The sequence below is a fragment of the Streptomyces sp. NBC_01257 genome, from assembly GCF_035917255.1.
Classification (GTDB): Bacteria; Actinomycetota; Actinomycetes; order Streptomycetales; family Streptomycetaceae; genus Streptomyces.
On sequence record NZ_CP108472.1, the window covers coordinates 2,394,256 to 2,849,944 of the forward strand.

The following is a 455,689-nucleotide window of genomic DNA, read 5'->3' on the forward strand; positions in this document are numbered from 1 at the left end:
GGGCAGGGCGTCGAGGTCGACGGCCAGCCGGTGCTCCGCCGCGGCCTGCCTGGACACCTCCAGCCCCGGCAGCTGCGGTGATCCGGGGTGGGCTATCCACTCGATCCCGTGCACCGTGCCGCTCTCGTCCCCGAGGGTGGCTCCGGCCACCACGGGGGCGCCGGCCGAAACCCGGATCTCCAGACGGGTCTGGGGCAAGGTGTGGTTCTGCCCCCGGACCAGCTCGGCCGTCATTGCCCTGTCCCCTCGACGAGTTACCGCTGCGCGTTGCGATGGCGTGCGCAGTACATGACGTGCGCGTAGTACATGACGTGCGCGTAGTACATGACGTGCGTCATACGTGCCGTACGTGGTGCGTGACGGCGGTGGTGCGTGACGTGCGTGGTGCCGGGAGGTCCCGCGATGCGGTGCAGCTCCCGGCGGCCGATGCCGCCGGGAGCTGCGCGTACCGCTGCGGACCGTGGTCCGGCGCCGCCTACAGGTGCGGCAGGATCGCCGGCATCAGGTCCTGGAACGTGCGGCCGTTGGCCGGGGTGCCGATGGCGGTCATCTGCCAACCGCTCCCCGAGCGGTGCACCTTCGCCATGATCTGGGCGGTGTACTGCCCGCCGCCGTCCAGCGTGTAGCGGGCGAGCTCCTGGCCGTTGGTCTCGTCCACGATGCGGCAGAAGGCGTTCTGCACCTCCTGGAACGTCTGGCCGGTGAAGGAGTTCACCGTGAAGACGATCTGGTCGATGTGGACCGGCACGCGCTGGAGGTCGACCAGGATCGCCTCGTCGTCGCCGCCCGAGCCGGCGCCGCCGACCAGGTTGTCGCCGGTGTGCTTGACCGAGCCGTCATCGCTGACCAGGTGCCGGAAGAACACGACGTCGACCGGCTGCTTGTCGGCGAACAGGACCGCCGAGGCGTCCAGGTCGATCTCCCGGGTGCGCGAGCCGAACAGACCGCGGCGCGGAGCCGCCTGCCAGCCGAGCCCCATCCGTACCGCGGTCAGGGTCCCCCCGTCGCTCTTCTGCAGGCTGATGGCCTGACCCTTGGTCATATTGACCGTCACGCGCTGTCCCCTCTCCGCTGTCCCCGCAACCGTCCTTGCGCGGTTTTCCAGCACCCTACGCAGTCACGCCCCAGGCGCAGCCACTGCGGGCCGTTTTGTGTCGGTCCTGCAACACACCAGGTGCGGTGGGGTCAGGCCAGACCCGCCTCCCGCATCTGGCGCAACTCCTTCTTCAACTCCCCCACCTCGTCGCGCAGTCGGGCGGCCACCTCGAACTGCAGATCGGCGGCGGCCGCGCGCATCCGGTCGGTCATCTCCTCGATGATCCCGGCGAGCTCGGTGGCCGGACGGTCCGTGACCGCCGCCTTGTCCCCGGCCGCCTTTCCGGCCTTCCCGGCACCGGCCTTGACGCCGAGCGTGGGAACGGGGGCCTTGGCACCCTTCGCCTGCCGGTAGCCGGTGCCGAGCAGCTGCTCGGTGTCGACCTCCTCGCGGGCGATCGTCGCGACGATGTCGTTGATCTTCTTGCGCAGCGGCTGCGGGTCGAGTCCGCGCTCGGTGTTGTACGCGATCTGCTTCTCGCGGCGGCGGTTGGTCTCGTCGATGGCCTGCGCCATCGCCGGGGTGACCTTGTCCGCGTACATATGGACCTGCCCCGACACGTTACGAGCGGCGCGTCCGACGGTCTGGATCAGTGAGGTGGCCGAGCGCAGAAAGCCCTGCTTGTCCGCGTCGAGGATGGCCACGAGCGACACCTCGGGCAGGTCGAGGCCCTCGCGCAGGAGGTTGATCCCGACCAGGACGTCGTACTCGCCGGAGCGCAGCTCGCGCAGCAGCTCGATGCGGCGCAGGGTGTCGACGTCGCTGTGGAGGTAGCGGACCTGGATCCCGAGCTCCAGGAAGTAGTCGGTGAGGTCCTCCGACATCTTCTTGGTGAGGGTGGTGACCAGGACCCGCTCGTCCTTCTCGGTGCGCTTGCGGATCTCGTGCACCAGGTCGTCGATCTGGCCCTCGGTGGGCTTGACGACGATCTCCGGGTCGACGAGGCCGGTGGGGCGGATGATCTGCTCCACGAAGCCGTCGCCGCGGGAGAGCTCGTACTTGCCGGGGGTGGCGGAGAGGTAGACCGTCTGGTTGATCCGGCCGAGGAACTCCTCCCACTTCAGCGGGCGGTTGTCCAGGGCGGAGGGCAGCCGGAAGCCGTGGTCGACCAGGGTCCGCTTCCGGGAGGCGTCGCCCTCGTACATCGCGCCGATCTGCGGCACGGTCACGTGCGACTCGTCGAGGACGAGGAGGAAGTCCTCGGGGAAGTAGTCGAGGAGGGTGTGGGGGGCGGTGCCGGGGTCGCGGTCGTCGAAGTGCAGCGAGTAGTTCTCGACGCCGGAGCAGGTGCCGATCTGGCGGAGCATCTCGATGTCGTACGTGGTGCGCATCCGCAGCCGCTGGGCCTCCAGCATCTTGCCCTGCTTCTCCAGCTCGGCGAGACGCTCCTCCAGCTCCTTCTCGATGCGGCCGACCGCCTTCTCCATGCGCTCGGGGCCCGCGACGTAGTGGCTGGCGGGGAAGACGTGCAGCGACCGGTCCTCGCTGATGATCTCGCCGGTGAGGGGGTGCAGGGTGGAGAGCGCCTCGATCTCGTCACCGAACATCTCGATGCGGACGGCGAGCTCCTCGTAGACCGGGAAGATCTCGATGGTGTCGCCACGCACCCGGAAGGTGCCCCGGGTGAACGCCAGGTCGTTGCGGGTGTACTGCATCTCGACGAAGCGGCGCAGCAGCTGGTCGCGGTCGATCTCGTCGCCCACCTTGAGCTGGACCATCCGGTCCACGTACTCCTGCGGGGTGCCGAGGCCGTAGATGCAGGAGACGGAGGCGACCACGACGACGTCACGCCGGGTGAGCAGCGAATTCGTCGCGGAGTGGCGCAGCCGCTCGACCTCCTCGTTGATCGAGGAGTCCTTCTCGATGTAGGTGTCCGACTGCGGGACGTACGCCTCGGGCTGGTAGTAGTCGTAGTACGAGACGAAGTACTCGACGGCGTTGTTCGGCAGGAGCTCGCGGAACTCGTTGGCCAGCTGGGCGGCGAGGGTCTTGTTCGGCGCCATCACCAGGGTGGGGCGCTGCAGCTTCTCGATCATCCAGGCGGTGGTCGCCGATTTTCCGGTGCCGGTCGCGCCGAGCAGCACGACGTCCTTCTCACCTGCACGGACGCGCCGCTCCAGCTCGGCGATGGCCGCCGGCTGGTCGCCGCTGGGCTGGTAGGGACTGACGACCTCGAAAGGCGCCACCGAACGTTCGATCTTCGAAACGGGCCGCATGCAACCACCGTACGACCCCCCACTGACAACGGGGCCGGGTCAGCGCCCGCGACGGCGCGCGGTCACCAGTCCCGGGGCTGTCCGGAGTCCTGGCGCTGGGAGTGGAACGAGGCCGGGTCGGCGTGCGTGCCGAACCGGGGGATCTGGCGCTGGGCCGGGATTCCGGGGGCCCGGACGCCGGGGGCGGCCACCGGGTCGTCCCAGTCCGGTGTGCCCATGACCACCAGCGGGTCGAACATGACGACGACGGCGGCGAGCACCAGGAAGCAGGCCGGTCCGATCAGCATCGGGACGAGGAGCGCGGTCGCGCTGTCGCCGGAGGTTCCGGTGTGGGCGGCCGGGTGCAGCTGGACCCTGAGGGCGGCCATCCCGGTGTAGTGCATTCCGCTCACCGCGATGCCCATCACGACGCTGGCGCCGAGGCTGGGCAGGAAGCCGTGGATGGAGACGGCGGCCCAGAGCGCGGCGGTCGAGGCGACCACGGCGATGACGACGGACAGCGAGACGGTGATCGTGTCGTACTCGAACTGCCCATCAAGTCGCATTCCGGCCATGCCGAGGTAATGCATGGAGGCCACACCGAGCCCGGTGATCGTTCCCCCTGTCACCAGTGCCATGGGGGTGGCGCCCCGGTACCCGACCAGGAAGATCCCGATGCCGACCATGACGATCGCGACGGCGAGGCTGGCGAAGGTGATCGGCCTGTCGTAGCCGATCGGCGCCTCCTCGACGGTGAAACCCACCATCGCGATGAAGTGCATCGTCCAGATCCCCGAGCCTATGGAGGTGGCCCCCAGTGCCAGCCAGCCCGCCTTGAAGGAACGCTCGGTGCGCAGCGACCGGGTGGTGCAGCGCAGACCCAGTGCCGCGCCGAGGCAGGCCATGAGAAACGCGGCCACGGGAGTGACCATCCCGTAGCCGAAACCGTTGATGGTGCCCTGCATGCTCGTACGCCCTTCGCAGAAGCCCGGGTTCGGATGACCCTAAGGCGCGAGGCCCGGCAATCAAACAGAAGATCTGCATTTTATCGACAGGGGTAGCGGCCCGTGACCCGGTCCCCGGGCCTCGTTCACATCGTGGCCATCCTTCGCCCGTCCCCCGTTCGAGGGCGGCTGGGACGCTCGGGCCGTCCGTAACTCTGACGCAAGGAGTTCACGTGTACGCAGGCACCGCAACCGCCTCCGTCGCTGCCGCCGCCCTGCTGGGTGCCGGCGCGCTGCTCATGCCGGTCACGACCGACGACGCACCGGCCACGGGCACCGCCGCGGCCGGTCACCCCGGGACGGCGGCCCGCGCCGCGGCCCTCCGCGCGACGGCTGCCACCGGACCGGGCGTCCGTACGGCGGGTGACGTCGGCCGGGCCCGGACCGGGGCCCCGCTCGTCATCGCTCACCGGGGCGCGTCGGCCTACGCGCCCGAGAACACCCTGGCGGCCGTGGACAAGGCGGACGTCCTGGGCTTCGACTGGGTGGAGAACGACGTCCAGCTCACCAGGGACGGCGTGCTGGTGGTCATGCACGACACCGGTCTGAAGAGGACGACGGATGCCGAGGAGGTGTTCCCCGGCCGTGCACCGTGGGCGGTCAAGGACTTCACGGCCGCCGAGATCGCCCGGCTGGACGCGGGCAGCTGGTTCGGCCCGCAGTACGCCGGGGCCCGGGTACCCACGCTCCGGCAGTACCTGGAGCGCATCGGGCGCAACCAGCAGAACCTGCTCCTGGAGATCAAGAGCCCCGAGATCTATCCGGGGATCGAGCGGGCGACCCTGGGCGTCCTGCGTCAGGAGGGGTGGCTGGACCGCGAGCACGTCCGCGGCCGCCTGGTGATCCAGAGCTTCGGCGCCGACAGCGTGCGCAGGGTGCACGAGCAGCGTCCGGACGTCGTGACGGGCTTCCTCGGCACCCCGGCGGTCGCCGACCTGCCGTCGTACGCGGCCTTCACCGACCGGATCAACCCGGCGTACGCCTCGGTCTCCGCCGACTACGTGGCGGCGGTGCACGCGCTGAAGGGCCCCCACGACAAGCGGCTCCAGGTCAACGCCTGGACGGTCAACGACGCGGAGAACGCGCTCCGGGTGGCCGGCCTCGGCGTGGACGGCATCATCACCAACGCCCCCGATGTGGTGCGCGAGGCCACGGGCTGACCGCCCGGGCCCCGGGGGCACCGGCCCGACGGCCGCCACCGGCCTCCCGTTGTCAGTGGCCGGCCGTACGGTGGTTCCCATGAACAGCGACGGGGTTGTCGAGTGGGCCGTGGTCGACAGTGACATCGGCCCGCTCATGCTGGCCGCGACCGAGGCCGGGCTGGTGACCGTGGTCTTCCACGCCCGGCCCGCGGTACGGGACAAGGCGCTGGACCGGTTGCGCACCCGGCTCGGCGCAGAGCCGGTGGAGTCGCCCGGCTCCGCCCGGCTCGCCGAGCCGATACGCCAGCTCACGGCGTACTTCGCGGGCACGCTGCGGGAGTTCTCGCTCGATCTGGACTGGTCGCTGACGGGCGGCTTCAACCGCCAGGTGCTCCGCGAGCTGGCCGCGGGCGTGCCCTACGGCGCGGTCGCGGGGTACGGGGACCTCGCCAACCGGGTCGGGCAGCCCGGGGCCGCCCAGGCCGTCGGCGCCGCCATGGGTTCCAACCCGCTGCCCCTGGTGGTCCCCTGCCACCGGGTGGTGGAGAGCGACGGCGGGCTCGGCGGATTCGGCGGCGGGCTGGAGACCAAACGGCAGCTGCTGGCGCTGGAGGGCGTGCTGCCCCAGCCGCTGTTCTGAACCCGGTCCGCACCCGCGCCCCGGCCCCGTAGCTCGCCGTACCCGGTCCCCTCGCGTCGCCGCACCGACCCCGTTTCGAACAGGCGTGCCTACTGGCACACTGCGTCAGTGACCAACACCCTCGACGCCCCTGACACCCCCGGTGAGCACGGCTCCGCCGGAGGTGTCACCGCGGCCGGACTGCCCGCACTCCGGCGCAGGACGTCCGCCGTCCTCATCGCCGGCCAGATACTCGGCGGCCTCGGCGTGCCCGTCGGCATCGCCCTGGCCCCCGTGCTGGCGACCGAGGTCAGCGGCTCCGAGGCGCTGTCGGGTCTCGCCCCCACCGCGTCGGTGACCGGCACGGCGCTGCTGTCGCTGCCGCTGGCCGCGCTGATGACGTCGAGGGGCCGCCGCCCCGGGCTGGTGCTCGCGTATCTGATCGGCGCGTTCGGCGCCGGTCTCGTGGTGCTGGCGACCGTGCTGGAGAGCTTCCCCATGCTGCTGCTCGGCATGGCGGGGTTCGGTGCGGGGTCCTCGGCGAACCTCCAGGCCCGGTTCGCCGCCGCCGATCTGGCCGAGCCGGAGCGGCGCGGCCGGGCGATCTCCACCGTCATCTGGGCCACCACGATCGGCTCGGTCCTCGGGCCCAACATCGCGGCACCCGCGGGCCGGGTCTTCCGGGGCACCGCCGTTTCGGAGACGGCGGGCCCGTTCGTCTGGGCGGCCGGGATCTTCCTGCTCGCCGCCCTCGTGATCGGGGTGCTGCTGCGGCCCGACCCGCTGCTCACGGCACGTGCCCTGGCCCCGCAGGAGAACCGGTCGGCCGGCGACCGTTCGCTGCGCGCGGGCCTCGCGGCCGTACGGGCGTCGCCGATGGCACGGCTCGCCCTGGTCACGGTGACCGTCTCGCACACCGCGATGGTCTCGATCATGGTGATGACCCCGGTCGACCTCGGCCACCACGGCGCGGACCTCCAGCTGATCGGCCTGGTGATCAGTGGCCACATCGCCGGGATGTACGCGTTCTCGCCGGTGATGGGCTGGCTGTCGGACCGCATCGGCAGGCTCGCCGTCATCGGTCTCGCGGTCGGGCTGCTCTCCTGCGCCGCACTGCTCGCGGGGACCGCGGGCGCCTCACACGGCAGGACCGCGGCCGGCCTCTTCGTGCTCGGGCTCGGCTGGTCCGCGGGCCTGGTCGCCGGTTCCGCGCTGCTCACCGACTCCGTACCGCAGCCCGCCCGCGCGGCCGTACAGGGCCTGTCGGACCTGAGCATGAACGCGTCGGCGGGCATCGGCGGCGCGCTCGCCGGGGTCATCGTGTCCCAAGCGAGCTACGGCTGGCTGAACCTCACGGGCGCCTGTCTGCTGCTGCCGATGGCCGCGCTCGCGCTGCGCCGGTCCCTCACCCGCACCGCCACGGCCTGAGCCGGGGGTCCGAGCGGCAGCCGCAGACCCCCTCGTCAAAGGGTTCGGAGAGGTTCAGAGGGTGATGTGGTACGCCTTGCGCAGCGTCTCGTGCACGGTCCACGTCGTACGGTCGCCCTCGCGCAGCACGCAGGCGTCGCCGGGTCCGATCTCCAGCGTGGCGCCGCCCTCGACCGCCACGGTCGCGCGGCCGCTGACGACCACGAACAGCTCGTTCGCCTCGGTGTCCGTGACGACTCCGGGCGTGATCTGCCAGATCCCGCGCAGCTGCTTGCCGTCCGCCGACTCCCACAGCACCTTGCCGGTGACCTCGGGGTCACCGGCCACGATCTGCTCGGGGTCGAGCGGTTCCGGTTCGAGCACGGCGTCGGGAATGTGCACGGAGAAGGAGGCGGAAGCTTGATCAAATGTGGTCATGGCCGGTCACCTTAGCGACCGCCTCGGGACGTCTCGCCACCAGGACGGGCTGAAAGAAGTCCGACTCGTCCGGCTCGTGCCACACGGGCTCCCGCAGCCCGGCCCGCGCGGTGAACTCGACGATCTGCGCCTGGGACAGCGCCCAGTACGAGGTGCGCCTCGTGCGCACTCCCCAGCGCTCCCCCGGCACCTCGCCGTCCGGCGTCTCGCCGGGCAGCAGCTGGAAGTGCTCCAGGTCGTAGCGCTCGCCGTCCGGCCTCCAGTGCCACAGCTGGAACGTGACCACCCGCCCGTCGGCGCCCTCCCTGACCTGCGGCGGCGTGGACGCCGGGCGCTCCCGGCGCAGCCGGTCGTACGGCCGGGTGGACAGCAGCAGCACCCCGCCGGGCCGCAGCACCCTTCGCATCTCGCCGAGCGCGGCCAGCACCGCCTGCGGGGTGAGCAGGTGCGGCAGGGAGTTGTCGGCGCACACGACGACATCGAACGAGCCGTCGCGGTACGGCAGCCGCGTCATGTCGGCGGCCGTGACACGCAGGTCCAGCCCCCGCGCGGCCGCCTCCTTCGCGGCGCGGGCCGCGGCCACGGGGCTCAGATCGCTGCCCGTGACCCGGTGTCCCCGGGCGGCCAGCCCCAGAGCCTGGGTCCCGATGCCGCAGGCGCAGTCCAGCACGTCGTACGCGAGGTCCCCGCCGCAGCGGTCCCTGCCGCCCGGGGCGGCCTCCTCGATCAGCGCCGACAGGGCGGCCGCCTGACGCGCGATGCTTGCCTCCCAGTCCGCGTACATCAAGTCGTATCCGGCGGCCAGGTCGTCGTAGAAATGCCGCACGGCGGAGACGGGACGATCCAGGGGGACGGGGTGATCCGTCGAAGGCTGCATGGGCCGACGCTAACGCGCGCCGGAACGGGAATCCGCCGGATACCCCCGCCGCTCCCCGCCACGGTCGTGGCACGCGTTTGAAGGCGCCCCACCCGCGACAGAGATGTGGACATGTCACTCACTGCGCCGCTCGGCGCCGCTCCCCACGCGCCCGTCCTCTCCGCGGAGGTGCGGGCCGCGCTCGACGCGCACCGGCCCGTCGTCGCACTGGAGTCGACGATCATCGCCCACGGCCTGCCGCGGCCGCGCAACCTGCGGGTCGCCGAGGAGCTGGAGGAGATCGTGCGGTCGGCCGGTGCCGTGCCCGCCACCGTCGCCGTGCTGGACGGCCGGGCCCGGGTCGGCCTGGACAAGGCCCAGTTGGAGCGGGTCGCCGAGGACCCGGCGATGCGCAAGCTGGGGCACCGGGACCTCGCACCGGCGCTGGCGGCCGGAGCGAGCGGCGCGACGACGGTCTCCGCGACGGCGTTCCTGGCGGCGGGAGCGGGCCTGCGCGTCTTCGCGACCGGCGGGCTGGGCGGCGTGCACCGGGGCTGGACCGAGTCACAGGACGAGTCCGCGGACCTGAGGCTGCTCGCGGGCACCGGCATCACCGTGGTCTGCGCGGGTGTGAAGTCGATCCTGGACGTGCCCGCCACCCTCCAGCGCCTGGAGACCCTCGGGGTCGGGGTGCTCGGATACGGCACCGACCGGTTCCCCGGCTTCTACCTGAGCAGTTCGGGCGAACCGGTCGACTGGACCGTGCGGTCACCCGAAGAGGTCGCCGGGGTGATGCGGGCGCAGGACGCGCTCGGCGGCCCGCCGGCGGCACTGATCGTGGCCAATCCCGTACCGCAGGAGGAGCAGTTGGATCCCGTCCTGCACGACCGGGTGCTGGCGGAGGCGCTGGAGGCGTGCCGGGAGCGCGGCATCGCGGGGCAGGCCGTCACGCCGTTCCTGCTCGACCATCTGATGCGGGGCACCGGAGGGGCTTCGCTGGAGGCCAATCTGGCGGCCGTCCGCGGCAATGTGGCGCTCGCGGCACGGATCGCCACCGCCTGGAGCGCCCGGTGACCGGCGGTCTGCTCGTCATCGGGGACGTGGTCACGGACGTGGTGGCCCGGCACGGTGCGGCGCTGGTCCACGGTACGGACACGGCGGCCAGGATCCGGACCCGGCCGGGCGGGGCGGGCGCGAACACGGCGTGCTGGGCGGTGCGTTCGGGCTGCCGGGAGGTACGGCTGCTGGCCCGGGTCGGCGCCGACTCCGCGGCCTGGCACCGCGATGCGCTGCGGCGCGCGGGCGTGCGGGAGCTGCTGGCCGTGGACGACGCCGCGCCGACCGGCACGGTCGTCGCCCTGGTCGACTCCGCCGCGGAACGCACCTTCCTCACCGACAGCGGCGCGGTCCTGCGGCTGTCCCCCGACGACTGGTCGCCTTCGATGCTCGACGGCATCTCCCACCTGCACCTCTCCGGCTATCTGCTCTTCGCTCCGGCCAGCCGCGCGACGGCCCTGCTCGCGCTGCGGGAGGCCGGGCGGCGGAACATCCCGGTGAGCGTCGACCCGGCGTCGGCGGGGTTCCTCGCCGAGCTGGGCGTCGACCGGTTCCTGGAGCTGGTCGAGGACGTGGATCTCCTGCTGCCCAACGCGGACGAGGCCCGGCTGCTCACCGGGCTCCCGGAACCCGCGGACGCCGCGGCGAAGTTGAGCCTGCTGGTCCGCCAGGCCGTCGTCACGCTCGGCCGGGACGGCGTCCTGCTGGCGACCGCGGGTGCGGTGACCGGGCGGATCCCCGCGGAACCGGTGCGGGACCCGGTCGACTCCACCGGGGCGGGCGACGCGTTCACCGGTGGCTTCCTCGCGGCGCGGCTGGCGGGCCACGACGACACAGCGGCCGCGGCGGCGGGGTGCCGGGCGGGGGCGCAGGCCGTCATGACCGTCGGCGGACGGCCGACGCCGGACGGGGAGGGTGGATGAGACGGTGGATGAGGCGCCGGGAGTGACGCCGGACGGCCGTCGTCCTACCCGTCCTGACGAAGTCCGGTCCAGGCGGGATGGCGCGGGTCATCGGCCCGGACGACCGCGTCCGCGCTCCCGGCGGGCGCCACCTCGTCCTCGTACCGGGCGAACGCCGGCAGGGTCCACTGCTCGTCCTCCTGCGTGCGCCGCCGCAGCGCGCCGGGCGACAGGCGCAGGTGAACGCTCAGGTCGAACGGGAACCAGTGCCCCAGCAGCAACGGCCCGTGCACGACCAGCACCCCGCCCTCGGGCAGCTGCCGGTAGGGGCTCCGCGTGGCCCGGTCGGTCACCGGATCCCAGAGATCGGGCAGCACCCGCCCGCTGCCCCCGGCCTCCAGCGGCCCGAACACCTCGCGCCACAGCGCTCCGGTGTCGAACCAGCTGCCGTAGTACGAGTCGGGGTCCCGTCTGCCGTACTCGTACCGCAGGCTGGCCGGGCGCAGGAACCCCGCGGTGGACAGCGGGAGCACGGCCCGGCCGCGCAGTCGCAGCGCCTGCTCGAGCGACTCGGCCAGCTCGCCGGTGCCGGCGGCCGGTGCCCCGTCGACGGCGATCTTGAGCCAGGGCCCTCCGTCGGCCGGTTTCAGCGCGTCGGCGTGCGCGGCCAGGGAGTCCGCCAGCCGTTCCCAGGTGATCGCTTCGAATCGCACGGATCCATCATCACCCCGGTCGCGGGGCCGGCCGGCGCCCCGCCTCAGCGCCGGCCGTCGTCGGACGGGTTCCGGGGCGTGCCCGGGGCGCGCGGGGGCGGTGGCGGAATCCGGTCGGCGAGGGCGAGGCGGCGTTCGTGCACCAGCCGCACACAGACGTGCAGCTCGGGCGGGGGCTCGATGCCGCATCTCCGGACGAGCACCACCGCCGCGACGGTGCGGTCAAGGACGGCGAGTTCGTCGACCTCCTCGCGTACGGCCTCGGGGAGGGCCTGCCACAGGACCGTGCTCCGGCAGTCGGAGGCCAGGTGCCTCACCCGCTCGGCGAGCGGGTTCAGGGCCGGTTCGCGCGCCGCGGCGGCGTCGGCCAGGCAGATGACGTCCGCGGCCCACTCCCCGGTGGCCGGGTCCGCCGCACCGATGCGCGCGAAGCCGCGCTCCAGCAGGCCCCGGGCGGTCTCCGGCTGTCCGCGCAGCACCGCTTTCACCGCGGCGACCCCGTTGGCGAGGGCGCTCGCGGGACGCGACCAGTCGTCGCCGCGCGCCGCCGGACCCTCCTGGCCGCAGCCGGGCAGGCCCGCTACGGAACGCGCGGTGATCTCCAGGTCCAGCCGCCAGAACAGCGGCAGGTCCTCGAAGTCGACGAAGAGCAGCCGCCGTTCGCGGGAGTTGAGGAGGTCGGGGTCGGCCCGCACCGAGCGGACCGGACGGACCGCGCCGAGCACCTCCGGGACGGCGGCCACGCACGCGTCGAACTGCTCGTCGGGGACGGCCCACGCGAGGTCGATGTCGCTGTACGCGTCGGCCGTCCCCCGGGCGAGGGAGCCGCGCAGCTCCGCACGCGACCCAGGGCGGCTGCCGGCGAGCGCGTCCAGGACCTCCCGGGCCAGCGCGGCTCGGTGTGCCGGGTCGAGATCCCCGGGGTACTCCGTCCCGCTCACGGCCGGCCACCGCCGCTCCCCGACGCCCCACGAGCCCCAACCGCCCTGCCGGCCTCACCCTCCCCTTGGACCTCAGCCACCCCTCGGACCTCACCCGTTGCCGAAAATCCTCGCCTCAGCACGCATGCTCCCCTTACGGTCGTACTCATGGATCTCGCATTCGCCCGCGTGTTCGCCGCACAGTGGCAGGACGACTGGAACTCCCACGATCTCGAACGCATCCTGACGCACTATCACGAGGATGTGACCTTCAGCTCCCCCATGATCGCGCGGTTCACCGGGGACGCCTCCGGCACGGTCCGCGGCAAGGCCGAACTGCGCGCGTACTGGGCGCGCGGGCTGGAGCTGATCCCCGACCTCGCGTTCGAGGTGATGGACGTGCGGGCGGGCGTCGACACCCTGGTCATCGACTACCGGAACCAGATCGGCGGCCGGGTCTACGAGGTGCTGACCTTCCGCGACGGCCTGGTGAGCGCCGGCCTCGGCGCGTACGGGGAGACACTCGCCCGCTGACGGTCGGCGCCCGGTGACGCGATGGCCGGCCGGGGCGCCAGAGGGCGGGTGCCGCGGACTACTTCTTCTTGCCGCAGTCCACCGCGTCGGCTTCGTCCGAGAGTTCACTGCCCGCGGGCAGCAGATACGTCACCCACAGGACGACGGGCTCGGAGCCCAGGTTGCGCCCGATGTGGCGGTGCTTCGCCCCGGCCGGCTCGATGAAGGACGTACCCGCGGGCGTCACCTCGACCGAGCAGTCGTCCAGGGTGCGGGTCAGTGTGCCGGACTTGACGACGGCGATCAGCTGACCTCGGTGGGTGTGCCAGCCCGTGGAGCCGCCTGGCTCGACCGTGATCGTCCGGAAGGTGACGTCGGTACGCCCCTTCGGCGCCTTCACCTTCAGCTTGCCCACCGAGGTGCCCTTCGCGACGACGGTGCCGCTCACGCCGCTGCCGGGGGTGGCGACGGCCGCTGCCGGTACGAAGCCGAGCGCGGCCACACAGCCCACGATGACGAGCCCCTTCCCCACTCGCCCCAGCCGCCCCTGTCGTTCGCGCCGCTCCTGCTGCTCCTGTTCGTGCCGCTCCTGCGGTCTGCCGATCCTCACGGGCAACTCCTCTCGATCAGTGTCCCGGACATCCCAAATGCCCCGACACTACCCAGAAGTTGACCGGCTGAATCACGCCACTTCGACCGTCATGCGCCACGCAGCTCCGCGGCCAGCGGCCCGTCGCCCGACACCTCGATCCGCCCCTCCTTCACGGCCTCGGCGAACGTCAGCTCGCCGCGGCCCAGGGCGAGGCACAGCTCCGCGTCGAGGGCGATGCGTGCGTCGGCGCGGGCCGCGGGCCCGTCCCCGTACACCGGCTCACCTGCCACCGGCTCCCCCGTACGGACGTGGAACTCGCCCTCGTCGAGACGCACATCGACCACCCCGCCGGCGGCTCCCCCGGCCGCCCCCTCCAGCGCGCGCAGCAGCGGAAGGGCGAACCAGTGCGCCCGGACCGCGTCCGTGGGCCGCCGCTCCACGAGGGCGGGCGCCCCCCACTCGGCGAGCGCCGCGAGGACGGGCAGCAGCCCGTGTCCGCGCTCGGTGAGTTCGTACACCACGGCGGCGGCGGGCGGCGGCAGCTTGCGGCGGGTGACCAGCAGGCCCTGCTCCATGTCCCTGAGCCGGGACGCCAGGACGTCCGTGCTGACGCCGGGGAGGTCGGCGTGCAGATCGGTGTAGCGGCGGGGACCGGCCAGCAGTTCACGGACGATCAGCAGGGTCCACCGGTCGCCGACGGCGTCCAGCGCCCGGGCGCCGGCGCAGAACTGGTCGTAACTCCGGCGGCGGACCGGGCGGGTCGCGGGCTGTTGCTGACGTGGCATGCGACGCAGTCTAGACATGTTGTTGGACTTTCCAAGCCCGAGCTTGGTAAAACCAAGTATCGCAATCGGGTCGGGGAGGCACCGCATGGAATTCCGCCAGTCCAGCAAGCTCAACGAGGTCTGTTACGAGATCCGGGGCCCGGTCATCGAGCACGCCAACGCCCTGGAGGAGGCGGGCCACAGCGTGCTGCGGCTCAACACGGGCAATCCGGCACTGTTCGGCTTCGAGGCGCCGGAGGAGATCGTCCAGGACATGATCCGGATGCTGCCGCAGGCCCACGGCTACACGGACTCGCGCGGCATCCTGTCCGCCCGCCGGGCCGTGGCGCAGCGCTACCAGGCGATGGGGCTCACCGAGGTCGGCGTCGACGACATCTTCCTCGGCAACGGCGTCTCCGAGCTGATCTCGATGGCGGTGCAGGGGCTGCTGGAGGACGGTGACGAGGTGCTCATCCCGTCCCCCGACTACCCGCTGTGGACCGCGGTGACGACGCTGGCGGGCGGAAAGGCCGTGCACTACACCTGCGACGAGGCCTCGGACTGGAACCCCGATCTCGCCGACATGGCCGCGAAGATCACCGATCGGACCAGGGCCGTCGTGATCATCAACCCGAACAACCCGACCGGCGCCGTCTACCCGCGCGAGGTCCTCGACGGAATCCTCGATCTGGCCCGCAGGCACGGCCTGATGGTGTTCGCCGACGAGATCTACGACCAGATCCTCTACGACGACGCCGAGCACCACAGCGTCGCCGTCCTCGCCCCCGACCTGGTCTGCCTCACCTTCAGCGGGTTGTCGAAGACGTACCGCGTCGCCGGATTCCGTTCCGGCTGGATGGTGGTGTCGGGCCCGAAGCAGCATGCCCGCAGCTATCTGGAGGGGCTGACCATGCTCGCCTCCATGCGGCTGTGCCCCAACGCCCCGGCGCAGTACGCGATCCAGGCCGCGCTCGGCGGCCGCCAGTCGATCCGGGAGCTGGTGGTGCCCGGGGGCAGGCTGTACGAGCAGCGCAACCGCGCCTGGGAGAAGCTGAACGAGATCCCCGGGGTGTCCTGCGTGAAGCCGAAGGGGGCGCTGTACGCCTTCCCGCGCATCGACCCGAAGGTGCACCCGATCGTCGACGACGAGAAGTTCGTCCTGGACCTGCTGCTCCGCGAGAAGATCCAGGTGGTCCAGGGCACCGGCTTCAACTGGCCGCGGCCCGACCACTTCCGCATCCTGACCCTCCCGTACGCTGACGATCTTGATGCGGCGATCAGTCGCATCGGCCGATTCCTGACCGGCTACCGGCAGTGACCCCGGGCACTGGAGACGGCCAGGGACGGCCGAAGGCGGCCGACGACGACCGGAGACCGATCGTGAGCTGCTCCACCTGCCAGGTCCCCGTGCACACCCAGTTCGCCTCGTTCGACCTCGTCGGGCCGATCGTCGAGGGTGGACTCGACCCGGCCACCGACCCCGCCTGGGCGGATTCGGGCGCGAGTTCACCCGCGGAGTACGCGCGCTGGGCCGGGCATCTGTGCGGGATGACATGTCTGCGCATGGCTCTCGGCGCCGATGCCCCGCCGCTCTTCGCGCTACGGGACGGGGCCCTGGAGCACGGCGCGTACACGGAGGACGGCGACGGCGGGATCCGGGGCCTGGTGTACGCCCCGTTCGCCGCGTACGTACGGGAGAAGCACGGCCTGGACGCCACGGTCCACCGGCATCTCGCACCGGAGGAGATCCCGGCGCTGCTGGACGAGGGCCGGTCCGTCATGGCATCGGTGCACTACGGGATCCGCCACCCGCGGCGGCCGGCGCCGGGACGCGGCGGGCATCTGGTGCTCGTGACGTCCCGCACCGCCGACGGGACGGGCGTCCACTTCCACAACCCGTCCGGCACGACCGCCGGTACCCGCGCGGCGGAGCTGCCGCTGGCCGACTTCGAGCGCTTCTTCGCCGGGCGCGGGGTGTCCCTGCGCACGGCGGGCGACGCACCGGCCGCGGGCCCGGGAACGGGAGCGGGCCCGGGGGCGTAGCCGGCCCCCGAGCCCTGTGATTGCCGCCTGTACGGCACGCCGGCACTTTTAAAGGTCCCGTATCAGTTTTATGTCGCCGCGTCCTGCCTTTAGACGACCGCAGACCGAAGCTCCGCGGGCCGGAGTCGAACCGGCATCTCGACGCACACGGGCACGGGCCCGGTTGATCCGGCGATAGGCGGCGCATGCTGAGTCTGGAGCAAGAGTCTGAGATTGATCGCGGCCTGCCTCTGCCATTTGGGCTACCCCGGCCCGTGTCCGTACGGCACGTACGGACGTGTGGAAGTGCCGGGGGGAGGACTCGAACCTCCACTTGAACCGCGTCTTCACGACAAACTTCAGTTTCAGCTTTGCGCTCCTCGCGCACCCCGGCCGCGTCGACCGCCGCCGGGGATTCCATGGTCGGTCACCCGAAGAGGTAACCGAAGACCGCATCACCCACCCGCTGGTCCGTGACGTCCACGCCGTTGGCCTCCTCGCGGGCGAACTTGACGGCCTGCTGGAGCTTCTCCACCCGGTCGAGCAGTTCGTTGATCCGCCGCGCGGGCAGCGCCCCGGAGAACTTCACCGTCGTCCAGTAACCGATCGGGATGTCCTCGTAGTACACCTCGACCTGCGCCGGATGCTTGTCGGTGGCCTCCGCCTTCACGTGGTTGCGGGGCACCTTCTTCGTCCGCAGGGTCCGCACCGGCTCGGTCTTCCAGGAGTCGGTGGACGGGTCCTGGGCCCATGCCTCGGAGGCGTCGAGCACCGGGAGCTTGCGGACGAAGGTGTTGATGTCCGTGAGCTGCTTCTCCAGGAAGAGCAGGTACGACACCGGTACGCCGCTCACCAGGACGCGCCCGTCGACCGAGACGTCGGCGCGGGCCGCGCAGTTCGCCCAGTCCTTCGTGGCGGTCACGTCGAAGAGGCGGGTGAGGGTCGCCGCGGTCTCCCGCAGCACGTCCTCGGCCTTGATCTGCACCAGGGTCGACTCGGGCGGCAGCTGCTCGCCCTCCTCGTCCTTCGGCTGGTAGGTCCGGGAGATCCCGGCCAGCAGACCAGCCTTCTGGAGGCCGTGATGCGCCGCCGTCAGGTCCTGGTGAGCCTTGGACTTGACGCCCTTCTCCACTGCGATGATCTGATTGAGTTTCGCCACGTCCAGGAAGCTAGCAACAGCAACACGGGGCGCACCAGCGGTTTTTGTCCGCGCGGGAGGCGCCCGGCCGTTCCGGGTGCACGATGTGCGCCCGCCCGTTCGGGTGGTTTCCGTGCGGCGCCCCTGTTCCGCCGCCGTCCGGCGGGGGCCGCTTGCCACAGTGAGCCCCGCGCGTCCGCGCGCCTCCCCCGCACCCGGAACGAAGGGCTTCCCCATGCCTCGCCTCCCCCACACGACCTCCGCAGCCGGCCCGACAGCCGCCCCGGGCTCCTCCGACGCCTCCCCGGACGTCCGCCGCCGCCCGCGCCGGCGCGCCGCGCTCGCCGCCGCCGCGGCCGGCCTCGCGGTCCTGGCCGTGGGCACACCGGTCGCGTACGCCACGCTGGGCGCGGGCTCCCCCTCGGACGCCCGGCCGGCGACGGCGGCTCGCGGCACGGACTACATCGAGACGCGGCTGTTCTTCGGCACCGAACGCCCGGACGGCGGACCCGATGTGACCGACCGGCAGTTCCTGGAGTTCATCGACGGCGAGGTCACTCCGCGCTTCCCCAACGGGCTGACCATCCAGGACGGCCGTGGTCAGTGGCGGGACTCCAACGGGGTCATCGAGCGCGAGCGCAGCTATGAACTGACCCTGCTCTACCCGGCGTCCGAGGCCCGGATGCGCGACCCGCAGATCGAGCGGATCCGCGACGCCTACGAGAAGGCGTACGCCCAGGACTCGGTGGCCCGCGTCGAGGAGCGCACGACTGCCGACTTCTGAGCCGCGCCCGCTGCCCGTCCGGTCCGGTGCGCTGCGGTGGCCGGGCCGTCGGGTACTGTGCCGCGGCCGGGTACCGGGACACCGGACTTCCATCAGCAGGGAGCACGCCGTATGGGCACACCGATACGTCACTTCACCGCGACGACCGAGCAGGGGCAGGCCTTCACGGTCAATCTGGAGCGGGACTTCCGGTACGACCCGTACCGCGACTTCCTCGTCTGCACGCACTGCGACTGGTCGCCTTCGCTCCTGACGACGCGGCAGATCATCGACATGGCCGGGGAGCACCTGGCGTCGGCCCACGGCGCCGGCCGGGGGCTGGGGCAGCAGGACAACGAGTCGTTCCGCAAGGCGCGGCTGATCGTGCTGCCGGTCGTCGCCGTGCTGCTGATCGGTCTGCTGATCTTCCTGAACAGCTGACCCACCGGCGGAGTCAGCCGCCGCTCAGCTCCAGGAGCGCGCCCACCGGGTCGGAGTCCGGTGCGGCCCTCGGCCACCACTCGTCGGCGCCGGGGTCGGATTCGTAGCCGTACCACCGCCCGTCGTGGCCGAAGCGGAGCTGGAGCGCGCCGCCGGGGTGGGTGAGGTGGTTGCGCCACGGCTGGAAGCGCGGGAAGCCGGCCGCTGCGAGGGCCGGGCGGGCCCGGTCGAAGGGTCCTGCCGGGGGGTCCCACGGTGTCTCCAGGACGGCGAGCCCCTCGGGTCCGCCCTGGCGCCAGGCGGCGACGGCGCGTGCCAGGTCGGTGGTGTTGCGGCCGGTGGCGGACGCCAGCTCGCGGTAGAGGGCGCGGGTGGTGGCGGTGAGGCCGGCCGTGGGACGGGCCGCGGCGAGCCGGACCGCGTCCTGCCAGGCGGTGAGACCGGCGATCGGGTCGGCGCCGGTGGCGAGCAGCGCGTGGGCGCGGGCGGCCGCGTCGGTGGCGAGCTGGTCGAGGGCGAGCGGGTCCCGGGCGCCGGGGAATTCCGGGTACGAGGGCGGCTGGCCCGGATGCGGCTCCGTCGGGAACGGGGCGGGCAGCGGCGGCAGGAAGCGGTCGGCGAGCGCCTCCTGCGCGGGTACGGACGGAGCGGGGGGTGCGGCGGGCCGCTCCCGCGCGGAGTGTGAGGCGTTGCGACGGCCCAGGTCCTCCACGAGCTCCCGCTCGCCGCGGCCGCGCAGCAGCAGGAGGACGAACGGGTCGGCGTCCAGGAGCCGGGCCATCTGGTAGCAGAGCGCCGCCACGTGCTTGCAGGGCCAGCCGCGGTCGGGGCAGGAGCAGCCGGGGTCGAGGTCGTCGGCCGCGGGGAGCAGGGTGACTCCGGCGGCCGCCGCCGTGTCGGCCAGGGAGTGCGGCATCTCCTTGGCGAGGAGGGCGGCGAGATGGCCGGGGCGGGCGGCGACCGCGTCGAGGAAGGTGTCCCAGTCGGGGTCGGTGAGGGTGCGCAGGCGGAGCTCGGCGCGGTAGGGGCGGGGACGGCTGCCGTGGACGTAGGCGACGACGCGTCCCGGGGTGACGGTCACCGCGGCGACGTTCCCGCTGTCCGCGTACGCGCGTCCGCGGGCGAGCCTCGGCGGGTCCATCGACAGGGACTCCAGCGCGGCGACCCAGGCCCGGCCCCACCAGCTGTCCGCGAACGGTTCGTCGTCGCCGGAGGTGCGTGCGGGCACGGCCTCGAAGGTCCGCCGCAGGTCGTCGGGGCCGGGCCGGGAGCGGGCGACGGGCCGCGCGCCGGCGGAGCCGTGAGGACCGGAGGCGGCGTGGGGGCGGGGGCTCATGACGGCCTCCGGAGCGAGACGAGGTCGGCCAGGTCGCGGTCGCTGAGCTCGGTCAGCGCGGTCTCCCCGGTGCCGAGCACGGCGTCGGCCAGGGCGCGCTTGGCCTGGAGCATCTCGCCGATCCGGTCCTCGACGGTGCCTTCGGCGATAAGCCGGTGCACCTGGACGGGCTGGGTCTGCCCGATGCGGTAGGCGCGGTCCGTGGCCTGTTCCTCGACGGCCGGGTTCCACCAGCGGTCGTAGTGGATGACATGGGCGGCCCGGGTGAGGTTCAGCCCGGTGCCCGCCGCCTTGAGGGAGAGCAGGAACACCGGCACCTCGCCGGACTGGAAGCGGTCCACCATCCGTTCCCGTTCGGGCACCGGGGTACCGCCGTGCAGGAGCTGGGAGGGGATCGCGCGCGAGGTGAGGTGCGCGGAGAGCAGCCGGGCCATCGTCACGTACTGGGTGAAGATGAGCACCGAGCCGTCCTCGGCGAGGATCGTGTCGAGGAGTTCGTCGAGCAGGGCGAGCTTCCCGGAGCGGCCGGCGAGGCGGGTCGGCTCCTCCTTCAGATACTGCGCGGGGTGGTTGCAGATCTGTTTGAGGGAGGCCAGCAGCTTCATGATCAGGCCGCGCCTGGCGATGCCCTCCGACGCCTCGATGTACGCCATGGTCTCGCGCACCGTGGCCTCGTAGAGCGTGGCCTGCTCGCGGGTGAGGAAGACGGGGTGGTCGGTCTCCGTCTTGGGCGGCAGCTCGGGGGCGATGCCGGGGTCCGACTTCTTGCGGCGCAGCAGGAAGGGGCGGACCAGCCGGGAGAGGCGCTCCACCGCTTCGTCGTTGGCGATGCCGGCGGCCGTTCCGGTGTTCTCCACGATGCGGGCGTGGCGGGCCCGGAACGCCTTGAGGGGGCCGAGGAGTCCGGGGGTGGTCCAGTCGAGCAGCGCCCAGAGCTCGGAGAGGTTGTTCTCGACGGGGGTGCCGGTCAGGGCGACCCGGGCCGGGGACGGGATGGTGCGCAGCGCCTTCGCGGTGGAGGAGTGCGGGTTCTTGACGTGCTGCGCCTCGTCGGCGACGACCAGTCCCCAGCTGTGCGCGGCCAGTTCGGCCGCGCTGGAGCGCATCGTGCCGTACGTGGTGAGGACGAAGCCGCCGTCGGGTTCGGCGAGGCTGCGGTCGGTGCCGTGGAACCGCCGCACGGGGGCGCCGGGCGCGAAGCGGTTGATCTCCCGGTGCCAGTTGCCCAGCAGGGACGCGGGGCAGATCACCAGGGTGGGCGCGGGATGCGCGCGGTGCAGATGGAGGGCGATGAGGGTGATCGTCTTGCCGAGGCCCATGTCGTCGGCGAGGCAGCCGCCGAGGCCCAGCGACGTCATCCGGTCCAGCCAGGCCAGGCCGCGCAGCTGGTAGTCGCGGAGGGTGGCGTCGAGGCCGGGCGGCGGTGCGATGAGGGTGTCGTCCTCGACGAGGCGGGCGCGCAGCGCGGCCAGCGCGCCGACCGGCACCGCCTCGACCTGCTCGCCGTCCACCTCGGCGCTGCCGGTCAGGGCGACGGCCAGGGCGTCCACCGGGTCGAGCAGGCCGAGTTCCCGCTTGCGGGCCTTGCGCACGAGCGCGGGGTCGACGACGACCCACTGGTCCCGCAGCCGCACCACGGGCCGGTGCGCCTCGGCGAGCACGTCCATCTCGGCCTCGGTCAGCCGCTGGTCGCCCAGCGACAGCTGCCAGTTGAATGAGAAGAGCTGCTCGGCGTCGAAGAACGAGGTGCCGTCGGTGGCCGAGCCGGGGGCCGGCCGGACGACCGCCGCCGCGGTGAGGGAGCGGGCGAGCTCCCGGGGCCAGTGCACGCTGACTCCGGCTGCCGCCAGCCGTGCCCCTGCCGTGCCCAGCAGTTCCTGCAACTCGTCCTCGGTGAGGGCGAGTACGTCGGGGACGGGCTGGTCCAGCAGCCGTTCCAGCGGGGGCCAGACGCGGGCGGCGCGGCGCAGGGCGAGCACGGCGTCGATCCGGGCCCGGGGGCCGAAGGGTTCGCCCGCCGTGCCGTCCCAGAGCGCGGCCGCGTCGACGACGTAGGTGGGGTCGGCGAGGCTGTGCACCTGGGTGATGGCGGCGCCTGCGTGGCGCGCGCCGGCCGGCCCCTCGCCGCCGGGGGCGTCGTCCGTCCCGGCGGAGCGTTCCGTGTCGAAGAGCTCGTATGCCGAGAGGTCCAGGCGCAGCGACACCCGGACGCCCGCGTCCAGTCCGGCCGCGACCTCGACGGCCCACTCCCGGGCGCCGGGCAGGTGGCGGCCCTCCCGGGCGGCGAAGGGCGCTCCCATGGCGAAGGCGGCCGCGGGGGTGCGGGGCAGGCTGTCGGCGACCGCGTCCAGGTAGGCGGAGATCAGCGGCTCGGGGTCGGGGACCTGGAGGGGCGTCCGGTCCGGGAAGGGGGTCGCGTACCCCTCGGCGGGCATGGCCGCGGCGACGGCACGCAGATGCGCGACGTCCTCGGCATCGCGCGGTCCGGCCCGCCAGGCGTCGTGGTCGTCGGCGGTCAGGCCGGGGAGCATCCGGCCGCGGGACACCAGATGGAGGGCGTGCAGGGTGGCGGCGCCCCAGCAGCGGGTGGCGGGGTGGGCGGACCGCAGGTGGCGGGCGCGGGCCAGCAGGGGCACGGCCTCGGCCGGCGGAACGAGCAGGGCGGGCACGGTGACGGCGGCGATGTCGTCCCCCTCGCCGTGGTGGCGCACGACCGTGATCTCGGCGGCCCGCACGCCTGTGCCGTCGGCCTCCACGGCCCCGGCGGCATCCCCCCGGTCGCCGGCGCCGGGCCCCCACACGTCGGCCGGGTCCGGCAGCGGGCGCCCTTCGGGGTCCCAGAACGCGATGCGGCCCTCGCGCGGGAGTGCGGCGGGCAGGAAGACGGCGGCACACCGCAGCAGACGGCCGACGGCCGCGTCCCGCGGTGGCGGTGCGATGCCCACGTCCATGCGCACGCCCCTCCCTTCCCGTCCGGCACCCTGCTGCCGGGCCTTCGCGTCCTCGGTCCTCCGCAGGTGGTCGTACCTGGTCAGCGCGGGAACCCTCTGACTCGCGAGTCTAGGCGGGGGCTCTGACAACGCGGACCGGCCGCCGCCGGGCCCGCAGCTCGTACGGGTCCGGCGGCGGCCGGCGGGCGGGGACGGCCGGGTCAGTGCCGGGCGAGCGGGGGCGTGGACTCCCTCGGTGCGGGCCCGGCGCCGTTGGGCGGCCGGGGCGGCTCGGGGGCGGGCCGCTCGGACCGCCGGTCGGCCGGGGGCTCCGGCTCCGGCGTCGGCGTCGGCGGTGACACGGGCGGATCCACCTCTGTCTGTGGCGGTCCCTGTGTCACCGACGGGGGCTCGGGCTGCGCTGTCTCAGCTGTCTCAGCTGTCTGAACCGCCTGAGCCGGCTGCTGCGGTGCCGGCTGCTGGGCGCGTTCCAGGAAGCGGAGCAGCTCCACCGGGAACGGCAGCACCAGCGTGGAGTTCTTCTCCGCCGCCACCGCCACCACGGTCTGCAGCAGCCTCAGCTGCAGCGCGGCGGGCTGGGCGGACATCTCCGATGCCGCCTCGGCCAGCTTCTTGGACGCCTGGAGCTCCGCGTCCGCGTTGATGACCCGGGCGCGCCGCTCACGGTCCGCCTCCGCCTGCCGGGCCATGGAGCGTTTCATCGTCTCCGGCAGCGAGACGTCCTTGATCTCGACCCGGTCGATCTGCACGCCCCAGCCGACGGCGGGGCTGTCGATCATCAGCTCCAGGCCCTGGTTGAGCTTCTCCCGGTTGGAGAGCAGGTCGTCCAGGTCGCTCTTTCCGATGATCGAACGCAGCGACGTCTGCGCCATCTGCGAGACGGCGAAGCGGTAGTCCTCCACCTCGACGACGGCGCTCGCCGCGTCGACCACCTTGAAGTAGATGACCGCGTCCACCCGCACCGTGACGTTGTCCCGCGTGATGCCGTCCTGCGCCGGCACGGGCATGGTCACGATCTGCATGTTGACCTTGCGCAGCCGCTCGACGCCGGGGAGCACCATGGTGAATCCGGGCCCGCGCACGTCGTCGCGGAGCCGGCCGAGCCGGAGCACCACGCCCCGCTCGTACTGCTTGACGACCCGGGCGGCCGCCGCCGTGTACACGGCGCCTGCCGATACCGCCGCGACCGCTGCGATCAAGAGCTCCTGGACCATGACGGCCCCCTGCCAGCCGGAAGAACCGGAACATCTGCCTCACACCACATGAAGCGCTATTACCACGTTATGCCCCATTTGGACACCGGGCGAACCTCTCCTCGCCCACCCGCCCCCACTCGTCCCCCGCCCGGCCGCCTCCCGGATGCCGGGCCTGCCGGGAGCGGGCAGGGTGACCAGCGTCAGCACGTCCCGCCGTGGCGTACGGGGAGGCGTGACGGCGTGCGTACGGATGAGCCGGACGAGACAGACGAGGACCCGCCCATGCCCGTGAACGACCACCGACGCCGCCGTCTCGGCATCGCCGCCGGGACCGCGCTCCTGACCCTCACCGTCGCAGGCTGCTCGGGCCTCGGCCGTACCGCCGTGGGTCCCGTCACCTACACGACCGAGCGGGATGCCGTGATCATGGTGAACAGCCCCTCGGTGAAGGGCTGTCACCGGCTTGCCCCCGCGGGTGCCAAGGAAGTGGCCAACGGCACCCTGATCGACATCATCCTGTACCGGACGAGGGACTGCACCGGTCCGGGTACGACGTACCTCGCGACCACGTTCTCGGACGTCAACGCACCCACGGCGCTGCCCTGGCGCAGCTTCAGCACCGTCCACTGAGCCGACGGGCGCGGGCACGCACCACACGCCCGCCCGCGCCCGCCTCACGCGCCGCGGCGGAACCGTGCGACCAGGGCCGCCGTGCCCTCCCGGCGGTCCCGTGCGATCAGGACCATCACTACGACGAGGACCGCGGGCATGACCGCGTTCGGCGGGTCGAGCAGGGTCAGCTGGACGACCGACGCCCCGGTCAGCAGCGCGCAGAAGGCGAGTGCCGCCACTCCGGCGAGGAGCGGGATCAGCAGCGCGACCGCCCCGGCCGTCTCCAGTCCGCCGATGACGTACATCGCGGCGTGGCTCCAGCCCATCCGGCCGAAGGACTCGACGGCGGACTCATGGGCGATCAGCTTGGCGATTCCGCTGAAGCCCAGGAACAGGGCGAGTGCGTACCGCGCGACGTTGAGCGCGACGGCGCCCCGTCCGCGGCCGGCCGCGGACGCGCCGGACACCGGCCCGTCCGAGGCGGGCGCAGCAGCGGCGGGAACGGCGGCGGCCGGTGCGGAAGCGGCTCTGGCGGTCTGGGACATGACGGTCTCCTCGGGGAAGCGGTGCGCGGTGTCGCTCACACCAGTACAGACCGTGCCCCGGTCCGTAACTCATCGCCCCGCCGGCCACCGATTGCCTTCACCGCGCGGCTACTTGGGCACGGCCAGTACCCAGATCCCGTCCTCGGTGAGGTAGCGCTCCACCCGCAGGCCTGCCGCGTCGAGATGGCCCTCGAACCGCTCCTTCGACATCGGCCGCGAGAGGAAGGTCTGCGTCCAGCGCGCGTCCGCGAACTCGTACTCGGCACGCACCGATTCGACCCCGTCCCCCACCGGTTCGGAGGAGAGGATCCGCGTCGTGTACCCGGCCGGATGGACGCGCTCGCGCGGCACGTCGTGGTAGTCCTCGCCCTCGCGCTGGAAGAGCACCGATCCGCCGTCCCTCACGTATCTCCGGCAGGTGCGCAGCAGCCCGTCCCGCACCCGGTCGTCGCCCGAGTGCACCAGGAACGACGCCAGCATGACCACGTCGAAGGTCTCGTCACCGAGGTCCAGCGACTCGATGGGCCCGCACACCGTGCGTGCGCCGCGCACCCGTTCCAGCATCTGCGGCGACTCGTCCACCGCCGTGACGTCGAAGCCGCGCTCGATCAGGGGGTGCGTCACGCGGCCCACGCCGCAGCCCAGTTCCAGAATGCTCGATCCGGCGGGGACGGCCGCGGCGACGATGTCCGGCTCGTCGTTCACCGCCAGTCGCGAGTACAGCTCGACCGCGCAGCCGTCGGGCGTGATCGCGCCGGGCCCCGTCCCCGCATAACCCTCACGTACCACTCGTTCGCTCATGCCCTTCCGAACGAGCCGTCGGCTCCCCCCGTTCCCCGGCCCGCTGCCGAACGGCGGGCGACCAGGGCCGCGCTGAGGTGCTGGAGGTCCGTCGGGCGGGCCGGGAAGAGGCCGGTGAGACGGCCGATGCGGCGGACGCGGTAGTCGACGGTGTTGGGGTGGACGTGCAGCGCCGCCGCGGCAGCCCTGCGGTCCAGGCCGTGGGCGAGGTAGGTCTCCAGCGTGTGCAGCAGCTCCGGTTTCGCCTCCAGCGGGAGCAGCAGGCGTGCGAGCCCGTTCAGCGCCTCGCTTGGCCTGCTCAGCTGGTACTCCAGCAGGACGTCGGCGAGCCGGTACAGACCGGCGGGCCGGCCGGAGCGCGCGACGAGATCGACGATCTCGGCGTTACGGGCCACGGCGGCCGGCACCGCCGCCGGCTGGGCGGTCTCCGCGGCGGCGGTGACCGGGACCCCGGCGGCCCGGGTGGCCTCGGCGATCAGCTCGCCGAGCCCGCCGGGCCCGCTCCACGGCGGCGGCTCCGCAACGGGCAGCAGGACGGTGCCGCCGGTCGCGTCGAGAGCGGTCAGCGCGGGCGTACCGGCGAACCGGTCCAGGGCCGTCCGGATGCGGCGGATCTTGCGGCGCGCGGCCACCCCCCGTCCGGGGCCGGGGGCCTGGCCCACCTCGTCGTCGTGCGGGGCGAGCGCGAGCGTCATCGTCAGATAGCGGGCCGCGGGGCGCAGACCCGTGCGCCGGGTGAAGCCCTCCAGGTCCTCGCCGGTCAGCAGGGCGGCCATCAGGGCGTGCCGGCCGCCGTGTTCCTGGCTGTCGAGGATCTGCCGGGCCTCCAGATACGCGCCGCTCACCGCGGAGGTCAGCTGCTGCTGGACGACCATGATGCGGTTCATGATCTCCAGGACGACGGGGAGGTCGTCGGGGCCGGCGTCCTGAGCGGTCTCCTCCCAGCACATCGCGATGCCCACCTGGTACGCGGTGAGGATGGCGTCGAGCGGCACGCCCTCCTCGGCGCGCTGGGCCGCCGAGTCGCGCTGCTGGGCGAGTTCGGCGTCGGTGGCCGCCCTGCGGTGCTCGACGACGTCGGCGAAGAGCCGCAGATTGTGCTGGACGATGTCCGCGATGTCGCCCGCGATCTCCTCATGGGGCAGCTCCGCGTAGACCGGCAGATCGCTGAGCAGCCGGGCGACGACGCGGGTCGTGAGGGCGGGGGCGCGGGCCCGCAGCTGGGCCGCCACCGGGCGGCCGCCGATGCACAGCGGCCGCTGCCCGACAGCCTTCCGGCCGGTGCGGCCGCCCCCGACGGCGGTCCGCTCTTTGTCATGCGTCACAAAAGCCCCCGCGGAAGTCTGCGTTACCCACCAGTTAAACGACGGCGTTCGAGTCTGCATGATGACCGGCGACACCCGCCATGCCCCGCCTCGCCCCCACACCGGAGGTCGCCGTGAACTCGTCGTACAGCAACGCATTCTGTCGGACCGTCAGAGCCTCCGTCGCGGCGCTCGCGCTGGCCGGTCTGGCGGTCGGGACGAGTGCCTCCGGCGCCTGGGCGGCGGACGGCGGCACCACGTCGTACGTCGCGCTCGGCGACTCCATGGCCTCCGGTCCCCTCATCCCGGACATCACCGGTCCGGTGGCCTGCGGCCGTTCCACGCACAACTACCCGCACGAGCTGGCCGCGAGCATCGGCGCCTCGCTGCACGACGTCACCTGCAGCGGGGCCGCGTCCAAGCACATGACGGAGAAGCAGTCGCTCTCCCTGCTCGACATCCCGATGGGCTCGGCGCCGCCCCAGTTCGACGCCCTGCGCGCGGACACCGATCTGGTGACCCTGACGATCGGCGGCAACGACACCGGTCTGGTCGGCATCGCGCAGGACTGCATGCAGCTCGACCCGACCGCCACCCCGTGCAAGGACAAGCTGACCGAGGGCGGCGTGGACCAGGTGGCCCAGCGCATCGCCGAGTTCGCGCCCCGGCTGGCCACCGTCCTGGACGGCATCCACCAGCGTTCGCCGCAGGCCCGGGTGATCGTCACGGGCTACGGGCTCTACATCAAGCCGGGCGGCTGCTGGCCGCTGCAGCCGGTGCTCCCGGTGGACGCCGACTTCCTCCAGGGCAGCGTCGACCGGATGAACACCGTGATCGCCCAGCAGAGCGCGGCGCACGGCGCCGAGTACATCGACCTCGCCACCCCGAGCAAGGGCCACGACTCCTGCCAGGCGCCGTCGGCCAAGTGGGTCGAGGGGTACGTACCGACGGCCGCGGCCGCCCCGCTGCACCCCAACCGGCAGGGCGAGGAGAACTACGCCCGCATCATCGGCGCACACCTCCAGGGGAGCTGACCCGTGCGGCAGCGGCTCCTCAACGGACTGCTCGCGGCGGCGCTCGGTGCGGCCGCCCTCCTCGCCCCGCCCGCCCACGCGGCTCCGGCGGGCCACCACCCGCCGGAGCGGGGCTGTGATCCGCTGGCACCCGCCGAGTGCCTGCTGCCGTTCCCCAACGACTGGTACACCCGGCCGGACCCGGGCACCGACACGGGTCGCCGGGTGGACTTCGGCCCGGCCGAGCTGCCCCGCCCCGTGACCGGGCAGCCCGTCGACCCGGCCGCCTGGAACCGGTCCGACGGCTTCTCCCCCGGCTCCGCACTGATCGCCCAGGTGCCGGGCCTGGACCTGGCGGCGACCGGTGCGGCCCCGCTCACCGGCATCGGCCGCTCCCTGGACCGGGACGCGCCGGTCGTGCTCCTGGACACCACCACCGGTGAGCGGTGGCCGTACTGGGCCGAGCCGGACTCCAACGCCACCGACCCCGCGCGCCGGGCGCTGCTCATCCACCCGGCCCGCAGCCTCCACGACGGCCACCACTACGCCGTGGCCCTGCGCCGGCTCAAGGACGCGGCGGGCCGCACGATCCCGGCGGCCGCCCCGTTCGCCGCCGTCGCGGGCCGGCGGCTGCCCTCCCACGATCCGCTGCGCGCCCGCCAGGACCGGCTGCGCCCCGCCCTCGCCGCCCTGCGCCGGGCCGGCGTCACCACCCAGGACCTCCATCTGGCCTGGGACTTCACCGTCGCGTCCACCCGCAGCCTCACCGGCGACCTGTTCACCATCCGGGACGATGCGTTCCGCCGGCTCGGCAACCGCTCGCCCGGCTTCGCCGTCACCCAGGTCACCGACTTCACCGCCGGCCAGGACGCCCGGATCGCCCGCGAGGTCACCGGAGAGATCACCGTGCCGGGCTATCTCGCCCTGCCCGGCGGCCCGCCCGGCTCCGTCCTGCACCGCGACCGCGACGGCGTACCCCGCCGGCTCCCCCTCAGCACCCAGCTCGCCACGTTCCGCTGCGAGATCCCCCGCTCCGCCTTCCGCACCCCCTCCCACCCCTCCCTCTACGGGCACGGGCTGCTGGGCTCCCGCTCCGAGGTCGGCGCGGGCAACGTCAAGGACATGGCCGCCGAGCACGGCTTCACCTTCTGCGCGACGGACTGGATCGGCATGGCCAAGGAGGACATCCCCGTCGTCCTCGGCGCGCTCGCCGACCCGAACCTCTTCCCCGCCGTGCCGGAGCGCAGCGAACAGGGCATGCTGAACGCCCTGTTCCTCGGCCGCGCCCTGATCCACCCCGAGGGGCTGGTCACCGACCCCGCGTTCCGCACCACAGACGGCCGCCCGCTCGTCGACACCCGGCACGGTCTCGCGTACGACGGGAACAGCCAGGGCGGCATCCTGGGCGGCGCGCTGGTCGCCGCCTCGCCCGACATCCGGCGCGGCGTCCTGGGCGTCACCGCCATGAACTACGGGCTGCTCCTCAACCGCAGCGCCGACTTCGCCCCCTTCCAGCAGGTCCTGGACCTGGCCTACCCGGACAAGCTGCACCAGCAGCTCGTCCTCCAGCTGTTCCAGATGGTGTGGGACCGCGGTGAGACGAACGCGTACGCGAACCACCTCACCGACCACCACCAGGTGCTGATGCACATCGCCTACGGGGACCACCAGGTGGCGAACGCGGCGGCCGAGGTGGAGGCGCGCACGATCGGCGCCCGGCTGCTGTCGCCCGCGCTCGCCGACGGCCGGAGCCCGGACACCGTCCCGTACTGGGGCATCCGGCGCATCGGCCCCGGTCAACTGCCCTACCGGGGATCGGCGATGACCGTCTGGGACAGCGGCACCCCCACACCCCCGCTCACCAACACCCCGCCCGCCGGGCCCGATTACGGCCACGACCCGCACGAGGATCCCCGCAACTCGCCCGCCGCACGTCAGCAGAAGGCCACCTTCCTGACCACCGGGCGTGTCATCAATGTCTGCGGCACCGCCCCGTGCACCGCCACACCGACCTCCTGACGCCCCCTCCCCGCCGGGCACGACCTCCCGCGGGGGACAGACAAGGAGCACCATGCGTACGCACCGCATAGCCGGAGCCGCCGTCGCGGCCGCCCTTCTCGCCGGTACGGCACTGGCCCCGTCCGCGCTCGCCGCACCGCCCGCCGCCTCGGCCACCGCACAGGCCGCGGTCCCCTTCACCTCCGCCGGCGCCGTGCGCGCGGCCGACGGCGGCCACACCCTCTCCTGGGCCTCACCGGCCGCCTCGGTGACCGTCACCGCCGTCACCGGCCCCGACGCCACGACCGGGATCGCCCTGGGCACGGCGCCCGGCACCGGTTCGCTGACCGTCCCGGCGGGAACGCTCCCGGAGGCCGGGCGCTGGTACTTCCGGCTGGTCCCGGACGGCGGCAGCCCCCTGGTCGTCGCCGACCGCTCCCTCGGGCTGGCCTCGGCGCGCAACTTCCGTGACATCGGCGGCTACCGCACGACGGACGGGCGCTGGGTGCGCTCCGGTCTGGTCTACCGCTCCAACAAGCTGAGCGGCCTCACCGACGCCGAGCAGCAGCGGCTGGCCTCCCAGCGCCTCACCCTCGACGTCGATCTGCGCAACGTCCAGGAGCGCAGGGACGACCCGGACCGGCTGCCCGCGGGTGTCGCGTACCAGGTCGCCGACGTCGTCTCGCTCAGCCACGGCATCCGGTTCCACGACTCGGCGCTGATGACACTGGCCGAGGCCATCGCGGCGGGCCTCTTCTCCGGTTCGTCCGACCTGGGCCAGTCCATCGGATACCCGTTCATGGTCAACTTCGTGGGCGCCGACTACGCCTTCCACGACCTGGTCACCGCCGTGGCCACGAACGGCTCCGGAGCCACGGTCTTCCACTGCAGCGCCGGCAAGGACCGCACGGGCTGGGGCACCGCCGTCCTGCTCACCCTGCTGGGGGTCCCCCGGGCGACCGTCGAGGCGGACTTCCTCGCCAGCAACCAGTACACCGGCGACCCGAAGGCCGTCGAACTGAGCTGGCTTCGCGCGGCGTTCGCCGAGGTCGACCACATCTACGGCGACTTCGACACGTACGTGCGCGAGGGGCTGAAGATCGACGCGGCGACCGTTCAGACGCTGCGCGCCAAGCTGCTGACCGGCTGACGCGCGCACCGGCTCAGCAGGCCGGGTAGCGGCCCTCCGGCCAGCTCACCGGGTGCGCGAACTCCAGGGACAGGTCGTCGGCCAGCTCGGCGATCACGGCCCGTCCCTCGGTGCGCACCAGCCAGGCCGGAGGGAGTCCCGTCTCGCCGTGGCGGGCACCGAGCAGATTGCCGCAGACCGCGCCGGTGGAGTCGCTGTCGCCCGAGTGGTTGACCGAGAGCAGCAGGGACTCGGCGACCTGGCCTGCCTCGGGCAGGACCAGGGCGCAGTACACGGCGATGGCCAGGGCCTCCTCGGCCACCCAGCCCGCGCCGAGCGACTCCACCTTCCCGGCGCTCGGCGCGCCCTGCGCGGCCAGGTCGACGGCGCCGCGCAGGGCGGCGGTCGTCTCCTCGTGCCCGGGGTGGCGGGCGAGCAGGTCCATGGCCCGCAGGACCGATCCCGGCAGGGAGTCGCCCGCCAGCAGATGGGCGACGATCGCCGCGAGCGCTCCGGCCGCGTAGGCACCGGTGGGGTGGCCGTGGGTGATCTGCGCGCACCGGGCGGCCAGCGCGAAGCCCCCGGCCGGGTCCTCGCCGGTCAGGCCGAAGGGGGCGGAGCGCATGACCGTGCCGCAGCCCTTGGAGTCCGTGTTCACCGGGCCCGGCACCCCGAGCGGGCCCTGCGGGTCGGGGGTGTGCGCGGAGGTGAGTCCGCTCAGGCAGGCGTTTCCGGGGGCCCGGCGCGCGTACAGCCAGGGCTGCTGCCTGAGCCATCCGGTCCGGACGAGGTCGCCCCCGTCCCGGGCCGGCGGCGCGGGATGGTTCTGGGTGTCCAGCCAGCGCAGATAGGCGTGCTTCATGACCGCCGTCTCGGCGCCGCCGATCCCCTTGGACATGGCCCGGGAGTGCGCCCTGATCAGTCCCTCGGCCGTGAAGAGCGTCATCTGGGTGTCGTCCGTGACGCGTCCGACGGCCCCGTCCTCGTCGGCGGTGAGCCCCTGGACGCCCTGCTCGCCGTGCGCGCGGCGGATGCCGGCGAGCGACAGGAACTCCACCGGGTTGCCCAGGGCGTCCCCGATCGCCCCGCCCAGCAGACACCCGCGGATCCGGGACCTGCGCACGGCCGCGTCCCCCGTTGCTGTGCCGTTCACGGCCCCGCCCCCACTCTTTGCCGTCGGATCGCCGCACGAGTGCCGTCGCGGGTCCATGCTGGTAGGTGAGGCGATCGCCATGCGTACCGGTAATGAGCCCACGACCGCCCGCAGCCCGCTGCGGATGCGGCTCTGGCTGAGTCTATGGGGCCTGGCCTGGGCCGTCTTCGGCCTGACGGCCTTCACTGTCACCGGCCGGCCGGGCTGGGCGGCGGCCTGCGGGGTGCTGCTGGTGCTGGTCCTGGTGGATCTGGCCGTGATCGTCCACCACCTGCGCCGGGGTCCGCGCGGCCGGCCGGACCGCACGATCCCGCCGTACGCACCCGGTCCCGGCGGACGGGGACGTTACGGGCACTGAGCGCCGGACTCCGGACATGCGGGCCCGGCCGTAGGAGCCGGGCCCTCAGCCGTCCGCGTCGAAGCGGGCCGCCTTCAGGTACTCCGGGTTCGGGTCGAGCGCCGCCGCCAGCCGGAAGTGGCGCGTGGCCCGCTCCGGGTGGCCGGACCGCTCGAAGGTGCGCGCGAGGGCGAAGTGCGCGAACGCGTTGTCCGGCTCCCGCTCCAGCACGAGCTCGAACTCAAGCTCGGCGGGGCGCAGTTGGGCGGCCGCGAAGAAGGCGCGGGCGCGCAGCAGCCGGGCGGCGGTGTTCTCCGGGTGGGAGGCGATCACCGAGTCGAGCAGTTGCACGGCACCCCGCGGGTCGCGCGCTGCCAGCAGCTGCTCGGCCGCGCGGAAGTCTATGACGTGGGTCTCCGGGTTCCTCTCGGGCACAGTCGCATCCTTCCCTCGTCCACCGCGGGGTGAACGTCGGCCCGGCCGCCGGAATTCCGGCCCCGGGGTCAGCCGGCCGCGGCCCGCCGTTCCAGTTCCGACCAGAGCGCGCGGACCTGCGGTTCCAGGGCCTCGACCGGTCCGTCGTTGTCGATGATCAGATCGGCCACCGCGCGTCGCTGCTCGCGGGTGGCCTGGGCCGCCATCCGGGCGCGCGCCTCCTGCTCCGTCATCCCGCGCAGCCGCACGAGGCGGTCGAGCTGGGTCTCCGGGGCGGCGTCGACCACGACGACCAGGTCGTAGAGGGGGGCGAGGCCGTTCTCCGTGAGGAGGGGCACGTCGTGGACGACGACGGAATCGGGTCCGGCGGCCCGTTCGAGTGCGGCGGAGCGGGCGCCCACCAGCGGGTGGACGATCGCGTTGAGAGCGGCCAGCCGCTCTCTGTCGGCGAAGACGACCGAGCCGAGCTTCGGCCGGTCCAGCGTGCCCTCGGGGGTCAGGATGCCGGTGCCGAACTCCTCGACGACGGCGGCGAGCCCGGGGGTGCCGGGCTCGACGACCTCGCGGGCGATCCGGTCGGCGTCGACGAGGACGGCCCCGTAGCCGGTGAGCATCCGGGACACTTCGCTCTTGCCGGCGCCGATCCCACCGGTCAGACCCACTTTCAGCATGGGCGGCAGCCTAGTACCCGCCGCCCGGTGGTGCGGTGAGCGGGCCGACCGGTCTCAGCCGTCACCCTCGCGCTCGGCCAGGAACTTCTCGAATTCGAGGCCGATCTCGTCGGCGGACGGCAGGTCCACCGGTTCGGCGACCAGATTGCCGCGGGTCTCGGAGCCGGCGACCGCGTCGTACTGGTGCTCCAGGCCCTCGACCAGCGAGACGAGCTCCTCGTCGCCCTGGTCGATCTGGCGGTCGATCTCCGTCTGGGTGCGGTGCGCCTCGGTGCGCAGCGAGTGGGCGACGGTCGGCAGGACCAGTCCGGTCGCCGCCGTGATCGACTCCAGTGCGGTGAGCGCGGCGTCGGGGTAGGCGGAGCGGGCGACGTAGTGCGGCACATGGGCGGCGACACCGAGCACGTCGTGTCCGGCCTCCATCAGCCGGTACTCGACGAGGGCGGCGGCGGAGCCGGGCACCTGAGCCTCGTCGAACGGGCTGCGGTGGCCGGGCATGAGGTCGGTGCGGTTGCCGTGCGGGGTGACGCCGACCGGGCGGGTGTGCGGGACGCCCATCGGGATGCCGTGGAAGGTGACGGCGAGGCGGACACCGAGCCGCTCCACGATCTGCTCGACGGCGGCGGCGAACCGCTCCCACTCCACGTCGGGCTCGGGCCCGGACAGCAGCAGGAAGGGCGCCCCGGTCGCGTCCTGGACCACCCGGACGTCCAGCGTCGGGGTCTCGTACGCCGACCAGCGGTCGCGCTTGAACGTCAGCAGCGGGCGCCGTGCGCGGTAGTCGACGAGGCGGTCGTGGTCGAACCGGGCCACGACCTGGTGGGGCAGCGATTCGAGCAGGCCGTCGACGATCTGCTCACCGGTCTCACCCGCGTCGATGTAGCCCTCGAAGTGGTAGAGCATGACCAGGCCGGCCGACTCCTGGGCGAGCGCCATGTCGACGACAGCCAGGCCCTTCGGCTCCCATTCGTACAAACTCTGCGGATCAGGCACGGTTACCGCTCCTCCTTGTGTTCCTGAAGAAGAACGTCCCGGGGGGCACGGGCATTCCCGCCCGTGCCCCTTCACATGGTGTTTACCCAAGTACCCGCGTATGCAGTGCGGTGACCGCCTTCCGTGCGGAGGTGAACGCTCCGTGCTGCCAGGCGTCCGCGTAGCTCAGGTAGTCACCGGCGAAGTAGACCCGTCCGGCCGCCCGGTTGAGCGGTGCGAAGACGGGGGCGTCGGGGCCGCCGGACAGCGAGTGCCAGGAGGCCTCCAGGTACGGGGTCTGGCGCCAGTGGTGGGAGAACGACGTGGCGAGTTCCGTGCGGTACTTCTCACCGTGGATCTTGACGCCCTGGGCGAGGGCCCGCGCCTCCCGCTCGCGCGGGGTGAGCGCGGCGTACGCGTCGGCGTTGGAGCCGGTGTTGTAGTAGCCGATGATGGTGCCGCGCCGGCCCTGGTGGCCGTAGGACGGGTACCAGATGTGGGCCAGGTCCATGTCGGTCTCGGTGATGCCGCCGTAGATCTGCTGGTCGCTCTCCCACCAGCGGCTGCGGTACTCCAGCCCGATCTTCCCGGCCGACGACGGCTTGCAGGCCTCCAGGGCCGTCTGGACGGCCGGGCCGAGGTTGTGGGCGGTCTTGGCCAGGATGTTGGGCGGCAGGGCGGCGACGCAGTAGTCCGCCTCGATGCTGCGGGCGCGGCCGGACTGCGTGTAGGTGACGGTGACGCCGTGGGCGGTGTCGGTGATCTCGGTGACGGCGGCGCCGGTACGGATCCGGCGCTCCCCGATCGCCCGGGTGAGCGCGGCGGGTATCCGGTCCATGCCGCCGACGGGCTGGAACATCAGCATCGCCTGGTCGTACTCGAACTCGAAGGCGAAGTACCGTCCGACGCCGCTGGCGAAGACCTCGGATGCGGTGGGTACGGACCCGAGCTCCTCGCCGGGGGTGCCGGCGGCCGCGGGGTCGACGCGGTAGCCGCGCCGGGGGCTGCCGGTGTAGTCGAGGGTGTCGCCGATGTCGCCGAAGTCCTTGAGGAAGTCGAGCAGCCGCTCCTGGTCGTCGGCGGTGATCTGCCGGTCGAGCGCGCCCTTGTCGGTGGCCTTGGAGAGGAGTTCGGCGACGTAGCCGTACACGTCGGCCTTGGCGGTGCGGTAGCGGACGGGGGCCTTCATCCCCGACTTCTCGTTGTAGATGTAGGCATTGGCGTTCACGTTGGTGAACACCTCGATGGGGACGCCGAGTTCGCGGCAGTAGTCGAGGGTGACCATCCACTGCGGGATCCGGCCGGGTCCGGCGTTCATGTACTGGCCGTCGGAGAACCGCGCGGTCTGCTTGACGCCGTGGATGTCGGTGGTGGAATCCCCGCCGCGTACGGTGAAGTTGCGGCCGCCCGTACGGCCGCGCGCCTCCAGGACCGTACAGTCGTAGCCCGCCTTGCCGAGCTCATAGGCCGTGGCGAGACCGGCGATGCCGCCGCCCACGACGACGACCTTGGCCGCGGCCTTCCCCTTCAGGTGGAAGTCACCGCTACTGGGGGCGCGGAAGGCGGGTTCGCGGCCTGCGGCCTGGGCGGTGGGGGCGAGGCCGAGCGCCCCCATGGTGGCGAACATCGCGCCCGCCCCGCCGGACAGGCCGACGTTGCGGAGGAAGGTGCGGCGGCTCGCGGGCGAGTGGTGCGAAGCGTGAGTCATGTCCCGGCTCCCCTTCGGATCTTGAGGTTGCCGGGATCCTGGCAAGGGCGTGTTACGGGCCGTCAGCTATTCGTGTATCTCGCACGTTTCCCTGTGTTCACTCTGCCCGCAGCATCGACGCACATTGGTCCAGACCTTGACATGGCTCGACCCCGTCCCTAGCGTCACTGGGCAGCAAGTTCAGACACTCGCCCCACATTCATGTACGAGAACGTCCTGAACCTCTCACGGGAAGGCACCCCCATGCGCACCCGCACGCTGCTCCCCGCCCTGCTGGCCACCGCGCTCGCCACCGGCGCGCTCACCCTCGCCTCCGCCGCGACGGCCGGTGCCGCGACGGTCATCGAGGTGAGCACCGCCGCCCAGCTCAAGTCGGCCCTCACCGCGGCCGCCCCCGGCGACACGATCCACCTCGCGGACGGCACGTACACCGGCAACTTCAAGGCCCTCGTCCCCGGCACCGCCTCCGCGCGCATCACCCTGACCGGCTCCTCCGGCGCGGTCCTCACGGCCGGCGGCGGCTACGGGCTGCACTTGAACGGCGCCTCGTACTGGACGGTGAAGGGCATCACCGTCACCGGCGGCCAGAAGGGCATCATGGCCGACGGTGCCAACGGCGTGATCATCGATGCGGTGACCGTGCACGACCTGGACATGGAGGGCGTCCACTTCCGCAAGTCCAGCAGCGACGGCGTCATCCGGAACTCGCGGATCTACGACACCGGGCACGACGGCCGGGGCATGGGCGAGGGCGTCTACGTCGGCTCGGCGGGCGACCTCTCCGACCGCAGCGACCGGGTCCAGATCCTGGACAACACGATCGGACCGGACGTCGGCGGCGAGAACGTCGACATCAAGGAGGGCACGACCGGGGCCCGGATCATCGGCAACACCTTCGACGGGAGCGGGCTGACGGGCGCCAACTACGACGACTCCTGGGTCGACGTGAAGGGCAACGACGTCCTCGTCCAGGGCAACCACGGCTCCCGTACGACCAACAACGGCTACGAGACGCACACCCAGCAGAGCGGCTGGGGCTGCGGGACCGTCTTCCGGGACAACGCCTCGGACCTGTCCGGCTCCACGGGCGACAAGCGGATCGCGGTCAACGTCACGAACTACGGCGCGAGTTGCCCCACCACCGTCTACGCGAGCAACACGGTGACCGGCGGCAACGGCCTGACCAACATCGACGTCACCCCGTAACAGCCCGAACAGCCCGCCGCGGAAACAAACGAGTGAGGCCCGCTCCCCGAAGGGAGCGGGCCTCACTTTCACCTACTGCAGCCGATGACCGGCCGGAGGGTCAGAGCGTCAGCTCTGGCCACCCGCCAGCTTCTCGCGCAGGGCAGCCAGGGCCTCGTCCGACGCCAGGGCGCCGGAGTTGTCCGCGGACTCCGAGGAGTACGAGCCGCCGCCACCGCTGCCGCCCGAGGCAGCCGGAGCGCTGCCGGCCGGGGCGGCAGCGCCCTCGGCAGCAGCGGCCTCGTCGGCCTCGCGGGACTTGATGACCTGGGCCTGGTGCTGCTCGAAGCGCGTCTGCGCCTCGGCGTACTGCGTCTCCCAGACCTCGCGCTGAGCCTCGAAGCCCTCGAGCCAGTCGTTGGTCTCGGGGTCGAAGCCCTCGGGGTAGATGTAGTTGCCCTGGTCGTCGTACGACGCGGCCATGCCGTACAGGGTCGGGTCGAACTCGACCGAGGCCGGGTCGCCACCGAAGGACTCGTTGGCCTGCTTCAGCGAGAGGCTGATGCGACGACGCTCGAGGTCGATGTCGATGACCTTGACGAAGATCTCGTCGTTGACCTGGACGACCTGCTCCGGGATCTCCACGTGGCGCTCGGCCAGCTCGGAGATGTGGACCAGGCCCTCGATGCCCTCGTCGACGCGCACGAACGCACCGAACGGAACGAGCTTGGTGACCTTACCGGGAACGACCTGCCCGATCTGGTGCGTACGGGCGAACTGCTGCCACGGGTCTTCCTGCGTCGCCTTGAGCGACAGGGAGACGCGCTCGCGGTCCATGTCCACGTCGAGAACCTCGACGGTGACTTCCTGGCCGACCTCGACAACCTCGGAGGGGTGGTCGATGTGCTTCCAGGACAGCTCGGACACGTGCACGAGACCGTCGACGCCACCCAGGTCCACGAAGGCACCGAAGTTGACGATCGAGGAGACGACGCCGGAGCGGACCTGACCCTTCTGGAGGGTCGTGAGGAACGTCTGGCGGACCTCGGACTGGGTCTGCTCGAGCCAGGCACGGCGGGACAGGACCACGTTGTTGCGGTTCTTGTCCAGCTCGATGATCTTGGCCTCGAGCTCCTTGCCCACGTACGGCTGGAGGTCGCGGACGCGGCGCATCTCGACGAGCGACGCCGGCAGGAAGCCACGGAGGCCGATGTCGAGGATGAGACCACCCTTGACGACCTCGATGACGGTACCGGTGACGATGCCGTCTTCTTCCTTGATCTTCTCGATGGTGCCCCAGGCACGCTCGTACTGAGCGCGCTTCTTCGAGAGGATCAGGCGGCCTTCCTTGTCCTCCTTCTGGAGAACCAGGGCCTCGATCTCGTCGCCGACCTTGACGACCTCGTTCGGGTCGACGTCGTGCTTGATCGAGAGCTCGCGGCTCGGGATGACACCTTCGGTCTTGTAACCGATGTCGAGGAGAACCTCGTCCCGGTCAACCTTGACGATGACACCGTCAACGATGTCGCCGTCGTTGAAGTACTTGATCGTCTCGTCGATCGCCGCGAGGAACGCGTCCGCGTCGCCGATGTCGTTGACCGCAACCTGCGGAGTGGTGGCGGTGGTCTCGGTGCTGCTCGTCATGTGGGAAAGGGCTCCGGTACGGACAGTGAGTCGAAGTTACTGCTACGCCGTGAGCCCGTATCGCCTCTGCAGAAGCCGGACAGCCTGGGAAGCGCCGATCCCGAACCGGGAGGCGCCTCGTGAACCGAGGGGACATACATACAGATGCGAGCGCGGCCTGCTAGGTCTGAGGCGCGCAGGCTCGCAGCGCAACTTGTAGCATACGGGGGCAGCAGGGCAGGGTCAATGCGCGAAGGCGCACACCAAGGGCGGAACGACCCATACCCGGCACAACTCAGGTTCACCGAGGCCACATCGGCCCCGGAGATGTTCCGGACACACGGGTTCCGTACTCACGGATCCCCCCTGGTACGTACCGCGTACGACGGGGTGAAGGCAAACTACAACGACGGACACGATGAGCCAAGAGATCTACGCGGCCGAACCAGAGGCGACACGGCGCGGCGCCGGCGAGGCGGAGAGCAGCCGGGCCAGTCGCGGCTGGTGGGACCGCAACGCCGACGAGTACCAGAACGACCACGGCGGCTTCCTCGGCGACGACCGCTTCGTCTGGGGACCCGAGGGGCTCGACGAGGCGGACGCGGCCCTGCTGGGCCCGGCCGGTTCGCTGAAGGGCCTGGACGTCCTGGAGATCGGCGCCGGCGCGGCACAGTGCTCGCGCTGGCTGGCCGCCCGGGGTGCCCGGCCGGTCGCCCTCGACCTCTCCCACCGCCAGCTCCAGCACGCCCTGCGGATCGGCGGGGGCATCCCCCTGGTCGAGGCGGACGCCGGGGTGCTGCCGTTCCGCGACGGCTCCTTCGACCTGGCCTGCTCCGCGTACGGCGCGGTGCCGTTCGTCGCCGACCCGGTGCAGGTGTTCCGTGAGGTCCACCGGGTGCTGCGCCCCGGCGGCCGCTGGGTCTTCTCCGTCACGCATCCGGTCCGCTGGGCGTTCCCGGACGAGCCGGGGCCCGAGGGCCTGTCCGTCGCCGCCTCGTACTTCGACCGCACCCCTTATGTGGAGCAGGACGAGCGGGGCGACGCGGTGTACGTGGAGCACCACCGGACGCTCGGCGACCGGGTGCGGGACGTGGTGGCGGGCGGTTTCCGCCTGGTCGACCTGGTGGAACCGGAGTGGCCCGCCTGGAACAGCCAGGAGTGGGGCGGCTGGTCGCCGCTGCGCGGCAACCTGATCCCGGGCACCGCGATCTTCGTCTGCGTACGGGACTGACCGCCGTCCGGTGAACGGGCCGGGCCCCGCCCGTACGAGACTGGGGGCGTGATCCGCACCGACGCACTGGACCAGCTGCCCGTCCGCACCGCCGTGCCCGCGCTGCGGCAGGCGCTCGACGACCGCGGTGTCGCGGTGCTCTGCGCGCCGCCGGGCACCGGCAAGACGACGCTCGTCCCGCTGGTCCTGGCCGGTCTGACCGGCGACGGACCGGTGCGCCGGGTCGTGGTCGCCGAACCCCGGCGGATCGCCGCCCGGGCCGCGGCCCGGCGGATGGCGTGGCTGCTCGGCGAGCGGCCGGGCGAACGGGTCGGCTTCACGGTGCGCGGCGAGCGCGTGGTGGGTCCGCGGACCGTGGTCGAGGTGGTCACCACCGGGGTGCTGCTCCAGCGGCTCCAGCGCGACCAGGAGCTGGCGGGTGTCGACGCGGTGATCATCGACGAGTGCCACGAACGGCATCTGGACGCGGACACGGTGGCCGCGTTCCTCCTGGACGTGCGGGAGGCGATCCGTCCCGATCTGCGGCTGGTCGCCGCGTCGGCGACGACGGACGCGCAGGGCTGGGCCCGGCTGCTGGGCGACGCGCCGGTCGTCGAGGCGCAGGGGGTGTCACACCCGGTGGAGGTGGTGTGGGCGCCGCCGCTGCGGCCGGTGCGGCCGCCGCACGGGATGCGTGTCGATCCGGCGCTGCTGGGCCATGTCGCCGCCGTGGTGCGGCGGGCGCTGGCGGAGCGGGACGGCGACGTGCTGTGCTTCCTGCCCGGCGTCGGTGAGATCGGCCGGGTGGCGGGGCAGCTGTCCGGGGTGGCCGCGGAGGTGCTCCAGGTCCACGGGCGGGCCCCGGCCGCCGTGCAGGACGCGGTGCTGGCCGGTTCGTCCGAGGGGCGGCGGGTGGTGCTGGCGACCTCGGTGGCGGAGTCCTCGCTGACGGTTCCGGGTGTGCGGACCGTCGTCGACTCGGGTCTGGCCCGGGAGCCTCGCACCGACCACGCGCGGGGGCTGAGCGCGCTGACGACGGTACGGGCCTCGCAGGCGGCGGGCCGGCAGCGGGCGGGCCGGGCCGGCCGGGAGGCGCCCGGGACGGTCTACCGCTGCTGGGAGCAGGCGGAGGACGGGCGGCTCGCCCGCTTCCCCTCCCCCGAGATCAAGGTGGCCGACCTGGCGGCGTTCGCCCTCCAGGCGGCCTGCTGGGGCGATCCGGACGCGACGGGGCTCGCCCTGCTCGACGCACCGCCGGCCGGTGCGATGGGCGCGGCCCGCGAGGTGCTGACGGCGGTCGGCGCGGTGGAGGCGGACGGGCGGGTCACCGGGCGGGGGGTCCGGATGTCCCGGCTGGGTCTGCACCCGCGGCTGGCCAGGGCGCTGCTGGACGGGGCGGCCGAGGTCGGCGGGCGCCGGGCCGCGGAGGTCGTGGCGCTGCTGAGCGAGGAGCCGCCGCGGGACTACGGGGACGACCTGGCCGCCGCGTTGCGCACCGCCCGGCTGGGCAAGGACGGTTATGCCGCCCGCTGGCGCCAGGAGGTGCGGCGGCTGTCCTCCTCCCTGAAGGACGCGGGTCACGGCGGGCCGGGTCCGGACGATGCCGCCGTGGGGCTGGTCGCCGCGCTGGCGTTTCCCGAGCGGGTGGCGCGGGCCCGGGGCGAGGGGGCGTTCCTGATGGCGTCCGGCACGGGCGCGGAACTGCGGGACGGCTCACGGCTGCGCAGCGCCCCGTGGCTGGCGGTCGCGGTCGCGGACCGTCCGGCACACGCGGCCTCCGCGCAGGTGCGGCTCGCCGCCGTCATCGACGAGGACACGGCGCGGCTGGCGGCCGGGCATCTGCGGTTCGCGGGCGAGGAGGTGCGCTGGGACGGCCGGGACGTGGTGGCCCGACGGGTGGAGCGCCTGGGCGCCGTCGAACTGGCGACGCGCCCGCTGAAGCGGCCGGACCCCGCGCTGGTGCGCGAGGCCCTGGTGGAGGGGCTGCGCCGGGAGGGGCTCGGGCTGCTGCGCTGGAGCCGCGACACCGGGCAGCTGCGCGAGCGGCTGGCCTTTCTGCACCGGGAGCTCGGCGCGCCGTGGCCGGACGTCTCGGACGAGGCGCTGCTGGACCGTACCGAGCAGTGGCTGGAGCCCGAGCTGTCGCGGGCCCGGCGCCGCTCGGACCTGGCCGGGATCGACGCCGGGCAGGCGCTGCGCAGACTGCTGCCGTGGGCGACGGGTGAGGCGGCCCGGCTGGACGAGCTGGCCCCGGAGCGGATCGAGGTGCCGAGCGGTTCGCGGATCAGGGTGGAGTACGGCGGTCCGCAGCCGGTGCTCGCGGTGAAGCTCCAGGAACTGTTCGGCCTCCAGGAGACCCCGCGGGTGGCGGGCGTCCCGGTGCTGGTGCACCTGCTCTCGCCCGCGGGCCGCCCTGCGGCGGTGACGGCGGATCTGGCGTCGTTCTGGCGGGAGGGCTACAAGGCGGTGCGGGCGGAGCTGCGCGGCCGCTATCCGCGGCATCCGTGGCCCGAGGACCCGACGACGGTGGCGGCGACCCGCTTCACGAAGGCGCGGCTCAAGCGGGAGTAGGGGCGGGTTCCGGTTCCTTGCGCCCGGCCGTCTCCGCCTCGTCCGGCCGCCGCGAGCGGGCCTCCAGCCACAGTGAGAGGGCCAGCAGGAGGACGGCGAGGACGAGGAAGCCCCAGGGCAGGTACGAGGTCAGCAGCAGGACCAGCAGGCGCTGGGACTTGACCAGGTCGGTGATCGAGACGATGTAGTCCTCGCGCATCTTCACGTGCCCGGCGAACACGGTGACGGTGTCCTGGGACATGCCCATCGCCTTCGCGTTCCGCAGCTCCTCCTTGTGGACCTCCTCGCCGTTGACCGGCGCCCCGGTGACCGGGTCGACCCAGAACATCCGCTTGGTGGTGTACCAGCGGGTCATGCCGGTCTTGGCGATCTGCGCCGGGGTGATGCCCTTGATCGGCATCGTCTTCGGCATCGGGACCTTCGTCCACGGGATGGTCTGCTCGAAGTAGTAGACGTCCAGGCCGCGGAACTTCTGGGTGCCCTCGTAGTGGATGGGCGCGCTGGTGCGGGTCTGGGCGTCGAAGTACTCGTAGTCGCGCTTCTCGGTGAGGAAGGGCCACTTGAACTCGATGCCCTCGCGGCTGACCGGGTCCCCGTCGACCGATTCGCCGGTGGCGTGGACGGGGTCCTGGCTGTGGGCGTCGAAGATGTAGCGCTCGGGGATCTTGGAGACCATCTTGCCGTCGGGACCCTGGATGTAGGAGAGCGCGTCCCACACGACGACGTCGCGGCCGGCGCTGCGCTCGATCTTGTCGGACTCCTCCACATTGCCCTTGAGGGTCTGCACGATGGTGATCTTGTCGACCTTCTCGGACTTGAGCGTGCTGTAGTTGAGCAGGGTCGCGGGCTTCGCCTCCAGCACCGTCTCCTGGTACTGGTTCGGCGGTATCTTCGCCAGCCGCGGGAAGGCGTACCAGCGCAGCAGCGGTGACATCGCGGCGAAGAAGACGGCGAAGGCCAGGAGTACGAGGCTGGCTCGGCGGCGCATGGGTGTCCTCCCTCTGCATTCCGTGGTGCGGACGGCTAGTTCTTCGGACCCGGGACCGTGGTCAGCAGGGGTTTGGGTGAGGTCTCGCCGGGTGGGGCGCCGATCGCACTGATGGTGAGCACGAGGGCGAGGGCGGCGGCCAGTCCGATGGCGGCGGCGACTAGGGCACGCATGCTCGGCCTCCCGGAAGCACGGAACTGATGGGTCGTCAGGGCTGGGGCACCGTAGCAACCCGGACGCGAGATGAGAACACGTAGAACAGCCCCTTGGCCGGGTCCCGGCGAAGGGGCTGTTCGGGGCGTGTGGAGCCCTGGTGCGGACGGGTCAGGCGGCGGCGGGGGCCTCGACCGTCAGCTCGATGACGACCGAGCCGCCGCCCTCGGTGGTGAGGCGCAGCTTGTACGTGCCCGCGGCGCCGTCGGCGTAGATCGCCGGCAGGGTGACCGTGCCGTCGGCCCCGGTGGTGAGCGCGAGGGTGCGGACCGGGTCCCCCTCGTCGTCCGTGAAGTACGGGCCCTTGTCGTTCTCCGCCGGCTTCTCGTCGTCGGTGATCATGGTGGCGGTGACGGCGACCCGGTCGGCGGCCGCGCCCTTGAACGTCGCCTTGGCGGTGACGTCGGCGAAGGTCTGGCCCGCGACGGCGGTCAGCTTCGCGGTGCCCGTCCTGGCGATGGCGTCGGCCTGCCGGGCGGTGACGGCCGCCTGGTAGGTGACGGCGGGCAGCGAGGTGCCGGTGGCCGTCGCGCGCACGGTGAACGCACCGGTCTTCTCGCCCGCCTTCAGCACCGGCGCGGTGACGGTGCCGTCGGCCCCGGTGGCCAGGGTGACGGACTTCTTCCCGCCGTCGAACGCGGCGTCCGTGTCACCGGCGACGGTGAAGGTCACGGACACCTTGGCGAGCGGCTTGCCGAGGTTGCTCTTCGCCCGGGCCTTGATCCGCTCGGCGAACGCGTCGCCCGCCGTCGCGGTCAGCTCGCCGGTGCCCGCGTTCTGCACGGCGGCGAGGTCCGGGGTCGGCGTGGGCTCGGGCGTCGGCGTTGGGGTCGTCGGCGTCGTCGGACGGCCCGGGTCCGTGGGCGTGGGGCTCGGCTTCGTCGGAGGCTTGGGGGTCGGCGTCGTCGGAGGCTTGGGGTTCGGCGTCGGCGATCCGGACGGCGAGGAGGACGGCGACGGGGAGCCGCCCGAGGTGCCGGGGCCGAGGTCCGGATGGGTCCCCGTGCCGGTCTCGGCCGGCAGGACACCGGTACCGTCCGGCACCTCGTGGGTGCCGCGGTTGTAGTAGTCGAACCAGGTGCGGACGGTACGCAGATACTCGTCCGAGTGGTTGTAGCTCAGGACCGCCCGGTCCAGGTCGGCGGCGAGCGACAGGTCGCGCGAGCCGGCGCAGAGGTAGCGCCCGGCGGCGAGCGCCGCGTCGTAGATGTTGTTCGGGTCCCTGCGGCCGTCGGCGTTGCCGTCCTGGCCCCAGGTCTCCCAGGTCGACGGGATGAACTGCATCGGGCCGACCGCCCGGTCGTGCGTCGAGTCGCCGTCGTAGACACCGTTGTCGGTGTCCTTGATCAGGGCGAAGCCCTGGCCGTTGAGGGCCGGTCCGAGGATCGGGGAGAACGTGGTGCCCTGCGCGTCGACGCGGCCGCCGCGGGCCTGGCCGGACTCCACCTTGCCGATCGCGGCGAGGAGCTGCCACGGCAGCCGGCAGGCGGCGTCCGTGCCCGCGATGGTCTGCTGGGCCTTCTTGTACGCCGCCAGGACCGAGGCCGGTATGCCCGATTCCGCACTGCCTGTCACGGGCAGATTGGTGGAGGTGCCCGGCTTGTTGGGCGTGTTCAGCGGCGGCAGGTCCGTGAAGTAGGGCGAGTTGCCCGACGCGGCGCCGTCGCCCGAGGGCGTCGATCCGGCGGCCGGCTGCTCGCCTCCCTCGGACGCCACCAGGGGTGAGCCGGGGGCCTGCGATGCGGAGAGTGCCGCCACAGCGGCGGCTGCCACGGCAGTCGTGGCCGCCCCTCTGCGAAGTCGGCGACCGAATTGCGCTGCCATAACGTGTGGGCCCTCCCCGTCGTCGGCTGTCCGCGCTCCCCTGCGCCTGGACTCAGGCGACCCTACGGCAACTTGTGCCGCCCGAACACAGCGGCCGTACCGCTTCTTACCGGTTTCTCACCTTCCGGTCCGCAAGTTGCCCAATGGGTGACGGGCCGGTGAAGACGGCTCCCGCATACTTCCCCCATGCCGTTCACGCTCAGCCACGCCGCCGCCGTCCTCCCCGGGATCCGCCGCAACGGAACCGGGCGCGGACCGCTCCTGGCCTCGGCCCTCGTCGCCGGCTCGTTCGCCCCCGACATGACGTACTACGCGGACACGGCGGTCCCGGGTGCCATGGAGTTCGGGCAGGTCACCCACGCGTGGTGGGGTGTGTTCACCGTCGACGTCGTGATCACCGCGGCGACCGTGGCGCTGTGGCTGCTGCTGCGCGAACCGCTCGTGGCACTGCTGCCCACGAGCCAACAGGGGCGCGTGCACACCTGGGTACGCGGCGAGCGGCGCACCCCGCGGGAGGGGCCGCGCGGTCTGCGGGACGGTGGCTGGTTCCTGGTGTCCGCCGTCATCGGGGCCGGGACGCACGTCGTCTGGGACGCGTTCACCCACCACGACCGGTGGGGGGTGCGGCTGGTGCCCGTACTGGACCGCGACGTGTCCGGATATCCGGTGTTCCAGCTGGTGCAGTACGGCAGTTCGGCCCTCGCGCTGACCGTGCTCGCGTGGTTCGCCGTGACGGGGCTGCGCCGGACCGGGAACCGGCCGGTGCCGGCGTCCGTACCGGTCCTGGACCGCCCGGCGCGGTGGTGGGCGGCCGCGGTCATCGGGCTGTGCGTCCTGCTGGGCACCGTGCACCGCTGCGCGCGCTGGTACGCCTACTTCGGGCACATCGACACACCGCTCGACATCATCCCGACCGCGTGCTTCGGCGCGGGGGCCGGGCTGGCGGCCGGACTCGTGCTGTACGCGGTGTGGATGCGGCTGCGGGGCCGGGGCACCGCGGCACCCTCACTCCCCGTCGCCGGCCGGGCCCGGGACACGAGCCGGACCGGCGACTGAGGACGGAGCGCCCGGCGACGGGCGCCCGCCCCGCATCGGGCCTCAGTGTGCGGCGGACTCCCAGTCCGTGCCCACGCCGACCGACACATCCAGCGGCGCCCGCAACTGCACCGCCGTCGCCATCTCGTGGCGCAGGATCTTCTCCACCTGCTCCCGCTCACCCGCGGCGATCTCCAGCACGATTTCGTCGTGGACCTGGAGCAGCATCCGTGACGTCAGCTTCGCCTCGGTGAGTGCCCGGTCGACGTGGAGCATGGCGACCTTCACGATGTCCGCGGCCGTGCCCTGGATCGGTGCGTTGAGCGCCATCCGCTCGGCCGTCTCGCGGCGCTGGCGGTTGTCGCTGTTGAGGTCCGGCAGATAGCGGCGGCGGCCGAAGACCGTCTCCGTGTAGCCGGTGGCCCGCGCCTCCTCCACCACGCGGTGCAGATAGTCGCGGACGCCGCCGAACCGCTCGAAGTAGGTGTCCATCAGGCCCCGGGCCTCGCCCGCCTCGATGTTCAGCTGCTGGGAGAGACCGAACGCGGACAGGCCGTACGCCAGCCCGTAGCTCATGGCCTTGATCTTGCGCCGCATCTCGGGGTCGACCGCGGTCTTCTCGACACCGAAGACCTGCGAGGCGACCGTGGTGTGCAGGTCCTCGCCGGAGGTGAACGCCTCGATCAGGCCCGCGTCCTCGGAGAGGTGCGCCATCACGCGCAGCTCGATCTGGCTGTAGTCCGCCGTCATCAGCGTCTCGAAGCCCTCGCCGACGACGAAGCCCCGGCGGATCGCCCGGCCCTCGTCGGTGCGGACGGGGATGTTCTGCAGGTTGGGGTCGGTGGAGGAGAGCCGGCCGGTCGCGGCCACGGTCTGGTTGAACGTGGTGTGGATCCGGCCGTCCGCGGCGATCGTCTTGACCAGGCCCTCGACCGTGACCCGCAGTTTCGCCTGCTCGCGGTGGCGCAGCATGATGACCGGCAGCTCGTGCTCGGTCTGCGCGGCCAGCCACGCCAGCGCGTCCGCGTCCGTCGTGTACCCGGTCTTCGTCTTCTTCGTCTTCGGCAGGCCCAGCTCGCCGAAGAGGACCTCCTGGAGCTGCTTGGGCGAACCGAGGTTGAACTCGCGGCCCACCGCGGCGTGCGCCTCCTTCACCGCCTGCTGCACGGCGCCCGCGAACTGCTGCTCCATGCCCTCCAGATGGGGCCGGTCCGCCGCGATGCCGTGCCGCTCCAGGCGGGCCAGCAGGATCGACGTCGGCAGCTCCATGTCGTGCAGCAGCTCGGCCGCGCCGACCTCCTTGAGCCGCGTCGTGAACGCGTCGCCGAGGTCGAGGACGGCACGGGCCTGCGTCATCAGGGCGTCGGCCTCGGCCTGGTCGTCCGCACCGAACGCCAGCTGGCCGTCGGACGCGGCCGCCGGGGCGAGCTCCCGGCCCAGGTACTCCACCGCCAGGGCGTCCAGCGCGAAGGAGCGCCGGCCCGGCTTCACCAGATACGCGGCGAGCGCGGTGTCCATCGACACGCCCTCGATCCGCCAGCCGTGCTCCGGGAAGACGCGCATCGCGCTCTTCGCGTTGTGCATGACCTTCGGCCGGGACGCGTCCGCGATCCAGGCGGCGAACGCCTGCTCGTCGGCCTCGTCGACCTGCGCCGGGTCGAACCAGGCGGCGGCCCCGCCGGCCGTGGCGAGCGCGATCTCCGTGACCGTGCCGCTGCCGAGCGCCCAGGTGTCCACCGTGGCGACGCCGAGCGGCTGCGCGCCGTGCTCGGCCAGCCACGGAGCGAGCTCGCCGGCCCCCAGCACCGCACCGTCCAGCTCGATGCCCGCGGCCGGAGCCGGGGCCTCGTCCTCCGCCTTGCCCGGGTCCACCGCGAGCAGCCGCTCACGCAGGCTCGGGTTGCGGATCTCCAGCACATCGAGCACCCCGGTGACCGCCGTGCGGTCGTAGGGGGCGCGCTCCAGATCGGCGGGGGTCTTCGGCAGTTCCACGTCGCGGACCATCTCGGTCAGCCGCCGGTTCAGCCGCACCGCGTCCAGGTGGTCGCGGAAATTCTGCCCGGCCTTCCCCTTGACCTCCTCGGCCCGGTCCACCAGCTCGTCGAACGAACCGAACTGGTTGATCCACTTCGCGGCCGTCTTCTCGCCGACCCCGGGGATGCCCGGAAGGTTGTCCGACGGGTCACCGCGCAGCGCCGCGAAGTCCGGGTACTGCTGCGGGGTGAGGCCGTACTTCTCCTCGACCTTCTCCGGAGTGAACCGCGTCAGCTCCGACACACCCTTGGTCGGGTACAGCACCGTCACGTTCTCCGTGATCAGCTGGAACGAGTCCCGGTCGCCCGTGACGATCAGGACCTCGAAACCGGCCGCCTCCGCCTGCGTGGCCAGCGTCGCGATGACATCGTCCGCCTCGAAGCCGTCGACCGCGAACCGGTCGGCGTGCATCGCGTCGAGCAACTCCCCGATCAGCTCGACCTGGCCCTTGAACTCGTCCGGGGTCTTCGACCGGTTCGCCTTGTACTCCGGGAACTCCTGCGAGCGCCACGTCTTGCGCGACACGTCGAACGCCACCGCGAAGTGCGTCGGCGCCTCGTCACGCAGCGTGTTCGCGAGCATCGACGCGAAGCCGTAGACCGCGTTCGTCGGCTGCCCCGCCCCCGTCGTGAAATTCTCCGCAGGCAGCGCAAAGAACGCCCGGTACGCCAGGGAGTGCCCGTCCATCAGGAGCAGGCGCGGTCGGTTGTCTGCCGTCTTCTTCGATGCCGTCTCAGCCACACCCCGATCCTGCCACGTACCACTGACAATCCGGACCGGCCGCCGTCTCCGGCCGTCCTGCGGCGGCTCGCCGGGCGGCCCTCCCCCGCCGCGTGCCAGGATCGGAGACAAGGAATCACGCACCGCGGACCGCGCCCCGGCCCGCCGCAGGCCCGAAGGGGAGCACGATGGCCACCAAGCCGCCCACCGGAGACCCGGTCCAGGACGCACCGCAGGTCGCACCCGCCCCGCACGCCGCCGCCGGGCTGCCCGCCGTCGCCCACAGCCTGCGCATCGCCCAGCAGCAGATGGGCGTGCGCCGCACCGCGCAGACCCTCCTCAAGGTCAACCAGAAGGACGGCTTCGACTGCCCCGGCTGCGCCTGGCCCGAGGGCGACAAGCGGCACACCGCCGAATTCTGCGAGAACGGCGCCAAGGCCGTCGCCGAGGAAGCCACGCTGCGCCGCGTCACCCCGGACTTCTTCGCCGCCCACCCGGTCGCCGATCTCGCCACCCGCAGCGGCTACTGGCTCGGCCAGCAGGGGCGTATCACGCAACCCATGTACCTGCCCGAGGGCGCCGACCGGTACGAGGCCGTGACCTGGGAGCGCGCCTTCGCCGTCATGGCCGAGGAGCTCGGCGCACTCGCCTCCCCCGACGAGGCCCTCTTCTACACCTCCGGGCGCACGAGCAACGAGGCCGCGTTCCTGCTCCAGCTGTTCGCCCGCGAATTCGGCACCAACAACCTCCCCGACTGCTCCAACATGTGCCACGAGTCCTCCGGCTCGGCCCTCACCGAGACGATCGGCGTCGGCAAGGGCTCCGTCTCCCTGGAGGACCTCCACCACGCCGACCTGATCATCGTCGCCGGGCAGAACCCGGGCACCAACCACCCCCGGATGCTCTCCGCCCTGGAGAAGGCCAAGTCCGCCGGAGCGAAGATCATCTCGGTGAACCCGCTGCCCGAGGCCGGCCTGGAACGCTTCAAGAACCCGCAGACCCCCGTCGGCATGATCAGGGGGGCGGCCCTCAACGACCTGTTCCTGCAGATACGCATAGGCGGCGACCAGGCACTCTTCCGGCTCCTCAACAAGATGATCCTCGCCGCCGAGGGAGCCGTCGACGAGACCTTCGTGGCCGAACACACCCACGGCTTCGAGGAGTTCGCCGCCGCGGCGGCCGAGGCGGACTGGGATCAGACCCTCGCCGCCACCGGCCTCGAACGCGCCGCCATCGAGGAGGCCCTCGCCATGGTCCTCGCCTCCCGGCGCACCATCGTGTGCTGGGCCATGGGCCTCACCCAGCACAAGCACTCCGTGCCGACCATCCGGGAAGTCGTCAACTTCCTCCTGCTGCGCGGCAACATCGGCCGGCCCGGCGCCGGGGTCTGCCCCGTCCGCGGCCACTCCAACGTCCAGGGCGACCGCACCATGGGCATCTTCGAGAGGCCGTCGACGGCGTTCCTCGACGCCCTCGACAAGGAGTTCTCCATCACCTCACCGCGGCACCACGGCTACGACGTGGTCCGCTCCATCCAGGCCCTGCGCGACGGCGACGCCAAGGTCTTCTTCGCCATGGGCGGCAACTTCGTCGCCGCCACCCCCGACACCGACGTCACCGAGGCCGCGATGCGCACCGCACGCCTCACCGTCCACGTCTCGACGAAGCTCAACCGCTCCCACGCCGTCACCGGCACCCGGGCCCTGATCCTGCCCACCCTGGGCCGCACCGACAAGGACGTCCAGGCCGGCGGCAAGCAGTTCGTCACCGTCGAGGACTCCATGAGCAAGGTGCACGCCTCCCGCGGCAACCTCACCCCCGCGAGCCCCCATCTGCTCTCCGAGCCCGCCATCGTCGCCCGTCTCGCCCGCGCCGTGCTCGGGCCCGGATCAGCCACCCCCTGGGAGGAGTTCGAGAAGGACTACGCGACGATCCGCGACCGCATCTCCCGCGTCGTCCCCGGCTTCGAGAACTTCAACCAACGCGTCGCGCACCCCGGCGGGTTCACCCTCCCCCACGCCCCCCGCGACTCCCGCCGCTTCCCCACCGCCACCGGCCGGGCCAACTTCACCGCCGCCCCCGTCGAGTTCCCCGAACTCCCCGAAGGCCGGCTCCTGTTGCAGACGCTGCGCTCCCACGACCAGTACAACACCACCATCTACGGCCTCGACGACCGCTACCGCGGCATCAAGGGCGGCCGCCGCGTCGTCCTCGTCAACCCGGACGACGCCGCCGCCCTGGGCCTCGCCGACGGCGCCTACGCCGACCTCGTCGGCGAATGGAAGGACGGGGTGGAACGGCGCGCCCCCGGCTTCCGCGTCGTCCACTACCCCACCGCCCGCGGCTGCGCCGCCGCCTACTACCCCGAGACCAATGTGCTCGTCCCCCTCGGCTCCACCGCGGACACCAGCAACACCCCCGCCAGCAAGTCCGTCGTGGTGCGGTTCGAGAACCTGCGCTGATCCCCGGAGACAGCCGCGCTAAGCGCCCGCTCAGCCGTCTGATATGAACAGGGAGCACAGCCAGGACCAGCGCACAGCACCGAACCACCGCAGAGAGACGGAGCCGGACCCATGGGCGAGCACACCACACCCACGTTCCCCCAGGAGATCATCGACGAGTACGCCACCCTCGGCGTCGACCTGCCCTCCCTCTTCTCCGCGGGCCACCTCGGCGAACGCATGGGCGTCACGATCACCGAGGCCTCCGCGGACCGCGTCGTCGCCACCATGCCCGTCGAGGGCAACACCCAGCCCTACGGACTCCTGCACGGCGGCGCCTCCGCCGTCCTCGCCGAGACCCTCGGCTCGGTGGGCGCCATGCTCCACGGCGGCCCCGCCAAGCTCGCCGTCGGCGTCGACCTGAACTGCACCCATCACCGAGGGGTACGGAACGGCCTCGTCACCGGCGTCGCCACCCCCGTACACCGCGGCCGCACCACCGCCACGTACGAGATCGTCATCACCGACGAACAGGACAAGCGGGTCTGCACCGCCCGCCTCACCTGCCTCCTGCGCGACGCCCCCAAGGCCGACGCCTCCTGACCCCGCGGCACCCGCACCACCCCCTGCCCGGCCGGATCCCCAATCCGGCCGGGCAGTGTCATATCCGGGCACAACCACCGCCACGCACACCGAACTTGCACAACCACCGCAGCCAACGCCCTTGACCACCAACCCCGTTCCGTGGCCCACTCATCAGCCACGCCCGCCTGCGCACCCACCACACCGCGTCGACCCCACCAGCCCGGCTGTAACACTGCGTAACAACCACGCAATGTGCAGCCGCCCGGCACCCCACGCCCCACCCGGCCCCGCAGGCACCGGGTGCCCCGGCACGCCCTCCCGCACCGCCGCGCACCCCCCACCGGGCGACAGCACCAAGATCGCTCCAAGCCCCTTAGCAGAGCTGCGCGTTCTCAGCATGCGGTCACTTCACCGTCCGGTAGAAAGCCGTACATGTCCACACAGCCACCTCAAGCCTTGCTCAAGGGCATAACAAGACAGTCACATCCTGCTCCACTCCCATCCCCGACCCCCGCCCCTGCCCTTAGAGTCACCGCCAGTCACCGCGCCGCCGGGCGCGTCTGCAGCACGGCCCTGTACCAACCAGTACGGCCCGGCGAACGACACGGCACCTCAAGCAGAGGAGGCCGCGCCAGGGAAAGGACTTTTCGTGCGACACCGTTCTTTGCTCATCCTCACCACAGTGCTCACCACAGGAGCACTGACACTCACCGCCTGCGGGTCGCGCGACGACGACAAGAAGGACAGCAGCAGCGGCGACACCCAGACCGTCGTCATCGGCGTCGACGCCCCGCTGACCGGTGACCTCTCCGCCCTCGGCCTCGGCATCAAGAACTCCGCCGACCTCGCCGCCAAAACGGCGAACAAGGACAAGACGGTCCCGGGCATCAAGTTCGAGATCCAGCCGCTCGACGACCAGGCCCAGCCCTCCGTCGGCCAGCAGAACGCCACCAAGTTCATCGACAACAAGAGCGTTCTCGGCGTCGTCGGCCCGCTGAACTCCGGCGTCTCCCAGTCGATGCAGAAGCCGCTCAACGACGCCGGCCTCACCCAGGTCTCCCCCGCCAACACGGGCACCGAGCTGACCCAGGGCGACAACTGGAAGTCCGGCGACAAGAAGCGCCCCTTCAAGACCTACTTCCGCACCGCCACCACGGACCAGATCCAGGGCGCCTTCGCCGCGAAGTACCTGTACAACAACGCGAAGATCAAGCAGGTCTACCTCATCGACGACCAGAAGCCCTACGGCGCCGGTCTCGCAGCCTCCTTCAAGGCGACGTTCACCGGACTCGGCGGCAAGATCGCCGGCTCCGACCACGTCAACCCCGACGACCGCGACTTCAACGCCGTCGTCACCAAGGTCAAGAAGTCCGGCGCCAAGGCCGTCTACTACGGCGGTGAGTACCCCGCCGGCGCCCCCCTGAGCCAGCAGCTCAAGGACAGCGTCCAGATCCCCCTCATGGGCGGCGACGGCATGTACAGCGCCGACTTCATCAAGCTCAACAAGAAGGCCCAGGGCGACATCGCCACCTCCGTCGGCAAGCCCGTCGAGGAGCTCGAGTCCGCCAAGAAGTTCATCGCGGACTACAAGACGGCCGGATACAAGGACGCCTACGAGGCCTACGGCGGCGGCACCTACGACGCCACCTGGTCGATCATCGAGGCCGTCAAGGCCGTCGTCGCGGCCAATGACGGCAAGCTCCCCGACGACGCCCGCACCAAGGTCCTCGACGCGATGAGCAAGGTCAACTTCGAAGGCGTCACCGGCCCCGTCTCGTTCGACGAGTTCGGCGACACCACGAACACCATGATGACCGCCTACCAGGTCGACGGCGGCAAGTGGGCGTCCAAGCTCAGCGAGGCCTACAAGCCGTAACAAGCTCCCGGTCACGCAACGACTGACACCAGACCGCGCGGGAGCGCTACGAGCGCTCCCGCGCGGTGCCATATCCGAACCACTCCACGGAGGCCCTGCGGTGCACGAACTGCCGCAACAGCTGGCCAATGGACTCATCCTCGGCGCGATGTACGGACTCATCGCGATCGGATACACGATGGTCTACGGAATCATCCAGCTCATCAACTTCGCCCACGGCGAGATCTTCATGATCGGAGGCTTCGGAGCTCTCACCGTGTACCTCTGGATGCCGGCCGGCTCCAACCTCCTCGCGATCGTCCCCCTCATGATCATCGGCGGCGTCATATGCTCCGTCGCCATCAGCGTCGCAGCCGAACGCTTCGCGTACCGGCCGCTGCGCACCGCTCCCCGGCTCGCCCCGCTGATCACCGCGATCGGACTCTCCCTCGCGCTCCAGCAGGCCATCTGGAAGTGGTACCCCAACGCCACCAAGGACCGCCCCTTCCCCCAGTTCAAGGGCGAAGCGTTCGACGTCTTCGGCGCCCACATCCAACGCGGTGACCTCTTCGTCCTCATCGCCGCACCCATCTGCATGATCGCGCTGGGCCTCTTCGTCTCCAAGACCCGCTCCGGCCGCGGCATGCAGGCGACCAGCCAGGACCCCGACACCGCCAAGCTCATGGGCATCAACACCGACCGCATCATCGTCATGGCCTTCGCCATCGGTGCCGCGTTCGCCGCCGTCGCCGCCGTCGCCTACGGGCTCAAGAACGGCCAGATCGGCTTCAAAATGGGCTTCCTCATGGGGCTCAAGGCCTTCACCGCAGCCGTACTCGGCGGCATCGGCAACATCTACGGCGCCATGCTCGGCGGAGTCGTACTCGGCGTCGCCGAATCCCTCGCCACCGGCTACATGAGCGACGTCCCCGGCATGGACCTCTTCGGCGGCGGCGCCTGGAAGGACGTATGGGCCTTCGTCCTCCTCATCGTCGTCCTCCTGCTGCGGCCCCAGGGCCTGCTCGGCGAACGCGTCGCGGATCGGGCGTGATACGGATGACCACCCAGAACACACACGTCCCCGCACCCGCCGCCCGCATCGCCACCCTCATCGGCGCCGCGGCAGCACTCGCCGGCACCTTCCTCCCCTGGACCTGGACCTCCGAGTTCCCCGGCGACCTCACCGTCACCGGCTACCCCGGCGGCCTCCAGATCCTCACCCTCACCGCCTCGGTCCTCACCCTCCTCTTCACCCTCAGCGGATACGGCATCCCGGGACTCCGCTGGCTCACCCCCGGCGGCACCAACAGCCCCGTCCGCCTCCTCGCCCTCGCCACCCTCGGCACCACCGGCTACACCATCGGTGCGATCGCCTACGAACTCGGCGGCGTGGTCAACCTCGAACCCGGAGCCTGGGTCAGCGGCATCGGCGCACTCATCGCCCTCCTCGCCGCCCTCGCCCTCCCCAGCGACGAGCCCCTCCCCGCCGACGAACCCCGGCCGGGCGCCTGGCAGCGCTTCCGCAACAGCCTCGCCGCACCCTCCGCCGGCCGTGCCAAGGCACTCCCCGCCTGGGTGGAGATCCTCATCATCACCGCGGCCTTCGGCGCCGCCCTCTACGTCTTCACCTTCGGCGTCGACATCCCCACCGAGGAATCCGAGGAGTTCATCGGCTTCCTCATCACGGCGGGCTTCGCGTTCACCGCGCTCACCCGGGCCGGACTCATCGCCCGCATCACCGCGCTGACCACGAAGCACCGCAACGTCACCCTCACCGCCGCCCTGGCCGCGGCCTTCTGCTTCCCCTTCACCCAGGACACCGCGGAATACGCCCTCATCGGCGCGAACATCCTCATCTTCGCCACCGTCGCACTGGGCCTCAACGTCGTCGTCGGCCTCGCCGGCCTCCTCGACCTCGGCTACGTCGCCTTCCTCGGCGTCGGCGCCTACACCGCGGCCCTCGTCTCCGGCGCACCCCTCTCCGCCATCGGCGTCCACTTCCCCTTCTGGGCCGCCGTCCTCACCGGAGCCGTCGTCTCCCTGATCTTCGGCGTCCTCATCGGCGCCCCGACCCTGCGGCTGCGCGGCGACTACCTCGCCATCGTCACCCTCGGCTTCGGAGAGATCTTCCGCGTCACCGTCAACAACCTCAACGGCAACAGCGGACCCGACCTCACCAACGGCTCCCAGGGCATCCCCAGCATCCCCGACCTCAACCTGTTCGGGATCGACTTCGGACTCAGCCACGACATCGGCCCCTTCACCCTCAGCAGGCCGGCCAACTACTACCTGCTGATGCTCGTCGTCACCGCCGTCGTCGTCCTCGTCTTCCGCCGCTCCGGGGACTCCCGCATCGGCCGCGCCTGGGTCGCCATCCGCGAGGACGAGACCGCAGCCACCGCCATGGGCATCAACGCCTTCCGGCTCAAGCTGCTCGCCTTCGCCCTCGGCGCCACCCTCGCCGGACTCGCCGGAACCGTCCAGGCCCACGTCAACTACACCGTGACGCCCGAGCAGTACCAGTTCGCCGGCTCCGTACCCCCGAACTCCGCCTTCCTCCTCGCCGCCGTCATCCTCGGCGGCATGGGAACCCTCAGCGGACCCTTCGTCGGCGCCGCGCTGCTCTACCTCATCCCGGCCAAACTGCAGTTCATGCAGGACTACCAGCTCTTCCTCTTCGGCATCGCGCTCATCCTCCTGATGCGCTTCCGCCCCGAAGGCCTGGTCGCCGACCGCAGGAAACAGCTCGAATTCCACGAGAACGACGAGCTCATCGACGTACCCGAACCACGGCAGTCCGAAGACAGCGGCGCCGGCATCGCCAAGGCGGGGGCGTGACCACCATGACCACCACCACGAAGACCGCGACCACCGTCCTGGACGCCAGCGGCGTCACCATGCGCTTCGGCGGACTCACCGCCGTACGCAACGTCGACCTCACCGTCAACGCAGGCGAAATCGTCGGACTCATCGGCCCCAACGGCGCCGGCAAGACCACCTTCTTCAACTGCCTCACCGGCCTCTACGTCCCCACCGAGGGCAAGGTCAGCTACAAGGGCACCGTCCTGCCGCCCAAGCCCCACCTCGTCACCAAGGCCGGCATCGCCCGCACCTTCCAGAACATCAGGCTCTTCGCCAACATGACCGTCCTGGAGAACGTCCTCGTCGGACGCCACACCAGGACCAAGGAAGGCCTCTGGTCCGCGCTCCTGCGCCTCCCCGGCTACACCAAGGCCGAGAACGGCAGCCGCGAACGCGCCATGGAACTCCTGGAGTTCATCGGCCTCCAGGACAAGGCCGACCACCTCGCGCGCAACCTCCCCTACGGAGACCAGCGCAAGCTGGAGATCGCCCGCGCCCTCGCCAGCGACCCCGGTCTCCTCCTCCTGGACGAGCCCACCGCCGGCATGAACCCCCAGGAGACCCGGGTCACCGAAGAGCTCATCTTCGCCATCCGGGACCAGGGCATCGCCGTCCTCGTCATCGAGCACGACATGCGCTTCATCTTCAACCTCAGCGACCGCGTCGCCTGCCTCGTCCAGGGCGAGAAGCTCGTCGAAGGCACCGCCGAAGTCGTCCAGAGCGACGAACGCGTCATCGCCGCCTACCTCGGCACCCCCTTCGAGGGCGCCCCCGGCGCCGAAGAAGTCGCCGAGGTCGAAGCGGCCGAAGCGGTGGCGGGAACAGGCCCCGACACGACCGCCGCCACCACGAAGGACACCACCACCGAGGAGGAGGACACCCGATGACCGCACTGCTCGAGGTCGAGGACCTCCGCGTCGCCTACGGCAAGATCGAAGCCGTCAAGGGCATCTCCTTCACCGTCGACGCCGGCCAGGTGGTCACCCTCATCGGCACCAACGGCGCCGGCAAGACCACCACCCTGCGCACCCTCTCCGGACTGCTCAAGCCACTCGGCGGCCGCATCCTCTTCGAGGGCAAGCCACTCAGCAACATCCCCGCACACAAGATCGTCTCCCTGGGCATCGCCCACTCCCCCGAGGGCCGCCACATCTTCCCCCGGCTGACGATCACCGAGAACCTCCTCCTCGGCGCCTACCTCCGCAACGACAAGGCAGGCATCGAGAAGGACATCCAGCGCGCCTACGACCTGTTCCCCATCCTCGGGGAACGCCGGAAGCAGGCGGCCGGAACCCTCTCGGGCGGCGAACAGCAGATGCTCGCCATGGGACGCGCCCTGATGTCCCAGCCCAAGCTGCTCATGCTCGACGAGCCCTCCATGGGCCTCTCACCGATCATGATGCAGAAGATCATGGAGACCATCGTCGAGCTCAAGGCCGCGGGAACCACGATCCTGCTGGTCGAGCAGAACGCCCAGGCCGCCCTCTCCCTCGCGGACCAGGGCCACGTCATGGAGATCGGCAAGATCGTCCTCTCCGGCACCGGAGCGGACCTCCTCCACGACGAGTCCGTCCGCAAGGCGTACCTCGGCGAGGACTGACCGCGCATACGCGGAAGGCCCGCACCCGGAAGTACGGGGTGCGGGCCTTCCGCGTACACGCGTGCGGCGACTACTCGGCCGCCCGCTTCTTCTCCTCGGCGTCCTCGATCAGCGCCTCCGCGAGCTGCTGCATCGACAGCCGCCGGTCCATCGACGTCTTCTGGATCCACCGGAACGCGGCGGGCTCGGACAGCCCGTAGTCCGTCTGCAGAATGCTCTTCGCGCGGTCCACGAGCTTCCGCGTCTCCAGCCGCTGCGACAGGTCCGCGACCTCGCCCTCCAGCGCCTTCAGCTCCGCGAACCGCGACACCGCCATCTCGATGGCCGGCACCACGTCGCTCTTGCTGAACGGCTTCACGAGGTACGCCATCGCCCCGGCGTCCCGGGCCCGCTCGACGAGGTCGCGCTGCGAGAACGCGGTGAGCATCAGGACGGGCGCGATGGACTCCTCGGCGATCTTCTCGGCGGCGGAGATCCCGTCGAGGACCGGCATCTTCACATCGAGGATGACCAGATCCGGCTTGTGCTCCCGGGCCAGCTCGACAGCCTGCTGCCCGTCCCCGGCCTCACCGACGACCGAGTACCCCTCTTCTTCGAGCATCTCTTTGAGGTCGAGGCGGATGAGCGCCTCGTCCTCGGCGATGACGACGCGGGTCGTCAGCGGCGGGACGTGCGACTTGTCGTCGTCGGCGACGGGCTGGGGCGACTCGGGGGTGGTCACGGGGCTCCTTGGTTCAGGGCAGGTACAGCTCCCACGAGCCTACCTAGCTACGATATGGTGGCACTACGCAGGGCAGGGGACACCCTTCCTTTCCAAGGCCCCAGTACTCCAACTGGTTAGAGAGGCCGCTCTCAAACAGCGGACAGTGTGGGTTCGAATCCCACCTGGGGCACTTTTCCTTAGATTCCAAGGTTGAGCGAAAATGGCGTAGATTCACGTGATCGTGTGGCTGCAGGGCCGTTCCGGCCCTCGGGTGTAAAGATCCGTCCAAGCTCGGCCGTGTGTACGACCTTGAAACACGCAAGCACGCGCTGGCTCTCCTTGATCAGGGCTTCAGCCAGAACTCCGTAAGCAAGCAGACCGGCATTTCGCGAGCCGCAATCCGTTCCTGGCTCGCGCGAATAGAGCCCCTAGGCTACGACCGTGGCCGCGAATGCCCTCGATGTGGCGATACGCCCAGGCCCCCGGACACCCCTGCCGCCTACTCATACCTGCTCGGCCTTTACCTCGGCGACGGCTGCATCAGCGCAACCAAGCGAGGCGTGTACAGCCTCCGCATCGCATGCGCCGATGCCTGGCCCGGTCTCATCAACGCCTGCGTCGACGCCGTACAGATCACGCGACCGACCAACAAGGTATGTCTCGTGCCGAGTCAGGGCTGTCAGTACGTCACATCCTTCAGCAAGCACTGGCCCTGCTTCTTCCCTCAGCACGGGCCCGGCAAGAAGCACCATCGCGAAATCGCCCTCACCACCTGGCAGCAGGAAATTGTGGACGCACATCCTTGGGAGTTCATCCGAGGCCTCATCCACTCCGACGGTTGCCGGATCACGAACTGGACCACACGCGTAGTCGGCGGCGAGCAACGGCGCTACGAGTACCCCCGCTACTTCTTCACCAACCTTTCGACCGACATCCTGGGACTCTTCACCAGCACGCTCGACCAGGTCGGAGTCGAGTGGAAGAACACCAACGGGAAGAACATCTCCGTCGCCCGACGGGCATCCGTAGCGCTCATGGATGCACACGTCGGGCCGAAATACTGAGCGAGCCCCCTACTTCGGGCTGTCGTCCTCGCCGATGTGGTGCACGCGCACCAGGTTCGTCGAGCCCGCGACGCCCGGCGGGGAGCCTGCCGTGATGACGACCACGTCGCCCTTCCGGCAGCGGCCGATCTTCAGCAGCTCCTCGTCGACCTGCGCCACCATCGCGTCCGTCGAGTCCACGTGCGGGCCCAGGAACGTCTCCACGCCCCACGTCAGGTTCAGCTGGGAGCGGGTCGCCGGGTCCGGGGTGAAGGCGAGGAGCGGGATGGGTGAGCGGTAGCGGGAGAGGCGCTTGACCGTGTCGCCGCTCTGGGTGAAGGCGACCAGGAACTTCGCGCCGAGGAAGTCGCCCATCTCCGCTGCCGCGCGGGCGACCGCGCCGCCCTGGGTGCGGGGCTTGTTGCGGTCGGTGAGGGGCGGGAGGCCCTTCGCGAGGATGTCCTCCTCCGCCGCCTCGACGATGCGGGACATCGTGCGGACCGTCTCGATGGGGTACTTGCCGACGCTCGTCTCGCCGGAGAGCATCACCGCGTCCGTGCCGTCGATGACGGCGTTGGCGACGTCGGACGCCTCGGCGCGGGTGGGGCGGGAGTTGTCGATCATCGAGTCGAGCATCTGCGTCGCGACGATGACCGGCTTGGCGTTGCGCTTGGCGAGTTTGATCGCGCGCTTCTGGACGATCGGGACCTGCTCCAGGGGCATTTCGACGCCGAGGTCGCCGCGGGCGACCATGATGCCGTCGAAGGCGGCGACGATGTCGTCGATGTTCTCGACGGCCTGGGGCTTCTCGACCTTGGCGATGACGGGGAGGCGGCGGCCTTCCTCGTCCATGATGCGGTGGACGTCCTCGATGTCGCGTCCGCTGCGGACGAAGGAGAGGGCGATGATGTCGGCGCCGGTGCGCAGGGCCCAGCGGAGGTCTTCGATGTCCTTCTCGGAGAGGGCGGGGACGGAGACGGCCACGCCGGGGAGGTTGAGTCCCTTGTGGTCGGAGACCATGCCGCCCTCGATGACGGTGGTGTGGACGCGGGGGCCGTCGACCTGGGTGACTTCGAGGGTGACGCGGCCGTCGTCGATGAGGATGCGTTCGCCGGCGGTGACGTCGTGTGCGAGGCCGGTGTAGGTGGTGCCGCAGGTGTGGCGGTCGCCTTCCATGGGTTCGACGGTGATGGTGAAGTCGTCGCCGCGTTCAAGGAGTACGGGTCCTTCACGGAAGCGTCCGAGGCGGATCTTCGGGCCTTGAAGGTCGGCGAGGATGCCGACGCTGCGTCCGGCCTCGTCGGATGCTTTGCGTACGCGGTGGTAGCGCTCTTCGTGTTCGGCGTAGGTGCCGTGGCTGAGGTTGAGGCGGGCGATGTCCATTCCCGCCTCGACCAGGGCTTTGATCTGGTCGTATGTATCGGTGGCGGGTCCCAGGGTGCAAACGATTTTGGCTCGGCGCATGGTTTGAGCCTAGACCTTACCTACGGGTAGTTAATTGGCTGCGCATGACTCCTCAACAACCTTTGGGTGAAGGGTTTTTGACAAGTGTTGAATTGTGCGGCGGGGTGCTCGGATGAGCATTCCGCCGGGGCGCTGGAGGCTGTCGGCGGCTGGTCATCGGATGGAAACCTGCCGGGGGTGTTGCCGGGGGCGGTGTGTGGGTGATTATCTACGCGCGTTGTCCGCGCGTGCGTGGGATCTACGCGCGTTGTGTACGGAGTGAACTGCGATGTGGGAGAGAACGAGATGCCGCTGAACCGAAGGACGTTCCTGGGTACGTCGGCCGCGGCCGGTGCGGGTGTGGCGATCGCCGGCGGGGCGGCGGCCCCGGCCGAGGCGCATGGTCACGGGCACGGCCACGGGCGTCCGCCGAAGCGGTACTCGTTCACCGTGATGGGGACGACGGATCTGCACGGGAACGCGTTCAACTGGGACTACTTCACGGACAAGGAGTTCGACGACAAGGACCACAACGACGTCGGTCTGGCGAAGATCTCGACGCTGGTGGACCAGGTGCGCCGGGAGAAGGGCCGCCACAACACCCTGATGATCGATGCGGGTGACACGATCCAGGGCACGCAGTTGTCGTACTACTACGCGAAGATCGATCCGATCACGGCGAAGCATGGTCCGGTGCACCCGATGGCGCAGGCGATGAACGCGATCGGGTACGACGCGGCGGCGCTGGGCAACCACGAGTTCAACTACGGCATTCCGGTGCTGCGGAAGTTCGAGGAGCAGTGTGATTTCCCGCTGCTGGGGGCGAACGCGCTGGACGCGAAGACGTTGCGGCCGGCGTTCGCGCCGTATGTGATCAAGAAGCTGCGTACGCCGCACGGCCGGGATGTGAAGGTGGCGATCCTGGGTCTGACCAACCCGGGGATCGCGATCTGGGACAAGGTGAACGTGGGCGGGAAGATGGTGTTCCCGGGTCTTGAGGAGCAGGCGGCGAAGTACGTGCCGCGGCTTCGTTCGATGGGTGCGGACGTGGTGATCGTGTCGGCGCACTCGGGGAACAGCGGGACGTCGTCGTACGGCGATCAGATTCCGTACGTGGAGAACGCGGCGGGTCTGGTGGCGGAGCAGGTGCCGGGGATCGACGCGATTCTGGTGGGTCATGCGCATCTGGAGATCCCCGAGTACTTCGTGGAGAACAAGGAGACCGGTAAGAAGGTCGTGCTGTCGGAGCCGTTGAAGTGGGGGCAGCGGCTGACGCTGTTCGACTTCGACCTGGTGTGGGAGAAGGGCCGTTGGGTGGTCGAGAGGGCCGGTTCCCAGGTGCTGAACTCCAACACGGTGGCGGAGGACCGGAAGATCACGAGGCTGCTGGCGGACGAGCACAAGAAGGTCGTGGCGTACGTCAACCAGGTGATCGGCACGTCGGCTGCGGCGATGACGACGGCCGAGGCGGCGTGGAAGGACGAGCCGATCATCGATCTGATCAACGTCGTCCAGACGGAGACGGTGAAGGCGGCGCTGGCGGGTGGCGAGTACGCGGCGCTGCCGGTGCTTTCGCAGGCCTCGTGCTTCTCGCGTACGGCGCAGATTCCTGCGGGGAATGTGACGATCAAGGATGCGGCGGGGCTGTATCCGTTCGAGAACACCCTTGAGGCGCGTTTGGTGACGGGTGCGCAGATCAAGGACTATCTGGAGTTCTCGGCGCGGTATTACGTGCAGACGGCGGCGGGTGCTCCGGTGGATCCGGAGAAGCTGACGAACGCGGGCAGCACGCCGGACTACAACTATGACGCGGTGTCGGGGCTGACGTACGACATCGATATCGCGAAGCCGAATGGTTCGCGGATCGTGGGTCTGTCGTTCGAGGGGAAGGCGATTGATCCGGCGGCGCAGTTCGTGCTGGCGGTGAACAACTACCGGGCGAGCGGCGGGGGCAACTTCCCGCATGTGCCGGCCGCGAAGCAGCTGTGGGCGAATTCCGAGGAGATCCGGAACACGATCATCGCGTGGGTGCAGGCGAAGGGTTCGGTGGACGGTGCCGAGTTCGCTTCGGTGGACTGGCGTCTGACGCGGGACGGTACGCCGGTGTTCTAGCCGGGTGCGGGTCCGTGTGTGCGGGGCGGCCGCTCTCTTCCTTCGTGGGAGGGGGCGGCCGCCCTTCTCTGTGTGCGGGGTGGGTCAGTTGGTGCGGACGAGAGGGATGAGGGCGGGGTTCTGGGCCGGGATGTGGGGGTGGGGGGTGAGGCCGAAGGTGGTGAAGGCGGTGCGTTGCGGGAGGGGGTAGGGGGTGGTGCCGGTGAGGTTGTTGAGGATGGTGGCGCTGCGCCAGGCGGCGAGGCCGAGGTCGGGGGCGCCGACGCCGTGGGTGTGGCGTTCGGCGTTCTGTACGTAGATGTTGCCGGTGATGGTGGGGTCGAGGTCGAGGCGGTACTGGTCGTCGATGCGGGGGCGTCCGGCGGCGTCGCGGCGCAGGTGGGTGCCGAGGCTGCCGAGGATCTGGTCCAGGGGGCGTTCGCGGTAGCCGGTGGCGAGGACGACGGCGTCGGTGGTGAGGCGGGTGCGGGTGCCTTGCTGGGTGTGTTCGAGGTGGAGTTCGACGCGGGTGGTGGCGACGCGGCCCGCGGTGCGTACGGAGACGCCGGGGGTGAGGGTGGCGTCGGGCCAGCCGCCGTGGAGGGTGCGGCGGTAGAGCTCGTCGTGGATGGCGGTGATGGTGTCGTGGTCGATGCCCTTGTGGAGTTGCCATTGGTCGGGGACGAGTTGGTCGCGTACGGATTCGGGGAGTGCGTGGAAGTAGCGGGTGTAGTCGGGGGTGAAGTGTTCGAGGCCGAGTTTGGAGTACTCCATGGGGGCGAAGGCGGGGGTGCGGGCGAGCCAGTGGAGCTTTTCGCGGCCGGCGGGGCGGGCGCGGAGGAGGTCGAGGAAGATCTCGGCGCCGGACTGTCCGGAGCCGATGACGGTGATGTGTTCGGCGTCGAGGAGCTGCTGGCGGTGGTGGAGGTAGTCGGCGGAGTGGATGACGGGGACGGAGCCTGCGTCGGCGAGGGGTTTGAGGGGTTCGGGGATGTGGGGTTCGGTGCCGATGCCGAGGGCGATGTGGCGGGTGTGGGCGCGGCCGAGGGCTTCGGCTTCGCCGTCCTGGTCGAGCTGGGTGAAGTCGACTTCGAAGTGGGCGTGTTCGGGGTTCCAGCGGATGGCGTCGACCTGGTGGCTGAAGTGGAGGCTGGGGAGTTGCTGGCTGACCCAGCGGCAGTAGGCGTCGTATTCGGCGCGTTGGATGTGGAAGCGCTCGGCGAAGTAGAAGGGGAAGAGCCGGTCGCGGGTGCGTAGGTAGTTCAGGAGGGTCCAGGGGCTGGTGGGGTCGGCGAGGGTGACGAGGTCGGCGAGGAAGGGGACTTGGAGGCTGGCGCCGTCGATGAGGAGGCCGGGGTGCCAGTGGAAGGCGGGGCGCTGGTCGTAGAACGTGGCGGTGAGGGGTTCGCGGATGCCGTGGGCGAGGGCGGCGAGGGAGAGGTTGAAGGGGCCGATGCCGATCCCGACGAGGTCGTGCGGCTGGTCGGTCTGGGGGGTGGGCCGGTCGGACCGGGCTGGCCGGGCTGTCATCGGTTGGGGCTGCCTTCCGTGATGTCTGTGGCGAGGTGGGTGACGAGGCCGAGGAGTCGGTCGAGGTCGTCGGGGGTGGTGTGGGGGTTGAGGAGGGTGGCCTTGAGCCAGAGGCGGCCTTGGATGTGGGTGCGGCCGAGTACGGCGTGGCCCCGGTCGAGGAGGGTGCGGCGGATGGTGGCGACGGTGTGGTCGTCGGTGTCGGTGGGGCGGAAGAGGACGGTGCTGATGGTGGGGCGGTCGTAGAGGTCGAGGGCGGGGTTCTTGGTGATGAGGTCGGCGAGTCGGTGGGCGGCGGTGCAGGTGCGGTCGATGAGGTCGGCGAGTCCGGTGCGGCCGAGTGCCTGGAGGGTGACGGCGATCTTGAGTACGTCGGGGCGGCGGGTGGTGCGCAGGGATCGGCCGAGGAGGTCGGGGAGTCCGGCTTCGGTGTCGTCGTCGGCGTTGAGGTAGGGGGCGTGGTGGTGGAGGGCGTGGAGGTGGTGGCGGTCGGGGACGGCGAGGATGCCGGCTGATGCGGGTTGCCAGCCGAGTTTGTGGAGGTCGAGGGTGACGCTGTGGGCGCGGTCGAGGCCGGTGAGTTTGGTGCGGTGGGTGGGGCTGAGGAGGAGTGGTCCGCCGTAGGCGGCGTCGATGTGGAGTTCGGCGCCGTGGGTGTCGCAGAGGTCGGCGATGTCGGTGAGGGGGTCGATCTGGCCGGTGTCGGTGGTCCCTGCGGTGGCGGTGACGAGGAGCGGGCCGTGGCCCTGGTGGCGGGTGAGGGTGTCGCCGAGGGCGGTGAGGTCGATGGTGCCGTGGGGGGCGGGGACGGTGAGGGGTGTGGGGAGGCCGAGGAGCCAGGTGGCGCGGGTGATGCTGTGGTGGGCGTTGCTGCCGGTGATGGTCTGGATGGCGCCGTGGCGTTCGCGGGCGAGGAGCAGGGCGAGTTGGTTGGCTTCGGTGCCGCCGGTGGTGACGAGGGCGTCGGGTGCGGGGTGGCGGGGGTAGATCTCGGCGGCGAGGGCGGCGGTGGTGTCGGCTTCGAGGGCGGAGGCGGCGGGGGCCTGGTCCCAGGAGTCCATGGAGGGGTTGAGGGCGGAGGCGGCGAGGTCGGCGGCGGCGGCGAGGGCGAGGGGCGGTGTGTGGAGGTGGGCTGCGCAGAGCGGGTCCGCGGGGTCGGCCGCGCCTTCGGTGAGGGCGCCGATGAGGGTGGCGAGTGCGTGGTGGGCGCCGGTTCCGTGTTCGGGGATGACGGGGTCGAGGGCGGCGCGCAGCTGGGTGGTGACGGTGTCGGGTCCGCCCGCGGGGAGGGGGCCGTCGCGGCGGCGGGCGCCTTCTTGGAGGGCGGTGAGGACGGTGTCGATGAGGGGGCGCAGGGCGGTGGGTCCGGTGGTGGATCCGGCGAGGGGTGGGGTGGGCATGGCTGGCTGGCCCTTCGGGTGCACACGGGTGGACATGCCAGCTTGTCCGGGTTTCGGTGGGCGCGGCCGGTGAGCTCGGTGATCTGAACTCGAAAGGGGGATGGGCCGGCGCTTGGGGGTGTTGGCGTGGGGTGCGGGTGGTAGGGGTGCGCGGGCAGTTGGGTCGGGACGGGGAGGCGGACACGGAGTCGTATGGGAGGGGGCGGGTTCGGTTGCGGTCGTGCCCGGATACGGGTGTGCCCGGCCCGTCCTCGGGTGAGGGCGGGCCGGGCACGGGTGGTGCGGGTGGTGCGGGGCCTCGGGTCAGTGGGCGGTGCGGACGGTGAGGGCGCGGCGCAGGTCGTCGATCTGGTCGGCGAGCTTGCGGTGCAGGGCGGGGATGAGGGCCCGGTCGGTGAGGGCCTGTTCGCCGAGGCGGAGGCTGTCTGTGTCGACGGCGTACGCGGGGAAGGCGTAGCGTCCGGCGGCTTCGGCGATGGCGGGGCCGCGGCGTACGGCGAGCGCGGTGGCGTCGGGGTAGTAGCGGGGCACGTACGAGGTGACGAGGTCGGTCTGTTCGGGCTGCCAGAAGCCTTGGGCGGTGGCGGTGAACAGGTAGTTGGACAGGGTGTCGTCGCCGAACATGGCGTTCCAGGCGGCGGCCTTGGCCTCGGGGGTGGGCAGGGCGGCGCGGCAGCGGGCGGCGCCTTCCTGGCCGGTGGCGCTGGGGTCGGCTTCGAGTGCGGCGGCGATGGCGGTTTCGTCGGTGGCGCCGAGGACGGCGAGGCGGGTGAGGATGCGCCAGCGTAGTTCGGGGTCGAGTTCGGGGCCGCCGGGGACGGTGCCGTCGGTGAGCCAGCCGTGGATGGTGTCGGGCTGGGTGGCGGCGGCGATGAAGTGGCGGACGGCGGTGAGGCGGAGTCCGGGGTGGCTGCCGTCCTCGGTGCGGCGGATCAGGTCGCGGGTGAGGGCGGTGAGGGTGGCGAGGGCGGCGGGCCGGTCCTCGGGGGTGACGTAGCGTGCGGCGACCTGGGTGTCGGCGAAGGCGAGTACGCCCTGGAGGAGGGCCAGGTCCGTCTCGTGCGGGAGGTGGGTGCGGGCCGTTTCGAGGTAGGTGGCGGGGGCGAGTTCGCCGTCGCGGACCATGTCGCGGGCGGCGTTCCACACGACGGCCCTGGTGAGGGCGTCGGGGATGCCGGAGAGGCTGTCCAGGACGGTGCGCCACGAGTCCGGGTCGAGGCGGATCTTGGCGTAGGTGAGGTCGTTGTCGTTGAGGACGACGAGGGCGGGGCGGCGGCCGGGGCGGGTGACGGCGCCGTCCTGGGTGGCGTTCTCCTCGGTGGCGCTCTCCTGGGGGATGCCGATGTCGAAGCGGTCGCGCAGGACGAGCCGGTCGGGGCCGGACTGGGTGTCGATGGTGTGGTCGTAGGTGCCGACGGTGATGCGGTGGGGGCGGGTCCCGTGGTGGTCGACGGCGAGGGACCAGGTGGTGTCGGCCTCGTCGACGTGCGGGGTGAGGGTGTCGACTCCGGTGGTGCGCAGCCACTGGTCGGCCCAGGCGTGGACGTCGCGGTCGGTGGCGGAGGCGAGGTTGTCGATGAAGTCCGCGAGGGTTGCGTTGGCGAACCTGTGGCGGGCGAAGTGGGTGTTGATGCCCGCGAGGAAGTCCTTCTCGCCGAGCCAGGCGACGAGTTGGCGCAGGGCGGATGCGCCCTTGGCGTAGGAGATGCCGTCGAAGTTGAGCATCGCGGACGCGGTGTCGGGGACGGCGGCGGGGTCGGGTGCCACGGGGTGGGTGGAGGGGCGCTGGTCGGCGTCGTATCCCCAGCCCTTGCGGGCGACGCCGAAGTCGACCCAGGTGTCGGTGAAGCGTGTGGCTTCGGCGAGGGTCTGGTAGCCCATGTACTCGGCGAAGGACTCGTTGAGCCAGATGTCGTCCCACCAGGCGAGGGTGACGAGGTCGCCGAACCACATGTGGGCCATCTCGTGGGCGATGACCATGCCGCGGGTCTGGCGTTCGGTGTCGGTCACGGCCGAGCGGTAGACGAACTCGTCGCGGAAGGTGACGAGGCCGGGGTTCTCCATGGCGCCCGCGTTGAACTCGGGGACGAAGGCCTGGTCGTAGGAGTCGAACGGGTAGGGCTCGTCGAACTTCTCCTGGAACCGGTCGAAGCAGGCGCGGGTGATGTCGAGGATCTCGTCGGCGTCGTCGTCGAGGTGGGGGGCCAGGGAGCGGCGGCAGTGGATGCCGAAGGGCAGTCCGGCGTGTTCGGTGGTCACGGAGTGCCAGGGGCCGGCGGCGACGGCGACGAGATAGGTGGAGACCGGCGGGGTGGGGGCGAGGGCCCAGCGGCCTTCGCCGGTGTGCTCGGCGATGCCGTTGCCGAGGACGGTCCAGCCTTCGGGGGCGGTGACGGTGAGGGCGAAGACGGACTTGAGGTCGGGCTGGTCGAACGCGCCGAAGACGCGCTGGACGTCGTCCATGAAGAGCTGGGTGTAGACGTAGGTCTCGTCGTCGGTGGGGTCGGTGAAGCGGTGCATGCCTTCGCCGGTGCGGGAGTAGCGCATGGCGGCGTCGATGTGCAGTTCGTGGGGGCCTGCGGTGAGCGCGGTGAGGGGGAAGCGGTTCTCGTCGAGGTCCGCGGGGTCCAGTGCGTGTCCGTCGAGGCTGATGGAGCGCAAGGTGGCGGGCTTGATCTCGACGAAGGTGTCACCGTCGGCCAGGGCGGTGAACCGGATGACGGTTCGGGAGTCGAAGGTTTCCTCCCCCGCGGTCAGATCGAGGTCGATCGTGTACCGCTGTACGTCGAGGAACTGGGCTCGGGCCTGCGCTTCATCGCGCATCAGTACGGACATGTGGGCCATGCTGCCGTATGCGGGGTGCGGTGTGCAGGCGGGTTCTCGCTGGGCTGACGGGGGCCGACGTCGTCCTTTGAGGGCTAAGATTCTTGATGACGGTGTACCTGTACGGAGGAGTGCCCGGGATGGCGAAGAACCAGGCGTCCGCGGGGTCCGCGGCATCTGCGGGGCCGGCCGGGTCCGCGCCGCGGGAGGACGCAGTGGCGTCGATCGTGGCGGACTGGCGGCGGGAGCGGCCCGAGCTGGACACGGCTCCGCTGGAGGTGTTCGGCCGGCTGCACCGGGCGTTCCTGCGGTACAGCGCGGCGATCTCGCGGCCGGTGGAGCGCAAGGGGCTGTCGATGGCCGGGTTCGATGTGCTGACGGCGCTGCGCAGGGCGGGGGCGCCGTTCCGGCGCACGGCGGGTGAGCTGGCCGATTCCGGGCTGATCAGCTCGGCGGGGGTCACGTTGCGGATCGACCGTCTGGAGAAGGACGGGCTGATCCGGCGGGAGCGGGATCCGGAGGACCGCCGGGTGGTGCACTCGCGGCTGACGGACGAGGGGCTGTCGGTGATCGACGAACTGTTCTCGGAGCATCTGGACAACGAGCGGCGGATGCTGGCGGGGCTGACCGCGGCGGAGTGCGGGCAGTTGGCGGGGTTGCTGGAGAAGCTTGAGCGGTCCGTGCTGGCTGCGGAGTCGGGGGCGTAGCGGTTTGGCGGGGGCGGGCTTGGCGGGGGCGCTCCGCGGGGGCACCGGGACCCCGGTGCGGGGGGTGTCCTCAATCGCCGGACGGGCTTGATTTGGGCACTGTTGCCCCGGGTGCACGTGTCCTCAATCGCCGGACGGGCTTGATTTTTGCTGGTGTCCGGCTTGAGCGTGCCGGTGGCGGGCTGTGCTGCCGGCGATTGAGGACGTGAGGCGGTCAGGCCTTCGTTGCCTGTGCTTCCGCCTCCGTGCGGTACATGCGGCGGACGCGGACCACGCCCAGGTCGTGCTGGTAGAGGTTCTCCGCCTGGTCGGCGTCCGTGCGCAGGTCCTCCAGCATGATGCGGTCCTGTTCGAGGACCTCCCAGTGGCGGTCCTCCAGGAGCGTCTTGTAGAGGAAGCGCCAGGTGTCGCGCTGCCAGTCCGTGACCTTGCGGTAGCGCCAGAAGAAGACGGCGCAGCGGTTCTCGTCGATGGGCGTGGCCATGCCGACGATGCCGAAGGGTCCGCCGGGGCCGGCGGTCGGCGGGTACGGGATGGTGAGGTCGACCCAGTCGACGCCGGTGCGGCAGAGCTCGACCCAGTCGAAGTTGACGCCGGTCTGGTCGGTCTTCTCGAAGAAGAAGCCGCGCTCGGTCTCCCGGATGCGGAAGCGTGCGGTGGTCTGGCCCTCGGCCATGCTGTGCGAGTCGCGGTGGAGAAACGATCCGTGCATGGGGTCGAGGAGGTTCTCCACCGCGTAGCGCCAGTTGACGTTCCACTCGGCGTAGCAGAGGAACGCGGAGGTGCCGGGGTCGGTGAGGGGTTCGGGAAGTACGAGCGGTGCCGGTTCGGGGTGCTCCTCGTCGCCGAAGTAGGCGAGGATGCCGCCGCCGGTCTCGATGACGTGCGGGGCGGCGACGAGCTGCTTGCCTTCGAGGTTGCAGCCGGGCAGGCCGGGGACGGCGGCGACGGTGCCGGTGCCGTCGACCTGGACACCGTGGTACCAGCAGGCGATGCGGTCGCCGAGGTGCTTGCCGAGGGAGAGGCGGGCGCCGCGGTGGGGGCAGCGGTCCTCCAGCATGTGAAGGGTGCCGTCGGCACGGCGGAAGAGGACCCATTCCTCGCCGAGGAGGGTGAGGCGCTTCATGCCGCCCGCGGGGACGAAGCCGGAGGGGCAGACGGCGTACCACTGGTTGCGGATGCCGGTGGCGAAGAGCTTGTCGGCGGTGCGCCGGCCGGGGCGGGCGACCTCGGAGGGGCGGGTGGGGGTGCCCGGGTCCGCGGTGGTGGTGTCGGTGGTCATGATCGGCTCACGCTCCCAGTCGTCGCATCTCGTTGCGGAAGGTTTCCTCGGTCCACGGGGTGCCGTCGGGTGCGGGCAGGTCGCGGGCGTTGAGTCCGGCGACGAGGCCGGGCAGGTCGTGGGCTCCGCTGCCGAAGACCTCTTCGATCACCGCGGCGAGCTTCTTCTCGTACGGGGTGGGCTCGGTGGTGCGTGCCTGGTTCGGGTCGAGGTACTGCGGGGTGGTCTGGGTGGTCATGTCCGCATCCCTTCGGTAGGGGTTCGTTCGGAGGGGTTCAGAGGTCGAGTACGAGGCGGGGGGTCCGGGCGCGGGAGACGCAGAGCATCATCGAGGCGCCGGCTTCGCGTTCGGTGTCGGTGAGCAGGAAGTCCCGGTGGTCGGGAGTGCCTTCGAGGACCTTGGTCTCGCAGGTGCCGCAGATGCCGTCGCGGCAGGAGGAGGCGACGGGGATGCCCGCGCTCTCCAGTGCGTCGAGTGCGGAGGTGCCGGGGGCGACCTCGACGGTGCGTCCGGTGCGGGAGCAGACGAGGTCGAAGGCGCTGTCCGCGCCGTCGCGGGGTGCGGCGGCGGGTGCGGCGAAGCGTTCGGTGCGGGCGCCGGGGTGGCGTTCCTCGACGGCGGCGAGCAGGGGTTCGGGTCCGCAGCAGTAGACCTGAGTGCCGGGGGCGAGGTCGCCGAGGAGGGTGTCGAGGTCGAGGTGGCCGTGTTCGTCCTGCGGGACGAATTCGACTGTGCCGCCCGGGAGTCCGGCCAGTGCGGTGAGTTCGGCGCCGAAGGCCAGGGAGGTACGGGTGCGGCCGCCGTGGACGAGGCGCCACGGGGTGCCGGTGCGGGCGGCCTCGCGGGCCATGGCGAGGAGCGGGGTGATGCCGATGCCGCCGGCGATGAAGAGGTAACCGGTGGCGTCGCCCGCCGGGTCGAGCTCGAAGTGGTTGCGGGGACCCTGGACATGGAGGGTCTGGCCGGGGCGGAGCTGGGTGTGGACGTGGGCGGAGCCGCCGCGGGAGGCGGGTTCGCGGAGGATGCCGATGCGCCAGCGGGTGGTGTCGTCGGGGTCGGAGCACAGGGAGTACTGGCGGATGTGTCCGCCGGTGTGCACGTCGATGTGGGCGCCGGGCCGCCAGGCGGGGAGCGGGTCGCCCGCGGGGTGGACGAGTTCGATGCTCAGGACTCCGTCGGCCTCCCAGGTCATGCGGTGGACGAGCAGGTCGAGCCGGGGTTCCTCGGCGGGCGTCATGACGGGTTGCCTCCTTCTCCTGAGGTATCGGTGGCGGTCGCGGGGAGCTTGACCGGCGGGGTGAACGGGGTGTTCATCGGGCCGAGCGCGGCGAGGTCGATCTCGACGAGGGTGGGGCCGGGGGACGCGGTGGCGGCCCTGATGACCGGCCCGGCGTCGGCTTCGGCGGCGATCCGGGCGTACGGGAGGCCGACGGCGGCGGCGAGGAGGGCGAAGTCGGGGGTGGTGAGGTCGACTCCGGAGCGGCGGGGGAAGTGGTTGTCCTGCATGTTGCGCAGGACGCCGTAGCCGCCGTCGTTGAAGACGAGGAGCGTGAGGTCGGGCTTCTCCTGGGCGAGGGTGAGGAGTTCGCCGAGGTGGACGGCGAGGCCGCCGTCGCCCGCGATGACGACGGTGGGGGTGGAGGGGCGGCCGAGTGCGGCGCCGATGCCCATGGCGAGGCCCTGTCCGATGCCGCCGCCGCGGGGGAACACGTTGGTGGCCGGGTCGGTGATCTCCAGGAGCCGGTTTCCCCAGGTGGAGGAGGGGATGGTGACGTCGCGGGCGATGACGGAGCCGGGCGGGCAGGCGTCGCGGATCGCGTCGTTGACGGCGGCCTGGGGTCCGATGGCGTGGCGCTGTGCGGTGCGGGCGTCGGTGCGGGCCCTGCGTACGCGGTCCGGCCAGCTCGTCTCCGTACCGCCGCTGGTGACGCGTCCCAGGAGTGCGGCGAGGACGGTGGCGGCGTCGCCGTGGAGGGCGCAGGTGGCGGGGTACACGCGGCCGGGGGCTGCCGGGTCCAGGTCCAGCTGGATGTGGACGGGCGGGAGTCCGAGGCTGTAGTCGGCGGTCTCGTTGGAGCGGAAGTGGGTGCCGATGGAGAGCAGGACGTCGGCCTCGGCGAGCAGGGCGCGGCCGGCGGGTGCGGTGGCGTAGTTGCCGAGGACGCGGTCGTCGGATTCGGGGACGGAGCCGCGGCCGGAGTTGGAGGTGACGAGTCCGGCGTTCAGTGCGTCGAGGAGCGCGGCGAGTTCGGGGCGGGCGCTGTTGGCTCCGCCGCCGGCCCAGACGAGGGGGCGGCGGGCGGCGGACAGCAGGGCGGCCGCTTCGTCGAGGAGTGCCGGGTCGGGCAGGGCGGGGACGGCCGGCTTCGGCACGGGGGTGCCGGTGAGCTGCTGGGTGGCGAACTGCAGGTCGATGGGCCATTCGACGCTGACCGGGCCGTGCGGTGCGGTGAGGGCGCGGGCCGCCGCGTCGCGGAGGATGTCGCCCGCGTCCACGGCGTCGGTGACGGTGACGGCGTGGGTGGAGACCGCGCGGAGCATGCCGAGCTGGTCCTTGGTCTCGTGGATGAAGCCGCGTCCGGAGCCGAGGTGTTCGCTGTCGATCTGTCCGGTGATGTGCAGGACGGGGGTGCCGGAGCTGAGGGACTCGATGAGGGAGCCCGCGGCGTTGCCCGCTCCCGTGCCGGTGCTGGTGAGGGCGCAGCCGAGGCTGCCGGTGGCGCGGGCGTAGCCGTCGGCGGCGTTGACCGCGGCGGCTTCGTGGCGGACGGGCACGAAGCGCAGGTCGCGGTCGACGGCTTCGACGAGCGGCAGGTTGTGCACGCTGACGATGCCGAACACCGTGTCGACGCCGAGTCCGCGCAGCGTCTCGACGAGCAGGTCGCCGCCGTTGGGTGGGGTCATGTCGGGTGCTCCTGGGTCTCTGGGACGGGGGGTTACGCGATGGCGCGGTTGACGCCGCCGCAGACGTCGACGGTGGTGCCGGTGATGTACGAGGCCCTGGGTGAGAGGAGGGCGGTGACGGCGTACGCGACTTCGTCGGCGTTGCCGAGGCGGCCGAGCGCGATGCCTCGGTCGGCGGCGAGGCCGGTCTGCCAGGCGGTGTAGTCGAGTGGGCTGCCGGAGGCGGCGTAGCGGCGTTCCCACTGTCCGGTGTCGATGAGGCCGAGGCAGACGGAGTTGACGCGGATGCCGTCGGGGGCGAGTTCCTTGGACAGGGAGGTGGAGAGGTTGAGGATGCCGGCGCGGGCGGCGCTGGTGGTCATCAGCGCCGTCTCGGGCTGTTTGGCGAGGACGGCGTTGATGTTGACGACGGAGGCGTGGCCGGCGGCGCGGAGGTGGGGCAGGGCGGCGTTGAGGGGGTTGAGGACGCCGAAGAACTTGAGTTCCAGTTCGTCGCGCCAGTCGTCGGCGGTGGTCTCGGCGAAGGGTTTCATCCGGGAGGCGCCGGCGTTGTTGACGAGGCCGTCCAGCCCGCCGAGGTGGTCGGCGGCGGCCTCGGTGAAGGCCTGTACGGCGGCTTCGTCGCGGACGTCGCAGGGGGCGTGGTAGAGCACGTCCGGGCCGGCGAGGCCGTCGAGGGCCCGGACGAGGGCGTCGGCGCGGCGGCCGCAGGTGGCGACGTGGGCGCCCTCTTCCAGCAGCATGCGGATGGTGGCGAGGCCGACGCCGGAGCTGCCGCCGGTGACGAGGATGCGGTGGCCTTTCAGGCGGAGGTCCATGGGGTTCCTTGCGGGTTGGGGGCGGGGTGCGGGTGCGGGGGCGGGTGCGGGTGCGGGGGCTCCGCGGGGCACCGGGACCCCGGTGCGGGGGTGTCCTCAATCGCCGGACGGGCTTGGATGCTGTGCTGGACGGGCTTGATTCGGCCGGGGCCATGGGCTCGCCCGGTGATCGTTCTGTCCTCAATCGCCGGACGGGCTTGAAGGTTGTGCCGGACCGGCTTGGAGGTTGCGCCGGACCGGCTTGGATGTGTGCCGGGCCGGCTTCGTTTCTCACTGCATCGTGAAGCCGCCGTTGACCGCGAAGGTCTGGCCCGTGATGTAGCCGGATTCGTCGCCGATGAGGAAGGCGATCAGGCCGACCAGGTCGGCGGGTTGCTGCGGGCGGGAGATCGCCCGGTTCAGGCGGTACAGCTCGTGGCGTTCTGCGGGGATGTCCACGGCGGACTCCCCCTCCGTGAGGCCGGGGGCGACGGCGTTGACGGTGATGCCGAAGTCGCCGGTCTCGCGTGCCATGGCCCGGGTCAGGGAGATCACGGCGCCCTTGGAGGCGATGTAGTGGGCGAGCCGGGGCGATCCGTACAGGGCGGCGTCCGAGGCGAGGTTGACGATGCGTCCGCTGCCGTGGTCCCGCATGAGCGGGAGGAGGGCGCGGGCGACGAGCCAGGGGCCGCGGGCGTTGACCGTCATGATGCGGTCCCATGCCTCGACGTCGATCTCGTGGAACGGTTTGCCGCCCACCGCGTTGGCGAGGCCGGCGTTGTTGACCAGTCCGTACAGCCTGCTGCCGTCCGCGGCGAGGGTGGCGGCCAGTGCGGCGGTGGAGGCCGGGTCGGCGACGTCGAGCGGGTGGAAGTCGGCGGTGATGCCCTCGGCGCGCAGTTCCTCGGCGGCCTGCGTGCCGGTCGTCGCGTCGAGTTCGGCGATGACGACGCGGTGGCCGTCGTTGCCGATCCGGCGGGCCGCGGCCAGTCCCAGGCCGCGGCCGGCGCCGGTGACGACGACCGTACGGGGGGTGTCGTCGGCGGCCATCAGTCGCGGGTGATGCCGTGCATCGGGGAGTGCTCGGGGTAGGTGGGGACCTGCGGCTTCCGGGTGCCGATGATGACGCAGAACAGGGCGTCGGTGTCGCCCTCGTTCTTCAGCGAACGGGCCACTCCGGCGGGGACGACGATCATGTCGCGGTAGCCGAGGGTGCGGTATTCGGCCTCGTCGGAGCCGCGGTGGATGCCGACCCTGACCTGGCCCTCCAGGACGAAGAAGGCCTCCTCGACGTCGTGGTGGGTGTGCTCGGGGCCTTCGGCGCCCGGCGGGAGCAGCATGTTGGAGAGGGTGAAGCCGCCGGACGGGAGGATGCGGTTGTCGTTCTCGTGGTTGCCGGTGGCGCCGGAGCCGACGTAGCGGATCTGGGCGCGCCGGTACTGGGCGCCGGCCTTCTCCTGGAAGGAGAGGGTGTTCCAGTCGGGTTCGCGGGAGTCCTTGGTGGCGATGAGGGAGTCGGTGAACTTCGCGAGGTCGCCGTCGGTCTCGTACGGGGTGTTGTCGATGGGCACGGGTGCTCCTCGGTTCGGTGGTGGGGGTTGGGGGTGGCGTCGTTACGCGGGGACGCGGGCGACGACGTGGAGGTGGGCGCGGACCCAGGCGTTGAAGGCCTCGGGGCGTTCCTGGTTGGCGAGGTGTCCGGCGCCGGAGAGGGTGACGTAGACGGACTTGGTGAGTCCGCCGGCGATGGCCTGTGACTCGTCGGTTCCGGTGACGGTGTCCTGTTCGCCGCACAGCACGAGGGCCGGTGCGGTGATGGCGGGCAGGTCGTCGGTGAGGTCGGCCTCGGCCATGGACGCGGCGGCGTATCCGTAGCCGGGGCTGCGGACGGAGGCGGCCATAGTGGCGACGACGCGTGCGACGAGCGCGGGGGGTGCGGCGGCGGAGACGAGGCGTGGTCCGCGGGCGGCGGCGAACGCCTCGGGGCCCTGGGCGGCCAGTTGTTCGGCGCGTCCGCGCATGGCCGTCGCCCTGTCCGGGTCGGTCCCGGAGCCCCGGCTGGAGTCGGCGACGATGAGCGAGGCGACGAGGTCCGGGTGGCGGGTGGCGAGGCGCAGCGCGATGACGCCGCCCCAGGAGACGCCGAGGACGTGGGCGGGGCCGCCGTGGGCGCGGATGAGGGCGGCCGCGGTGTCGGCGTAGCCGTCGAGGCCGGGGGCGTGGCCGGGGTCGGCGGAGTCCGCGTAGCCCGGGGCGTCCCAGGCCACGACCCTTACCTGGTCGGCGAGTTGGTCCAGTTGAGGGGCGAAGGCGGCGGACGAGGAGCCGATGCCGTGCAGGCAGAGGAGCAGCGGGGCGGCGGGGTCGCCGGCCTCCCGCGTGTGCACCCCGGCAACGGTGGCGGCGGTCACAGGATCTGTCCTGCCCGGCCGACGACGGCGCCGAGGCTGCGGAGCACGGCGTGCGGGACGACCTGGCTGGTGGCGGGGTTGGCTTCGTCGGGCCGGTGGGCGACCTCGAAGCGGTAGCTGCCGTGCGGTCCGGCCGCCTCGATGACGTGCCGGGTGAGGGTGGCGGCCGGGTCGGCGACGACGACGACCTCGACGAGTGCGGGGTCGCCGGTGGCGAGGGCGACGGACGCGGCGACGTTGGTCGACTTGGGGAACTTGACGGGTACGTCGCGTGCGGTGCCGCGCATCACCTCGACGGGTCCGGCGGCGGTCCGCAGCCGCTCGGTCAGTTCCGCGTCCATCCACGGCTGGTGGAGGGTGGCGGGAAGCTTGGTGGTGGTGAGGGTGACGGAGGTGAGGGGGCCGAGTCCGCGGACGGCCTGGAGGAGGTCGAGTCCGCCGACGGCTCCGCCGGTGAAGTAGACGCGTCCGGGTCCGGCGGCGCGCAGCCGGCCGGTGAGTTCGGGGTCGACGAGAGCGCCGGTGGAGGCGATCAGCAGGTCGGCGCCGCTGTTCAGGACGCGTTCGGCCCATTCCCGTACGACGGCCTGGCCCGCTGCTTCGACGATGAGGTCGCAGACGGTGAGGGCGTCCTCGAAGGACAGCTGGGGTGCGGGGGCGTCGACGAGGGGCCGGTTGTCGATGATGCAGGTGAGTTCGGCGCCGGGGATGTGTCCTTCGGCCAGTGCGGTGCCGACGACGCGTCCGATGGCTCCCCAGCCGACGAGGCCGATACGGCGCACGGGGCGGGCGGGGCGGGCGGAGGCGTCCGGCCGGGGGGTGAGGGTGGCGGTCATGCGGTCACCTCTTCCGGTGCGTCGGTGGGGGTGGTGGTGAGGGGGCCGGGGTCGGGTGTTCCGGCCATGTGGCGGCGGATCTCGGGCGAGGGCGGTCCGGCGGTTCCCCAGAGGTCGGAGAGGTCGGGGGTGCGGCGCCAGACCTTGGCGATCCAGGCGTCCTCGACGATCTGCGCGACCTCGGAGGTGTATTCGCAGACGAGTCCGGCGGGGTCGGTGAAGTAGGAGAAGGTGTTGTTGCCGGGGCCGTGCCGGCCGGGCCCCCACTGGGGGGTGATGCCGTGGTGGCGGAGGCGGCCTAGGCCGCGCATGAAGTGGTCGACGGATGTCATCTCGTACGCGACGTGGTTGAGGGAGGTCCACTCGGCCTGGTTGAACGCGATGCAGTGGTGGTCGGCGTTGCAGCGCAGGAACGCCATCTGGTGTTCGGACCAGTCGGAGACGCGCAGGCCGAGGACCGAGGTGTAGAAGGCGACGGCGGCGTCGATGTCCGTGGTGTTGAGGACGGTGTGGGTGACGCCGACGGGGACAGCGGCGTCCCGGCCGCGCGGGGTGACGGCGTGGGTCTGGGCGCTGAGTTCGATCAGCCGGCCCTCGGGGTCGGTGAAGCGGAGTCCGTAGCCGCCGCCGACCTGGTCGAGGGGGCCGGGTCCGGCGACCGGGACGATGGAGCGGGCCAGGAGCCGGCGGGCGGCCTCGTCGATCTCGGCGGGGGTGGCGACGGCGAAGGTGATGCGGCCGAGGCCGTTCTGCTCACCGCGGGCGAGGTGGAGGACGTGGTGCTCCTCGCCGGTGCCGCGCAGCCAGGTGGCGTCGTGTTCGCGTTCGACGGGTTCCAGGCCCCAGACCTCGGCGTAGAAGTCGGCGGACTCGGTGAGGGCGGGGGTGCGGAGCTCGACGGAGCGCAGGGCGCGCAGCCGGGCGACGGGTTCGGGCAGCGGGTGTGGGGTGTTCTCGTACGGCATGGGGGGCTCCGGCTTCTTCTCGCTCGGCTTCACTGGGCGGCCCAGGGCAGCGGGGTGGTGTCGGTGGCCCAGTAGAGGGACTTCTGCCGCTGGTAGCCGCGGACGAGGTCGCGGCCCTTCTCGGTACCGATCCCGCTGTCCTTCAGCCCGCCGAACGGGGTGGAGATGCTGAACTGCTTGTACGTGTTGATCCAGACGGTGCCCGCGTCGATGCGGCGGGCCAGGCGCCAGGCGCGGGCGTGGTCTCGGGTCCAGATGCCGCAGGCCAGTCCGTAGACGCTGTCGTTGGCCAGGCCGACGAGGTCGTCCTCGTCGTCGAAGGGCAGGGCGACCAGGACCGGGCCGAAGATCTCCTCCTGGCAGACGCGGGCGGTGTGGGGCAGGCCGTCCAGGACGGTGGGGAGGTAGTAGGCGCCGTCGCGGTAGCGCTCGCCTTCGGGGGCCGCTCCCCCGCAGCGGACGGTGGCGCCTTCCTCGCGGGCCAGGTCGACGTAGGCGGCGACGCCGTCGCGGTGCTTGTGGTGGACGAGGGGGGCGACCTGGGTGTCGGGGTCGGTGCCGGGTCCGACGCGCAGTTTCTCGGTGCGGGCGACGAGTTCGCCGAGGAACTCGTCGTAGCGGGAGCGGGCGACGAAGAGCCGGGAGCCGGCGATGCAGCTCTGTCCGGTGGAGGAGAAGACGCCGTACATGACGCCGGCGACGGCCTGTTCCAGGTCGGCGTCCTCCAGCACGATCGTCGGGGACTTGCCGCCGAGTTCGAGCGAGACGGGGATGAGCTTGTCGGCGGCGACGTGGGCGAGGGTGCGGCCGGTGGCGGTGCCGCCGGTGAAGGTGATCTTCCCGACGGCCGGGTGGCGGACGATCGCGTCGCCGATGACGCTGCCGCGGCCGGGCAGCACGGACAGCAGGGCGGTGGGCAGTGCGGCCTCGGTGAGGGCCTGGTGGACCAGCCGGCCCAGCGCGAGGGCGACGAGCGGGGTCCATTCGGCGGGCTTGAGGAGGACGGCGTTGCCCGCGGCGAGGGCGGGGGCGAGCTTCTGGGCGTCGCTGGCGATCGGCGAGTTCCAGGGGGTGATCGCGCCGATGACGCCGATGGGTTCGTGGACGCTCATCGTGACGTACGGGCCGCGGGACGGGGTGAGGGCGTCCTCGGCGGTCTCCAGGGCGGCGGCGGTGTAGCGGAAGGTGCCAGCGGCGCTCAGGACGAGGGCGCGGGTCTCGGTGCGGCACTTGCCGGTGTCGGCGGTCTGCAGGGCGGAGAGCCGGTCGGCGCTCTGCTCGACGAGGTCGGCGATCCGGTGGAGCAGCCGGGCGCGGAGGTGGGCGGGGAGGGTGCGCCAGGCAGGGTCGTGGGCGGCGCGGGCGGCTGCGGTGGCGGCCTCCTCGACGTCGTCGAGGGATGCGGCGTGCACGGTGGCGATGACCTGGCCGGTGGCCGGGTCGACCGTCTCGATGAGGGCGCCACGGCCCTGCCGCCACTGCCCCGCGACCAACACCTCGTCGGCAAGCATCAGTTGGCCTCCTGCGATCGAATCGGTTACCTCAGGCCTAAAAATCTAAGTGCTTAAGCAATTCCCCGCAAGCCCCCTCGGCAAAATCTCCTTTTGCCTCCGGAGGGGTTGACGGCCACCGGCCCCGGCCGGATAAAACTTAAGCACTTAAAAGCTAGGCACTTACAGAGGTCAGTGGGTGATCTCACGGGCTCACGAGCATCGGGCGGCCGTTCCCACCCGTACGCTCAGCTCATCCCCGTCCCCTCTGCGACCCCGTACACCTGGCTCCCCAACCGCTCCGGCCCCACGCGGAGCAGGAGGAACCCTGGATGAGCACCGACACCGCGCAGGGCGCCGAACCGGATCCCTCGCCGGCCGGCCCCACCGAAACCGCCCTCACCACCCGCGCCGGCATCGCCGCCCGCTTCGAGCGCCTGCCGCTCTCGCGCTGGCACGTCACCGTCCGCCTGATCGTGGGCGTCGTCACCTTCTTCGAGGCGTTCGACCAGCTGCTGATCGCCTACGCGCTGCCCGAGCTCCGCGACGAGTGGCACCTGACCACGGGTGACGCCACCGCGGTCCTCACGGTCGGCTCGGCCGGCATGCTCGTCGGCGCCCTGCTCTCGGGACGGCTCGCCGACCGCTACGGCCGGGTGAAGGTGATCGCGTACTGCGTGGCCGCGTCCGGTCTGGCGAGCCTGGCCCTCACCGCCTGCACCTCGCTCACCCCGTTCCTGGCCCTGCGCTTCCTCCAGGGGCTCGCGATCGGCGGCGAGGTGCCGGTGGCGGCCGCCTTCATCAGCGAGATCACCCGGAGCTTCAAGCGGGGCCGCTTCGTCCTGCTGTACGAACTCGTCTTCCCGGCCGGCCTCACCGTCGGCGCCCTGGTGGCGGCCTGGGTGGTCCCGGCGGCGGGCTGGCGCGTGATGTTCGCCGTCGCCGCCGTACCCGGGCTGCTGGCCTTCCTCGTCCAGCGCAGGGTGCCGGAGTCCCCGCGCTGGCTCGCGGACCGCGGCCGGCTCACGGAGGCCGACGCGGTGATGAGCGGGATCGAGGCGAAGGTGTCGGCGGCCACCGGGCAGCCCCTGCCCCCGCCGGTGGCCGCCCCGGCCGCGCCCGCCCCCTCACCCGCACCGGCCGCCGGGACCGCCACCCCCGCGGAACGCGCCGCGACGGGTGTGCGCGGCCTGTTCACCGGCCGCTACCGGCGCCGCACCCTGGTCGTCGGCGCGATCTGGTTCACCGGCTACTTCGTGAACTACGGCGTGACGTCCTGGCTGCCCAGCATCTACAAGGACGAGTACGGCCTCGGCCTCTCCGACGCCCTGCTCTACTCCACCGTGACCTCGGTCGCCGGACTGCTCGGCTGCCTGTTCGTCGCCCTCACCGTGGACGTGCTGGGCCGCCGCCGGATCTTCGCCGTCTGCCTCGGCGCCTCGGCCGCGCTCCTGCTTACCCTGGCGGCGCTCGGCGCCCACTCCCCCGTACAGGTCCTGATCTGGACCTCGCTGTCCGCGGTCGGCTTCTTCGGCTCCAACATCTGCCTCTACCTGTACACACCCGAGCTGTACCCGACCCGGATGCGCGCCCTCGGCTGCAGCGTCGGTGGCGCGGTCAACCGCCTCGGCGTGATCCTCGGCCCGATCCTGGTGGGCGTCGTCTACGCGGCGAACGACAGCGTCGTCGCCGTGTTCGTGATGCTCGGCGCGGTGGCCGTGATCGGCGCGGTGGTGGCGGGGACCCTGGCCGAGGAGACGGCCAACCGGCCACTGGAGGAGATCTCCCCCTGAGGCCCCCGGGCCGGGACCGCTACTCCCCCGCGCCGCCCGTCCTGCTCGCCGACTCCTCCGCGATCCGCTCGTGGTGGCGGATGACCTCGGCCACGATGAAGTTCAGCAGCTTCTCCGCGAACGCCGGGTCCAGGTGCGCGCTCTCGGCCAGCTGACGCAGCCGGGCGATCTGCCGGGACTCCCGGTCCGGATCGGCCGGCGGCAGCTGGTGGGCGGCCTTGAGGTGGCCGACCTGCTGGGTGCACTTGAAGCGCTCGGCCAGCATGTGGACGACTGCCGCGTCGATGTTGTCGATGCTCTCGCGCAGCCGGTTGAGTTCGGCGCCTACGGAATCGTCGATGTCGCTCGTGGTCATGGTCAGCGAGCTTAGACGCCGGGCTGCTGGATGATCGTCGGAGGGTGTTCCGGGTCCGGGACCCGGTCGCTCCAGCCGCCCGGCACACTGCGGCCCTGCTGCTCGCGGAAGCGGACCGGGGCCATGCCGACCCGGCGGGCGAACAGCCGGGAGAAGTACGCCGGATCGTCGTAGCCGACGCGCCGGGCGACCGCCGCGACCGGCAGGTCACCGGTGGCGAGGAGCTCCTTGGCGCGGCCGAGCCGGATGGTGAGGAGGTAGTCCTTCGGGCTGCAGCCCGCCCCCCGCCGCACCGCCGTGCGCAGTTCGGCGGGTGTCATGCCGTGCCGGGCCGCGTGCTCGGCGACGGACAGCGGCTGGAACGCGTCCCTGGCCAGGGCGTGCAGCACCGGGTCGCCGTCCGGGCCGACATCGGCCCTGGCCCGGCGCAGCGCGACGAGCAGTTCGTGGACGGCCGCGCCGGTCTCCACCTCCAGCAGCGGATTGCCGCGCCGGGCGGCCCGGACCATCCGGCCGATGGCGGCGCGCGGTGCCGCGGTGTCGGACAGCGGGACGAGGGGGCGGTCCGGTTCGATGTAGCCGAGCTCGGTGTACGTGGTGGTGGCGGGCCCGGTGAAGTCGACGAAGCTCTCGTCCCAGCCGGTGGCCGGGTCGGCGCCGTAGTGGTGCGGGGTGCCGGGGGTGAGCCAGATCAGGCTGGGCGCGGTGACGGGGACCCGGCGGCCGTCCGGCCCGGCGAACCATCCGCTGCCCGTGTGCACGACGACGGCCACGTGGTGGTCCAGGGTGCGGGGGCCGACGGTCGGCAGCGTGCCGTGCTGCAGGCCGACGCCCAGACAGACCAGGCCGAGGCGGTGGTGCAGCGGGCTCGGCGTGAAGAAGCGCATCCAGGTGTGGTACATCGGCCCTCGCTCCTGAGTCCGCTCCCGTGTGACGTGCGGCGTCGTGTGCTGTGTCCAAACAGCAGTGATCTTTGTCCATGGACCGGCCGCACGCCAGGGGGTGAGGCTGGCCCGTGACCTTCCTCCCGGGTTCGCCCGCTCCGTCACCCGTACCGCACACGGCCCGTACCGGGCCGCGGAGCGCGGCGTGGCCCGGGACCGCGCGCACAGGAGAGAACGAGCACGATGGCTGACTTCACCGTGGGGGACGACCACTTCCGGCTCGACGGGAAGCCCGTACGGCTGCTGTCGGGGGCCCTGCACTACTTCCGGGTGCACGAGGCGCAGTGGGACCACCGGCTGTCGATGCTGCGGGCGATGGGCCTGAACTGCGTCGAGACGTACGTGCCGTGGAACCTCCACGAGCCGCGGCCGGGCGAGTTCCGGGACGTCACGGCGCTCGGCCGGTTCCTGGACGCGGCGCACCGGGCCGGTCTGTGGGCGATCGTCCGCCCGGGTCCGTACATCTGCGCGGAGTGGGAGAACGGCGGGCTGCCGGCCTGGGTGACCGGGCGGTTCGGCCGGCGGGTGCGGACCCGGGACGCCGGCTACCTGGACGCGGTGCGGCGTTGGTTCGACGAGCTGCTGCCGCAGGTGGCGGAGCGGCAGACCGGCCGCGGCGGCCCGGTGATCATGGTGCAGGCGGAGAACGAGTACGGCAGCTACGGCACCGACGCCGTCCATCTGCGCCAGGTGGCCGATCTGCTCGTCGCGCACGGGCTGAGCGTTCCGCTGTTCACCTCCGACGGGCCGGAGGACCACATGCTCACCGGTGGTTCGGTACCCGGCCTGCTCGCGACGGCGAACTTCGGTTCGGGGGCGCACGAGGCGTTCCGGGTGCTGCGCCGCCACCAGCCCGCAGGTCCGCTGATGTGCATGGAGTTCTGGTGCGGCTGGTTCGAGCACTGGGGTGCGCCGCCGGTCGTACGGGATCCGGCGCAGGCCGCCGGTGCGCTGCGGGAGATCCTGGAGTGCGGGGCCTCGGTGAACATCTACATGGCGCACGGGGGGACGAACTTCGGCGGCTGGGCGGGCGCCAACCGGGCCGGCCCGCTCCAGGACCAGGAGTTGCAGCCGACGGTGACGTCGTACGACTACGACGCGCCGGTCGACGAGTACGGACGGCCGACGGAGAAGTTCCGTCTGTTCCGTGAGGTCCTCGCGCGGTACGCGGACGGGCCGCTGCCCCCGCTGCCGCCGGAGCCCGTGGGGCTGACGCCGGTGCGGGCCGCGCTGACCGAGTGGGCACCGCTGCCCGCCGTGCTGGAGGCGCTGGGCGACGAGGAACGGGCGGAGTCCGGTGTGCCGCCCACGTTCGAGGAGTTGGGGGTGGACCGCGGTCTGGTGCGCTACCGGGTCGCGGTGCCGGGTCCGCGCCGCCCCTACACCCTGGGGATCTCGGGCCTGCGCGACCGGGCGGTGGTGTACGTGGACGGGGTCCGCAGGGGCGTCCTGAGCGAGGAGGACAGCACCCTGCCGGAGCCGGTGGCCGGGCCCGCCGATGTGGAGCTGTGGGTGGAGTCGCTGGGCCGGGTCAACTACGGGCCGCGCCTGGGCGAGCCGAAGGGGATCACCGGAGGTGTGCTGCACGAGCGCCAGTTCCTGCACGGGGTGCGGGCGCGGGCGCTGCGGCTCGACGCGTTCGACGAACCGGCCGCGGTGGCGGGTGTTCCGTTCGTGCCGGTCGACGGGTCCGGGGGGACGGGTCTGTACCGGGGCACGTTCGAGGCCGGGGACGTGTCGGGGACGGGGCACGCCGGGCTCGAACTGCCGGGCTGGACGCGTGGATTCGTCTGGGTGAACGGCTTCTGCCTCGGGCGGTACTGGGCGGCGGGCCCGCAGCGCACCCTGTACGTGCCGGGTCCCGTGCTGCGCGACGGGGTCAATGAGGTGTGGGTGCTGGAGCTGGAGGGTGCGGCGGCACCGTACGTGTCGCTGGGACCGGGGGTGCCGGTGCGGGCGCCCGTGCGGGCGGCCCCGGACGCCTGACGCGTCCCGCCCGCCGCGGTCTACAGTGGTGCGGAGTCGAGCGCCACGGCGCGGGGGGAGGGACATGTCGGACAGCCCCCACGGCAGCCCGGTGGTGCACGGTTTCCCGCATCTGGCCACCGTCCGCTCCGCGATCACCGCGCTGTACCGCCGCCTCTCCTACGACGGCGTGCACCGCTTCGCCCCGAGCCTCGCCCCCGCCGACGCGGCGTTCGCCGACGCGGACGACCTGCATCTCGGTGCGCAGCGGGTGGCGCGGGCGATGGTGCAGCACCTGCGGCTGCCGGATGCCCGGATGATCGTGGCGTTCCGTGCGATGGAGCATGCGGGAAGCGTCGAACTCGCGGCGGGGCCGGAGTACTTCATCGAGCTGAACGACCGGTTCCGCACCCATCGCCGGGACATCGGCGCCGCGTTGTCGCACGAGGTCATGCATGTGCTGCTGCACCGGCTCGGCCTGGAGTTCCCGGGCACCCGGGACAACGAGATCCTGACGGACACGGCGGCGGCCTATCTGGGGGCCGGCTGGCTGCTGCTGGACGCGTTCCGGGAGGACGCCACGTCCAGCCAGAAGCTCGGCTACCTCACCCCGGAGGAGTTCGGGTACGTGCTGGCCAAGCGGGCGCTCGCCTTCGACGAGGACCCGTCGCCGTGGTTCACCAGTCCGCAGGCGTACACGGCGTACACCAAGGGCCGGGCGCAGGCCCTGCGGGAGAGCACGCAGCCGCCGCTGACGGCCGCGGGCTGGGCGGGCCGCCGCCGGTACGCCAAGGACCGGCGGTACGCGCAGGACCATCCGGGCGCGGTTACGGGCCCGGGGCCGGAGGTGCCGTACTCCTTCGAGTCCGGCGGGGACGGGCTGCGGGTCGCGTTCGCCTGCCCGACCTGCCACCAGCGCAACCGGGTTCCGGTGCGCGGCCGGGTGCGGGCGCGGTGCGCGCTGTGCCGGACCGTGCTGGACTGCACGACCTGAGAACGGCCCGCTCCGGGCAAGTGGCCTTGCCGCGCGGCGTATTACAGTCGAAATGTGACAGAAGATCCGATGGCGGCAGCAGCGGGCGGACACCGCCTGTTCGATGCGTTGTACGAGGGTGAGAACGCCGTCGTACGGCTGCTCCGCAGCGGTGTGTCCGCCGAGTCGGTGGACGAGGACGGTGCGAGCGCGCTCTATCTGGCGGCGGTGTCGGACCGTCCGGGGGTGGTGCGGCTGCTGCTCGCAGCGGGCGCGGACCCGGACCGGGCCTGTGGTCCGGAGGCGGGCGACCTGCCGCTGTGCGGGGCGGCGTGCGGCGGGCACACGGAGGTGGCCGAGGCACTGCTGGCGGCCGGTGCGCGGCCGGATCTGCGGGAACAGTTCGGGTTCACGGCGCTGCGCTGGGCGGTGGGGCTGGGTCACGCGCGTACCGCCGAGGTGCTGCTGGCGTACGGCGCCGATCCCTGTCTGCCGGGCCCCGAGGGCGAGTCGCCGCTGCTGCTGGCGGCCCGGCGGGGCTCCCTGCCGACGGTCCGAGCCCTGCTGAGGCATGGTGCGGGAGCGGTGGAGGGTGCCGTCGAGGAGGCGCTGGGCGAGGCGCGGCGCATGCTGAACACCGACCTGGAGCAGGAGATGCGGGCGGGTCTGCGGGAGTTGTACGGGGACGCGTACGACGTGGTGGTGCGCCGGACCGTGGTCGACGACGGGGAGACGCTGACCGTCGAACTCGTCCGCGAGGGCCGGCCGGCCGCCGGCCGGGACCAGCAGACGGGGCACGGTGCGATCGCCACGGTCCTGGAGGCGGAGCTGGGTGTGCGCGCTTCCTTCGAGGAACTGGCGCGACGGGCGCTGCGGTCCGGGGGCCCGGGGCTGGACAACTGGCAGGCATCGGCCGGGGCGCTGTGCGGGCGCGGCGACGAGGAGACCCGCCAGGCGGCGGCCGCGTGGTGTGCGAGCGGTGAGCCGTTGCTGCGGGAGTTCGGCGCGGAGGTGCTGGCGGGGCTGGATGCACGCCTTCCGGGGACGCTGCCCCCGGATGCCGGCTCCTCAGTCACCGGAGAGGCCTGATTCCAAGCCCGTCCGGTGTGCGAGGACGGAAGCGGCACGGCGGGCGAACCCGCGCGACGCTCCGTCCTCGCACACCGGACGGGCCGAAGACCCCGGTTACGCCGCGCGGCGTCCGCGCGAGGGCGCACCGCTGCGGCCGGTACCGCCCGAGCGGCCCGTGCCACCGGCACGACCCGCTCCGCCGGTGCCCTGCGCGCCGCCGCCACCGGCAGCACCCGCGCCGCCGGAGCCACCGCGGCGGCCACGGCCACGGCTGCCCGAGCGGAAGCCGCCACCGGTGCCCGTGCCCGCACCACCCGCGCCGGAGCGCGTGCGCGGCTTCGGCTGGGTGGGCTGCGGGACCTCGATCACGATCGCGACGCCGGACGGCTCGCGTGCCCCGGTGATCCGGGTGAGCTCCTCGTCGCTGGACTTGATCCGGGTGGTGCGCGGCGCGATGCCCGCGTCCTGCATCAGCCGGGTCATCTCCCGCTTCTCCTCGGGCAGCACCAGCGTGACGACGCTGCCGGACTCCCCGGCGCGCGCCGTGCGCCCGCCGCGGTGGAGGTAGTCCTTGTGGTCGGTGGGCGGGTCCACGTTGACGACCAGGTCGAGGTCGTCGACGTGGATGCCACGGGCCGCCACGTTCGTCGCGACGAGCGCGGTGACCTGGCCGTTCTTGAACTGGTCCAGGGTCCGGTTGCGCTGCGGCTGCGAACGGCCGCCGTGCAGCGCGGCAGCCCGAACGCCGCTGGCGAGCAGCCGCTTGGCGAAGCGGTCGGCGGCGCGCTTGGTGTCGACGAACATGATGACGCGGCCGTCACGGGCGGCGATCTTCGTGGCGACGGCCTTCTTGTCGGTCTCGTCGATCACGTGGAGCACGTGGTGCTCCATGGTGGTGACGGCACCGGCGGACGGGTCGACGGAGTGCACGACGGGGTCGGTCAGGAACATCTTGACCAGCCGGTCGATGTTCTTGTCCAGGGTGGCGGAGAACAGCATCCGCTGTCCGCCCTCCTCGACCTGCTTGAGCAGGGCGACGACCTGCGGCATGAAGCCCATGTCGGCCATCTGGTCGGCCTCGTCGAGGACCGTGATGGCGACGTCGTCCAGGCGGCAGTCGCCGCGCTCGATGAGGTCCTTGAGGCGGCCCGGCGTGGCGACGAGCACCTCGGCGCCGCGGCGCAGGGTGCCGGACTGCTTGCTGATCGACATGCCGCCGACGACGGTGGCCATCCGCAGGTTGACCGCGGTGGCGTACGGCGTCAGCGCGTCGGTGACCTGCTGCGCGAGCTCACGGGTCGGGACGAGGACGAGCGCCAGCGGTGCCTTCGGCTCGCAGCGGCGTCCGGCGGTGCGAGCCAGCAGCGCGAGGCCGAAGGCGAGGGTCTTGCCGGAGCCGGTGCGGCCGCGGCCGAGGATGTCCCGGCCGGCCAGCGAGTTCGGCAGGGTGGCGCCCTGGATCGGGAACGGGTCGGTGACGCCCTGCGCGGCAAGGGTTTTCAGCAGGGCGGCGGGCATGTCCAGCTCGGCGAACGCCTCGACGGCGGGCAGTGCGGGGGTCATGGTTTCGGGCAGGGCGAACTCACCCTGCGGCGGCGTGGCCCTGCGACGGGGTGACGCCTTGCCGGATCCCTTGCCGGAACCCTGTGCGGTTGCCTTTGCCTGGGCCGTGCCACGCCCCCTCGACGGGCGATTGCGGGCGGGACGGTCCTGACGTTCGGAGCGGGTCATACGGAATTGCCCTCCTGGGGGATTCCTGGGGAACTACGTGGGACTGCTGGGGACTGCTCAAGAATTCCGGGTCCGCGCGGATCTGCGGAGGTGACCGCTGCGCACGGAGCGCGGAGCTCTCTCGGGCACCCGGGGTGCTTCGTCGCACCCGGTGCGGGGCGCCGGTCCGGCGCCCGTCTTTGCGTTGCTTCCCAGGGACAGCACAAGCCGGGACCCGCACCTTCACGGTGCGGGCCCCGGCTGCGAGGTACGCGTCCGGCAATTAGGCCGGGACGATGTTCTCCGCCTGCGGGCCCTTCTGGCCCTGCGTGACGTCGAAGGAGACCTTCTGGCCCTCCTGGAGCTCACGGAAGCCCTGGGTGGCGATGTTGGAGTAGTGGGCGAAGACGTCGGCGCCGCCGCCGTCCTGCTCGATGAAGCCGAAGCCCTTTTCCGAGTTGAACCACTTCACGGTTCCAGTAGCCATGTCATTCTCCTAAAACAGGTGCAGTGCCGGAAATCCGCACTTTACGAATTCCAAGTCGCCGCATTGAGCCCCACCCGGAGAAAGCCGGAAAACAATAAAGCGCCTGAGGAAGCATTCCCGTCAGGCGCACATAAAGTTCATGGGTACCAAAACTGCAACCGGACCACCGTAGCACGATCTGCCGACCAGCGGTGGAACGCGCCACGCCGCCGGCCGGCGGATATCCGTGCGAACCCTTGGGGCGTCCGGCCCGGAGCCGTTCGGGGCGCGGGTGGATTTCCCGCCCCGGCCGGTTCAGCCGCGCAGGGCGATCCCGTCCAGGACCATCGAGAGGTACTGCCGGGCGATTTCCTCGGGGCTGTGCCGGCCGCCCGGCCGGTACCAGGAGGCGGCGACCCAGACGGTGTCGCGGACGAACCGGTAGGTGAGGCGGATGTCGAGGTCGGCGCGGAAGGTCCGGTCGGCGACGCCGCGCTCCAGGGTGCCGAGCCAGGCCTTCTCGAACCTCTGCTGGGACTCGACCAGGTAGTGGAACCGCGGCTGGGCCACCAGGTGCCCGGACTCCTTCTGGTAGATGGCGACGGCGGCCCGGTGCCGGTCGATCTCGCGGAAGGACTCGGTGACGAGCGCCTCGATGGTCTCCCGGGGGCCGAGCCCGGCGCCGAGGACGGTGTCGTACCCCTCCCACAGTTCGTTCAGGAAGGTGGAGAGGATCTCGTCGAGCATCGATTCCTTGGAATCGAAGTGGTAGTAGAGGCTGCCCGCGAGCATGCCGGCCTCGTCCGCGATCCTGCGGACGGTGGTGGCGTTGTATCCCTGGGCGGCGAACACCTCGGCGGCCGTGGCGAGCAGTTCGCCGCGGCGCTCGGGCGAGGGGGTCGCCTGGGGCTTCTTCTTGGTAGGCACCCGCCCATTCTCCGCCCGGCGGGCGGCGCGGCGGACACCGCGTCGCCCGCCTCCCCGCAGCGCTCAGGGCGCGGTGGACGCCGGCCCGTCGTCGTTGCCCCGGCGGATCGTCCGGAGCGGGTGACCCGGACGCCAGGTCCGGATGAGCAGGGTGTCGCCCCCTTCGAGCCCGATGCGCACCACCTCGGTCAGCTCGACCCGGAAGAGGTGGAAGGGTTCCGGCGGCTTCACCTCGGCGATGAAGCGGGCGAGCACCTCGGGGTCGGTCACCTCCACCGCGCGTCCCGAGATCCGCACGTCGCCGTCGGCCATCTCGGCGTCCGGGCCCGGGTTGGCCTGCACCGCGAAGCGGGGGTCGCGGCGCAGGTCCAGCGCCTTGCGCGAGTTCGGCATCATGCCGAGGAAGGGCTCGCCGAGCCGGAAGTCCACCTCCAGGCCGGTGACCCGCGGCGAGCCGTCGCTCCGGAGGGTCGCCAGGACGTGGTGCTTGTACTGCTCGAACCGCTGTCGCACGGTGTCGGCGAAGTCCGGCTCCGCCGACCGGAAATCTGCCCAGGAGGATGAGGTCATGGCTCCATGGAACCCGGGAAACCCGACACCCTCTGTCCGGATTCCGCGAGGACGGTGCGGACCACCCGATCGGATGCCCGGCGGGCAGCCCCCGGGGTACCGCCAGTACCGCTACCGGCCGCCGGGCTCGTCGCCCGACAGCGTGACCAGCGCCGCGTATCCCTGCGTCCGCAGTACGCAGGACGCCTCCCTGCTCCGCAGCAGCACCGCGTCGTAACGGCCGAGCACGGTGTCCGTCCCGTCGACGACGGCGCCGTCCTCGATCGCCACGGCCAGCACCGCCCCGCCCTCCGGCGCCATCAGCCGCAGGGTGCCGCGCACCACCGCCGTCTCCGCCCGGACCCGGTCACGGCGGTACATCACGTTGAGGTTCACGACCGGGCCCGCCAGGAGCCGGCCGTCGGTGTCCAGGTCTCCCGGGAAGTCGTGCGGCCAGTACGGCTCGTCGACGATGTGGTGCTCGCCGCCCACCATCAGGTCCATCCCGGCCCCCTCCACCACGGTCAGGGTGCGGTCGACGCCCGTGAACACGGAGAACGGCCCGTCCGCCGCCACGTCCGCCAGGCTGACCCGCCAGTCGAAGGCGCCGGTCGTGGCGCCGGGGGACGCGGCGATCTCCCGGGTGACGCCCCCGCCGTTCTTCCACGCCAGCGGTGTGCGGCCGGCCGCACGCAGGATCCGGAAGGCCTCGGCGGTCATCAGGGGGCTCCGATCGTCGGGGGTGGGGGAACCCGAGCCTAAACCCGGGTGTGTACCCCTTCCCCGGGTTCGCTATCTTGATCGCCGCCGCCCCACCGGCTTCTTGTCCGTACACCGATGAAGGAGCCGGCCATGGAAGCCGCCGCCACCACGTGCTACCGCCACCCGTCGTACGAGACGTATGTGAGCTGCACCCGCTGTGAGCGCTTCATCTGCCCGGACTGCATGCGCGAGGCCGCCGTCGGCCACCACTGCGTGGAGTGCGTGAAGGAGGGGCGGCGCTCGGTGCGGCAGGCGCGCACGGTGTTCGGCGGCGCGGTGTCCCGGGACGCGGTGCCGCTCGTCACCTACGTGCTGATGGGCCTCAACATCCTGGCGTACCTGGGCGAGCTGGTCCGGCCGGGGATCGTCGACCGGTTCGCGATGACGGGTGCCGGGCTGACCGGCCCGGACGGCGCCCAGTACGTCTACGTGGACGGCGGATTCCCCGGATTCGACGTGACCGGTGTGGTCGACGGTGAGTGGTACCGGCTGCTGACGGGGGCCTTCCTGCATCTGCCGCCGGGCGAGTCCTCCTTCGGCTCGCTGCCGTTCGGCGTGCTGCACATCGCCTTCAACATGTACGCGCTGTGGAATCTGGGCCGGGTCGTCGAGGAACAGCTGGGGCGGGCCCGCTATCTGGCGCTGTACCTGCTGTCGGCGCTGGGCGGCTCGGTCCTGGTGTATCTGATCGCGCCGCTCGACTCCTCGGTGGGCGCGTCCGGTGCGGTCTTCGGTCTCGCCGCGTCGTTCTACGTCATCAGCCGGCGGCTGGGCCGGAACATGCAGGCGGTGAACCGGTTCCTGGCCGGGTTCCTGATCTGGATGGTGATCTCCGCGGGCTTCACCTCGTGGCAGGGGCATCTGGGCGGGCTGCTGACCGGTGCGCTGGTCACGGTCGTCTACGCGTACGCCCCGGCGCAGCGCCGCACGGCGGTCCAGGCCGCCGGGTGCGTGGTGCTGCTGGCCGTGCTGGTGCTGCTGGTGGTCCTCAAGACGTCGGCGCTGACGGGCTGAGCGGGGAGCGGTTCCGCGGTCTGACACGATGACCGCATGCGGAACGATCACTCCACGCCGCGGCCCGGCGGCGGGAGCGCGGCTGTGCTGTCATCCCTGGTCCGACGGCTGCACCCGCTCGACTGGCTGGCGGCCGGGCTGCTCCTGGCAGGGCTGCTCGCCTCGGTGACCGGGCTGCTGCCCGCCGGCCCGGCGGCCGATCAGATGCGGCGGATCGGGCCGCTGCTGGCGTTCCTGGCCACCGTGATCGTGATGGCGGAGCTGGCGGGCCGGGCGCAGGTCTTCGATGTGGTGGCGGCCTGGGTGGCACGCGCCGGCCGGGGCCGTTACGCGCTGCTGTTCGGGCTGTGCGTGGCGTTCGCCTCGCTGACCACGATCACCCTGAACCTGGACACGACCGCGGTCCTGCTCACGCCGGTGATGCTGGCGCTGGGGACCCGGGTGGGCATCGCCGGGGTGCCGTTGGCGATGACGACGGTGTGGCTGGCCAACACGGCGAGTCTGCTGCTGCCGGTGTCGAACCTGACGAATCTGCTGGCCGCGGACCGGGTGGCGCTGTCGCCGGCCGGTCTGGCCTCGGTGATGTGGCTGCCCCAGCTGGCGGCGATCGGGGTGACGGCGCTCTGTCTGTGGGTGTTCTACTGGCGCCGCGGCCGGCGCGGGGCGGAGCGCTACACACCACCCGCCCTGCCGGTGCCCGGCGATCCGGTGCTGCTGCGGATCTGCGCGGTGGCGTGCGTCGGGTTCCTGGTGGCGATCCTGGCGGTGGATGTGCCGCTGTGGTCGGCGTCGCTGGCCGCGATGGTGGTCGTGGTGGCGGCGTTCGCGGTGCGGCGCCGGGAGGAGCTGCGGCTGTCGCTGGTCCCGTGGCGGCTGCTGGTACTGGTCCCGGGGATGTTCCTGGTCGTGGAGACGGTCAACGCGCACGGGCTGCACGAACTGCTGGTGCGGGCGCTCGGCTCGGACAACGGCTTCCTGGGCATGCTGCGGTCGGCCGGGGTGGGTGCGGGGCTCGCCAACGTGCTGAACAACCTGCCTGCGTACGTGGCGGGCGAGGCGGTCATCCCGGCGGGGAACCACGACCAGCTGCTGGCCCTGCTGATCGGGGTCAACGCGGGTTCCGTCGTCACGCCGTGGGGTTCGCTGGCGACCCTGCTGTGGTTCGAGCGGTGCCGTCAGCAGGGGACGCGGATCGCGTTGGGGCGGTTCGTCCTGACGGGTCTGGTGCTGGCGGTGACTGCGACGGCGGCCGCCACCTGTGCGCTGGCCCTGGTCACCTGAGGCAGCTGGGAGACCTGAGGGGCCGGGGCCGTGAACCGGCCCGGGATGCGCCACGGCGCCTGCCGAATCGTCCGGTCGGGGACGGGCAGGCGCCGCGTTCAGTTCCGTACGCCGTTGTACGGGACGTCTTGTGTGCCGTGTCAGACCATCAGGGAACGGTCCGTCGGGCGGATCGGGGCCGGCAGTGCGCTGGCTCCGGTCAGGAAGCGGTCCACTCCGCGGGCCGCGGAGCGGCCCTCGGCGATGGCCCACACGATGAGGGACTGGCCGCGGCCGGCGTCACCGGCGACGAACACGCCGTCGACGTTGGTGGCGTAGTCGTCGTCACGGGCGACGTTGCCGCGGGCGTCGAGCTCCAGACCGAACTGCTGGACCAGACCGTTGGCCTGGTCGGTGCCGGTGAAGCCCATCGCGAGGGTGACCAGCTGTGCGGGGATCGACCGCTCGGTGCCGGGCTTCTGCTCCAGCTTACCGTCCTTGAACTCCACCTCGACGAGGTGGAGGGCCTGGACGTTGCCGTCCTCGTCGCCCTCGAAGTGGGTGGTCGAGACGGAGTAGACCCGCTCGCCGCCCTCCTCGTGCGCGGAGGTGACCTTGTAGAGCATCGGGAAGGTCGGCCAGGGCTGGTTGGCGTTCCGGTCCTCGCCCGGGCGGGGCATGATCTCCAGCTGGGTGACGGAGGCCGCGCCCTGCCGGTGGGCGGTGCCGACGCAGTCGGCGCCGGTGTCGCCGCCGCCGATGACGACGACGTGCTTGCCCTCGGCGGTGATCGGGGAGACCGTCAGATCGCCCTCCTGCACCTTGTTGGCGAGCGGCAGGTACTCCATCGCGAAGTGCACACCGTTCAGCTCACGGCCCGGGACGGGCAGGTCGCGGGAGACGGTGGCGCCGGCGGCGATGACGACGGCGTCGTAGCGGCGGCGCAGCTTCGCGGCGTCGACGTCCTTGCCGACCTCGACCTCGGTGCGGAACTTGGTGCCCTCCGCGCGCATCTGCTCGATGCGGCGGTTGATGTGCGACTTCTCCATCTTGAACTCGGGGATGCCGTACCGGAGGAGTCCCCCGATGCGGTCCGCGCGCTCGTAGACGGCGACCGTGTGGCCGGCCCGGGTCAGCTGCTGGGCGGCGGCGAGTCCGGCCGGGCCGGAGCCGATGACGGCGACGGTCTTGCCGGAGAGGCGCTCGGGCGGCTGCGGGGTCACGTCGCCGCGGTCCCACGCCTGGTCGATGATCGAGACCTCGACGTTCTTGATGGTGACGGCCGGCTGGTTGATGCCGAGCACACACGCCGACTCGCACGGGGCCGGGCAGAGCCGCCCGGTGAACTCCGGGAAGTTGTTCGTGGCGTGCAGGCGCTCGGACGCGGCGGTCCAGTCCTCGCGGTAGGCGTAGTCGTTCCACTCGGGGATGAGGTTTCCGAGCGGACAGCCCTGGTGGCAGAACGGGATGCCGCAGTCCATGCAGCGGCCGGCCTGCTTGCTGATGATCGGGAGCAGCGAGCCCGGAACGTAGACCTCGTTCCAGTCCTTGACGCGCTCGCCGACGGGGCGGGTCGTGGCGACCTCGCGGCCGGTGGTCAGGAAGCCCTTGGGGTCAGCCATTGGTCGCCGCCTCCATCATCTTCTCGGTGGTCTCCTGCTCGGAGAGACCGGCGAGCTCAGCGGCGTCCTTGGCGGCGAGCACTGCCTTGTAGGTGGACGGGATGATCTTGCTGAAGCGGGACACGCCGCCAACTGCGCTGTCCCACTCGGCGAGGAGCTTCTCGGCGACCGTGGATCCGGTCTCCTCCTGGTGGCGGCGCACGACGTCGTGCAGCCACTGCTTGTCGCTGTCGGAGAGCTCCTCGACCGCGCCGAGGTTCCCGACGTTGACGTTGTCGCGGTCCAGGTCGATGACGTACGCCACGCCGCCCGACATGCCGGCCGCGAAGTTGCGTCCGGTCTCGCCGAGGACGACGGCGTGTCCGCCGGTCATGTACTCGCAGCCGTGGTCGCCCACGCCTTCCGAGACGACGGTGGCGCCGGAGTTGCGGACGCAGAACCGCTCACCGGTACGGCCGCGCAGGTACAGTTCGCCGCCGGTGGCGCCGTAGGCGATGGTGTTGCCCGCGATGGTGGAGTACTCGGCGAGGTGGTCGGCGCCGCGGTCCGGGCGGACGACGACGCGGCCGCCGGAGAGGCCCTTGCCGACGTAGTCGTTGGCGTCGCCCTCCAGGCGCAGCGTCACACCGCTGGGCAGGAAGGCGCCGAAGGACTGGCCCGCGGAACCGGTGAAGGTGATGTCGATGGTGTCCTGGGGCAGGCCCGCACCGCCGAACTTCTTCGTGACCTCGTGGCCGAGCATGGTGCCGACGGTCCGGTTGATGTTGCGGATCGCGATCTGCGCGCGGACCGGCTGGGCGGCCTCGGCGCTGTCGGCGTTCAGGGCGTCGGCGGCGAGCTTGATCAGCTCGTTGTCGAGGGCCTTGGCCAGACCGTGGTCCTGCTCGGCGATCTGGTGCCGGACGGCGCCTTCGGCCAGCTCGGGGACGTAGAACAGCGGGGCGAGGTCGAGGCCCTGGGCCTTCCAGTGCGTGATCGCACGGTCGGTGTCCAGCAGCTCGGCGTGGCCGACGGCCTCCTCGATCGTCCGGAAGCCGAGCTCGGCGAGGATCTCGCGGACTTCCTGGGCGATGAACTCGAAGAAGTTGACGATGTACTCGGCCTTGCCGGAGAACCGGTCGCGCAGGACCGGGTTCTGGGTGGCGATGCCGACCGGGCAGGTGTCGAGGTGGCAGACGCGCATCATGACGCAGCCGGAGACGACGAGCGGCGCGGTCGCGAAACCGAACTCCTCGGCGCCCAGCAGCGCGGCGATGACGACGTCGCGGCCGGTCTTGAGCTGGCCGTCGGTCTGCACGACGATGCGGTCGCGCAGGCCGTTGAGCAGCAGCGTCTGCTGGGTCTCGGCGAGGCCGAGCTCCCAGGGTCCGCCCGCGTGCTTCAGGGAGGTGAGCGGGGAGGCGCCCGTTCCGCCGTCGTGGCCGGAGATGAGGACGACGTCCGCGTGCGCCTTGGAGACACCGGCGGCGACCGTGCCGACACCGACCTCGGAGACCAGCTTCACGTGGATGCGGGCCGCCGGGTTGGCGTTCTTGAGGTCGTGGATCAGCTGAGCCAGGTCCTCGATGGAGTAGATGTCGTGGTGCGGCGGCGGGGAGATCAGACCGACGCCCGGGGTGGAGTGCCGGGTCTTGGCGACCCACGGGTAGACCTTGTGGCCGGGCAGCTGGCCGCCCTCGCCGGGCTTGGCGCCCTGCGCCATCTTGATCTGGATGTCGTCCGCGTTGACCAGGTACTCGCTGGTGACTCCGAAGCGGCCGGAGGCGACCTGCTTGATGGAGGAGCGGCGTGCCGGGTCGTAGAGCCGGTCGGCGTCCTCGCCGCCCTCGCCGGTGTTGGACTTGCCGCCCAGCTGGTTCATGGCGACGGCGAGGGTCTCGTGCGCCTCGCGGGAGATCGAGCCGTACGACATGGCGCCGGTGGAGAAGCGCTTGACGATGTCGGAGACGGACTCGACCTCGTCGATGTCGACGGCCTCGCGGTCCGAGGTGAAGCCGAAGAGTCCGCGCAGCGTCATCAGGCGCTCGGACTGCTCGTTCACCCGGCCCGTGTACTGCTTGAAGATGTCGTACCGGCGGTTGCGGGTGGCGTGCTGGAGGCGGAAGACCGTGTCCGGGTCGAACAGGTGCGGCTCGCCCTCGCGGCGCCACTGGTACTCGCCGCCGATCTCCAGCGCGCGGTGCGAGGCGGAGATGCCGGAGGCGGGGTAGCCCTTGGCGTGCCGGGCGGCGACCTCCTTGGCGACGACGTCGAGTCCGGCGCCGCCGATCTTGGTGGCGGTGCCGTTGAAGTACTGGTCGACGAAGTCCTCGTCGAGGCCGACGGCCTCGAAGACCTGGGCGCCGCGGTAGGAGGCGACGGTGGAGATGCCCATCTTGGACATGACCTTCAGGACGCCCTTGCCCAGCGCGTAGATCAGGTTGCGGATGGCCTGCTCGGACTCGATGCCCTCGATGAAGGTGCCGGCCCGGACCAGGTCCTCGACGGACTCCATGGCGAGGTACGGGTTGACCGCGGCGGCGCCGTAGCCGATCAGCAGCGCGACGTGGTGGACCTCGCGGACGTCACCGGCCTCGACCAGCAGGCCCACCTGGGTGCGCTGCTTGGTGCGGATGAGGTGGTGGTGGACGGCCGAGGTGAGCAGCAGCGACGGGATCGGCGCGTGCTCGGCGTCGGAGTGCCGGTCGGACAGGACGATCAGGCGGGCGCCGTCCTCGATGGCGGCGTCGACCTCGGTGCAGATCTCCTCGATCCGCGCGGCCAGCGCCTCACCGCCGCCGCCGACCCGGTAGAGACCGGAGAGCGTGGCGGCCTTCATGCCCGGCATGTCGCCGTCGGCGTTGATGTGTATGAGCTTGGCCAGCTCGTCGTTGTCGATCACCGGGAAGGGGAGCGTGACGCTGCGACAGGACGCGGCGGTCGGCTCCAGCAGGTTGCCCGACGGGCCCAGCGTGGAGTGCAGCGAGGTGACGAGCTCCTCGCGGATGGCGTCCAGCGGCGGGTTGGTGACCTGGGCGAACAGCTGGGTGAAGTAGTCGAAGAGCAGCCGGGGGCGCGCGGAGAGCGCGGCGATCGGCGAGTCGGTGCCCATGGAGCCGAGCGGCTCGCCGGCGGTGCGGGCCATCGGGGCGAGGAGGACGCGGAGCTCTTCCTCGGTGTAGCCGAAGGTCTGCTGGCGGCGGGTGACGGAGGCGTGCGTGTGCACGATGTGCTCCCGCTCGGGGAGGTCCTCCAGCTCGATCTCGCCGGTCTCCAGCCACTCCTGGTAGGGCTGCTCGGCGGCGAGGGACGCCTTGATCTCGTCGTCCTCGATGATGCGGTGCTCGGCGGTGTCGACGAGGAACATCTTGCCGGGCTGGAGGCGGCCCTTGCGGACGACCTTGGCGGGGTCGATGTCCAGGACGCCGACCTCGGAGGAGAGGACGACGAGGCCGTCGTCGGTGACCCAGTAGCGGCCGGGGCGCAGACCGTTGCGGTCGAGGACCGCGCCGACCTGGGTGCCGTCGGTGAAGGTGACGCAGGCCGGACCGTCCCAGGGCTCCATCATCGTGGAGTGGTACTGGTAGAAGGCGCGCCGGGCCGGGTCCATCGAGGCGTGGTTCTCCCACGCCTCGGGCACCATCATCAGGACGGAGTGCGGCAGCGAGCGGCCGCCGAGGTGGAGCAGCTCCAGGACCTCGTCGAAGGAGGCCGAGTCGGAGGCGTCCGGGGTGCAGACGGGGAAGATCCGGTCCAGCTGCTCCGTACCGAAGAGGCTGGAGGCGAGCTGGGACTCGCGGGCCTTCATCCAGTTGCGGTTGCCCTTGACCGTGTTGATCTCGCCGTTGTGCGCGACGAAGCGGTACGGGTGGGCGAGCGGCCAGCTCGGGAAGGTGTTGGTGGAGAAGCGGGAGTGGACCAGCGCGACCGTGGTGGCGAAGCGGCGGTCGGAGAGGTCCGGGAAGAACGGCTCCAGCTGCCCGGTGGTGAGCATGCCCTTGTAGACGATCGTGCGGGCGGAGAGCGACGGGAAGTAGACCCCGGTCTCACGCTCGGCGCGCTTGCGCAGCACGAAGGCCTTGCGGTCCAGGACGATGCCACTGCTCTCGCCGTCCGCGACGAAGAGCTGGCGGAACTCGGGCATGGTGGCGCGGGCGCCGTTGCCGAGGATGTCGGGGGTGACCGGGACCTCGCGCCAGCCGAGGACCTTGAGGCCTTCTTCGGCGGCGATCTTCTCAAGACTGCGGACGGCCTCGGTGGAGTCGTCCGCGGGCAGGAATGCGATGCCGACGGCGTAGGCACCGGCCTCGGGAAGGTCGAAGGGGACCTCTTCGCGGAGGAAGGCGTCCGGGACCTGGAGCAGGATTCCGGCTCCGTCACCGGAGTCGGGCTCGGATCCGGTGGCGCCTCGGTGTTCGAGGTTGCGCAGTACGGTCAGCGCCTGCTCGACCAGCTCGTGGCCGGCCACACCGGTCAGAGTGGCTACGAAACCGACACCACAGGCGTCGTGCTCGTTGCGGGGGTCGTACATCCCCTGCTGGGCGGGGCGACCGTCCATGGGCGACCAGGCGTCGGTGCGCATCGGCTCTCCCGTCGTCGTCGTGGCATATGCAGTGCCGAGGGACGACGTTGGCCCTCTGCGAAATTTCGTGCAGATTACATGATGGGACGCTTCTCAAGAAGCGGATAGCTCGTTCCAACATACGGACACCGTCGTGACGGTGAGGTGGGTCGCAGTCGGAGGATCGGCGCCCGGGAGACCGCAGAGAGCAGGCGTCGTTGCCTGCGGTGTCTACGGCTCATGCCCGGCGGCAAAGCAAACGAAACCGCCGAGTAACGACTACTTATGTGTAGCCCTGCATAGAGTCTCATTTTACGTCGCGTACGCCCGATCCGCCCAGTGGCGCTGATCAGGACGTACGTCACACGGATGGCACACACGTTACGGCCACGTGCACCGGAGGGTGCACGTGGCCGCGTGACATCACCGCTCCAGGGCTCAGCCCCCGACGGCGACCCCGAACAGGGCGCCCAGGCCGTAGGTGATCGCGGCGGCGGCGCCGCCCAGCACCAGCTGCCGCAGCCCGCTGAACCACCAGCTGCGGGCGGTGACCCGGGCGACCACCGCGCCGCAGCCGAAGAGCCCGGCCAGGGCGAGCAGCACGGCCGGCCACATCGCGTCCGCGCCGAGCAGATACGGCAGCACCGGGAGCAGCGCGCCCAGCGCGAAGGCGCCGAACGAGGACACGGCGGCGACGAGCGGCGACGGCAGGTCCCCCGGGTCGATGCCCAGCTCCTCGCGGGCGTGGATCTCCAGGGCCTGCTCCGGGTCGCGCGACAGCTGCCGGGCGACCTCGCGGGCCAGCCCGGTCTCGACCCCGCGGGACTCGTAGAGCGCGGCGAGCTCCCGCTCCTCGTCCTTGGGGTGCTTGCGCAGCTCCCGCCGCTCGACGTCGAGCTCGGCCTCGACGAGCTCGCGCTGCGAGGCGACGGAGGTGTACTCGCCGGCCGCCATCGAGAAGGCGCCGGCGGCCAGTCCGGCCAGTCCGGTGATCACGATGGTGCGGTGCGAGACGTCCCCGCCCGCGACTCCGGTCATCAGGGCGAGGTTCGAGACGAGCCCGTCCATGGCACCGAACACCGCGGGGCGCAGCCAGCCGCCGTTCACATCCCGGTGGGTGTGGTTGTCCCGGTGCGCCTCGTGCAGTACGGCGTCGGTCTCGATGATGGACACAGCTCTCCCCTTCTCCGGCAGCGGATTTCACCCGCCCCGGCCCCTCGACACCCTCGAAAGTACGCACGAAAAACGGCTCCTGCCAGCAAGGCAGGCCGTACTTACCACCCTGTGTGACCAGGTAGGTACGGCTTGCCTTGCTGTCCGAAGGGCGTCATCCGAGTGGCCCTTTTGTAGTGATTACCGGCCTCTGTCGGGGCTCCGCGTGGCACAGATCCCACAGGTACGAGAACTGGCTCGGCACGAGCGAAGGGTCGACGCGATGGAGCTGATCGCAGGAAATCCGGCAGAGCGGCGGACGGACGGCGCGCGGGCGGCGGTGCGCGGGGCTCCGGACCCGGCCGGCGTGGCCCGGGGCGGCGCCGCCGACCGGGCCAGGGGTGCGCTCCTGGGGCTCGCGGTCGGCGATGCGCTGGGCGCTCCGGCGGAGAACATGCGGCCCTCCGAGATCCGCCGCCGCTGGGGCCGGATCGAGGGCTTCGTGAGCGACGACCCGGCGGGGACGGACGACACGGAGTACGCGATCTTCTCCGGTCTGCTGCTGGCCCGGCACGGCTCCGCGCTGACTGTCACGCATGTCGAGCGGGCCTGGCACCTGTGGATCGCCGATCTGGACGAGGGACCGTTCCGCGGCGCCGGTTTCAGCGAACGGGGCACGCTGGAGAACCTGCGCCGGGGCCTGGCCGCCCCCATCTCCGCCCAGCACCGGCACGCCTGGAGCGACGGTCTCGCGATGCGGGCGGCGCCCTTCGGTGTCTTCGCGGCGGGCCGGCCGGCCGAGGCGGCCCGGCTGGTCGCGGTGGACGGCCGGGTCAGCCATGACGGCGAGGGCATCTACGGCGGCCAGGCGGTGGCGGCCGGGGTGGCGGCCGCGATGACCGGGGCCGGGGTCACCTCCATGATCGCCGCCGCGCTCTCCGTCGTACCGATGGACTCGTGGACGGCCCGTTCGCTGCGCCGGGCGGTGACGGCGGCGCAGCGCCCGTATCCCGACCGGCTGACGATGGAGCGGGCGGTTCGGTCGGCCGTCGTCGTGGGCGGATATCCGTGGACGGACCTCGCGCCGGAGGCGGTGGGGCTGGCCTTCGGCGCGTTCGCGGCGGCACGCGGCGACTTCCGTACGGCGGTGCTGACCGCGGTCAACATGGGCCGCGACGCCGATACGACGGCAGCGGTGGCGGGCGCCCTGGCCGGCGCGCTGCACGGGGCGTCCGCCATCCCGCGCAACTGGGCGGACGCGATCGGCCCGGTCCGCGGCAGCTGCCTGCCGTCGATGCGCGGCTACCACGTGCTGGACATCGCGGAACTGCTGACACCGGACGAGACGGACGACCCTGCCGAGGACCCGGACGGGCCGGGGCCGGTGGCGGCGACGGACGGGGCGGACGGCCTGGGCGCGGACGGCGCCGGAACGGTGGCGGGACGATGACCACGGCGAACCGCACCTCCCCCACCACGCACCCCGGTGCCGCCGCTCCGGCCCGGGACTCCACCGGGCGCCGGGCCAGGATCGAGGGGCTGCTGCTCGGGCTGGCCGCCGGGGACGCCGCCGGGTGGCCGGCCGCGCGGCACCGGGCCGCCCGGATGCCGGAGTGGACCCGGCGGCTGACCCGCGAGCTGGACACCTTCGCCGAGCAGAACGCGACGACCACGCTGCCGGTCCCCATCGCGCTCAACCAGCCGCCCGAGCCGCTGCGGCTCGGCCCGTCCGACGACGCCGAATGGGCGGCGTTCGCCGCCGGGACGGTGCTCACCTCCGCGGCCGGAGCACTGCAGGACCTCTCCCCCGGGCGACGGATGCGGGCGGCCGTCGACGCGGCGTGGAACGCGCTGGCCGCCGAGGTCGCCGCGGCGGCCGCCCGGGCGCCCGAGGTGGAGTCGGCGGTGCTGCCGCTGCGGGCCCGGATCTCGGTGCGGGCCGGGCTCGGCAACCTCGCCGCGGGCCTCCGCCCGCCCGCGACCGGCCACGACAACCCGCACTACTTCGACGACGCGGCGTGCGTGCGGGCCGCCGTGCTGGCGGTGGTGCACCCCGGCGATCCCGGGGCTGCGGCCGACCTCGCGGAGTTCGACGCCCGCTACACGCAGGACGGCGACGGGGTGCACGGGGCGCGGGCGATGGCCGCCGCGATCGCCGAGGCGCTCGGCGGGGCGGACGTGGACACCGCGGTGAACGCCGCGCTCGACCAGCTCCCCGACGGCACCGAGATCGCCCGCAACGCCGCCCACGCGGTCCGGATCGCCCGGGACTTCGCCGGTGAGAAGGCCGGCGCGTTCGCCCTCGTCCCCGTGCTGGAGCATCAGATCGTCGACCACGTCTACAGCTACGGGATCGCCGCGGCCGAGACCGTCCCGGTCGCCCTCGCCCTGGCCACCGCGGCCCGCGGCGAGATCGCGCAGGCGGTGCCGTCGGCGGCCTGCCTCTCCCGGGTCGCGGACTCCGCGCCCGCGCTGGCCGGGGCGCTGACCGGGGCGCTCGGCTCCGTCGGCTCCGTGCCCGACGGCTGGCGCGAGGCGTGCCGCACCCTGGCGGGGTGTGCGCTGCCCCGTTTCGCGGGCACGGATCTGATCGAACTCGCCGGGCTGCTCGCAGACACGGAACCGGTGCCCCCGGGTGGACAATTCGGACATGACATCCACCGCGCCCACGGCGCCCACGAGGTCCGCACCCGCCACGACACCAGCGGCGCCCACGCTCGATGACCGGATCGCCGGCGCGCTCGTCGGCGCCGCCGTCGGCGACGCGCTCGGCGGCCCGGTCGAGGGCTACTCCCCGGAGCAGATCGTGGCGCGCCACGGCGGTCGGGTCACCGGTGTCGTCGGCCCCTGGGCCGGCGAGGACTGGCGCACCGCCCGCCCCGTCGCCCCGTACCACAAGGGCGACGGGCACGTCACCGACGACACCCTGATGACCCATGCGCTGGTCCGGGTGTACGGGAAGGTCCGCGGCCATCTCGACGCGTACTCCGTCGCCGACCACCTCGTGCCGGAGCTGATCTCGAACCCCCGCTGGATTCCGGAGCTGGAGGCGGAGGCGCTGCCGCTGCAGCGGATCTTCCTCGCCGAGAAGTGGATCGTCGCCCGGCTGCACTACGGCCACGTCGACCCGCGCGAGGCGGGCTCGGGGAACATCGTCAACTGCGGTGCGGCGATGTACATGGCGCCGGTCGGCCTGGTGAACGCGGCGGATCCGCGGGCCGCGTACGCCGAGGCGCTGGATGTCGCGGGCGCCCACCAGTCCAGCTACGGCAGGGAGGCCGCCGGTGTCTTCGCGGCCGCGGTGGCGGCGGCCTGCGTGCCCGGGGCGACGCCCGCGAGCGTCGTCGGGACGTGTCTGTCGCTCGCCAAGGACGGCACCCGGGCCGCGATCGAGGCGGTCTGCGAAACGGCCGCCGGTCACCGGGACTTCGAGACGGCCATCGTCCCGCTGCGGGAGGCCGTCTCCCCCTTCGACACGGTCGGCCCCGACTACCGCGCCCCCTCGCTCGGCGCCCGCCGCCCGTCCCGGCTGCACGCCATCGAGGAACTCCCCGTCGCCCTCGGGATGCTGCTGGTCGCGGACGGGGACTACCGGCAGGCGGTGCTCGGTTCGGTCAACTACGGGCGGGACTGCGACTCGATCGCCACGATGAGCGGTGCCATCGCGGGCGCGCTGCACGGCGAGCGGGCGGTCCCGGCGGACTGGGTGCGCACGGTCGGCGAGGCCAGCAGGCTCGATCTGCACGCCCCGGCACGCGACCTGGCGGACGTCGCCCGTGAGGTGTTCGCCCGGGACACCGCCGCCCGCCGCACCCACGAGGCCGCCTTCACCGCGCTGGCGGGCCGGCCGTGACCACGACGGTGCGCGCCACCTGGGTGCAGCCGGAGGACCTGGTCGGGCACGAGCTGCGGCAGGCGGCCGAGGACGGGCGGGACGCGCGGGACATCGAGCGCCGGTGGTACGAGGCCGGCGGCTCGCCCGCACCGGACCGCGCGGGCGCCTCCGCTGCCCCGGCCCCGCCCGGGCTGCGCGCGGTCGCCGAGCACCTGCTGGACGAACTCGCCCTGCTGGAGAGCCCGCTGGCCGACGACGAACCGACCGGCATCGACGCGATCCGGGCCGCCTGCCCGCAGTGGCCGCACCCCCGCACCGAACCTGCCGCCGTGGACCGCGAACGGCTGCACGCGGCCTGGCTGGGCCGGGCTGCGGGCTGTCTGCTGGGAAAACCGGTCGAGAAGCTGCCGCTCGAAGGCATCCGCGCCCTGGCCCGGGCCACCGGCAACTGGCCGCTGAGGACCTGGTTCACCGCCCGTGGCCTGCCCCCGGCCCTGGCCGCCACCTATCCCTGGAACCGGCGGTCCGCAGCCACCTCGCTGGCCGAGAACATCGACGGGATGCCGGAGGACGACGACCTCAACTACCCCCTGCTCACCGTGCTGCTGATCCAGCGCCACGGCCCCTCCTTCACCACCGCGGATCTCGCCAGGCTCTGGCTGGAGGAGCTTCCGGCGGGCCGGACGTTCACCGCCGAGCGGATCGCGTACCGCAACCTGCTCGACGGTCTCGAACCACCGGACACCGCCCGCCACCGCAATCCGTTCCGGGAGTGGATCGGGGCGCAGATCCGGGCCGACGTGCACGGCTGGACCCACCCCGGCGACCCGGCCGCCGCGGCGGAACAGGCGCACCGCGACGCGGTCCTCACCCACACCGGGAACGGGGTGTACGGCGCGATGTTCACCGCGGCGGCGCTGGCCGAGGCCGCCGGCGGGGAGGCCGATGTGCACGGGTGCCTGGCCGCCGGCCTGCGGGTGGTGCCCGCGCACTCGCGGTTCGCGCGTGCCGTACGGGACGGGATCACCGCCGCCCGCCAGGAGCGGGACTTCGATACGGTCGTGGACCGGCTGCACGCGGCGTACGGCCGGTACCACTGGGTGCATGTGCTGCCCAACGCGGCCCTGCTCGCCGCCGCCCTGACCCACGCCGGCGGCGACTTCAGCGGCTCGGTCTGCCGGGCGGTGTCCGGCGGCTGGGACACCGACTCCAACGGGGCGACCGCCGGTTCGCTCGCCGGTCTGCTGGCCGGGCGGCCGGACGCGCTGCCCGAGCGGTGGACCACCCCGCTGAAGAACCGGCTCGCCACGTCCGTCCCCGGTTTCGACTCGGTCGGCTTCGACGCCCTCGCCGATCTGACCCACCGGCTCACCCACGAGGAGGCACTCCGCCCATGACCAGAGTCGCGGTGCTCGGCAGCACCAATATGGATCTTGTGGCCTACGTCGACCGGGCCCCGGAGCGCGGGGAGACCGTCACCGGAAGGGAGTTCCGCACCGTTCCCGGCGGCAAGGGCGCCAACCAGGCCGTCGCCGCCGCCCGCGCGGGCGGCGACGTGATGATGATCGGCGCGGTCGGCGACGACGAGTACGGCGCCCGGATGCGGGAGAACCTGGAGCACTCGGGCGTCGACACCGACCTGCTGCACACCGCCGCGGGACCCAGCGGCACCGCGCACATCGTGGTGGACGGCAAGGGCTCCAACGCGATCGTCGTCATCCCCGGCGCCAACGGCACCGTCACCGCGCTCGGACCGGGCGAGATCGCCGCGATCGCCGAGGCCGATCTGCTGCTGCTCCAGCTGGAACTGCCGATGTCCGCCGTGATCGAGGGGGCCAGGGCCGGTCACGCCCAGGGCGTGCGGACCGTCCTCACCCCCTCCCCCGTACAGGATCTGCCCGCCGAACTCCTCGACTGCGTCGACCTGCTGATCCCCAACGAGCACGAGGCGGCCGAACTGTCCGGGCAGTCCGAACCGCACGCGGCCGCCGAGGTCCTGCTCAGCCAGGTCCCGGCGGTCGTCATCACGCTCGGCGCCAAGGGCTGTCTGTACGCGGCGCGGGGCAGCCGGACCGTCCACTTCCCCGCCCCCGAGGTGACCGCCGTCGACACCACCGGCGCCGGGGACACCTTCGTCGGCACGCTCGCCGTGGCGATCGGCGAGGGCCGGCCGGTACCGCAGGCCATCGCCTGGGCCTCGTCGGCCGCCGCGCTCTGCGTACAGAAACCGGGCGCCTCGGTCGCCATGCCGTACCGCAGCGAAATCGACGCCGCATGAGCGCCCCGGGCGAGGCGCCCCTGACCGGGCTGCGCGTCCTCGATCTCGCCACGCTCTTCGCCGGCCCCCTCTGCGCCACCGTGCTGGGCGACTTCGGCGCCGACGTGATCAAGGTCGAGCATCCCGCCAAGCCCGATCCGTCCCGGGGGCACGGGCCGGCCAAGGACGGGATCGGCCTGTGGTGGAAGCTGCTCGGCCGCAACAAACGCAATCTGACCCTCGACCTGTCCTGCCCGGACGGCCGTGATCTCCTGCTGCGGCTCGCCGCCGACACCGATGTGATCATCGAGAACTTCCGGCCGGGCACGCTGGAGCGGTGGGGGCTCGGCCCGGCGGAGCTGCACGCGGTCAACCCGCGGCTGGTGCTGGTGCGGGTCACGGGCTTCGGTCAGTTCGGTCCGTACGCGCACCGGCCCGGCTTCGGCACGCTCGCGGAGGCGATGAGCGGGTTCGCGGCGATCACCGGGGAGCCGGACGGCCCGCCGACACTGCCGCCGTTCGGTCTGGCCGACTCGATCGCCGCGCTCGCCACGTCGTTCGCCGTGATGGCCGCGCTGGCCGGCCGGGACCGCACCGGCGAGGGCCAGGTCGTCGACATGGCGATCATCGAGCCGATCCTGACAGTGCTCGGCCCGCAGCCCCTCTGGTACGACCAGCTGGGGTACGTCCAGCCGCGCACCGGCAACCGTTCGCGCAACAACGCCCCGCGCAACACCTACCGCACCTCGGACGGCCAGTGGGTGGCCGTCTCCACCTCCGCGCAGTCCGTCGCGGAACGCGTGATGCGTCTGGTGGGGCGGGCGGAGCTGATCGACGAGCCGTGGTTCGCCTCGGGTGCCACCCGCGCCGAGCACAGCGACGAGCTCGACGAGGCGGTCGGCCACTGGATCTCCCGGCGCACCCGGGAGGAGGCGATCTCCGCGTTCGAGAAGGCGGAGGCGGCGATCGCGCCGATCCATGACGTCCGGGACGTGATGGAGGACCCGCAGTACCGGGCCCTGGACTCCATCACGGAGGTCGACGACCCGGAGCTGGGCCCGCTGCGGATGCAGAACGTCCTCTTCCGGCTGTCCGGGACGCCCGGGTCGATCCGCTGGGCGGGCCGGCCGCACGGGGCGGACACCGAGGAGATCCTCACCGGCCTCGGTCTGAGCGGCCCGGAGATCGCGGCCCTGCGGGCGGAGCGTGTCCTGTGACCGCCGAGACCCCGCTGACCTGGCTGTACGTCCCCGGCGACCGGCCGGACGTGGTCCGCAAGGCACGGGACTCGGGGGCGGACGTGGTGATCGTCGACCTGGAGGACGCGGTCGCCCCCGACCGCAAGGAGTACGCGCGGTCGGCCACCGCCGAACTGCTCTCCGCACCGGCCTCCCCCGCCGGGGCCCCGGTCCACGTCCGGGTCCACACGGAGGCGGACGTGCTGGCCCTGGCGGGGCTGCCGGGCCTCGCCGAGCTGCGGCTGCCGAAGATCACGCACGCGGCGTCCGTCCATCACATCGCGGCGCTCGCCCCCGGCGTCGCCCTCTGTCCGCTGCTGGAGTCGGCGCTCGGCATCGAGCACGCGTACACGGTGGCCGCCGCCCATCCCCAGGTGCGCTCCATCGCCCTGGGCGAGGCGGACCTGCGGGCCGATCTGGGGGTCCGGGACGACACGGGGCTGGACTGGTCGCGCAGCCGGGTGGTGGTCGCGGCCCGGGCGGCCGGTCTCGCCCCGCCCACCCAGTCGGTGTTCCCGGACGTCCGGGACCTGGACGGGCTGTGGACGTCCTGCGCCCACGGCCGGGCCCTCGGCTTCCTCGGCCGGGCGGCGATCCACCCCCGGCAGCTCCCGGTGATCGAGCGGGCGTTCCGGCCGACGCCGCAGGAGGTGGAGGCCGCGCACGAGATCGTCGAGGCGGCCCGGGAAGAGGCGGGCGCGCTGGCCCTGCCGGACGGCCGCTTCGTCGACGCGGCGGTGGTGGCCCAGGCCCACCGCACGCTGGCCCTGGCGGAATCGAGCCCGTCCGGCGATTGAGGGCACCTGGCGCCCGCGGGCGCGGGCAGCGCATGACGAGGGGCCGCCGAATCATTCGGCGGCCCCTCGAAGTGGTGGGTGCGTCGGGCGTCAGCCCTTGGCCGTCTCCGCCTCACCGTTCGTCTTCGGCGCGTCCTCCTCGGACGCGGACTCGACCGGCTTCACGTCGCCGGGCTCCCGGTCCTCGCCGGACTCCCCGTCCTCGGCGTCCCCGGCATCGGCCGCGTCCGTGGACACGGGCGTCTGGGGCGTCTCCGGCTCGACGATCTCCTCGCGGCCCGGCCTCACCCTCGCCGAGATCACGATGTACACCACCGCGAGCACGAACACGATCAGCGCGGTCCACACGTTCAGACGCAGGCCCAGGATGTGGTGGGCCTCGTCGACGCGCATGTACTCGATCCAGGCGCGGCCCGCGCAGTACGCGGCGACGTACAGCGCGAACGCCCGTCCGTGTCCGAGCTTGAAGCGGCGGTCGGCCCAGATCACCAGGAGCGCCACACCGATGCACCACAGCGACTCGTACAGGAACGTCGGGTGGTAGGTGCCGGCGACCCGGTTGGGGCCCTCGCTGATCTTCAGCGCCCACGGGACGTCGGTCTCCCGGCCGTACAGCTCCTGGTTGAACCAGTTGCCCCAGCGGCCGCAGGCCTGGGCCAGGGCGATTCCGGGGGCGAGCGCGTCGGCCCAGGCGGGCAGCGGGATGCCGCGGCGGCGGCAGCCGATCCAGGCACCGACCGCGCCGAGCGCGATCGCACCCCAGATACCGAGGCCGCCCTGCCAGATCTTGAAGGCGTCCACCCAGTTCTCACCGTCGCTGAAGTACAGCTGGTAGTCGGTGATGACGTGGTAGAGCCTTCCGCCGACGAGGCCGAAGGGCACGGCCCAGACGGCGATGTCGGCGACAGTGCCGGCTTTGCCGCCTCGGGCGACCCAGCGCTTGTTGCCGAACCAGACGGCGACGAAGACACCGATGATGATGCAGAACGCGTAGCCGCGGAGCGGGATCGGTCCGAGATCGATCACGCCGGTCGACGGGCTGGGGATGTAGGCAAGATTCATGGCATCGTCGACGCTACCCTGCCGGGCGGGACGTACGGCAACCCGCCCGACAACGTCTGGGTAACGAGCCGGTCATCGATTCCCCCGGGCGGGCGCCGCTCAGGAGCCCGACGGGGAGGGTGTGACGGTGCCCGGCTTCTTGCCCTTGTTGGCCTCGGCGACCCACTTCTTCAGGTTGGCGACGGTGATGGCCTCGTTCCCCTTCTTGGGGAAGATCGACTCGCCGTTGAGCAGGGCGGTGGGCGTGCCCTGGAATCCGCCGTTCTGGAACGCGGTGTTGGACTTCTGCACCCAGGCGTCGTGCTTGCCGTCCTCGACACAGCTGCGGAAGGCGGGCGTGTCGAGCCCGTCGACCTTCTTCGACAGGTCGATCAGCTTGCCGTTGTCACCGAAGGCGTCGTCGGACTCCTGCGGCTGATTGCGGTACAGGACGTCGTGGTAGGCGGGGAACTTGCCGACGTCCTGGGCGCAGGCCGCCGCGTTGGCCGCCCTGAGCGAGCCGCTGCCGCCGAGATTGCCGTCGATCAGCGTGGCGAAGTGGTAGTCGACCTTCAGCTGCCCGCTCTGCTCCAACTGGTGGATCGTGTCGCGGAACGCGTTCTCGAACTGGGCGCAGACCGGGCAGCGGAAGTCCTCCCAGACCGTGAGCGTGGACGGGGCGTCGTCCGCTCCCACCGGAATGGTCAGGCTGTCCTTGCCGGTAGCCCCGGACGGCGCGACGGCCGGACCTGACGCCTTGGCCTTGTCACCCTTGCCACCGGTGTTCGCCGCGATCACACCGACGACGGCGGCCAGCCCCAGCACCCCCACCACGGCCGCGGAGACGATCAGCGTGCGGCGGCGGCGCTCGCGCGCCCTCGCCTGCTCGCGCTGCTGGATCAGCCGGTCACGCGCGGCCCTTTTTCCCTCTTGGTTCTTCTCGCTCACACCCGCAGCAACGAACCGGGGAGGCACTCGCGTGCCTCCCCGGTCCCAGGTCCACCCATTCGGGTTACGCCCGGCGTCAGCGCTTTCGAACACCCTCGGCCAGATCGGCCGCCAGCGAGCGGACGGCCACGAGACCGGCCGCCTCGTCGGGGGCGTCGAGCATCCGCTTGACGAAGGCGGATCCGACGATGACGCCGTCGGCGAAGCCCGCCACCTCCGCGGCCTGCTCGGCGTTGGAGACGCCGAGGCCCACGCAGACCGGGATGCCGGTGGTGGCGCGGGTTCGCCGCACCAGGTCCTGGGCCTGTTCGCCGACCGAGGCGCGGGTGCCGGTGACGCCCATGAGCGACGCGGCGTACACGAAGCCGGAGCCGGCCGCCGTGATGGTGGCGAGCCGCTCGTCCTTGCTGCTGGGCGCGACGACGAACACGGTCGCGAGGCCGTGCTTGTCCGCGTGCTCGCGCCACAGCGCGGACTCCTGGACCGGCAGGTCGGGCAGGATGCACCCGGCGCCGCCCGCCGCGGCGAGCTCGGCGGTGAAGCGCTCGACGCCGTACCGGTCGATCGGGTTCCAGTACGTCATGACGAGGATCGGCGCGCCGGTCGCCTCGTGCGCCTCACGGACCGTGCGCATCACGTCGGCGATCCGCACGCCGCCGCGCAGCGCGACGTCGTCGGCGGTCTGGATGACGGGTCCGTCGAGCACCGGGTCGCTGTGCGGCAGCCCGACCTCGACGACGTCGGCGCCGCCCGCGACCACGGCCTTGACGGCCTCGATGGCGCCGTCCACGGTCGGGAAGCCGGCGGGCAGGTACGCGATCAGCGCGGCCCGGTCCTCGGCGCGGGCCGCGGCGAGCGTGGTGTTCAGCAGCTCGATGTTGCCGCTCACTTGGCGTCCCCCTCGATCTCCGCGATGTCGCTGTCCGCGGCGGCCTCGACCGCCGCGTCCGTGTCGTACAGCCCGAAGTAGCGGGCCGCCGTGTCCATGTCCTTGTCGCCGCGGCCGGACAGGTTGACCAGGATCAGTCCGTCCTTGCCGAGCTCCTTGCCGACCTCCAGGGCCCCGGCCAGCGCGTGGGCGCTCTCGATCGCCGGGATGATGCCCTCGGTGCGGGAGAGCAGGCGCAGCGCCTGCATGGCCGCGTCGTCGGTGACCGCGCGGTACTCGCCGCGGCCGACGTCCTTCAGGTAGGCGTGCTCCGGGCCGATGCCCGGGTAGTCCAGACCGGCCGAGATGGAGTACGGCTCGGTGATCTGGCCCTCGTCGTCCTGGAGGACGTAGCTGCGCGAGCCGTGCAGGATGCCGGGCTCGCCCGCGGTCAGGGTCGCCGCGTGCTCGCCGGTCTCCACGCCGTGTCCGGCGGGCTCGCAGCCGATGAGGCGGACGCCGGCGTCCGGGATGAAGGCGTGGAAGAGGCCGATGGCGTTGGAACCGCCGCCGACGCAGGCGACCGCGGCGTCCGGCAGCCGGCCGGCCTTCTCCAGGATCTGCCGCCTGGCCTCGACGCCGATCACGCGGTGGAAGTCGCGGACCATCGCCGGGAAGGGGTGCGGGCCCGCGACCGTACCGAAGAGGTAGTGGGTGCGGTCCACGTTGGCGACCCAGTCGCGGAACGCCTCGTTGATGGCGTCCTTGAGGGTGCGGGAGCCCGACTTCACGGCGATGACCTCGGCGCCGAGCATCCGCATGCGCGCCACGTTCAGCGCCTGGCGCTCGGTGTCGATCTCGCCCATGTAGATGGTGCATTCGAGGCCGAAGAGCGCGCAGGCGGTCGCGGTGGCGACGCCGTGCTGGCCGGCTCCGGTCTCGGCGATGACACGGGTCTTGCCCATGCGCTTGGTGAGCAGCGCCTGGCCCAGCACGTTGTTGATCTTGTGCGAGCCGGTGTGGTTGAGGTCCTCGCGCTTGAGGAAGATCCGGGCGCCGCCCGCGTGCTCGGCGAAGCGCCGGACCTCGGTGAGGGCGCTGGGGCGGCCGGTGTAGTCGACCATGAGCGCGTTGAGCTCGGCGGCGAAGGCCGGGTCGGCCTTGGCCTTGTCGTACTCGACGGCGACCTCGTCCACGGCGGCGACGAGCGCCTCCGGGATGAACTTTCCGCCGTACGCGCCGAAGTACCCCTCGGCGCTGGGGATCAGACCCTCCGGGTCCGGAATGAAGAAGTCGGACGACATCTCGACGTGCTCCTCGGCATGGCAGTGGGTGGGTTCACCGTATGCGCCGTGAGCGGAGCGCCGCCGCGGCCGTGGCCGGGCGGTGCGGTCGTGCGGGTCCGCCGGTGGGGCGGGGACGACGGCCGGGGCTCGCTCTACTGCGCGGACCCCGTGCGCCATCGCATGCCGTTGACCTGGCCGGGCTCGTCGCCGATCACGTACCGCACCCGCCGGCCGTGCACGCGGCGGGCGGGTGCGCGGCAGCCGCGGGGGCGGCAGCCGCGTGCCAGCGGCGCGTGCGGGTCCCGCAGCTGCCGCGGACCGGCGGGGCGCAGGCCCGGCCGGGGGCGGAAGGCGGAACAGTCGGCGGACACGGGTGCGGTCAGCTCCGTCCGTGCCGGAGCGCCGGGTGGGCGCCGGCGGCGACCAGGTCGGCGACGGCGGACCGCGGGTCGCGGCCGGTGACCAGGGACTCGCCGACCAGCACGGAGTCCGCGCCGGCGTTGGCGTAGGCGATGAGGTCGTGCGGGCCGCGGACGCCGGACTCGGCGACCTTGATGATGTGGTCCGGGATCTCCGGGGCGACGCGCTCGAAGACGGAGCGGTCGACCTTGAGGTCCTTCAGGTTGCGCGCGTTGACGCCGATGATCCTGGCGCCGGCCTCCACCGCGCGCTCCGCCTCCTCCTCGTCGTGCGCCTCGACCAGCGGCGTCAGGCCGATGGACTCGGCACGCTCGATCAGGGAGACGAGCGCCTCCTGGTCGAGGGCGGCGACGATCAGCAGGGCCAGGTCGGCGCCGTACGCGCGCGCCTCCCACAGCTGGTACGAGGTGACGATGAAGTCCTTGCGCAGGACCGGGATGTCGACCTTGGCCCGGACGGCCTCCAGGTCGGCCAGCGATCCGCCGAAGCGGCGCTCCTCGGTGAGGACCGAGATGACGGACGCGCCGCCCGCCTCGTAGTCCGCGGCGAGCGCGGCCGGGTCGGCGATCGCGGCCAGGGCGCCCTTGGAGGGGCTGGAGCGCTTGACCTCGCAGATGACGGTCACGCCCTCGCCACGCAGGGCGGCGACTCCGTCCTTCGCCTGGGGAGCGCGGGCCGCGCGTTCCTTGAGCTCGTCGAGGCTGACGCGCGCCTGCCGCTCCGCGAGGTCGGCGCGGACGCCGTCGATGATCTCGTCGAGCACACTCACGCGAGAGGCCCCCTTCCGGGACGTTGACAAGGGAACAGGATGAGACATCCCGATGGTATCCGCAGGAGGCCGATGGGCCCGCATCCGGCCACTGGATGTCCCACTACCTGGGCATTCACGGCGCGAGCGCCGATCCGAACGGCAGGTTCCGGACGACCGTGAAGATCAGCAGGACGGCACCGATCCCCCACCAGTGGACCGGTTTCGGTTCGAACCGCAGCGGCCGCCCGGAGGCCGCCCGGACCGCCCAGAGGACCCAGAGCACGGCGAAGGCCGCGTAGCCGATGACGGCGAGGGCGTTGGAGCCGAGCGCCGCCGCGATGTCGCCGTGCGCGAAGGCGTGGGCACTGCGCAGCCCGCCGCAGCCGGGGCAGTAGATGCCGGTGAACCGGAGCAGCGGACACACCGGGTAGTGGCCCGGTTCGTTGGGGTCGACGGAGCCGACGTAGCCGAAGGCGCCGACGACGACGGCCAGGACGGCGGCCGGGGTGGCGATCCGCCGCAGCCGCGAGGCCGGGACGGGAGCGGGCGGGAAGACCGGCGGGAGGCCCTGGTGGCCGGGCACCGGCGCGGGGCCGGCCGACGGAGGGGCTGCGGGAGAAGGCGATGCGTCCACCCGGTGATTGTCGCCGCTGACGCGGAAAGGCGCAGCCCGGACCGGGCTGCGCCTCGCGCGTGCGTCCTCGGGACGGGTCAGGAGGTCTGCGCCTGACCGGCGCGGGCCCTGGCCGCCGCCAGTTCCGACGACTCCTTCGGCATGCCGAGGCCGGCGGCCTTCATGGCCAGGCCGACGATCCCGCCGACGAAGACGACGACGATTCCGGCCCAGAACCCGAGCGGGTTGGCCGCGACCATGAAGACGCCCGCGATGCAGAAGCCGATGAAGGCGATGATGACACCGGTCCAGGCGGCCGGGGTGTGTCCGTGGCTGCTGCCCGCCATGAGTTGCTCCTCGTTGATGTTGCGCTGTTGGTATCGCTCGGGGTCGCCGCGACCGTGCCGCTGTGGGCGCCGGAGTGCCGCGAGCTCACGGCCATTGTCCCGCACGTGCGGGTGCGGCGTGAGCGTGGGGGTCATGCCTCGCGCGTCGGGTCCTCGCCGCGGTCCAGGGCCTTCCACAGGTCCTCGGGCCGGTCGGGGTCCGGGGCGGCGCGGGGGGCCTTGCGGGGGCGCGGGGTGCCGTCGCGCTCGTACCGTCCGGACATCGTGGGCCAGCGGCTGCCGAAGCGCAGGGCGAGGAGTCCGGCCAGCAGGATCAGCAGGCCGCCGGCCGCGGTGATGTAGGGCCAGGCGGTGTGGCTGAGTGCGTGGATGGCGGCGGAGGTGTCACCGGTGGTCTGCGCGGCCTTCTCGTCGAGTGCGGCGCTGTCGGACGCGCCGATGTAGGCGCTCAGCGCGGCGCCGAGGCCGCTGAGGGCCAGCAGTCCTGCGACGGCGAGCCGGCCGGCGCCGCGGACGGCGAAGACGGCGACGAGGGCGGCCAGGCCGACTATGGCGAGGGCCGCGGGGAGGCCGGTGACGTCCTGCCCCTCGGCGCTCAGTGCCAGGGTGCCGCCGCCGACCGCGGCCTTGCCCTCGGCCCAGGTCTGGCCGGAGGCGAGCAGGACGACGGTGGCACCGGCGGCCCCGAGGAGCAGGCCGGCGGCCAGGCTTCGGCGGCTCCCCGCGCTGTCGGGCGCGGCGGCGGCTTCGGCACGGGGCTGGGGTACGGGGACAGCACTCACGTACTCCACTATCCCTTACGGCCCCGTGATGGCGGACCGCCCCCCGTGTGCCGGTCGTCTCACCGGATCGTCAGTGCCCGCCGAGCCGGTTGGCGGTGTGCACGGCGCGCAGCACCGCCGCGGCCTTGTTGCGGCACTCGGTGTCCTCGGCGACCGGGTCGGAGTCGGCGACGACGCCGGCCCCGGCCTGGACGTACGCCGTGCCGTCGCGCAGCAGCGCGGTGCGGATGGCGATGGCGGTGTCGGAGTCCCCGGCGAAGTCGAGGTAGCCGACGCAGCCGCCGTACAGCCCGCGGCGGGTGGGTTCGAGCTCCTCGATGATCTGCATCGCGCGCGGCTTGGGGGCGCCGGAGAGGGTGCCCGCGGGGAAGCACGCGGTGAGGACGTCGAAGGCGGTACGGCCCTCGGCGACGCGGCCGGTGACGGTCGACACGATGTGCATCACGTGGGAGTACCGCTCGATCGACATGAAGTCGACGACCTCGACGCTGCCCGGCTCGCAGACGCGCCCCAGGTCGTTGCGGCCGAGGTCGACGAGCATCAGGTGCTCGGCGCGTTCCTTCGGGTCGGCGAGGAGTTCGTCGGCGAGCGCCTGGTCCTCCTGCGGGGTGGCGCCGCGGTGCCGGGTGCCGGCGATCGGGTGGACCATCGCGCGGCCGTCCTCGACCTTGACGAGGGCCTCGGGGCTGGAGCCCGCGACGTCGAAGCCGTCGAAGCGGAAGAGGTACATGTACGGGGAGGGGTTGGTGGCGCGCAGCACCCGGTAGACGTCCAGCGCGCTCGCCGTGCACGGGGTCTCGAAGCGCTGGGAGGGGACGACCTGGAAGGCCTCGCCTGCCCGGATGCGCTCCTTCACGTCCTCGACGGCGTCCTGGTAGGCCTTGCCTCCCCACAGGGCGGTGTAAGGCGGGAGCTCGGAGGGCGGCAGGGCGGCGGGGGCGTTCTCGACCGGGCGGCGCAGGTCCCGTTCCATGGCGTCGAGCCGGGCGACGGCGTCGGCGTGGGCCTCGTCGACGCCGGTGGCCAGGTCGTTGTGGTTGATCGCGTTGGCGATCAGCAGGACGCTGCCGTCCCAGTGGTCGAGGACGGCGAGGTCGGAGGTGAGCAGCATCGTCAGCTCGGGGAGCTTCAGATCGTCGCCGCCGCTCTCGCCGATCTTCTCCAGCCGGCGCACGATGTCGTAGCCGAGGTAGCCGACCATGCCGCCGGTGAACGGCGGGAGCCCCGATTCCTGGTCGTGCGGGGTGTGCAGGGTCTCGATGGTGGCGCGCAGGGCCTGCAGCGGGTCGCCCTCGACGGGAACGCCGACCGGCGGGGTGCCGAGCCAGTGGGCCTCGCCGTCGCGGGTGGTGAGGGTGGCGGCGCTGCGTACGCCGATGAAGGAGTAGCGCGACCAGGTGCGGCCGTTCTCCGCGGATTCCAGGAGGAAGGTGCCGGTGCGCTCCCCCGCCAGCTTGCGGTAGAGACCGACCGGGGTGTCGCCGTCCGCGAGGAGCCGGCGGGTGACGGGGATGACGCGCCGGTCGACGGCCAGCTTGCGGAACGTGTCGAGATCCATGGCGGCTGACCCTACTGTCCGAGCGTGAGGACGTCGGCGTCGAAACAGGTGCGGTCGCCCGTGTGGCAGGCGGCGCCCGTCTGGTCGACCTTCACGAGGACCGTGTCGGCGTCGCAGTCCAGGGCGACGGACTTGACCTGCTGGATGTGGCCGGAGGTGTCGCCCTTCACCCAGTACTCCTGGCGGCTGCGCGACCAGTAGGTGCAGCGGCCGGTGGTGAGGGTGCGGTGCAGGGCCTCGTCGTCCATCCAGCCGAGCATCAGCACCTCGCCGGTGTCGTACTGCTGGGCGATGGCCGGGACCAGTCCGTCGGCACCGCGCTTGAGGCGGGCGGCGATGGCGGGGTCGAGGTCGCTGGCGGGCCGGGGGGTGCCGGGCGTGGGCGTGCTGGTCATCTGCCCATTGTGCCGTGGCTGCGGAGGGCTTCCGGGCGTGCGTCCACTGGGCGGACGGTGGACGGCGGTCGTACGCTGGCGGACATGTCGACCCATGCGAAGCGCGAACGACTTCTGCTCGCCGACCTGTTGGAGGCCGTGGGCCCGGAGGCCCCGACCCTCTGCCACGGCTGGAAGGCCCGTGATCTGGCGGCCCATGTGGTGGTGCGGGAGCGGCGGCCCGACGCGGCGGCCGGGACCCTCATCGGACCGCTGAGGAACCGCAACGAGAGGGTCACCGCGGAATTCGCCGCGAAGCCGTACGAGGAACTGATCCAGCTCATCCGTACGGGTCCGCCGCGGATGTCCCCGTTCGGGCTGAAGCAGCTGGACGAGGCGGCGAACACGGTCGAGTTCTACGTGCACACGGAGGACGTCCGCCGGGCACAGCCGGACTGGTCGGCGCGGGAGCTGGACCCGGTCTTCGCCGACGTCCTGTGGTCGCGTACGGAGAAGGCGGCGCGGATGCTGGGCCGCAAGGCCCCGGTGGGGCTGGTGCTGCGCCGCCCGGACGGCCAGACGGCGGTGGCGCACAAGGGCACCCCGGTGGTGACGGTGACCGGTGAGCCGGGCGAGCTGCTGCTGTTCGCGTTCGGACGGCAGGACGCGGCGCGGGTGGAGCTGGAGGGCGAACAGGACGCGATCGGCCGGCTGACGACGGCGAAGCTGGGGATGTAGGGCCGGCCGCCCGGGGCGGCCTCAGCCCGGGAGTTCCGCGCGGCGCAGCCGGGTGAAGGCCAGGCCGCCCACCGCGCCCGCCCCGCACAGCACGGCGCTGGCGACGAAGACCGGTCCGGTGCCCCAGAGGGCGACGGCCGCGCCGGTGACGGGGTAGCTGAGCGGCGCGAGCGCGTGGGTGAAGAGCGTCGAGACCGAGGTGACCCGGCCCAGGTAGCCGGGGTCGGCGGCGGTCTGTGTGAGCGCGCCGCACAGGGCGCCGCCGAGGCCGGCGAAGAGTCCGATGAGGAACGCGACCCCCGCGGCGAGCGGCACGGACGGCGCGAACGCCAGGGCCCCGATGGCGACCGCGCCGACCAGCACGGTCAGGCACATGACGAGTCCGGCCCGGGGGACGCGGCCCCGCACGGTGAGCAGCAGGGCCGAGGCGCCCGCGCCGGCGCCGAAGGCGGCGACGACCCAGCCCATGCCGGACGCACCCCAGCCGCGTTCGTCGCTGAGCAGGATCAGGCCGAGGTTGAGGGGTCCGACGAAGCCGAGTTCGCTGACGGCGACGACGAGCGTCAACGGTCCGAGGAGGGGGTGGCGGCGGATGTAGCGCAGTCCGTCGGCCAGTTCGCGCCGGGCGGTGCCTGCGGGTGCTGCCTCGGCCTGGTCCGTCACGGGCAGCGGGCTGATGCGTACGGCCAGCAGCAGTGGCAGCGAGACGGCGAAGAGGACGCCCGCGGCGGCGAAGGCGAGGACGGGTCCGCCGAGGGCGACCGCGACGCCGCCGAGCGGGGCGCCCACGACGTTGGCGGTGCGGGTGGCGAGGCCGCGCAGTCCCTGGACCCGGGCGAGCTGGGAGGCGGCGGTGATCCGGGGCGGCAGGGCGCCTACGGCGGGCAAAAAGAGGGCGTCGACCGCGCCGAAGACGAGTGCGACGGCGATCAGCATCCACACCGTGGGCGAGGTGAGGAGCAGGGTGCCGGCCAGGCCGAGGATGACGAGACAGCGGGCGGTGTCGCTGGCGACGACGACGCGGCGCGGCCCGAGCCGGTCGGCGAGCACTCCCCCGCCGAGCAGCAGGACGGCCCGGGGTATGGAGCCGGCGGCGAGCACCAGACCGGTCTGCGAGGCGCTGCCGGTGCGGGCGGCGGCCCAGGCGAGGGCCATGTAGTAGACACTGTCGCCGATCGTGGACGCCGTGTAGGCGCCGAGCCAGCGCAGGACGTTGCCGTCGCGGTGGGCGGGGCGTCCGGGGGCTTCGGTGGCGCTGAGGGTGACGGTCACGGGGCGTCCTCTCGGAGCAAGCCGGGGTCGGGCTGAAACGGTCAGGAACGGTCCGGGTCCGGGGCGGTCAGGTCCGGAACGGTCAGGTCCGGAACGGGAAGCCGTACAGGTGCAGCGCGACGTTCTCGCGGTCCTCCGTGTCGCCCGCCTCGTCACGGGTGCGGCCCTGCTCCTCGTACCGGTTGATGACCGCGTGCAGTTCGCGTTCGAGCGCGGAGAGCTCGTCGGGGGTCAGCCGGGCCAGGTACTCCGAGGTGTAGGAGGCCTTGCGCCACTTCGCCGTCCAGGTGCGGTACGCGTCGAGGAAGCGGCGGTACATCTCGACGTGCTGGTCGAACGAGAGCCGGCTGACCGCGGTGTGGGTGGCGGCCTTCTCCGGCGCGTCGCTGAAGTCCTCGTCGTGGAAGCGCAGCCCCTTCGACGCGGCCTGCCACCAGCGCTCGCGGCCGTCCCTGCCCTCCCGGTCGGCCTCCTCGATCAGGCCGTGGTCGGCGAGCTTGCGCAGGTGGTAGCTGACGAGCGAGACCTGCTCGTCGACCTGCTCGGCGAGCTGGGAGGCGGTGGCCTGCCGGGCGATGTAGAGCGCGCGGTAGAGCTTCATCCGCAGGGGGTGCCCGAACGCCTTGAGCGTGCCGAGGTCGGACACCCGGCGTGATTCGTTGCTTGCCATGCCCTCCACGGTAGATAGGAAAGAAAACTTGCGCAATATCTATTGCGCAATAAAAGTTGCACGACGGGCCGAGCCCTCTGCCGCCGGCCGCTCCCGCCGCCCGGTACGGGACCCCAGGTACCCCAGGAGGAACCCGGCCGGGATCGTGATCAGGCCCGGCGTCTGGAGCGGGAACCAGTGGAAGTCGCGGGACGGGAACAGCGCGATGGGGGTGCCGGAGAACGCGGGCGAGAACACCATCAGGACCGCGATCAGCGGCAGCGTGCCGTAGACCGTCCAGCGCACCCCGCGCGCGTCGAAGCCCGGCCGGAACAGTGCGTACAGGAGGACCGGCGGGAGCACGGAGGCGGCGGCCGCGAAGGAGAGCGAGAGCAGCACCTGCGGATTGCGCTCGTGGGTGTACGTCGACACGTAGACGGAGAGCGCGCCGACCAGCACGACGGCCAGCCGGGCGCGGAGGATCTCGCGCCCGGCGGACCGGTCGGAGCGGGCGGCCGTACGGGCCCGGGCCTTCGCCGCGAAGTCGCGGGCCAGGGACGAGGCGGCGGCCAGGGTGATGCCGGCCACGGCGGCCAGCGTGGTGGCGAACACCGCGCAGGCCACGAACGCGAACAGCAGGGACTCGCGCGGCCCGCCGGCACCCGGGTCGAGCGCGCCGGTCACCAGCAGCAGCGCCGTGCCGCCCGCCGGGTCCGCGGCCTGGATGACCTTGTGGCCGAGCAGGGCGGCCGCGCCGAGGCCGACCACGACGACACCGGCGCACAGGAAGGCCACCGGGGCCGCCGCCCAGACGGTGGCGCGGCGCACGGTCCAGCTGTCGCGCATGGGGTGCAGCCGCATCATGATGTGCGGCATGCAGGCGGCGCCGAGGACCAGGGTGAGCTGGAAGCCGAGCAGGTCCAGGGTGCCGGAGAGGGTGTGGCCGAACTGCAGACCTGGGCGGGCGTACGCGCCGCCGGCCCCGCTGCCCTGCCGGGCGGCGTCGAACAGGGCGAACGGGTTCCAGCCGTAGCGGGCGAGCACCAGGCCGGCCAGCAGGGTCACCGCGGCCAGCACCACCGCGACCTTGACGATCTGGATGTAGCCGGTGCCGCGCATGCCGCCGACGGCGGAGTAGCAGACCATCAGGGCGCCGCTGGCGACGGTGCAGCTGGTGAGCGCGCCGTCCGGCAGCCCGAACATCGAGGTCATCACCCGCCCCGCGGTGGCGAGTTGCACCAGCAGCAGGGGCGTCAGGACGACCAGGGTGGTGATCCCCAGGGCGCGGCGTACGGTCGGGTCGCCGAGCCGGTCCGCGAGGAAGTCGCCGAGGGTGAACACGCCCTTGCGGCGCATCGGTTCGGCCAGGATCCGCATGACCAGGACCAGGGACGCGACCGTGGCGAGGGCGAAGAGGATGCCGTCGAAGCCGGCGAGCGCGACCGAGCCGGTCGTGGAGAGCAGGGTGGCGGCCGAGATGTAGTCGCCGGCGATGGCCAGTCCGCTCCCGGCCGGACCGAGGGCGGAGCCGCCGCCCGCGTAGAAGTGCTCCGGGTCGTCCTGGTCCGCGGCCGCCAGCCCGCACAGCAGCAGCGACACGGCGACGAAGCCGAGGAAGACGACGACGGCCAGCGACCGGGCGTCGAAGCCGCCGCTCACCGGCGCGCTCCCGGGGCCGGGGCGCAGGGAGCGGCGGGTGCGGGGGCGTTCGTGAGCGCGCGGGGTGCGTGGAGCGCGCGGGATTCCGGGGGCACGGGAGGCATGCCGGTTACGGCATCAGGTGCCCGGATCCGCGTACAGCGGGCGGGGCGGGTGCGCTGCGCGCGTACAGCGGGTGGCGAGGAGGACTGTGCGGGAGCACACGCGCCGGCCGCGCGTGCGCTCCCCCGTTCCCGGTCCGTGCTCTCGGCCCGCGTTCCCAGTCCGCGTGCCAGGCGCCCTCGTCCGCGGTCTCAGTCCGTGAGCAGGCGCCTTGCCGCCAGGGCGAGGGAGACCTCGACCGCGTCGGACGGGCGGGTCAGGCAGCGGCCGGTCAGCTGCTCGAACCGGCGCAGCCGGTTCAGGACGGTGTTGCGGTGGCAGTAGAGACGGGCTCCCGCGCGCTGCGCCGAACCGTCCGAGTCGAGCCATGCCGTGAGCGTCTCGATCAGCACGTCGCGGTCGGCGGGGTCCAGCCGGTCCAGCGGACCCAGGACCCGGGCGGCGAGCGCGGAGCCGAGTCCCGGGGACGAGACGACCAGGGCCGCGGGCAGCTGCTCGTCGAGCAGGACGACGCCGCCGCCGGCCGGGCAGGCCCGCAGCGCGGTCTCGGCGAGCCGGCGGGCGTCCCCGACCGCCGCCAGTCCTTCGACGGCGGAGCTGATCCCGACCCGCGCGCCCGGCGGGACGGACAGGCCGGCGGCCAACGCCGCCAGTTCCGCGTCCCCGTCGACCGCGCCGGCCGGCGCCTCGGGCCCTTCGCTCCCCCCGGCCGACGCGGTGCCGGCCGTGTCGGCGACCGGTGCGGCGGCCTCGGCCGCCCCCTCGCCCCAGGTCAGCGGGACGATCGCGAACTCCGCCTCCGGTCCCGGGTGCCAGAGCGCGTCCGTGCCGGCGGGCAGCGTCATCGGAGGGTGCGTGGTGCCGTGCGGGGCGCGGCGGGCGGTGGCGACCGCGAGCACCGCGTACCTGCCCTGCTCCGGCAGCCCCAGCATCGCCGCGGCGTCCGGCAGTTCGGCGATCTGCGCGGTGCCGTCCAGCAGCGCCGCAGTCATCAGGCGCTGGCGGTTCTCCCGCCGCCAGACCAGCCGGCGCTCCGTCTGCCGGTAGGCGTCGGCGACGACGCCGCAGTGCTCGTCCACGAAGTTCCAGACGTCCGCCGCGACATGCACCAGCAGCCGGATGTCCTCGGGGTGGCGGCGCGCGGTCTCGTCCACGAGGTCCTGCCAGACCATCGCACCGCCCATCCGGAAGGCGTGCAGGACCGCGTCGAGCGGCAGACCCTGCTCGGCCCTGACCTCACCGATACGCCGGGAGGTGCGGTGGGCGGCGTCCCGGAACTCGCGGGGCTGGATCAGCGACTGGACGTTGTGCCGCAGCGAGTGGTGCACCTCCTGCCAGATGTCCGCCGCGTCGGCCTCGATCGCCGAGCGGTAGGCGGGTTCCTGCTCGCGCAACGCCTCGACCAGCCGGTCCGTCAGCTCGGGCAGCGCCTCGACCAGCACCCGGGCGGCCCGGTGCAGTACGGCGACGGCCTCGCGATCGGCCAGTGAACGGAAGCGGCGCGGCATCGGCGCGACGGGTGGCGGCCCGTGCAGCGCCCTGACCCGTGAACGTACGACCTGCGGCATGGCGGCCTCCACCGGGATTCGGCCGGCTCCGGAAATCGGCCGGCTCCGGTTCGCCCAGCCCGGCATTGGGCATGAGCACACCGAATCATCCTGACGCCCGCAGAATGGCATACCGCCCAGTCGGTACCTAGGGGTCTGCGGCGTTCTTCTCATCACGGTCCTGCAACCTCCCGGCCCGGCCCCCGGCGCCGGACCCCTGAGGCCGCCCGGCGGTTCCTACCTGCCCAGCACCCTGGCCAGCTCCGTTCTCGACCGCACGCCGAGCGCGGCGAAGACATTGCGCAGGTGGTGGTCGACGGTCCGCGTGCTCACCGAGAGCCGCAGCGCCACCTCACGGTTGGTGGCCCCCTCGGCGACGCACCGGGCGATCCGCTGCTGCTGCGGGGTCAGCACGGCCAGCGGATCGGGTCCGCCGGCCGCGGCCGGCGCCTCCACGGCCTCGCCCGCGGCACGCAGTTCACCGCTCGCCCTGTCCTCCCAGGCGCGTGCGCCGCACCGTTCGAAGGCGACCAGGGCGTCCCGCAGCGGACCCCTGGCCTCCCGGGTGCGGCGGCGCCGGCGCAGCCAGGCCCCGTACAGCAGCTGGGTGCGGGCGTGCTCGAAGTCGCCGCCCGCGCGGTCGTGGTGGGCGAGCGCCTCCTCGTACCGTCCGGCCGCGTCGGCCGGTGCCGCCAGCAGGGCCCGGCAGCGGGCCAGCTGGGCGGGGGCCTGGGGGTCGGTGGTCCGGGTGGTCCAGACGGCGAACTCCGCGACGGCGTCGGCCACCGGGTCCCCTCCCCTGCCCCGGTCCGCCCGCCCGGCCAGGACGGACGCCTCGACGTAGCAGGGAACGGCGAGCATCCGGGTGGCGAAGTGCCCCCGCCGGGGGCCGGGCCTGACGAGCGGGTCGAGGCGGGCCGCAGCCTCGCCGGAGCGCCCCGCCGCCAGGTCCGCGCGGGCGAGCGCCCAGGAGGCGAGGGTCGCGGCCTGCGCGAGGCCGTGCGGTCCCGCCCCGGCCAGGGCCGCGTCCGCGTGGGTGGCGCAGGCCTCGGTGCCGTCCTCGACGGAGGCGGCGAGCGCGAGCACGGCGTGCAGGTGGGATGCGGTGTTGGGCTGCCCGGTACGCCGGGCGGCGTGCAGACCCTCCAGCGCGTGGGCGCGGGCGCGGGCATGGCGGCCGGCCCGGAGCTCGGCGTACGCCAGGTGCTCCAGCGCCTGCGGCAGCAGCGCCTCTGGCCCGGCGGCCCGGACGGCGGCCAGGGCCCGGGCCCCTGAGCGGCACGCCCCGTCGACATCGCCCACCACCAGGGCCGCCACCCCGCCGCGCAGCAGGACGGCGGGGTCGTGCGCCCGGCCGGTGGATTCGACGCAGCGGCGCAGCAGCGCCTGCCCTTCGGCGACGCGTCCGCGCAGCACGGCGCACATGCCGTCGCGGTACTGCACGAGGGCCGGATCGGCCGCGGAGGCCGGGATACGGGTCAGGGCGTCGAGGTACGCGAGGGCGTCGCCCATCGCCCAGGCGGCCTCGGCCGCGCCGAGGCGGGCGTCCAGGGCGCGCCGCGGGTCGTGCGGGGCGAGCAGCGCGGCGGCGGTGAGGAGGGCCTCGTGAGCGTCGGTCGCCGGTCCGTCGCGCAGGGCGAGCAGGCCGCGCACCAGGTGGGCGCCGTCGTGCGCGGGGCGCGCGCCGACCCGTGCCAGCAGTGCACGGGCCCTCCCGGCGTCGCCCGCCAGCCGGGTGTGCTCGGCCGCCGCCGCGTACCGGGCGGCCCGCACCGCCTCGTCGGTGGAGAGCCCGGCGGCGCGGGCGAGTGCGGCCGCCCGTTCGGCATGCTGCCGCGGCGCCACGGCCGCCGCCTCCAGCGCGTCGGCCAGCGCGTCATCGGGCCCCGCCGCGGCGCAGGCCCGCTGGACGAGCGCGGGCAGCAGGGCGGGCCCGGACGCCGGGCGCCGCGGAGAGGGAAACGGAAGCGGATGGGGATGTGCGGGAGGCAGTGCCTGAACCGGCGTCAGCAAGGTGGCGAGCAGGCCGTGCACCGCGCGGCGGCGCTGCGGGGAGGCGCGGTGCAGGACCGCCCGGCGCACCAGGGGATGGCTGAAGTGGACGCGCTCCCCCGCCCGTTGGAGCGCGCCCGCGGTCCCGGACGGGGTGAGCAGCGCGAGGTCGAGCGCGGCGGGACCGAGGCCGGCCGATACGGCGGCGCGGAGCAGGAGCGCACCATCGGTGCCGGCGCCCTCCGGCTCGTGCTCCTGCGCCGCGGCCGCGAGCAACAGGAGGGTGCGGGTGTCCGGGGGCAGCCCGTCGAGGCGGGCCGCGTGGGCGTCCAGGACGTCCTCCGCACCGGGCAGCGGCCAGGGCAGCGCGATGCGGCCGGCCAGGTGGTCGGGGGTGAGCCGGGCGGCGAGTCCGGCGAGCAGCCGGGGGTTGCCGGCCGCCTCCCGCAGCAACTCGCCGCGGACCACCGGGTCGACCTGGTCCGCGGCGCCGGCGGCCTCGGTGATCCGGTCCAGGAGCGCCGCCGCCGCATCGTCGTCGAGGGGGCCGAGCCGCAGCGCGGGCAGCCCCGCGAAGCTCGTCTCGTCCCCGGCACCGATCACCACCGCGACCCGGCTGCCCGCGCCGAGTCTGCGGGCGGCGAAGACGAGGGCGGCGCGCGATTCCTGATCCCAGCCGTGCGCGTCGTCCACCGACACCAACAGCGGACGTTCCGCGCCGAGTTCACGCAGCAGGACGAGCAGTTCGGTGGCGGTGATGCCGTCGCGCAGCACCCGGTCGGGCGACAGCGGGAGCGGGCCGGGCGCGGAACAGAGCAGGGCGTGCAGCCCGCTGTACGGCAGTCGCCGCTCGGCGGGAGCGGCGGTGGCGGACAGCACGGGGCCGGTGCGCCGCTCCCGGTGCGCGGCCACGGCCCTGTCCAGGAGCGCGGTGCGGCCGAAGCCGGGCAGCGCGGTCAGGACCAGCGCGCCGCCGTCACCGTGCCGCAGCCGCCCCAGGAGGGTGTCCAGGATGGCGAGTTCACCGCTGCGGCCGTACAGCCGGAGCGGACTGTGCACGGTCGTCGATGGAGTCACGACCGGCACGTTACTTCCGCGTAAACAACGTCGGAAGGTGTGCGTCCGCCCGCGCCCCGCCCCGGGCCCGTTGCGGGGCGCCGTCCCAAGGCGGGCGGGACTTGGCTGTGCACCGGCACAGTGCGGACCCGGTCGCGGGGGCGCCGCCCGTAGCGTCGTGCCATGACAGATGAATTCCGTACGGACGACGGTCTGACGCTGCGTTACTGGTCTTGGTCCCGGGGTCCCGGGTCCGGTCTGCCCCCGGTGATCCTGCTGCACGGTTTCGCCGCCGACGCCCGGCTGAACTGGGAGGGTCCGGGTGTGGTGGAGGCGCTGGTGTCGCGGGGCCGTCAGGTCATCGCGCCCGACGCCCGGGGCCACGGCGCCTCGGACAAGCCGCATGACGACGCGCTGTACGGCGAGGCGCTGATGGCCCGGGACGTCCGGCGGCTGATCGACCGCACGGGCGCCGGTGAGGTCCATCTGGCGGGTTACTCGATGGGCGCGGTCGTGGCGCTGCTCGCGGCGGCCGCCGACGAGCGGATCACCCGGCTGGTGGTCGGCGGGATCGGCGCGGGTGCGGTGGAGGTCGGCGGGCTGGACACCCGGGTCATGCCGCCGGAGCTGGTGGCGGCGGCGCTGACGGCCGATGACGCGGCCGACGCCCCCGAACGCACGCGGGCCTTCCGGGTCCTGGCCGACACGACGGGTGCCGACCGGCCGGCCCTGGCCGCGCAGATCCGCTCGGTGCACCGGGGCCCGCTGCCGCTGGACCGCATCCGGATACCGGTGCTGGTGCTCGCCGGTGCGGCCGATCCGCTGGCCGTACGGCCCGCAGTGCTGGCCGACGCCATCCCCGGGGCGCGGCTGGAGGTGCTGCCCGGCGACCATCTGACAGTCGTCCGGGACCCCGGATTCGCCGCCTCCGTCGCCGGGTTCCTCACCGAGGACGACTGAACGTCCCGGGGCGGGCCCCATGCCGAAGGGCCGGACCGCTGTGCGCGGTCCGGCCCTCATCGGGCGTCAGGGACTAGGAGGTGTGCGGGCAGTTGCCCCGCGACTCGGCGACCGTCAGGCTCACCGCCGGCAGCGGGCACAGGAACTGCTCGTAGCGGGTGTCGTTGTCGATGAAGCGCTTCAGCCACGAAATGCTGTACTTCGCGATCGTGGTGTTGGAGGAGTTCGGGGTGAAGTGCGTGGCCCCGCGCAGTTCCACGTACGCCTTGTCCAGGGTGCTCGGCAGCGACTGGTAGAAGGGCTCCGAGTGCGTGGCGACGGGGGCGATGGTGTCGCCGTCCGCGCCGAAGATCAGGGTGGGGGTGCGGACCTCGGGCCAGGTGGTGTCGAGGTTCCAGCCGGTCAGCGGGATCGCCGCCTTCAGCGAGGTACGGCTCTTCGCGGCCTCCAGGGTGCCGCCGCCGCCCATGGAGTGGCCCATGACACCGAGCCGGGAGGTGTCGATCCGGGTCCGCACCGAACTGGTCTTCGTCAGGTAGTCCAGCGCGGCCAGGAGCTGACGGCCGCGGCTGTCGGGCTGGTCCAGCGTGGTGTTGGTGTCGATGGTGAAGACGACGAAGCCCTGCGAGGCGAGCCGCGGTCCGAGCCAGGCGATGCTGGACTGGTAGGCGGTGAAGCCGGGCGAGATGGCGACCGCGCCGAAGGTGCCGTCCGTCGTGGACGTCGGGTAGTAGATGGTGCCGCCGCCGAAGCCGCTGACGCTCAGCGAGGAGACGCTGGTCTGCGAGACCGCGTACGAGCCGCGGCTCGCCTCGATGCTCGTGTTGCTGGGGGCCGGGCCGCGCTCGTAGGGGTTGTCGGCGGCCTGGGCGCCGGGGATCAGCGCGGTGCACAGGCCCGCGGTGGCGACGGCTGCGGCCAGCAGGCCCTTGACGACGCGGGAGCGGCTCTTGGACATCCGGTGGCGCGGGGAGATGTCGCCGGAGGGGAGGTGCTGCACGAGGGGGGATCCTCTCGGTCGTGGCGGGAGCCACGCCGGGCAGGGGCCGAGCCCCCGTCACCTGACACCGGGGTCGCTCGGGGTGCACCGCGTGGAACCGCCGTTGTTCTCTGGCGGTCGCCACTCTGGCGGTGCACCCCGGCGGCGCACATCGGCAACTTCACCGGTCCTCCGCCCGCGCGTCCTCAGCGGACCGGGTGACCGGCCTCCCGCAGAGCGCCCTTGACCTCGGAGATCCGCAGATCGCCGAAGTGGAAGACGGACGCGGCGAGGACCGCGTCGGCCCCGGCGTCGATGGCCGGGGCGAAGTCCGCGAGCCGGCCCGCGCCGCCGGAGGCGATGACGGGCACGCTCACGTGCTTGCGGACGGCGGCGATCATCTCGGTGTCGTAGCCGTCCTTGGTGCCGTCGGCGTCCATCGAGTTGAGCAGGATCTCGCCCGCGCCGAGTTCGGCTGCCCGGTGCGCCCATTCGACGGCGTCGATGCCGGTGCCCTTGCGGCCGCCGTGCGTGGTGACCTCGAAGGTGCCCGCCGGGGTGCGGCGGGCGTCCACGGACAGGACGAGCACCTGGCGGCCGAAGCGTTCGGCGATCTCCCGGATCAGCTCCGGCCGGGCGATGGCCGCGGTGTTGACGCCGACCTTGTCGGCGCCGGCCCGCAGCAGCTTGTCGACGTCGTCGGGGGTGCGGACACCGCCGCCGACGGTGAGCGGGATGAAGACCTGCTCGGCGGTGCGGCGCACCACGTCGTAGGTCGTCTCCCGGTCGCCGCTGGACGCGGTGATGTCGAGGAAGGTCAGCTCGTCGGCGCCCTCGGCGTCGTACAGCTTCGCCATCTCGACGGGGTCACCGGCGTCGCGCAGGTTCTGGAAGTTGACGCCCTTGACGACCCGGCCCTTGTCGACGTCGAGGCAGGGGATGACACGGACCGCGAGCGTCATCGCGCACCTGCCCGGTAGGCCTCGACCTCGACCTCGACGACCAGGCTCGGGTCGACGAGACCGGACACGATGAGCATGGAGGACGCGGGACGCACCGCGTCGAACAGCTCCTTGTGGGCGCGGCCGACCTCGTCGGTGTCCCGGGCGTGCGTGACGTACATCCGGGTACGGACGACGTCCTCGCGGCCGAGGCCGAGCTCCTTCAGCGCCTCGAAGGCGACCTGGAAGGAGGTGACGGTCTGCTCGTAGGGACCGCCGGCCGAGATCGCGCCGCCCACCACCGACGTGCAGCCGGCCACCAGCACCAGCCCGTTCGGCAGTTCGACGGCGCGGGAGTAACCGAACTTCTCCTCCCAGGGGGCGCCGGAGGAGATCCGGCGTACGGAGTCCGTCATACGGAGACCGCCTCCAGGGCCTCTTCGAGCGTGAACGCCTTCGCGTACAGCGCCTTGCCGACGATCGCGCCCTCGACGCCCGCCGGGACGAGCGAGGAGATGGCCCGCAGGTCGTCGAGCGAGGAGACGCCGCCGGAGGCGACGACGGGCTTGTCGGTGGCGGCGCAGACGTTCTTCAGGAGCTCCAGGTTGGGGCCCTGGAGCGTGCCGTCCTTGGCGATGTCGGTGACGACGTAGCGGGCGCAGCCCTCGGAGTCGAGGCGGGCGAGCGTCTCGTAGAGGTCGCCGCCGTCGCGGGTCCAGCCGCGGCCGCGCAGCGTGGTGCCGCGGACGTCGAGGCCGACCGCGATCTTGTCGCCGTGCTCGGCGATGACCTTGGCGACCCACTCCGGGGTCTCCAGGGCGGCGGTGCCGAGGTTGACGCGGCGGCAGCCGGTGGCGAGGGCGGCGGCGAGCGAGGCGTCGTCGCGGATGCCGCCGGAGAGCTCGACCTTGATGTCCATGGCGCCGGCGACCTCGGCGATGAGGGCGCGGTTGTCACCGGTGCCGAAGGCGGCGTCCAGGTCGACGAGGTGCAGCCACTCGGCGCCGGAGCGCTGCCAGGCGAGTGCGGCCTCCAGCGGGGAGCCGTAGGAGGTCTCGGAGCCGGACTCCCCGTGCACCAGGCGGACCGCCTGGCCGTCGCGGACGTCTACGGCGGGAAGCAGTTCAAGCTTCGGCATTACAGCGTCTCGATCCAGTTGGTCAGCAGCTGGGCGCCGGCATCGCCGGACTTCTCGGGGTGGAACTGGGTGGCCCACAGCGCGCCGTTCTCCACGGCCGCCACGAACCGTTCGCCGTGCGTGGCCCAAGTGACCTTGGGGGCGCGGATCTTGGCGTTGGTGACTTCGAGGGACCAGTCGTGCGCCGCGTAGGAGTGCACGAAGTAGTACCGGGCCTCGGGGTCGAGTCCGGCGAACAGCCGGGAGTCCCCGGGGGACTCGACGGTGTTCCAGCCCATGTGCGGGACGACGTCGGCCTTGAGCGGGCCGACCGTGCCGGGCCACTCGTCGAGCCCCTCGGTCTCCACGCCGTGCTCGATGCCGCGCTCGAAGAGGATCTGCATACCGACGCAGATGCCCATGACGGGGCGGCCGCCGGAGAGCCTGCGGCCGATGATCCATTCGCCGCGGGCCTTCCTCAGGCCCTCCATGCAGGCGGAGAACGCTCCGACGCCGGGCACCAGCAGCCCGTCGGCGTTCATCGCCGTGTCGAAGTCGCGGGTGATCTCGACGTCGGCGCCGACATGGGCGAGGGCGCGTTCGGCGGACCGCACGTTGCCGAAGCCGTAGTCGAAGACGACGACCTTCTTCTTGGTGTCCACGTTCCGCCCCTCAGTCCCAGAGTCCCTGGATCCGCATGACGCCCGCCACCAGGCACATCACGGACGCGATCGAGAGCAGCACGATGACGCCCTTGGGCATCCCCTGCTTCGAGAAGGAGTAGACCCCGCCGGCCAGGAAGAGACCGACCAGGATCAGGACGGTGTTGAGGCCGGTCACAGCGCGCCCTTCGTGGAGGGGAGGATGCCGGCCGCGCGCGGGTCGTGCTCGCTGGCGTAGCGCAGGGCCCGGGCGAGCGCCTTGAACTGGCACTCCACGATGTGGTGCGCGTTGCGCCCGTACGGGACGTGGACGTGCAGGGCGATCTGTGCCTGGGCGACGAAGGACTCCAGGATGTGCCGGGTCATCGTCGTGTCGTACTCGCCGATCATCGGCGCCATGTTCTCGGGCTCGGTGTGCACGAGGTAGGGGCGGCCGGAGAGGTCGACGGTGACCTGGGCGAGCGACTCGTCCAGCGGGACGGTGCAGTTGCCGAAGCGGTAGATGCCGACCTTGTCGCCGAGGGCCTGCTTGAAGGCGGCGCCGAGCGCGAGGGCGGTGTCCTCGATGGTGTGGTGCGAGTCGATGTGCAGGTCGCCGTCGGTCTTGACCGTGAGGTCGAACAGTCCGTGGCGGCCCAGCTGGTCGAGCATGTGGTCGTAGAACCCGACCCCGGTCGCGACATCGACCTTGCCGCTGCCGTCGAGGTTGATCTCGACGAGCACGGAGGTTTCCTTGGTGGTCCGCTCCACTCTTCCTACGCGGGCCTCGCGAGTCATGCGTCGTGCTCCTTCTTCAGTTCGCGTACCGCATCGAGGAACGCGTCGTTCTCTGCCGGGGTCCCCGCGGAGACCCGCAGCCGTCCCGGTACGCCGTTGTCCCGGACCAGGACGCCCCGGTCGAGGATGTACTGCCAGGCGGTGTGGCTGTCGGCGAAGCGGCCGAACTGGACGAAGTTGGCGTCCGAGTCGGTGACGTCGAAGCCGAGAGCGCGCAGCTCGGTGACGATCCGGTCGCGCTCGCCCTTGAGCTGCGCGACGTACCCGAGGAGCGTATCGGTGTGCTCCAGGGCGGCGAGCGCGGTGGCCTGGGTGACCGAGGACAGGTGGTACGGCAGCCGCACCAGCTGGACGGCGTCGACGACGGCCGGGTCCGCGGCGAGGTAGCCGAGCCGCAGCCCGGCGGCGCCGAACGCCTTGGACATGGTGCGGGAGAGCACCAGGTGCGGGCGGCCCTCGATCAGCGGGAGCAGCGAGGCGTGGTGGCTGAACTCGCCGTACGCCTCGTCGACCACGACCATCGACGGGCCCGCGGCCTGCGCGGCGTCGTACAGCGCGAGGACGGTCCCGGCGTCCACGGCGGTGCCGGTGGGGTTGTTGGGCGAGGTGATGAAGACGACGTCGGGGCGCTCCTGCGCGATGACCGCGCGGGCCGCGTCGACGTCGATGGTGAAGTCCTCGTTGCGCGGTCCGGAGATCCAGCCGGTGCCGGTGCCGCGGGCGATGAGGGCGTGCATCGAGTAGGAGGGCTCGAAGCCGATGGCGGTACGGCCCGGCCCGCCGAAGGTCTGCAGCAGTTGCTGGAGCACCTCGTTGGAGCCGTTGGCCGCCCACACGTTGGCGCGGCCGACCTCGTGCCCGGCGGTGCGGGTGAGGTAGCGGGCGAGCTCGGTGCGGAGCTCGACGGCGTCCCGGTCGGGGTAGCGGTTGAGGTCGCGGGCGGCCTCGCGGACCCGTTCGGCGATCCGGTCGACCAGCGCCTCGGGGAGCGGGTAGGGGTTCTCGTTGGTGTTCAGCCGGACCGGTACGTCGAGCTGGGGGGCGCCGTACGGCGACTGGCCGCGCAGTTCGTCGCGGACGGGGAGGTCGTCGATGCGGGTGTTCCCGCGAGGGGTGTCGCTGTTCGTCACTGCTGCGGAACCTTCCACCCGAACCTGGCCTTGAGAGCGGCGCCGTGGGCGGGGAGGTCCTCCGCCTCGGCGAGGGTCACCACGTGGTGGGTGACCTCGGCGAGCGCGTCGCGCGTGTAGTCGACGATGTGGATGCCGCGTAGGAAGGACTGCACGGACAGGCCCGAGGAGTGGCAGGCGCAGCCGCCGGTGGGCAGGACGTGGTTGGAGCCGGCGCAGTAGTCGCCGAGGGAGACGGGCGACCAGGGGCCGACGAAGATCGCGCCGGCGTTACGGACCCGGCCGGCGACGGCCGCGGCGTCGGCGGTCTGGATCTCCAGGTGCTCGGCGGCGTACGCGTCGACGACCTTGAGGCCGTCCTCCAGGTCGTTGACCAGGACGATCGCGGACTGCCGGCCGGCCAGCGCGGGTTCGATCCGGTCGGTGACGTGCTTGGTCGCGGCGACCTGCGGCTTCAGCTCGGCCTCGGTGGCGGCGGCGAGCTCCTCGGAGTCGGTGACCAGCACCGCGGCGGCCATCGGGTCGTGCTCGGCCTGGCTGATCAGGTCGGCGGCGACGTGCACCGGGTCGGCGGTGGCGTCGGCGAGGATGGCGATCTCGGTGGGGCCGGCCTCGGCGTCGATGCCGATGCGGCCCTTCAGGAGACGCTTGGCGGCGGCGACGTAGATGTTGCCGGGGCCGGTGACGAGGTTCACCGGCAGGCAGTCCTCGGTGCCGTACGCGAACATCGCGACGGCCTGGGAGCCGCCGGCCGCGTACACCTCGTCGACACCGAGCAGCGCGCAGGCGGCCAGGATCGTCGGGTGCGGCAGTCCGCCGAACTCCTTCTGCGGCGGGGACGCGACGGCGATGCCCTCGACCCCCGCCTCCTGCGCCGGGACCACGTTCATCACGACGGACGACGGGTAGACCGAGCGCCCGCCCGGCACGTACAGCCCGACGCGCTCGACCGGCAGCCACTTCTCGGTGACGGTGCCGCCGGGGACGACCTGGGTGGTGTGCGTGGTGCGGCGCTGCTCGCGGTGGACGAGCCGGGCGCGGCGGATCGACTCCTCGAGGGCGGCGCGCACGGCGGGGTCGAGCGTCGTCAGGGCGTCGGTGATCGCGCCGGCCGGGACCCGGACCGAGTCCAGCCGCACCCCGTCGAGCCTCTCCCCCCAGTCGATCACTGCCGCTGAGCCACGATGGCGTACGTCCTCGCAGATGGGCCGCACCGTCTCCAGGGCGGCTTCCACGTCGAACTCGGCACGGGGCAGCAGGTCGCGCAGGGCGCCGCCCTCGGGGAGGGCATCGCCGCGCAGATCGATTCGAGAGATCACACCGCAATTCTCGCAGACCGCCTCCGGCGCCCGGACGCCCGTATCACTGGCTGATACATGTCCCCGGTGTCACGGCTGACTATCAGCGTTCACACCGTCACTCAGAGGGAATAAAGGGATTACGGCTCCGAGCGGAAGGAGCGTCGGTGACCGAACCGCACGACGGGGAATTTCCGGACGGCCTCAGCCCGGCAGAGCTGGGCATGTGGCAGTCCTTCCGGACAGGCACCACCTACGACCTGCGCGCCCTCGACGGGGCGCGCGACGACCCCTTCGCCCCGTACGCCTGGGGCCCGGAACGCAGCGTCGAGGCCCGGGTGATGGCCCGGCTGCTGCTGAGCGGTCCGCCGCCCCGGCCCGGCCGGGTGGCCGCGCTGAAGCTCCGGGGGCTGCGGATCACGGGGAAGCTGGATCTCGCCGGCGGGCGCGTCGATCCGTACGTGGAGCTGACCGGCTGCCGCTTCGACGAGGAGGTGCTGCTGCCCGAGTGCCACTTCACGACGTTGCGGATGGTGGGGTGCGCGGTGCCGCGGCTGGAGGCGGCGCGGCTGCGCACCGAGGGCGATCTGCATCTGCCGCGGTGCCGGATCGAACGCGGGGTCCGGCTCACGGACGCCCAGATCGGCACGGACCTGCTGATCAACCAGATCGACCTCGGCTCCGACCGGCAGGGCCGGGCGCTCCTCGGTGACGGGCTCACGGTCGCCCAGGACCTCCAGGCCGAGATGATCGAGACGCTCGGCGAGCTGAGCCTGCGCGGGGCGAAGGTCGGCGGTTCGCTGAGCCTGCGCGGCAGCCGGCTCCGGGGGACACAGGGACGCCGCGCGCTGAACGCCCCGCAGCTGAGCGTGGAGCGGACGCTGTACATGAGCGAGGCGTGGGTCAGCGTCGACACCGGGAACCAGGGCACCACTCCCCCGTACGGCATCGTCAACTCCCCGACCCCGGCCCGCGGCACCCGCGCGCAGGTCTTCCGGTGCCGGGGCGGGGTGCGGCTGGACGACGGGCGGTTCGGCGACGCGGTGGACCTGCACAAGGCGGTCTTCGTGCTGGCCGGCCACGAGGAGCTGTCGCTGCGCCGGATAGTCGCCCCGGAACTGCGCTTCAATCCGGAACGCCCGGCACAGGGCCGGGTGGTGCTCAACGGCGCGAAGATCGTCACCCTGATCGACGTCTCGACCAGCTGGCCGGGCCCGGGCGGTCTGGCGATGGGCGGGTTCGTGTACGAGAACCTCGTCCCGTACGGGCACTTCCCGCTCTCCCGCCGGCTGGAGTGGGTGGCCGCGGCGACCCCCGAGTACGTGCCGGAGCCGTACGAACGGCTCGCCGCCGTGCTCCGCAGCAGCGGGGAGGACGCGGACGCCCGTGAGGTGCTGCTCGCCAAGCAGCGGCGGCGCCGCGAGACGCTGCCGCCCGCGGCGAAGCTCTGGGGCTTCCTCCAGGACTGGACGGTGGCGTACGGCTACCGGCCGGGTCGGGCCGCGGTGTGGATGGCGGTGCTGTGGGCGGCGGGTGCGGTGGGGTTCTCGCGGTACGAGCCGGCGTCGATCACGGGCGCCGAGCACCCCGAGTGGAATCCGGCGCTGTACGCGCTGGATCTGCTGGTGCCGGTGATCAATCTCGGCCAGGACGGCTACTGGCGGCTGGAGGGCGGCTGGCAGTGGGCCGCGGCCGCCCTGGTCCTGCTGGGATGGATACTGGCCACCACCGTCGCGGCCGGCGCCTCACGGATGCTGCGGCGCGGCTGATCCCGGGCGGCCCGCCGACCGGCGGGTCATCCGGACCACGCCCCCTGACGCCCACGGGCCGGACGGCGCCGGACGAACCCCGCGGGCACCGGTACCGAACAACCGTCACACCGCCGCACCTCTACCCCGGGAGCGACAGGAACAGGCCAGATTCCACGATTTCCTTTACTCTCTCTTGGCCGTCTCCAGCGCAACCCATCCACTCGGCACCAAAGCTTCACAGCGCCCCTCTGGCGCCACCCCGGACCAGCGCTTTTCAATGGTCTGCACCATGCCTTTCCTCCGCGCTCTGCTACGTACGGCGCGCATGATCCGGCACACCCCGGAGCTGTCCTACGGGTTGCCCGCCGATCATGCGGTGATGCTCGACGCCCCCGACGAGCGGCTCTCGCCCGCGCTGGTGGCCGCGGCCCTCGGGGAGTACGAACCGGCCGCCAAGCTGTTGGCCACCACCCGGGACGCCGCCGAGTGGGAGAGCCGCGACCGCTATCTGAACCGGCTCGTCGCCTTCGCCCGCAACCGGGACGGCTGGCTGCGCAGCTGGCTGGCCGCCGCCCCGCACGATCCCGACGCCACCCTCGTCAAGGCCCAGCTCGCCGTCGAACGGGCCTGGGAGTCGCCCGCCCGGGCCGAGCAGCTGCGCGCGGTCGGGCCGATGATCACGGCGGCGGCGGAGGGCGATCCGCGCGATCCGGTGCCCTGGCGCCTCGCGCTGGACCACGCCCGCGGCACCCATGCCACGCACACCACGTTCGAGACGCTGTGGGAACAGGCCCTGCAACGCTCCACGCACCACTACGGCTGCCATGTGGCGGCCCTCCAGTACCTCTCCGCCGCCTGGTACGGCTCGCACCGCGAGTGCTTCGACTTCGCCGAGCAGGCCGCCGAGGACTCGCTGCCCAGCTCCCTGGTGCAGGCGCTGCCGCTGCGGGCCGCGTTCGCGGTGCTGACCGCGGGGCCGGGGACCCGGAGCACCTCGGTGCAGGAGGAGCGCATCGACCGCGCGGCGGATCTGGCCGTCTCGCTGTCCGCCGCCTTCGCCCCGGGCGATCCGTGGCCGGCCGAGGTGCGCAATCTGCTCGCGTACGTGCTGGTGGCGCGGGGCCGCTGGGACGAGGCGCTGGAACAGTTCCGGCAGATCGGACCCCATGCGGCGTCCTTCCCGTGGGCGTCGGTGTCCGACGATCCGCTCGGCAGATTCCTCGACGCACGGGACGGAGCACGGCTCCGGGTGGCCGCCGGGACGCCGCTCGGCCACCGGGCCGACCGAGGACGGCCCCACGGCCATTACGCTTGACCGTTGTGACCACCGCTCGCCTGCCTCTGTTCCCGCTGAACGCGGTGCTGTTTCCCGGCCTCGTGCTGCCGCTGAACGTCTTCGAGGAGCGTTATCGCGCCATGATGCGCGAGCTGCTGAAGACCGATGAGGACGAGCCGCGCCGCTTCGCCGTGGTCGCCGTCCGCGACGGCCGGGAGACCGCGCCGACCGCCGCGGGCATGCCGGACGCGGTGACCACCCCGGTCGAGCGCGGCCCGGCGGACGGCTTCGGCCCCGACCCCCTCCAGACGTTCCACCGGGTGGGCTGCGTCGCCGACGCGGCGAAGATCCGGGAGCGTTCGGACGGCAGCTTCGAGGTCCTGGCGACCGGCACCACCCGCGTCAAGCTCCTCTCCGTCGACTCGAGCGGCCCGTACCTCACGGCCGAGCTCGAAGAGCTGGAGGAGGAGCCGGGCGAGGAGGCGGGCGCACTCGCCGAGGGCGTCCTGCGGGCCTTCCGCAGCTACCAGAAGCGGCTGGCGGGCGCGAGCGAGCGCTCCCTGACGACGGGGGCGGACCTGCCCGACGACCCGTCGGTCGTCTCCTACCTGGTCGCCGCCGCCGCGGTCCTGGACATCCCGGCCAAGCAGCGCCTGCTCCAGGCCCCGGACACCGCGACCCGGCTCCGCGAGGAGCTGACGATCCTGCGTGCCGAGACCGCCGTCATCCGTCATCTCCCGTCGCTGCCCGCGGTGGAGCTGACCCGCGCCCCGACCCACCCCAACTGAGCGACCGGAGGGCCGCCGCGCCGTGGCGAAGAAGACGAAGAAGCAGTCCCAGACGGGAGGCACGCCCGCGACGGTCGCACTGACGGCGGCGGGCACCGCCTTCACCGTGCACGCGTACGAGCACGACCCGGCGTCGGCCTCCTACGGCGAGGAGGCGGCCGAGGCCCTGGGCGTCTCCCCCGACCGGGTGTTCAAGACCCTGGTCGCCGACGTGGACGGCCACCTGACGGTCGCCGTCGTCCCGGTCGCGGGCTCCCTGGACCTCAAGGCCCTGGCCGCGGCGGCCGGCGGCAAGCGGGCCACGATGGCGGACCCGGCGGCGGCGGAGCGCACCACGGGCTACGTCCGGGGCGGCATCTCCCCCCTGGGCCAGCGCAAGCGCCTCCCCACGGTCCTGGACGCGTCGGCGCGGTCCCACCCCACCATCTGCGTATCGGCGGGCCGCCGCGGCCTGGAGGTGGAACTGTCCCCCACGGACCTGGCCGCCCTGACGGACGCAACCTTCGCCCCGATCGGCCGCGCGTAGCCGTTCACGGCGGCACCGTTCCGTTGAGGACCGGTGGATCAGGAGCCGGACCAGCCCGAAAACCCGGCCCGTCCGGCGATTGAGGACCGGGGCCCGGGTCGGAGCCCCGGTTACGGGTAGGGGACGAGCCCCGCGCAGCGGCCCCGCTCACGCCCCCGTCGGCGGAGCGGGCGGCCCCGACTCGGGCGAGGACGACGGCGACGGCGCGGGCGCGTCCCCGGACGGCGCGGCCACAGGCGCGTGGTACACCCCCCACTCCGGCTCCGGATCCCGCGGCCCGAACATCGCCGTCAACCCCAGATGCACGGCCATCGCCGCCAGCGAGAACGCCAGCAGCGCCCCCTTCGCATGCAGTTCGAGCGGTGCGTCGAAGATCACGCCCTTGCCCACCTCACGCGCGTGGGCGACCACGTCGTCGGTCGGCCCCAGCCGGGTGCCCAGCTGCCACGCCAGGACCGAGCCGAGCACACCGCCCACCGCGAGCCCGGCGACGATCGCGATGCCGCCCCGCCGGTTGAACCAGAAGACCAGCGCAGCGGACACCGCGCCGAAGGCCAGCGCGAGGAGCACGAACGTACCGTCGGCACCGATCGCCTCCTCGCCCTCGCTGTCGCTGAGGAAGACGGCCGTGTCGTCGGAGACCAGCGGCACCCTCGGTGCCAGCCACAGCCAGAGCAGTCCGAGCGCCACACCGGCGACCGTCACGGCGACAGCGATCAGCGCCGCCCTGCGCAGTTCCGTGCGGAGTTCCCGCTCCTGCGGCGACTGCAGCAGGACTCCGGGGTGCGAACCCGTGGGGCTGCCGCCCTTCGGCGGCTTCTGCCACGGCTCGTGGGGCGAGGGCTGGTGCGGCGGCGTCAGAGGTGCTGTCACCGTGCCATCGTGCCAGGCGTCCCTGTGGCGCGCCTCACCGGACCGCTGCCCTGCGGTACGCCCAGGTCGCCACGGCCAGCGAGAGGACGCCCACGCCGGCGCAGACGGCGAGGTCGAGGGCGACGACGGCCCAGTCGGGGTGGGCGTCGAAGGACCGGGAGAGCGCCTCCACGCCGTACGTGGACGGCAGCAGGTCACGGGCCCAGCCGATCGGCTCCGGCAGCCGGGCCGCCGGGAGCACGCCCAGCAGCAGCGCCGCGGACATGCCGAGCTGCCCCAGGAGGGTCGCGAGCTCCTGCCGCGGCGCGAGCAGCCCGAGAGCGGCGCCGAGTCCGGAGAGGGCCGCCCCGGAGAGCGGGATCACCGCGACGAGCACCCACAGATGGGTCATCGGCAGCCCGAACAGCACACTGCCCGTCACGGCCGTGACGATCGTGCCGGGCACCGTGAAGGAGGCGTACGCCCCGGCCGCCCCGAGCACGACCGCGGCGGGCGGCACCGGCAGGGTGGCGTAGTGGTCGAGCCCGCCGCCCGCCCGCAGCTGCCCGAAGTACTGGGCGAGCAGGTTCAGCGCGACGAAGGCGACGACCAGGACGGTGGACCCGGCGACGACGGCCCGCGCCTCGGAACCCCCGTCCACGACCCCGCGCATCAGGACCATGATCCCGATGGACTGGAAGGTCGCCACGAAGAGCAGCGGGATGCGGGCGACCCTGGCCCGGGACAGCTGGGCGCGGTAGACCGCGGCGAGCGAGGGGAACAGCCGGGCCCGCGGCGCGAGGGGCGCGGCCACCGGGCCGCCCTGCCCGTCGCGGACGTCACCGGCCGGGCCGGACGGCCCACGGGACACGGTTGTCCCGGCGGGCCCGGCCTGCCCGGACACCGCTTCCGCAGGAACGATGCTCGTCACCTGGCGCTGCTCCTGTTCGGTCCCTGTCCGGCCGTGCACCCGCGCCGGTCCGTCTCGGCCGCGTCGGCCCCCGCACTGATCCCGCTCATGACGCTCATGCCTTCACCAGCCCCTTGGTCGCGTCCCCGCCGAGCGCCAGGTAGACATCCTCCAGGCTGGGCGTCGCCAGGGTGAAGTCGTCGAGCGCGGCGAAGGCCGCGCCGCCGGTCACCGCGGCGACCGCGGCCCGTGCCTCGTCCGGCCCGAGCCGCAGCACCCAGCGGCGCCCGGACTCCTGCGCGGACGCCCGCAGCGCGGCCACCTCGGGGACGTCCAGCGGCGCCCGCTCGCGCCACACCAGCTCCACCCGGACCTCGCCCGCGACCCGCTCCTTGAGCCCGGACGGGGTGTCGCAGGCGATGACCCTGCCGCGTTCGATCACGGCGACCCGGTCGAGGACGGTCTCGGCCTCGATGACGTTGTGGGTGACCAGCAGCACCGTCGCGCCGCGCTCGGCGCGCCTGCGGTCGACGGCCGCCCAGACGGCGCGCCGGGCGACGGGATCCATCCCGGTCGTCGGCTCGTCGAGGATGAGCACCGGCCGCTCCCCGACCAGCGCGGCCGCGACACAGGCGAGCCGTCGCTGCCCGCCGGAGAGCTTCTTCAGCGGACGGCCGGCGATCTCGCCGAGGCCGAGTTCGTCGAGTACGGCGTCGCGTTCGGCGCGGGCCTCGCGTACCGGCAGACCGCGCAGCCGCCCGGTGGTCTCGGCGGCGAGGGAGACGGTGAGCTCGTCGAGCGCGGTCGACTCCTGGCCGAGGTAGCCGATCAGCCGGGAGGCCCGCTCGGGGTGGCGCACGAGGTCGTGGCCCAGCATGTCGACGCTGCCGGAGTCGGGCCGCATCAGCCCGGTGAGCTGGCGCACGAGGGTGGATTTCCCGGCGCCGTTGGGGCCGAGCAGTCCGAAGATCTCACCGCGCCGGACGTCCAGGCTGATGCCGTCGGTGGCGCGCACCTCGGGAGTCGCGGGCGTGCCGCGCCGGCCCCGGGCCGCGGGGTAGGTCTTGACCAGATCACGCACCGCGCACACAGTGCCGTTCGCCGCCTGCGCCTGTGCTGTGCCCGTGCTCACGAGGTACGAGGGTACGGGGTCCGGGCACCCGCATTACGCCCGGGGCCGCACCGATCGGACATCAACGCGGCAATCGCGGGCCGGGTTGAGCCCCCCGGGTCCCGATGCGGCCTCAGTCCCCGGACGCCGCCGCTTTCTCCTGCTTCCCGGTGCCGGGCTTCTCCGCGGCGGGCCGTTCGGCGGCGCCCGGCGGGGTGTGCTCCGCCGCCGCCCGTACGTCGATCTCGCGCCAGAATCCCGCCCGGATCGCGTAGCGGTCGTGCTCGTCGATCTGGTCGTCCTTGTGGGCGAGCAGGCCGAATCGGGCGGCGTAGCGCAGAAGTTCGCCGTCGATGCGGTGCGGGATGCGGGGGTACATGGTGGACAGCTTCTGCAGGTGGACGGTCTCCGGCAGCCGCTCCATCCAGCGCCGGGCGAAGACCTGCCCCACCTCGAAGGGGTCGCCGCCGACCGTGGTGATGTCCTCCTCCCGGTCCGCCCAGCGCTGTTCGGCGCTGGTGAGCTGGGCGAGCGTCGGCAGGGACGCGGTCTCCGGAGGCTCGCCCAGGGGACCGCCGCGCTCCACCCAGCCCCGGTCGGACGACCAGCGCAGGGTCGCACCCGCGGCGGGCGGCGCGGCGGGGTGGGCGGGGTGCTGGGCGGCCGGCTGGGCGCCGGGGCCGCGCAGCGTGCCCGCGAGGTCCTTCGGGGTCGGGACACCCCTGCCGCCGTGGCCGTTCGCGGCGTGTCCGGTGGCCTCGTCGGGCGGGGCGGACGTGCCGTTGCGGACGGCCTCGGCCTGCGCCTGGGCCTCCGAGGCCCGCTCGGCGGAGGCCGCGAGGGCCGCCTCGGGCAGCGGTGCGGAGAGGATCGCGGCGATCTCGGGGTTGCGCGGGGCGGGCGGCGGCGCGCACGGGCCGCCGGTCTCCTTGGCCTGTACCGCCCGGGTGATCCAGGCCCGGTCCAGCACCCGCCGCTCGTCGGCCTCGGCGACCAGGTCCTCGGACTGGTTGTAGTCGCCGTCGGCGGCCTGGACGGCCCAGAGGTGGACGGCGACGCCGTGTTCCTTGGCGGACATCAGGCCGGGCAGCAGATCGCCGTCGCCGGTCACCAGGACGACGTCCGAGCAGGCCCGGTTCCTGGCGAGCTCGGTGAGCTCGGCGTGCATCGCCGCGTCGACACCCTTCTGCGCCCAGCGCCCGTCACTGCGGGTGAGGGCGCCCAGCCGTACCGTCACCCGCGGCATGACGCGCAGCCGGCGGTGCTCGGGCTGCGGTACGCGGTCGGGGGCGCCGTCGAACCAGTAGATCCGCAGCAGGGGCTGTTCCGTATCGGCCTCGGCGCGCTCGCGCAGTCCCTGGATCAGGGCCGCGTGGTCGACGGTGATGCGGGAACGGGCGGGCTCTCCGGCCAGCAGGCTCGCGGCTGCGCCCAGCAGGTAGCCGGCGTCCACCAGGACGACGCAACGGTCCACGCGTTCCACCCTCTTCCAGGAATTCGGGAACGGTCCGGCGGGTCCGGTCATGGGTCGACCCGCTTACTCAGGGTTTCCTTCGAGTCTGCCCGACCACGCCGGGGTTAACGGCCGGAACTCGATCATCGGCGTGGCGGATCCGGAAAAGCGCGCATGATACCTCCTCGCTACGCACGGTAATGATCCAACATGCGATGTTTATCCGGTTATGTGAATCTGACAGCGGTCCTGGCCCCGAGAGTCCCCCTAGGAGGAACACCATGGCCAAGAACAAGAACCGCAAGCAGGGCAGCCAGCAGGACCGCGCTTCCGAGTCGGAGCGCGGTGCGCAGGAGGCGCGGTCGACGGCTTTCGAGTCGCAGAACCAGCCCCAGGCGCAGTCCCAGGGCAGCCCTGCCGATGTTGCGCGTAAGCATCAGCGGCGCTTCGGCCACAACTGACCGGACTTCTCCGGTACGGCCACAGGCCGGTAGCCGAGAGGGGCGCACCCGCTTTCGCGGGGCGCCCCTCTCGTGCGTGTGCGGACGGCCGCTCAGCCGGCCAGGCAGGACGGGCCGAGCAGCACCTTCAGGTCTCCGAAGAGCGCCGGGTCGGCCTTCACCCGGTGCCGGTCGAGCCGGAGCACCGTGGTCTTGCGGGGGCCCTGGAGCCTGATCCGTACCTCGGTGTCGCCGCGGTGGCTGCTGAGCACCTCGCCGAGCCGGCTGACCATGGGCGGGGTGATCTTGACCGTGGGGATGGTCAGCACCACGGGGGCGTTGGTGCCCGCGTTCGAGATGTCGGGGACCTGCATCTCCATGGCGACGAGGCGGGGCACGTCCTCGCGCTTGTCGAGGCGTCCCTTGACGAAGACGACGGTGTCCTCGACGAGCTGGGTGGAGACCAGCTGGTAGGTGGCGGGGAAGAACATGCACTCGATCGAGCCGGCCAGGTCCTCGACGGTGGCGATGGCCCAGGCGTTGCCCTGCTTGGTCATCTTGCGCTGGAGGCCGGAGATGATGCCGCCGATGGTGACGATCGCGCCGTCGCTGTGCTCGCCGCCGGTGAGCTGCGAGATCGCCGCGTCGGACTTGTCGCTCAGCACGTGCTCGATGCCGAAGAGCGGGTGGTCGGAGACGTAGAGCCCGAGCATCTCGCGCTCCTGGGCCAGCAGGTAGGACTTCTCCCACTCGATGTCGGAGAACTCCACGTCGAGCCCGAAGCCCGGCTCGTCGCTGTCCTCCTCGCCGCCGCCGAAGAGGTCGAACTGCCCCTCGGCCTCCTTGCGCTTGACCTGCACCACGTTGTCGATCATGGGCTCGTGGTGGGCGACGAGGCCCTTGCGGGTGTGGCCCATCTCGTCGAAGGCACCGGCCTTGATGAGCGATTCCACGGTCCGCTTGTTGCAGACGACCGCCTCGACCTTGTCGAGGAAGTCGGGGAAGGTGCTGTACTTCCCCTTCGCCTTGCGGCACCGGATGATCGAGTCGACGACGTTCTGGCCGACGTTACGGATGGCCGTCAGCCCGAACAGGATGACGTCGTCGCCCTGGGCGGCGAAGTTCGACTCGGACTCGTTGACGTTCGGCGGGAGCACCTTGATGCCCATGCGGCGGCACTCGTTGAGGTAGACCGCGGACTTGTCCTTGTCGTCCTTGACCGAGGTGAGCAGCGCCGCCATGTACTCGGCGGGGTAGTTCGCCTTCAGGTATCCGGTCCAGTAGGTGACCAGGCCGTACGCGGAGGAGTGCGCCTTGTTGAAGGCGTACCCGGCGAACGGGACCAGCACGTCCCACAGCGCCTTGATCGCGGCGTCGGAGAAGCCGTTCTTCTTGGCGCCCGCCTCGAAGAGGACGAAGTTCTTCGCCAGCTCGTCGGCCTTCTTCTTGCCCATCACTCGGCGCAGGATGTCGGCCTCGCCGAGCGAGTACCCGGCGACGATCTGGGCGGCCTTCTGCACCTGCTCCTGGTACACGATCAGGCCGTAGGTGAGGCCGAGGACCTCCTTGAGCGGCTCCTCCAGCTCCGGGTGGATCGGAGTGATCTCCTGGCGGGCGTTCTTGCGCTCGGCGTAGTTCGTGTGCGAGTTCATGCCCATCGGGCCCGGCCGGTACAGGGCCGAGACGGCGGAGATGTCCTCGAAGTTGTCGGGCTGCATCTGGCGCAGCAGGGAGCGCATCGGCCCGCCGTCGAACTGGAACACCCCGAGCGTGTCGCCCCGGCAGAGCAGTTCGTACGTCTTGGGGTCGTCCAGCGGCAGCGACAGCATCTCCAGGTCGATGCCCTTGTTGGCCTTCACCATCTTGATGGCGTCGTCCATGATCGTCAGGTTGCGCAGGCCCAGGAAGTCCATCTTGAGCAGGCCGAGCGACTCGCACTGGGGGTAGTCCCACTGTGTGATCGTCACGCCGTCGGTGTGCCGCACCCAGATCGGCGCGTGGTCGACGATCGGCTCGCTGGACATGATGACGCCTGCGGCGTGCACGCCCATCTGCCGGACCAGGCCCTCGACGCCCTTGGCGGTGTCGATGACCTTCTGGACGTCCGGCTCGTTCTCGTACATCCCCCGGATCTCGCCGGCCTCGCTGTAGCGCGGGTGCTTGGGGTCGGTGATGCCGTTGAGGTCGATGCCCTTGCCGAGGACGTCGGCGGGCATGGCCTTGGTGAGCCGGTCGCCCATGGCGTAGGGGTAGCCGAGGACGCGGGCGGAGTCCTTGATCGCGTTCTTGGCCTTGATCTTGCCGTAGGTGCCGATCATGGCGACCTTGTCGGCGCCGTACTTCTCGGTCACGTACCGGATCACCTCGACGCGCCTGCGCTCGTCGAAGTCGATGTCGACGTCGGGCATGGAGACGCGCTCGGGGTTGAGGAACCGCTCGAAGATCAGCCCGTGCTCGATCGGGTCGAGGTCGGTGATGCCCATCGCGTACGACACGATCGAACCGGCGGCGGAGCCTCGGCCGGGGCCGACCGCGATGCCGTTGTTCTTGGCCCACATGATGAAGTCGGCGACGACCAGGAAGTACCCCGGGAACCCCATCTGGATGATGATGTCCATCTCGTACTCGACCTGCTTCTGCCGGTCCTCGGGGACCCCGCCGGGGAAGCGGCGGTTCATCCCGACCCGGACCTCCTCCTGGAACCAGGTGATCTCCGTGAAGCCCTCGGGGATGTCGAACTTCGGCATCAGGTCGCGCTTCTCGAACATCCCGGTGGTGTCGATCTGCTGCGCGACCAGCAGGGTGTTGGCGCAGCCCTCCTGCCAGGCGTCCGAGGAGTCGACGGCGTACATCTCGTCCGTCGTCTTGAGGTAGTAGCCGGTGCCGTCGAAGCGGAAGCGGTCCGGGTCGGAGAGGTTCTTGCCGGTCTGGATGCAGAGCAGCGCGTCGTGGGCGGTCGCCTCGCTGGCGTAGGTGTAGTGCGAGTCGTTCGTCACGAGCGGCGGGATGTCCAGCTTCTTGCCGATTTCGAGGAGCCCGTCACGGACCCGGCGCTCGATCTCGATGCCGTGGTCCATCAGCTCCAGGAAGTACTTGCCCTCGCCGAAGATGTCCTTGTAGTCGGAGGCCGCCTGGACGGCCTCGTCGAACTGTCCGAGCCGCAGCCTGGTCTGCACCTCTCCGGAGGGGCAGCCGGTGGACGCGATCAGGCCCTCGGACCACTGGGAGATGGTCTCCTTGTCCATGCGCGGCCACTTCTGCAGCCAGCCCTCGGCGTAGGCGTCGGAGGACAGCTTGAAGAGGTTGTGCAGCCCCTTGGCGTTCGACGCCCAGATCGTCTTGTGGGTGTAACCGCCCGAACCGGAGACGTCGTCGCGCTTCTGGTGCGGCTGGCCCCACTGGATCTTCCGCTTGTGCTTGCGCGACTCCGGGGCGACGTACGCCTCGATCCCGATGATGGGCGTCACATTGGCCTTGGCGGCCGAGTGGAAGAAGTCGTACGCGCCGTGCAGGTTGCCGTGGTCGGTCATCGCGATATGGGACATGCCCATCTCGTTGCACGCCTCGAACATGTCCTTGAGCCGCGCGGCACCGTCCAGCAGCGAGTACTGGGTGTGGACGTGAAGGTGCGTGAAAGGCGGCTTGGTCACGGCGCTGTGCCTCCGGGGAACTGCGGATGTCGGCTGGGGGGACAGCGTGGAAGTCTACGTCTCCCGGGTCACGAGTGACGGGCACTCCGCGATACGGTCGCGCGTTGGAAGAGCGGGGACACCCGTCCCTTTTGTCATGTACGTCGTCATGCAGGCCAGGTACCAGGAGGCACCCAGAGATGTCGGACACGCAGACCGGCGCAGCGCAGCGCGGGGAGCAGATCCTCGAGGTCTTCGACACCGCTTTCGGTGAGCTGCTGGCCGCCGATCCGGCTGCCTTCCGGGTGAAGTTCCGGAAGATGGCGGGCTCGTCCTTCGCCTTCTACCGGGGCACGGCCTGCCTGTTCTACAACGACCTGGAGCGGGAGCGGCACGGCGGCCCGTATCTCGACGAGCGCACCGGCCGGGTGTGGATCCACGGCGATCTGCACGCGGAGAACTTCGGCACGTACATGGACGCCAACGGCCGGCTGGTCTTCAACGTGAACGACTTCGACGAGGCCTATGTGGGCCCGTTCACCTGGGACCTCAAGCGGTTCGCCGCCTCGGTCGCCCTGATCGGGTACGCGAAGGCGCTGGGTGATGACCAGATCACCGAGCTCGTCCGGATCTTCGCGGCGGCCTACCGCGAGCGGATCCACGCCCTGGCGACGGGCGCGAAGAACGACGAGGTGCCGCCCTTCACGCTGGACACCGCCGACGGCCCGCTGCTGGGCGCGCTGCGGGCCGCCCGCTCGATGACCCGGTTCTCGCTGCTGGACTCGATGACCGTGATCCGTGACTTCGAGCGCCGCTTCGCGGACGGCGGCGGCGCGATCGACCTGGACGCGGCGACGCGCTACAAGGTCCTGGCCGCGTTCGACGGCTATCTGGAGACGCTGCCGGAGTCGAGCCTGACCCGCCCCGACTCCTACCGGGTCAAGGACGTCGTCGGCCGGCGCGGGATCGGCATCGGATCGGCCGGGCTGCCCTCGTACAACATCCTTCTGGAGGGCAACAGCGACGCCCTGGAGAACGATGTGGTGATCTACCTCAAGCAGGCGCAGACCCCGGCGGTCTCCCGGCACATCACGGACGCCGCCGTGCGCGACTACTTCCAGCACGAGGGCCACCGCACGGTGATCTCGCAGCGGGCGCTGCAGGCGCACGCCGACCCGTGGCTCGGCTGGACCGAGCTGGACGGCGCCGGCCAGCTGGTCGCCGAGGTGTCGCCGTACGCGGTGGATCTGGACTGGTCCGACATCGACGAGCCCGAGGAGATCGCGGCGGTCGTCGCCGACCTCGGCCGGGCGACGGCGACGATGCACTCGGCGGCGGACGACGAGAGCGGCCACTCGCTGGTGCCGTTCTCCACCGAGCGGGCGATCGACGCGGCGATCGCGGCGGACGAGGAGGGCTTCGCGGACCTGCTGGTGGACTTCGCCCACAGTTACGGGGCCCGGGCGAGGGCGGACCACCAGATCTTCGTGGACCTCTTCCGCAACGGCCGGATCCCTGGGCTGTAAGCCTTCCCACAGACGAAGCGGCCCTTAGGGCTCGCCTACAGGTTCGCATGCGACACTCCTCGACGATGGACATATCCGGGACGCAGCTCAGAGTGGTGCGCGCGGCGCTTTTCACAGCGCTCGTCGTGACGCTCTCCGCTGCGTCCCATGTGCTGCTCTCCCGGGTCCCGCTGCCGCTGACCCTGGTCGCCGTGCTGGCGGGCGCCGTCTTCGCCGTGGCGTACGCGCTGGCCGGCCGGGAGCGCGGCTTCGGGGCGATCGCGGGGCTGCTGGTCCCGCTGGAGCTGGCCGCGGACACGGTCTTCACCACCGGACAGCACCTCTGTTACGGCGCTGCGGGCGGGCCGATCGCGGGTCCCCTGCGCTCGGTCGGTGTCGACGTGCTGTGCGGGGGCGGTGATGTCGGAGCGGGCGCGTCGCGGCTCGGCGGTGTCGGCGAGGTGGGCACCCCGCTGGCCTCGGTGACCGCGGGCGGCCACGGCGCCGCCGCCCTGCTGGCCTCCCCCGGCCCGCTGGTCCCCTGGCTGCTGCTGGCCGCCCATGTGTCGGTCGGGCTGCTCGCCGCCGCCTGGCTGCACCGCGGCGAGCTGGCGCTCGCGGGCCTGCTGGGCGCGTTCGCCCTGCTGGCGTTCCGGCCGCTGCTGATCGCGGTCGCCGTCGCGGGAACGGCCCGCCGCACCGCGGGCCGCGAGATCCGCACCGCGGGCCACGGCCCGCACCTCCTCGTCCACGCGCGCCTCCTCGTGCACTCCGTGGGGCGGAGGGGACCGCCGAGCCGGGCCTGTGCCACCGCCTGAGCACGCGAGTCCCTGACGACGTACGACCACGCACCCCACGGAGAACCCACCATGAGCAAGCGCAACAGCCAGGCCAACAAGTCCGCCGCCCGCGAGCGGCTGCGCGCCGAGCGCGAGCGCCAGGCGAAGAAGGACAAGACCCGCCGGCAGGTCGTCGTCGGCGTCTCCGTCGTCGCCGTCCTCGCGATCGCCGCCGGCGTCGGTTACGGCGTGATGAAGCTGAACGAGCCCGACCACTGGGACGAGGCCAAGGACGCCAAGAACGTCACCGCCCCGAAGAACACCTCGGGCACGAACGGCACGACCGTCGTGGTCGGCAAGTCGACCGCCAAGAAGACCCTGGAGCTGTACGAGGACTCCCGCTGCCCGGTCTGCGCCTCGTTCGAGCAGACGGTCGGCGAGACGGTCCACAAGGACGTCGACGCAGGCAAGTACAAGATCAAGTACATCGGTGCCACGTTCATCGACGGCGCCAACTCGGCCAACGGTGAGGGCTCGAAGAACGCGCTGAGCGCCCTGGGCGCCGCGCTGAACGTGAGCCCCGAGGCGTTCCTCGACTACAAGTACGCGCTCTACTCCACGAAGTACCACCCCGAGGAGACGGACGACAAGTTCAAGGACGACTCGTACCTGATCAAGGTCGCCGACACGGTGGACGCGCTCAAGGGCAACGCCGCCTTCCAGAAGGACGTCAAGGACGGTACGTACGACTCCTGGGCGATGAAGATGTCCGCGACCTTCGACAAGAGCGGCGTCGAGGGCACCCCGACCCTGAAGATGGACGGCAAGACGCTGACCGGCTCGGACAAGAAGAACGCCCCGATGACGGTGGCGGACTTCAACAGCGCGATCACCGCCGCGCTGAAGGGCTGACAGCCGCCCGGCTCCGCGCGGAACGGGCGGGTGAACCCACCGGGTTCACCCGCCCGTTCGCGTCCGCGGCCCGCCCGGCCCGTCCGGATCCGGCCACGCCGGGCCGTGTTGACGGTGGATGACGGCCCTGTGTCGGGTGGCGTTCCGCACGGATCCAATGGGGACACACCGGTCTCCGGATGAACCCGGTAGATGACGTCCGTCTCCCAAACTCCGGAGCGGACAGCAGAATTTCTTCCCGTTGCACCGGTTTGCACCATGAATGATTGGGCCGGATCGACCCTCGCCCACATATGACATGCCCACGTAATCTCCCCGGCGGCGGGTGAGGAAATCCCTCCCCCACACATCCGCTAGGAGTCCCTGTGCGCACTCTCGCTCGCATTTCTCCGCGTCTGCGTCACCACGCGATCGGCACCGCCGTCCTGGCCGGAACCCTGGCCCTGGCCCCCCTCACCGTCCCCTCCGGTGCCACCGCCGCGTCCGGGAAGGCCACTGCCACGTCTCTGTCCGCCGAGGCCTGCGCGGACGCCCCGGCCGGCGCCACCGCCCGCGAGTCCCGCCCCACGGGCCCGGAGCACGCCTCGGACCCCAACGAGCTGACCACCGCCCAGGCCGCCGCCATCGACCGGCAGATGAAGCAGAGACTCACCGAGCGCCGGATCCCCGGCGCCGCGCTCGCCGCCGGTGCGACCGTCCCCGTCTACTTCCACGTCATCCACTCCGGCAGCACGGGCAAGCTCACCGCCGCCGACATCAGCAGCCAGATGAGCGTGCTGAACGCCGCGTACAGCGGCCAGGGCACCGGCAACACCCCCACCGGCTTCCAGTTCTCGCTGGCCGGCACCGACTACACGGACAACGCGTCCTGGTACAACGTCTCCTCGGGCTCGTCGGCCGAGAGGTCGATGAAGACGGCCCTGCGCAAGGGCGGCAAGAACGCGCTCAACGTCTACACCGCCAACCTCGGCGGCGGGCTGCTCGGCTGGGCGACGTTCCCGAGCTCCTACAGCTCCAGCCCGTCCATGGACGGCGTGGTCATCCTGGACGCCTCGCTGCCGGGCGGTTCGGCCGCCAACTACGACGAGGGCGACACCGCGACGCACGAGGTCGGCCACTGGATGGGGCTCTACCACACCTTCCAGGGCGGCTGCGGCGGCAGCGGCGACTACGTCTCCGACACCCCCGCGGAGAAGAGCGCCGCGTTCGAGTGCCCGACCGGGCGCAACACCTGCACCGGCACCGGTGTGGACCCGATCCACAACTTCATGGACTACACCTACGACTCCTGCATGTACCAGTTCACCCCGGGCCAGGTGCAGCGGATGAGCGACAGCTGGACCGCGTACCGCGGCTGATCCCTTCCGCTCCCTTCCGCACGGACCGAGGGGCCCCGCGCACCGTTGTGTGCGCGGGGCCCCTCGCACGCTCACAGCGTGGCGAGGAAGCCGATCGCGACCTTCCAGGCCAGCTCCGCCGACGCCTGGTCGAAGTCGGGCAGTTCGGCGTCGGTGAACAGGTGACCCGCGCCCGGGTAGCGGTAGACCTCGACATCGGCACCGGTCCGCTGCATCTGCAGGTACCAGGAGTTCAGCCAGTCGTGCGTCTCGAACGGGTCCGGGTCGGCGACGTGCAGCTGCACGGGCAGCTCGTCCACCGAGGCGGTCTCCGCGATGTCCGACGTGCCGTGGAACAGCAGCAGTCCCCGCGCCTTCGCGTCGCCGAGCGCGAGCGTCTGGGCGACCGAAGCCCCCAGCGAGAAGCCCGCGTAGACCAGCCCGCGGTCGGAGTAGGGCGCCGCGGCCAGCACGGCCCGCTTCAGCAGCTCCTCCTTGCCCGTCTCCTCCTTGAAGGCCAGCCCGTCCTCGATGGTTTCGAAGGTGTGCCCGTCGAAGAGATCGGGCACGTGCACCTCATGCCCGGCGGCGCGCAGCCGGTCGGCGGCCGCATGCACCGCGGGGCGCAGTCCGTACGTCGAGTGGAAAAGCATGATGTTCATGAGGCCCATGGTGCCAGTTACGGTCGAGAGCATGGAGAGCGACAGCATGGAGAACGTACTGCGACCGCTGATCGTCCTCGGCGGCACCGCCGTGATCACGCTGGTGGCGGGCTGGCTGCTCGACCTGCTGCTCAGGCGCGCCGACGGCCGGCACCACGAGACGCCGTTGTGGGGCCTGCTGCGGCGCTGCCGGCTCCCGTTCCAGCTGACGCTGGGCGCGGCGCTGCTGCGGGCCACCTACCCCCACACCCGGCTCGACATGGTCCGCGAGCACCGGACGGGCATCGGCCAGGTGCTGACCCTGGTGCTGATCGGGGCGTCGGCCTGGCTGGTGGTGCGGATCGCCGTCGCGGTGGTGGACTCGGTGTACGCCCGCTACGCGGCGAACACCCGGGACCCGGCACGGGTGCGGCGGGTCCGGACCCAGGTGACGCTGATCCAGCGGGTGGTCATCGCGATCGTGACGACCGTGGCGGTCGCCGCGATGCTGCTGACGTTCCCCGCCATGCAGACGGTCGGCACCTCGATGCTGGCCTCGGCCGGTGTCCTCGGCATCGTCGCCGGTGTCGCCGCCCAGTCCACGCTCGGCAATCTCTTCGCCGGCCTGCAGATCGCCTTCGGCGACATGGTGCGGATCGGCGACACGGTGGTGGTGGACGGGGAGTGGGGCACGATCGAGGAGATCACCCTGACCTTCCTCGCGGTGCGGACCTGGGACGAGCGGCGGATCACGATGCCGGTCTCGTACTTCACCAGCAAGCCCTTCGAGAACTGGTCGCGCGGCGGGGCCCAGATGACCGGCTCGGTCTTCTTCCACCTCGACCACGCGGCGCCCGTCGCCGCGATGCGCGAGCAGCTGCGGGACATCCTGGGCGAGTGCGCGGCGTGGGACGGCCGGGACTGGTCGCTGGCGGTCACCGACACCACACCCTCCACGATCCAGGTGCGCGCGGTGGTCACGGCGAAGGACGCGGACGACATCTGGACGGTGCGCTGCGCGGTCCGGGAGCAGCTGATCGGCTGGCTGCGCGACCACCATCCCTACGCGCTGCCGCGGATCGCCACGGCCCCCGCGGCGCTGCCGCCCGGTGACGCGTGGCCGGCCGTGCACGGCACGGACGAGAAGCCCGCGGGCTGGGGCCGGGCGCCGCGTACCGGACGCGGCTGACCTTCCGCGCGGGGGCGGGTCAGCGCAGGCTGCGTACGTCCAGCTGCCGCAGCACCCGGTCGACGACCTCGGGGTCCGCGCCCGCCTCGCTGCGCGCGGAGAGCACCGCGTGGCGGGCGGCCGACATCATCTCGCGCTGGATGCGGCTGACCGCCTTGAACCGCTCGGCGCGCTGGGCGTACGCCTCGCGCCGCTCGTCGTCGACCATGTCGGGACTGATCCGCGCCCCGACGTCGTAGGCCAGTCGCTGGAGGCGTTCCACGACGTCCTCGGGGAACTCCTCGACCTCCTGGATCTCCTTGAGCCGCTGCTTGGCCGCCTTGGCGGCCCGGATCGCGAGGTCCCGCTCCAGCGCCTCCTCGGCGTCGGTGTCCGCCTTCACCCTCAGCTTGCGCACCAGCCACGGCAGGGTCAGGCCCTGGAAGACCAGCGTGACCATGATCACGGAGAAGGCGATGAAGACGATCTCGTCACGGCCGGGGAACGGCTTCCCGTCGTCCGTCTTCAGCGGGATCGCGAGTGCCAGCGCGACCGAGGCCACCCCGCGCATCCCCGCCCACCACATGACGACGGTCTCCCGCCAGCCGGTGGGGATCTCCTCGCTGACGTCGCGGCGGGTGTGCAGCCGCTTGGCCAGCCAGGTCGCGGGGAGGAGATAGAGCAGCCGGACGCCGACGACGACGGCGACGACGGCCAGGCCCCAGCCGGTCATCTCCAGCCTGCGGCCGTCGGCCGTCCCGAAGACGTTGTGCAGTTCGAGGCCGATCAGCCCGAAGGCGACACCGGTGACGAGGGTGTCGACGATCTCCCAGAACGTGCGGCCGGTGAGCCGGCCGAGCACGTCGTCGGCGTCGGCGGTGTACTCGGCGAGGAAGAGCGCGGTGGTCAGGACGGCGAGCACGCCGGAGCCCATCAGCTCCTCGGCGAGCACGTAGCTGACGAACGGCACCAGCAGGGTCAGGCCGACCTGGAGGGTGGCGTCGCCGAGCAGGCCCATGAGTTTGATGGTGAGCCAGCCGAGCGCGACGCCCACCGCGACGGCGACGACCGCGGACAGGATCAGCAGTCCGAACGCCTCGGGCAGCGAGAAGGTGCCGCTCACCGCCGCGGCGATGGCCACGTGGTAGAGCACGATCGCGGTGACGTCGTTGAACAGGCCCTCGCCCTCCAGGATGGAGACGAGGCGGCGGGGCAGTCCGACCGATCCCGCGACGGCGGTGGCCGCGACCGGGTCGGGCGGGGCGACGAGCGCGCCGAGTGCGACGGCGGCGGCGAGCGGCAGCCCGGGAACGATCGCGTTGGCCACCGCGGCCACGGCCGCCGTCGTCAGGAAGACGAGGGCGACGGCCAGCAGGAAGATCGGGCGCTTGTTGGCGGTGAACTGCCGCCAGGAGGTGCGCTGCACGGAGGCGTAGAGCAGCGGCGGGAGCAGCGCGGGAAGAATGATCTCCGGCGGGATGTCCACGTTCGGCACGAAGCTGAGGAAGGCCATCCCGACCCCGGCGAGGGTCATCAGCACCGGTGCGGGAAGGCCGAGCCGTTCGCCGAGTGGCACGGTGACCACGGCTCCCAGGAGCAGCAGGAGCAGCAGTGCCATTTGGTCCACGGGGTGCCTTCCGGAGCGCTCCGGCCGGGCCCGGTCTCGGCACGGCCAAGGGCCCTCAGCCTGCCATGGGCGTCAGGTAACCCGTGGCCAGGGGGTGCGCCGGGGTGTCAGATCGTCCGGCGCATCGCCCGGTGCGCGATGCCCGCGTCCGGGAACTCGGGGCCGTAGGCCGCGTACCCGAGGCGCTCGTAGAAACCGAGCGCGTGCGTCTGGGCGTGCAGGTCGACGGCGGCCAGACCGAGCTCACGGGCGGCGTCCTCGATGGCCCGCACCAGCGCCGCGCCGACCCCGAGGCCGCGCGCGCCGCTGGTCACCGCGAGCCGGCCGAGCGAACCGACGGTGAGGTCGCCGCCGGTCTTCGTCTCCGTGCCGGGGCCGTGCAGCAGCCGTCCGGTGCCCAGTGCCGTGCCGTCCTCGGCGACGGCTATGACGTGGACCGCGTGCGCGTCGTAGGAGTCGTACTCGATCTCCTCCGGCACGTTCTGCTCGCCGACGAAGACGTCCTTGCGGACCTGGAAGCAGGCGGCACGGTCCTGCTCACCGGTGACGGTCCGGGTGGTGTAGGCGATCATTCGCTCTCCGCCGCGATCCGGTCGAGGGCCTGCTGGAGGTCGTCCGGGTAGGTGCTGGAGAACTCCACCCAGCTGCCGTCCGCGGGGTGCTCGAAGCCGAGCCGGACCGCGTGCAGCCACTGCCGGGTCAGCCCCAGCCGCTTGGCCATGGTCGGGTCCGCGCCATAGGTGAGGTCGCCGACGCAGGGGTGGCGGTGGGCGGACATGTGCACCCGGATCTGGTGGGTGCGGCCGGTCTCCAGCTTGATGTCCAGGAGGCTGGCGGCGCGGTACGCCTCGATCAGGTCGTAGTGCGTCACCGACGGCTTGCCCTCGGCGACGACCGCCCACTTGTAGTCGTGGGTGGGGTGGCGGCCGATGGGGGCGTCGATGGTGCCGCTCATCGGGTCCGGGTGGCCCTGGACGAGCGCGTGGTACTTCTTGTCGACGATCCGGTCGCGGAACTGGGCCTTCAGCAGGGTGTAGGCGCGCTCGGACTTGGCGACGACCATCAGCCCCGAGGTGCCCACGTCCAGCCGGTGGACGATGCCCTGGCGCTCGGCGGCGCCCGACGTCGAGATCCGGTAGCCGGCGGCGGCGAGGCCGCCGATGACGGTGGTGCCGGTCCAGCCGGGGCTGGGGTGCGCGGCGACGCCGACCGGCTTCATGATGACGACGATGTCGTCGTCGTCGTGGACGATCTCCATGCCCTCGACGGGCTCGGCGACGATCTGCACCGGAGCGGGAGCCTGCGGCATCTCCACTTCCAGCCAGGCGCCGCCCCGCACCCGCTCGGACTTCCCGACGACCGAACCGTCCACCTGCACCTTCCCGGCGGCGGCCAGCTCGGCGGCCTTGGTGCGGGAGAAGCCGAACATGCGGGAAATGGCGGCGTCGACACGCTCGCCTTCCAGGCCATCGGGTACGGGCAGGGTTCGGATCTCGGGATGCGTACTCACCTGTCGAGTATGCCTTGCGCGTCCTAGTCCTTGTGCACGGTGCCGTCGGGGTCCAGGCCCTTGAAGGACAGCAGCACGATCAGGATGCCGCCGCAGACGATGGCGGAGTCCGCCAGGTTGAAGACGGCGAAGTGCGCGGGGGCGATGAAGTCCACCACCGCGCCCTCGAAGACACCGGGCGCGCGGAAGATGCGGTCGGTGAGGTTGCCGAGGGCACCGCCGAGCAGCAGGCCGAGCGCGATCGCCCAGGGCAGGCTGTAGAGCTTGCGCGCGAGCCGGGCGATCACCACGATGACGGTCGCCGCGATGATCGTGAAGATGATCGTGAAGGCCTCGCCGAGGCCGAACGCGGCGCCCGCGTTACGGATCGCGTCGAGCTTCAGCCAGTCGCCGAAGATCTCGATGGGCTCCTGGTGCTCCAGCTTCGCCACCACGAGCATCTTGCTGCCGAGGTCCAGCAGGTAGGCGAGCACGGCGACGCAGAAGAGCAGGATGATCCGGCGCCGGCGGGTGGCCGGCGAACGGTCGACCGAGGTCTCCGTCTCGCCGTCGTCCGCCACCGGACCGGCGTCCTGCCCGTCCGGCTCGACGGCGTCGGGGGACCCGCTCGCGCCGGCCCGGTCCGGCTCGGCTCCTTCGCGTCCCTCAGCCTCGGGGATGTCCGGCGTACCGATGATGCGCTCCGCCTCTGCCACGTGAGTCCCTCAACCTAGTTCCCGACGGAGAGGCTGTCGGGTGATCTGCGATCGGAAAGCGGACGCGGTCCGGTGCGTGCGGTTCCAAGGCGCCGAGATGTCCTGGCAGCGGAGCTACCGGGGCATTTCGGCAACGCGGGAAGCGTGCGTGCCAGGGCGTGGCCGCCCGATCGCGGATCACCCGACAGCCTCTGGGGACGAGGGTACGACACACCGGTGGGGATCAGCCGCGTCGCTCCTGCTTCTGTTTGTCCTCGACGCAGAGGGTGGCCCGGGGGAACGCCTGCATGCGCGCCTTGCCGATCGGATTGCCGCAGATCTCACAGAGTCCGTACGTGCCCGCGTCGAGGCGGGCCAGGGCCCGCTCGGTCTGCTCCAGCATCTCCTGGGCGTTGGCGGCGAGCGACATCTCGTGCTCGCGGGTGATGTTCTTGGTGCCGGTGTCCGCCTCGTCGTCACCCGCCCCGTCGCCGGAGTCCCGCATCAGCCCGGCCAGCGCCAGGCCCGAGGCCTCCAGCTCGTTGCGCAGCCGGGTGATCTCGCCGGTCAGCTCGCTCCGGGCGGCCGAGACCTCCTCCGCCGTCCAGGGGTCCTCCCCCGGCCGTACGGCCAGCTCTCCCGGGGTCGTCGCCGCGGCCCGGGCCGGGGGCACGGGCGCGGCGCTCCGGCCGGTGGTCCGGGTCCTGGCCGCGCTCTTCTTGGCTACCACCGTGTGGGCTCCCGTCTGCTCGGCGGCCTCGGCCGCCCCCGTGGCCGCGGACGCGGCCTTCTTCGAAGCCTTGGCGGCCGTGGTCCGCCCGGCCGCGGTCTTCTTGGCCGCCGCCTTCTTGACCGTCTTCCCGGCCGTCTTCTTCGTGGTCTTCTTCGCGGCCCCGGCGGCCCCGGTGGTGCTCGCCGCCGCGTCCTCCGGCCCGGTCCCCGCGTTCGCGTCGGACGTCTTCTTCGCCACCATGGCCGCGGCCCCTTCACGCATTGTGATCTTGCTCGCGAGTCGTGCTGGGACGATAAGTCGACCCCAGCCCCGCGGCAACGGGGCACGCCGCCGCATGGTCCCTCCCCGTGTCCGGATCACTCCGCGCCTGAAACCGTTGTTCCCAGCTCCCCGCCGGGTAATCCGCCTTCCGGCCGCCCGCCGGAGGGTGCCGGGACCCGATGCGCCCCGTCTGGCCATTCGGGTCACTCCGGGGCCGCCGGAAATCCGGTCGGCCGCCGCGCCCCGCGGCCCGTACACTGGCCCCAGCGAGAGGCGTGGATGGGACGAGTAGCGTCGTACGCAGCCAGGAGCGACCCGGGGACGGTGGAAGCCCGGGGGCGAGCGCGTCGTGAAGATCACCCCGGAGCCGTCGGAAGAACGCCCGCCAGGGCCAGTAGAACCGGCATCGCACCCCAATGAGGGGGCCACGGGCGGCACGCCCGGGGCCAAGGAGGGTGGTACCGCGGGATCCGGCATCGGTTCTCGTCCCTCCGACGGAAGTGGAACACGTCCGCCGGAGGAAGCCCGCACATGACATCGCCGCAGTACCGCCAGGTACCCGCCCAGGTCGACCTGCCCGCGTTGGAGCACGCCGTGCTCGACTTCTGGCGCGAGAACAAGGTCTTCGACCGGAGCCTCGAACAGTCCGAGGGCCGCCCCGAGTGGGTCTTCTACGAGGGCCCGCCCACGGCCAACGGCATGCCGGGCGCCCACCACATCGAGGCCCGCGTCTTCAAGGACGTCTTCCCGCGCTTCCGCACCATGCAGGGCTACCACGTCGGCCGGAAGGCCGGCTGGGACTGTCACGGCCTGCCGGTCGAGCTCGCGGTCGAGAAGGAGCTGGGCTTCAACGGCAAGAAGGACATCGAGGCGTACGGCATCGCCGAGTTCAACGCCAAGTGCCGTGAGTCCGTGACCCGGCACACCGACGCCTTCACCGAGCTCACGACCCGGATGGGCTACTGGGTCGACCTCGACGACGCGTACCGCACGATGGACCCCGAGTACGTCGAGTCCGTGTGGTGGTCGCTGAAGGAGATCTTCAACAAGGGCCTGCTCACCCAGGACCACCGCGTCGCCCCGTGGTGCCCGCGCTGCGGCACCGGCCTCTCGGACCACGAGCTGGCGCAGGGGTACGAGACGGTCGTCGACCCGTCGGTCTTCGTGCGCTTCCCGCTCACCTCCGGCCCGCTGGCCGGCGAGGCGGCGCTCCTGGTCTGGACGACGACCCCCTGGACCCTGGTCTCCAACACGGCCGTCGCCGCACACCCCGAGGTCGAGTACGTCGTCGCGACGGACGGCCGGGAGAAGCTGGTCGTCGCCCGGCCGCTCGTCGAGAAGGCGCTGGGCGAGGGCTGGGAGCTGACCGGTGACTCCTTCACCGGCCGCGAGATGGAGCGCTGGACCTACGAGCGCCCGTTCACCCTGATCGACTTCCCGGCGCCCGCGCACTACGTCGTCAACGCCGAGTACGTGACGACCGAGGACGGTACGGGTCTGGTCCACCAGTCCCCCGCCTTCGGCGCCGACGACCTCCTGGTCTGCAAGGCGTACGGACTGCCGGTGGTGAACCCGGTCCGCCCCGACGGCACCTTCGAGGAGGACGTGCCACTGGTCGGTGGCGTCTTCTTCAAGAAGGCCGACGAGGCGCTCACCGAGGACCTGGCCGCCCGCGGCAAGCTCTTCCGGCACGTCCCGTACGAGCACAGCTACCCGCACTGCTGGCGCTGCCACACGGCGCTGCTCTACTACGCGCAGCCGTCCTGGTACATCCGCACGACCGAGATCAAGGACCGGCTCCTCGCGGAGAACGAGAAGACCAACTGGTTCCCCGACTCGGTCAAGAACGGCCGCTTCGGCGACTGGCTGAACAACAACGTCGACTGGGCGCTGTCCCGGAACCGCTACTGGGGCACCCCGCTGCCGATCTGGCGCTGCGAGGACGACCACCTCACCTGCGTCGGCTCGCGCGCCGAGCTGACCGCCCTCACCGGCACCGACCTCTCCGGCCTGGACCCGCACCGGCCGTTCATCGACGAGATCACGTTCACCTGCACGCACGAGAACTGCCAGCTGGAGGCGTACCGCGTCCCCGAGGTCATCGACGCCTGGTACGACTCGGGCTCGATGCCGTTCGCGCAGTGGGGCTACCCGTACAAGAACAAGGAGATCTTCGAGAGCCGCTACCCGGCGCAGTTCATCTCGGAGGCCATCGACCAGACGCGCGGGTGGTTCTACACGCTGATGGCGGTCGGCACGCTCGTCTTCGACAAGTCCTCGTACGAGAACGTGGTGTGCCTGGGCCACATCCTGGCCGAGGACGGCCGGAAGATGTCCAAGCACCTGGGCAACACCCTCGAACCGATCCCGCTCATGGACCAGCACGGCGCCGACGCCGTCCGCTGGTTCATGGCGGCGGGCGGCTCCCCGTGGGCGGCGCGCCGGGTCGGCCACGGCACGATCCAGGAGGTCGTCCGCAAGACGCTCCTCACGTACTGGAACACGGTCGCCTTCCAGGCCCTGTACGCCCGTACGTCGAACTGGGCGCCCTCCGCGGCCGACCCGGCACCGGCGGACCGCACGGTCCTGGACCGCTGGCTGCTCAGCGAGCTGAACGCCCTGGTGGACCAGGTCACCACCGCGCTGGAGGGGTACGACACCCAGCGCGCCGGCAAGCTGCTGTCCGCGTTCGTCGACGACCTGTCCAACTGGTACGTGCGCCGCTCCCGCCGCCGCTTCTGGCAGGGCGACAAGGCGGCGCTGCGCACCCTGCACGAGGTCGTCGAGACGGTCACCCGGCTGATGGCCCCGCTGACCCCGTTCATCACCGAGCGGGTCTGGCAGGACCTCGTCACACCGGTCACCCCGGACGCGCCGTCGTCGGTCCACCTCTCCAGCTGGCCGAAGGCGGACCTGTCCGCGATCGACCCGGACCTGTCCACGCAGATGGCGCTGGTCCGCCGCCTGGTCGAGCTGGGACGCGCCACGCGTGCCGAGTCGGGCGTGAAGACCCGGCAGCCGCTGTCCCGCGCCCTGGTGGCGGCCTCGGGCTTCGAGAACCTCTCCCCGGAGCTGCACGCGCAGATCACCGAGGAGCTGAACGTCTCCTCGCTGGCCTCCCTGTCCGAGGTGGGCGGCTCGCTCGTCGACACGACGGCGAAGGCGAACTTCCGGGCGCTGGGCAAGCGGTTCGGCAAGGGCGTCCAGGCGGTGGCGAAGGCCGTCGCGAACGCGGACGCCGCGGCGCTCTCCCTCGCCCTGCGCGAGGGCACGGCGTCGGTCGAGGTCGACGGCGAGCAGGTCACGCTGGCTCCCGACGAGGTCATCATCACGGAGACCCCGCGCGAGGGCTGGTCGGTCGCGTCCGACTCGGGCGCGACGGTCGCGCTCGACCTGGAGATCACTCCGGAGCTGCGGCGTGCGGGCCTGGCCCGTGACGCGATCCGGCTGATCCAGGAGGCGCGCAAGAACAGCGGCCTGGACGTCGCGGACCGCATCGCCGTCCGCTGGACGTCCACCTCCCCCGCGACGGCCGAGGCCCTGACCGAGCACGCGTCCCTGATCGCGGACGAGGTCCTGGCCCTGGACTACGCGCAGGGCGAGGCGGACGCGGCGTACGGCGAGCCCTTCGAGGACGAGGGCCTGTCCCTGACGTTCCGCCTCCGCAAGACGGAGCGGTAGCCGCAGCACACGAAGGGCCCGGCCGGACACGTTCCGGCCGGGCCCTTCTGCGTCTCGGCCGCTCAATCCAGCCCCGCCGGCGTTTGAGGCGCGGGGGTCCGGGGGCGGAGCCCCCGGTTACGGGAAGGGGCGGGCAGGGGACAGGCCCCGCGCAGCGGCCACCCACAGCCCCACCGCACCCGCCCACGGCAAAGGGCCGGGCCCCGGGGAATCCCCGGGGCCCGGCCCTCAGCCTGCCGACGGCTACGCGCTCAGCGAGCGCGAACCGCTCAGTTGTCGTCCTCGTCGATCAGGAACCCGCGCATCGGCGAAGGCGCCTGCTGCATCGGCTGCGGCGCCTGCGGCCGCACCGGCGCCATCGGCTGCGTCATCGCGGGCGACATCTGCTGCTGGCCACCGTAGGAGGGGCCACCGCCCATGGACGGGTTGCCGCCCATCTGCTGGTTGCCGTGACCGCCGTGGTTGCCACCCATGGTGTGACCCATCGCACCGGCACCGGCCGGGGCCAGCGAGGGCGACGGCGGCAGCGAGGCGGCAGCCGGCGTCCGCGGCGGAGCCAGCGAGTCGTCGGCCTGGGTCTCCAGCTGACGCAGCTGGCTCTCCAGGTAGGACTTCAGACGGGTCCGGTACTCGCGCTCGAAGCCACGCAGGTCCTCGACCTTGCGCTCCAGCGTCGCGCGGGCCGACTCCAGCGAGCCCATCGCCACGCGGTGCTTCTCCTGCGCGTCCCGCTCCAGGGCGTCAGCCTTGGCGCGCGCGTCGCGCTCCAGGCCCTCGGCACGGCTGCGCGCCTCGCCGACGATCTTGTTGGCCTCGGAACGGGCCTCCGCGATCGCCTGGTCGGCGGTCTGCTGCGCCAGGGACAGGACACGGGCGGCGCTGTCGCCACCGGGGCCCTGCTGCTGCATCTGCGGCGGCTGCTGCATCTGCTGCATCTGCTGCATCTGCTGCTGCTGGGGGTTGTGACCGCCCATGGGGCCGCCCATCGGGCCACCCTGCATCGGGCCGGGGCCGTGCGGGCCCTGCGGACCGGGGCCGTGCGGACCCTGGGGGCCGTGGCCGCTGGGACCGGCGGGCAGCTGCGGAGCACCACCGGGCAGCTGGGGCGGACCCATCTGCGGGGGCTGCTGCTGGACCGGCGGACCAGATATGGCGGCGGGCACGGGCGCACCGGGGCGATCCTGCTGCTCGGGCGGCTTGCGCATGCCCTGCTGCTGCTGGTTCTGCGCGGCGGCACGCGTGGCGGCGGCCAGCTTGGCGCGCAGGTCCTCGTTCTCACGGAGCAGGCGGGTCAGCTCGGACTCGACCTCGTCGAGGAAGGCATCGACCTCGTCCTCGTCGTAGCCTTCTCGAAGGCGGACCGTCGTGAACTGCTTGTTCCGCACGTCCTCGGGGGTCAGCGGCATCTCTTCTTCACCTCTACGTAGTCGTCGGCAGTCGGCAGGACCGTATCGCTCACAGCCTGGTCACGATGCTGATCAGGATGGAAACGATGATCATCAGAACGAAGAAGGACAGGTCGAGTGCCACGCCCCCGAGACGCAGCGGCGGAATGAACCGCCGCAGGAGCTTGAGCGGTGGATCGGTGACCGTGTAAGTGGCCTCAAGGACGACCACCATCGGCTTGCCCGGCTGCCATGAACGTGCGAACTGGAAGACGTAGTCCATGACCAGCCGGAAGATCAGCACGATGAGGAAACACATCAACGCGATGTAGACAACACTTTGTGCGACGCCCATCCTCGCGCTTCCCTCTCCCCTGGCTCTCGTAGCTCCGGCCTCGCGGCCGGGTTGTTCCCGGTGTCGTGTTCTCAGCTCTGGTTGAAGAATCCGCCCTCTGCGATGCGGGCCTTGTCCTCCGCCGTGACATCGACGTTAGCAGGCGACAACAGGAACACCTTCTGCGTCACTCGCTCAATGCTGCCATGGAGACCGAAGACAAGTCCCGCGGCAAAGTCGACAAGTCGCTTTGCGTCCGTATCGTCCATCTCCGTGAGATTCATGATCACCGGAGTGCCCTCACGGAAGTGTTCCCCGATGGTACGGGCCTCGTTGTAGGTCCTGGGGTGCAGCGTGGTGATGCGGTACGGCTCCCGCTCGGACACGACCTTGGGCATGATCACCGGTGCGTTCTTCTCCATGTTCGGGCGTTCAGGTGTGATGGATGCCACGGGGGCGATCCGGGCGGGTCGCTCTCTTTCCGCCGGGATCTGAACCGGCTCCCGCTGCGCCGGAGGCTGTACCACTCGTACCGGTTCGTCCCGCTCCCGGTCACGCTCCACCTGATGCGCGGGCTGGTGCCGGCGCCGGTCGCGCTCGGGCTCCGGCTCGGGTTCGAATTCGTCGTCGGGGTCGAACCCCGGACCGTCGTACCCATCGTCCTCCACGAGGCCGAGGTAGACCGCCATCTTGCGCATCGCGCCGGCCATGCTCTGAGTCCTCCGCTCTGTGGTGGATCGGCATCTGTCACCAAGTGCCCGCGATCCACTGTGGCCTGCCCGCCATAGGCGGTAATGACCATATTTTCTGCTGTGGTCCGACTTGCTTGGCGACGTTACCCGAGCCCGGGTCGGACTCCGAGTACCGCAGTACCGACGCGCACATGTGTCGCTCCGGCCGCAACCGCGTCCTCGAGGTCCGCACTCATCCCTGCAGAGACCATGTTCGCAGCCGGATGGTTCCCGCGCAGCCGGGATGAGAATTCCATCAGCCGGTCGAACGCCGCCCGTTGCCTTCCGGCGAACGGCCCGGCCAGCGGGGCGACGGTCATCAGACCGTCGAGGCGCAGTCCGGGTGCGGACGCGACCGCGTCGGCCAACTCCTCGATCCCGTCGGGGGCGACACCGCCGCGCTCCCCCCGCTCTCCGCTCTCCGCGTCGAGCGCGACCTGGATGAGACACCCGAGTTCACGGCCGCCGCGGCCGGCCGCGGCCGAGAGCGCGGTCACCAGCTTCGTACGGTCCACCGACTGCACGACATCGGCATAACTCGCCACAGATCGCACCTTGTTCGTCTGCAACTGGCCGACAAAGTGCCATGTGAGGGACAGATCCGCACAATCGGTGGCTTTGGGGGCGGCGTCCTGGTCACGATTCTCCGCGACATGGCGCACACCGAGTTCGTGCAGGATCCGCACATCGCTCGCGGGGTAGGTCTTGGTGACCACGATGAGGGTCACTTCTTCCCGATCGCGACCGACCGCGGCGCAGGCGGAGGAGATCCGTTCCTCCACGTGCGCCAGATTCGCGGAGAGTTGTTCCTTACGGTCCGTCATGCCCTATCCGTCCAGCCAGACATATCCAGCGAGCCGCCCGGTGGTGCGGTCGCGTCGGTACGAGAAGTGGTCGCCCGATTCGATGGTGCAGACGGACGACCCGTGCCGGTCGGTGACCCCGAGGTCCGCCAGCTGCGCGTGGACTCCGGCGGTGACGTCGACCGCCGGCGTTCCCCAGCTGGTCTCGGACCACGAGGCGGGGACGGCGGCCGCGACCTCGTCCCGCATCTCGGCCGGCACCTCGTAGCACCGGCCGCAGACGGCCGGTCCGGTGCGGGCGACGATCCGCGAGGCCTCGGCGCCGAGCTCCACCATGGCCCCGATCACTGCGGGCACCACTCCGGCGACCAGTCCGGGCCGGCCCGCGTGTGCTGCTGCGACGATCCCGGCGACCGGGTCGGCGAGCAGTACGGGAGTGCAGTCGGCGGTGAGAACCGCGAGCGGGAGTCCGCGTCGCGCGGTCACCACCGCGTCCACGGCGGGAATCTCGCGGGCGTCACCCCAGGGTCCTTCGACCACGGCGACATCCCGGCCGTGCACCTGGTTCATCCAGACGACCTGTGCCGGATCGAGTCCGCGGGCCCGTGCGGCCCGCTCCCGGTTGGCGAGAACGGCGGCGGGGTCGTCGCCGACCGCGCCGCCGAGGTTGAGCTCCGCGTACGGAGCGGCGCTCACCCCTCCCCACCTGTCGGTGAAGGAGAAATGAGCGCCGCCGTCCGAAGGAACAGAATCCTCATGGCTCACTGAGTGGTGCGGACCTATCACTTCAAGAAGTCCGGAACGTCCAGCTCTTCGGCCTGGGAGTCCTGGTAGGGACGGGCCGGCGGGACGTGCGGCGGGGTGACCGGCGGAAGGTGGCTCTCATGAGCGGCCGGCACCGGCTCCGCCTGGACCGGCGGCTCCTCGCGCGGGGGCACCGAGCCCAGTCCGCCCGTCTGGCGCGCGGGCTCGGCGGCCCGGGCCGGCGTCGCCGGCTCCTCGCGCTTGGTGGAGTTCGCACCCAGGACGTTCTCCCGCCGGGCCGGCGGCTGTCCGCCGTCGAAGCCCGCCGCGATCACGGTGACCCGCACCTCGTCGCCCAGTGCGTCGTCGATGACCGCACCGAAGATGATGTTGGCCTCGGGGTGCGCCGCCTCGCTCACCAGCTGGGCGGCCTCGTTGATCTCGAAGAGACCGAGGTCGCTGCCGCCGGAGATGGAGAGCAGGACACCGCGGGCGCCGTCGATGGACGCCTCCAGGAGCGGCGAGGAGATCGCCATCTCCGCGGCGGCCACCGCGCGGTCGTCGCCGCGCGCCGAGCCGATGCCCATGAGCGCCGATCCGGCCTCGGACATGACCGACTTGACGTCGGCGAAGTCGAGGTTGATCAGACCCGGGGTGGTGATGAGGTCGGTGATGCCCTGGACACCCGAGAGCAGCACCTGGTCGGCCGACTTGAACGCGTCGAGCACGCTGACCTGACGGTCCGAGATGGACAGCAGCCGGTCGTTGGGAATGACGATGAGGGTGTCGACCTCTTCGCGGAGTTCGGCGATGCCGTCCTCCGCCTGGTTCGCGCGACGCCGGCCCTCGAAGGTGAACGGGCGGGTGACCACGCCGATCGTCAGGGCGCCGAGCGAGCGCGCGATGTTGGCGACGACGGGTGCGCCACCGGTTCCGGTGCCACCACCCTCGCCTGCGGTGACGAAGACCATGTCGGCCCCCTTGAGGACCTCCTCGATCTCCTCACGGTGGTCCTCTGCCGCCTTGCGACCGACGGCCGGGTTCGCCCCGGCGCCGAGGCCACGGGTGAGTTCACGGCCGACGTCGAGCTTGACGTCGGCGTCGCTCATCAACAGGGCTTGCGCATCCGTGTTGATCGCGATGAACTCGACGCCCTTGAGACCGACCTCGATCATTCGGTTGATGGCATTGACACCACCGCCGCCGACACCGATGACCTTGATGACTGCGAGGTAGTTCTGCGGTGCTGCCACGTCGAAGGCCTCTCGCCTCGAGTTACGTGTCGTCGCTTGGCGGTAGTCCCGCCGCGACGACGGATGCCGATTGGGACGGTCCGAACGCCGACCCAAACCCTAACGTTGAAGTTTAGGGTTACCAGTGTGTCTGCTTCATGGACTCTTCCGAACAGGACACTAAGTCGACAAGTGGCGCACGTTCAACGAACACGCCGAACCTCCCGTTTTTCTTTTCACCCTATGTGATCACCCGTAGCGCTGACCAACCAGGGTGCTGGCCAGGCCGAATGTGCGTCAACTGCCCGACACCGCGGGTGCGGTGGGTGCACTCACGTCGAAGTGTCCCGCTTTGGGAGCGGCTTTCATGAGTGCGGTGAGGACTTTCGCCTTCACCGCACCTTCTTCGCTGCTCCCCCAGATCACCGTGCGGTCCCCGGTGAGTTCCAGGGAGACCGCATCGTACGAGGTGACCCGCACGACCTGGGTGTCCTTGGCGATCCCGACCGGAAGACCGCCCGCGACCCGGACCGCTTCCCGCACCAGCCGGTCACTGCCGAATCGGCGCAGGCTCGCGGACCGACCAGGGGTCAGTTCCAGCAGGGGTACGCGCCCGGGCACCTTGTCCACCGTGGCGAAGCGCACGCCTTTGGCGTCCACTTCAATGAACTTTGCGCCCTTTTTCACCAACAGGACCGGCTTTCGTTCGGTCACTTTAAGTCCGATGCCGTGCGGCCATGACCGTACGACATCCACCGAGTCGATACGAGGCAACTTCTGGCGCAATCTGCCGGCGATGGCGCCGGTGTCCACGGAGACGAGCGGAGCGCCCATCGGCACCGCCGCCGCGTTCTCCACCTCGGCCGGTGTCAGTACGTCGACCCCGGTGATCCGGACCTGTTCGGTGCGGAGCCAGGAGGAGCCGTAGAGCGCCCAGACGGCGCCGGAGCCGAGCAGCAGCACGGCCGCGGCGATCACGATCAGCAGGGTGCGCCGGGACATCCGGCGCCGCTGTTCGCTCGGCGGGCGGTCCGGGGTGTCCTCCTGCTGCCCTGCACCGCGCTGGGCGGTCGTCGGTCCGGCCACGCTCGCCTCCTTATGCCGGGTCCGGGGGCACCGCCCCCGGACCCGTGGGCCTCACGCGCCTCGGCGTGCGGCAATCGCCTCGTACACCATGCCGACCAGCAGATCGTCGGCGTCCCGGCGGCCGAACTCGGCGGCGGCGCGGGACATTTCGTACAGCCGGTGCGGATCCGACAGCACCGGAAGGACGTTGCCCTGCACCCACTCGGGGGTGAGCGCCGCGTCGTCCACCAGCAGACCGCCGCCGGCGTTGACCACCGGCTGGGCGTTGAGCCGCTGTTCGCCGTTGCCGATCGGCAGCGGGACGTAGGCGGCGGGCAGCCCGACGGCGGAGAGTTCGGCGACGGTCATCGCGCCCGCACGGCAGAGCATCATGTCGGCCGCCGCGTACGCGAGATCCATCCGGTCCACGTACGGTACCGGGATGTACGGCGGCATCCCGGGCATGTTGTCCACGCGCGGCATTTCGTTCTTCGGGCCGACCACGTGCAGGATCTGGATCCCGGAGCGCTGCAGCAGCGGCGCCACCCGCTGGACCACCTCGTTGAGGTGGCGGGCGCCCTGCGAGCCGCCGGAGACCAGCAGCGTCGGCAGGTTGGGGTCGAGCCCGAAGGCGGCACGCGCCTCGGGGCGGACCCGGGCCCGGTCCAGGGTGGCGATGGTGCGGCGCAGCGGGATGCCGATGTAGCGGGCACCGCGCAGCTTGCTGTCGGGGGTGGAGACGGCGACCCCGTGCGCGTACCGCGAACCGATCTTGTTGGCCAGGCCCGGCCGGGCGTTGGCCTCGTGCACCACGATCGGCACTCCGGCGCGCTTGGCGGCGAGGTAGCCGGGCAGGGCCACGTAGCCGCCGAAGCCGACCACGCAGTCCGCCTTGGTGCGCTCCAGGATCTGCTCGGCCGCCTTGATGGTGCCGCGCAGCCGGCCCGGCACGGTGATGAGCTCAGGGGTGGGCTTGCGCGGCAGCGGCACGGCCGGGATCAGGGCGAGTTCGTACCCCCGCTCGGGTACGAGCCTGGTCTCGAGTCCGCGCTCCGTGCCGAGAGCGGTGATTCCCACGCTCGGGTCCTGCCTGCGCAGGGCGTCCGCGAGGGCAAGCGCGGGCTCGATGTGGCCGGCGGTCCCCCCACCGGCGAGTACGACATGCACCGAAATTCACCGCTCTCCGGACGGACGCTTCTTGACGCGCCGTCTCATCGTCTTCCATCTCACCCCGGGCCTCCGCATGGCCAGGGCCGCCTTCGCGGCGGGATCCGCTCGCGCGAACGCGATCAGCAGCCCGACAGCGAACATGGTCGGCAGCAGGGCCGAACCCCCGTAGGAGAACAGCGGAAGCGGGACACCGGCGATCGGCAGCAGGCCGAGCACCGCACCGATGTTGATCACGGCCTGGGCCGTGATCCAGGTGGTCACACCTCCCGCTGCGTACCTCACGAAGGGGTCCTCCGTGCGTCCGGCCACGCGGATACCCGCATAGCCTAGAGCCGCGAAGAGGGCGAGTACCGACAGCGTCCCCGCCAACCCCAGTTCCTCCCCGGTGATGGCGAAGATGAAGTCGGTGTGAGGTTCGGGGAGTTGGCCCCATTTCTCCACGCTTGCACCGAGCCCGGATCCGAACCATCCGCCGGACGCCAGCGCGTAGATGCCGTGCACGGCCTGCCAGCACGAGCCGCCCGGGCCCGGTTCGCTGGCTCCCATGCAGTCCAGCCGGGACATCCGGTTCGGACTGGTCTTGATCAGCAGGAAGGCGATCAGGCCGGCGGCGGCGAGCACGCCGGCGAACAGCCGGGTGGGCGCTCCGGCCAGCCAGAGCAGTCCGAAAAGGATCGCAGTGAGAATGATCGCAGTGCCCATGTCACCGCCGAGCATGATCAGCCCGAGCAGCATGAACGTGACCGGGACCAGCGGCACCAGCATGTGCTTCCACTGGTTCAGCAGCCGCCTGTCCTGTTTGCGGGCGAGCAGGTCGGCCCCCCACAGGACGAGGGCCAGCTTGCCGAACTCACTGGGCTGGAGCTGGAAGGGGCCGCCGAGGTAGAGCCAGTTCCGGTTGCCGTTGACCGACATCCCTATCCCCGGCACCTGGACCAGCACCATCAGGAAGACGGCGCCCATCAGCAGCGGGTAGGACAGCGCCCGGTGCAGCTTGACGGGCATCCGGGCGGCCATGGCCATCAGTCCGGCGCCGATGACGGCGGCGAGGAACTGCTTGCGGAAGAAGTACGTGCCCGGCTTGTCGAGCTCCAGCGCCTTGATCATCGAGGCGGAGTAGACCATCACGAGCCCGAGCACGGTGATCAGCAGCCCGGCGCCCAGGATCAGGTAGTACGCCGTCAGCGGGCGGTCCCAGGCCCGGCGTGCCTGCTCGTACAGCCGCCGCGCGCCTCCGCCCCGGGGGGAACGGGGGCTGCCGGAGGTCCTGGAGCGGGCCGCCGGGGGCCGCCTGGAGGCGGCGGCCGGCCGGACGCGCAGGGCGAGTCCGGCGGGGAGCGGTGCGCCCGCGGCCGCCAGGAGGGGTGGACGGAGCGCCCGGCTGATCGCCGAGGTCGCCCGTGAGCGGTCCCTGCCGCGTGCGGCAGAGCTCTCTTCGGCCGGCATGGTCCCTGTCCCCTCCACTGCTCGTGCCCGGGGCTTCGGTGCCGAGGGCCCGGGCCCCGGCGCGGTCGCGCGTACCCGGGTGTTCCGGGACCGTACGGCGTGGAGGCCGGGCCCGTCAGTCGTTCTCGGCGGCCTGTGCGCGGACGGCGTCCGCGAAGGCCTCGCCCCGCTTGTTGTAATTGACGAACATGTCCATCGAGGCACAGGCCGGGGCCATCAGTACGGTGTCTCCCGGCCGGGCGAGCCGTGCCGCCTCGCGGACCGCCTCGGACATCGCCCCAGTGTCGGTCCGGTCGAGGTCGGTCACCGGGACCTCGGGGGCGTGTCGCGCGAGGGCTTCGCGGATCAGGGCACGGTCGGCGCCCATCAGCACGACGCCCCGCAGCCGCTTCGCGCACCCGGTCACCAGCTCGTCGAAGCTCGCGCCCTTGGCCAGCCCGCCGGCGATCCAGACGATGGAGTCGTAGGACGCCAGGGAGGCTTCGGCGGCGTGGGTGTTGGTGGCCTTGGAGTCGTCGATGTACGCCACCCCGGCGACGTCCGCGACGTGCTCGATGCGGTGCGGGTCGGGGCGGAAGGCCCGCAGCCCGTCGCGCACGGCGGCGGGCTCCACGCCGAAGGCGCGGGCCAGCGCGGCTGCCGCCAGCGCGTTGGCGATGTTGTGCGGGGCGGGCGGGTTCACGTCCGCGACCTCGGCGAGCTCCTGGGCCTGCTTCTGCCGGTTCGTCACGAAGGCGCGGTCGACGAGGATGCCGTCGACGACCCCGAGCTGGGAGGGCCCCGGGGTGCCGAGGGTGAAGCCGATCGCCCGGCAGCCCTCCTCGACGTCCGCCTCGCGCACCAGTTCCTCCGTGGCGGGGTCCGCCACGTTGTAGACGCAGGCGACGGTGTTGCCCTCGTAGATCCGGCCCTTGTCCGCGACGTACGCGGCCATGGAGCCGTGCCAGTCGAGGTGGTCCGGCGCCAGGTTGAGGACGGCTGCGGAGTGGGCGCGCAGCGAGGGCGACCAGTGCAGCTGGTAGCTGGAGAGCTCGACGGCCAGGACGTCGTACGTCTCCTCGCCGAGGACCGCGTCCAGCAGCGAGACCCCGATGTTGCCGACCGCGGCGGTGCGCAGCCCGGCCGCCTCCAGGATCGAGGCGAGCATCCGTACGGTCGTGGTCTTGCCGTTGGTGCCGGTGACCGCGAGCCAGGGGGCCGGTTCCCGGCCGTCCCGCCCACGCAGCCGCCAGGCGAGTTCGACGTCGCCCCAGATGGGGACGCCCGCCTCGGCGGCCGCGGTGAAGAGCGGCTTGTCGGGCTTCCAGCCCGGGGTGGTGACGATGAGCTCGGTGGACTCCGGCAGGGTGGCCCCGTCGCCGAGGCGCACGGTGATGCCCTGCGCCTCCAGCTCCGCGGCCTGGGTGCGCGAGCGCTCGTCGTCCCCGTCGTTGACCACGGTGACGACGGCGCCGAGGCCGTGCAGCACCCGGGCCGCCGGGATCCCGGAGACCCCGAGTCCGGCGACCGTGACGTGCTTGCCCTGCCAGTCCACGTTGCTCACTTCTTGGCTGCCCATCCTGCGTAGAAGAGGCCGAGGCCGACGATCACGCACATGCCCTGGATGATCCAGAAGCGGACCACGACAAGGACTTCGGACCACCCCTTGAGTTCGAAGTGGTGCTGCAGCGGTGCCATCCGGAAGACGCGCTTGCCGGTCATCTTGAACGAGCCGACCTGGATGACGACGGACATCGTGATCATCACGAAGAGGCCGCCGAGCACCGCCATCAGGAACTCGGTGCGGGAGCAGATCGCCAGACCGGCGAGCGCGCCGCCGAGGGCGAGCGAGCCGGTGTCGCCCATGAAGATCTTGGCGGGCGACGTGTTCCACCACAGGAAGCCGAAGCAGGAGCCCATCAGCGCGGAGGCCACGACCGCGAGGTCGAGCGGATCTCGCACTTCGAAGCAGGCGCTCGGGTTGGTGAGGGTGGCCGCGTTGGCGCAGGACTCCTGGAACTGCCAGAGCCCGATGAAGGTGTACGCGCCGAAGACCATCACGGACGCACCGGTGGCGAGGCCGTCCAGACCGTCCGTCAGGTTCACGCCGTTGGACATGGCGAGAATCATGAAGAGCGCCCAGAGCACGAACAGCACCGGGCCGATCGACCAGCCGAAGTCCTCGACGAACGAGAGCTTGGTGGAGGCGGGGGTGTTGCCGCGGGCGTCGGCGAACTGGAGCGAGAGCACCGCGAAGGCGATGCCGACGATCAGCTGGCCGGCCATCTTCGCCTTGGCGCGCAGGCCCAGCGAACGCTGCTTGACGATCTTGATGTAGTCGTCGAGGAAGCCGACGAGTCCCATCCCGGCCATCAGGAAGAGGACCAGCACACCGGAGAAGCGCATGTCCTCGCCGGTGATGACCTTCGCCAGCACGTACGCGATGATCGTCGCCAGGATGAAGGCGATGCCGCCCATCGTGGGCGTGCCCTTCTTCGATCCGTGGCTGCGCGGGCCGTCGTCCCGGATGAACTGCCCGTATCCCTTGCGGGCCAGCAGCTTGATCAGCAGCGGGGTACCGACCAGGGTCAGGAAGAGCCCGATGGCCCCCGCGAAGAGGATCTGCCTCATCGGCCGGCGACCTCGCCCTCGGTCGCGTTCTCCAGCAGTGCCGTAACGACCTGCTCCAGGCCGACCGACCGGGACGCCTTCACCAGCACGACGTCTCCCGGGCGCAGTTCACTGCGCAACAGGTCGACGGCAGCCTGTGCGTCGGACACATGCACCGACTCCTCACCCCACGAACCCTCGTTGTATGCGCCCAGTTGCAGCCAGGAGGCTTCTCTGCCCCCAACCGCGACGAGCTTGCTGACGTTGAGCCGGACGGCGAGCCGTCCGACCGCGTCGTGCTCGGTGAGCGAGGCGTCGCCGAGCTCGGCCATCTGGCCGAGCACCGCCCACGTACGACGCCCCTTCCCCATGGCGGCCAGCGCGCGGAGCGCGGCCTTCATGGATTCGGGGTTGGCGTTGTAGGCGTCATTGACGAACGTCACGCCGTCCGGACGCTCGGTGACCTCCATGCGCCAGCGGGAGAGGGTGCCCGCCTCGGAGAGCGCCACGGCGATCTCGTCTGCGGACAGGCCCAACTCATGGGCGACGGCGGCCGCGGCGAGCGCGTTCGACACGTGGTGCTCACCGTACAGGCGCATGGTCACATCGCTGCACCCGGTGGGTGTGTGGAGCCTGAACGCGGGGCGGCCGTCCTCGGTGAGCCGGACGTTCTCACCCCGTACGTCCGCATCCGCGGCTTCACCGAAGAACAGCACCCGGGCCTTGGTCCGGGAGGTCATCGCGCGGACGAGGGGGTCGTCGGCGTTGAGGACGGCGAGGCCGTCCTCGGGGAGGGACTCGACCATCTCGCCCTTGGCCTGGGCGATCTGCTCGCGGCCGCCGAACTCGCCGATGTGGGCGCTGCCGACGTTGAGGACGAGCCCGATCCGGGGCGGGACGAGTCCGGTGAGGTAACAGATGTCGCCGATGTACCGGGCGCCCATTTCGAGGACCAGGTGCTGGGTCTCCGCGGTGGCACGCAGCGCGGTGAGCGGCAGACCGATCTCGTTGTTGAGGTTGCCCGCCGGGTAGACGGTCGGCCCCTTGCGCTCCAGGAGCTGGGCGATGAGGTCCTTGGTGGAGGTCTTGCCGGCGGATCCGGTGAGCGCGACGACGGTGGTGCCGAGGCGGCCGACGACGGACCGGGAGAGGGCGCCGAGCGCCGCCACCACGTCGTCCACGACGATCGCGGGTACACCGACGGGGCGGGAGGCCAGGACGACGGCCGCACCGGCCTCGACGGCGCGCTGCGCGTAGTCGTGGCCGTCGACGCGTTCACCGGCGAAGGCGACGAAGAGGCTGCCTGGCTTCACCTCCCGGGAGTCGATGACGACTGGCCCGCTGACGATGACGGCCGGATCCGGTATGTCGTACGACTGCCCGCCGACGATTTCGGCGATCTCGGCGAGGGAAAGGGCGATCACTTGGTCATCCCTGACTGTTGTTCTCGTGGGTGGGGGCACGGTGGGTGGCGCTCTCGTGTCCCAGGGACCGCTCGATGGCCTCGCGCAGGACCACCCGGTCGTCGAAGGGGCGTACCACTCCGTGGATGTCCTGGCCCTGCTCGTGGCCCTTGCCGGCGATCAGTACGGTGTCGCCGGGTCCGGCGCGGCCGACCGCGGCGGCGATGGCGGCGGCCCGGTCGGCGTCCACCAGGACGTCACCGCGTTCGTGCACGGGCACTTCGGCGGCGCCCGCGAGCATGGCGGCGAGGATGCCGAGGGGGTCCTCGGAGCGGGGGTTGTCGGAGGTCAGTACGGCGGTGTCGGAGAGGCGCGCCGCGGCGGCGCCCATCGGGCCGCGTTTGGTGGTGTCGCGGTCCCCGCCGCAGCCGAGGACGATGTGGAGCTTGCCCTCGGTGACCTTCTGCAGGGAGCGCAGCACCGATTCGACGGCGTCGGTCTTGTGCGCGTAGTCGACGAGCGCGAGGTACGGCTGTCCGGCGTCGACCCGCTCCAGCCGGCCGGGCACCCCGGGCACGGCGGCGACGCCGTCCGCGGCGGTCTGCGGGTCGATGCCCGCGACGGCGAGGGTGACGATCGCCGCGAGGGTGTTGGCGACGTTGAACGGGCCGGGCAGCGGGGCCTTGGCGGTGGCCCGTTCGTCCTTGGGGCCGACGACGGTGAAGGTGGAGCCGAGCTGGCCCACCTCGACGTCCTCGGCGCGCCAGTCGGCGTCCGGGTGGCCCTCGGCGGAGAAGGTGGTGACCGGGACGGATGCCTCGGTGATCAGCCTGCGGCCGTACTCGTCGTCGAAGTTGACGACGCCCTGCCTGCTGCGCTGCGGGGTGAACAGCGACGCCTTGGCCTGGAAGTAGTCCTCCATGCCGGAGTGGAACTCCATGTGCTCCGGGCTGAGGTTGTTGAAGACGGCCACGTCGAAGACGCAGCCGTCGACCCGGCCGAGCACCAGGGCGTGGCTGGACACCTCCATGGTCACCGCGTCGACGCCGCGTTCGCGCATGACGGCGAACAGGGCCTGCAGATCGGTGGCTTCGGGGGTGGTCCGCTCGGACTTGATGCGCTCGTCGCCGATCCGCATCTCCACGGTGCCGATCAGCCCGGTGCTGCGTCCGGCGCCGCGGAAGCCGCCCTCGATGAGGTAGGCGGTGGTGGTCTTGCCGGAGGTTCCGGTGATGCCGATCTGGAGCAGGTCGGTGCCGGGGTGGCCGTAGATCTCGGTGGCGAGTTCGCCCATCCGGCCCCGCGGGTCCTCGGTGACCAGGACCGGGAGTCCGGTGGCCGCGGCGCGTTCGGCGCCCGCCGGGTCGGTGAGGATGGCGGCGGCGCCGAGGCCGGCCGCCTGGGCGGTGAAGTCGGCGCCGTGCAGGCGGGCGCCGGGCAGGGCCGCGTACACGTCTCCGGGGCGTACGGCCCGGGAGTCGTGGGTGATGCCGGTGACTTCGCCGGTGCCGGGCGGCTGGACTCCCAGCCGGGCTGCCAGCGTGACCAGGGAGGTCGGCCGCAGCCGATCCGGGCGGGGCGCTCCCGGGTAGTTCACAGGGGCGTCCTTCTGGGTGGTTCGGGACTGTTCAGCGTGGGGCACGGCGGTGAGCGTACCGGGCCCACCCGGCCTCTCGCGAAGTGAGGGGGCGGCGGTGCGGTCGTTCCCGTTCCGGTTCCCGGGGTCGGGGGTGATGGTTGTCACTGGTGGTCTCCGCGCGTTCACTCGCCGGGTTTGAAGGACACCGGCAGCCGGGCCGGCTTACTGCCGGAAGGTGCGGTCTGCAGCGTCTTCAGCGCGAACTCCATGACCTGCTTGTAGATGGGGCCGCAGGTCTGGCCGCCGAAGTGGCTGCCCCTGGTGGGGTTCTGGATGGCGCAGTAGACGGTGATCTGGGGGTTGTCGGCGGGGGCGAAACCGGCGAAGGAGGCGGTGTAGCCGTGGTAGCCGCCGCGTACCGGATCGACTCGGTTGGCCGTACCCGTCTTGCCCGCGACCCGGTAGCCGGGGATCTTGGCCTTCGTTCCGGTGCCCTCCTGGTCGTCGACCACCGACTCCAGCATGGTGGCGAGCGTCTTGGCGGTCTTCTCGCTGACCACCCGGGTCTGGCCGGGGGCTTCGGCGGGGGTGAAGCGTCCGTCGGCGCCCTTGGTGCCGCGGATGAGCGTCGGTTCGATCCGGACTCCGCCGTTGGCGATCGTCGAGTAGATCGAGGCGGCCTGCATCGCGTTGAGCGAGAGGCCCTGCCCGAAGGGGATCGTGTACTGCTGCGAGGTCGACCAGTCCTGCGGCTTGGCGAGGATGCCGGGGGTCTCACCCGGGTAGCCGAGTCCGGTCGGTGAGCCGATGCCGAACTTGCGCAGGTAGGAGTAGAGCACCTTGTTGGCCGCGGCCTGGGTCTTCCCCAGCTGGCCGGTGGCCATGATGGTGCCGATGTTGCTGGACTTGGCGAGTACGCCGTTGAGCGTGAGGTACCAGGTGGCGTGGTCGACGTCGTCCTTGAAGAGCCGGTCGCCGCGGTGCAGCCGGTTGGGCACGGTGACATGGGTCCCGGGGGTGGCGGCGCCCTCCTCCAGCACGGCGGCCATGGACATGACCTTGCTGGTGGAGCCGGGCTCGTAGACGTCCTGGAGGGCCGCGTTGCCGAGCGAGGCGGCGTCGGCCTGCGAGAGGTCGTTGGGGTCGAAGCCCGGGGCGTTCGCCATGGCGAGGACCTCGCCGGTGCGGGTGTTCTGCACGATGACGTAGCCGCGGTCGGCCTTGGACTCCTTCACCTGGTCGGAGATGGCCTTCTGGGCCGCCCACTGGATGTCGCGGTCGATGGTCAGCTCGATGTCGGAGCCGGCGACGGCCGGAACCTCCTTGGTGCCCGCGGTGGGCACCCGGCGGCCGCCGGACTGGGCGTACTTGATGGTGCCGTCCTCGCCCGCGAGCTCCTTGTCCAGCTGCGATTCGAGGCCGCCCGCGCCCTTGCCCTCGGCGTTGACGTACCCCAGTATCCCGGCGGCGAGCCCACCGTTGGGGTAGACCCGCTTGGTGGTGGACTCCTGGAAGACACCGGCCAGCGCATTGGCGCCGGTACCGCCGGCCGCCTCGTCCTTCTCGGCCTTCTCGGCGAAGACGGACTTGAGGTCCTTGATCTGCTTCCAGACCTGCGGGGTCTGGCGGCGGGCCAGGACCGTGTATCGGCTCTTGGGCTTCGACAGCTTCTTCGTCAGCTCGGCCGCGTCGACCCCCAGGATGGGCGAGAGCAGCGCGGCGGCCTGCTGGGGGGCGTCGGGCGCCTTGCTGTCGGCCGGGGTGAACATCTTGGGGTCGGCGGTGATGTCGTACGCGTCGACGCTGGTGGCCAGCGCGATGCCGCCGCGGTCGGTGATCTGGCCTCGCTCGGCGGCGACGGTGTAGCTGAGGTAGCGGTTCTGTTCGGCCTTGGCCGCGTACGCGTTGGCGTCGACGGCCTGGACCTGGAGGAGCCGCACGACGAACGCGATCATGACGAGCGTCAGCGCGAGGCTGACCAGCCGCAGCCGGGGCCGGGGGCTGCCGAGGCGCAGCGGACGGCCCGAGCGGCCGCGCGGGGTCCGGCCGCGCGGTGCGGCGGCGGGCCGTCGCCGTGGCTCGGGGCGGGCGGCGGACCGGGGGCGGCCGGAGCGGGCCCCCGCGTTGCGCGGGCGTGCCGGGCCGGGTACCCGACGGCGCGGTGGTTCCTGGGAAGGCACTGCGTCACCTGCCGGGGGTCGTGGAGGGCTGGACTGCCGGGGTACGCGGCTTCGCCGATGTGCCCGGCTTCGGCGTCGCGGTTCCGCTCGCGGACGCGCCGGGCTTCGCCGCGGGGGTACTCGGCCCGGTGGCGGCGGGCGTGGCGGTGGCGGTGGGCGAAGGGCTGGGGCCGGACGGGGTCGGTGAGGCGACCGGGGGCGGCTCGGGGGCCTCGGGCTTCGGCGGCGGCGCGGTGACCGGCGCGGCGCCGGCGGCCGAGGGCACGCCGCGGACCGTGCCGTCCGGGTCGAGGAAGGCGGGGCTGCCGCCGGGGACCATGCCCAGCTCCCGTGCCCGGCGGGCCAGGGCGTCGGGCTCGGACGCGCTGTCGACGTCGCGCTGGAGCGCCTGCTGGTCGTCGGTGAGTTCGGTGGTCCGCTTCCTCAGCTCGCTCAGCCGGAACGATCCTTCGTTGAGCGCGGAGTTCAGCAGCAGCAGGGTGATCAGACCGCTGCCCAGGAGCAGGACGACCAGCAGGACGAACGGGGTCCGGGCCGCGGTGCTCGGCCCGGACGGCATCAGCCGGGTCAGCCGTGCCGCGCGCCCCTTCAGCCGGCCGTCCGGTTTGCTCACCGCGCCGCTCCGTCCCCGGGCCGGGTCCGTGACGTGTCCGGTCGCCGCCGGCTCATCGCTCCTCCTCGCGGATGCGCTGGGCGCCGCGCAGCCGGGCGGGGGCGGCGCGCCGGTTCTCGGCGACCTCCTCCTCGGTGGGCAGCTCCGCGCCGCGGGTCAGCAGCTTCAGCCGGGGCTGGTAGCGCTCGGGGACGACCGGCAGTCCGGGCGGCGCGGTGTTGGCGGCACCCGCCGCGAACACCTGCTTGACCAGGCGGTCCTCCAGCGAGTGGTAGGACAGCACGGCGATGCGGCCACCGACGGCGAGGCTCTTCACCGCGGCCGGGATCGCCCGCTCCAGCACGGTGAGCTCGCCGTTGACCTCGATGCGCAGCGCCTGGAAGGTGCGCTTGGCGGGGTTGCCGCCGGTGCGCTTGGCGGCCTGCGGCAGGGAGTCCCGGATCAGTTCGACGAGCCGGGCACTGTTGCTGAACGGCTCCTTCTCGCGTTCGCGGACGACCGCGGAGACGATCCGCTTGGCCTGCTTCTCCTCGCCGTACGCCCGCAGGATGCGGACCAGTTCGCCCGGCGGGTAGGTGTTGAGGACCTCGGCCGCGCCGATGCCGGTCGTCTGGTCCATCCGCATGTCGAGGGGGGCGTCCTGGGCGTAGGCGAATCCGCGGTCGGCCTCGTCCAGTTGCATGGAGGAGACGCCGAGGTCGAACAGGACGCCCTGGACCTTGGGGACGCCGAGCCGGGCGAGGACCTCGGGCAGTTCGTCGTAGACGGCGTGCACCAGGGTCGCCCGGTCGCCGTAGGGGGCGAGCCGTTCGCCCGAGAGGCGCAGCGCCTCCTTGTCCCGGTCGAGGGCGATCAGCCGGGCTTCGGGGAACGCGGAGAGCAGTGCCTCGCTGTGTCCGCCGAGGCCCAGGGTGCAGTCGACGACCACGGGCGGCTGCGGGCCCGGTGCTTCCAGAGCCGGGGCCAACAGGTCCAGGCACCGCTGGAGCATCACCGGGACGTGTCGGGTCTGGCTCATGCGCCCTCTCAGGCTCAGGTCCCGGGTGGCTGCACGTACGGCCTGGTCCCCGCCCGCTCGCGAAGGGGAGGTCCGCCGGCGCCGGGGAAGGGGCGTCAGCCGACCGGCGAGCGGGAGAGGGCCGGGCCGTACGTACGCCGCGCACACGGGGAAAACATCGGAATGTGCAGGGTGTCGGTAACTTCCCGTCACTTTAGTCCACCCTGCCATTCGATCGATTCCCGATCAATCAACCCGACAGCGCGTCGGCCCTCGCTTTGTTCACCCGAGCGGGTGACCGAGTGTGAGGCTTGTGGGTTACCTCACAACAAGCGCCGTTGACGTTCTTTGTCCCGTTCCACAGCACGCCCGCCCCGCCGACGAGGGATAACGTCGTATCCATGTCGACTTCTGCGCACACCCCTGCCACGGACCAGGCCCGCACCGGCGGCACCGTCACCGACCGGCTCGTCGAGTCGAACGTCCAGTACGCCTCCGAGTTCAGCGACCCCGGCATGGACGCCAAGCCGGTGCTCCGCGTCGCCGTGGTCGCCTGTATGGACGCCCGCCTCGACCTCCACAAGGCGCTCGGCCTGGCGCTCGGTGACTGTCACACCATCCGCAACGCGGGCGGCGTGGTCACCGACGACGTGATCCGGTCGCTGTCGATCAGCCAGCGGGCCCTCGGCACGCGCAGCGTGATACTGATCCACCACACCAACTGCGGCATGGAGTCCATCACCGAGGAGTTCCGCCAGGAGCTGGAGATGGAGGTCGGCCAGCGGCCGGCCTGGGCGGTGGAGGCGTACAGCGACGCGGACCAGGACGTGCGTCAGTCGATGCAGCGCGTGCGCACCTCGCCGTTCCTGCTGCACACCGACGACGTGCGCGGCTTCGTCTTCGACGTGACCACCGGACTGCTGCGCGAGATCCTTCCGGTTTCCTGACGCGAGGGTGCCGGACGAGCACATTCCGGCAGTGAAAATCCTCCCCGATCCGACATATCGGCCCCGGTTGTCCACAGGCGAGTGACACGAAGCGGTAACGGCAACAAGAATGCGGGTGTGACACCCCGTCGGACCCGTCCGACGCGGTGTCCGTGTTTCGGGGTGGGCCGGGCCGCACAAGGGCGCCGGCCCGTGACTGGGGAATCCCGTGCTCCTGGTGAGCGTGGGGCAGGGCCGAGGAGGGCCGGGTGACGACCTATGACGATCGAGCGAGCCTCACAGATCTGACCACCACAGCGGAGCGGGTGCGCAGGTCGGTGGAAGGTGTGATCGAGGGCAAGCCTGAGGTCGTACGCCTTTCGCTGACCGTGCTGCTCGCGGAGGGACACCTGCTGATCGAGGACGTCCCCGGAGTCGGCAAGACCATGCTGGCGAAGGCGCTGGCCCGGTCCATCGACTGTTCGGTGCGGCGCATCCAGTTCACACCGGACCTGCTGCCCTCGGACATCACCGGTGTGTCCATCTTCGATCAGCAGCGCCGCGACTTCGAGTTCAAACCGGGCGCGATCTTCGCCCAGATCGTGATCGGCGACGAGATCAACCGCGCCTCGCCCAAGACCCAGTCCGCACTGCTGGAGTCGATGGAGGAGCGCCAGGTCACGATCGACGGGCACACCTACGAGCTGCCCGACCCGTTCATGGTCGTGGCGACGCAGAACCCGGTGGAGATGGAGGGCACGTATCCGCTGCCCGAGGCCCAGCGCGACCGGTTCATGGCCCGGGTGTCGATCGGCTATCCCAGCGCGGAGGCCGAGCTGCAGATGCTCGACGTGCACGGCGGCGTCTCGCCGCTGGACGACCTCCAGCCGGTGGCGCACGCGCACGACATCGTGAAGCTGATCGAGGCGGTCCGCACCGTCCACGTCGCCGACGCCGTCCGGCGGTACGCGGTGCAGCTCGTCGGAGCCACCCGCAGCCACCCCGACCTCCGGCTCGGCGCATCGCCGCGCGCCACGCTCCACCTGCTGCGCGCCGCCAAGGCGTCCGCCGCGCTGAGCGGCCGGGACTACTGCCTGCCGGACGATGTGCAGGAGCTGGCGGTCGCGGTGCTCGCGCACCGGCTGCTGCCCACCGCGCAGGCGCAGCTCAACCGCCGCACCGCCGAGCAGGTCGTGCTGGAGATCCTGCAGCAGACCCCGGTGCCCACGGCGTCGGGCGGCGCGGCCGCCCCGGTCCCGCAGCACCGGCCCGGCTCGGTGTACGGCGGCCGGCAGCAGCCCGGCGCACGGCGGCTCTGATGGCCGCCGGGGGGCCGACCGCGATGGACGACAGCGACGACAAGGGCGGTCTGCGGGCCGCCCTGGGCGGTCTGACCACCCGCGGCCGGTCCTTCCTCGCGGCCGGTGTCGCCGCCGCGGTCTGCGCGTATGTGCTGGGCCAGGCGGACCTGCTGCGGGTCGGCCTGCTGCTCGCGGTGCTGCCCCTGGTCTGTGTGGCGGTGCTCTTCCGGACCCGGTACCGGGTCGCGGGGACCCGGCGGCTCTCGCCGTCCCGGGTGCCCGCGGGCAGCGAGGCCCGGGTCCACCTGCGGATGGACAACGTCTCGCGGCTGCCCACCGGTCTGCTGATGCTCCAGGACCGGGTGCCGTACGTGCTCGGCCCGCGGCCCCGGTTCGTCCTGGACCGGGTGGAGGCGGGCGGGCGGCGCGAGGTGTCCTACCGGGTGCGGTCCGATCTGCGCGGGCGCTATCCGCTCGGTCCGCTGCAGCTGCGGCTGAGCGATCCGTTCGGGATGTGCGAGCTGACGCGTTCGTTCAGCGCCTACGACACCCTCGTCGTCATCCCGCGCACCGAGCCGCTGCCCCCGGTCCGGCTCGCGGGCGAGGCCTCCGGTTACGGCGAGGGCCGGCAGCGGTCGCTCGCGCTGGCCGGCGAGGACGACGTGATCCCGCGCGGCTACCGGCACGGCGACGACCTGCGACGCGTCCACTGGCGGTCCACCGCGCGCTACGGCGAGCTGATGGTGCGCCGCGAGGAGCAGCCGCAGCGGGCCAGGTGCACGGTGCTGCTGGACACCCGGCGGGTCGCCTACCAGGGCACCGGGCCCGACTCGGCCTTCGAGTGGGCCGTCTCCGGCGCGGCCTCCGCCCTGGTGCACATGCTGGAACGGGGCTTCGCGGTCCGCCTGCTGACGGACGACGGCACCGCGGTGCCGGGCGAGGGCGAGAGCGGTTTCGCCGGTTCGACCCAGGACTCGGCGGACTCGGCCGGACTGATGATGGACGCCCTCGCCGTGGTCGACCACTCCGACGGAGGCGGTCTCTCGCGCGCCTACGACGTGCTGCGCGGGGGCAACGAGGGCCTGCTGATCGCCTTCCTCGGCGAACTGGACGAGGAGCAGGCGGCGGTGGCGGCCCGGATGCGGCAGCGCAGCGGCGGGGCCGTCGCGTTCGTCCTGGACAGCACGGCCTGGGTGCACGGCGAATCGCCCGCCTCCCAGGCCGCCTCCGAGGAGCGGCTCCGTTCGCTGCGCGAGGCGGGCTGGACGGCGGTGCCGGTCCGGCCGGGCACGGACCTGGCCCGGCTCTGGCAGCAGGCGAGCCATCACGGTTCGCTGACCCAGTCCGCCGCGGTGGGCGGCACAACAGGCGGCACCACGGGTTTCTCCGGTGGTTGGTCATGAGGGGACGGTCATGAGCGGTCGTGGTCGGCTGGCGCTCGGCGCCTTTGCGGCGACGCTGATGGCGGCTTGTTCGATGCTGCCGCTGGTCGACCCGGTCACCTGGATCCTGCAGGCGTCGTTCCTGCTGGCCATCCAGTGCGGCGTGGGTGCGCTCGGCCGGCGGGTGCCGCTGCCGCGGCTGCTGACCGTCGGCGCGCAGGCGGTCGTCCTGGTGCTGCTGCTGACCGTGGCGTTCGCCCGCGAGCAGGCGCTCGCGGGCTTCGTCCCCGGTCCGCAGTCCGTGCAGCAGCTGGCGGACCTGCTGACGACGGGTGCGGACGACGTCGGGCGGTACACGATCCCGGCCCCGGACACGGCGGGCATCCGGCTGATGCTGGTCGGCGGCGTGCTGCTGGTGGGGCTCGCGGTGGACGCGCTGGCGGTCACGTTCCGCAGCGCCGCACCGGCCGGGCTGCCCCTGCTCGCGCTGTACTCCGTCGCCGCCGGGCTCTCCGACGGCAGCGCGGACTGGCTGTGGTTCCTGCTGGCCGCCTGCGGCTATCTGCTTCTCCTGCTGGCCGAGGGGCGCGACCGGCTCTCCCAGTGGGGGCGCGTCTTCGCCGGGACCAACAGGCCCCGGGACGGTCTGCCCTCGGGGATCGACGCCTCGGGCCGCGGGGCGCTCGCCCCGGTCCGCACGGGCCGCCGCATCGGGGCGCTCGCACTGGGAATCGCCCTGGTCGTACCCGCGGCCCTGCCCGCGCTCGACAGCGGACTGCTGACGGGGCCGGGCGCCGGTAACGGCAAGGGGGGCGGTGGCGGCACCATCTCCGCGGTGAACCCGCTGGTCTCGCTGCAGAACAACCTCAACCAGCCGGAGAACCGGGAGGTGATGTCGTACCGCACCAACTCGGACAGTGTGCAGGACTTCTACCTCCGGATCCTGGCCCTGGACCAGTTCAACGGGAACGAGTGGCGGGCCTCGACGCGCCGGCTGAAGGACGTGCCGAAGCGGCTCCCGACCCCGGCGGGTCTGGCACCGGACGTGGCCGTCACGGAGGTCCGGACGAACATCTCCGCGTCCTCCTCGTACCAGCAGACGTATCTGCCGCTCCCCTACCCGGCGACGGAGGTGAAGGTCGGCGGGCGCTGGCGGTACGAGCCCGAGGGCCGCACCCTCGTCGGTGACGACGGGGAGACGACCAAGGGTGCGCAGTACGAGGTCTCCAGCCTCGTGGTGCAGCCGACGGCCGGGCAGCTCGCGGGTGCGGGCGAGGCCCCGGCGGCCCTGCGCCGCGAGTACACCAAGGTGCCCGACTCCCTGCCGAAGGTGGTCAAGGAGACGGCCGAAGAGGTGACGAAGGGCGCGGCCAACGGCTACGAGCAGGCGGTGAAGCTGCAGAACTACTTCGCGTCGGAGGGCGGCTTCACGTACGACACCTCGGTGAATTCGGGTACCGGCAGTGCCGCGATCGGCCGCTTCCTGAAGGACAGGCGGGGCTTCTGCGTCCACTTCTCGTTCACGATGGCCGCGATGGCCCGGACGCTCGGGATTCCGGCCCGGGTCGCGGTGGGCTTCACGCCCGGGGCCGCGCAGTCGGACGGTTCGATGTCGGTGGGGCTGCGCGACGCGCACGCCTGGCCCGAGCTGTACTTCGAGGGCGTCGGCTGGACCCGCTTCGAGCCCACGCCGACGCGCGGCTCCACTCCGGCGTACACCCTGCCGGACGCACCGACCGGTGATGCCGCGGACCCGGCCCAGCCGGAGACGGGCGCATCGACGGCGGCCCCGGCCACACCGTCCGCCTCGGACAGCTGCCCCGCGCAGATGCGGCGGCAGGGTGAGTGCGGCAGCTCGGCGCTCCCGGGGGCCGTGACGCCCACGGACACGGGGACGCCCGCGGGCACCGTGCTCGGATGGGCACTGGTGGCCGTGCTCGTCCTGCTGGTCCCGTTGCTGCCCATGTTCTGGCGCAGCCGGACACGGGCCCGCAGGCTGGGCTCCTCCACCGGGCGCACCCCCGCGGACGCGACCGCGAGAACGATGGCGGCGTGGCAGGAGATCACCGACACCGCGTGGGACCACGGCATCGATCCGGACGAGTCGCAGACGCCTCGGAAGGCGGCGGCACGGATGGTGCGGCTGGGGCGGCTCGACGCCGAGGCGGCCGCGGCCGTGCACCGGGTGGCGGGCGCGGTGGAGCAGGTGCTCTACGCGCCGGAGCCGCGGCCGGTGTCGGGGCTCGCGGAGGACGCACAGGCGGTACGGGCGGGTCTGCGGCTCTCCGCCGACCGGTTCGCCCGGTTCCGTGCGGTCGTGGCACCGCGATCGGCCGTACGGGTGGTGTGGGCCCTCTCGGAGCGCCGGGCGGCCCTCGCCGGGAGGTGGCGGCTGCCGCAGCGGCCGGCTTGGCTGAGGCGCCCGTCCGGCCAGCAGGGCTGACACCTCACCCTTCGCGGGCAGGCCCTTCCCGGGGGCCTGCCCGCGATGCGTTCCGGCGCGGAGCGGGCCGGCGGCAGGCCGCGCGGCACACGACACCCGACGCCCGGCTTCCGGCGCCGCGGCGGCCCGACGGCGCCGCGGCGGCCCGACGGCGCCGCGGCGGCCCGACGGCGCCGCGGCGGCCCGACGGCGCCGCGGCGGCCCGACGGCGCCGGAGCGGACGGCCCGGCGCCCGGTGATCCGGGCACGCGTGAGGGGCGGCCGCAGAAATGCGGCCGCCCCTCACCCATAAGTGTTCCGAGCGCCTACTGGCCCTGCTCATCGCGGCGGCGCTGCCACCGTTGTTCGATCCGGTTCATCACGGACCGGCGCTGTTTGGGCTGTCGGCGTTCGCCCGCACCACCCGCGCGGACTGCTGCCTGTTGCTCGCCCGGCTTGGGCGCCTTGCGCCAGCCGGTGACCGCGAGCACCGCGCAGCCCAGCATGACGAGGAACCCGACCACGCTGATCCAGATCTGCTGTGCGACCATTCCGGCCATGAGGAGCGCGATTCCCACCAGGAAGCCAGCAACTGCCTGGTAGACCCGTCGCCGGGTGTATGTACGCAGCCCACTTCCCTCGAGCGCTGTCGCGAACTTGGGATCTTCGGCGTACAGCGCTCGCTCCATTTGCTCGAGCATTCGCTGCTCGTGCTCCGAGAGCGGCACGGAGTCCTCCTCGTCGTCGGCCGCCGGGGGGCGGCCGGTATGCGGCCCTTCCAGGATAGGCAGGGAATCGCCCCCGTGAAACCCGCCCTCTTTGTCAATCAGCCAGTCCGGGCCGCCACGACGGCTCAGCTGCTGAGGCGTTGATTCCCCAACCTCCGCTCCGTCATGCCGGATGGTGTCCCCCGATCATACGGGGCCAAGGCCCTGATCGGGGCTGCTGGGGCGTACTCCGTCTGCAGCTGCGTTGCTGATCAGCCGCGCTGCCGTCGCGATCCGGCCGGCGGATCAGGCCCGCCTGGTGCCCAGGACGTGCAGCTGGGTGGCCACCGAGTGGAACGCGGGCTCTTCGGCGACCGCCGCCTCCAGCTTGAGCAGGGCCTCCATGGCGCCGGGTTCGGTGTCCACCAGGACACCGGGCACGAGGTCGGCGAAGACGCGCACGCCGTGGACGGCGCCGACCTCCACGTCCGCGCCCTCGACGAGTTCGGTGAGCTGCTGCGCCGTGTAGCGCCGCGGCACGGGGTCGCCCGCGCCCCAGCGGCCGTCCGGGTCGCTGAGCGCCTGCCGGGCCTCGGTGAAGTGGCCGGCGAGCGCCCGGGCCAGGACGGCGCCGCCGAGCCCGGCGGCGAGCAGGCTGAGGGCGCCGGACGGACGGAGCGCCTCCACCGCGTTGCGCACGCCCTCGGCGGGGTCGTCCACGTACTCCAGGACTCCGTGGCAGAGCACCGCGTCGTAGCCACCGCGCTCGGCCACGTCGAACAGGCCGAGGATGTCGCCCTGGACTCCGCGGACCCGGTCGTCCACCCCGGCCTCGGCGGCGCGGCGCTCCAGCGCGAACAGCGCGTTGGGGCTGGGGTCGACGACGGTGACCCGGTGGCCGAGACGGGCGACGGGCACGGCGAAGTTGCCCGTGCCGCCGCCGGTGTCCAGTACGTCCAGGGCGTCCCTGCCGGTCGCCTTGGCCTGTCGGTCGAGAGCGTCCTTGAGGACTTCCCAGACCACGGCGGTACGGAGGGAGGCGCGGGGGCGCAGCTGGTCCGACACGGCAGTTGACTCCTCGGCACGGTGCCGCCGCTGACGGCGGAGCGTGAACGGCGCAGGTGATAGGTCCCGTCCACCCTATTGCCTCGCGCCGCCGTCCCCGTCATCCCGCATCGGGCCGCTCCCCGCGGGGCTGCGGGAGCACCGGCTGGAGCACCAGCAGCCGCTCCACCAGGCGGAGGAACATCGCCGCGTCCCGGAGCAGGTCGTCCGCGTCGCGCCGGCCGGCCGCGCCCGGGATGCCCGCCTCCGCGCGGGCCCGGCGGCGGGCGCCTGAGGCGAACAGGGCGCTCCACTCGGTGAGCTCGGGGGCTATCTCCGGCAGGACCTCCCAGGCACTGCGGATCTTCTCCCGCCGCCGCGGTGAGGTCTCGGGGCGTCCCCGGACGGCGAGCACCGCGGCGGCGGTGCGCAGCGCGGCGAGGTGGGCGGTGGCGTAGCGCTCGTTCGGCACGTCGAGAACAGCTGCCTCTTCGAGGCCGGCGCGGGCCTGGGCGAGGAGATCGAGAGCGGCGGGCGGCGCGGTGGTGCGCCTGAGTACGGGGTGGACGTCGTGCGCCGGACCGGTCGGTGAGGGGGCAGGGCCGTCTGCGCGGCGTCGCGGAGCGGCTGCTGCGGACGAGTGGGCCATGACAGAACCTCCTGTCTCGTAACGGCTTCGTGGCCGTCTGTATCCATCGTGACGGCCCCCACTGACAATCGGCCCCGATCCCCCTTTGACCTGGCCTTTTGCTTCGCTCGCAAGTTCGGGCTACCTTTTTGCACTGACCAGTCAGTTCAAAAGAAGGGGGAGGGTCTGTGGAGAGCGCGCACGGGGCGGCTGTCACCGCCGACGGCCTCGGCCTCAAGGGGCCGCGCGGCTGGGCCTTCCGGGAGGTGACGTTCAGCGTCTCCCCCGGGTCCCTGGTCGCGATCGAGGGCCCGTCCGGCTCGGGCCGCACCTGCCTGCTGCTCGCGCTCACCGGCCGGATGCGTGCCACCGAGGGCGAGGCGACGGCCGGCGGTCTGCGCCTGCCGCGCCGGGCCGCCGCCGTCCGCCGCATCGCGGCGCTGGGCCCGGTGCCCGGCGTCAGCGAACTGGACCCGGCGTTCACGGTCGCCGAGCACCTGCGGGAGCGCGCCCTGCTGCAACGCCGCTTCGACGGCTCGCTCCGCGCCCTGCTGCGACCGCGCCGCGAGCGCGTCGCCGCCGCCCGGGCCCGGATCGACGGGGCGCTGGAGGCCGCCGGGCTCGACCCCGCCGCCCTTCCCAAGGCCGAGCGGACCTCCGTACGCGATCTGGAGCGGCTGGAGGCGCTGCGGCTCTCCGTCGCCCTCGCCCTGATCGGCCGGCCGCGGCTGCTCGCGGTGGACGACGCCGACCTGAAGCTCTCCGACGCCGAACGCGCCGAGGCCTGGGAGCTGCTGCGCTCGCTCGCCGCCGGCGGCACGACCGTGCTGGCCGTGTGCAGCCAGGCTCCCGAGGACGCCGTCACCGTACGCACGGGCAGCACCGGGGCGACCGCCCCCACCGACACCGGGGAGCCCGCACCGCAGGCGGACCCCGCACACGAGGAAGGGACGGCCGATGCGCTCGCCGAGACTGGCCACGCTTGAGCTGAGGCGCTTCGGCAGGGGCAGGCTGCCGAGGGCCGCCCTCGCCGCCCTCCTGCTGCTGCCGCTGCTCTACGGCGCGCTGTACCTGTGGTCGTTCTGGGACCCGTACGGCCGCCTGGACCGCATCCCGGTCGCGCTGGTCAACGACGACAAGGGCGCCACCGCCGAGGGCAAGCGCCTCGCGGCCGGGGACGAGATCACCGGCAAGCTGCTCGACTCCAAGGTCTTCGAGTGGCACGAGGTGAGCGCCGCCGAGGCCCACGAGGGCGTCGAGGACGGTACGTACTACCTCTCGCTGACCATGCCGGCGGACTTCAGCAGGCGCATCGCCTCCAGCGCCGGCGACTCCCCCGAGACGGGCGCGCTCCAGGTGCGCACCAACGACGCGAACAACTACATCGTCGGCCAGATCTCCCGGACGGTGTTCTCCGAGGTCCGCACCGCCGCGTCGGCCAACGCGTCGCGGGGCTTCCTCGACCGGATCTTCATCAACTTCTCCGATCTCCACGACGCGACGGCCAAGGCGGCCAAGGGCGCGACCGATCTCAAGGGCGGCATCGGCAAGGCGAAGAAGGGCTCGAAGGACCTCGCGGACGGGCTGAAGGACGCGAAGGCCGGCAGCGGCCGGCTGGCCACCGGCATCGTCACGCTCGACAAGGGCGCGGGCGATCTGGAGACCGGCTCGCGCCAGGTCGCCGACGGCACCCAGCTGCTCGCCGACAAGGTCAACGGGGTGGCCGCCGACATCCGCCCGTTCCTGAAGGACAACGGCAAGACGATCGGCGACACGGCCCGGCTCGTCGCCGACTCCTCGCAGACCGTGCGGGACAACCTCGACCTGCTGGTGAAGGCGGCGCCCACCGCCGCCACCGCCGCCCACACGGCCTCCGACGACCTCGCCGACGTCCACCGCACCCGGTGCGTGGAGCAGCCGCTCCCCGACCCCACCGTCTGCGCCCCGCTGAAGCGGGCGGTGACGGCCGCGGCCGATGTCGCCGCGGTGGCCGACGACGTGAACGTCCTGGTCAGGAACCAGAACGGGGACCTCAAGAAGCTGCGCACCCAGCTGGCCACCCTCCAGAAGCAGGCGAACGCACTCGCCGACCGCTCGCCGCACCTGGACGAGGACCTGGAGAGCGCGGTCAAGAAGGTCAACGCGCTCAACACCGGCGCGCACAAGGTCGCCAAGGGCGCGGACAAGCTGCACACCGGCCTGGCCACGGCCAGAACGGGCTCCGCCGACCTGAACACCGGGGTCGGCGCCCTGAAGAAGGGCGCGACGAGCCTGGACAGCGGGATGGTCCGGCTCGGCGACGGCTCGGCGACGCTCGCCCAGGGGCTCACCGACGGCGTGGACAAGATCCCCGACTACGACAAGAAGGACCGCGACGCGCGCACGGGGGTCATGGCCGACCCCGTACAGCTGGCCTCGCAGTCGCTCCACGCGGCCCCCAACTACGGCACCGGCTTCGCCCCGTACTTCATCCCGCTGTCGCTCTGGGTCGGCGCGATGGTGGCGTACATGCTGATCCAGCCGCTCAACCGGCGCGCCCTGGCCGCCGGGGCGCCGGCCTGGCGGATCGCCTTCGCGGGCTGGCTGCCGGTGGCCGCGATCGGACTGCTCCAGGTGGCCGCGCTGATGTCCGTACTGCACTGGGGGCTCGGCCTGCAGATGGCCCACGCCGCCGGGACGATCGGCTTCCTCGCCCTGGTCACCTGCTGCTTCGGCGCGATCGTGCAGTGGCTGAACGCCCGCTTCGGAGCCGCGGGACGCATCCTCGTCCTTGCCGTGCTGATGCTCCAGCTGACCTCGGCCGGGGGCACGTACCCCGTACAGACCAGCCCGGGCTTCTTCAACGCCATCCACCCCTACCTGCCGATGAGCTACGTCGTCGAGGGCCTGCGCCGGCTGATCACCGGCGGCGGACTCGGCCCGGTCTGGCAGGGCTGCGCTGTGCTCCTGGCCTTCACCGCGGGGGCGCTCGCGCTCACGGCCCTCTCCGCACGCCGCAGGCAGGTGTGGACGCTGGACCGGCTCCACCCGGAGCTGAGTCTGTGAGCTCTCCGGGACCTGTGAGAATCAGGAGCATGGAAAGCAGTAGCACCACGCGCCGCCAGGCCACCCGGCAGAAGCTCTACGAAGCCGCCGTGACCCTCATCGCCGAGAAGGGTTTCTCGGCGACCACGGTGGACGAGATCGCCGAGCGCGCCGGGGTCGCCAAGGGCACGGTCTACTACAACTTCAAGAGCAAGACGGAGCTCTTCGAGGAGCTGCTGCGCCACGGTGTCGGGCTGCTCACCTCCTCGCTGCGCTCGGCCGCGGAGGAGACCGACGAGCGCGGCGGCAGCCGGGTCGAGGCGCTGGACGCCATGATCCGCGCCGGTCTGGCCTTCATCGACCGCTATCCGGCCTTCACCCAGCTGTACGTGGCCGAGCTGTGGCGCACCAACCGCGCCTGGCAGGCCACCTTGCTGGTGGTGCGTCAGGAGGCCGTCGCCGTGGTCGAGGGAGTGCTCAGGGAAGGTGTCGCGGGCGGTGAGCTGAGCGAGGAGATCGACATCCCGCTGACGGCGGCCGCTCTGGTCGGCATGGTGCTGGTGGCGGCGCTGGACTGGCAGGCGTTCCAGCCGGAGCGGTCGATCGACGACGTGCACTCGGCGCTGTCGCTGCTGCTGCACGGGCGGGTCAGCGGGCGCTGACACCGGCGGCCCCCCGTACGGCTCCCGGACGTGACGAAGGCACCGGCCGGACGGGGCTCGATCCCCCCGAGCCTCGTCCGACCGGCGCCTTCCGTGCTGCCGGAGAACCTCCCCCGTGACCCCGTGCGTTCCCCCGTGGTCCCGAGTCCTCCGCCGTGCACCCCCGTTGGGAAGAAGTGCCGCGCCCGCTCCGCCGCCCCGTGCCGGCGGTACCGGCGCAGCGCCCCTCCCGTGCTCCCCACTCTGCCGTTTGCGCAGGTCGCGGCCCATCCGCGTCCCTACTCATCTCACCCTCTAGGTACGGATACTCAGACCTGCGCACCCGAGCCCTCCCGCGCCCGTGCGCCACCTGGTTACGATCACGTCCGTGTCCGTACTCCCCCTGGTGTTCACGAGTGGCTGGGCGAGCGGGATCAACGCCTACGCGGTGGTCCTCCTGCTCGGCATCTTCGGTGCGACCGGTGTCACCGACGAGGTGCCGGCGTCGCTGCAGCGCACCGATGTGCTCGTCGTGGCCGGCGTGCTCTTCCTGTGCGAGGTGGTGGCCGACAAGATCCCGTACGTGGACTCGGTCTGGGACACGGCGCACACCGTCATCAGGCCGGTCGCCGGCGCCGTCGTGGCGGCGCTGCTGGCGGGCGACGACGGTTCGCTGCCGGAGCTCGCGGCCGGGGCCATCGGCGGTTCCACCGCGCTGATGAGCCATCTGGTGAAGGCCGGCACCAGGATGGCGGTCAACACCTCCCCCGAGCCGTTCAGCAACATCGCGGTGAGCGTCGCCGAGGACCTGGGCGTCGCCGGAATCATCACGTTCGCCATATTCCATCCGTGGATCGCGGCGGGCATCGCCGCGGTGCTGCTGGTCCTCGGCCTGGTGATACTGGTCTTCCTGGCCTCCCGGATCCGCCGTTTCCTGCGCCGCAGGGCGCAGCGGCGCGAGGAGAGGCGCCTCGCGGAATCCGTATCGCACCGGCCTGACGGCTGAGCTGTCCGAGGCGGCCGTTAAGGTCGCTGGCATGGCACGTATTGCGGTGATCGGCGCCGGGATGGGCGCGATGTCGGCGGCGGCCCGGCTGGCCGTGGCAGGCCACCGGGTGACGGTGTACGAGCGGTCGCAGAGTTACGGCGGCTCGCTCGGCCGCCATACCCGCGACGGCTTCGCGTTCGACACCGGACCCGGTCTGCTCCATCTCCCCGCCGTCTACCGCGACCTGTTCGTGAAGACCGGCAAGGAGCCGCTGGAGCGCTGCGTCACCCTGACCCAGGTCGACCCGGCGAGCCGCCACGTCTTCGCGGACGGCACGGACGTGTCCCTGCCGAACGCCTCGCGGGCCGGCACCGTCGCGGCCCTGGACGCCGCGCTCGGCGGCGGCGCGGGGGGCAGCTGGGGCGCGTTCCTCGACCGGGCCAGGGACGCGTGGGACCGGTCGCGGCGGCCGCTGCTGGAGGAGCCGTTGCGCCCCGACTGGCAGGTGCTGGGCCGCGATCCGTATCCGGCGCCGGTGCGGCGCCGGCTGCTGCGCCCGGCGCTGCGCGCGGGCACGGTGGCGGAGATCGGTTCCTGGGAGCTGGCCGACCCCCGGCTGGCCGCCGTGCTGGACGGGTACGCGCTGTCGTACGGCCTGGATCCGCGGCGCGCCCCGGCGAGCGCGGCCCTGCTGCCGTACATGGAGGAGACGTTCGGCAGCTGGTACGTCTCCGGTGGCATGCGGGCGCTGGCGCAGGCGGTGTACGAGCGGTGCCTGGCCCGGAAGGTGGAGTTCGTCTTCGGCGCCGAGGTGGCCCGGGTCCTGGAGAAGGACGGCCGGGCGGCGGGCGTCGAGCTGACGGACGGGACGGTCGCGGAGGCCGCCCATGTGGTGCTGGGCGCCCGTCCGCGTCCGGGGCTGACGCACGCTCAGGAGCTGTGGCGGGACGGTGATGTGACGGTGCAGCCGCGGGCGGAGGGTTCCGGGCCCACCGGCCGGTTCCTGGTGCTGCTGTCGCTGCGCGGCGCCCGGCCGGCCGGCGCCGCGCACCGGACGCTGGTGCATCCGGCGGACCGGACGGCCGAGCAGGAGGCGGTGTTCGGTGGCCGGCTCGCCGCGGATCCCACCGTGACGGTGCTGCGCCCCGACGATCCGTCGACCCGTCCCGACGACGCCCACGAGGCCGTGACGCTGACGGCGACGGTCGCCCCGCACGGCCCGGTGGACTGGACCGACGAGGCCGTGCGGACCCGTTACGCGGACACGCTGATCGACGTGGCGGGCGCGGCCGTGCCGGGCCTGCGGGAGCGGGTGCTGCGCATGGAGGTGCGCACGCCCGCGGAGACCGAGGCCGAGACCGGTGCGGAGGGCGGGGCCGTTCCGGCGCCCGCGCTGGCGGGCGCCGCGGGCGGCTTCCTCCACGCGGGCAACCGCACCCGGCTGCCCGGGCTGTTGCTGGCGGGCGGCTGGGCGCATCCGGGCGGCGGACCCGCGCACGCGGGGATGTCCGGCGCGCTGGTCGCGGGGATCGTCGTCGAGGGGGACGGATTCCGGGGCTCGCAGTGAGACCGCGGGCCCGGAGGGTTCAGTAGCGGTACTGGTCGTTGTAGCCCGTGTCGTAGCCGTTCGGGTACGGCGTCGGCTGGGCGGGCTGCTCCGGCGGCATCGGCGGGTACTGCTCGCCCTCGCGCTGCTGCGGCACCCAGACCCCGCCCGGCGGGGTGTCGGGGGCGTAGGGCTGGGACTGGGCCGGCTGCTGGGCGTACGGGTCGGCGAACTGCTGGCCGTTGCCGTAGCTGTCGTAGTTCTCGTCGTGCCCGTAGCCCCCGTACGTGCCGTACTGCTGCGTCCCCGCGGTGGTGCCGATGTACGGGTCGGAGTAGGCGGCGTACTGCTGCTGGTCCGTGCCGTAGTCGTACTGACCGGTGCCGGCGCCGGCGTAGGTGTCCTGGCCCGCTCCGGTGTACGGGGATTCCTGGCCCTGGGCCGGATACGCGGAGTAGTCGGTGTACGGGTCGTACGCGGCGTACTGCGGCTGCCCCTGGGGCTCGTGGTGCTGGTCCTGCTGCGGGCGGGGATCGGTGTAGATGCCGTACTGCCCGGTGTCGTCAGGCAGCGGCTCCGGCTCGTAGACCGCGGCCGGTCCGGACAGCGGTGCGGCCGCCGGCGGCGCCGGGGTCTCGTGGCCGTACTCCATCTCCAGGTCCGAGACCTGGAGCGTGGGCTCCCGCTCCGCGCCGGCGCGACGGCGGCGGCTCTCCCCGGGGCTGCCCCCTATGGCCCAGCCCGTCGAGAAGCCGCGGCGGAAGGAGAGCGTGACGTACGTCTGCCCCGTCGCGAAGGCGATCGCGCCGAGGGCGATGACGGGCACGGACGGCATCAGGACGCCGATGACCACACCGACGAAGCCGGTGAAGGCGAGCAGGCGCCAGCGCAGGCGTGCCTTGTACTGCAGCAGCACCTCACCGAGCAGCCACAGCGCAACGATGCCGAACGCGATGTAGAGGACCGTCCAGCCCATGCCCGCCCCCTTCTACGGCCACCGCCCCGGGGTGGTGGCGGGTACGGCCGGTCACGACTGCTTGTGCAGTCCGAGATTCTCGTAGATTTCGAGCGTCGCCGTCGAGTTGTTCAACGTGATGAAGTGCAGTCCGGGGACACCCTCGGAAAGCAGCTTCGCGCAGAACCGCGTTGCGAAGTCGATGCCAATGGAGCGTACAGCGGCGGGATCGTCCTTGGCGGCGAGGATGCGTTCTTTCAGGTCCGCGGGCAGGGTCGCGTTGCTGAGCTGGGCGAATCTCTCCAATTGCCGGACGCTGGTGAGGGGCATGACCTCGGGGATGACCGGGGTGTCGCAACCCGCAGCGACCACCCGGTCACGCATCCGGAGATAATTCTCCGGGTCGAAGAACATCTGCGTGATCGCGTAGTCCGCACCGGCGCGGCACTTGTCCACGAAATGCCGGATGTCGCTGTCCCAGTCGGCCGAGCGCGGATGCCGTTCGGGAAATGCCGCGACGCCGACACAGAAATCGCCGGATTCCTTGATCAGCCGGACGAGGTCCGCCGCGTACCGCACACCCTGCGCATGCTCGACCCACGGTCCCATCGGGTCGCCCGGCGGGTCTCCGCGCACGGCGAGGATGTTCCGGATCCCGGCGTCCGCGTACTGGCCCACCATGTTGCGCAGCTCGGCGATGGAGTGGTTGACCGCCGTGAGGTGCGCGACCGGGGTGAGGGTGGACTCGGCCGCGATGTCCTGGGTCGCCTTCACCGTCCCGGCCCGGGTGGAGCCGCCGGCGCCGTAGGTCACGGAGACGAAGCTCGGCCGCACCGCCTCGACCCGGCGCAACGCGTTCCAGAGATTCCGCTCGCCCTTCTCGGTCTTGGGCGCCCAGAACTCGAACGAGTACGAGGTCTTGCCGGTCGCGAGCATCTCACGCACGGTGCGCGCGTGATCTGTCCTGGTGGAAGGTGTGCCAAGGGCCATACCGGCAGGTTAACCAGGGCACGGCGAGCACCCAACCGAACTGGGGCGATTTGGCTTGATTGCCCGAACTTTGTCCACGCTTCGGACACTCCTGTCCCGAACCGGCCGGTCGGGTTCCGGGTCAGGCGCCGGCGCGGTCCCGGATCCGGGCGGCCAGGTCCGCGGCCGCTGCGGCCGGATCGGCGGCCTCGGTGACGGCCCGCACGACGACGACCCGGCGTGCTCCGGCGTCCAGCACCTGGTCGAGGTTGCCCGCGTCGATCCCGCCGATGGCGAACCACGGGCGGGCGGGGGCGAGCGAGGCGGCGTACCGCACCAGGTCCAGGCCGGGGGCGTGCCGGCCGGGCTTGGTCGGGGTGGGCCAGCAGGGGCCGGTGCAGAAGTAGTCGACGCCGGGCTCGGCGACGGCCGCGTCGACCTCGGCCTCGGCGTGCGTGGAGCGGCCGATGACCACGTCCTGGCCGATGACGGCGCGGGCGGCCGGGACCGGCAGGTCGCCCTGGCCCAGGTGCAGCACATCGGATCCGATGGCGTGGGCGACGTCGGCCCGGTCGTTGACCGCGAGGAGCTTGCCGTGCCGCTTGCAGGCGTCGGCGAAGAGCGCGAGGTGTTCGAGCTCCTCTGCTGCCTCCATGCCCTTGTCGCGCAGCTGGATGATGTCGACACCGCCGGCGAGGACCGCGTCGAGGAACGCGGGCAGGTCACCCTGGCGCCGGCGGGCGTCCGTGCACAGGTAGAGCCGGGCGTCGGACAGCTGCGCGCGAGGCGTGGACATGGTGCGGTTCCCCCCGGGGAAGCGATGGCGGTGGTTCGGTGGTGCCGCGCGGAATGCGGGCCGCGCGGCGCGGCCCGCATTCCCCGTGCGGCGGTCGGTCAGACGGCGAGCGCCTGGGCGCGGCGCTTCACCTCCGTGCCGCGATTCTCACTCAGTGCCTGCGCGGGCGTGCCCGGCAGGCTCGGGTCGGGTGTGAAGAGCCATTCCAGCATCTCCGCGTCGGAGTAGCCGTCGTCCCTCAGGAGCGTCAGGGTCCCCGAAAGGCCCTTGACCACCTTGTCGCCGTCGATGAAGGCGGCAGGCACCTGGAGCGCCCGGTTCTCACCACGGCGCACGGCGATGAGCTGGCCCTCCTTGACCAGCTGGCGCACGCGCGTCACCTCGACATCGAACATTTCGGCGATGTCGGGCAGGTGGAGCCAGGCGGGGACGAGAGCATCGATCTTTGCGTCAATCTCGGTCACGGGGACAAGCGTGCCATCCCGGACCGACAGTCGGTACCCGGGCCGACCGTACGGGGGTCGGACACCTGGTCAGAGCGTGGCCGATTTCAGCGGCACGGAGGGGTCGGCGACCCGCTCCGGGTCGAGTTCCGCCCCTGATTCGACGAGTTTGCGGCCCTGCGCGAGATCGCGCGGACGGCCGACCGCCAGTACGGCGACGAGCGCACCGGCGCGCAGCCAGCAGACCGACCACGCGGGGTCCGCCGGATCACCCCGCCACACCAGCGCGTCGGCCCCCGTGTGATGGCCCGCGTACTGGACGAAGCGGCCGAACTGCTCGGACCAGAAGTAGGGCACGGGGTCGTAGACGGGGCGCTGCCCCCCGTCCTCCCGGACGACGGCGGCGGCGACCGTGCGGGGGCCCTGGAGGGCGTTGTCCCAGTGGTGGACGAGCAGCCGTTCGCCGTACCGGGCCGAGGGGAAGGAGGCGCAGTCCCCGACCGCGTACACGTCGGGGAGCGAGGTGCGCAGCGACGCGTCGGCGGTCACCGATCCGTCCGGGCCGAGCGCGATGCCCGATCCGGCCAGCCAGCCGGTCGCGGGCCGGGCTCCGATGCCGACGACGACCGCGTCGGCCGGGAGGGTGCGGCCGTCCGCGAGGGCGACCCGGCCGGGCTCGACGCGGGCGACCCGGGCGCCGGTGAGGAGCACGGCGCCGCTCTCGGTGTACCAGCCGGCCATCGGGGCGGCGACCTCGGCGGGCAGCGCGCCGGCGAGCGGGCGGTCCGCGGCCTCGACGACGGTGACGGCGCAGCCGGCCGCCCGGGCGGCGGTGGCGAACTCGGCGCCGATCCAGCCGGCGCCGACGACCACGACGTCGTGCTGCCGTTCCAGGACCGGGCGCAGCCGGGCGGCGTCGTCCAGTGTGCGCAGGAGGTGGACGCCCGGGACGCCCTCGGAGCCGGGCAGCACCAGGGGTTCGGCGCCGGTGGCGACGACCAGGGCGTCGTACGGGACGGGCCCGTCCGGGGTGTCCAGTTCGTGGTCGGCCGCGCGCAGTGCCGTCACGTCGAGCCCGAGCCGCAGGGTGATGCCGAGCGCCTCGAAGTCGATGTCGAAGGCCGAGTCCTCGGCCTTGCCGAGGAGGACCGCCTTCGACAGCGGCGGCCGGTCGTACGGCTGGTGCGGTTCGGCGCCGATCAGCGTGACGGGGCCGGTGAAGCCCTGTTCGCGCAGGGCCACCGCGGTCTGCACGCCCGCCATGCCCGCTCCGGCGATCACGACGCGGCGGCCCGGCCGCGCTGCCTGCTGCTGTCCGGTCTGTTCGCTCACCTGTCCACCTTAATCATCTGACGGTCCGTCAGGCAGGTGGTTTCCGGATCGTCGCCCCGGACGCTCTCCCCGCGCCCGCGTCCACCGCGCCACGGCTCCCTTACCGGCCACGCGGGACGGGGTCTAGGGTGGCCCGTGCAAAGAACTCGCGGGAGCCCGGGCGCACCGGGCTGAGAGGGAGGCTGGACGGCCTCCGACCGTACGAACCTGATCCGGGTCATGCCGGCGAAGGGAGGGGCTGGACGCCCATGCGTATCCACCACACGAGCGGGTCCGACGTCCTCGTCATCGGGGGCGGCATCATCGGCCTGGTCACCGCCTGGCGGGCGGCGCAGCGCGGTCTTTCCACCGCCGTCGTCGATCCGGATCCGGGCGGCGGGGCCGCCCGGGTCGCGGCCGGCATGCTGGCCGCCGTCACCGAACTCCACTACGGCGAGGAGATGCTGCTCGGTCTCAACGTCGCCTCCGCCGTGCGCTACCCGTCGTTCGCGGCGGAGCTGGAGGCCGCGAGCGGACAGGACATCGGCTTCCGGACCTGCGGCACCCTGGCCGTCGCGCTGGACGCCGACGACCGCGCCCATCTGCGGGACCTGCACGCCCTGCAGCAGCGTTCGGGGCTGGAGTCCGAGTGGCTCACCGGCCGTGAGTGCCGCCGGCTGGAACCGATGCTGGCCCCGGGCGTACGGGGCGGGCTGCGGGTCGACGGCGACCATCAGGTCGACCCGCGCCGGCTGGCCGCCGCGCTGCTGACGGCGTGCGAGCGGGCCGGAGTCGTCTTCCACCGCCACCGGGCCGAGCGGCTCACGGTGGAGCGCGACCGGGCGACCGGAGCCGGGCTGGCCGACGGCACGCACCCGGCGGCCGATCAGGTCGTGCTCGCCGCGGGCAGTCTCAGCGGCCGGCTCGCGGGCGTGCCGGAGCACGTCCTGCCGCCGGTCCGCCCGGTGAAGGGCCAGGTGCTGCGGCTGACCGTACCCACCGCGTACGCCCCCTTCCTCTCCCGCACCGTGCGGGCCGTGGTCCGGGGCAGCCACGTCTACCTCGTACCGCGCGAGAACGGCGAGCTGGTCGTCGGCGCCACCAGCGAGGAGATGGGCTGGGACACCACCGTCACGGCGGGCGGCGTGTACGAGCTGCTGCGCGACGCCCACGAGCTGGTGCCGGGCATCACCGAGCTGCCGCTCACCGAGACGCGCGCCGGTCTGCGCCCCGCCTCCCCGGACAACGCCCCGCTGCTCGGCCGCACCGCCCTGCCCGGCCTCCATCTCGCCACCGGCCACCACCGCAACGGGGTGCTGCTCACCCCCGTCACCGGTGATGCCATGGCGCAGCTGCTGGCCGACGGCGAGCTGCCCGAGGTGGCCCGCCCCTTCTCCCCCGGCCGTTTCTCCCCCACCGCCGCCCCCGCACGTCAGGAGCAGCCCGCATGAGCGAGCCCGTCCCCCTCCCCGCCTCCGTCTCCGTGTCCGTGAACGGCGAGACCGTCGCCGTCGCGCCGGGCACCACGCTGGACGCCCTCGTCGCCTCGCTGACCGGTGCGCCGTCGGGCGTCGCGGCCGCCCTGAACGAGACCGTCGTACCGCGCGGCCAGTGGCCCGCGGCCGCGCTCGCCGACGGCGACCGGGTCGAGGTCCTGACCGCTGTCCAGGGAGGCTGACCGTGTCCGACGACCTCTTCACCCTCGGCGGCACCGTGTTCGGCTCGCGGCTGATCATGGGAACGGGCGGGGCGCCCAGCCTGGATGTGCTGGAGCGCTCGCTGACCGCCTCCGGCACCGAGCTGACCACCGTCGCGATGCGCCGGCTGGACCCGACCGTGCAGGGCTCCGTGCTCTCCGTCCTGGAGCGGCTCTCCATCCGGGTGCTGCCGAACACCGCGGGCTGCTTCACGGCCGGCGAGGCCGTGCTCACCGCCCGCCTCGCCCGCGAGGCGCTCGGCACCGACTGGGTCAAGCTGGAGGTGGTGGCCGACGAGCGCACCCTGCTGCCGGACCCCGTCGAGCTGCTGGACGCGGCGGAGACGCTGGTGGACGACGGCTTCACCGTGCTGCCCTACACGAACGACGACCCGGTGCTGGCCCGGAAGCTGGAGGACGTGGGGTGCGCGGCGGTCATGCCGCTCGGCTCCCCCATCGGCTCCGGTCTGGGCATCCGCAATCCGCACAACTTCCAGCTGATCGTCGAGCAGGCGCGGGTGCCGGTGATCCTGGACGCGGGCGCCGGCACCGCGTCGGACGCGGCGCTCGCCATGGAGCTGGGGTGTGCGGCCGTGATGCTGGCGTCCGCGGTGACCCGGGCCCAGGAACCCGAGCTGATGGCCGCCGCGATGCGCCATGCGGTGGAGGGCGGGCGGCTCGCGTACCGGGCGGGACGCATCCCGCGCCGGCACTTCGCGGAGGCGTCGTCACCGGCGGCGGGGCGTGCGGTGCTGGATCCGGAGCGCCCGGCGTTCTGAGCCGGGGGCCCGGCCGGTGCGTGAGGCGGATCTCATGGACCGGTCGCGGCACCCCCGGGGCCCGGGCCACGCCCCGGTCGGTGACGGCGGATCGCATGTCCCTGTCACGGCTCGGCTGCAGTACGGCCCCGGGATCGCCCCGGCCAGTCGGCCGTGTCCGCGGTGGCTCGTAGACTCGGCTGCGTGGATACGACCCTCCAGGACCCTCTCGTCGGGCAGCTGCTCGACGGCCGCTACCGCGTCGATGCCCGCATCGCCGTGGGCGGCATGGCCACGGTCTACCGGGCCATGGACACCCGGCTCGACCGGGTGCTCGCCCTCAAGGTGATGCATCCGGCGCTCGCGACCGACGCCTCGTTCGTCGAGCGCTTCATCCGCGAGGCCAAGTCGGTGGCCCGGCTGGCGCACCCCAACGTGGTCGCGGTCTTCGACCAGGGCGCGCAGGAGCAGTACGTCTACCTCGCGATGGAGTACGTCGCCGGCTGCACGCTGCGCGACGTGCTGCGCGAGCGGGGCGCCCTTCAGCCGCGGGCTGCGCTGGACATCCTGGAGCCGGTCCTCGCCGCGCTGGGCGCCGCCCACCGGGCGGGTTTCATCCACCGGGACATGAAGCCGGAGAACGTGCTGATCGGCGACGACGGCCGGGTCAAGGTCGCCGACTTCGGCCTGGTCCGGGCGGTCGGCTCGGTCACGGACACCACCGGCACCATCCTGGGCACGGTCTCCTATCTCGCCCCCGAGCAGATCGAGCACGGCACCACGGACACCCGCGCCGATGTGTACGCCTGCGGCGTCGTGCTGTACGAGATGCTCACGGGCGCCAAGCCGCACACCGGGGACTCCCCCGCGCAGGTCATCTACCAGCATCTCAACGAGGGCGTCCCGGCTCCCTCGGCCGTCGTCCCCGGACTCGCGCCCGGGCTCGACCACCTGGTGGCGAGCGCCACCGCCCGTGACCCCGAGGCCCGTCCGTTCGACGCGGTGGCGCTGCTCGCCGAGTCCCGCGTGGTCCGGTCCGGCCTGACCGACGCCCAGCTGGACGCGGTGCCGCCGCAGGCCGTGGCCGAGGTGCACGACGACGCCGAGGACCGTACCCGGGTGATCCCCCGGGTGCTGCCGCCCGGCCAGGGCACCGCGCACCACACCAGCCGGCTGGAGATGCCCCCGCCGCTGCCCCCGCAGCCGCCGGCCCGGCCGGGCCGGCGCGGGGCGCCGCGGCGCGGCGTCATCGCGGTGGTCCTGGCCCTGCTGCTGGTCCTGGGGGTCGGCGGTGGCGTCTGGTACATCAACGTCGGACAGTTCACCCGGGTCCCCTCCCTGCTGGGCCAGAGCCAGAAGGCGGCCGAGGGACGGCTCTCGGACGCCGGTCTGGAGCTGAAGGGCGTCCGGCGGGCCTACAGCGACACCGTCGACCGCGGTCAGGTGATCAGCAGCGACCCGAAGTCGGGTGCCAAGATCCGGGGCAACGGCTCGGTCGCGCTCGTCGTCTCGCGCGGGCCCGAGATCGTCCAGGTCCCCGACGTCGCGGGCATCGAGCTGTCCGACGCCAAGCGGCGGCTGGAGAAGGCGGGCCTGGCGCCCGGCATGATCACCAAGGAGTTCAGCGAGGACGCGGCGGCCGGTGAGGTGGTGCGTACGGACCCGGAGGCGGGCGCCGAGCGCCACCCGGACACCGCGGTCGCGATCGTGGTCTCCAAGGGCAGCCCGGTCGATGTCCCCGACGTCACCGGCGAGTCGGCCGACGACGCCACGGCGGAGCTGGAGGACGCCGGCCTCAAGGTCGTCGTCGCACCGGGCCGGGTCAGCTCCCCGGAGGACGAGGGCAACGTCGCCCGCCAGTCGGTCCCCGAGGGCACCGAGGCCGCCGAGGGCGACACCGTCACCCTGACCGTGTCCAGCGGCCCGCGGATGATCGACGTCCCGGACGTCACCGGCAAGGACGTCGACGACGCCCGCGGCGAGCTGGAGGACGCGGGCTTCGAGGTCAAGGTCGACCGCCCGTTCCTCTCATTCAGCGACACCATCGCGAGCCAGTCCGTGGACGGCGGCGACCGGGCGCCCGAGGGCAGCACCATCACCATCAAGACCAAGGGGCTCTAGATCACCATGCGCAACCCTGTCGGCGGTCACGTCCCGGTGGCCGGCGGCCTCGCCAAGGTCGGGCTCCCCTACGCCCGCGGGATGGGCGCGGAGGCCGTCCAGGTCTTCGTCGCCAATCCGCGCGGCTGGGCGACCCCGGCCGGGAATCCGGCGCAGGACGAACAGTTCCGCACCGAGTGCGCCGCCGAGTCGATACCGGCGTACGTCCACGCCCCGTATCTGATCAACTTCGGCTCGCACACCCCGGCGACCGTCGAGAAGTCCGTGGAGTCGCTGCGCCACTCGCTGCGCCGGGCCCGCGAGATCGGCGCCCTGGGCGTCGTGGTGCACACCGGTTCGGCGACCAACGGCCGGCCGCGCGAGGAGGCGCTGGCCCAGGTGCGCACCCACATGCGGCCGCTGCTGGACGAGCTGACGCACGACGACGACCCGTTCCTGCTGCTGGAGTCGACCGCGGGCCAGGGTTTCTCGCTCTGCTCACGGACCTGGGACTTCGGACCGTACTTCGACGCGCTCGACGCCCACCCGAAGCTCGGCATCTGCCTCGACACCTGCCACATCTTCGCGGCGGGCCACGATCTGGCCGGGCCGGGCGGCATGAAGGAGACGCTGGACCTGCTGGTGGAGACGGTCGGCGAGGGCCGGCTGAAGCTGATCCACGCCAATGACTCCAAGGACGTGGCCGGGGCCCACAAGGACCGGCACGAGAACATCGGCGCGGGCCACATCGGCGAGGAGCCGTTCCGGGAGCTGTTCTCGCACCCGGCCACCGAGGGGGTGCCGCTGGTCATCGAGACCCCCGGCGGCACGGCGGGGCACGCGGCGGACGTGGCCCGGCTGAAGGAGCTGCGCGGGCGGGACTGACCGGGCGGACACCCGTTGAGGAATACCCCAGGGGGGTATACGGTTCCTGTGGTCGACAGGAACCGCTCCTCGGCATTGGGGGAACACCATGCAGGACCACGCAGAGCACGGGCAGCACACCGGTCACGCGGGCCACGGTGAGCACGGGGCCGGCGGCACGAGCTGGGCGACGGCCGCCCGGGCGACCCTCCACTGCCTCACGGGATGCGCCATCGGCGAGGTCCTCGGCATGGTGATCGGCACGGCGTTGGGCTGGGGCAACGTACCGACGATGGTCCTGGCGATCATCCTGGCGTTCTTCTTCGGCTACACGCTGACCCTGCGGTCCGTCCTGAGGTCGGGCATCGACTTCGGGACCGCGTTCCGGATCGCCCTCGCGGCCGACACGCTCTCCATCGCGGTGATGGAGCTGATCGACAACGGGGTGATCGTCCTGTGGCCCGGCGCCATGGACGCGATGCTCTCGGACGTCCTGTTCTGGGGAGCGCTCGCGATCTCGCTCGCCGTCGCGTTCGTCGTCACCACACCGGTGAACAAGTGGATGATCGGCCGCGGGAAGGGTCACGCGGTGGTGCACCGCTACCACCACTGAGCGAGCGCGGCAGGAGGTGCGGGGTCAGAGCTCGGGGCCGTCCCCGGGCTCCTCCTGGTAGGAGTAACGCTGCTCCCGCCAGGGATCGCCGATGTTGTGGTAGCCGCGCTCCTCCCAGAAACCCCGGCGGTCGGCGGTCATGTACTCGATGCCCCGGACCCACTTGGGGCCCTTCCAGGCGTACAGGTGCGGCACGAGGAGGCGGAGCGGGAAACCGTGTTCGGCGGTGAGCAGTTCGCCGCCCTTGTGGGTGGCGAACAGGGTCCGCCCTGAGGTGAAGTCGTCCAGCCGGAGGTTCGAGCTGAAGCCGTACTCCGCCCAGACCATCACATGGGTGACCTGGGGGGCGGGCGGTGCGAGAGCCACGACGTCACGGGCGAGCACCCCGCCCCATTCGGCGCCGAGCATGCTGAATTTGGTCACGCAGTGAAGATCGGCGACGACCGAGGAGAAAGGCAGTGCGGAGAATTCCTGATGGTTCCAGCAGTGCTTCTCGCCGTCGGCGGTGGCACCGAAGACCCGGAACTCCCAGCGGTCGGGCTTGAACTTGGGCACCGGACCGTAATGGGTAACCGGCCAGCCGCGCTGCAGCCGCTGTCCCGGCGGAAGCTCGGACTGCTCTGATGCGCGGTGTTCCCGGCTTTCCGGCTGACCCATGACTCCATGGTGACAGACAGGCAGGGGTGGTCATGACCAGGGCAGAGGCGATTCGGGCAACTCATACTAAGCGTGCACTTACTGGACGACCACCGGGTGCGATGCGAGGATGCGGCCAACTTGCCCAGTTCACCGGTTGGAAGGAGCCTCTGCGATGCAGGGCGACCCCGAGGTCCTCGAGTTCCTGAACGAACAGCTGACCGCCGAATTGACTGCCATCAATCAATATTTTCTGCACGCGAAGATGCAGGACAACTTCGGCTGGACGAAGCTCGCGAAGTACACACGCGCCGAGTCCTTCGACGAGATGAAGCATGCCGAGATCCTGACCGACCGCATTCTCTTCCTCGACGGGCTGCCGAACTACCAGCGCCTTTTCCATGTACGGGTGGGCCAGACGGTCACCGAGATGTTCCAGGCGGACCGCCAGGTCGAGGTGGAGGCGATCGACCGCCTCAAGCGCGGCATCGAGCTGATGCGCACCAAGGGCGACATCACGTCCGCGAACATCTTCGAGTCGATCCTGGCGGACGAAGAGCACCACATCGACTATCTCGACACCCAGCTGGAACTGGTCGAGAAGCTCGGCGAGCCGCTCTACATCGCGCAGCTGATTGAGCAGCCGGAGAGCTGACCGGAGCCGGGCGGCGTCAGGCGGCGTCGGGAAGCGACAGCGACGCGGGAACGGGGCCGGTGCCGGTGGCGACGACCTGATCGGCATCGGGAACGGCGCCGGCCGTGAGACGGTCCGCGGTGCCCGGCGTCCGCTTCTGGTCCAGCAGATCACGACGCGGGCAGGCGCCGCGGCCGAGCATCGCCTGGATGGTGCGGACACAGCCGCCGCAGTCGGTCCCCGCCTTGCAGGCGGAGGCTATCTGGCGGGGCGTGCAGGCGCCCGCTTCCGCATGCTTCTTGACCTGCTGCTCCGTAACGCCGAAGCACGAGCAGACGTACATGCGGTTCACCTCCCGGCGGGATGGATCGTGGCTGCCGCCCCTTAATCGGTGAGGCTAACCTAACCTTACCCGCCACTCAAGGCCCGCAAAAGCCCCGGAACGCACTGTGGGGCACGGATCACATCGATCCGTGCCCCACAGTCGTACGTGTGCCACCTGCCGTGATGGCTACTGGTCCCGGTACATCTCGGCGACCAGGAACGCGAGGTCCAGCGACTGGCTGCGGTTGAGCCGCGGGTCGCAGGCGGTCTCGTAGCGCTGGTGGAGATCGTCCACGAAGATCTCGTGGCCGCCGCCCACGCACTCGGTGACGTCGTCACCGGTGAGCTCGACGTGGATGCCGCCCGGGTGCGTGCCGAGGCCCTTGTGCACCTCGAAGAAGCCCTTGACCTCGTCCAGGACGTCGTCGAAGCGGCGGGTCTTGTGGCCGGACGCGGCCTCGAAGGTGTTGCCGTGCATCGGGTCGGTCACCCAGGCCACCGTCGCGCCGGACGCGGTGACCTTCTCGACCAGCTCGGGGAGCTTGTCGCGGACCTTGTCGGCGCCCATCCGGACGATGAAGGTCAGCCGGCCGGGCTCGCGCTCGGGGTCGAGGCGCTCGATGTAGCCGAGGGCCTCGTCGACGGTGGTCGTCGGGCCGAGCTTGATGCCGATGGGGTTGCGGATCTTCGAGGCGAACTCGATGTGCGCGCCGTCCATCTGGCGGGTGCGCTCACCGATCCACACCATGTGGCCCGAGGTGTCGTAGAGCTGGCCGGTGCGCGAGTCGGTGCGGGTGAGCGCCGACTCGTAGTCCAGCAGCAGGCCCTCGTGCGAGGAGTAGAACTCGACGGCCTTGAACTCGGCCGGGTCCGTGCCGCACGCCTTCATGAAGTTCAGCGCGTTGTCGATCTCGCGGGCCAGGGCCTCGTAGCGCTGGCCGGACGGGGACGACTTCACGAAGTCCTGGTTCCAGGCGTGCACCTGGCGCAGGTCGGCGTAACCGCCGGTGGTGAAGGCGCGGACGAGGTTCAGCGTGGAAGCGGATGCGTGGTACATCTGCTTCAGCCGGTCCGGGTCCGGGATGCGGTCGGCCTCGGTGAAGGCGAAGCCGTTGACGGAGTCGCCGCGGTAGGTCGGCAGCGTCACGCCGTCGCGGGTCTCGGTCGACTTGGAGCGCGGCTTGGAGTACTGACCGGCGATCCGGCCCACCTTGACGACGGGCACGGAGGCCGCGTAGGTGAGGACGGCGCTCATCTGGAGCAGCGTCTTCAGCTTGGCGCGGATGTGCTCGGCCGACACGGCGTCGAAGGCCTCGGCGCAGTCACCGCCCTGCAGCAGGAACGCCTCGCCCTTGGCGACGGCTCCCATGCGGGCGCGCAGCTGGTCGCACTCGCCGGCGAAGACGAGCGGCGGATACGACGCGAGGTCCGCGAGTACATCGCGCAGGGCCTCGGAGTCGGGGTACTCGGGCTGCTGCGCCGCGGGAAGGTCTCGCCAGGTGTTGCCACCGGCGACGGAGGTATTGGCGTTCACGGTCACGCCTCCACATTACGGGGTCGCGTCCACCGTTTTTCCGGGTGCTCAACGGATGAGACGGTCCCCGGCCCTGCCAGTGACGAGGACCACAACAGGGCCTGCTAGCCTCACGTCTTTCTGAATTGAACAAGTGGACCACAGGGGTGGGGCTTTGAAGCGGAATCACCGCAGGGACCTCAGGAAGAGACGACTGCTGTACGGGGTGGGGGCGGCGGTCGTGGCGACCGCCACGATCGGCACCCTGGCCATGGCCTCGCAGGACACCACCACCGCGGACGGCAAGCAGGTGTCCGCGACGGGTGCGCTGCAGAAGCAGTTCGCGGACGCGGCGTCCGAGTTCGACGTCCCGCAGAGCGTGCTGATGGCGGTCTCGTACCGGCAGACGCTGTGGGAGAGCCACGACGGCGAGCCGAGCACGAGCGGCGCGTACAACGTGATGGGGCTGACCAGTGTGTCGCCCGACGACGTCGAGCAGCCGGACGACAAGGCACGTCTGGCGCACATGAACATGAGCGGCCGGCCGGAGTTCGAGAAGACCTTCGACGCCGCCAAGGCGCTGCGCAGCCTGCCGAAGAAGACCGTGGACACCGACGACCCGCGGCTGCACACCCTGGACGAGGCCGCCGGTCTCATCGACTCCGGCACGGACGCGGTCCGCAACGACACCGAGGAGAGCATCCGCGCGGGGGCGGCGCTGCTCGCCGAGTACCAGCGGGATGCGACGGACTCGCTGCCGGACGACGCGGCCCACTGGTATCCCGCGGTGGCGCGCTTCAGCCAGTCGCCGGACAAGAAGGGCGCCGACCTCTTCGCGAAGCGCGTCTTCGAGTCGATCAGGACGGGTGAGCAGGCGCTCACCCAGGACGGCCAGCAGGTCACGCTTCCCGCCGACCCCTCGGTCGAGCCGGTCAAGCCGTCGAACGTGCCGCTCGCCGCGACCTTCGCGAGCACCGCCGCGGTCCCGACGCCCGAATGCCCGGCCGGTCTGAACTGCAACTTCGTTCCCTCGAAGACGTCGAGCACGGGCAAGCGCAGTTACACGCCCGCCGTGCGGCCCGCGCAGGGCGTCGACATCCGGCAGATCGTGATCCACGACACCGAGGGCGACTACGCAACCTCGCTCAACACGCTCACGAGCCCGGACTCGGCCGTGAGCGCGAACTACCTCGTCCGCGCCTCGGACGGTCTGGTCACCCAGCTGGTCGAGAACAAGAACCTGGCGTGGCACGCGGGCAACTGGACCCTGAACATGCACACCATCGGGGTGGAGCACGAGGGCTACGCCATCAAGGCGGGCAGCTGGTACAGCGAGTCGCAGTACGAGTCCACCTCGGCCCTGGTGAAGTTCCTGGCGGACAAGTACGGCATCCCGCTGGACCGCGAGCACATCATCGGACACGACGATGTGCCCGTACAGCTCGACCGGAACAGCTCAGACACCCACTGGGACCCGGGACCGTTCTGGGACTGGAACCACTTCATGGACCTGATGGGCGCTCCGACGGGCGCCGGTGGCGCCGGCGGTCCCGTCAAGGCGGGTCAGCTGGTCCGTGTGGTGCCGCCGTTCACCACGGCCAACCAGCCCAAGCTGACGGTCGGCACCAAGGCGGTCACCACGCAGCCGGCCAACTTCGGCTACCTCTACACCTCGCCGTCGACGACCGCGACCACGCTGAGCGACCCGTACTTCTCGGCGCTCTGGAGCGAGGGCTCGAACTGGTCCAACAAGGTCCGCGCAGGCGGCACCTACGTCGTCGCCGAGGCGAAGACCGACTGGACGGCGATCTGGTACGGCGGGAAGAAGGGCTGGTTCCACAACCCCGGCGGCCAGTACACCGTGCCGCTCGCGTCCGCCCCCCGCCTGGTGAAGGCCAAGGCAGGTGTGACGGTCCGGATCTACGGACGCTCCTACCCGGAGACCGCCGCCTACACCGCCGCGGGCCTGGAGGCTCCGACGGACAACCCGGACTACCTGACCAAGTACACGCTCCCCGCCGGCCAGGCGTACGCGCAGGCGGGCCCGGAGGTGAAGGGCGACGACTGGTTCGGCTCCGCCCAGAAGAACGTCGTGGGCACCACCGGCTACCTTCCGATCCGCTACAACCACCGCATGGCGTGGGTGAAGGCGAGCGACGTCACGACCGGCACCAGTGTCGCCCCGGACGCCGGCACCAACCGGTACAACATCCTGGGCCGCGACTCCGCCGGTGTGCTCTGGCAGTACCAGGGCACCGGCAGCGCCACCACGCCGTTCTACGGCCGCTACCGGGTGGGTCCGGGCTGGCAGGGCTACAACGCCCTCACGGCGATGACCGCGCTGCGGGCCGACGGCACGGGCGACATGGTGGCCCGGGACACGAGCGGCTACCTCTGGTACTACCGGGGCGGCAGCAGCCCGAGCAAGCCGTTCATGACCCGGCTGAAGGTCGGCGGCGGCTGGGGTGTCTACAACGGCATGTGGGGCGCCCGCGATCTGAACGGTGACGGCAGGGCCGACTTGATCGCCCGCGACGCGTCCAACGTCCTCTGGTTCTACCAGGGCACCGGCGACCCGGCGAAGCCCTTCGCGACGAAGGCACGGGTCGGCGGCGGCTGGGGGGTCTACAACACCCTGGTCCCCACCGGTGACCTGACCGCGGACGGCAAGGCGGACCTGGTGGCCCGGGACAAGGACGGGGTGCTGTGGCTCTACAGGGGCACCGGCGACCCGGCCGCGCCGTACGCCGCGCGCAGCCAGGTCGGCAAGGGCTGGGGGGTCTTCAAGGACCTCCTCGGTCCGAGCGACCTGAACCGTGACGGCATCCCGGACCTGATCGCCCGGGACAGCGCGGGCGTGCTCTGGTACTACCGGTCCACGGGTGACCTGGCGAAGCCGTTCGCGCCGATGGCGAAGGTCGGCGGCGGCTGGGGCATCTACAACACGCTGGTCTGATCCTCGTCGGATCAGGCCGGTGAAGGGGTCCGGTCCGCCCGCTGGGCGGATCGGGCCCCTTCGTGCGTCGTGATGGGTTAGGGTTCGGGCATGTTCGCGCACTCGACCCGTAATTGGTGGTGGACCGCTCATCCGGCGGCCCACTGATCGCGCGTACACACCGACGCAGAGGCCGCCCGAGGGGCGGCCTTTTCCGTGTTGACGGGCCGTTCCTCCCAGCTGATTCACGTTGATTCCAGTGGAAGGAACACCACCGATGGCACCGCACGCGATCATCTCCAGACTCCTGGGCGACGACTGCCCGCCGTTCGCCCTGCTGCGCAGGCGCACCCCCGGTCACGACCACGACACCGTCGAGGTGCTGATCGGCCGGGTCCGGGAGGTGGACCGGCTCGCCGGGATCCCGGTGGGCGAGGCGCCCGCGCTCGCCCTGGTGCCGTTCCGGCAGATCGCCGAGCGCGGCTTCGACGTCCGCGACGACGGCACTCCGCTGTCCGTGCTCCTCGCGGACGAGACGTACACGATGACGCTCGACGAGGCGCTGGAGCTGCTCCCCCGCCATGCGGTGCGGGTCGAGGACGGTGCGTTCGACGTGTCCGACGAGGAGTACGCGGGGACGGTGCGGCGGGTCATCGAGGACGAGATCGGCCGTGGCGAGGGCGCGAACTTCGTCATCCGGCGCACCTTCCGCGGTGAGATCCCGGGGTTCGGCCGGGCGGACGCGCTGGCGTTGTTCCGGCGGCTGCTGGCCGGTGAGCGGGGCGCCTACTGGACGTTCGTCGTGCACACCGGGGACAGGACGCTTGTGGGGGCCAGCCCCGAGGTGCACGTCCGGATGTCCGGCGGGACGGTCGTGATGAACCCGATCAGCGGAACGTACCGCTACCCCGCCGAGGGGCCGACCGCCGAGAACCTGCTGGCCTTCCTCGGTGACCGCAAGGAGACCGAGGAGCTCTCCATGGTGGTCGACGAGGAGCTCAAGATGATGTGCACCGTCGGCGACATGGGCGGGGTGGTGATCGGTCCGCGGCTCAAGGAGATGGCCCATCTCGCGCACACGGAGTACGAGTTGCGCGGGCGTTCCTCGCTGGATGTGCGGGAGGTGCTGAAGGAGACCATGTTCGCGGCGACGGTCACCGGCTCCCCCGTGCAGAACGCCTGCCGGGTGATCGAGCGGTACGAGTCCGGCGGGCGCGGCTACTACGCGGGCGCGCTGGCGCTCCTGCGACGGGCCCCCGACGGCACGCAGACGCTGGACTCGCCGATCCTGATCCGGACCGCCGACATCTCGGCCGCCGGGGAGCTGCGGGTACCGGTCGGGGCGACGCTGGTGCGCCACTCGGACCCGGAGAGCGAGGTCGCCGAGACCCATGCGAAGGCGGCCGGTGTGCTGGCCGCGCTGGGTGTGCGGCCGGGCCGGCCGAAGGCCGAGGGGGCGCGACCGCGGCTGGCCGACGACCCGCGGGTGCGGGCGGCCCTGGATGCCAGGCGGGACGGGCTGGCGCCCTTCTGGCTGCGGATGCAGGAGCGCACCGACACGCTGTCCGGCCATGCGCTGGTGATCGACGGCGAGGACACGTTCACCTCGATGCTGGGGCATCTGCTGCGCGCATCGGGCCTCGACGTGTCGGTGCGCCGCTACGACGAGCCGGGGCTGCGCGAGACCGTCCGGGCGCACGAGGGGCCCGTCGTGCTGGGCCCGGGGCCGGGCGATCCGGGCGACCGGACCGATCCGAAGATGGTCCTGCTGCGCGCGCTGGCCGCGGAGCTCGTCCGGGACCACCGGCACGGGCTGCTCGGGGTGTGCCTGGGCCATGAGCTGATCGCGGCGGAGCTGGGGCTGGAGATCGTCCGCAAGACCGTGCCGTACCAGGGCGCGCAGACCCGGATCGACCTGTTCGGACGCCCGGAGACCGTCGGCTTCTACAACAGCTTCACCGCGCGCTGCGACGAGGCGGCCGTCACCGAGCTGTCGGCGCACGGGATCGCGACGAGCCTGGACCCGGCGACCGGGGAGCTGCACGCGCTGCGCGGGCCCGGCTTCGCGTCGGTGCAGTTCCATCCGGAGTCGGTGCTGACGCTGCGCGGGGCGGCGATCGTCGGCGAGCTGCTGGCGGAGCTGCCGGTGCGCGGCTGAACCCGCCCGGGTCCGGGCCCTGGCGTCGTCAGGGCCCGGACGGGGGCGGTACCAGGACGTTGTCGCTGCGTCGGCCCGCCAGGTAGTCGTCGACGTTCTGGACGGTGGCGCCGATGATCTGGCCCAGCGCGTCCTCGGTGTAGTACGCCTGGTGCGAGGTGACGAGCACGTTGGGGAAGGTGACGAGCCGGGCCAGGGTGTCGTCGTCGACGCCCTCCAGGGACTTGTCGAGGAAGAAGAGCCCGGCCTCCGCCTCGTACACGTCGAGTCCGACGCCCAGGAACCGGCCCGCCCGCAACTCCCCGACCAGGGCGGCGGTGTCGATGAGTCCGCCGCGGCTGGAGTTGATCAGGATCGCGTCGTCCCTCATGCGTGCCAGGGCGTCCCTGCCGATGATGTGGTGGGTCGAGGGCAGCAGCGGGACGTGCAGGCTGATCAGGTCGGACTCGGCGAGGAGCTGCTCCTTGTCGACGTACCGCATGCCGAGCTCGGTGCAGGCCGGGTTCTCGGCGACGTCCCAGCCGAGCAGATTCATGCCGAAGCCGTGGGCGATCCGGGTGAAGGCCTCGCCGATCTTGCCGGTGCCGATGACGCCGGCGGTGCGGCCGTGCATGTCCCGGCCGAGGAGCCCGTCGAGGCGGAAGTCGAAGTCCCGGGTGCGGGTGGTGGCGCGGACGACGCGGCGGTTGACCGCCATGGCGAGCGTCCAGGCGAATTCGGCGACGGAGTAGGGCGAGTACCAGGAGACCCGGGCGACCCGCAGGGCGAGGCGTTCGGCGACGTCCAGGTCGATGTTGTTGAAGCCGGTGGAGCGCTGGGCGATCATCTGGGTGCCGCCGGCGGCGAGGGACTGCAGGACCTTGCCGCCCAGGTCGGCGTTGACGCTGGTGGAGATGATCTCGTAGCCCGCCGCGATGGGTGCGGTGTCCTGGTTGAGGAAGACGTCCAGACAGCGCACCTCGTGCTTTCCGGCGAAGGCCTTCTCGATCAGCGGCTTCTCGTCGGACTGCACTCCGAATGCCAGGATTTCCACGACGTCTCCGTGACTGGTGCGGGCGAGGTGCGGGGCCCGCCCGCGCGCACCGGCGAGCGCGGGCGGCCCCGCGAGGCCGGTCATCGCGAATATATGTCCGCCGGGCCGGCCGCGCCGCTCAGCCGAAGAAGACCCCCACCTCCGCGTAGAGCGCCGGGTCGACCGTCTTGAGCCGGGCGGTCGCCTCGGCGATCGGCACCCGCACGATGTCCGTGCCGCGCAGGGCGACCATCTTCCCGAAGTCGCCGTCGCGCACCGCGTCTATGGCGTGCAGCCCGAAGCGGGTGGCCAGCCAGCGGTCGAAGGCACTGGGGGTGCCGCCGCGCTGGACATGGCCGAGCACGGTGGTCCTGGCCTCCTTGCCGGTGCGGTTCTCGATCTCCTTGGCCAGCCACTCACCGACACCGGAGAGCCGGACATGGCCGAAGGAGTCGTGCGAGGCGTCCTTGAGGACCAGTTCGCCGTGGGCGGGCATCGCCCCCTCGGCGACCACCACGATCGGCGCGTAGCTCGCCCGGAACCGGGAGGTCACCCAGGCGCAGACCTGGTCGATGTCGAAGCGCTGTTCCGGGATGAGGATGACGTTGGCGCCGCCGGCCAGCCCCGAGTGGAGCGCGATCCAGCCGGCGTGGCGGCCCATCACCTCGACGACGAGGACCCGCATATGGGACTCGGCCGTGGTGTGCAGCCGGTCGATGGCCTCGGTCGCGATGCCGACGGCGGTGTCGAAGCCGAAGGTGTAGTCGGTGGCGGACAGGTCGTTGTCGATGGTCTTGGGCACGCCGACGCAGGGGACGGCGTACGTGTCGGACAGGGTGGCCGCCACCCCGAGGGTGTCCTCGCCGCCGATCGTGACGAGCGCGTCGACCTCGTACTTGGCGAGGGTCTCGCGCACCCGGCGGACACCGTGCTCGGCGTTGAGCGGGTTGGTGCGCGAGGATCCGATGATGGTGCCGCCGCGCGGCAGGATGCCGCGCACCGCCGGGATGGAGAGCGGGACCGTCTCACCCTCCAGCACCCCGCGCCAGCCGTCCCGGAAGCCGATGAAGTCGTAGTCGTACTCCTGCACGCCCTTGCGGACGAGGGCGCGGATGACCGCGTTGAGCCCGGGGCAGTCGCCGCCCCCGGTCAGTACTCCGACCCGCATGGAAGCATCCCTTCGCCGAAGTGAGCTCACTCGGTTCCACGCTGAGACTGCCCGGCACATGAGGGGTGGAAGAAGGAGCGGGGCTGGGTGCGTGCAGCTGCAAGGCGGAGGAGTGAGCCATGGCAGAGCCATGGTGATTGACGACAACGCCGGAGGGGGTCCCCCCTGCTCGAGTGAAGCCGAGAGCTTGGGGGAGTGCGTGCCCAGCCCCGCGACGCCACCCCTCATGTGCCGGTCAGTCTAAGGGTGATCCAGGTCACAGAGGGATGGGTCGGACGGTCAATTCCCGTGCAATGTCCGGGTGTTGATCTCAGACGTCGTCGAGTCCGCGCTCGATGGCGTACCGCACGAGCTCCACCCGGTTGTGCAACTGGAGCTTGCCCAGGGTGTTCTGGACGTGGTTCTGCACGGTGCGGTGCGAGATGACGAGGCGCTCGGCGATCTGCTTGTACGAGAGTCCCTTGGCCACCAGCCGCAGCACCTCGGTCTCCCGGTCGGTGAGCTGCGGGGCCTTCGGCTCGTCCGAGGCGACGGGTGCGGGCTCGGAGGCCAGTCTGCGGTACTCGCCGAGGACGAGCCCGGCGAGACCGGGGGTGAAGACCGGGTCGCCGACGGCGGTGGAGCGGACCGCGTCGGTCAGCTCCCGGGTGCTCGCCGACTTCAGCAGATAGCCGGTGGCACCGGACTTGACCGCCTCCAGGACGTCGGCGTGCTCGCCGCTCGCGGAGAGCACCAGGACCCGCAGTCCCGGCTGCGATCCGACGAGTTCCTTGCAGACCTGGACGCCCGGCATCCCGGGCAGGTTGAGGTCGAGGACCAGGACGTCGGGGGTGACGGCCCCGGCCCGGCGGACGGCCTGCGGGCCGTCGCCCGCCGTCGCCACCACGTCGAAGCCGGACTCGGCGAGGTCGCGGGCGACGGCGTCGCGCCACATCGGGTGGTCGTCGACGACCATCACCCTGATCGGCCGCTGCTGCCCGGCGTTCTCCTCGTGTGCTGCGCTCATCGGACTGAACCCGCCTTACCCCGTGAAACCTTCGGAACCTTCAGTTCGACCTCGGTGCCCTGGCCGGGCACCGAGATCAGTTCTGCCGTGCCGCCCAGATCGCGCAGCCGCCCGCGGATGGAGAGGGCGACGCCGAGGCGGCCCTCGCCCTCGGCCTGGGCGAGCCGCCCGTCCGGGATGCCCGGTCCGTCGTCCCGGACCGTGACGATCACCTCGTCGGGCCAGTCCTCGACCAGGATCCACGCCTGGGCGCTCTCCCCCGCGTGCACCCGGACATTGTCCAGTGCCGCGCTGACGGCGGCCGCCAGTTCGCCGGCCGCCCCGGGCGCGAGCAGCACCGGGGCACCGGGCTCCGCGAAGCTGACCCGGGAGCCGGCGTGCGGGGCGAGCAGGGCGCGCAGATCGGTCTCGGCCGGCACGTCGGCCTCGTCGTCGTCCGTCTCGACGGTCCGTACGACGGCGCCCTCGGCCGCGTCCTCGGAGAGCCGGGTGGGCGGTACCAGGCCGCTGGAGACCAGGGTGCGCAGGGCGACCTCCTGTTCCCCGGCCATCCGGCCCAGCTCGGCCGCCTCGCCGCCGAGCGCCGTGCCGCGGCGCTGCACCATCGCGAGGACCTGGAGCACGCTGTCGTGGATGTCCCGGGCGAGCCGTTCGCGCTCACGGGTGGCCGCCTCGATCTCCAGGGCGCGGGCGAGGGTGCGCTCACTGGCGCGGGCGACCTCGACGACGTACCCGATGGCGATGGAGGCGACCCAGACCAGCAGGACGTTGTGCAGGGTGTCGCGGCTGGGCTCGGCGCGCTCGATCAGGTTGGCGACGGCGACGAAGGTGGAGGCGAAGGCCGCCCACCGCCAGCCGCCCTTGATCGCGAAGGCGAGGACGGAGCCCGCGGTCCAGATGGACGGCAGGGTGGGGCCGTCCATGTGCTGGGCCTGGAAGTCGGCGAGCGGCGTGATGAGGATGCCGGTCAGCGCGAGCGTGAGGTCGGCGCCCAGGAAGCGCTTGGTGCAGGCGACCGCGCCCGCCACCTTCGGCAGGGTGGCGAGCGTCCAGACGGCCATGACCGTCAGGAAGACGACGGCCACCCACGGCCGCTCGTACTTCTCGCGGCCGAAGACCGCGAGCAGGATCGCGTAGAGCATCGTCAGGACGCGGTACGCGGTCAGGGCACGCCACAGCGGCTGCTCGACCGACATCCGCACGACCCGCACCCGTCTGGCCATCTTCTTCTCCCCCCGCCCCGGACTTCCGCGCGCGCTCAGGCGCCGCGGTCCCCGTCCGTCCCCCGCTGCTCGTCCCGGCCGCCGGACGCGGCCTGCTTGGCGGCCTCCGCCTGCCGCTTCGCCTCGTCCGCGAGCTGCCGCTTGGCGGCCGTCGCGTAGATGTCGACGTACTCCTGCCCGGACAGCTTCATGATCTCGTACATCACCTCGTCGGTGACCGAGCGCAGGATGAAGCGGTCGCCCTCCATGCCGTGGTAGCGGCTGAAGTCGAGCGGCTTGCCGATCCTGATCCCCGGGCGCATCAGCTTGGGCATCACCTGCCCGGGCGGCTGGATCTTCTCCGTGTCGATCATCGCGACGGGGATGACCGGCGCGCCGGTGGCGAGCGCCACCCGGGCGAGACCGCCGGGCTTGCCGCGGTACAGGCGGCCGTCGGGCGACCGGGTGCCCTCCGGGTAGATGCCGAAGAGCCCGCCGCTCTCGATGACCTCGATACCGGCCTTGATCGCCGCCTCACCGGCCCCGCGGGCACCGGAGCGGTCCACCGGGAGCTGTCCGACGCCCTTGAAGAAGGCGGCCGTGAGCTTGCCCTTGACCCCGGGCGCGGTGAAGTACTCGGCCTTCGCGATGAAGGTGACCTTGCGGTCCAGGACGGCCGGCAGGAAGAAGGAGTCGGAGAACGACAGATGATTGCTCGCGAGGATCGCGGGTCCTTGCGCGGGAATGTTCTCCAGGCCCTCCACCCACGGCCTGAAGGCGAGCTTCAGAGACCCGCCGATGGAGAACTTCATAGCGCCGTAGATCAACTCGGGTGCCTCCTGTGTGCTGTCCGACAGACCTTAACCCGTGCGGTCGCCCGTGCTCCCCGTGACGGCCCTGGTCGGTGTCGGCCCGGTCGCGTACGGTGAAGTAATCCTTCTGCACTCCCCCCTTCCGCTCCCCTTCGAGCCTCACGAACAGGAGACCCCGGTGCCGGTCCTTCCTGGAGCCGAGCCGTTCCGCCACGAGGGCGGAGAGGTCGGCGTCCTCCTCTGTCACGGATTCACCGGTTCCCCGCAGTCGCTGCGCCCCTGGGCCGACTATCTGGCGGAGCGCGGACACACGGTCTCGCTGCCGCTGCTGCCCGGGCACGGCACCCGCTGGGAGGACATGCAGGTGACCGGCTGGCAGGACTGGTACGCGGAGGTGGACCGGGCGCTGCGGGAGCTGCTGGAGCGGTGCGAGCAGGTCTTCGTCTTCGGCCTCTCCATGGGCGGCGCGCTGGCGCTGCGGCTCGCCGCGAAGCACGGTGACGCGGTCCGGGGTCTGGTGCTGGTCAACCCGGCCAACAAGGTGCACGGACTGTCGGCGTACGCGCTGCCGGTCGCCCGGCACCTGGTGCGGACGACGAAGGGGCTGACGAGCGACATCGCGCTGGCGGGGTCCCACGAGGTGGGCTACGACCGGGTGCCTCTGCACGCGGCGCACTCGGTGCGGAAGTTCTTCCGGCTGGTCGACGCCGAGCTGCCCCAGGTGACCCAGCCGGTCCTGCTGCTGCACAGCCCGCAGGACCATGTGGTGCCGCCCGCCGACACCGCCCGGATCCTGAGCCGGGTGTCCTCGACGGACGTCGCGGAGATCCTGCTGGAACAGAGCTACCACGTCGCGACGTTGGACCACGATGCGGAGCGGATCTTCGACGAGAGCCACTCGTTCATCGGCCGCCTCGCTCCGAGCGTCGGAAAGAAGGGGAGCACGTCCGGTGGCTGAGCACGACGCGGAGCGCGCAGGCAGCGACGAGGAGCGCGAACCCCTCCCCGCCGGGGGAGCGGCCGTTCCCGACGAGGAGGGCGGTGCGCCGGCCCCCGAGGCGGCGGCCGGCCCCTCGGGCGCGGACGGAGAACGCCAGGTCGACGAGGACGCCGTCTGGCAGGCGATCGTCGCCGGGTACGGGGAGGAGCCGCCGGACCCGCCGGGGGCCAGGCCCTTCCGGTCGATCGAGGATCTCGCGCTCCCGGAGGAGGACACCGTCGCCCCGGACCCGGACAAGGGCCTCGGCAAGAGCCGGCCCAAGCCGCCGGAGAAGCCGCTCGGCAGTTCGGTGGTCTTCGCGCCGGGCGTCGGCGGCCCGCGCGACTACGAACCGGCCGAGCCCGCCGCGGGCGACATCGACGACGATGACGACAGCGGCGAGGGGCACTTCGTGCCGCCGGAGCCGCCGCCGTTGCCGGAGGCCGACGTCACGGCGAAGTTCGCCTGGCTCGCGGTGGTCGGCGGTCCGGTGCTGCTGCTGCTCGCGGTGCTGCTCCAGTGGGAGATGACGTGGTGGCTGACGACGGTCTGCGTCGGCGGCTTCCTGGGCGGTTTCGTGACGCTGGTGGCCCGGATGGAACACGACGACGAGGACGGCGACGACCCCGGCCGCGGCGCGGTGGTCTGAGCCGGGACGCTACGGCCGGGCCGCGGGCACCCGCAGCGCGGCCAGCACCGGCAGGTGGTCGGTCGCGGCCAGCAGGTCGGGCGGCCACACCCCGGGCAGTCCCGCCGGGACCCCGCAGCCGAGCACCTCGATGCCACCGGTCGCGAAGACCGCGTCGATCCGCCGCTGCGGTTCGTGCGGCGGAAAGGTGTGCTCGCCGCCCCGGGGACGTACCTCCCAGCAGTCCTGGAGCCGCCCGGCGAGCAGCCGGAAGGCGCGCCCGCTCGGTACGTCGTTGAGGTCACCGGCGACGACGACGTGCTCCACGTCCATCGCGTCCACCGTCTCCAGCAGCCGCTCCGCCTGGGCGAGGCGCTCCTGACGCTGCAGGCTCAGATGGCAGCTCAGCACCCCGATCCGGGTGTCCGCGATCCGGACCACCGCGGTGGCGAAGCCCCTGCGGTGCAGCCCCGGGGTGAGCGGCAGCAGGATGTCCTCGGTGCGCTCCACCGTGGCGCGCAGCGAGCAGAGCAGCAGCGGGCCGGCCGCGGTGGCGCCGCCGCCGAGGATCACCAGATCACTGGCGGCGGCCAGCCGGGCGGCGCGCTTGCGCCAGCGGAAGAAGCGCGGCGCCTCCTGGATGAGGACCAGGTCGGGTGCGCAGGCGCGGATGACGCGGACCAGCGCCGGGAAGTCGTCGCGCATCGAGCGGATGTTGTAGCTGAGCACTCTGACGACGGCCGAGCCGTCCTGCTCGGTACGGGAGTCTGGCAGCGACATCATGGCCATGCGGATCACGATACGACGGACGCCCGCCGCTCCCCGAGAGGGGCGCGACGGGCGTCCGTCATGTCCGTGGTGCCGGGTCGGTCAGCCCTGCCGGGCCAGGTCCGCCGCGCCCACCAGACCGGCCTTGCCGCCCAGTTGGGCCGCGAGCACCTGGGCGTGCGGGCGCCACTCGCCGCCGATCAGCCAGCGCCGGAACGACTTGCGGATCGGGTCGAGGACCAGTTCGCCCTCGTCCGACACGCCGCCGCCGACGATGAAGGCGGACGGGTCGAAGAGCGAGGCGAGGTCGGCCAGTCCGGCGCCGGCCCAGCGGGCCAGCTCACGGAAGGAGTCGACCGCCACCGGGCAGCCCTGCCGGGCGGCCTCGCTGATGTGTTTGCCCTCGATGCCCTCGACCGTGCCGTCACCGAGCGCCAGCAGGATCGTGGCGTTCTCGGGGGTGGCGTTGGCCCGCTGCTTCGCGTACCGCACGAGCGCCCGGCCGGAGGCGTACTGCTCCCAGCAGCCCTGGCTGCCGCAGCCGCAGAGCAGCCCGTCCGGGACGACCCGGATGTGGCCGAACTCGGCGGCCACGCCGAAGCGTCCGCGGCGCAGCTTGTTGCCGATGATGATGCCGCCGCCGAGGCCCGTGCCGAGCGTGATGCAGATGACGTCGTCATGGCCCTGACCGGCGCCGAAGCGGTACTCGCCCCAGGCCGCCGCGTTGGCGTCGTTCTCCACGACCACGGGGAGGCCGACGCGCTGCTCGACCTTGTCCTTCAGCGGCTCGTGCCGCCAGTTGATGTTCGGTGCGAACAGCACCGTGGCCCGCTTGTCGTCGACGTATCCGGCTGCGCCGATGCCGACCGCCTCGACGGGATGCCCCTCGCTCGCGCCGGACACCGCCGCCGCGATCGCGTCCACGATGCCTTCGGCCGTCGGCGGGGTCGGCACCTTGAAGGTCGAGAGGATGTGGCCCTCTTCGTCGACCACTCCAGCTGCGATCTTCGTGCCGCCGATATCGACGCCGATGGTGAGTCCCATGAATCCCTCAGTTTCGGTCGAGCCCCGCTGAGGCAACCGTACCCGAGGCCGGACCCCGCCCTGTCGTCGCCGGTCAGTCCAGGTCGATGTGTTCGCCGGCGCCGGGCCCCTCGTCACGGGGGTCGGTGGGGTCCTCCGCCTTCGTTTCCGTGCCTGCGGGGTCCCCCGCGCCCTGGGTCCAGCGACGTTCCTGACCCTCGACGGCGGAGCGGTAGGCGGCGAGCAGTTCACTGCCGGCCGCGGCGATGTGCTCGAAAACGTCCGGATTGCGTTCGATGACGGGCTCGACGGCGGACTTCGCCTGCTTGATGACCTGCTGCACGGCTCCCTGGGCCGCCACCCCGAACAGCGGCGACTGGAGGGAACCCAGCTTGTCGGCCACGGCGTCGACCAGCTTGCGCAGTTCCTCGGCGGCGGAGCCGGGCGGCGGGCCGTACTCGGCGCGGCGGCGGGCCTTCTCGGCGGCGAGGTCCTCGGCGCAGGCCTGCGCCCACGCGTCGTCGTCGGCGGGACGATCGGTGGCTTCGCTCATGGCGGACTCCTGCGACGTGGGTGACCGGCGGCCCGGCGTCCGGGACGCCTTCTACCGACGTTACCCGAACGGTGGTACGCCGTTCAGCCCGTCCTCGGCCACAGGCCGGGATCCGGCGTGAACCTGACCCGCAGTACACCGTCCGTGAGGGCCGCGCCGGAGACGGTGCAGCGGCGCAGGGCGGACTCCAGGGGAACGATGCGGTGGAAGGTTCCGACGGTGAGGAGCAGCTCGCTGCCGCGCCGGACGAGCTGGAGGTCCTTCTTGACGGCGCCGGGAAGCCGCAGGCACCAGACGAGTATCCCGTCGCCGCCGTCCGGCCCGTCCGGGGCGCCGGCCTCCTCGATCCACCAGGGGTCATCGGCGCGGCCGCCGCCGCGCGTGTCCGGTGCCAGGGACGGCGCGCCGTCCGTGCCGTCCAGGCCGGTGAGGTCGTCGGGGCCGTGCGGGTCGCGGCCCAGGTGCGGCACCAGGACCGAGGGGGCCTCGGCCGTCCATTCCTCGCGCCAGTGGCCGAGGCACTTCTCCTGCTGTGCGGCGAGCGCGGCGAACCAGGGGTCGGACGAGTGGCGGGGCAGCACCCGGTTGGCGACCACGGCGTCGACACGCAGCCCGTGCAGGGCGAGCCCGGTCCGGGCGGTGCGCAGGGCGTCCTCGGCCGCCGGGCCCGGTTCGGCGACCAGCCGGAGCGTGCTCGCACGGTCCTCGATCAGCTCCTGGACCTCGGCGAGTTCGGCGTCGCGCCGGGCGGCGGCCTCGTACAGCCACTGGGCGGGCATGGGCACCCCGGCCAGCTGGGCGAGCATGGGGCGCAGGGCGCGTGCGGCCTGGCGTTCCTGCGGCAGCAGCCGCCGCAGGTAGCGGCGCAGCTGCTCGGGCAGGGCCAGTACGGCGAGGGCTTCGCGCAGCGGCGGCAGGTCGACGACGAGGAGGTCGTAGCCGGCGCGGGACCAGTCGCCCCGGGCGGCGCGGCGCAGCGCGTGCAGCAGGGCGAGTTCGGTGCTGCCGGGGAGTTCGGTGAGCTCCTCGCCGTCCATGCGGTTGCCGCCGAGCAGATCGAGCACGCCGGACAACTCGTCCTGGAGCGTGAGGAGTTCGCCGCGGAAGTGCTCGCCGGAGTCGATCCGGACGGATGACAGCGTGTCGTTGACGCGGGTGGGCGCGGTTTCGGCGGGGAAGCCGGGTATGGCGTCGGCGGAGAGCAGCAGCGTGCGGGCGCCGCTCCGGGCGCCGGCCAGGGCGGTGGCCGCCGCGACGGTGCTGCGGCCCGCGCCGCCGAGGCCGGTGACCAGGACCGTACGCACCCCGGTCAGGCCTTCGGGACGGACTCGACGCGCTTCTTGAGTCCGGCCAGGGCGCGGTCGATGATGACCTTCTCGGCCTTGCGCTTGATCATGCCGAGCATCGGGATCTTGACGTCGACGGTCAGCCGGTAGGTGACCTCGGTGCGGTCGCCGTCGCCGAGCGGCGCGAGGGCGTAGGAGCCGTCGATGGCGCGCAGCATCTGGGACTTGACCAGGGTCCAGCTGACCTCGTAGTCGCCGATCCAGGTGTACGCGAGGGTGTGGTCGTCCTTGATCGCGCCGGCGTCCAGGACGAGGCGGACCTTCTCGGCGCGGCCGCGGTCGTCGGTGCCGAGCACCTCGGCCTCCTTGACCTCGCCGGTCCACTCCGGATAGCGGTCGAAGTCGGCGATCACGCCCATGACGTCGGCCGGTGCCGCCTCGATCGTGATGCTCGAGCTGGTGTGTTCAGCCATCGCTGTGGCCCTCCAGTGCGGTGTACCGGTCGGTCGGCAGAGGCCTGCCGCCAGAAGGCTATCGCGTGCGCGCTGCGCCGGGTCGCAGGGTCCGGCCCGGGCAGGGGCGGGGGGTCACCACTCCAGGGCCCAGGGCCGGCCGGTCGAGGCGAAGTGGCCGACGTTGACGCACTCGGTGACGCCGATCCGCATCCGGCGGACCAGCGGCTGGTGGACGTGGCCGAAGACGGAGTAGCGCGGCCGGGTGCGGCGGATGGCGGCGAGCAGCGCCCGGCTGCCGCGCTCGAAGCGGCGCGCCACGGTGTCGTACGTCAGCTCGGGGACATCGGGCGGGATGTGCGTGCAGAGGACGTCGACCTCGCCCACCGCCTCGATCTTGGCGGCGTACTCCTCGTCGCTGATCTCGTACGGGGTGCGCATCGGGGTCCGCAGGCCGCCGCCGACGAAACCGAAGACCCGGCCGCCGATCTCGACGCGGTCGCCGTCCAGGACGGTGGTGCCGGGGCCGGCGTACTCGGGCCACAGGTCGGGGATGTCGACGTTGCCGTAGGTGGCGTACGTCGGGGCGGGCAGGGCGGCGAACATCTCGGCGTACTGCTTGCGCACGGCGGCGATGATCGCGGCGTTGCGGTCCAGGCCCGCCCACAGCTCCCGGCCGAAGTCCCGGGCCTCCTCGAAGCGGCGCTCGGTGCGCAGGGCGACGATGCGGTCGGCGTTCTCCACGCCGAACAGGTCGGGGAAGATGCCGCGCGAGTGGTCCGCGTAGTCGAGGAAGAGCACCAGGTCACCCAGACAGACGAGGGCGTCGGCGCCCTCCCCGGCGCGGGCGAGCGCCTCGGTGTTGCCGTGCACGTCACTGACCACGTGGATGCGGGTGCGCCGTCCGGCGCCGGCGTCCCTGCTGTTCGGTCCTGCTGCCATGACGATCACCCTAGAACTCCGGCGTCCACCTGGGTAGGGGCCGCCGGACCTGCGGTTACTTCCGAGTGCCGGCCGGGGTGCACTACTCTGCGCGCAAGGACCACCGATATGTGTGACGCATAAGACATCTGGCCTGAACCCCCTATCCGGAACCGAGTACCGGTGGGTAACGTCCGGGCAGTCCAGTCGTGCTCACCCCACTGAGCACCCGCCATTCTTGGACCGCGCCGGTGCGTCACACAGAGCCGTGGCACCGGAGCCCGATGAGGAGCAGCAGTCTTGCGCGAGTTCAGCCTTCCGGCCCTGTACGAGGTCCCCTCGGACGGCAACCTGACGGATCTCATCCGCCGCAATGCCGCTCAGCATCCCGACGTCGCGGTGATGAGCCGCAAAGTGGCAGGCGTCTGGACGGACGTCACCGCCACCCAGTTCCTGGCCGAGGTCAGAGCCGTCGCCAAGGGGCTGATGGCCGCCGGTGTCGAGCCCGGCGACCGGGTCGCCCTGCTCTCCCGCACCCGTTACGAGTGGGTGCTGCTCGACTTCGCGATCTGGAGCGCGGGCGCGGTCACCGTGCCGGTGTACGAGACCAGTTCCGCCGAGCAGATCCAGTGGATCCTCGGTGACTCCGGCGCCACCCTGTGCATCGTGGAGTCCGATGCGCACCAGGCGTCCGTGGTCTCGGTCCAGGCCGGCCTGCCCGGGCTGAAGGGCATCTGGCAGATCGAGGGCGACACGATCCGGCAGATGTCGGCGGTCGGTGAGGAGATCTCGGACGAGGCGCTCGACCTGCGGATGACGAGTGCCAAGGCCGACGACCCGGCCACCATCGTCTACACCTCCGGCACCACCGGCCGCCCCAAGGGCTGTGTGCTGACGCACCGCAGCTTCTTCGCGGAGTGCGGCAACGTGGTGGAGCGGCTCAAGCCCCTCTTCCGCACCGGCGAGTGCTCGGTACTGCTCTTCCTGCCCGCCGCGCACGTCTTCGGCCGGCTGGTCGAGGTCGCCTCCGTGATGGCGCCGATCAAGCTCGGCTGCGTACCGGACATCAAGAACCTCACCGATGAGCTGGCCGCTTTCCGGCCGACGCTGATCCTCGGTGTGCCGCGGGTCTTCGAGAAGGTCTACAACTCGGCCCGGGCCAAGGCGCAGGCCGACGGCAAGGGCAAGATCTTCGACAAGGCCGCGAACACCGCGATCGCCTACAGCCGCGCGCTGGGCACCCCGCAGGGGCCGTCGGTGGGCCTGAAGTTCAAGCACAAGGTGTTCGACCGGCTCGTCTACAGCAAGCTGCGGGCCGTGCTCGGCGGACGCGGTGAGTACGCGATCTCCGGCGGCGCGCCGCTGGGCGAGCGGCTCGGCCACTTCTACCGCGGCATCGGCTTCACCGTCCTGGAGGGCTACGGCCTGACCGAGACGTGCGCGGCCACCGCCTTCAACCCGTGGGACCGGCAGAAGATCGGTACGGTCGGCCAGCCGCTGCCTGGCTCCGTGGTGCGCATCGCCGACGACGGCGAGGTGCTGCTGCACGGCGAGCACCTGTTCTCCGGCTACTGGAACAACGAGACGGCGACCGCCGAGGCGCTGGCCGACGGCTGGTTCCACACCGGTGACATCGGCACGCTCGACGAGGACGGCTACCTCGCGATCACCGGCCGCAAGAAGGAGATCATCGTCACGGCGGGCGGCAAGAACGTCGCTCCCGCCGTGATCGAGGACCGCATCCGCGGGCACGCCCTCGTCGCGGAGTGCATGGTCGTCGGCGACGGGCGCCCGTTCGTGGGCGCCCTGGTGACGCTGGACGAGGAGTTCCTGGGCCACTGGGCCGAGGAGCACGGCAAGCCGGTCGGTTCGACGGCCCTGTCGCTGCGCGAGGACGCGGAGCTGCTGGCCGAGGTGCAGCGCGCGATCGACGACGGCAACGCCGCGGTGTCCAAGGCCGAGTCCGTACGCAAGTTCCGCATCCTGGCCGCCCAGTTCACCGAGGAGGCGGGCCACATCACGCCGTCGCTGAAGCTGAAGCGGAACGTGGTGGCGAAGGACTTCGCGGACGAGGTGGAGTCGATCTACCGCGCCTGATCCACTCGTGCACGGAGGGGCCCGCGCCGAGGGTGGCGCGGGCCCCTCCGTACGTTCAGAGCAGTTCCCGGAGCCTCTCCGCGAGCAGGTCCCAGCGCCACTTCTCCTCGACCCAGGCCCGGCCCCGCTCCCCCATCCGCTGCCGCAGCTCCGGGTCGCCGAGCAGCGCGACGATCCGCTCCGCCGACTCCTCGGCCGAGCCGCCGCGCACCACCCATCCCGTCTCGCCGTCGAGCACGGCGTCCGGGGCGCCGCCCGAGTCGCCCGCCACCACCGGCAGTCCGGTCGCGGACGCCTCCAGGTAGACGATGCCCAGGCCCTCCACGTCGAGGCCGCCGCGCCGGGTGCGGCACGGCATCGCGAAGACGTCACCGGCCCCGTAGTGCGCGGGCAGTTCCTCCCACGGCACCGGGCCGGTGAACCGCACCGAGTCCAGCACCCCGGTCTCCGCCGCCAGCTTCTCCAGCTCGCCGGCGTACGGTCCGCCGCCGACGATCAGCAGGACGGCGTCGGGCACCTCGGCCAGGATCGCCGGCATCGCGAGGATCAGGGTGTCCTGGCCCTTGCGGGGCACCAGCCGGGACACGCAGACGACGACGGGCCGGTCGGTGAGCCCGAGCCGGGCCCGGACCCGGTCGCCGCCGGAGTCCGGGTGGAAGGTCTTCTCGTCGACGCCGGGCGGCAGCTGCACCATGCGGGCCGCGGCCGCCAGGGTGAGCGCGGCGGCGATCCGGGAGCGGGTGTACTCGCCGAGGTAGGTGATCGTGTCCGTGCCCTCGCCGATCCGCCGCAGCAGCTGCCGGGAGGCGGGCAGCTGGGCCCAGCCGGCCTCGTGCCCGTGGGTGGTGGCGACCAGCCTGCGGGCACCGGCCCGGCGCAGCGCAGGGGCCATCAGCCCGAGCGGGGCGGCGGCGCCGAACCAGACGGAGGAGCAGCCGTGGGTCCGCAGCAGCTGCGCCGCGCGCCGGGTCACCCGCGGGGTCGGCAGCAGCATCGTCGTGCGGTCGCGGACCACGGTGAAGGGCTGCCCGGCGTCGAAGGCCGCGGTGGCCGCCGCGCCCTCGGCGCCGCGCTTCCAGGTGGAGGCGTAGACGACGACCTGTTCCGGGTCCAGCCGGAGCGCCATGTTGTGCAGGAACGCCTGGATGCCACCGGGGCGGGGCGGGAAGTCATTGGTCACGATCAAGGTCTTGTCCATCGCCGCCGACAGTACCGGGCGGCCGGGTGCGGGATTCCCCGCGACGCCACGCGGAGTCCCGGACCCGGTTCTGTGGCTCCCGCACAGACGGGCGGGGCATCATGGCCTGTCGTACCACTGGCGGACGGGCAAGGGCGGGTCATGACGGTTTCGAGCGGCACACGGACGAGTGCCTTCGCGGTGTGGGCGCTGACCAGGTCCGTGCTCCTGCTCTGCGTCGTGAAGGTGATCACGCTGCCCGGCCCGGACGTGACGAGCGACGTGTCGGTGATCTACCACGGCTGGTACGACGTGCTGAGGTCGGGCAGCTACCCGCAGTCCGACGTCACCTGGCAGTACCCGCCGGTCGCGGCGCTCGCCATCCTCTCCCCCGCCCTGCTGCCCTTCCTGGACTACGCGTCGGCCTTCTTCGTCCTCGCGTTCCTGTGCGACGCGCTGGTGCTGGGCCTGCTGCTGCACGCGGGCCGGGGCGCCGGCCGCAGGACGGCCGGGGCCTGGGTGTGGGTGGCGGGGGTGCCGCTGCTGGGGACGACCGCGTACGCCCGGTACGACGTGATGGTGACGGCCGTGGCCGTGGCGGCGCTGCTGGCCGGGGTCCGGCATCCGCGGGTGATGGGGGCGCTGGCCGCCTTCGGCGCGCTGCTGAAGGTGTGGCCCGCGCTGCTGCTCGCCGGTACCGCGCGCGGGCGGCGGACCCGGCTGGCGTGGGCGACGGCGGCCGGGGTGGCGGCCGGTCTGCTGCTGCTGTGCGCCGCGGCGGCGCCCGGCGCGCTGGCGTTCCTGGGTTTCCAGCGGGACCGGGGCACCGAGGTCGAGTCGCTGGGGGCCCTGGTCTTCCATGTGGCGCGGCAGTTCGGCTGGCAGGGCCGGGTGGAGCTGCACTACGGCTCGCTGGAGTTCCTGGGCCCGCACGTACCGCTGGTGAGCACCCTCGCGCTCGGGCTGAGCGTGGTCGCGTTCGGCTGGCTGCTGGTGTGGCGGCTGCGGGCGCGCACCTTCGGGGTGAGTACGCCGGCGGACGCGGCCTTCACCGCGGTGCTGCTGTTCACCACCACGAGCCGGGTGATCAGCCCCCAGTACATGCTGTGGCTGGTCGGCCTGGCCGCGGTCTGCCTGGTCTTCCGGGCTAGCCGGATGGCGCTGCCCGCCGTCCTGGTGCTGGTCGCGACGGGCGTCACGCAGCTGGAGTTCCCGCTCGGCTTCGTCCACGTGGTGACCAGTGACGCGACGGGCGTGACCCTGATGTTCCTGCGCAACGGGCTGCTGGTCGCGGCGACACTGCTCGCGTGCGGGCGGCTGTGGCGGGACACCGTGCGCGGCCCGGTCCGGGACGGTGCGCGGTCCGACGAGGTCACGGCGGCCGGCGCGGAGCCCGTCGCGCCCCCGTTCAGCCGAGCCGGCTCCGCAGATACTCCCGCCAGCGCGCCGTGAAGTCCTGCGGGGTCGTGCCCAGGACCTCGTGCAGGGCCTGCTCGACCGCCCCGTCCCGCCCGGAGTGCGCCCCCACGGCCCGGTAGAAGGCCAGCAGCTCGTCCTGGCCCCAGTGGCCAGCGATGAGCTCGCAGGCCAGCCAGCCGCCCTCGTAGGCCCTCGCGAGGCGGTCCGCGTCGCCGGCGAAGCCGAAGTCCTCGTCCGTGGGCAGGGCGGCGGGTACGTCGCCGCCGCGGACGGCGTCGGCCAGTTCGGGCGCGACCTCGGCGGCGGTGCGGCCCTGCGTCCGGTAGGCGGCCCAGTCGGCGAAGCCCTCGGAGAGCCAGACCGGGGTGGCGGCGGAGGTCCGGGTGCGGGTCGCCACATGGGTGGTCTCGTGGGTGAGGACGACGCGCTGTCCGAAGGCGCCGAGCATCGCGTACGCCTCCGGGTTGACGATCACCCGGTCGGCGGGGGCCTTGCCCGAACCGCCCGTCTCCCCGGTGGTGACGGCCGCTATGCCCCGGTAGTTCGCGGCGGGCGAGCCGAGCAGCTCCGCCATGTCCGCCACGGTGTCCGGCACCAGCACCACCACGCGCCCGGCCCAGTGGTCCGGCCAGGCCCCGGAGACGTCGGGCACCGCCCGGTCCGCGGTGGCCGCGATCCCGTCCAGCTCCGCCCGGGAGCGGCCGACGCCGAGCACCAGGCTGTGCGTGCCGCGCACCACGTCGATGTCGCCCTGCTGCCAGAGCTGTCGTCCGCCGCCGTCGGCGGCCCGGTCGGCGGTGATGTACCAGCGGCCGTCGGCCCGGTCCCGCTCCAGGTCGACGACCCGGTCGACGGAGACCGGCGCGCTGTCGTACCCCTTGATCCGGTAGCCGAGCCGGACGTCGGCGGTGGCCCGGTCGGCGCCGTGCGCGGCGAGACCGGTCAGCCGGTACGTCCAGGAGCCGAGCGGCACGTCCGCGAGGTGGCCGAGCTCCCGGCGCTGGGCGGTCCGCAGGGCCGTGGCGTCCGGATCGACGACGGCGGCGTAGGCCGCCGGGTCGTGGTGCAGCACGGCGGCCGCGCGGCGGTCCAGCGTGGCGCGGATGTCACGCGCGGCGGGGTCGGGGACCTCGTCGGCGGCCGGGGCGGTGCAGGCGGCCGCGCACAGCAGCACGGCGAGCACCGCGCCCGCCGCGCGCCGTCGTCCACCGCGCGCCCGCCCCGCGGTACGCCCCTGATCAGCCACATGACGAGGGTACGGTCAGACCCGGGTGACCGAGGAGACGGGCATCATGCCGACGGGGTCGTAGCGGACCGGGGCGCCCGGGTACGGGGCGTGGATGACCTGGCCGTTTCCGACGTACATGCCGATGTGGCTGGCGTCCGCGCGGTAGGCGACGAGGTCCCCGGGGCGGGCCTCGGAGAGCGGCACCATGTGACCGGCGTACCGCTGGGCCTGCGAGGTCCGCGGCAGACTCACCCCGGCCCGGGCGTACGCCCACTGCATCAGGCCGGAGCAGTCGAACCCCGAGGGTCCGTTCGCGCCCCAGACGTAGGGCCGGCCCAGCGCCTGCTGGACGGCCATGACGGCGGCGGCCGCCCTGGACGAGCCGGCGGACAGACCTGCCACGGGTCCTGCGCTCCCGTCGTCGCGGCCGGTGCGCGAGGCCCGTTCGAGGGCTTCCCGGTCGGCGCCGGGCAGCGACTTCAGCACCTGCCTGGCCTGGACGAGCTTGCGCTCGACGGTGCGCTTGTGGCGGGTGACGGCCTCGCGGTTGCGCTCCAGGCCGGCGAGTGCGCGGGCGGCCTCCGCACGGGTCTGGGCGAGCACCCGCTGCGCCTTGCGGATCCGGTCCAGCGTGGTGGCGCGGTGTTCGTCGGCCCGGCCCAGGGCGGCGGCCGCGTCGAGGTAGCCGTCGGGGTCGGAGGAGAGCAGCAGCGCGAGCGAGGGGTCGATGCCGCCGGACCGGTACTGCTCGCGGGCGGCCGAACCCAGCTCCGCGCGCATCCCGTTGATGCGTTCCTGGCCCCGGGCGGCCCGGTCCTGGGCCCGGCTCACCTCGCCGCGCAGCCGGCCGACGTTCTCACCGGCCTTGTTGTACTGCTCGGTCGCCCGCTCGGCCTCGGCGTAGAGGCGGTCGACCCGGGCCCCGGCGGCCTGCCGGGTGTCGTGCGGCTCGGCGTTCGCGGTGGCCGCCCCGAGCGCCGCGGCGGCGGTCGCGGCGGCGGCCGACAGGACAGTGACCCGGACGCTCCGGCTGACGCCGGGCTGTGTGGAACGGCGATGGGACACCACAGGACGCCGTACTCCCTTCCGCTGTACGCAGACGTGCGCAGCCCCTGCCACCCGGGGCGGGCGGACCGACGCACGGGAGCTGCTCAGCAGGCAGACAGTAGTCGGGCGATCACGGAGCGGACAAAGACCGCGCCGGGCGGACAGGGGGCGCAAACGACGGCGCCCCGCCGGTGACCTGTGGTCTCCGGCGGGGCGGGGCGTCAGTACGGGGCGCGGGAATTCGCCCGTTCGGGCGTGATCAGATGCGCACCGCGGTCTGGTAGCTGCCGACCGTGTTCATTGACTCGTAGCGCACCGAGGCGCCTGGCTTGGGCGCGTGCAGCACGGTGTTGTTGCCCGCGTAGAGGGCCACGTGCGAGGTGTTGCTGAAGAAGACCAGGTCGCCCGGCTTGAGCTGGCTGCGGGCGATCTGGGTGCCCTGGTTGATCTGGGTGTACGTGGTGCGGGTGATCTGGGCACCGGCCTGGGCGTAGGCCCACTGGGTCAGACCCGAGCAGTCGAAGGAGCCGGGGCCCGTGGCGCCGGAGACGTACGGCATGCCGACCCGGGTGCTGGCGGCCTGGAGGGCGGCCCCGCCCAGACCGGACGCGGGGGCCTCGTTGCCGAGGTCGACCCGGTCACCGGCGGCGCGGCTGGCGCGGAGGTCGTCCTGGCGCATCTTGGCGCGCTCGGCGGCGGTGAGGGTGTTGAGCACCTTCTGCGCCTCGGCGAGCTTGGCCTGCTGCTTCTTCTTCTTCTCGCCGAGCGTCTTGCGGACATCCGCGAGGTCGCTCAGCTTGTCCTGCGCCTCCTTGCGCTCCTGCGCGAGGGACCGCTGCTTCTCCTGGATCTTCGACAGCGACTCGGCCTGCTTGGCGGTCAACTGGTCGAGCGCGGAGGCCTGCTCGAGGAAGCTGTCCGGGTCCGACGCGAGGAAGAGCTGCACGGAGGGGTCGATGCCTCCGGAGCGGTACTGCGCGGCGGCGAGGGAACCGAGGCCGGAACGGAGCGAGTTGAGATCCTGCTGACCGCGGGCGACCTTGTCCTGCAGCGCGTCGATCTGCTTCTCGAGCTTCTCCTGCTTCTCCTTGGCCCCGCTGTACTGCTCGGTGGCCTCCTCCGCCTCGTGGTAGAGCTTGTCGACCTTCGCCTTGACCTCGCTCTTGGTCGGCTTGGGGTCGGCGTGGGCGGCCTGGGAGGTCAGGGCCACGGCTGCGGCGGCAGTTGCGGTGAGCACGGTCACGCGGGTGCGGCTCGGCTGCTTGGGACGACGGTGGGACGCCACGAAGGCGAGCTCCTTCTTCCTCGAGCCGCCTACCGGGAAGTGGGGGAGGTGAGTCCCCGGCTCCGTGCACGTCACGGACTCGGCGGTTCCTTCGCTGCCACCCCGGATGGGTGATCAACCGTTCGAAGGTTCGAGGCCCGACCTTAGTGACCGTCTTGTGATCAGTTCAAATCCTCGCGGGAAAAATCTCGTCACACGAGGTACTTCTTTACTCACATCACACAGGGTGTAGCGGTGACTTGACGGTCCGTTCCGTGATATCCGGAACGTCATGACAAGCCGGACTAGACGCGCGAAAGCCGCTTCAGGAGCAAGACGGACGCAACGGGCCTGGCCCCCGCCTTCGCCACTCCGTCGGCCACCTCGCGGTCGGTGGAGACCACCACGACGGGCCGTCCGGACGGTTCGGCACGGGCCAGTTGCCTGATGACCTCGTCGGCCGTGACACCCGGCTTGCTGAACAGCACCCGCACGCCGCGCGGCGGTGCGAGCAGCACCGGCGCCGCCAGTTCGGCCCCGTCGAAGACACAGGTCATCTCGGCGCCCGTCTGGGCCGCGAGCACCGAAAGGCCGCCCAGCAGCCGCAGCCGCTGCTTCTCCAGCGGCATCTGCGGATAGCCGGTCTTGGTCACGTTGTAGCCGTCCACGATCAGATGGGCCTGCGGCAGCGCGAGCAGTTGGTCGAGCAGTGCCGGGTCCGTCTCCGAAAGAGCCCTCGCGGCAATGTCCTTGGGCGACATCCGCCCCGGCTCGACCGCGTCCACGCTGTCCGCGGGCCGCATCGACGAGGGCGGCAGCGCCAGTTCGCGCCGCAGTCCGCCGGCCGCCTCGATGACCGTGTCGAGCAGCAGCCGCAGCCGCATGTCCTCGACCGAGCGCCCCTCCCTGGCGGCCCTGCGGCCCGCCTCGACGGACGCCTCCGCCTCACCGAGCCTCGCCCGCAGCCGCCGGGTCTCGCTCTCCGCCGCGGACACCTGCGCGGCCGCCTCGGCCCGCACGGCGTCGCTCTCGGCCTTGCCGCGGCGCAGCGCCGCCTCGCCGCGCTTCACCTCGTTGGCCGCGCTGCGCAGTTTGCGCTGGAGCGAATCGGCCTCCTTGCGGGCCGCCTCCAGCTCACCGCGGAGCCGTTCGGTGTCGCTCTTGGTCTGGGCGCGCGCCTGGGCGAGTTCCTCGCGCAGCCGCTCCAGTTCGAGCCGGCTCTCCTCGTCGGCGCGCTCGGCGTGGACCCGTTCGGCCTCCTCGCCCGCGGCGGCGACCAGCTTGACCCAGCCGGCGGGGCGCAGCACATAGGCCGCGGCGGCCACGTCGACGGGGTCGGCGGCGGCGGGCGGGGAGCCCGCCACGAGCGCGGCGGCCAGTTCCGGCTGGGACTCCGTCAGCCGTTCACCGATGCGCCGGCGGAAGGGCGCGTCGCCCTCCAGCGCGGCCGCCATCGCGTTGCCGGCGAACTTCGCCCGCCGGGTCGGGGTGAAGCGGGCGTACTGTCTGAGCTGAGCCGGGAGTTCGGAGACCGTGAGTCCGCCGAACGCGTCCGAGACCAGCGCGACGACCCGCCGCCGCACGCCTTCGGGCAGCGGGCGGTCGAGCGCCTCCACGGCATCGTCGGCCGCATCGGCCGACGCGGCGCCGCCAGCGGGCTGCTCCACCATCCGTCACCTCGTTTTATGTCCGCACGGCCCCGTCAGGAGTCGGCACCCGGCCTGTCGACTAGTTCGATCTGGTCCACCGCGTTGCACCAACGACACCGCACCGACTCGATGGTCTCACTGACGACCTCGCGTTCTTCGACACTGGACTCACCGGCCAGGTCGAGGTGCACGTACTCGACGACCTTGGACGAGCGCGTCACGTCGAACCGCGTCAGGTTTCCGCAGAGCGTGCAGCGCCAGCGGGTCCCGTCGGTCGGCTGGGGAACCGTCGTCATCGTTGTGTCCTCTTATCTCGAGCCGTGAGCCGCCGGACAATGATCTCGCGGTGCGCCGTCGAACTGCGGATGTCCTGCTGCAACCCTACGGCCTCGGCGCATCCCACCGGCACGGCGAGGCGCTCTGTCCCGTTCCCTCCGCTTGCGTCATGCTCTGTTCATGATCGATCGGCGGGCTGCGGCCGGCAGAATCCTGCGGGCGGCCACCTCGGGCGGGCCGCCGGTGACGTACGCCCTCATCGCCCTGTGCTGCGTGGTCTTCGTGATCAGCCCGCTGTCCGGGTTCAACCCGGTCTACGGCAGCGCGGACGCCCTGCTCGCCGCGCAGGCCGGGTACTTCGAACGCTGGGGCGTGATCCCGAGCGAGCTGTGGGACGGGTCGGGGCACGCCGTGCTCACCCCGCTCACCGCCCTGTTCGTGCACGGCAGCTGGCTGCATCTGCTCGGCAACATGCTGTTCCTGTACGTGTTCGGGGCGATGGCCGAGGAACGGATGGGCCACACCGAGTTCGCCTTCTTCTACCTCGGCTGCGGCTATCTCGCCCTGCTCGCCTACGCGGCCGCGCACGCCACGTCCGACCAGACCCTCGTCGGCGCGTCGGGGGCGATCTCGGCGGTGCTGGGCGCCTTCCTCTACCTCTTCCCCCGGGCCCGGGTCACCAGCCTGTTCCCGTTCCTGCTGTTCCTGCCGCTGCGCTTCCCCGCCTGGATCGTGCTGGTCTTCTGGTTCGTCCTGCAGTGGCTGGCGGCCGAGGGCGCGGGCAGCGGGCCGGGCGTGGCCTACCTCGCCCACGTGGTCGGCTTCGCCACCGGGTTTCTCTATGCGTGGGGGCGCTACAGGCGTGAGGCCGGAGCCTTGCGCCGGGAGCAGGCCGGATAAGGGAGCGGGGTCCGGTGCGTGCAGCTGCAAGGCGCAGGAGGCACTGCGGAGCAGTGGCGACTGACGACAACGCCGCAGATGCGCGTGCCGGACCCCGCGAGCCCGGCACGCTCCCGGCGCAAGGCTCTAGAGTGAAGTCCCCAGCCACGGCCACCGAGGGAGAAAGCCAGCCGTGATCACCGCGATCGTGCTCATCAAAACCAGCGTGGACCGGATTCCCGAGATCGCCGAGGCCATCGCCGCGCTGGACAGCGTCAGCGAGGTCTTCTCGGTCACCGGTACCTACGACCTGATCGCCATGGTCCGGGTCTCCAAGCACGACGATCTCGCCGACGTCATCCCCGGCCGGATCAGCAAGATCCCCGGTGTCGAGGGGACCGACACACACGTCGCGTTCCGTACGTACTCCCAGCACGACCTGGAAGCCGCGTTCGCCATCGGCCTGGACGGCTAGCAGGGCAGCACTTCGGCCGGGCACGGACAGCTGTCCGTGCCCGGCCGAAGTGCTGTCCGCCTCAGACCTGCGCGGTGCCGCGGTCCGGGACGCAACGGCCGTCCTCGGTGCGGTACTTCCACTGGGCGCCCTCGCTGACCAGCTCGCGGACGGCGCGCAGGAAGCGCTCGATGTGCTCCTCCGGGGTACCGGCGCCGAAGCTGACGCGGATCGCGTTGAGGGACCGCTCGCCCGGCTCCGCCTCCGGCGCGCCGCACTCGCCGACGTCCTGCGGGTCGCTGCCGAGCAGGGTGCGCACCAGCGGGTGGGCGCAGAAGAGTCCGTCGCGCACCCCGATGCCGTACTCGGCGGAGAGCGCCGCGGCGAAGTGCGAGCTGTTCCAGCCCTCCACCACGAAGGAGATGACGCCGACCCGCGGGGCGTCGTCGCCGAACAGTGAGAGCACCTTGACCTCGGGGACCTCGGCGAGTCCGGCGCGGACCGTGCTGACGAGGTGCTGCTCGCGGGCGACCAGGCTGTCGAATCCGGCCTCGGTGAGCGCCTTGCAGGCGGAGGCGATGGAGTAGACGCCGATGACGTTGGGCGAGCCGGCCTCGTGGCGGGCGGCGGTGGTGTGCCACTCGACGTCCACCCCGCCGTCGGTGCGCCGGGCTACCTTGCGGGAGGCGCCGCCGCCGGCCAGGTAGGGCTCGGCGGTGCGCAGCCAGTCGGAGCGGCCGGCGAGGACGCCGGAGCCGAACGGCGCGTACAGCTTGTGGCCGGAGAAGGCGACCCAGTCGACGTCCAGCTCGGCGATGTCGACGGGGTGGTGCGGGGCGAGCTGGGCGGCGTCGAGCACGATCCGCGCGCCGTGGGCGTGCGCGGCGGCGGCGAGCTCCTTGACCGGCCACAGCTCACCGGTGACGTTGGAGGCGCCGGTGACGCACACCAGCGCGGGGCCGTACGGGTCACGGTCGGCGAGCGCCCGCTCCAGCGTGGCGACGGCCTGGGCCGGGGTGCGCGGGGCGTTCAGGTAGGTCACCCGGGCGTCGCGCCAGGGCAGCAGCGAGGCGTGGTGCTCGGTCTCGTACACGAAGACCTGGCAGTCGGCCGGCACGGCCGCGGCCAGCAGGTTGAGCGAGTCTGTGGTCGACCGGGTGAAGATCACCTGGTCGTCGGGGCGGCAGCCGAGGAACTCGGCGACGGTGACGCGGCTGGACTCGAAGAGGTCCGTGGAGAGCTGCGAGAGGTAGCCGGCGCCGCGGTGGACGCTGCCGTAGTACGGGGCGTAGGCGGCGACGTCGTCCCACACCCGCTGCAGGGCCGGGGCGCTGGCGGCGTAGTCGAGTGCGGCGTAGGTGACCTCACCGCCGGTGACCAGCGGGACCGTCACATCCTTGCCCAGAACGGGCAGCGGGGAACAAATGGACTGGTCGGCGGCAGCGGTGAAGACAGACATGACGAACTCCCGTAACAGGCAGGCGAAATCCGCGTGCCTGCGACGACGCGGCAGCACGGAGGGAAGAAAGAAGGGTGTGCGGAGGAGGGCCGAAAAGCCCTATCGCATTCGCTTGCTCACAAGAGGCTCCCTGAGGACCAGGACCCCACGGGTGGACATCTCACGATGTCGAGGGGTCCGCGCTTGCCGCAGACCTCGCTGCCTACGGCCTGGTCTTCACCCGGGGCACCCCGCCACGGACGGAGGGTTGCCGGACAGCGGGCCGGGGCCGTAGTCGCTGTCACTCATGACCTGCGCAGCATCTTGCCATACGTACGCAAACGCGCAAGGCGCAGTCCATGATCTGGACTGCGCCCTGCCTCACACTCCGTGCCCTCAGACGTTGCTGGCCACGACCCAGCGCTCCAGCACCCGGCCCGCCGCGCCCGAGTCGATGGACTCGGCGGCCTTCACGATCCCGCCGGCGATCTGCTCGGCCAGCGTGCCCTCCCCCGGATCCAGGGCGACCAGGGCCGCCGCCGAGTTGAGCAGGACGGCGTCCCGTACGGGCCCCGTCTCACCGGCGAGCAGCCGGCGGGCCACATCGGCGTTGTACGAGGCGTCGGCGCCGCGCAGCGCGTCCACCGGCACCAGCTCGAGACCGACGTCGCGCGGGTCGAACGCCTCCTCGCGCACCACGCCGTCCCGGGCGATCCAGACCCGGGAGGTCGCGGTGGTGGTCAGCTCGTCCAGGCCGTCGTCGCCGCGGAAGACCAGGGCGGAGTTGCCGCGCTCGGCGAGGACGCCCGCGACGATGGGCGCCATCCGCAGGTCGGCGACGCCGATCGCCTGCGACCGCACCTTGGCCGGGTTGGTGAGCGGGCCGAGGATGTTGAACGTGGTCGGCGCGCCGAGCTCCGCCCGGGCCTTCGCCGCGTACCGCAGTGCGGGGTGGAACTTGACCGCGAAGCAGAAGGTGATGCCCGCTTCCTCGGCCACCTCCACGACCCGCTGCGGGGGCAGTTCCAGGTTGACGCCGAGCTTGCCCAGGACGTCGGAGGAGCCGCTGGCCGACGACGAGGCGCGGTTGCCGTGCTTGACGACCTTGGCCCCGGTGCCCGCCACGACGATCGCCGACATGGTGGAGATGTTGACCGTCTTGGCCATGTCGCCGCCGGTGCCCACGATGTCGACGGTACGGCCGGGCACATGGATGGTGGTGGCGTGCTCGTACATCGCGCGGACCAGGCCGGCGACCTCCGTGACGGTCTCGCCCTTGGCCCGCAGCGCCACCGCGAATCCGGCGATCTGCACGTCGGTGGCCTCGCCGCTCATGATGCGGTCCATGGCCCAGGCGGTGTCGTCCTCGGTCAGGTCCTCGCCACGCAGCAGGGGGGTCAGCACGCCGGGCCAGGAACGAGCCGCCACGCTGTCGCCGCCGACCGGGGTCACAACGTTCATGGTCCGCTCCTGGGGGGTCCACAGCCGATTAGGGGATGGGACCACCCTATCGAGCCCCAGGGGCAGCAAAGAGCCCCGTCCATCGAATGGACGGGGCTCCCGCTGTGGCGATCAGTTCAGGTGATCAGTGGTGGCCGTGGCCGCTGGTGATCTCCTTGTACTCCTCGGCGGTGGGCTTGGCGATCTGGTTGTTCTCGCCGTAGTAGCCCTTGCTGAGCTTGGCCCGCACCCTGGCGACCGGGGACACCTTGCGCTCGACACCGTTCTCGTCGACCGTCGGGCCGATCTCGACCGGCTTGTACTGCTCGTGCGCGGTGAGCGTGTGCAGCTGCGCGGGCGAGAGCGGCTCGTGGACCTCGACGAACTCACCGTGCGGCAGGCGCTTGATGAGGCCGGACTCGCGTCCGTGCAGCACCTTCTCCTTGTCGCGGCGCTGAAGGCCGAGGCAGATCCGCTTCGTCACGATGAACGCGAGGACCGGGCCCACGAAGAAGAAGATCCGGACGAACCAGGAGATCGAGTTCAGCGACAGGTGGAAGTGCGTCGCCCAGAGGTCGTTACCACCGCCGACGAGGCCGACGAAGTAGACCGTGATCCAGGCGACACCGAAGGCCGTCCGGGTCGGGGCGTTGCGCGGGCGGTCCAGGATGTGGTGCTCGCGCTTGTCGCCGGTGACCCAGGACTCGATGAACGGGTACATCGCGATCGCACCCAGAATCACACCGAAGAGGACCAGCGGGATGAACACGCCCAGGACGAGCGTGTGACCCCAGAGGTTGATCTCCCAGCCGGGCATCACTCGGATCAGACCCTCGGCGAAGCCCATGTACCAGTCGGGCTGGGCGCCGGTGGACACCTGGTCCGGGCGGTACGGGCCGATGGCCCAGATCGGGTTGATCGAGGCGATGCCCGCGATGACGGCGATGACACCGAAGACCAGGAAGAAGAAGCCTCCGGCCTTCGCCATGTACACCGGCAGCAGCGGCATGCCCACGACGTTCTTGTTGGTCCGGCCGGGACCCGCGAACTGCGTGTGCTTGTGGTAGAAGACCAGGATCAGGTGGCCCACCAGCAGCCCGAGCATGATGCCCGGCAGCAGCAGGATGTGGATCGAGTAGAACCGGGCGACGAAGTCGCCGCCGGGGAACTCTCCGCCGAACAGGAACATCGAGATGTACGTGCCGACGATCGGCGTGGCCAGGATCGCGCCCTGGGTGAACCGGACACCCGTGCCCGAGAGCAGGTCGTCCGGGAGCGAGTAGCCGGTGAAGCCGGTGAACATCCCGAGGACGAACAGCAGGAAGCCGAACATCCAGTTGATCTCGCGCGGCTTGCGGAACGCGCCCGTGAAGAAGACACGCATCATGTGCACGAACATGCCGGCCAGGAAGATCAGCGCGGCCCAGTGGTGGATCTGCCGGACGAGCAGACCACCGCGGACGTCGAAACTGATGTTCAGGGTCGAGGCGTAGGCCTCGGACATCCGGATGCCCTGCATGGGCTCGTACGGGCCGTGGTACACGACCTCGTTCATGCTCGGGTGGAAGAACAGCGTCAGATACACACCCGTGAGGATGATGATGATGAAGCTGTAGAGGCAGATCTCACCGAGCATGAAGGACCAGTGGTCCGGGAAGATCTTGCGCATGTTGGCCTTGGCCAGGGAGTAGATCCCGAGCCGGCCGTCCGCCCAGTCGGCAACCTTCTCACCGGCGGGCGCCTTGCGCTTCGTATCGGTCGCAGTACTCATCCGCGCTCCCAGAATGCAGGACCGACGGGCTCTTCGAAGTCACCGAGCGCCTCGAGGTTGCCCTCGCTGTTCACGCCGATCCGCAGCTGCGGGAGAGCGTGACCGGCCGGACCGAAGATGACGCGGGCGCCGTCGGAGAGGTCGAAGGTGGACTGGTGGCACGGGCAGAGCACGTGGTGCGTCTGCTGCTCGTACAGGCTGATCGGGCAGCCGACGTGGGTGCAGATCTTGGAGAAGGCCACGATTCCCTCGTGGGCCCACTCGCGCTCGCGCTTGTCCTTGATGTTGTCCGGCTCGATGCGGATGATCATCAGCGCGGCCTTGGCGATCTGCGTCTGGAAGTCGTGCGCGTCCTCCTCCAGGCCCTCCGGCATGGCGAAGGTCAGCGAACCGACGACGACGTCCTCGGGGCGCAGCGGCTCATTGGTGTTCATGTTGATGAGCTGCTTGCCCTTGGCCCACAGGGTCGAGCGGAGCTTCTTCTCCGGCAGCGGACCGAGGTCGCGCAGCAGCACCACACCGGCGAGCGGCACCAGGGCCAGCGCGCCGAACATGGTGTTGCGGATCAGCTTGCGCCGGCCGAACGCGGACTCCTCGGCGCCTGCCGCGAAGTCGGCGAGAACCTTCGCCTTGACCTCGGGCTCGGCCGAGATCGCGTGCCGCTCGTCGGCGACCTCCACGTCCGACATCAGGGTGCGCGCCCAGTGGACGGCGCCCGCGCCGATCGCGAAGAGCGCCACGCCCAGGGTCAGCCCCAGGGAGAAGTTGAGCGCGCTCACATGACCGAACGGGAAGATGTAGACGATCTTGTCGACCGGGAAGATGACGTAGGAGGCGATGAAGCCGACCGTCGCCAGCATGGACAGCGTGAACATGAACGCGACCGCGCGCTCGGACCGGTTGGCGGCCCGTTCGTCGATGTCCTGGATGCGCGGCTTGTGGGCCGGCAGCCCCGGGTCGGCGAACGGGTTGTCCGTACCCTCTACCGCGCCGTGCGCGGAATCCTGCTCTGCGGGCAGGTTCTCTTCTGGAATCTCTTGGCTACTCATGACTTCTTGGCCTTAGCGGTGTGGGCCGCGACCCAGATGGCAACTGCGATCAGTGCGCCGAGCCCGAAGATCCAGCCGAAGAGACCCTCGCTGACCGGACCGAGGCCGCCGAGCGAGAGCCCGCCGGGGCTCTCCGACTCGGAGCCGTTCACGGTCTGGATGTACGCGATGATGTCCTTCTTCTGCTGATTGGGCATCGTCGAGTCGGGGAAGGACGGCATGCTCTGCGGGCCGGTCTGCATGGCCTCGTAGATGTGCTTCGGGTCCACGCCTTCGAGGCTGGGGGCGTACTTGCCCTTCGTCAGGGCACCGCCCTCGCCGGTGAAGTTGTGGCACTGGGCGCAGTTGGTGCGGAACAGGTCGCCACCCTTGGCGATGTCCGCACCGTCAGGGCTGACCTGACTCTTGGTGGGGACGATCGGGCCGGCGCCGAGCGACGCGACGTACGCCGCGAGCTGGTCGATCTCGGCCTGGGTGTAGATGACCTTCTTCTTCGGTACCTGGGCGCCCGGCTGCTGTGCCGGCATACGGCCCGTACCGACCTGGAAGTCCACGGCGGCGGAGCCCACGCCGACAAGCTGGGGCCCGTCGGTGGTGCCCTGACCGCCGGTTCCGTGGCAGCTGGCGCAACCGACGGAGTACAGCTTCTTGCCCTCGTCGATGGCGAGGGACTGGGCGGTTTCGTCGGCCTGCGCCTTACTCGCGGGCGCAAACGCGGCGTACAGCCCCCCAGTAGCCGCAAGCGCGAGGAGTAGTACGACGACCGCCGCCAACGGATGGCGTCGTCGTGCGGAGAGCTTTTTCACGGATTACCCCGGTGTCAGGATCTTCTGCGTCGATGATGTGGTTCGGGCTCTGGCCCGGTTACTTGATCATGTAGATCGTGGCGAACAGGCCGATCCACACGACATCGACGAAGTGCCAGTAATAGGACACGACGATGGCTGCGGTCGCCTGCTCATGGGTGAACCTCTTGGCTGCGTATGTCCTGCCCAGAACGAGCAGGAAGGCGATGAGGCCGCCTGTCACGTGCAGACCGTGGAAGCCGGTGGTCAGGTAGAACACCGAGCCGTACGGGTCCGAGGACAGCGAGAGGCCGTCCTTCTTCACCAGCTCGGTGTACTCGAAGACCTGGCCTCCGATGAAGATCGAACCCATCACGAAGGTGATCACGAACCAGGCACGGAGCTTCTTCACATCGCCCCGCTCCGCGGCGAAGACGCCGAGCTGGCAGGTGAGTGAGGAGAGCACCAGGATCGTGGTGTTCGTCGCCGAGAACGGGAAGTTCAGGGCTGACGCCATTTCCTTCCAGTGATCCGCTCCGGTCACCGATCGCAGGGTGAAGTACATCGCGAAGAGGGCCGCGAAGAACATCAGCTCGGAACTCAACCAGATGATGGTTCCGACGCTGGTGAGGTTCGGCCGATTGACCGACGGGTGCGCGTGCCCGGTTTCTACTGTCGTTGCTGTCGCCACGACCGACATTATGTCGGTCGCTTATCCCGCCCTCACTCCGGGGGGTGCCGTTCGGTGTGTCAGAGGGGTGTGTCCTCCCCGAACGGCCCATGGATCCGCTGTCCCGGGCGATGCTGACAGCCCATCGGGCGGAGTACGATCCGCGCATCGGGCAGCCCTCACGCACCGGGGGCCCCGACAGCCCCGAAGACACGGATGTCACGGAGGAACCATGCAGCCGACCGCCACGGTCCTGGTCTACAGCGACAACGCACACACCCGTGAGCAGGTGAGGCTGGCAGCCGGGCGCAGGCCTGCCGCGGACGTGCCGCAGGTGGAGTTCCTGGAGTGCGCGACCCTGCCCGCCGTCCTGGACGCGCTGGAGCACGGAGGCGTCGACGTCTGCGTGTTGGACGGCGAGACGGCCCCGGCGGGCGGCATGGGGGTCTGCCGGCAGATCAAGGACGAGATCTTCCGCTGCCCGCCCGTGCTGCTGCTGATCGGGCGCCCCCAGGACGCCTGGCTGGCCACCTGGAGCCGCGCGGACGCCGCGGTGACCCTTCCGGTCGAACCGGTCGAGTTCGCGGACGCCCTGGCCGCCCTGCTGCGCAGCAGGCTCTCCGTGGGGGCCTGAGGCCCCTCCCGCCCGCCGTTCCGAGGCGCGGCGCACCCCCGGCCGTCAGACCTGGGGGCGCAGCCGCGCCGCCCGGACCGTGTCGACACGGTCCGGCGTGGCGTCGTTGTTGAGCGCGCTGCCCTTCTGCCACTTGGCCCAGGACAGGTTCCAGTCGCCGTAGCCGTTGTCGAACGGCGTCATGGTCTCGCCCTCGCTGCCGACGACCTTCACGATGTCGCCCTCGCGCACGGTGTTGAAGAACCACTCGGCCTCGCTGGTGCTCATCCCGGTGCAGCCGTGGCTGACGTTCGCGGACCCCTGTGATCCGGTGGACCACGGGGCCGCGTGCACGTACTCGCCGCTCCAGGTGACCCGTGTCGCGTAGTAGACCGGCAGGTCGTACGAGTCCTCCGAGCCCTCCGCGATGCCGATGGACTCCCCGCGCATACGTACGTAGTACTCCTTGCCCAGCACGACCTTGACGCCGTTGCGGGTGGAGAAGCCGGGCTTGCCGGTGGTCACCGGGATGGTGTTGATCACTTCGCCGTTGCGCAGCACCGTCATGGAGTGCTCCGAGGCGTCGGTGATGGCCTCGATGCGGTCGCCGGTAGTGATCTTCAACGCTTTCGCGGGGGCTCCGTAGAGCGCGTTGGTGACCTTGATGCCGGTCAGGTTGCTGCTGACCTCGATGCTGGCCTTCGCCGGCCAGTAGTCCTTGGGCCGGTAGTGCAGCGTCTTGTCGTCGACCCAGTACCAGGAACCGGTGACGGCGGGCGTGGAGCGCACCCTCAGGGCGCGCTCGACGGTGGCGCGGGAGGCCTTGTCGGTGACCGGGGCGCTGAGTTGCGCCGTGACGGGCTGTCCGACGCCGTAGGTGCCCGCCTGCGGGCCGAAGGTGACCTTCAGGAACTTCTTGGCCGCCGCGGTCGAGAAGGAGAGCGTACGGCTGCCTGGAGCCCCGTCGTCGTCCTCCATGCTGACCTTGACGGTGTACCGGGTCCCCGCGGCCAGCGGGGCGGTGGAGCGCCAGCGGTGGCCGTCGGCGTCGAGCTCGCCCGCCAGATGGCGTCCTTCGGTGTCCACGGCCGTCACATCGGTGATCCGGCCGTCGTCGCTGTCGACGCTGACTTCGAGCGGCTTGTCCGGGTCGACCTTCTCGGCGCCGTCGGAGGCGTTGGAGGAGATCTCGTCCGCCGCGTCGTACGGCTGTGCCGAGAGCGGATGGCTGCCGGACTCCCCGCAGGCGGCCGCCCCTGCCACCAGGGTCGCGGCCAGCAGAGTGCAGCTCACTACGGGACGGATACGCGGCGTGTGGTTCATGAACCCACGCTAAGAAGATTCATCCGTTTCAGCGCGCCGGGTGACTGCAAACGGGGGGCCCGCACTTCTCGTGGAAGTGCGGGCCCCCCGTCAGGTGGAGCGGTGTCACGGGTGGAGCGGTGTCACTGGGTGCGGTTCTCACCGCGGTAGTACTCGAAGACCCAGCCGAACAGACCGATCAGGATGACCGGGGCCGAGAAGTAGAGCAGCCACCAGCCGAAGACGACTCCCATGAAGGCGAGTGCGCCGCCGACCGCCAGCGAGAGCGGCTGCCAGCTGTGCGGGGAGAAGAACCCCACGTCGCCGGCCTCGTCCGCCACATCGGCTTCCTTGTTGTCCTGCGCCAGTGCGTCGACCCGCCTGGCCGTGAAGGCCAGGTAGAAGCCGATCATGACGCTCAGGCCGAAGGCCAGGACGAGCGCGGTGGTGCCGACCGGCTCCTTGGACCACACGCCGTAGGTGATGGCCATGACGAGGATGAACAGCGCCAGACCGAGGAACATCTTGCCCTGGACCTTCACTTGCCCGCCTCCTTGCCACCGGCGAGGGCCTTGTCACCCTCGGAGAGGTGATCGAGCTGCTCGAGCGCCGTGATCTCCGGGTGGTGCAGGTCGAACGCCGGGGATTCGGAACGGATCCGCGGCAGGGTGAGGAAGTTGTGCCGCGGCGGCGGGCAGGACGTCGCCCACTCCAGCGAACGGCCGTAGCCCCACGGGTCGTCGACCTCGACCTTCTTGCCGTACTTGGCGGTCTTCCACACGTTGTAGAAGAACGGCAGGATCGACAGGCCGAGCAGGAACGAGGAGATCGTCGAGATCGTGTTCAGCGCGGTGAAGCCGTCGGCGGCCAGGTAGTCCGCGTAACGACGCGGCATACCCTCGGCGCCCAGCCAGTGCTGCACCAGGAACGTGCCGTGGAAGCCGATGAACAGCGTCCAGAAGGTGATCTTCCCGAGCCGCTCGTCGAGCATCTTGCCGGTGAACTTCGGCCACCAGAAGTGGAATCCGGAGAACATCGCGAACACCACGGTGCCGAAGACGACGTAGTGGAAGTGCGCGACCACGAAGTACGAGTCCGAGACGTGGAAGTCCATCGGCGGCGAGGCCAGGATGACGCCGGTCAGACCACCGAAGGTGAAGGTGATCAGGAAGCCGACGGCCCAGAGCATCGGTGTCTCGAAGGACAGCGAGCCCTTCCACATCGTGCCGATCCAGTTGAAGAACTTCACCCCGGTGGGCACCGCGATGAGGAACGTCATGAAGGAGAAGAACGGCAGGAGCACGCCTCCGGTGACGTACATGTGGTGCGCCCACACGGTCACGGAGAGACCGGCGATGGAGATCGTCGCGGCCACCAGGCCGATGTATCCGAACATCGGCTTGCGGCTGAACACCGGGATCACTTCCGAAATGATCCCGAAGAAGGGCAAGGCGATGATGTACACCTCTGGATGTCCGAAGAACCAGAAGAGGTGTTGCCAGAGCAATGCCCCGCCGTTGGCCGCGTCGAATACATGCGCACCGAATTTACGGTCCGCCTCCAGCGCGAAGAGCGCCGCCGCCAGCACCGGGAAGGCCAGCAGGACCAGCACACCGGTCAGCAGGACGTTCCAGACGAAGATCGGCATGCGGAACATCGTCATGCCGGGGGCGCGCATGCAGATGATCGTGGTGATGAAGTTGACCGAACCGAGGATCGTGCCGAAGCCGGAGAAGGCCAGACCCATGATCCACATGTCGGCACCGACACCCGGCGAGCGGACGGCGTCCGACAGCGGGGAGTAGGCGAACCAGCCGAAGTCGGCCGCACCCTGCGGGGTGAGGAAGCCGGCCACGGCGAGGATCGAGCCGAAGAGGTACAGCCAGTACGCGAACATGTTCAGCCGCGGGAACGCCACATCGGGCGCGCCGATCTGCAGCGGCATGATCCAGTTCGCGAATCCGGCGAACAGCGGCGTCGCGAACATCAGCAGCATGATCGTGCCGTGCATCGTGAACGCCTGGTTGAACTGCTCGTTCGACATGATCTGCGTGCCGGGACGGGCCAGCTCGGCGCGCATGAAGAGCGCCATCAGTCCGCCGATGCAGAAGAACGCGAACGATGTGACCAGGTACATCGTGCCGATCGTCTTGTGGTCAGTGGTGGTCATCCACTTGATGACGACGTTTCCCGGCTGCTTGCGCCGGACCGGCAGCTCGTCCTCGTACGAGTCGTCTGCTGCCGCGGCACCCTGAGGTTCGTTGAGGATGCTCACAGTTTGTTCGTCTCCGCATTCCTGGCCGGGTCAGTCTGCTCGATACCGGCCGGCACGTAGCCCGTCTGGCCCTTCTTCGCCAGCTCCTTCAGGTGCGCCTGGTAGCGCTCCGGGGAGACGACCTTGACGTTGAAGAGCATCCGGGAGTGGTCGACGCCGCACAGTTCGGCGCACTTGCCCATGAAGGTGCCCTCCTGGTTGGGAGTCACCTCGAAGGAGTTGGTGTGGCCCGGGATGACGTCCTGCTTCATGAGGAACGGCACCACCCAGAAGGAGTGGATGACGTCACGCGAAGTCAGGATGAAGCGGACCTTCTCCCCCTTGGGCAGCCACAGGGTGGGGCCGGGGTTGCCGTTCTGCGGGTTCCGGTCTCCCGGGACGCCGACGTCGTAGACGCCGTCCGCACCCTTCGGGAAGTCCTTGCGGAACCGGTCCGGGATGGCGTCGAGCTCCTTGGGGACCTCGTTGCCCGTGGCGGCGGAGCCGTCCACGTTCTCGATGTAGTTGAAGCCCCAGCTCCACTGGTAGCCGACCACGTTGACGGTGTGGGCGGGCTTCGGGGAGAGCTCGAGGAGCTTCGTCTCGTCGCGGGCGGTGAAGTAGAACAGCACCGAGACGATGATCAGAGGGACCACGGTGTACAGCGCCTCGATGGGCATGCTGTACCGGGTCTGCGGAGGTACCTCCACCTTGGTGCGGCTGCGCCGGTGGAAGATGACGCTCCACAGGATCAGGCCCCAGACCAGCACGCCCGTGGCGAGCGCTGCCGCCCACGAGCCCTGCCAGAGGGAAAGGATCCGTGGGGCCTCTTCCGTTACCGGCGTAGGCATACCAAGGCGGGGGAAGTCCTTGTATGTGCAACCGGTTGCGGTCGCCAGGATCAGTCCCGCAGTCAGCACCTGCGGCAGCTTCCGCCGCATCGGGCGCCGCGACGAGCGGTCGGAGCCGTTGGGACTCACGTAGCGCCTTCCCGAGAGTCTCGCCCGCACGGTCGGCGCGCCCGTCTCGTTTGTCGGTCGCCGCCCCTGACGCGGGCAGGGGTTTGGATGTTTATGCGGACCAAACCCTACTGGACGCTATTTGGGGTCGCGCGGGGAGGGTGCCCAACGCGCCGCCCGACTCCCCGAAGGGGTGGAATCCGGGGCTCCGGCCGCCATCTGACGCCCCCTCTCCCGGCTGTCGGGGCAGCCGGTCCGGGGCCGGGGTCCGGGCCCGGCTAGCGTGGCCGGGTGCCCTACTTCGACGCCGCGTCCGCCGCCCCGCTCCATCCCGTCGCCCGCCAGGCGCTGCATGCCGCGCTGGACGAGGGCTGGGCCGACCCCGCCCGGCTCTACCGCGAGGGACGGCGGGCCCGGCTGCTGCTGGACGCGGCCAGGGAGGCCGCCGCGGAGGCCGTCGGATGCCGTCCCGACGAGCTCACCTTCACCTCTTCGGGCACCCGCGCGGTGCACTCCGGAATTTCCGGAGCTCTCGCGGGGCGTCGGCGTGTCGGCCGCCATCTGGTGGTGTCGGCGGTCGAACACTCGTCGGTGCTCCATTCGGCCGCCGCCCACGAGGACCGGGGCGGGCAGGTCACCGAGGTGCCGGTGGACCGGGCGGGTGCGGTGGGTACGGAGGCGTACGCGTCGGCCCTGCGCGAGGACACCGCGCTGGCCTGTCTGCAGTCCGCCAACCACGAGGTCGGCACCGAGCAGCCGGTGGCCGAGGTGGCCGGGCTCTGCCGGGCGGCGGGGGTGCCGCTGCTGATGGACGCCGCGCAGTCGCTGGGCTGGGGGCCGGTTCCGGACGGCTGGTCACTGCTGGCGGCGAGCGCCCACAAGTGGGGCGGCCCGGCCGGGGTCGGACTGCTCGCGGTGCGCAAGGGCGTCCGGTTCGCCGTCCGAGGTCCGGCCGACGAGCGGGAGTCGGGGCGGGCCGCCGGCTTCGAGAACATCCCGGCGATCGTGGCTGCGGCCGCGTCCCTGCGGGCGGTGCGGGCGGAGGCGGCCGCGGAGTCGGCCCGGCTGCGGGCACTGGTGGACCGGATCAGGACCCGGGTGCCCGGACTGGTGCCCGATGTGGAGGTGGTCGGCGATCCGGTGCGGCGGCTGCCGCACCTGGTCACCTTCTCCTGTCTCTATGTCGACGGAGAGACCCTGCTCCATGAGCTGGACCGGGCCGGTTTCTCCGTTTCGTCCGGCTCGTCCTGCACGAGCAGCACGCTGACGCCGAGCCATGTGCTCAAGGCGATGGGCGTGCTCTCGGAGGGCAACGTCCGGGTGTCACTGCCCACGGGCACCACCGACGAGGACGTCGACCGCTTCCTGGCGGCGCTGCCCCCGGTGGTGGCAGCGGTACGGGAGAAGCTGGGCGCCCCCGCGGCGGCCGCCCCCTCCGCCGCCTCGGCGCCCTCCCTGGTGGTGGACGCGCTCGGGCGGCGCTGCCCGATTCCGGTGATCGAGCTCGCAAAGGTGATCGGAGAGGTACCGGTGGGCGGCACGGTGACCGTCCTGTCCGACGACGAGGCGGCGCGCCTGGACATTCCGGCCTGGTGCGCGATGCGGGAGCAGGAGTACGTGGGTGAGGAGCCGGCGGACCGGGGCTCGGCCTATGTGGTCCGCCGACTGTCCTGACTACGCGAGGTGCGTGCGCACCTCGGCCGCGGCCTCGTGGCCGTACGCCTTGGTGAAGCGGTCCATGAAGCGGGTGCGGTGCAGGGTGTACTCCTGCGTGCCGACCGTCTCGATGACCAGGGTGGCGAGCATGCAGCCGACCTGCGCGGCCCGCTCGAGGCCGACGCCCCAGGCGAGTCCGGAGAGGAATCCGGCGCGGAAGGCGTCGCCGACGCCGGTCGGGTCGGCCTTGGTCTCCTCCTCCGCGCAGCCGACCTCGATCGGCTCGTCACCGGCGCGCTCGATCCGTACGCCCTGGGCGCCGAGGGTGGTGACCCGGTGGCCGACCCTGGAGAGGATCTCCGCGTCGGTCCAGCCGGTCTTGGACTCGATGAGCCCCTTCTCGTACTCGTTGGAGAAGAGGTACGTGGCGCCGTCAAGGAGGATCCGGATCTCGTCGCCGTCCATCCGGGCGATCTGCTGCGAGAAGTCCGCGGCGAACGGGATACCGCGGGTGCGGCACTCCTCGGTGTGGCGGAGCATGCCCTCCGGGTCGTCGGCGCCGATCGACACGAGGTCGAGGCCGCCCACCCGGTCGGCGACGGCCTTCAGCTCGATCAGCCGGGCCTCGCTCATGGCGCCCGTGTAGAAGGAGCCGATCTGGTTGTGGTCGGCGTCCGTCGTGCAGACGAAGCGGGCGGTGTGCAGGACCTCGGAGATCCGCACCGAACCCGTGTCGACGCCGTGGCGGTCGAGCCAGGCGCGGTACTCGTCGAAGTCGGAGCCCGCGGCGCCGACCAGGATGGGGGCGGTGCCGAGCAGCCCCATGCCGAAGCAGATGTTGGCGGCGACACCTCCCCGGCGGACGTCCAGGTTGTCGACCAGGAAGGAGAGCGAGACCGTGTGCAGCTGATCGGCGACCAGTTGGTCGGCGAATCGGCCGGGGAAGGTCATGAGGTGGTCGGTGGCGATGGAGCCGGTGACTGCGATACGCACGGGGAGACTGCTCCTGCGGAGGTCGAGGGAACGGTGTCCGTGTTCCCGGGTCGGCGTGACAGTTAACGCTACCGGTTCCTGCAGTCAGGCGAAGGGGGGAAAACTACCCGATAGTAGGGCTTTCCTCCTGAGGTCGGGGGTGCCTACGGTGCGGATATGTCGAACCACATCGCTACGCGCGAGTCCGAGACCACGCTGGCCGAGCTGCGCGGGGACTGCGCACGGATGGCTCCGCACTGGGTGGTACCCGCGAAGACCGCTCCCACCCCTGTGCCGCCCGCGCTGATCCACGGCGTGACCGTGCCGCCCGCCTCGGCCCGGCTGATCGACGCGACGGCGGAGTACGGCGGCTGAGACCGGCCGCCGGCGGTCCCCTGACCGGCCTCCTCCTCGCAACTGCCGCCCCGGGAGGGAACCGTGCGCGCCCGCGCCCCGTCCCAACGGTGTTCCGCATCAGCGGGACGGGCCCCGCAGGGTCCTGGCGTACGACGGCGAAGGAGCGAACCGGTGAGCACCGAGCGACCCGACAACGATGTGACCGGCAACCGGCGGCGGTCGCCGCTGGCCGTGGCTTCGGTGGCGGCGGCCGTACTTCTGGCCGGTGGCGGCGGCGCGTACTGGGCCATGGCGGCGGACGGCCATGGCGGCGGCGAGTACAGCGGCTCGGACGGTTCCGGCGCCACTCCCCCACCGCTCGCCCTGGACGAACGGGCGGACGGACCGGTCACGCCCTCGCCCCGGCCCTCCGCTCCGACGCAGGGCATCGCGCCGGGCGAGCCCGATCCGCACGGCGGGCGCATCGTCTACCGCGCCTCCGGCAAGCTTCCGGACGGCCCGGACCGGGCCGCGGTCCGGCGGCCGAGCGGGACCGTGTCGGCCGCCGAGGTGGCCCGGCTGGCGAAGGCACTGGGTGTGCAGGGCACCCCGCAGGCCGAGGGCACGTCCTGGAAGGTGGGCTCCGACGGGGACGGTTCGGGGCCGGTGCTGCGGGTGACCAAGCAGGCCCCCGGCACCTGGACGTTCGCCCGGTACGGCTCCGGCGGCACGGACAACTGCGAGAGCGAGAAGGTCTGTTCGAGCAAGCGGGTGGCGCCGGGCGGATCGGGCACGCCGGTGAGCGAGAAGGCCGCGAAGGCCGCCGCGGTCCCCGTACTGAAGGCGGCCGGCCAGGACGACGCCGCTCTCGACGCCCGCCGGCTGATGGGTTCTGTACGGGTGGTGAACGCCGACCCGGTGGTCGACGGGCTGCCGACGTCCGGCTGGGCGACCGGGATCCAGGTCGGCCCCGACGGTGAAGTGACCGGTGGCAGCGGGCAGTTGAAGGGCCTGGAGAAGGGCGCCGAATACCCGGTGATCAGCGCGGGCGAGGCGGTGAAGCAGCTGAACGCCAGCCGGCCGCCGAGCGGCGGGAACACCGGCGGCTGCGCGAGCCCCGCACCGCTGGAGGACGGCACGAAGTCGTCCGGCGTCAGCTGCGGCGCCCGGACCGGGGCGGAGACGCCCACGACGACGGTGACGGTCGACAAGGCGGCCTTCGGCCTGGCCGCCCGGTACGTGGAGGGCAAGCAGCTGCTCGTACCGTCCTGGATCTTCACGGTCCGGCCGGCCGCGGGCGGCACGGGCAGCACCGTGACCCAGGTGGCGGTGGACCCGGAGTTCCTGGCGGACACCCCGCCCGGGAAGACCCCGGACAACGGCGGAACGAAGACGTCCGGGCGCAAGGTCCTGTCGTACAGCGCCGACGGGCGGACCCTCTCGGTGACCTTCTGGGGCGGCGTCTGCAGCAAGTACACCGCGAGCGCGAGCGAGAACGGCTCCACGGTGTCCGTCTCGGTGACGGAGTCGAAGCCGGAGAAGGGCAAGGTCTGCGTCATGATCGCCAAGGAGCTGACCCGCAAGGTCACCCTGGATGAGCCGCTGGGCGAGCGGAAGGTCGTCGACGCGGCATCGGACGTCGCGGTGCCGCGCGCCTGACACGACGCGCCTGACTCGTACACGGCACCACGCGCACACGGCTACGGCGGCGGCCCCGGGATCGGAATCCCGGGGCCGCCGCCGTACGTCCGCTACCGCTTCCTCCGCGTTTAGCTGAAGGAGTCGCCGCAGGCGCAGGAACCCGTGGCGTTCGGGTTGTCGATCGTGAAGCCCTGCTTCTCGATGGTGTCCACGAAGTCGACGGAGGCGCCGCCCAGGTACGGGGCGCTCATCCGGTCGGTGACGACCTTGACGCCGTCGAAGTCCTTCACGACATCGCCGTCCAGCGAACGCTCATCGAAGAAGAGCTGGTAACGCAGGCCCGAGCAGCCGCCGGGCTGGACGGCGACGCGCAGTGCCAGGTCGTCGCGGCCTTCCTGCTCCAGCAGGCCCTTGACCTTGGCTGCGGCGGCGTCGGACAGGAGGATGCCGTCGCTCACGGTGGTGGTCTCGTCCGATACGGACATCTGCTTCTCTCCCGGGTTGTACGGAGACTGCTTGCCGACGTTGCAACCGTCGGGACCGCGGATTCATTCCGGGCCGAGCGCTTGCCTGTTCCATTCATGCTCGCACACCGGCCCGGCGGGCGGATGCGTCACATCGACGCTATCGGCATCGTCAAAGTGACGTGAACCGGTTATGATAGATAACGTCAATTCGACGAAAAGGCTCCTCCGCAGAGAAGAAAGGGTGCGTGACGTGACCACGGCCCACCCCGTCCAGGATCTCGATGTCCAGCCGACGCCCCTCGCCCTGCTCCTGCTCGGCCGCGACGCCGACCCCAAGAGCGAGCGTGGCGTCGAATGCCCCGGCGACCTGCCCTCCCCGTCCGACCCGGACCTGGTGGAGCGCGCCCGCGCGGCCAAGGAGAAGCTGGGGGAGAAGGTCTTCGTCCTCGGGCACCACTACCAGCGCGACGAGGTCATCCAGTTCGCGGATGTGACGGGAGACTCGTTCAAGCTCGCCCGCGACGCGGCGGCCCGGCCGGAGGCGGAGTACATCGTCTTCTGCGGTGTGCACTTCATGGCCGAGTCCGCGGACATCCTGACCACGGCCGACCAGAAGGTCGTGCTGCCGGACCTGGCGGCGGGCTGCTCGATGGCCGACATGGCCACCGCCGAGCAGGTCGCCGAGTGCTGGGACGTGCTCACCGAGGCCGGCGTCGCCGAGCAGGTCGTGCCCGTCTCGTACATGAACTCCTCCGCGGACATCAAGGCCTTCACCGGCCGCCACGGCGGCACGATCTGCACCTCGTCGAATGCGAAGCGCGCCCTGGAGTGGGCCTTCGAACAGGGCGAGAAGGTCCTGTTCCTCCCGGACCAGCACCTGGGCCGGAACACCGCCGTACGGGACATGGGGATGACCCTGGAGGACTGCGTCCTCTACAACCCGCACAAGCCGAACGGCGGCCTGACCGCCGAGGAGCTGCGCAACGCGAAGATGATCCTGTGGCGCGGGCACTGCTCGGTGCACGGGCGCTTCTCGGTGGAGTCCGTCAACGACGTGCGGGCCCGTATACCCGGGGTCAACGTGCTGGTGCACCCGGAGTGCAAGCACGAGGTCGTGGCGGCCGCGGACTACGTCGGCTCGACGGAGTACATCATCAAGGCCCTGGAGGCGGCCCCGGCCGGCTCGAAGTGGGCGATCGGCACGGAGCTGAACCTGGTGCGCCGGCTGGCCAACCGTTTCGCCGCGGAGGACAAGGAGATCGTCTTCCTCGACAAGACGGTCTGCTTCTGCTCGACGATGAACCGGATCGACCTGCCGCACCTGGTGTGGACGCTGGAGTCGCTGGCCGAGGGCAACCTCGTCAACCGGATCGAGGTCGACCCGGAGACCGAGAAGTACGCCAAGCTGGCGCTGGAGCGCATGCTGGCGCTGCCGTAGGCACAGCGGAAGGCCCCGGCACCGGATTCCGGTGCCGGGGCCTTCCGCATGCCCGGTCAGGCCTTCGCGGGCTCCGGCTCGTCGGAGGAGGTGGTCTCCTCCGATTCGGCCGGGGCCGGGATTCCGGCCTTCTTCGCCCGCTTCGCGGCCTTCTTCTTCGCGCGGCGCTCCTTGAAGAGCTCCACCATCGCGTACAGCGTCGGCACCAGGAGCAGCGTCAGCAGCGTCGAGGTGACCAGACCGCCGATGACCACGACGGCCAGCGGCTGCGAGATGAAGCCGCCCTCGCCGGTGACGCCGAGCGCCATCGGGAGGAGGGCGAAGATCGTCGCCAGTGCCGTCATCAGGATCGGGCGGAGCCGGTGACGGCCGCCCTCGACGATGGCGTCGACCACGGCCATGCCCTGGGCGCGGTACTGGTTGATCAGGTCGATCAGCACGATCGCGTTGGTCACCACGATGCCGATCAGCATCAGCATGCCGATCATCGCCGGGACGCCCATCGGGGTGCCCGTGATGAGGAGCAGGCCGATGGCGCCCGTGGCGGCGAACGGGATGGAGACCAGCAGGATCAGCGGCTGGACGAGCGACCGGAAGGTCGCGACCAGCAGCATGAAGACGATCGCGATGGCCGCCAGCATGGCCAGGCCCAGCTTCATGAACGCGTCGTCCTGGTCCTGGGTGACGCCGCCGATGGTGGCGGTGGCGCCGTCCGGGAGATCCAGGGCGTCGATCTTCGTCTGGAGCGAGGTGCTGACCGCGCCGGTGTTGTCACCGGTGGGCTTGGCCGTGATCGTCGCGGCGCGCTGGCCGTCGATCCGGGTCATGGAGACCGGTCCGGGGACCAGCTGCACATCGGCGATGGACCCGAGCCTGACCGCTCCCAGCGGGAGGTTCTTCAGCTCCTCCATCGTGGTGGCCGGGTGGGCCGACTTGATGACGACGTCGCGCTCGGTATCGTCCATGATCGCCTTGCCGGACGGGGTGCCCCGTACGGCGGAGGCGACGGCCGCGCCCAGCGTGGCCTGGCTGTAACCGGCGTCGGCGGCCTTGGCGTTGGCCTTGACCGAGACGCGCGGGATGCTCTGCGCCAGGTCGCTCTGGACGTCGGTGACGTCCTTGAGCTCGGCCACCTCGGCGCGCACCTCTTCGGAGGCCTTCTTCAGGGTGTCCGCGTCGGCGGCCTTGACCACGACGCTGAGGTCCTGGCTGCCGAAGCCGTCGCCCGCGGCGATGGTGGTGTCCCCGATGCCGTCGAGCTTGGCCAGGGCCTCGTCGATGCGGTCCTGGGTGGCGTCGTAGTCGGCGGAGTCCTTCAGGGTGACCTGGTAGGACGCCTGGTTGGCGCCGGTGCCGCCGCCGAAGGCCGCCATGAAGCCGGACGATCCGACGGTGACCTGGTAGTCCTTGACGCCCTCGTCACCGGCGATGACCTTCTCGACCTTCTTGGCCGCCTCGTCGGCGGCCGCCAGGCTGGTGCCCGGGGTGAGCTCCTGCTTGATGGACAGGACCTCCTGCTCGCCCTGGTCGAAGAAGTTCGTCTTGAGCAGCGGGACCATGCCGAAGGTGCCGAACAGCACGGCGACGGCGATGACGATGCTGGTGATGCGGCGACGGGTGGCGAAGCGCAGCACCGGGACGTAGATCCGCTGGAGCCTGCTGCGGGCTTCCTTCTCCTCCGCCTCGCGACGCGCCTTGTCCGGGTCCTCGGCGCTGCCCTTGGGTGCGCGCAGGAACCAGTACGACAGGACGGGGACGACGGTCAGCGAGACCAGCAGGGAGGCCAGCAGCGCCGCGGTGACGGTCAGCGAGAACGAGCCGAAGAGCTGGCCGACCATACCGCCGACCAGGCCGATGGGCAGGAAGACGGCGACGGTGGTGAGCGTGGAGGCGGTGACCGCGCCGGCCACCTCCTTCACCGCGGTGGTGATCGCCGACTGGCGCTCCTCGCCGTAGCCGAGGTGACGCTTGATGTTCTCCAGGACGACGATCGAGTCGTCGACGACCCGGCCGATCGCGATGGTCAGCGCGCCCAGGGTGAGCATGTTGAGCGACAGGTGGCGGGTCCAGAGCACGATCAGCGCGAGGACCACGGAGAGCGGGATGGAGACCGCGGTGACCAGGGTCGAGCGCAGCGAGGCCAGGAAGACCAGGATCACGATGACCGCGAAGAGCAGGCCGAGCGCGCCCTCGGTGGTCAGACCCGAGATCGCCTTGGAGACGGCGGGGCCCTGGTCGGAGACGACGGTCAGCTCGGCGCCGGCGCCGAGGTCCTTGCGCAGGTCCGGGAGCTTGTCCTTGACGGCGTCCGAGATGGCGACGGCGCTGCCGTCCTTGTCCATCGTCGCCATGACGGCCAGGCTCGGCTTGCCGTTGGTGCGCGTGATGGAGACCGCGGTGGACGGCTCCTGCTTCACCGTGGCGATGTCACCGACCCGGACCGGCTTGCCGGGCTTGCCGGTCGCCGGGTCCTGCCCGGAGACCCGCAGGTCCTCGAACTGCTGGAGGGTGGTGAACGTGCCGCCGACCTGGACGGTGCGGCTCTTGCCGGCCTCGGAGAAGGAACCCGCCGGGACGGTCGCGCCGCCGGCCTGGAGCGCCTGGGCGAGCGAGGTCGCGTTCAGTCCGGCCGCCGCGAGCTTCTTGTCGTCGGGGGTGATGGAGACCTGGAGGTCCTGCACCCCGTCGACGGTGACCTGGCCGACGCCGTCGATGTCCTCCAGGGCGGGGACGACCGTGCGGTCCAGCTGGTCCGCGAGGGCCTGCTGGTCCTTGTCGGAGGTGACGGCGAGGACGACGGTCGGGATGTCGTCGGTCGAGCCCGCGATGACCTGCGGGTCCACATCGTCGGGCAGCTGGATGCGGGCGCGGTTCACCGCCTGCTGGATGTCCGCGACGAGCTGCTTGGTGCCCTCGTCGCCGAAGTCGAACGTCGCCATGATGACGGCGTTGCCCTCGCTGGCGGTGGAGGTCATTCCGGTGACGCCGTCGACGGCCTTGATCGAATTCTCGAGCGGTTCGACGACCTGCTTCTCGACCACATCGGGGGACGCACCCTGGTACGGGGCGAGCACCGACACCATCGGCAGTTCGATGGTGGGCAGCAGCTGCTGCTTGAGCTGCGGGATCGCGATCGCTCCGAATACGAGCGCGACGATCGAGATCAGCCCGATCAGGGCCCTTTGCGCGAGGCTGAATCTGGACAGCCAGGACATGGGTGGGTCTCTCTTCTGTGGCTTACGCGGCAGGTGGGCGGGTAACTCGGGGACAGACCCGGCCCACCTATACGATCGCCCATCGCCTGAGCCGAAGGCGTCGGTCCCAGGTCGCTTTCTTATGCCGCGCATACCGCAGGTGGAGTACGCCGCGGCTGCACCCTCACTCCACCCGTGGCCGAACCAGGCCCGATTCGTACGCAATTACGACCAGTTGGGCCCGGTCGCGGGCGCCCAGCTTTGCCATCGCCCTGTTGACATGGGTCTTGACGGTGAGCGGACTGACCACGAGCCGCTCGGCGATCTCGTCGTTCGACAGTCCGCCCGCGACGAGGACCAGCACCTCGCGTTCGCGGGTGGTGAGGGCATCCAGCCGTGCGGAGTACTCGGCGGCTCCCGGCCCGCCGTCGCCCGAACTCCCGCCCTGGGCGAGGAAGGTGGCGATCAGCCCCTTGGTCGCGGCGGGCGACAGCAGCGCCTCGCCGCCCGCGGCGATCCGGATGGCGTTGAGGAGTTCCTCCGGTTCCGCCCCCTTGCCGAGGAAGCCCGAGGCGCCGGCCCGCAGGGACTGCACCACGTACTCGTCCACCTCGAAGGTGGTGAGCATGACCACGCGCACATCCGCGAGTTCCGGGTCGGCGCTGATCATCCGGGTCGCGGTGAGACCGTCCGTGCCGGGCATCCGGATGTCCATCAGGACCACGTCGGCGCGGGTCGAGCGGGCCAGGTCCACGGCCTGCGCCCCGTCCGCCGCCTCGCCGACCACCTCCATGTCGGGCTCCGAGTCGACCAGGACGCGGAACGCGCTGCGCAGCAGCGCCTGGTCGTCGACGAGCAGGACCTTGATGGCCGCTGTCATGCGTGCTCCCCCGTCCGGTCAGCCGCGCCCGGATGGTCCGGCTCCCGCGCACGGGTCTTGAGGGGCAGGATCGCATGAACCCGGAAGCCGCCCCCGTAACGGGGTCCGGCGGTGAGGGTGCCGCCCAGTGCGGTGACCCGCTCGCGCATGCCGAGGAGGCCGTGGCCGCCGCCGGCCGGGTCGCCGGTGGCGCGGCCGGCCGTTCCGCGGCCGTTGTCCAGCACCATGACCTCGGCCGTGCCACCGACCCGTACGACGCTCACCTCGGCCTTGGCGCCGGGGCCCGCGTGCTTGCGCACATTGGTCAGCGCCTCCTGGATCACCCGGTAGGCGGCCAGGTCCACGGCGGCCGGCAGCGGCGGCTCGTCCTTCGCCGAGCAGGCCACCTCGACGGGCAGCCCGGCCCGTCGCACGGTCTCCACGAGCTCGTCGAGGACGGCGAGGCCCGGGGCGGGTTCGGTCGGCGCGGCCGGGTCGCCGGACTGGCGCAGCAGCCCCACGGTGGCCCGCAGTTCGTTGAGCGCGGAGCGGCTCGCCTCCCGGACGTGGGCGAGCGCCTCCTTGGCCTGGTCGGGGCGTTTGTCCATGACGTGGGCCGCGACCCCGGCCTGCACGTTGACCAGGGCGATGTGATGGGCGACGACGTCGTGCAGGTCGCGGGCGATGCGCAGCCGTTCCTCGGCCACCCGGCGCCTGGCCTCCTCCTCGCGGGTCCGTTCGGCCCGCTCGGCACGCTCCCTGATCGCGTCGACGAACGCGCGCCGGGAGCGGACCGCGTCGCCCGCCGCGGCCGCCATCCCGGTCCAGGCGAAGATCCCGAGGTTCTCCTGGCTGTACCAGGGGGCCGAGCCGAAGAACATCGCGGCCGCGGTGAGGGCGGCCATGGTGAGCAGCCCGACCCGCCAGGTCGTCGGCCGGTCGGTGCGGGCGGCGACGGTGCACAGCGCGATGACGGCGCTCATCACCACCGGGGCGGGCGGGTCCTCCACCACCAGCTCGACGACGGTCAGCACCCCGGTGGCGGCGAGCACGGCCATCGGCCTGCGGCGCCGCCAGACCAGGGCAAGGGCGCCGAGCACCATCAGGAACACGCTGCCGGGTTCGGGTGTGCGGGTGCCGAAGGTGGGCCCGTGGTGTGCGTTCGGATCGGCGAAGGAACCGATGAACATGGCCACGAACACGGCCAGGGCGAGCGCGCCGTCCAGCGCGAGGGGATGGTCGCGCAGCCAGTTCCGGATGCGCAGAACCCCGGTTCCGAGGGTGGTCACGTCAAGCTACGTTACGGCGTGTCGCGGGGATTCCGGTCCGCGCGGGCGGGAGATGCCGGGAGAACCGGTGTGGACCACACACAACTGTGCCCCCTGTCCGGCGGGGCCGGTCACGGGGCACGGTCGTGCGGGTGCTGGTGCTGCCGGTCGTCAGCCGGGAATCAGGCCGTCGTCGCTGAGCATGGCGCGGACCTCTTCGAGGGTCGCGTCGGGCGACGGCAGGATCAGCTCGGACGGCTCCAGGGAGTCGTCCGGCAAGCGTGTGCCGAGTTCGCGCACCCTGGCGAGGAGCGCGTGGAGCGTGGTGCGGAAGCCTGGTCCGTCACCGCTCTCCATTTCGGCGAGCAGTTCGTTGTCGAGTTTGTTGAGCTCGGCGAGATGACTGTCGGCCAGGACTGCCTGGCCCTCCCCCATGATCCGTACGATCATGACGCTGCCTTAATTCTTGTCGAACTTGTGCGGGGTCTGGGTCGGGGACTGCTGCTGGGCGGCGTCCTGCGGGCCGCCCTCGATGGCCTGCTTCGAGGGGGAGCCGCCGGCCAGTTCGGCCTTCATGCGCTGCAGCTCCAGCTCCACGTCCGAACCACCGGAGATCCGGTCCAGCTCGGCGGTGAGGTCGTCCTTCGCCGTGCCGGTCGGGTCGTCCAGGGCGCCGGAGGCGAGCAGCTCGTCGATCGCGCCCGCGCGGGCCTGGAGCTGCTGGGTCTTGTCCTCGGCCCGCTGGATGGCCAGGCCGACGTCGCCCATCTCCTCGGAGATGCCGGAGAAGGCCTCGCCGATCCGGGTCTGCGCCTGGGCGGCCGTGTAGGTGGCCTTGATCGTCTCCTTCTTCGTACGGAAGGCGTCGACCTTGGCCTGCAGCCGCTGGGCCGCCAGAGTGAGCTTCTCCTCCTCGCCCTGCAGCGTGGTGTGCTGCGTCTCCAGGTCGGTGACCTGCTGCTGGAGGGCGGCGCGGCGCGACAGCGCCTCGCGGGCCAGGTCCTCGCGGCCGAGCGCGAGCGCCTTGCGGCCCTGGTCCTCCAGCTTGGACGTCTGGCCCTGCAGCTGGTTCAGCTGCAGCTCCAGGCGCTTGCGCGAGGTCGCCACATCGGCGACACCGCGGCGCACCTTCTGAAGCAGCTCCAGCTGCTTCTGGTACGAGTAATCGAGGGTCTCGCGCGGATCCTCGGCCCGGTCCAGGGCCTTGTTTGCCTTCGCGCGGAAGATCATCCCCATACGCTTCATGACACCGCTCATGGGCTTCGCGCGCCCCCTTCTGACTTAACGGGTCTCCAGCACTCCAACAGAACCCACAGTACGGGCCCTGCCTCTATTACCGCACTGTTCGAGCAAGGATGGGGTCCTCCCCAAGGACGACTGCCACCGGTGACCACTCCGGCCCAGGGAGTAGGTGAAGGTCAGGGAAACCGGTGGTGACGCCCGTATCGTCCCGCTCGCACACCAGCGAGGACGCAGGCCGTTGCCGGATCGTTCCCGGCCGGCCTGGGGTCGTGGCGATCGACCCCGTACCCTTGGGCCTTGTGTTCCGTAGCCGCTCCAAGGAAGAGAAGGCCCCCACCGACAAGGTGACGGCGGACCTCTCCAAGACGTCCCGCGACCCGCAGGCCCCCAAAGGTCGCCCCACCCCCAAGCGCAGCGACGCCCAGTCGCAGCGCCGCCGTGCCTCCAGTGGTGCGCCGACCGACCGCAAGGAGGCCATGAAGCGCCAGCGCGAAGCGCGCCGTGTCGACATGGCCAAGCAGCGCGAGGCGCTGGCCAGTGGCGACGAGCGCTATCTGCCGGCCCGCGACAAGGGTCCGGTGCGCCGCTTCGTCCGCGACTTCGTGGACTCGCGCTTCTGCATCGCGGAGTTCTTCCTGCCCCTCGCCGTGGTCATCCTGATCCTCAGCGTGATCCAGGTGCAGGGCATCCAGAACATCTCGCTGCTGCTCTGGCTCGGCGTGATCGTGCTGATCGTCATCGACTCGATCGGGCTCACGTTCCGGCTGCGCAAGCAGCTGAACGAGCGCTTCCCGGACACGCCCAAGCGTGGCGCGGTCGCCTACGGCCTGATGCGTACGCTCCAGATGCGCCGGCTCCGGCTGCCGAAGCCGCAGGTCAAGCGCGGAGAGCGGCCCTGAGTACGGATCTCTCCGGTCCGGCCGGCGGCGTGTCCGCCGGTCGGCCGGGTGATGCGGTCCCCGGTTTCGCCGGGGCTTCGCCGGCCTGGCTGAAGGGGCTCGGCGGACTGCGCAACACCGTCCGCCAGGAGCTGGTCGCCCGGCAGCTGGACGAGCAGATCGCGGCGCGCTTCCCGGTCGGGCAGCGGCTGCGGATCCTCGATGTCGGCATGGGCCAGGGCACCCAGGCGCTGCGCCTGGCCCGGGCCGGTCACACGGTCACGGGTCTCGAATCCGACGCCGAGATGCTGCGGGTCGCCCGCGAGGCGCTCGGCGGCGAGCCCGCCGGCATCCGTGAGCGGGTCCGGCTCATCGAGGGCAACGGCCAGGACACCGGGGTCCACTTCCTGCCCGGCAGTTTCGACGTGGTGCTCTGCCACGGCGTCCTGATGTACGTCCAGGAGCCCGACGCCATGGTGGCCGGTCTGGCCCGGATGCTCGCCCCGGGCGGACTGCTGTCGCTGCTCGTGCGGAACGCGGACGCGCTGGCGATGCGGCCCGGGACCGCCGGGGACTGGGACGCGGCGCTGACCGCGTTCGACACGGACCGGTACACCAACCGCCTCGGGCTCTCCGTGCGCGCGGACCGGCTCGACGCCCTCACCGCGACGCTCGCCGGGATCGCCGCACCGCTGCGCGCCTGGTACGGGGTGCGGGTCTTCACGGACAACGTGAGCAACGACGCGGAACTGCCGTCGGCGGCGGAGCTGGAGCGGGTGCTGGCCGCGGAGGACCGGGCGGGACGCACGGATCCGTACCGCAGGGTGGCCGCGCTGCTGCACCTGTGCGGCGTGCGGGGCTGACACCGCCCCGCAGGACGGCCCTTCGGCCGGGAGCTCCCCGGGCGGGTGCGCCCGGCAGGCCGCCAATGGGGTTAAACGTAATAATCCGGACATGGATGCCTTTCACTCCCGCAGCCGTGTGCGCCGGCTGCTGCTGCCCCTGTCCGCAGGTGTCTGTGCGATCGCGCTGGTGAGCGGTTGCTCCGACTCGAACTCCCCAGCCTCCGACGCCTCCGCGACGAAGTCCGGTTCGACCCAGCAGGGCTCGGCCGCGAAGGCCACCGGTGATCTTCAGAGCGAATACCAGTCCGTCATCGAGGACGTGCTTCCCTCGGTGGTGCAGATCGACGCCTCGGACAGTCTCGGCTCCGGCATCGTCTACGACGCCAAGGGCCACATCGTCACCAACGCCCATGTCGTCGGCGACGAGAAGACCTTCAAGGTGACCGTGGCCACCGGCGAGAAGGTGCTGAGCGCCTCGCTGGTCGCCGCCTATCCCGAGCAGGATCTCGCGGTCATCAAGCTCGACGACGTCCCGGACGGGCTGAAGCCCGCGAAGTTCGGCGACTCGGAGAAGGTCGCGGTCGGCCAGATCGTGCTGGCGATGGGCTCGCCCCTTGGCCTGTCCAGCAGCGTCACCCAGGGCATCGTCTCGGCGCTCGGCCGGACCGTGAGCGAGACCCGCGCCGGCGGCGGCACGGGCGCGACCATCGCCAACATGGTGCAGACCTCGGCGGCGATCAACCCGGGCAACAGCGGCGGCGCCCTGGTGAACCTGGACAGCGAGGTCATCGGCATCCCGACGCTGGCGGCCACGGACCCCCAGATGGGTGACAGCGCGGCGCCTGGCATCGGCTTCGCCATCCCCGTCTCGATGGTGAAGACGGTCGCTGACCAGATCATCAAGAGCGGCAAGGTCACCGACTCCGGCCGGGCCGCGCTGAACATCACCGGCCGGACCGTCGTCGACGACAGCTACCAGCCGGCGGGGGTCGCGCTCGTCAGCGTGACGAAGGGCGGCGCCGCGGAGAAGGCGGGGCTGCGGGCCGGCGACATCATCACCAAGATCGGCAGCACTCCCGTCACCACGATCACCTCCCTCTCGGAGGCGCTGGCGTCGGACAAGCCGGGCCAGAAGGTCACCGTGACGTACCAGCGCGCCGGTGCGGACCGGACGGCCGAGGTCACGCTCGGCGAGATCTGACTCCCCGGCACACGGTCCGGACAACGCCGGGCGGGCCCTCTCGGGCCCGCCCGGCGTTCGTTCCGTTCAGCTCTGCTCGGCCTGGAGGCTCATCGGGCCGTAGATCTTCGTCGTGTCGTCGAAGAGCGTCGCCTGGTCCGCCCCGCCGTCGAGGAGTTCCTTCCAGTACTCACCGATCCAGGACTCCGCGTCACCCTGTGTCGTGAATTCGTCCGGCTGCAGGGCCGGCTCCGTCTCCGTACCGTCGGACTTCTCGAACCGCCACGTCCACGCCATGTCCGCCTCCTGGGTCACTTTGTTCCGTCCCGCAGCCTAGTGCTTACGACCAGCGCGGGAAGGGGCCCCGGCACCTCCGGTCACCCCCACGTCGCGCACCCGGTGCGGGGACGCGGGAGGATCGGGGCGTGGAACTGACTCTGCTCGGCACCGGAGCCCCCGACGGGCTGCCGCGGCCCGACTGCCCCTGCGCCGCCTGCGCCACCGCCCGCGGGGCGCGTGCGCGGGCCGCGACCGCTCTGCTGGTCGACGACGCGCTGCTGCTCGACCTCACCCCCGGGGCGGTGTTCGCCGCCGCCCGTGCGGGGCATTCACTCACGGGCGTACGGCAGGTGCTGCTCACCCATCCGCACGACGGCCCCGCCGTCGAGCTGCCCGCCGGGCTGCCCCCGGCCGGCCGGGTGCCGGACGGACGGGTGCTGACGCTGATCAGCGGACACCGGGTGCGGGCCGTTCCGATGGACGCGCCGGGCACCGGGTACGAGGTGACGTCACCGGAGGGCGAGCGGCTGCTCTACCTGCCGCCGGGCGCCGCTCCGGCAGGTCTCGCCGACCGGGTGGCGGAGGCGTACGACATGGTCGTCGGTGACGTCGTGGGACGGCCCGACGCGGTGGCCCGGCTGCGCGCCGTCGAGGCGGTCGGACCGGACACCGAACTGATCGCCGTCCATCTGGACCACGACGCCCCGTCCGGCCCCGAGCTCGACCGCCGGCTCGCCGCCGCCGGGGCGCGGGCGGTGCCGGACGGCACGACGCTGACCGTCGGCGGGTACCACGCGGCGGCCGAGGTCCCCCGGCGCACGCTGGTGACCGGCGGCGCGCGGTCCGGCAAGTCCGTCGAGGCCGAGCGGCGGCTGGAGACGTACCCCGAGGTCGTGTACGTGGCGACCGGCGGCGGCCGGGAGGGCGACGTGGAGTGGGCGGCCCGGATCGGGCTGCACCGGGAGCGCAGACCGGCGGCCTGGCGCACCGAGGAGACCTGCGAGCCGGCGGAGCTGCTGGCATCGGACGGGCCGCCGCTGCTGATCGACTGCCTCTCGCTCTGGCTGACGGACGCGATGGACCGGGTGGATGCCTGGGACGACGAGGCCTGGGCAGGCGGAGGTGAGCGGGCGCTGCGGGAGCGGACCGCCGAGCTGGTGGCCGCGGTCCGCGGGACGCGGCGCACCGTCGTCGTGGTGACCAACGAGACCGGGTCGGGCGTGGTGCCCGCGACCGCCGCCGGCCGGCGCTTCCGGGACGAGCTGGGCCGGCTGAACGCCGCGGTCGCCGACGAGTGCGAGCAGGTGCTGCTGGTGGTCGCCGGGCAGGCGCTGACCCTGCGCGGCTGAGCGACCGCCCGCCGGAAGAGACGGAACGGAACAGGAGGAGCGGACATGGCACGTGTGCGGCCGATGCTGAACGGGGTGCCGGAGACCCTGCTGTGGACGTTGTACAACCGGGCGTACGAGGCGGGCCGGCCCTATCCGGTGCTGGACGACCCGATGGCGCTCGAGTTGCTGGCGAACCTGGACTATCCCTTCGAAGAGCGGTTCGGGGTGCCCGGCCCGTTCCACTCGCAGGCGCAGGGGCTGCGGTCGCGCTGCTTCGACCTGGCCGTGCAGGAGTACCTCGACGACCGGCCGCGGGCCACCGTGGTCGCGCTCGGAGACGGTCTGGAGACCGGGTTCTGGCGGGTGGACAACGGCCGGCTGGACTGGCTGAGCGTGGAGCTGCCCGAGGTCGCCACCCTGCGCCACACGCTGCTGCCGCCCTCGGACCGGCTGCGGACGCTGTCCGGGTCGGCGACGGACCTCTCCTGGCTGGACGAGATCGAGGACCCGGAGGGCCGGGGCGTGGTCGTCACGGCGCAGGGGCTGCTGATGTATCTGCGCCCCGCCGAGGTGCGCCGCGTACTGGCCGCCTGCGCCGAACGGCTGCCGGGCGGGATCCTCGTCCTGGACACGATGTCGAGGTGGCTCGCGAAGGGCACGGTGGCGGGCACCTCGAAGGTGGGCGCCATGACGATCCCGCCGATGCGCTGGGCGATGGACCCGGGTGAGCGCGGGAAGCTGCGCGGCGCGCATCCGGGCATCACCGAGGTGCGGGCGCTGCGTCTGCCGCGCGGGCGCGGCGCCATGGGCGAACTGATCCGGGTCCAGAACCTGCTCCCCGGGGTGCGGACCCTGACACCCGCGATGACCCTGCTGCGCTTCGGGGACCGGGCGGCGCACTGAGGGAGGGCCGGAAAACGCGGCAGGTACTGTTCCCGTCAAGAGGCTCCGAGGCCACCCGGCGGCCTCCGAGCCCGCGCCGGGCTCCCCGGCCACCCCACACGACCCGCGAGGCAGACCCCCGTGAATCTGGACGACTTCTCCGACCTGATCGAACGCCCCGACGGGGGTGTGCGGCGAGATGCCGAGGAACGCCGGGAGCGGTTCATCGTGCCGCCCGGCGCCCTCGGCCGCCTCGACGAACTGGGCGAATGGCTCTCGGCCGCGCAGCAGGCCGTGCCGGTCAGGGCGATCGAACAGCCGCGCGTGGTGCTCTTCGCCGGTGATCACGGGGTGGCGGAGCTGCGGGTGTCCGGCCGTGCGGCCGGCAGCGCGCACGAGCTGGTGCGGGCGACGCTGGACGGCTCGACGCCGCTCGCGGTGCTGGCCCGCAGGTTCTCCGTGCCCGTACGGATCGTCGACGCCGGTCTGGACTGCGATCCGCAGCTGCTGCCGGACGCGGTGGTGCGGACCCGGGTGCGGCGCGGCAGCGGCCGGATCGACGTCGAGGACGCGATGACGGCCGAGGAGGCCGAGCAGGCGGTGCGCCTCGGTATGGCGATCGCCGACGAGGAGGCCGACTCGGGCACCGATCTGGTGGTGCTCGGCGATCTGAGCGTCGGCGGTACGACGGCAGCGGCCACCCTGATCGCGGCGCTCTGTGGCACCGACGCCTCGGTGGTCACCGGGCGCGGCGGCACGGGGATCGACGACCTGGCCTGGATGCGCAAGTGCGCGGCGGTCCGTGACGCGCTGCGCCGGGCCCGTCCGGTCCTGGGCGACCAGCTTGAGCTGCTGGCCACGGTGGGCGGTGCCGATCTGGCGGCGATGACGGGGTTCCTGCTGCAGTGCGCGGTGCGCCGGCTGCCGGTGATCCTGGACGGCGTGGTCTCGGCGGCCGCGGCGCTGGTCGCGCAGCGGGCCGCGTTCCGGGCGCCGGACTGGTGGCTGGCGGGGCAGTTGAGCGGTGAGCCGGCGCAGGCGAAGGCGCTGGACCGGATGGCGCTCAACCCGCTGCTGGACCACGGCGTCATCGTCGGTGAAGGAAGCGGGGCACTGCTCGCCCTTCCGTTCGTCCAGGCCGCGGCCGCGCTGGCGGCGGAGCTGCCCGAACGCGCATCGGAGGACGACGCGGACGAGACGAAGGCCGCCGAGTACACCGACGACAACGAGGAGGCGGCCGCCGGCGGAGGGGCCGCGGTGGCCGACCCGGCCTGATCCACCCCTGAGGGTCGAGGACTGCGGCCGCCCGGACACCGGCCGCAGGGCGCCTCCTCATGAAGCGCGATGCCCCATATGATCGCTTTTCATGGGAGAGGTCCGATTGGCCAGCGAGGAATCCGGGCGGGGCACCGCCCGGCCGCAGAGCACCGAACGGTCGCGACGCAGCGCGGCGTTCGCCATCTGGTACCTGCGCGTCGTGTCGTTCATCAATTTCCTGAGTGCCGTCTGGGTCACCTTCGGCCAGGACCTGCGCCGCCACAACACCGAGAACTACTTCACGCCCTATCTGCTCACCGCGGGCTTCTCGTCCGGGGTGGTCGCGCTGTTCCTCGCCGTCACGATGCGGCGGCGCAAACGGGCCGCGTGGATCGTGAACACGGTGCTGAGCGGACTCACGCTGCTGCTCTTCGCCGCGGTGATCGGCTTTCCGGAGGTCCGCCGGTACCCGCAGAACTGGATCTCGCTGGCGCTGACCGCCGTCTTCGTCCTCGCCCTGGCCCTCGGCCGGCGCGAGTTCTACGCGAAGGGCGACCGGTCCAACCCGAAGCTGGCCGCGCTGGTGGCGGTCGGCGGACTGCTGGTCACCTCGCTGATCGCCGCCGGCCTGGTCACCGTCACCAACACCGCGCACGACGACTACCGTTCGACGTTCCTGGACCGCTGGCGCTACGGCGCGCTGCGCCTCGTCTCCGTCGCGGCGGACGACTCCCGGTTCCCCGGCATCTCCACTCCGGGCTGGGTCAACGTCGTCATCAACATCCTGTCCACCCTGCTGCTGATCGCCGTCGTGTACGCGGCCTTCCGCTCCCGCCGCGCGGTCGACCCGATCACGCCCGAGGACGAGACGGCGCTGCGCGCCCTGCTCGACAAGCACGGTGAGCGCGACTCGCTGGGCTACTTCGCGCTGCGCTGCGAGAAGAGCGTCATCTGGTCGCCGACCGGGAAGGCGGCCGTCACCTACCGGGTGGTCGGCGGGGTCTCGCTGGCCTCCGGCGACCCGATCGGCGACCCCGAGGCCTGGCCCGGGGCGATCGGCCCCTGGCTGGCCGAGGCCCGCGAGCACGGCTGGATCCCCGCGGTGATGGGGGCGAGCGAGGAGGGCGGCACGATCTACGCCCGGCACGGCCTCGACGCCCTGGAGCTGGGCGACGAGGCGATCGTGGAGACCGCCGACTTCACCCTGGAGGGGCGGGCGATGCGGACCGTCCGGCAGGCGTACAACCGGGTCAAGCGGGCCGGTTACGAGGTGACGGTGCGCCGGCACGCGGACATTCCCGGGGCCGAGATGGCCGAGTTGGTGCGGCGGGCCGACGACTGGCGCGACGGCGCGACCGAACGCGGCTTCTCGATGGCCCTGGGGCGGCTCGGCGACCCGGCCGACGGGCAGTGCGTGATGCTCGAATGCCGCGACACCGCCCCCGGCGACGACGGCGGTCCCGGGGAGCTGCGGGCCGTGCTGAGCTTCGTGCCCTGGGGGCCCAACGGCCTCTCCCTCGACCTGATGCGCCGTGACCGGGACGCCGAGAACGGACTGATGGAGTTCATGGTCATCGAACTCCTGCAACGGGCCGGGAAGATCGGCGTCACGCAGGTGTCGCTGAACTTCGCGATGTTCCGCTCGGTCTTCGAACGCGGCTCGCGGCTCGGCGCGGGACCGGTGCTCCGGCTGTGGCGTTCACTGCTGAGCTTCTTCTCCCGCTGGTGGCAGATCGAGTCGCTGTACCGCGCCAACGCCAAGTACCGGCCGATCTGGGAGCCGCGCTACCTGCTCTTCGAGAAGAGCGCGGACCTGCTGCGCATCGGCGTCGCCGCGGGCCGCGCCGAAGGGTTCCTGGAGGCACCCGGGCTCCCCAAGTGGCTGCACCGCTCGCAGCTCGGACCGCGTGGATGAGAGCGGTGCGCGCGCTCGGCCGGGCGGCCCGCCGGGAGTGGGGTCCGCTGTGGACGACCGTGCGGACGGCACTCGCGGCCGAACGGCTGCGGGCCGTCCCGATGACGCTGGCCGCGGTCGCCCTGACGGCGCTGGTCCAGGTGGTGCAGAACCGGTCCTGGGGCTACGGGCCGGTGCAGACGCTGGCGTCGGTGCGCGCCGAGGACCCGCTGTGGGCGGCGCTGCTGCGCACCCCGCTGTCGCTGTTCGTCCCCGCGCTCGATCTGCCGGTGTGGGGTGCGCTGGCGCAGGTGCTGCTGGTGTTCGGGATCGCCGAGATCTGCCTCGGCCGGTGGCGGACGCTGCTGATCGCGTACGTCGCGACGCTCGCCGGAACTCTGTACGCGCGGATCGGCATCGCCGTCGGGCCGGACGGGTTCCTCGGCCTGCCCGGCTCCGACGCGCTGGTCGTCGACACGGGCCCCTCGGCGGCGGTGGTCGCCCTGGCCGTCTGCGTCTGCTGGGTGTACCGGGCCTGGTTCACCGGCGGTCTGGTGATCGCGGCGATGGTGGCCGAGATCGCCCTCAAGGACAACCTGGCGGGCAAGGAGCACCTGGCGGCCATCGCGGCGGCGCTCGCCCTGTGCGCGGCCCGGGCCCTGCGGGACGGGCGGCGGGCGCGGCGCCGTCAGGGCTTGGGCGAGGGGGCCGGGACCCGGTCGGGTGCGCCGCCGATCAAGTCCTGAAACCTCCTTCGCGGTCCGGCCCAGCGGACGTCGTGGTGGTAGGCGCGCAGCACCGCCCTGGAGCGGGCCCGGTGCCGGTTGCGGTAGAACCGCTTCGCCCACATCGAGGTGGGCCGGGCCAGCCGGACCGCCCCGATGAGGGCGACGAACGGGATCAGGGTGCCGAGCACCGCCATCCGCGCCTTGCCCTTGAACAGGGCGATCAGCACGAAGCAGAAGTTGACGACGAGGGTGAGGACGACGCCGAGCCGGCCCTGTTGCTGATCGTCGCTCAGATCGTCCACGCCGAGCGGGGAGAACCCGCCGAGCACCAGCAGCACCAGGGCGGCGGTCAGGATCACCACCTCCACGCTCTGCCGGCCCTGCTCGGTCCAGTACACGTCGTCCATGTGCAGGATCAGGGCGAACTCGTCCAGCACCAGCCCCGCCCCCATCCCGAAGACCACCGCGCAGGTCCCGGCCGCGAAGCCGTGCTTGCCGCTGGCCACCGCGCCGAATCCGCCGACCACGCTCAGCACCACGCCCGGCACCACGTGATGGACATGGACCCCGCCCGGTGTGATGTTGCCGAACGGCCCCTTGCCGGCCCGGATCATCCGGGTGATGACCCGGGTGATCGCGAAGGTCAGCACGAAGGCGGTCAGCGCCAGGAGCAGGGGCAGCTTCCCCGGCTCGACGATGTTCCGGTCGAACCAGTGACCCATCCCACCCACTCCCGCTCCATCACTTATGCACGTCTATGTACGGCTTCGCCCAATCTATCGGCCGCGCCCAGCGATTAGCCTGCGCGCCGTGACCTCCCTGAACAGCCACGGCCTGCGTTTCGCCTTCGGCACCCTCACCGTGCTCCCCGTCCGTGTCACCCGCTGGGACCGCGGGACCGCCCGGGCCGGCATGCTGTGCGCCCCGCTGGCCGGCCTCGTCGTGGGGGCGCTCGCGGCGGTGCCGGGCAGCCTGTTGCTGCTGTCCGGCTCGGGGCCGCTGCTCGCCGCGGTCGCCTCGGCCGCGGTGCCGGCGGCCCTCACCCGGGGGCTGCACCTCGACGGACTCGCGGACACCGCCGACGGACTGGGCAGCGGCAAACCGGCCGACGACGCGCTGCGCATCATGAAGCAGTCGGACATTGGGCCATTCGGTGTGATCACCCTGGTGTTCGCCCTGCTCGCCCAGGTGGCGGTCCTTCAGCAGCTGTACGCCCGGGGCTGGGCCGAGGGCGCGGTCGCGGCCGCCGCGTCCGCGGTCGTCGCCCGGCTCGCCCTGACCCTGGCCGCCCGCCGCGGTGTCCCGGCGGCCCGCCCCGAGGGACTCGGCGCCGCGGTCGCGGGCACGGTCCCGGCCGCCGGCGCGGCCGTGGCCGCGCTCGTGGTGGTGGCGGGCTGCGCGGGCGCAGGCGCGCTGTTCGGCGGGTACGGGGCGCTGCGCTACGCCCTGGCCGCCCTCGCCGCGCTCGCGGTGGCCCAGGGGCTGCTGCGGCACTGCGTGCGGCGGTTCGGCGGGGTGACCGGCGATGTGTTCGGAGCCCTGGCGGAGACGGCGGCCACGGTGACCCTGGTGGGACTGGCGCTCGGCTGAGCCGCCGCGAGGCCGTCCGGCGGACCGTCAGGCCCCCGCCGCCGGGCACCTCTCACGCCAGACGCCGAGCTCGTACTTCTTGAGCAGCGAGCTCAGCCCCAGCCGCCGGGACTGTGCGCAGAACCGCGCCACGGGCAGCTCGTACTCCACGTGGAAGACCGCCTTGCCCGCCTTCACGAACGGGGAGAGCTCCGCGCACTCCTCGTACTGGGCGCACTGCTCGTTGACCGCGAAGTCGAAGTCCCCGACCAGCTCGGGAATCTGCGGCAGGTCGTTCTTCAGACCGACCGCGAGGTGGTGGCGGTGGGCGATCCGGGCGACGAGCCGGTTGTAGCGCAGCTGGTCGGCGGCGGTCAGCGGGAAGCCGGTCCGGTTGCGGTAGCCGTCCATGTTGTCGGGCTCCACCGCGTCGAAGCCCTTCTTCGCGCACATGGCGATCCGGCTCTCCATCAGCGGCTCCAGGACGTCGGTGCGGCGGATGTCGAGCCAGCGCTCGCCCTTCCAGCCGTTGCCCTTGCCGAGGACCGCGGTGGGGAACCGCGCCGCGTCCGGGCGGAACTCCTCCCAGGCGCCGGTGGACAGGTAGCAGATGACCTTGCGCCCCTTGCGGTGCAGGGCCGCCACCTGGTCCGCCGCGTGGTCGAAGCCGTCGATGTCGTACACCGGCGCGTCCACCGTGGTGTCCAGCCGGCCGGAGAGCTGCCACTGCCAGTCGGTGCCCGGCGCGGGCTGCCAGCGCGCCCCGGCGGACGGGCCGGACGGGGCCGGCGGCGGGGCGGGGCGGGGCGCCGACGTGCAGCCGGCCAGCATCACCAACAGAATCAGTACGGCGACGGACACCGCGGGCGGCCGTCCGGTCCCGTGCGTGGCCACCCGGTCGTGCATCGTTCCCCCTGTCCGCAGGACGTCGGCCAACGCCGTTGCGGTCGTGGTCCGTTCCCCCGGGACGATCTTCCCGGGGTGACAACGGTACGACCGCGCCGGTGCGCCGACGGCCCGCCGCCGTAATGGGGCAGCAAAGGCGCGCGTAGGCTCATTCCCGGCACATTGCGGCGGCGTCTACGATGCGCCGGGCACGGTCGGCCCGCCCTCTCAGCCAACACTGGCCAGCACGGCCCGTCACAGAACTCAACGGAAGCGAGATTTCACCACCGTGACTGCTCTCACTCTCAGCACTGCCGGTGCGGCGACGCTGCGCGCCGACGCGCTCGTCGTCGGCGTCGCCAAGGGCGCCGGCTCCAAGTCCGGTGACCTGGTCCTCGCACCGGGCGCCGAGGCCGTGGACAAGGCGTTCGACGGAAAGCTCGCCACCGTCCTGGCGACCCTGGGCGCCTCCGGTGCCGAGGGCGAACTCACCAAGCTCCCCGCGCCCGACGGCCTGAAGGTCCCGGTCGTCATCGCGGCCGGACTCGGCCCGGTCCCGGAGATGGACGGCTCGTACGACGCCGAGGCGCTGCGCCGGGCCGCGGGCTCCGCCGCCCGCTCCCTCATCGGCGCCAAGAAGGCCGGCTTCGCCCTGCCCGTCGGCTCCGTCGAGGACGCCGCGGCCATCGCGGAGGGCGCGCTGCTGGGCGCGTACGCCTTCACCGCCTACCAGGGCGGCGAGAACAAGCTCGCCCCCAAGGGCGCCAAGGCCCAGGGCGCGAAGCAGCCGCTGGCCGAGGTCGCCCTGCTCGGCACCAAGCCGCGCGACAAGGCGTTCAAGGCCGCCGCCGAGCGCGCGGTCGCGCTGGTCGAGGAGATCAACCGCGCCCGCGACCTGATCAACACCCCGCCGAACGACCTGTACCCCGAGTCCTTCGCCGCCGTGGCCACGGCCGCCGGCAAGGAGCACGGCATCAAGGTGCAGGTCCTCGACGAGAAGGCGCTCGTCAAGGGCGGCTACGGCGGCCTGCTGGGTGTCGGCCAGGGCTCGACCCACGGCCCGCGCCTGGTGAAGCTCGCCTACACGCACCCCAAGGCGGAGAAGACCCTGGCCCTCGTGGGCAAGGGCATCACCTACGACTCGGGCGGCATCTCGCTGAAGCCGGCCGGCCACAACGAGACGATGAAGTGCGACATGAGCGGCGCCGCCGCCGTGTTCGCGACCGTCGTCGCGGCCGCCCGGATCGGCCTGCGGGTCAACGTCACCGGCTGGCTGGCGCTCGCGGAGAACATGCCCTCGGGCAACGCCACCCGCCCCGGTGACGTGCTTCACATGTACAGCGGCAAGACCGTCGAGGTCCTGAACACGGACGCCGAGGGCCGGCTCGTCCTCGCCGACGCGCTGACCCGCGCCTCGGAGGAGAACCCGGACGCGATCGTCGACGTGGCGACCCTGACCGGCGCGATGGTGCTGGCGCTGGGCAACCGCACGTTCGGCATCATGGCGAACGACGACGCCTTCCGTACCTCGATCCACGAGATCGCCGAAGAGGTCGGTGAGGCCTCCTGGCCGATGCCGCTCCCGGCGGACCTGCGCAAGGGCATGGACTCCCCGACCGCCGACATCGCCAACATGGGCGAGCGGATGGGCGGCGGCCTGGTGGCCGGTCTGTTCCTGCAGGAGTTCGTGGGCGAGGGCATCGCCTGGGCCCACCTGGACATCGCGGGCCCGGCCTTCCACGAGGGCGCGCCGTACGGCTACACACCGAAGGGCGGCACCGGATCCGCGGTCCGCACCCTGGTGAAGCTGGCGGAGCGCACCGCGGCCGGAGACCTCGGCTGAGGTCGTCGCTGGCGTACGGCCCCGGGCATACGTCCGGGGCCGTACGTGTTCTCCCCACGGCACCGCCGCAGAGGTCGCAACGGTTTCGCTCTCGACGAAATCGGTACGTCCCTACGCAGCGGTAACCCGCTGGGACGGACGATCATCCGTCTCAGACACGGGCCCCGCGTCCCGCCCACCGTCAACAAGTGCGAAGATGGGTTCTCGGCAGGACAGGGCCCCCACCACAGGGCCGAAAGACAAAAGCGGCCGAACACCAGCCGACCGGCCGGTCACACCCCGATGACGGGGCCCGGCGTACGGCGCACATGCATGGAGGACGTGACGTGGCGAACGACGCCAGCACCGTTTTCGACCTAGTGATCCTCGGCGGTGGTAGCGGCGGTTATGCCGCGGCCCTGCGCGGAGCGCAGCTGGGCCTGGACGTCGCCCTGATCGAGAAGGGCAAGGTCGGCGGCACCTGCCTGCACAACGGCTGCATTCCCACGAAGGCCCTGCTGCACGCCGGCGAGATCGCCGACCAGGCGCGCGAGGCCGACCAGTTCGGTGTCAAGGCCACCTTCGAGGGCATCGACATGGCGGCCGTCCACAAGTACAAGGACGACGTGATCTCGGGCCTGTACAAGGGTCTGCAGGGTCTCATCGCCTCCCGCAAGGTGCACTACATCGAGGGTGAGGGACGTCTGTCCTCCGCGACCTCGGTGGATGTGAACGGCCAGCGCATCCAGGGCCGCCACGTGCTCCTGGCGACCGGCTCCGTGCCGAAGTCGCTCCCGGGCCTGGAGATCGACGGCAACCGCGTCATCTCCTCGGACCACGCGCTGAAGCTGGACCGCGTGCCGAAGTCCGCGATCGTGCTGGGCGGCGGCGTCATCGGCGTCGAGTTCGCCTCGGCGTGGAAGTCCTTCGGCACCGACGTCACCATCGTCGAGGGCCTGAAGCACCTGGTCCCGGTCGAGGACGAGAACAGCTCGAAGCTTCTTGAGCGCGCTTTCCGCAAGCGCGGCATCAAGTTCAACCTCGGTACGTTCTTCCAGGGTGTCGAGTACACCCAGGACGGCGTCCGGGTGACCCTGGCCGACGGCAAGACGTTCGAGGCGGAGCTGCTGCTCGTCGCGATCGGCCGCGGCCCGGTCTCGCAGGGCCTCGGCTACGAGGAGGCGGGCGTCGCGATGGACCGCGGCTACGTCCTCGTCGACGAGTACATGCAGACGAACGTCCCGACCATCTCGGCCGTGGGCGACCTGGTCCCGACCCTTCAGCTGGCGCACGTCGGCTTCGCCGAGGGCATCCTCGTGGCGGAGCGTCTGGCCGGCATGAAGACCGTGCCGATCGACTACGACGGTGTCCCGAAGGTGACGTACTGCCACCCCGAGGTCGCCTCCGTCGGCATCACCGAGGCCAAGGCCAAGGAGCTCTACGGCGCGGACAAGGTCGTCGCGCTGAAGTACAACCTCGCGGGCAACGGCAAGAGCAAGATCCTCAAGACCGCGGGCGAGATCAAGCTCGTCCAGGTCAAGGACGGTGCCGTGGTCGGCGTCCACATGGTCGGTGACCGTATGGGCGAGCAGGTCGGCGAAGCCCAGCTGATCTACAACTGGGAGGCGCTGCCGGCCGAGGTCGCGCAGCTCATCCACGCCCACCCGACGCAGAACGAGGCGATGGGCGAGGCCCACCTGGCACTCGCCGGCAAGCCCCTGCACTCCCACGACTGACCAGTCGACCGGGCGCGACGACCGACCACTTCCGCATTTTCGTTAGGAGCAACTGAAACCATGTCGGTTTCCGTAACCCTTCCGGCGCTCGGCGAGAGCGTCACCGAGGGCACTGTCACCCGCTGGCTGAAGGCCGAGGGCGAGCGCGTCGAGGCCGACGAGCCGCTGCTCGAGGTGTCGACCGACAAGGTCGACACCGAGATCCCGGCCCCCGCCTCCGGCATCCTGGCCTCGATCAAGGTCGCCGAGGACGAGACCGTCGAGGTCGGCGCCGAGCTGGCCGTCATCGACGACGGCACCGGCTCCCCGGCCCCCGCCGAGGCTCCGGCCGCCGAGCCCGAGGCCGCCCCGGCCCCGGCGCCCGCCGCCGAGGCCCCCGCCGAGGCCCCGGCCCCCGCGGCCGAGGCTCCGGCCGCCGCCCCGGCCGGTGGTGCCTCCGGCACCGACGTCACCCTCCCTGCGCTCGGCGAGAGCGTCACCGAGGGCACCGTCACCCGCTGGCTGAAGGAGGTCGGCGAGGAGGTCACGGAGGACGAGCCCCTGCTCGAGGTCTCCACGGACAAGGTCGACACCGAGATCCCGGCCCCGGTCTCCGGCGTGCTGCTGGAGATCGTCGTCGCCGAGGACGAGACCGCCGAGGTCGGCGCCAAGCTCGCCGTCATCGGTGCTCCGGGTGCCGCCCCGGCCGCGGCTCCGGCCCCCGCCGCTCCGGCTCCGGCCGCCGCTCCGGCACCGGCCCCCGCCGCAGCTCCGGCACCGGCACCGGCTCCGGCAGCCCCCGCACCGGCCGCTCCGGCACCGGCTCCGGCGGCTCCCGCCGCGCCCGCCGCCGCTCCGGCACAGGCCGCTCCGGCGCCCGCCGCCGCAGCCCAGGCTCCGGTCACCCCGGCGGCCCCGGCCGCTCCGGCCGCGACCTCCGGTGACGACGGCGCGTACGTCACGCCGCTGGTCCGCAAGCTCGCCGCCGAGAACGGCGTCGACCTGGGCTCGGTCAAGGGCACCGGCGTCGGTGGCCGTATCCGCAAGCAGGATGTCGTCGCCGCCGCGGAGGCCGCCAAGGCCGCCGCTGCCGCCCCGGCACCCGCCGCCGCTCCGGCCGCCGCCTCCAAGGCGCCGAAGCTGGAGGCCTCCCCGCTGCGCGGTCAGACGGTCAAGATGACCCGCATGCGCAAGGTCATCGGCGACAACATGATGAAGGCGCTGCACTCGCAGGCCCAGCTGACCTCGGTCGTCGAGGTCGACGTCACCAAGCTGATGAAGCTGCGCAACAAGGCGAAGGACGGCTTCGCGGCCCGTGAGGGCGTCAAGCTCTCCCCGATGCCGTTCTACGTCAAGGCCGCCGCCCAGGCGCTGAAGGCCCACCCGGTCGTCAACGCCCGGATCAACGAGGACGAAGGCACGATCACGTACTTCGACTCGGAGAACATCGGCATCGCCGTGGACGCCGAAAAGGGTCTGATGACCCCGGTCATCAAGGGTGCGGGCGACCTCAACATCGCCGGTATCTCGAAGAAGACCGCCGAGCTGGCCGGCAAGGCCCGCGGTGGCGGTCTGACGCCGGACGACATGTCCGGTGCCACCTTCACCATCAGCAACACCGGTTCGCGCGGTGCGCTGTTCGACACCGTCATCGTGCCGCCGAACCAGGCAGCCATCCTGGGCATCGGCGCCACCGTCAAGCGTCCCGCGGTCATCGAGACCGAGGAGGGCACCGTCATCGGTGTCCGCGACATGACGTACCTCTCGCTCTCCTACGACCACCGTCTGGTGGACGGCGCGGACGCCGCCCGCTACCTGACCGCGGTCAAGGCGATCCTGGAGGCCGGTGAGTTCGAGGTCGAGCTCGGCCTCTGAGCACCGCGGCTGTAACCAGCCTCACCAGCGGCGCCCCCGTCCGGAACACTCCCGGGCGGGGGCGCCGCCGTATTGTCTAGACACCACCGGTCGCTCCGGCCGCCGAGTTGGTGCAGGCAGCACCGGTTTGCCCCGAAGGAGCCACTCATGACCCCGCCCGTCGTCCACTCGCTGCGCGAACAGATCCGCGAGCACATCGTGGACGGGATCGTCAGCGGGCGCTGGAAGCCGGGCGAGCGGATCGTGGAGCGGCGCATCGCCACCGAGCTGGAGGTCAGCCAGACGCCCGTGCGCGAGGCGCTGCGGGAGCTGGAGACGCTCCGGCTGATCGAGTCGGCACCCAACAAGGGCGTCCGGGTCCGCAACCTCACCGCGGCCGATCTGGAGGAGAGCTACCCGGTCCGGGCCGGGCTGGAGCAGATCGCGGCGGAGCTCGCGGCCGACCGCCTCGGCGAGGACTGCTCGCTGCTCTCCCCGCACGTGACCGCGCTGTACGAGGCGGACCGGCTGGCCGACGGCGAGGCACAGGTGCGGCACACGGTCGGCTTCCACCGGGAGATGGTCCGGGCGGCCGGCAACGCGGTCCTGCTGCACACCTGGGAGGGGCTGGGCATCGAGGTGTTCACCGCGCTCTCGATCCGCTGGCTGGGCACGGTGCAGAAGTCGTACGCCGAGGAGCACGAGGCGCTCATCGAGGCGTTCCTGCGGAGGGACCCGGAGATCGGGGTGCTGGTGAAGGCGCACGTGCTCGGCTGCGCACCGCGCGCCTGAGACCGGCGCGCACCGCGGTGCGCATGTGTCGCGAGGGGCGCTCTCCTGTGCAGGTGGGCGCCCTTTTTGACCGATAAATCCCGTCACTCCGTGCCCCGTTTCACGGCACCGCATGCCACTTTCTTCATATCGAGAAGTTTTGCCTTTCATCCTTTGATCGATCATCGATCGGCGACTTACAGTTCACTCCGCGGGCCCACCGGCCCCATCGCCCTGTCCTGCCAGTCAGGGACTTCTCCACCCCCCTCCTCACCGGAAGGCGGCGATCATGACCGACCCCGTAGGAAAGCTTCCGAGCGAGCTCGACCAGCTCCCGGACCGCGACCCGGAGGAGACCGCTGAATGGGCGGCCTCCCTGGATGCCGTCACCAAGGCCGCGGGCCCGCACCGCGCCGCGTATCTGATGCGTCGCTCGCTCCAGCACGCCGAGGGCGCCGGTCTCGCGCTGCCCAAGCTGCTGGAGACCGATTACGTCAACTCCATCCCCACCGCCGCGGAGCCCGACTTCGACGGCGACCTGGAGATGGAGTCCCGGATCACCGCGTGGAACCGCTGGAACGCGGCCGCGATGGTCACCCGTGGCTCCCGCTTCGGCGTCGGCGGCCACATCGCCACCTTCGCCTCGGCGGCCTGGCTGTACGAGACCGGCTTCAACCACTTCTTCCGCGGCAAGGAGGGGGACGGCTCCGGCGACCAGCTCTACATCCAGGGCCACGCCTCCCCCGGCATCTACGCCCGCGCCTTCCTCGACGGCCGGCTCAGCGAGCAGCAGCTCGACAACTTCCGCCAGGAGGCGGGCGGCGACGGCCTGCCGTCCTACCCGCACCCGCGGCGGCTGCCCTGGCTGTGGGAGTTCCCCACCGTGTCGATGGGCCTCGGCCCGCTCTCGGCGATCTACCAGGCGCGCTTCAACCGCTACCTGGCCAACCGCAACATCAAGGACACGTCGAACTCGCACGTCTGGGCCTTCCTGGGCGACGGCGAGATGGACGAGCCCGAGTCGACCGCGGCCCTCGCCCTCGCGGCGCGCGAGCAGCTCGACAACCTGACCTTCGTCATCAACTGCAACCTGCAGCGCCTCGACGGTCCGGTCCGCGCCAACTTCCGGGTCGTCCAGGAGCTGGAGGGCGCCTTCCGCGGCGCCGGCTGGAACGTCGTCAAGACGCTCTGGGGCACCGCCTGGGACGAGCTGTTCCAGCTCGACACCACGGGTGCGCTGGTGCGCCGGCTCCGTGAGGTCCCGGACGCGCAGTTCCAGACGTACGCCACCCGCGACGTCGCCTACATCCGCCAGCACTTCTTCGGCACCGAGCCCGCGCTCGCCGAACTGGCGAAGCTGCTCACCGACGCGAAGATCGCCGAGTGCTTCCACACCTCGCGCGGCGGCCACGAGGCCCGCAAGGTGTACGCGGCGTACCGCGCGGCGCTGGCGCACAAGGGTGCTCCGACGGTGATCCTGGCGCAGACGGTGAAGGGCTACACCCTCGGCCCGGGCTTCGAGTCGCGCAACGCCAACCACCAGATGAAGAAGCTGGACGGCAAGCAGTTCCGCGCCATGCGCGACCTGCTGGACCTGCCGATCCCGGACTCGAAGCTGGACGAGGGCCTGGTGCCGTACGGCCACCCGGGCGCCGACTCCGCCGAGGTCCGCTACCTCCAGGAGCGCCGTGCCGCCCTCGGCGGTCCCGCCCCGGCCCGCCGGGTGCACGCCGTGGCGCTGCCGCAGCCCGAGGAGCGCGCGTTCGCCGCGCTGAAGAAGGGTTCCGGCAAGCAGGAGCTGGCCACCACGATGGCCTTCGTCCGCCTCGCCAAGGACCTGATGCGGGACAAGGAGACCGGCAAGCGCTGGGTTCCGATCGTCCCCGACGAGGCCCGCACCTTCGGCATGGAGGCGCTGTTCCCGTCGGCCGGCATCTACTCGCCGCTGGGCCAGACGTACGACCCGGTCGACCGCGACCAGCTGATGTACTACAAGGAAGCCAAGGACGGCCAGGTCCTCAACGAGGGCATCACCGAGGCCGGCGCCATGGCCGACTTCATCGCCGCCTCCACGTCGTACGCGACGCACGGCGAGCCGATGATCCCGTTCTACATCTTCTACTCGATGTTCGGCTGGCAGCGCACGGGCGACCAGTTCTGGCAGCTCGGCGACCAGCTCGGCCGCGGCTTCGTGGTCGGGGCCACGGCGGGCCGCACCACGCTGACCGGCGAGGGCCTCCAGCACGCGGACGGCCACTCGCACCTGATCGCGTCCACGAACCCGGCGTCGCTCAACTACGACCCGGCGTTCGCGTACGAGATCGCGGTGATCGTCCAGGACGGTCTGCGCCGGATGTACGGCCCCGAGGCCGAGAACGTCTTCTACTACCTGACGGTCTACAACGAGCCGAAGCCGCAGCCCGCGATGCCGGAAGGCATCGAGGAGGGCATCCTCAAGGGCCTCTACCGCTTCAAGGAGGGCACGCCCGCGAAGGCGGACGCGCCGCGCGCCCAGCTGCTGGCCTCGGGTACGGCGATCCACTGGGCCCTGGAGGCCCAGGAGCTGCTGGCCGCGGACTGGGGTGTCACGGCCGACGTCTGGTCCGCCACCTCGTGGGGCGAGCTGCGCCGGGACGCGCTGGAGTGCGACGAGGCGCTGCTCCGCGGTGAGCTGCGGACGCCGTACGTGACCCAGGCGCTGGAGGGCGCACCGGGTCCGGTCCTCGCGGTCAGCGACTGGATGCGCCAGGTGCCGGACCAGATCAGCCAGTGGGTGGAGCAGGACTGGACCTCGCTCGGCACGGACGGCTTCGGTATCTCCGACACCCGTGACGCGGCCCGCCGCCACTTCGGCGTCGACGCCCAGTCGATCGTGGTCGCGGCCCTGGCCCAGCTGGCCCGCCGCGGTGAGGTGCCTGCGTCTGCGGTCAAGGAGGCCCGGGAGCGGTACGGGCTCTGACGGCCCGGAGGACGGGGCGCGGTTCTCTCCCGCGCCCCGTCCTCCGCATGCATCTGCCCCACTCCGGCACCGGCTTTGTCCTCAAGCGCCGGACGGACTTGAAATTTGCCCGCCTGAGCGCTGTTCCTGTGCGGCTCGACGACCCGCGCCGCACCCACCCCCTGCCGCGGCCACAATGGCCGCATGCGCGCTGCCCGCCTCATCCGAATGGTGCTGCTCCTGCAGTCCCGTACCGCCATGACCGCCGCCGAGCTCGCCCATGAGCTCCAGGTGTCGGAGCGGACCGTCACCCGGGACGCCCAGGCGCTCTCCGAGGCCGGGATCCCCGTCTACGCGGAGCGGGGCCGTGCGGGCGGGTACCGGCTCGTCGGCGGTTACCGCACCGGGCTCACCGGGCTGGCCCGGGACGAGGCCGAGGCGCTCTTCCTCTCCGGTCTGCCCTCCGCCCTGCGAGAGATGGGTCTGGCCGACGCCGGTTCCGCCGCCCGGCTCAAGGTCTCGGCGGCCCTGCTGCCCTCCCTGCGGGACGCCTCCGCGGGCGCCGCCCGGCGCTTCCACCTGGACGCGCCCGGCTGGTACCAGGAGCCGGTCACTCCGGAGCTCCTGCCCGTCGTGGCCGAGGCCGTGTGGGACGACCGGACCGTCCGCGCCCGCTACCGGCGGGCCGGCCGGGACGCCGAGGTGGAGCGGGAGCTGGCACCGTACGGGCTCGTCCTCAAGGCCGGGGTCTGGTATCTCTGCGCCCGTGCGGAGGACGACTTCCGGGTCTACCGGATCGACCGCTTCACGCACGTGACCGTTTCGGACAGCCGGTTCGTCCGGGACGAGGGCTTCGACCTGCCCGCGTTCTGGGACGAGCGCGCGGCCCAGTTCGCCCGGTCGATCCTGCGGACCGAGGTGACGCTGCGGCTCTCGGAGGCCGGGGTGCGCCGGCTTCCGCACGCCGTGGACCGCGTCGCGGCCCAGGACGCGCTGGAGGGGGCCGGGCCGCCCGCGGCCGACGGCCGGGTGACGGTCACCCTGCCGGTCGAGTCCCTGGACGTCGCGTTCGGTCAGCTGCTGGCCCTGGGACCGGAGTTGGAGGTGCTGGAGCCGGCCGCACTGCGTACCAGGTTCGCGGCTGCCGCCGAACGACTGCACCTGCTCTACCGCGACCCCCTGTAAGGCTTCATTTCGGTGTCTCCGCGTGCATCGCCCGCCGCCAGGGCAGATGCTGGACCCGTGATGGACGAGACGGAATTCTGGGAGCTCATCGACAGCACCCGCGAGGCCGCCGACGGCGACCCCGAGGACCATGCCGACCTGCTCGTCGAACGGCTGGTGCAGCTCGATCCCGATTCCGTGCTGGACTTCGCCCGGCACTTCGAGGCCCGCTACAACCGCGCGTACCGCTGGGACCTGTGGGCGGCCGCCAGTGTGCTGCTCGGCGGCGCGAGCGACGACGCCTTCGACTACTTCCGCTGCTGGCTGATCGGCCAGGGCCGGGAGCTCTTCGAGGGCGCGGTGCACGATCCGGACAGCCTGGCCGATCTCCTCGACGACTTCGACGAGGAGATGGACGGGGACGCGGAGGAGCTGGGCTACGCGGCCGACGAGGCGTACGAGCAGCTCACCGGGGTCGTCACGCCTGATCTCGGGCTGCCGCCGCAGGCCGCCGAGCCGGAAGGCACCCCCATCGGCTTCGAGGACGACGCGGCCCTGGCGGCGCGGCTGCCCGCTCTGTGGCAGCGGTTCGGCGCCGGTTGAGCCGCGGGCGGACCGGCCCCGGCCGCCGCCCCGGTCACGGGCCGAGCGGGCGGCCCATCATCACGTCGTCCACGTAACGCCCGCCGAGGAAGAACTCGCCGGGCAGGACGCCCTCGACGGCGAACCCCCGGTCCTCGTACAGCGCACGGGCGGGCGCGTTGTGCCCCAGCACCCGCAGGGTGATCCGGTTCGCGCCCTGGCGGCGCGCCGCCCGGCACGCGGCGTCCAGCAGCGTGCGGCCCAGCCCCCGGCCGCGCGCCCAGCCGGCCACGGCGAGCCCCTGTATCTGCCGGACGTGCGCGTTGCAGGCCAGTGGCGTGGGCGGCACGACGCGGACGTACCCGGCGACGACCGTCTCGCCCGCCGGGTTCACCGCTTCGGCCACCAGGACGTCCTGCGGCCGGTGCCGGTCGTCGAAGAACGGCTCGTACGGCGGCTGCGGGCGCGGCTGCACGGCGTGCAGCGTCGACCAGGTGCTCCGGTCGAGCTCCCCGAGGGCGGGGCCGTCGTCGAGGACCGCGGGGCGGACGAGGGGCAGGGGGAGGTCGGGGGACTCAGCCATGGCCGTCACTGTGCCACGCCCCGTACTCCGGGGGACATGGGGCAGGATGGGTCCCATGCCGCACTCCCGTATCGCTGTCACCGGATCGACCGGACTCATCGGAGCGGCGCTGGTGCGCTCGCTGCGGACCGACGGGCACGAGGTGGTCCGGCTCGTCCGGCGCCCGGCGCGGTCCGGCGACGAGGTGGAGTGGGACCCGAAGCGGGGCCATGTGGACGTGGCCGGGCTGGTGGGCTGCGACGCCGTCGTCCATCTCGCCGGGGCCGGGGTGGGCGACCACCGCTGGACCGAGGCGTACAAGCGGGAGATCCGGGACAGCCGGGTGCTGGGCACGGCAGCGATCGCCGACGCCGTCGCCTCGCTCGACGTCCCGCCGAAGGTGCTGCTGTCCGGGTCCGCGATCGGCTTCTACGGCGACACCGGGGACCGGGCGGTCGACGAGGGCGCGCCGCCCGGTGACGGGTTCCTGCCGTCGGTGTGCGTGGAGTGGGAGGAGGCCACCGCCGCGGCCGAGGAGGCCGGGGTGCGGACCGTGCACGCCCGGACCGGGCTCGTCGTCGCCCGTGAGGGCGGCGCCTGGGGCCGGCTCTTCCCGCTGTTCCGCGCCGGGCTCGGCGGGCGGATGGGCAACGGGCGGCAGTACTGGAGCTTCATCGCGCTGCACGACCACATCGCGGCCCTGCGGCACATCCTCGACACCCCGGAGCTGTCCGGGGCGGTGAATCTGACCGGCCCCTCCCCCGTCACCAACGGCGAGGTGACGGCGGCGATGGGCCGGGTGCTGCGCCGGCCGACGCTGTTCACCGCTCCCGCGCCGGCGCTGCGGATCGCCCTCGGCGACTTCGCCGAGGACGTGCTGGGCAGTCAGCGGGTGCTGCCGGGGCGGCTGCTGGACTCGGGGTTCGCCTTCGCCTTCCCCGGGGTCGACGCCGCGATCCGCGCGGCCCTGCGCTGACCCGTACGCCCCGCCCCGCTCCACCGCCGTCCGACGCGGACAGCCGTGCGACCCCGTGCACCGGTGCTCCGGGACGCGCGCGACTGCGCGCGATCCCGCCACACTCCTAGCCTCATGGCGAACTCACGCATTCCGGTGGCCTGTTGAGGGCAAGAGCCTCCCACCAGTTGCGCCGACTCGGGGAGGGGCACGTGCTCAGCACGGCACACCACGCGGACGTCGTCATCATCGGGGCCGGGATAGCCGGCCTGTCAGCGGCCCACCGGCTGACCGGTGCGGGAGTGAGTGTCAGCGTCCTGGAGGCCGGCCCCCGGGTCGGCGGCCGGATGATGACCGACGAGGTGGACGGGTTCCGGCTCGATCACATCGGACCGCTCCTCACCACCTCGTATCCGGAGCTCTACGCGACGCCCGGACTCGAAGGACTCGTCCTGCGGAACTTCGATCCCGGCGTGCTGGTCCACAGCGAGGGCCGCCGCCACCGGACCGGGGAGGTCCGCGGCACCAGGGGCTCGCGCAGCGCGCGGGGCGCACTCAAGGCGGCACGCGCCCTCGCGAGCGCCCCCCGGTCACCGGCGGGCGGCGCCCTCACCGGGGCCATGGGCGGGGCGATCGACCAGGCCCGGCTCGGCGTGGCGCTGGCCCGGCTGGCGGCCGCGCCCCGGGCCCGCGTCCTGGCCCGGCCCGAACGGGCCGCGCTCGACGCCCTGTCCGGCCGCGGCCTGTCCGCACGGACGCTCAACGGCTTCGTGCGCCCGCTGCTCACCGCGCTCCTCAGCGACCCCGGGCTCATCACGTCGAGCCGGTGCGCCGACCTCGCCCTGCGCGGCTACGCGAGCGGCCGGCTCTGTGTCCCGGAGGGGGGTTCGGTCACGCTGCCCGACCTGCTCGCGGCGGCGCTGCCGCCCGGCACGGTACGGACGGGCGTGCACGTCACGGCGGCCGACATCACCTCGGTGCGCACCAAGGAGCACGGCGAACTGGGCTGCCGCTCCCTGCTGCTGGCGACCGGTGCGGGCGCCGCGGCCGAGCTGCTGCCCGGTCTGCGGGTGCCGCCCTTCCACCCGGTGACGGTGGTCCACCACACCGCCCCCGCTCCCCCGCCGACGGGCGCCTCGCTGCTGCTGGACGCCGACCGGTCGGGTCCGGTCGCCCACACCGCGGTGATGAGCGCGGTCGACCCGGCGCGCGCACCGCACGGCCGGACGCTGATCAGCTCGACGGTGCTCGGCACCCCGCCGACCGATCTGGACCGCACGGTCCGCGCCCAGCTGGCCGGGCTCTACGGCGTGCCCACCGACGACTGGGAGCCGCTGGCCGTCCACCACGATCCGGAGGCGGTGCCCGCGATGGTGTCCCCGCACGATCCGCAGCGGCCGGTCCGGCTGCTCGCGGGCCTGTACGTGTGCGGTGACCACCGCGACACCGGCACGGTCCAGGGCGCGCTGTCCTCGGGCGGCCGCGCCGCCGCGGCCATCCTCTCCGACCTGGGCGTACGGCCGGCCCCCGGCGATTCCGATGTGCTTCGCGAGGCCGCCTGATCCGCGCGGTTCACCCCAGTGCGGCGACCCGCTCGCGGTAGCCGCGGACGGCGGCGGCGTCCCGGAAGGGTTCGAGCCGCCGCTCGAAGTCCCGTACGTACTCCGTGGCGCGCACCGACCGCATCTCGGCGGCCTGCTGGGCGGCCTCGGCGCCCAGCCGGCAGGCCTGGTCGAGCTCGCCGAGCCCGAGCCGGGCCGAGGCCAGCACGACCCGGCAGAACAGCCTGCTGCGGGCGTACGCGGGGGCGCGCAGCTGGAGCGAGCGCTCCGCGTGCTGGGCGGCGGCCCGGTACTGCTGGAGGTCGCGGTGGCAGTGCCCGAACTCGTCGGCCAGCTGGGCCTCGTCGAAGTAGCGCGCCCAGTGCGGCACCTCGTCGCCGGGGCGTGCGGCCTCCAGTGCGCGTTCGGCCCGGGCCAGCGAGGCCGTGCACGCCTTCGCCTCGCCGAGCACCCCGTGGCCGCGCGCCTCGACCGCGTGCAGCAGGGCGAGGACCGCGTGCGGGGCGGCCGAGCCGACGCCCTGCTGGGCCACCCGTGCCAGCTGCACCGCCTCCCGGCCGTGCCCGAGGTAGACGGCCTGCCGGCTCATGGTGATCAGGACGAAGCTGCCGTAGGCCCGGTCGCCGGCGGCCTGCGCCAGCCGTAACGCCTGGACGAAGTAGCGCTGGGCGAGGCCGTGGGCCGCGATGTCGTACGAGGTCCAGCCGGCGAGCCGGGTCAGGTCGGCCGCGGCGGCGAACAGCCGCCGCCCGGTGGCCTCCCCGTACGTGCCGCGCAGCATCGGCTCCGTCTCGTGCTCCAGGTACCGGACGAGGGCCTGCCTGGCGTGGCCGCCGCCGTAGGCGTTGTCGAGGGTGCGGAAGAGCTCGGCCACCGACCGCAGGGCGGCGACGTCGCCGCTGCCGACCTTCTGGCCGGATCCCCGCTCGGTCTGCCGCTGCCTGGGGACGCCCGGGCCGACGGGCCCGAGGGAGGCCGGCGCACCGGCCGGGGCGTGCGGTCCGGCGGGCCTGGACGGCACGGGCCCGCGCAGTCCGTGCCGGGCCCCGAGCGGGGCGCCGCCCTGCTCGGGCACCCCGGCGGCGATGGGACCGCTCCCGCTCTGCCCGGTCCCCGCGGTGCCGTACGCGCCGTGGGGACCGGACGCCGTGCGCGGGCCGCCGGGCGCCCCGTACGCCCGGCCGGTCCTGGCCGCTCCGGCGCCCGCGACCGGTCCCGGGTCTCCTCCGCGGCCCACCCACTCGTCCGCCCGCCCGATCAGCCAGTCCCGGCTCGGGACGACGAGACCGGCCGGGGTGAAGGCGATCTTGCGCAGCTCCGCATGGCTGCCGGAGTCCTTGCGCCACAGTCCGCTGACGATGTCGACCGCCTCGGCGGGGGTGGCGGCGAACTCCAGCCCGGCGTAGACGGGCGCACAGGCGTCCAGCCCCAGGTCCTGGGCGGAGAGCCGGCGCCCCAGCCGCCGGGTGAAGACCTCGGCGATCAGCGCGGGGGTGGTGCCCCGTGGCTGCTGGCCGCGCAGCCAGCGGGTCACGGAGGTCTTGTCGTACCGCAGATCGAGGCCGTGTTCGAGGCCGAGCTGGTCCACCCGGCGGGCGAGGCCGGCGTTGGAGAAACCGGCTTCGGTGATGAGCGAGGCGAGTCGGCGGTTGGGGGTGCGCTGCGGAGGTCGATCCGACATCAGCTGTACGGTCTCCTGCCTTCGGGGCCGGGCGGGCAGGCCCTAGGGAACGGCGTGAATTTAGCGGCCTCCGGCCCTTCCTCAGCCACCTTCGCTTCACATTCATCCGATCGTGTGAGGATTGAGGATGGCGCTGACGGGAACCACCTGCCGGGCCCCCGCTCCGACGCCGGTCGTACAGTGGCCGGAGGCGCGATTCGGTGCATGGTGACGTGACGGCGGGGCATCCCCGGCCTCCGGCACCGCAAGTAGAGAGGCTGCTGTCGTGACTGAGCTTCGGTTCGTCCGTCTGGGATTCGGCGAGGAAGCCGTCGACTACCAGGAGGCCTGGCAGAAGCAGCGCGAGGTGCACGCGGCACGGTTCGAGGACACCGTCCCCGACACCTGCCTGCTGCTGGAGCACCCGCCCGTCTACACGGCCGGCCGGCGCACGGCCGACAGCGAGCGCCCGCTGGACGGCACCCCGGTCATCGACGTGGACCGCGGCGGCAAGATCACCTGGCACGGCCCGGGCCAGCTGGTCGGCTACCCGATCCAGAAGCTGCCGCGCCCGGTGGACGTCGTCGCACACGTCCGCAGGCTGGAGGAGGCGCTGATCCGCACGGCCGCCGAGTTCGGCGTGGAGACCAGCCGGGTCGAGGGCCGCAGCGGTGTCTGGGTGCTGGGCGACCCGGTCGAGCAGCGCCCGGCGGTCGGCGGGCTCTCGCTCGACTTCGACCCGCGGCTGCAGGACGAGGAGTTCGACCCCCGGCTGAACGGCCCGGAGTACGCCCCGTCCAACGCCGGCCAGCGCCGCGAGGACCGCAAGCTGGCCGCGATCGGCATCCGGGTCGCCAAGGGCGTGACCATGCACGGCTTCGCCCTCAACGTGAACCCGGACAACACCTCGTTCGACCGGATCGTGCCGTGCGGCATCCGGGACGCCGGCGTCACCTCGCTCGCGTACGAACTGGGCCGCGACCTCACCATCGCGCAGGTGCTCCCGGTCGCCGAGAAGCACCTCCGGGACGTGCTGGAGAACGCCGAACTCGCGCCGCGCGTCATCGAGCGCACGGCCGAGGCCGTGGCCACGGCATGACCCTCGGAGCACCCCTCCGGGAATAGGCCCTGCCGGCCACAGGTTGGGCAGACGTAAAGCCGTTTGAACTACGGGCGTACCCTGGTGTTCGCCGAAGAATCCAATGCAGCGAGAGCAAAGGGGAGTGCCGGAGTGTCCGCTGTCGCACCCGACGGGCGCAAGATGCTGCGCCTCGAGGTCCGGAACAGCCAGACCCCCATCGAGCGCAAGCCCGAGTGGATCAAGACCCGGGCGAAGATGGGCCCCGAGTACAACCAGCTGCAGAAACTCGTGAAGAGCGAGGGTCTGCACACGGTGTGCCAGGAGGCCGGCTGCCCCAACATCTTCGAGTGCTGGGAGGACCGCGAGGCCACGTTCCTCATCGGCGGTGACCAGTGCACCCGGCGCTGTGACTTCTGTCAGATCGACACGGGCAAGCCGCAGGAGCTGGACCGCGACGAGCCCCGCCGTGTCGGTGAGTCCGTCGTCACGATGGACCTGAACTACGCCACCATCACCGGCGTCGCGCGCGACGACCTGGAGGACGGCGGTGCCTGGCTGTACGCGGAGACCGTGCGCCAGATCCACGCGCAGACGGCGGAGCGGGAGGGCGGCTACACCAAGGTGGAGCTGCTGATCCCCGACTTCAACGCCGAGCCCGGGCAGCTCGCCGAGGTCTTCTCCTCGCGCCCCGAGGTGCTGGGTCACAACGTGGAGACGGTGCCGCGGATCTTCAAGCGGATCCGCCCCGGCTTCCGCTACGAGCGGTCCCTGGAGGTCATCACCCGCGCCCGCGAGGCCGGTCTGGTGACCAAGTCCAACCTGATCCTCGGCATGGGCGAGACCCGCGAGGAGGTCAGCCAGGCCCTCCGGGACCTGCACGACGCGGGCTGCGAGCTCATCACGATCACGCAGTACCTGCGGCCGACGCCGCGCCACCACCCCGTCGAGCGCTGGGTGAAGCCCCACGAGTTCGTGGAGCTGAAGGAGGAGGCCGACGCGATCGGCTACTCCGGCGTGATGTCCGGGCCGCTGGTCCGCTCCTCGTACCGCGCGGGGCGGCTGTTCCAGCAGGCGATGGAGCGCCGCGGCGCGGCCGCCCCGGCGCCCACCGCCTAGGAGCGTCCGTGTGAATCCGGGCACAAGAAGCTACTGAGCAGTAATGGCTGATTCGGCGCGGCCCATGCGCTCCTCGCAGGTCGGAGGCGCGTATGGGCCGCGTCGGCGTGCGCGGCGCACGTATCAAGGATTCATTGGTGTTTGACCGACCGGTCATGCGCTGGTAACACCAAGCAGTGACCCTGGATACACGCAGCGCAGTGGCTCTTCCCGCCGCTGCCGCTCCTGCGTCCCGTATCCAGTCCGCGCAGCACACCCCGCCCGCCGGCACCGCCCGGTGAGCGCATCCGTTCCGAGGGGACTTCCACGATGCAGGCCGTGCCGGTACGCGCCACCGCCCTTCCGTCCGTCACCGACGCCCTCCGCGCCGTCGAGTCGCTGCTGCTGAGCAGCGGCCAGCGCACGGCCCGCCGGAACGCCTGGACGGCCGTCCTCGAGGACCGCCGCCGGGCCAAGGACCGGGTCGAGTCCGAGTACGTACTGGAGGCCGTGGCCGACCACCGTTCCTAGGCCACGTAAACTTCATTGCATGGCGAGGAAGGCAAACACCACTGAAGGCGCGGACAGCGCCGAGAACGCGGGGCGGCTCAAGCAGATCGCCCTGACCTACAAGATGACCAGGCGGACCGACTCCAAGATCGGTCTTGTCGTCGCGGGTGTGGGAATCGTCACCTTCGGTGTCCTCCTCGCGATCGGTTTCTTGATCGACCACCCGATCTACGTGGGCATTCTGGGCTTCGTGCTCGCCCTCCTCGCGATGGCGATCGTCTTCGGGCGACGTGCCGAGCGGGCGGCCTTCGGGCAGATGGAGGGACAGCCCGGTGCCGCGGCGGCGGTGCTGGACCGCGTGGGCCGCGGCTGGACCACGACGCCGGCGGTCGCGATGAACCGCAGCCAGGACGTCGTCCACCGGGCCGTGGGCAAGGCGGGCATCGTGCTGGTGGCCGAGGGCAACCCGAACCGGGTGAAGGGCCTGCTGGCGGCCGAGAAGAAGAAGATGGCCCGCATCGTGATCGACGTACCCGTGCACGACATCATCGTCGGCAACGACGAGGGTCAGGTGCCGCTCAAGAAGGTGCGCACCAAGATGCTGAAGCTGCCGCGCGTCCTGACCGGCCCGCAGGTGACGGCCGCCAACGACCGGCTGCGCGCGATGGGCGACCTGATGAGCAACATGCCGCTGCCGAAGGGCCCGATGCCGAAGGGCATGCGGATGCCGCGCGGCGGAAAGATGCGCTGACCCGGACGCCGGGCGGACCGGGAGTACGAACGAAGAGGGCGGGTCGCGAACCACAGGGTTCGCGACCCGCCCTCTTGCTGTGCGCCGCGGCCGGTCCAGTACGGACGGGGGCGCGGAGCCGAACTCAGCTGCGGACCTGGACGGCGCGGGCCACCCGGTCGTGCAGTCCGCGGCCGTCGCGGTCCCAGACCAGGGCCGGGATCACCAGGCACAGCAGCACGCTGCGCGCCAGGACCCGTCCGGCCCCCAGGCGCCCGCCGCCCTCGGCGACCACCTTGATGCCCAGGAGACGCTTGCCGGGCGTGCAGCCGATGGTGCCGACGGTGAGCACACTCAGTACGAGGAAGATGCCGAGCGCCCAGTTGCCGGCCGCCTGCTGGTCACCGCGAGCGAACAGCCCGTATGCGATCAGCATGCACAGCGCCCAGTCGACGAAGATCGCGCCGAAGCGGCGGCCGAGGGGCGCCATGGCCCCGGGTCCCTGCTCGGGCAGCCCGAGCCGCTTTCCGCGGTAGCCGAAGTCGGCGCCCATCTCCTCGGCGGCCGCACGCGGCCCGGAGAGCCACGATCCGATTGCTTGCCTGTTGTCCACCCGACCACGGTACTGCGCCCGCCTCCGGAGCCTGCCGTCCGGGGCCCGCCACCACCCCGGACACCGCACCGAAACCGGTCCGGAATCCGCCCGGAACGGGCCGTCGCGGCCCCCACGAGGTGCCGGTCACACCCGGCTCGGTTAACTTCGGCGAAACAAATGGGTCATGCTTGAGAAATCCGGTCTGCCTATGGTCGGGTCCAGCGTGTGCCACCGCACTGGCCACACAACGAGCTGCAACCCCGTCCCGCCCGGGCCGGGAGTAGGAGGAGTTGGATGTTCCAGAACGCCGACGACGTGAAGAAGTACATCGCCGACGAAGACGTCAAGTTCATCGACGTCCGGTTCTGCGACCTGCCCGGTGTGATGCAGCACTTCACCATCCCGGCGGCGGCCTTCGACCCGACCGAGGAGCTCGCCTTCGACGGCTCGTCGATCCGAGGCTTCCAGGCCATCCACGAGTCCGACATGGCGCTCCGCGCGGACCTGTCGACCGCCCGTGTCGACCCGTTCCGCCGCGACAAGACCGTCAACATCAACTTCTTCATCCACGACCCGATCACCGGCGAGCAGTACAGCCGTGACCCGCGCAACGTGGCCAAGAAGGCCGAGGCGTACCTCGCCTCCACCGGCATCGCCGACACCGCGTACTTCGGCCCCGAGGCCGAGTTCTACGTGTTCGACAACGTCCGCTTCCAGACCTCGGCGAACGAGTCGTTCTACCACATCGACTCCGAGGCGGGCGCCTGGAACACCGGGTCGACGGAGAACAACCGCGGCTACAAGGTCCGCTACAAGGGCGGTTACTTCCCGACCCCGCCGGTCGACCACTTCGCCGACCTGCGTGCCGAGATCTCCCTGGAGCTGGACAAGAACGGCCTCCAGGTCGAGCGCCAGCACCACGAGGTCGGCACCGCCGGCCAGGCCGAGATCAACTACAAGTTCAACACGCTGCTCGCCGCGGCCGACGACCTGATGCTCTTCAAGTACATCGTGAAGAACGTCGCCTGGCGCAACGGCAAGACCGCGACCTTCATGCCGAAGCCGATCTTCGGCGACAACGGCTCGGGCATGCACGTCCACCAGTCCCTGTGGGCCGGCGGCGACCCGCTGTTCTACGACGAGCAGGGCTACGCGGGCCTCTCGGACATGGCGCGCTACTACATCGGCGGCATCCTGAAGCACGCCCCGTCGCTGCTGGCGTTCACCAACCCGACGGTGAACTCCTACCACCGCCTGGTCCCCGGCTTCGAGGCCCCGGTCAACATGGTCTACTCGCAGCGCAACCGCTCCGCCGCGATGCGCATCCCGATCACGGGCTCCAACCCGAAGGCCAAGCGCGTCGAGTTCCGCGCCCCGGACCCGTCGTCCAACCCGTACCTCGCCTTCTCGGCCCTCCTGATGGCCGGCCTGGACGGCGTGAAGAACAAGATCGAGCCGGCCGAGCCGATCGACAAGGACCTCTACGAGCTGGCTCCCGAGGAGCACGCCAACGTCCAGCAGGTCCCGACGTCCCTCCCGGCCGTCCTGGACGCTCTGGAGGCGGACCACGAGTACCTCCTCGCGGGCGGCGTCTTCACGTCCGACCTGATCGAGACGTGGGTCGACTTCAAGCGGACGAACGAGATCGCCCCGATCCAGCTGCGCCCGCACCCGCACGAGTTCGAGCTGTACTTCGACCTCTAAGCCGCGAGGCCACGAGGCCGGGCGGACCTGGCGTTCGTTCCACTGCCACGGTGCCACCTGCGCACATATGCCGGAGGGCCGTTACCCCGACGCCGGGGTGACGGCCCTCCGGCATGTCCGCACCCCGGGCCCGGCCGGGACCACGGGTCTACCCCCGCGCCGCCCCCTCACCGAGCGGCTTGGCGTACCAGTGCTCCGCCTTGCCGTGTCCGTCGTAGGGGCCGGTCTCCCGGTAGCCGTGCGCCGTGTACAGGGCCCGCGCCTCGGTGAGTTCGGTGTTGGTCTCGCACACGATGCGGGAGGCGCCCAGCCTGCGCGCCGCCGCCTCGACGGCGCGGAGCAGGCCGCGCCCCAGGCCCGCCCCGCGTCCTGCCGGGCGTACGAACATGCGCTTCAGCTCCGCTGTCGCTGGGACGCCCGGCAGCAGCCGGACCCCGGCGTATCCGAGGATCTCGCCGCCGGCGTCACGGGCGACGAGGAACGTGCCGTGCGGCGGGCCGAGACCGCTGTGCGGATCCTCGTCGATCACCCGCCGGAGCTCCCCCTCCGTGACCGGGCGGCCCAGCACCCGCAGTCCCATCTCGCGGAAGTACTGCGCCATCAGCTCGTCCACACCCGTGCCGGTGACGGGTTCCTCGTCGATCGTCCACGCAGGCATGCACGTCATGGTCCGAGCCTCGCCCGCGGTTGTCCACAGGCCGGCGCGGTCAGTGCCGCAGCGCCTTGCCGACTTCGATACTGACGTCCCCGTCGAGCTTGCGGTTGCTGCGGGCCGTCGCGTCCTTGGTGCCCTTGGAGGCCACGTCGTCGACCGTCACCACGACCGTGTCGAGCAGATTGCCGTTCGGGTCCTTGAAGTTGACCTGCACCGCGTAGGTCTGCTTCGAGCCGGTGCTGTTCGTCACGGTGATCTTCGAGGTGACGTGGCCGTCCTTGTCGGTGGCCGGAGCGCCCGCCTTCACGTCGCCGCCCGCGTTCACGCCGTCCTTGAAGTCGTTCAGCTTGTCGCCGGCTGCGGCCGTCGCCGATGCGACCACGTCGGCGCCCTGCGAGGCCACCGACGCGGCCGCCGACGCCGCCTTGGACACCGTGCTGGACGCGCTGTCCCCGTCGTCCGAGCAGGCCGTCGCCGCCGTTGCCAGGGCCATCGCCACCAGCACCGCGCTCGCGCCCCGTACGCCTCGACTCGTCATCGTGCCTCCCAGCACTCGTCCGTCGCCCCAAGTCAAGGCGGCGGCGGGTGGGGGCGCATGCGGTGTAGGCCGGACGGGTGAGCGGGCCGGGCGGTGGGGTCGCGGAGCGGGGGCGGACGGCCGAGGCTGGGGGGATGACCGAGCAGGCTGCGCACGACGAACCGGCCCCGACGGCCCCGCAGCCACCGCCGCCGCGGCGGCGGCTGTGGCCGTGGGTGGTGCTGCTGATCCTCGTGCTGCTCGCCCTCGCCGCCGGTGCCGTCTCCGCGGTGCTGTCCCGTGAGGTCGCGGCCGAGGGCTCGCGGACCGTGCACATCCGGTACGAGGTCACGGGCGCGGCCGAGGACGTGACGCTCACGTACAGCACCTGGCGGGACGAGGAGCTGTCGACCGGGCGGCTGACCCTGCGGAGTCTGCCGTGGGCCGGGGAGCTGGACACCAAGGGCTTCATGAGCGGTGGTTCGTTCGTCGTCCGGCTCGGGAAGTCGGGTGGCGAGGTGGCCTGTTCGGTGACGGTGGACGACGGCACCCGGCGCACCGCCCGGGCCTCCGGCGCGTTCGCCACCGCCGCGTGCGACGGGTTCTGAGACGCGGCCGCGCCCCCGGTCGTCCGGGGGCGCGGTCCTGGGCGGCAGGGGTGGGTGTCAGCGGCCGTAGCGGATGAGCGCGCGGACCATGCGGCAGGTGGTGTCGGACGGCGGGTGGATGCCGAGGCGCTCGGCGGTCGTGCTTATCCGGGCGTTGCTCGCGGTCGACGGGTAGTAGACGCCCGTGTCGAGCAGGGCGATCGCCAGCCGCATCGCCTTCAGCCGGCGATTGTGGGAGACGTACCACTCACGGGGACGGCCGGCGGGGAGCGGCTTCTTCTTCAGGGGTGTGTGGAGCGGCTTGGTCGTGACTGCGGCAACGGCCATTGGCAACCTCCTGGCGCGGTGGTGGAACCCTCACGAACTACCCCCATTTTACTGCCCCCCACTGACAATCGCCCCTGGCCAGAGGGGTTTTCGGGGGTCCATCCCGTACCTTTGGCCCCATGGAGATCTGGATCAATCCCGCCTGTTCCAAGTGCCGCAGCGCGGTGCGGCTGCTCGACGCGGAGGGCGCCGACTACACCGTCCGCCGCTACCTGGAGGACGTGCCGTCGCCGGACGAGATCCGGGCCGTGCTCGACCGGCTGGGTCTTGAGCCGTGGGACATCACGCGCACACAGGAGGCGGACGCGAAGGAGCTGGGCCTCGGGGAGTGGCCGCGCGACGCGGACGCCCGGGAGCGGTGGATCGCCGCGCTCGCCGGCCACCCGAAGCTGATCCAGCGCCCGATCATCACCGCCGAGGACGGCACGGCCGTGGTCGCGCGCACGGATGAGGCGGTCCGGGACGCCCTGGGGCGCTGAGCCGAGGGGTCAGAGGGGGCTCGCGGACGCGTCCTAGCGGGCCGGGCCGTCGAGGAACCGCAGCATCCTGCGGTTCAGCTCGCCCGCCGCCGGTTCGTGCAGCGGCAGCGCGTGGTGCGAGACGCCGGGCAGTACGACCGTCTCGGCCCGCGGCAGCAGCCGCTTCACCGCGGTGGCGACCCGGGGCGTGTCCTGGGCGCGGCTCTCTTCGGCGAGCAGGATCAGGGCCGGTACGTCGAGGGCGCGCAGGGCCTCGGCCGACGGGCGGGGTCCGGTGACCGGCCGGACCGCCGGGAGGCCCGCCGCCGCCTCGCGCAGTCGCAGCCAGGCCGGGTCCAGCGGGGCGTGGCCCGTCTCCCAGGCGAGGAAGGCGCGCGTGCGGGCGGCGTCGGGACGCAGCAGCATCGGGAGCGCGTGCAGAAGGTAGCCGGGACGGAAGCCGGCGAAGCAGCCGGTCGGGTCGACGAGGACCAGCTTCCGGAGCCGGTGGGGTGCGTGCAGGGCGTACTGGAGGGCGATCCAGCCGCCGTAGGAGTGGCCGCACAGGGCGGCGGGTCCGGCGTCGAGGGCGTCCAGGACCGCGTCGAGCCAGCCGTGCAGATCCGCCGGGGTCCGGATCGGGCGCTCCCCCACCGTGCTGCGGCCCGGCTCGCCCACCAGGTCGACGGCGTGGACCCGGTGGCTGCGGCCCAGGCTCGCGGCCTGGGCGTACCAGACGGTGGAGGTCGCGCCCCCGCCGGGGAGCAGGAGCAGCGGCGGGGCGTCCTCGGGACCGCAGCTGTTGAGGTGGGTGGTGCCGTACGGGGTGGAGACCGCTGTCGAGGCCGTGCCGGCGGGCCACTCGGTGGCCAGGATCTCGTCGTAGGCCGTGCGGAAGGCGTCGGAGGCGGACGCGGACGCGGTGCGTTTCATGGGGTGCTCCCTGAGCTCCGTACCTCTGCATATTATCTCGCTGAGCGAGATAATAGAGCGAGGAGCCGCACATGAGCGAGCAGGGGACCGAGATGGAGATCATCCATCTGCTGCGCAGGGTCACGGTCGAATTCGGTCTGCGCCAGGCCGAGTTCGCGGCCCGGCACGGTATGCATCCCACCGATGTGCGGGCCCTGGTCTGTCTGCTCGACGCCGAGCGCGGCGGGACCGGTTTCACGGCCGGCCGGCTCGGCGCCGAGCTGGGGCTCAATTCGGCCGGGACCACGTCGCTGATCGACCGGCTGGAGCGCCTGGGCCATCTGACGCGTACCCGCGACCCCGAGGACGGGCGGCGGGTGCTGCTGGGCGTGACCCCGCAGGCGGTGGAGCTGGGGTGGGCGGCGTTCGGGCCGATGATCGGGAGCGCGGTGGCGCTGCTGCGGGAGTTCGACCCGGGCGAGGTCGCCGCCGTGCGGCGGTTCCTGCACGGCTTCCACGCCGCGGTGTCGGAGCCGGGGCGGGAGTGACACTCCCGGCCCGGCTCGGCCCCGGGGCCTACGCCCCCGCCTGTGCCTCGGCCTCCGCGAGCAGTTCGGTCAGCCGGAGACCGAACCGTACGTCGCAGGGGTGCGCCTCCCCCGTGCGCACCGATTCGATCAGCGCGTCCACCGCTGCCCGGAACGCGCCGACGGCGCCGTCCCACCGGGGCAGTCCGACGACGCCGTGCTCGCCCCGGAGCGCGATGCCCACGCCGGCCGCGGCCGCGGGTGCGGCCAGGGTCAGAGTGACCGTGCTGGAGGCGCCGGAGGTGTGGCGCAGGACGAGGTGGTGGGTGTCGGCGGGGCCGCGGGCCGCGGTCAGGGAGGTGACGTCGCCCAGCACCGGGATGAGGACCGAGAGCGCGTGCGGGCCGACGTCCCAGAGGCCGCCCTTCTCGTGGCGCCAGGGGGACGCGGCGTACTCACTGTCCGCGCCGGGGGCCCACAGGGCGCCGATCCACTCGGCGTGGGCGGTGAACCAGCCGCCCGCCGCGTGCTGTTCGGTGATCCAGGCGGCGGTCTCCGGTGCGAAGCGCAGGGTGCAGAAGACGATCGAGGCGACCCGGGCCTGTTCGGCCGCCTCGGCCACCTGACGGGCGCCCTCGACGGTGGTGGCCACCGGCTTGTCCATCAGCAGGTGGCAGCCGGCCGCCGCGGCGCGGGCGGCCAGAGGGGCCTGGACGTCCGGCGGCAGCGCGAACGCGACGGCGTCGCTCGTGGCGAAGAGCTCGTCGAGCCCGGCGTCGCCGGTGTACGCCTCGGTGCCGTGCGCGGCGGCCAGCTCCCCGGCGGCCTCGGCACGGCGGCCCCACACCCCGCTCAGCACGGCGCCGGGGTGGGCGGCGAGGGCGGGGGCCTGGGTGTTACGGGCCCAGGGGCCCGTACCGACCAGGCCGATGCGCAGGGGGGTCACGGATGTCGTCATGGGACCAGTGTGCCCGGTGCGGCGCCGGGGCCGTTCGAATCCGGTGGCGGGGCGTGCGGGCGGGCGGTTACGTTGGCGGGGCCGGCCGCGGGACTCCGGTGCGACTTCCGGGACTTGCCTCTGAAGCAAATATTTCGCTGCTCGCGCCCCCATTCCCCGGCCGGCTTCCGCCTGCGCGTACCGCCTCGCGGACACCACGGGGGATTCATCATGACGACCGGGACCTTCGCCGAGCTCGTCGCTGCCGAGGACGTGCTCCTCTTCGTCAACGCGGCGGTCACCGCGACCGGCCAGCGCGAGTTCCACTCGGCCGCGGGCCGGCAGCAGCTCTCGCTGGACTTCCTGCACGAGTACGTACGGGTCAACTACCGCCGGGTGTACGCCGCCTCGCTCGCCCTGGACATCAACGACCACAACGCCGTGCGCATCGTGCAGGGGCTGCTGGAGTACGCCTCCGAGGCCTCGCCGGCAGAGAAGCGCGCCGAGGGCCGGCTGATCGCCGCCCGGCTGGCGAAGCTGCCGCCGCAGCGGGTCTACCGGCTCTTCCGCGGGCTGCGCACGGCCAAGGTCAACAACCGGCGCACCCGCGCGATCATGCGGGACTGGCTGGCCGCCCGGCCCGATCCGGCGCACGACGCGGTGAAGTACCGCGCGGGGCTGAGGACCGCGGTGCGCCACGCCCATCTCCCGCTCGACGACGGCGCCGCTCCGGCCGGTGAGCTGGGCGCCTTCCTCTTCCGGCCGGGGAAGCTGCCGCGCTACCGGCACGGGCTGCTCGACGCCTGGCGCCGCGCGCACTACGAGCAGGGCGCCGTCGCCGAGCTGCCGTTCACCGTCGCCGAGGGCTTCGCCGCCCGGCACGGCATGAAGCGTGCCGCGTTCCTGGAGCGGATGGCACCCCGGATGACGCGGCTGGAGCGGCTGCGCACGCAGGGGCAGCGGGGCGGGGCCGCCCCGCAGGAGCGTGCGGCGGGCACCGATCTGACCGTGATGCCGCTGACCCGGCTCGCGCTGTACGTCCTCTCCCTCGACGCGCCCGCACGTCTGCGTCACCGCGCGGAGCTGACGCTCGCCCTGCGCACCGCCGCCCGCCGCGCGGCGGGCCCGCACGCCGGGAGGTGGGGGCGGGTCGCCGCCGTGCTCGACGACAGCTACTCCTCGTCCGGCTCGGGCGAGAAGCGGCGCCGGCCGCTCGCCGTGGCGCTGGCCTGCCACTTCCTGCTGGAGGCACTCGCCGCGCCCGGCGCGTACGCCCCGCTGTGGACCAGCGGTGCGCGGGATCCGCTGCTGGTCAGGCCATGGGGGCCGACCCCGCTCGGCCTGCGGGTGCTGGACGCGCTGGAGCACGGTCCGGAGCGGCTGGTCATCGTCTCGGACGGCTGGGACAACGCCCCGCCGGGACTCGCGGGCGAGGTGCTGAGGGTGTGGCGGACCAGGCTCGATCCCGGCCGGAGCACCTCTGTGGTGCATGTGAACCCTGTATACGACGCGGACGGTTTCGACGTCCGGCGGCTGTCGCCGGGGGTGCCGACGGCCGGAATCCGGGACGCGGAGGACCTGCCGGCACTGGTGGAGATCGCGCAGTTCTCCGAGGGGCGCACCGGCCCCGCCGAGCTGTACGCGTACCTGGACCGGCAGGTCGCCCGGTTCGTGACCGCCGCCCCTTCGGGAGGACCGCTGTGAACAGGCTCGAACTGACCGGTCTCACCGCCGGCCCGTCGCAGGTGTGGGGCGGCATCCGGCTCGTACCTCTGGTCCGCGAGGCCCCCGTGGCCGGGCTCCGGCTGGGGCGGGAGGTCTACGAGGGGTACGGGAGCGGTGTGGTGGAGGTGGGTCCGCGGACGCACTACACCTCGTACATCCCGCACGGACTCGTCGCGGACTGGTCGGGCGAGGGCACGGACAGTGCCGCGTACGGGACGCAGCTGGCCGGCCGGGACGGGACCGGCTCCCCCGGCTCCCCGCCCAGGACGCTCACGCTGCCGCGCCACCGCCACCACCGGCTGGCCAAGCGGCAGCCCGGGAACCGGCTGCGCTTCCTGCCGCAGCACCTGGCGATGGAGGGTTATCTCGCGCTGCACTTCGGCGGGCCGTCGACCGCCTGGGAGGAGTGGTCGCGCCAGGCGCTGCGCGACGGGCTGTCGCCGCGCGAGGAGGACGCGTACCTGGGATGGTCGGTGCGCGGACTCGGCGACGCGCTGCGGACGTTCGAGATCCATCCCGGCCAGTGCGGGGTGATGGTGTACGCGGCCGACGCGCTCGCCGCCGCCTTCGTGGTGCCGCACCCCGACGACTACCGGCTGCTGCACCCGACGCTCGTCCAGGACCTGTACGGGGAGCTGGTCCACCAGTACGCGATGTACGGGGCGCCGGTCGCCGCGTTCGGGGCCCGGATCGCGGACGGCCCCCATATGACGCTCGCCGGTCTCCGGGCCGCCGCGCGGGGGCAGGAGCGGGCGTGGAGCGAGGCGCACGACACGCTCTTCGCCCGGGAGCTGCTGGACACCTCGTACGGCTTCGACCGGGTGTACCGCATGGGGTCGTTCACGCTGTGGCGGTTCCTGCCGCCGTTCCTGCGCAACGGGGGCGGGCAGCACATCGGCGAGACGATCACCGACCACAAGGGCCGGGTCGCCTATCTGAAGACGTTCCGGCTGTCCGAGGCGCAGATCAGGCGCGGTCACCTGCTCCGGCGGCTCGCCGACGCGGACTGGGAGCTGTCGCGCGCGGCCGTGGCCCTGGGCACCGGCGAGACGGAGCTGACGCGGCGGATCCGGGACGCCGGCTTCGAGTCGCTGCTGCGGGACCGAGGCCGGTAGGGCGCCCCACGACCGGCCCGTCTTCCGCAGGAAACCTCGGTAACACGGGGTTCACACGAGGGCAACGGTCGGGAAATCGCGTCTTGCGAAGCTGCGCTGCATAGACCGCAGCACCCCCAAAGGATGGCTTCCGTGACGTTCAAGGCTGAGTACATCTGGATCGACGGCACCGAGCCGACCGCCAAGCTCCGTTCCAAGACGAAGATCATGCCCGGTACCCCGTCGTCCGACGTGGCGGAGCTGCCCATCTGGGGCTTCGACGGGTCGAGCACCAACCAGGCCGAGGGCCACGCCTCCGACCGGGTGCTGAAGCCGGTCTTCACCTGCCCGGACCCGATCCGCGGCGGTGACGACGTCCTCGTGCTGTGCGAGGTCTTCCACATCGACATGACCCCGCACGAGACCAACACGCGGGCCGAGCTGCGTCCGGTCGCCGAGCAGTTCGCCGGCCAGGAGCCGATCTTCGGCATCGAGCAGGAGTACACCTTCTTCGACGGCCACCGGCCGCTCGGCTTCCCCGAGGGCGGCTTCCCGGCCGCGCAGGGCGGCTACTACTGCGGCGTCGGCGCGGACGAGATCTTCGGCCGTGAGATCGTCGAGAAGCACCTCGACAACTGCCTGAAGGCCGGTCTGGCCATCTCCGGCATCAACGCCGAGGTCATGCCCGGGCAGTGGGAGTTCCAGGTCGGACCGGTCTCGCCGCTGGAGGTCTCCGACCACCTGTGGATCGCGCGCTGGCTGCTGTACCGCACCGCCGAGGACTTCAACGTCTCCGCGACGCTGGACCCGAAGCCGGTCAAGGGCGACTGGAACGGGGCGGGCGCGCACACCAACTTCTCCACGAAGGCGATGCGCGAGGGCTACGAGGCGATCATCACCGCGGCCGAGTCGCTCGGTGAGGGCTCGAAGCCGATGGACCACGTCAAGAACTACGGCGCGGGCATCGACGACCGGCTGACCGGTCTGCACGAGACCGCCCCGTGGAACGAGTACAGCTACGGCGTCTCCAACCGCGGCGCCTCGGTCCGTATCCCGTGGCAGGTCGAGCAGGACCAGAAGGGCTACATCGAGGACCGCCGCCCGAACGCCAACGTCGACCCGTACGTCGTCACGCGGCTGATCGTCGACACCTGCTGCACCGCGCTGGAGAAGGCCGACCAGGTCTGATCCCGCCGCACCGTCCGTACGAAGGGCGCCCTCCGCTCGGCCGGTGGGCGCCCTTCGGCGTGCCCGGGGCGCGCTGCGTCCCCAAATCACCGGGTCCGAGGGCGGGTTGAGCGGCCGGGGCGAGGAACGTAACGCAAAAGGTCCGTATCGACGGGTGAGAGAGGACTGCTCGACCGTCGTGTTCTCTGGTTCAATGGGGGCATGGCCAGCATCCAGCACACCTCGACAGGTCGCAGCGACCTCGAGCCTTTCTGGCCTTCCCGTCAGCACCACGACTTCGACCGGGTGTGTTGCCGCGCGTTGAACGCGCTGGCCCTCTAAAGCCGCTCACCCCGGTCTTCGGTCCGCGCGCACGAAGCAAGTCCGTCCACAGACGACTCCCTCGCGCGAAAGAGCTGACCCTCATGGCGAACACTCGTACCTTCTCCGCCGCAGCCGCTGCCACCGCAGCGCCGTCGGCGACCGCTGCGGCCGCCTCCGCCCGTCCCCTGTCCCCCAACCGGCACCGGCTCCGGGCCGTTGATCCGGACGAGGTCGTCCAGCCGGCCGATGTCTCCGCGTTCCTGACCCCGGGCGCCACCTGGCTGCCCGCGCCCCAGCACACCGTGCCGGCGCTGCCGGGCCGGCCTCCGATGGTCGGATACCTGGTGCTCGTCCCGGCCGACCAGCAGCCGGCCCTCGCGGCCGCGGCCGCCGGGGTCGCCCGGGCCGGCCGGTTCGAGGTGCCGGAGACCCTGGACGACCGGGGTGCCGGTCCGGTCCGGATCGACTCCGTCCAGCGCACCGCCGCGGTGAACGGGAACACGCTCGACCTGACCTACCTGGAGTTCGAGCTCCTCGCCCATCTGGTGGCGCACCCGCACCGGGTGCACACCCGCGACCAGCTGGTCACCACGGTCTGGGGGTACGGGCACGTGGGCGACGGGCGCACCGTCGACGTCCATGTCGCCCGGCTGCGCCGCAAGCTGGGCGTCGAGCACCGCCGGTCGATCCAGACGGTGCGGCGCGTCGGTTACAAGTACGCACCCTGAGACGGGCCGGAGGGGCCCTGTTCCGGCACGTTCCGGAACAGGGCCCCTCCGTGTGTCCGGGGTCAGCCGTGCAGGCCCGTCCCCACCGGGGCGGCCGCGGGAGCGGGCGCCTGCTCCGGCTCCTCGTGGTCCAGGCTCGGCAGCCGGGACAGTCCGCGCGGGGTCCGCCAGTTCCGCTCGCCCAGCAGCGCCATCACGGAGGGCAGCAGGACCATCCGTACGATCGTGGCGTCCAGCAGCACCGCGACGGCCAGGCCGACGCCCATCTGCTGCATGTCCTGCATGGACAGCGTCCCGAAGACCGAGAACACCGCCACCATGATCACGGCCGCTCCGGTCACCGCACCGGCCGTGCGCCGGATGCCCTCGTCGATCGCGGCCCGGGTGGAGAGCCCGCGGCCGTGGGCCTCGCGGATCCGGGAGACCACGAACACGTGGTAGTCCATCGAGAGTCCGAACAGGACGACGAGGACGAACAGCGGCATCCAGGACTCGATCGCGCCGACCCCCTCCGAGCCGATCAGCGAGGCACCCCAGCCGTGCTGGAAGACCGCGGTCATCACGCCGTACGCGGCGGCCACCGAGAGCAGGTTGAGCAGGATCGCGGTGACGGCGATGACGTAGCTGCGGAAGCAGAACAGCATCAGCAGGAAGGTCACCGCGGTGATGAAGAGGAAGACGGGCAGGATGCCGGCCTTCAGCTGGTCGTTGAAGTCCGTGGACCCGGCCACCTCACCGGTCACGTACGCGTGGGCGCCCGTCCCTTCGAACGCGGCCGGCAGCTTCTTGTCGCGCAGTTCGGTCAGATCGTCCTCGCCGCGCGGCATCGGGATCTCGATCTCGGCGACGTTCTGCGCCCGGTGGACGGTCACCTGGTCGAAGCCGGCGAGTGCCTTGCGCACACCGGGTGCCTCGATGTCGTCCGCCTCGACGACGACCTGGGCCGGGGCCGGGCCGCCGGGGAAGGTGTCGCTGATGTGCCGGTAGGCGACCGAGAGCTGGGAGTCGGAGCCGAACTGCTTCTCCAGGCCCAGTTCCTCGGTCTTCATGCCGAGCGCGGGCGCGGCCAGCACGAGCAGGACGACCGCGGAGACGGCGGCGAAGAACTTCGGCCTGGCCAGGACCGGCCGCAGGAGCTTGCCGGCGAGGCGGCCGCTCTCCTTCTTGCCGCGCTTGTCGCGCCGGTTCAGCAGCGGTACGCGTCCGGCGTCGATCCGGTCGCCCAGCCAGGAGAGCAGCGCGGGCAGCACGGTCACGGAGCCCATCATGGCGATGAAGACCACGATGATCGTGGCGATGGCGAAGCCCTTGAACAGCAGCAGTCCGGACAGGAACATGCCGGCCATCGCGACCATGACGGTCAGCCCGGACACCAGCACGGACCGGCCGCTGGTCGCCGCGGCGATCCGCAGCGCCGTCTCCGCGTCGCGCCCCGCGGCCCGCTCGTCCCGCTCGCGCCGCAGGTAGAAGAGGCAGTAGTCGACGCCGACGGCGAAGCCCATCAGGAACATCACGGAGTACGTGGTCTGGAAGAGGTGCAGCTGGTGGCTGGCGAGCGACAGCAGACCGAAGGCGGCCATGCACGCGGTCAGGGCGAGCCCGACGGGCAGCAGCGCCGCGACGACGGCGCCGAAGGCGACCAGCAGGATGCCCAGGGCCAGGGGTACGGCGGTGAACTCGGCCTTCTGGAAGTCGTCGGTCAGCAGGTCACCGAGCCACTTCCCGGCACTGGCGTCCCCGAACTGGTGGACGGTGACGTCCGTCCGTTCCTTCTGCACCCCGGACACGGCGTCCAGGACGGGCTGCACCCGGTCGGACGCGGTGGCCGCCTCGCCCTTCATCTCGAAGGTGATCAGGGCGTCCTTGCCGTCCTCGGAGGCGACCGGCTTCGCGAGGCCGGTCACCTCACCGGTCTTCCCGAGGGCCGTGGTCAGCTGCTGGGCCGCGGTCCGCCAGCCGTCCGGCTCGGCCGACGACACCATGACCATCTCGCCCGCCCGGTGGCTGAGGCCGGCGTCGGAGAGGATCTGCTCGGCGCGGGCCGAGTCGCCGGCGCCGTTCTCCGCGTCGGTCATCTCGACCATGCCGGACGCACCGCCGATGCCCGCTGCGAGCACGACGAAGAGCAGCCAGCCGAGAATGGCCGTCTTGCGATGGTGTGCGCTCCACACACCGATGCGTGCCGCGAGATTACGCCTCATGGCGTGTTCGCCCCCTGTGTTGGACGTTGGACTGGACACCCATGAATCTAGGAATCCGGGGCCCGCCGCCCCAGCCGCCGAAGCCCCCTCTTCCCGCGACGTAGGGCGAGGTCGCGGGGGTGGCTGGGTACACCCCGCCCGGGTGGCGAAACGGCTGCCGCGGCGGTCGCGGGAGAGGACAGACTGGGCGGGAACCGGGGCTGACACGAGCACCGGCAAGGGAAGAGGGTCCGATATGAACAGGCCGACCGGACGGACAAGGGCCGCGCTGCTGGCCGCTGGGCGCGGGCTGGTGCTGTCGATCACCGCGTTGGCGGGGTCGGTCACGCTGTTCGTGCTGACGCTGGTCTCCATGGCCCTCATCCCGCTGGGTATCGGTCTCGTCACCACCCCCCAGATGCTGGCGGCGGTCCGCAAGCACGCCAACCAGCGGCGGCTGCTGGCCATCACCTGGTCGGACGTCCGCATCCCGGTCCCGTACCGGCCGCTGCCGAAGGATGTCCGCAGCGGTTTCACCGGGCAGGTGGAGCGGACCACGGTGATGCTGAAGGACCCGGCGACCTGGCGGGACATGCAGTGGCTGCTGGCCGATATGACGGCCGGCTCCGTGGTGGCGTTGCTGGCAGCAACGCTGATGATCTACCCGGTGGAGGGCTTCGTCCTGGCGGCCGGGCTGTGGCGGGTCTTCAGGGACGACACGTACTGGTACGCGTTCGTGCCGGTCGACAGCCAGGCGACGGCGCTCGTGGCCGCCGCGACCGGCGTGGCGTTCTTCGCGGTCGGTGTGGCGCTGAGCGAGCGGCTGCTGCGGACCCACTTCGTGATCGCGCGCTCGCTGCTGGCTCCGACGCACGAGCAGGAACTGGCCCTGCGCATCGACCGGCTGACCGAGACCCGGCACGAGGCGGTCGACACCGCCGCCTCGGAACTGCGCCGCATCGAACGGGATCTGCACGACGGGGCGCAGGCCCGGCTGGTCGCCATGGGCATGAATCTGGGCACCATCGAGGCGCTGATCGAGAAGGACCCGGCGCAGGCGAAGAAGCTGCTTGCGACGGCCCGCGAGTCGTCGGCGGAGGCGCTCACGGAACTGCGCGACCTGGTGCGGGGCATCCATCCGCCGGTTCTCGCCGAGCGTGGGCTCGGGGACGCGGTCAAGGCGCTGGCGCTGCGGCTGCCCATCCGGACCGAGGTCGATGTGGAGCTGAGCGGGCGTGCGGACGCCCCGGTCGAGTCGGCCGCGTACTTCGCGGTCAGTGAGCTCCTGACGAACGCGGCGAAGCACTCGGGCGCCGACAGGATCTGGGTGGACGTGCACGACGCCGACGGGCATCTGCGGATCTCCGTCACGGACAACGGAAAGGGCGGCGCCGAGACCGGAACGGGCTCGGGCCTGAGCGGAGTCGAACGCCGACTCGGTACATTCGACGGCATCATGGCCGTCAGCAGCCCCGCGGGCGGTCCCACCATGGTGACCATGGAGATCCCTTGCGAGTTGTCCTAGCCGAAGATCTCTTCCTGCTGCGCGACGGCCTGGTCCGCATGCTGGAGGCGTACGACTTCGAGATCGCGGCCGCCGTCGAGACCGGGCCCGAACTCACCAGAGCACTCGCCGAGTTGAAGCCGGACGTCGCTGTCGTCGACGTCCGGCTTCCGCCGTCCCACACGGACGAGGGGCTGCAGTGCGCGCTGGCCGCCCGGCGGGCCAGACCCGGCCTGCCGGTGCTCGTGCTCTCCCAGCACGTCGAGCAGTTGTACGCGCGCGAGCTGCTGGCGGACGGCAACGGTGCCATCGGTTATCTGCTCAAGGACCGGGTCTTCGACGCCGACCAGTTCATCGACGCGGTGCGCCGGGTCGCCGCCGGCGGCACCGCGATGGACCCGCAGGTCATCTCGCAGCTGCTGTCGCGGCGTTCGCAGGACAAGCCGATGGGCGGGCTGACGCCGCGCGAGCGGGAGGTCATGGAGCTGATGGCCCAGGGCCGTTCGAACGCGGCGATCGCCTCGCAGATGGTGATCACGGAGCGGGCGGTGGCCAAGCACACCTCGAACATCTTCGGGAAGCTCGGCCTGCCGCCGTCCGACGACGACAACCGCCGCGTTCTGGCCGTACTCGCCTACCTGGACCGCGGTTAGCGCGCGGTGGTGAGGTGCAGGGTGGTGGCGCCCAGGTGCGGCTTCGCCCTGGATTCCAGCACCTTGACCCGGACCGCGCCGGCCGTGACGGCCGCGGGCAGCGGCAGGATCCGCTCGTGCCCGATGGTGGTGCCCTCCGCGATCCGCTGCCACGTTCCGTCGATCCGGGCCTCGACCGCGAACTTCTCCACCCGCTGTCCGTGCCGGATGTCCTCGCGGACGGCGACCCGGTCGAAGGTGTACGGGCCGGGGCCCTGCTTGCGCACGTCGGTGCCGTAGACCCGGCGCACGTCGGCCCCGTAGGCGGTCAGGGACGCGACGTCAGCGGCGGCGATCCGGCCGTCCGGCGCGGGCGGGACGTTGAGCAGGAGCGAGGCGTTGCGGCCGACGCTCTTCTCGTACAGGTCCATCAGCTGCGCGGGGGTCTTGGGCTTCTCGTCGGGGTGGTAGAACCAGCCGGGCCGGTTGGAGACGTCGGCCTCGGCCGGGTACCACTGGAGGTAGTTGATGCCCGGTTCGAGGAGCCTGCCCCTGGACCCGATGTCGGGGTCGGTGGAGTCGTTGGGGAGGCTGCCGAGGCCCGTCCACGGGTCGGTGACGTGCGGGGTGACGCTCCACTCGGTCTCCCGGGCGACGCCTGACTCGTTCCCCACCCAGCGGACGCCCTGCGGGCCCTGGAAGACGACGGTGTTCGGCGACAGTGCCTTGACCATGTCGAACCACTGCTTGACGTCGTACTTCTGGGTGATGCCGGAGCCGGACCAGGGGTTGGCGCCGTCCAGCCAGAGCTCCTCGACCGGGCCGTACTGGGTGAAGATCTCGTACAGCTGGTTCAGGTAGTACGCGTCGTAGTCGTCGGCCTTCACCTTGAAGGTGGGCAGCTTGCCGCTCCGCACCCGGGCGGCACGGTCGTCACCGGGGACGAGGGTGGGGATGGTGCGCTCGGTGACGGCGCTGCCGTTGCCGAAGCGGCCCTGGCCGGCCGGGGCGCGGTCGCCGTCCTCCAGCGCCATCCGCTCGGGCAGGCTCAGCGGCTTGCCCTCGGCCTGCTTGGCGCGGATGGTCTCGACCCACTCGGCGTGCCAGGCGTGCGGGAGTTCGGCGCCGTCGGAGGGCGAGAGGTAGAGGCCGACCTTGAGGCCCGCCTTGCGGGCGGCCTTCACATAGGCGGCGACGACATCGGGGCTGCCGGGGCTGAGGGCGACCGAGTGATCGGTGTAGCGGCTCGGGTAGAGGACGAACCCGTCGTGGTGCTTGACCGTGAGCATGACCTGTTCGACGCCCGCGGCCTTGTAGGCGCGCATCCACTGGTCGGCGTCGATGCTCTTCGGCGCGAAGAGCTTCTCGTCCTCCGTGCCGGAACCCCACTCGCGGCCGGTGAAGGTGTTCATCCCGAAGTGCGTGAAGGCGGTGACCTCCCGCTGCTGCCAGGCGAGCTGTCCCGGTGTGGGGACGATGTTCGCCGCCTTCTCGATGATCCGGCCGGGGCTGTCGCAGGACTCGACGGTCATCTGCGAAGCGGGTCTCACGGGCGCGCCGCACGGAGCGGCCGACGGTCCGGTCCGGGCGTCCGCGGACTGCTGCGCCGTGGCCTGTACGGGGACGAGCGCGGCGGCCGCCGCCAGTGCGAGCGCGCTGAGCACATGGGTGCGTCGTGCCATGGTTCCCTCCCATTCCCGACCACGAGTGGTCGGATCTCTTGGGTGCCGACGCGTGCATGGTGTCGCAATGAGTGGCCCACGGGAAGGGTGTGCGCTACATACGTCCTATCTCTCGCCGCTAAAGTCCAAGCCCGGTCGCACCGTTCACCCGTTGAACCAGGCGGCCATGTCGAGCCGGAAGGCGTCCGGTCCCGCCATGGCGCGCAGGTCGGCCTCCATGGCGCGGACGCGCTCGGCCCCGAGCACCCGCATCCACTCGGCGCGCAGCCGGTCGAAGCCCTCGGCGGACCGGACCAGCATGTCGACGCCGCGCGGGGACAGCCGGACCAGCTTGCGGCGGCCGTCCTGCGGATCGTCGAGGCGTTCGACGTATCCGAGGGCTTCGAGCTTCTCGACGGTCTTCCCGGCGGCCTGTTTGGACACCCCCAGCCGCCGGCCGATCTCACTGGCGGTCGACCCGCCCCGGCCCACCGCCTGGAGCGCGTACCCGTACGCGGGACGCATGTCGGGGTGACCCTGCTCGGCCAGTTCGCGGTGCAGGCCGTCGATGACCGAACGGAATCCGGCGAAGAGCAGCAGGGGCAGCTCGAAGCCCGCCCCGTCATCGGCGGGGGCACCGTCCGCACGCTCAGCCATTGCGAAACTCGACAACCTGGTTTACCTTTTCGTCAATCACGTTGTCGAGTTTATCGCGAGAGGCCAGCCATGTCCGCCACCGCATTCCCCGATCTCACCCCCGCGTCCGCCCCCGCCGCCGCCCGTCCCGCCATGGCGGCCGTCGCCGAGAAGCAGGGCTACCTGCCCACCGCGGTCGCCCGGCTCGCCTCGTCCCCCGAGGTGCTCAACGGCTTCCTGAGGATGAGCGCGCTCTTCGAGTCGACGACCCTGGACCCGCTCTCCCGCGAGGTCCTGATCATGACGGTGGCGGTCCGCAACGGCTGCCACATCTGCGTGGCCATGCACACCGCGAAGCTCACCGCCCTCGCGGCCGACGCCGGCCTCATCACCGCTCTCCGCGACGGCACCGGCCCCCTCCCGGACGAACGGCTGGAGGCCGTCCGGCAGTTCACCCTCGCCGTCATCGCGACGAGCGGGGCCGTCGACGAGGCGACGCTCCAGTCCTTCCGCTCGCACGGGTACACCTCCCGCAACGCGCTGGAAGTGGTCCTGGGTATCGGCACCTACACCCTGTCGACCCTGGCCAACCGGATGACGGATGCCCCGATCGATCCCCAACTCGCGCAGTTCGCCTGATACTTGCCGACCAAGAATTCCGTGGCCCGTTGAACGGGACGCGGACCGGCGCCGTATGGAACATCACGCTTCTCCCCCGCGAAGCCTGAGGAGTCCGAGGAGTTCCATGGGACGCACATCGCGCAAGAAACGCTCCACCCTGGCCAACCGGGCGATCATCGCCTCGGCCGCACTGATCCTGGGCGGGGGTGGGCTGGCCGCGGTCAACGTCTACGCCTCTGCGGGCGAGGGCTCGTCCGGCCCGTCCCACAGCAGGAACTGGCAGCCGGTCCGGCAGGCGTCGACCATCGACTGCCCCGAGGTGGTCAACGAGATCCCCGAGGTTCCCGGTCCGGCCCGGACGGAGGTCGACCGTGAACTGGCCGCCATGGACACCCAGATCACCGACGCCTACCGGGAGTTCGCCGACCGCAGGGACAGCATGGCCCGGGATCCCGACCTCGCCCGGAACGCCGTGCTCGACCCGCTGAAGGCCCGGCGCACCGCCAGCATCGACCGCATCGTCACCGCGATCGGCCGGAGCGGCCAGCGCCCGCGAGGGCTCGGCTCACTGGCCCCGTGCAGCATGCGCGCGGACGACGAACCGCAGGCCCCCGGGCAGGAGGCGTCCCAGGACCCGTCGCAGAACCCCGGGAGCGACGGGCCCGACGACGGCCAGGGTCAGGACCAAGGACAAGACCAGGGCCAAGGTCAGGGACAGGACCAGGGCCAGACCGGCAACGGTCCCGAGGACTCCGACTTCGTCGACATCCAGTCCGTCCAGCCGAACGTCGACCGGCCGGCCCGGCTCCGCGGCGCCTCGCGCGGCACCTTCACCACCGAGTGCGGGCGCAACCAGAACGGGAAGTTCAACCCGGACAACGTCATCGCCGCGCCCGGCGTCAGCAACGGCGCCCACCACATGCACGACTACGTGGGCAACCAGGCCACCGACGCCTTCTCCGGCGACGACGACCTGGCGGCCGGTGACACCACCTGCCGCAACCAGGGCGACCGGTCGACGTACTACTGGCCCGTGCTCCGGCTTCAGGACGGCACGGCGGAGAACGACGCGGACGCCGACGGCGGCGGCAGGGACCAGAACACCGGGGCGATCCAGACGCCGTCCCAGGTCACGCTGAAGTTCGCCGGGAACCCCACCGGGAAGGTCACGGCCATGCCGCGCTTCCTGCGCATCATCACCGGCGACGCCAAGGCGCTCACCAACGGCGACGCCAATGCCAACGCCTCCTGGAGCTGCACCGGATTCGAGGACCGGCAGCTGAAGGACAAGTACCCGATCTGCCCGGAGGGCAGCCAGGTCGTGCGGTCCTTCGCCTTCCAGAGCTGCTGGGACGGACAGAACACCGACAGCGCGAACCACCGCACGCATGTGGCGTTCGCGCAGGACGACGGGCGGTGCCAGGACGGCTTCAAGGCCATCCCGCAGCTGGTCCAGCGCATCGTGTACGACGTGCCGCCGGGGCCGGGATTCGCCGTCGACTCCTTCCCGGAGCAGCTGCACAAGCCGGTCACCGATCACGGTGACTTCATCAACGTCTTCGACGACAAGCTGATGCGGAAGGTGGTGAGCTGCATCAACGACGGGCGCAAGTGCCGCTGAGGGCCACCGCGCCGGCGTACCGCCCTCCCGGCTCCCCCGCCTGCGCGGTCAGCTCCCGCGGTGACCGGAGTGTTCCGTCTCGCTCCCCCCACTGCCACCACTTCCCGAGTGGTGCGGCGAGGCGGTCTCCACCGTCCCCCCGAGCCGGCCGCGCAGTGCCGCGATCACCGTGGCGTCCGAGACGGCCACCCATCTGCGGCCGACCAGGTACGCGCCGCCGTAGTCGTTGGCCTCGTTGATCCACTCCCGCTGGCCGCGGTCGGTGGCGAAGGTGGCGAGGACGTACCGTCCGTCGTCCGTGGTGCAGTTGGCCTGCCGCAGCTCCTGGGCGTCGGTCTGGAGCTTCGGCTCGCAGTGGGCCCGGGCGGCGAGTTCCTCCAGGGTGCCGGTGGCGGTCGGCGGGATCTTCGTCCCGTCGCCGTCATCGGTGCATCCCGCGAGCAGGGCCAGACCGGCGCAGCCGGCCACGACGGCGGCGAGGCACCGCGCGTCCCGTATCCTTCGCGTCCCGCGCCGCATCACCATCCGGCCATCGTGCCGCGTCGGTGCACGTCCTGGCAGCCGAACGGGAGAAGGCCGGGATCGCCCCGGGCGGGGCAGGCCGTCGGCACTCCCCGGAGTGACCATCGCACGATTCGCTCGTTCTGCTGAATGTGCGCCCACTGCCAGAGGTACCGTCAGCCGTCGCCCCGGTCGATGCGGAGCACGGGGCCGCGCTGGTCGAGCACTACCCGCGGCTGGTCCGGCTCGGCTATCTGGTCCTGCCGCAGGCGCCGAGCCGCGGCCGGCGCGTCCTGGCCGCCCACGCCCTGGCGCAGCGGTCGCTCCAGGCGGCCCGCCGGGCCGGGCTCCCGGACGCCGGCGCCGTCCCGCCGCCCCGCCGTCCCGGACGCGCTGCGGTGGCCGATCCCGGCTACGCATACGTCCGGTTGCAGGTACTGCGCGGCGCGCTGGCCGCAGGGCGGCCGTTACGTCTGCGGGCCCGGCCGCACCGTGCCCAGTTGCCGCCCCTCCTTCCGCTGGTGTGGGGTCTCCGGCTGTTCCCGCACTCGGGCGGTGCCGATGAAATCGCCCTGGAGGAACGGCTTTCGGAGCTGAGCGGTGCGGGGCGTGCCGCGTTCGTGCTGCGGGGTCTGGAGGGGCTGGCGGACGGGGAGGTCCGGCGGGAGCTGGCGGATGCGGGGGTGGCCGATCCGCATGCGGCGCTGACGGAGGCGGACGGGGTGCAGGCGCCGTACGCGCTGCTGGGCTCGCCCGGGTTCGACCCGTGCTCGTTGCAGGCCCGGCCGCCGGATCTGCCGCGCCGCCGCAGATACGCCCGCGCGGCGCTGGCCGCCGTCGCAGCGCTGTTCGTGTGCGGGGCGCTGCTGGGTCTGCCCGGCGACGGCCTGGGCCGCGGCAGCCTGACCGCCCCGCCCTACGCACTCAACCCGGCCGCCGAACAGGCCCTGGACCCGGCAGCGCTGCGGGTGGTGCCGGCGACGTTCTGGGAGCGTTCGCCGCGCACCGACTTCACCGCCTGGCCCACCCGGGGCGACCGCACCGAGGACACCCGGCTGCTGCGGCGGGCGCTGACGGTGTGGGCGCGGCCCGGCGGCGGTGTGCGGACGTCGGCGACGCCGCGGACCCCGGTGGGACCGCCGATGGGGGCGCCGCAGCTGCTGTACGCGGGCGAGGTCGGGGCTTCGGCGGTCGTGCTGTTCCACGACGGGCTGCGCGTCGTGCGGTACGCGGAGGCGCGCAACGCCGATCCCGCGGAGGGGGCGGCCCTCGACTTCGCCCGGGTCGACGGGGCGGACGTCACCTCGGCGGGCGCCCTGGTCGTGGACCGGGCCCGGGACGGGGTCCGCTATCTGACGGCTCCCTGGGTGCGGCAGGTGCGGGTCCGGGATCTGCTCGCGCCGCAGCGGGCGCCGCACGCGCTGCACCGCTCCCCCGACGGGGTGACCGGCCCGCTGGCGGACCCGGCGGCCGGCTCCGGCTGCCGGTCCTGGAAGGCACTCGAACTGTCCGACGCCACGGCGGTGCGGCTGGTGACGGATCTCGGCGAACTCGCCCCGGCCCGGCTGACCTCGGGCCCGCCGGCGACACCGCACGACGTCTCGGGGCACGCGGAGCACGAGAGCTGGGCGCGGACCGCCTGCCTGCTGAAGGCGGTGCGCTCGCACGGTGTGCGGACGGTCAACTCCTGGACGTACGCGACGCAGTCGCTGCCCGAGGGCGGTGGTGCGGCCCAGTGGCTGTGCACCCGGGCGGAGACCTGGCGGGGCACCGGGAGCCGGGTCCTCGCCCAGTTCCAGGCCCCGTCCGCGCGGCCGCCCGGCAGCAGGCCGCCCGGGGCGGTCGCGGCGCGCGCCGAGGACTCCCCGGCGTGCGGGGCGCGTACGCCCCGGGTGCTGGCGGGCGTGCTGTGGAAGTCGCACGGCGGCCGGTGGTACGTACTCGCGGCGGGCAGCCGTCAGTTCACCTCCCTGACCACCTCGGGCGGGGTGGCGGGCCGCGCGCGGGGGCGGCTGCTCGCGGTGCCGGCCCGGGCGGGCGACCGGGCGCAGCTGAACGGGCGGCTGGCGGACGGCAGCCGGGTCGGGGCGCTGCACTGAACGCGGCCGAGCGGATGCCGCGGGGGCGGCCGGGGAGTCGTCCGGGATTTTCGGCGCACGCCCCTGTTCCCCGGGCTTACCCCTCAGTACATTGACAACATGTCTAACACGCAGCCAGCGGCGGTCGCGTCGGAGTGGACCCCGCTCAAGGCCCGCCGGGTCTCCTTCGCCTGGGACAGGACGCCCCTGCACTGGGTGCCCGGCGACCCGTTCACCACGCACACCATCAACGTGCTCCATCTGCTGCTCCCGGCGGGGGAACGCTGGTTCATCCACGTCTACCGCCAGGTGCTCCCGTACATCCACGACGAGCAACTGCGCCAGGACGTCATCGGGTTCATCGGGCAGGAGGCGATGCACTCCCAGGCCCACGACGACGTGCTGCCGCACCTGCGGGAGCTCGGGCTCGACCCGACGCCGTACACCGCGCAGATCGACTGGTTCTTCGAGAAGCTGCTCGGCGACCGGACGCTGCCGCCCGGCAGGGCGCGCAAGTGGTGGCTGATGGAACGGGTGGCGACGATCGCGGCGATCGAGCACTACACCGCGTTCCTCGGCGACTGGATCCTGAACGCCGACGCACTGGACCGGCGGGGCGCCGATCCCACCATGCTGGACCTGCTGCGCTGGCACGGCGCGGAGGAGGTCGAGCACCGCTCGGTCGCCTTCGACGTGTTCATGCACGTCGACGGCGGTTACCGGCGGCGGGTGCGAACCTGGGCGACGGCGTTCTCCGCGCTGGCCTTCCTCTGGCAGCGCGGCGCCCGGTTCTTCATGGAGAACGACCCGAGCCTGCTGGACGGCAAGGCGTCCTTCGGGCAGTTCTACCGCAGCGGCCGCCGCGGCACCCTGCCCAGCACCCCGTCGATGCTGCGGTCCATCCCGCGCTACCTGAGCCGCGGTTACCACCCCTCGCAGGAGGGCAGCACGGCGCAGGCCGTCGACTATCTCGCCCGTTCGCCCGCCGCGGTCGCGGCCGAGGCCCGTACGACGGAAGCCCGTTGACCATGCCGCGTTCCCTCCCTCTCCCCCTCCCCCGGCTGCGTACCGTCGTCGTGGTGGCCGGTGCCGCGCTGCTCGCCAGGCGGGCGATGCGCCGGCGCATCGAGGCGTCCCCGCTGTGGCCGCTGCCCGCGCTCGACGAGCCCGTCTCCGGCCATGCGCAACGCCGTTCCACCACCGGACGGCGGCTGCTGGTCACCGAGCGGACCGAGCCCGCGGACGGTGTCGTGCGGCTCCGTCTGGAGGGCCCGGACCTGCCGTCCTGGCAGCCGGGCGCGCATCTGGACCTGGTGCTGCCGTCCGGTCTGGTCCGTCAGTACTCGCTGTGCGGCGACCCGGCCGACACCGGCGCGTACACGGTGGCGACCCGGCTGGCCGAGGACGGCCGCGGCGGCTCCCGCGAGGTGCACGCCCTGCTCCACGAGGGCCAGGAGGTCGAGGTGCGCGGCCCGCGCAACCGTTTCCCGCTGGCCGACGCCCCCGCGTACCTCCTCGTCGCGGGCGGGATCGGCATCACCCCGATCCTGCCGATGCTGCACGCTCTCGCCGCTTCCGGCGCCGACTGGCGGCTGCTGTACGGGGGCCGCAGCCGGGCGACCATGCCGTTCCTGGCGGAGATCGAGAAGCTGGGCGCCGACGGCGGCCGGGTCACGGTCGTCCCGCAGGACGAGGCGGGCCACCCCGACATCGCGGCGGCCCTCGCGGACACGGCCGAGGGCACGGCGGTCCACTGCTGCGGTCCGGAGCCCCTGATGGACGCGGTCGCCGCGGCGCTGCCGCCCGGCCGCACCCTGCACCTGGAGCGGTTCGCCGCGACGGGCCCGGACGCGGCGGGTTCGCCGCCCTTCGAGGTGGAGCTGCGCCGCTCGGGCCGCACGGTCCCGGTCGCGGCCGGCCAGTCGGTGCTCGCCGCGGTGCGCGCGGAGCTTCCGCATGTGGCGTACTCCTGCGAACAGGGCTTCTGCGGTACGTGCCAACAGCGCGTCCTGGAGGGCGACATCGAGCACCGTGACGATCTCCTGTCGGACGCGGAGCGGCGCGACGCGATGCTGATCTGCGTGTCACGGTGCCGGGGCGAGCGGCTGGTGCTGGACCTCTAGACGGACGCCGGACCTGCCGGTCGGTACCCTGTTCCACATGACGACCGGGGTGCGGCGCAGGATGGGCGTCGAGGAGCGCAGACAGCAGCTGATCGGTGTCGCGCTGGAGTTGTTCAGTCACCGGTCCCCGGACGAGGTGTCGATCGACGAGATCGCCGCCGCCGCCGGGATCTCCCGGCCGCTGGTCTACCACTACTTCCCGGGCAAGCAGAGCCTGTACGAGGCCGCGCTGCGCCGGGCCGCCGACGAGTTGGCGGCCCGGTTCCTGGAACCCCGCGAAGGCCCGCTGGGCGCACGGCTGTTGCGGGTGATGCAGCGGTTCTTCGACTTCGTCGACGACCACGGGCCCGGCTTCGCCGCGCTGATGCGGGGCGGACCCGCGGTGGGCTCCTCGACGGCGAACGCGATGATCGACGGAGTGCGCCAGGCGGCCTGCGAACAGATCCTGGCCCACCTCGGTGTCGAGGAACCCCCGGCCCGGCTGGAGCTGGTGGTCAGGTCCTGGGTCTCGCTCGCCGAGTCGACGGCGCTGATCTGGCTGGACGGGCGGCGCATCCCGCGGGCCGAGCTGGAGATGCAGCTCGTCCACGACTTCGCGGCGCTGGCCGCGGTGAGCGCCGCGTACAACGAGGAGATGGCCGGTGTCGTGCTGCGGGTCCTCGCGCAGGAGCCGGCCGACGGGCCGTTCGGAGAGCTGCTGACGCGGCTCTCCTCGCTGGCACCCGCCGTGCCGGCCGTGCCCCCGCAGCGGCTGCGGTAGCGCGGCGCCCTCCCCCGGGTCTCAGTTCTTGCGGTAGGACGGGTTGAGGTCGCGGGTCTCGGCCGAGAGGTGGAGCGTCAGCCCGTCGGCCGGCCGGATGTGCGCGGCCAGCAGCTCCACCACGGACTCGGTGAGCTGCGCCCGGATCTCGGGGGTGCGGCCGGGCAGCAGCGCGATGTCGACGTGCACGATCGCGTCGCCGGCGGGGGCGTCCGCGACCACCGTCTCCTCGACCCGGCGGAAGCGGGTCTTGCAGGCGGCGATCTTGGTGGTGACGGTCTCGGCGATCAGCGGGTGCAGCGCGCCCGCGAAGCCGGGACGGTCGAAGGTGTCGTCGAGCTCGGCGGAGTAGTCGACGGTGATCTGCGGCATGGCGGGCTCCTGAACAGGCGTGGAAGGCTTGGTGGCCCCCACCCTTCCCGCACGGGGGAACACGCACAAGCGGGATTCACCAGGGGCTGTCCCGCAATCCCTGGCGGGCGCACGGAATGGCGGGACAGCCCTCAGGCGAGAAGTTCGCCGTGGAGGGCGAGGGCGAGGCCCGCCTCCGCGCTGTCGGCTCGGCCCCGTTCGAAGGCGCGCCGGTACGCGGCGTCGCCGATGGCCGCGCGTGCCTGGCGTTCGCAGGCCTCGCGCAGCGGGCCCAGCTCCGGGGTGCCGCGCTGGGGGTGGCCGACCATCCGCCAGTAGACCTGCCCGGTGCCGTACACCCGGGCGGCGTGGGCACCCTCGCCCTGGGCGGCGATTGCGGCCGCCAGGAGGTCCAGGCCGAGCGCGATGCCGAAGCTGTCGCGGAGCCGGTGCTTGCCCGTGAGCATCGACCGGGCGTGCGCGGCGGCCGCCTCGGCACGGTCCTGGAGCAGGGCGATCAGGGCGAGCTGGTAGTCGACGTAACTGAGCGTCCAGCACTCGTCCTTGGCCTCGCAGGCAGCGCGCAGGACGACGGCCGCCTCGGCCGCCTCGTCCAGCCGGCCCAGTCCGGTGAGGGCGAAGACGGTGATCAGGTGGCAGCGCAGCCGGTAGGCGGATTCGAGCGGGGTGCCGGCCCCGGTGGTGCCCAGCACCCGGTCGACCTCGTGCAGCCCCTTGTCCGGCTCGCCGGTCATCAGATGGGTGAGCCCGCGCAGATAGGCGGCGGCCAGGATGCCTTCGTCGGTCCCGTCGTCGGCGGCGGCCCGGACGCACTCCTCGCCGATCCGCTCGGCGGCCGGGTAGTCGCCCTGGAGCATCACGCAGATGCCGAGCACCCACAGGACGCGGGTGCGGTGGGGGCCGGCGGCCGGTCCGGCGTCCAGGGCACGCTGCGCGTAGCCGCGGGTCTGCGGGAGGTGGCCGCAGCAGCACCAGAAGAAGCCGATCCGGCCGGCCATCTCCTGAGCCGCGGAGGTGTCGTGGGCGAGGAGGTGGTCCAGGGCGGCGCACAGGTCGGCGTGCGACTCGGCGATGCGGTGGTACCAGAGGATCTGGTCGTCGCCGGTCCAGCCCGCGTGGGCGTTGCGGGCCAGCTGGAGGAAGCAGGCCGCGTGCCGGTCGGCGGCCGCGCGCTCCTCGCCGAGTTCGGCGAGCCACATCCGGCCGTACTCGCGCAGGGTGTCCAGCATGCGGTGGCGTACGCCGTCGTGGGCGACGACCGACTTGGCGACCAGCCCGCGCAGCGCTGTCCGTACGCCGTCGGCGGTGAGCGGTCCCCCGGTGCAGACGGCGACGGCCGTGTCGGCGTCGAAGTCGCCGCGCAGCACGACGAGCCGGGCCCAGAGCAGCCGTTCCTTCGGGGTGCACAGTTCGTGGGACCAGCCGATGGTGGTGCGCAGGGTGCGGTGGCGCGGCGGCCGGAGCGTGGCGTCGGCGAACATGTCGAGGCGCGAGCCGAGCCGGGTGGCGATCTCCTCGGCGCTGCGGCGCCCGACGGCCGCGGCGGCGAGCTCGATGGCGAGGGGGATGCCTTCGAGGCGGCGGCAGATCTCGGCGGCGGCCGTGACGGTGCCGGGTTCGTCGAGGGTGCCGGGGGCGGCGGCCTCGGCACGGTCCCGGAACAGGGCGAGGGCGTCGGCGGTGCCCTCCACGGGCAGCGGCTCCACCTCGACGAGCTGTTCGCCCTTCATGTCCAGGGGCTGCCGGCTGGTGACGAGGACGGTGAGTCCCGGCGAGGTGGTGAGGATCTCCCCGAGGAGGTGCGCGCAGGCGGGGCGCAGATGTTCGCAGGAGTCCAGGACGAGCAGGAGGTGTTTGTCGGCGAGCCATTCGCACAGCACGTCGATGGGCATCCGCAGGGTGTGGTCGCTGAGGCCGACGGCGTCGGAGACGGTGGCGAGGAGCAGTTCGTCTCCGTGGAGGGGGGCGAGGTCGGCCCAGCGGACGCCGTCGCGGTATCCGGCGTCCGCGCGCCCGGCCGCGCGGACGGCCAGCCGGGTCTTGCCGACCCCGCCGGTGCCGGTGAGGGTGGTCAGCCGGCTCGTGGCGAGGGCGTGTTCGATCCGGTCGAGCTCCGCCTCCCGTCCGACGAAGCTGGTGGTCTCCTCGGGGATGTTGCTCAACATCGTCACCGTCGCTGAACAGGTGGAGGCCGGCCCCGGCCCCCGTGCCCCGTACGGCACCCGCCGGCGACGGCCGACGCGGGGTGCGTACGGGGCGGGGGGCCGGGACCGGCCGGGTGGAGTGGGAGGGCGCGCCCGGGAGGGTGGTGCTGCGGCTCTCCCCGGCGGCTGCCCCTACGGTAGTCCCGTTGCGGGTCAGCGCAGCGAGAACACTGCCACCGTCCGTCCCGGAACGGTGAAGCTTCCCGAACTCCTCTCGTACGTCGACTTCTTGACGGTAAGATCCGCGCCCGCCGCCTGGACGGGGTGCAGGGCGTAGTTCTTCCCGGCCAGGGCGGCGACCTTCTGGGTGGTGGCTCCGGGGGCGGCGTTGAGGACGACGACCAGCCTGCCGAGCCGCATGGTGATCACGCCCGGGGTCTCGTCCTTGCCGGAGAGCGGGAAGGAGAGGGTGGACTGCACCTGGCCGGCGGTGGAGAGGCCGAAGTCCTTCTCCGTGGCGCGGATGGTGAGCAGGTCCCGGTACGCGGCCGAAGCGCCGTCGATCTGTGCGCAGCCGGGGCTGATCGCGGCGTTGGCCAGCAGCGGCCTGGCGTAGGGCCACTTGGCCTGGTTGTCGGCTGCGGGCGGCAGTCCGCGGCCGAAGCCGTTGCCCGCGCGGCAGTCCCAGTGCAGGGCGTTGAACCAGTCGCCGCTGTCGAAGGAGTTGCGGTCCAGGGACTTGGAGCGCAGCAGGTCCGTGCCGGCCTGGGAGAGCGAGGGGCCCTGGGAGAGGGTGGCCGTCGCCATGGCCAGGACCTGCATGCGGGCCCGGTCGGCTGCCGAGGTGCCCGCCGGGAGCTTGAAGGCGAGGGTGTCGTACAGCGTCTCGTTGTCGTGGGCGTCGGAGTAGGCGAGGGCGTCACCGGGGGCGGCGGCGTATCCGGCCGGGGCTCCGTTGTAGTCGACGCCCGAGCCCTTGACCGTGGCGCCGGTGGTGTCGGTGAAGGTGTAGTCGGCGAGGTTGCCGGTGAGTCCGACCTTGATCAGGTCCTGGTAGTGGAGCAGCCGGGCCTTCTGCTCGGCCTCGGTGCCGTTGTGGGTGGAGGTGTTGGGGTCGGTGTAGAGGCCGGAGGCGAAGCCCTGCACGCCGGGGTCCTCGTCGAACGGGGAGCCGCCGCGCACGGCGTCGCGGGCCCGGTCGGAGAAGGTGGCGATGCCGGTGCCGGCCATGTTCTTCTGCGTGGCCTGGACGAAGCGGGCGTCGTCGGCGATCTCTCCGAAGTTCCAGCCCTCCCCGTACAGGATGATCTTCTTCCCGTCGACGCCGTCCCTGGCGACGGTCAGCGCGTCGAGTGCCTTGCGGACGGCCAGGATGTTGGCCTTGGGGTGGTGGCCCATCAGGTCGAAGCGGAAGCCGTCGACCTTGTACTCCTTGGCCCAGGTGACGATGGAGTCGACGACGAGCTTGCCCATCATGGTGTTCTCGGGCGCGGTGTTGGCACAGCAGGTGGAGGTGGCGACCGTGCCGTCCTCCAGGAGCCGCTGGTAGTAGCCGGGCACGATCCGGTCGAGGACGGACTTGCCGTCCTGGCCGGAGGCGACGGTGTGGTTGTAGACGACGTCCATGACGGTCCGCAGCCCGGCGCCGTTCAGCCCCTGCACCATCTGCCGGAACTCGACGGTGCGCTGGGTGCCGTCGGGGTCGGAGGCGTAGGAGCCCTCGGGGACGGTGTAGTGCAGCGGGTCGTAGCCCCAGTTGAAGGCGTCCTTCGCGGCGGCCTTCGCCACGCAGGCCTGCTGCTCCTCGGAGTCGGGGGCGTAGACGGACAGGTCACAGGCGGGCTTCTGCTGGTCCTTCTTCTTCTCGGGGATGGTGCCGATGTCGAAGGCGGGCAGCAGGTGGACGTAGTTGGTGCCGGAGTCGGCGAGCTCCTTGAGGTGCTTCATCCCGTCGGAGCGGGTGTCGGTGAAGGCCAGGTACTCACCGGGGTGCTTGGAGGTGGGGTCCGCGACGGAGAAGTCGCGGATCTGGAGTTCCTGGATCTGTGCGTCGCGCAGCGGCACGGCGGCGGGCTTGCGCAGCCCGTCCCAGCCCCTGGGCGCGAGCCTGCCGTCGTCGAGGTCGACCACGAGGCTCCGGGCGGAGTCGGTGGTCAGGGCGGTGGAGTAGGGGTCGGTGACCTTGTTGGTGACGAGCTTCTGGACGGTGGGCGCGAAGACGTCCACGACGTACCGGTAGGGCTTGCCGTTCCAGCTCTTCTTCCCGGTGACGGACCAGACGCCGGTGCGGTCGTCGCGCCGCATCGGGACGGTCCTCCCGTCGAGTTCCAGGGAGACGGTGCGGGCGGTGGGCGCCCAGACGGACAGGGTGGGGGTGCCGTGCCGGAAGACCGGGCCGAGGGAGGCGCCGGCCGCCTTCGTCCCGTAGAGGTCGTCGAGCACGCCGGCGCTCTGGACGCCGGTGGCGGCGAGCAGGGCGCCGTTGGCGGCGCGCTGGGTGGCGATCAGCTGGCCGCGCAGGGCCTCGCGGACCCTGTCCCGGTCACGGGCGTCGACGGTGAAGGCGGGGTAGTCCTTGAGGTGCGGGTACTTCGCCTTCTGCGCGTCGGTCAGTGCGGAGGGGGTGAGCCGCAGCCACTGGCCCTCGTCGGAGAGTGCGCCGTCGACGACGGAGATCCCGCCGTCCGATGCGTAGACGAGCTGCTGGCTGGTGGCGTCGGTGGCCTTCACCTTCCAGACGACGGTGTCGGAGTCGATCCACTGCGCCTCGGCCTTGGTGAGGTCGGGGGTGGGGACTCCGCCGGTCTGCGGGAGCAGATAGCCGGCCGTGCCGCCGAGCATCCAGACCTCGTGGCCGTAGCTCGCGATGTCGAGTGACTGGTCGCTGGGCAGGTCCTTCTCGTCACCGCGGTGCAGGATGTAGCTGAGCGAGGTGGCCCCGTCGGCGAGCGGGACCTCGAAGGTGACGCCGGAGGCGTCCTTCTTCACCGGCTGGAGCGGCTTGGACCAGTCGGTCGGTTCCTTGGCGCCGGTCCAGGTGTGCAGGCCCCAGCCGTCGTAGTCGCCGTCGGCCCGGTAGTAGTGCAGGACGGCCTTGGTGGTGTCGGGTGCGGGGTAGGCGCCGTCGGGGGCGGTGTCGGCCTGGCCGTCCTTGCCCTGTTCGATCCAGACCTGTCCGGTCTTCGCGAGGTCGACAATGCGCTCCGCTCCGTCTGCCGTACCGGCCTTCTCGACGGTGTACGGAACCGAGGAAGCGCCCTCCGGCACCTTGATCCAGGCGAAGGCGCCGTAGGCGTCCCGCCCGGTGAAGGCGGCGGTGGTGTCGCCGGACCTGGCCTGCCAGCCGTCGTAGTCGCCGTCGGCGCGCTTGTAGTGGACGACTGCGTAGTCGCGTTCGACGGCGACGGGCTTCGCCGGGGCGGGGGCCTGTCCGGCGGCCGACGCGGCGAGCGCGCTCGCGGTGCGTCCGGTGCGGTCGACGACGACGGCCTTGTAGCGCAGCGGTGTGCCGGCGGCGACGGTGTCACCGATGGTCTGGGTGACCTTGTACGGGGCGTGGTCGGCGGTGCCGAGCGTGGTCCACCTGCCGTTGCCGGTCTGGGCGGCGAAGACGACCCGGTTGAGGGAGCCGCCGTCCACGTCGGCACTGATCTCGACGGTGCCGGTGGCTCCGGCGGCCGGCGCCTTCAGCGTGAGGGAGGGCTTGGCCACGGGGCCGCCCAGCTGCTTCTCGGCGCGCAGCACGATGCTGGACAGAGCCGGCACGGTGACGGTGATCTTCTTGTCGGCGCCGCTACGGACCGTGCCGGAACCGCCGTACAGCGTACGGAAGTTCATTCCGGCGGATTCGGTGGACAGCTCGACGGTCCTCGCCGCGGTGCCGTTGTTGGTGGCGACGACGTACTCGTTGCCGCGCTCGGGGTCCGTACGGGAGAAGGCGTAGACGGAGCCCTCGGCGTAGCGCTCGGTCTGGACGCCGTCGCGCAGCGCCGGGTTCTTCGCGGTCAGCTCGGAGAGCGCGGCGATGGACCGGTAGAGCGGGTGACTTGTGTCGTACGCGTCGGAGGCGTGCGTGCGGTCGGTGCCCAGCTCGTCGTCGTCGAGGTAGTCCTCGGTCTTCGAGGCGAACATCGTCTGGCGGGCGTCCTTGTCGCCGCCCGCGCCGGTGAAGCCCTGCTCGTCGCCGTAGTAGACGACGGGGTTGCCGCGGCTGAGGAACATCAGCTCGTTGGCGAGCTCGGCGCGCTTGACCAGCTCCGCGTCGTCGGCCTTCGGGTTGTCCTGCTTGAGGAAGGTCCCGATGCGGCCCATGTCGTGGTTGCCGAGGAAGGTCACCTGCTCGTAGGCGTTGGCCTTGTCGGTGGTGTACCGGTAGTCGTCGCCGAAGACGGCGGCGAGCTTCGGGGCCGGGGCGCCCTGCGAGGCGTACTGGCGGGCCGCTTCCTGGAAGGGGAAGTCGAGCGTCGCGTCCAGCCGCCCCTGGGTGACGTAGGGGGACGTGATCGCGGTGTCGGCGGAGTAGACCTCGCCGAACATGAAGAAGTCCTCGCGGCCGTGCTTGGCCGCGTAGGTGTCGAGCGCGGTCGCCCACTGGGTCCAGAAGTCCATGTCGACGTGCTTGACGGTGTCGATCCGGAAGCCGTCGATGTCGAAGTCGCGGACCCACTTCTCGTAGATCTTCTCCATGCCGGAGACGACCTCGGGACGCTCGGTCCACAGGTCGTCGAGCCCGGAGAAGTCGCCGTACGTGGTGGACTCGCCGGCATAGGTCGAGTCGCCGCGGTTGTGGTACATCGTCGGGTCGTTGAGCCAGGACGGCGTCTTGCCGCCGGTCGTGACCGGCTTGTACGGGAAGGAGTCGGCGTCCGTCTTCGCCATGCCGGCGGCGTCGTCGAAGGGCCGGCCGTTCCGGTCGAGGTACGGGTAGGCACCCTTGGGCTTGTAGCCGTAGGTCTTCTCGGCGTAGTCGACGGTGTCGGCGGTGTGGTTGGTGATGACGTCGAAGAAGACCTTCATGCCCTTGCGGTGGGCCTGGTCGATCAGCTTCGTCAGGTCGGCGTTGGTCCCGAAGTGCGGGTCGACCTGGGTGAAGTCGGTGATCCAGTAGCCGTGGTAGCCGGCCGACGCGTCCTTGCCGGTGCCCTGGACGGGGCGGTTCCTGAAGATCGGGGCGAGCCAGATGGCGGTGGTGCCGAGCCCCTTGATGTAGTCGAGGCGGCTGGTCATCCCCTTGAGGTCGCCGCCCTGGTAGAACCCCTTGTCGGTGGGGTCGTACCCGGTCTCCAGCCGCGAGCCGGTCAGCCCGCCCCTGTCGTTGCCGGTGTCGCCGTTGGCGAACCGGTCGGGCATGACGAAGTAGAACTGCTCGCGGGTCAGGTCGTGGCGGTCGGGCGTGGCTGCCAGCTTCGCGTCCGACGGCGCGGCGGGCGGCCTGGCCGCGGCGGCGGGCAGCGCGGGCACGAGGGCCGCGCACAGGGCGGCCGCGACGACGGCGACGGCCGTTCTTCTCGCGGGCACGCGCGGGGACGGACGTATCACTCGGGCTCTCCTCGAAGGGGTGTGCGGGTACGGGGCCGGACGGGCCGGTGAGGGCCCGTCCGGTGGGTGGCGCCGAGGGGGTCAGCCGCGCCAGACATCCGCGGTCAGGGCGACCTTGCCGGAGGCCGGCACGGTGGCCGTGCGGTTGGCTCCGCTCTCCCAGGTGACGTTGCCGTTCGCGTCCTTGCGGACGTACTTGTACTCGAACGTCGTACCGGCGGGCAGGCTCACGTCGAGCTTCCAGACGGGGTACGTGGCCGGGTCGAGCTTCGGTGCGGACGCCGGGTTCCAGTTGCCGAGGGCGGACTGGTTGCCGGTGACGTAGATGTTCTGGCCGGGCTGGGTGGTGGCGTTGACGCCGAACGAGGCGCCGGACGTGCCCGTACCGGGGTCGGTCGGGTCCGTCGGTCCGGTGCCGCCGCCGGTGCAGGTGCGGGCGCCCGTCTGGAGGGCGAGGGCGGTGTTGGCGCCGAGCGTGGCGGTGAACTGGCCGGAGCCGTTGACCGTGACGCCGTTGCCGGACTGGATGTCGCAGTAGTCGCCGGCGGGCAGCGAGGTCTGGAACGTACGGGTCAGCGAGGAGCCCTCGTGGTTGATCGCGACGTACGCCTTGGAACCGCGGCCGAAGGCGATCTGGTCGCCGCCGTTGTCCCACCAGTTGGTGACGGCCTCACCGCGGGCGGTGTTGCGGAGGCCGACCATGGAGGCGATCTCGCGCCAGGCGTGCTGGCACTTCCAGCCGTCGCTGTAACAGGCGTTCACCGTGCCGCCGCCGGGCGGACCGGCGTCCTTGTCGGACCACTCGTAGCCGGAGTGGACGTCGGGCGAGCCGTAGGGCCAGGCCAGCATGAACACGCTGGCGAGCGTGTAGTCGGCGCCGTCCTTGTAGTTCAGCGTCTCGCCGTTGCGCTCGGTGTCGTGGTTGTCGACGAACACCGCGGCCTTCGAGGAGGACATGAAGCCCCAGCCCTCGCCGAAGTTCTTCAGGTTGGCGAGGTTCTCGTTCTTGAAGACCTGCTTGAGGCTGCGGGCGTAGCGGAACTCCTGGACGTCGCCGGTGCCGGCGTACTCGTCGGGCGAGACGGCCTCGCCACCGCCGTAGATCGCCTCCTGCTTCCAGTAGACCCCGGAGTTGCTCAGCCGGGACTTGATGTTGGCGAGGTCACCGGCGGGGATGTGCTTGGCCGCGTCGATGCGGAATCCGTCGACGCCGAGCGAGAGCAGGTCGTTGAGGTATCCGGCGATCTTTCCGCGGACGTAGTCCTCACCGGTGTCCAGGTCGGCGAGGCCGACGAGTTCGCAGTTCTGGACGTTGGCGCGGTCGCCGTAGTTGTTGATCTGCGACTGGCAGTCGTTCATGTCGTTGACCGAGTACAGGCCGGGGTAGTCGTACTTGCTGTACGAGGACCCGCCCGTGCCCGTGCCGGAACCGGCCGACATGTGGTTGATGACCGAGTCGGCCACGACCTTGACGCCCGCGCTGTGGCAGGTGCTGACCATGTTCGCGAACGAGGTGCGGTCGCCGAGCCGTCCGGCGATCCTGTAGCTGACCGGCTGGTACGAGGTCCACCACTGGCCGCCCTGGATGTGCTCCTGCGGCGGGGAGACCTGTACGAAGCCGTAGCCGGCCGGGCCGAGGGAGTCGGTGCACGCCTTGGCCACCGAGTCGAACTTCCACTCGAAGAGCACGGCGGTGACGTCCTTGGAACCCGGAGCGGAGGCCTGCGCGTTCGTGGCGGGGACCACGAGGGCGGCGGCGCCCGCTATCAGCGCGAGCGCTGCAGACAGGGGTCTGCGTGCCATGTCTTTCCTCCTGCGGTGGGGGAAATGCGGGTGACGGTGACGAGGCCTCTCACGGCAACGCGCCCTGCCCTCAAGGCTCCTGAATGTTCTTGCTGCAAGAATGCAAAACTTGCCGCGGGGAGACCGTACGAGCCCGCCGAGTCCCGGTCAACCCTTTGGACATGAGCTGCTCACATCCGCGAAATACCGCAGATTTCTTCCTGCAAGGCCTTACGCAAGACATTGCAGCGCTGTTACGTTTCTCCCGACTCCGGTCCGGTCGGCCGGGGGTCCCGATGCCTCGGGCCCCACGCGCCCGGCCGGCCGGGCCGGTCACGTACAAGAGGGGCACCTGGGGGTCACACTCCCCGCCGACCCGTCCGGGTCGACTCCCGGTGCCCCTCCTGCACGCCCGGGCCCGGTCCGGGGGCGCCCGCACGCACGGCGAGGCCCCGGATCCCCCCTCCGGACCCAGGACCTCGCCGTTCTTCCCTCTCCCGCTCCCCCGCGGGTACGCCTCAGGCGCTGCGCAGAGCCGCCGTGGACCCCCGTACCACCAGCTCCGGCTGGAAGACGTACTCCGTGCGCTGCACGGGACTCCCGCCGATCTCCTCCAGCAGGGCGCCCACCGCGGCCGCCGCCATCGCCTGGACGGGCTGGCGGACCGTGGTCAGCGGCGGGTCGGTGAACGCGATGAGCTGCGAGTCGTCGAAGCCGACCACGGACACGTCGCGCGGGACGTCGAGTCCGCGGTCCCGGGCGGCCCGCACCACGCCCAGCGCCATCAGGTCGCTGCCGCAGACGATGCCCGTGCACCCCTGGTCGAGCAGCGCGCCGGCCGCCACCTGGCCGCCCTCGACGCTGAACAGCGTCGAGCACACCAGGAGTTCGGCCTCGCTCCGGTCGAGGCCCAGCAGCGAGACCGCGGCGTCCACGAACCCGTCCCGCTTGCGGCGGGAGGGCACGTAGCGCTGCGGTCCGATGGCCAGGCCCACCCGGCGGTGACCGAGTTCGGCGAGGTGGCCCACGGCCATCCGTACGGCAGCGTTGTCATCGGGCGAGACGAACGGGGCGCTGATCCGCTCGTTGTAGCCGTTGATCAGGACGAACGGCACGCCGCGGTCGGTCAGCGCGGCGTAGCGCGCCGGGTCGGCCGAGGTGTCGGCGTGCAGTCCGGAGAGGAACACGATGCCGCCGACGCCGCGTTCGACGAGCTGCTCGACGAGCTCGTCCTCGGTGGCGCCGCCGGGCAGCTGGGTGCAGAGCACCGGCGTGTAGCCGTGCCCGGCCAGGACCTGCTCCACGGACTGCGCGAACGCCGGGAAGATCGGGTTGGTGAGCTCGGGCGTCACCAGTCCGATCAGCCCGGCGCTGCGCTGCCGCAGTCGTACGGGACGTTCGTAGCCCAGGATGTCGAGCGCCGCGAGCACCCGCTGACGCGTGGTGTCCGCGACGCCCGGCTTGCCGTTGAGCACCCGGCTGACGGTCGCCTCGCTGACCGAGGCCTGCCCGGCGATGTCCGAGAGCCTCAGCGCGGTGCCGGCCCTGGGCGGGGGGACGGTCACACCGTCCACCACACCGTGGTGTCGGCGGGCAGCTCGGCCTCGGCACCGTCGGTGTGGACCGGGGTGCTGGACAGCAGGACGCTGCCGCGTACGGGGACGCGGACCGGGGCGCCCGTCGTGTTCACGGTGCAGACGAAGCCGGGGCGGGCGAAGACCAGTACGCCCTCGGGGGCGTCGAGCCACTCCACCGCGGTGCCGGCGCCGAGCCCGGGGTGCACCCGGCGGGCGGCGAGCGCGGCACGGTACAGCTCCAGGGTGGAGCCGGCCTCGCCGGTCTGCGCCTCGATGCTGAGCTCGCCCCAGCCGGCGGGCTGCGGCAGCCAGCTGCCGCCGTCGCCGAAGCCGTGGCTGCTGCCCTCGCGGGTCCACGGGATCGGCACCCGGCAGCCGTCGCGGAAGCCGTCCTGGCCCTCGGCCCGGAAGAACGAAGGGTCCTGGCGGGCCTCGTCGGGCAGGTCGGTGACGTCGGGCAGGCCGAGCTCCTCGCCCTGGTAGACGTAGGCGGAGCCGGGCAGCGCCAGCATCAGCAGGCTGGCCGCACGGGCCCGGCGCAGGCCCAGTTCGCGGTCGCCCGCGGTCCGGATCTGGGTGCCGAGGCCGGGCGGGTTGGCGAACCGGGTGGCGTGCCGGGTGACGTCATGGTTGGAGAGCACCCAGGTGGTGGGGGCGCCGACCGGACGCATGGCGTTCAGCGAGGTGTCGATGACGGTGCGCAGCTCGGCGGCGTCCCAGGCGGTCGCCAGGTACTGGAAGTTGAAGGCCTGGTGCATCTCGTCGGGGCGCACGTAGTTGGCGGTGCGCTCGACGGTCGGGGTCCAGGCCTCGGCGACCGCGATCCGCCCGCCCGTCGCCCGCCGCCGCCCCTCTGACGAAGGCCCTTCGGGCCCCATCGCATCGGGGTACTCGTCGAGGATGGTGCGCCAGCTGCGGTAGATCTCGTGCACACCGTCCTGGTCGAAGAACGGCATGACGTCGTTCCCGAGCAGCTTCAGCTGGTCGTGCGTGCCCAGGTCCGGGAGCCCCTCGGCCTTGACCAGGCCGTGGGCGACGTCGACGCGGAAGCCGTCGACGCCCATGTCGAGCCAGAAGCGCAGGATCGAGCGGAACTCGTCGGCGACGGCGGGGTGTTCCCAGTTGAAGTCGGGCTGCTCGGGCGCGAAGAGGTGGAGGTACCACTCGCCGGGGGTGCCGTCCGGGTCGGTGGTCCGGGTCCAGGCCGGTCCGCCGAAGATGGACTCCCAGTCGTTGGGCGGGAGTTCGCCGTCGGCGCCCTTGCCGGGGCGGAAGTGGTAGCGCTCGCGCAGGGCGGAGCCGGGGCCCTCGGTGAGCGCGCGCTTGAACCACTCGTGCTGGTCGGACGAGTGGTTGGGCACCAGGTCGACGATGATCCGCAGGCCCAGGTCGTGGGCGTCCCTGATCAGGGCGTCGGCGTCCAGCAGGGTGCCGAACATCGGGTCGATGGCCCGGTAGTCGGCGACGTCGTAGCCCGCGTCGGCCTGCGGGGAGGCGTAGAAGGGGCTGAGCCACACCGCGTCGACGCCGAGGTCCTTGAGGTACGGGAGCCGGGCGGTGACGCCTGCGAGATCGCCCATGCCGTCGCCGTTGCCGTCGGCGAAGCTGCGCGGATAGACCTGGTAGATCACCGCGTCCTGCCACCAGCCGGTGCGGTGGCCCGGGGCGCCGTCGGACGTGCCGGTGGAGGGGGCAGCGAGGTGCTGGGTCATGTCGTCCCTGGGGTGTCTGGGTGGGGAGTGGCGCCGGGACCGGGTCGGGATGCCGGCGCCACCGTGACTGGTGCGTGCGGGTCGTGCTGCTGCGGGTGGCCGTCAGCCCTTGACGGCTCCGGCGGACATGCCGGTGACGAGGTGCTTCTGCGCGAACAGGAAGACCAGGGCCGCGGGTATCGCGATGAGCACGGACGCGGCGGTCATCGGACCCCACTGCGCCCCGTACTGGTTGACGAACAGCTGCAGTCCGCCCGCGAGCGTGAGGTTGTCCTCGCCCACCATGAAGGCGGAGGCGTACGCCACCTCGCCCCAGGCGGTGATGAAGGAGTAGAACGCGGTGACGGCGAGGCCCGGCTTGGCCAGCGGCAGGATGAGCCGCCAGAACGTGCCGAACGGGGTGAGGCCGTCGACCTGGCCGGACTCGTCGATCTCGCGCGGGATGGTGTCGAAGAAGCCCTTCATCATCCAGGCGCAGAACGGCACCGAGATGGTGAGGTAGGTGATGACCAGACCGGCGGGCTTGTTGAGCAGCCCCATGCCCGCCATGATGTTGTAGATCGGCACGATGAGGACGGCGACCGGGAACATCTGGGTGATCAGCAGCGTCCACATCAGTCCGCGCTTGCCGGGGAAGCGGAAGCGGCTGACCGCGTAGCCGGTGGAGGCGGAGACGATCACGCCGATCAGGGTCGTGAGACCGGCGACGACCACCGAGTTGCCGAACCAGGTCAGGAACTTCGTGTTCTGGAGCAGGTTCGTGTAGTTCTCGAACGTCGTCTCTTTGAAGAAGTCCGTGGTGGTCGCGAACGCGGCGGGCTTCAGCGAGGTGAGCAGGACCCAGAGCACGGGGAAGACCGCGATCACGGACGCGACGATCAGCGTCAGGTGCAGTGCGGTGGAGGCCAGCGGTGAACGCTCGCCGCGCCGCCGGACCTTGGGCGCGGAGTGCCGCGCGGCGGGGGTGGGTGCGGTGGTGGTCACCAGTCGTCTCCCTGGGTGCGGAGGACTCGCCGGTACACGGTGGCGAAGAGCAGCAGGAGTACGAGGATCAGCACGCCCCAGGTGGAGGACTGCGCGAAGTCGCGCGGGCTGATCTCGAAGGAGAACTTGTACGCCTGGGTGACCAGGATCTGGGTGGCCTCGCCGGGTCCGCCGCGGGTCAGCAGGTAGATCACCGGGAACATGTTGAAGGTCCAGATGGTGGAGAGCAGGATCACCGTCGTGGAGACGGGCCGCAGTCCGGGCAGCGTGATGTGACGGAAGCGCTGCCAGGCGGTGGCGCCGTCCATCTCGGCGGCCTCGTAGTGCTCGCTGGGTATGGACTGGAGCCCGCCGAGGAGGGCGACCATCATGAACGGCACACCGAGCCACACGTTGACGGCGATGACGGAGATCTTCGCCCAGGTGGGATCGTCGAGCCAGGCGATGCCGTCGAAACCGCCGCCGGAGAGGATCTTGTTGAGCAGCCCGCGGTCCTCGTTGTAGAGGAAGCGCCAGGCGAAGACGGAGACGAAGCCGGGGATGGCCCAGGGCAGGATGAGGGCCATCCGGTAGGCGGAGCGGCCGGCGATCCTGCGGTTGAGGATGTTCGCGAGCGCCATGCCGAGGGCGAAGGTGATGGCCACGCAGGAGACCGTCCACACCAGGGTCCACCCGAGCGTGCCGAGGAACTGGTCACCGGTGAGCGCGGCGGTGTAGTTGTCCAGCCCCACGAACTCGTACGTGGCGGGCATGTGGTTGACACCGATGGACCGCGCGACGTTGCGCTCGTTGGCGTCCGTCAGCGACAGGTAGATGCCGCGGACCAGCGGGTACCCGATGATCACGCCGATCACGACGACGACCGGGGCCACCATCGTCCAGGCGTACCAGTGCGTCGACAGAGCCCGCCGGAGCCTGCTCGGCGGCGGGGGGTTGCCAGTACCGCGGCTCCGGCCGCGGGCGACGTCGTCGCCCGCGGCCTTCGCCACCGACTGGCTGGTGTGGACAGCCATCAGCCGGCCTGCCTTCCTGGGTTACTTCCAGCCCTTGAGGAGCTTGCGGTAGGAGTCGCCGGTCGTCTTGACGGCCTTCTCCGGGGAGGTCTGGCCGGTGAGGACCTTGGTGTACTCGGTGACGAGCGGGGCGAAGAGGCTGCCGGTCTCCGGGATCCAGGGACGCTCGACGGCGGACTCGACGACCGGCTTGAAGAAGCCGACGATCTCGTTGTCGACCACGGCCTCCTCGGCGTAGGCCGAGGTACGGGTCGGCAGGAGGTTGAGCTCCTTGGTGACCTGGGCCTGGGTCTTGACGGAGGTCATGTAGTCGACGAAGGCGTAGGAGGCGTCGAGGTTCTTGGAACCGGCGTAGACGGCCAGGTTGTGACCGCCCTGCGGGGCGCCCTGCGCGGCGGAGCCGGCCGGGACCGGGGCGACGCCCAGGTTGGCCTTGTCCTTGAACTCCTTGCCGGCGTACGTGTCGGCGACGGCCCACGGGCCGTTGATCATCATCGCCACGTCGCCGTCCTTGAAGGACGACTGCATGTTCTCCCAGCCGTCCGTCGCGTCGGTCTTGGCGGTGCCGGAGTCGACGAGGTCCTTGACGACCTTCATGGCCTTGACGCCGGCCGCGTTGTCGATGGTGACGGACTTGTTGGAGGCGTCGACCATGTCGCCGCCCTCGCCGTACAGGAAGGACAGGAACCAGTACGCGTCGTCGCCGCGCAGGTACAGACCGGTCTTGCCGGTCTTGTCCTTGATCTTCTTGGAGACGGTCTTCAGCTCGTCGATCGACTTCGGGACCTCGACGCCGGCCTCCTTGAAGATCTTCTTGTTGTAGAAGATGCCCATGGAGTCGATGACCTGCGGCACCGCGTACGTCTTGCCGTCGTACTTGGTGGACGCGGCGGCCTGCTTCAGGAAGTCGTCCTGCTTCACGAGCGCGGCGGTTCCGTCGAGCGGGGCCAGGTATCCCAGGTCCGCGAACTCGGGCGTCCAGGCGACCTCGGAGCGGATCACGTCGGGGGCGCCGGAGCCGGACTGGGCGGCGTTCTTGAACTTGTTCTGCGCATCACCGAAGGGGACGTTGACGTACTTGACGTCGACCTTCGGGTGCTCCTTCTCGAAGCCCTCGGCGATCTTCTTGAAGACCTTGTCCTCGCTGCCCGCCGTGGAGGTGTCCCACCAGGTGACGGTGCCGGAGAGCTCGCCCGAGCCCTTGGAGGTGCCGTTGGAACTGTCGTCGTCGCTGCCGCAGGCGGTCGCCGCGAGCGCCAGGGCCGCGACCAGGGCGGTGGCCGTTATGCCACGTCGCATCTGAACTCCTTCAACTGCCGTACCGCTCCGTCGCGGCGCCGGGTCGACGTGAACGTAACAAGGATGAAAGACGGCCGAAAGAGTTTGCGGAAGATTTCTGCAAGCTCCGGCGATCGTTACATTCGCGTGTCCTCACGGTTGCCGTCAAGCCTCTTGACGGGAGCCCCCACACCCTGGCAATAGCAGGCCACCACCCATGATTCCGCAGTGTGACGATCCGACCGCGGCCCACGGATCCGCCTCGCAAGACCTTGCAAGTTGTTGCTGCGGGGTGGTGAAGGCCGCCCCCTCCGGCCGCCCGGCCGGGGCCGCACCCGGGCACCCCCGCCCGAATCCTGTGCATGGTGGGCAATCCGACCCACTCCCGGTACAGTCCATTCCCATGACCGCACGGCTTGCCGATATCGCAACTCAGGCGGGGGTCAGCGAAGCTACGGTCAGCCGTGTACTGAACGGCAAGCCCGGTGTTGCTGCGGCCACCCGCGAATCCGTCCTCGCCGCGCTCGACGTCCTGGGCTACGAACGGCCCGTCCGGCTGCGCCGGCGCAGCGCGGGCCTGGTCGGCCTGATCACGCCCGAGCTGGAGAACCCCATCTTCCCGGCGCTCGCCCAGGTCATCGGCCAGGCTCTGACGCGACAGGGATACACCCCGGTGCTGGCGACCCAGACCCCCGGCGGCTCCACCGAGGACGAGCTCACGGAGATGCTGGTCGACCGCGGCGTCTCCGGGATCATCTTCGTCTCCGGACTGCACGCCGACACCTCGGCCGACATGCAGCGCTACGAACAACTGCGCGCCCAGGGTGTCCCCTTCGTCTTGGTCAACGGCTTCTCCCCCAAGGTGCAGGCGCCGTTCATCTCCCCGGACGACCGGGCCGCGATGCGGCTGGCGGTGACGCACCTGGTGTCGCTGGGCCACACCCGGATCGGCCTGGCGGTCGGCCCGAAGCGCTTCGTGCCCGTGCTCCGCAAGATCGAGGGCTTCCACGCCACGATGCAGGAGCAGTTGAAACTCACGGCGGACGAGGTCGAGGAGCTGATCCAGCACTCGCTGTACACGCTGGAGGGCGGCCAGGCCGCCGCCTCGGCGCTGATGGAGCGGGGCTGCACGGCCGTGGTGTGCGCGAGCGACATGATGGCGCTCGGTGCGATCCGCGCCGCCCGCCGGCTCTCCCGGGACGTACCGCGGGACCTGTCGGTCGTCGGCTACGACGACTCCCCGCTCATAGCGTTCACCGATCCGCCGCTGACCACGATCCGGCAGCCGGTGACGGCGATGGGCCAGGCCGCGGTGCGCACGCTCCTGGAGGAGATCGGCGGCACACCCGCCCCGCACAGCGAGTTCGTCTTCATGCCGGAGCTGGTCGTCCGCGGCTCGACGGCTGCGGGACCCGGCCCTGGCGCGGCCTCCGGCGCTCCGGCCGTTCCAGGATCCCACGCGCGTTCGTAACCCGCAGGACGTGCAGCCCGCCCCCGACCGGAGGATCATCGGGCGGAGGGGGCAAATCTGGCAGACTCTGTGCCTATGGGTGAATTGAGCGTGAAACGACAGGAAGGCCGCACGGAGGCCACCCCGTCACCCATCGTGAACGAGGCGGCTCCCCAGGCGAACACACGGCAGCAGGGCGGCGGGAACCGGGTCGGCAGACTGCTCGACCGGGGCCTGGCGGGACTGCGGTCCCCGAGGTCGCCCCGGCGGCCCCGCATCTGGTTCGAAATCCTGCTGATCGCGGTCAGTTACTGGCTGTACTCACTGGTGCGCAACGCCGTACCCGAGCAGAAGGCCGCGGCGCTCTCCAACGCCGACTGGCTCTGGTCGGTCGAACGGTTCCTGGGCATCGCCTTCGAGCAGTCGGTCAACCACGCGGTCAACTCGGTGACATGGCTGATCGTGTCGATGAACTACTACTACGCGACACTGCACTTCGTCGTCACCATCGGGGTGCTCATCTGGCTGTTCCGACGCCACCCGGGCCGCTACGCACCCGCCCGGCTGGCGCTGTTCGCGACCACGGCGGTGGCGTTGCTCGGTTACTACCTGTATCCGCTGGCCCCGCCCCGGCTGATGAACGGCGGCCACTTCATCGACACGGTCATGGTCCACCAGACCTGGGGTTCGATGGCGTCGGGCAACTTCAAGCAGATGTCGAACCAGTACGCGGCGATGCCGTCGATGCACATCGGCTGGTCGCTGTGGTGCGGCCTGACCGTCTTCGCACTGGCCTCCGCCCCGTGGGCGCGCATCCTGGGCCTGGTCTACCCGACCGTGACCCTGCTCGTGATCGTGTCGACGGCGAACCACTTCTGGCTGGACGCGGTGGGCGGCATGGCGTGCCTGGCCTTCGGTTACGCGGTGACGTACGCCTGGTACGGAGCGCTGCCGCACCACCTGCCGAAGCTGATCCCCCCGAAACCGGCCCGCCGCCCCCGCCTGGCCGCGGTGACCAGGCGCCCGCGCTTCCACCAGAAGGCAGCGGCCGCCTCAAGCCCGTCGGGCGACTGAGGAGCGGGGCCGGGGCGGAGATCAAGCCCCTCCGGCAGGGCGCAAATCAAGCCCTCCGGCGATTGAGGAGCGGGGCCCGGGGCAGAGCCCCGAAACCCCGGCGCACCCGCACCCGCACAGCGCCACCCCAGGAACCCGGCCCCGCAAGGGGCCCCCTCACGCCGCCCCGTAGAACCGCTCGTCCACCACCGCCCGGGCCCGCCGCGTGATCCGCCGGTAGTCGTCCAGCATGTCCCCGACATGCCCGGGCTCGTACCCCAGATACCGCCCCACCGCGGTCAGCTCGCGCGGCCCGGAGGGGAACGTGTCGCCCGGCCGTCCGCGCACCAGCATCACCGCGTTGCGGACCCGCGTCGCCAGCACCCACGCCTCGTCCAGCGTCTGCGCGTCCTCCCCGGAGATCAGCTCCGCCGCGCACGCCGCCGCCAGCGCCTCCCTCGTTCGGGTGGTCCGCAGGCCCGGCTCCGCCCAGCCGTGCTGCATCTGCATCAGCTGGACCGTCCACTCGACGTCGCTGAGCCCGCCCCGCCCCAGCTTCGTGTGGAGGGTCGCGTCCGCCCCGCGGGGCATCCGTTCGGACTCCATCCGGGCCTTGAGCCGCCGGATCTCACGGACGGCGTCCTCGCCCAGCCCCTCCACCGGATACCGCAGCGGGTCGATCAGGCCGATGAACTCGCGGCCCAGGTCCGCGTCGCCGGCCATCGGCTGGGCGCGCAGCAGGGCTTGGCTCTCCCAGCCCAGCGACCAGCGCCGGTAGTACGCCTCGTACGACTTCAGCGTGCGCACCATCGGCCCGGTCTTGCCCTCGGGGCGCAGATCGGCGTCGATGATCAGCGGCGGGTCCGCGGTGGGCAGCTGGAGCAGCCTGCGCATCTCGGCGACCACCCGGTTCGCGGCCCGGCCGGCCTCCTGCTCGTCGACGCCCTCGCGGGGCGCGTGCACGAACAGGACGTCCGCGTCGGAGCCGTATCCGAGCTCGTGGCCGCCGAAGCGGCCCATGCCGATCACCGCGAACCGGGTGGGCAGGGTGTCGCCCCACTCGGCGCGGACGGCGGCGCGCAGCGCCCCGGCGATCGTGACGGCGTTCAGGTCGGTGACGGCGGTGCCGACCCGGTCGACGAGCGCCCCGGGGTCGGGTTCGGCGGGGCTCTCCTCGGTGCCGTAGGAGCCGATGAGGTCCGCGGACGTCGTACGGAACAGTTCGCGCCGGCGCACTCCTCGCACCACCGCCACCGCCGATTCGGCGTCCTCGGCCCGCCCCACAGCGGCCAGTACCTCCTGCTCCAGGGCGTCCCGGCCGCGCGGCTTCAGCCCCTGCGGGTCGCCGAGGATCGCGACCGCCTCGGGGGCGCGCAGCAGCAGGTCGGGGGCGAGCCGGCCTGCGGACAGGACACGTGCCAGGTTCTCCGCCGCCGCGCCCTCGTCGCGGAGCAGCCGGAGGTACCACGGGGTCTTGCCGAGCGCGTCGGACACCTTGCGGAAGCCGAGGAGTCCGGCGTCCGGGTCCGCGGAGTCGGCGAACCAGCCGAGCAGCACCGGCAGCAGGGTGCGCTGGATGGCGGCCTTGCGGGAGACCCCGGACGACAGCGCCTCCAGGTGACGCAGGGCGGCCGCCGGGTCCTCGTATCCGAGGGCTTCGAGCCGGTGCGCGGCGGCCTTGGTGCTGAGCCGGGACTCACCGGGCGCGAGCTGGGCGACGGCGTCCAGCAGCGGCCGGTAGAACAGCTTCTCGTGCAGCCGCCGCACGACGGACGCGTGCCGCTTCCAGGCCTGGTTCAGCTCGGCGATGGGGTCGGTGCGCATGCCGAGGGAGCGGCCGAGCCGGCGCAGGTCCGGCTCGTCCTCCGGCACCAGGTGGGTGCGGCGCAGCCGGTAGAGCTGGATGCGGTGCTCCATCTCGCGCAGGAAGCGGTAGGCGTCGTCCAGCTGGGAGGCGTCCACCCGTCCCACGTAGCCGCCCTCGGCGAGCGCGCCCAGGGCCTCCAGGGTCGATCCGCTGCGCAGGGTGGTGTCGCTGCGGCCGTGCACGAGCTGGAGCAGCTGGACGGCGAACTCGACGTCCCGCAGCCCGCCGGGGCCGAGCTTGATCTCGCGCTCGACGCGGTCGGCGGGGATGGTGTCGACGACGCGGCGGCGCATCTTCTGCACGTCGGGGACGAAGTTGTCGCGGTCGGCGGCCTGCCACACGAGGGGCGAGACGGCCTCGACGTACTCGGCGCCCAGCTCGGGGTCGCCGGCCACCGGCCGGGCCTTGAGGAGCGCCTGGAACTCCCAGGTCTTGGCCCAGCGCTGGTAGTAGGCGAGGTGCGAGCTGAGCGTGCGCACCAGCGGCCCGTTGCGGCCCTCCGGCCGGAGGTTGGCGTCCACGGGCCAGATGGTGCCCTCGACGGTCGTGTCGGCGCAGACCCGCATCATGTGGGCGGCCAGCCGGGTGGCCGCCTGGACGGCCCCGTTCTCCGCGGCGTCGTCGAGAGGTTCCGCGACGAAGATGACGTCGACGTCGGAGACGTAGTTCAGCTCGTGGCCGCCGCACTTGCCCATGGCGATGACGGCCAGGCGGCACTGCGCGGCGTCGGCGGGCGCTGCCGTGCGGGCGATGGCGAGCGCGGCCCGGAGCGTCGCGGTGGCCAGGTCGGCGAGCTCGGCGGCGGTCTCGGCGACGTCCGTCGTCCCGCACACGTCGCGTGCCGCTATCGACAGCAGGCAGCGGCGGTAGGCGACGCGCAGCGAGTCCGGATCGTCGGCCCCGGCCAGCTCGCGTTCGAATTCGGGGACGCCGGGATGCAGATCGGCCGCCTCGTACGTGACGAGGGCCTGCCAGTCGCGCGGGTGCCGGGCCAGGTGGTCGCCCAGTGCCTCGGACGCGCCGAGAACGCCGAGGAGCCGGTCCCGCAGGGGCTTGGCGGTGACGAGCGTGTCCAGCAGGATCTGCCGCTCGTCGGCCTCCTCCGCCTCGACGAGCCGCACGACGCCGCGCAGCGCCAGGTCGGGGTCGGCGGTGGCCCCGAGGGCTTCGAGGAGGACGGGGTCGGAGCGTACGGAGGACAGATCCGGCAGGTCGAGGAGCCGCTCGGCGGCGGACGGGTCGGTGAAACCGTGCCGCAGCAGTCGGGTGAAGGTGCTGCTCCTGCGCCCCGGCAACGTCGTCATTCCGCGCTCTCCTGCTCGCCGCCCGATCACCTGCCACTTCTACGAGCCTAGCCGCGCACCGATGAATACGGAGCGGGTGCGCAGTCCGTACTTCGCAGGCAGCATCGCTTTCAGGACCGACCAGGAGGACCGACCATGTCCGCACCCGAGCCCGTCGCCGAGCTGGACCCCCGCTACAGCAGCCCGGGGGCGGCACCCGCCGCCTGGGAGGACGCGCGGCGGCTGCTGTCCGGTGCCGAGCTGTACTGGCTGAGCACGGTCCGCCCGGACGGCCGCCCGCACGTCACCCCGCTGATCGGTGTCTGGTGGCAGGGCGCGCTGCACTTCTGCACGGGCGCCGACGAGCGCAAGGCCCGCAACCTGGCGGCCAACGACGAGGTGGTCCTGACGACCGGGACCAATTCCTGGTCGGCGGGGTACGACGTGGTCGTCGAGGGCCGGGCGGAGCGGGTGGCCGACGGGGAGGCGCTGGCCCGGCTGGCGCAGGTGTGGGAGGAGAAGTACGGGCCGGACTGGCGCTTCGACGTGGCCGACGGCGTGTTCGTGGGTGCGCAGGGCAACCGGGCCGAGGTCTTCGCGGTGTCCCCGCGCACGGTGTTCGGTTTCGGCAAGGGCGACCCGTTCACGCAGACCCGGTGGCGCTTCGTCTGAGCGGGCGGTCCGAACGGGCCCGGTGCACGGGCCCGTTCGGGTTCCCGGCTCAGGAGGCCGGCAGGGTCCCGATGACGACGGTGGCGTACAGCTCGTCGGAGGTGACGACGCGCGGGACCAGTCCGCTGCCGCGCACGGTCTCCTCGGCCCGTGCCGCCTGCCGTTCGCTGGTCTCCACCAGCAGACTGCCGCCGGGGGCCAGCCACCGCGGCGCCTCGGCGGCCACCCGGCGCAGCACGTCGAGGCCGTCGCCGCCCCCGTCGAGGGCGACGAGCGGCTCGTGGACGCGGGCCTCGGCGGGCAGCAGGGCGACATCGCCGGTCGGTACGTACGGCACATTGGCGAGGAGCACGTCGACGCGTCCGAGCAGGGCGCCGGGCAGCGGGTCGAAGAGGTCTCCCTCGTAGACCCGGCCGAGGCCGCCGACGTTGCGGCGGGCGCAGCGCACCGCGGCGGGTTCGACGTCGGCGGCGTGGAGTTCGACCCCGTCCAGGGCGGCGGCGAGCGCGGCGCCGAGCGCGCCGGAGCCGCAGCAGAGGTCGACGACGACGGCCGGGCTCGGGGCCAGGGCCACGGCCTGGTGGATCAGGAACTCGGTGCGGCGGCGGGGAACGAAGACACCGGGGTCGACGGCGATCCGCAGTCCGCTGAACTCGGCCCAGCCGAGGACGTGTTCCAGGGGGTGGCCGCAGACGCGCCGTTCCACCATGGCGGCGAGTTCGGCGGGGCGGTCCGCGGTGGCGGCGATGAGCTCAGCCTCGTCCTCGGCGAAGACGCAGCCGGCGGAGCGGAGGGTGGTGACGAGGGAGGAGAGGGCGAGCGGTGACAGGGGGACCGGCATGGAGCGGAGCCTTTCGGGAAACGCCGAGGGGTGCTCCGCGACCGGTTACGTCCGGCCGGCCACGCGATCGTGGGAGGGGAGCACCCGGCCTGATACAGCGGTAATGGGTCCCACCTCCTTCGGTACGTCCCCGTGCGGGGAAGCGAAGACTACCTCAGCCCGGCTCCGGGCCCCTTCCGGCCGCGCTCAGCGCTTCCGGGGCCGCCAGTCGTTGCCGCCGTCGATGAGGCGGTTGTGGACGGCGATCGAGGTGTTGGCGGCCCTGATGTCGCGGATCTCCGCGCTGTGGTGGCGCTCGATCTGCTGGCCGTCGAAGTTCTCCGTCCGGCGCCGCCGTTCCTTCAGCGTCAGCTTCACGACCAGGAAGACGATCGTGGTGAACAGCAGTCCGAGCACAACGAGAACCTCGGTCATCGGTCGTCCCCCGTCCACGGTCCGCTCCGACAATGGCGGCCGTACCGCCATTGTCGGTGACAGGACAGGTCCGGTCCAGCGCATTGACGAGGCGGTGTGCTGCTCGGACCGGCGGATAATGGCTGCCATGGAACGCCCTGTGGGACTGCGGGAACGCAAGAAGGAAGCCACCCGGCAGGCCGTGCACGAAGCGGCCCTGCGGCTGACCGTCGAGCACGGCTTCGACCAGGTCACGGTGGAGGCCGTGGCGGACGCGGCCGGGATCTCCCGCAGAACGTTCTCCAACTACTTCACGGGCAAGGAGGACGCCCTGCTGCACGGCGAGGAGCAGCAGATCGGGGAGCTGGTGCGGGCCGTGCGCGAGCGGCCGGCCGAGGAGAGCGCCTGGACGGCGCTGCGGGCGGCCGTGCGGCAGTTCGGCGAGCGGGTCGCGCCCCCGGAGCGCGAGTGGGCCGTCCGGACCCGGCTCGCCATGCGCCATCCTTCGTTGCTGGCCCGCCAGCTCGCCAACCACGCCGCACTGGAGCGCGATCTGGCCGAGGCGGTGGCGGCCCGTCCGAACGGTTCCGGGGAGCCGGTCCGCCCGCTCGTTTTGGCGGCGGCGTTCCTCTCCTCGCTGCGGATCGCGATGCGGATGTGGATCGAGGAGGATCTGGCGCGGGAGCCCGCCGAGGTGATCGACGAGATCCTGGACGAGATGGGCCGGAGCTTCGCCTGAGAGCGGACACCCGGCGGCCGCCCTCACTGTCCCCTCACTCTCCCGTGGCCGCCTCCTCCGTCTCCGCCTCCGTCGGCACGCAGAGCACGGGCACGGTCGACAGGTGCAGGAGCTTGTGCGGGGTGGAGCCGAGCAGGGCTCCGCGGATCGGGCTCTCGCCCCAGCTGCCCACCACGATGACGCGCCCTCCGTGCCGCGCGGCGGCCTCGATCAGGGCCTGGGCCGGGGCGCGGTCGATCACCTCGACGGTGGCCGGCACGCCCGCCTCTCCGGCCGCGGCGAGCGCCCGCTCCAGGCCCGAGCGCCCGGCCTGGCGGACGGCGTCGTAGGCGGCCCGGTACTCCTCGCCGGTGGGACCGGGCGGCGCCGCCCCGTAGACCAGGACGAGGGGTTCGCCGTAGGCGGCGGCCACCTCGATCGCGATGCGCAGGGCCCGGGCCGCGCCGGGCGACTCGTCGTAGCCGAGGACGACGGACATCTCAGCGCTCCTCACCGTGCACGAGGCGGGGGTCGACCACACCGCGCCGTTCGTTCCAGAACACCGACGACCGCAGCCGCCACACCACCATGAGCACCACACCGATCAGGCTGATGCCGATACCGATGACGAGCGGCGGGCCGAGGCCGAACCACGAGGTGCCGCTGTAGGAGTTCGCCGGGTCGGACATGTCGATGACGGACCGCACGAGCAGCCAGGTCAGCAGCCCGGAGCCGACCACCGGGCCGAGGCCGATGAGCAGGAAGCTCCGTACGCTCTCGGTCAGATGGCGGCGGTAGTAGACCGCGCAGGCCACCCCGGTCAGGGCGTAGTAGAAGGCGATCAGCAGGGACAGGGCCGTCAGCGAGTCGAAGAGGGCGTTCTCGCTGATCTGGTTGACGACGAGGTACCAGGCGATGGCGATGCCGGCCACCCACCAGGTGCTCACGTCGGGGGTCCGGAACCGCGGGCTGATGCGGGCGAAGTGCGCGGGCAGGGCGTGCCGGCGGGCCATCGAGAGCGCGGTGCGGGAGGCCGGGATGATGGTGGTCTGGGTCGAGGCGAGCGCGGAGGTGGCGACCGCGAGCAGCACGATCCAGTCCCAGCCGCCCATGACCTCGCGGGCGAGCAGGGCGAAGACGAACTCCTCCTCGCCGGCGTTCTCGGCCAGATAGGCCGTTCCGGCGAAGGCGACGACCGCGAAGCCGACGGACAGGTACGTCACCAGCAGGATGACGGTGGACCACACACCGGCCTTGCCGGGCGCGGTCGCGGAGTCCTCGACCTCCTCGGTGAGGTTGACGGCGGACTCCCACCCCCAGTAGATGAACACGCCGAGCAGCAGGCCGCTGGTGAGGGCCGCGCCGCCGGCGCCGAAGGGGTTGAGCCACCCGGCCGACGGGTGGATGGAGTCGAACGAGGTCGTGCCCGCGTACACGCGGTAGAGCGCGACGACGACGAAGGCGAGCAGGAAGGCGACCTGGGCCAGGATCAGCACGTTCTGCACCTTGGCCGAGAGTTCGGTGCCGATGACGCACAGGCCCGTCATCACGATGATCAGCAGCACGGTGAGCAGCTGCCGTACGAAGGTGTTGTCGGCCCAGCTGTCGAGGCCGACGGCCAGCAGACCGAAGCTGACGGCGACGTCCGCGAGGGACCCCACCACGAGCACCCCGGTCATCGTGATGGCCCATCCCCCCAGCCATCCGGTCCACGGGCCCATCGCACGCGTCACCCAGGAGAACGTCGTCCCGCAGTCCTGGTCGACCTTGTTCAGGTAGTAGAAGGCCGAGGCGATGAAGAGCATCGGCACGAAGGAGGCGAAGAGCACTCCGGGTGCGTAGATGCCGACGAGCGCGACGATCGGCCCGATGACGGCCGCCACGGAGTAGGCCGGGGAGGTGGCGTTCAGCCCGATGACGAGCGCGTCGACGAAGCCGATCGCGTTGGCCTTCAGTGTCGCCGGCCGCGCCGGTCCGGCAAGGTCCTCTGCCATGCGCCCTCGCTACGGTCACGGGCCCGGAAGAATGTGGAATGTGCGTTTCTCATGCTATTGAGGCGATTCCGGGTGCGCACATTCGACAGGCCCGCCGTTCAGCGGATGTACGCACCACGGATCACTGCTCGCGCAGGCCCCACGGTGCGCCGTACTCGGTCAGCAGGTCGAGGAACGGGCGCGGTGGCATGGCTTCGGGCCCGAGCACCCCGCTGCCGCTCCACACCCCGCGCGCGACGAGTTCGAGGGCGGCCACCGGGTTGATCGCGGTCTGCCAGACGACGGCCTGGGAGCCGTACTCCCGCATCGACCACTGGTTGTCGACGACGTGGTAGAGGTAGACCTCGCGCGCCCGCCCGTCCTTGCGGCCCTTCACCCAGGTCCCCGCGCAGGTCTTCCCGTGCATCCGCTCGCCGAGTCCGGCCGGGTCGGGCAGACAGGCGGCGACCACGTCACGCGGCGAGACGGCGGCCCGTCCGATGTCGCTCGGTACGGACACGGGGTCGGTCCGGTCGAGTCCGAGCATGTGGAGCGTGCGGAGCACCCCGATGAACTCGTCGCCGAGCCCGTACTTGAAGGTGACCTTCCGGGCCTTCAGCCACCGCGGCACGAGCAGCACCTCCTCGTGCTCCACGTTGACGCACTCCACGGGGCCGATGCCGTCGGGGAAGTCGAAGACCTCCGGCTCGCTGAAGGGGGCCGTGGTGTACCAGCCGCGCTCCTGCTCGTAGACGACCGGTGGGTTCAGGCACTCCTCGATGGTGGTCCAGATGCTGAAGGACGGGGCGAAGTCGTAGCCGTCCACGGTCAGGTTCGCCCCGTCCCGGATGCCGATCTCGTCGATCTCGTCGAAGAGTTCGTCGGAGGCGTACCGGGCGAACACGTCGGAGAGCCCGGGCTCCACCCCCATGCCCACGAGCGCGAGCCGTCCGGCGGCCTCCCACTCCGCGGCCCGTTCGAACTGGGCGTCCCCGAGCTTGACCCCGCACTCCTCGTACGGACGGGAGGGGTGCGGCCGGGACAGGGACATGGCCATGTCGAGATAGTGCGCGCCATGTCCGAGAGCGGCCTCGAACAGGGGCATCACGAAGCGGGGGTCGGTGGCGTTGAGCAGGACGTCGCAGCGGTGCTCGTCGAGGGCCGCCGCCACCGCCGCCCGGTCCGATGCGTCCAGCCGGACGGCGCCGAACCGGTCGCCCCGCTCCCCCAGCGCCGCGACGGCGCTCTCGGCCCGTCCGAGGTCGTAGTCGGCGACCGTCATGTGGGCGAAGAACGGACGGCGGGCCGCGATCCTGGTGATCGCCGTGCCGACACCGCCCGCTCCGACCAGGAGGACACGCATGGGACACCACTCCTTCGGTCCGGCGGAGTGGGGACGCTAGCAGCCCAGGGGCACGGGGGCGCGCAACCGGCCGGGGGTGTCCGGAACACCACCGCCCGAACCGCTCAGCTCGCCGTCTCCCCGATCACCGGGCAGTGGGTGCCGGTGTAGATGGTCGGCATGCAGCGGTTGCAGTGGATGCACAGCGAACGGGTGGAGGCGTCCCCGCCTATGCGGTGCAGCAGGTCCGGCTCACGCAGCAGGGCGCGGGCCATCGCGACGAACTCGAAGCCCTCGGCCATGGCGCGGTCCATGCCCTGCCGGTCGGTGACCCCGCCGAGGAGGATCAGCGGGAGCCGGAGCGCGGCGCGGAACTGCCGGGCGGCGTCGAGCAGGTAGAGCGGCCGGTAGGGGTACGTACGGAAGAAGCGGCCGCCGACCGCGCGGATGGCGAGGCGTTGCGGGAACGGGAAGTTGGCCGCGAACGCGCGGACGGGGGCGTCGCCGCGGAAGAGGTACATCGGGTTCAGCAGGGAACTGCCCGCGGTCAGTTCGAGGGCGTCGACGCTGCCCTCCTCCTCCAGCCAGCGGGCGACCTGGAGGCTGTCGTCCAGGGTGAGCCCGCCGCGCACCCCGTCCTTCATGTTCAGCTTGGCGGTGATGGCGATCCGGTCGCCCAGCGCCTCGCGCACCGCGCGCGTGACACCGAGCGCCACGGCGGCCCGGGCACGCAGGGAGCCGCCGAAGGCGTCGGTGCGGCTGTTCAGACGGGGGCTGAGGAAGGCGCCCGCGAGGTAGTTGTGCCCGAGATGGATCTCCACCGCGTCGAACCCGGCCTCGGCCGCCAGCAGCGCCGCGTCGGCGTGGGCCCGGACGACCCGGTCGATGTCCTCGGCGGTGGCGGCCCTGTTGCGCCGCATGCTGAGGGCGTTGAATCCGGCCGTCGGCGCGAGGGAGGCCGCCTTGTTGGAACGCCCGTCGGCCACCGGCCCGGCATGCCCCAGCTGCGCACAGACGGCGGCCCCGGTCCCGTGCACCGCCGCCGTCAGCCGGCGCAGCCCCGGCAGCGCCTCGGGCCGCATCCACAGCTGACGCCGCTCGGTACGGCCCTCCGGCGACACCGCACAATAGGCGACGGTGGTCATGCCGACGCCGCCCTCGGCGGGGCGCAGGTGGTAGTCGATGAGCTCCTGGGTGACCAGCGCATCGGGGGTGACGCCCTCGAAGGTCGCGGCCTTGATCACCCGGTTGCGCAGCCGCAACGGCCCCAGCCGCCCCGGCCCCATCACATCCGGCCCACGCCCGGCCGCCTCCCCCGCACTCCCCGCCACTCCCGGTCCGTCCGCCATGGCGCGCAGCATCGCAGAGAACTGACGAATAGTCAGCAACAGGGACGACGGGGAACCGGACAGACGTGTGGCCCCTGCCCGGGTCGGTCCGGGCAGGGGCCACAGGGGTCGAACGCGCCTACAGCACCGGCAGCAGGTTCTTCAGCTCGAAGGCCGTGACCTCGCTGCGGTACTCCTCCCACTCCTGCTTCTTGTTGCGCAGGAAGAAGTCGAAGACGTGCTCGCCGAGGGTCTCGGCGACCAGTTCGCTCTTCTCCATCAGGGAGATCGCCTCGCCGAGGTTCTGCGGCAGCGGCTCGATGCCCATCGCGCGGCGTTCGGCATCCGACAGGGCCCAGACGTCGTCGTCGGCGCCGGCCGGGAGTTCGTAGCCCTCCTCGATGCCCTTGAGGCCCGCGGCGAGGAGCACCGCGTAGGTGAGGTAGGGGTTGGCGCCGGAGTCGATGGAGCGGACCTCGACGCGGGCCGAGCCGGTCTTGCCGGGCTTGTACATCGGGACGCGGATCAGCGCGGAGCGGTTGTTGTGGCCCCAGCAGATGTACGAGGGGGCCTCGCCGCCGGCGCCCGCGGCGCGGGAGGAGCCGCCCCAGATGCGCTTGTAGGAGTTGACCCACTGGTTGGTCACCGCGGAGATCTCCGCGGCGTGCTTGAGCAGGCCCGCGATGAAGGAGCGGCCGACCTTGGAGAGCTGGTACTCGGCGCCGGACTCGTAGAACGCGTTGCGGTCGCCCTCGAAGAGGGAGAGGTGGGTGTGCATGCCCGAGCCGGGGTACTCCGAGAACGGCTTCGGCATGAACGTCGCCTGCACGCCCTGCTCCAGCGCGACCTGCTTCATGACCAGGCGGAACGTCATGATGTTGTCGGCGGTCGACAGCGCGTCCGCGTACCGCAGGTCGATCTCCTGCTGGCCCGGTGCGCCCTCGTGGTGGCTGAACTCGACCGAGATGCCCATGGATTCGAGCATGGTGATCGCCTGGCGGCGGAAGTCCATGCCGACGTTCTGCGGGGTGTGGTCGAAGTAGCCGGAGCTGTCGGCCGGGGTCGGCCGGCTGCCGTCGACCGGCTTGTCCTTCAGCAGGAAGAACTCGATCTCCGGGTGGGTGTAGAAGGTGAAACCCAGGTCGGAGGTCTTGGCCAGGATGCGCTTGAGCACGTAGCGCGGGTCGGCGAAGGAGGGCGAGCCGTCCGGCATCAGGATGTCGCAGAACATCCGGGCCGTGCCGGGGGCCTCCGCGCGCCAGGGCAGGATCTGGAACGTACCCGGATCCGGCTTGGCGATCATGTCCGACTCGTACACCCGGGCGAAGCCCTCGATGGCCGAGCCGTCGAAGCCGATTCCCTCGTCAAACGCCTGTTCCAGCTCGGCAGGGGCCACGGCCACGGACTTGAGGTAACCCAGCACGTCGGTGAACCACAGCCGGACGAACCGGATGTCGCGCTCCTCGAGTGTCCTGAGGACGAATTCCTGCTGCTTGTCCATAGCCACATCCTTGCAGTTCAGACGGTCCGTGCACCACCGCCGGGGGTAGGGGAGGCACTCCAGTATCACGACCCCGGATTTCACCCAGATTACGCACCCGACGTGAGATGGAGCACTCGGCCACCCACTACGATCGTCGGCCATGGCGTGCAAGGGGTGCGGCGGCCTCGCAACTGCCCCGCGCACACCGCCTTCCCGACCCGTTCCGCCCCTCATCGACCCTTCGCAGAAGGACCCACGACATGAGCTTCGACCGCAGGACCCGCATAGAGCAGATGCGCAACGCCGACCGCGCGCGAGACCGCCGCACCCGGGTGCTGGTCATAAGCCTCAGCGCCGTCGTCGTCGCAGGTCTCGTCACCTTCGGTACGTACACGCTGCTCGACAGGTCAGAGGCCTCGGCGGACCAGAAGGCCGCGGACGCCAAGGACGCGAAGCAGTCCGGGACGGAGGAGGAGCAGCCGGCCGACGGGCCGGTCAAGGGCGAGAAGACGTGGGACGCGAAGAAGCTGACCCGCAACCACGTCACCGAGACCGTCTCGTACCCGATGAAGCCTCCGGTCGGCGGTGACCACAGCCCCGTCTGGATGAACTGCGACGGCGAGGTATACAAAAAGGCGATCCCGGACATGAACGCCGTGCACGCGCTGGAGCACGGTTCGGTGTGGGTGACCTACACGGACAAGGCCTCGGCCGCCGACGTGGACAAGCTCGCCGAGCGGGTCGCGAAGACCCCGTACTCGCTGATGAGCCCGTACAAGGACCAGGACGGCACCCTCATGCTGAGCGCCTGGGGCAAGCAGGTCACGGTCGACAGCGCCGACGACCCCAGGGTGGCGCAGTTCTTCGCGAAGTACGTGCAGGGCCCGCAGACTCCCGAGCCGGGTGCCGCGTGCACCGGCGGGCTGGCGGCTCCGTGACCGTGACGCAAGGTGGCCGGCGCGTGCGGTGGGCGGCGGGTTCCGCCGTCGCGCTCGCGGCGCTGTTCGCGGGGGCGGCGACGGTCGCCTCGGCGCGGGACGAGGGGGCGGGCCACCACACCGCCGCCCCCGCCGCGGCGACTCCGGCGTCAGCCTCCGCGGACGCCGGGTTCGCCCGGGACATGGCGGTCCACCACCAGCAGGCCGTGGAGATGTCCTTCATCGTGCGTGACCGCACGGAGAACGAGGACGTGCGCCGGCTCGCGTACGACATCGCCAACACGCAGGCCAATCAGCGGGGCATGCTGCTCGGCTGGCTGGACCTGTGGGAGCTGCCGAAGGCGGCCACCGGGCAGGAGCCGATGGCCTGGATGGCCGGCGGCGGGCACGAGGGCCACGACATGGCCGGGATGCCGGGCATGGACGGGGGCGGTTACCGAGCCCATGACGGGGCCCTCATGCCCGGCATGGCGACCCGGACCGAACTCGCGGCACTGCGCCGGGCGAGTGGCAGGCAGGCAGAGATCCTCTACCTCCAGCTGATGACCGACCACCACAAGGGCGGTGTCGACATGGCCCGCGGCTGCGCGGAGCTGTGCACCGTGAAGGTGGAGAAGCGGCTGGCCCGGGGCATGGTCGAGGCCCAGCGGTCCGAGCTGGACGTGATGGCCGGGATGCTGGCGGAACGCGGGTCCGCGCCGCGGTCCTGACACCCGTACGCCGCTTTGCGCCGGAAGGTTCCCTTTCCTCGCAGATACACCCGAATGGGTGATAGCGGTCGCGTACTCCGAACGGGCCCATGACGATGGGTTCGCTCGGGGTCTTACGGCAGTGCCCATCGGCACGCAGGAGGAGTCCCCATGACCACCGCCAAGGACATCATGCACACCGGCGCCACCTGGATCCCGGCACACGAGACCCTCGACCGCGCCGCCCAGATGATGCGCGACCACAAGGTGGGCGCGCTGCCCATCTCCGAGAACGGCGATCAGGACCGGATGATCGGCATCCTCACGGACCGCGACATCGTGGTCGGCTGCGTGGCCATGGGCCGGGATCCGTCGAAGACGACCGCCGGCGACCTCGCCCAGGGCACGCCGCGGTGGATCGACGCGGAGGCCGGTGTGGAGGCGGTGCTGGAGGAGATGCAGAGCCACCAGATCCGGCGGCTGCCGGTGGTCGAGAACAAGAAGCTGATCGGCATGATCAGCGAGGCCGATCTGGCCCAGCACCTCTCCGACGACCAGATCGCCGGCTGGGCGGAGAAGGTCTACTCCCGAAGCTGACCGCGCACCGCCGGTGCGACCGGTACGACGGCCCGTCCTCCCGCCGCGCGCGGGGTGACGGGCCATCGCCGTTCATATACCCGGTGGGGGTAGGGTGGCCGGCATGTCCGGGACGAGGAGTGCGACCTGCGGGCGGCTGCTGCTGTTCGCCGCGCTGCTCTTCGGGATCTTCACCATGCACACCGTCGGGCACCCGGCGGAGCACACCGGTCCGGTTCCATCGGTGCGGATGTCGCACCCGATGGCCGGGACGACGGCCGACGGGGCGCACACCGCCGCGGACCGCCTCCCGGCGGTGGCCGCGGGGCACGGGCATCCCGCGCCGGCCCACGGCATGGATCCGATGTCCGTCTGCCTGGCCGTGCTGGGCAGCTGGGGGCTCGCCCTGCTCACCACGCTGCTGGTGGCACGCCGGTCCGCCGCCGGGTCCCCCGGATCCGCCGCCGCCCGCGCACCGCGGATGCCGCGGCCCCCTCCCCCGCCCAGACCTCGCAAGGCCGTCCTCACCGGTCTGTCGGTGCTGCGGATATAGGCGGGCGTTCAGCGCCCCCCGTCCGTCCTCAGCACACCGACACATCCTTGAGGTGCACTCAGTCATGCCCGCACAGCACACCCGACGCGCCGTGCTCGGCGCTTCCCTCGCCGTTGCCGGTACGGGAGTTCTCGCCGCCTGCGCAGGCCGCGGCGACACCCCGGACCACTCCGCCATGAACCACGGCGCCCCCTCCGGCACCGCCGCCCCCGAGGGGTACGTCTCCCCCGGCGGCCCCGAGGTCGCGGCGGCCGAGAAGCGGCGGGGCGCCGGCCCCGAGCGCAAGGTCGCCCTGACCGCCACCGCGTCCCGGCTCGACCTGGGCGGCGGGCGCACCGTCAGCTCCTGGGCTTACGGGGACCGGCTTCCCGGACAGGAGATCCGGGTCACCGCGGGCGACACGCTCGCCCTCACCCTCGCCAACCACCTGCCGCAGGCGACCTCCCTGCACTGGCACGGGCTCGCCCTGCGCAACGACATGGACGGGGTGCCGGGACTGACCCAGCGCGCCGTCGAGCCGGGCGCCGGCTTCGCCTACCGGTTCGCGGTGCCGGACCCCGGCACGTACTGGGTGCACCCGCACTCGGGCGTCCAGCTGGACCGCGGCCTGTACGCGCCGCTGATCGTGGAGGACCCGAAGGAGCCCCTGAGTTACGACAAGGAGTGGGTCGTCGTCCTCGACGACTGGCTCGACGGGGTGGACGGCTCAACCCCCGACGCGGTGCTCAGGGAGCTCACCGGCGGCAGCGGCCACAGCGGGCACGCCATGCCCGCGCCGTCCTCGTCCGGCGACGGCGGCCCGTCCCGCATGCTGATGGGCGCCACCAGCGAACTGCTGGGCGGCGACGCGGGCGACGTCGGCTATCCGTACTACCTGGTCAACGGCCGTACGCCCCAGGACCCCAGCGCTTTCACGGCCCGGCCGGGCGACCGGATCCGGCTGCGGATCATCAACGCGGGCGGCGACACCGCCTTCCGCATCGCGCTCGGCGGCCACCGGATGACGGTGACGCACACCGACGGCTTCCCCGTCCGGCACACCGCGACGGACGCCCTGCTGCTGGGGATGGGCGAGCGGTACGACGTGCTGGTCACCGCCGGCGACGGGGTGTTCCCGCTGACTGCGCTGGCCGAGGGCAAGGACGCCACCGCGCTGGCCCTGCTGCGGACCGGGAGCGGCGCGGCACCCGGCGCGGCTGTGCGGCCGAAGGAACTGGACGGTGAGCTGGTGACGGCTGACCGGCTGGTCCCGGACCGGTCCGTGGCGCTGTCCGGCCGCACGCCCGACCGGACGGTGCGGATCAGGCTGACCGGTTCCATGGCGGCGTACGACTGGGCCTTCGACGGGAAGCCGTACACCGCCGACCAGCGCCATCCGGTGCAGGCCGGTGAGCGGGTCAGGATCGAGTTCCGGAACACGACCGCGATGTGGCATCCCGTCCATCTGCACGGGCACACCTTCGCGCTGGCGGGCAGCGCGTCCGGGGCCCGCAAGGACACCGCGATCGTGCTGCCCCGGCAGACGCTCACGGTCGACCTCGACGCGGACAACCCGGGCCTGTGGATGCTGCACTGCCACAACCTGTACCACGCGGAGGCGGGCATGATGACGGTCCTCGGCTACCGCCGCTGACCGTCCGCCCGGCGGGCCCGGAAGGGTGCCGGAGATCCTGACCGGGCTCGCGGCAGAGATCTCCGGCACCCTCCCAGCACTTTTCGCGCGGGCCCGCCAGGACATCGCGTCAGTCAGACGATTACACTGGGCGGCGTGCCTCAACTACGCCTCGCACTGAATCAGATCGACTCGACCGTCGGCGATCTCGCCGGGAACAGCGAGTCGATCGTCCACTGGACCCGGCACGCCGCCGAACAGGGCGCCCATCTGGTGGCGTTCCCCGAGATGGTGCTGACCGGTTACCCCGTCGAGGACCTGGCCCTGCGGTCGTCCTTCGTCGAGGCGTCGCGGGACGCGCTGCGTGCGCTCGCCGCCCGCCTGGACGCGGAGGGCTTCGGGGACATCCCGGTCGTCGTCGGTTACCTCGACCGTTCCGAGTTCCCCGCGCCCCGCTACGGCCAGCCCGCCGGGTCCCCGCGGAACGCCGCCGCGGTGCTGCACCGCGGGCAGATCGCGCTGAACTTCGCCAAGCACCACCTGCCCAACTACGGCGTCTTCGACGAGTTCCGGTACTTCGTGCCCGGCGACTCGATGCCCGTCGTGCGGGTGCACGGCGTGGATGTGGCGCTCGCGATCTGCGAGGACCTCTGGCAGGACGGCGGCCGGGTTCCGGCCGCGCGCGCCGCCGGAGCGGGTCTGCTGCTGTCGGTCAACGCCTCGCCGTACGAGCGGGACAAGGACGACACCCGCCTCGAACTGGTCCGCAAGCGGGCCCAGGAGGCCGGCTGCACGACCGCGTACCTCGCGATGATCGGCGGCCAGGACGAGCTGGTCTTCGACGGGGACTCGATCGTCGTCGACAAGCAGGGCGAGGTCATCGCCCGTGCACCGCAGTTCGCCGAGGGCAGCGTGATCCTGGACCTCGACCTGCCGGCCGCCTCGCCCGAGGCGCCGGCGGGCGTGGTGAACGACGGGCTGCGGATCGACCACGTGGTCCTCTCCGAGAAGCCGCTGCCGCCGTACGAGGCGGAGCTGGCCGGAGGGTACGCGGACCGGCTCGACGACGACGAGGAGCTGTACTCGGCGCTCGTGGTGGGCCTGCGGGCGTACGCGGCGAAGAACGGCTTCAGCAGTGTGCTGATCGGGCTCTCCGGCGGGATCGACTCCGCGCTGGTCGCGGCCATCGCCTGCGACGCGCTCGGCGCACCGAACGTGTACGGCATCTCGATGCCGTCGAAGTACTCCTCGGACCACTCCAAGGGCGACGCGGCCGAGCTGGCGCGGCGTACCGGGCTGAACTTCCGGACCGTACCGATCGAGCCGATGTTCGACGCGTACATGGGGTCGCTGGGGCTCACCGGTCTCGCCGAGGAGAACCTGCAGTCGCGGCTGCGCGGCACGATGCTGATGGCCGTGTCCAACCAGGAGGGCCAGATCGTCCTGGCGCCGGGCAACAAGTCGGAGCTGGCGGTCGGTTACTCGACGCTGTACGGCGACTCCGTCGGCGCGTACGGGCCGATCAAGGACGTCTACAAGACGTCGGTCTTCCGGCTGGCGAAGTGGCGCAACCGGGCCGCCGAGGAGCGCGGGCAGACCCCGCCGATCCCGGAGGCGTCCATCACCAAGCCGCCCAGCGCCGAGCTGCGGCCGGGGCAGGTCGACACGGACTCGCTGCCCGACTACGACGTGCTGGACCGGATCCTGGAGATGTACGTCGACCGGGACCAGGGGCTGCACGCGATCGTCGCGGCCGGGTTCGACGAGGCGCTGGTGGCGAAGACGCTGCGGATGGTGGACACCGCGGAGTACAAGCGGCGGCAGTACCCGCCGGGGACGAAGATCTCGCCCAAGGGCTTCGGGAAGGACCGGCGGCTGCCGATCACGAACCGGTGGCGCGAGTCCGGCTGACGCCGGGGGGCGGTGTATGGCCGCGGGCCCGTCCGGCCGAGGGTTTGTCCTCAATCGCCGGACGGGCTTGATTTGCAGGGCGTGGGCTCGGTTCTGCCGGGGCGTGGGCCCGATGCGGCCCGGTCAGTGGGCGTCCGCCGCGGACTTCCGCGGGGCGGGTTCGGACGCCCGGGCCACCACCCTCGACGGGGTGCGCTCCCGGTCCAGGACGCCCGCCGTGACCGCGACCGCGAGTCCCGCCACGGCCAGGACCGCGCCGACCAGGGCCGGGGAGGTCCAGCCCCAGCCTGCCGCGATGGCCACACCGCCCAGCCACGCACCGCCCGCGTTGGCCAGGTTGAACGCGGAGTGGTTGGAGGCGGACGCCAGGGTCGGGGCGTCCTTCGCCTTGTTCATGACGAGCATCTGCAGCGGCGTGGTCGTCATGAAGCCGACCCCGCCCAGCAGCACCACCATCACCAGAGCGGCCCACTGCACATGGGCGGCGAACGGGAAGACGGCCAGGATCACGGCGAGCGCGCCCAGTGACCCGTACAGCGTGGGGCGCAGCGCCCGGTCCGTGAGCGGGCCCGCGGCGAGTGCGCCGAGGGTCATGCCGATCCCGAAGAGCGCCAGCACCAGGGTGACGGAGGACTCCCCGAAGCCCATCGCCTCGGTCGTCATCGCCGAGAGGTAGGAGTACACGGCGAAGACCCCGGCGAAGCCGAAGACCGCGGTCAGGAGTCCGAGGAGGACCTGGCGGTTGCCGAGGGCGCGCAGTTCGTGGCGCACGTTCTGGTGGGCCTCGACGGGGATCGGGGGGACGAGGCGGGCGAGCGCGGCCATCGCGCACAGCCCGATGACCGCGACCACGAGGAACGTGGCCCGCCAGCCGAGGTGCTGGCCGAGCAGCGTGGCGGCCGGGACTCCGACGATGTTGGCGACGGTCAGGCCGAGGAACATCGTCGCCACGGCGCGCGCCTGGCGCCCCTCGGCGACCAGCCGGGCGGCGACGACGGCCCCGACGCCGAAGAACGCGCCGTGCGGCAGCCCGGCGAGCAGCCGTCCGGCGAGCAGCCAGCCGAAGCCGGGGGCCAGCGCGGAGGCGAGGTTGCCGACGGTGAAGAGCGCCATCAGCAGCAGGAGCATCCGTTTCCGCGGGAGCCGGGAGCCGACGGCGGTGAGCAGCGGGGCGCCGAGCACCACGCCGATCGCGTACGCCGAGACGAGGTAGCCCGCGGTGGGGACGGAGGTGCCCAGATCGTCCGCGACGTTGGGCAGCAGGCCCATCATCACGAATTCCGTAGTACCGATGCCGAAGGCGCTCACCGCGAGTGCGAGCAGTGCCAGTGGCATGAAGAGAGACCTTTCCGAAGTGGGCCCCGTGCGCTCCGGCCCGGCGGGCCTTCGGGAGCGGGAGGGCAGGAGGGAACGCGGCCGTACGCGCGCCGGCGCGGGCCGGCCGGGGCCGGATCGCACGGCGGCGGACCGGCTTCTTCGCCGGCGGCCTTGTTCCCGATCGGAACAAATTCTCTCAGACGAAGTGCGCCCGGAGGTAAACGGACCGTTTCGTCAGAGTTTGACGCGGGCGGCGATCGGAAGATGGTCGCTGTCCGTGGCCGGGAGCGTCCAGGACGACATGGGCTCGACGCCCTTCACCATGATCTGGTCGATCCGGGCCATCGGGAACGACGCCGGCCAGCTGAACCCGAAGCCGTCACCGGCCGCGCCCTGGGTGGAGCGCATCTGGGAGGTGACCGCGTTGAGCGAGCGGTCGTTCATGGTGCCGTTGAGGTCGCCGAGCAGAGCGACCCGCTCCAGCGGCTCGTCGGAGATGGCCTCGCCGAGGGCGTCCGCGCTCTGGTCCCGCTGGCTGGCGGTGAATCCGGCGTGCAGCTTGACCCGTACCGAGGGCAGATGCGCGACGTAGAAGGCGATCGGTCCCTCGGGCGTGGTGACGGTGGTCCGCATGGCGCGGACCCAGCCCATCTTGATGTCCACCGGGCGGGTGTCGCTGATCGGGTACTTGCTCCACAGTCCGACGGTCCCCTGCACCGAGTGGTACGGGAAGCGGTCGGCGAGCGCCGATTCGTACCGGGCCACCTGGCCGCCGGGGAGCTCCTGGAGCGCGATGACGTCGGCCCCGGAGCCGGCGACCTGCTGGGCGGTGCCGGCCGGGTCGGGGTTGTCCGCGTTGACGTTGTGGGTGGCGATGGTGAGGTCGCCGCCGCTGCCCGACTTGTCGTTGAGCAGCAGCCCGCCGAAGAGGTTGAACCAGACCACGACCGGCAGCAGCAGGGCGATCAGCGCGGTCGCCGAGCGGCGCACCAGGCCCAGGACCAGCAGCAGCGGGACGAAGACGGCGCACCACGGCAGGAACGTCTCGGTGAGGCTGCCCAGGTTGCCGATGGTGTTCGGGATCTGCGCGTGCAGGAGCATCACGAGGGTCAGCACGAGCGAGCAGCCGGCCAGGACGATGCCGCGCCGCCAGATGCCCCGGTCCCGGGTGAGTCTGTCGCGCAGGTCCTGGAAACGGGAGCCGGAGCGCTGCGGTTCCGCGCCGCCGTTTCCGGTGTCCGTCCTGTACGCCTGAACCATCGCGCTGTCCTCACTGCCTTGCCGTACACATCGCCGCGCCTCACGACCCTAGGCGATGGGCGATGCCTTTCCGGCCGTCGGCGACGACCGTACTGCCACGAGGACGACCCGGACGGTACGGCGGGTTCCGGCCAGGGGTGGTTCGGGGGTGCTTGTGACAGAACGATCACATCCGACCGGGCCCGGGCGCGTCAGCCGCGGCCGGTGCCCTCACCGGGCGGTGCGGCGCCGTGGCGGGGCCCGAGGCCCTCGACCAGCAGGCGGACGATGCGGTCGGCGAGGTCCTCGGGCAGCGGCGCGTCCGGCCGGTGGATGGTGCGTACGAGCATGGGGCCGAGGAACAGGTCGTCCATCAGCTCCACGTCCGTGTCGCCCCGCAGTTCCCCCGCCGTGACGGCCCGGCCGACGGCGGCGAGCATCGCGGCCCTGCGGGGTGCGATCACGGTGCACTGGTACTCGGCCCACAGCCGGGGGTGGCTCTTCATCTGCGCGAAGACGTTGTGCAGCAGGACCGAGGAGCGCTGGGCGAGACCGCGGGTGCGCATCGACTCCAGCAGGACCCGCAGGTCACCGAGGCCGCCGGTGCCGGAGACCTCGGGTTCCGGGGGCTCGATGTCGCGCAGGACGTCGACGAAGAGCTCCTCCTTGTCGGCCCAGCGGCGGTAGATGGTGGCCTTGCCGACCCCGGCGGTACGGGCGATCCGCTCGATGGAGAGGCCGGCGAGGGGTTCGCCGGCCTCCAGGAGTGCGACGACGGCGTCCAGGATGGCCCGCTCGGCCGCCGCGCTGCGCGGGCGGCCGCGGCGGGGCTCCGAATCGTCGCCGGGGCGGGGTTCCTGGTCCCGGTCGCCGGGGACCCGGGGGTCCCGCTCCCGGCCGTCGCGGGCCCCCCGGTCCTGCTCGCCGGGGGCCCGGCCGTCCCGGTCCGGTGCCTGAGCCTGCACGTGAAACCACCTTTCGCCGCCCCCGATTCTCGCCGACGCGGGCGACGCCCGCCGCCGGCCGTGTGCGGCTGCCGGTCTCAGCGCGCGGCACGCGCGGGAACCGCCTCCTCCTCCTGGGCGGGCGGCTGCCCGGCGGGCGGCCTGCCCGGCAGGAACAGCGCGACCACGATCGCTCCGACGAGGGCGACGCACGCCGAGCCGATCGCCGTGACGTGCATGGCGCTCAGGAAGGCGTCGTGCGCGGCGGCGACCAGCGGGGTGCCGGCCGGGCCCATCTTCTCCGCGACACCGAGTGTCGCCTCGATCGACTCCCCGGCCACGTCCCTGGCCGCGGCCGGGACCGCGTCGAGGTGACCCTCGATGTCGCCGCGGTAGACGGTGGACAGCACCGAGCCGAGGACGGCGATCCCGAGGGCGCCGCCGACCTGCCGGAACGTGTTGTTGACGGCCGAGCCGGAGCCGGCCTTCTCGCGGGGCAGCGCCTGCATCACGGCGACGGTGACGGGCGGCATCACATGGGCCATGCCCGTGCCCTGGACGAAGAAGACCACGCACATCACCCAGACCGGGGTGGTGGCGTCGAACAGGACGAACGCGGCCAGTCCGCCGGCGACCAGCAGCATGCCGACGGTGCACACGGCACGGGCGCCGAATCGCTCGACGACGAGCCGGGCGCGCGGGGCGAAGATCATCTGCGCGATGGCCAGCGGCAGGATCAGCAGCCCGGACTGCAGGGCGCTCCAGCCGCGCACGCTCTGCATGTAGAAGGCGGAGAAGAAGGTCACGCCCATGAGGGCGAAGAAGACCAGCGCGATGGCGGCGACGGCGGCGGAGAAGGCCGGCTTGCGGAAGTACGAGACGTCGATGGCCGGGCTGCTGCTGCGCTTCTCGTGCAGGACGAAGACGACGAGGACGGCCAGGCCGCCGATGACCGGCAGCAGCACGGAGGCGTCGGTGAAGTCGGCGAGCTCGCCGCCGCGGATGATGCCGTACACCAGCAGCACCAGGCCGATGATGGAGAGCACCACGCCGACCGGGTCGAGCCGGCCCGGCTTCGGGTCCCTGGAGTCCGGTACGAGGATCACCATCGCGATCAGCGCGACGACCACGACGGGCACGTTGACCAGGAAGATCGAGCCCCACCAGAAGTGTTCCAGGAGCAGTCCGCCGGTGATCGGGCCGATCGCGATGCCGAGGCCGACGCTGCCGGCCCAGATGCCGATGGCCTTGGGCTGCTCGTCGCGTTCGAAGACGTTCATCAGGACGGCGAGGGTGGCCGGCATCACGAAGGCGGCCCCGAAGCCCATCACGGCGCGCCAGGTGATGAGTTCACCGGGCGATCCCGACATGGCGGCGAGGGCGGAGCCCAGGCCGAACAGGACGATGCCGAAGAGCAGGACCTTCTTGCGGCCGATGCGGTCGCCGAGCAGGCCCGCGGTGAAGAGCAGTCCGGCGAAGACGAGGGTGTAGGAGTTGATGGCCCACTCCAGCTCGCTCTGGGTGGCTCCCAGACCGGTGGGCGAGGGCGAGGCGATCGTCTTGACCGCGACATTCAGGATCGAGTTGTCGAGCACCACGATGAGCAGGCTGAACATCAGAACAGCGAGGATCGCCCAGCGGCGGCGGTGGACCGCCTCGGGGACCTGGGGCACGGCGACGGGAGCGCCGGACGGTATGGACATGCCGAGAGCCTAACGCCATTTCGATACGAGACCGTCTCGTATTGGAAAGTCTTTACCGGGCCTGTACGGCACCCGGTGCCAGGCCGGTGCGCGGGCCCACTTCCCGTGAACGGCTCCGGGATGCCACCATGGAAGCGATCCGGGGACGCCGTCAGGGCGCCTCGAGATGACGAAGGAGCCGTTGGCAATGTCGCTTCAGGCTGCGCACAACCAGTCCGCCACACCCCCCGCGGGAGCCCCGTCCGACAGCAGCAAGGCGCTGTACGGAGGAAAGAGCAACCGCCGGGTCACCGTCCACGACATCGCCGCCGCCACCGAGCGCGGCGAGAAGTGGCCCATGCTCACCGCCTACGACGCGATGACCGCGTCCGTCTTCGACGAGGCCGGCATCCCGGTCATGCTCGTCGGCGACTCCATGGGCAACTGTCACCTCGGCTACGAGACCACCGTGCCCGTCACGATGGACGAGATCGCCATCCTGTCCGCCGCCGTCGTCCGGGGCACCCGGCGTGCCCTGATCGTCGCCGACCTGCCCTTCGGCTCCTACCAGGAGAGCCCCGTCCAGGCCCTGCGCAACGCCACCCGGCTGATCAAGGAGTCCGGCGTCGGCGCGGTCAAGCTGGAGGGCGGCGAGCGCAGCCACGAGCAGATCAGGCTCCTGGTCGACGCCGGCATCCCGGTCATGGCGCACATCGGCCTGACCCCGCAGTCCGTCAACGCGATGGGCTACCGGGTGCAGGGCCGCGGCGAGGAGGCCGCCCAGCAGATGCTGCGCGACGCCAAGGCCGTGCAGGACGCGGGCGCGTTCGCCGTCGTCCTGGAGCTCGTACCGGCCGAACTGGCCGCCGAGGTCACCCGCACCCTGCACATCCCGACCATCGGCATCGGCGCCGGTCCGGACACCGACGCCCAGGTGCTGGTCTACACCGATATGGTCGGTCTGACCGGCGGCAAGGTGCCGCGCTTCACCAAGCAGTACGCCAATCTGCGCCAGGTCCTGGGCGACGCGGCGAAGGCATACGCGGACGAGGTCGTCGGCGGCACCTTCCCGGCGCCGGAGCACACCTTCCACTAGTGCCGTGAGGGGCACCAGGCCCTGAGGTCGCACGGCCCGACGACCACTGCCGCACCACCGACAGCCCGCCGACTTCCCCCATCGGCGGGCTGTCGCACTGCTGTCGGCGGACTGTCGGCGGGTTGTCGGTGGCGCCTGGTCTGATGGTGGACATGACGCGAATCGACAAGAACCCCAGCAGCGGCGGCAACGCCGTCGAGGTACGGGGGCTGGTCAAGCACTACGGCTCGACCAAAGCTCTGGACGGCGTGGACCTCGATGTGCGCGAGGGCACCGTCCTCGGCGTGCTCGGCCCCAACGGCGCCGGCAAGACCACCCTCGTCCGCTGCCTGTCCACCCTGATCCAGCCGGACGCCGGACACGCGATCGTGGCGGGCTACGACGTGGTGAAGCAGCCCCGCGCGCTGCGCCGCACCATCGGCCTGACCGGCCAGTACGCCTCGGTCGACGAGAAGCTCTCCGGCTGGGAGAACCTCTACATGATCGGGCGGCTGCTCGATCTCCCCCGCAAGAAGGCCCGTTCGCGCGCCGACGAACTGCTGGAGCGCTTCTCGCTCACCGACGCGGCGAGGAAGGCCGCGATGGAGTACTCCGGCGGCATGCGGCGCCGGCTCGACCTGGCCGCCTCCATGATCGGCAGCCCGGCCGTCCTGTACCTGGACGAACCGACGACGGGGCTCGACCCCCGTACCCGTAACGAGGTCTGGGACGAGGTGCAGCGCATGGTCGCGGAGGGGGCGACCGTGCTGCTCACCACCCAGTACATGGAAGAGGCCGAACAGCTCGCCAACGAGCTCACCGTCATCGACCAGGGCAGGATCATCGCCCGCGGCGGTGTCGACGAGCTGAAGGCCAAGGTCGGCGGCCGCACCCTGCAGATCCGCCCCGCCGACCCGGCGGACCTGGCCCCGATGGCGCAGGCGCTGCGGGAGACCGGTCTCGACGGCGTCGCGGGCGCCCAGGCGGTTCCGGACGAGGGGCTGCTGTTCGTCCCGATCCTCAGCGACGAGCAGCTCACCGCCGTCATCGGCCTGCTCGGCACCCGGGGCTTCGCACTGGCGCACGTCGCCACCGCACTGCCCAGCCTGGACGAGGTGTTCCTCGCCATCACCGGCGACAAGGCCCACGTCACCGACACGACTCCCCAGGAGGTCGCGGCATGAGCACCACGACTCTGACGCCCACCCCCACCAGTACCGCCCCGTCCGCCCCGGCCGGGAAGATCCACGACGAGGGCCGGATCGGACTGCGGAACAACCTGCGCCACATCGGGGCGCTGGTGCGGCGCAACCTGCTCCAGATCAAGAAGGATCCGGAGTCGATGTTCGACGCGCTCCTGATGCCGGTCATCTTCACGCTGCTGTTCGTCTACGTCTTCGGCGGCTCGGTCGGCGGCAGCATGGGCGGCGGCCGGCAGGAGTACCTGAACTACCTGATCCCCGGTCTGATGGCGATGATGGGCATGAACATCGCCATGGCGGTCGGCTCCGGCGTCAACGACGACTTCCGCAAGGGCGTCATGGACCGGTTCCGCACGATGCCGATCGCCCGTTCCTCGGTGCTCATCGCGAAGATCGTGGTCGAGCTCGGCCGCATGATGGTCGCCACGCTCATCCTGCTGGGCATGGGCTTCGCCCTCGGCATGGAGCTCCAGGAGTCGGTGCTGGGCCTGATCGGGGCGATCGCCCTGTCGGCCGCCTTCGGCGCCGCCATCATGTGGATCTTCATCCTGCTCGGACTGACGCTGAAGACCTCTCAGGCTGTCCAGGGAATGGGGATGCTCGTGCTGATGCCTCTCCAGTTCGGCTCCTCGATCTTCGCCCCGACGAAGACGATGCCCGGCTGGCTCCAGACCTTCACCGACTACAACCCGCTGTCCAACCTGGCCGACGCCGCGCGCGCCCTGATGATGGGCGGGCCGCTGGCCCACTCGGTCTGGGTGACGCTCGGCTGGACCGTGGTCATCACCGCGGTGACGGCACCGCTCGCGGTGGCCAAGTTCCGCAAGAAGTCCTGACCGGACGGTCAGTCCCGGTACGCGTCGACGAGGGCGGCGGCCTCCTCCAGGGAGAGGCCGCCGCCCTCGGCGTACGCCGCCTCGTAGCCGGTGTCTCCGAGCACGGCACGGGCCAGCTCCTCGGCACGGGCGAAGTTCTCCCGTTCCATGGACGTCAGGAAGTGCCCCTCGGGCAGCAGCTCCCGGCCGGCGGCCAGCAGCCGCGCGGCGACGGCCGCCCCGCGCTCCTCGCCGAGCCCGCCCAGCGCCCAGGCCAGGGTGACCAGATGGATCACGGCCATCTGCGGCGCCACCATCTGCGTCAGCGGGTCGCCCAGGCGGGCCAGCGCCTGCCTGCCCTGCGCCAGCGCGCCGGCGTACTCACCGTCCTGGTTGTCCAGCCAGGCCAGACCGCCGATCACGAAGCCCTCGAAGATCGCCATCGTCTGGGACTTGAACTCGTCGAGCAGCACCGCGAACTGCTCGCGCGCCTCGGCGGTACGGCCGCTGCGGCCCAGCCACATGGCCAGGAAGAGCCGCGCCGCCGGTCTCGCCTCGTGCCCCGTGTGCCGCCCGTCGGCGAGCACCTCGCGCAGGATCTCCTCACCCTCCGGACCGCGGCCGAGCTCGGTGAGCACGGCGGCGTACCGGGTGCGGAGCACCGACACCTGGGCCAGGGCGCCGAGCTTCTCCGCGTAGCCGATCGCGGCCTGGTAGTCCTCGGCCGCGCGGGGGTAGTCGCCCGTCTTCTCGTTCGCCTCGCCGCGGGAGGAGAGCGCCTCGGCCATCCCCCAGTCGTCGCCGAGACGGTCGAAGATCTCCAGGCTCTCGTCGGCGTCCACATGGGCCGCGCCCGCCCAGTCGGGGCGGTTGGCCAGCACGTTGGCACGCATCTGGAGTGCCGCGGCGAGTTCCCACTCGAAGGCGAACTCCCTTGCGGCGCGGACCGTTTCGTCCAGGAGGTGACGCAGGTCCTGCACGCCTCCGGTGAGCATGACGGCGAAGAACCACAGCGATGCGGGGCTCCGGCAGGTCTGCGGCTGGCCGGCCCGGTAGGTCGCGGCGATCCCCCGCAGCCGCTCCATGCTGGCCTCGTTCGTCCACTCGTCCATCGCGTGGTCCATGCTGACCAGCTGGACCAGCGCCACCTGGCGCCTGGCCTCCTGGAGCAGTTCGGGTCCCATCGGCGGGGGCGCGTCGGTGCAGCGCTCGTGGATCGAGGGCGCGGGCCGCACGGGCGTGGCGAACGGGTCGGGCCCGAGGGCCGCGGTGGCGTCCGCCCAGTGCAGCGCGTCGCTGCGCAGATTGCGGATCTGCCAGTACCAGGACAGCGAGATCACCATGCACAGCGCCTCCTGCTCGTCGCGGGCGGCGACGGCGTGCCGCAGCGCGGTGCGCAGGTTCTCGTACTCCCGGCGCAGGAGCTCGATGGCGGCCCGCTGTCCCGGGCCGCGGAGCAACGGGTCGGTGGTACGGGCCAGTTCCCGGAAGTACACCTGGTGGCGGCGCTCGACGTCCTCCCGCTCCCCGGACTCCTCCAGCCGCTGCGCCGCGTACTCGCCGACGGTCTCCAGCAGCCGGTAGCGCATCGCGCCGTCCGCTGTCGGTGCGGCCACGACCAGGGACTTGTCGACGAGGGAGCCGAGCAGCCCGGCGACCTCGTGCGCCTGCTCCGGTCCGTAGGCGCAGACCGCCTCGGCCGCTTCGAGGGTGCAGCCGCCGGCGAAGACGGAGAGCCTGCGCAGGGTGCTGCGCTCCTCCTCGGCGAGGAGGTCCCAGGACCAGTCGACGACGGCCCGCAGGGTCTGCTGGCGCGGGAGCACGGTGCGGCTGCCGTTGGTCAGCAGCCGGAACCGGTCGTCGAGCCGCTCGGCGATCTGGTGCGGGGTGAGCATCCGCAGCCGGGCGGCGGCGAGTTCGATGGCGAGCGGCAGGCCGTCCAGCCGGCGGCAGATCTCGGCGGTGGCCACCGCGGTCGCCCCGTCGGCGTCGACCCGGAAGCCGGGCAGGGCGGCGGCGCCGCGCTCGGCCAGCAGGCGCAGGGCCGTCGGGGCGGGCAGCGGCTCGACGGGCCGGACGAACTCGCCGGGCACACCGAGGGGTTCGCGACTGGTGGCGAGGACGGTGAGACCCGGGCAACGGGCCAGCAGGTGGTCGGCTAGGGCGGCGGCGGCCCCGATCAGATGCTCGCAGTTGTCCAGGAGCAGCAGCATGCGGCGGCGGGAGCAGTACTCGGTGAGGCGGGCGAGCGGTTCGCCGGCGCCCCGTTCGGCGGCCCGGAGCTCCTCGGCGCCGGCGCCGCGCAGCACGGTCTCCCGGGCACCGAGTGCCCCGAGCACCGCCTCCGGCACCGCGTCGGGATCGTCGACGGGCGCGAGCTCGGCCAGCCAGACCCCGTCCGGCCACACCGCCGGGTCGACGGACTCGGCGGCCTCCTGGGAGAGCCGGGTCTTCCCGGCCCCGCCCGGCCCGAGCAGGGTGACCAGCCGGGCCCGGGAGAGGTCGCCGCGCAGCGCGTCGATGTCGCTCTCGCGTCCGACGAAGCTGGTGAGCCTGGCCCGGAGGTTGCCCTGGCGGACGACGGGGGCGGGAGCGACGGGGGCCGGCCGCGGGGCGGTGCGGGGCGGTTCCTGGCGGAGCAGTTCGGCGTGCAGCGCGCTGAGCGCGGGCCCGGGATCGGTGCCGAGGCGGTCGGCGAGGACGGTGCGCACCTCGTCGTACGCGGCCAGGGCCTGGGCGGTGCGTCCCGCGTCGCGCAGGGCCCGCAGCCGCAGTGCCTGGAGGGGTTCGTCGAGGGGGTGCTCGCCGCAGAGCGCGGCCAGCTCCGGCAGCACCTCGTCGGCCCGGCCGAGCGCGAGCGCCGCGGTGATCCTGGCCCGGCGGGCGTCGAGCCGGCGGGCCGTCCAGCGCGTCGCGACGGTGTGGCGGTCGGGGAGGTCGGCGAGGACCGGTCCGCGCCACAGGCCCAGCGCGTCGTCGAGGACGCTCAGGGCCTTGGCCGGATCGCCCGCCTCCAGCGCCCGGGTCCCCTCCCCCGCGAGCCGCTCGAACCGGTACAGGTCGATGCTGTCCGGTTCGGCGGCCAGCCGGTAGCCGCTGTCCGCCGACGCGACCTCGGCATGGCCGAGTATCCGCCGCAGCCGGCCCACGAGGGCCTGCAGGGCGCCCGGCGCGTCGGCGGGCGGCTCCCCGTCCCACACCTCGTCGACGAGCACCGCGACGGGCACCGTCCGGCCGGGGCGCAGGGCGAGCACGGCGAGCAGGGCGCGCAACCGCGCCCCGCCGATGGCGACGGCCGTGCCGTCGTCGCGGAGTGCCTGGGTGGTACCGAGGATGCCGTAGCGCACGCGCCCATTGTCCGTGACGGGGGCCGTGCCCCGCACCGGCGCCCGGCCGGTCCCGTCCGTCCCGTTCCCCGCCCTGTCGCTCATCCCCCCACCCTTCACGGAACCACCGGCCGGATGCGAGACGTTTGCCCCGTGTCGCCTGTACGGTCGGGGCTCGCCGCCCGCCCGCTCCCGCCCTTCCCGAAGCCACCAGGAGCCCGCCGATGACCACCGCAACAGCCCGCAGCGACCGGCGGATCAGCCCGGTGTTCCTCGGCATCGCCGCCGTGACGGCGGTGTCCGGCTGGGCGGTGTGGACGGGCTTCGCCGAGCAGCCGGGCTTCGCCACGTTCCTCTTCGTCACGGCGGCCTGGGTCGTCTCGCTCTGTCTCCACGAGTACGCCCACGCCAGGACGGCGCTGCACAGCGGCGACATCTCCATCGGCGCCAAGGGATACCTGACCCTCAACCCGCTGAAGTACACCCATGCGCTGCTGAGCATCGTGCTGCCCGTGCTGTTCGTGATCATGGGCGGTATCGGGCTGCCGGGTGGCGCGGTCTTCATCGAGCGGGGCCGGATCCGCGGCCGCTGGAGGCACAGCCTGATCTCTGCGGCGGGGCCCCTCACCAACGTCCTGTTCGCGCTCGTGTGCACCGCGCCGTTCTGGCTGGACGCGCTGGACGGCGTCCCGGTCGCCTTCCGGTACGCCCTGGCCTTCCTGGCGCTGCTCCAGGTGACGGCCGCGATCCTGAACTCGGTGCCGGTGCCGGGGCTCGACGGTTACGGGGTGATCGAGCCGTGGCTCTCGCACTCGGTCCGGCGCGCGGTGGAGCCGATCGCACCGTTCGGGCTGATCGCGGTCTTCGCCCTGCTGTGGGTCCCCGAGGTGCACGCGGCGTTCTTCGACGCGATCGACGCGCTGCTGCGGTCGCTGGGCGTCAGCGAGTTCGAGACGTACTGCGGTCTCGACGCCTACCGCTTCTGGCAGACGGCGAACCCGGTGTGTGCGATGAACGGGTAGCTCTAGGCGCTCCGCGCGGGCCGGGCGGCGCGCTGACGGCGTACGTAGTACCAGGCCATGTTGGACGAGAGCCCGACCAGCAGCACCCAGACGATCCCGATGAGCCAGCTGCCCTGCACGAAGGAGATCACGGCGGCCGCGACGGCGAGGACGCAGACGGCGATGGCGTAGAGAGCGAGGCGGGGCATGGGGGTGGCTCCTGTCGGGGGGTGGTGCGCGGTCCCGTCCAGTGTCCCCCATGCCTCCGGCCGCTCCGAGCAGGGTGCCGCGCCGGCTCAGACGTCGGTGGTGCGCAGTCCGGCGTGTGCCTTGTAGCGGCGGTTGACGGAGATCAGGTTGGCGACGAGCGACTCGACCTGGTGGGCGTTGCGGAGCCGGCCCGCGAAGATGCCGCGCATCCCGGGGATGCGGCCGGCCAGGGCCTGGACGGTGTCGGTGTCGGCGCGGGCCTCGCCCAGCACCAGGACGTCGGTGTCGATCTCCTCGATCGTCTCGTCCTGGAGCAGCACGGCCGAGAGGTGGTGGAAGGCGGCGGTGACGCGGGACTCCGGGAGCAGGGCGGCGGCCTGCTCGGCGGCGCTGCCCTCCTCGGGCTTCAGGGCGTAGGCGCCCTTCTTGTCGAAGCCGAGCGGGTTGACGCAGTCGATGACGAGCTTGCCGGCGAGCTCGTCGCGCAGGGACTCCAGGGTCTTGGCGTGCCCGTCCCACGGCACGGCCACGATCACGACGTCGCTGTCGCGCGCGCACGCGGCGTTGTCGGCCCCCCGGACGCCGTGGCCCAGCTCGTCGGCGGCGGCCTGCGCCCGGTCGGCCGCACGGGATCCGATGATCACGTCCTGGCCCGCGCGGGCGAACCGGTAGGCGAGTCCGCGGCCCTGCGGGCCGGTGCCGCCGAGCACACCGATGGTCAGACCGGACACGTCGGGGAGGTCCCAGGAGTCCTTGGCAGGGGGCTTGGGCGCGCTGCCGCTGTCATTCGTAGTCATGGCCCCGACACTACTGCCAGGTACGGGGAGCGGGGGCGGTCTCTCCCGGCCGGTGGGACGGGTCGCCCCATGGGTCCCGTTCGGGTGGTTCCGCCGGCGTTCGCCGGTGCCGGGGACGGGGTTGGTGCATGATGCCGGGCCATGGATGCCGTACGTGTGGCGCTGCTGCGTGAGGTGCTGGCCGGGACCCAGTGGCCGGCGGCCACCCGCCGGTTCGCGGGGGCACTGCGCTCGTCCGTCGTGCCGCACGGCGGGGGGCTGCTGCTGGTGGGGACCGAGGCGTACGAGCCGTGGCACCTGGCGGCCCATCTGGTCGACGAGTCCACCTGGTCGGGGCTGCCCGAGCTGACGCCGACGCTGGTACGCCACCGGGTGGAGCCGGGCGACCCGGCGCACCTGGCCGTGGGGCTCGGCCGGATCGAGACGGCCGGGCGGGGCGAGACGCTGCTCGTGGTGGTGCCGGAGCGGCCGGGCGAGGGGCTGCTGGAGCGGGTGCACGACGCCCGCCGGGCGGGGGCGACGGTGCTCTCGCTGGACAACGGCGATCCGGAGGTGCGGGGGCTCGCCCACGAGGCCCTGTCCGTGACGGGCGGCGACGACGTGGACCTGGACACCGTCCAGCACCTGGTCAGCGCGGCGGCCGGGGAGAACAGCGCGCCCGTGCCGCGCGGCCGGCTGCGCTTCCGGGACCGGCTGTCCCGGCTCGCCGACCAGCTGACCGCGCCGCCCCCGCCGCGGTGGTAGCGGGGCGGGCCCCGCCGTGTGACGCGTCCGCCCTCACCTGGTGAAACGTATTTGCTCCCGGCCGGTGTCACGGCGGAGCATGGCTCCTCGTGACCCCTCGCCCCTCCCTCGCCGCCAAAGTCGCCGCGCTGCTCCCCGATCTCTCGCCCTGGCGTTCCTCGGCGGACTTCCGTCTGCTGTGGGTGCAGGGGATCGTCACCTACTTCGGCAGTTTCATGGCGCTGATCGCGCTGCCGCTCCAGATCAAGGACCTGACCGGGTCGCCGCTCGCCGTGGGCGCGATGGGTGCGGTCGAGCTGGTGCCCCTGGTCGTGTTCGGGCTCTACGGCGGTGCGCTCGCCGACGCGGCCGACCGCCGCAAGGTCATTCTGGCCACCGAGGCGGGGCTCGGCCTGCTCGCGCTCGTCCTGCTGGTGAACGCGGCCCTGCCCGACCCGATGCTCTGGCCGCTCTACGTGGTGGCCGGCGGTGTCTCCGCGCTCGCCGGGCTCCAGCGGCCCGCGCTCGACTCGCTGATGGCCCGCATCGTGCCGCACGACCAGCTGGGCGCAGCCGCCGCGCTGAACTCGCTGCGCTGGCAGGCCGGCGCGATCCTGGGCCCGGCGCTGGCCGGCCTGGTGGTGGCGTACGCCGGGCACGCCACGGCGTACGCGGTCACCGTGGTCACGTTCGCCGTCTCCGTGGTGCTCTGCCGCAGGCTCGCGCCCGCCCCGCCCGCGGAGAAGGGGACGAAGCCGTCCCTGCGGGGCATCGCGGAGGGCGCGCGCTACGCGTGGAGCCGGCCGGTGCTGCTGGGGACGTACGCGATCGACATGGCGGCGATGTTCTTCGCCTTCCCGAACACGATCTTCCCGTTCCTCGCCGACGAGCTGGACGCGGAGTGGTCGCTGGGACTGATGTACGCGGCGGGCTCGGTCGGCTCCCTCGTGCTCGGCCTGACCAGCGGCTGGACCGCACGGGTGCGCCGGCACGGACTGTTCGTGGTGTTCGGTGCGGCCGTCTGGGGGCTGGCGATCGCGGCGGCCGGCTGGTTCGGCGACATCTGGCTGGTGCTGATCTGCCTGACGGTCGCCGGCGCGGGCGACATGCTCAGCGGCCTCGGCCGCTCGACCATCTGGAACCAGACGATCCCGGAGGAGCTGCGGGGCCGGCTGGCGGGCATCGAGGTGCTCTCGTACAGCGTGGGCCCGCAGCTGGGCCAGGTGCGGGCCGGCGGCATGGCGGGGTGGACGGGGACCCGGACCGCGGTGTGGAGCGGCGGTGTGGCGTGCGTGGCCTCGGTGGCGCTGCTGGCCGCCGCACTGCCGAAGCTGCTGACGTACGACTCGGAGACCGACGAGGACGCGCTGCGCCGACGGGCGCAGAGCGAGGAGACGCTGCGGGCGGCGGCGCCGACGGGCTGAGCCCGGGGCGCTCGCGCCCCGGACCCGTCAGCCCTCAGCCGTTCGTGTCCTCGTCCGGCCCCTGGCGGTCGTGCCACTTCGGGTCGGTCTCCCACTCCAGGTTCCTGGCCTGTGCCGTCTCCATGGCGTGCTGCGCCTCCTGGCGGGAGGTGTACGGGCCGAAGCGGTCCTTGGCCGGGCACTCGGGGCCCTCCTCGACCTTCTTGTGCTCCAGGCAGTAGAACCACTCGCCCGGCTTGCCGACCGTGCGCTTCTTGAACAGGGCCATCTCCGGCTCCTTTCCTTGATGCCATGCTGCCCCAGGCGCGCTGGTTAGACTCGCTGGCATGTCTGGCCAGTCGCTGCTTGTACCAGGGGAGCTCACTCCCGTCCGTTCCGTGCCCGGAAACATCCGGCGCCCCGAGTATGTCGGCAAGCCGGCCCCGACGCCGTACACCGGCCCGGAGGTCCAGGACGCCGACACCGTCGAGCGCATGCGCATCGCGGGACGCATCGCCGCGCAGGCGATGGGCGAGGCCGCGAAGCACATCGCGCCGGGGGTCACGACGGACGAACTCGACCGGGTCGCGCACGAGTTCATGTGCGACCACGGCGCCTACCCGTCGACGCTGGGCTACCGCGGTTTCCCCAAGTCGCTGTGCACCTCGCTCAACGAGGTCATCTGCCACGGCATTCCGGACTCCACGGTGCTGCGCGACGGCGACATCGTGAACCTCGACGTGACGGCGTACATCAACGGTGTGCACGGCGACAACAACGCCACCTACCTCTGCGGCGACGTGGACGAGGAGTCGCGGCTGCTCGTGGAGCGCACCGAGGAGTCGCTGCGGCGGGCGATCAAGGCGGTGCGGCCGGGCCGCCAGGTCAATGTGATCGGCCGGGTCATCGAGTCGTACGCCAAGCGCTTCGGATACGGGGTGGTGCGGGACTTCACGGGGCACGGGATCAACTCCTCGTTCCACTCCGGGCTGATCATCCCGCACTACGACAGCCCGCACGCCACCACCGTGATGCAGCCCGGCATGACGTTCACCATCGAGCCGATGCTGACGCTCGGGTCCCACGACTACGACATGTGGGACGACGGCTGGACCGTGGTGACGAAGGACCGCAAGCGCACCGCCCAGTTCGAGCACACGCTGGTGGTGACGGAGACGGGCGCCGACGTCCTCACGCTCCCGTAGCCCCTCCCCTTCATCCTGACGGCCGCCTCTCACCGGGGCGGCCGTTCTCGTTTCTCCGGCCGTCTCCCGGGCAGTTTTTACCGACAGGCCGTCGGGAAGCAGTTGACTTAGGTAAGCCTAAGTAGGAAGATCGAGCCATCGGCACACGCTGCGGCGGACAACCTCGGCAGGCCGATATTTCCGTCTCTTTCTGGACTTCCCGTCCCCCTCGGTCCCCGGAGGCCCGCCTTGGACGCAACCGTCACCGCCACGCCCTTCTCGACGCTGATCCGTACCGCGTCGCACGAGCAGCACACCGAGGCCGAGACCTCGACCTTCATGAGCGATCTGCTCGGCGGGCGGCTCGGCGTGGACGCGTACACGCGCTACACCGAGCAGCTGTGGTTCGTGTACCGGGCACTGGAGGACGGCGCCCGGGCGCTGGCGGCGGACCCGGTCGCCGGGCCGTTCATACAGTCCGAGCTGATGCGCACCGCCGAGCTGGAGCGCGATCTGGCGCATCTGCGGGGCGCCGACTGGCGTACGGGCCTGGAGCCGCTGCCGGCGACGGCCGCGTACGCCGGCCGGGTCGCCGAGTGCGCCCGCGACTGGCCCGCCGGGTACATCGCGCACCACTACACGCGCTACCTCGGCGACCTCTCCGGCGGGCAGATCATCCGCGACAAGGCGGAGAAGACCTGGGGCTTCGCGCGCAAGGGCGACGGGGTGCGGTTCTACGTCTTCGAGCAGATCGACAACCCCGCCTCCTTCAAGCGGGGTTACCGCGAGCTGCTGGACGCGGTGAACGCGGACGATCTGGAGAAGCAGCGGATCGTGGACGAGTGCAAGCGGGCGTTCGCGCTGAACACCGAGGTGTTCCGGGAGCTGGGCGAGGTGTTCCCGCTCAGCGCGTAGTCCTTGGCGGTCGGCGGCGGGGTGCCCGGGCTCGGGTACTCCGCCGCTTCGTCGTGTCCTCAGTCGCCGGGCGGGCTCGATCCTGCCGTTGCGGGCCCGATGCCGCCGGCCGGTCAGCCCTGAGCCGCCAGCACGACCCGGCCGCCGATCTCCACCGCGCCGTCCGGGGCCGGGGCCGTGAGGATCTGGGAGCCGCGCCCCTGCCTGATGTTCAGGGCGCGGCCCAGCTGCGCGCTGAGCAGCAGCGCCGCCGCCCCCGTCGCCTCGTCCTCCACGATCCCGTCGTCCCGGCGCGGGAACGCCCGCGCCCGTACCCGGCCCGCCGCCTCGTCCTCCCAGGCCCAGGCGTAGAGCCAGCCCTCGCCGGGCGGCGGGGCCGGCAGCGCGTCGACCTCGGCGACCGAGGCGTACCGCTGGAGCGTGCGCGGCGGCGCCCACTCGGGGCGGGCGGTGATCCAGCTGAACTCGCCGTCCTGACGGGCGAAGACCTCCCCCACCTCCAGTTCCAGGATCTCCAGGTCCAGCAGCCAGGCGGCGCCGACCACGGGGTGCCCGGCGAACGGCAGGCGGAGCCCAGGGGTGTAGATGTCCAGCCGGCCGCGTTCGGGGTCGTCCACGAACACGGTCTCGCTGAAGCCGAGCTGACGGGCGAGTTGCTGCCGTGACGCCTCGTCCGGGTGGTCGCGCCCGTCGCGTACGACTCCGAGGGCGTTGCCGTGCCGGCCGTCGGGGCCGCAGAACACGCGCAGGACGTCGATGCCTCTGCCGGCGGGTACGTCGTAGTCGCTCACGTCCGCATTCAAGCACCGCCCGGGTGCCTGCCCGTCGGAGGGCAGGCACCCGGGCGGTGGTGTCGCGCGGTGGGGCGGGTCAGACGGTGCGGCGACGGCGGGCCACGACGACCGCTCCGGCGCCGGCCGCCACGATGACGCCCGATGCGGCGATGAGCGCGCCGGCCGGGAGGCCGGCGCCGGTGGAGGCCAGGGCGCCCGAGCCGCCGACCGTGCCGCCGCCGCTCACGGAACCGCCGGCGGCCGAACCGGAGGTGGTGGACGAGCCGCCCGTCGAGCCGCCGGTGGACGGGAGTTCGGCGTTCTTGTCGAGGGCGACCGCGACGGTCAGCGCGTCGAGCCGCTCACCCGCCGGGTACATCCCGCCGAAGGCCTTGGTGCCGTCGGCGGTCAGGGTCGCGGGCACGGCCGAGAGCGTCACCACGCCGTTCCTGGCGGTGAGTCCGCCGGCGGGCAGCTTGAGGTCGGCGACGGCCAGACCGGTGTAGGTGGCGACCTTCTTCGTCGCACGGTCCTTGGTGGACACGTCGGCGATGAGCCTGCCCTTGGTTCCGTCCGCCTGGATCTCCAGGTTGGTGAGGGACAGGTCGAGGGTGTACGCACCGTCCTCCTCGTGCCCGAGGAAGCGGACCTTGCCGTCGAACAGGGCGCTCAGGGTCTGCTTGCCGGCGTCGAAGCGGCCGGTGGCGTCGGGGAAGCGGTACCCGTTGCCGGACGCGGTGGCGCCGGCCGTCGTCTCGGCCTTGCCGTGGGCGATGGGGCCCGTGACGTACGAACGGAAGGACGCCTTGACGCCCCAGTCCAGGGTGCCGTCGACGATCGCGCCCGGGTCGGCGGCCGGCTTGTCGGTCGCCGTGGTGCTCGGGCTCGGCTTCGGTGCGGACTCCGTCGGCTTGGCGGTCGGCTTCGTGGTGGGCTTCTCGGTCGGCTTCTCCGTGGGCTTTTCGGTCGGCTTCTCCGTCGGCTTCTCGGTCGGCTTCTCGGTCGGCTTCTCCGTGGGGGCGGCGACCGCCTTCACGGTGAGCGTGACGGGGTCGAGCACCTCGCCTTCCTTGTACTGGCCGTTGAAGGCCGCGGAGCCCGCCTTCGTCAGCTTCGCCGGGATGTCCTTGAAGACCATCGTGCCGCCCGCGCCCTGCCCCGGCCGGACGGCCGACAGGTCGAGGTCGGCGACCGCCACGTCGTTCGCGGTGCCCTGCGGGGTCGCCACGTCGGCGGTGATCGCGCCGCCCTTGCCGGCCGTGGAGAGCTTGACGTCCGAGAGCGTGATGTCCAGGACGCCGCCGTGCGCCGAGAAGTTGACGCCGCCCTGGAAGGCGGTGTCGGTGCCGTGCGTGGTCATGTCGTACGTGCCCTTGCCGTTGACAAAGGTGAACACACCGTTGCCCGCGGCCTGGGTGGCGCCGTCCTTGACCGTGATCTTTCCGGCGGCGCCGATGTACTTGCGGAAGGACTCCTTGAAGCCCCAGTCCAGCGTGCCGTCCTTCAGCTCCATCTCCGGAGCGGCAGCGGCGCCCTGCGGGGACGATTCGGCCGCGAGTGCCGGGAGGGCGAAGGCGGCGCCGAGGGCGGCGGCCGTGGTTACGGCTGCGGCGAGGGCTATGGGGCGGCGGGTGGCTGCCATGGTCGGGGGTCTCCTCAGGAATGAACAGGGATCAACGGGGGTGGTGTGGGGGGAGGGAGGGGGGGTGCGGGGGTCAGGAAGCAGGGGGCGTCGTGGAGCGGTTGCGGCGTACGAGGAAGAGCACGCCGGCCGCTGCCGCGGCGAGCACACCGGCGCCGCCGAGGGTCACGTACAGCCAGCTGTGCGAGGTGTCGTCCGCCACCGTGGCCGCGGCCACGGTGGTCTTCGCCGGAGCGGTGCCCGACGGCTCCGCCGAGGGGACGGGTTCGCTGCCCAGGTCGGGGAGGGCGGGCAGCTTCGCCGCCGCTTCGACGGCCACGGCGAGCGAGACCGGGTCCATCGCGGTGCCCGCCTTGTAGAGGGAGCCGAAGGCCTTGGCGCCCTCCGCGGTCAGGGTGGCGGGAGCCTCTGTGAGGACCGCGAGGCCGTTCGTCGGGGCGAAGTCCTCGGCGGTGAAGGTGATGAGGGGTACGGCCCTGCGGGTGTCGCCGTCGCTCCGGACGTCGGCGCTGAGCGTGCCCCGGCCCGCCTTCAGCCCGACCGCGAACCGGGAGAGCGTCAGATCGAGGCCGTGCGCCCCGGCGAAGCGGACACTGCCCGCGAAGTCCGCCGCCAGGGCCTGCTTCTCCGGGTCGTACGTGCCCGTGCCCTTCGGGAAACGGAAGAGTGCTCCGCCGTCCTGGGCGCCTCCGGCCAGGGTCCACTTCCCCCGGCCGATCGAGCCGGTGACGTACTCGCGGAAGGTGCGGCGCACGCCCCAGTCGACGGCGGCGTCCTCGATGCGGCCCGCGGTCTCCTTCGGCTTCGCGCTGCTCTTCGGCTGCCCGGGAGAGGTCGAGGCGGCGGGCTTTCCCGCCGGGGCCGAGGTGTCCACGGAGAGGCTGACCGCGTCCAGCGGGGTGCCTGCCGTGTAGTAGCCGGCGAAGGACCTGGCGCCCTGTGAGGTCAGCGTCGCCGGGACGTTGTTGAGGGCCACGGGGGTGGCCCCGCCCCTCATGTCGATCCCGGACAGGCCGAGCGTGGCCAGCGGGACCTGGGCGGCGGAGGTGACGCGACCGGTCCCCCGGTCCCTGCTGACCATGTCCGCGTACACCGTGCCGCTGCCGCCCTGGATCCGGACGGTGGGACGGCTGATGGTGAGGTCCAGTTCGTTGCCGCCGCCGGGCTTCTTGTGCCCGGTGAAGTGCACACCGCCCGAGAAGCCGGCCCGGAAGGCGCCGCTCGCCGGATCGTAGGAACCGGTCGCGGAGTGGAAGCGGAACTGGCTGCCGCCGACCGTGGCGGCGCCGCCCGTCAGGCTCCAACTGCCTTGCGCGATGGGGCCCGTGACGTAGCTCTGGAACGAGGACTTGATGCCCCAGTCGAGGCGGCCGCCCTGCACCATACGGTTCGCCGCTTGCGCGGTGGCCGCCGGGAGCAGGGCTCCCAGCAGGACCGCGAGAAGCGCGACGGCGAGCGCGCGGGCAGGTCGGTACGGCGGCATGGACCCCTCCGAGGTCTAGAAGATGAGGTAAGGCTAACCTAAGGTATGTACATCTTGTGTCGGTACCCCTTTCCGTCACATTTCTCGCAATCCCCCATCAACTGCACGCCGCAGAACGACAGGACGGTGCCCAGTGCGCATCTCGCAGGACTTCGCCCCACCGGGCCGGGACACCGCGCGACCGGGCCGCCGGCGCACCGGCGCCCTGACGGCAGCCCTCGCCCTGGCCTCGGCCCTGGTACTGGCCGGCTGCGGGGACACCGGGGCTCCCGCGGCGAGGACGGCGGGCGCCGGGACCCCGGCGGCCGCGGACACCGACCGGATCGAGCCGCTGACCGGCACGCCCGCACCGCGGCTGCCCGTCACGGTGACGTCGGCGGACGGGAAGCGGACCACGATCACCTCGGCGGACCGGATCGTGCCGCTGACCGGCAGCCTGAGCGAGATCGTCTTCACGCTCGGCCTCGGAAAGCAGGTCGTGGCCCGCGACATCACCGCCACCTTCGAACAGGCGGCGAAGCTCCCCGTGGTGACCCGGGCCCATGACGTGTCGGCGGAGAGCGTCCTGTCGCTGCGGCCCACCGTCGTCCTCGCCGACACCACGACCGGACCGGCCGAGGCCATCGGCCAGATCCGGGACGCCGGCATTCCGCTCGTGGTCGTCGAACCGGCCAAGGAACTCTCCGACGTCGGCCGCCGGATCGACACGGTGGCCGCAGCCCTCGGCGTACCGGAGTCCGGCGACGAGCTCACCGAGCGCACCCGGGACCGTATCGACGCCGTACGGAAGTCCGTCCCCGCACCGGCCGGCGGCGCCGGGAGGCCGCGCGTCGCCTTCCTCTATCTGCGCGGCTCCGCCTCCGTCTATCTGCTGGGCGGCCGGGAGTCCGGGGCGAGTTCGCTGCTCGAAGCGGCGGGCGCAGTGGACGCGGGCAAGGCGTCCGGGCTGAAGAAGGACTTCACCGCCATCACCAGCGAAGCCCTGGCCAAGGCGGCGCCCGACGCGATCCTCGTGATGACGAAGGGGCTCGACTCGGTCGGCGGCGTCGACGGGCTGGTGAAGATTCCGGGCGTCGCCGAGACCCCGGCCGGGATGGACCGGCGGATCGTCTCGGTCGACGACGGAGTGCTGCTGAACTACGGGCCGCGCACCGACCGGGTGCTGAGCGAACTGGTCGCCCAGCTCTACCCCGGGGACGGTGCGGCCAAGTGACCACCGCACACGAGGCATCCGCCGGCCGGGCGGTCCCCCGCGCGCGCCGCTCCACGGCCGTCACCCTGACCGCCGGACTGCTCGCCGCCCTGGTCGTGTGCTGCCTGCTGTCCGCCGGGCTCGGCGCGTACAGCATCCCGCTCGGCGACGTCCTCGGCTCCGTCCAGCACCGGATCGGGCTGGGCGGTCACGCCCTGGACCGGGTCGGCGAGAGCGTCCTGTGGAACGTACGGCTGCCGAGGGTCGTCCTCGCGCTGCTGGTCGGCGCCTCGCTCGGCTGCGCGGGGGCACTGATGCAGGGCGTGTTCGGCAATCCGCTCGCCGAGCCCGGCGTCATCGGGATCTCCGCGGGGGCGGCGGTCGGCGCGGTCGCCTCGATCGCGCTGGGGCTGAGCTTCTTCGGCAACTGGACCATCACCGTCTGCGCGTTCGTCGCCGGACTGCTCACCGTCCTGCTGGTGTACGCGCTGTCGCGGTCGGGCGGCCGGACGGAGGTGGTGACGCTGATCCTCACCGGCATCGCCGTCAACGCCTTCGCGGGCGCCCTGATCGGCCTGTTCATCTTCTTCGCCGACAACGCGCAGATCACCCAGATCACCTTCTGGCAGCTCGGCTCACTGGCCCAGGCCACCTGGCCCAAGGTGCTGGCCGTGCTGCCGTGCGCGGTCCTCGGCCTCGTCATCGCTCCGTTCTATGCCCGGAAGCTGGACCTGCTGGCGCTCGGCGAGCGGCCCGCCCGGCACCTCGGGGTCGACGTCGAACGGCTGCGCATGGTGCTGGTGCTCGTGGTGGCGCTGCTGACCGCCGCCGCTGTGGCGGTCGCCGGGATCATCTCGTTCGTGGGACTGCTGGTGCCGCACCTGCTGCGGATGGCGAACGGTCCCGGCCACCGCTTCCTGGTGCCCGGCAGCGCGCTGGGCGGCGCGCTGGTGCTCGTCGCCGGCGACCTCGCTGCCCGGACCGTCGCCGACCCGGCCGAGCTGCCGCTCGGCGTACTGACCGCGCTCTTCGGCAGCCCGTTCTTCTTCTGGCTGCTGCGCAGGACCCGTCGCAAGCAAGGTGGTTGGGCATGAGGACGCTGCGGAACCTCTTCGCGGTACGGGGACGGACCCTGCCCGTGCCCGTCTCCCCCGGCGACCCGCTCGCCGAGACGCGCGGACTGCGGGTCCGCCTGGGCGGGCGGCAGGTGCTCGGCTCCATCGACCTGACGGCCCACGCGGGCGAGGTGCTGGCGCTCGTCGGCCCGAACGGGGCCGGCAAGTCGACCCTGCTGGCCGCGCTCGCCGCCGACCTGCCCGCCCAGGGCGGGGAGGTACGGATCGACGGGCGCCCGGTCACTGCCTGGTCCGCGCCCGAACTGGCCCTGCGCCGGGCCGTGCTGCCGCAGTCCGCCGCGCTCTCCTTCCCGTTCCCCGTGGAGGACGTCGTCCGGATGGGGCGGGCGCCCTGGGCCGGGACGGACCGGGCGGACGAGGACGACCCCGCGGTCCGCGCGGCGATGGCCGCCACCGAGGTCACCGAGTTCGCCGCGCGCCCCTTCTCCGCGCTCTCCGGCGGCGAGCGGGCCCGGGTCGCGCTGGCCCGGGTGCTGGCGCAGCGCGCCCCGCTGCTGCTGCTCGACGAACCGACGGCCGCGCTCGACCTGCGCCACCAGGAACTGGTGCTGCGGATCTGCCGGGAGCGCGCCGCCGCCGGGGACGCGGTCGTCGTCGTCCTGCACGATCTGGGGCTCGCGGCCGCGTACGCGGACCGGACCGCGGTGCTGCACGACGGGCGGATCTCCGTGGCGGGCCCGCCGGCCGAGGTGTTCACGAGCGCGTTGCTCAGCGGGGTCTACCGGCAGTCCGTCGAGGTGTTCCCGCATCCGCGGACCGGGGTGCCCCTCGTCGTACCGGACCGGGCCTCTTGACCCTCGCTTGACCCGTTACGGGTTCGCTCATGGGTCGACCGTGATCCCCCCGTTCCTGTGCGTCCCCAGTGAGAGTTGAATCACTGCACGGAGGGGTATCGGTCAGGTAAGCCTCGGTTAAGTTAGGTCCGCCTCACCCGGCTCCGTCCGGCCGTGTTTCCGCTCTCCCCTCATCCCCATCCTCCTCCTTCGTCCTCATGTGGAGCCCGTATGCGAGCCGTTCGTTTCTCCGTCGTCACCGCTGCCGCCACCGTGGCCGCTCTGACCGCTGTCACGGGCTGCGCCGAGAAGAGCGACGGCAAGGGCGAGGGCGCCGTCCAGGTCGTCGCCAAGGACGACTCCTGCGACGTGTCGAAGACGAAGCTGCCGGCCGGTCACGTCGAACTGGCCGTCCAGAACAAGGGCTCCAAGGTCACCGAGGTCTACGTCCTGTTCCCGGACGACCGCATCGTGGCCGAGCGGGAGAACATCGGCCCGGGCACCAAGGCCACCATCACGGCCGAGATCAAGGCCGGTTCGTACGAGATCGCCTGCAAGCCCGGTATGAAGGGCCACGGCATCCGGCAGAAGATCGAGGTCAGCGGCGGCAAGGCGGCCAAGCGCAGCCCCGAGATGGACAAGGCCGTCGCCGCCTACCGCACCTACGTCCAGGCGCAGGCCGACGAGACCCTGCCGAAGGTCAAGGTCTTCACGGACGCCGTCGCCGCCGGCGACCTGGAGGCCGCGAAGAAGGCGTACGCCGACTCCCGGATCGGCTGGGAGCGCACCGAGCCGGTCGCCGAGTCCTTCGGTGACATCGACCCGAAGGTCGACGTCCGCGCGGACGGCCTGGAGGACGGCCAGAAGTGGACCGGCTGGCACCGCCTGGAGAAGGCGCTGTGGCAGGACAAGAAGCTGGGCGCCGAGGAGAAGGCCCTCGCGCCGACCCTCCACAAGGACCTGCTCGACTGGCAGAAGCGGGTCGGCACGGCGGACATCACCCCGACCTCGATGGCCAACGGTGCCAAGGAGCTCCTCGACGAGGTGGCGACCGGCAAGGTGACCGGCGAGGAGGAGCGCTACAGCCACACCGACCTGGTCGACTTCAAGGCCAACGTCGAGGGCGCGGAGCAGTCCTACCAGCTGCTGAAGCCGATCGCGTCGAAGAACGACGCGGCGCTGACCGCCACCCTGGACAAGCGGTTCGCGGCTCTGAACACGCTGCTCGACAAGTACCGCGAGGACAAGAGCTCCTACGCCTTCACCTCGTACGAGAAGGTCGGCAAGGCGGACCGCAAGGAGCTGTCCGACGCGGTCAACGCGCTGGCCGAGCCGCTCTCCCGGCTCGCCGCAGCGGTGACGAAGTAACCGGCCGGAAAGAGGTCCCGGGCATGTCCGAGCAGGATCAGCAGCCGACCGGCGACGCCGCCGGGACCCCCGGCCGTGCCCCCTCGCGGCGGGCGCTGCTCGGCTGGGGCGGCGCCGGGCTCGCGCTCGGTGCCGCAGTGGCCGGCGGTACCGCGGCCGCGGTGCGGTCCGGGGACACCGCCGTGACCGCCGCGGACAGCGGCGCCGCGGTGCCGTTCCACGGGGCGCACCAGGCCGGGATCGCCACCGCCGTCCAGGACCGGCTGCACTTCGCCGCGTTCGACGTCACGACGGAGGACCGGGCCGAACTGGTCGCGCTGCTCAAGGAGTGGACCCGGGCGGCCGAGCGGATGACGGCCGGGCACGCGGTCGGCGACGGCGCCTACGGGGGCCTGGCCGAGGCGCCGCCGGACGACACGGGCGAGGCGCTCGGCCTCAGGCCGTCCCGGCTGACGCTGACCGTCGGCTTCGGCCCGTCCCTGTTCGCGAAGGGCCGCTTCGGCCTGGAGGACCGGCGCCCCGGCGCGCTCGTCGACCTGCCGAAGTTCCCGGGCGACAACCTCGACCGGGCCCGCAGCGGCGGCGACCTGTGTGTCCAGGCCTGTGCGGACGACCCGCAGGTGGCGGTGCACGCGATCCGCAACCTCGCCAGGATCGGCATGGGCCGCACCGCGATCCGCTGGTCCCAGCTGGGCTTCGGCAAGACCTCGTCGACGACGCCCGACGCGCAGACCCCGCGCAACATGATGGGCTTCAAGGACGGCACCCGGAACATCTCCGGCACCGACACCGCGGCCCTGGACCGGCACGTGTGGGCCGACGGGAAGGACGCCGGCTGGATGGCCGGGGGTTCGTACCTGGTGGCCCGGCGCATCCGGATGCACATCGAGACCTGGGACCGGACCGGACTGCAGGAGCAGGAGGACGTCTTCGGCCGCGACAAGGGCGAGGGCGCCCCGGTCGGAAAGGCGAAGGAACGCGACGAGCCGTTCCTGAAGGCGATGCTGCCGACCGCCCATGTACGCCTCGCGCACCCCGACACCAACGACGGGGCGACGATCCTGCGGCGCGGCTACTCCTTCACCGACGGCACGGACGGCCTGGGCCGGCTCGACGCCGGGCTGTTCTTCCTCGCCTACCAGCGCGACACCCGCACGGCGTTCGTACCGCTGCAGCGGCGCCTGGCGGCACACGACGCACTCAACGAGTACATCCAGCACGTGGGTTCGGCGCACTTCGCCGTCCCGCCGGGCGTCCGGGACACGGACGACTGGTGGGGCCGGGCGCTGTTCTCGTAACGGGACTCGAAGCGGAAAGGGAACCGAGACGTGTTCAGTAACTACCTGATCGGCCTGCGCGAAGGGCTCGAAGCCAGCCTGGTCGTCTGCATTCTCATCGCGTACCTGGTGAAGACCGGCAACCGGAGCAGGCTGCTGCCGATCTGGATCGGTGTCGCCATCGCCGTCGTCGTCAGCCTGGCCTTCGGCGCCGGTCTCGAATTCGGTTCGCAGGAGATGACGTTCAAGGCCCAGGAGGCGCTGGGCGGTTCGCTGTCGGTCCTCTCGGTGGGCCTGGTCACCTGGATGGTCTTCTGGATGCGGCGCACCGCCCGGCACCTGAAGGCGGAGCTGCACGGCAAGCTCGACGCGGCGCTCGCGATGGGGACCGGTGCGCTGGTCGCCACGGCGCTGCTGGCGGTGGGCCGGGAGGGGCTGGAGACCTCGCTGTTCGTGTGGCGTGCGGTGCACGCGGCGGACGACGGCTGGCATCCGATGATCGGCGCGCTGCTCGGCATCCTGTCGGCCGTGGTGCTGGGCTGGCTGTTCTACCGCGGTGCGCTGCAGATCAACCTCGCGAAGTTCTTCACCTGGACCGGCGGCATGCTGGTGGTCGTCGCGGCGGGTGTACTCGCCTACGGAGTCCACGACTTGCAGGAGGCGGAGTTCATCGGCGGGCTGCAGAACCGGGCGTTCGACATCAGCGCCACGATTCCGCCGGACAGCTGGTACGGCACGCTGCTGAAGGGGACGTTCAACTTCCAGCCGGATCCGACCGTTCTCCAGATCACGGTGTGGGCGCTGTATCTGATCCCCACCCTCGCGCTGTTCCTGTCCCCGGTAGGGTTCGGACGGTCAGTGGGGGCGACGGATCAGAAGGCGCGGAAAGCAACGGATGAAAAGCCTGAGGCCGGTTCGGCTGGCGACGGGGCTCGCGGCAGCGACGGTGCTGAGCATGACGGCGAGCGGGTGCGTGACGGTGCACGGCGAGCTGGAAGTCGTCCCGGCGGCGACGCGGTCTGAGGCCGCGCAGGCCCTGAAGAACTTCACCGCCGCGTACAACGCGGCGGACAAGGCCTACGACCCCGCGCTGGACGAGGACGAGGTCACCGGTGCGCTCGGCGCGGTCAACCAGGCGGGTCTGCGGGCCCGGCAGAAGAACAATCCGGACGGCAACGCGAACCACCGGCCGCTGGAGCTGACCGACGCCACCTACGTCATCCCCGAGAAGGCGGGCTGGCCGCGGTGGTTCCTCGCGGACACCGACTCCAACCGTGACCAGGACGGCGGGAAGCTGGACACCCGCTGGCTGTTCGCCTTCGTCAAGTCCGGCCCCGGCCAGGGCTGGAAGGCCGCCTATCTCGCGGTCGTCGCCCCGTCCCGGATCCCCGACTTCGCGAAGGACGACGAGGGCCGGGCGAAGCCGGTGGCGGCGGACGGGCCCGGACTGGCGGTCGCCCCGAAGGACCTGGGCGCGCAGTACACGGGCTACCTGCAGAAGGGCACGCCGGACGCGTTCGCCCCCGGCACGGCCACCTCGGTCTGGCGCCAGAGCCGGCTGAACACGCGGCGGGCGGGTTTCTCGTACCAGTACATCGACCAGCCGCTGAACAGCGGCCTGTTCGCGCCGCTCGCCCTGGAGACGGACGACGGCGGCGCACTGGTCTTCTTCAGCAGCAAGCACTTCGAGCAGCAGACCGCGGCGCAAGGGCTGCGCCCGACGGTCAGCCGGGACGTCGAGGCGCTGCTGACCGGTGAGGTGCGGAGCACGCTCACCAAGGAGCGGATCTCGGGCCAGCTGGTGTACGTCCCGAAGAAGGGCGCAGGCACGGGCAAGGTGATCATGCTGAACCGGCTGCCGGGCCTGACGTCGGCCAAGGGTTCCTAGCAGCGGGCGGACGCACCGCGCCGACGGCGCCGGTCCAGCAGCACCGGGCGCGCGGGCGGAAGGCCCCGGACGCCCGGTCCGGGGCTCCCGCACGATCGCGGCGGGACGTCCCCTACCGGCTCAGCGGCCAGGCCACCGAGTCGTGGTCGACGTCGCTCTGCTCCGCGGAGCCCACGAACCGCGCACAGGCGTCCGTCAGGGTCTCCAGCAGCGTCAGCGGGTCGGGCAGCGGGTTCTCCGGCCCCCGCACCCAGCTGACGTCGAGTTCACCCGGGAGCATGGCCGGCGGCAGCAGCACGTAGCTGCCGCGGCAGTGCCAGCGCAGTCCTGGGTGCTCGTCCATCGTCTCGGGGTGGCAGTCCAGCTCGCACGGCCACCACTCGTCCTCGTCCTCCGGCGTACCGCGCGTCGCGGTGAAGAAGAGCATCCGGTCGTCGCCGGAGCGGGCCACCGGGCCCACGTCGATTCCGGCGGCGAGGAGCCGCTCCAGCGCCTGGGTGCCGGCCGAGAGCGGGACGTCGAGCACGTCGTGGATCATGCCGGTGGCCGTGATGAAGTTGGCCTGCGGCTGGCTGAGGGCCCAGCGCTCGATCTGTGCCCGGTCGGTGGTGGACTGGGTCTGCCAGGCGAAGGAGACCGGGTGCCTGGCCGGGGTGGGACAGCCGATGCGTTCGCACGAACATCGGTAGCCGACCGGGTGGGCGGCGGGCGCGATCGGCATCCCGGCCTCGGCGACAGCCAGGAGCAGCGCCTCCCGTGCGGTGCCGTCGACATCGCCCTGCTGCGGTTTGGGCCGTCGGCGCAGCCAGTGGGAAAACCTGCTCTCCGAGCCGCGACCGCGACTGAAATCGGCGCCCATCTATCCCCTTACCTCAGCGTTGCCCCTGCCCATGGTCCCACCATCCTGCGCTTCGGGTGGCCAGAGTCCTGAAGCGGGGTACGACCACCGATGGCCTCAGCTGACCGCTATCGCACTGTTTGTCGGGAAATGGCAGCTGAATTTCCGGTGATCGGAGCCCCTGGAAGGGGGCGGCCGGCGCCCGTGCACTCCACCGGGGGGCCGGATCTCACACAGCTGTACGGAACCACCCGATCGGTTCACTGCGCCGCGGCCCGGGACGGCGCACCATGGGCTTCACGCACACACCCGTGCGACGCACCGGCCGCAGCGGCCACCAATGCCGCCGCGACGATTCGTGAGGAGCCCTCATTGCCCACACGTCACCCCGCCGCCGCCCCTCATGAGGGCGCTTCGCGCCGCACCCCCGGCCGTCGGTCCACACCCCGCCGCTACCTGATGTGCGCCCCGGCGCACTTCAAGGTGACGTATTCCATCAATCCCTGGATGGACCCCACCAAGCCGGTCGACCTCCCGCTGGCCCAGACCCAGTGGGAGGACCTGCGCGACCGCTACCGCGCCCTCGGCCACACCGTCGAGCTCCTGGAGCCCCGCCCCGACCTGCCGGACATGGTCTTCGCCGCCAACGGGGCCACCGTCATCGACGGCCGGGTGCTGGGCGCCCGCTTCGCCTACCAGGAACGCTTCCCCGAGGCGGCCGCCCACCGCGACTGGTTCCGGAGCCACGGCTTCACCGAGATCCACGAGCCCGACCACGTCAACGAGGGCGAGGGCGACTTCGCGGTGACCTCCTCGTACGTCCTGGCGGGGCGCGGCTTCCGGTCCAGCCCGCTCTCGCACGACGAGGCGCAGGAGTTCTTCGGGCGGCCGGTGATCGGCCTCGATCTGGTCGATCCGCGCTACTACCACCTGGACACGGCGCTGAGCGTGCTCGACGACGCGGCCGACGAGATCATGTACTACCCGGGCGCCTTCTCGCCGGGCAGCCGGGCCGTGCTGGCCCGGCTCTTCCCGGACGCGCTGATCGCGAGCGAGGCGGACGCGGCCGCGTTCGGGCTGAACGCGGTGAGTGACGGGCTGCACGTGCTGCTGCCGCAGGCCGCCACGGGTCTGTTCGACCCGCTGCGGGACCGCGGCTTCGAGCCGGTGCCGATGGACCTCGGCGAGCTGCTCAAGGGCGGCGGCAGCGTGAAGTGCTGCACCCAGGAGCTGCGCGGCTAGCCGCGGGCCGGATCAGGGGCCCGAGGGCTCCTGGTCCGGGTCCTGCGGGGGCGGCCAGGCGTCGCCCCAGTCGATGTCCCGGGCGGCGCGGTAGAGCGCGCCGTGCCGCTTGGTGACCGTGGCCCGCCGCAGGCCCTCGTCGCGGGTGCACAGCTCCAGCAGCACCTGGCCCTTGCGGATCTGCGGCCGGCGGGTGATCCGTTCCGCCACGGGCCGCGGGGTGAAGCGGGTGGCCACCACGTAGCTGAACTTCTCGTCCTCGTACGGCAGCGAGCCGCCCTTCACCTTCCGGTGCAGCGAGGAGCGGCTGACCCGGGCCGAGAAGTGGCACCAGTCGGTGCCCGGCTCGATCGGGCAGGCGTCGCTGTGCGGGCACGGGGCGGCGACGGTGAGCCCGGCGGCGGTCAGCCGGTCCCGGGCCTCGATGATGCGCGCGTAGCCGTCGGGGGTGCCCGCTTCGACGACCACGACGGCCTGCGCGGCGCGGGCCGCGTCGTCGACGAGCGCGGTGCGGGCCTGCGGGGTGAGTTCGTTGAGCACGTAGGAGACGGTCACCAGGTCGGTGGCGCCGAGGGCGAGGTCCTGGCCGATCCGGGCCCGCTGCCACTCGGCGGCCCGCAGCCCGGGGATGCCGGAGACCCCGGCCAGCTCGCGGCCCAGCGCGAGGGCGGGCTCGGCCCAGTCCAGGACGGTGGTCCGCGGTCCCTCCCAGGCCCCGGCGACCGCCCAGCTCGCCGCGCCGGTGCCGCCGCCGACGTCGGTGTGGGTGGCCGGTGCCCAGTCCGGGGCGGCCTCGCGCAGGGCGTCGAGGGCGGACCGTACCGCCTCGAAGGTCGCGGGCATCCGGTACGCGGCGTACGCGGCGACGTCCGAGCGGTCCCGGAGCACCGGGGTATCGGTGGGAATGGTCCCCCGGTAGTGGGCGATGAGCCGGTCGACGGCCTGGGTGGCCTGCCTGGGCGGCAGCCCGTCCAGGAGTCCGGCGAGGGCCGCGCGCAGGGCGTCCGCGGTGGGGAGGGTGGCGTTCACCGACGAATTGTAGGCGGACGCGGACGGCCCGGGGCCCGGCACGGAATCGGGACGGAACGGCTACGGAACCGAACGGCGAAGCCACTACGACCAGTTGCTACGCTGACCGGCGCGAGGTCGCGTCATGTTCATCGGGGGGACCATGAGACTGCAGTTCGGGCGCCTGGCTCCGGTCGGCGGAGGGACAGTGAGGCAGCGAGTCGTGCGCCTGGCCCTGGTCGGCGGGGTGCTGGTGCTGGCCCTGCTCCTCCTGCTGTCCACCTGCGGCGGCGGTGGCGGGAGCGGCAAGAAGGACGACGCCAAGCCGAAGAAGCCCAAGCGGACGAGTGCGGGTCCGGCGACGCAGCTGACCGTTCCGGCGGCGTACACCACACAGCGCGGCTGGGAGCTCATCGGCACCTCGCCCGACTACGCGCTGTCCCGGACGACGGGGCGGCTGGCCTATCTGGTGCGGACCGCGGAGGGCGAGTACCAGCTGCGGACCATCGACTCGGAGACCGGGCGGGCCGGCTGGAGCGGGGACGCCTGGCGCCCGCCGGCCGCGACGCACTTCCCGAAGCTGCTCACCGTCACCACGGACGACCAGGAGTACTTCGTGACCTGGGCGTACGGAAAGGTCGGCGAGGACGCTCCGGCGCCCGCCGACCGGATCGTCTCCCTCGACGTGTACACCGTGGAGGACGGCAGCCGGCAGCGCGTCGAGGTGCCGTGGAGGTCGGTGCCGACCGTCAACGTGACCGGCCCCGGCATCGTGATCGGCGACGGCGGGTCCACGAGCGTGGTGGTGGACCCGGCGACCGGCCGGGTCTCCAAGGTCCCCGCCAAGGCGCTGAAGTACCCCAAGGGCTGCGCGTCCTGCAAGCAGCTCACCGAGGTACGCGGACTGACCTCGAAGGGCCTGCTGGTGAGCGGGTCCCGGGAGTTCTGGGTGCAGGGCGGGTGGTTCAGCCGGAACGTGGCGCCCAAGGGCGCCGACCGGCAGAGCGGCATCCCGACCTCCGTGGCGCCCGGGGTGGTGCTGGCGAGGTGGCAGCTCGCGAAGGGCTCGAAGCTCGCCGCGACCCATGAGCTGTGGGCGGTGCACGACGCGGAGACGGGCAAGGCGCTGGTCTCCGTGCAGTGCCACAAGCCGGCGATCGCGCCGGGGCAGTACCCGCAGGCCGTCGTCTCCCCGTCGGGCGACTACCTGGTGGCCGGGAACCTCGCCTTCGACCTGGAGAACGGCAAGGGCTTCTGCTTCGAGGACACCGAGGGCTCGAAGACGCTCGCGCTGGCGTCCGTGACCGACGACGGAACGGCGTACGGGGCGACCAACGTGCGCAACGCGGCGGACGCGCTGGCCGGCGGCGGCTTCCCGGTCGAGGCGCAGATCTCGGCGGGGACGGCGGACCCGCTGGCCCCGAACGTGCGGATGCCCGGCGCCGAGGGCGCCGAGGGGGTCGGCCTGTTCCGCTGGACCGACGACAAGGACCGGCTGCACCTGATCGGCTACCCGCGGGAGGACTGACCTCCCGCGGCGGGAGCCGCGCGGCCTCAGATCCGCGCGGCCACCTGCTGCCAGGGGCGGCACATCGCCAGGAAGCAGACCAGCGCGCCCACGGCGCAGACCAGCTGCACGACGGCCATGGGTACGGCCGTGGCCTCCCCCGCGATCCCGACGAGCGGCGAGGCGACGGCGCCGATCAGGAACGAGGACGTGCCGAGCAGTGCGGAGGCGGAGCCGGCGGCGTGCTTGGTGCGCATCAGCGCCTGGGCGTTGGTGTTCGGCATCGCCAGGCCCATCGCCGACATCAGCACGAACAGTCCGGTCGCCACCGGGAAGAGCCCGACGTCCCCGAAGACCCCGGACGTCATCAGCAGGAGCGCCGTCGCGGCCAGCACGATGACGCCGAGCCCGAAGCCGAGCGCCTTGTCGAGGCTGATCCGGCCGACGAGGATCTTGCCGTTGATCTGGCCCACGGCGATCAGTCCGACGGAGTTGATGCCGAAGAGCAGGCTGAAGGTCTGCGGCGAGGCACCGTAGATCTCCTGGACGACGAACGGGGACGCGCTCACGTAGGCGAAGAGCGCGGCGAAGGCGAGGCTGCCCGCGATCATGTAGCCGCTGAAGACGCGGTCGGCGAGCAGGGCGCGCATGGTGCGCAGGGCGTCGCCGATGCCGCCGGTGTGGCGTTCGGAGGGCGGCAGGGTCTCGTGCAGCCACTTCCAGACGACCAGGGTGAGCAGGACGCCGACCACGGTGAGGACGGCGAAGATGCCGCGCCAGTCGGTGATCCGCAGGACCTGGCCGCCGATGACCGGGGCGATGACCGGCGCGACGCCGGAGATCAGCATCAGCGTCGAGAAGAACCTGGCCATGTCCACGCCGTCGTACAGGTCGCGCACCACGGCGCGGGCGATGACGATGCCTGCGGCGCCCGCGAGGCCCTGGACGAGGCGGAAGCCGATGAGGAGTTCGGCGGTCGGGGCGAAGACGCAGATCGCGGTGGCGAGGACGTAGACGACCATGCCGAGCAGCAGCGGGCGGCGCCGGCCCCAGCGGTCGCTCATCGGTCCGACGACGACCTGGCCGAGCGCCATACCGGTGAGGCAGGCGGTGAGGGTGAGCTGGACCGTCGACGCGGGTGCGTGCAGCGCGTCGGTGACGGCGGGGAGCGCCGGGAGGTACATGTCCATGGAGAGCGGCGGCAGCGCGGTCAGTCCGCCGAGGACCAGGGTGACGAGGAGTCCGGTGCGCCGGGCCGCGGTGGTGGCGGCGGGTCCGGGTGGAGGGGTGGCGGGCCTGCCGGGAAGTCCGGTCCCGGCCGCGGTGTGGGTGGTGGGTATCTGCTGGGCCCGGCTGACGCCGCTCTCCGGCATTCTCATCTCCATAGTCGTTGAATCCGCCTCTATGCTCTCAGCTCAGCCGGAATGGTCGATACCTTTTTGGGAGCGTGCATGAGCAGGACTGTCCGTTGGGGCGTGCTGGCGACCGGTGGGATCGCGGCGACGTTCACCGCCGACCTGCAGGCGATGCCCGATGCGGAGGTGGTGGCCGTGGCCTCCCGTACGGACGCCTCGGCGAAGGCGTTCGCGGAGCGGTTCGGGATACCGAAGGCGTACGGGAGCTGGGCCGGGCTCGTCGCCGACGGGGACGTCGACGTGGTGTACGTGGCCACGCCGCACTCCGCGCACCGGGAGGCGGCCGGGCTCGCCCTGGAGGCCGGCAAGCACGTGCTGTGCGAGAAGGCGTTCACCATCAACGAGCGCGAGGCGCGGGAGCTGGTGGAGCTCGCCCGGGACCGCGGTCTGTTCCTGATGGAGGCGATGTGGACGTACTGCAACCCGGTCATCCGGCGGATGACGGAGCTGGTGCGGGACGGGGCGATCGGCGAGATCCGGACCGTGCAGGCCGACTTCGGCTTCGCGGGTGACTTCGGTCCCGAGCACCGGCTGCGCGATCCCGCGCTGGGCGGCGGCGCCCTGCTGGACCTCGGGGTGTACCCGGTGTCGTTCGCGCAGCTGCTGCTGGGTGAGCCGGACCGGGTGCAGGCCGATGCGCTGCTGTCGCCGGAGGGTGTCGACCTGAACACCGGGATGCTGCTGGGCTGGGAGTCGGGCGCGACCGCGCTGCTGTCCTGCTCGCTGGTCGGACACCATCCGACGGCCGCCACGGTCATCGGGACGGCCGGGCGGATCGACTTCCCGGAGGGCTTCTTCTATCCGCGGGGCTTCGTGCTGCACCGGGCGGGCGGCGAGCCCGAGGAGATCACCTCGGGGCCGGGGCCGCAGGGCCTGACGGGGATGCAGTTCGAGGCGGCCGAGGTGATGCGGGCGGTCCGGGCGGGCGAGACGGAGTCGCCGCTGGTGCCGCTGGACGGTTCGCTGGCGGTCATGCGGACGCTCGACGCGGTACGTGAGCGCGTCGGCGTCCGCTACCCCGTGGACGGCGCGGTGCGGTAGGGCCTGGGGCCCCTCGCGGTCAGGCCGGGTTGAGGCCCTGGTCGCCCACCTCCGTGACGAACGAGGCCGCGGTCGTCACGGGGGCGCCGGGCGTGGTGACGGCGGACACCGTGCGGTAGTCGGCGCGTGCCCGGCGCTCCTGGAGGGTGACGACGGCGTAGCCGCGGCGGCCGTTGTAGAACTTCATGTGCGGGTTGGCGGTCGTGAGGTTCGACCAGTTCGCGGGCTTCTCCGATCCGTCCTTGCCGCTGGCGACGGACGTCGCGACGATCTCGGTGCCGACGGTGCGGGACGAGGGGTCGTCGAAGTCCTGCTTCAGGTCGAAGGCGTAGCCGACGTGCACATCGCCGGTGAGGACCATCAGGTTGTCCACCCCGGTGGCCTCGGCGCCCCGCAGGATCCGGTCGCGGGACGCCGGGTAGCCGTCCCAGGAGTCCATGGAGAGCTTGTAGGCGTCGGTGGGGACGTCGCGCCGCTGGGCGAAGGTGACCTGCTGCGGGACGACGTTCCAGGTGGCCCGCGAGTGGCGCCAGCCGTCGATCAGCCAGCGCTCCTGGGCGGCTCCGGTCAGGGTGCGCGAGGGGTCCTCGGACTCGGGTCCGGGGGTCTGCCAGCCGTCGCCGTACGCCTGGTCGCTGCGGTACTGGCGGGTGTCGAGGATGTCGAACTGGGCGAGCCGGCCGAACTGCAGGCGCCGGTAGAGCTTCATGTCCGGGCCGTGCGGCTGCTGCGGGGTGCGCAGCGGCTGGTTCTCCCAGTACGCGCGGTAGGCGGCGGCCCGGCGGATCAGGAACTCCTCGGGCGGCACGCTGTTCTCGGGGGTGTCGCCGGCGTAGTTGTTCTCGGTCTCGTGGTCGTCCCAGGTGACGACGAAGGGGTGCGCGGCGTGGGCGGCGCGCAGGTCGGGGTCGGACTTGTAGAGGGCGTACCGCAGCCGGTAGTCCTCCAGTGTGGTCGTCTCCCGGTTGAAGAGGGCGGGCAGGGTGCGGTCGGTGTAGTTGCGGGCCCCGCCGGTCGCGGTGACGGCGTACTCGTAGAGGTAGTCGCCGAGGTGGAAGACGACGTCGACGTCCTCCTGGGCGAGGTGCTTGTACGCGGTGAAGTAGCCGTCGTGGTAGGCCTGGCAGGAGACGGCGGCCAGGCTCAGTTCGCGCTTGTGCGCGCCGGGGGCGGGCGCGGTGCGGGTCCGGCCGACCGGGCTGGTCCACTGCCCGGCGCGGAAGCGGTAGTAGAGGACCCGGTCCGGGTCGAGGCCTCTGACCTCCACGTGGACGCTGTGGTGGAACTCCGGGTGGGCGAGGGCGGTGCCGCGCCGGACGATGCGCTGGAAGCGCTCGTCGCGGGCGAGCTCCCAGCGCACCTCGATCCGGGCGGCGGGCAGTCCGCTGTCGGGCTCGAACGGGCGGGGCGCGAGCCGCGTCCACAGCAGGACGGAGTCGGGCAGCGGGTCACCGGATGCGACGCCCAAAGTGAACGGGTCGTCTCCGATCTGCCGGCCGTCGAGCTCGGCGGCGCTCGCCGATCCCGCGGCCGGCAGTCCGACCGAGAAGGCGAGTGCGGCGGCGGCTCCGGTGACGGTGAGAAAACGGCGGCGGCCGGTGTGCCGGGCCGCGTCGCGCAGCTCCTGCTGGTGCGATGAGTACGTCATCTGTCCCTCCCCTGACTGGTGATGTGGGGGAAGTCCACCGGGCCGGCACATCGGGCGGTTGTCGTGCTCGCGTCGCACGGGCGTCGCCTGGATGAGGAATGCGGCAGGAATGGATCCCCAGGGGCAAACACCGCGTATGCGGCCAAAACCATGATCATTAAGACCGGGGGCGCCGCCTCAGGGAATCGCCGGTACCGTGCACGGAAATCACCCCCCGGGGACGTGAACCCCCCGTCCGGACGCACGATTTGACCCCGGCGCGCCCACCGGCACCGGGGCCGGGGGCGGCTGGGCGTACGCTGCCGCACCATGAGCAACAAACTGTTGAACTCCACGACGAAGGCGGCCGTGGTCACGGGCGCGGGCTCCGGGATCGGCCGGGCGGTGGCGCTCGCCCTGAGCGGCGCCGGCTGGTCGGTGGCGCTCGCGGGCCGCCGCCCCGGGCCGCTCACCGAGACCGCCGCGCTGGCCGGACCGGACGCCCGGGTGATCACCGTCCCCGCCGACGTGTCGCGCCCGGACGACGTGGACGCCCTCTTCTCCGCCGTACGGGAGTGCTTCGGCCGCCTCGACCTGCTCTTCAACAACGCGGGCACCTTCGGGCCGCGCTCCGTGCCGGTCGAGGACCTCGGCTACGACGACTGGCGCACGGTGGTCGACGTGAACCTGACGGGGGCGTTCCTGTGCGCGCAGGCGGCGTACCGGCAGATGAAGGAACAGGATCCGCAGGGCGGGCGGATCATCAACAACGGCTCGGTCTCCGCGCACGCGCCGCGCCCGCACTCGGTCGCCTACACCGCGACCAAGCACGCCATCACCGGCCTGACGAAGTCGCTCTCGCTTGACGGGCGCCCGTACCGGATCGCCTGCGGACAGATCGACATCGGCAACGCCGCGACCGAGATGACCGAACGGATGCAGACCGGCATCCTCCAGGCCAACGGCGAACTGGCCGTGGAGCCGGTGATGGCCGCCGCGGACGTGGCCAGGACGGTGGTCCACATGGCGGATCTGCCGCTGGAGGCCAACATCCCGTTCATGACGGTGATGGCGACGGCGATGCCGTACGTGGGCCGGGGCTGACGGATCCGGGCCGGAACCGACTCCGAGCGACCACAACCGACCGGCCCTCACACCGGAAACGACCGATACCCGCCGGACCGGCGCCCCACCCGGTCCGGCAAGCGCGTGCTGCCCTTATGCTCACAGTTCTTCACCGGAACTCCACACAAGGAACACAGCATGCGCATACGCACCGCGGTGCCCCTCGCCTTCGCCGTCACCACCGCCCTCACGGGCTCCCTGCTCCTCGCCACCCCGGCCTCGGCCGCGAAGCACCAGGGCGGGGTGCACCTGGGGAAGATCCAGTACGACAGCCCCGGCAAGGACACCCGGTCCACCACCTCGCTCAACGCCGAATGGGTGGAGATCCACAACAACACCAAGGCGAAGGTGCAGCTCAAGGGCTACCGGCTGAAGGACAACACCGGATACACCTACACCTTCCCCTCCTACGCCGTCGGCGCCGGCAGGACCGTCCGGGTCCACACCGGCAAGGCGAAGAACAGCTCGGGCCACGTGTACTGGAACCGCGGCTCGTACGTGTGGAACAACACCGGTGACAAGGCGCGGCTGATCAAGCCGAACGGCAAGCTCCTCGACTCCTGCTCCTGGACGAAGGCGAGCAAGGGCACCAGGAACTGCCACTGACCCGCCCGCCGCGGTCCGCGGGCATCCGGGTCCCGCCCGGTGAGGGGGCGGGCGGGGCCAGGGGGGAATGCCCCGGACCGCGGCACGGTTGTGCCGCACATGACTGAGCTTCCCGAGACCGCGATCCTGCGCTACACCGCCTTCTCCAGCGACCCGGAGGGCGGCAATCCGGCCGGGGTCGTGCTGGACGCGTCCGCTCTGGACGACGCGGACATGCTCGCCGTCGCGGCGGAACTCGGCTACAGCGAGTCGGCGTTCCTGACCGGTCCGGCCGAGGCGTCGGCGCCCGGCGCGCGCGGCTATGTGATCCGCTACTTCAGCCCGAAGGCCGAGGTTCCCTTCTGCGGACACGCCACCGTGGCGACCGCGCTGGCGCTCGCCGAGCGGGACGGCCCCGGCGACCTGGAGTTCAGCACCGCCGCCGGACCGGTGCCGGTGACCGTCGCCCGCGAGGGCGCCGAACTGCGGGCGACCCTCACCAGCGTGGAGCCGCACGTCACCGAGGTCGCCCCGGAGGACGTGACGGAGGCGCTGGCCGCCCTGGACTGGCCGGCCGCCGACCTCGACCCGGCACTGCCGCCCCGGATCGCCTACGCGGGCGCCCGCCATCTGGTGCTGGCCGCCGCGACCCGTGAGCGGCTGGCCGCGCTCTCCTACGACTTCGCACGCCTCGAAGCGCTCATGCACCGGCTGGACCTGACCACGCTCCAGCTGGTGTGGCGGGCCTCGGAGACCGTCTTCCACGTCCGCGACCCGTTCCCGGTCGGCGGTGTGGTCGAGGACCCCGCGACGGGAGCGGCGGCGGCCGCCTTCGGCGCGTACCTGCGCGCCCTGTCCCAGGTCCCGGAGACCGCGGGACTGACGCTGCACCAGGGGGAGGACATGGGCCGCCCCGGCACCCTGACCGTCACCCTGCGCGCGGGCGACGCCCGGGTACGGGTGAGCGGTACCGGCACCGCGATCCCGGCACCGGCCGGCGCCTGACGGCCCGCCGCTGCCGGCTCAGCGGGCGAGGAACTCCCGGTACCAGGGGGCGTGCGCGGCGAAGGACGTGCGGAAGTCCGGGCCCGGGGGGCAGCCGAGGTCCCGGCCGACGCGTCCGTCGGCGAACCAGTGGTCCACGGTGAGCATCTCGAAGTGGTGCTTGGCGTACGGCACACCGGCCAGCCGCGCACGGGCCTCGTCCAGCCCGATCTCCGTACCGGCCCAGGGCAGTCCGAGCTCGCCCAGCACCGTCGACAGCAGCTCGGAACAGGTCACCGGGTCGGGGTGATTGACGTGGTAGACACCGGCCGGGGCCTCGGGTGCGAGCGCCGCCCCGAGCAGGGCACGGCCCAGGGTCTCCACATCGATCAGCGAATGGCGCGCGTCGCAGCCGGCCGGGGCGGCCGACAGGTACCGCAACAGGGCGACCAGCCCGGGAATCGCCCACCGGTCCCCCGGCCCGTGGACGATGTGCGGGCGGAGCACCGCTCCCCCGGCCGCCAGGACGTGCTTCTCGCCGGCGGCCCGGGTGAGGCTTATGGCGGAGGCCGGGGCGGGCTCGGCCTCGCCGGGGAGCAGCGCGGCGAAGGGGCCGCGGCCGTAGACGGCCGCGGTGCCGAGCTGGACGATCCGGCCGGCTCCGGCGCGCACGGCCTCGTCGACCAGGGCACGGGTGCCGTGGTCGTTGACGGTGCGGGCGGTGGGTTCGTCCGAGCCGACCTGGGCGGCGCAGTGGATCACGGCGTCGACGCCGTCGCAGCTGCCGCGCAGCGACGCGGGGTCGGCGAGATCCCCGTACACGGTCTCGAAGCCGGACCCGGGTGCCGTCGTGGCGGGGACGTCCGGCGCGGTCCGGTGGGTCATCAGGCGCAGCCGGACGCCGGGCGTCGCGAGGGCGGCGGAGACCACCCGGCTGCCGATGAAGCCGGCTGCTCCGGTGATGAGGATGCGAGGGGTCATGAGAGGTCGCTCCGGGCGTCGCCGGCGCCGGCCCGGTGGGGGTCCGGCGCGCGGAGGGTGCAGGTGAAAGCGGGTTCGCCGTCCTGGACGGCCCGTATGAGTACGCCGGCGGGCGATTCCTCGTCGGCGGGGAGCGGGGTGGCCTCGATCAGGCAGGGGCGGTCCAGCTCCACGTACTGCAGGAAGTCGGCCTGCATCTCGGTGGGCAGGAAGGTCCGGCCGGGGGCGATGGCGTGTGCGGCCTGCCGGGCCGCCTCCAGCAGGAGGATGCCCGGCACATGGTCGTTGGGGCGGCCGAAGAGTGTCGGATGCCGGGTGTCGAGCCGCAGCAGCCAGGTGCCGGGATCGGGGGCGGGTGCGAGGACGACGTCCCGTTCGGAGGTCCTGCCGACCGTGCTCGGGGCGACGGCGGGCAGGAGGGGTACCGGGGTGCCGAGCACGGCGGCGCGGTGGCCGCGCATCCGCTGGTAGACCCCGGCCGATGTGCAGCTGATCCGGCCGCCGCCGGAGGCGAGTACGGTGCCGTGGCGGTGCAGGAGGAGTTCGAGGTGCATGGAGCCGAGGCTCCGGCCGCGGCGGCGGATCCGGGAACAGGACACGTCCACCGTGATGTCCCAGGGGTCGTCGCCCAGCTCCAGCCGTCCGGAAACGGAGGTGTACCGCAGCTCCCACATCACGAAGGCGTCGCCGACCGGCACCCCGAACTGGTCGTGGGCGATCAGCATCGTCGTCTGCCGCATGGTCTCCGCTATGAGCAGCGGGTCCTGGTGGCGTCCGTCGACGGGGCTGAAGAACCGGTGGTCCCGCGGCCAGTGGGCCGACACCGAGAACTGTGTGTCGGTGAGCCGGGTCAGGCCGGTGGGAAAGACGTCCTGCCGGTCGGTCCGGTGGACCAGCTGTCTCAGCCGGTCGGGTGAGCCGCCTCTGGCGCCGGGCTCCTCCGCACCCGCGACGGGGGCGGCCCCCTGTCCTGCGGCGGCGGAGGCCTCGTCACGGCCGGTGCCCGCGGAGTGACCGGCGTGCTCGGCGCTCTCCACCGACATCGAAGCGCTGCGTGAGGTGAGCTGAACCATGAAGTTCCCCCAAGTGGATCCGAGTCAAGGGGCCGAGCCGCCCCGCAGTAAGATACTGACAGCCCCGTTTTTCTTTCCAGCCAACCCCCTGTGGCCACGACCACGCCACCACTAGAGAGAAGCTGATGGCACAGCAGGCGCGCGCGATCCAAACCCGCCGGTCGATCCTGGTGGCGGCCGCCGACGTGTTCGACGAGCGCGGCTACAGCAGTGCCACGCTGAGCGAGATCCTGGCGCGTGCGGGGGTGACCAAGGGCGCGCTGTACTTCCACTTCGCCTCGAAGGAGGATCTCGCGCTCGGGGTGATGGACATCCAGCTGCACAGCGATCCGCTGCCGCCGCAGCTGACGAAGCTCCAGGAGCTGGTGGACCAGGGCATGCTCCTCGCCTACCGGCTGCGCCATGAGCCCCTGGTCCGCGCCAGCGTCGGCCTGGCCATGGACCAGGCCGTGGAAGGCCTCGACCGGGGTACGCCGTTCCGTGGCTGGATCGACCGGCTCGAACACCTGCTGATAGCGGCCAAGGGCCAGGGCGAGCTGCTGCCGCACGTCGATCCGGGCGAGGCCGCCGAGATGCTGGCCGGTGCGTTCTCCGGCATCCAGGTGATGTCCCAGGTCCTGTCCAACCGCGAGGACCTGGGCCGGCGGATCTCGGTCCTGCTGCATTACGTACTGCCGAGCCTGTCCACGCCGGCCGTCCTGGCCACGCTGGACATGGCCGAAGACCGCGGTGAGCGTCTGCTCCGGAGCCTCGAAACCGTACCGAGCCAGGTCGGCGCCCCCAACTGACCCACCCGGCGGGCCTCCTGACGACCCGAAACCAAACCGGACGGTCCGCAACCACTCGTCCGCCCGGACCGGCCACGGCCGTCTCCAAGACCGTTCCCCGGTCCGGTGCCGACCCCATCCGCCCTCCGCTCCGTATTGTCGGTTCCCCACCGTCAGCCGTCCGGCAGGAGCAGCCGATGTCCGTCCGTCGTGTCGTCCCCAACATCCCGGCCGGCCCCGCCGACGCTACCGCCGACGCCCCCGCGGCGCTGCGGGCCAGCGCCGACTTCTACGGGCTCCTGGGCTTCGAGGAGGTCATGAACCACGGCTGGATCATGACCCTCGCCTCGCCCTCCCACCCCACGGCCCAGATCAGCGTCATGACCGCCGACCTGACCGGTCCCGTCACCCCGGATCTGAGCGTGGAGGTGGAGGACGTGGACGCCGCGTACACCGCGATGACGGACAGCGGCGCGGAGATCGTGTACGGCCCGCGCGACGAGGAGTGGGGCGTGCGCCGCTTCTTCGTACGGGATCCCAACGGGCGCGTCATCAACGTGCTGAGCCACCGGCACTCCTGAGCCGGCCGGCTCTCTCACGGGGCTACTGCCGCTGCGGCTCCGGTTCCGCCGCGTCGACCGCGGCCAGCCAGGCGTCGGCGATCAGCCGGTGCCCGAGCGGACTCGGGTGGACTCCGTCGCGCGCCAGCTCCACGGCCTCCCGCTCCTGCGCCGCACGGTTCAGGACGTGGTCCGCGCGGACCACGTCGGCCCCGTGGGCCAGGGCGGCCCGGAGGACGGCGTCGGTGCGCGGCGCCAGGTCCTCGAACCAGCCCTCCTGCTCCGGGGTGACCGGCAGCAGGAACGGGGTGATGACGACGAGCCGCGCGGAGAGCTGTTCCGCGGTGTCCGCGAGCAGCCCGTCGAGGCACGCCTCGAACGCGTCGACCGGGCTGGGGAGCCCGCTGTCGTAGTACCGCCAGGTGTCGTTGATGCCGATCTTGACCGTGACCACGGTGGGCCGGAGTCCTATGCAGTCGGTGGCCCAGCGGGATTCGAGGTCGTACACGCGGTTGCCGCTGATCCCCCGGTTGATCACGCGGGGAGCGGTGGCGGTTCCGCCCTGCGCACGCTCCCGCAGGGTCTGCGCGACCGCGTCGACGTATCCGTTGCCGAGCGAGGCGGAGTCCGCCCGGTCGCGGCCCGCGTCGGTGATGGAGTCACCGATGAACAGGAGTGTGTCGGAACCCTTGATGTGCATGTCTGCCGTCCTGGCGTCGAAATGGACCGGTCCGGGGGCCCGTGACGAGCCGTACCCCCGGGTGAGCAGTCAACTACACGCGCCGGGGAGATCCTTCTGGCCGGGGCGGGTCTGCTCCTCGTCCGCCAGTTGGTAGCCGTCCGCCTGCGAGCGGAACATGTGCGCGTACTTTCCGTCCAGGTCGAGAAGGGCGGAGTGCGTGCCTTCCTCCACCACCCGGCCCTGCTCCAGGACCAGGATCCGGTCCGCGTCGCGGACGGTGTTGAGCCGGTGGGAGATGAGCAGGCTGCTCCGGCCCCGCCGGTGTTCCCGGAGTCCGAGGTGGATCTCGCGCTCGGCGACCGGGTCCAGCCCGGAGGAGGGTTCGTCGAGGATCAGCAGGTCGGCATCGGTCCGCAGAAGTGCCCTGGCCAGGGCGACGCGCTGCCATTGGCCTCCGGACAGGAGCACACCCGTCCTGTCCGGAGCCGGGTCCGGTTCCGGCTCCGGGGGTGCGGAGCGTGACAGGCGGCGTCGCCCGCGGCCCACCGTGGTGGTCGGGGCGGGCTCGGGCAGGTGCATCCGGCTGAGCCAGGTGTCGTATCCGTGGGGCAGCGCGTGGAGGACGGTGTCGATGCCGGCCCGGTCGGCCGCCCTGCGCAGCCTCGGCCGGTCCCCGGCCGCGCCGAGGTCGCCGATGGCGATGTTGTCGGCGGCGGACATGTCGTACGCCATGAAGTCCTGGAACACCACGCCGATGCGGCGCCGCAGCGAGGTCAGGTCGACGGCCCACAGGTCGGTGTCGTTCCAGGTGACCTCGCCCCGCGTCGGCCGGTAGAGACCGGCCATGAGTTTGACGAGCGTGGACTTGCCCGCGCCGTTCAGGCCCACGAGGGCCACGGACTCGCCGGGGCGGATCTCCAGGTCCACTCCGCGCAGGACCCATTCATGGCTGGGGTGGTAGCGGAACCAGACGTCGCGAAGGGCGATGCCCTCGGTGAGGGGCGGCGCCTCGCACAGATCACCGGCCGGTGCCGGGCCCGGACCGACCAGCTCGCTGTAGTGGCCGAAGAGTGTCAGGGACTGGCTGATGGTGCCGTAGACCCCGGTCAGTGAGGAGATGGTCAGCTGGACGGTGGCGAGTGCCGCGGTGACGATCGCCAGCTGCCCGATGCTCCCCCGCCCCGTGTCGATCAGGTGCACGGCGATGGCGATCGAGACCCCGGCAAGGCCTGCCGACAGCAGGGCGAGGGCGGATTCGACCCGAAGGACGGTCCGGTCCACGCGTCGCTCACCCGCTTGGGCCGATCCCAGGTCGCCGAGCATCCGCTCCCGGAAGAACCGGCCGAGTCCGTACAGGCGGATCTCCTTCGCGGCCCGCACGTCGGTCAGCAGGGCCGCGTGGAAGATCTGGCGCCGGAGGAAGGGAGTGACCAGCTGCGCCATGTCGCTCCGCCGGCGGCCCAGCTTCACCTGGGCGTAGAGCGCCGGGAGGGTGGCGGAGAGCACCAGAAGAGCGATGAGCGGGGAGAAGGCCCACAGGACGGCGACGAATCCTCCGACGGTCAGCATGCTCTGCACCGTGCCGAGCACCATGCCGGCCACGAGCTGGGGACTGGTCTGGCTGGCCTGCCTGGCGAGTTGCAGACGGTCCTGGAAGGCGGGGTCCTCCAGCTCGGCGAGTCCTTGCGCACGGCTGACCGCGGTGAAGAGTTCGGTCTGCGTGTGGAGGGTGACCAGCCGGTCCGCCTCCCTGTCGCCGTACTGAGCGGCCTGCGCCGCGATCGCGACCACTGCCCCGGTGACCGAGAGGACGGTGACGGACACCCAGAGCGGAGGACCCGCGTGGCGTCCCAGCTGGTCCAGGATCGCCTTGGCCGCCCAGGCGGTGACCACGGGTGCGGCGCCGGACAGCACGGCGGTGAGGAGCAGAAGCGCGGCCGGACCGGGCGCGGCACGCAGATACAGCAGGCAGGAGCTGCGGAGCAGGCGAAGAGCGGAAGGGGCGGAGGCCGCGCGTGCGGTACGCAACCGTGGCCCGGCTCCGCCCGGAAGGCGGCCGCCGGGGCTCTCGGTTCGCGTGCTCCTGGAACGCCGGTTCTTCGGGTGCGGGCTCGTGGCCCGGAGGTCGTGGGCGGTCAAGGGTCTCAGTCCGCCCGCAGGGGCAGCGGCAGGGAGTCGAGATCCTGCAGCTCCGCGGCCAGGGTGCCGTCCTCGCCCGTCAGCCAGTAGGTCGGGGTCGCGTCGACCTGGCAGGCGGTCATGAACGCGAGCGCGTTCTCGCCGGTGAGCAGGGTCCCGACGGGCGAGAGCAGTTTGCGCAGGCCTCGCGCGTCCGCGCCGTCGTCCAGCAGCACCAGGAGCACCTGCGTGCCGGAACTCTCCAACTCGGCCGCCCGCAAGGCCAGTTCCGGAGCATGGTCCACGCAGGCCGAGCAGGTCGTGGAAAGGAACGCGATCAGGGTGCGTCGCCCGCGGAGGAAGTCCGGGGTCAGCGAGGTGCCGTCATCGGCCATGACGTCGAAGGCGGGCACGGGGCTGCCGATCGCCGGGCCTCCTGAGGCAGGATCCACGGGCATGCCGAGGAGGCGGAGCCGGCGTATCACCGCGGTGCTCACGGCGAGGTTGAGCAGGCAGAGCAGACCGAGTACGACGACAGCGGCCGTCAGGACAGTCATGGCGGAAATCTCCTCCGGATGGGCAGGAACGGTCGGGGGTGAAGCCGGGGGCGGCAAGCCGGCTGAGGGGGATGGCGGCGCGATCGCCCGGCAGCGTGGACGCGCGCCGGTCGGGCGTACGTCAGGCCGGGCCCGCCAGCAGCTCCGTGAGGTCGTCCCACAGGACCACGACCCAGCTGAGCGCGGCCGCGGCCACGAGGGCGACGAGCAGGGCCGGGGCGGGGTGACGAACCACGCCGTCCGCGTATGTGCCGGCCAGGCCCAGGCAGGCCACCACCACGAGCACTCCGTTGCGCAGGAGTTGCGCCCCACGGACGGGCGCGCGGGAGCTGCCGAAACAGTGACAGGCCACCTGTGTCCCCCGCCGCACGGCCCGGGCCAGCACGAGGCTGAAGACCAGCAGCAGGGCGAGCGCCCCCATGAGGGCCGTGGCGGCGGTGGCCGGCGCGAGCAGCAGCACGGCCAACGCGCCTTCGGCCGCCGGCACCGCCGTCAGGAGCGGCGACGACGGCCCGAAGGCGATCACCCTGGATGCGAGCGGGCCCCCGAGAGCCACCGCGGCTTCACGGAACTCCCCGTACGCCCGCGGGGACCGGACCTTGGCCGCGGCGGAGAGCGCGAGGACCATCGCCAGGACCAGACGGGCCTCCAACTGCGCCCAGAACCACACGGCTGACACGATGCCTCCGTTCGCGCCGGATACTGTCGAAGGCGCGTGGGGGGCGAATTGCGGTCGCCCCCCACGCGCTGCCGATTCGACGCGGTCCCGTACTACCGCGTCAGCGTGTCAGCCGCTGCTCAGGGGCAGGTGGCCGACTGGTAGGGCGCCCCGCTGATGCTGACCCGGCACTGCCGTGCGCTGCCGGTACAGGCGTTGCGCTGCTGCAGGACGTAGGTCGAGCTGGCGAAGATCGTCTTCCATGGGTCCCAGCAGGCTGCGGACGCCTTCGCGGCCGGCAGGACTGCCCGCAGGATCCGGTCGCCCACCCGGTCGAACGTGCGAAGCATGCAAACTCCTCAGGTCGGTTGATCCGTGGTCCCGGTGCACACCGCGGACGCATCACGGCAGCGGGTGAACCGGCCTTGCAGTTGTGCAATTACTCATCGAGCCCTGCAACCCTGCGTGCATTCGACGCAAAAAAACAAGCACTTAATGAAAGGATCATGAATTCCGGATCCCAGGACATCACATATCGCCAACTGGGGCGCATAACAGGCACGTTGATCCGATAGGTGCGTGCATCGTATTGACGCTCCCGGACTCCCGGTGTGAACATCTCCTCCCGTCAGGCACAAGCGACTGCCCGGCTTCGGCCTGCGACGGACGCGGCACCGGGGGGCGGCCGCCGATCCAGCCAGGGGGAGCTCGTGTGGCACACGGTCAGGGCACAGATCGGATTCCGGTCCGGACGGGCGGTGGCACTGCTCGTCGCACTGGTCGTGGCGGTCACCTCCTTCACCGTGCTGACCGCGACCGCGGGCCGTCAGCGCCTTGAGGTCCGGGGCACGGTGGCAGCCAACTCCCGTGGTGCGTACGACCTGTTGGTGCGGCCACCCGGAGCGCGGTCCCGGCTCGAAACACAGCAGAAGCTGGTTTCGGCCACAGCGCTGAGCGACCTCCAGGGAGGCATCAGCCAGGAGCAGTGGCAGCGGATCCTGAAGGTCCCGGGGGTTCAGGTCGCGGCACCCGTCGCCGTCGTCGGCTACATGCCGTCGACCGTCCATCTGCCGGTCGACGTATCGAAGTTCGTCCGCCCGGGCGGGAAGGCCCAGCTCTGGCGCCTGAAGCCGGAGCTGATCTCCGAGCGGGGCCTGACGACGGTCCCGGCCGAGAGCTCGTACCTCTACGTGACGCCGCAGCGGCTCGATCACCCGAAGAGCGAACAGGGCGGAAGCGGGAAGGGCACGGAGCTGAGCGGGCAGATCGATCTGGTCGGCGCGGACGGGGAACGGCGGCAGGTCTGCAGCGTGGCGACGGGGAACGACCCGAAGACCAATCGGGCCGAGGGCCTGGTCCCCGCCTGCGGGTCCACCCACGCGCGCAACAACGTCAACCAGCCCGGCGCGGCCAGTCCGAAGGCCACCGGGACGGGCATCGACCCCCCGGCCGGCATCGGCTACGTCACGTGGCGCTTCCCGTATCTGGTGGCGGCGGTGGATCCGGTCCAGGAGGCCCGCCTGGTGGGCCTGGACAAGGCGGTCCTGGAGGGCTCGTACTTCGCACCGGACCAGAAGACGGCGGTCGTCGAGCGCGACGGTTCGCGGTTCGCGGACGTCCCGGTGCTGCTGGCCGACCGGTCCCCGGTCGAGGAGAAGCTGCGCGTCGAGGTCGAGGAACTCTCCCCCGAGGCGGCCGAACACATCTCCTCGGGAGAGAACTCGGGCACCCTGGCCCGGTCGCTGCCCGGCGCTCCCGCCCTGCGCAGCCACAGCGTGGAGTTCACGTCCGACGCCGCGTACGAGGCCATGAGCCGCGGGCTCGGCCAGGAGGACCTGTCACCGGGAAAGCCGTTCGCCTGGAGCAACCTGAGCTACTTCCTCAGCGCCTCCCCGGTCACCTACGCCTCCTCCGGCGACCAGTTGGCCGCCCGCTCCGTCCGGCAGGGCCCCATGCAGGAACCGGACCTGGGGGAGGGCGAGCTGGGCGACGGATCCGATCTCGGGGACACGGCCGTGCGGTCGCTGGACCAGCACGTCTCGCACATGTACGTGGGCAGCAACACCACCGATGAGCCCATGCCCCTGATCAAGCCGATCGGCCGTTTCGATCCCGACCGGCTCACGGCCGGACAGAGCCGCTTCGGTGCGGTGCCGCTGGAGACGTTCTTCCCTCCGCAGGCCGAAGGCGCCGACGCGGCCTCCAAGGCGGCGCTCAAGGGCAAGCCGCTGCTGCCCAACGGCAACGTCGCGGGTCTCCTGTCGGTCGCCCCCTCCATGATCACCACGCTCTCCTCCCTGCCGCTCTTCCACGACCCCAGGCAGTTCAGCGGGATCGACCGCCAGGGTGGCGTGAACACCTCCAAGCCGATCAGCGTGATCCGCGTCAGGCTGGACGGCACCCTCGGCACCGACGCCCTCTCCCGCGAACGGGTACGGCTGGCCGCGGAACAGATCCGGACCCGCACCGGGCTGGCCGTCGACATCACCATGGGCTCCTCACCGACCGCCGTCGACGTCGTCAACCCGGCCGGCAAGTTCGGACGCCCCGAGCTGACTCTTCGCCAGATGTGGTCCCGCAAGGGGGTGGCCACCGCGATCGCCGACGCGGTGGACCGCAAGTCCCTCGTCCTGTTCGTGCTGGTCCTCGCGGTGTGCGCGCTGTTCGTCACGGGGGCCACGTCCGCGGCGGTGCGGTCCCGCCGCACCGAGCTGGGGGTGCTGGCCTGTGTGGGCTGGCCCGCCCGGAAGCTGTTCGCGCTGATCCTGGCCGAGGTGGTCACGATCGGTGCGGTGGCCGGGCTGGCCGGAGCCGCACTGGCCGTGCCGGCGGGGGCCCTGGCAGGGGTGGAGGTGCAGTGGTCGCGGGCGCTCCTCGCGATTCCGGCGGCGGTGGTGCTGGCCGCTCTGGCCTCGCTGTGGCCGGCCCTGCAGTCCGCGCGCTCCCACCCGGGTGAGGCGATACGCCCCTCGGTGAGCGCGCGCGCCCACCGTACGAAGGTCACCGGCGTCTCCAGCCTCGCCTGGGCCAACGTACGCCGGGTGCCAGGGCGGACGGCGCTCGGCGCGACGGCGCTGGCCGGCGGGGTGGCGGCGCTGGTGATCCTCATCGGGATCGGCGCCGCGTTCGAGGGGGAGGTCGCCGGCTCCCTGCTCGGGAACGCCGTCACGGTCCAGGTGCGCACGACCGACTACGTCGCCGCCGCGATCACGGCCTTCCTCGGCGCAGCGAGCGTGGCCGACGTCCTCTACACCAACATCCGTGACCGCGCGGCCGAGTACGCCCTGCTGCGGGCCACCGGCTGGCCGGACGGCTCCCTCACCCGGCTGGTGCTCAGCGAGGCGGCCCTCACGGCCACCGCCGGGGCGGTGGCCGGCGCCGGACTCGCGCTCTGCGCCTGCTCGGCGCTGACCGGCGGGTACAGCCCGGTACTCGGATGGGTCGCCGGAGCCGTGGCCGGTGCGGCGGTCCTGACCACCGTCGCCTGTGCGGCGCTGCCCGCGCGGACACTCCGGACGGGTTCGACAGCACAGACGCTGGCGGAGGAGGAGTGACGGGGTCACCGCACGGATCCGCACGGCAGGTCCCCCGCTCGCGCCGGGAACCCGGAGCCGTAGTGCCGGCCGGTGAGGACCAGGCCGTGGTCCCGGGCGTGCGGCCCGCCGATCCGTACCGCGGCCGCCGCCGCACAGCGCCACCCGGAACCGTCCTCCCGGCATCGGCCGCGCCGCGGGAGGACGCGATCAGGTCCGCCGCCCCCGCCGCACGGCCGGACACCGGGGACGAGCCACGGAGCCACCGAGGAGAACAGCAGTGAGATTCCGCAACCCGAAGACCCGGACCACCACTCCCCCGGCGGCCGCGAGCGCCCCGGGAGCCGTGATCACCGCCGAATCCGTCCTGAAGGTGTTCGGATCCGGTACGGCCGACCCGGTCACCGCCGTCGATCACGTCTCGCTCACGCTGGAGGCGGGCAGCAGTGTGGCGCTCATCGGGCCGAGCGGGTCGGGCAAGTCGACCCTGCTGCACCTGCTCGGCGCGATAGAGGCCGCCGACGGCGGGAGCATCACGGTCGGCGGCACCGAGATCACGGCAGCCGGACGGGCCGAACTCACCCGCTACAGGGCGGGCATCGGCTTCGTCTTCCAGCGCTTCCACCTCCTGCCCGCGCTGACCGCCCGGGACAACGTGGTCGCCCCCGTACTGCCCTACCGCAGCCGCGCTTCCGCACTGGGACGGGCCGGCGAACTCCTCGCCGCCGTCGGCCTTGCAGGCCGTGAGGACCGGCTGCCGTCGCAGCTCTCGGGCGGCCAGCAGCAACGCGTGGCCATAGCCCGCGCCCTGATCAACCAGCCGGCCCTGCTGCTGGCCGACGAACCCACCGGCAACCTCGACTCCGCCACGGGCACGGAGATCATCGAACTGCTCCTGCGCCTCAACACCGAACAGGGCACCACCCTCGTCCTGGCCACCCACGACATGAGCATCGCCGCACGCTGCGGGCGCGTCGTGAGCATGCGGGACGGCCGGGTCCTGGAGGACCGCCTCACCACCCCGGCCCCCGTGCCGGAGCATGAGCCGGAACACCCGGCAGGACCGGCCCTACGGCCATGACCCGGGCCGCCGCCACCCCATGGATCCTGGGCGGGGCGATCGCCCTCCTGGCGGCGGCCCGCTCGTCGCTGCTTCTGATCACGGTCGAGGGCATCAGCATGGAGCCCTCCTACGCCGACGGGGACGTACTGCTCATGGTGCGCCGCCCGTTGGCCCGGCCGCGGCGGGGGCAGGCGGTCGTCCTGCGGGAACCAGCGGGGGACGGTGTGGCAGCACCAGGGGCGGCCGGCAGCGGATACGCCGTCAAACGACTGGCCTCCACGTCCGGCCAGCCGGCCCCCGCGGGAACCGCCGGTGTCGGCCACCGGATGCCGGTGCCGGCCGGTCACGTGGCGGTACTCGGCGACAACGCGTCGCGCAGCACGGATTCCCGCGAGTGGGGCGTGCTGCGGAACGACCAGGTGGTGGGCGTGATCCTGGGGCGGATACGGAGAGGCGGCAAAGGGGCAGGACCGGGAGCCCGTTGAAACCGGGCGGGTCGGTTGCCGGTCCGGCGTCGTAGTCTGTTCGCATGCCCATTCCCCCTGCACCCGCCACACCTGCGCGCTCGCTGGCCGCGGTGAACGCGGACATCCGTGCGCTGTGGGCTCGTGGCGGCCGCCTGTCGCCGGAGGGGCGGCGGGAGTACGAGAGGCTGCTTGCCGAGTGGGCGGCCGTGGTCCGCGGCGACGCGGCCGAGGCGGCGTAGCGCTGGCGCGTGATGCCCGCAGACAGCCGCCCGCGGCGCTGTGACCGGGAGGATCCGCCCGGCCGGCGGGTGCCGGACGCTGTGGCGCCGACCGCCTCCGTGACCGGATCAGGCGGCCAAGCGGCAGACGAGTCGGGCTGTACGCCGGGTTCTGTCGCCCGGTCGCCTCGCGGCGGCCGGGGAGACGGCCATCCATCTAGGACCGGCATTGCTGCCGGTCTCGTGCGGTCTACCCGCGAACTCGGGCGGGCCGCCCTCGAACGTTCGCGCAGGGCCGTCTCGCGACGGCCCCTCTTGACCTTGCTCCGGGTGGGGTTTACCTAGCCGCCTGAGTCACCTCAGGCGCTGGTGGTCTCTTACACCACCGTTTCACCCTTACCGGGGACCGAAGTCCCAGGCGGTCTGTTTTCTGTGGCACTGTCCCGCGGGTCACCCCGGGTGGCCGTTAGCCATCACCCTGCCCTGTGGAGCCCGGACGTTCCTCGGGAGGATCCGAAGATCCTCACGCGGCCGTCCGCCCGGCTCGTCTGCCGTGGCGCCCATGCTACCCGTCCGCCGGGGGCCGCCCGACAGGGCGATCCGGCGGCTCAGACGAACGCGTCGGTCTCCAGGTCCAGCGCGAAGGGCGCCGGCAGACGGACGGCCTTGCCGAACGGGACCGTGCAGTGCTGGCGGTAGTCGTCCCCCTGCGGGTCGCTGAACAGCGTGTCCGAGAACTCCTCGCGGTCGACCAGCAGGTAGAGGGGGACGGGTCCCCGGGCGTAGCAGTGCCGCTTGCCGGTGCGGTCGGCAGCCGGCTTGGACGAGGTGACCTCGACGACCAGGGCCACGCCCTCGCACGGCATCCAGGGGTCCGCTCCGCGGTACAGGCGCAGTTCGGTGGGGGCGAAGGTGCCGTCGGGGATGACGTGGTTCTTGGGACACCCCCCGCCACTGCGCAGCTTCAGCCCCTTGTTCCCGGAGAAGTCCATATCCGTCCGGGCATGCCTGATCACCTGCTTCACGATCATGCTGATGCAGTCCTCATGATCCCCGTCCGGCGGCGGCGTCACGACGATCTCCCCTTCGATCAGCTCGGCCCGGAAGCCCTCCGGCGTGTCCAGCGCCAGGAAGCCCTCAAGCAGGACGTCCGCCTGCGAGAGCGGTTCGTGCGGCATGCCAGACATGTCACGCCCCTTCCTCGGTCGCTCGCCGGAATGGGACATCGGGGAAGCCGCCGTCCGTGAGAGGGGAGTGGTTCCCCCGATCGTGGCACAGGACCGCGCGCAGTCGTCAGAGGCGGACCGGAGCGAAGGCCGCGATGCCCGCCGTCCAGGCCGCCGCGACGTCGGCGTCCGTGGGGAAGCGGCCGTTGAGCTCCATCACGACCATCCCGTGGGCGAAGGCCCAGGCTGCCCTGGCGCGCCCCTCGTCACCGTCCAGGGCGCGGAAGAGCGGGGCGGCGGCGCGGTCCTCCAGGTCCTGCGGCAGGGGGTGGCCGGTGGTGAGGCGGTAGAGGTGGGGGTGGGCCAGGGCGTGGGCGCGGTAGGCGGTGGCCAGGGCGGGGAAGGAGCCGGGGGCCGCGGCCTCGGCTGCTTCGAGCACCCCGGCGGTCTCCCGGAGCATGGCGTCGGCCAGGGCGCTCACCACGGACGACTTGTCCGGGAAGTGCTTGTAGAGGGAGGGCGCGGTGATGCCCACGCAGCCCGCGAGGCGGCGCATCGTGAGGGCGTCGGGGCCCTCCTGTTCCAGCAGGCTGCGGGCGGCGGCGAGGATCTGGCGGGCGCGTTCGGTGGACGGCGGGGCCGCGAGATCGGTCATGCCGGTCCTCCCTTCCTGCGGGGCACACGGTGCGGGGCCGAAGGCGTGATCGTACGAGACGGGGGCCGGGGTGGTGGGGACCAGGGCCGCACGGGCGTCGCCTTGACCTTGTCGCAGCGTCAGGGTTTCTACTGGGGCCATGCGCATCGGAGAGATCGCCGCGCTCGTCGGGCTCACCCCGAGGGCCGTGCGGCACTACCACCGGATCGGCCTGCTGGCCGAACCCGCCCGCCGGGCCAACGGCTACCGCTCGTACACCGTGCGCGACGCCGTGCTCCTGGCCCGGATCCGGCGGCTGACCGAGCTGGGGCTCGGGCTGGACGAGGTGCGCGAGGTGCTGGCCGAGGACGCGGGGCGGGCCCTCCGGGACGTCCTGCGGGAGCTGGACGCCGATCTGGCGCGGCAGGAGCGGGAGATCCGGGAGCGGCGGTTGCGGCTGGCCCGGTTGCTGGAGGGGCCGGTGACGGGGGCCGGTCCGGTGTCGCCCGCCCTGGCCGAACTGCTGGCCGCCGGGCCCGTCACCGACTCCCCGGCCGCGGCCAAGGACCGGGAGCACCTGGAGCTGCTGGACTCGGCCGTCGGTGACAGCGGGATCTTCGCCGTGCTGCACACGCTGGCCGCCGATCCGGCGGTCCTCGGGCTGTACGAGGAACTGGACGCGCTCGAGACGGCGGCCGTCGACGATCCGCGCATCGCGCCGCTGGCCGGCCGGATGGTCGCGCTGATGCCCCCGGAGGTGCTGGCGGCGATCCCGGACTCCGGTCCCGTGCGGACGGGGTTCGAGGAGGCGCTGCTGGCGGACTACCCGCCCGCGCAGGCCGAGGTGGTGCGCCGGGTGATGACCGCGCTGGCGGAACACATGGAGACGAGGGGGAGGACGCAGCCGTGAGAGGGATGAGAGGGGCGCGGTTCGTGGCCGCGGCGGTGCTGCCCGCCGAACTGGTCCTGGCGGGATGCCTGGTGGCCGGGGTACGGATACCGGGCGCGGTCCTGGCCGGTGCGGAGGGGATCGTTCTGGTGGCCTTCGCGCTGGAGGCCGTCGTGCTGGGACGGCTGTGGCGCGCGGGGCGGCGGGCCGGTGCCGGGCGGCGGGAGGCGCTGGGCGGGGCCCTGCGGGCCGTCGTCCCGGTGGCGGTGCGCCGGCTCGTCGCACACGAGCTGAGGGCCCTGCACAGTCTGGGGCTGTGGGCGCTGCGTCGTCGCCACGCCGTGCCGGACACGGCGCTCGCCGTCCCGTACACCGGGCCGCAGACCGCGATGATGTACGGACTGGTCTTCGTCTCCGTGGTGGAGACGGTGATGCTGGCCCTGCTGATCCCGTGGCCGGCGGTGCACCGGATTCTGCTCGTCGTGGATGTGTACGGGGTGCTGCTGGTCCTCGCGATGCACGCCGCCTGTGTGACCCGGCCCCATGTCGTGGGCGCCGACGGCTCGCTGCGGCTCCGCTACGGCGCGCTCTTCGATCTCCGCATCCCCGCCGCGTCGATCGCCGCCGCCCGGGTGGAGCGGCGCTTCCCCGAGGGCCGGCTCGCCCAGCTCCGCCCGGACGGCGTGCTCGATCTCGGGGTCGGCTCGCAGACGACGGTGACGGTGGAACTGACCGCGCCGCTCGGCTTCGTACGTCCGCTCGGCGGGCGCGGGCGGGCGAACGCGGTCCGCTTCCACGCCGATGACCCGCGCGCCGCGGTGGCCGCGCTCACGCGGGGGCGAACAGCACCTTCGACGAGCCAGGGTCCGCCTGGGTGAGCCGGACCCGCAGCCGCTCCCCCAGCGGGAGCGGCGCGGTGCCGCCCTCGATGCGGGCGACGATCGCCGGGTCGTCGATGTGGATGGTTCCGGTGGTCGGCTCCTGCTCCTTGACGTCCACCACGTACGCGTCGAAGACCGCGCCGATCCGGTCCTTGAGCAGCGCCGCCTCGACGAGGTCCACGCACTCGCGCTCCACCGTGTTGGCCCGCCGCGTGCCGTCCGCCATCTCCTTGGGCAGGGCGGGCAGCGCGGCCCGTACCCACTCGGGCGCTTCGCGGTCCGCCGCGGCCGCCACGCACAGTTCGGCCGCGTACCGGTCGACGAGGCGGCGCAGCGGCGCGGTGCAGTGGGTGTAGAGCTCGGCGACGGCCGCGTGCACGGCGGGGGTGGGCAGGTCGCCGTTCTCGAAGACGGTGTACCCGGCGCCGCGCAGCAGCGTGGTGCACTCCTGGAGGAACGCCGCGTGGTCGGCGCGCTCCGGGTCGAGCGAGCGGACGACCTGCGCGTACGGGACGTGGTGCGGCCAGTCGATGTGCAGCGCCTCGGCCGAGCGGCGCAGCCGGGCCACGGCGCCGTCGGGGGCGACCGGGAGCGTCCGCAGGATGCCGGTGCCGGACTCGGTCATCAGGCGGGCCGCCGCCATGCCGGTGAGCAGGGAGATCTGGGCGTTCCAGCCGTCGGCGGGCAGCGGGGCGCGGTATTCGAGGCCATAGTTGCCGTCGTGCTCGACGATCTCCTGCTCGGGCACGTTGAGGGAGATGCCGCCGCGGGCCAGTTCCTGTTCCTCGCGGAGCGTGCCGATGTCCCTGAGCAGGGCGAGGGACTCCTCGGCGGTGCCCGCGTCGATCTGCCGCTGCACGCCCGCGTAGTCGAGCTTGGCCCGGCTGCGGACGAGGGCCCGGCGCACCCGGGTGGTGACGGCGCGGCCCTCGGCGTCGAGGTCGATCTCCCAGAGCACGGCGGGGCGGGTCTCCCCGGGCAGCAGGCTGGCGGCGCCCTCGGAGAGCGATTCGGGGTGGAGCGGCACCTTGCCGTCGGGGAAGTAGAGCGTGGTGACCCGGCGGTGGGCCTCGGTGTCGAGCGCGCCGCCGGGGCGGACGAAGGCGGCGACGTCGGCGATGGCGTAGTGCACGCGGTAGCCGTGGGGGCGGCGTTCCAGGTGCATCGCCTGGTCGAGGTCGGTGGAGGTGGGCGGGTCGATGGTGAGGAACGGCAGCTCGGTGGCGTCCTCGTGCCCGGCGACGACCGGGTTCCGCACCGCGTCGGCCGCCTCCGCGAGCACGTCGGCGGGGAAGCCGTCGGGGAGCTCCAGTCCGGTGCGCAGCGCGCGCAGAGCCGTCCGCAGCGGGGTGTCGGCTGCGCCGGTCATATGGAGATGGCGGCGGGGCATGGACCGAGCGTATGACCGGGCGGGGCGGGCGGCATCCCGGGTGGCGGAGGGGCGGGGCGGTGCCTCCCCGTACGCTGGCGGCCAGGGGTTCGCACGGGTCCTGCCGGTACGGCCGCCGGGACCGTGCGCAGGCCGGGGCCCCTTTTCCGTACGTACGAAGGAGAACCGCCGTGCTCGTGCTGTTGCCGCCCTCCGAAGGAAAGGCCGCCTCGGGGCGCGGAGCGCCGCTGAAGCCCGAGTCGCTGTCGCTGCCCGGTCTGGCCGCGGCGCGGGCCGCCGTGCTGGACGAGCTGGTGGAGCTGTGCGCGGCCGACGAGGAGAAGGCCCGCGAGGTGCTGGGGCTCAGCGAGGGGCTGCGCGGCGAGATCGCGAAGAACGTGGAGCTGCGGACGGCGGGGACGCGTCCGGCCGGGGAGATCTACACCGGTGTGCTGTACGACGCGCTGGATCTGGCGTCGCTGGACACGGCCGCCCGCCGCCGCGCCGCGAAGTCGCTGCTGGTCTTCTCGGGGCTGTGGGGCGCGGTGCGGGTGGGTGACCGCATCCCGTCCTACCGCTGCTCGATGGGGGTGAAGCTGCCGGGGCTCGGTGCCCTGGGGGCGTTCTGGCGTACGCGGATGGCGGACGTCATGCCGGAGGCGGCCGGGGACGGTCTGGTGCTGGATCTGCGGTCGTCCGCGTACGCGGCGGCGTGGAAGCCGAAGGGCGAGGTGGCGGAGCGCACGGCGAGCGTGCGGGTGCTGCACTCCCAGCTGGTGAACGGGGTGGAGAAGCGGTCGGTGGTCAGCCACTTCAACAAGGCGACGAAGGGGCGGCTGGTCCGCGATCTGCTGCAGGCTGGCGCCCGGCCGAAGGGGCCCGCGGAGCTGGTGACGGCCCTGGGGGACCTCGGTTACGTGGTGGAGGCCCAGGCGCCCGCCCGGCCCGGGCGGGCGTGGGAGCTCGACGTGGTGGTGACGGAGATCCACTGACACCGGAATTCGGGTCGCATTGCAGCATGTGCAACGCTCGTTGCGCATCATGCGGTGTTCGCGGCAGGATGAGGTCATGACCTCATCCGTGCTGGATCTTGCCCCCGTCGTACCCGTCGTCGTCCTGGAGGACGCCGCCGACGCGGTGCCGCTCGCCCGGGCCCTGGTCGCGGGCGGACTCCCGGCGATCGAGGTGACGCTGCGGACCGCCGCCGCCCTGGACGCGATCAAGGCGATCGCGGCGGAGGTCCCGGACGCGGTCGTCGGCGCCGGCACGGTGATCTCGGCGCGCAACGTCGCCGACACCGTGGCCGCGGGAGCCAGGTTCCTGGTGAGCCCGGGCTGGACGGACGCGCTGCTGGACGCGATGAAGGCGTCGGGGGTGCCGTTCCTGCCGGGCGTCTCGACAACGTCCGAGGTCGTCGCCCTGCTGGAGCGCGGGGTCACCGAGATGAAGTTCTTCCCGGCCGAGGCGGCGGGCGGCACGGCCTATCTGAAGGCCCTGTCCGCCCCGCTCCCGCAGGCCCGCTTCTGCCCGACCGGCGGCATCTCGCTCGCCTCGGCGCCCTCCTACCTGGCCCTGCCGAACGTCGGCTGCGTGGGCGGCAGTTGGATGGTGCCCGGCGACGCGGTCGCGGCCCGGGACTGGGCCCGGGTGGAGCGGCTGGCCGCCGAGGCCGCGGCGCTGCGCGGCTGACGTAACGGCGGGCGACGGCCCGCCGCGGGACCGGGCGGCAATCGGCCGGACTTCTCATGCATGCTCCCCGGCAGCCGGGGCACGAGACCTATCAGGGACGTGACCCGGACTCCGGGACACCCGGGTTCCGCCAGGCAATCCCCCGGCCCGGCGGAACCGCCCCGGCCCCATCGGCCCTCCCCCCGGCCGATGGGGCCGAGTGCTGTCCGGGGGCAGGACCCGGGCGGCGCGGGCGTGCCGGGCGCCGCCGGGCAGGCGGGACCTTCAGAGCGCGCGCTAACGCAGGTGGGACGTGTCGTTCAGCAGCCGTACGGAGGCGTTGCCGTCCGCGTAGTAGGCAACGGCCGACACGGACGCCGCCGAGAGCTCCATCCGGAACAGCGACTCGGGCGGGGCGCCGAGGGCAAGCCGGACCAGGGTCTTGATGGGCGTGACGTGCGTGACCACCAGGACCGTGCGGCCCGCGTAGCGGGAGACGAGGCGGTCGCGGGTGGCGGCGACCCGGCGGGCGACCTCGGCGAAGCTCTCGCCGCCGCCGGTCGGGGCCGCCTTCGCGGAGGCGAGCCAGGCGTCCAGATCGGCGCCGTACCGCTCCCTGACCTCACCGAACGTCAGGCCCTCCCAGGCCCCGAAGTCCGTCTCGCGCAGCCCGTCCTCGATCCGGACCTCCAGACCCAGCCGGGCCGCGACCGCGCCCGCCGTCTCGCGGCAGCGCCGCAGCGGGGAGCAGACGATCTCCTGCACCGTGCCGCGGGCGGCGAAGGCCTCGGCCGCGTGGGCGGCCTGCTCGCGGCCGGTGGCGGAGAGTTCGGGGTCGGTGCCGCCGCTGCCGGAGAACCGCTTCTCCGGAGTGAGGGCGGTCTCGCCGTGGCGCAGCAGCACGAAGGTGGCGGGCGCGCCCAGATCGGGGGCGGCACCCCAGCCGACCTGCGGAGTCCCGGCGGCGGACCGCGGGGCCTCGGCGGCCGGCCGGTTCAGTGCGGCCCGGGCCCTCGCCGCTCCGGCCGCCGCGTCGCCGGGCGGCCCGGAGACCGGCGGCAGGGCGGCGGCCACCGAGGACCTCGGGGTGTCGAGTGCCGCCGTCGAGGACGACGGCTCCCACTGCCGGCCGCGCTTGCCCGCGTCCATCGCCTCGTTGGCGAGCCGGTCCGCGTGCTTGTTCTTCTCGCGCGGGATCCACTCGTAGGTGACGGCGGACGCCGGCAGGATGCGTGCCGCCTCCGCCGCGAGCGGCTTCATGTCAGGGTGCTTGATCTTCCAGCGGCCCGACATCTGCTCCACGACGAGCTTGGAGTCCATCCGGACGTGCACCCGCGGCCCGCTGTCGCCCGAGGCGTCCGGCACCAGTGCCTTCGCGGCGCGGAGTCCGGCGATGAGGCCCTTGTACTCGGCGACGTTGTTCGTCGCGACGCCGATGTACTCGGCGGCCTCGGCCAGGGTCTCCCCCGTCGCCGGGTCGATGACGACCGCGCCGTAACCGGCGGGCCCCGGGTTGCCCCGGGAGCCGCCGTCGGCCTCGACGACGAACTGGCGCGGCTGCGTCATTACAGACCCGAGTCCGAGGTGCGGACCAGGATGCGGTGGCAGTTCTCGCAGCGCAGCACCGTGTCGGGGGACGCGGCCTTCACGTCGTTGACCTCGGTGATGTTGAGCTCCAGACGGCAGCCCTCGCAGCGGCGCTGGTAGAGGCGGGCGGCGCCCACCCCGCCCTGCTGGGCGCGGAGCTTGTCGTACAGCTTGAGCAGGTCGGCGGGGACGGAGCCGGCGACGACCTCGCGCTCCTTGGTGACCGTGGCGGTCTCCGTGTCGAGCTCCTGGGTCGCGGCGTCCCGGCGCGCGGTCGCGTCGTCGACCTTGGCCTGCACGGCGGAGACCCGGTCGGTCAGCTCGGCGACGCGCTCCTGCGCGGACTCGCGGCGCTCCATGACCTCCAGGACGACGTCCTCCAGGTCGCCCTGGCGCTTGGCGAGGGAGACGATCTCGCGCTGGAGGCTCTCAAGGTCCTTGGGCGAGGTGACCGCGCCCGAGTCCAGCCGCTGCTGGTCGCGGGCGGCGCGCTGGCGCACCTGGTCGACGTCCTGCTCCGCCTTGGTCTGCTCGCGGGCGGTGTCGCTCTCCTCGGTCGTGGAGGCGACGAGGAGGTCGCGGAGCTGGGCGAGGTCGGCCGTGAGCGACTCGATCTCGGCGTGCTCGGGCAGGGAGTTGCGCCGGTGCGCGAGCTGGGAGAGGCGCTGGTCGAGGGCCTGGACGTCGAGGAGTCGGATCTGGTCGGCGGGCGCGGCGTTCAGTTGGGGGCTCCAGAAGAGTGGTGGGTGGTCCAGGGGTCGGTGACCTGCTTCGAGACATGGACCCGCAGGTCCCATCCGTGGCGGTCGGAAATCGCGTCGAGCTGTGCCGCGGCCTGCTCGCACCACGGCCATTCGGTGGCCCAGTGTGCGGCATCGACCAGGCCGAGCGGCGAGTGCTGGACGGCCTCGGAGGCCGGGTGGTGGCGCAGGTCGGCGGTGAGGAAGGCGTCCACGCCCGCCGCGCGCACCGCGTCGAAGAGGCTGTCGCCCGATCCGCCGCTCACCGCGACGGTGCGGACCAGCGCCTCCGGGTCGCCCGCGAGGCGGATGCCCTGCGCGGTGGCGGGCAGCCGGGCGGCGGCGCGGGCGGCGAACGCGCCGAGGGTCTCGGGGTGGTCGAGTGTGCAGATCCGTCCGAGGCCGCGGCGGCCGGCGGGGTCCGTGGGGTCCGGGACGAGGGGCCGCTCGACGCGCAGGTCGAGGGCGCCGGCCAGGGCGTCGGAGACGCCGGGGTCCGCGGAGTCGGCGTTGGTGTGCGCGACGTGCAGCGCGATGTCGTGCTTGATGAGGGTGTGCACGACCCGGCCCTTGAAGGTGCCGGCCTCGACCGTCGTCGTACCGCGCAGATAGAGCGGGTGGTGGGTGACGATCAGCTGGGCGCCGATCTTCATCGCCTCGTCGGCGACCGCCCGGACGGGGTCGACGGCGAGGAGCACCCGGCGGACCTCGGCGTCCGGATCACCGCAGACGGTGCCGACCGCGTCCCATCCTTCGGCCCGCTCGGGCGGCCACAGGGCGTCGAGCTCGGCGATGACTTCAGACAGACGGGGCACGGAGGAAAGGCTACCTGCCCTCCGTGCCCCGCAGGCCATGGCGGCCCGACCCGTGGGGACGGAGGGAGGGCAGGTCATGAATCGTTACGTCACGAGGTCCGCGCGGGGGCGCCGCCGGACCCGTGAGGGGGCGGTCACTTCACGAGATCGGCGCGGAGGTCGTCGAGGACCAGGTTCGCGGCCGTGACACCGAGGCCGAGGTACCAGGTCTCGTCGGAGACGTTCTTCGCCCGGCCCTCCTTGACGGCCTTCAGGTTCTTCCACAGCGGGTTGGCCTGGGTGGTGTCGCGCTTGGTCGCCTTCACGGCGCCGTACACACCGGTGAAGATCCAGTCGGCGTCCGCCTCGTCGATCTTCTCCGGGCTGATCTCCGCCGCGAGGTCGTTGATCTGCTGGTTCCTGGGCCGCGGCAGGCCGGCGTCCTCGAGGATGGTGCCGATGAAGGAGGCCTTGGCGTAGAGGCGGATCCTGTCCGGCAGGTAGCGGACCATGGAGACGGTCGGCTTCTTCGGGCCGATGTCCTCGCCGAGCTTCTTCGCGTTGGCCTCGTAGGCGCCGAGCTCCGACTTCGCCTTGGCGGTCTTGTCGAGCGCCGCGGCGTTGAGGAGGTAGTTCTCCTTCCAGGTGAAGCCCGGGCGGATGGAGAACACGGTCGGCGCGATCTTGGACAGCTCGTCGTACTTGTCGGCGGCGCGCAGCTGGCTGCCGAGGATCAGGTCCGGCTTCAGACCGGCGATCGCCTCAAGGTTGAGGTTGTTGATCGTGCCGACGTTCTTGGGGTCGCCCGCGTCCTTCTTCAGGTACGACGGGATCGCCGCATCGCCCTCGGAGGGGGCGTAGCCCACCGGCTTCACACCCAGCGAGACGACGTTGTCGAACTCGCCGACGTCCAGCACGACGACCCGCTTCGGGGCCGCCTTGAGCTCGGTCTTGCCCATGGCGTGCGTGAGGGTGCGGGGGAACGTGCCCGCCGGGGCGTCGGTGCCGTAGGCCGCGGTCTTCTCCGCCGCGTCGCCGAAGTCCTTGCCGCCCGTCGCGACGGCGGCCTTCTTGTCCCCGCCGGCCCCCTCCTTGCCCGAGGCTCCGGACGCACCGTCGTCGCTCCCGCAGGCAGAGAGGGACAGGGCGGCCACAACGGCCAGACCGACTGCGGCGGTGCCGCGGCGTCGAAGGGACATCACTTGCTCCAGTCGAGGGTCACACAGGTAACGCTTAGGAATGCCTAACCTTAGGCACCCCCCTCCTCGCGGAGCACAACCACCCCCTCCCCCTCAGGCGAATCCGGGCATCACCACCCTTATGTGTGAAGTGGTGAGTCTCGTGTTGTTCGGCAGGAAGTGCGAAAACTAGCTTCGGTTGCCGGAGGTGATGAGTCGATGACTGCCTGTGCCATCGAGGACGGGACCGCTGAGGCGGCCGGAACCGGCGAGACGGTGGAGCCGGAGTCCGACGAGCCGGACGGGGCCGCGACGGCCCCGGACCCGGCCGGGGGCCCTGCCCATCCGGTGGAGCCGCCCATGCCGGTGGAGCCGCCCGGCGAGCCGCCGGAGCAAGTCCCTGCTGAAACGGTCCTGCCCACGTTCACGCTCACTGCCGACGGCGCTTACGGCGCCCGTCTCGCGACCGCCCGCGGCGCGGACGCCCGGACGGCCTGGTTCGCCGAGCGCTGGACCCTGGACGGCCCCGAGCCGTACGCCGTGCCGCTGCCGATGGACCAGCCGGAGGAAGCCGGCTCGCGGGTGGTGCCGCTGGCCGACGGCCGGGTGCTCATCCAGCGCCGGGCCGACGGCCGGCACTCCTTCTCGCTGCTCTATCCGACGGGCCCCGGCACCGGCGAACTCCCGCTGGGCGCGGTCGAATGCGACGGGCTGACCCTGCTGCCGCCGTCACCGGACGGCCGCAGCGTGTACGCCCTGTCGACCGGCCCCTACTCCACCGGGCTCTGGCTGGTGGCGGGCGGCGCGTTCGGTCCGGAACACCTCGCGGACCTCCCGGGGCACTGTTCCGGCGGGGTCTGGCTGGACCGGGCGGGCCGGCTGCTGGCCCTGGACCGGGAGCCCGCGGGCGGCGGACCGGTGAAGGCGGTCGCGGTGGACCTGGGGCGGGGCGCGGAGATGACGCCGCTGCTCCAGATCGCGCCGGACAGTGACGACCGCCTGCTGCTCGCCGACCCGGACAGCGGTCTGCTGCTGATCCGTTCGGACGCACCGGGGCACGACCGGATCGGCTGGGGGGTGCTGGGCAGTTGTCTGCCGGTGCGTTTCCCCGAGTGCCTGCGGCTGCCGGACGCCGCGGTGACGCCGTTCGCGGTGCAGCCGGGGCAGATGCTGATGCCGGAGAGCTGCGCGGTGGCGCTGCGGATCGACGCGGCGGCGGGCAGCTGGGCCGGGATCTGGCGCCCGTCGGACCGCCGGCTGCACCAGCTCGCCGCGCCCGAGGGCTGGCTGGCCGGCAGCGGGGTCTGGTCGCGCGACGGCGTACTCAAACTGCCGTACGCGGACGGGGAGACGGACTGCGCGGTGGCGCTCCTGACGGTCCCGGCCGACCTGGGCGCGGCCGGGGAAGCGGCCCCTGCGGCCTGCGCGGAAAGCGGTACGCAACCCTCCGCGGCCGAGGCGCCTCCTCCTGTGTGCAGACCCGTTCCGCTGGGGCAGGCGCCTCTCGTGGGACGTACGGCGTCTGACTAGAGTTGGGCCGGGGAACTCACGCGATCGCACCCCGCGGTCGCCGACGGTGACCGTTCGCGGGCGGCGGTGGCGTGAGGGTCCCGGATACACACGTAAGCGATAGCAACGGGGTGACTTCCCAGATGTCTGAGGCGCGAACCGACACGACCCAGACGCAGCCGCCGGGGGCGGACGCGGAACGGGCCGAAGCCGGCGGCTCCGGAAAACACCGAGGGGGTGTGGCGGCGGACGACTCGGCAGCACAGCCGATCGGCCGCCACCGCCGCCCCTCGGAAGGGGGCGGCAGGGCGGCCTGACCGCCGCCCGGAATCGACGAACGAGGGAGCGGAGGGCCCCCGCAGCCGACCGGCTGCGGGGGCCCTCCGCTGCGTGCGCGGGCGCTGCGGCTCAGCCCCGCTTCAGGCCGAGCACCTCCGCCGCCGCGAACGTCTCGTTGGGCGGCCGGTCCGCGTAGTACGGGGTGATCAGCTCGTCCAGCTCGTCGAAGGAGAACGTCTCCTTCGCCGCGTCGAACTTCGCCGCCACCTTGGGGCGTTCGACGATCGCGACCATTCCGCCGTGCACCACGAGCAGTTGCCCGTTGACCTTCGCTGCCGCCGGGGAGGCCAGGTAGCCGACGAGCGGCGAGACGTGTTCGGGCGCGAGCGCGTCGAGCCGGCCGTCCTGCGGCTCCTCGAAGCCCGCGAAGACGTCCTCGGTCATCCGGGTCCTGGCGCGCGGGCAGATGGCGTTGGCGGTCACGCCGTACTTGGCGAGCGCCAGCGCGGTGGACGTGGTCAGCCCGACGATGCCGCCCTTGGCCGCCGCGTAGTTGGGCTGTCCCGCCGAACCGGCCAGGAAGGCCTCCGACGAGGTGTTGACGATCCGGCCGTAGACCGGTCCGCCGGACTCCTTGGAGCGGGACCGCCAGTGCGCGGCGGCGAAGTGCGTGGTGTTGAAGTGGCCCTTGAGGTGCACCCGCAGGACCGAGTCCCACTCGTCCTCGGTCATCGAGAAGATCATCCGGTCGCGCAGGATGCCCGCGTTGTTGACCAGGACGTCGAGCTTGCCGTAGGTGCTGACGGCCAGTTCGACCAGCGCGCGGGCCTGCTCGTGGTCGGAGACGTCGCCGAGGTGCGCGACCGCCCGGCCGCCGGCCGCCCGGATCTCCTCGGCGACCTCCTCCGCGGGGGCGGCCGACGCCTCGCCCGAGCCGTCGCGGCCCGGCTGCCCGTAGTCGTTGACGACGACGGCCGCGCCGAGCCGCGCCAGTTCCAGCGCTTCGGCCCGGCCGAGGCCGCGGCCGGCTCCGGTGACGATCGCGGACAGTCCGTCCAGGGGAAGTGACATCGGATCTCGGGGTCCTCTCGGGAGGGGGTGGGGCTGCGCGGCGGGGTCAGAGCTCGATGCAGGTGCGCAGCGACTCGCCGGTCCGCATCTGGTCGAGGGCGTCGTTGATCCCGTCGAGCCGCACCCGGTGGGTGATCATCGATTCGAGGTCGATGCGGCCGGCCCGCCAGAGCGCGATGGCCCGCTCGTACGACCGGAGCACGTCCCCGCCGCCGTACATGGAGGGCAGGATCCGCTTCTCGTCGAAGAACAGCTCGAACATGTTGACCTGGAAGTTGTCGTCCATGGCGCCCGCGCCGACGATGCAGAGGGTGCCGCCGCGCCGGGTGTTCTCGTACGCGGTGCGGGCCGTGACCGACTTGCCGACGACCTCGAAGACGTAGTCGAAGCCCTCGCCCGCGGTGATCCGCGCCCTGGCGTCGGCGAACGCGTCGGGCGAGACCGCCTCGGTCGCGCCGAACCGCAGCGCGGCCTCGCGCCGGGAGGCCACCGGGTCCACGGCGACGATCTGGGCGGCGCCCTGCACCCTGGCCCCCTGGATCGCCGAGATGCCGACGCCGCCGCAGCCGATCACCGCGACCGACGAACCGGCCTCGACCTGGGCGGTGTTGATGGCGGCGCCGAGTCCGGTGGTGACCCCGCAGCCGATCAGCGCGGCGATCTCGAAGGGCACGTCGTCGGGGATCGGCACCGCGCAGTCCGCGCCGACGACGACCTCCTCGGTGAAGGTGCCGGTGCCGGCGAAGCCGAAGACATCACCGCCGGGACGCTTGAAGTTGGGGGTGCCCGCGTTCATGAATCCGGCCAGGCACAGATGTGTCTGGCCGCGCTTGCAGGACGGACAGACACCGCAGGCGGGCAGCCAGCAGACCAGCACCCGGTCGCCCGCGCTGAGCCCGGTCACCCCGTCGCCGACGTCGATGACCTCGCCGGCGCCCTCGTGGCCGGGGACGAAGGGGGCGGGCTGCGGCAGCACCCCGTTCATCGCGGAGAGGTCGGAGTGGCACAGGCCGGTGGCCCGGATGCGGAGCCTGACCTTGCCGGGGCCGAAGCCCACCGCCTCGACGTCGTCGAGTACTTCGAGTTTGTCCTGGCCTGTCTCGTGCAGTACGGCTGCGCGCATGGTGCGGCTCCCCTCACGGGCCTGTGGTGCTCTTGAATTCGGTTCGGATTCGGTTCAGGAGTGCTCGACGAAGGTGTCCCCGAGGACCACGGCGTCGTCCCGTTCCGCGGCCCTCACCTCGACGCGGACCTGGTTCGGCGCGGTCCACATCTCGATGCGGAGGGTCTCGCCGGGGAAGACGACCCCGGCGAACCGGGTGCGGTAGGAGCGGACACGGCTCGCGTCGCCGCCGAGCACCGTGTCGGTGACGGCCTTGAGCGTCATCCCGTAGGTGCACAGACCGTGCAGGATCGGCCGGTCGAAGCCGGCCAGCGCGGCGAACTCGGGGTCGGCGTGGAGCGGGTTCCAGTCCCCGGACAGGCGGTAAAGCAGCGCCTGGTCCGGCCGGACCGGCCGCTCCACCAGATGGTCGCCCGGGACGGCCGGACAGTCCGTCCGCCCGGACGGGCCGCGCTCGCCCCCGAAACCGCCCTCGCCGCGCACGAAGATCTGGGAGTCGCTGGTCCACAGCGGACCGTCCTCGTCCGCGGCCTCGCTCCGCAGCACCAGCACGGCCGCCTTGACCTTGTCGTACACCGCGGCGACCTTCGTGGTCTGTACGGCGCTGCCCCGCACCGGGAGCGGACGGTGCACCCGCACGCTCTGCCCGCCGTGCAGGACGGCCGCGAGGTCGACGTCGACGCCGGGCGAGGAGAGTCCCCCGGCCATCCCCGCGCCGGCGCCCGCGACGGTGGCGAAGGAGGGCAGCACCTGGAGCCGGGACTCCAGCGTGTACCGCAGCTCACCGGCGTCCACGGCGGGGTCGGCCAGGTCGGGGCGGGCGCCGGCGCCGATCCCGAGGTGGTAGAGCTGGACGTCCTTGTGGTCCCAGCTGATGTTGCTGGTCCGGGGTTCGGCAGCGAGAGCTTTTTCGGCATCAATGGGCATGGGGAAGCTGCTCCTCGACGGTGGAAGACCTCGGCGCGGCCGTCCGCACCGTCGGCCGCACCGAGGTCGTGCGGGGACCGGAGACCACGCCCGTTCTAGAACGCGTTCTAGCCGGTTGGCCCTATGTATAACGCAGGGCCCAGCAGTTGGGAAGACTGCTGACGTCTCGTCAGATTCCTTGCCGGGCTGCCCGTTCACCCCGTTCCCCGGCCTCCGCGGGCCATGACATTTGTCATCACCGAGTCCGTACATGCGCATCTGCCGGGGCGCGCTCACGCTCCGTAGCGTGATCCTCATGAAGCAGACGACGGGGAAGCAGCGGACGACAGGGAACGAGACGGCGGTGGACTTCAGCGGGGTGGTGAAGTCCTTCGGCCGGGCCGGGGCGAGTGTGCGGGCCGTGGACGGGATCGACCTGACCGTGGCACGGGGCGAGACGGTCGCCCTCCTCGGGCGCAACGGCGCCGGAAAGTCCACGGCGATCAGCCTGCTGCTCGGGCTGAACGAGCCGGACGCCGGCACGGTCCGGGTGTTCGGCCGCACCCCCGACCGGGCGGTGGGCGCCGGCCTGGTCGGCGCCATGCTCCAGGACGGCCGCCCCATCCAGCGGGTGACCGTCCGGGAACTGATCGCCTTCGTGGCCTCCACCTACCCGAAGCCGCTGCCGGTCGCCGACGCGCTGGAGCTGGCGGGGGTCACGGAGTACGCGGACCGGCGGATCGACAAGCTCTCCGGCGGCCAGATCCAGCGCGTCCGGTTCGCCGTCGCGCTGGCCGGCAGTCCGGAACTGATCGTGCTGGACGAGCCGACCGCCGCCCTGGACGTGGAGGGGCGGCGCGCGTTCTGGGACTCCATGCGGGCCTATGCCCGGCGCGGCAACACCGTGCTCTTCTCCACGCACTACCTGGAGGAGGCCGACGAGAACGCCGACCGGATCGTCGTCATCGACCGGGGCCGGATCGTCGCGGACGGCAGCGGCGAGACCATCAAGGCCGCGGCCGGCCACAGCAAGGTCTCCTTCGACCTCGCGGGCCGGCCCACCGCGGGCCTGGAGCTGCTGCCCGGTGTCGTCACCGTCGAGGTGACCGGCGACCGCGCGGTGCTGCACACGGACGACTCCGACGCCACCGTCGTGGAGCTCGCCCGGCTCGGCCTGGTCCGGGACCTCCAGATCTCCCTGGCCACGCTGGAGGCCGCGTTCCTCTCCCTCACCTCCCCCGGGGCCACCGCCCCGGGGACCACGCACCAGGACGCGAAGGAGTCCGTCTGATGTTCCGCTACATCATGCTCGAGATCCGCCGGACCCTGCGCGACGCCACCTTCCTCATCTTCGGTGCCGGAATGCCCGTGATGATGTACCTGATCTTCACGAACATCGGCGGCGACGACGGATCCGACGGCTGGAAGACCAGCTCGATGGTCGGCATGGCCGCGTACGGGGCGCTCGGCTCGGCCATGGCGATCGGCACGGGCGTCTCGTCCGACAAGTCCCTCGGCTGGCTCCAGCAGTTGCGGGTCACCCCGCTCTCCCCGACGCACGCGGTCGTGGGCCGTGCGGTCAGCGGCTCGGTGACCGTGCTGCCGACGATCCTGACTGTGCTGCTGGCCGGCGGACTGCTCAACGGCGTACGGATGGCGGCCTGGCAGTGGATCGTCCTGGTCCTGCTGCTCTGGCTCGGCGCGCTGCCCTTCACCCTGCTCGGCCTGGGCAACGGCTTCCGGCTCACCCCGCAGGGCACCGGAGTGGTCAACGTCGCCTGTCTGATGGGATTCGGCGTGGTCGGCGGGCTGTGGTTCCCGCTGGAGATGCTGCCCGAGTGGCTGCGGTCCATCGGCAGGTTCACCCCGGCCAACCGGTTCGCCGACCTGGGCTGGGCGACCACCGAGGGCCACGCACCGGGCGCCACGACCCTCCTCGTGCTCTCCTCGTGGCTCCTGCTGTTCGGCATGTACGCCGTGATCTCGTACCGTCGGTCCGCGAGGACCGTGTGACGGGAGCGAACATGCCAGCGAACGGACGACAGGCGCGGAAGGAACGGCGCCGGCTGCGGAAGGAGGGGCGGCGCCCCGGCCCGCCGGGGCCGTACGCCCTGCTGCCCTGGCTGCTGATGGGCCTGGGCTCCTTCTCCAACCTCTTCCAGGGCGAGACCCCCAACCCCTGGATCGGCGGAATCGGACTTCTCGCCTTCAACTCCCTCTACATCTCCGTGGTGTTCCGGGGATTCGTCAAGGAGAAGCGCGAAAGCCCGGTGTCGTACGTCCTGCTGGGCGCGATGGCCGCCATCACCTTCGGCCTGGCGATCGGTTACGGCGGCAGCTGGCTGCTCTACTTCCCGCTGCTCTCACTGGCCTGCGGGACGATCCTGCGCCACCGCCTGCTCGCCGTCGGACTGCTCGGCCTCGCCGTGGCGGCCTGCCTGATCGCGGTGTGGCGCGACGACAGCACGTCGACGCCGTGGACGCTGGGGTACGGGACGTTCATCTCCGGCGCGGTGACGGCCGCGATCCTCACCCTGTCGGAGACCGTGATGGAACTGCGCTCCACCCGGCAGGAACTGGCCCGTACCGCCGTCGAGAAGGAGCGGCTGCGCTTCTCCCGCGACCTGCACGACCTGCTGGGCCACACGCTCTCGGTGATCGTCGTCAAGTCGGAGGCGGCGCGCAGGCTGGCGCCGCGCGACATGGACGCGGCCCTCCTCCAGGTCGCCGACATCGAATCGGTCGGACGCCAGGCACTCACCGAGATCCGCGAGGCGGTCACCGGCTACCGCGAGGGCAGCCTGGCCACCGAACTCGACCGGGCCAGGTCCGCCCTGACCGCCGCCGGCATGGAACCCTCCGTCCGCCGCTCGGGCCCCCCGCTCGCCCCGCAGACGGAGGCGCTGCTGGGCTGGGTGGTACGGGAGGCCGTCACCAACGTCGTCCGCCACTCCACGGCCACTGCCTGCACGTTCGTCGTCGACGGCACCGCCGACCGGGTCCGCCTGACGGTCACCGACGACGGCCGCACCCCGGCCCCGCCGCCCACCCCCGGCATCGGCGGCACCGGCCTGAAGGGCCTCGCCGAACGCCTCGCCACGGCCGGCGGCTCACTGGAGGCGGGCCCCGCCCCCTCGGGCGGCTTCGTGGTCACGGCCGAACTCCCGGCGGACGCACCGGGGGAAGCGAACGGCGACGGGGGGCCGGCCCCTACCCTGACCCTGTGAACGAGATGCCGCAGGACCACCGCCCGACCCACTCCGTACGCGTCCTGCTCGCCGAGGACCAGGGCATGATGCGCGGCGCGCTCGCCCTGCTGCTCGGTCTGGAGCCCGACATCGAGGTGGTGGCCCAGGTCGGCGCGGGCGACGAGATCGTGGCCGCCGCGCTGACGTCGCGGCCCGATGTGGCGCTCCTCGACATCGAACTCCCGGGCCGCAGCGGCCTGGACGCGGCCGCCGATCTGCGTGAGGAGGTGCCGGACTGCCGGGTGCTGATCCTCACCACCTTCGGCCGGCCCGGCTATCTGCGGCGTGCGATGGAGGCCGGCGCGGCGGGGTTCCTGGTCAAGGACGGACCGGTCGAGGATCTCGCGGAGGCGATCCGCCGGGTGCTGCGCGGGGAGACCGTCATCGACCCGGCCCTGGCCGCCGCGGCCCTGAGCGCGGGCCCGAGCCCACTGACCGCGCGGGAGCGCGATGCGCTGGTCGCGTCGGTGGACGGGGCGACGGTCGCCGACATCGCGCAGAAGCTGCACCTGTCGGAGTCGACGGTCCGCAACTACCTGTCGTCGGCGATCGGGAAGACGGGCACCCGCAACCGGATGGAGGCGGTCCGGGCCGCGCGGCAGCAAGGCTGGCTCTGAGGGGTGTCGTCTGCCGGGCGACGCCGGGCAGGCGGGGCTTCACAGCACCTGAGACCTGACCGACCGGTGCCGCGGCAGCCAAAGCACCATCAGCAGGACGCCGCCGAGCAGCACCGCGCCCGCCGTCCGGAAGGCGAGCGCGTAGCCGGCCGTGAGCTCGACGGCGCCGGCCGAACCCTCCGTGCGGGCCGCGGCGACCGTGGAGAGTACGGCGAGGCCGAGGGCGCCGCCCATCGTGCGGGAGGTGTTGACGAGGCCGGAGACCAGGCCGGCTTCGCCGGGGGCGGCGCCGGAGGTGGCGAGGGAGGCGAGCGGGGTGGACGCGAGGCCGGTGCCCGCCATCATCAGGATGCCGGGCAGACAGACCGCGGTGAGGTAGGAGCCGTCGGCCGTCATCGTGGACTGCCAGCCGAAGCCGGCGGCGGCCACCGTCGTGCCGATGAGTGCCAGGTTCTTCGCGCCGGTCCGGGCCATCAGCCGGGGCGCGCACTTCGAGCCGACCACGACGGCGACCGAGGTGGGGATCAGGGCGAGTCCGGCCTCCAGCGCGGAGTAGCCGAGCACGTTCTGCGCGTACACGGTCATGAAGTACCACATCGAGAACGTCGCCGAGCCCATCACGAGCATCGCCACGTTGGCCGATGCCACCGCTCTCGTCCCGAGCACCCGCAACGGCATCAGCGGCTTCGCCGTGCGGGCCTCGACCAGGACGAACAGGGCGAGCAGGGCCGCTCCGCCCAGCAGCGGCAGCAGTGTCGCGCCCGCCGTCCAGCCGGACTCCTCGGTCTGCACGATGCCGTACGCGACCAGCGCGAGGCCCGCCGTGACGAGGAGTGCGCCGAGCAGGTCGATGCGGCCGCGGTCACCGGCCCGGCCCTCGGCGAGCCAGAGCGCGGCGCCGGTCAGGACGAGCACTCCGACGGGCACGTTGATGAGCAGGACCCAGCGCCAGGACAGCGCGTCGGTGAGCACCCCGCCGATCAGCCCGCCGGCCGCGCCGCCGCCCGCGCCGACGGCCATCCAGGTGCCGATGGCCTTGGTCCTGGCGGGTCCTTCGGGGACGGCGGCGGTGAGCAGGGTGAGGGTCGCGGGGGCGAGCACCGCGGCGCCGAGTCCCTGCGCGGCCCGGGCGGCGAGCAGCTGCCAGCCCTCCTGGGCGAGTCCGCCGGCGAGCGAGGCGGCGGTGAACAGGCCGAGGCCGACGAGGAACATCCGCTTGCGGCCGTAGAGATCGGCGGCCCGCCCGCCGAGCAGCATGAAGCCGGCGAAGTCGATCGAGTAGGCGTTGAGCACCCACTGCAGTCCCGCGGCGCTCAGCCCCAGGTCGGTGCGCATGGACGGAAGGGCGACGTTGACGACGGAGACGTCGAGGACGACCAGGAACTGCCCGGTGCAGGCGGCGAGCACGACCGCCCAGGTGCGGGTCCTGGTCCGGCGGGTACGGAGTGCGGGCGTCGTGACGTCAACCATGGCGTCATACTCGCAGCCGCCCTGCACCCCGTACATCGGTTTCCGGACCGGACCGGCCTCGGCCCTCGGGCGTAGGACCGTCCTCCGGCCGTTCTCAGCCGCGGCGCAGGAGCGTCACCACCGCGGCCCCGCCGAGCCCGATGTTGTGGGCGAGTGCGGTCCGTGCGTCCGGCACCTGGCGGGCCCCGGCCTCGCCCCGCAGCTGCCAGGTGAGTTCGGCGGCCTGGGCGATGCCGGTGGCGCCGAGCGGATGCCCCTTGGAGATCAGCCCGCCGGACGGATTGACCACCCAGCGGCCGCCGTGGGTGGTGGCGCCGGACTCGACGAGCGCCCCGGACTCGCCCTCGCCGCACAGGCCGAGCGCCTCGTAGGTGAGGAGCTCGTTGATGGAGAAGCAGTCGTGGAGCTCGATGACGTCGAGGTCGGCGGCGGTGAGCCCGGAGGTCTCGTACACCTGGCGGGCCGCCTCCCGGGACATGGGCAGGCCGACCGCGTCGATGCAGGTGCCGGAGGCGAAGGAGGCCTCGGTGTCGGTGGTCATGGCCTGGGCGGCGATCTCGACGGCCCGGTCGCCGAGGCCGCGTTCCTCGACGAAGCGCTCGGAGACGACGACGGCCGCCGCCGCCCCGTCGGAGGTCGGTGAGCACTGGAGCCGGGTCAGCGGGCGGTGGATGGGTTTGGCGGCGAGGACCTCGTCGACGGTGTACGGGTCCTGGAACTGGGCGTACGGGTTGCCCGCCGAGTGGCGGTGGTTCTTGGCGGCGACGGCGGCGAGCTGCGCCTCGGTGGTGCCGTAGCGCTCCATGTGCTCACGGGCGGCGTTGCCGAAGATCTGGGCGGTGGGCGGGGTCATCTCGAAGCCGTGGGCGGCGGCCATGATGCCGTAGTGCCGGGCGACCGGGGACGTCTTGAAGTCGCCCGCGCCGCCGTCGGCCCCGCCGCCGCCGAGCGATCCGCGTGCCATCTTCTCGAAGCCGAGCGCGAGGACGCAGTCGCTGCCGCCGCCCTCGACGAACTGCCGGGCCATCATCAGGGCGGTGGAGCCGGTGGCGCAGTTGTTGTTGACGTTGTAGACGGGTATCCCGGTCAGCCCGAGTTCGTAGACGGCACGCTGTCCGGCGGTGGAGGCCTGGAAGCAGTAGCCGACGGCGGCCTGCCGGATGTCCTCGTACGTGACGGAGGCATCGGTCAGCGCCGCGGTCCCGGCCTCCCTGACCATGTCCCAGTACTGCCAGTCGCGGGTCTCGGGCTTCTCGAACTTCGTCATCCCGACGCCGACGATGTATGCCTTCATGGCCTTGCCAGTCATGGTGTCCTCTCAGTCCCTCGGCAGGCCGAGGATGCGCTCGGCGACGACATTGAGCTGAACCTGGGTGGTGCCGCCCGCGATGGTCAGGCAGCGGGACATCAGGAAGCCGTGCACCGCCCGCTCCCCCGCCCCCTCGCACACCGCCCCGTCCGGGCCGAGCAGTTCCAGGGAGAGTTCGGCGATCTTCTGCTGGTGGACGGTCTGGACGAGCTTGCGTACGGAGGCGCCCGCGCCCGGTTCGAGGCCGGAGACCTGCTGGAGCGTGGTGCGCAGTCCGATGCAGGCCAGCGCGTGGGCCTCGGCGGCGAGTGCGCCGATCCTGGCCCGGCAGGCGCCGTCGAGTCCGGCCGCGCGGTCGATCAGCGCTTCCAGGCCGGTGTCGAAGCTCATCTGGTCGGCCATGTGGACGCGTTCGTTGCCCAGGGTGTTGCGGGCGACCTTCCAGCCGCCGCCGGCCTCGCCGACCAGGGCGTCGTGGGGCAGCAGGACGTCGTCGAAGTACACCTCGTTGAAGAGGGAGTCGCCGGTGATCTCCTTCAGTGGGCGGATGTCGATGCCCTCGGTGTTCTTCATGTCGACGAGGAAGTAGCCGAGCCCCTGGTGCTTGGGGGCGTCCGGGTCGGTCCTGGCGAGCAGGATGCCGTGGTCGGCCCACTGGGCGGCGCTCGTCCACACCTTCTGGCCGTTGATCCGCCAGCCCTCGGGGGTCCGTTCGGCCCGGGTGCGCAGGGAGGCGAGGTCGGATCCGGCGCCGGGTTCGGAGAACAGCTGGCACCACTGGAGGTCGCCGCGCAGGGTGGGCAGCAGGTAGCGGTCCTGCTGGGCGGGGGTCCCGTGGGCGATCAGGGAGGGCACCACCCAGGTGGCGATGGAGAGATCGCTCAGCTTCACGCCCTGCTCGCGCAACTCCTGCTGCACGGCGAGCTGTTGTACGGGTCCGGCGTCCAGTCCGTAGGGCGCGGGCAGATGCGGTGCGGCGTAGCCGGTGGGGGCGAGGGCGCGGCGGGCGTCCCGCGGGCCGAGGCCGCGGGCGGCGGCGACGGCCTCGCGGGCCGCCGCGCGGTGCGAGGCCGCCTGCTCCGGCAGTTCCAGGGCGAGTTCGCGGCGCGCGCCCGCCCCGGCCAGCCGGACGGCGCGCTGCCGGTGCTCGTCCGCGCCGCCCAGCAGCTGGCGCGCCACCAGGGCGCGGCGCAGATACAGATGGGCGTCGTGCTCCCAGGTGAAGCCGATCCCGCCGAGGATCTGGATGGCGTCCTTGGCGCAGCTGTAGGCGGCGTCCAGCGCGGTCGCCGCGGCGAGCGCGGCGGCCAGGCCCCGCACCTCGTCGGGCTGGTGGGGTTCACCGGCCGCACGGGCGGCGTCCCAGGTCAGCGCGCGGGCCTGTTCGACGCGTACGAGCATGTCGGCGCAGAGGTGCTTGACGCCCTGGAACTGTCCGATGGGCCGGCCGAACTGTTCGCGGACCTTGGCGTACTCGGCGGCGGTGTCCAGGCAGCGGGCCGCGGTGCCGCAGGCCTCGGCGGCGAACAGGACGGCGGCGAGGTCGCGGACGAGGCCGGAGCCGGTGCGCAGGACGCGTCCGGCGGGGACCAGGACGCCGTCGGCCCGGACCGCGGCGGTGGGCCGGGTGGGGTCGGCGCCGCGGTGCGGGCGCACGGTCAGTCCCGGTGCGGCGGTGTCGACGGCGTACCAGCGGATGCCGGTGGCCGAGGCGGCCGGGAGCAGGAGCAGGCAGGCCTCGGCGCCGGAGAGGACCGGTGGCGGTTCGCCGTCCAGGAGGTGGCCGTCCTCGTGCTCGACGGCGGTGAGCGATCCGGGCCCGAGGGCGACGGCACCGATGCGGGTCCCGGCCGCCAGGTCGCGTACCAGCGCGTCGGCGCCCGCGGCGTGCAGGACGGCCGAGGCGAGGGCGCTCGGCAGACAGGGGCCCGGGAGTGCGGCGCGGCCTGCCTCCTCAAGGACGACGGCCAGGTCGAGGAGGTCGCCGCCCCCTCCGCCGTACGCCTCGGGCAGATGGATGCCGAGCAGCCCCTGCTCGCCGAGCCCGTCCCAGTACGCGGGGCGTGCGCCGGGGGCGGCGGGGGCTTCCGCGTCGAGGAGTCTGCGGATTTCTCCGGGCGGTACGGCCCGCGCCAGCCATCCCCGTACGGCCTGCGCGAGCTCCCTGTGTTCTTCGGTGATTCCGATGCCCATGCGGATCCTCGCCGGTCGCAGCCACTGGAACGGCGCAAGAGTAGAACACGTTCCAATCTGACGGAAGGTCAGATGAGCACCCAGTTGCGGCCGCGCCGGAAACCGGGCCGGCCGTCTTGACCTGTTCTTGCCTTATTACCGGAATACCTCGGACATCCGGAAGGTTTCACCCTGCACGTACTTGGCGGTCAGTGCTGCCCGCCGCAGGGACCGCGCTCCCGTCCTCTCACCCTCCCTCTCCTGCCGCCCGGAGGCCGCACGCATGCCACAGACGACGCACGAAACGCCCACCGCGGAGCTTCCTGATCCGCGGGCGCCGAAGGCGGGCCGCGGGATCGTTCCCGTGCTCGCCTTCGCGGGCATCACCGTCGCGGTGATGCAGACCCTGCTCGTCCCCGTCATCAAGGACCTGCCCGCCCTTCTGCACACCGACCCGTCGAACGCCACCTGGGTGATGACGGCGACCCTGCTCGCCGGAGCCGTCTCCACCCCGATCATGGGGCGGCTCGGCGATCTGAACGGCAAGCGCAGGATGCTGCTGGCCAGCCTCGCCGTGATGGTGGTCGGCTCGCTGATATGCGCGTTCACCGACGATCTCGTCATCATGATCGTGGGCCGTGCGCTCCAGGGCTTCGCCATGGGCGCCATCCCGCTGGGCATCGGCATCATGCGCGACGAGCTGCCGCGCGAGAAGCTCGGCTCCGCGATGGCGCTGATGAGCTCCTCGATCGGGGTGGGCGGCGGACTCGCGCTGCCCGCCGCCGCGCTGGTCGCCCAGCACACCGACTGGCACACCCTCTTCTTCGGCTCGGCCGGCCTCGGCGTGCTGGCCATGGGGCTGACCGTGCTGACGGTGCCCGAGACCTCGCTCCGGGCCCCCGGACGGTTCGACGTCACCGGGGCGCTCGGCCTCTCGCTCGGCCTGGTCCTCCTGCTGCTGCCGATCACCAAGGGCAGCGACTGGGGCTGGACCTCGGGCACCACCCTCGGACTGATCGCCGCCGCCCTCGTCGTCCTGGTGCTGTGGGGCCTGTTCGAGCTGCGGAGCGACGCACCGCTGGTCGACCTGCGGACCACGGCCCGCCGCGAGGTGCTGCTCACCAACCTCGCCTCGATCATGGTCGGGGTCGCCTTCTACGCCGTCTCGCTGGTCCTGCCGCAGCTGCTCCAGCTGCCGGCGTCGACCGGTTACGGCCTCGGCCAGTCCATGGTGGTCGCCGGCCTGTGCGTGGCCCCGCTCGGCCTGACGATGATGCTCGTCGCCCCGCTGTACGCCCGGATCTCCGCCCGGTACGGCCCCAAGATCACTTTGATGCTCGGCATGCTGGTCATCGCGATCGGCTACGGCGCCGGGCTCGGCCTGATGAGCGCCGCCTGGCAGACCATCGTGATCGCGGTGCTGCTCGGGGCCGGTATCGGACTCGCGTACTCCTCGCTGCCCGCGCTGATCATCGGGGCCGTCGACGCCTCGGAGACGGGCGCGGCCAACGGGCTGAACACCCTGATGCGCTCGATCGGCACCTCGGTGTCGAGTGCGGTGATCGGCATGGTGCTGGCGAACACCTCGGTGCGGATGGGCCCGGTCTCGGTGCCCAGCATGGAGGGCTTCCGGACCTCGTTCATGATCGCGACGGGGGCGGTGCTGGTCGGTCTCGTGCTGGCGGCGTTCCTGCCCTCGCAGCGCTCGGCCGCCTCGCCGGTGCTGCTGGCGAGCAGCGCGGGCGACGACGCCGCGCGCGAGGCGGGGGAACCTCTTCCCCCCGTCCCGCACCCGTACCTCGGTTCCGACGGCTTCCACGGCCGGGTGCTGGAGGCGGACGGGACGCCGGTGGCCGGTGCCAACGTCACCCTGATCGACCGGCACGGCCGGCAGGCCGGGCTCACCACCACGGACGCGGAGGGCCGCTACGCGCTCGCCGCCCCGGGCAGCGGGAGCTTCGTCCTGGCCGGATCGGCCGCCGGATACGCGCCGCGGGCCCGCCCCGCGTCGTACCCGGCGGACGGGCCGCGGAGCGAGACCGATCTGGTGCTGACGCTCAGCGCACCGGAGCGTCGAACCGCGGCGCGGTCGTGAGCAGATGAGAGACGTCCGTCCCCACCGGGAGCTCCTGCGGCTGCGCGCCGCGCGTGAACAGCCTGGCGGGGCGGGCGCCCTGGACCCGGGCCTGACGCCCGTTGACCCGCAGCCATGACCCCTCGCGCAGCCCGAGCACCGGGACGTCGTTCTCCTCCAGGAACTCCCCGAGCCGCTCCTCGCGGGTCTCGCCCTTGTGCGTGCTGTCCGGGTCCGGGTCCAGGTAGTGCGGGTTGATCTGGAACGGGACGAGGCCGAGCGTCTCGAAGGACGGCGGCTGCACGATGGGCATGTCGTTGGTCGTACGGAGCGTGGGCGCCGCCATGTTCGTCCCCGCGCTGGCCCCCATGTACGGGAGGCCCTCGCGCACCGCCTCGGTGACGGCGTCGCGCAGACCGGTCCTGTAGAGCGCGCTCAGCAGCCGGAAGGAGTTGCCACCGCCGATGAACACGGCGTCGGAGGCGGCGAGTTCGGCGACCGGGTCGGCGTTCTCGTGGACCCCGCGGACGGTGATCCCGGCCGGCTCCAGGGCCTCGCGGACGCGTGCGGTGTACGTGGCGTAGTCGGCGAGCGCGTACGGCACGAAGGCCAGCCGGGCGCCGGACGGCAGGAAGGCCGCGACCGTGTCGAGGGCGTGTTCCAGGTAACCGCAGCCGTGCTGGGTGGAGTTGGAGAGCAGGAGCAGATTCACGGGGTTCCTCTTGGGGTTCTCTTCGGGTCAGATCGTGCGGAGCTGTTCCCGGGTCAGGCGGCCCGGGTCCGGCGGGTCTTCGGCTTCGGGCGCTGCGGCGGGTGGGTGAGGCGCCGCTCCAGCATCTCGGCAGCGTGCCGCAGCGCTTCGAGGCGGCTCTCGTGCGCCCCCTCGAACCGTTCCTCGGCGCCGCCCAGGCTGAGGCTTCCGTAGGGTTCGCGGCCGAGGAAGACCGGGACGGCGAGGGTCGCGACGCCGGTGTCGTACTCGCCGACCGTCCAGGCGTACCCCTGGGCCCGGACCTTCAGGAACTCCTGCTCCAGCTGGTCCGGATCGGTGACGGTCCGGTCGGTGAACCGGGCCATCGGGCGCCCCCGGAAGAGCCGGTGGCGCTGCTCGTCCGGCAGGTAGGCGTAGAACGACTTGCTGGTCGCCCCGGCGTGCGCCGGGTAGAGCTCACCGACCAGCGGGTAGTAGCGCAGCGGCCCGGTCTCGCCCTCCTCGGCGGCCACGCACCGCATGTGGAAGCTGTCCGGCAGGCAGAACAGCACGGTGTCGCCGGTGACCCGGCGCAGCTCCTCCAGGACCGGCCCGGCGAGCAGCTCCAGGGAGCCCGAGCGCTCCCAGAGCCTGCCGAGGCGCAGCACGGCGGGGCCGATGCGGTAGCGCCGGGTGGCCGGGTCGGAGACCAGGAAGCCGCGCCCGGCGAGGGTGGCGAGCAGCCGCTGGGCCACCGAGGTGTCCCAGCCGAACTCCTCGGCGACCTCGGTGACGCCCCAGTCGGGTCTGGTCCGCTCGAACGCGAGCAGCACGAGGAGCGCCCGGTCGACGGTTTGCAGGGCCCCGGCGGGGGTGCGCCGGTCCAGATCGAAGTCCGCCATCGTCATCTCACCATTCAGACCTGAATTGCAAATAACGGGAAACAGTTGCGTTCAACGCTATCCGATCCCGAATCTGCTCTCAGCACCCCGTCCGGCGTCCCACTCCCTGCCGGGCGCCGGACGGGTGTGACGGATGCGCGAGAAAGGCCCCCCATGTTGAAGTACGTGCTGGACGTCGTCGGTCTTCTGGACGACCCCCAGGCCAGTGGCAAGACGGTCGTCGAGTACCTCGACTCCGTAGCGGGGGCCGAGGGCTCGTCCGCGGAGGTGGCCACGGTCGCCGGCGAACGGGGCTCGACGGACTTCGTGATGGTCCGCATCCCCGGCTCCCGGGGACGCACCGCCGGAGGCAGCGCCCGCACCCTGGGCGTCGTCGGCCGGCTCGGCGGCATCGGCGCCCGGCCCGAGGTGACCGGCCTGGTCTCCGACGCCGACGGCGCGGTCTCGGCCGTCGCCACCGCCGCCAAGCTGCTCGACATGCGCCGCCGCGGCGATGTGCTGCCCGGCGACGTGATCGTCGCCACCCACATCTGCCCGGACGCGCCGACCGAGCCGCACGACCCGGTGCCGTTCATGGGCTCGCCCGTGGACATCGCCACCATGAACCGCCACGAGGTGACGGACGAGATGGAGGCCGTGCTCTCCATCGACACCACCAAGGGCAACCGGATCATCAACCACAAGGGCCTCGCCCTGTCGCCCACCGTCAAGGAGGGCTGGGTGCTCCGGGTCAGCGAGCAGCTCGGTGAGCTGCTGGCCGTGGTGACGGGTGAGCCGTTGGTCACGTACCCCGTGACGACTCAGGACATCACGCCGTACGGTAACGGGGCACACCACATCAATTCGATCCTCCAGCCCTCCACCGCGACGGCCGCTCCCGTCATCGGTCTGGCCATCACCTCGGCCGCCGCGGTGCCCGGCTGCGGCACCGGCGCGAGTCACGAGACCGACATCGCGTCCGCCGCCCGCTACGCCGTGGAGGTCGCCAAGGCCTACGGCGGCGGCCACCTGGACTTCCACGACGCGGTGGAGTTCGACAACCTCGTCAACCGCTACGGGTCGCTGGCTCACCTGCAGACCTTCGGCCGCACACCCCAGGAGTCCTGATGGCTGCCACCCCACAGGCCGGCGCCGTGGCCCCCGAGGCCAAGAGCATCGGCAGCGACGACTACTCGCTCTCGCGCGTCCCGCGCGACAAGCGCTTCGGTTTCTGGTCGATGCTGCTCCAGTGGCTGGCCCAGTCCGGTTCGATCTCGCAGTTCACGCTCGGCGCCACCATCGGCGTCGGCATGACCTTCGGCAACGCCTTCCTCGCCTTCACGCTCGGCGCGGTGATCCTGGAGATCGTGATCTTCGCGATCGGTCTGGCCGGCATGCGCGAGGGTCTCGCGACCCCGATGCTGACCCGCTGGGTGGGCTTCGGCCGCAACGGCTCCGCGCTGGTCAGCTTCGTCATCGCGGTCAGCCTGGTCGGCTGGTTCGGCGTCCAGAACACGATCTTCGGCAACAGCGTCTCGGCGCTGGTCGGCGGACCGTCCTGGATGTGGTGCGTGCTCGCCGGGATCGCCATCACCGCGCTGGTGATCTTCGGCTTCAAGTACATGGCGAACTTCGCGAAGGTCGTCACCCCGCTGTTCTTCGCGATGGTCGCCTGGTCGGTCGTCAACACGCTCAATGACCACTCCTTCAGCGACCTGATCCACTCGCCGCCGCCCGGCGACACGATCCCGCTGGCCGTCGCCGCCACCGCCATCGCGGGCGGCTACATGACGGGCGCGATCGTCTCCCCGGAGATGACCCGCTACAACCGCAAGGGCTCGCACGTCTTCCTGCAGAGCGCCTCCTCGATGATCCTCTCCGAGTACATCGTCGGCCTGACCGGAGTGCTGCTCGGCCACCTGGTGAAGAGCAACGAGGTCTCGCACATCGTCCTCTCCACCTCCGGCGCCTTCGGCGTGATCGTGGTCCTGATGTCCACCGCGAAGATCAACGACTGGAACCTGTACGGCTCCTCGCTCGGCGTCGTCAACTTCTTCCAGGTCGTCTTCGGCAAGCGCGTCCACCGCGGCGCGGTCACGATCGTCCTCGGCATCGCGGGCACGGTCCTGTCCGCGGTCGGGATCATGACCCACTTCACCGAGTTCCTGACGATCCTCGGCGTCGCCATCCCGCCGATCGGCGGCATCATCGTGGCCGAGTACTGGGTCGTGAAGAAGATGCGCAAGCCGTTGGACGAGACCCGGGAGTCCGAGACCCTGCCGAAGACCTCGCCTACCTGGGTCCCGATGTCGATCGTCATCTGGATCGCGGCGTTCTGCGTCGGCAAGTTCTACGACGGCGGCATCCCGGCCCTGAACTCGCTGGCCACCGCCTTCGTCCTGTACAGCGTCCTCGGCCTGCTGGGCTGGGTGCGGCCGTACGGCACCTCCACCCTGGACGACGAGGGCTCCGAGAACGACTCGGCCCCCGCCGCCCCCGCCACCACCTCCGTGGGAGCAGCATGAGCACCGCCCCCGGCGCACCCCTGGTCCCGGCCTCCGACGAGGCCCAGGCCGAGGTCGTCGACCTCTGCGCCGAACTGATCAGGTTCGACACCTCCAACCCCACCAGCAACGAGCGCGCGAGCGCCGACTGGGTGGTGGGCCGCCTCGCCGAGGTGGGCATCGACTCCGAGCTCGTCGAGTCCGCCCCGGGCCGGGCCAGCGTCATCGCCCGGATCGCGGGCCGCGATCCCGAGCGCGGCGCCCTGATGGTCCACGGCCACCTGGACGTGGTCCCCGCGGACGCCTCCGAGTGGCAGGTGCCGCCGTTCTCCGGCGAGATCCGGGACGGCTACCTGTGGGGCCGCGGCGCGATCGACATGAAGGACACGGTGGCCGTCATGCTGGCCACCGCCCGGCACTTCGCCCGCACCGGTACGCAGCCCTCCCGGGACCTGGTCCTCGCCTTCCTCGCCGACGAGGAGGCGGGCGGCAAGTTCGGCGCCCACTGGCTGGTCGAGCACCGCCCGGAGCTGTTCGCCGGGGTCACCGAGGCGATCGGCGAGGGCGGCGGGTTCTCCTTCGCGATCGACGACACCCGGCGCCTCTACCCGATCGAGAACGCCCAGCGCGGCATGGCCTGGATGGAGCTCACCGCGACCGGCCGGGCCGGCCACGGCTCCTCCCCCAACGACGAGAACGCGGTCACCGACCTCGCCGAGTCGCTGACCCGGATCGGGCGCGAGACCTTCCCGATCCGGCTGATCGAACCGGTCCGCGCCCTGCTGGAGGAGGCCGCCGGTCTCTACGGTGTCGAGTTCGACGAGAACGACATCGAGGGCAGCCTCGCGAAGCTCGGCCCGGTCTCCGACTTCATGCAGGTGGTGCTCCGCAACTCCGCGAACCCCACCATGTTCAACGCCGGCTACCAGACCAACGTGATCCCCGGGAAGGCGACCGCCCGTGTCGACGGCCGCTTCCTGCCCGGCCACGAGCAGGAACTGATCGACACCATCGACAGGCTCCTCCTCCCGTCGGTCACCCGCGAGTGGGTCAACCACGACATCGCGATGGAGACCACGTTCGACGGCCCGCTCGTCGACGCGATGTGCGACGCGGTGCGCGCCGAGGACCCGGACGGCCACCCGGTGCCGTACTGCAACCCCGGCGGCACGGACGCCAAGGCCTTCACCCACCTCGGCATCCGCTGCTTCGGCTTCAAGGGCCTGAAGCTCCCGCACGACCTGGACTACGGCCGCCTCTTCCACGGCGTGGACGAGCGCGTCCCGCTGGAGGGACTGCGCTTCGGCGTCCGCGTCATGACCCGACTCTGGCAGAGCTGCTGACCCCTGCGTCACGGCTCCGCCGGGGGCCTGCCCCGACCCGGGCCCACCCCACCCGTACGCCCCCGCCGGTTCATCCGGCGGGGGCGTACGGCACGATGGCGCCCGTCGAACCGACCGCCGTGCATCCCGTCCCACCAGGAGGAACCCCGTGGCCGCCGAGCCCAAGCCGGAGATTCTCGCCGCGTTCCAGGCCGCCAAGGGCTTCATGCCGGTGGTCGAGGGACTCGCGCTGTACACCGCCGCCACCGATGCGGCCGCGCTCGGACTGCCGCTGCTGGAGGTGGGCACGTACTGCGGACGCTCCACCATCCTGCTCGCCGACGCCGCACGCGCGGCCGGCGTCACGGCGCTCACCGTCGACCACCACCGGGGCAGCGAGGAGCAGCAGCCCGGCTGGGAGTACCACGACCCGACGGTGGTGGACCCCGAGGTGGGCCGGATGGACACCCTGCCCACGTTCCGCCGGACGCTGCACGCGGCCGGCCTGGAGGAGCACGTGGTGGCGCTCGTGGGACGTTCCCCGCAGGTGGCGGCCGTCTGGGGCGGCCCGCTCGGCCTCGTCTTCATCGACGGCGGCCACACCGACGAGCACGCGAACGGCGACTACGAGGGCTGGGCACCGCATGTCGCCGAGGGCGGGCTGCTGGTGATCCACGACGTGTTCCCGGACCCCGCGCACGGCGGCCAGGCCCCGTACCGGGTGTATCTGCGGGCGCTGGCGTCGGGCGCCTTCACCGAGATCTCCGTCACGGACTCGCTGCGGGTGCTGCGCCGTACCGGGCCGGGGTTCTGAGGCCCCCGGACACCGCGCGGACTCCCGGATAGCATCGCCGGGTGCGTCACGACGAGAGTGCTCCCCCCACCCCACACCGCCCGTCCCTGCCCGCCGCCGCGGTGCTGACCGTCCTGTGCCTGGGCCTCGCCGGCTGCGGCGCGGACGGCGGCGGCACCGCGCAGGCACAGCCCGGGAAGGGCGGCGACACGGCCCCGTCCTCGGCGGCCGCGTCCACACCCGCCGCCCCGGCCTCCCCGTCGCCGTCGCGCACCGGCCCGTCCCCGTCGAAGAGGCCCACCGCACCCGCGGCGTCCGGCCCGCTGTCCGGCAGGACGGTCGTCATCGACCCGGGGCACAACCCGGACAACCACCTGCACACCGCCGAGATCAACCGCCAGGTGGACATCGGCACCACGCACAAGGAGTGCGACACCACCGGCACCTCCACCAACTCCGGTTACGCGGAGGCCCGGTTCACCCTCGATGTGTCGCACCGGCTGCGTACGCTGCTCCAGGCCCAGGGGGCGAAGGTGCTCCTGACGTACGACGACGACCGGCCGTTCGGGCCGTGCGTCGACGAGCGGGCCCGGATCGGCAACAAGGCCGGGGCGGACGCGGTCGTCTCGGTCCACGCGGACGGATCGGCGGCCGGGAACCGCGGCTTCCATGTGATTCTTCCCGCATCGGTGCGCGGCGGCGGCGCGGACACCTCGAAGATCGTGGGCCCGTCGCGCGAACTGGGCACCCGCATCGCCGGACTCTTCGTACGCGCTACCGGAAGTGCGCCTTCCAATTACATCGGCGGCAATACCGGCTTGGACACCCGCAAGGATCTCGGCGGACTGAATTTGTCGACCGTCCCCAAAGTCTTCATCGAATGCGGCAATATGCGTGATCCGAAGGACGCCGCCCTGCTCACCAGCGCGGGCTGGCGTCAGAAGGCGGCCCAGGGCATCGCGGACGGCATCAGCAGCTACCTGAACGGGTAGTAAGAGGTGGTTCTGCGATGAATTCGGGAGGATGCTCGTCCAACGTCCGGGCAGGAACACAACCCGCCCGGGCAGACGATAGATTCATCCGTACGATGGGGGGCCGCTCCCGAGCTTCGCGCCGTACCCGCCGTACCGGTGGCAGCGACAAACGCCCCGACGAGACGACCGACTAAGGACCTTCACGTGAATATCCGCTCCCTCACTCGAGGCGATGGCGTGGTGATCGGAGCAGCGGTCGTGCTGTTCATCGCCTCTTTCCTCGACTACTTCGACTACGGAAGCACCAGCGTCGACGCGCCGAACTCCTGGGACTCCCTGGGCAACGGGATCGGCGTCTACATGGTCGGGGTGATCGGCGCGGCACTGATCGTGCTCTCCCGCTCGCAGCCCCAGCCGCGCAAGGTCCTGGGTCTCGACCTCGCCGCGTTCGGTGTCGCCGCCACGGTCTTCACGGCGTGGAACATGTTCTGGACCATCATCGACCTCGGCCAGATCGACGCCGGTGCCGGACTGATCCTCGGCCTGATCGCCTCCCTGGCCCTGGCCTTCGGCGCGGTCGCCTCCCCGCTGATCCCGGCGCTCAAGGCCCCGCTCGCGGGCGCCCCGAAGCCGCAGGCCGTGCAGCCGCCGTACGGTGGCCAGCCGCAGCCGGGCCAGGGCTACGGCTACCCGGGCGCCCAGCAGCCCCCCTACGGCGCTCAGCCGCAGGCCCAGGCTCCGTCGTACGGCGGCCAGCCGCAGCCCGGTCAGCCCGGTCAGCAGGGCCAGCCCGAGCCGCAGCAGGCACAGGCCCCCGCCCAGCAGGCCGCGCCCGCAGGGGACTTCACCCCGTTCTGGTTCGCCGTGCCGGTGGCCCGTCCGCTGTACGGCGAGGACGGTTCGCCGGCCCCGATCGCCGAACTGGCGCCGGGCACCTGGTATCTCGCGGTCGAGCAGCGCGGTCCGGGCCTCATCGCCCAGACGCAGGACGGCCGTCGCGGAGTCCTCCAGGACACGACGGGCATCCAGCGCGGCTGAGACGCCGGCGCCACGGCGCACGCACCACCGACAGCGGCCCCCCGCCCCTTCCGGGCGGGGGGCCGCTGTCGTACCCTCCCTCCCACCACACCTGACGCACCGTCAAACTCCTTGGGAGGCAGCGACATGCGGCTCGGACTCGCTCTCGGATACTGGGGCCGCGGCCCGAACCCGGCCCACCTGGACCTCGCCCGCGAGGCGGAGGACCTCGGCTACTCCTCGGTGTGGACGGCGGAGGCCTGGGGCTCGGACGCCTTCACCCCGCTGACGTGGATCGCCGCCCACACCTCCCGTATCAAACTGGGCACCGCCATCGCCCAGATGGCGGCCCGCACCCCGACCGCGACCGCGATGCACGCCCTGACCCTCGACCACCTCTCCGGCGGCCGGATGATGCTCGGCCTGGGCCTGTCCGGCCCCCAGGTCGTGGAGGGCTGGTACGGGCGCCCGTTCCCCCGCAGCCCCCTCACCGCGACCCGCGAGTACGTCGACGTGGTCCGCCAGGTCCTGCGCCGCGAGGCGCCCGTGGAGTTGGACGGCCGGTTCCACTCCCACCCGTACAACGGCCCGGACGCCACCGGCCTCGGCAAACCGCTCAAACCGATCACCCATCCCCTCCGCGCGGACCTCCCGGTGCTGCTCGGCGCCGAAGGCCCGAAGAACATCGCCCAGACCACCCGGATCGCGGACGGCTGGCTCCCGCTGTACTGGTCACCGCTGCGCACCGACGTGTACGAGGCCTCGCTGAGCGGCCTCCCCGAGGGGTTCATGATCGCGCCGATGGCCCGCGCGCACGTCTGTGACGACGTCGCGGAGGGCCTGCTGCCGGTGAAGGCGATGCTCGGCTTCTACATCGGCGGCATGGGCGCCGCGGCCCGCAACTTCCATGCGGACCTGATGGCACGGATGGGGTTCGAGGAGGAGGCGCGCCACATTCAGCAACTGTTCCTGGAGGGACGGAAGGAGGAAGCGGTGCTGGCCGTACCGGACGCCTTCGCCGACGAGATCTCCCTGGTCGGCCCGAGGGAACGGATCGCGGAACGGCTGGAGTTGTGGCGCAAGGGCCCGGTGACGGACCTCTTGGTGACGGCGCCGGACCCGCATACGTTGCGGGTACTGGCGGAGCTCAACCACTAGAGCGCGCCCCTAGCCGGACACGGGCGCCACCTGCTCATCCGCCCACGCGGCGAAGGTGGTGAGCGGGATGCCCAACTTCCGGGCGAACGCGGGCCGGGCGGGCTGGAGGACCACGTTGTTCCACTCGTGTCCGGCACCCCACGCCGGCATGCCCGCGGCAAGGGCCTCCGCCACGCTCATGGAGGGCGCGGTCACGGGCACTCCCCAGGCGGCGGACAGGGTCTGCGCGATCTGCTCCATCGTGCGCAGGTCACCGGCGAGTTCCAGTTCGACCTGATGGAACCGGTCGGGGTCCCGGAGCGCGTGCGCCGCGGCCGTACCGATGTCCCGCACGGCCACGAGGGCCAGTTCGGTGTCCGGCTTCAGTACCGTCAGCAGTCCGCCGCGGGGCCCCTCGGGCGCCAGCATGGGCAGGTTCTCCATGAAGAAGGCGGGCTTGATCACCGTCCAGCGGGCAAATCCCGCACCACGCACGGCCTCCATGATCGCCTGCTTGGTCTGGAAGTAGTCGGCCATCGCCGCCCAGCGGCCCTCGGCCCAACCGGCGACCTGGGTGTGCTCACCGACGCCACTGGTCGAGGACTGCACGAACTGCCGCACCCCTGCGGCCTTCGCCGCGTCCACCAGGTTGGTGGCCTGGGCGAGTTCGCCGGCGAAGTCCACGCTGGTCTCGGTCATCGGCGGCATCTGCACCGAGAACACCGCGCGGACCCCCTCGACCGCCGGACCGAGGGAGGCGCGGTCGGAGAGATCCGCCCGCACCAGTTCGGCACCCAGGGCCTCGATCGCCCGGGCGGGCTTCGACGACGGATCGCGCACGAGCGCGCGTACGGGCACCTCGGCGGCCAGAAGGGCACGAGCCGTGGCCCCGCCTTGCTGGCCGGTGGCGCCGGTGACCAGGACGATATCGCTGCTGCTGGGCATGGTGGCTGCTCCTCGCGGACCGGAGATTGAAAACGGCGGGGTCCGCCGTTTTACCTACGGCTAAGATATGGCGGGGCCCGCCATTTAGCAATGAGGAGATCATGACCGGTCAGCGCTCGGACGCCCGCCGCAACTACCAGCGCATCCTCGCCGTCGCCGAGGCCGAGGTCGCCGCGCACGGCGCGGAGGCGTCCCAGGAGCAGATCGCCCGCACTGCGGGCGTCGGTTCGGCGACCGTGCGCCGCCACTTCCCCACCCGCCGCGCCCTGCTCGAAGCGGTCTTCCAGGAGCGCATCGAGGGCCTGTGCGAACGCGCCCACCGGCTGAGCACGACCGAGGACGGCCGCACCGCACTCCTGGAGTGGCTCCACGCCTTCGTCCAGTACGCGGTCTCAGCGCGCGGATTCGCCCACATCCTCAGCTACGAGCCCCCCACGGAGGAGCCCTCCCCGAGCAGCTGCGGCAGCAGAATCGAGGTGGCCGGAACTCCCCTGCTCCAGCGGGCCATTCGCGAGAAGGCAGTCGCCCCGCACGTCACCTTCCACGACCTGCTGACCCTCGCCGTAGGAATCGCCCTGGCCACCGAGCACCACAAGGACCCCGCCACCCAGGCCGACCGTCTCTTCCACCTCGCCGTGGAGGGGCTCAGCCCTGAGCGGGGCGGGGGCGGGGTGCGCGGCTCATCCGGCGTCGCCGGTGACAACTCCTGAGCTCAAGACCCCGCCCCCGCACCCCCCGGAACCCGTCCCTCCCGCGTCCAGCCGAGGAGTTCGTCAGCCGTCCAGGTGTTGACGACCCTCTCCGGCGGCACCCCGCACTCCTCGGCGCGGGCGCAACCGTGGATCTGCCAGTCCAGCTGGCCGGGTGCGTGCGCGTCGGTGTCGACGGCGAACAGGGTGCCCGCGTCCACGGCCCGGCGCAGCAGCCGCCGGGGCGGGTCCAGCCGTTCGGGGCGGCTGTTGATCTCGACCGCCGTGCCCGCCTCCGCGCAGGCGGCGAAGACCTCGTCCGCGTCGAACCGCGACTCCGGGCGGCCCCGGCCGGTGATCAGGCGGCCGGTGCAGTGGCCGAGGATGTTCGCCTGCGGGTGGCGTACGGCGGCGACGAGCCGCCGGGTCATCGGGGCGGGGTCCATCCGCAGCTTGGAGTGGACGGAGACCACCACGAGGTCCAGCTGCTCCAGCAGCTCGTCCTCCTGGTCGAGGGAGCCGTCGAGGAGGATGTCGCACTCGATACCGGTGAGCAGCCTGAACGGCGCCCAGCGCTCGTTGAGTTCGGCCACCACGGCGAGCTGTTCGCGCAGCCGCTCGGGAGAGAGGCCGTTCGCGACCGTCAGCCGGGGCGAGTGGTCGGTGAGCACCGCCCAGTCGTGGCCGAGGGCGGCGGCCGTGCGGCCCATCTCCTCGATGGTGCTGCCGCCGTCCGACCAGTCGGAGTGCAGATGGCAGTCGCCGCGCAGCAGCGCGAGCAGTGCCTCGCCGCCCTCGGCGAGCGGCCCGCTCTCCGCGGTCTCGGTCTCCAGCCGCTCCAGGTAGGCGGGCGTCTCCCCGGCCACCGCCTCGCGGATGACCTGGGCGGTCCTGGGACCGATGCCCTTGACCCGCTCCAGCGAGCCGTTCGTCACCCGCCGCACGGCCTCGCCGTCGTCCATCGCCGCCACCGTGCGGGCGGCGGTACGGAAGGCCTGGACGCGGTAGGTGTCGCCCCCGCCGCGCTCCAGCAGGAAAGCGATCCGCTCCAGGGCCCGGACCGGGTCCATCGGCACCTCCTGGCGGGACGGGACGGGCTGCCCGTCCAGCTTGGCCCAGCCACGCCCGGCCCGCACACCGGCCGCCCCCGCCGCCCCTCACCCGAACGACGACCGCGCCAGCCAGAAGTCCAGCAGTTCCGCGTCGCCCAGCACCTCGACCCGGTCGCTGTCAGGGGCGAGGCGGCGGTTGAAGACCAGCATCAGGTCGGTGAGCGGGCCCCGCAGCGCCGCCGTCGCCTTGCCGTGCGCGTGGCGCCAGGTGAAGCCGTCCTCGCCGAACTCGATGAGCCACTCGGCGTCCGGGACGTCGGTGGCGTGAAGGTGGATGGAGCGGCCGCCCCCGCGCAGCTCCAGCGCCTCCGGATCGCCCTCCGCCTGGGCGCCGGCGACGATGTCGAGCCATTCGTCGATCGTGTCCGCGGCCAGCTCGGGCGCCATCGTGTACGGCACCTTCGCGGTCAGTGCCGCGTCCGCCAGGTGGACGACCGTCTCCAGCGCCATGCGCCGCGCCCAGAAGCCCGCGCTCCGGTCCCGCTCGTACCAGGACCAGGCACTCACAGCCGGGCCCGCCTGCCGCAGCACCTCGGCGGTCCCGGCCGCCCCCTCCGCCAGCCAGGCGTCGAGCACTGCGGGGTCGTCGCCGTCGGGTGTGAAGTCCGGTACCTGCTCCTCACCGAGCTCCTCGGTGGCCCGGGTGCGGACGATCTCGCCGGCCCAGCGCTGGGCGCCGCCGAGGTGGACGGCCAGTTCGCGCAGCGTCCAGTCCGGGCAGGTCGGGACGGTCGCGTCGAGGTCGGCGCCGCTGATCGCGGTCCTCAACGTGTCCGTCAGCAGGACGATTTCGTCGCAGTAGCGCTCATGCGCGAGAGGGGGCATGCCCGCACCCTAGTGCGGACATGCCCCGGCCCACCCATGGTTATCCGCCCAGCTGGGAGGTCGACGGCACCTTGTCCTTCACCTCGGCGCCCGCGCTCTTGCCGGCGTCCTTGATGCTGTTGATGACGCTCTCGAACGCGCCGACGTCGCCCGCACCCGCCTCACCCTTGCGGAGCTTGGTGGCCATGCTCTTGAGGGATTCGATGCCCGCGGTCAGCGGGGCGACGGCCTTCGCCAGCAGCGGGTCGCCCTTGGCGTTGACCGTGGCGGCCTTGAGCCGGTTGTAGGCGAAGCCGCCCGCGAGGCCCGCCTTGACGAGCGCGAAGGTCCGCCCGTCCGCGCCCTTCTTGAACTTCCCGGCACGGTACGGCTTGATGATCCACTGGTACGAGGCGCCCGCCGCGAGCCCCGCGTTGGCGACGAAGCGCGTCTTGGCGAACTTCTGCGCCTGGGCCGACGACGTCCCGGTGGGCGACGCGGAGCTGCTCGTACCGCTGTTGTCGTCGTCGCCCCCGCACGCGGTGGTGCTCACCAGCACGGAGCAGGACAGCAACAGCGCCACGAGGAGTCGGCGGAGCGGTACGGAACGGGGCACGGCGGGCCTCCCTGACCGGGGACATCACGGCGGGTGCCGGGGGCCGGCACTCCTCCGCAAGGCTGGCTCCGCCGGGACCGCCCCGCCACCCGGGTCCGCCGTCCGGGTTTCGTACGGCGGAAAACGGCAATCCGCAGTCCATGTCTTACAGACGAGGCAACGGAAGCAGTACCGCCGCACGTGTCATAGCCGTGGTGGCCGACATCATGGCTTTCATCATCATCCTGTGGATTTTGATGTACTTGCTCGACGCCAACCGGGGCAACGACCTCGTCGAGTTCGTGCGGCAAACCGCACGCTGGCTCGCGGGCTGGTCGTACGACCTGTTCACGTTCGACAAGGCGTGGGCCAACGTGGTCGCCGGTTACGGACTCGCAGCCGTCGTGTACCTGTTCATCGGGCACGCGGTCGCAGGCCGCATCCGACGCTGAGGCCGACGGGACCCGCCTGGGCTTCCCGGCGGCACCCGCTCAGCCGCAGCAGTCGGGCTCAAGTCCCTTCGGCAGCCTCTCCCCGCTGAAGACCGCGGTGGTCGCCTCGTCCCCCCCGAGGGCGGCCACCGCGAGCAGGAGCGAACCGGCGGTCCACGCCGTGTGCTCCTCGGGCCAGAACGCCCGGTTGCCCTCGAAGACGTAGCCCGTCCAGTACATGCCGCCATCGGCCCGCAGGTGCTGGACGGACTGCAGGATCTCCAGGGCCCGGTCGGACTCGCCCATCACCCACAGGGCGAGGGCGAGTTCGCAGCTCTCACCGCCGGTCACCCACGGGTTGGGCAGCACGCAGCGCACTCCGAGGCCCGGGACGACGAAACGCTCCCAGCCCTCGTCGATCCGCTGCGTGGCCGCCGCTCCCGTGAGCGCGCCGCCGAGCACCGGGTAGTACCAGTCCATCGAGTAGTGGCTCTTGTCGAGGAAGCGCTCCGGGTGGCTGCGGATCGCGTGACCCAGCGCCCCCGTCGCCAGCTCCCAGTCGGGCTGCGGCTCCTCGCGGGACTCGGCGAGGGCCAGCGCGCAGCGCAGCGCCTGGTGGATGGAGGAGGAGCCGGTCAGCAGCGCGTCCGTCACCGGGGTGCCGTCGGCCTCCCGCTTCCAGCCGATCTGGCCGCCGGGCTGCTGGAGCTTCAGGACGAACTCGACGGCGGCGAACACCGTCGGCCACATCCGGTCGACGAACGCGTCGTCACCGGTGGCGAGGTAGTGGTGCCAGACGCCGACGGCCACGTAGGCGCAGAAGTTGGTCTCCAGGCCGCGGTCGGTCGGCTGCTTCGGGTCGCCGTCGTGGTAGGCCGCGTACCAGGAACCGTCCTCGTTCTGGTTGCGGGCGAGCCACTCGTAGGCGCGTTCGGCGGCGGTGTGCTCACCGGCCGCGTCCAGCGCCATGGCCGCCTCGGTGTGGTCCCAGGGGTCGAGGTGGTGGCCGCGGAACCACGGGATCGCACCGTCGTCGCACTGCACGGCGAGCACCGCGGCGACGGTCTCGGCGGCCTCCCCCGCGGTGAGGACTCCGGGCAGGACGAGGTGTTCGGTCCGCTCGGGAAGTGTCACGCCCCGGCCTCGGCCGTCACGGTGGAGGGCAGGTGCGGCTTGGTCGCGTACGCCACGAAGCTCTTGCCGACGACCGGGTTGAGCAGCTGCTCGGCGACCCGGGTCGCCATGGGCTTCTTCATGATGTCCCAGACGAGCAGCTTGTGGTACGCCCGCACCGGCAGGGCCTTGTCGTTGTCGACGCCGAAGGCGCACTTGAGCCACCAGTAGGGGGCGTGCAGCGCGTGCGCGTGGTGGGTGCCGTACGGCTTGAGGCCGGCGCCGCGCATCTTGCCCAGCAGTTCGTCGGCCTTGTAGATGCGGATGTGGCCGCCCTCGACCTCGTGGTACGCGTCGGAGAGCGTCCAGCAGACCTTCTCGGGGCCGTACCGCGGCACGGTGACCGCGATCCGGCCGCCGGGCTTCAGGACCCGGACCATCTCGGCGAGCACGCCCTTGTCGTCGGGGATGTGTTCCATGACCTCGGAGATGATCACGACGTCGAAGGACTCGTCGGGGAACGGCAGGTTGAGCGCGTCACCCTCCATCGCGGTGGCGGTGGCGCCCTCGGGGGCCTCGCCCTCCTCCTTCATCGCGGCGAACCACTTCGCGACCTCGCGGATCTCCTCGCCGTTCTGGTCGAGAGCCACCACCTGGGCACCGCGCCGGTAGCACTCGAAGGCGTGGCGTCCGGCGCCGCAGCCCAGGTCGAGCACTCGGTCGCCTGCGGCGAGCGGGAAGCGGGTGAAGTCCACGGTCAGCACGAATGCCTGCTTTCGCGGTCGAGGGGTCGGAGGGTGAAGGTGCGGGTGGGACGCGGTGTCACCGTCGGCCGCCGGGGCCGGTGGCGGCGCGGGCGGCGATCGCCTCCCGGTAGAGGGCGGCGGTGCCGATCGCGGCCTGCTTCCAGGTGAACCGGGCGAGGACCCGTTCGCGTCCGGCGGCCCCGAGCCGCGCGCGCAGCTCCGGATCGCCGAGCAGCCGGCCGAGCGCGTCGGCCAGGGCGCCCGCGTCTGCGGGCGGCACGGCCAGACAGGTCTCGCCGTCCGGCCCGGCGACCTCCGGGATCGCGCCGCCGGTGGTGGCGACGAGCGGGGTGCCGGTGGCCATCGCCTCGGCGGCGGGCAGCGAGAAGCCCTCGTAGAGGGAGGGGACGCAGGCGATCTGGGCGCCGCGGACGAGGTCGACGAGTTCGGCGTCGCTGATGCCCTTGACGAACTCGACGGCGTCCCCGAGCCCGTGCCGTTCGATGGCCTGGGCGACGGGTCCGTCCTCGGCGCGGCGGCCGACGACCACGAGGTGGGCCGCGGGGTTGTCGGTGCGGAGCTTGGCGAGCGCCTCGACGAGGTGGACGAGGCCCTTG

The 455,689-nt window shown here is 71.9% G+C and carries 405 protein-coding genes, 2 tRNA genes, 1 other RNA gene and 2 riboswitches (2 of these 410 running past the window's edge); of the genes, 180 read left to right on the top strand and 228 right to left on the bottom strand.

Annotation, left to right across the window (positions count from 1 at the left end; genetic code table 11):
* The 4 genes from OG408_RS10035 to OG408_RS10050 all read right to left on the bottom strand — a co-directional run.
* A protein-coding gene (locus OG408_RS10035) for a TerD family protein (protein WP_326669437.1) crosses the window boundary here: on the bottom strand, positions 1 to 234 show its start. It extends 1,722 nt beyond the left edge of the window; 234 of the gene's 1,956 nt are visible here — the first part of the coding sequence; the start codon lies at positions 232 to 234; its stop codon lies off the left edge, out of view.
* 241 nt (positions 235 to 475) lie between these two features.
* Positions 476 to 1,054: a TerD family protein gene (locus OG408_RS10040; protein WP_266777464.1), complete on the bottom strand. Its 579-nt coding sequence runs from the start codon at positions 1,052 to 1,054 to the stop codon at positions 476 to 478.
* Between the two features lie 131 nt (positions 1,055 to 1,185).
* Positions 1,186 to 3,312, bottom strand: coding sequence for an excinuclease ABC subunit UvrB (gene uvrB, locus OG408_RS10045; protein ID WP_266777466.1), 2,127 nt, complete (start codon positions 3,310 to 3,312; stop codon positions 1,186 to 1,188).
* Between the two features lie 62 nt (positions 3,313 to 3,374).
* Positions 3,375 to 4,256, bottom strand: coding sequence for an MHYT domain-containing protein (locus OG408_RS10050; RefSeq protein ID WP_266777468.1), 882 nt, complete (start codon positions 4,254 to 4,256; stop codon positions 3,375 to 3,377).
* Between the two features lie 212 nt (positions 4,257 to 4,468).
* Between OG408_RS10050 and OG408_RS10055 the strand changes: the two genes are divergently transcribed.
* The 3 genes from OG408_RS10055 (at position 4,469) to OG408_RS10065 (ending at position 7,484) form a co-directional block, all read left to right on the top strand.
* Positions 4,469 to 5,455, top strand: coding sequence for a glycerophosphodiester phosphodiesterase (locus OG408_RS10055; protein ID WP_326669441.1), 987 nt, complete (start codon positions 4,469 to 4,471; stop codon positions 5,453 to 5,455).
* Positions 5,456 to 5,534: 79 nt separating this feature from the next.
* Entirely contained in the window at positions 5,535 to 6,077 is a 543-nt protein-coding gene (locus OG408_RS10060; protein ID WP_326669443.1) for a methylated-DNA--[protein]-cysteine S-methyltransferase, read from the top strand.
* A 108-nt stretch (positions 6,078 to 6,185) separates the two neighbouring features.
* The gene (locus OG408_RS10065) at positions 6,186 to 7,484 is read left to right on the top strand and encodes an MFS transporter (protein ID WP_266777474.1); all 1,299 of its coding nucleotides are present in this window, start codon (positions 6,186 to 6,188) and stop codon (positions 7,482 to 7,484) included.
* Positions 7,485 to 7,538: 54 nt separating this feature from the next.
* Here the strand turns inward: OG408_RS10065 and OG408_RS10070 are convergent, their stop codons facing one another.
* Both OG408_RS10070 and OG408_RS10075 read right to left on the bottom strand, forming a co-directional pair.
* Positions 7,539 to 7,901: a cupin domain-containing protein gene (locus OG408_RS10070; protein ID WP_266777476.1), complete on the bottom strand. Its 363-nt coding sequence runs from the start codon at positions 7,899 to 7,901 to the stop codon at positions 7,539 to 7,541.
* Positions 7,888 to 8,778, bottom strand: coding sequence for a class I SAM-dependent methyltransferase (locus OG408_RS10075; RefSeq protein WP_326669447.1), 891 nt, complete (start codon positions 8,776 to 8,778; stop codon positions 7,888 to 7,890). Before OG408_RS10075 ends, OG408_RS10070 begins: the two co-directional genes overlap by 14 nt.
* A 111-nt stretch (positions 8,779 to 8,889) precedes the next feature.
* Between OG408_RS10075 and OG408_RS10080 the strand changes: the two genes are divergently transcribed.
* Together OG408_RS10080 and OG408_RS10085 are read left to right on the top strand one after the other, a co-directional pair.
* Positions 8,890 to 9,831: a pseudouridine-5'-phosphate glycosidase gene (locus OG408_RS10080; protein WP_266777480.1), complete on the top strand. Its 942-nt coding sequence runs from the start codon at positions 8,890 to 8,892 to the stop codon at positions 9,829 to 9,831.
* Positions 9,828 to 10,736: a carbohydrate kinase family protein gene (locus OG408_RS10085; protein ID WP_326669451.1), complete on the top strand. Its 909-nt coding sequence runs from the start codon at positions 9,828 to 9,830 to the stop codon at positions 10,734 to 10,736. The genes OG408_RS10080 and OG408_RS10085 overlap by 4 nt, the downstream gene beginning before the upstream one ends.
* A gap of 44 nt (positions 10,737 to 10,780) precedes the next feature.
* Here the strand turns inward: OG408_RS10085 and OG408_RS10090 are convergent, their stop codons facing one another.
* Positions 10,781 to 11,428, bottom strand: coding sequence for a uridine kinase (locus tag OG408_RS10090; RefSeq protein WP_326669453.1), 648 nt, complete (start codon positions 11,426 to 11,428; stop codon positions 10,781 to 10,783).
* A 44-nt stretch (positions 11,429 to 11,472) separates the two neighbouring features.
* Positions 11,473 to 12,369 (bottom strand): hypothetical protein, encoded by an 897-nt coding sequence (locus OG408_RS10095; RefSeq protein ID WP_326669454.1) that lies wholly within the window; start codon positions 12,367 to 12,369, stop codon positions 11,473 to 11,475.
* A 147-nt stretch (positions 12,370 to 12,516) separates the two neighbouring features.
* Between OG408_RS10095 and OG408_RS10100 the strand changes: the two genes are divergently transcribed.
* The gene (locus OG408_RS10100) at positions 12,517 to 12,882 is read left to right on the top strand and encodes a nuclear transport factor 2 family protein (protein ID WP_266777488.1); all 366 of its coding nucleotides are present in this window, start codon (positions 12,517 to 12,519) and stop codon (positions 12,880 to 12,882) included.
* Positions 12,883 to 12,940: 58 nt separating this feature from the next.
* Here OG408_RS10100 and OG408_RS10105 read toward each other — a convergent pair whose 3' ends face one another.
* Together OG408_RS10105 and OG408_RS10110 are read right to left on the bottom strand one after the other, a co-directional pair.
* A complete protein-coding gene (locus tag OG408_RS10105) occupies positions 12,941 to 13,402 on the bottom strand; it encodes a cupin domain-containing protein (RefSeq protein ID WP_442806128.1) in 462 nt (153 codons plus the stop codon).
* Between the two features lie 158 nt (positions 13,403 to 13,560).
* Positions 13,561 to 14,238, bottom strand: coding sequence for a winged helix-turn-helix transcriptional regulator (locus OG408_RS10110; protein WP_285565385.1), 678 nt, complete (start codon positions 14,236 to 14,238; stop codon positions 13,561 to 13,563).
* Positions 14,239 to 14,323: 85 nt separating this feature from the next.
* On the opposite strand from OG408_RS10110, the gene OG408_RS10115 reads away from it, so the two are divergent.
* Both OG408_RS10115 and OG408_RS10120 read left to right on the top strand, forming a co-directional pair.
* On the top strand, positions 14,324 to 15,535 hold the full coding sequence (locus tag OG408_RS10115; protein WP_266777491.1) for a pyridoxal phosphate-dependent aminotransferase: 1,212 nt from the start codon (positions 14,324 to 14,326) through the stop codon (positions 15,533 to 15,535).
* A 62-nt stretch (positions 15,536 to 15,597) separates the two neighbouring features.
* Positions 15,598 to 16,260 carry a peptidase gene (locus OG408_RS10120; RefSeq protein WP_266777493.1) on the top strand — a complete coding sequence of 221 codons (663 nt, stop codon included), beginning with the start codon at positions 15,598 to 15,600 and terminating at the stop codon, positions 16,258 to 16,260.
* Between the two features lie 286 nt (positions 16,261 to 16,546).
* Here the strand turns inward: OG408_RS10120 and OG408_RS10125 are convergent.
* Positions 16,547 to 16,633: transfer RNA gene (locus OG408_RS10125), tRNA-OTHER, on the bottom strand.
* 33 nt (positions 16,634 to 16,666) lie between these two features.
* A complete protein-coding gene (locus OG408_RS10130) occupies positions 16,667 to 17,398 on the bottom strand; it encodes a DUF7873 family protein (protein ID WP_285565383.1) in 732 nt (243 codons plus the stop codon).
* Between the two features lie 214 nt (positions 17,399 to 17,612).
* Here OG408_RS10130 and OG408_RS10135 point away from each other — a divergent pair, with 214 nt between their 5' ends.
* Together OG408_RS10135 and OG408_RS10140 are read left to right on the top strand one after the other, a co-directional pair.
* Positions 17,613 to 18,161: a DUF3574 domain-containing protein gene (locus OG408_RS10135; RefSeq protein WP_326669458.1), complete on the top strand. Its 549-nt coding sequence runs from the start codon at positions 17,613 to 17,615 to the stop codon at positions 18,159 to 18,161.
* Positions 18,162 to 18,272: 111 nt separating this feature from the next.
* On the top strand, positions 18,273 to 18,581 hold the full coding sequence (locus OG408_RS10140) for a hypothetical protein (protein ID WP_266777499.1): 309 nt from the start codon (positions 18,273 to 18,275) through the stop codon (positions 18,579 to 18,581).
* A gap of 13 nt (positions 18,582 to 18,594) precedes the next feature.
* Here OG408_RS10140 and OG408_RS10145 read toward each other — a convergent pair whose 3' ends face one another.
* The 3 genes from OG408_RS10145 to OG408_RS10155 all read right to left on the bottom strand — a co-directional run bounded on the left by OG408_RS10145 (position 18,595) and on the right by OG408_RS10155 (position 24,082).
* Entirely contained in the window at positions 18,595 to 19,917 is a 1,323-nt protein-coding gene (locus tag OG408_RS10145; RefSeq protein ID WP_285565381.1) for an SWIM zinc finger family protein, read from the bottom strand.
* Positions 19,914 to 22,868, bottom strand: a complete 2,955-nt coding sequence (locus tag OG408_RS10150) for a DEAD/DEAH box helicase (RefSeq protein ID WP_326669462.1) — start codon at positions 22,866 to 22,868, stop codon at positions 19,914 to 19,916. The genes OG408_RS10145 and OG408_RS10150 overlap by 4 nt, the downstream gene beginning before the upstream one ends.
* A gap of 200 nt (positions 22,869 to 23,068) precedes the next feature.
* A complete protein-coding gene (locus OG408_RS10155) occupies positions 23,069 to 24,082 on the bottom strand; it encodes a slipin family protein (RefSeq protein ID WP_326669464.1) in 1,014 nt (337 codons plus the stop codon).
* A 264-nt stretch (positions 24,083 to 24,346) separates the two neighbouring features.
* On the opposite strand from OG408_RS10155, the gene OG408_RS10160 reads away from it, so the two are divergent.
* Positions 24,347 to 24,694: a hypothetical protein gene (locus tag OG408_RS10160; RefSeq protein ID WP_285565378.1), complete on the top strand. Its 348-nt coding sequence runs from the start codon at positions 24,347 to 24,349 to the stop codon at positions 24,692 to 24,694.
* 44 nt (positions 24,695 to 24,738) lie between these two features.
* Here OG408_RS10160 and OG408_RS10165 read toward each other — a convergent pair whose 3' ends face one another.
* From OG408_RS10165 to OG408_RS10175, 3 genes are all read right to left on the bottom strand, one after another.
* Positions 24,739 to 25,260, bottom strand: coding sequence for a DoxX family protein (locus tag OG408_RS10165; RefSeq protein ID WP_326669466.1), 522 nt, complete (start codon positions 25,258 to 25,260; stop codon positions 24,739 to 24,741).
* A 69-nt stretch (positions 25,261 to 25,329) separates the two neighbouring features.
* Positions 25,330 to 26,022 carry a class I SAM-dependent methyltransferase gene (locus OG408_RS10170; protein WP_266777509.1) on the bottom strand — a complete coding sequence of 231 codons (693 nt, stop codon included), beginning with the start codon at positions 26,020 to 26,022 and terminating at the stop codon, positions 25,330 to 25,332.
* The gene (locus tag OG408_RS10175; protein ID WP_266786070.1) at positions 26,019 to 27,275 is read right to left on the bottom strand and encodes a PucR family transcriptional regulator; all 1,257 of its coding nucleotides are present in this window, start codon (positions 27,273 to 27,275) and stop codon (positions 26,019 to 26,021) included. The genes OG408_RS10170 and OG408_RS10175 overlap by 4 nt, the downstream gene beginning before the upstream one ends.
* A gap of 185 nt (positions 27,276 to 27,460) precedes the next feature.
* On the opposite strand from OG408_RS10175, the gene OG408_RS10180 reads away from it, so the two are divergent.
* From OG408_RS10180 to OG408_RS10190, 3 genes are read left to right on the top strand one after another with little or no spacing between them, the layout of a single operon-like run.
* The gene (locus OG408_RS10180) at positions 27,461 to 28,360 is read left to right on the top strand and encodes an SGNH/GDSL hydrolase family protein (protein ID WP_285565376.1); all 900 of its coding nucleotides are present in this window, start codon (positions 27,461 to 27,463) and stop codon (positions 28,358 to 28,360) included.
* A gap of 3 nt (positions 28,361 to 28,363) precedes the next feature.
* Positions 28,364 to 30,358, top strand: coding sequence for a hypothetical protein (locus OG408_RS10185; protein WP_326669468.1), 1,995 nt, complete (start codon positions 28,364 to 28,366; stop codon positions 30,356 to 30,358).
* Between the two features lie 52 nt (positions 30,359 to 30,410).
* Complete coding sequence (locus OG408_RS10190; protein WP_326669469.1) at positions 30,411 to 31,487, top strand: tyrosine-protein phosphatase; 1,077 nt, start codon at positions 30,411 to 30,413, stop codon at positions 31,485 to 31,487.
* Between the two features lie 13 nt (positions 31,488 to 31,500).
* On the opposite strand, the gene OG408_RS10195 is transcribed toward OG408_RS10190, so the two are convergent.
* Positions 31,501 to 32,619 (bottom strand): ADP-ribosylglycohydrolase family protein, encoded by a 1,119-nt coding sequence (locus OG408_RS10195; protein WP_266777517.1) that lies wholly within the window; start codon positions 32,617 to 32,619, stop codon positions 31,501 to 31,503.
* Between the two features lie 79 nt (positions 32,620 to 32,698).
* On the opposite strand from OG408_RS10195, the gene OG408_RS10200 reads away from it, so the two are divergent.
* Entirely contained in the window at positions 32,699 to 32,977 is a 279-nt protein-coding gene (locus OG408_RS10200; RefSeq protein ID WP_326669471.1) for a DUF6343 family protein, read from the top strand.
* Between the two features lie 45 nt (positions 32,978 to 33,022).
* Here the strand turns inward: OG408_RS10200 and OG408_RS10205 are convergent, their stop codons facing one another.
* From OG408_RS10205 to OG408_RS10220, 4 genes are all read right to left on the bottom strand, one after another.
* A complete protein-coding gene (locus OG408_RS10205; protein ID WP_266777521.1) occupies positions 33,023 to 33,391 on the bottom strand; it encodes a tetratricopeptide repeat protein in 369 nt (122 codons plus the stop codon).
* A 68-nt stretch (positions 33,392 to 33,459) separates the two neighbouring features.
* Positions 33,460 to 34,062, bottom strand: coding sequence for a dephospho-CoA kinase (coaE, locus tag OG408_RS10210; RefSeq protein ID WP_326669472.1), 603 nt, complete (start codon positions 34,060 to 34,062; stop codon positions 33,460 to 33,462).
* Between the two features lie 54 nt (positions 34,063 to 34,116).
* Positions 34,117 to 35,055, bottom strand: a complete 939-nt coding sequence (locus tag OG408_RS10215; protein WP_266777525.1) for a PAC2 family protein — start codon at positions 35,053 to 35,055, stop codon at positions 34,117 to 34,119.
* Between the two features lie 82 nt (positions 35,056 to 35,137).
* The gene (locus tag OG408_RS10220; RefSeq protein ID WP_326674507.1) at positions 35,138 to 36,661 is read right to left on the bottom strand and encodes a flavin monoamine oxidase family protein; all 1,524 of its coding nucleotides are present in this window, start codon (positions 36,659 to 36,661) and stop codon (positions 35,138 to 35,140) included.
* Positions 36,662 to 36,985: 324 nt separating this feature from the next.
* Between OG408_RS10220 and OG408_RS10225 the strand changes: the two genes are divergently transcribed.
* Positions 36,986 to 37,948: a right-handed parallel beta-helix repeat-containing protein gene (locus OG408_RS10225; RefSeq protein ID WP_326674508.1), complete on the top strand. Its 963-nt coding sequence runs from the start codon at positions 36,986 to 36,988 to the stop codon at positions 37,946 to 37,948.
* Between the two features lie 108 nt (positions 37,949 to 38,056).
* Here the strand turns inward: OG408_RS10225 and rpsA are convergent, their stop codons facing one another.
* A complete protein-coding gene (rpsA, locus tag OG408_RS10230; protein ID WP_266777527.1) occupies positions 38,057 to 39,571 on the bottom strand; it encodes a 30S ribosomal protein S1 in 1,515 nt (504 codons plus the stop codon).
* Positions 39,572 to 39,968: 397 nt separating this feature from the next.
* On the opposite strand from rpsA, the gene OG408_RS10235 reads away from it, so the two are divergent.
* Both OG408_RS10235 and hrpB read left to right on the top strand, forming a co-directional pair.
* Positions 39,969 to 40,781 (top strand): class I SAM-dependent methyltransferase, encoded by an 813-nt coding sequence (locus OG408_RS10235; RefSeq protein WP_266777529.1) that lies wholly within the window; start codon positions 39,969 to 39,971, stop codon positions 40,779 to 40,781.
* 48 nt (positions 40,782 to 40,829) lie between these two features.
* Entirely contained in the window at positions 40,830 to 43,331 is a 2,502-nt protein-coding gene (gene hrpB / locus OG408_RS10240) for an ATP-dependent helicase HrpB (RefSeq protein WP_266777531.1), read from the top strand.
* Here hrpB and OG408_RS10245 read toward each other — a convergent pair.
* The 3 genes from OG408_RS10245 to OG408_RS10255 form a co-directional block, all read right to left on the bottom strand.
* Positions 43,318 to 44,319 (bottom strand): DUF3068 domain-containing protein, encoded by a 1,002-nt coding sequence (locus OG408_RS10245; protein ID WP_266777532.1) that lies wholly within the window; start codon positions 44,317 to 44,319, stop codon positions 43,318 to 43,320. The genes hrpB and OG408_RS10245 overlap by 14 nt on opposite strands.
* 35 nt (positions 44,320 to 44,354) lie before the next feature.
* Positions 44,355 to 44,492: an SPW_0924 family protein gene (locus OG408_RS10250; protein WP_136330601.1), complete on the bottom strand. Its 138-nt coding sequence runs from the start codon at positions 44,490 to 44,492 to the stop codon at positions 44,355 to 44,357.
* A 151-nt stretch (positions 44,493 to 44,643) separates the two neighbouring features.
* Entirely contained in the window at positions 44,644 to 46,356 is a 1,713-nt protein-coding gene (locus tag OG408_RS10255) for a lytic transglycosylase domain-containing protein (RefSeq protein WP_326669476.1), read from the bottom strand.
* A gap of 186 nt (positions 46,357 to 46,542) precedes the next feature.
* Here OG408_RS10255 and OG408_RS10260 point away from each other — a divergent pair, with 186 nt between their 5' ends.
* Complete coding sequence (locus OG408_RS10260) at positions 46,543 to 47,412, top strand: DUF4184 family protein (protein WP_326669478.1); 870 nt, start codon at positions 46,543 to 46,545, stop codon at positions 47,410 to 47,412.
* A gap of 42 nt (positions 47,413 to 47,454) precedes the next feature.
* On the opposite strand, the gene polA is transcribed toward OG408_RS10260, so the two are convergent.
* Positions 47,455 to 50,166: a DNA polymerase I gene (gene polA, locus OG408_RS10265; RefSeq protein ID WP_326669480.1), complete on the bottom strand. Its 2,712-nt coding sequence runs from the start codon at positions 50,164 to 50,166 to the stop codon at positions 47,455 to 47,457.
* A 167-nt stretch (positions 50,167 to 50,333) separates the two neighbouring features.
* On the opposite strand from polA, the gene OG408_RS10270 reads away from it, so the two are divergent.
* The 7 genes from OG408_RS10270 (at position 50,334) to OG408_RS10300 (ending at position 59,488) form a co-directional block, all read left to right on the top strand.
* Positions 50,334 to 52,607 (top strand): FdhF/YdeP family oxidoreductase, encoded by a 2,274-nt coding sequence (locus OG408_RS10270; RefSeq protein ID WP_266777539.1) that lies wholly within the window; start codon positions 50,334 to 50,336, stop codon positions 52,605 to 52,607.
* Positions 52,608 to 52,718: 111 nt separating this feature from the next.
* Positions 52,719 to 53,189 carry a PaaI family thioesterase gene (locus OG408_RS10275; RefSeq protein WP_326669482.1) on the top strand — a complete coding sequence of 157 codons (471 nt, stop codon included), beginning with the start codon at positions 52,719 to 52,721 and terminating at the stop codon, positions 53,187 to 53,189.
* A gap of 646 nt (positions 53,190 to 53,835) precedes the next feature.
* Positions 53,836 to 55,047, top strand: coding sequence for a branched-chain amino acid ABC transporter substrate-binding protein (locus tag OG408_RS10280; RefSeq protein WP_326674509.1), 1,212 nt, complete (start codon positions 53,836 to 53,838; stop codon positions 55,045 to 55,047).
* A gap of 100 nt (positions 55,048 to 55,147) precedes the next feature.
* Complete coding sequence (locus tag OG408_RS10285) at positions 55,148 to 56,077, top strand: branched-chain amino acid ABC transporter permease (RefSeq protein WP_266777543.1); 930 nt, start codon at positions 55,148 to 55,150, stop codon at positions 56,075 to 56,077.
* A gap of 5 nt (positions 56,078 to 56,082) precedes the next feature.
* Positions 56,083 to 57,864, top strand: coding sequence for a branched-chain amino acid ABC transporter permease (locus tag OG408_RS10290; RefSeq protein ID WP_266777545.1), 1,782 nt, complete (start codon positions 56,083 to 56,085; stop codon positions 57,862 to 57,864).
* Between the two features lie 5 nt (positions 57,865 to 57,869).
* Complete coding sequence (locus tag OG408_RS10295) at positions 57,870 to 58,775, top strand: ABC transporter ATP-binding protein (protein WP_266786078.1); 906 nt, start codon at positions 57,870 to 57,872, stop codon at positions 58,773 to 58,775.
* Positions 58,772 to 59,488, top strand: coding sequence for an ABC transporter ATP-binding protein (locus OG408_RS10300; RefSeq protein WP_266777547.1), 717 nt, complete (start codon positions 58,772 to 58,774; stop codon positions 59,486 to 59,488). Before OG408_RS10295 ends, OG408_RS10300 begins: the two co-directional genes overlap by 4 nt.
* A gap of 70 nt (positions 59,489 to 59,558) precedes the next feature.
* Here OG408_RS10300 and OG408_RS10305 read toward each other — a convergent pair whose 3' ends face one another.
* The gene (locus OG408_RS10305) at positions 59,559 to 60,209 is read right to left on the bottom strand and encodes an ANTAR domain-containing response regulator (RefSeq protein WP_148015825.1); all 651 of its coding nucleotides are present in this window, start codon (positions 60,207 to 60,209) and stop codon (positions 59,559 to 59,561) included.
* 97 nt (positions 60,210 to 60,306) lie between these two features.
* Between OG408_RS10305 and OG408_RS10310 the strand changes: the two genes are divergently transcribed.
* Together OG408_RS10310 and OG408_RS10315 are read left to right on the top strand one after the other, a co-directional pair.
* A tRNA-Leu gene (locus OG408_RS10310) sits at positions 60,307 to 60,381 on the top strand.
* 109 nt (positions 60,382 to 60,490) lie between these two features.
* On the top strand, positions 60,491 to 61,255 hold the full coding sequence (locus OG408_RS10315) for a helix-turn-helix domain-containing protein (protein ID WP_266777550.1): 765 nt from the start codon (positions 60,491 to 60,493) through the stop codon (positions 61,253 to 61,255).
* A gap of 9 nt (positions 61,256 to 61,264) precedes the next feature.
* Here OG408_RS10315 and pyk read toward each other — a convergent pair whose 3' ends face one another.
* Positions 61,265 to 62,698 (bottom strand): pyruvate kinase, encoded by a 1,434-nt coding sequence (pyk, locus tag OG408_RS10320; RefSeq protein WP_326669484.1) that lies wholly within the window; start codon positions 62,696 to 62,698, stop codon positions 61,265 to 61,267.
* Between the two features lie 285 nt (positions 62,699 to 62,983).
* Here pyk and OG408_RS10325 point away from each other — a divergent pair, with 285 nt between their 5' ends.
* Positions 62,984 to 64,789 (top strand): bifunctional metallophosphatase/5'-nucleotidase, encoded by a 1,806-nt coding sequence (locus OG408_RS10325; protein ID WP_266777554.1) that lies wholly within the window; start codon positions 62,984 to 62,986, stop codon positions 64,787 to 64,789.
* Between the two features lie 84 nt (positions 64,790 to 64,873).
* Here the strand turns inward: OG408_RS10325 and OG408_RS10330 are convergent, their stop codons facing one another.
* From OG408_RS10330 to pepN, 3 genes are all read right to left on the bottom strand, one after another.
* Positions 64,874 to 66,298 (bottom strand): lysine N(6)-hydroxylase/L-ornithine N(5)-oxygenase family protein, encoded by a 1,425-nt coding sequence (locus tag OG408_RS10330; protein ID WP_266777556.1) that lies wholly within the window; start codon positions 66,296 to 66,298, stop codon positions 64,874 to 64,876.
* The gene (locus OG408_RS10335; RefSeq protein ID WP_285565367.1) at positions 66,295 to 67,698 is read right to left on the bottom strand and encodes a pyridoxal phosphate-dependent decarboxylase family protein; all 1,404 of its coding nucleotides are present in this window, start codon (positions 67,696 to 67,698) and stop codon (positions 66,295 to 66,297) included. The genes OG408_RS10330 and OG408_RS10335 overlap by 4 nt, the downstream gene beginning before the upstream one ends.
* Positions 67,699 to 68,001: 303 nt before the next feature.
* Positions 68,002 to 70,533 carry an aminopeptidase N gene (gene pepN, locus OG408_RS10340; RefSeq protein ID WP_326669489.1) on the bottom strand — a complete coding sequence of 844 codons (2,532 nt, stop codon included), beginning with the start codon at positions 70,531 to 70,533 and terminating at the stop codon, positions 68,002 to 68,004.
* 128 nt (positions 70,534 to 70,661) lie between these two features.
* Between pepN and OG408_RS10345 the strand changes: the two genes are divergently transcribed.
* Positions 70,662 to 71,228 (top strand): MarR family winged helix-turn-helix transcriptional regulator, encoded by a 567-nt coding sequence (locus OG408_RS10345; RefSeq protein ID WP_266777562.1) that lies wholly within the window; start codon positions 70,662 to 70,664, stop codon positions 71,226 to 71,228.
* Positions 71,229 to 71,442: 214 nt separating this feature from the next.
* On the opposite strand, the gene OG408_RS10350 is transcribed toward OG408_RS10345, so the two are convergent.
* The 11 genes from OG408_RS10350 to OG408_RS10400 all read right to left on the bottom strand — a co-directional run bounded on the left by OG408_RS10350 (position 71,443) and on the right by OG408_RS10400 (position 81,935).
* Positions 71,443 to 72,510 carry an aromatic ring-hydroxylating oxygenase subunit alpha gene (locus tag OG408_RS10350; RefSeq protein ID WP_266777565.1) on the bottom strand — a complete coding sequence of 356 codons (1,068 nt, stop codon included), beginning with the start codon at positions 72,508 to 72,510 and terminating at the stop codon, positions 71,443 to 71,445.
* Positions 72,511 to 72,517: 7 nt separating this feature from the next.
* Complete coding sequence (locus tag OG408_RS10355; protein WP_326669492.1) at positions 72,518 to 72,748, bottom strand: recombinase-like helix-turn-helix domain-containing protein; 231 nt, start codon at positions 72,746 to 72,748, stop codon at positions 72,518 to 72,520.
* Positions 72,749 to 72,785: 37 nt separating this feature from the next.
* Entirely contained in the window at positions 72,786 to 73,748 is a 963-nt protein-coding gene (locus OG408_RS10360; RefSeq protein WP_326669494.1) for a PDR/VanB family oxidoreductase, read from the bottom strand.
* Positions 73,745 to 75,415, bottom strand: a complete 1,671-nt coding sequence (locus tag OG408_RS10365) for a thiamine pyrophosphate-binding protein (protein WP_326669495.1) — start codon at positions 75,413 to 75,415, stop codon at positions 73,745 to 73,747. The genes OG408_RS10360 and OG408_RS10365 overlap by 4 nt, the downstream gene beginning before the upstream one ends.
* A 32-nt stretch (positions 75,416 to 75,447) precedes the next feature.
* Complete coding sequence (locus OG408_RS10370; protein ID WP_326669496.1) at positions 75,448 to 76,233, bottom strand: SDR family oxidoreductase; 786 nt, start codon at positions 76,231 to 76,233, stop codon at positions 75,448 to 75,450.
* Positions 76,234 to 76,503: 270 nt separating this feature from the next.
* Entirely contained in the window at positions 76,504 to 77,262 is a 759-nt protein-coding gene (locus tag OG408_RS10375) for an SDR family oxidoreductase (RefSeq protein ID WP_326669498.1), read from the bottom strand.
* Positions 77,262 to 77,783 carry a cupin domain-containing protein gene (locus tag OG408_RS10380; protein ID WP_405402765.1) on the bottom strand — a complete coding sequence of 174 codons (522 nt, stop codon included), beginning with the start codon at positions 77,781 to 77,783 and terminating at the stop codon, positions 77,262 to 77,264. The genes OG408_RS10375 and OG408_RS10380 overlap by 1 nt, the downstream gene beginning before the upstream one ends.
* 42 nt (positions 77,784 to 77,825) lie before the next feature.
* Positions 77,826 to 78,623 carry an alpha/beta fold hydrolase gene (locus OG408_RS10385; protein ID WP_326669500.1) on the bottom strand — a complete coding sequence of 266 codons (798 nt, stop codon included), beginning with the start codon at positions 78,621 to 78,623 and terminating at the stop codon, positions 77,826 to 77,828.
* Complete coding sequence (locus OG408_RS10390) at positions 78,620 to 79,459, bottom strand: aspartate dehydrogenase domain-containing protein (RefSeq protein ID WP_285565362.1); 840 nt, start codon at positions 79,457 to 79,459, stop codon at positions 78,620 to 78,622. Before OG408_RS10390 ends, OG408_RS10385 begins: the two co-directional genes overlap by 4 nt.
* A complete protein-coding gene (locus tag OG408_RS10395) occupies positions 79,456 to 80,424 on the bottom strand; it encodes a VOC family protein (protein WP_266777581.1) in 969 nt (322 codons plus the stop codon). Before OG408_RS10395 ends, OG408_RS10390 begins: the two co-directional genes overlap by 4 nt.
* A 29-nt stretch (positions 80,425 to 80,453) precedes the next feature.
* Positions 80,454 to 81,935 (bottom strand): aldehyde dehydrogenase, encoded by a 1,482-nt coding sequence (locus tag OG408_RS10400; RefSeq protein ID WP_266777583.1) that lies wholly within the window; start codon positions 81,933 to 81,935, stop codon positions 80,454 to 80,456.
* A gap of 311 nt (positions 81,936 to 82,246) precedes the next feature.
* Here OG408_RS10400 and OG408_RS10405 point away from each other — a divergent pair, with 311 nt between their 5' ends.
* Positions 82,247 to 83,707, top strand: a complete 1,461-nt coding sequence (locus tag OG408_RS10405; protein WP_266777585.1) for an MFS transporter — start codon at positions 82,247 to 82,249, stop codon at positions 83,705 to 83,707.
* 19 nt (positions 83,708 to 83,726) lie between these two features.
* On the opposite strand, the gene OG408_RS10410 is transcribed toward OG408_RS10405, so the two are convergent.
* Both OG408_RS10410 and OG408_RS10415 read right to left on the bottom strand, forming a co-directional pair.
* Positions 83,727 to 84,062 carry a chorismate mutase gene (locus OG408_RS10410; protein ID WP_266777587.1) on the bottom strand — a complete coding sequence of 112 codons (336 nt, stop codon included), beginning with the start codon at positions 84,060 to 84,062 and terminating at the stop codon, positions 83,727 to 83,729.
* Positions 84,063 to 84,073: 11 nt separating this feature from the next.
* Positions 84,074 to 84,964, bottom strand: a complete 891-nt coding sequence (locus tag OG408_RS10415) for a helix-turn-helix domain-containing protein (protein WP_266777589.1) — start codon at positions 84,962 to 84,964, stop codon at positions 84,074 to 84,076.
* A gap of 225 nt (positions 84,965 to 85,189) precedes the next feature.
* On the opposite strand from OG408_RS10415, the gene OG408_RS10420 reads away from it, so the two are divergent.
* From OG408_RS10420 to OG408_RS10430, 3 genes are all read left to right on the top strand, one after another.
* Positions 85,190 to 86,992: a glycoside hydrolase family 35 protein gene (locus OG408_RS10420; RefSeq protein ID WP_326669503.1), complete on the top strand. Its 1,803-nt coding sequence runs from the start codon at positions 85,190 to 85,192 to the stop codon at positions 86,990 to 86,992.
* A gap of 64 nt (positions 86,993 to 87,056) precedes the next feature.
* Entirely contained in the window at positions 87,057 to 87,965 is a 909-nt protein-coding gene (locus OG408_RS10425; protein ID WP_266777593.1) for a hypothetical protein, read from the top strand.
* A 54-nt stretch (positions 87,966 to 88,019) separates the two neighbouring features.
* A complete protein-coding gene (locus OG408_RS10430; protein WP_326669505.1) occupies positions 88,020 to 89,033 on the top strand; it encodes an ankyrin repeat domain-containing protein in 1,014 nt (337 codons plus the stop codon).
* Between the two features lie 96 nt (positions 89,034 to 89,129).
* Here the strand turns inward: OG408_RS10430 and OG408_RS10435 are convergent, their stop codons facing one another.
* The 5 genes from OG408_RS10435 to OG408_RS10455 all read right to left on the bottom strand — a co-directional run bounded on the left by OG408_RS10435 (position 89,130) and on the right by OG408_RS10455 (position 93,387).
* On the bottom strand, positions 89,130 to 90,746 hold the full coding sequence (locus OG408_RS10435) for a DEAD/DEAH box helicase (RefSeq protein WP_266777597.1): 1,617 nt from the start codon (positions 90,744 to 90,746) through the stop codon (positions 89,130 to 89,132).
* Between the two features lie 262 nt (positions 90,747 to 91,008).
* Entirely contained in the window at positions 91,009 to 91,212 is a 204-nt protein-coding gene (locus OG408_RS10440) for a cold-shock protein (protein WP_015607926.1), read from the bottom strand.
* Between the two features lie 294 nt (positions 91,213 to 91,506).
* Positions 91,507 to 92,118 carry a TetR/AcrR family transcriptional regulator gene (locus OG408_RS10445; RefSeq protein ID WP_266777599.1) on the bottom strand — a complete coding sequence of 204 codons (612 nt, stop codon included), beginning with the start codon at positions 92,116 to 92,118 and terminating at the stop codon, positions 91,507 to 91,509.
* A 63-nt stretch (positions 92,119 to 92,181) separates the two neighbouring features.
* Positions 92,182 to 92,688: a pyridoxamine 5'-phosphate oxidase family protein gene (locus OG408_RS10450; protein WP_266777601.1), complete on the bottom strand. Its 507-nt coding sequence runs from the start codon at positions 92,686 to 92,688 to the stop codon at positions 92,182 to 92,184.
* Positions 92,689 to 92,799: 111 nt separating this feature from the next.
* Entirely contained in the window at positions 92,800 to 93,387 is a 588-nt protein-coding gene (locus OG408_RS10455; RefSeq protein WP_326669508.1) for a HutD/Ves family protein, read from the bottom strand.
* A 132-nt stretch (positions 93,388 to 93,519) separates the two neighbouring features.
* On the opposite strand from OG408_RS10455, the gene OG408_RS10460 reads away from it, so the two are divergent.
* Positions 93,520 to 94,443 (top strand): rhomboid family intramembrane serine protease, encoded by a 924-nt coding sequence (locus tag OG408_RS10460; protein WP_266777605.1) that lies wholly within the window; start codon positions 93,520 to 93,522, stop codon positions 94,441 to 94,443.
* A 36-nt stretch (positions 94,444 to 94,479) separates the two neighbouring features.
* Positions 94,480 to 95,724 (top strand): SLC13 family permease, encoded by a 1,245-nt coding sequence (locus tag OG408_RS10465; RefSeq protein WP_326669511.1) that lies wholly within the window; start codon positions 94,480 to 94,482, stop codon positions 95,722 to 95,724.
* Positions 95,725 to 95,864: 140 nt separating this feature from the next.
* Here OG408_RS10465 and OG408_RS10470 read toward each other — a convergent pair whose 3' ends face one another.
* From OG408_RS10470 to OG408_RS10480, 3 genes are all read right to left on the bottom strand, one after another.
* Positions 95,865 to 97,325: a glutamate synthase subunit beta gene (locus OG408_RS10470; protein WP_266777609.1), complete on the bottom strand. Its 1,461-nt coding sequence runs from the start codon at positions 97,323 to 97,325 to the stop codon at positions 95,865 to 95,867.
* Entirely contained in the window at positions 97,318 to 101,886 is a 4,569-nt protein-coding gene (gene gltB / locus OG408_RS10475; protein ID WP_326669514.1) for a glutamate synthase large subunit, read from the bottom strand. Before gltB ends, OG408_RS10470 begins: the two co-directional genes overlap by 8 nt.
* A gap of 417 nt (positions 101,887 to 102,303) precedes the next feature.
* Complete coding sequence (locus tag OG408_RS10480; protein WP_266777613.1) at positions 102,304 to 103,038, bottom strand: VIT1/CCC1 transporter family protein; 735 nt, start codon at positions 103,036 to 103,038, stop codon at positions 102,304 to 102,306.
* 262 nt (positions 103,039 to 103,300) lie between these two features.
* Here OG408_RS10480 and OG408_RS10485 point away from each other — a divergent pair, with 262 nt between their 5' ends.
* Genes OG408_RS10485 through OG408_RS10515 form a run of 7 tightly spaced genes read left to right on the top strand, consistent with a single transcriptional unit; the run spans position 103,301 to position 111,144 of the window.
* Complete coding sequence (locus OG408_RS10485) at positions 103,301 to 104,467, top strand: ADP-ribosylglycohydrolase family protein (RefSeq protein ID WP_326669516.1); 1,167 nt, start codon at positions 103,301 to 103,303, stop codon at positions 104,465 to 104,467.
* A complete protein-coding gene (locus OG408_RS10490) occupies positions 104,464 to 105,741 on the top strand; it encodes an ADP-ribosylglycohydrolase family protein (protein ID WP_326669518.1) in 1,278 nt (425 codons plus the stop codon). The genes OG408_RS10485 and OG408_RS10490 overlap by 4 nt, the downstream gene beginning before the upstream one ends.
* Positions 105,668 to 106,870 (top strand): ADP-ribosylglycohydrolase family protein, encoded by a 1,203-nt coding sequence (locus OG408_RS10495; protein WP_326669520.1) that lies wholly within the window; start codon positions 105,668 to 105,670, stop codon positions 106,868 to 106,870. The genes OG408_RS10490 and OG408_RS10495 overlap by 74 nt, the downstream gene beginning before the upstream one ends.
* Positions 106,867 to 108,249: an ADP-ribosylglycohydrolase family protein gene (locus OG408_RS10500; protein WP_326669522.1), complete on the top strand. Its 1,383-nt coding sequence runs from the start codon at positions 106,867 to 106,869 to the stop codon at positions 108,247 to 108,249. The genes OG408_RS10495 and OG408_RS10500 overlap by 4 nt, the downstream gene beginning before the upstream one ends.
* Positions 108,246 to 109,130 carry a ribokinase gene (gene rbsK, locus OG408_RS10505; protein WP_266777623.1) on the top strand — a complete coding sequence of 295 codons (885 nt, stop codon included), beginning with the start codon at positions 108,246 to 108,248 and terminating at the stop codon, positions 109,128 to 109,130. Before OG408_RS10500 ends, rbsK begins: the two co-directional genes overlap by 4 nt.
* A complete protein-coding gene (locus OG408_RS10510) occupies positions 109,127 to 110,326 on the top strand; it encodes a CaiB/BaiF CoA transferase family protein (RefSeq protein ID WP_266777625.1) in 1,200 nt (399 codons plus the stop codon). The genes rbsK and OG408_RS10510 overlap by 4 nt, the downstream gene beginning before the upstream one ends.
* Entirely contained in the window at positions 110,323 to 111,144 is an 822-nt protein-coding gene (locus OG408_RS10515) for an HpcH/HpaI aldolase/citrate lyase family protein (RefSeq protein WP_266777627.1), read from the top strand. Before OG408_RS10510 ends, OG408_RS10515 begins: the two co-directional genes overlap by 4 nt.
* A 90-nt stretch (positions 111,145 to 111,234) precedes the next feature.
* Here the strand turns inward: OG408_RS10515 and lgt are convergent, their stop codons facing one another.
* The 11 genes from lgt to hisI form a co-directional block, all read right to left on the bottom strand.
* Positions 111,235 to 112,206 (bottom strand): prolipoprotein diacylglyceryl transferase, encoded by a 972-nt coding sequence (gene lgt / locus OG408_RS10520; RefSeq protein ID WP_266777629.1) that lies wholly within the window; start codon positions 112,204 to 112,206, stop codon positions 111,235 to 111,237.
* Between the two features lie 99 nt (positions 112,207 to 112,305).
* Positions 112,306 to 113,133 carry a DsbA family protein gene (locus OG408_RS10525; protein ID WP_266777631.1) on the bottom strand — a complete coding sequence of 276 codons (828 nt, stop codon included), beginning with the start codon at positions 113,131 to 113,133 and terminating at the stop codon, positions 112,306 to 112,308.
* 76 nt (positions 113,134 to 113,209) lie between these two features.
* Complete coding sequence (gene trpA, locus OG408_RS10530; RefSeq protein ID WP_326669528.1) at positions 113,210 to 114,022, bottom strand: tryptophan synthase subunit alpha; 813 nt, start codon at positions 114,020 to 114,022, stop codon at positions 113,210 to 113,212.
* Positions 114,019 to 115,305, bottom strand: coding sequence for a tryptophan synthase subunit beta (trpB, locus tag OG408_RS10535; RefSeq protein ID WP_326669530.1), 1,287 nt, complete (start codon positions 115,303 to 115,305; stop codon positions 114,019 to 114,021). The genes trpA and trpB overlap by 4 nt, the downstream gene beginning before the upstream one ends.
* Before the next feature lie 134 nt (positions 115,306 to 115,439).
* A complete protein-coding gene (gene trpM, locus OG408_RS10540) occupies positions 115,440 to 115,658 on the bottom strand; it encodes a tryptophan biosynthesis modulator TrpM (RefSeq protein ID WP_405402787.1) in 219 nt (72 codons plus the stop codon).
* A gap of 8 nt (positions 115,659 to 115,666) precedes the next feature.
* Positions 115,667 to 116,476, bottom strand: coding sequence for an indole-3-glycerol phosphate synthase TrpC (gene trpC, locus OG408_RS10545; protein ID WP_266777637.1), 810 nt, complete (start codon positions 116,474 to 116,476; stop codon positions 115,667 to 115,669).
* A gap of 115 nt (positions 116,477 to 116,591) precedes the next feature.
* Positions 116,592 to 117,092: a DUF2752 domain-containing protein gene (locus tag OG408_RS10550; protein WP_266777640.1), complete on the bottom strand. Its 501-nt coding sequence runs from the start codon at positions 117,090 to 117,092 to the stop codon at positions 116,592 to 116,594.
* 77 nt (positions 117,093 to 117,169) lie between these two features.
* On the bottom strand, positions 117,170 to 117,418 hold the full coding sequence (locus OG408_RS10555; RefSeq protein ID WP_266777642.1) for an HGxxPAAW family protein: 249 nt from the start codon (positions 117,416 to 117,418) through the stop codon (positions 117,170 to 117,172).
* A gap of 131 nt (positions 117,419 to 117,549) precedes the next feature.
* On the bottom strand, positions 117,550 to 118,209 hold the full coding sequence (locus OG408_RS10560; RefSeq protein ID WP_266777644.1) for a TIGR02234 family membrane protein: 660 nt from the start codon (positions 118,207 to 118,209) through the stop codon (positions 117,550 to 117,552).
* A 61-nt stretch (positions 118,210 to 118,270) separates the two neighbouring features.
* Positions 118,271 to 119,758 carry an anthranilate synthase component I gene (locus OG408_RS10565; protein WP_266777646.1) on the bottom strand — a complete coding sequence of 496 codons (1,488 nt, stop codon included), beginning with the start codon at positions 119,756 to 119,758 and terminating at the stop codon, positions 118,271 to 118,273.
* Positions 119,759 to 119,769: 11 nt separating this feature from the next.
* On the bottom strand, positions 119,770 to 120,153 hold the full coding sequence (gene hisI, locus OG408_RS10570; protein WP_285565343.1) for a phosphoribosyl-AMP cyclohydrolase: 384 nt from the start codon (positions 120,151 to 120,153) through the stop codon (positions 119,770 to 119,772).
* 84 nt (positions 120,154 to 120,237) lie between these two features.
* Between hisI and OG408_RS10575 the strand changes: the two genes are divergently transcribed.
* Positions 120,238 to 120,870, top strand: a complete 633-nt coding sequence (locus OG408_RS10575; protein WP_266777650.1) for a TIGR03085 family metal-binding protein — start codon at positions 120,238 to 120,240, stop codon at positions 120,868 to 120,870.
* A gap of 21 nt (positions 120,871 to 120,891) precedes the next feature.
* On the opposite strand, the gene OG408_RS10580 is transcribed toward OG408_RS10575, so the two are convergent.
* The 5 genes from OG408_RS10580 to OG408_RS10600 form a co-directional block, all read right to left on the bottom strand.
* On the bottom strand, positions 120,892 to 122,142 hold the full coding sequence (locus tag OG408_RS10580) for an MFS transporter (protein ID WP_326669535.1): 1,251 nt from the start codon (positions 122,140 to 122,142) through the stop codon (positions 120,892 to 120,894).
* Between the two features lie 82 nt (positions 122,143 to 122,224).
* Positions 122,225 to 122,812 carry an ArsR/SmtB family transcription factor gene (locus OG408_RS10585; protein ID WP_326669537.1) on the bottom strand — a complete coding sequence of 196 codons (588 nt, stop codon included), beginning with the start codon at positions 122,810 to 122,812 and terminating at the stop codon, positions 122,225 to 122,227.
* 39 nt (positions 122,813 to 122,851) lie between these two features.
* The gene (locus OG408_RS10590; RefSeq protein WP_266777656.1) at positions 122,852 to 124,450 is read right to left on the bottom strand and encodes a sodium/solute symporter; all 1,599 of its coding nucleotides are present in this window, start codon (positions 124,448 to 124,450) and stop codon (positions 122,852 to 122,854) included.
* A 293-nt stretch (positions 124,451 to 124,743) separates the two neighbouring features.
* Complete coding sequence (locus tag OG408_RS10595) at positions 124,744 to 126,120, bottom strand: helix-turn-helix domain-containing protein (RefSeq protein WP_326669540.1); 1,377 nt, start codon at positions 126,118 to 126,120, stop codon at positions 124,744 to 124,746.
* A 216-nt stretch (positions 126,121 to 126,336) separates the two neighbouring features.
* Positions 126,337 to 129,168: a helix-turn-helix transcriptional regulator gene (locus OG408_RS10600; RefSeq protein ID WP_326669541.1), complete on the bottom strand. Its 2,832-nt coding sequence runs from the start codon at positions 129,166 to 129,168 to the stop codon at positions 126,337 to 126,339.
* Positions 129,169 to 129,330: 162 nt separating this feature from the next.
* Here OG408_RS10600 and OG408_RS10605 point away from each other — a divergent pair, with 162 nt between their 5' ends.
* The gene (locus tag OG408_RS10605) at positions 129,331 to 130,107 is read left to right on the top strand and encodes an alpha/beta fold hydrolase (protein ID WP_266777662.1); all 777 of its coding nucleotides are present in this window, start codon (positions 129,331 to 129,333) and stop codon (positions 130,105 to 130,107) included.
* Between the two features lie 73 nt (positions 130,108 to 130,180).
* Here OG408_RS10605 and bdeA read toward each other — a convergent pair whose 3' ends face one another.
* The 9 genes from bdeA to hisD all read right to left on the bottom strand — a co-directional run bounded on the left by bdeA (position 130,181) and on the right by hisD (position 137,032).
* The gene (gene bdeA, locus OG408_RS10610; protein WP_266786084.1) at positions 130,181 to 131,065 is read right to left on the bottom strand and encodes a bis(hydroxyethyl) terephthalate hydrolase; all 885 of its coding nucleotides are present in this window, start codon (positions 131,063 to 131,065) and stop codon (positions 130,181 to 130,183) included.
* A gap of 227 nt (positions 131,066 to 131,292) precedes the next feature.
* Positions 131,293 to 132,048: an imidazole glycerol phosphate synthase subunit HisF gene (gene hisF / locus OG408_RS10615; RefSeq protein ID WP_219570706.1), complete on the bottom strand. Its 756-nt coding sequence runs from the start codon at positions 132,046 to 132,048 to the stop codon at positions 131,293 to 131,295.
* Complete coding sequence (locus OG408_RS10620; protein ID WP_266777666.1) at positions 132,045 to 132,443, bottom strand: RidA family protein; 399 nt, start codon at positions 132,441 to 132,443, stop codon at positions 132,045 to 132,047. Before OG408_RS10620 ends, hisF begins: the two co-directional genes overlap by 4 nt.
* The gene (gene priA / locus OG408_RS10625) at positions 132,440 to 133,165 is read right to left on the bottom strand and encodes a bifunctional 1-(5-phosphoribosyl)-5-((5-phosphoribosylamino)methylideneamino)imidazole-4-carboxamide isomerase/phosphoribosylanthranilate isomerase PriA (RefSeq protein ID WP_266777668.1); all 726 of its coding nucleotides are present in this window, start codon (positions 133,163 to 133,165) and stop codon (positions 132,440 to 132,442) included. The genes OG408_RS10620 and priA overlap by 4 nt, the downstream gene beginning before the upstream one ends.
* On the bottom strand, positions 133,165 to 133,806 hold the full coding sequence (gene hisH, locus OG408_RS10630; protein ID WP_285565336.1) for an imidazole glycerol phosphate synthase subunit HisH: 642 nt from the start codon (positions 133,804 to 133,806) through the stop codon (positions 133,165 to 133,167). The genes priA and hisH overlap by 1 nt, the downstream gene beginning before the upstream one ends.
* 10 nt (positions 133,807 to 133,816) lie before the next feature.
* On the bottom strand, positions 133,817 to 133,984 hold the full coding sequence (locus OG408_RS10635) for a hypothetical protein (RefSeq protein WP_266777672.1): 168 nt from the start codon (positions 133,982 to 133,984) through the stop codon (positions 133,817 to 133,819).
* Positions 133,981 to 134,583: an imidazoleglycerol-phosphate dehydratase HisB gene (gene hisB, locus OG408_RS10640; protein WP_219570702.1), complete on the bottom strand. Its 603-nt coding sequence runs from the start codon at positions 134,581 to 134,583 to the stop codon at positions 133,981 to 133,983. Before hisB ends, OG408_RS10635 begins: the two co-directional genes overlap by 4 nt.
* Positions 134,580 to 135,713: a histidinol-phosphate transaminase gene (locus tag OG408_RS10645; RefSeq protein WP_266777676.1), complete on the bottom strand. Its 1,134-nt coding sequence runs from the start codon at positions 135,711 to 135,713 to the stop codon at positions 134,580 to 134,582. The genes hisB and OG408_RS10645 overlap by 4 nt, the downstream gene beginning before the upstream one ends.
* Entirely contained in the window at positions 135,710 to 137,032 is a 1,323-nt protein-coding gene (gene hisD / locus OG408_RS10650) for a histidinol dehydrogenase (RefSeq protein ID WP_266777678.1), read from the bottom strand. Before hisD ends, OG408_RS10645 begins: the two co-directional genes overlap by 4 nt.
* 146 nt (positions 137,033 to 137,178) lie before the next feature.
* Between hisD and OG408_RS10655 the strand changes: the two genes are divergently transcribed.
* The 4 genes from OG408_RS10655 to ybaK all read left to right on the top strand — a co-directional run bounded on the left by OG408_RS10655 (position 137,179) and on the right by ybaK (position 141,352).
* Positions 137,179 to 138,780 carry an oxidoreductase gene (locus OG408_RS10655; RefSeq protein ID WP_266777680.1) on the top strand — a complete coding sequence of 534 codons (1,602 nt, stop codon included), beginning with the start codon at positions 137,179 to 137,181 and terminating at the stop codon, positions 138,778 to 138,780.
* 259 nt (positions 138,781 to 139,039) lie between these two features.
* Positions 139,040 to 140,077, top strand: a complete 1,038-nt coding sequence (locus tag OG408_RS10660) for a hypothetical protein (RefSeq protein ID WP_266777682.1) — start codon at positions 139,040 to 139,042, stop codon at positions 140,075 to 140,077.
* Between the two features lie 5 nt (positions 140,078 to 140,082).
* Positions 140,083 to 140,826 carry an LON peptidase substrate-binding domain-containing protein gene (locus tag OG408_RS10665; RefSeq protein WP_266777684.1) on the top strand — a complete coding sequence of 248 codons (744 nt, stop codon included), beginning with the start codon at positions 140,083 to 140,085 and terminating at the stop codon, positions 140,824 to 140,826.
* Positions 140,827 to 140,848: 22 nt separating this feature from the next.
* Positions 140,849 to 141,352 (top strand): Cys-tRNA(Pro) deacylase, encoded by a 504-nt coding sequence (gene ybaK / locus OG408_RS10670; RefSeq protein ID WP_266777686.1) that lies wholly within the window; start codon positions 140,849 to 140,851, stop codon positions 141,350 to 141,352.
* A 147-nt stretch (positions 141,353 to 141,499) separates the two neighbouring features.
* Here the strand turns inward: ybaK and OG408_RS10675 are convergent, their stop codons facing one another.
* The 4 genes from OG408_RS10675 to OG408_RS10690 form a co-directional block, all read right to left on the bottom strand.
* Complete coding sequence (locus OG408_RS10675; protein WP_266777688.1) at positions 141,500 to 142,225, bottom strand: ABC transporter permease; 726 nt, start codon at positions 142,223 to 142,225, stop codon at positions 141,500 to 141,502.
* A gap of 34 nt (positions 142,226 to 142,259) precedes the next feature.
* Entirely contained in the window at positions 142,260 to 143,075 is an 816-nt protein-coding gene (locus OG408_RS10680; protein WP_405407033.1) for an ABC transporter permease, read from the bottom strand.
* Positions 143,076 to 143,229: 154 nt separating this feature from the next.
* Positions 143,230 to 144,204: an ABC transporter ATP-binding protein gene (locus tag OG408_RS10685; protein ID WP_266786087.1), complete on the bottom strand. Its 975-nt coding sequence runs from the start codon at positions 144,202 to 144,204 to the stop codon at positions 143,230 to 143,232.
* Between the two features lie 154 nt (positions 144,205 to 144,358).
* Positions 144,359 to 145,708 carry an NYN domain-containing protein gene (locus tag OG408_RS10690; protein ID WP_266786088.1) on the bottom strand — a complete coding sequence of 450 codons (1,350 nt, stop codon included), beginning with the start codon at positions 145,706 to 145,708 and terminating at the stop codon, positions 144,359 to 144,361.
* A gap of 251 nt (positions 145,709 to 145,959) precedes the next feature.
* Here OG408_RS10690 and OG408_RS10695 point away from each other — a divergent pair, with 251 nt between their 5' ends.
* A complete protein-coding gene (locus OG408_RS10695; protein ID WP_148017758.1) occupies positions 145,960 to 146,139 on the top strand; it encodes a hypothetical protein in 180 nt (59 codons plus the stop codon).
* Positions 146,140 to 146,231: 92 nt separating this feature from the next.
* Here OG408_RS10695 and dnaE read toward each other — a convergent pair whose 3' ends face one another.
* The gene (gene dnaE, locus OG408_RS10700) at positions 146,232 to 149,768 is read right to left on the bottom strand and encodes a DNA polymerase III subunit alpha (RefSeq protein ID WP_285565332.1); all 3,537 of its coding nucleotides are present in this window, start codon (positions 149,766 to 149,768) and stop codon (positions 146,232 to 146,234) included.
* Between the two features lie 179 nt (positions 149,769 to 149,947).
* On the opposite strand from dnaE, the gene OG408_RS10705 reads away from it, so the two are divergent.
* From OG408_RS10705 to OG408_RS10720, 4 genes are all read left to right on the top strand, one after another.
* Positions 149,948 to 151,273, top strand: coding sequence for a DUF2252 domain-containing protein (locus OG408_RS10705; protein WP_266777694.1), 1,326 nt, complete (start codon positions 149,948 to 149,950; stop codon positions 151,271 to 151,273).
* Positions 151,274 to 151,338: 65 nt separating this feature from the next.
* Positions 151,339 to 152,070 (top strand): hypothetical protein, encoded by a 732-nt coding sequence (locus tag OG408_RS10710; RefSeq protein WP_266777696.1) that lies wholly within the window; start codon positions 151,339 to 151,341, stop codon positions 152,068 to 152,070.
* A 51-nt stretch (positions 152,071 to 152,121) separates the two neighbouring features.
* Positions 152,122 to 152,943, top strand: a complete 822-nt coding sequence (locus OG408_RS10715) for a DsbA family protein (RefSeq protein ID WP_266777698.1) — start codon at positions 152,122 to 152,124, stop codon at positions 152,941 to 152,943.
* A 365-nt stretch (positions 152,944 to 153,308) separates the two neighbouring features.
* Entirely contained in the window at positions 153,309 to 154,301 is a 993-nt protein-coding gene (locus tag OG408_RS10720; RefSeq protein WP_266777700.1) for a zinc metalloprotease, read from the top strand.
* A gap of 71 nt (positions 154,302 to 154,372) precedes the next feature.
* Here the strand turns inward: OG408_RS10720 and OG408_RS10725 are convergent, their stop codons facing one another.
* Positions 154,373 to 154,951, bottom strand: coding sequence for a dienelactone hydrolase family protein (locus tag OG408_RS10725; protein WP_285565402.1), 579 nt, complete (start codon positions 154,949 to 154,951; stop codon positions 154,373 to 154,375).
* A 37-nt stretch (positions 154,952 to 154,988) separates the two neighbouring features.
* Between OG408_RS10725 and OG408_RS10730 the strand changes: the two genes are divergently transcribed.
* Positions 154,989 to 156,110, top strand: coding sequence for a mechanosensitive ion channel family protein (locus OG408_RS10730; protein WP_266786090.1), 1,122 nt, complete (start codon positions 154,989 to 154,991; stop codon positions 156,108 to 156,110).
* A 19-nt stretch (positions 156,111 to 156,129) separates the two neighbouring features.
* Here OG408_RS10730 and OG408_RS10735 read toward each other — a convergent pair whose 3' ends face one another.
* From OG408_RS10735 to OG408_RS10755, 5 genes are all read right to left on the bottom strand, one after another.
* Positions 156,130 to 157,716, bottom strand: coding sequence for a Na+/H+ antiporter (locus OG408_RS10735; protein WP_326669551.1), 1,587 nt, complete (start codon positions 157,714 to 157,716; stop codon positions 156,130 to 156,132).
* A 107-nt stretch (positions 157,717 to 157,823) separates the two neighbouring features.
* Positions 157,824 to 158,288, bottom strand: coding sequence for a GNAT family N-acetyltransferase (locus OG408_RS10740; RefSeq protein ID WP_266777704.1), 465 nt, complete (start codon positions 158,286 to 158,288; stop codon positions 157,824 to 157,826).
* The gene (locus OG408_RS10745; protein WP_266777706.1) at positions 158,285 to 159,226 is read right to left on the bottom strand and encodes an RluA family pseudouridine synthase; all 942 of its coding nucleotides are present in this window, start codon (positions 159,224 to 159,226) and stop codon (positions 158,285 to 158,287) included. Before OG408_RS10745 ends, OG408_RS10740 begins: the two co-directional genes overlap by 4 nt.
* A gap of 23 nt (positions 159,227 to 159,249) precedes the next feature.
* On the bottom strand, positions 159,250 to 159,921 hold the full coding sequence (lspA, locus tag OG408_RS10750; RefSeq protein ID WP_266777708.1) for a signal peptidase II: 672 nt from the start codon (positions 159,919 to 159,921) through the stop codon (positions 159,250 to 159,252).
* A gap of 223 nt (positions 159,922 to 160,144) precedes the next feature.
* Positions 160,145 to 160,873 (bottom strand): TraR/DksA family transcriptional regulator, encoded by a 729-nt coding sequence (locus OG408_RS10755; RefSeq protein ID WP_405407034.1) that lies wholly within the window; start codon positions 160,871 to 160,873, stop codon positions 160,145 to 160,147.
* Positions 160,874 to 161,425: 552 nt separating this feature from the next.
* Between OG408_RS10755 and ileS the strand changes: the two genes are divergently transcribed.
* Positions 161,426 to 164,575: an isoleucine--tRNA ligase gene (gene ileS, locus OG408_RS10760; RefSeq protein ID WP_326669557.1), complete on the top strand. Its 3,150-nt coding sequence runs from the start codon at positions 161,426 to 161,428 to the stop codon at positions 164,573 to 164,575.
* A gap of 269 nt (positions 164,576 to 164,844) precedes the next feature.
* Here the strand turns inward: ileS and OG408_RS10765 are convergent, their stop codons facing one another.
* From OG408_RS10765 to rsmH, 16 genes are all read right to left on the bottom strand, one after another.
* Positions 164,845 to 165,981, bottom strand: a complete 1,137-nt coding sequence (locus tag OG408_RS10765; RefSeq protein WP_266777714.1) for a DivIVA domain-containing protein — start codon at positions 165,979 to 165,981, stop codon at positions 164,845 to 164,847.
* A gap of 49 nt (positions 165,982 to 166,030) precedes the next feature.
* The gene (locus tag OG408_RS10770; RefSeq protein WP_136328318.1) at positions 166,031 to 166,315 is read right to left on the bottom strand and encodes a YggT family protein; all 285 of its coding nucleotides are present in this window, start codon (positions 166,313 to 166,315) and stop codon (positions 166,031 to 166,033) included.
* A 71-nt stretch (positions 166,316 to 166,386) separates the two neighbouring features.
* Positions 166,387 to 167,004, bottom strand: coding sequence for a cell division protein SepF (locus OG408_RS10775; RefSeq protein ID WP_114244064.1), 618 nt, complete (start codon positions 167,002 to 167,004; stop codon positions 166,387 to 166,389).
* A 125-nt stretch (positions 167,005 to 167,129) separates the two neighbouring features.
* Positions 167,130 to 167,849: a YggS family pyridoxal phosphate-dependent enzyme gene (locus tag OG408_RS10780; RefSeq protein ID WP_266777718.1), complete on the bottom strand. Its 720-nt coding sequence runs from the start codon at positions 167,847 to 167,849 to the stop codon at positions 167,130 to 167,132.
* 3 nt (positions 167,850 to 167,852) lie between these two features.
* A complete protein-coding gene (pgeF, locus tag OG408_RS10785) occupies positions 167,853 to 168,593 on the bottom strand; it encodes a peptidoglycan editing factor PgeF (protein WP_326669562.1) in 741 nt (246 codons plus the stop codon).
* A gap of 17 nt (positions 168,594 to 168,610) precedes the next feature.
* On the bottom strand, positions 168,611 to 169,825 hold the full coding sequence (gene ftsZ, locus OG408_RS10790) for a cell division protein FtsZ (RefSeq protein WP_266777722.1): 1,215 nt from the start codon (positions 169,823 to 169,825) through the stop codon (positions 168,611 to 168,613).
* Positions 169,826 to 170,101: 276 nt separating this feature from the next.
* Positions 170,102 to 170,890 (bottom strand): cell division protein FtsQ/DivIB, encoded by a 789-nt coding sequence (locus tag OG408_RS10795; protein WP_326669564.1) that lies wholly within the window; start codon positions 170,888 to 170,890, stop codon positions 170,102 to 170,104.
* Positions 170,891 to 170,941: 51 nt separating this feature from the next.
* Entirely contained in the window at positions 170,942 to 172,036 is a 1,095-nt protein-coding gene (gene murG / locus OG408_RS10800; protein ID WP_148017738.1) for an undecaprenyldiphospho-muramoylpentapeptide beta-N-acetylglucosaminyltransferase, read from the bottom strand.
* Positions 172,037 to 172,042: 6 nt separating this feature from the next.
* On the bottom strand, positions 172,043 to 173,485 hold the full coding sequence (ftsW, locus tag OG408_RS10805; protein WP_285565324.1) for a putative lipid II flippase FtsW: 1,443 nt from the start codon (positions 173,483 to 173,485) through the stop codon (positions 172,043 to 172,045).
* A gap of 115 nt (positions 173,486 to 173,600) precedes the next feature.
* The gene (murD, locus tag OG408_RS10810; RefSeq protein WP_266786091.1) at positions 173,601 to 175,028 is read right to left on the bottom strand and encodes a UDP-N-acetylmuramoyl-L-alanine--D-glutamate ligase; all 1,428 of its coding nucleotides are present in this window, start codon (positions 175,026 to 175,028) and stop codon (positions 173,601 to 173,603) included.
* Positions 175,025 to 176,095, bottom strand: a complete 1,071-nt coding sequence (gene mraY / locus OG408_RS10815) for a phospho-N-acetylmuramoyl-pentapeptide-transferase (RefSeq protein WP_148017737.1) — start codon at positions 176,093 to 176,095, stop codon at positions 175,025 to 175,027. Before mraY ends, murD begins: the two co-directional genes overlap by 4 nt.
* The gene (locus tag OG408_RS10820; protein WP_266777730.1) at positions 176,092 to 177,498 is read right to left on the bottom strand and encodes a UDP-N-acetylmuramoyl-tripeptide--D-alanyl-D-alanine ligase; all 1,407 of its coding nucleotides are present in this window, start codon (positions 177,496 to 177,498) and stop codon (positions 176,092 to 176,094) included. The genes mraY and OG408_RS10820 overlap by 4 nt, the downstream gene beginning before the upstream one ends.
* A 4-nt stretch (positions 177,499 to 177,502) precedes the next feature.
* Complete coding sequence (locus OG408_RS10825; protein WP_266777732.1) at positions 177,503 to 179,221, bottom strand: UDP-N-acetylmuramoyl-L-alanyl-D-glutamate--2,6-diaminopimelate ligase; 1,719 nt, start codon at positions 179,219 to 179,221, stop codon at positions 177,503 to 177,505.
* Positions 179,222 to 179,238: 17 nt separating this feature from the next.
* On the bottom strand, positions 179,239 to 181,236 hold the full coding sequence (locus tag OG408_RS10830) for a peptidoglycan D,D-transpeptidase FtsI family protein (protein WP_326669568.1): 1,998 nt from the start codon (positions 181,234 to 181,236) through the stop codon (positions 179,239 to 179,241).
* A gap of 4 nt (positions 181,237 to 181,240) precedes the next feature.
* The gene (locus OG408_RS10835; protein WP_285565400.1) at positions 181,241 to 181,795 is read right to left on the bottom strand and encodes a cell division protein FtsL; all 555 of its coding nucleotides are present in this window, start codon (positions 181,793 to 181,795) and stop codon (positions 181,241 to 181,243) included.
* Positions 181,796 to 181,901: 106 nt separating this feature from the next.
* A complete protein-coding gene (gene rsmH, locus OG408_RS10840; RefSeq protein ID WP_266777736.1) occupies positions 181,902 to 182,867 on the bottom strand; it encodes a 16S rRNA (cytosine(1402)-N(4))-methyltransferase RsmH in 966 nt (321 codons plus the stop codon).
* A gap of 380 nt (positions 182,868 to 183,247) precedes the next feature.
* Here rsmH and OG408_RS10845 point away from each other — a divergent pair, with 380 nt between their 5' ends.
* The 4 genes from OG408_RS10845 to OG408_RS10860 all read left to right on the top strand — a co-directional run bounded on the left by OG408_RS10845 (position 183,248) and on the right by OG408_RS10860 (position 188,898).
* Positions 183,248 to 183,793 (top strand): beta-class carbonic anhydrase, encoded by a 546-nt coding sequence (locus tag OG408_RS10845; protein ID WP_266777738.1) that lies wholly within the window; start codon positions 183,248 to 183,250, stop codon positions 183,791 to 183,793.
* A 248-nt stretch (positions 183,794 to 184,041) separates the two neighbouring features.
* Positions 184,042 to 185,091: an AAA family ATPase gene (locus OG408_RS10850; protein WP_266777740.1), complete on the top strand. Its 1,050-nt coding sequence runs from the start codon at positions 184,042 to 184,044 to the stop codon at positions 185,089 to 185,091.
* A complete protein-coding gene (locus OG408_RS10855; protein ID WP_266777742.1) occupies positions 185,091 to 186,476 on the top strand; it encodes a DUF58 domain-containing protein in 1,386 nt (461 codons plus the stop codon). The genes OG408_RS10850 and OG408_RS10855 overlap by 1 nt, the downstream gene beginning before the upstream one ends.
* Positions 186,477 to 186,486: 10 nt before the next feature.
* Positions 186,487 to 188,898: a DUF3488 and transglutaminase-like domain-containing protein gene (locus tag OG408_RS10860; RefSeq protein WP_326669572.1), complete on the top strand. Its 2,412-nt coding sequence runs from the start codon at positions 186,487 to 186,489 to the stop codon at positions 188,896 to 188,898.
* 305 nt (positions 188,899 to 189,203) lie between these two features.
* On the opposite strand, the gene OG408_RS10865 is transcribed toward OG408_RS10860, so the two are convergent.
* The 3 genes from OG408_RS10865 to OG408_RS10875 form a co-directional block, all read right to left on the bottom strand.
* Positions 189,204 to 189,605, bottom strand: a complete 402-nt coding sequence (locus OG408_RS10865) for a DUF3040 domain-containing protein (protein WP_266777746.1) — start codon at positions 189,603 to 189,605, stop codon at positions 189,204 to 189,206.
* A gap of 285 nt (positions 189,606 to 189,890) precedes the next feature.
* Entirely contained in the window at positions 189,891 to 190,649 is a 759-nt protein-coding gene (locus OG408_RS10870; RefSeq protein ID WP_266777748.1) for a class I SAM-dependent methyltransferase, read from the bottom strand.
* Between the two features lie 100 nt (positions 190,650 to 190,749).
* A complete protein-coding gene (locus OG408_RS10875; RefSeq protein WP_266777750.1) occupies positions 190,750 to 191,277 on the bottom strand; it encodes an SAV_6107 family HEPN domain-containing protein in 528 nt (175 codons plus the stop codon).
* A 167-nt stretch (positions 191,278 to 191,444) separates the two neighbouring features.
* Between OG408_RS10875 and OG408_RS10880 the strand changes: the two genes are divergently transcribed.
* The 5 genes from OG408_RS10880 to OG408_RS10900 all read left to right on the top strand — a co-directional run bounded on the left by OG408_RS10880 (position 191,445) and on the right by OG408_RS10900 (position 197,476).
* Positions 191,445 to 192,242 carry an ATP-binding cassette domain-containing protein gene (locus tag OG408_RS10880; RefSeq protein WP_266777752.1) on the top strand — a complete coding sequence of 266 codons (798 nt, stop codon included), beginning with the start codon at positions 191,445 to 191,447 and terminating at the stop codon, positions 192,240 to 192,242.
* Complete coding sequence (locus tag OG408_RS10885; protein WP_326669576.1) at positions 192,214 to 194,301, top strand: YhgE/Pip domain-containing protein; 2,088 nt, start codon at positions 192,214 to 192,216, stop codon at positions 194,299 to 194,301. Before OG408_RS10880 ends, OG408_RS10885 begins: the two co-directional genes overlap by 29 nt.
* Before the next feature lie 29 nt (positions 194,302 to 194,330).
* Complete coding sequence (locus OG408_RS10890; RefSeq protein WP_266777756.1) at positions 194,331 to 194,942, top strand: TetR/AcrR family transcriptional regulator; 612 nt, start codon at positions 194,331 to 194,333, stop codon at positions 194,940 to 194,942.
* A gap of 367 nt (positions 194,943 to 195,309) precedes the next feature.
* The gene (locus tag OG408_RS10895) at positions 195,310 to 195,927 is read left to right on the top strand and encodes a DUF4126 domain-containing protein (protein WP_326669579.1); all 618 of its coding nucleotides are present in this window, start codon (positions 195,310 to 195,312) and stop codon (positions 195,925 to 195,927) included.
* A gap of 31 nt (positions 195,928 to 195,958) precedes the next feature.
* Entirely contained in the window at positions 195,959 to 197,476 is a 1,518-nt protein-coding gene (locus tag OG408_RS10900) for a phytoene desaturase family protein (protein WP_326669581.1), read from the top strand.
* A 19-nt stretch (positions 197,477 to 197,495) separates the two neighbouring features.
* On the opposite strand, the gene OG408_RS10905 is transcribed toward OG408_RS10900, so the two are convergent.
* The 5 genes from OG408_RS10905 to OG408_RS10925 all read right to left on the bottom strand — a co-directional run bounded on the left by OG408_RS10905 (position 197,496) and on the right by OG408_RS10925 (position 201,950).
* Positions 197,496 to 198,431, bottom strand: coding sequence for a hypothetical protein (locus tag OG408_RS10905; protein ID WP_326669582.1), 936 nt, complete (start codon positions 198,429 to 198,431; stop codon positions 197,496 to 197,498).
* Positions 198,432 to 198,482: 51 nt separating this feature from the next.
* A complete protein-coding gene (gene metF / locus OG408_RS10910) occupies positions 198,483 to 199,400 on the bottom strand; it encodes a methylenetetrahydrofolate reductase [NAD(P)H] (RefSeq protein WP_285565315.1) in 918 nt (305 codons plus the stop codon).
* A gap of 121 nt (positions 199,401 to 199,521) precedes the next feature.
* On the bottom strand, positions 199,522 to 200,175 hold the full coding sequence (gene thiE, locus OG408_RS10915) for a thiamine phosphate synthase (RefSeq protein WP_266777766.1): 654 nt from the start codon (positions 200,173 to 200,175) through the stop codon (positions 199,522 to 199,524).
* Between the two features lie 98 nt (positions 200,176 to 200,273).
* Positions 200,274 to 200,639, bottom strand: a complete 366-nt coding sequence (locus tag OG408_RS10920; RefSeq protein WP_266777768.1) for an Rv2175c family DNA-binding protein — start codon at positions 200,637 to 200,639, stop codon at positions 200,274 to 200,276.
* 69 nt (positions 200,640 to 200,708) lie between these two features.
* Positions 200,709 to 201,950 (bottom strand): NAD(P)/FAD-dependent oxidoreductase, encoded by a 1,242-nt coding sequence (locus OG408_RS10925; protein ID WP_442806020.1) that lies wholly within the window; start codon positions 201,948 to 201,950, stop codon positions 200,709 to 200,711.
* 138 nt (positions 201,951 to 202,088) lie between these two features.
* Positions 202,089 to 202,202: riboswitch (TPP riboswitch) on the top strand.
* Between OG408_RS10925 and thiO the strand changes: the two genes are divergently transcribed.
* The 6 genes from thiO (at position 202,199) to OG408_RS10955 (ending at position 207,960) form a co-directional block, all read left to right on the top strand.
* Positions 202,199 to 203,380 carry a glycine oxidase ThiO gene (gene thiO / locus OG408_RS10930; RefSeq protein WP_326669586.1) on the top strand — a complete coding sequence of 394 codons (1,182 nt, stop codon included), beginning with the start codon at positions 202,199 to 202,201 and terminating at the stop codon, positions 203,378 to 203,380. Its footprint overlaps the riboswitch before it by 4 nt.
* Entirely contained in the window at positions 203,377 to 203,607 is a 231-nt protein-coding gene (gene thiS / locus OG408_RS10935; protein ID WP_285565313.1) for a sulfur carrier protein ThiS, read from the top strand. Before thiO ends, thiS begins: the two co-directional genes overlap by 4 nt.
* A 2-nt stretch (positions 203,608 to 203,609) precedes the next feature.
* Entirely contained in the window at positions 203,610 to 204,404 is a 795-nt protein-coding gene (locus OG408_RS10940; protein WP_266777774.1) for a thiazole synthase, read from the top strand.
* A gap of 183 nt (positions 204,405 to 204,587) precedes the next feature.
* On the top strand, positions 204,588 to 206,504 hold the full coding sequence (pknB, locus tag OG408_RS10945) for a Stk1 family PASTA domain-containing Ser/Thr kinase (RefSeq protein WP_285565311.1): 1,917 nt from the start codon (positions 204,588 to 204,590) through the stop codon (positions 206,502 to 206,504).
* A 6-nt stretch (positions 206,505 to 206,510) separates the two neighbouring features.
* The gene (locus OG408_RS10950; protein WP_266777778.1) at positions 206,511 to 207,368 is read left to right on the top strand and encodes a deoxyribonuclease IV; all 858 of its coding nucleotides are present in this window, start codon (positions 206,511 to 206,513) and stop codon (positions 207,366 to 207,368) included.
* An 88-nt stretch (positions 207,369 to 207,456) separates the two neighbouring features.
* A complete protein-coding gene (locus OG408_RS10955) occupies positions 207,457 to 207,960 on the top strand; it encodes a DUF4396 domain-containing protein (RefSeq protein WP_266777780.1) in 504 nt (167 codons plus the stop codon).
* A 24-nt stretch (positions 207,961 to 207,984) separates the two neighbouring features.
* Here the strand turns inward: OG408_RS10955 and OG408_RS10960 are convergent, their stop codons facing one another.
* Positions 207,985 to 208,617 carry a sulfite oxidase-like oxidoreductase gene (locus OG408_RS10960; RefSeq protein ID WP_266777782.1) on the bottom strand — a complete coding sequence of 211 codons (633 nt, stop codon included), beginning with the start codon at positions 208,615 to 208,617 and terminating at the stop codon, positions 207,985 to 207,987.
* A 154-nt stretch (positions 208,618 to 208,771) separates the two neighbouring features.
* Between OG408_RS10960 and bfr the strand changes: the two genes are divergently transcribed.
* Complete coding sequence (gene bfr, locus OG408_RS10965; RefSeq protein WP_266786094.1) at positions 208,772 to 209,251, top strand: bacterioferritin; 480 nt, start codon at positions 208,772 to 208,774, stop codon at positions 209,249 to 209,251.
* 16 nt (positions 209,252 to 209,267) lie between these two features.
* Here bfr and OG408_RS10970 read toward each other — a convergent pair whose 3' ends face one another.
* Together OG408_RS10970 and OG408_RS10975 are read right to left on the bottom strand one after the other, a co-directional pair.
* On the bottom strand, positions 209,268 to 209,573 hold the full coding sequence (locus OG408_RS10970) for a (2Fe-2S)-binding protein (protein WP_266777784.1): 306 nt from the start codon (positions 209,571 to 209,573) through the stop codon (positions 209,268 to 209,270).
* A gap of 168 nt (positions 209,574 to 209,741) precedes the next feature.
* Positions 209,742 to 211,094, bottom strand: coding sequence for a class II 3-deoxy-7-phosphoheptulonate synthase (locus OG408_RS10975; protein ID WP_266777786.1), 1,353 nt, complete (start codon positions 211,092 to 211,094; stop codon positions 209,742 to 209,744).
* A 148-nt stretch (positions 211,095 to 211,242) separates the two neighbouring features.
* On the opposite strand from OG408_RS10975, the gene OG408_RS10980 reads away from it, so the two are divergent.
* From OG408_RS10980 to OG408_RS10985, 3 genes are all read left to right on the top strand, one after another.
* Positions 211,243 to 214,023, top strand: coding sequence for an N-acetylmuramoyl-L-alanine amidase (locus OG408_RS10980; protein WP_285565309.1), 2,781 nt, complete (start codon positions 211,243 to 211,245; stop codon positions 214,021 to 214,023).
* A 90-nt stretch (positions 214,024 to 214,113) separates the two neighbouring features.
* Positions 214,114 to 214,170: a trp operon leader peptide gene (locus tag OG408_RS40145; RefSeq protein WP_073735655.1), complete on the top strand. Its 57-nt coding sequence runs from the start codon at positions 214,114 to 214,116 to the stop codon at positions 214,168 to 214,170.
* Between the two features lie 109 nt (positions 214,171 to 214,279).
* The gene (locus OG408_RS10985; RefSeq protein ID WP_266777790.1) at positions 214,280 to 216,160 is read left to right on the top strand and encodes an anthranilate synthase family protein; all 1,881 of its coding nucleotides are present in this window, start codon (positions 214,280 to 214,282) and stop codon (positions 216,158 to 216,160) included.
* A gap of 28 nt (positions 216,161 to 216,188) precedes the next feature.
* Here the strand turns inward: OG408_RS10985 and OG408_RS10990 are convergent, their stop codons facing one another.
* The 5 genes from OG408_RS10990 to OG408_RS11010 all read right to left on the bottom strand — a co-directional run bounded on the left by OG408_RS10990 (position 216,189) and on the right by OG408_RS11010 (position 221,375).
* A complete protein-coding gene (locus tag OG408_RS10990; protein WP_266786095.1) occupies positions 216,189 to 217,193 on the bottom strand; it encodes a 2-hydroxyacid dehydrogenase in 1,005 nt (334 codons plus the stop codon).
* 118 nt (positions 217,194 to 217,311) lie between these two features.
* A complete protein-coding gene (locus OG408_RS10995) occupies positions 217,312 to 218,340 on the bottom strand; it encodes a 6-phosphofructokinase (RefSeq protein WP_266777792.1) in 1,029 nt (342 codons plus the stop codon).
* 310 nt (positions 218,341 to 218,650) lie between these two features.
* Complete coding sequence (locus OG408_RS11000; protein WP_266777794.1) at positions 218,651 to 219,346, bottom strand: response regulator; 696 nt, start codon at positions 219,344 to 219,346, stop codon at positions 218,651 to 218,653.
* Positions 219,343 to 220,569, bottom strand: a complete 1,227-nt coding sequence (macS, locus tag OG408_RS11005; RefSeq protein ID WP_266777796.1) for a MacS family sensor histidine kinase — start codon at positions 220,567 to 220,569, stop codon at positions 219,343 to 219,345. The genes OG408_RS11000 and macS overlap by 4 nt, the downstream gene beginning before the upstream one ends.
* Before the next feature lie 35 nt (positions 220,570 to 220,604).
* Positions 220,605 to 221,375, bottom strand: coding sequence for a lysophospholipid acyltransferase family protein (locus tag OG408_RS11010; protein ID WP_266777798.1), 771 nt, complete (start codon positions 221,373 to 221,375; stop codon positions 220,605 to 220,607).
* 163 nt (positions 221,376 to 221,538) lie between these two features.
* Between OG408_RS11010 and OG408_RS11015 the strand changes: the two genes are divergently transcribed.
* Both OG408_RS11015 and OG408_RS11020 read left to right on the top strand, forming a co-directional pair.
* Positions 221,539 to 222,318: an alpha/beta hydrolase gene (locus OG408_RS11015; protein WP_326669593.1), complete on the top strand. Its 780-nt coding sequence runs from the start codon at positions 221,539 to 221,541 to the stop codon at positions 222,316 to 222,318.
* Positions 222,311 to 222,988: a hypothetical protein gene (locus OG408_RS11020; RefSeq protein ID WP_266777802.1), complete on the top strand. Its 678-nt coding sequence runs from the start codon at positions 222,311 to 222,313 to the stop codon at positions 222,986 to 222,988. Before OG408_RS11015 ends, OG408_RS11020 begins: the two co-directional genes overlap by 8 nt.
* A 9-nt stretch (positions 222,989 to 222,997) precedes the next feature.
* On the opposite strand, the gene OG408_RS11025 is transcribed toward OG408_RS11020, so the two are convergent.
* The 6 genes from OG408_RS11025 to OG408_RS11050 all read right to left on the bottom strand — a co-directional run bounded on the left by OG408_RS11025 (position 222,998) and on the right by OG408_RS11050 (position 227,991).
* The gene (locus OG408_RS11025; protein WP_326669595.1) at positions 222,998 to 223,756 is read right to left on the bottom strand and encodes an endonuclease/exonuclease/phosphatase family protein; all 759 of its coding nucleotides are present in this window, start codon (positions 223,754 to 223,756) and stop codon (positions 222,998 to 223,000) included.
* 81 nt (positions 223,757 to 223,837) lie between these two features.
* Positions 223,838 to 224,779 (bottom strand): ROK family glucokinase, encoded by a 942-nt coding sequence (locus tag OG408_RS11030; protein ID WP_073735568.1) that lies wholly within the window; start codon positions 224,777 to 224,779, stop codon positions 223,838 to 223,840.
* A gap of 73 nt (positions 224,780 to 224,852) precedes the next feature.
* The gene (locus OG408_RS11035; RefSeq protein WP_266777808.1) at positions 224,853 to 225,311 is read right to left on the bottom strand and encodes a DUF5304 domain-containing protein; all 459 of its coding nucleotides are present in this window, start codon (positions 225,309 to 225,311) and stop codon (positions 224,853 to 224,855) included.
* 83 nt (positions 225,312 to 225,394) lie between these two features.
* Positions 225,395 to 226,615 carry an ArsA family ATPase gene (locus OG408_RS11040; protein WP_326669598.1) on the bottom strand — a complete coding sequence of 407 codons (1,221 nt, stop codon included), beginning with the start codon at positions 226,613 to 226,615 and terminating at the stop codon, positions 225,395 to 225,397.
* A 5-nt stretch (positions 226,616 to 226,620) separates the two neighbouring features.
* Positions 226,621 to 227,070, bottom strand: a complete 450-nt coding sequence (locus OG408_RS11045) for an SRPBCC family protein (protein ID WP_148017697.1) — start codon at positions 227,068 to 227,070, stop codon at positions 226,621 to 226,623.
* A gap of 114 nt (positions 227,071 to 227,184) precedes the next feature.
* The gene (locus OG408_RS11050) at positions 227,185 to 227,991 is read right to left on the bottom strand and encodes a metallophosphoesterase family protein (protein WP_266777814.1); all 807 of its coding nucleotides are present in this window, start codon (positions 227,989 to 227,991) and stop codon (positions 227,185 to 227,187) included.
* A gap of 279 nt (positions 227,992 to 228,270) precedes the next feature.
* Here OG408_RS11050 and OG408_RS11055 point away from each other — a divergent pair, with 279 nt between their 5' ends.
* Positions 228,271 to 230,067 carry an AMP-dependent synthetase/ligase gene (locus tag OG408_RS11055; protein WP_326669601.1) on the top strand — a complete coding sequence of 599 codons (1,797 nt, stop codon included), beginning with the start codon at positions 228,271 to 228,273 and terminating at the stop codon, positions 230,065 to 230,067.
* Positions 230,068 to 230,122: 55 nt separating this feature from the next.
* Here the strand turns inward: OG408_RS11055 and OG408_RS11060 are convergent, their stop codons facing one another.
* Entirely contained in the window at positions 230,123 to 231,265 is a 1,143-nt protein-coding gene (locus tag OG408_RS11060; protein WP_326669603.1) for a glycosyltransferase family 4 protein, read from the bottom strand.
* A 141-nt stretch (positions 231,266 to 231,406) separates the two neighbouring features.
* On the opposite strand from OG408_RS11060, the gene OG408_RS11065 reads away from it, so the two are divergent.
* On the top strand, positions 231,407 to 232,696 hold the full coding sequence (locus OG408_RS11065; protein ID WP_326669604.1) for a glycosyltransferase family 87 protein: 1,290 nt from the start codon (positions 231,407 to 231,409) through the stop codon (positions 232,694 to 232,696).
* Here the strand turns inward: OG408_RS11065 and OG408_RS11070 are convergent.
* From OG408_RS11070 to OG408_RS11090, 5 genes are all read right to left on the bottom strand, one after another.
* Positions 232,653 to 233,909, bottom strand: coding sequence for a hypothetical protein (locus tag OG408_RS11070; protein WP_266777823.1), 1,257 nt, complete (start codon positions 233,907 to 233,909; stop codon positions 232,653 to 232,655). The genes OG408_RS11065 and OG408_RS11070 overlap by 44 nt on opposite strands.
* Positions 233,910 to 233,924: 15 nt before the next feature.
* Positions 233,925 to 234,959 (bottom strand): C40 family peptidase, encoded by a 1,035-nt coding sequence (locus tag OG408_RS11075; RefSeq protein WP_326669608.1) that lies wholly within the window; start codon positions 234,957 to 234,959, stop codon positions 233,925 to 233,927.
* A gap of 238 nt (positions 234,960 to 235,197) precedes the next feature.
* Positions 235,198 to 236,223, bottom strand: coding sequence for a C40 family peptidase (locus OG408_RS11080; protein WP_326669610.1), 1,026 nt, complete (start codon positions 236,221 to 236,223; stop codon positions 235,198 to 235,200).
* 284 nt (positions 236,224 to 236,507) lie between these two features.
* Entirely contained in the window at positions 236,508 to 237,869 is a 1,362-nt protein-coding gene (locus tag OG408_RS11085; RefSeq protein ID WP_442806022.1) for an NYN domain-containing protein, read from the bottom strand.
* A 35-nt stretch (positions 237,870 to 237,904) separates the two neighbouring features.
* On the bottom strand, positions 237,905 to 238,147 hold the full coding sequence (locus OG408_RS11090; RefSeq protein ID WP_014156692.1) for a hypothetical protein: 243 nt from the start codon (positions 238,145 to 238,147) through the stop codon (positions 237,905 to 237,907).
* Positions 238,148 to 238,307: 160 nt separating this feature from the next.
* Between OG408_RS11090 and OG408_RS11095 the strand changes: the two genes are divergently transcribed.
* Positions 238,308 to 239,027 (top strand): rhomboid family intramembrane serine protease, encoded by a 720-nt coding sequence (locus OG408_RS11095; protein ID WP_266777831.1) that lies wholly within the window; start codon positions 238,308 to 238,310, stop codon positions 239,025 to 239,027.
* Positions 239,028 to 239,199: 172 nt separating this feature from the next.
* Positions 239,200 to 239,481 (top strand): Lrp/AsnC family transcriptional regulator, encoded by a 282-nt coding sequence (locus OG408_RS11100; RefSeq protein WP_266777833.1) that lies wholly within the window; start codon positions 239,200 to 239,202, stop codon positions 239,479 to 239,481.
* 61 nt (positions 239,482 to 239,542) lie between these two features.
* Here the strand turns inward: OG408_RS11100 and OG408_RS11105 are convergent, their stop codons facing one another.
* The 6 genes from OG408_RS11105 to ctaE form a co-directional block, all read right to left on the bottom strand.
* Positions 239,543 to 240,919: an aminotransferase class V-fold PLP-dependent enzyme gene (locus tag OG408_RS11105; RefSeq protein WP_285574430.1), complete on the bottom strand. Its 1,377-nt coding sequence runs from the start codon at positions 240,917 to 240,919 to the stop codon at positions 239,543 to 239,545.
* A gap of 174 nt (positions 240,920 to 241,093) precedes the next feature.
* Positions 241,094 to 241,211: riboswitch (SAM riboswitch) on the bottom strand.
* An 83-nt stretch (positions 241,212 to 241,294) separates the two neighbouring features.
* Complete coding sequence (gene trpD / locus OG408_RS11110) at positions 241,295 to 242,359, bottom strand: anthranilate phosphoribosyltransferase (RefSeq protein ID WP_326669615.1); 1,065 nt, start codon at positions 242,357 to 242,359, stop codon at positions 241,295 to 241,297.
* 124 nt (positions 242,360 to 242,483) lie between these two features.
* Entirely contained in the window at positions 242,484 to 244,109 is a 1,626-nt protein-coding gene (gene qcrB, locus OG408_RS11115) for a cytochrome bc1 complex cytochrome b subunit (protein ID WP_266777839.1), read from the bottom strand.
* Entirely contained in the window at positions 244,106 to 245,158 is a 1,053-nt protein-coding gene (qcrA, locus tag OG408_RS11120) for a cytochrome bc1 complex Rieske iron-sulfur subunit (protein WP_326669617.1), read from the bottom strand. Before qcrA ends, qcrB begins: the two co-directional genes overlap by 4 nt.
* Positions 245,155 to 245,964, bottom strand: a complete 810-nt coding sequence (gene qcrC / locus OG408_RS11125; RefSeq protein WP_266777842.1) for a cytochrome bc1 complex diheme cytochrome c subunit — start codon at positions 245,962 to 245,964, stop codon at positions 245,155 to 245,157. The genes qcrA and qcrC overlap by 4 nt, the downstream gene beginning before the upstream one ends.
* A gap of 58 nt (positions 245,965 to 246,022) precedes the next feature.
* Positions 246,023 to 246,643, bottom strand: coding sequence for an aa3-type cytochrome oxidase subunit III (gene ctaE / locus OG408_RS11130; RefSeq protein ID WP_136328381.1), 621 nt, complete (start codon positions 246,641 to 246,643; stop codon positions 246,023 to 246,025).
* A gap of 202 nt (positions 246,644 to 246,845) precedes the next feature.
* On the opposite strand from ctaE, the gene OG408_RS11135 reads away from it, so the two are divergent.
* Positions 246,846 to 247,247 (top strand): hypothetical protein, encoded by a 402-nt coding sequence (locus tag OG408_RS11135; RefSeq protein WP_266777845.1) that lies wholly within the window; start codon positions 246,846 to 246,848, stop codon positions 247,245 to 247,247.
* Positions 247,248 to 247,292: 45 nt separating this feature from the next.
* On the opposite strand, the gene OG408_RS11140 is transcribed toward OG408_RS11135, so the two are convergent.
* The 4 genes from OG408_RS11140 to ctaC form a co-directional block, all read right to left on the bottom strand.
* Positions 247,293 to 248,549 (bottom strand): L,D-transpeptidase, encoded by a 1,257-nt coding sequence (locus tag OG408_RS11140; protein ID WP_266777847.1) that lies wholly within the window; start codon positions 248,547 to 248,549, stop codon positions 247,293 to 247,295.
* Positions 248,550 to 248,671: 122 nt separating this feature from the next.
* A complete protein-coding gene (locus tag OG408_RS11145) occupies positions 248,672 to 249,070 on the bottom strand; it encodes a cytochrome c oxidase subunit 4 (protein WP_266777849.1) in 399 nt (132 codons plus the stop codon).
* Positions 249,067 to 250,803, bottom strand: a complete 1,737-nt coding sequence (ctaD, locus tag OG408_RS11150) for an aa3-type cytochrome oxidase subunit I (protein WP_266777851.1) — start codon at positions 250,801 to 250,803, stop codon at positions 249,067 to 249,069. The genes OG408_RS11145 and ctaD overlap by 4 nt, the downstream gene beginning before the upstream one ends.
* Entirely contained in the window at positions 250,800 to 251,762 is a 963-nt protein-coding gene (gene ctaC / locus OG408_RS11155) for an aa3-type cytochrome oxidase subunit II (RefSeq protein WP_326669622.1), read from the bottom strand. Before ctaC ends, ctaD begins: the two co-directional genes overlap by 4 nt.
* A gap of 270 nt (positions 251,763 to 252,032) precedes the next feature.
* Here ctaC and OG408_RS11160 point away from each other — a divergent pair, with 270 nt between their 5' ends.
* Complete coding sequence (locus OG408_RS11160; protein ID WP_326669624.1) at positions 252,033 to 253,415, top strand: cysteine desulfurase/sulfurtransferase TusA family protein; 1,383 nt, start codon at positions 252,033 to 252,035, stop codon at positions 253,413 to 253,415.
* Here the strand turns inward: OG408_RS11160 and OG408_RS11165 are convergent, their stop codons facing one another.
* Entirely contained in the window at positions 253,416 to 254,390 is a 975-nt protein-coding gene (locus OG408_RS11165; RefSeq protein ID WP_266777857.1) for a carbohydrate kinase family protein, read from the bottom strand.
* A gap of 156 nt (positions 254,391 to 254,546) precedes the next feature.
* On the opposite strand from OG408_RS11165, the gene OG408_RS11170 reads away from it, so the two are divergent.
* Positions 254,547 to 254,744, top strand: coding sequence for a hypothetical protein (locus OG408_RS11170; protein WP_266777859.1), 198 nt, complete (start codon positions 254,547 to 254,549; stop codon positions 254,742 to 254,744).
* A gap of 153 nt (positions 254,745 to 254,897) precedes the next feature.
* Entirely contained in the window at positions 254,898 to 256,364 is a 1,467-nt protein-coding gene (locus OG408_RS11175) for a hypothetical protein (protein ID WP_326669626.1), read from the top strand.
* A gap of 110 nt (positions 256,365 to 256,474) precedes the next feature.
* Here OG408_RS11175 and OG408_RS11180 read toward each other — a convergent pair whose 3' ends face one another.
* Positions 256,475 to 256,831 carry a HesB/IscA family protein gene (locus OG408_RS11180; protein ID WP_030970782.1) on the bottom strand — a complete coding sequence of 119 codons (357 nt, stop codon included), beginning with the start codon at positions 256,829 to 256,831 and terminating at the stop codon, positions 256,475 to 256,477.
* 223 nt (positions 256,832 to 257,054) lie between these two features.
* Here OG408_RS11180 and nadA point away from each other — a divergent pair, with 223 nt between their 5' ends.
* Complete coding sequence (gene nadA / locus OG408_RS11185) at positions 257,055 to 258,251, top strand: quinolinate synthase NadA (RefSeq protein ID WP_266777865.1); 1,197 nt, start codon at positions 257,055 to 257,057, stop codon at positions 258,249 to 258,251.
* 56 nt (positions 258,252 to 258,307) lie between these two features.
* Here nadA and OG408_RS11190 read toward each other — a convergent pair whose 3' ends face one another.
* From OG408_RS11190 to OG408_RS11210, 5 genes are all read right to left on the bottom strand, one after another.
* Entirely contained in the window at positions 258,308 to 261,466 is a 3,159-nt protein-coding gene (locus OG408_RS11190; RefSeq protein WP_326669628.1) for an efflux RND transporter permease subunit, read from the bottom strand.
* A 163-nt stretch (positions 261,467 to 261,629) separates the two neighbouring features.
* Entirely contained in the window at positions 261,630 to 262,325 is a 696-nt protein-coding gene (locus OG408_RS11195; protein WP_266777869.1) for a response regulator, read from the bottom strand.
* Complete coding sequence (locus OG408_RS11200) at positions 262,322 to 263,593, bottom strand: histidine kinase (protein ID WP_285572824.1); 1,272 nt, start codon at positions 263,591 to 263,593, stop codon at positions 262,322 to 262,324. Before OG408_RS11200 ends, OG408_RS11195 begins: the two co-directional genes overlap by 4 nt.
* A gap of 150 nt (positions 263,594 to 263,743) precedes the next feature.
* Positions 263,744 to 264,022 carry a PspA-associated protein PspAA gene (pspAA, locus tag OG408_RS11205; RefSeq protein ID WP_326669631.1) on the bottom strand — a complete coding sequence of 93 codons (279 nt, stop codon included), beginning with the start codon at positions 264,020 to 264,022 and terminating at the stop codon, positions 263,744 to 263,746.
* A 9-nt stretch (positions 264,023 to 264,031) separates the two neighbouring features.
* Positions 264,032 to 264,817, bottom strand: a complete 786-nt coding sequence (locus OG408_RS11210) for a PspA/IM30 family protein (RefSeq protein WP_266777875.1) — start codon at positions 264,815 to 264,817, stop codon at positions 264,032 to 264,034.
* Positions 264,818 to 265,113: 296 nt separating this feature from the next.
* Between OG408_RS11210 and OG408_RS11215 the strand changes: the two genes are divergently transcribed.
* From OG408_RS11215 to OG408_RS11225, 3 genes are all read left to right on the top strand, one after another.
* Entirely contained in the window at positions 265,114 to 265,713 is a 600-nt protein-coding gene (locus tag OG408_RS11215) for a DUF3043 domain-containing protein (protein WP_266777877.1), read from the top strand.
* An 89-nt stretch (positions 265,714 to 265,802) separates the two neighbouring features.
* A complete protein-coding gene (locus OG408_RS11220; RefSeq protein ID WP_266786096.1) occupies positions 265,803 to 266,555 on the top strand; it encodes a class I SAM-dependent methyltransferase in 753 nt (250 codons plus the stop codon).
* A 91-nt stretch (positions 266,556 to 266,646) separates the two neighbouring features.
* On the top strand, positions 266,647 to 267,738 hold the full coding sequence (locus tag OG408_RS11225) for a S1C family serine protease (RefSeq protein ID WP_266777879.1): 1,092 nt from the start codon (positions 266,647 to 266,649) through the stop codon (positions 267,736 to 267,738).
* Between the two features lie 66 nt (positions 267,739 to 267,804).
* Here OG408_RS11225 and OG408_RS11230 read toward each other — a convergent pair whose 3' ends face one another.
* A complete protein-coding gene (locus OG408_RS11230; protein ID WP_266777881.1) occupies positions 267,805 to 268,014 on the bottom strand; it encodes a hypothetical protein in 210 nt (69 codons plus the stop codon).
* Between the two features lie 128 nt (positions 268,015 to 268,142).
* Here OG408_RS11230 and OG408_RS11235 point away from each other — a divergent pair, with 128 nt between their 5' ends.
* From OG408_RS11235 to OG408_RS11255, 5 genes are all read left to right on the top strand, one after another.
* Positions 268,143 to 269,345, top strand: coding sequence for a bifunctional adenosylcobinamide kinase/adenosylcobinamide-phosphate guanylyltransferase (locus OG408_RS11235; protein ID WP_326669634.1), 1,203 nt, complete (start codon positions 268,143 to 268,145; stop codon positions 269,343 to 269,345).
* A gap of 45 nt (positions 269,346 to 269,390) precedes the next feature.
* Positions 269,391 to 270,230, top strand: coding sequence for a class I SAM-dependent methyltransferase (locus OG408_RS11240; RefSeq protein ID WP_266777885.1), 840 nt, complete (start codon positions 269,391 to 269,393; stop codon positions 270,228 to 270,230).
* A gap of 120 nt (positions 270,231 to 270,350) precedes the next feature.
* Positions 270,351 to 271,484, top strand: a complete 1,134-nt coding sequence (cobT, locus tag OG408_RS11245; RefSeq protein ID WP_285572815.1) for a nicotinate-nucleotide--dimethylbenzimidazole phosphoribosyltransferase — start codon at positions 270,351 to 270,353, stop codon at positions 271,482 to 271,484.
* 91 nt (positions 271,485 to 271,575) lie between these two features.
* Positions 271,576 to 273,381, top strand: coding sequence for a phosphatidylglycerol lysyltransferase domain-containing protein (locus OG408_RS11250; protein WP_285572813.1), 1,806 nt, complete (start codon positions 271,576 to 271,578; stop codon positions 273,379 to 273,381).
* Positions 273,378 to 274,106 carry a hypothetical protein gene (locus tag OG408_RS11255; RefSeq protein WP_326669638.1) on the top strand — a complete coding sequence of 243 codons (729 nt, stop codon included), beginning with the start codon at positions 273,378 to 273,380 and terminating at the stop codon, positions 274,104 to 274,106. The genes OG408_RS11250 and OG408_RS11255 overlap by 4 nt, the downstream gene beginning before the upstream one ends.
* Here OG408_RS11255 and OG408_RS11260 read toward each other — a convergent pair.
* On the bottom strand, positions 274,049 to 274,810 hold the full coding sequence (locus OG408_RS11260; RefSeq protein ID WP_326669640.1) for a hypothetical protein: 762 nt from the start codon (positions 274,808 to 274,810) through the stop codon (positions 274,049 to 274,051). The two genes, OG408_RS11255 and OG408_RS11260, sit on opposite strands and share 58 nt — an antisense overlap.
* Before the next feature lie 88 nt (positions 274,811 to 274,898).
* Between OG408_RS11260 and OG408_RS11265 the strand changes: the two genes are divergently transcribed.
* Positions 274,899 to 275,678: an adenosylcobinamide-GDP ribazoletransferase gene (locus OG408_RS11265; protein WP_266777895.1), complete on the top strand. Its 780-nt coding sequence runs from the start codon at positions 274,899 to 274,901 to the stop codon at positions 275,676 to 275,678.
* Positions 275,679 to 275,705: 27 nt separating this feature from the next.
* Here the strand turns inward: OG408_RS11265 and OG408_RS11270 are convergent, their stop codons facing one another.
* Positions 275,706 to 276,563, bottom strand: a complete 858-nt coding sequence (locus OG408_RS11270; protein WP_266777897.1) for an endo alpha-1,4 polygalactosaminidase — start codon at positions 276,561 to 276,563, stop codon at positions 275,706 to 275,708.
* Positions 276,564 to 276,831: 268 nt separating this feature from the next.
* On the opposite strand from OG408_RS11270, the gene OG408_RS11275 reads away from it, so the two are divergent.
* The 7 genes from OG408_RS11275 (at position 276,832) to OG408_RS11305 (ending at position 287,409) form a co-directional block, all read left to right on the top strand.
* Positions 276,832 to 278,385: a leucyl aminopeptidase gene (locus OG408_RS11275; protein ID WP_326669642.1), complete on the top strand. Its 1,554-nt coding sequence runs from the start codon at positions 276,832 to 276,834 to the stop codon at positions 278,383 to 278,385.
* A gap of 326 nt (positions 278,386 to 278,711) precedes the next feature.
* Positions 278,712 to 280,100: a dihydrolipoyl dehydrogenase gene (lpdA, locus tag OG408_RS11280; RefSeq protein ID WP_136330087.1), complete on the top strand. Its 1,389-nt coding sequence runs from the start codon at positions 278,712 to 278,714 to the stop codon at positions 280,098 to 280,100.
* A gap of 60 nt (positions 280,101 to 280,160) precedes the next feature.
* Complete coding sequence (gene sucB / locus OG408_RS11285; RefSeq protein WP_326669644.1) at positions 280,161 to 281,954, top strand: 2-oxoglutarate dehydrogenase, E2 component, dihydrolipoamide succinyltransferase; 1,794 nt, start codon at positions 280,161 to 280,163, stop codon at positions 281,952 to 281,954.
* Between the two features lie 147 nt (positions 281,955 to 282,101).
* Complete coding sequence (locus OG408_RS11290) at positions 282,102 to 282,725, top strand: GntR family transcriptional regulator (protein WP_266777905.1); 624 nt, start codon at positions 282,102 to 282,104, stop codon at positions 282,723 to 282,725.
* Positions 282,726 to 282,993: 268 nt separating this feature from the next.
* A complete protein-coding gene (aceE, locus tag OG408_RS11295) occupies positions 282,994 to 285,663 on the top strand; it encodes a pyruvate dehydrogenase (acetyl-transferring), homodimeric type (RefSeq protein WP_285572797.1) in 2,670 nt (889 codons plus the stop codon).
* Positions 285,664 to 285,846: 183 nt separating this feature from the next.
* Complete coding sequence (locus OG408_RS11300) at positions 285,847 to 286,827, top strand: helix-turn-helix transcriptional regulator (RefSeq protein WP_326669648.1); 981 nt, start codon at positions 285,847 to 285,849, stop codon at positions 286,825 to 286,827.
* A 60-nt stretch (positions 286,828 to 286,887) separates the two neighbouring features.
* The gene (locus OG408_RS11305; RefSeq protein WP_326669650.1) at positions 286,888 to 287,409 is read left to right on the top strand and encodes a DUF4240 domain-containing protein; all 522 of its coding nucleotides are present in this window, start codon (positions 286,888 to 286,890) and stop codon (positions 287,407 to 287,409) included.
* 34 nt (positions 287,410 to 287,443) lie between these two features.
* On the opposite strand, the gene OG408_RS11310 is transcribed toward OG408_RS11305, so the two are convergent.
* Positions 287,444 to 287,971 carry a GNAT family N-acetyltransferase gene (locus tag OG408_RS11310; protein ID WP_266777911.1) on the bottom strand — a complete coding sequence of 176 codons (528 nt, stop codon included), beginning with the start codon at positions 287,969 to 287,971 and terminating at the stop codon, positions 287,444 to 287,446.
* A gap of 55 nt (positions 287,972 to 288,026) precedes the next feature.
* On the opposite strand from OG408_RS11310, the gene OG408_RS11315 reads away from it, so the two are divergent.
* Both OG408_RS11315 and OG408_RS11320 read left to right on the top strand, forming a co-directional pair.
* Entirely contained in the window at positions 288,027 to 288,926 is a 900-nt protein-coding gene (locus OG408_RS11315; protein ID WP_285572790.1) for a TIGR01777 family oxidoreductase, read from the top strand.
* Between the two features lie 167 nt (positions 288,927 to 289,093).
* Complete coding sequence (locus tag OG408_RS11320) at positions 289,094 to 290,467, top strand: NAD(P)/FAD-dependent oxidoreductase (protein WP_326669654.1); 1,374 nt, start codon at positions 289,094 to 289,096, stop codon at positions 290,465 to 290,467.
* A gap of 10 nt (positions 290,468 to 290,477) precedes the next feature.
* Here OG408_RS11320 and OG408_RS11325 read toward each other — a convergent pair whose 3' ends face one another.
* Entirely contained in the window at positions 290,478 to 292,148 is a 1,671-nt protein-coding gene (locus OG408_RS11325; RefSeq protein ID WP_326669656.1) for a regulator, read from the bottom strand.
* Positions 292,149 to 292,413: 265 nt separating this feature from the next.
* Here OG408_RS11325 and lipB point away from each other — a divergent pair, with 265 nt between their 5' ends.
* From lipB to OG408_RS11345, 4 genes are all read left to right on the top strand, one after another.
* Entirely contained in the window at positions 292,414 to 293,226 is an 813-nt protein-coding gene (lipB, locus tag OG408_RS11330) for a lipoyl(octanoyl) transferase LipB (protein WP_266777918.1), read from the top strand.
* Positions 293,227 to 293,358: 132 nt separating this feature from the next.
* A complete protein-coding gene (lipA, locus tag OG408_RS11335) occupies positions 293,359 to 294,324 on the top strand; it encodes a lipoyl synthase (RefSeq protein WP_266777920.1) in 966 nt (321 codons plus the stop codon).
* A gap of 309 nt (positions 294,325 to 294,633) precedes the next feature.
* Entirely contained in the window at positions 294,634 to 294,834 is a 201-nt protein-coding gene (locus OG408_RS11340; RefSeq protein WP_136330099.1) for an SCO2195 family GlnR-regulated protein, read from the top strand.
* Positions 294,835 to 294,853: 19 nt separating this feature from the next.
* The gene (locus tag OG408_RS11345; protein ID WP_266777923.1) at positions 294,854 to 295,564 is read left to right on the top strand and encodes a DUF4191 domain-containing protein; all 711 of its coding nucleotides are present in this window, start codon (positions 294,854 to 294,856) and stop codon (positions 295,562 to 295,564) included.
* 124 nt (positions 295,565 to 295,688) lie between these two features.
* Here OG408_RS11345 and OG408_RS11350 read toward each other — a convergent pair whose 3' ends face one another.
* The gene (locus tag OG408_RS11350) at positions 295,689 to 296,156 is read right to left on the bottom strand and encodes an RDD family protein (protein ID WP_285565166.1); all 468 of its coding nucleotides are present in this window, start codon (positions 296,154 to 296,156) and stop codon (positions 295,689 to 295,691) included.
* Positions 296,157 to 296,432: 276 nt separating this feature from the next.
* On the opposite strand from OG408_RS11350, the gene glnA (OG408_RS11355) reads away from it, so the two are divergent.
* Positions 296,433 to 297,842, top strand: a complete 1,410-nt coding sequence (gene glnA, locus OG408_RS11355) for a type I glutamate--ammonia ligase (RefSeq protein ID WP_266777926.1) — start codon at positions 296,433 to 296,435, stop codon at positions 297,840 to 297,842.
* A gap of 148 nt (positions 297,843 to 297,990) precedes the next feature.
* Here the strand turns inward: glnA (OG408_RS11355) and OG408_RS11360 are convergent, their stop codons facing one another.
* Together OG408_RS11360 and OG408_RS11365 are read right to left on the bottom strand one after the other, a co-directional pair.
* Positions 297,991 to 298,500 (bottom strand): GNAT family N-acetyltransferase, encoded by a 510-nt coding sequence (locus OG408_RS11360; RefSeq protein WP_285565167.1) that lies wholly within the window; start codon positions 298,498 to 298,500, stop codon positions 297,991 to 297,993.
* A 49-nt stretch (positions 298,501 to 298,549) separates the two neighbouring features.
* Positions 298,550 to 299,035, bottom strand: a complete 486-nt coding sequence (locus tag OG408_RS11365) for a hypothetical protein (RefSeq protein ID WP_266777930.1) — start codon at positions 299,033 to 299,035, stop codon at positions 298,550 to 298,552.
* Between the two features lie 134 nt (positions 299,036 to 299,169).
* On the opposite strand from OG408_RS11365, the gene OG408_RS11370 reads away from it, so the two are divergent.
* Complete coding sequence (locus OG408_RS11370; protein ID WP_266777932.1) at positions 299,170 to 299,622, top strand: hypothetical protein; 453 nt, start codon at positions 299,170 to 299,172, stop codon at positions 299,620 to 299,622.
* Between the two features lie 57 nt (positions 299,623 to 299,679).
* On the opposite strand, the gene OG408_RS11375 is transcribed toward OG408_RS11370, so the two are convergent.
* Complete coding sequence (locus OG408_RS11375; RefSeq protein WP_266777934.1) at positions 299,680 to 299,949, bottom strand: hypothetical protein; 270 nt, start codon at positions 299,947 to 299,949, stop codon at positions 299,680 to 299,682.
* A gap of 119 nt (positions 299,950 to 300,068) precedes the next feature.
* Here OG408_RS11375 and OG408_RS11380 point away from each other — a divergent pair, with 119 nt between their 5' ends.
* A complete protein-coding gene (locus tag OG408_RS11380; RefSeq protein WP_266777936.1) occupies positions 300,069 to 300,428 on the top strand; it encodes an arsenate reductase family protein in 360 nt (119 codons plus the stop codon).
* A 33-nt stretch (positions 300,429 to 300,461) separates the two neighbouring features.
* Here OG408_RS11380 and OG408_RS11385 read toward each other — a convergent pair whose 3' ends face one another.
* Positions 300,462 to 301,340, bottom strand: a complete 879-nt coding sequence (locus tag OG408_RS11385) for an alpha/beta fold hydrolase (protein WP_326669663.1) — start codon at positions 301,338 to 301,340, stop codon at positions 300,462 to 300,464.
* A 71-nt stretch (positions 301,341 to 301,411) separates the two neighbouring features.
* On the opposite strand from OG408_RS11385, the gene OG408_RS11390 reads away from it, so the two are divergent.
* A complete protein-coding gene (locus OG408_RS11390; RefSeq protein WP_326669664.1) occupies positions 301,412 to 301,867 on the top strand; it encodes a MarR family winged helix-turn-helix transcriptional regulator in 456 nt (151 codons plus the stop codon).
* 28 nt (positions 301,868 to 301,895) lie between these two features.
* On the opposite strand, the gene OG408_RS11395 is transcribed toward OG408_RS11390, so the two are convergent.
* A complete protein-coding gene (locus OG408_RS11395) occupies positions 301,896 to 302,804 on the bottom strand; it encodes a Gfo/Idh/MocA family protein (protein WP_266777942.1) in 909 nt (302 codons plus the stop codon).
* Between the two features lie 210 nt (positions 302,805 to 303,014).
* Between OG408_RS11395 and OG408_RS11400 the strand changes: the two genes are divergently transcribed.
* The 4 genes from OG408_RS11400 (at position 303,015) to OG408_RS11415 (ending at position 307,821) form a co-directional block, all read left to right on the top strand.
* A complete protein-coding gene (locus OG408_RS11400) occupies positions 303,015 to 304,487 on the top strand; it encodes a hypothetical protein (protein ID WP_326669666.1) in 1,473 nt (490 codons plus the stop codon).
* On the top strand, positions 304,484 to 305,623 hold the full coding sequence (locus OG408_RS11405; protein ID WP_266777946.1) for an ARPP-2 domain-containing protein: 1,140 nt from the start codon (positions 304,484 to 304,486) through the stop codon (positions 305,621 to 305,623). The genes OG408_RS11400 and OG408_RS11405 overlap by 4 nt, the downstream gene beginning before the upstream one ends.
* A gap of 132 nt (positions 305,624 to 305,755) precedes the next feature.
* On the top strand, positions 305,756 to 306,790 hold the full coding sequence (glnII, locus tag OG408_RS11410) for a glutamine synthetase (RefSeq protein WP_266777948.1): 1,035 nt from the start codon (positions 305,756 to 305,758) through the stop codon (positions 306,788 to 306,790).
* Between the two features lie 404 nt (positions 306,791 to 307,194).
* Positions 307,195 to 307,821, top strand: coding sequence for a winged helix-turn-helix domain-containing protein (locus tag OG408_RS11415; protein WP_266777950.1), 627 nt, complete (start codon positions 307,195 to 307,197; stop codon positions 307,819 to 307,821).
* 62 nt (positions 307,822 to 307,883) lie between these two features.
* Here the strand turns inward: OG408_RS11415 and OG408_RS11420 are convergent, their stop codons facing one another.
* Entirely contained in the window at positions 307,884 to 310,022 is a 2,139-nt protein-coding gene (locus OG408_RS11420) for an MMPL family transporter (protein WP_285565173.1), read from the bottom strand.
* Between the two features lie 235 nt (positions 310,023 to 310,257).
* Here OG408_RS11420 and OG408_RS11425 point away from each other — a divergent pair, with 235 nt between their 5' ends.
* Complete coding sequence (locus tag OG408_RS11425) at positions 310,258 to 311,526, top strand: sensor histidine kinase (RefSeq protein WP_326669669.1); 1,269 nt, start codon at positions 310,258 to 310,260, stop codon at positions 311,524 to 311,526.
* A complete protein-coding gene (locus tag OG408_RS11430) occupies positions 311,511 to 312,158 on the top strand; it encodes a LuxR C-terminal-related transcriptional regulator (protein ID WP_266777956.1) in 648 nt (215 codons plus the stop codon). Before OG408_RS11425 ends, OG408_RS11430 begins: the two co-directional genes overlap by 16 nt.
* Here OG408_RS11430 and OG408_RS11435 read toward each other — a convergent pair.
* Complete coding sequence (locus OG408_RS11435; RefSeq protein ID WP_326669672.1) at positions 312,155 to 313,819, bottom strand: alpha-L-fucosidase; 1,665 nt, start codon at positions 313,817 to 313,819, stop codon at positions 312,155 to 312,157. The genes OG408_RS11430 and OG408_RS11435 overlap by 4 nt on opposite strands.
* 144 nt (positions 313,820 to 313,963) lie before the next feature.
* On the bottom strand, positions 313,964 to 314,455 hold the full coding sequence (locus OG408_RS11440) for a MarR family winged helix-turn-helix transcriptional regulator (protein WP_266777963.1): 492 nt from the start codon (positions 314,453 to 314,455) through the stop codon (positions 313,964 to 313,966).
* 69 nt (positions 314,456 to 314,524) lie between these two features.
* On the opposite strand from OG408_RS11440, the gene OG408_RS11445 reads away from it, so the two are divergent.
* Both OG408_RS11445 and OG408_RS11450 read left to right on the top strand, forming a co-directional pair.
* Positions 314,525 to 315,073, top strand: a complete 549-nt coding sequence (locus OG408_RS11445; protein ID WP_285565176.1) for a carboxymuconolactone decarboxylase family protein — start codon at positions 314,525 to 314,527, stop codon at positions 315,071 to 315,073.
* Between the two features lie 106 nt (positions 315,074 to 315,179).
* Positions 315,180 to 316,676, top strand: a complete 1,497-nt coding sequence (locus OG408_RS11450) for a DUF1996 domain-containing protein (protein WP_326669676.1) — start codon at positions 315,180 to 315,182, stop codon at positions 316,674 to 316,676.
* Positions 316,677 to 316,724: 48 nt separating this feature from the next.
* On the opposite strand, the gene OG408_RS11455 is transcribed toward OG408_RS11450, so the two are convergent.
* Positions 316,725 to 317,201, bottom strand: a complete 477-nt coding sequence (locus tag OG408_RS11455) for a hypothetical protein (protein ID WP_266777970.1) — start codon at positions 317,199 to 317,201, stop codon at positions 316,725 to 316,727.
* 128 nt (positions 317,202 to 317,329) lie between these two features.
* Between OG408_RS11455 and OG408_RS11460 the strand changes: the two genes are divergently transcribed.
* The 4 genes from OG408_RS11460 to OG408_RS11475 all read left to right on the top strand — a co-directional run bounded on the left by OG408_RS11460 (position 317,330) and on the right by OG408_RS11475 (position 322,138).
* Positions 317,330 to 319,276, top strand: a complete 1,947-nt coding sequence (locus OG408_RS11460; RefSeq protein ID WP_326669679.1) for a hypothetical protein — start codon at positions 317,330 to 317,332, stop codon at positions 319,274 to 319,276.
* A gap of 99 nt (positions 319,277 to 319,375) precedes the next feature.
* Positions 319,376 to 320,281, top strand: coding sequence for a metal-dependent hydrolase (locus OG408_RS11465; protein WP_266777974.1), 906 nt, complete (start codon positions 319,376 to 319,378; stop codon positions 320,279 to 320,281).
* Positions 320,282 to 320,283: 2 nt separating this feature from the next.
* A complete protein-coding gene (locus OG408_RS11470; protein ID WP_285565180.1) occupies positions 320,284 to 321,378 on the top strand; it encodes a PDR/VanB family oxidoreductase in 1,095 nt (364 codons plus the stop codon).
* A gap of 37 nt (positions 321,379 to 321,415) precedes the next feature.
* Positions 321,416 to 322,138 carry a TetR/AcrR family transcriptional regulator gene (locus tag OG408_RS11475; RefSeq protein WP_285565181.1) on the top strand — a complete coding sequence of 241 codons (723 nt, stop codon included), beginning with the start codon at positions 321,416 to 321,418 and terminating at the stop codon, positions 322,136 to 322,138.
* A gap of 21 nt (positions 322,139 to 322,159) precedes the next feature.
* Here the strand turns inward: OG408_RS11475 and OG408_RS11480 are convergent, their stop codons facing one another.
* The 9 genes from OG408_RS11480 to OG408_RS11520 all read right to left on the bottom strand — a co-directional run bounded on the left by OG408_RS11480 (position 322,160) and on the right by OG408_RS11520 (position 338,559).
* Entirely contained in the window at positions 322,160 to 322,510 is a 351-nt protein-coding gene (locus tag OG408_RS11480) for a 5-carboxymethyl-2-hydroxymuconate Delta-isomerase (protein ID WP_326669682.1), read from the bottom strand.
* Positions 322,511 to 322,641: 131 nt separating this feature from the next.
* Entirely contained in the window at positions 322,642 to 324,675 is a 2,034-nt protein-coding gene (locus OG408_RS11485) for an ATP-binding protein (protein ID WP_326669684.1), read from the bottom strand.
* 192 nt (positions 324,676 to 324,867) lie between these two features.
* On the bottom strand, positions 324,868 to 330,192 hold the full coding sequence (gene pulA, locus OG408_RS11490; RefSeq protein ID WP_326669686.1) for a pullulanase-type alpha-1,6-glucosidase: 5,325 nt from the start codon (positions 330,190 to 330,192) through the stop codon (positions 324,868 to 324,870).
* An 81-nt stretch (positions 330,193 to 330,273) separates the two neighbouring features.
* Positions 330,274 to 331,995, bottom strand: coding sequence for a carbohydrate-binding module family 20 domain-containing protein (locus tag OG408_RS11495; RefSeq protein WP_285565184.1), 1,722 nt, complete (start codon positions 331,993 to 331,995; stop codon positions 330,274 to 330,276).
* 497 nt (positions 331,996 to 332,492) lie between these two features.
* Complete coding sequence (locus tag OG408_RS11500; RefSeq protein WP_266777988.1) at positions 332,493 to 333,551, bottom strand: LacI family DNA-binding transcriptional regulator; 1,059 nt, start codon at positions 333,549 to 333,551, stop codon at positions 332,493 to 332,495.
* Positions 333,536 to 335,263: a glycoside hydrolase family 13 protein gene (locus OG408_RS11505; RefSeq protein WP_326669689.1), complete on the bottom strand. Its 1,728-nt coding sequence runs from the start codon at positions 335,261 to 335,263 to the stop codon at positions 333,536 to 333,538. The genes OG408_RS11500 and OG408_RS11505 overlap by 16 nt, the downstream gene beginning before the upstream one ends.
* A gap of 102 nt (positions 335,264 to 335,365) precedes the next feature.
* Positions 335,366 to 336,247: a sugar ABC transporter permease gene (locus OG408_RS11510; RefSeq protein ID WP_266777992.1), complete on the bottom strand. Its 882-nt coding sequence runs from the start codon at positions 336,245 to 336,247 to the stop codon at positions 335,366 to 335,368.
* The gene (locus OG408_RS11515) at positions 336,244 to 337,260 is read right to left on the bottom strand and encodes a carbohydrate ABC transporter permease (protein WP_266777994.1); all 1,017 of its coding nucleotides are present in this window, start codon (positions 337,258 to 337,260) and stop codon (positions 336,244 to 336,246) included. The genes OG408_RS11510 and OG408_RS11515 overlap by 4 nt, the downstream gene beginning before the upstream one ends.
* A gap of 21 nt (positions 337,261 to 337,281) precedes the next feature.
* On the bottom strand, positions 337,282 to 338,559 hold the full coding sequence (locus OG408_RS11520; protein WP_266777996.1) for an extracellular solute-binding protein: 1,278 nt from the start codon (positions 338,557 to 338,559) through the stop codon (positions 337,282 to 337,284).
* Positions 338,560 to 338,941: 382 nt separating this feature from the next.
* Between OG408_RS11520 and OG408_RS11525 the strand changes: the two genes are divergently transcribed.
* Positions 338,942 to 340,009, top strand: a complete 1,068-nt coding sequence (locus OG408_RS11525; RefSeq protein ID WP_266777998.1) for a LacI family DNA-binding transcriptional regulator — start codon at positions 338,942 to 338,944, stop codon at positions 340,007 to 340,009.
* A 135-nt stretch (positions 340,010 to 340,144) separates the two neighbouring features.
* Positions 340,145 to 341,062, top strand: coding sequence for a phosphatase PAP2 family protein (locus OG408_RS11530; RefSeq protein WP_266786098.1), 918 nt, complete (start codon positions 340,145 to 340,147; stop codon positions 341,060 to 341,062).
* A gap of 156 nt (positions 341,063 to 341,218) precedes the next feature.
* Here the strand turns inward: OG408_RS11530 and OG408_RS11535 are convergent, their stop codons facing one another.
* Entirely contained in the window at positions 341,219 to 344,212 is a 2,994-nt protein-coding gene (locus OG408_RS11535) for a bifunctional [glutamine synthetase] adenylyltransferase/[glutamine synthetase]-adenylyl-L-tyrosine phosphorylase (protein WP_326669694.1), read from the bottom strand.
* Positions 344,213 to 344,347: 135 nt separating this feature from the next.
* Between OG408_RS11535 and OG408_RS11540 the strand changes: the two genes are divergently transcribed.
* Positions 344,348 to 344,863, top strand: coding sequence for a pyridoxamine 5'-phosphate oxidase family protein (locus tag OG408_RS11540; protein ID WP_326669696.1), 516 nt, complete (start codon positions 344,348 to 344,350; stop codon positions 344,861 to 344,863).
* A gap of 49 nt (positions 344,864 to 344,912) precedes the next feature.
* Here the strand turns inward: OG408_RS11540 and OG408_RS11545 are convergent, their stop codons facing one another.
* Positions 344,913 to 345,704, bottom strand: coding sequence for a putative protein N(5)-glutamine methyltransferase (locus OG408_RS11545; protein ID WP_326669698.1), 792 nt, complete (start codon positions 345,702 to 345,704; stop codon positions 344,913 to 344,915).
* 186 nt (positions 345,705 to 345,890) lie between these two features.
* The gene (locus OG408_RS11550; protein ID WP_266778006.1) at positions 345,891 to 346,118 is read right to left on the bottom strand and encodes a hypothetical protein; all 228 of its coding nucleotides are present in this window, start codon (positions 346,116 to 346,118) and stop codon (positions 345,891 to 345,893) included.
* Between the two features lie 127 nt (positions 346,119 to 346,245).
* Between OG408_RS11550 and OG408_RS11555 the strand changes: the two genes are divergently transcribed.
* Complete coding sequence (locus OG408_RS11555; RefSeq protein WP_266778008.1) at positions 346,246 to 346,836, top strand: acyl-CoA-like ligand-binding transcription factor; 591 nt, start codon at positions 346,246 to 346,248, stop codon at positions 346,834 to 346,836.
* A gap of 34 nt (positions 346,837 to 346,870) precedes the next feature.
* Here the strand turns inward: OG408_RS11555 and OG408_RS11560 are convergent, their stop codons facing one another.
* The 5 genes from OG408_RS11560 to glnA (OG408_RS11580) form a co-directional block, all read right to left on the bottom strand.
* The gene (locus OG408_RS11560; protein ID WP_266778010.1) at positions 346,871 to 347,314 is read right to left on the bottom strand and encodes a universal stress protein; all 444 of its coding nucleotides are present in this window, start codon (positions 347,312 to 347,314) and stop codon (positions 346,871 to 346,873) included.
* 1 nt (position 347,315) lies between these two features.
* A complete protein-coding gene (locus tag OG408_RS11565; protein WP_266778012.1) occupies positions 347,316 to 348,809 on the bottom strand; it encodes an APC family permease in 1,494 nt (497 codons plus the stop codon).
* A gap of 121 nt (positions 348,810 to 348,930) precedes the next feature.
* On the bottom strand, positions 348,931 to 350,151 hold the full coding sequence (locus tag OG408_RS11570) for a saccharopine dehydrogenase family protein (RefSeq protein ID WP_326669702.1): 1,221 nt from the start codon (positions 350,149 to 350,151) through the stop codon (positions 348,931 to 348,933).
* A gap of 104 nt (positions 350,152 to 350,255) precedes the next feature.
* Entirely contained in the window at positions 350,256 to 351,479 is a 1,224-nt protein-coding gene (locus OG408_RS11575) for an NADH:flavin oxidoreductase (protein WP_326669704.1), read from the bottom strand.
* 118 nt (positions 351,480 to 351,597) lie between these two features.
* The gene (gene glnA, locus OG408_RS11580) at positions 351,598 to 352,959 is read right to left on the bottom strand and encodes a type I glutamate--ammonia ligase (protein WP_266778016.1); all 1,362 of its coding nucleotides are present in this window, start codon (positions 352,957 to 352,959) and stop codon (positions 351,598 to 351,600) included.
* A gap of 242 nt (positions 352,960 to 353,201) precedes the next feature.
* Between glnA (OG408_RS11580) and OG408_RS11585 the strand changes: the two genes are divergently transcribed.
* From OG408_RS11585 to OG408_RS11610, 6 genes are all read left to right on the top strand, one after another.
* Positions 353,202 to 353,879, top strand: coding sequence for a DUF3105 domain-containing protein (locus tag OG408_RS11585; protein WP_266778018.1), 678 nt, complete (start codon positions 353,202 to 353,204; stop codon positions 353,877 to 353,879).
* 23 nt (positions 353,880 to 353,902) lie between these two features.
* Positions 353,903 to 354,589 (top strand): DUF305 domain-containing protein, encoded by a 687-nt coding sequence (locus OG408_RS11590; RefSeq protein WP_405402928.1) that lies wholly within the window; start codon positions 353,903 to 353,905, stop codon positions 354,587 to 354,589.
* Between the two features lie 150 nt (positions 354,590 to 354,739).
* Positions 354,740 to 355,165, top strand: coding sequence for a CBS domain-containing protein (locus tag OG408_RS11595; RefSeq protein WP_266778020.1), 426 nt, complete (start codon positions 354,740 to 354,742; stop codon positions 355,163 to 355,165).
* A gap of 103 nt (positions 355,166 to 355,268) precedes the next feature.
* The gene (locus OG408_RS11600) at positions 355,269 to 355,697 is read left to right on the top strand and encodes a DUF6153 family protein (RefSeq protein WP_266778022.1); all 429 of its coding nucleotides are present in this window, start codon (positions 355,269 to 355,271) and stop codon (positions 355,695 to 355,697) included.
* A gap of 64 nt (positions 355,698 to 355,761) precedes the next feature.
* Positions 355,762 to 357,330, top strand: a complete 1,569-nt coding sequence (locus OG408_RS11605; RefSeq protein ID WP_326669707.1) for a multicopper oxidase family protein — start codon at positions 355,762 to 355,764, stop codon at positions 357,328 to 357,330.
* 135 nt (positions 357,331 to 357,465) lie between these two features.
* Positions 357,466 to 359,220: an NAD+ synthase gene (locus OG408_RS11610; protein ID WP_326669709.1), complete on the top strand. Its 1,755-nt coding sequence runs from the start codon at positions 357,466 to 357,468 to the stop codon at positions 359,218 to 359,220.
* Between the two features lie 123 nt (positions 359,221 to 359,343).
* On the opposite strand, the gene OG408_RS11615 is transcribed toward OG408_RS11610, so the two are convergent.
* From OG408_RS11615 to OG408_RS11630, 4 genes are all read right to left on the bottom strand, one after another.
* Positions 359,344 to 360,555, bottom strand: coding sequence for an MFS transporter (locus OG408_RS11615; protein WP_285565192.1), 1,212 nt, complete (start codon positions 360,553 to 360,555; stop codon positions 359,344 to 359,346).
* Positions 360,556 to 360,771: 216 nt separating this feature from the next.
* Positions 360,772 to 361,797 (bottom strand): endonuclease/exonuclease/phosphatase family protein, encoded by a 1,026-nt coding sequence (locus OG408_RS11620; protein WP_266778030.1) that lies wholly within the window; start codon positions 361,795 to 361,797, stop codon positions 360,772 to 360,774.
* A gap of 191 nt (positions 361,798 to 361,988) precedes the next feature.
* Positions 361,989 to 362,741, bottom strand: a complete 753-nt coding sequence (locus tag OG408_RS11625; protein WP_326669713.1) for a TetR/AcrR family transcriptional regulator — start codon at positions 362,739 to 362,741, stop codon at positions 361,989 to 361,991.
* Positions 362,742 to 362,818: 77 nt separating this feature from the next.
* A complete protein-coding gene (locus tag OG408_RS11630; RefSeq protein WP_326669717.1) occupies positions 362,819 to 364,423 on the bottom strand; it encodes an MFS transporter in 1,605 nt (534 codons plus the stop codon).
* 187 nt (positions 364,424 to 364,610) lie between these two features.
* Here OG408_RS11630 and panB point away from each other — a divergent pair, with 187 nt between their 5' ends.
* The 3 genes from panB (at position 364,611) to OG408_RS11645 (ending at position 367,515) form a co-directional block, all read left to right on the top strand.
* Entirely contained in the window at positions 364,611 to 365,498 is an 888-nt protein-coding gene (gene panB, locus OG408_RS11635; RefSeq protein ID WP_266778036.1) for a 3-methyl-2-oxobutanoate hydroxymethyltransferase, read from the top strand.
* Between the two features lie 143 nt (positions 365,499 to 365,641).
* Positions 365,642 to 366,661 (top strand): ATP-binding cassette domain-containing protein, encoded by a 1,020-nt coding sequence (locus tag OG408_RS11640; protein WP_266786101.1) that lies wholly within the window; start codon positions 365,642 to 365,644, stop codon positions 366,659 to 366,661.
* Complete coding sequence (locus tag OG408_RS11645; protein ID WP_266778038.1) at positions 366,658 to 367,515, top strand: ABC transporter permease; 858 nt, start codon at positions 366,658 to 366,660, stop codon at positions 367,513 to 367,515. The genes OG408_RS11640 and OG408_RS11645 overlap by 4 nt, the downstream gene beginning before the upstream one ends.
* 8 nt (positions 367,516 to 367,523) lie before the next feature.
* Here the strand turns inward: OG408_RS11645 and OG408_RS11650 are convergent, their stop codons facing one another.
* Complete coding sequence (locus OG408_RS11650) at positions 367,524 to 370,841, bottom strand: ATP-binding protein (protein WP_266778040.1); 3,318 nt, start codon at positions 370,839 to 370,841, stop codon at positions 367,524 to 367,526.
* 203 nt (positions 370,842 to 371,044) lie between these two features.
* Here OG408_RS11650 and OG408_RS11655 point away from each other — a divergent pair, with 203 nt between their 5' ends.
* A complete protein-coding gene (locus OG408_RS11655) occupies positions 371,045 to 371,842 on the top strand; it encodes a site-2 protease family protein (RefSeq protein WP_266778042.1) in 798 nt (265 codons plus the stop codon).
* A 2-nt stretch (positions 371,843 to 371,844) separates the two neighbouring features.
* On the opposite strand, the gene OG408_RS11660 is transcribed toward OG408_RS11655, so the two are convergent.
* On the bottom strand, positions 371,845 to 372,030 hold the full coding sequence (locus OG408_RS11660) for a hypothetical protein (protein ID WP_266778044.1): 186 nt from the start codon (positions 372,028 to 372,030) through the stop codon (positions 371,845 to 371,847).
* Positions 372,031 to 372,117: 87 nt separating this feature from the next.
* Complete coding sequence (gene npdG, locus OG408_RS11665) at positions 372,118 to 372,828, bottom strand: NADPH-dependent F420 reductase (protein WP_326669722.1); 711 nt, start codon at positions 372,826 to 372,828, stop codon at positions 372,118 to 372,120.
* A 141-nt stretch (positions 372,829 to 372,969) separates the two neighbouring features.
* Here npdG and OG408_RS11670 point away from each other — a divergent pair, with 141 nt between their 5' ends.
* Together OG408_RS11670 and OG408_RS11675 are read left to right on the top strand one after the other, a co-directional pair.
* Entirely contained in the window at positions 372,970 to 373,572 is a 603-nt protein-coding gene (locus OG408_RS11670; protein WP_285565195.1) for a hypothetical protein, read from the top strand.
* Between the two features lie 89 nt (positions 373,573 to 373,661).
* Positions 373,662 to 374,975 carry an MFS transporter gene (locus tag OG408_RS11675; RefSeq protein WP_326669724.1) on the top strand — a complete coding sequence of 438 codons (1,314 nt, stop codon included), beginning with the start codon at positions 373,662 to 373,664 and terminating at the stop codon, positions 374,973 to 374,975.
* Positions 374,976 to 375,009: 34 nt separating this feature from the next.
* Here the strand turns inward: OG408_RS11675 and OG408_RS11680 are convergent, their stop codons facing one another.
* Positions 375,010 to 375,243: a hypothetical protein gene (locus tag OG408_RS11680; RefSeq protein ID WP_266778053.1), complete on the bottom strand. Its 234-nt coding sequence runs from the start codon at positions 375,241 to 375,243 to the stop codon at positions 375,010 to 375,012.
* A 58-nt stretch (positions 375,244 to 375,301) separates the two neighbouring features.
* Between OG408_RS11680 and map the strand changes: the two genes are divergently transcribed.
* Complete coding sequence (gene map / locus OG408_RS11685; RefSeq protein WP_266778054.1) at positions 375,302 to 376,159, top strand: type I methionyl aminopeptidase; 858 nt, start codon at positions 375,302 to 375,304, stop codon at positions 376,157 to 376,159.
* A gap of 228 nt (positions 376,160 to 376,387) precedes the next feature.
* On the top strand, positions 376,388 to 377,053 hold the full coding sequence (locus OG408_RS11690) for a biliverdin-producing heme oxygenase (RefSeq protein WP_266778055.1): 666 nt from the start codon (positions 376,388 to 376,390) through the stop codon (positions 377,051 to 377,053).
* A gap of 113 nt (positions 377,054 to 377,166) precedes the next feature.
* Here OG408_RS11690 and OG408_RS11695 read toward each other — a convergent pair whose 3' ends face one another.
* The 3 genes from OG408_RS11695 to OG408_RS11705 all read right to left on the bottom strand — a co-directional run bounded on the left by OG408_RS11695 (position 377,167) and on the right by OG408_RS11705 (position 380,951).
* Entirely contained in the window at positions 377,167 to 377,844 is a 678-nt protein-coding gene (locus tag OG408_RS11695; protein WP_285565197.1) for a PhzF family phenazine biosynthesis protein, read from the bottom strand.
* 79 nt (positions 377,845 to 377,923) lie between these two features.
* Positions 377,924 to 379,468, bottom strand: a complete 1,545-nt coding sequence (locus OG408_RS11700; protein ID WP_326669728.1) for an HtaA domain-containing protein — start codon at positions 379,466 to 379,468, stop codon at positions 377,924 to 377,926.
* 73 nt (positions 379,469 to 379,541) lie between these two features.
* Complete coding sequence (locus OG408_RS11705) at positions 379,542 to 380,951, bottom strand: HtaA domain-containing protein (RefSeq protein ID WP_326669730.1); 1,410 nt, start codon at positions 380,949 to 380,951, stop codon at positions 379,542 to 379,544.
* A gap of 133 nt (positions 380,952 to 381,084) precedes the next feature.
* On the opposite strand from OG408_RS11705, the gene OG408_RS11710 reads away from it, so the two are divergent.
* From OG408_RS11710 to OG408_RS11740, 7 genes are all read left to right on the top strand, one after another.
* Positions 381,085 to 382,164 (top strand): heme/hemin ABC transporter substrate-binding protein, encoded by a 1,080-nt coding sequence (locus OG408_RS11710; protein ID WP_326669732.1) that lies wholly within the window; start codon positions 381,085 to 381,087, stop codon positions 382,162 to 382,164.
* Positions 382,161 to 383,237 (top strand): FecCD family ABC transporter permease, encoded by a 1,077-nt coding sequence (locus tag OG408_RS11715; RefSeq protein ID WP_326669734.1) that lies wholly within the window; start codon positions 382,161 to 382,163, stop codon positions 383,235 to 383,237. Before OG408_RS11710 ends, OG408_RS11715 begins: the two co-directional genes overlap by 4 nt.
* Entirely contained in the window at positions 383,234 to 384,073 is an 840-nt protein-coding gene (locus OG408_RS11720) for a heme ABC transporter ATP-binding protein (RefSeq protein ID WP_326669736.1), read from the top strand. Before OG408_RS11715 ends, OG408_RS11720 begins: the two co-directional genes overlap by 4 nt.
* 210 nt (positions 384,074 to 384,283) lie before the next feature.
* On the top strand, positions 384,284 to 385,420 hold the full coding sequence (gene efeO, locus OG408_RS11725; protein WP_266778069.1) for an iron uptake system protein EfeO: 1,137 nt from the start codon (positions 384,284 to 384,286) through the stop codon (positions 385,418 to 385,420).
* A gap of 23 nt (positions 385,421 to 385,443) precedes the next feature.
* A complete protein-coding gene (gene efeB, locus OG408_RS11730) occupies positions 385,444 to 386,718 on the top strand; it encodes an iron uptake transporter deferrochelatase/peroxidase subunit (RefSeq protein WP_266778071.1) in 1,275 nt (424 codons plus the stop codon).
* 30 nt (positions 386,719 to 386,748) lie between these two features.
* Positions 386,749 to 387,720 carry an iron uptake transporter permease EfeU gene (efeU, locus tag OG408_RS11735; protein WP_266778073.1) on the top strand — a complete coding sequence of 324 codons (972 nt, stop codon included), beginning with the start codon at positions 386,749 to 386,751 and terminating at the stop codon, positions 387,718 to 387,720.
* Positions 387,653 to 388,585 carry a hypothetical protein gene (locus OG408_RS11740; protein WP_266778075.1) on the top strand — a complete coding sequence of 311 codons (933 nt, stop codon included), beginning with the start codon at positions 387,653 to 387,655 and terminating at the stop codon, positions 388,583 to 388,585. The genes efeU and OG408_RS11740 overlap by 68 nt, the downstream gene beginning before the upstream one ends.
* Positions 388,586 to 388,697: 112 nt before the next feature.
* Here OG408_RS11740 and OG408_RS11745 read toward each other — a convergent pair whose 3' ends face one another.
* Positions 388,698 to 389,444: a bifunctional DNA primase/polymerase gene (locus tag OG408_RS11745; protein WP_266778076.1), complete on the bottom strand. Its 747-nt coding sequence runs from the start codon at positions 389,442 to 389,444 to the stop codon at positions 388,698 to 388,700.
* Positions 389,445 to 389,795: 351 nt separating this feature from the next.
* Here OG408_RS11745 and ddaH point away from each other — a divergent pair, with 351 nt between their 5' ends.
* Positions 389,796 to 390,665, top strand: coding sequence for a dimethylargininase (gene ddaH / locus OG408_RS11750; protein WP_353051427.1), 870 nt, complete (start codon positions 389,796 to 389,798; stop codon positions 390,663 to 390,665).
* 12 nt (positions 390,666 to 390,677) lie between these two features.
* Here ddaH and OG408_RS11755 read toward each other — a convergent pair whose 3' ends face one another.
* Complete coding sequence (locus OG408_RS11755) at positions 390,678 to 391,694, bottom strand: small ribosomal subunit Rsm22 family protein (RefSeq protein ID WP_285565204.1); 1,017 nt, start codon at positions 391,692 to 391,694, stop codon at positions 390,678 to 390,680.
* A 187-nt stretch (positions 391,695 to 391,881) separates the two neighbouring features.
* Here OG408_RS11755 and OG408_RS11760 point away from each other — a divergent pair, with 187 nt between their 5' ends.
* Entirely contained in the window at positions 391,882 to 393,201 is a 1,320-nt protein-coding gene (locus OG408_RS11760; RefSeq protein ID WP_285565205.1) for a hypothetical protein, read from the top strand.
* Between the two features lie 26 nt (positions 393,202 to 393,227).
* Here OG408_RS11760 and OG408_RS11765 read toward each other — a convergent pair whose 3' ends face one another.
* Positions 393,228 to 394,553 (bottom strand): multidrug effflux MFS transporter, encoded by a 1,326-nt coding sequence (locus OG408_RS11765; RefSeq protein ID WP_326669741.1) that lies wholly within the window; start codon positions 394,551 to 394,553, stop codon positions 393,228 to 393,230.
* A 78-nt stretch (positions 394,554 to 394,631) separates the two neighbouring features.
* On the opposite strand from OG408_RS11765, the gene OG408_RS11770 reads away from it, so the two are divergent.
* Entirely contained in the window at positions 394,632 to 395,636 is a 1,005-nt protein-coding gene (locus tag OG408_RS11770) for a Gfo/Idh/MocA family protein (protein WP_326669743.1), read from the top strand.
* Positions 395,637 to 395,655: 19 nt separating this feature from the next.
* Here the strand turns inward: OG408_RS11770 and OG408_RS11775 are convergent, their stop codons facing one another.
* Complete coding sequence (locus OG408_RS11775; RefSeq protein WP_326669745.1) at positions 395,656 to 397,284, bottom strand: alkaline phosphatase D family protein; 1,629 nt, start codon at positions 397,282 to 397,284, stop codon at positions 395,656 to 395,658.
* Positions 397,285 to 397,593: 309 nt separating this feature from the next.
* Between OG408_RS11775 and OG408_RS11780 the strand changes: the two genes are divergently transcribed.
* The 3 genes from OG408_RS11780 to OG408_RS11790 all read left to right on the top strand — a co-directional run bounded on the left by OG408_RS11780 (position 397,594) and on the right by OG408_RS11790 (position 399,978).
* On the top strand, positions 397,594 to 398,367 hold the full coding sequence (locus tag OG408_RS11780; protein ID WP_266778087.1) for an SDR family oxidoreductase: 774 nt from the start codon (positions 397,594 to 397,596) through the stop codon (positions 398,365 to 398,367).
* Positions 398,368 to 398,526: 159 nt separating this feature from the next.
* On the top strand, positions 398,527 to 398,994 hold the full coding sequence (locus tag OG408_RS11785) for a lamin tail domain-containing protein (protein WP_285565206.1): 468 nt from the start codon (positions 398,527 to 398,529) through the stop codon (positions 398,992 to 398,994).
* Between the two features lie 99 nt (positions 398,995 to 399,093).
* Positions 399,094 to 399,978, top strand: coding sequence for a PhzF family phenazine biosynthesis protein (locus OG408_RS11790; RefSeq protein WP_326669748.1), 885 nt, complete (start codon positions 399,094 to 399,096; stop codon positions 399,976 to 399,978).
* An 18-nt stretch (positions 399,979 to 399,996) separates the two neighbouring features.
* On the opposite strand, the gene OG408_RS11795 is transcribed toward OG408_RS11790, so the two are convergent.
* Together OG408_RS11795 and OG408_RS11800 are read right to left on the bottom strand one after the other, a co-directional pair.
* Entirely contained in the window at positions 399,997 to 400,938 is a 942-nt protein-coding gene (locus OG408_RS11795) for an NAD-dependent epimerase/dehydratase family protein (protein WP_326669750.1), read from the bottom strand.
* The gene (locus OG408_RS11800) at positions 400,935 to 402,011 is read right to left on the bottom strand and encodes a ScbA/BarX family gamma-butyrolactone biosynthesis protein (protein ID WP_326669752.1); all 1,077 of its coding nucleotides are present in this window, start codon (positions 402,009 to 402,011) and stop codon (positions 400,935 to 400,937) included. The genes OG408_RS11795 and OG408_RS11800 overlap by 4 nt, the downstream gene beginning before the upstream one ends.
* Positions 402,012 to 402,136: 125 nt before the next feature.
* Between OG408_RS11800 and OG408_RS11805 the strand changes: the two genes are divergently transcribed.
* Positions 402,137 to 402,799, top strand: coding sequence for a ScbR family autoregulator-binding transcription factor (locus tag OG408_RS11805; protein WP_266778097.1), 663 nt, complete (start codon positions 402,137 to 402,139; stop codon positions 402,797 to 402,799).
* Between the two features lie 176 nt (positions 402,800 to 402,975).
* Complete coding sequence (locus OG408_RS11810) at positions 402,976 to 403,359, top strand: VOC family protein (protein WP_266778099.1); 384 nt, start codon at positions 402,976 to 402,978, stop codon at positions 403,357 to 403,359.
* A gap of 22 nt (positions 403,360 to 403,381) precedes the next feature.
* Here OG408_RS11810 and OG408_RS11815 read toward each other — a convergent pair whose 3' ends face one another.
* The 5 genes from OG408_RS11815 to OG408_RS11835 all read right to left on the bottom strand — a co-directional run bounded on the left by OG408_RS11815 (position 403,382) and on the right by OG408_RS11835 (position 407,703).
* Positions 403,382 to 404,038, bottom strand: coding sequence for an SGNH/GDSL hydrolase family protein (locus tag OG408_RS11815; RefSeq protein ID WP_285565209.1), 657 nt, complete (start codon positions 404,036 to 404,038; stop codon positions 403,382 to 403,384).
* Positions 404,039 to 404,107: 69 nt separating this feature from the next.
* Positions 404,108 to 405,613, bottom strand: a complete 1,506-nt coding sequence (locus OG408_RS11820; protein ID WP_442806129.1) for an ABC transporter ATP-binding protein — start codon at positions 405,611 to 405,613, stop codon at positions 404,108 to 404,110.
* A gap of 551 nt (positions 405,614 to 406,164) precedes the next feature.
* Positions 406,165 to 406,695 carry a TlpA family protein disulfide reductase gene (locus OG408_RS11825; protein ID WP_266778105.1) on the bottom strand — a complete coding sequence of 177 codons (531 nt, stop codon included), beginning with the start codon at positions 406,693 to 406,695 and terminating at the stop codon, positions 406,165 to 406,167.
* Between the two features lie 121 nt (positions 406,696 to 406,816).
* Positions 406,817 to 407,374 carry a MauE/DoxX family redox-associated membrane protein gene (locus OG408_RS11830; RefSeq protein WP_285565212.1) on the bottom strand — a complete coding sequence of 186 codons (558 nt, stop codon included), beginning with the start codon at positions 407,372 to 407,374 and terminating at the stop codon, positions 406,817 to 406,819.
* Between the two features lie 119 nt (positions 407,375 to 407,493).
* Positions 407,494 to 407,703, bottom strand: a complete 210-nt coding sequence (locus tag OG408_RS11835; RefSeq protein ID WP_266778109.1) for a hypothetical protein — start codon at positions 407,701 to 407,703, stop codon at positions 407,494 to 407,496.
* A 408-nt stretch (positions 407,704 to 408,111) separates the two neighbouring features.
* On the opposite strand from OG408_RS11835, the gene OG408_RS11840 reads away from it, so the two are divergent.
* From OG408_RS11840 to OG408_RS11855, 4 genes are all read left to right on the top strand, one after another.
* On the top strand, positions 408,112 to 410,907 hold the full coding sequence (locus tag OG408_RS11840) for an FtsX-like permease family protein (RefSeq protein ID WP_285565213.1): 2,796 nt from the start codon (positions 408,112 to 408,114) through the stop codon (positions 410,905 to 410,907).
* Positions 410,908 to 411,166: 259 nt separating this feature from the next.
* Positions 411,167 to 411,967: an ABC transporter ATP-binding protein gene (locus OG408_RS11845; protein ID WP_266778113.1), complete on the top strand. Its 801-nt coding sequence runs from the start codon at positions 411,167 to 411,169 to the stop codon at positions 411,965 to 411,967.
* Positions 411,964 to 412,434: a signal peptidase I gene (lepB, locus tag OG408_RS11850; protein ID WP_266778115.1), complete on the top strand. Its 471-nt coding sequence runs from the start codon at positions 411,964 to 411,966 to the stop codon at positions 412,432 to 412,434. Before OG408_RS11845 ends, lepB begins: the two co-directional genes overlap by 4 nt.
* Before the next feature lie 44 nt (positions 412,435 to 412,478).
* The gene (locus OG408_RS11855; protein ID WP_266778117.1) at positions 412,479 to 412,655 is read left to right on the top strand and encodes a hypothetical protein; all 177 of its coding nucleotides are present in this window, start codon (positions 412,479 to 412,481) and stop codon (positions 412,653 to 412,655) included.
* A gap of 124 nt (positions 412,656 to 412,779) precedes the next feature.
* Here OG408_RS11855 and rnpB read toward each other — a convergent pair.
* From rnpB to OG408_RS11870, 3 genes are all read right to left on the bottom strand, one after another.
* Positions 412,780 to 413,181, bottom strand: an RNA gene (gene rnpB / locus OG408_RS11860) — RNase P RNA component class A.
* Between the two features lie 61 nt (positions 413,182 to 413,242).
* A complete protein-coding gene (locus tag OG408_RS11865) occupies positions 413,243 to 413,812 on the bottom strand; it encodes a Uma2 family endonuclease (protein ID WP_326674515.1) in 570 nt (189 codons plus the stop codon).
* A 115-nt stretch (positions 413,813 to 413,927) separates the two neighbouring features.
* On the bottom strand, positions 413,928 to 414,455 hold the full coding sequence (locus OG408_RS11870; protein ID WP_266778119.1) for a TetR/AcrR family transcriptional regulator: 528 nt from the start codon (positions 414,453 to 414,455) through the stop codon (positions 413,928 to 413,930).
* Between the two features lie 139 nt (positions 414,456 to 414,594).
* Between OG408_RS11870 and OG408_RS11875 the strand changes: the two genes are divergently transcribed.
* Both OG408_RS11875 and OG408_RS11880 read left to right on the top strand, forming a co-directional pair.
* The gene (locus OG408_RS11875; RefSeq protein ID WP_326669762.1) at positions 414,595 to 415,344 is read left to right on the top strand and encodes a MerR family transcriptional regulator; all 750 of its coding nucleotides are present in this window, start codon (positions 414,595 to 414,597) and stop codon (positions 415,342 to 415,344) included.
* Between the two features lie 5 nt (positions 415,345 to 415,349).
* Positions 415,350 to 416,201, top strand: a complete 852-nt coding sequence (locus OG408_RS11880) for a hypothetical protein (RefSeq protein ID WP_266786107.1) — start codon at positions 415,350 to 415,352, stop codon at positions 416,199 to 416,201.
* Here OG408_RS11880 and OG408_RS11885 read toward each other — a convergent pair.
* Positions 416,152 to 417,573, bottom strand: coding sequence for an RNB domain-containing ribonuclease (locus OG408_RS11885; RefSeq protein WP_266786109.1), 1,422 nt, complete (start codon positions 417,571 to 417,573; stop codon positions 416,152 to 416,154). The genes OG408_RS11880 and OG408_RS11885 overlap by 50 nt on opposite strands.
* A 191-nt stretch (positions 417,574 to 417,764) precedes the next feature.
* Between OG408_RS11885 and yaaA the strand changes: the two genes are divergently transcribed.
* Together yaaA and eda are read left to right on the top strand one after the other, a co-directional pair.
* Complete coding sequence (gene yaaA, locus OG408_RS11890) at positions 417,765 to 418,565, top strand: peroxide stress protein YaaA (protein ID WP_285565215.1); 801 nt, start codon at positions 417,765 to 417,767, stop codon at positions 418,563 to 418,565.
* Between the two features lie 76 nt (positions 418,566 to 418,641).
* On the top strand, positions 418,642 to 419,262 hold the full coding sequence (eda, locus tag OG408_RS11895; RefSeq protein WP_266778125.1) for a bifunctional 4-hydroxy-2-oxoglutarate aldolase/2-dehydro-3-deoxy-phosphogluconate aldolase: 621 nt from the start codon (positions 418,642 to 418,644) through the stop codon (positions 419,260 to 419,262).
* A 276-nt stretch (positions 419,263 to 419,538) separates the two neighbouring features.
* Here eda and OG408_RS11900 read toward each other — a convergent pair whose 3' ends face one another.
* From OG408_RS11900 to OG408_RS11915, 4 genes are all read right to left on the bottom strand, one after another.
* A complete protein-coding gene (locus OG408_RS11900) occupies positions 419,539 to 420,807 on the bottom strand; it encodes a bifunctional RNase H/acid phosphatase (protein WP_266778127.1) in 1,269 nt (422 codons plus the stop codon).
* Positions 420,807 to 421,550: a zinc ribbon domain-containing protein gene (locus OG408_RS11905; protein WP_266786111.1), complete on the bottom strand. Its 744-nt coding sequence runs from the start codon at positions 421,548 to 421,550 to the stop codon at positions 420,807 to 420,809. Before OG408_RS11905 ends, OG408_RS11900 begins: the two co-directional genes overlap by 1 nt.
* Positions 421,547 to 422,383 carry a Nif3-like dinuclear metal center hexameric protein gene (locus OG408_RS11910; protein WP_266778129.1) on the bottom strand — a complete coding sequence of 279 codons (837 nt, stop codon included), beginning with the start codon at positions 422,381 to 422,383 and terminating at the stop codon, positions 421,547 to 421,549. The genes OG408_RS11905 and OG408_RS11910 overlap by 4 nt, the downstream gene beginning before the upstream one ends.
* Positions 422,384 to 422,517: 134 nt before the next feature.
* The gene (locus tag OG408_RS11915) at positions 422,518 to 423,561 is read right to left on the bottom strand and encodes an ABC transporter substrate-binding protein (RefSeq protein ID WP_266778131.1); all 1,044 of its coding nucleotides are present in this window, start codon (positions 423,559 to 423,561) and stop codon (positions 422,518 to 422,520) included.
* A 198-nt stretch (positions 423,562 to 423,759) separates the two neighbouring features.
* On the opposite strand from OG408_RS11915, the gene OG408_RS11920 reads away from it, so the two are divergent.
* Positions 423,760 to 425,070: a hypothetical protein gene (locus OG408_RS11920; protein ID WP_266778133.1), complete on the top strand. Its 1,311-nt coding sequence runs from the start codon at positions 423,760 to 423,762 to the stop codon at positions 425,068 to 425,070.
* Positions 425,071 to 425,457: 387 nt separating this feature from the next.
* On the opposite strand, the gene OG408_RS11925 is transcribed toward OG408_RS11920, so the two are convergent.
* Genes OG408_RS11925 through OG408_RS11935 form a run of 3 tightly spaced genes read right to left on the bottom strand, consistent with a single transcriptional unit; the run spans position 425,458 to position 428,449 of the window.
* Complete coding sequence (locus OG408_RS11925; RefSeq protein WP_266778135.1) at positions 425,458 to 426,399, bottom strand: 3-oxoacyl-ACP reductase; 942 nt, start codon at positions 426,397 to 426,399, stop codon at positions 425,458 to 425,460.
* Positions 426,400 to 426,445: 46 nt separating this feature from the next.
* Complete coding sequence (locus OG408_RS11930) at positions 426,446 to 427,522, bottom strand: Zn-dependent alcohol dehydrogenase (protein ID WP_326669765.1); 1,077 nt, start codon at positions 427,520 to 427,522, stop codon at positions 426,446 to 426,448.
* Positions 427,523 to 427,576: 54 nt separating this feature from the next.
* Positions 427,577 to 428,449 carry a MaoC/PaaZ C-terminal domain-containing protein gene (locus OG408_RS11935; RefSeq protein ID WP_266778139.1) on the bottom strand — a complete coding sequence of 291 codons (873 nt, stop codon included), beginning with the start codon at positions 428,447 to 428,449 and terminating at the stop codon, positions 427,577 to 427,579.
* Between the two features lie 295 nt (positions 428,450 to 428,744).
* On the opposite strand from OG408_RS11935, the gene OG408_RS11940 reads away from it, so the two are divergent.
* Genes OG408_RS11940 through OG408_RS11955 form a run of 4 tightly spaced genes read left to right on the top strand, consistent with a single transcriptional unit; the run spans position 428,745 to position 432,293 of the window.
* Positions 428,745 to 429,719: an ABC transporter ATP-binding protein gene (locus OG408_RS11940; protein WP_442806023.1), complete on the top strand. Its 975-nt coding sequence runs from the start codon at positions 428,745 to 428,747 to the stop codon at positions 429,717 to 429,719.
* The gene (locus tag OG408_RS11945) at positions 429,719 to 430,441 is read left to right on the top strand and encodes an ABC transporter permease (RefSeq protein ID WP_266778141.1); all 723 of its coding nucleotides are present in this window, start codon (positions 429,719 to 429,721) and stop codon (positions 430,439 to 430,441) included. Before OG408_RS11940 ends, OG408_RS11945 begins: the two co-directional genes overlap by 1 nt.
* Before the next feature lie 11 nt (positions 430,442 to 430,452).
* Complete coding sequence (locus tag OG408_RS11950; protein WP_326669766.1) at positions 430,453 to 431,655, top strand: sensor histidine kinase; 1,203 nt, start codon at positions 430,453 to 430,455, stop codon at positions 431,653 to 431,655.
* 5 nt (positions 431,656 to 431,660) lie between these two features.
* The gene (locus OG408_RS11955) at positions 431,661 to 432,293 is read left to right on the top strand and encodes a response regulator transcription factor (protein WP_266786115.1); all 633 of its coding nucleotides are present in this window, start codon (positions 431,661 to 431,663) and stop codon (positions 432,291 to 432,293) included.
* 39 nt (positions 432,294 to 432,332) lie between these two features.
* Here OG408_RS11955 and OG408_RS11960 read toward each other — a convergent pair whose 3' ends face one another.
* The 3 genes from OG408_RS11960 to OG408_RS11970 all read right to left on the bottom strand — a co-directional run bounded on the left by OG408_RS11960 (position 432,333) and on the right by OG408_RS11970 (position 437,265).
* Positions 432,333 to 433,763 carry an MFS transporter gene (locus tag OG408_RS11960; RefSeq protein WP_326669768.1) on the bottom strand — a complete coding sequence of 477 codons (1,431 nt, stop codon included), beginning with the start codon at positions 433,761 to 433,763 and terminating at the stop codon, positions 432,333 to 432,335.
* Between the two features lie 94 nt (positions 433,764 to 433,857).
* The gene (locus OG408_RS11965) at positions 433,858 to 435,057 is read right to left on the bottom strand and encodes a lipid-transfer protein (protein ID WP_285565296.1); all 1,200 of its coding nucleotides are present in this window, start codon (positions 435,055 to 435,057) and stop codon (positions 433,858 to 433,860) included.
* A gap of 24 nt (positions 435,058 to 435,081) precedes the next feature.
* Positions 435,082 to 437,265 carry an acyl-CoA dehydrogenase gene (locus OG408_RS11970; protein ID WP_326669770.1) on the bottom strand — a complete coding sequence of 728 codons (2,184 nt, stop codon included), beginning with the start codon at positions 437,263 to 437,265 and terminating at the stop codon, positions 435,082 to 435,084.
* Positions 437,266 to 437,527: 262 nt separating this feature from the next.
* Between OG408_RS11970 and OG408_RS11975 the strand changes: the two genes are divergently transcribed.
* Entirely contained in the window at positions 437,528 to 439,339 is a 1,812-nt protein-coding gene (locus OG408_RS11975) for an MFS transporter (RefSeq protein WP_266778151.1), read from the top strand.
* On the opposite strand, the gene pepE is transcribed toward OG408_RS11975, so the two are convergent.
* Together pepE and OG408_RS11985 are read right to left on the bottom strand one after the other, a co-directional pair.
* Entirely contained in the window at positions 439,302 to 440,030 is a 729-nt protein-coding gene (pepE, locus tag OG408_RS11980) for a dipeptidase PepE (protein WP_326669772.1), read from the bottom strand. The two genes, OG408_RS11975 and pepE, sit on opposite strands and share 38 nt — an antisense overlap.
* 53 nt (positions 440,031 to 440,083) lie before the next feature.
* On the bottom strand, positions 440,084 to 440,917 hold the full coding sequence (locus OG408_RS11985) for an IclR family transcriptional regulator (RefSeq protein ID WP_266778155.1): 834 nt from the start codon (positions 440,915 to 440,917) through the stop codon (positions 440,084 to 440,086).
* A 147-nt stretch (positions 440,918 to 441,064) separates the two neighbouring features.
* Here OG408_RS11985 and OG408_RS11990 point away from each other — a divergent pair, with 147 nt between their 5' ends.
* The 7 genes from OG408_RS11990 to OG408_RS12020 all read left to right on the top strand — a co-directional run bounded on the left by OG408_RS11990 (position 441,065) and on the right by OG408_RS12020 (position 448,658).
* A complete protein-coding gene (locus tag OG408_RS11990) occupies positions 441,065 to 442,018 on the top strand; it encodes a DUF1177 domain-containing protein (protein WP_266778157.1) in 954 nt (317 codons plus the stop codon).
* Complete coding sequence (locus OG408_RS11995; protein WP_266778159.1) at positions 442,018 to 443,415, top strand: cytosine permease; 1,398 nt, start codon at positions 442,018 to 442,020, stop codon at positions 443,413 to 443,415. The genes OG408_RS11990 and OG408_RS11995 overlap by 1 nt, the downstream gene beginning before the upstream one ends.
* Entirely contained in the window at positions 443,412 to 444,737 is a 1,326-nt protein-coding gene (locus tag OG408_RS12000; RefSeq protein ID WP_266778161.1) for a M20/M25/M40 family metallo-hydrolase, read from the top strand. Before OG408_RS11995 ends, OG408_RS12000 begins: the two co-directional genes overlap by 4 nt.
* A 205-nt stretch (positions 444,738 to 444,942) precedes the next feature.
* The gene (locus OG408_RS12005; protein WP_266786117.1) at positions 444,943 to 445,530 is read left to right on the top strand and encodes a class I SAM-dependent methyltransferase; all 588 of its coding nucleotides are present in this window, start codon (positions 444,943 to 444,945) and stop codon (positions 445,528 to 445,530) included.
* A gap of 41 nt (positions 445,531 to 445,571) precedes the next feature.
* Positions 445,572 to 446,501: an N-acetylmuramoyl-L-alanine amidase gene (locus OG408_RS12010; RefSeq protein ID WP_326669776.1), complete on the top strand. Its 930-nt coding sequence runs from the start codon at positions 445,572 to 445,574 to the stop codon at positions 446,499 to 446,501.
* A 219-nt stretch (positions 446,502 to 446,720) separates the two neighbouring features.
* Positions 446,721 to 447,521 carry a hypothetical protein gene (locus OG408_RS12015; protein ID WP_326669778.1) on the top strand — a complete coding sequence of 267 codons (801 nt, stop codon included), beginning with the start codon at positions 446,721 to 446,723 and terminating at the stop codon, positions 447,519 to 447,521.
* Between the two features lie 126 nt (positions 447,522 to 447,647).
* On the top strand, positions 447,648 to 448,658 hold the full coding sequence (locus tag OG408_RS12020) for an LLM class F420-dependent oxidoreductase (protein ID WP_326669780.1): 1,011 nt from the start codon (positions 447,648 to 447,650) through the stop codon (positions 448,656 to 448,658).
* A gap of 9 nt (positions 448,659 to 448,667) precedes the next feature.
* Here the strand turns inward: OG408_RS12020 and OG408_RS12025 are convergent, their stop codons facing one another.
* A complete protein-coding gene (locus OG408_RS12025) occupies positions 448,668 to 449,582 on the bottom strand; it encodes an NmrA/HSCARG family protein (RefSeq protein ID WP_326669781.1) in 915 nt (304 codons plus the stop codon).
* Between the two features lie 101 nt (positions 449,583 to 449,683).
* On the opposite strand from OG408_RS12025, the gene OG408_RS12030 reads away from it, so the two are divergent.
* Positions 449,684 to 450,292 (top strand): TetR/AcrR family transcriptional regulator, encoded by a 609-nt coding sequence (locus OG408_RS12030; protein WP_266778171.1) that lies wholly within the window; start codon positions 449,684 to 449,686, stop codon positions 450,290 to 450,292.
* 2 nt (positions 450,293 to 450,294) lie between these two features.
* On the opposite strand, the gene OG408_RS12035 is transcribed toward OG408_RS12030, so the two are convergent.
* From OG408_RS12035 to OG408_RS12045, 3 genes are all read right to left on the bottom strand, one after another.
* Entirely contained in the window at positions 450,295 to 451,341 is a 1,047-nt protein-coding gene (locus tag OG408_RS12035) for a PHP domain-containing protein (RefSeq protein WP_326674520.1), read from the bottom strand.
* A gap of 87 nt (positions 451,342 to 451,428) precedes the next feature.
* Complete coding sequence (locus OG408_RS12040; RefSeq protein WP_326669784.1) at positions 451,429 to 452,208, bottom strand: maleylpyruvate isomerase family mycothiol-dependent enzyme; 780 nt, start codon at positions 452,206 to 452,208, stop codon at positions 451,429 to 451,431.
* A gap of 40 nt (positions 452,209 to 452,248) precedes the next feature.
* Positions 452,249 to 452,803, bottom strand: a complete 555-nt coding sequence (locus OG408_RS12045) for a hypothetical protein (RefSeq protein ID WP_326669785.1) — start codon at positions 452,801 to 452,803, stop codon at positions 452,249 to 452,251.
* A gap of 140 nt (positions 452,804 to 452,943) precedes the next feature.
* Between OG408_RS12045 and OG408_RS12050 the strand changes: the two genes are divergently transcribed.
* Positions 452,944 to 453,234: a hypothetical protein gene (locus tag OG408_RS12050; protein WP_326669787.1), complete on the top strand. Its 291-nt coding sequence runs from the start codon at positions 452,944 to 452,946 to the stop codon at positions 453,232 to 453,234.
* Positions 453,235 to 453,273: 39 nt separating this feature from the next.
* Here the strand turns inward: OG408_RS12050 and OG408_RS12055 are convergent, their stop codons facing one another.
* The 3 genes in view from OG408_RS12055 to OG408_RS12065 are tightly spaced (at most 58 nt apart) and all read right to left on the bottom strand, a layout consistent with a single transcriptional unit that may run on beyond the window.
* Positions 453,274 to 454,347, bottom strand: a complete 1,074-nt coding sequence (locus OG408_RS12055) for a prenyltransferase (protein WP_326669789.1) — start codon at positions 454,345 to 454,347, stop codon at positions 453,274 to 453,276.
* Positions 454,344 to 455,090, bottom strand: a complete 747-nt coding sequence (locus OG408_RS12060; RefSeq protein ID WP_266778189.1) for a class I SAM-dependent methyltransferase — start codon at positions 455,088 to 455,090, stop codon at positions 454,344 to 454,346. The genes OG408_RS12055 and OG408_RS12060 overlap by 4 nt, the downstream gene beginning before the upstream one ends.
* 58 nt (positions 455,091 to 455,148) lie before the next feature.
* Positions 455,149 to 455,689 carry the end of a glycosyltransferase family 4 protein gene (locus tag OG408_RS12065; RefSeq protein ID WP_285565238.1) on the bottom strand. Its footprint extends 800 nt past the window's final position, so the window shows 541 of its 1,341 coding nt (coding positions 801–1,341); its start codon lies off the right edge, out of view; it ends in the stop codon at positions 455,149 to 455,151.

What these genes read in the sequence shown, in the direction of transcription:
- priA (WP_266777668.1), bottom strand. Translation starts at nt 133,165, where the DNA reads ATGCCGAAGCTTGAACTGCTTCCCGCCGTAGACGTCCGCGACGGCCAG.
- OG408_RS10900 (WP_326669581.1), top strand. Translation starts at nt 195,959, where the DNA reads ATGGCACGTATTGCGGTGATCGGCGCCGGGATGGGCGCGATGTCGGCG.
- OG408_RS10190 (WP_326669469.1), top strand. Translation starts at nt 30,411, where the DNA reads ATGCGTACGCACCGCATAGCCGGAGCCGCCGTCGCGGCCGCCCTTCTC.
- OG408_RS11810 (WP_266778099.1), top strand. Translation starts at nt 402,976, where the DNA reads ATGTCCGTCCGTCGTGTCGTCCCCAACATCCCGGCCGGCCCCGCCGAC.
- OG408_RS10155 (WP_326669464.1), bottom strand. Translation starts at nt 24,082, where the DNA reads ATGGTCCAGGAGCTCTTGATCGCAGCGGTCGCGGCGGTATCGGCAGGC.
- OG408_RS11375 (WP_266777934.1), bottom strand. Translation starts at nt 299,949, where the DNA reads ATGGCCGTTGCCGCAGTCACGACCAAGCCGCTCCACACACCCCTGAAG.
- lgt (WP_266777629.1), bottom strand. Translation starts at nt 112,206, where the DNA reads ATGAATCTTGCCTACATCCCCAGCCCGTCGACCGGCGTGATCGATCTC.
- OG408_RS11545 (WP_326669698.1), bottom strand. Translation starts at nt 345,704, where the DNA reads ATGCCGGTCCCCCTGTCACCGCTCGCCCTCTCCTCCCTCGTCACCACC.
- OG408_RS11950 (WP_326669766.1), top strand. Translation starts at nt 430,453, where the DNA reads ATGCCAGCGAACGGACGACAGGCGCGGAAGGAACGGCGCCGGCTGCGG.
- OG408_RS11310 (WP_266777911.1), bottom strand. Translation starts at nt 287,971, where the DNA reads ATGGCTGAGTCCCCCGACCTCCCCCTGCCCCTCGTCCGCCCCGCGGTC.
- OG408_RS10235 (WP_266777529.1), top strand. Translation starts at nt 39,969, where the DNA reads ATGAGCCAAGAGATCTACGCGGCCGAACCAGAGGCGACACGGCGCGGC.
- OG408_RS11400 (WP_326669666.1), top strand. Translation starts at nt 303,015, where the DNA reads ATGACGACCGGGACCTTCGCCGAGCTCGTCGCTGCCGAGGACGTGCTC.
- OG408_RS11615 (WP_285565192.1), bottom strand. Translation starts at nt 360,555, where the DNA reads ATGCCACTGGCACTGCTCGCACTCGCGGTGAGCGCCTTCGGCATCGGT.
- glnA (WP_266778016.1), bottom strand. Translation starts at nt 352,959, where the DNA reads ATGGACAAGCAGCAGGAATTCGTCCTCAGGACACTCGAGGAGCGCGAC.
- npdG (WP_326669722.1), bottom strand. Translation starts at nt 372,828, where the DNA reads ATGACTACGAATGACAGCGGCAGCGCGCCCAAGCCCCCTGCCAAGGAC.
- ftsW (WP_285565324.1), bottom strand. Translation starts at nt 173,485, where the DNA reads ATGCCGGCCGAAGAGAGCTCTGCCGCACGCGGCAGGGACCGCTCACGG.
- OG408_RS11515 (WP_266777994.1), bottom strand. Translation starts at nt 337,260, where the DNA reads ATGGCTGTCCACACCAGCCAGTCGGTGGCGAAGGCCGCGGGCGACGAC.
- OG408_RS11870 (WP_266778119.1), bottom strand. Translation starts at nt 414,455, where the DNA reads ATGACCGATCTCGCGGCCCCGCCGTCCACCGAACGCGCCCGCCAGATC.
- OG408_RS10465 (WP_326669511.1), top strand. Translation starts at nt 94,480, where the DNA reads ATGCGGAACGATCACTCCACGCCGCGGCCCGGCGGCGGGAGCGCGGCT.
- OG408_RS10060 (WP_326669443.1), top strand. Translation starts at nt 5,535, where the DNA reads ATGAACAGCGACGGGGTTGTCGAGTGGGCCGTGGTCGACAGTGACATC.
- OG408_RS11225 (WP_266777879.1), top strand. Translation starts at nt 266,647, where the DNA reads ATGGATGCCTTTCACTCCCGCAGCCGTGTGCGCCGGCTGCTGCTGCCC.
- OG408_RS10050 (WP_266777468.1), bottom strand. Translation starts at nt 4,256, where the DNA reads ATGCAGGGCACCATCAACGGTTTCGGCTACGGGATGGTCACTCCCGTG.
- OG408_RS11380 (WP_266777936.1), top strand. Translation starts at nt 300,069, where the DNA reads ATGGAGATCTGGATCAATCCCGCCTGTTCCAAGTGCCGCAGCGCGGTG.
- hisF (WP_219570706.1), bottom strand. Translation starts at nt 132,048, where the DNA reads ATGACGCTCGCGGTCCGTGTCATCCCCTGCCTCGACGTCGACAAGGGC.
- aceE (WP_285572797.1), top strand. Translation starts at nt 282,994, where the DNA reads ATGACCGACCCCGTAGGAAAGCTTCCGAGCGAGCTCGACCAGCTCCCG.
- OG408_RS11305 (WP_326669650.1), top strand. Translation starts at nt 286,888, where the DNA reads ATGGACGAGACGGAATTCTGGGAGCTCATCGACAGCACCCGCGAGGCC.
- OG408_RS11855 (WP_266778117.1), top strand. Translation starts at nt 412,479, where the DNA reads ATGCCCATTCCCCCTGCACCCGCCACACCTGCGCGCTCGCTGGCCGCG.
- OG408_RS11660 (WP_266778044.1), bottom strand. Translation starts at nt 372,030, where the DNA reads ATGCCCCGCCTCGCTCTCTACGCCATCGCCGTCTGCGTCCTCGCCGTC.
- OG408_RS11190 (WP_326669628.1), bottom strand. Translation starts at nt 261,466, where the DNA reads ATGTCCTGGCTGTCCAGATTCAGCCTCGCGCAAAGGGCCCTGATCGGG.
- rbsK (WP_266777623.1), top strand. Translation starts at nt 108,246, where the DNA reads ATGACCAGAGTCGCGGTGCTCGGCAGCACCAATATGGATCTTGTGGCC.
- OG408_RS11925 (WP_266778135.1), bottom strand. Translation starts at nt 426,399, where the DNA reads ATGTCACTTCCCCTGGACGGACTGTCCGCGATCGTCACCGGAGCCGGC.
- OG408_RS11565 (WP_266778012.1), bottom strand. Translation starts at nt 348,809, where the DNA reads ATGGCAGAGGACCTTGCCGGACCGGCGCGGCCGGCGACACTGAAGGCC.
- OG408_RS11795 (WP_326669750.1), bottom strand. Translation starts at nt 400,938, where the DNA reads ATGACCCCTCGCATCCTCATCACCGGAGCAGCCGGCTTCATCGGCAGC.
- OG408_RS11505 (WP_326669689.1), bottom strand. Translation starts at nt 335,263, where the DNA reads ATGACCCAGCACCTCGCTGCCCCCTCCACCGGCACGTCCGACGGCGCC.
- OG408_RS10395 (WP_266777581.1), bottom strand. Translation starts at nt 80,424, where the DNA reads ATGCCGTACGAGAACACCCCACACCCGCTGCCCGAACCCGTCGCCCGG.
- OG408_RS11340 (WP_136330099.1), top strand. Translation starts at nt 294,634, where the DNA reads ATGCAGGCCGTGCCGGTACGCGCCACCGCCCTTCCGTCCGTCACCGAC.
- OG408_RS10170 (WP_266777509.1), bottom strand. Translation starts at nt 26,022, where the DNA reads ATGAGCGAACGAGTGGTACGTGAGGGTTATGCGGGGACGGGGCCCGGC.
- OG408_RS12020 (WP_326669780.1), top strand. Translation starts at nt 447,648, where the DNA reads ATGCGGCTCGGACTCGCTCTCGGATACTGGGGCCGCGGCCCGAACCCG.
- OG408_RS11790 (WP_326669748.1), top strand. Translation starts at nt 399,094, where the DNA reads ATGACTGAGCTTCCCGAGACCGCGATCCTGCGCTACACCGCCTTCTCC.
- OG408_RS11995 (WP_266778159.1), top strand. Translation starts at nt 442,018, where the DNA reads ATGGCTGCCACCCCACAGGCCGGCGCCGTGGCCCCCGAGGCCAAGAGC.
- OG408_RS11975 (WP_266778151.1), top strand. Translation starts at nt 437,528, where the DNA reads ATGCCACAGACGACGCACGAAACGCCCACCGCGGAGCTTCCTGATCCG.
- OG408_RS11940 (WP_442806023.1), top strand. Translation starts at nt 428,745, where the DNA reads ATGAAGCAGACGACGGGGAAGCAGCGGACGACAGGGAACGAGACGGCG.
- OG408_RS10255 (WP_326669476.1), bottom strand. Translation starts at nt 46,356, where the DNA reads ATGGCAGCGCAATTCGGTCGCCGACTTCGCAGAGGGGCGGCCACGACT.
- OG408_RS10660 (WP_266777682.1), top strand. Translation starts at nt 139,040, where the DNA reads ATGGTCTGCACCATGCCTTTCCTCCGCGCTCTGCTACGTACGGCGCGC.
- OG408_RS11740 (WP_266778075.1), top strand. Translation starts at nt 387,653, where the DNA reads ATGACGGCGAGCGGGTGCGTGACGGTGCACGGCGAGCTGGAAGTCGTC.
- gltB (WP_326669514.1), bottom strand. Translation starts at nt 101,886, where the DNA reads ATGCGCACCGACGCCTGGTCGCCCATGGACGGTCGCCCCGCCCAGCAG.
- OG408_RS11385 (WP_326669663.1), bottom strand. Translation starts at nt 301,340, where the DNA reads ATGAAACGCACCGCGTCCGCGTCCGCCTCCGACGCCTTCCGCACGGCC.
- OG408_RS11965 (WP_285565296.1), bottom strand. Translation starts at nt 435,057, where the DNA reads ATGAAGGCATACATCGTCGGCGTCGGGATGACGAAGTTCGAGAAGCCC.
- OG408_RS10355 (WP_326669492.1), bottom strand. Translation starts at nt 72,748, where the DNA reads ATGACCACCCAGACCACCCCGCAGTACCTCGACCCGAACCAGGCACGC.
- OG408_RS10075 (WP_326669447.1), bottom strand. Translation starts at nt 8,778, where the DNA reads ATGCAGCCTTCGACGGATCACCCCGTCCCCCTGGATCGTCCCGTCTCC.
- OG408_RS10780 (WP_266777718.1), bottom strand. Translation starts at nt 167,849, where the DNA reads ATGACGGACCGTAAGGAACAACTCTCCGCGAATCTGGCGCACGTGGAG.
- OG408_RS11000 (WP_266777794.1), bottom strand. Translation starts at nt 219,346, where the DNA reads ATGAGCGCAGCACACGAGGAGAACGCCGGGCAGCAGCGGCCGATCAGG.
- OG408_RS10755 (WP_405407034.1), bottom strand. Translation starts at nt 160,873, where the DNA reads ATGGTGGCGAAGAAGACGTCCGACGCGAACGCGGGGACCGGGCCGGAG.
- OG408_RS10585 (WP_326669537.1), bottom strand. Translation starts at nt 122,812, where the DNA reads ATGGCAAGCAACGAATCACGCCGGGTGTCCGACCTCGGCACGCTCAAG.
- OG408_RS12025 (WP_326669781.1), bottom strand. Translation starts at nt 449,582, where the DNA reads ATGCCCAGCAGCAGCGATATCGTCCTGGTCACCGGCGCCACCGGCCAG.
- OG408_RS10150 (WP_326669462.1), bottom strand. Translation starts at nt 22,868, where the DNA reads ATGGACGTGGGCATCGCACCGCCACCGCGGGACGCGGCCGTCGGCCGT.
- macS (WP_266777796.1), bottom strand. Translation starts at nt 220,569, where the DNA reads ATGGCCAGACGGGTGCGGGTCGTGCGGATGTCGGTCGAGCAGCCGCTG.
- OG408_RS11050 (WP_266777814.1), bottom strand. Translation starts at nt 227,991, where the DNA reads ATGGCAGCAGGACCGAACAGCAGGGACGCCGGCGCCGGACGGCGCACC.
- OG408_RS11640 (WP_266786101.1), top strand. Translation starts at nt 365,642, where the DNA reads ATGGTGGACATGACGCGAATCGACAAGAACCCCAGCAGCGGCGGCAAC.
- OG408_RS10725 (WP_285565402.1), bottom strand. Translation starts at nt 154,951, where the DNA reads ATGGGCCTCATGAACATCATGCTTTTCCACTCGACGTACGGACTGCGC.
- OG408_RS11450 (WP_326669676.1), top strand. Translation starts at nt 315,180, where the DNA reads ATGGGACGCACATCGCGCAAGAAACGCTCCACCCTGGCCAACCGGGCG.
- bfr (WP_266786094.1), top strand. Translation starts at nt 208,772, where the DNA reads ATGCAGGGCGACCCCGAGGTCCTCGAGTTCCTGAACGAACAGCTGACC.
- OG408_RS10200 (WP_326669471.1), top strand. Translation starts at nt 32,699, where the DNA reads ATGCGTACCGGTAATGAGCCCACGACCGCCCGCAGCCCGCTGCGGATG.
- OG408_RS11880 (WP_266786107.1), top strand. Translation starts at nt 415,350, where the DNA reads ATGAGAGGGGCGCGGTTCGTGGCCGCGGCGGTGCTGCCCGCCGAACTG.
- OG408_RS11800 (WP_326669752.1), bottom strand. Translation starts at nt 402,011, where the DNA reads ATGGTTCAGCTCACCTCACGCAGCGCTTCGATGTCGGTGGAGAGCGCC.
- pyk (WP_326669484.1), bottom strand. Translation starts at nt 62,698, where the DNA reads ATGCGCCGAGCCAAAATCGTTTGCACCCTGGGACCCGCCACCGATACA.
- OG408_RS11315 (WP_285572790.1), top strand. Translation starts at nt 288,027, where the DNA reads ATGCCGCACTCCCGTATCGCTGTCACCGGATCGACCGGACTCATCGGA.
- bdeA (WP_266786084.1), bottom strand. Translation starts at nt 131,065, where the DNA reads ATGTCCAAGAGCCGCTCCCGCGTCGTCAAGGGCCTGCTGGCCGCAGCC.
- OG408_RS10510 (WP_266777625.1), top strand. Translation starts at nt 109,127, where the DNA reads ATGAGCGCCCCGGGCGAGGCGCCCCTGACCGGGCTGCGCGTCCTCGAT.
- OG408_RS11990 (WP_266778157.1), top strand. Translation starts at nt 441,065, where the DNA reads ATGTTGAAGTACGTGCTGGACGTCGTCGGTCTTCTGGACGACCCCCAG.
- rpsA (WP_266777527.1), bottom strand. Translation starts at nt 39,571, where the DNA reads ATGACGAGCAGCACCGAGACCACCGCCACCACTCCGCAGGTTGCGGTC.
- OG408_RS11680 (WP_266778053.1), bottom strand. Translation starts at nt 375,243, where the DNA reads ATGGCCCTGTTCAAGAAGCGCACGGTCGGCAAGCCGGGCGAGTGGTTC.
- OG408_RS10300 (WP_266777547.1), top strand. Translation starts at nt 58,772, where the DNA reads ATGACCGCACTGCTCGAGGTCGAGGACCTCCGCGTCGCCTACGGCAAG.
- ctaE (WP_136328381.1), bottom strand. Translation starts at nt 246,643, where the DNA reads ATGTCGGTCGTGGCGACAGCAACGACAGTAGAAACCGGGCACGCGCAC.
- OG408_RS10960 (WP_266777782.1), bottom strand. Translation starts at nt 208,617, where the DNA reads ATGGGTCAGCCGGAAAGCCGGGAACACCGCGCATCAGAGCAGTCCGAG.
- OG408_RS11525 (WP_266777998.1), top strand. Translation starts at nt 338,942, where the DNA reads ATGACCGCACGGCTTGCCGATATCGCAACTCAGGCGGGGGTCAGCGAA.
- sucB (WP_326669644.1), top strand. Translation starts at nt 280,161, where the DNA reads ATGTCGGTTTCCGTAACCCTTCCGGCGCTCGGCGAGAGCGTCACCGAG.
- OG408_RS10565 (WP_266777646.1), bottom strand. Translation starts at nt 119,758, where the DNA reads ATGGATCTCGACACGTTCCGCAAGCTGGCCGTCGACCGGCGCGTCATC.
- OG408_RS11595 (WP_266778020.1), top strand. Translation starts at nt 354,740, where the DNA reads ATGACCACCGCCAAGGACATCATGCACACCGGCGCCACCTGGATCCCG.
- OG408_RS11255 (WP_326669638.1), top strand. Translation starts at nt 273,378, where the DNA reads ATGAGAGCGGTGCGCGCGCTCGGCCGGGCGGCCCGCCGGGAGTGGGGT.
- OG408_RS11345 (WP_266777923.1), top strand. Translation starts at nt 294,854, where the DNA reads ATGGCGAGGAAGGCAAACACCACTGAAGGCGCGGACAGCGCCGAGAAC.
- OG408_RS11835 (WP_266778109.1), bottom strand. Translation starts at nt 407,703, where the DNA reads ATGCTTCGCACGTTCGACCGGGTGGGCGACCGGATCCTGCGGGCAGTC.
- OG408_RS10440 (WP_015607926.1), bottom strand. Translation starts at nt 91,212, where the DNA reads ATGGCTACTGGAACCGTGAAGTGGTTCAACTCGGAAAAGGGCTTCGGC.
- OG408_RS11140 (WP_266777847.1), bottom strand. Translation starts at nt 248,549, where the DNA reads ATGAACCACACGCCGCGTATCCGTCCCGTAGTGAGCTGCACTCTGCTG.
- eda (WP_266778125.1), top strand. Translation starts at nt 418,642, where the DNA reads ATGACCTCATCCGTGCTGGATCTTGCCCCCGTCGTACCCGTCGTCGTC.
- pspAA (WP_326669631.1), bottom strand. Translation starts at nt 264,022, where the DNA reads ATGATCGTACGGATCATGGGGGAGGGCCAGGCAGTCCTGGCCGACAGT.
- OG408_RS11035 (WP_266777808.1), bottom strand. Translation starts at nt 225,311, where the DNA reads ATGAGCGAAGCCACCGATCGTCCCGCCGACGACGACGCGTGGGCGCAG.
- OG408_RS10875 (WP_266777750.1), bottom strand. Translation starts at nt 191,277, where the DNA reads ATGGCCCACTCGTCCGCAGCAGCCGCTCCGCGACGCCGCGCAGACGGC.
- OG408_RS12040 (WP_326669784.1), bottom strand. Translation starts at nt 452,208, where the DNA reads ATGCCCCCTCTCGCGCATGAGCGCTACTGCGACGAAATCGTCCTGCTG.
- OG408_RS11420 (WP_285565173.1), bottom strand. Translation starts at nt 310,022, where the DNA reads ATGAGGCGTAATCTCGCGGCACGCATCGGTGTGTGGAGCGCACACCAT.
- OG408_RS11170 (WP_266777859.1), top strand. Translation starts at nt 254,547, where the DNA reads ATGTCGAACCACATCGCTACGCGCGAGTCCGAGACCACGCTGGCCGAG.
- OG408_RS11920 (WP_266778133.1), top strand. Translation starts at nt 423,760, where the DNA reads ATGACTGCCTGTGCCATCGAGGACGGGACCGCTGAGGCGGCCGGAACC.
- OG408_RS10115 (WP_266777491.1), top strand. Translation starts at nt 14,324, where the DNA reads ATGGAATTCCGCCAGTCCAGCAAGCTCAACGAGGTCTGTTACGAGATC.
- OG408_RS11425 (WP_326669669.1), top strand. Translation starts at nt 310,258, where the DNA reads ATGAACAGGCCGACCGGACGGACAAGGGCCGCGCTGCTGGCCGCTGGG.
- thiO (WP_326669586.1), top strand. Translation starts at nt 202,199, where the DNA reads ATGCGTATCCACCACACGAGCGGGTCCGACGTCCTCGTCATCGGGGGC.
- OG408_RS10160 (WP_285565378.1), top strand. Translation starts at nt 24,347, where the DNA reads ATGCCCGTGAACGACCACCGACGCCGCCGTCTCGGCATCGCCGCCGGG.
- OG408_RS10455 (WP_326669508.1), bottom strand. Translation starts at nt 93,387, where the DNA reads ATGACCGCCGAGGCCTTCCGGATCCTGCGTGCGGCCGGCCGCACACCG.
- OG408_RS11365 (WP_266777930.1), bottom strand. Translation starts at nt 299,035, where the DNA reads ATGACGAGTCGAGGCGTACGGGGCGCGAGCGCGGTGCTGGTGGCGATG.
- OG408_RS11230 (WP_266777881.1), bottom strand. Translation starts at nt 268,014, where the DNA reads ATGGCGTGGACGTGGCGGTTCGAGAAGTCCGACGGTACGGAGACGGAG.
- OG408_RS11475 (WP_285565181.1), top strand. Translation starts at nt 321,416, where the DNA reads ATGACGACCGGGGTGCGGCGCAGGATGGGCGTCGAGGAGCGCAGACAG.
- OG408_RS10845 (WP_266777738.1), top strand. Translation starts at nt 183,248, where the DNA reads ATGTCGACTTCTGCGCACACCCCTGCCACGGACCAGGCCCGCACCGGC.
- OG408_RS11455 (WP_266777970.1), bottom strand. Translation starts at nt 317,201, where the DNA reads ATGGTGATGCGGCGCGGGACGCGAAGGATACGGGACGCGCGGTGCCTC.
- OG408_RS10295 (WP_266786078.1), top strand. Translation starts at nt 57,870, where the DNA reads ATGACCACCACCACGAAGACCGCGACCACCGTCCTGGACGCCAGCGGC.
- OG408_RS10995 (WP_266777792.1), bottom strand. Translation starts at nt 218,340, where the DNA reads ATGCGGGTCGGAGTACTGACCGGGGGCGGCGACTGCCCCGGGCTCAAC.
- OG408_RS10715 (WP_266777698.1), top strand. Translation starts at nt 152,122, where the DNA reads ATGAGCAAGCGCAACAGCCAGGCCAACAAGTCCGCCGCCCGCGAGCGG.
- OG408_RS10765 (WP_266777714.1), bottom strand. Translation starts at nt 165,981, where the DNA reads ATGCCGCTGACCCCCGAGGACGTGCGGAACAAGCAGTTCACGACGGTC.
- OG408_RS10365 (WP_326669495.1), bottom strand. Translation starts at nt 75,415, where the DNA reads ATGACCCCACCCAACGGCGGCGACCTGCTCGTCGAGACGCTGCGCGGA.
- glnA (WP_266777926.1), top strand. Translation starts at nt 296,433, where the DNA reads ATGTTCCAGAACGCCGACGACGTGAAGAAGTACATCGCCGACGAAGAC.
- OG408_RS10135 (WP_326669458.1), top strand. Translation starts at nt 17,613, where the DNA reads ATGCCTCGCCTCCCCCACACGACCTCCGCAGCCGGCCCGACAGCCGCC.
- metF (WP_285565315.1), bottom strand. Translation starts at nt 199,400, where the DNA reads ATGGCCCTTGGCACACCTTCCACCAGGACAGATCACGCGCGCACCGTG.
- OG408_RS10705 (WP_266777694.1), top strand. Translation starts at nt 149,948, where the DNA reads ATGTCGGACACGCAGACCGGCGCAGCGCAGCGCGGGGAGCAGATCCTC.
- qcrA (WP_326669617.1), bottom strand. Translation starts at nt 245,158, where the DNA reads ATGAGTAGCCAAGAGATTCCAGAAGAGAACCTGCCCGCAGAGCAGGAT.
- OG408_RS10835 (WP_285565400.1), bottom strand. Translation starts at nt 181,795, where the DNA reads ATGCCGTCCGGGCCGAGCACCGCGGCCCGGACCCCGTTCGTCCTGCTG.
- OG408_RS10460 (WP_266777605.1), top strand. Translation starts at nt 93,520, where the DNA reads ATGGAAGCCGCCGCCACCACGTGCTACCGCCACCCGTCGTACGAGACG.
- OG408_RS10740 (WP_266777704.1), bottom strand. Translation starts at nt 158,288, where the DNA reads ATGATCGCCTACACCACCCGGACCGTCACCGGTGAGCAGGACCGTGCC.
- OG408_RS11875 (WP_326669762.1), top strand. Translation starts at nt 414,595, where the DNA reads ATGCGCATCGGAGAGATCGCCGCGCTCGTCGGGCTCACCCCGAGGGCC.
- ileS (WP_326669557.1), top strand. Translation starts at nt 161,426, where the DNA reads ATGACATCGCCGCAGTACCGCCAGGTACCCGCCCAGGTCGACCTGCCC.
- OG408_RS10245 (WP_266777532.1), bottom strand. Translation starts at nt 44,319, where the DNA reads ATGCGCCGCCGAGCCAGCCTCGTACTCCTGGCCTTCGCCGTCTTCTTC.
- OG408_RS10330 (WP_266777556.1), bottom strand. Translation starts at nt 66,298, where the DNA reads ATGACAGCCCGGCCAGCCCGGTCCGACCGGCCCACCCCCCAGACCGAC.
- OG408_RS10360 (WP_326669494.1), bottom strand. Translation starts at nt 73,748, where the DNA reads ATGACGCCCGCCGAGGAACCCCGGCTCGACCTGCTCGTCCACCGCATG.
- OG408_RS12050 (WP_326669787.1), top strand. Translation starts at nt 452,944, where the DNA reads ATGTCTTACAGACGAGGCAACGGAAGCAGTACCGCCGCACGTGTCATA.
- OG408_RS11945 (WP_266778141.1), top strand. Translation starts at nt 429,719, where the DNA reads ATGTTCCGCTACATCATGCTCGAGATCCGCCGGACCCTGCGCGACGCC.
- OG408_RS11060 (WP_326669603.1), bottom strand. Translation starts at nt 231,265, where the DNA reads ATGGACAAGACCTTGATCGTGACCAATGACTTCCCGCCCCGCCCCGGT.
- OG408_RS11485 (WP_326669684.1), bottom strand. Translation starts at nt 324,675, where the DNA reads ATGTTGAGCAACATCCCCGAGGAGACCACCAGCTTCGTCGGACGGGAG.
- qcrB (WP_266777839.1), bottom strand. Translation starts at nt 244,109, where the DNA reads ATGAGTACTGCGACCGATACGAAGCGCAAGGCGCCCGCCGGTGAGAAG.
- OG408_RS11960 (WP_326669768.1), bottom strand. Translation starts at nt 433,763, where the DNA reads ATGGTTGACGTCACGACGCCCGCACTCCGTACCCGCCGGACCAGGACC.
- OG408_RS11470 (WP_285565180.1), top strand. Translation starts at nt 320,284, where the DNA reads ATGCCGCGTTCCCTCCCTCTCCCCCTCCCCCGGCTGCGTACCGTCGTC.
- OG408_RS11520 (WP_266777996.1), bottom strand. Translation starts at nt 338,559, where the DNA reads ATGCGACGTGGCATAACGGCCACCGCCCTGGTCGCGGCCCTGGCGCTC.
- OG408_RS11655 (WP_266778042.1), top strand. Translation starts at nt 371,045, where the DNA reads ATGACCACCGCAACAGCCCGCAGCGACCGGCGGATCAGCCCGGTGTTC.
- OG408_RS11700 (WP_326669728.1), bottom strand. Translation starts at nt 379,468, where the DNA reads ATGGCAGCCACCCGCCGCCCCATAGCCCTCGCCGCAGCCGTAACCACG.
- OG408_RS11770 (WP_326669743.1), top strand. Translation starts at nt 394,632, where the DNA reads ATGAGCAGGACTGTCCGTTGGGGCGTGCTGGCGACCGGTGGGATCGCG.
- OG408_RS10220 (WP_326674507.1), bottom strand. Translation starts at nt 36,661, where the DNA reads ATGTTCGCCACCATGGGGGCGCTCGGCCTCGCCCCCACCGCCCAGGCC.
- OG408_RS10145 (WP_285565381.1), bottom strand. Translation starts at nt 19,917, where the DNA reads ATGAGCCCCCGCCCCCACGCCGCCTCCGGTCCTCACGGCTCCGCCGGC.
- OG408_RS11210 (WP_266777875.1), bottom strand. Translation starts at nt 264,817, where the DNA reads ATGAAGCGTATGGGGATGATCTTCCGCGCGAAGGCAAACAAGGCCCTG.
- OG408_RS10420 (WP_326669503.1), top strand. Translation starts at nt 85,190, where the DNA reads ATGGCTGACTTCACCGTGGGGGACGACCACTTCCGGCTCGACGGGAAG.
- OG408_RS10775 (WP_114244064.1), bottom strand. Translation starts at nt 167,004, where the DNA reads ATGGCCGGCGCGATGCGCAAGATGGCGGTCTACCTCGGCCTCGTGGAG.
- OG408_RS10410 (WP_266777587.1), bottom strand. Translation starts at nt 84,062, where the DNA reads ATGACCACGAGCGACATCGACGATTCCGTAGGCGCCGAACTCAACCGG.
- OG408_RS10415 (WP_266777589.1), bottom strand. Translation starts at nt 84,964, where the DNA reads ATGTACCACACCTGGATGCGCTTCTTCACGCCGAGCCCGCTGCACCAC.
- OG408_RS11955 (WP_266786115.1), top strand. Translation starts at nt 431,661, where the DNA reads ATGCCGCAGGACCACCGCCCGACCCACTCCGTACGCGTCCTGCTCGCC.
- OG408_RS11195 (WP_266777869.1), bottom strand. Translation starts at nt 262,325, where the DNA reads ATGACAGCGGCCATCAAGGTCCTGCTCGTCGACGACCAGGCGCTGCTG.
- OG408_RS11240 (WP_266777885.1), top strand. Translation starts at nt 269,391, where the DNA reads ATGGCACGTGTGCGGCCGATGCTGAACGGGGTGCCGGAGACCCTGCTG.
- OG408_RS11445 (WP_285565176.1), top strand. Translation starts at nt 314,525, where the DNA reads ATGTCCGCCACCGCATTCCCCGATCTCACCCCCGCGTCCGCCCCCGCC.
- OG408_RS11775 (WP_326669745.1), bottom strand. Translation starts at nt 397,284, where the DNA reads ATGACGTACTCATCGCACCAGCAGGAGCTGCGCGACGCGGCCCGGCAC.
- uvrB (WP_266777466.1), bottom strand. Translation starts at nt 3,312, where the DNA reads ATGCGGCCCGTTTCGAAGATCGAACGTTCGGTGGCGCCTTTCGAGGTC.
- OG408_RS11390 (WP_326669664.1), top strand. Translation starts at nt 301,412, where the DNA reads ATGAGCGAGCAGGGGACCGAGATGGAGATCATCCATCTGCTGCGCAGG.
- OG408_RS10350 (WP_266777565.1), bottom strand. Translation starts at nt 72,510, where the DNA reads ATGACCACCGACACCACCACCGCGGACCCGGGCACCCCCACCCGCCCC.
- OG408_RS11915 (WP_266778131.1), bottom strand. Translation starts at nt 423,561, where the DNA reads ATGTCCCTTCGACGCCGCGGCACCGCCGCAGTCGGTCTGGCCGTTGTG.
- OG408_RS11605 (WP_326669707.1), top strand. Translation starts at nt 355,762, where the DNA reads ATGCCCGCACAGCACACCCGACGCGCCGTGCTCGGCGCTTCCCTCGCC.
- OG408_RS10390 (WP_285565362.1), bottom strand. Translation starts at nt 79,459, where the DNA reads ATGACCGCCACCCTCACCCCCCGGCCGGACGCCTCCGCCCGCCCCGCC.
- OG408_RS11105 (WP_285574430.1), bottom strand. Translation starts at nt 240,919, where the DNA reads ATGTCTGTCTTCACCGCTGCCGCCGACCAGTCCATTTGTTCCCCGCTG.
- OG408_RS10860 (WP_326669572.1), top strand. Translation starts at nt 186,487, where the DNA reads ATGAGCGGTCGTGGTCGGCTGGCGCTCGGCGCCTTTGCGGCGACGCTG.
- OG408_RS11465 (WP_266777974.1), top strand. Translation starts at nt 319,376, where the DNA reads ATGTCTAACACGCAGCCAGCGGCGGTCGCGTCGGAGTGGACCCCGCTC.
- trpD (WP_326669615.1), bottom strand. Translation starts at nt 242,359, where the DNA reads ATGAACGTTGTGACCCCGGTCGGCGGCGACAGCGTGGCGGCTCGTTCC.
- OG408_RS10375 (WP_326669498.1), bottom strand. Translation starts at nt 77,262, where the DNA reads ATGGCCGCCGACGACACCCCCCGTACGGTCGTCGTCACCGGCGCCGGC.
- OG408_RS10070 (WP_266777476.1), bottom strand. Translation starts at nt 7,901, where the DNA reads ATGACCACATTTGATCAAGCTTCCGCCTCCTTCTCCGTGCACATTCCC.
- OG408_RS10985 (WP_266777790.1), top strand. Translation starts at nt 214,280, where the DNA reads ATGGCACCGCACGCGATCATCTCCAGACTCCTGGGCGACGACTGCCCG.
- OG408_RS11930 (WP_326669765.1), bottom strand. Translation starts at nt 427,522, where the DNA reads ATGCGCGCAGCCGTACTGCACGAGACAGGCCAGGACAAACTCGAAGTA.
- OG408_RS11570 (WP_326669702.1), bottom strand. Translation starts at nt 350,151, where the DNA reads ATGCGTGTCCTCCTGGTCGGAGCGGGCGGTGTCGGCACGGCGATCACC.
- OG408_RS10325 (WP_266777554.1), top strand. Translation starts at nt 62,984, where the DNA reads ATGCCGCTGAACCGAAGGACGTTCCTGGGTACGTCGGCCGCGGCCGGT.
- OG408_RS10855 (WP_266777742.1), top strand. Translation starts at nt 185,091, where the DNA reads ATGGCCGCCGGGGGGCCGACCGCGATGGACGACAGCGACGACAAGGGC.
- OG408_RS10885 (WP_326669576.1), top strand. Translation starts at nt 192,214, where the DNA reads ATGCGCTCGCCGAGACTGGCCACGCTTGAGCTGAGGCGCTTCGGCAGG.
- OG408_RS11135 (WP_266777845.1), top strand. Translation starts at nt 246,846, where the DNA reads ATGCAGCCGACCGCCACGGTCCTGGTCTACAGCGACAACGCACACACC.
- OG408_RS11180 (WP_030970782.1), bottom strand. Translation starts at nt 256,831, where the DNA reads ATGTCCGTATCGGACGAGACCACCACCGTGAGCGACGGCATCCTCCTG.
- OG408_RS11765 (WP_326669741.1), bottom strand. Translation starts at nt 394,553, where the DNA reads ATGCCGGAGAGCGGCGTCAGCCGGGCCCAGCAGATACCCACCACCCAC.
- OG408_RS12030 (WP_266778171.1), top strand. Translation starts at nt 449,684, where the DNA reads ATGACCGGTCAGCGCTCGGACGCCCGCCGCAACTACCAGCGCATCCTC.
- OG408_RS11095 (WP_266777831.1), top strand. Translation starts at nt 238,308, where the DNA reads ATGATCGATCGGCGGGCTGCGGCCGGCAGAATCCTGCGGGCGGCCACC.
- OG408_RS12035 (WP_326674520.1), bottom strand. Translation starts at nt 451,341, where the DNA reads ATGGACCCGGTCCGGGCCCTGGAGCGGATCGCTTTCCTGCTGGAGCGC.
- OG408_RS11045 (WP_148017697.1), bottom strand. Translation starts at nt 227,070, where the DNA reads ATGGCTGAACACACCAGCTCGAGCATCACGATCGAGGCGGCACCGGCC.
- trpB (WP_326669530.1), bottom strand. Translation starts at nt 115,305, where the DNA reads ATGTCGTCCGACTTCTTCATTCCGGACCCGGAGGGTCTGATCCCCAGC.
- OG408_RS11825 (WP_266778105.1), bottom strand. Translation starts at nt 406,695, where the DNA reads ATGACTGTCCTGACGGCCGCTGTCGTCGTACTCGGTCTGCTCTGCCTG.
- OG408_RS11935 (WP_266778139.1), bottom strand. Translation starts at nt 428,449, where the DNA reads ATGCCCATTGATGCCGAAAAAGCTCTCGCTGCCGAACCCCGGACCAGC.
- hisI (WP_285565343.1), bottom strand. Translation starts at nt 120,153, where the DNA reads ATGACCAGCACGCCCACGCCCGGCACCCCCCGGCCCGCCAGCGACCTC.
- OG408_RS11260 (WP_326669640.1), bottom strand. Translation starts at nt 274,810, where the DNA reads ATGGGTCACTGGTTCGACCGGAACATCGTCGAGCCGGGGAAGCTGCCC.
- OG408_RS11670 (WP_285565195.1), top strand. Translation starts at nt 372,970, where the DNA reads ATGGATGCCGTACGTGTGGCGCTGCTGCGTGAGGTGCTGGCCGGGACC.
- OG408_RS10260 (WP_326669478.1), top strand. Translation starts at nt 46,543, where the DNA reads ATGCCGTTCACGCTCAGCCACGCCGCCGCCGTCCTCCCCGGGATCCGC.
- OG408_RS11745 (WP_266778076.1), bottom strand. Translation starts at nt 389,444, where the DNA reads ATGGGCGCCGATTTCAGTCGCGGTCGCGGCTCGGAGAGCAGGTTTTCC.
- OG408_RS11900 (WP_266778127.1), bottom strand. Translation starts at nt 420,807, where the DNA reads ATGACGCAGCCGCGCCAGTTCGTCGTCGAGGCCGACGGCGGCTCCCGG.
- OG408_RS11970 (WP_326669770.1), bottom strand. Translation starts at nt 437,265, where the DNA reads ATGGGCATCGGAATCACCGAAGAACACAGGGAGCTCGCGCAGGCCGTA.
- OG408_RS11065 (WP_326669604.1), top strand. Translation starts at nt 231,407, where the DNA reads ATGACGGTTTCGAGCGGCACACGGACGAGTGCCTTCGCGGTGTGGGCG.
- OG408_RS10435 (WP_266777597.1), bottom strand. Translation starts at nt 90,746, where the DNA reads ATGACCCGCTCCGAACGTCAGGACCGTCCCGCCCGCAATCGCCCGTCG.
- map (WP_266778054.1), top strand. Translation starts at nt 375,302, where the DNA reads ATGTCTGGCCAGTCGCTGCTTGTACCAGGGGAGCTCACTCCCGTCCGT.
- OG408_RS10110 (WP_285565385.1), bottom strand. Translation starts at nt 14,238, where the DNA reads ATGCCACGTCAGCAACAGCCCGCGACCCGCCCGGTCCGCCGCCGGAGT.
- OG408_RS11985 (WP_266778155.1), bottom strand. Translation starts at nt 440,917, where the DNA reads ATGACGATGGCGGACTTCGATCTGGACCGGCGCACCCCCGCCGGGGCC.
- OG408_RS10490 (WP_326669518.1), top strand. Translation starts at nt 104,464, where the DNA reads ATGACCACGGCGAACCGCACCTCCCCCACCACGCACCCCGGTGCCGCC.
- OG408_RS11720 (WP_326669736.1), top strand. Translation starts at nt 383,234, where the DNA reads ATGAGGACGCTGCGGAACCTCTTCGCGGTACGGGGACGGACCCTGCCC.
- OG408_RS11415 (WP_266777950.1), top strand. Translation starts at nt 307,195, where the DNA reads ATGGCGAACACTCGTACCTTCTCCGCCGCAGCCGCTGCCACCGCAGCG.
- OG408_RS11805 (WP_266778097.1), top strand. Translation starts at nt 402,137, where the DNA reads ATGGCACAGCAGGCGCGCGCGATCCAAACCCGCCGGTCGATCCTGGTG.
- OG408_RS11585 (WP_266778018.1), top strand. Translation starts at nt 353,202, where the DNA reads ATGAGCTTCGACCGCAGGACCCGCATAGAGCAGATGCGCAACGCCGAC.
- OG408_RS10250 (WP_136330601.1), bottom strand. Translation starts at nt 44,492, where the DNA reads ATGCGTGCCCTAGTCGCCGCCGCCATCGGACTGGCCGCCGCCCTCGCC.
- OG408_RS11325 (WP_326669656.1), bottom strand. Translation starts at nt 292,148, where the DNA reads ATGTCGGATCGACCTCCGCAGCGCACCCCCAACCGCCGACTCGCCTCG.
- OG408_RS11090 (WP_014156692.1), bottom strand. Translation starts at nt 238,147, where the DNA reads ATGACGACGGTTCCCCAGCCGACCGACGGGACCCGCTGGCGCTGCACG.
- OG408_RS10605 (WP_266777662.1), top strand. Translation starts at nt 129,331, where the DNA reads ATGACAGATGAATTCCGTACGGACGACGGTCTGACGCTGCGTTACTGG.
- OG408_RS11865 (WP_326674515.1), bottom strand. Translation starts at nt 413,812, where the DNA reads ATGCCGCACGAACCGCTCTCGCAGGCGGACGTCCTGCTTGAGGGCTTC.
- OG408_RS10710 (WP_266777696.1), top strand. Translation starts at nt 151,339, where the DNA reads ATGGACATATCCGGGACGCAGCTCAGAGTGGTGCGCGCGGCGCTTTTC.
- OG408_RS10450 (WP_266777601.1), bottom strand. Translation starts at nt 92,688, where the DNA reads ATGACCTCATCCTCCTGGGCAGATTTCCGGTCGGCGGAGCCGGACTTC.
- OG408_RS11300 (WP_326669648.1), top strand. Translation starts at nt 285,847, where the DNA reads ATGCGCGCTGCCCGCCTCATCCGAATGGTGCTGCTCCTGCAGTCCCGT.
- coaE (WP_326669472.1), bottom strand. Translation starts at nt 34,062, where the DNA reads ATGCTGAAAGTGGGTCTGACCGGTGGGATCGGCGCCGGCAAGAGCGAA.
- OG408_RS11435 (WP_326669672.1), bottom strand. Translation starts at nt 313,819, where the DNA reads ATGGCACGACGCACCCATGTGCTCAGCGCGCTCGCACTGGCGGCGGCC.
- lepB (WP_266778115.1), top strand. Translation starts at nt 411,964, where the DNA reads ATGACCCGGGCCGCCGCCACCCCATGGATCCTGGGCGGGGCGATCGCC.
- OG408_RS11630 (WP_326669717.1), bottom strand. Translation starts at nt 364,423, where the DNA reads ATGTCCATACCGTCCGGCGCTCCCGTCGCCGTGCCCCAGGTCCCCGAG.
- OG408_RS10555 (WP_266777642.1), bottom strand. Translation starts at nt 117,418, where the DNA reads ATGGCGGGCAGCAGCCACGGACACACCCCGGCCGCCTGGACCGGTGTC.
- OG408_RS11540 (WP_326669696.1), top strand. Translation starts at nt 344,348, where the DNA reads ATGTCCGCACCCGAGCCCGTCGCCGAGCTGGACCCCCGCTACAGCAGC.
- OG408_RS11780 (WP_266778087.1), top strand. Translation starts at nt 397,594, where the DNA reads ATGAGCAACAAACTGTTGAACTCCACGACGAAGGCGGCCGTGGTCACG.
- OG408_RS11555 (WP_266778008.1), top strand. Translation starts at nt 346,246, where the DNA reads ATGGAACGCCCTGTGGGACTGCGGGAACGCAAGAAGGAAGCCACCCGG.
- OG408_RS10620 (WP_266777666.1), bottom strand. Translation starts at nt 132,443, where the DNA reads ATGACGGACTCCGTACGCCGGATCTCCTCCGGCGCCCCCTGGGAGGAG.
- OG408_RS10140 (WP_266777499.1), top strand. Translation starts at nt 18,273, where the DNA reads ATGGGCACACCGATACGTCACTTCACCGCGACGACCGAGCAGGGGCAG.
- OG408_RS11025 (WP_326669595.1), bottom strand. Translation starts at nt 223,756, where the DNA reads ATGGCCATGATGTCGCTGCCAGACTCCCGTACCGAGCAGGACGGCTCG.
- OG408_RS11885 (WP_266786109.1), bottom strand. Translation starts at nt 417,573, where the DNA reads ATGACCGGCGCAGCCGACACCCCGCTGCGGACGGCTCTGCGCGCGCTG.
- OG408_RS10890 (WP_266777756.1), top strand. Translation starts at nt 194,331, where the DNA reads ATGGAAAGCAGTAGCACCACGCGCCGCCAGGCCACCCGGCAGAAGCTC.
- OG408_RS11560 (WP_266778010.1), bottom strand. Translation starts at nt 347,314, where the DNA reads ATGTCCGTCGTCCTCGGCTACGACGAGTCGCCCGGCGCGGCCCGGGCC.
- OG408_RS10485 (WP_326669516.1), top strand. Translation starts at nt 103,301, where the DNA reads ATGGAGCTGATCGCAGGAAATCCGGCAGAGCGGCGGACGGACGGCGCG.
- OG408_RS11395 (WP_266777942.1), bottom strand. Translation starts at nt 302,804, where the DNA reads ATGACGACATCCGTGACCCCCCTGCGCATCGGCCTGGTCGGTACGGGC.
- OG408_RS10905 (WP_326669582.1), bottom strand. Translation starts at nt 198,431, where the DNA reads ATGGGCTGGACGGTCCTCTACATCGCGTTCGGCATCGTTGCGCTGTGG.
- OG408_RS10770 (WP_136328318.1), bottom strand. Translation starts at nt 166,315, where the DNA reads ATGGGCGTCGCACAAAGTGTTGTCTACATCGCGTTGATGTGTTTCCTC.
- OG408_RS12000 (WP_266778161.1), top strand. Translation starts at nt 443,412, where the DNA reads ATGAGCACCGCCCCCGGCGCACCCCTGGTCCCGGCCTCCGACGAGGCC.
- OG408_RS10400 (WP_266777583.1), bottom strand. Translation starts at nt 81,935, where the DNA reads ATGCTTGCCGACGAGGTGTTGGTCGCGGGGCAGTGGCGGCAGGGCCGT.
- OG408_RS10080 (WP_266777480.1), top strand. Translation starts at nt 8,890, where the DNA reads ATGTCACTCACTGCGCCGCTCGGCGCCGCTCCCCACGCGCCCGTCCTC.
- thiE (WP_266777766.1), bottom strand. Translation starts at nt 200,175, where the DNA reads ATGTCCACGCCTCGCGCGCAGCTGTCCGACGCCCGGCTCTACCTGTGC.
- OG408_RS10575 (WP_266777650.1), top strand. Translation starts at nt 120,238, where the DNA reads ATGTCGACCCATGCGAAGCGCGAACGACTTCTGCTCGCCGACCTGTTG.
- OG408_RS11370 (WP_266777932.1), top strand. Translation starts at nt 299,170, where the DNA reads ATGACCGAGCAGGCTGCGCACGACGAACCGGCCCCGACGGCCCCGCAG.
- OG408_RS11535 (WP_326669694.1), bottom strand. Translation starts at nt 344,212, where the DNA reads ATGACGACGTTGCCGGGGCGCAGGAGCAGCACCTTCACCCGACTGCTG.
- OG408_RS10495 (WP_326669520.1), top strand. Translation starts at nt 105,668, where the DNA reads ATGACATCCACCGCGCCCACGGCGCCCACGAGGTCCGCACCCGCCACG.
- hisB (WP_219570702.1), bottom strand. Translation starts at nt 134,583, where the DNA reads ATGACTCGCGAGGCCCGCGTAGGAAGAGTGGAGCGGACCACCAAGGAA.
- OG408_RS10950 (WP_266777778.1), top strand. Translation starts at nt 206,511, where the DNA reads ATGCGCAACCCTGTCGGCGGTCACGTCCCGGTGGCCGGCGGCCTCGCC.
- mraY (WP_148017737.1), bottom strand. Translation starts at nt 176,095, where the DNA reads ATGAGGCAGATCCTCTTCGCGGGGGCCATCGGGCTCTTCCTGACCCTG.
- OG408_RS10425 (WP_266777593.1), top strand. Translation starts at nt 87,057, where the DNA reads ATGTCGGACAGCCCCCACGGCAGCCCGGTGGTGCACGGTTTCCCGCAT.
- OG408_RS12005 (WP_266786117.1), top strand. Translation starts at nt 444,943, where the DNA reads ATGCCGGTGGTCGAGGGACTCGCGCTGTACACCGCCGCCACCGATGCG.
- OG408_RS11645 (WP_266778038.1), top strand. Translation starts at nt 366,658, where the DNA reads ATGAGCACCACGACTCTGACGCCCACCCCCACCAGTACCGCCCCGTCC.
- OG408_RS10270 (WP_266777539.1), top strand. Translation starts at nt 50,334, where the DNA reads ATGGCCACCAAGCCGCCCACCGGAGACCCGGTCCAGGACGCACCGCAG.
- OG408_RS10275 (WP_326669482.1), top strand. Translation starts at nt 52,719, where the DNA reads ATGGGCGAGCACACCACACCCACGTTCCCCCAGGAGATCATCGACGAG.
- thiS (WP_285565313.1), top strand. Translation starts at nt 203,377, where the DNA reads ATGAGCGAGCCCGTCCCCCTCCCCGCCTCCGTCTCCGTGTCCGTGAAC.
- OG408_RS10225 (WP_326674508.1), top strand. Translation starts at nt 36,986, where the DNA reads ATGCGCACCCGCACGCTGCTCCCCGCCCTGCTGGCCACCGCGCTCGCC.
- OG408_RS10970 (WP_266777784.1), bottom strand. Translation starts at nt 209,573, where the DNA reads ATGTACGTCTGCTCGTGCTTCGGCGTTACGGAGCAGCAGGTCAAGAAG.
- OG408_RS11495 (WP_285565184.1), bottom strand. Translation starts at nt 331,995, where the DNA reads ATGGCACGCAGACCCCTGTCTGCAGCGCTCGCGCTGATAGCGGGCGCC.
- OG408_RS11360 (WP_285565167.1), bottom strand. Translation starts at nt 298,500, where the DNA reads ATGCCTGCGTGGACGATCGACGAGGAACCCGTCACCGGCACGGGTGTG.
- OG408_RS10370 (WP_326669496.1), bottom strand. Translation starts at nt 76,233, where the DNA reads ATGGACCTCCGCCTGAAAGGCCACCGCATCCTCGTCACCGGCGGCAGC.
- pepN (WP_326669489.1), bottom strand. Translation starts at nt 70,533, where the DNA reads ATGTCCGTACTGATGCGCGATGAAGCGCAGGCCCGAGCCCAGTTCCTC.
- OG408_RS11250 (WP_285572813.1), top strand. Translation starts at nt 271,576, where the DNA reads ATGGGAGAGGTCCGATTGGCCAGCGAGGAATCCGGGCGGGGCACCGCC.
- panB (WP_266778036.1), top strand. Translation starts at nt 364,611, where the DNA reads ATGTCGCTTCAGGCTGCGCACAACCAGTCCGCCACACCCCCCGCGGGA.
- OG408_RS10955 (WP_266777780.1), top strand. Translation starts at nt 207,457, where the DNA reads ATGCAGGACCACGCAGAGCACGGGCAGCACACCGGTCACGCGGGCCAC.
- rsmH (WP_266777736.1), bottom strand. Translation starts at nt 182,867, where the DNA reads ATGAGCCAGACCCGACACGTCCCGGTGATGCTCCAGCGGTGCCTGGAC.
- OG408_RS10405 (WP_266777585.1), top strand. Translation starts at nt 82,247, where the DNA reads ATGAGCACCGACACCGCGCAGGGCGCCGAACCGGATCCCTCGCCGGCC.
- OG408_RS11440 (WP_266777963.1), bottom strand. Translation starts at nt 314,455, where the DNA reads ATGGCTGAGCGTGCGGACGGTGCCCCCGCCGATGACGGGGCGGGCTTC.
- OG408_RS10730 (WP_266786090.1), top strand. Translation starts at nt 154,989, where the DNA reads ATGGAGAACGTACTGCGACCGCTGATCGTCCTCGGCGGCACCGCCGTG.
- OG408_RS10595 (WP_326669540.1), bottom strand. Translation starts at nt 126,120, where the DNA reads ATGCCGCAGGTCGTACGTTCACGGGTCAGGGCGCTGCACGGGCCGCCA.
- OG408_RS11820 (WP_442806129.1), bottom strand. Translation starts at nt 405,613, where the DNA reads ATGGTGCTCGGCACGGTGCAGAGCATGCTGACCGTCGGAGGATTCGTC.
- OG408_RS10100 (WP_266777488.1), top strand. Translation starts at nt 12,517, where the DNA reads ATGGATCTCGCATTCGCCCGCGTGTTCGCCGCACAGTGGCAGGACGAC.
- OG408_RS10695 (WP_148017758.1), top strand. Translation starts at nt 145,960, where the DNA reads ATGGCCAAGAACAAGAACCGCAAGCAGGGCAGCCAGCAGGACCGCGCT.
- OG408_RS11270 (WP_266777897.1), bottom strand. Translation starts at nt 276,563, where the DNA reads ATGCACGACCGGGTGGCCACGCACGGGACCGGACGGCCGCCCGCGGTG.
- efeB (WP_266778071.1), top strand. Translation starts at nt 385,444, where the DNA reads ATGTCCGAGCAGGATCAGCAGCCGACCGGCGACGCCGCCGGGACCCCC.
- OG408_RS11290 (WP_266777905.1), top strand. Translation starts at nt 282,102, where the DNA reads ATGACCCCGCCCGTCGTCCACTCGCTGCGCGAACAGATCCGCGAGCAC.
- OG408_RS11785 (WP_285565206.1), top strand. Translation starts at nt 398,527, where the DNA reads ATGCGCATACGCACCGCGGTGCCCCTCGCCTTCGCCGTCACCACCGCC.
- efeO (WP_266778069.1), top strand. Translation starts at nt 384,284, where the DNA reads ATGCGAGCCGTTCGTTTCTCCGTCGTCACCGCTGCCGCCACCGTGGCC.
- OG408_RS11480 (WP_326669682.1), bottom strand. Translation starts at nt 322,510, where the DNA reads ATGCCGCAGATCACCGTCGACTACTCCGCCGAGCTCGACGACACCTTC.
- OG408_RS11575 (WP_326669704.1), bottom strand. Translation starts at nt 351,479, where the DNA reads ATGGCGGACGGACCGGGAGTGGCGGGGAGTGCGGGGGAGGCGGCCGGG.
- OG408_RS10345 (WP_266777562.1), top strand. Translation starts at nt 70,662, where the DNA reads ATGGCGAAGAACCAGGCGTCCGCGGGGTCCGCGGCATCTGCGGGGCCG.
- OG408_RS11705 (WP_326669730.1), bottom strand. Translation starts at nt 380,951, where the DNA reads ATGCCGCCGTACCGACCTGCCCGCGCGCTCGCCGTCGCGCTTCTCGCG.
- OG408_RS11600 (WP_266778022.1), top strand. Translation starts at nt 355,269, where the DNA reads ATGTCCGGGACGAGGAGTGCGACCTGCGGGCGGCTGCTGCTGTTCGCC.
- OG408_RS11620 (WP_266778030.1), bottom strand. Translation starts at nt 361,797, where the DNA reads ATGGTTCAGGCGTACAGGACGGACACCGGAAACGGCGGCGCGGAACCG.
- OG408_RS11815 (WP_285565209.1), bottom strand. Translation starts at nt 404,038, where the DNA reads ATGCACATCAAGGGTTCCGACACACTCCTGTTCATCGGTGACTCCATC.
- OG408_RS11030 (WP_073735568.1), bottom strand. Translation starts at nt 224,779, where the DNA reads ATGGGACTCACCATCGGCGTCGATATCGGCGGCACGAAGATCGCAGCT.
- OG408_RS10290 (WP_266777545.1), top strand. Translation starts at nt 56,083, where the DNA reads ATGACCACCCAGAACACACACGTCCCCGCACCCGCCGCCCGCATCGCC.
- OG408_RS11550 (WP_266778006.1), bottom strand. Translation starts at nt 346,118, where the DNA reads ATGACCGAGGTTCTCGTTGTGCTCGGACTGCTGTTCACCACGATCGTC.
- OG408_RS10335 (WP_285565367.1), bottom strand. Translation starts at nt 67,698, where the DNA reads ATGCCCACCCCACCCCTCGCCGGATCCACCACCGGACCCACCGCCCTG.
- OG408_RS10470 (WP_266777609.1), bottom strand. Translation starts at nt 97,325, where the DNA reads ATGGCTGACCCCAAGGGCTTCCTGACCACCGGCCGCGAGGTCGCCACG.